Annotated in this window: 425 protein-coding genes, 16 tRNA genes, 3 rRNA genes, 12 pseudogenes, 5 riboswitches and 1 other annotated feature (2 of these 462 running past the window's edge); of the genes and pseudogenes, 325 read left to right on the top strand and 131 right to left on the bottom strand. The window is 43.5% G+C overall.

The window, feature by feature from the left end:
* The 3 genes from FOF60_RS04670 to pepT form a co-directional block, all read right to left on the bottom strand.
* On the bottom strand, positions 1–1,226 hold the 5' portion of the coding sequence (locus tag FOF60_RS04670; protein ID WP_192469545.1) for a sensor histidine kinase. It extends 508 nt beyond the left edge of the window; only the first 1,226 of its 1,734 coding nucleotides appear in the window; the start codon lies at positions 1,224–1,226; its stop codon lies off the left edge, out of view.
* Between the two features lie 324 nt (positions 1,227–1,550).
* Positions 1,551–2,414 (bottom strand): LiaG family protein, encoded by an 864-nt coding sequence (locus tag FOF60_RS04675; RefSeq protein ID WP_192469544.1) that lies wholly within the window; start codon positions 2,412–2,414, stop codon positions 1,551–1,553.
* Between the two features lie 212 nt (positions 2,415–2,626).
* On the bottom strand, positions 2,627–3,859 hold the full coding sequence (pepT, locus tag FOF60_RS04680; RefSeq protein ID WP_192469543.1) for a peptidase T: 1,233 nt from the start codon (positions 3,857–3,859) through the stop codon (positions 2,627–2,629).
* 125 nt (positions 3,860–3,984) lie between these two features.
* Here pepT and FOF60_RS04685 point away from each other — a divergent pair, with 125 nt between their 5' ends.
* From FOF60_RS04685 to FOF60_RS04710, 6 genes are all read left to right on the top strand, one after another.
* A complete protein-coding gene (locus tag FOF60_RS04685; protein ID WP_192469542.1) occupies positions 3,985–4,122 on the top strand; it encodes a DUF3951 domain-containing protein in 138 nt (45 codons plus the stop codon).
* A gap of 203 nt (positions 4,123–4,325) precedes the next feature.
* Positions 4,326–4,435: riboswitch (TPP riboswitch) on the top strand.
* 69 nt (positions 4,436–4,504) lie between these two features.
* Positions 4,505–5,320, top strand: a complete 816-nt coding sequence (thiM, locus tag FOF60_RS04690; RefSeq protein ID WP_192469541.1) for a hydroxyethylthiazole kinase — start codon at positions 4,505–4,507, stop codon at positions 5,318–5,320.
* A gap of 183 nt (positions 5,321–5,503) precedes the next feature.
* Entirely contained in the window at positions 5,504–6,346 is an 843-nt protein-coding gene (gene thiD / locus FOF60_RS04695; protein WP_192469540.1) for a bifunctional hydroxymethylpyrimidine kinase/phosphomethylpyrimidine kinase, read from the top strand.
* The gene (gene thiE / locus FOF60_RS04700) at positions 6,319–6,975 is read left to right on the top strand and encodes a thiamine phosphate synthase (RefSeq protein ID WP_192469539.1); all 657 of its coding nucleotides are present in this window, start codon (positions 6,319–6,321) and stop codon (positions 6,973–6,975) included. Before thiD ends, thiE begins: the two co-directional genes overlap by 28 nt.
* Positions 6,972–7,505 (top strand): energy coupling factor transporter S component ThiW, encoded by a 534-nt coding sequence (gene thiW, locus FOF60_RS04705; RefSeq protein ID WP_192469538.1) that lies wholly within the window; start codon positions 6,972–6,974, stop codon positions 7,503–7,505. Before thiE ends, thiW begins: the two co-directional genes overlap by 4 nt.
* A gap of 73 nt (positions 7,506–7,578) precedes the next feature.
* Complete coding sequence (locus FOF60_RS04710) at positions 7,579–8,193, top strand: exonuclease domain-containing protein (protein WP_192469537.1); 615 nt, start codon at positions 7,579–7,581, stop codon at positions 8,191–8,193.
* 34 nt (positions 8,194–8,227) lie between these two features.
* Here FOF60_RS04710 and trhA read toward each other — a convergent pair whose 3' ends face one another.
* Positions 8,228–8,875 carry a PAQR family membrane homeostasis protein TrhA gene (gene trhA / locus FOF60_RS04715; protein ID WP_192469536.1) on the bottom strand — a complete coding sequence of 216 codons (648 nt, stop codon included), beginning with the start codon at positions 8,873–8,875 and terminating at the stop codon, positions 8,228–8,230.
* 133 nt (positions 8,876–9,008) lie between these two features.
* On the opposite strand from trhA, the gene FOF60_RS04720 reads away from it, so the two are divergent.
* Entirely contained in the window at positions 9,009–9,596 is a 588-nt protein-coding gene (locus tag FOF60_RS04720) for a DUF1836 domain-containing protein (protein ID WP_225649752.1), read from the top strand.
* Positions 9,597–9,602: 6 nt separating this feature from the next.
* Positions 9,603–9,833, top strand: coding sequence for an excisionase family DNA-binding protein (locus tag FOF60_RS04725; protein WP_192469535.1), 231 nt, complete (start codon positions 9,603–9,605; stop codon positions 9,831–9,833).
* A 44-nt stretch (positions 9,834–9,877) separates the two neighbouring features.
* Here the strand turns inward: FOF60_RS04725 and FOF60_RS04730 are convergent, their stop codons facing one another.
* The gene (locus tag FOF60_RS04730; protein ID WP_192469534.1) at positions 9,878–11,581 is read right to left on the bottom strand and encodes a PAS domain-containing sensor histidine kinase; all 1,704 of its coding nucleotides are present in this window, start codon (positions 11,579–11,581) and stop codon (positions 9,878–9,880) included.
* A gap of 318 nt (positions 11,582–11,899) precedes the next feature.
* On the opposite strand from FOF60_RS04730, the pseudogene FOF60_RS04735 reads away from it, so the two are divergent.
* Positions 11,900–12,393: pseudogene (locus tag FOF60_RS04735) on the top strand (NUDIX domain-containing protein).
* A 33-nt stretch (positions 12,394–12,426) separates the two neighbouring features.
* Here FOF60_RS04735 and FOF60_RS04740 read toward each other — a convergent pair.
* Entirely contained in the window at positions 12,427–13,371 is a 945-nt protein-coding gene (locus FOF60_RS04740) for a Gfo/Idh/MocA family protein (RefSeq protein WP_192469533.1), read from the bottom strand.
* 185 nt (positions 13,372–13,556) lie between these two features.
* On the opposite strand from FOF60_RS04740, the gene FOF60_RS04745 reads away from it, so the two are divergent.
* A complete protein-coding gene (locus tag FOF60_RS04745) occupies positions 13,557–15,980 on the top strand; it encodes an immune inhibitor A domain-containing protein (protein WP_413632799.1) in 2,424 nt (807 codons plus the stop codon).
* Between the two features lie 47 nt (positions 15,981–16,027).
* Here the strand turns inward: FOF60_RS04745 and FOF60_RS04750 are convergent, their stop codons facing one another.
* From FOF60_RS04750 to FOF60_RS04765, 4 genes are all read right to left on the bottom strand, one after another.
* Positions 16,028–16,378, bottom strand: coding sequence for a hypothetical protein (locus FOF60_RS04750; protein ID WP_192469532.1), 351 nt, complete (start codon positions 16,376–16,378; stop codon positions 16,028–16,030).
* Positions 16,379–16,464: 86 nt separating this feature from the next.
* On the bottom strand, positions 16,465–16,962 hold the full coding sequence (locus tag FOF60_RS04755; protein WP_192469531.1) for a GNAT family N-acetyltransferase: 498 nt from the start codon (positions 16,960–16,962) through the stop codon (positions 16,465–16,467).
* Between the two features lie 764 nt (positions 16,963–17,726).
* Positions 17,727–19,385, bottom strand: coding sequence for a glutamine--tRNA ligase/YqeY domain fusion protein (locus tag FOF60_RS04760; protein WP_192469530.1), 1,659 nt, complete (start codon positions 19,383–19,385; stop codon positions 17,727–17,729).
* Positions 19,386–19,536: 151 nt separating this feature from the next.
* Positions 19,537–21,189 carry a M20/M25/M40 family metallo-hydrolase gene (locus FOF60_RS04765; RefSeq protein WP_192469529.1) on the bottom strand — a complete coding sequence of 551 codons (1,653 nt, stop codon included), beginning with the start codon at positions 21,187–21,189 and terminating at the stop codon, positions 19,537–19,539.
* A gap of 275 nt (positions 21,190–21,464) precedes the next feature.
* Here FOF60_RS04765 and FOF60_RS04770 point away from each other — a divergent pair, with 275 nt between their 5' ends.
* The 5 genes from FOF60_RS04770 (at position 21,465) to FOF60_RS04790 (ending at position 25,275) form a co-directional block, all read left to right on the top strand.
* On the top strand, positions 21,465–21,920 hold the full coding sequence (locus FOF60_RS04770; RefSeq protein ID WP_192469528.1) for an OsmC family protein: 456 nt from the start codon (positions 21,465–21,467) through the stop codon (positions 21,918–21,920).
* 102 nt (positions 21,921–22,022) lie between these two features.
* Positions 22,023–22,622, top strand: a complete 600-nt coding sequence (locus FOF60_RS04775; RefSeq protein ID WP_192469527.1) for a DUF421 domain-containing protein — start codon at positions 22,023–22,025, stop codon at positions 22,620–22,622.
* 169 nt (positions 22,623–22,791) lie between these two features.
* Positions 22,792–23,943, top strand: coding sequence for an MFS transporter (locus FOF60_RS04780; RefSeq protein ID WP_225649791.1), 1,152 nt, complete (start codon positions 22,792–22,794; stop codon positions 23,941–23,943).
* A gap of 114 nt (positions 23,944–24,057) precedes the next feature.
* Positions 24,058–24,816, top strand: coding sequence for a threonine/serine exporter family protein (locus tag FOF60_RS04785; protein ID WP_192469525.1), 759 nt, complete (start codon positions 24,058–24,060; stop codon positions 24,814–24,816).
* Positions 24,817–24,831: 15 nt separating this feature from the next.
* Positions 24,832–25,275, top strand: a complete 444-nt coding sequence (locus FOF60_RS04790) for a threonine/serine exporter family protein (protein WP_192469524.1) — start codon at positions 24,832–24,834, stop codon at positions 25,273–25,275.
* Between the two features lie 144 nt (positions 25,276–25,419).
* On the opposite strand, the gene FOF60_RS04795 is transcribed toward FOF60_RS04790, so the two are convergent.
* On the bottom strand, positions 25,420–25,998 hold the full coding sequence (locus tag FOF60_RS04795) for a hypothetical protein (RefSeq protein ID WP_192469523.1): 579 nt from the start codon (positions 25,996–25,998) through the stop codon (positions 25,420–25,422).
* 188 nt (positions 25,999–26,186) lie between these two features.
* Here FOF60_RS04795 and FOF60_RS04800 point away from each other — a divergent pair, with 188 nt between their 5' ends.
* The gene (locus tag FOF60_RS04800; protein ID WP_192469522.1) at positions 26,187–26,822 is read left to right on the top strand and encodes a histidine phosphatase family protein; all 636 of its coding nucleotides are present in this window, start codon (positions 26,187–26,189) and stop codon (positions 26,820–26,822) included.
* Positions 26,823–26,877: 55 nt separating this feature from the next.
* Here the strand turns inward: FOF60_RS04800 and FOF60_RS04805 are convergent, their stop codons facing one another.
* Complete coding sequence (locus tag FOF60_RS04805; RefSeq protein ID WP_192469521.1) at positions 26,878–27,867, bottom strand: NADPH:quinone oxidoreductase family protein; 990 nt, start codon at positions 27,865–27,867, stop codon at positions 26,878–26,880.
* A 411-nt stretch (positions 27,868–28,278) separates the two neighbouring features.
* On the opposite strand from FOF60_RS04805, the gene FOF60_RS04810 reads away from it, so the two are divergent.
* From FOF60_RS04810 to FOF60_RS04840, 7 genes are all read left to right on the top strand, one after another.
* Positions 28,279–29,448, top strand: a complete 1,170-nt coding sequence (locus FOF60_RS04810) for an MFS transporter (RefSeq protein WP_225649750.1) — start codon at positions 28,279–28,281, stop codon at positions 29,446–29,448.
* Positions 29,429–31,558, top strand: a complete 2,130-nt coding sequence (gene fdhF, locus FOF60_RS04815; protein ID WP_192469520.1) for a formate dehydrogenase subunit alpha — start codon at positions 29,429–29,431, stop codon at positions 31,556–31,558. The genes FOF60_RS04810 and fdhF overlap by 20 nt, the downstream gene beginning before the upstream one ends.
* Before the next feature lie 14 nt (positions 31,559–31,572).
* On the top strand, positions 31,573–32,124 hold the full coding sequence (locus tag FOF60_RS04820; RefSeq protein ID WP_192469519.1) for a 4Fe-4S dicluster domain-containing protein: 552 nt from the start codon (positions 31,573–31,575) through the stop codon (positions 32,122–32,124).
* Between the two features lie 279 nt (positions 32,125–32,403).
* Complete coding sequence (locus tag FOF60_RS04825; RefSeq protein ID WP_192469518.1) at positions 32,404–33,144, top strand: Mrp/NBP35 family ATP-binding protein; 741 nt, start codon at positions 32,404–32,406, stop codon at positions 33,142–33,144.
* Between the two features lie 18 nt (positions 33,145–33,162).
* Complete coding sequence (locus tag FOF60_RS04830) at positions 33,163–33,690, top strand: QcrA and Rieske domain-containing protein (protein WP_192469517.1); 528 nt, start codon at positions 33,163–33,165, stop codon at positions 33,688–33,690.
* Positions 33,683–33,880, top strand: a complete 198-nt coding sequence (locus FOF60_RS04835) for a hypothetical protein (protein WP_192469516.1) — start codon at positions 33,683–33,685, stop codon at positions 33,878–33,880. The genes FOF60_RS04830 and FOF60_RS04835 overlap by 8 nt, the downstream gene beginning before the upstream one ends.
* Before the next feature lie 109 nt (positions 33,881–33,989).
* On the top strand, positions 33,990–34,211 hold the full coding sequence (locus FOF60_RS04840) for a hypothetical protein (RefSeq protein WP_192469515.1): 222 nt from the start codon (positions 33,990–33,992) through the stop codon (positions 34,209–34,211).
* Positions 34,212–34,260: 49 nt separating this feature from the next.
* Here FOF60_RS04840 and FOF60_RS04845 read toward each other — a convergent pair whose 3' ends face one another.
* Complete coding sequence (locus FOF60_RS04845; RefSeq protein ID WP_192469514.1) at positions 34,261–34,770, bottom strand: hypothetical protein; 510 nt, start codon at positions 34,768–34,770, stop codon at positions 34,261–34,263.
* A gap of 375 nt (positions 34,771–35,145) precedes the next feature.
* Here FOF60_RS04845 and FOF60_RS04850 point away from each other — a divergent pair, with 375 nt between their 5' ends.
* From FOF60_RS04850 to FOF60_RS04870, 6 genes and pseudogenes are all read left to right on the top strand, one after another.
* Positions 35,146–37,893 carry a dynamin family protein gene (locus tag FOF60_RS04850; RefSeq protein WP_192469513.1) on the top strand — a complete coding sequence of 916 codons (2,748 nt, stop codon included), beginning with the start codon at positions 35,146–35,148 and terminating at the stop codon, positions 37,891–37,893.
* Between the two features lie 148 nt (positions 37,894–38,041).
* A riboswitch (SAM riboswitch) is annotated at positions 38,042–38,148 on the top strand.
* Between the two features lie 102 nt (positions 38,149–38,250).
* On the top strand, positions 38,251–39,348 hold the full coding sequence (locus tag FOF60_RS04855; protein WP_192469512.1) for a sugar ABC transporter substrate-binding protein: 1,098 nt from the start codon (positions 38,251–38,253) through the stop codon (positions 39,346–39,348).
* A gap of 247 nt (positions 39,349–39,595) precedes the next feature.
* Positions 39,596–40,087 (top strand): annotated as a pseudogene (locus FOF60_RS24545) (ATP-binding cassette domain-containing protein); the annotation flags it as partial.
* A 318-nt stretch (positions 40,088–40,405) separates the two neighbouring features.
* Positions 40,406–41,080: pseudogene (locus FOF60_RS24550) on the top strand (ATP-binding cassette domain-containing protein); the annotation flags it as partial.
* Position 41,081: 1 nt separating this feature from the next.
* Positions 41,082–42,086: an ABC transporter permease gene (locus FOF60_RS04865; protein ID WP_192469511.1), complete on the top strand. Its 1,005-nt coding sequence runs from the start codon at positions 41,082–41,084 to the stop codon at positions 42,084–42,086.
* Positions 42,087–42,322: 236 nt separating this feature from the next.
* The gene (locus FOF60_RS04870; RefSeq protein ID WP_192469510.1) at positions 42,323–42,643 is read left to right on the top strand and encodes a hypothetical protein; all 321 of its coding nucleotides are present in this window, start codon (positions 42,323–42,325) and stop codon (positions 42,641–42,643) included.
* 8 nt (positions 42,644–42,651) lie between these two features.
* Here FOF60_RS04870 and FOF60_RS04875 read toward each other — a convergent pair whose 3' ends face one another.
* The 3 genes from FOF60_RS04875 to FOF60_RS04885 form a co-directional block, all read right to left on the bottom strand.
* Entirely contained in the window at positions 42,652–43,431 is a 780-nt protein-coding gene (locus tag FOF60_RS04875) for a formate/nitrite transporter family protein (protein WP_192469509.1), read from the bottom strand.
* 142 nt (positions 43,432–43,573) lie between these two features.
* Positions 43,574–44,788 carry an MFS transporter gene (locus tag FOF60_RS04880; protein WP_192469508.1) on the bottom strand — a complete coding sequence of 405 codons (1,215 nt, stop codon included), beginning with the start codon at positions 44,786–44,788 and terminating at the stop codon, positions 43,574–43,576.
* A gap of 171 nt (positions 44,789–44,959) precedes the next feature.
* Positions 44,960–45,334 (bottom strand): VOC family protein, encoded by a 375-nt coding sequence (locus tag FOF60_RS04885; protein ID WP_192469507.1) that lies wholly within the window; start codon positions 45,332–45,334, stop codon positions 44,960–44,962.
* A 174-nt stretch (positions 45,335–45,508) separates the two neighbouring features.
* On the opposite strand from FOF60_RS04885, the gene FOF60_RS04890 reads away from it, so the two are divergent.
* The 7 genes from FOF60_RS04890 to FOF60_RS04920 all read left to right on the top strand — a co-directional run bounded on the left by FOF60_RS04890 (position 45,509) and on the right by FOF60_RS04920 (position 51,309).
* The gene (locus FOF60_RS04890) at positions 45,509–46,330 is read left to right on the top strand and encodes a basic amino acid ABC transporter substrate-binding protein (RefSeq protein ID WP_192469506.1); all 822 of its coding nucleotides are present in this window, start codon (positions 45,509–45,511) and stop codon (positions 46,328–46,330) included.
* Positions 46,331–46,448: 118 nt separating this feature from the next.
* Positions 46,449–47,105 carry an amino acid ABC transporter permease gene (locus FOF60_RS04895; protein WP_192469505.1) on the top strand — a complete coding sequence of 219 codons (657 nt, stop codon included), beginning with the start codon at positions 46,449–46,451 and terminating at the stop codon, positions 47,103–47,105.
* Positions 47,102–47,824, top strand: coding sequence for an amino acid ABC transporter ATP-binding protein (locus FOF60_RS04900; RefSeq protein ID WP_192469504.1), 723 nt, complete (start codon positions 47,102–47,104; stop codon positions 47,822–47,824). The genes FOF60_RS04895 and FOF60_RS04900 overlap by 4 nt, the downstream gene beginning before the upstream one ends.
* Positions 47,825–48,229: 405 nt before the next feature.
* On the top strand, positions 48,230–48,937 hold the full coding sequence (locus FOF60_RS04905) for an MBL fold metallo-hydrolase (protein ID WP_192469503.1): 708 nt from the start codon (positions 48,230–48,232) through the stop codon (positions 48,935–48,937).
* A gap of 14 nt (positions 48,938–48,951) precedes the next feature.
* A complete protein-coding gene (locus FOF60_RS04910) occupies positions 48,952–49,521 on the top strand; it encodes a TetR/AcrR family transcriptional regulator (RefSeq protein WP_192469502.1) in 570 nt (189 codons plus the stop codon).
* Positions 49,522–49,607: 86 nt separating this feature from the next.
* Positions 49,608–50,798: a M14 family metallopeptidase gene (locus FOF60_RS04915; protein WP_192469501.1), complete on the top strand. Its 1,191-nt coding sequence runs from the start codon at positions 49,608–49,610 to the stop codon at positions 50,796–50,798.
* 133 nt (positions 50,799–50,931) lie between these two features.
* Entirely contained in the window at positions 50,932–51,309 is a 378-nt protein-coding gene (locus FOF60_RS04920; protein WP_192469500.1) for a hypothetical protein, read from the top strand.
* Positions 51,310–51,345: 36 nt separating this feature from the next.
* Here the strand turns inward: FOF60_RS04920 and FOF60_RS04925 are convergent, their stop codons facing one another.
* Together FOF60_RS04925 and FOF60_RS04930 are read right to left on the bottom strand one after the other, a co-directional pair.
* Positions 51,346–53,724 (bottom strand): M14 family zinc carboxypeptidase, encoded by a 2,379-nt coding sequence (locus FOF60_RS04925; protein ID WP_192469499.1) that lies wholly within the window; start codon positions 53,722–53,724, stop codon positions 51,346–51,348.
* Positions 53,725–53,939: 215 nt separating this feature from the next.
* Complete coding sequence (locus tag FOF60_RS04930) at positions 53,940–54,308, bottom strand: DUF948 domain-containing protein (protein WP_192469498.1); 369 nt, start codon at positions 54,306–54,308, stop codon at positions 53,940–53,942.
* A gap of 262 nt (positions 54,309–54,570) precedes the next feature.
* Here FOF60_RS04930 and nirB point away from each other — a divergent pair, with 262 nt between their 5' ends.
* The 6 genes from nirB to FOF60_RS04960 all read left to right on the top strand — a co-directional run bounded on the left by nirB (position 54,571) and on the right by FOF60_RS04960 (position 60,836).
* Positions 54,571–56,994 carry a nitrite reductase large subunit NirB gene (gene nirB, locus FOF60_RS04935; protein WP_192469497.1) on the top strand — a complete coding sequence of 808 codons (2,424 nt, stop codon included), beginning with the start codon at positions 54,571–54,573 and terminating at the stop codon, positions 56,992–56,994.
* Positions 56,995–57,008: 14 nt separating this feature from the next.
* Positions 57,009–57,329, top strand: coding sequence for a nitrite reductase (NAD(P)H) small subunit (locus tag FOF60_RS04940; RefSeq protein WP_192469882.1), 321 nt, complete (start codon positions 57,009–57,011; stop codon positions 57,327–57,329).
* 49 nt (positions 57,330–57,378) lie between these two features.
* The gene (gene cobA, locus FOF60_RS04945) at positions 57,379–58,839 is read left to right on the top strand and encodes a uroporphyrinogen-III C-methyltransferase (RefSeq protein ID WP_192469496.1); all 1,461 of its coding nucleotides are present in this window, start codon (positions 57,379–57,381) and stop codon (positions 58,837–58,839) included.
* Positions 58,840–58,865: 26 nt separating this feature from the next.
* The gene (locus FOF60_RS04950; protein WP_192469495.1) at positions 58,866–59,594 is read left to right on the top strand and encodes a sirohydrochlorin chelatase; all 729 of its coding nucleotides are present in this window, start codon (positions 58,866–58,868) and stop codon (positions 59,592–59,594) included.
* A 155-nt stretch (positions 59,595–59,749) separates the two neighbouring features.
* Positions 59,750–60,376 (top strand): NAD(P)-binding protein, encoded by a 627-nt coding sequence (locus FOF60_RS04955; protein ID WP_192469494.1) that lies wholly within the window; start codon positions 59,750–59,752, stop codon positions 60,374–60,376.
* 139 nt (positions 60,377–60,515) lie between these two features.
* Positions 60,516–60,836, top strand: coding sequence for a YciI family protein (locus FOF60_RS04960; RefSeq protein ID WP_192469493.1), 321 nt, complete (start codon positions 60,516–60,518; stop codon positions 60,834–60,836).
* A 56-nt stretch (positions 60,837–60,892) separates the two neighbouring features.
* Here the strand turns inward: FOF60_RS04960 and FOF60_RS04965 are convergent, their stop codons facing one another.
* Together FOF60_RS04965 and FOF60_RS04970 are read right to left on the bottom strand one after the other, a co-directional pair.
* On the bottom strand, positions 60,893–62,773 hold the full coding sequence (locus FOF60_RS04965) for a hypothetical protein (protein ID WP_264647644.1): 1,881 nt from the start codon (positions 62,771–62,773) through the stop codon (positions 60,893–60,895).
* A gap of 19 nt (positions 62,774–62,792) precedes the next feature.
* Positions 62,793–63,674 (bottom strand): hypothetical protein, encoded by an 882-nt coding sequence (locus FOF60_RS04970; protein WP_192469491.1) that lies wholly within the window; start codon positions 63,672–63,674, stop codon positions 62,793–62,795.
* A 257-nt stretch (positions 63,675–63,931) separates the two neighbouring features.
* Between FOF60_RS04970 and FOF60_RS04975 the strand changes: the two genes are divergently transcribed.
* The 12 genes and pseudogenes from FOF60_RS04975 to FOF60_RS05030 all read left to right on the top strand — a co-directional run bounded on the left by FOF60_RS04975 (position 63,932) and on the right by FOF60_RS05030 (position 82,582).
* Positions 63,932–64,849 carry a DMT family transporter gene (locus FOF60_RS04975; protein ID WP_192469490.1) on the top strand — a complete coding sequence of 306 codons (918 nt, stop codon included), beginning with the start codon at positions 63,932–63,934 and terminating at the stop codon, positions 64,847–64,849.
* Between the two features lie 334 nt (positions 64,850–65,183).
* Positions 65,184–65,951 carry a 3-hydroxyacyl-CoA dehydrogenase gene (locus FOF60_RS04980; protein ID WP_192469489.1) on the top strand — a complete coding sequence of 256 codons (768 nt, stop codon included), beginning with the start codon at positions 65,184–65,186 and terminating at the stop codon, positions 65,949–65,951.
* Positions 65,952–66,112: 161 nt separating this feature from the next.
* Positions 66,113–68,161, top strand: a complete 2,049-nt coding sequence (locus tag FOF60_RS04985) for a sigma-54-dependent Fis family transcriptional regulator (RefSeq protein WP_192469488.1) — start codon at positions 66,113–66,115, stop codon at positions 68,159–68,161.
* A 626-nt stretch (positions 68,162–68,787) separates the two neighbouring features.
* Positions 68,788–70,310, top strand: a pseudogene (locus FOF60_RS04990) (class I adenylate-forming enzyme family protein).
* Between the two features lie 28 nt (positions 70,311–70,338).
* Positions 70,339–71,484, top strand: coding sequence for an acyl-CoA dehydrogenase family protein (locus tag FOF60_RS04995; protein WP_192469487.1), 1,146 nt, complete (start codon positions 70,339–70,341; stop codon positions 71,482–71,484).
* A gap of 30 nt (positions 71,485–71,514) precedes the next feature.
* The gene (locus FOF60_RS05000; protein WP_192469486.1) at positions 71,515–72,669 is read left to right on the top strand and encodes a thiolase family protein; all 1,155 of its coding nucleotides are present in this window, start codon (positions 71,515–71,517) and stop codon (positions 72,667–72,669) included.
* 169 nt (positions 72,670–72,838) lie between these two features.
* Positions 72,839–74,410: a fatty acid--CoA ligase gene (locus tag FOF60_RS05005; RefSeq protein WP_192469485.1), complete on the top strand. Its 1,572-nt coding sequence runs from the start codon at positions 72,839–72,841 to the stop codon at positions 74,408–74,410.
* Between the two features lie 18 nt (positions 74,411–74,428).
* Positions 74,429–75,514, top strand: coding sequence for a CaiB/BaiF CoA transferase family protein (locus FOF60_RS05010; RefSeq protein WP_192469484.1), 1,086 nt, complete (start codon positions 74,429–74,431; stop codon positions 75,512–75,514).
* A gap of 36 nt (positions 75,515–75,550) precedes the next feature.
* Complete coding sequence (locus tag FOF60_RS05015) at positions 75,551–77,170, top strand: long-chain fatty acid--CoA ligase (RefSeq protein WP_192469483.1); 1,620 nt, start codon at positions 75,551–75,553, stop codon at positions 77,168–77,170.
* A 276-nt stretch (positions 77,171–77,446) separates the two neighbouring features.
* A complete protein-coding gene (locus tag FOF60_RS05020) occupies positions 77,447–79,111 on the top strand; it encodes an ABC transporter ATP-binding protein (RefSeq protein ID WP_192469881.1) in 1,665 nt (554 codons plus the stop codon).
* Positions 79,105–80,894: pseudogene (locus tag FOF60_RS05025) on the top strand (ABC transporter ATP-binding protein). The gene FOF60_RS05020 and the pseudogene FOF60_RS05025 overlap by 7 nt, the downstream one beginning before the upstream one ends.
* A 392-nt stretch (positions 80,895–81,286) precedes the next feature.
* Positions 81,287–82,582 (top strand): ATP-binding protein, encoded by a 1,296-nt coding sequence (locus FOF60_RS05030; protein ID WP_192469482.1) that lies wholly within the window; start codon positions 81,287–81,289, stop codon positions 82,580–82,582.
* A gap of 350 nt (positions 82,583–82,932) precedes the next feature.
* Here FOF60_RS05030 and FOF60_RS05035 read toward each other — a convergent pair whose 3' ends face one another.
* The 4 genes from FOF60_RS05035 to FOF60_RS05050 form a co-directional block, all read right to left on the bottom strand.
* Complete coding sequence (locus FOF60_RS05035; protein ID WP_192469481.1) at positions 82,933–83,184, bottom strand: alpha/beta-type small acid-soluble spore protein; 252 nt, start codon at positions 83,182–83,184, stop codon at positions 82,933–82,935.
* Positions 83,185–83,675: 491 nt separating this feature from the next.
* On the bottom strand, positions 83,676–83,861 hold the full coding sequence (locus FOF60_RS05040) for a YfhD family protein (RefSeq protein WP_192469480.1): 186 nt from the start codon (positions 83,859–83,861) through the stop codon (positions 83,676–83,678).
* An 88-nt stretch (positions 83,862–83,949) separates the two neighbouring features.
* The gene (locus FOF60_RS05045; protein WP_192469479.1) at positions 83,950–84,069 is read right to left on the bottom strand and encodes a YfhE family protein; all 120 of its coding nucleotides are present in this window, start codon (positions 84,067–84,069) and stop codon (positions 83,950–83,952) included.
* Between the two features lie 67 nt (positions 84,070–84,136).
* Positions 84,137–85,036 (bottom strand): TIGR01777 family oxidoreductase, encoded by a 900-nt coding sequence (locus FOF60_RS05050; protein ID WP_192469478.1) that lies wholly within the window; start codon positions 85,034–85,036, stop codon positions 84,137–84,139.
* A 101-nt stretch (positions 85,037–85,137) separates the two neighbouring features.
* On the opposite strand from FOF60_RS05050, the gene recX reads away from it, so the two are divergent.
* Positions 85,138–85,950 (top strand): recombination regulator RecX, encoded by an 813-nt coding sequence (gene recX, locus FOF60_RS05055; protein WP_192469477.1) that lies wholly within the window; start codon positions 85,138–85,140, stop codon positions 85,948–85,950.
* Between the two features lie 17 nt (positions 85,951–85,967).
* Here the strand turns inward: recX and FOF60_RS05060 are convergent, their stop codons facing one another.
* Complete coding sequence (locus FOF60_RS05060) at positions 85,968–86,645, bottom strand: SDR family NAD(P)-dependent oxidoreductase (protein ID WP_192469476.1); 678 nt, start codon at positions 86,643–86,645, stop codon at positions 85,968–85,970.
* 89 nt (positions 86,646–86,734) lie between these two features.
* Here FOF60_RS05060 and FOF60_RS05065 point away from each other — a divergent pair, with 89 nt between their 5' ends.
* Positions 86,735–87,070, top strand: coding sequence for a YfhH family protein (locus FOF60_RS05065; RefSeq protein WP_192469475.1), 336 nt, complete (start codon positions 86,735–86,737; stop codon positions 87,068–87,070).
* Between the two features lie 64 nt (positions 87,071–87,134).
* On the opposite strand, the gene FOF60_RS05070 is transcribed toward FOF60_RS05065, so the two are convergent.
* On the bottom strand, positions 87,135–87,317 hold the full coding sequence (locus FOF60_RS05070) for a small, acid-soluble spore protein K (protein WP_023625563.1): 183 nt from the start codon (positions 87,315–87,317) through the stop codon (positions 87,135–87,137).
* 118 nt (positions 87,318–87,435) lie between these two features.
* Between FOF60_RS05070 and FOF60_RS05075 the strand changes: the two genes are divergently transcribed.
* Positions 87,436–87,708 (top strand): YfhJ family protein, encoded by a 273-nt coding sequence (locus tag FOF60_RS05075; protein WP_192469474.1) that lies wholly within the window; start codon positions 87,436–87,438, stop codon positions 87,706–87,708.
* Positions 87,709–87,944: 236 nt separating this feature from the next.
* On the opposite strand, the gene FOF60_RS05080 is transcribed toward FOF60_RS05075, so the two are convergent.
* Positions 87,945–88,931, bottom strand: coding sequence for a metal-dependent hydrolase (locus FOF60_RS05080; RefSeq protein WP_192469473.1), 987 nt, complete (start codon positions 88,929–88,931; stop codon positions 87,945–87,947).
* 129 nt (positions 88,932–89,060) lie between these two features.
* Between FOF60_RS05080 and FOF60_RS05085 the strand changes: the two genes are divergently transcribed.
* The gene (locus tag FOF60_RS05085; protein ID WP_192469472.1) at positions 89,061–89,357 is read left to right on the top strand and encodes a hypothetical protein; all 297 of its coding nucleotides are present in this window, start codon (positions 89,061–89,063) and stop codon (positions 89,355–89,357) included.
* 81 nt (positions 89,358–89,438) lie between these two features.
* Positions 89,439–90,512 carry an A/G-specific adenine glycosylase gene (gene mutY, locus FOF60_RS05090; protein ID WP_192469880.1) on the top strand — a complete coding sequence of 358 codons (1,074 nt, stop codon included), beginning with the start codon at positions 89,439–89,441 and terminating at the stop codon, positions 90,510–90,512.
* Positions 90,513–90,570: 58 nt separating this feature from the next.
* On the opposite strand, the gene FOF60_RS05095 is transcribed toward mutY, so the two are convergent.
* Positions 90,571–90,795, bottom strand: a complete 225-nt coding sequence (locus FOF60_RS05095; protein ID WP_192469471.1) for a hypothetical protein — start codon at positions 90,793–90,795, stop codon at positions 90,571–90,573.
* Positions 90,796–90,975: 180 nt separating this feature from the next.
* Here FOF60_RS05095 and fabL point away from each other — a divergent pair, with 180 nt between their 5' ends.
* The 8 genes from fabL (at position 90,976) to FOF60_RS05135 (ending at position 99,121) form a co-directional block, all read left to right on the top strand.
* Positions 90,976–91,725 carry an enoyl-[acyl-carrier-protein] reductase FabL gene (gene fabL, locus FOF60_RS05100; RefSeq protein WP_192469470.1) on the top strand — a complete coding sequence of 250 codons (750 nt, stop codon included), beginning with the start codon at positions 90,976–90,978 and terminating at the stop codon, positions 91,723–91,725.
* Between the two features lie 89 nt (positions 91,726–91,814).
* Positions 91,815–92,006 (top strand): gamma-type small acid-soluble spore protein, encoded by a 192-nt coding sequence (locus tag FOF60_RS05105; RefSeq protein ID WP_192469469.1) that lies wholly within the window; start codon positions 91,815–91,817, stop codon positions 92,004–92,006.
* A gap of 221 nt (positions 92,007–92,227) precedes the next feature.
* Positions 92,228–92,482, top strand: coding sequence for a YgaB family protein (locus tag FOF60_RS05110; protein WP_192469468.1), 255 nt, complete (start codon positions 92,228–92,230; stop codon positions 92,480–92,482).
* A 237-nt stretch (positions 92,483–92,719) separates the two neighbouring features.
* On the top strand, positions 92,720–93,250 hold the full coding sequence (locus tag FOF60_RS05115; protein ID WP_041967592.1) for a nucleoside tri-diphosphate phosphatase: 531 nt from the start codon (positions 92,720–92,722) through the stop codon (positions 93,248–93,250).
* 94 nt (positions 93,251–93,344) lie between these two features.
* Entirely contained in the window at positions 93,345–95,093 is a 1,749-nt protein-coding gene (locus FOF60_RS05120) for an ABC transporter ATP-binding protein (RefSeq protein ID WP_192469467.1), read from the top strand.
* A 329-nt stretch (positions 95,094–95,422) separates the two neighbouring features.
* On the top strand, positions 95,423–96,436 hold the full coding sequence (locus FOF60_RS05125; protein WP_251614373.1) for an ABC transporter ATP-binding protein: 1,014 nt from the start codon (positions 95,423–95,425) through the stop codon (positions 96,434–96,436).
* A complete protein-coding gene (locus FOF60_RS05130; protein ID WP_192469465.1) occupies positions 96,411–97,379 on the top strand; it encodes an ABC transporter ATP-binding protein in 969 nt (322 codons plus the stop codon). The genes FOF60_RS05125 and FOF60_RS05130 overlap by 26 nt, the downstream gene beginning before the upstream one ends.
* Positions 97,380–97,522: 143 nt before the next feature.
* A complete protein-coding gene (locus tag FOF60_RS05135; protein ID WP_192469464.1) occupies positions 97,523–99,121 on the top strand; it encodes an ABC transporter substrate-binding protein in 1,599 nt (532 codons plus the stop codon).
* A 90-nt stretch (positions 99,122–99,211) separates the two neighbouring features.
* On the opposite strand, the gene FOF60_RS05140 is transcribed toward FOF60_RS05135, so the two are convergent.
* Entirely contained in the window at positions 99,212–99,475 is a 264-nt protein-coding gene (locus FOF60_RS05140; protein ID WP_251614370.1) for a hypothetical protein, read from the bottom strand.
* A gap of 105 nt (positions 99,476–99,580) precedes the next feature.
* Here FOF60_RS05140 and FOF60_RS05145 point away from each other — a divergent pair, with 105 nt between their 5' ends.
* Both FOF60_RS05145 and FOF60_RS05150 read left to right on the top strand, forming a co-directional pair.
* Positions 99,581–100,585: an ABC transporter permease gene (locus FOF60_RS05145; protein ID WP_192469462.1), complete on the top strand. Its 1,005-nt coding sequence runs from the start codon at positions 99,581–99,583 to the stop codon at positions 100,583–100,585.
* A 17-nt stretch (positions 100,586–100,602) separates the two neighbouring features.
* Entirely contained in the window at positions 100,603–101,502 is a 900-nt protein-coding gene (locus FOF60_RS05150) for an ABC transporter permease (RefSeq protein ID WP_192469461.1), read from the top strand.
* Between the two features lie 46 nt (positions 101,503–101,548).
* Here FOF60_RS05150 and FOF60_RS05155 read toward each other — a convergent pair whose 3' ends face one another.
* The 4 genes from FOF60_RS05155 to FOF60_RS05170 form a co-directional block, all read right to left on the bottom strand.
* A complete protein-coding gene (locus FOF60_RS05155; RefSeq protein WP_192469460.1) occupies positions 101,549–102,631 on the bottom strand; it encodes an FUSC family protein in 1,083 nt (360 codons plus the stop codon).
* 585 nt (positions 102,632–103,216) lie between these two features.
* A complete protein-coding gene (locus FOF60_RS05160) occupies positions 103,217–107,686 on the bottom strand; it encodes a glutamate synthase-related protein (RefSeq protein WP_192469459.1) in 4,470 nt (1,489 codons plus the stop codon).
* 340 nt (positions 107,687–108,026) lie between these two features.
* Complete coding sequence (locus FOF60_RS05165; protein ID WP_192469458.1) at positions 108,027–109,322, bottom strand: glutamate-1-semialdehyde 2,1-aminomutase; 1,296 nt, start codon at positions 109,320–109,322, stop codon at positions 108,027–108,029.
* Between the two features lie 114 nt (positions 109,323–109,436).
* The gene (locus tag FOF60_RS05170) at positions 109,437–110,177 is read right to left on the bottom strand and encodes a YqjF family protein (RefSeq protein ID WP_192469457.1); all 741 of its coding nucleotides are present in this window, start codon (positions 110,175–110,177) and stop codon (positions 109,437–109,439) included.
* A gap of 121 nt (positions 110,178–110,298) precedes the next feature.
* Here FOF60_RS05170 and FOF60_RS05175 point away from each other — a divergent pair, with 121 nt between their 5' ends.
* The 10 genes from FOF60_RS05175 (at position 110,299) to perR (ending at position 119,205) form a co-directional block, all read left to right on the top strand.
* Positions 110,299–111,312 carry an ABC transporter ATP-binding protein gene (locus tag FOF60_RS05175; protein WP_192469456.1) on the top strand — a complete coding sequence of 338 codons (1,014 nt, stop codon included), beginning with the start codon at positions 110,299–110,301 and terminating at the stop codon, positions 111,310–111,312.
* Positions 111,305–112,096 (top strand): ABC transporter permease, encoded by a 792-nt coding sequence (locus FOF60_RS05180; protein ID WP_192469455.1) that lies wholly within the window; start codon positions 111,305–111,307, stop codon positions 112,094–112,096. The genes FOF60_RS05175 and FOF60_RS05180 overlap by 8 nt, the downstream gene beginning before the upstream one ends.
* A gap of 3 nt (positions 112,097–112,099) precedes the next feature.
* Complete coding sequence (locus FOF60_RS05185; protein ID WP_192469454.1) at positions 112,100–112,885, top strand: ABC transporter permease; 786 nt, start codon at positions 112,100–112,102, stop codon at positions 112,883–112,885.
* Positions 112,886–113,114: 229 nt separating this feature from the next.
* Positions 113,115–113,522 (top strand): potassium channel family protein, encoded by a 408-nt coding sequence (locus tag FOF60_RS05190; RefSeq protein ID WP_192469453.1) that lies wholly within the window; start codon positions 113,115–113,117, stop codon positions 113,520–113,522.
* A gap of 77 nt (positions 113,523–113,599) precedes the next feature.
* Entirely contained in the window at positions 113,600–114,067 is a 468-nt protein-coding gene (gene bcp, locus FOF60_RS05195) for a thioredoxin-dependent thiol peroxidase (RefSeq protein ID WP_192469452.1), read from the top strand.
* Positions 114,068–114,195: 128 nt separating this feature from the next.
* Positions 114,196–115,062, top strand: coding sequence for a TetR/AcrR family transcriptional regulator (locus FOF60_RS05200; protein ID WP_192469451.1), 867 nt, complete (start codon positions 114,196–114,198; stop codon positions 115,060–115,062).
* 649 nt (positions 115,063–115,711) lie between these two features.
* Entirely contained in the window at positions 115,712–116,974 is a 1,263-nt protein-coding gene (ltrA, locus tag FOF60_RS05205; RefSeq protein ID WP_192473833.1) for a group II intron reverse transcriptase/maturase, read from the top strand.
* A 166-nt stretch (positions 116,975–117,140) separates the two neighbouring features.
* The gene (locus tag FOF60_RS05210) at positions 117,141–118,085 is read left to right on the top strand and encodes a D-2-hydroxyacid dehydrogenase (protein ID WP_192473811.1); all 945 of its coding nucleotides are present in this window, start codon (positions 117,141–117,143) and stop codon (positions 118,083–118,085) included.
* A gap of 3 nt (positions 118,086–118,088) precedes the next feature.
* Positions 118,089–118,640, top strand: coding sequence for a cob(I)yrinic acid a,c-diamide adenosyltransferase (locus FOF60_RS05215; RefSeq protein WP_192473812.1), 552 nt, complete (start codon positions 118,089–118,091; stop codon positions 118,638–118,640).
* A gap of 121 nt (positions 118,641–118,761) precedes the next feature.
* Positions 118,762–119,205, top strand: coding sequence for a peroxide-responsive transcriptional repressor PerR (gene perR / locus FOF60_RS05220; protein ID WP_225650525.1), 444 nt, complete (start codon positions 118,762–118,764; stop codon positions 119,203–119,205).
* Between the two features lie 81 nt (positions 119,206–119,286).
* On the opposite strand, the gene FOF60_RS05225 is transcribed toward perR, so the two are convergent.
* On the bottom strand, positions 119,287–119,637 hold the full coding sequence (locus FOF60_RS05225) for a YgzB family protein (RefSeq protein WP_192473814.1): 351 nt from the start codon (positions 119,635–119,637) through the stop codon (positions 119,287–119,289).
* A gap of 158 nt (positions 119,638–119,795) precedes the next feature.
* Between FOF60_RS05225 and FOF60_RS05230 the strand changes: the two genes are divergently transcribed.
* The 19 genes from FOF60_RS05230 to FOF60_RS05320 all read left to right on the top strand — a co-directional run bounded on the left by FOF60_RS05230 (position 119,796) and on the right by FOF60_RS05320 (position 127,660).
* Positions 119,796–120,671: a nucleotidyltransferase-like protein gene (locus FOF60_RS05230; RefSeq protein WP_192473815.1), complete on the top strand. Its 876-nt coding sequence runs from the start codon at positions 119,796–119,798 to the stop codon at positions 120,669–120,671.
* 311 nt (positions 120,672–120,982) lie between these two features.
* Positions 120,983–122,532: ribosomal RNA gene (locus FOF60_RS05235) — 16S ribosomal RNA — on the top strand.
* Positions 122,533–122,757: 225 nt separating this feature from the next.
* Positions 122,758–125,692: ribosomal RNA gene (locus FOF60_RS05240) — 23S ribosomal RNA — on the top strand.
* A 147-nt stretch (positions 125,693–125,839) separates the two neighbouring features.
* Positions 125,840–125,955 (top strand): 5S ribosomal RNA (gene rrf, locus FOF60_RS05245).
* Together the 16S, 23S and 5S rRNA genes with 15 tRNA genes alongside form the textbook arrangement of a ribosomal RNA operon.
* Before the next feature lie 67 nt (positions 125,956–126,022).
* Positions 126,023–126,097: transfer RNA gene (locus FOF60_RS05250), tRNA-Asn, on the top strand.
* Between the two features lie 4 nt (positions 126,098–126,101).
* Positions 126,102–126,193, top strand: a tRNA-Ser gene (locus tag FOF60_RS05255).
* A gap of 15 nt (positions 126,194–126,208) precedes the next feature.
* Positions 126,209–126,283: transfer RNA gene (locus FOF60_RS05260), tRNA-Glu, on the top strand.
* A 3-nt stretch (positions 126,284–126,286) separates the two neighbouring features.
* Positions 126,287–126,362 (top strand) — tRNA-Val (locus FOF60_RS05265).
* Positions 126,363–126,544: 182 nt separating this feature from the next.
* Positions 126,545–126,618, top strand: a tRNA-Met gene (locus tag FOF60_RS05270).
* 40 nt (positions 126,619–126,658) lie between these two features.
* Positions 126,659–126,734 (top strand) — tRNA-Asp (locus tag FOF60_RS05275).
* 4 nt (positions 126,735–126,738) lie between these two features.
* A tRNA-Phe gene (locus tag FOF60_RS05280) sits at positions 126,739–126,814 on the top strand.
* A gap of 71 nt (positions 126,815–126,885) precedes the next feature.
* Positions 126,886–126,970: transfer RNA gene (locus FOF60_RS05285), tRNA-Tyr, on the top strand.
* An 8-nt stretch (positions 126,971–126,978) separates the two neighbouring features.
* Positions 126,979–127,052, top strand: a tRNA-Trp gene (locus FOF60_RS05290).
* Positions 127,053–127,063: 11 nt separating this feature from the next.
* Positions 127,064–127,139 (top strand) — tRNA-His (locus FOF60_RS05295).
* Between the two features lie 39 nt (positions 127,140–127,178).
* Positions 127,179–127,253: transfer RNA gene (locus FOF60_RS05300), tRNA-Gln, on the top strand.
* Between the two features lie 4 nt (positions 127,254–127,257).
* A tRNA-Gly gene (locus tag FOF60_RS05305) sits at positions 127,258–127,332 on the top strand.
* Positions 127,333–127,341: 9 nt separating this feature from the next.
* Positions 127,342–127,416, top strand: a tRNA-Cys gene (locus tag FOF60_RS05310).
* Between the two features lie 33 nt (positions 127,417–127,449).
* A tRNA-Leu gene (locus tag FOF60_RS05315) sits at positions 127,450–127,534 on the top strand.
* A 52-nt stretch (positions 127,535–127,586) separates the two neighbouring features.
* Positions 127,587–127,660, top strand: a tRNA-Gly gene (locus FOF60_RS05320).
* A gap of 300 nt (positions 127,661–127,960) precedes the next feature.
* Here the strand turns inward: FOF60_RS05320 and FOF60_RS05325 are convergent.
* Positions 127,961–128,629, bottom strand: a complete 669-nt coding sequence (locus FOF60_RS05325) for a B3/B4 domain-containing protein (RefSeq protein WP_192473780.1) — start codon at positions 128,627–128,629, stop codon at positions 127,961–127,963.
* Between the two features lie 105 nt (positions 128,630–128,734).
* On the opposite strand from FOF60_RS05325, the gene queG reads away from it, so the two are divergent.
* The 6 genes from queG (at position 128,735) to FOF60_RS05355 (ending at position 134,820) form a co-directional block, all read left to right on the top strand.
* Complete coding sequence (gene queG, locus FOF60_RS05330) at positions 128,735–129,892, top strand: tRNA epoxyqueuosine(34) reductase QueG (RefSeq protein ID WP_192473779.1); 1,158 nt, start codon at positions 128,735–128,737, stop codon at positions 129,890–129,892.
* Positions 129,893–129,981: 89 nt separating this feature from the next.
* Positions 129,982–130,875, top strand: coding sequence for an amidase domain-containing protein (locus FOF60_RS05335; protein WP_192473778.1), 894 nt, complete (start codon positions 129,982–129,984; stop codon positions 130,873–130,875).
* A 90-nt stretch (positions 130,876–130,965) separates the two neighbouring features.
* The gene (trmL, locus tag FOF60_RS05340) at positions 130,966–131,445 is read left to right on the top strand and encodes a tRNA (uridine(34)/cytosine(34)/5-carboxymethylaminomethyluridine(34)-2'-O)-methyltransferase TrmL (RefSeq protein WP_192473777.1); all 480 of its coding nucleotides are present in this window, start codon (positions 130,966–130,968) and stop codon (positions 131,443–131,445) included.
* A 123-nt stretch (positions 131,446–131,568) separates the two neighbouring features.
* A complete protein-coding gene (gene nfsA, locus FOF60_RS05345; RefSeq protein WP_192473776.1) occupies positions 131,569–132,318 on the top strand; it encodes an oxygen-insensitive NADPH nitroreductase in 750 nt (249 codons plus the stop codon).
* A 341-nt stretch (positions 132,319–132,659) separates the two neighbouring features.
* Positions 132,660–134,555: a PrkA family serine protein kinase gene (locus FOF60_RS05350; protein ID WP_192473775.1), complete on the top strand. Its 1,896-nt coding sequence runs from the start codon at positions 132,660–132,662 to the stop codon at positions 134,553–134,555.
* 82 nt (positions 134,556–134,637) lie between these two features.
* Positions 134,638–134,820 carry a hypothetical protein gene (locus FOF60_RS05355; protein ID WP_192473774.1) on the top strand — a complete coding sequence of 61 codons (183 nt, stop codon included), beginning with the start codon at positions 134,638–134,640 and terminating at the stop codon, positions 134,818–134,820.
* 446 nt (positions 134,821–135,266) lie between these two features.
* Here FOF60_RS05355 and FOF60_RS05360 read toward each other — a convergent pair whose 3' ends face one another.
* Complete coding sequence (locus FOF60_RS05360; protein WP_192473842.1) at positions 135,267–136,451, bottom strand: IS256 family transposase; 1,185 nt, start codon at positions 136,449–136,451, stop codon at positions 135,267–135,269.
* A 307-nt stretch (positions 136,452–136,758) separates the two neighbouring features.
* Between FOF60_RS05360 and FOF60_RS05365 the strand changes: the two genes are divergently transcribed.
* The 3 genes from FOF60_RS05365 (at position 136,759) to yhbH (ending at position 139,319) form a co-directional block, all read left to right on the top strand.
* Positions 136,759–137,280 carry a hypothetical protein gene (locus FOF60_RS05365; RefSeq protein ID WP_264647645.1) on the top strand — a complete coding sequence of 174 codons (522 nt, stop codon included), beginning with the start codon at positions 136,759–136,761 and terminating at the stop codon, positions 137,278–137,280.
* 204 nt (positions 137,281–137,484) lie between these two features.
* Positions 137,485–137,748, top strand: a complete 264-nt coding sequence (locus FOF60_RS05370) for a hypothetical protein (protein WP_264647646.1) — start codon at positions 137,485–137,487, stop codon at positions 137,746–137,748.
* Between the two features lie 401 nt (positions 137,749–138,149).
* On the top strand, positions 138,150–139,319 hold the full coding sequence (gene yhbH, locus FOF60_RS05375; protein WP_192473535.1) for a sporulation protein YhbH: 1,170 nt from the start codon (positions 138,150–138,152) through the stop codon (positions 139,317–139,319).
* 91 nt (positions 139,320–139,410) lie between these two features.
* Here yhbH and FOF60_RS05380 read toward each other — a convergent pair whose 3' ends face one another.
* The gene (locus FOF60_RS05380) at positions 139,411–140,211 is read right to left on the bottom strand and encodes a C39 family peptidase (protein ID WP_225650456.1); all 801 of its coding nucleotides are present in this window, start codon (positions 140,209–140,211) and stop codon (positions 139,411–139,413) included.
* A gap of 344 nt (positions 140,212–140,555) precedes the next feature.
* Between FOF60_RS05380 and FOF60_RS05385 the strand changes: the two genes are divergently transcribed.
* The 7 genes from FOF60_RS05385 to FOF60_RS05415 all read left to right on the top strand — a co-directional run bounded on the left by FOF60_RS05385 (position 140,556) and on the right by FOF60_RS05415 (position 148,801).
* Positions 140,556–142,070, top strand: coding sequence for a glycine betaine uptake BCCT transporter (locus FOF60_RS05385; RefSeq protein ID WP_192473533.1), 1,515 nt, complete (start codon positions 140,556–140,558; stop codon positions 142,068–142,070).
* Between the two features lie 129 nt (positions 142,071–142,199).
* The gene (locus tag FOF60_RS05390; RefSeq protein ID WP_192473532.1) at positions 142,200–143,369 is read left to right on the top strand and encodes an MMPL family transporter; all 1,170 of its coding nucleotides are present in this window, start codon (positions 142,200–142,202) and stop codon (positions 143,367–143,369) included.
* The gene (locus tag FOF60_RS05395) at positions 143,362–144,759 is read left to right on the top strand and encodes an efflux RND transporter permease subunit (protein WP_264647647.1); all 1,398 of its coding nucleotides are present in this window, start codon (positions 143,362–143,364) and stop codon (positions 144,757–144,759) included. Before FOF60_RS05390 ends, FOF60_RS05395 begins: the two co-directional genes overlap by 8 nt.
* Before the next feature lie 10 nt (positions 144,760–144,769).
* Complete coding sequence (locus FOF60_RS05400) at positions 144,770–145,333, top strand: TetR/AcrR family transcriptional regulator (RefSeq protein ID WP_192473530.1); 564 nt, start codon at positions 144,770–144,772, stop codon at positions 145,331–145,333.
* A 204-nt stretch (positions 145,334–145,537) separates the two neighbouring features.
* The gene (locus FOF60_RS05405; protein ID WP_192473529.1) at positions 145,538–146,476 is read left to right on the top strand and encodes a DNA-binding transcriptional repressor DeoR; all 939 of its coding nucleotides are present in this window, start codon (positions 145,538–145,540) and stop codon (positions 146,474–146,476) included.
* Positions 146,477–146,745: 269 nt separating this feature from the next.
* On the top strand, positions 146,746–147,960 hold the full coding sequence (locus FOF60_RS05410; protein WP_192473528.1) for a NupC/NupG family nucleoside CNT transporter: 1,215 nt from the start codon (positions 146,746–146,748) through the stop codon (positions 147,958–147,960).
* Between the two features lie 85 nt (positions 147,961–148,045).
* Positions 148,046–148,801: an NRDE family protein gene (locus tag FOF60_RS05415; protein WP_192473527.1), complete on the top strand. Its 756-nt coding sequence runs from the start codon at positions 148,046–148,048 to the stop codon at positions 148,799–148,801.
* A 40-nt stretch (positions 148,802–148,841) separates the two neighbouring features.
* Here the strand turns inward: FOF60_RS05415 and FOF60_RS05420 are convergent, their stop codons facing one another.
* Together FOF60_RS05420 and FOF60_RS05425 are read right to left on the bottom strand one after the other, a co-directional pair.
* Positions 148,842–149,807: an NAD(P)H-dependent flavin oxidoreductase gene (locus FOF60_RS05420; RefSeq protein ID WP_192473526.1), complete on the bottom strand. Its 966-nt coding sequence runs from the start codon at positions 149,805–149,807 to the stop codon at positions 148,842–148,844.
* A gap of 260 nt (positions 149,808–150,067) precedes the next feature.
* Entirely contained in the window at positions 150,068–150,898 is an 831-nt protein-coding gene (locus tag FOF60_RS05425; RefSeq protein ID WP_192473525.1) for an aldo/keto reductase, read from the bottom strand.
* A 181-nt stretch (positions 150,899–151,079) separates the two neighbouring features.
* Between FOF60_RS05425 and FOF60_RS05430 the strand changes: the two genes are divergently transcribed.
* Entirely contained in the window at positions 151,080–151,307 is a 228-nt protein-coding gene (locus FOF60_RS05430; RefSeq protein WP_192473524.1) for a thioredoxin family protein, read from the top strand.
* 12 nt (positions 151,308–151,319) lie between these two features.
* Here the strand turns inward: FOF60_RS05430 and FOF60_RS05435 are convergent, their stop codons facing one another.
* Positions 151,320–151,988 carry a hypothetical protein gene (locus FOF60_RS05435; RefSeq protein ID WP_192473523.1) on the bottom strand — a complete coding sequence of 223 codons (669 nt, stop codon included), beginning with the start codon at positions 151,986–151,988 and terminating at the stop codon, positions 151,320–151,322.
* Positions 151,989–152,193: 205 nt separating this feature from the next.
* Between FOF60_RS05435 and FOF60_RS05440 the strand changes: the two genes are divergently transcribed.
* Together FOF60_RS05440 and FOF60_RS05445 are read left to right on the top strand one after the other, a co-directional pair.
* Positions 152,194–153,039, top strand: a complete 846-nt coding sequence (locus tag FOF60_RS05440) for a DegV family protein (RefSeq protein ID WP_192473522.1) — start codon at positions 152,194–152,196, stop codon at positions 153,037–153,039.
* Between the two features lie 104 nt (positions 153,040–153,143).
* The gene (locus FOF60_RS05445; RefSeq protein WP_192473521.1) at positions 153,144–154,052 is read left to right on the top strand and encodes a Gfo/Idh/MocA family protein; all 909 of its coding nucleotides are present in this window, start codon (positions 153,144–153,146) and stop codon (positions 154,050–154,052) included.
* A 43-nt stretch (positions 154,053–154,095) separates the two neighbouring features.
* Here FOF60_RS05445 and FOF60_RS05450 read toward each other — a convergent pair whose 3' ends face one another.
* From FOF60_RS05450 to FOF60_RS05480, 7 genes are all read right to left on the bottom strand, one after another.
* Positions 154,096–155,355, bottom strand: coding sequence for a rhodanese-like domain-containing protein (locus tag FOF60_RS05450; RefSeq protein WP_192473520.1), 1,260 nt, complete (start codon positions 155,353–155,355; stop codon positions 154,096–154,098).
* Positions 155,356–155,359: 4 nt separating this feature from the next.
* Positions 155,360–155,992, bottom strand: coding sequence for a molecular chaperone TorD family protein (locus FOF60_RS05455; protein ID WP_192473519.1), 633 nt, complete (start codon positions 155,990–155,992; stop codon positions 155,360–155,362).
* A 59-nt stretch (positions 155,993–156,051) separates the two neighbouring features.
* Positions 156,052–157,200: an NrfD/PsrC family molybdoenzyme membrane anchor subunit gene (gene nrfD, locus FOF60_RS05460; protein ID WP_192473518.1), complete on the bottom strand. Its 1,149-nt coding sequence runs from the start codon at positions 157,198–157,200 to the stop codon at positions 156,052–156,054.
* A gap of 15 nt (positions 157,201–157,215) precedes the next feature.
* Positions 157,216–157,755 (bottom strand): 4Fe-4S dicluster domain-containing protein, encoded by a 540-nt coding sequence (locus tag FOF60_RS05465; RefSeq protein WP_192473517.1) that lies wholly within the window; start codon positions 157,753–157,755, stop codon positions 157,216–157,218.
* 1 nt (position 157,756) lies between these two features.
* Positions 157,757–159,967, bottom strand: a complete 2,211-nt coding sequence (gene srrA, locus FOF60_RS05470) for a respiratory selenite reductase catalytic subunit SrrA (protein ID WP_192473516.1) — start codon at positions 159,965–159,967, stop codon at positions 157,757–157,759.
* Positions 159,968–159,996: 29 nt separating this feature from the next.
* Positions 159,997–161,049, bottom strand: a complete 1,053-nt coding sequence (locus tag FOF60_RS05475; protein ID WP_192473515.1) for a rhodanese-like domain-containing protein — start codon at positions 161,047–161,049, stop codon at positions 159,997–159,999.
* 347 nt (positions 161,050–161,396) lie between these two features.
* Complete coding sequence (locus FOF60_RS05480; protein WP_192473514.1) at positions 161,397–162,689, bottom strand: NCS2 family permease; 1,293 nt, start codon at positions 162,687–162,689, stop codon at positions 161,397–161,399.
* Positions 162,690–162,787: 98 nt separating this feature from the next.
* Positions 162,788–162,889, bottom strand: a riboswitch (purine riboswitch).
* A 649-nt stretch (positions 162,890–163,538) separates the two neighbouring features.
* Here FOF60_RS05480 and FOF60_RS05485 point away from each other — a divergent pair.
* From FOF60_RS05485 to FOF60_RS05510, 6 genes are all read left to right on the top strand, one after another.
* On the top strand, positions 163,539–163,859 hold the full coding sequence (locus FOF60_RS05485) for a hypothetical protein (RefSeq protein ID WP_192473513.1): 321 nt from the start codon (positions 163,539–163,541) through the stop codon (positions 163,857–163,859).
* 156 nt (positions 163,860–164,015) lie between these two features.
* The gene (locus FOF60_RS05490) at positions 164,016–164,693 is read left to right on the top strand and encodes a nucleotide-binding protein (protein ID WP_192473512.1); all 678 of its coding nucleotides are present in this window, start codon (positions 164,016–164,018) and stop codon (positions 164,691–164,693) included.
* A gap of 14 nt (positions 164,694–164,707) precedes the next feature.
* Complete coding sequence (locus FOF60_RS05495; protein WP_251614287.1) at positions 164,708–164,938, top strand: 4Fe-4S binding protein; 231 nt, start codon at positions 164,708–164,710, stop codon at positions 164,936–164,938.
* A gap of 16 nt (positions 164,939–164,954) precedes the next feature.
* Positions 164,955–166,019, top strand: coding sequence for a 3-methyl-2-oxobutanoate dehydrogenase subunit VorB (locus tag FOF60_RS05500; RefSeq protein WP_192473510.1), 1,065 nt, complete (start codon positions 164,955–164,957; stop codon positions 166,017–166,019).
* A complete protein-coding gene (locus tag FOF60_RS05505; protein WP_225650454.1) occupies positions 166,016–166,774 on the top strand; it encodes a thiamine pyrophosphate-dependent enzyme in 759 nt (252 codons plus the stop codon). Before FOF60_RS05500 ends, FOF60_RS05505 begins: the two co-directional genes overlap by 4 nt.
* On the top strand, positions 166,774–167,319 hold the full coding sequence (locus FOF60_RS05510) for a 2-oxoacid:ferredoxin oxidoreductase subunit gamma family protein (RefSeq protein ID WP_225650453.1): 546 nt from the start codon (positions 166,774–166,776) through the stop codon (positions 167,317–167,319). Before FOF60_RS05505 ends, FOF60_RS05510 begins: the two co-directional genes overlap by 1 nt.
* A 133-nt stretch (positions 167,320–167,452) precedes the next feature.
* Here FOF60_RS05510 and FOF60_RS05515 read toward each other — a convergent pair whose 3' ends face one another.
* From FOF60_RS05515 to FOF60_RS05525, 3 genes are all read right to left on the bottom strand, one after another.
* Complete coding sequence (locus tag FOF60_RS05515) at positions 167,453–167,980, bottom strand: D-glycero-alpha-D-manno-heptose-1,7-bisphosphate 7-phosphatase (protein ID WP_192473509.1); 528 nt, start codon at positions 167,978–167,980, stop codon at positions 167,453–167,455.
* Positions 167,977–168,621, bottom strand: coding sequence for a DNA-3-methyladenine glycosylase (locus FOF60_RS05520; RefSeq protein ID WP_192473508.1), 645 nt, complete (start codon positions 168,619–168,621; stop codon positions 167,977–167,979). The genes FOF60_RS05515 and FOF60_RS05520 overlap by 4 nt, the downstream gene beginning before the upstream one ends.
* Before the next feature lie 387 nt (positions 168,622–169,008).
* The gene (locus FOF60_RS05525; RefSeq protein WP_264647648.1) at positions 169,009–170,286 is read right to left on the bottom strand and encodes an IS110 family RNA-guided transposase; all 1,278 of its coding nucleotides are present in this window, start codon (positions 170,284–170,286) and stop codon (positions 169,009–169,011) included.
* 283 nt (positions 170,287–170,569) lie between these two features.
* On the opposite strand from FOF60_RS05525, the gene ytvI reads away from it, so the two are divergent.
* Together ytvI and FOF60_RS05535 are read left to right on the top strand one after the other, a co-directional pair.
* Entirely contained in the window at positions 170,570–171,601 is a 1,032-nt protein-coding gene (ytvI, locus tag FOF60_RS05530; RefSeq protein ID WP_192472809.1) for a sporulation integral membrane protein YtvI, read from the top strand.
* 80 nt (positions 171,602–171,681) lie between these two features.
* Complete coding sequence (locus FOF60_RS05535; protein WP_192472810.1) at positions 171,682–171,861, top strand: H-type small acid-soluble spore protein; 180 nt, start codon at positions 171,682–171,684, stop codon at positions 171,859–171,861.
* Between the two features lie 15 nt (positions 171,862–171,876).
* Here FOF60_RS05535 and FOF60_RS05540 read toward each other — a convergent pair whose 3' ends face one another.
* Positions 171,877–173,151, bottom strand: a complete 1,275-nt coding sequence (locus FOF60_RS05540; RefSeq protein WP_251614277.1) for a sensor histidine kinase — start codon at positions 173,149–173,151, stop codon at positions 171,877–171,879.
* Positions 173,152–173,557: 406 nt separating this feature from the next.
* On the opposite strand from FOF60_RS05540, the pseudogene FOF60_RS24555 reads away from it, so the two are divergent.
* The 3 genes and pseudogenes from FOF60_RS24555 to FOF60_RS05550 form a co-directional block, all read left to right on the top strand.
* Positions 173,558–173,782 (top strand): annotated as a pseudogene (locus FOF60_RS24555) (glutaredoxin family protein); the annotation flags it as partial.
* A gap of 241 nt (positions 173,783–174,023) precedes the next feature.
* Positions 174,024–175,376, top strand: a complete 1,353-nt coding sequence (locus FOF60_RS05545; RefSeq protein WP_225650355.1) for an L-cystine transporter — start codon at positions 174,024–174,026, stop codon at positions 175,374–175,376.
* 54 nt (positions 175,377–175,430) lie between these two features.
* Entirely contained in the window at positions 175,431–175,616 is a 186-nt protein-coding gene (locus tag FOF60_RS05550; protein ID WP_192472813.1) for a hypothetical protein, read from the top strand.
* Between the two features lie 96 nt (positions 175,617–175,712).
* Here FOF60_RS05550 and FOF60_RS05555 read toward each other — a convergent pair whose 3' ends face one another.
* The 3 genes from FOF60_RS05555 to FOF60_RS05565 form a co-directional block, all read right to left on the bottom strand.
* Positions 175,713–176,288: a YitT family protein gene (locus tag FOF60_RS05555; protein ID WP_192472814.1), complete on the bottom strand. Its 576-nt coding sequence runs from the start codon at positions 176,286–176,288 to the stop codon at positions 175,713–175,715.
* Positions 176,289–176,459: 171 nt separating this feature from the next.
* Positions 176,460–177,761, bottom strand: a complete 1,302-nt coding sequence (locus FOF60_RS05560; RefSeq protein ID WP_192472815.1) for an NCS2 family permease — start codon at positions 177,759–177,761, stop codon at positions 176,460–176,462.
* Positions 177,762–178,301: 540 nt separating this feature from the next.
* A complete protein-coding gene (locus tag FOF60_RS05565; protein WP_192472816.1) occupies positions 178,302–180,128 on the bottom strand; it encodes a beta/alpha barrel domain-containing protein in 1,827 nt (608 codons plus the stop codon).
* Between the two features lie 147 nt (positions 180,129–180,275).
* On the opposite strand from FOF60_RS05565, the gene FOF60_RS05570 reads away from it, so the two are divergent.
* The 4 genes from FOF60_RS05570 (at position 180,276) to FOF60_RS05585 (ending at position 182,785) form a co-directional block, all read left to right on the top strand.
* Complete coding sequence (locus FOF60_RS05570) at positions 180,276–180,458, top strand: H-type small acid-soluble spore protein (protein ID WP_192472817.1); 183 nt, start codon at positions 180,276–180,278, stop codon at positions 180,456–180,458.
* A 155-nt stretch (positions 180,459–180,613) separates the two neighbouring features.
* A complete protein-coding gene (locus FOF60_RS05575) occupies positions 180,614–180,997 on the top strand; it encodes a DUF302 domain-containing protein (RefSeq protein ID WP_192472818.1) in 384 nt (127 codons plus the stop codon).
* Positions 180,998–181,249: 252 nt separating this feature from the next.
* Entirely contained in the window at positions 181,250–182,077 is an 828-nt protein-coding gene (locus FOF60_RS05580) for an aldo/keto reductase (RefSeq protein ID WP_192472819.1), read from the top strand.
* Between the two features lie 453 nt (positions 182,078–182,530).
* A complete protein-coding gene (locus FOF60_RS05585) occupies positions 182,531–182,785 on the top strand; it encodes a GlsB/YeaQ/YmgE family stress response membrane protein (protein ID WP_192472868.1) in 255 nt (84 codons plus the stop codon).
* Positions 182,786–182,845: 60 nt separating this feature from the next.
* Here the strand turns inward: FOF60_RS05585 and FOF60_RS05590 are convergent, their stop codons facing one another.
* Entirely contained in the window at positions 182,846–183,766 is a 921-nt protein-coding gene (locus FOF60_RS05590; RefSeq protein ID WP_192472820.1) for an RluA family pseudouridine synthase, read from the bottom strand.
* Between the two features lie 189 nt (positions 183,767–183,955).
* Between FOF60_RS05590 and FOF60_RS05595 the strand changes: the two genes are divergently transcribed.
* Positions 183,956–184,354, top strand: a complete 399-nt coding sequence (locus FOF60_RS05595) for a YhcU family protein (protein WP_192472821.1) — start codon at positions 183,956–183,958, stop codon at positions 184,352–184,354.
* A 54-nt stretch (positions 184,355–184,408) separates the two neighbouring features.
* On the opposite strand, the gene FOF60_RS05600 is transcribed toward FOF60_RS05595, so the two are convergent.
* Entirely contained in the window at positions 184,409–184,879 is a 471-nt protein-coding gene (locus FOF60_RS05600) for a thioredoxin family protein (protein WP_192472822.1), read from the bottom strand.
* Position 184,880: 1 nt separating this feature from the next.
* A complete protein-coding gene (locus FOF60_RS05605; protein WP_192472823.1) occupies positions 184,881–185,318 on the bottom strand; it encodes a disulfide oxidoreductase in 438 nt (145 codons plus the stop codon).
* Between the two features lie 279 nt (positions 185,319–185,597).
* On the opposite strand from FOF60_RS05605, the gene FOF60_RS05610 reads away from it, so the two are divergent.
* The 3 genes from FOF60_RS05610 to FOF60_RS05620 all read left to right on the top strand — a co-directional run bounded on the left by FOF60_RS05610 (position 185,598) and on the right by FOF60_RS05620 (position 190,362).
* Positions 185,598–187,136, top strand: a complete 1,539-nt coding sequence (locus tag FOF60_RS05610) for a bifunctional GNAT family N-acetyltransferase/carbon-nitrogen hydrolase family protein (RefSeq protein ID WP_192472824.1) — start codon at positions 185,598–185,600, stop codon at positions 187,134–187,136.
* Between the two features lie 721 nt (positions 187,137–187,857).
* Entirely contained in the window at positions 187,858–189,603 is a 1,746-nt protein-coding gene (locus FOF60_RS05615; protein WP_192472825.1) for a phospho-sugar mutase, read from the top strand.
* A gap of 36 nt (positions 189,604–189,639) precedes the next feature.
* Positions 189,640–190,362 carry an SDR family oxidoreductase gene (locus FOF60_RS05620; protein WP_192472826.1) on the top strand — a complete coding sequence of 241 codons (723 nt, stop codon included), beginning with the start codon at positions 189,640–189,642 and terminating at the stop codon, positions 190,360–190,362.
* A 115-nt stretch (positions 190,363–190,477) separates the two neighbouring features.
* On the opposite strand, the gene FOF60_RS05625 is transcribed toward FOF60_RS05620, so the two are convergent.
* On the bottom strand, positions 190,478–190,732 hold the full coding sequence (locus FOF60_RS05625; protein ID WP_041966370.1) for a YhdB family protein: 255 nt from the start codon (positions 190,730–190,732) through the stop codon (positions 190,478–190,480).
* A 190-nt stretch (positions 190,733–190,922) separates the two neighbouring features.
* Between FOF60_RS05625 and FOF60_RS05630 the strand changes: the two genes are divergently transcribed.
* From FOF60_RS05630 to FOF60_RS05640, 3 genes are all read left to right on the top strand, one after another.
* Complete coding sequence (locus FOF60_RS05630; RefSeq protein ID WP_192472827.1) at positions 190,923–191,246, top strand: DUF3889 domain-containing protein; 324 nt, start codon at positions 190,923–190,925, stop codon at positions 191,244–191,246.
* 68 nt (positions 191,247–191,314) lie between these two features.
* Positions 191,315–192,724 (top strand): SpoVR family protein, encoded by a 1,410-nt coding sequence (locus FOF60_RS05635; protein WP_192472828.1) that lies wholly within the window; start codon positions 191,315–191,317, stop codon positions 192,722–192,724.
* 161 nt (positions 192,725–192,885) lie between these two features.
* Complete coding sequence (locus tag FOF60_RS05640; RefSeq protein WP_192472829.1) at positions 192,886–193,809, top strand: cation diffusion facilitator family transporter; 924 nt, start codon at positions 192,886–192,888, stop codon at positions 193,807–193,809.
* A 61-nt stretch (positions 193,810–193,870) separates the two neighbouring features.
* Here FOF60_RS05640 and FOF60_RS05645 read toward each other — a convergent pair whose 3' ends face one another.
* Entirely contained in the window at positions 193,871–194,161 is a 291-nt protein-coding gene (locus FOF60_RS05645; RefSeq protein ID WP_192472869.1) for an ArsR/SmtB family transcription factor, read from the bottom strand.
* A 262-nt stretch (positions 194,162–194,423) separates the two neighbouring features.
* On the opposite strand from FOF60_RS05645, the gene FOF60_RS05650 reads away from it, so the two are divergent.
* Positions 194,424–194,792, top strand: a complete 369-nt coding sequence (locus FOF60_RS05650) for a YidH family protein (RefSeq protein WP_192472830.1) — start codon at positions 194,424–194,426, stop codon at positions 194,790–194,792.
* A 149-nt stretch (positions 194,793–194,941) separates the two neighbouring features.
* Here the strand turns inward: FOF60_RS05650 and FOF60_RS05655 are convergent, their stop codons facing one another.
* Positions 194,942–195,559 (bottom strand): DUF3939 domain-containing protein, encoded by a 618-nt coding sequence (locus FOF60_RS05655; protein WP_192472831.1) that lies wholly within the window; start codon positions 195,557–195,559, stop codon positions 194,942–194,944.
* A gap of 438 nt (positions 195,560–195,997) precedes the next feature.
* On the opposite strand from FOF60_RS05655, the gene FOF60_RS05660 reads away from it, so the two are divergent.
* The 8 genes from FOF60_RS05660 (at position 195,998) to FOF60_RS05695 (ending at position 205,180) form a co-directional block, all read left to right on the top strand.
* Positions 195,998–198,352, top strand: coding sequence for a sensor domain-containing protein (locus FOF60_RS05660; RefSeq protein ID WP_192472832.1), 2,355 nt, complete (start codon positions 195,998–196,000; stop codon positions 198,350–198,352).
* A gap of 44 nt (positions 198,353–198,396) precedes the next feature.
* A riboswitch (guanidine-I (ykkC/yxkD leader) is annotated at positions 198,397–198,494 on the top strand.
* A gap of 74 nt (positions 198,495–198,568) precedes the next feature.
* Positions 198,569–198,892, top strand: a complete 324-nt coding sequence (gene sugE, locus FOF60_RS05665; RefSeq protein ID WP_192472833.1) for a quaternary ammonium compound efflux SMR transporter SugE — start codon at positions 198,569–198,571, stop codon at positions 198,890–198,892.
* Positions 198,893–199,014: 122 nt separating this feature from the next.
* Entirely contained in the window at positions 199,015–199,362 is a 348-nt protein-coding gene (locus tag FOF60_RS05670) for a PadR family transcriptional regulator (RefSeq protein WP_192472834.1), read from the top strand.
* On the top strand, positions 199,343–199,984 hold the full coding sequence (locus FOF60_RS05675) for an HAAS signaling domain-containing protein (protein ID WP_192472835.1): 642 nt from the start codon (positions 199,343–199,345) through the stop codon (positions 199,982–199,984). Before FOF60_RS05670 ends, FOF60_RS05675 begins: the two co-directional genes overlap by 20 nt.
* A 102-nt stretch (positions 199,985–200,086) precedes the next feature.
* Complete coding sequence (locus FOF60_RS05680; RefSeq protein WP_192472836.1) at positions 200,087–201,550, top strand: DUF4153 domain-containing protein; 1,464 nt, start codon at positions 200,087–200,089, stop codon at positions 201,548–201,550.
* A 118-nt stretch (positions 201,551–201,668) separates the two neighbouring features.
* A complete protein-coding gene (locus FOF60_RS05685; RefSeq protein WP_192472837.1) occupies positions 201,669–202,022 on the top strand; it encodes a hypothetical protein in 354 nt (117 codons plus the stop codon).
* 181 nt (positions 202,023–202,203) lie between these two features.
* Positions 202,204–204,066, top strand: a complete 1,863-nt coding sequence (locus tag FOF60_RS05690) for a TIGR04190 family B12-binding domain/radical SAM domain protein (RefSeq protein ID WP_225650351.1) — start codon at positions 202,204–202,206, stop codon at positions 204,064–204,066.
* A 157-nt stretch (positions 204,067–204,223) separates the two neighbouring features.
* Positions 204,224–205,180 (top strand): cation diffusion facilitator family transporter, encoded by a 957-nt coding sequence (locus tag FOF60_RS05695; protein ID WP_192472838.1) that lies wholly within the window; start codon positions 204,224–204,226, stop codon positions 205,178–205,180.
* A 72-nt stretch (positions 205,181–205,252) separates the two neighbouring features.
* Here the strand turns inward: FOF60_RS05695 and FOF60_RS05700 are convergent, their stop codons facing one another.
* Positions 205,253–206,602, bottom strand: a complete 1,350-nt coding sequence (locus FOF60_RS05700) for a hemolysin family protein (RefSeq protein WP_192472839.1) — start codon at positions 206,600–206,602, stop codon at positions 205,253–205,255.
* 498 nt (positions 206,603–207,100) lie between these two features.
* Between FOF60_RS05700 and FOF60_RS05705 the strand changes: the two genes are divergently transcribed.
* Positions 207,101–208,168: an ATP-binding protein gene (locus tag FOF60_RS05705; protein WP_192472840.1), complete on the top strand. Its 1,068-nt coding sequence runs from the start codon at positions 207,101–207,103 to the stop codon at positions 208,166–208,168.
* Between the two features lie 18 nt (positions 208,169–208,186).
* On the opposite strand, the gene FOF60_RS05710 is transcribed toward FOF60_RS05705, so the two are convergent.
* A complete protein-coding gene (locus FOF60_RS05710) occupies positions 208,187–208,747 on the bottom strand; it encodes a GNAT family N-acetyltransferase (protein WP_192472841.1) in 561 nt (186 codons plus the stop codon).
* 124 nt (positions 208,748–208,871) lie between these two features.
* On the opposite strand from FOF60_RS05710, the gene FOF60_RS05715 reads away from it, so the two are divergent.
* Entirely contained in the window at positions 208,872–210,146 is a 1,275-nt protein-coding gene (locus FOF60_RS05715) for a dicarboxylate/amino acid:cation symporter (protein ID WP_192472842.1), read from the top strand.
* A gap of 52 nt (positions 210,147–210,198) precedes the next feature.
* On the opposite strand, the gene FOF60_RS05720 is transcribed toward FOF60_RS05715, so the two are convergent.
* Entirely contained in the window at positions 210,199–211,329 is a 1,131-nt protein-coding gene (locus FOF60_RS05720) for a histidine kinase N-terminal domain-containing protein (RefSeq protein WP_192472843.1), read from the bottom strand.
* Positions 211,330–211,587: 258 nt separating this feature from the next.
* Positions 211,588–211,694: riboswitch (TPP riboswitch) on the top strand.
* Between the two features lie 109 nt (positions 211,695–211,803).
* Here FOF60_RS05720 and thiT point away from each other — a divergent pair.
* From thiT to FOF60_RS05745, 5 genes are all read left to right on the top strand, one after another.
* Positions 211,804–212,400: an energy-coupled thiamine transporter ThiT gene (thiT, locus tag FOF60_RS05725; protein WP_192472844.1), complete on the top strand. Its 597-nt coding sequence runs from the start codon at positions 211,804–211,806 to the stop codon at positions 212,398–212,400.
* A gap of 267 nt (positions 212,401–212,667) precedes the next feature.
* Positions 212,668–212,892: a FeoA family protein gene (locus tag FOF60_RS05730; protein ID WP_052442186.1), complete on the top strand. Its 225-nt coding sequence runs from the start codon at positions 212,668–212,670 to the stop codon at positions 212,890–212,892.
* Positions 212,892–214,901 carry a ferrous iron transport protein B gene (feoB, locus tag FOF60_RS05735; protein WP_192472871.1) on the top strand — a complete coding sequence of 670 codons (2,010 nt, stop codon included), beginning with the start codon at positions 212,892–212,894 and terminating at the stop codon, positions 214,899–214,901. Before FOF60_RS05730 ends, feoB begins: the two co-directional genes overlap by 1 nt.
* A 21-nt stretch (positions 214,902–214,922) precedes the next feature.
* Positions 214,923–215,084: a FeoB-associated Cys-rich membrane protein gene (locus FOF60_RS05740; protein ID WP_192472845.1), complete on the top strand. Its 162-nt coding sequence runs from the start codon at positions 214,923–214,925 to the stop codon at positions 215,082–215,084.
* Positions 215,085–215,268: 184 nt separating this feature from the next.
* Positions 215,269–215,733 carry a helix-turn-helix transcriptional regulator gene (locus FOF60_RS05745; protein ID WP_192472846.1) on the top strand — a complete coding sequence of 155 codons (465 nt, stop codon included), beginning with the start codon at positions 215,269–215,271 and terminating at the stop codon, positions 215,731–215,733.
* Between the two features lie 62 nt (positions 215,734–215,795).
* On the opposite strand, the gene FOF60_RS05750 is transcribed toward FOF60_RS05745, so the two are convergent.
* The gene (locus FOF60_RS05750) at positions 215,796–216,314 is read right to left on the bottom strand and encodes a universal stress protein (RefSeq protein WP_192472847.1); all 519 of its coding nucleotides are present in this window, start codon (positions 216,312–216,314) and stop codon (positions 215,796–215,798) included.
* A gap of 150 nt (positions 216,315–216,464) precedes the next feature.
* On the opposite strand from FOF60_RS05750, the gene FOF60_RS05755 reads away from it, so the two are divergent.
* Positions 216,465–216,659: a hypothetical protein gene (locus FOF60_RS05755; RefSeq protein WP_192472848.1), complete on the top strand. Its 195-nt coding sequence runs from the start codon at positions 216,465–216,467 to the stop codon at positions 216,657–216,659.
* A gap of 512 nt (positions 216,660–217,171) precedes the next feature.
* Positions 217,172–219,529 carry a transglycosylase domain-containing protein gene (locus FOF60_RS05760; RefSeq protein ID WP_225650353.1) on the top strand — a complete coding sequence of 786 codons (2,358 nt, stop codon included), beginning with the start codon at positions 217,172–217,174 and terminating at the stop codon, positions 219,527–219,529.
* A 306-nt stretch (positions 219,530–219,835) separates the two neighbouring features.
* Here the strand turns inward: FOF60_RS05760 and FOF60_RS05765 are convergent, their stop codons facing one another.
* Entirely contained in the window at positions 219,836–220,159 is a 324-nt protein-coding gene (locus tag FOF60_RS05765) for an HPr family phosphocarrier protein (protein ID WP_192472849.1), read from the bottom strand.
* A gap of 262 nt (positions 220,160–220,421) precedes the next feature.
* On the opposite strand from FOF60_RS05765, the gene FOF60_RS05770 reads away from it, so the two are divergent.
* The 7 genes from FOF60_RS05770 to fumC all read left to right on the top strand — a co-directional run bounded on the left by FOF60_RS05770 (position 220,422) and on the right by fumC (position 228,949).
* Positions 220,422–221,702, top strand: a complete 1,281-nt coding sequence (locus FOF60_RS05770; protein WP_192472850.1) for an MFS transporter — start codon at positions 220,422–220,424, stop codon at positions 221,700–221,702.
* Positions 221,703–221,868: 166 nt separating this feature from the next.
* Complete coding sequence (gene sigY, locus FOF60_RS05775) at positions 221,869–222,420, top strand: RNA polymerase sigma factor SigY (RefSeq protein WP_192472851.1); 552 nt, start codon at positions 221,869–221,871, stop codon at positions 222,418–222,420.
* The gene (locus FOF60_RS05780) at positions 222,386–222,733 is read left to right on the top strand and encodes a YxlC family protein (protein WP_192472852.1); all 348 of its coding nucleotides are present in this window, start codon (positions 222,386–222,388) and stop codon (positions 222,731–222,733) included. The genes sigY and FOF60_RS05780 overlap by 35 nt, the downstream gene beginning before the upstream one ends.
* On the top strand, positions 222,730–222,936 hold the full coding sequence (locus tag FOF60_RS05785; RefSeq protein ID WP_192472853.1) for a sigma-Y antisigma factor component: 207 nt from the start codon (positions 222,730–222,732) through the stop codon (positions 222,934–222,936). The genes FOF60_RS05780 and FOF60_RS05785 overlap by 4 nt, the downstream gene beginning before the upstream one ends.
* A 432-nt stretch (positions 222,937–223,368) precedes the next feature.
* Complete coding sequence (locus FOF60_RS05790) at positions 223,369–225,126, top strand: ABC transporter ATP-binding protein (RefSeq protein ID WP_192472854.1); 1,758 nt, start codon at positions 223,369–223,371, stop codon at positions 225,124–225,126.
* Complete coding sequence (locus FOF60_RS05795; protein ID WP_192472855.1) at positions 225,123–227,126, top strand: ABC transporter ATP-binding protein; 2,004 nt, start codon at positions 225,123–225,125, stop codon at positions 227,124–227,126. Before FOF60_RS05790 ends, FOF60_RS05795 begins: the two co-directional genes overlap by 4 nt.
* Before the next feature lie 443 nt (positions 227,127–227,569).
* Entirely contained in the window at positions 227,570–228,949 is a 1,380-nt protein-coding gene (gene fumC / locus FOF60_RS05800; protein WP_192472856.1) for a class II fumarate hydratase, read from the top strand.
* Between the two features lie 144 nt (positions 228,950–229,093).
* Here the strand turns inward: fumC and FOF60_RS05805 are convergent, their stop codons facing one another.
* Positions 229,094–229,297: an alpha/beta-type small acid-soluble spore protein gene (locus FOF60_RS05805; RefSeq protein ID WP_023615428.1), complete on the bottom strand. Its 204-nt coding sequence runs from the start codon at positions 229,295–229,297 to the stop codon at positions 229,094–229,096.
* Positions 229,298–229,651: 354 nt separating this feature from the next.
* On the opposite strand from FOF60_RS05805, the gene FOF60_RS05810 reads away from it, so the two are divergent.
* The gene (locus FOF60_RS05810) at positions 229,652–229,894 is read left to right on the top strand and encodes a hypothetical protein (protein ID WP_192472872.1); all 243 of its coding nucleotides are present in this window, start codon (positions 229,652–229,654) and stop codon (positions 229,892–229,894) included.
* Positions 229,895–229,946: 52 nt separating this feature from the next.
* Here FOF60_RS05810 and FOF60_RS05815 read toward each other — a convergent pair whose 3' ends face one another.
* Positions 229,947–231,047: an ABC transporter ATP-binding protein gene (locus FOF60_RS05815; RefSeq protein ID WP_192472857.1), complete on the bottom strand. Its 1,101-nt coding sequence runs from the start codon at positions 231,045–231,047 to the stop codon at positions 229,947–229,949.
* A gap of 138 nt (positions 231,048–231,185) precedes the next feature.
* Positions 231,186–232,085 carry a PucR family transcriptional regulator gene (locus tag FOF60_RS05820; protein ID WP_192472858.1) on the bottom strand — a complete coding sequence of 300 codons (900 nt, stop codon included), beginning with the start codon at positions 232,083–232,085 and terminating at the stop codon, positions 231,186–231,188.
* Positions 232,086–232,252: 167 nt separating this feature from the next.
* On the opposite strand from FOF60_RS05820, the gene FOF60_RS05825 reads away from it, so the two are divergent.
* Positions 232,253–232,513 (top strand): metal-sensitive transcriptional regulator, encoded by a 261-nt coding sequence (locus FOF60_RS05825; protein WP_192472859.1) that lies wholly within the window; start codon positions 232,253–232,255, stop codon positions 232,511–232,513.
* A 36-nt stretch (positions 232,514–232,549) separates the two neighbouring features.
* Here the strand turns inward: FOF60_RS05825 and FOF60_RS05830 are convergent, their stop codons facing one another.
* From FOF60_RS05830 to FOF60_RS05855, 6 genes are all read right to left on the bottom strand, one after another.
* A complete protein-coding gene (locus FOF60_RS05830) occupies positions 232,550–232,735 on the bottom strand; it encodes a hypothetical protein (protein ID WP_192472860.1) in 186 nt (61 codons plus the stop codon).
* 58 nt (positions 232,736–232,793) lie between these two features.
* Positions 232,794–233,006 (bottom strand): YheE family protein, encoded by a 213-nt coding sequence (locus tag FOF60_RS05835; RefSeq protein ID WP_192472861.1) that lies wholly within the window; start codon positions 233,004–233,006, stop codon positions 232,794–232,796.
* A gap of 169 nt (positions 233,007–233,175) precedes the next feature.
* Entirely contained in the window at positions 233,176–234,360 is a 1,185-nt protein-coding gene (locus FOF60_RS05840; RefSeq protein WP_192472862.1) for a YheC/YheD family endospore coat-associated protein, read from the bottom strand.
* Positions 234,357–235,724, bottom strand: a complete 1,368-nt coding sequence (locus tag FOF60_RS05845; protein ID WP_192472863.1) for a YheC/YheD family endospore coat-associated protein — start codon at positions 235,722–235,724, stop codon at positions 234,357–234,359. Before FOF60_RS05845 ends, FOF60_RS05840 begins: the two co-directional genes overlap by 4 nt.
* Positions 235,721–236,806, bottom strand: a complete 1,086-nt coding sequence (locus FOF60_RS05850) for a YheC/YheD family endospore coat-associated protein (protein WP_192472864.1) — start codon at positions 236,804–236,806, stop codon at positions 235,721–235,723. Before FOF60_RS05850 ends, FOF60_RS05845 begins: the two co-directional genes overlap by 4 nt.
* Positions 236,807–236,826: 20 nt before the next feature.
* Positions 236,827–237,930 carry a YheC/YheD family endospore coat-associated protein gene (locus tag FOF60_RS05855; protein ID WP_192472865.1) on the bottom strand — a complete coding sequence of 368 codons (1,104 nt, stop codon included), beginning with the start codon at positions 237,928–237,930 and terminating at the stop codon, positions 236,827–236,829.
* 205 nt (positions 237,931–238,135) lie between these two features.
* Between FOF60_RS05855 and FOF60_RS05860 the strand changes: the two genes are divergently transcribed.
* The 5 genes from FOF60_RS05860 to FOF60_RS05880 all read left to right on the top strand — a co-directional run bounded on the left by FOF60_RS05860 (position 238,136) and on the right by FOF60_RS05880 (position 244,282).
* On the top strand, positions 238,136–238,495 hold the full coding sequence (locus FOF60_RS05860) for a YlbF/YmcA family competence regulator (protein ID WP_192472866.1): 360 nt from the start codon (positions 238,136–238,138) through the stop codon (positions 238,493–238,495).
* Positions 238,496–238,753: 258 nt separating this feature from the next.
* Positions 238,754–239,938 carry an IS256 family transposase gene (locus FOF60_RS05865; protein WP_192473842.1) on the top strand — a complete coding sequence of 395 codons (1,185 nt, stop codon included), beginning with the start codon at positions 238,754–238,756 and terminating at the stop codon, positions 239,936–239,938.
* A gap of 574 nt (positions 239,939–240,512) precedes the next feature.
* Entirely contained in the window at positions 240,513–241,385 is an 873-nt protein-coding gene (locus FOF60_RS05870) for a Cof-type HAD-IIB family hydrolase (protein WP_192473272.1), read from the top strand.
* A 275-nt stretch (positions 241,386–241,660) separates the two neighbouring features.
* The gene (locus FOF60_RS05875; protein WP_192473273.1) at positions 241,661–243,169 is read left to right on the top strand and encodes a coproporphyrinogen III oxidase; all 1,509 of its coding nucleotides are present in this window, start codon (positions 241,661–241,663) and stop codon (positions 243,167–243,169) included.
* A gap of 318 nt (positions 243,170–243,487) precedes the next feature.
* A complete protein-coding gene (locus FOF60_RS05880) occupies positions 243,488–244,282 on the top strand; it encodes an enoyl-CoA hydratase (RefSeq protein WP_225650419.1) in 795 nt (264 codons plus the stop codon).
* A gap of 37 nt (positions 244,283–244,319) precedes the next feature.
* Here the strand turns inward: FOF60_RS05880 and FOF60_RS05885 are convergent, their stop codons facing one another.
* The gene (locus FOF60_RS05885; protein WP_192473274.1) at positions 244,320–244,505 is read right to left on the bottom strand and encodes a YhzD family protein; all 186 of its coding nucleotides are present in this window, start codon (positions 244,503–244,505) and stop codon (positions 244,320–244,322) included.
* A gap of 148 nt (positions 244,506–244,653) precedes the next feature.
* Here FOF60_RS05885 and FOF60_RS05890 point away from each other — a divergent pair, with 148 nt between their 5' ends.
* The 7 genes from FOF60_RS05890 (at position 244,654) to FOF60_RS05920 (ending at position 253,473) form a co-directional block, all read left to right on the top strand.
* Positions 244,654–245,553 (top strand): ABC transporter ATP-binding protein, encoded by a 900-nt coding sequence (locus FOF60_RS05890; protein WP_192473275.1) that lies wholly within the window; start codon positions 244,654–244,656, stop codon positions 245,551–245,553.
* Positions 245,546–246,799 (top strand): ABC transporter permease, encoded by a 1,254-nt coding sequence (locus tag FOF60_RS05895; protein ID WP_192473276.1) that lies wholly within the window; start codon positions 245,546–245,548, stop codon positions 246,797–246,799. The genes FOF60_RS05890 and FOF60_RS05895 overlap by 8 nt, the downstream gene beginning before the upstream one ends.
* A 198-nt stretch (positions 246,800–246,997) precedes the next feature.
* Positions 246,998–247,693 carry a Type 1 glutamine amidotransferase-like domain-containing protein gene (locus tag FOF60_RS05900; RefSeq protein WP_192473307.1) on the top strand — a complete coding sequence of 232 codons (696 nt, stop codon included), beginning with the start codon at positions 246,998–247,000 and terminating at the stop codon, positions 247,691–247,693.
* Positions 247,694–247,813: 120 nt separating this feature from the next.
* Positions 247,814–249,037, top strand: coding sequence for a metallophosphoesterase family protein (locus FOF60_RS05905; protein ID WP_192473277.1), 1,224 nt, complete (start codon positions 247,814–247,816; stop codon positions 249,035–249,037).
* A gap of 14 nt (positions 249,038–249,051) precedes the next feature.
* Entirely contained in the window at positions 249,052–252,051 is a 3,000-nt protein-coding gene (locus FOF60_RS05910) for an AAA family ATPase (RefSeq protein ID WP_192473278.1), read from the top strand.
* A gap of 76 nt (positions 252,052–252,127) precedes the next feature.
* The gene (gene yhaM, locus FOF60_RS05915) at positions 252,128–253,072 is read left to right on the top strand and encodes a 3'-5' exoribonuclease YhaM (RefSeq protein WP_192473279.1); all 945 of its coding nucleotides are present in this window, start codon (positions 252,128–252,130) and stop codon (positions 253,070–253,072) included.
* A gap of 218 nt (positions 253,073–253,290) precedes the next feature.
* On the top strand, positions 253,291–253,473 hold the full coding sequence (locus FOF60_RS05920) for a sporulation YhaL family protein (RefSeq protein ID WP_192473280.1): 183 nt from the start codon (positions 253,291–253,293) through the stop codon (positions 253,471–253,473).
* A 173-nt stretch (positions 253,474–253,646) separates the two neighbouring features.
* Here the strand turns inward: FOF60_RS05920 and FOF60_RS05925 are convergent, their stop codons facing one another.
* Positions 253,647–254,531 carry a peptidylprolyl isomerase gene (locus FOF60_RS05925; protein ID WP_192473281.1) on the bottom strand — a complete coding sequence of 295 codons (885 nt, stop codon included), beginning with the start codon at positions 254,529–254,531 and terminating at the stop codon, positions 253,647–253,649.
* Positions 254,532–254,724: 193 nt separating this feature from the next.
* Between FOF60_RS05925 and FOF60_RS05930 the strand changes: the two genes are divergently transcribed.
* The 3 genes from FOF60_RS05930 to FOF60_RS05940 all read left to right on the top strand — a co-directional run bounded on the left by FOF60_RS05930 (position 254,725) and on the right by FOF60_RS05940 (position 255,167).
* Positions 254,725–254,805, top strand: coding sequence for a YjcZ family sporulation protein (locus FOF60_RS05930; protein ID WP_023615406.1), 81 nt, complete (start codon positions 254,725–254,727; stop codon positions 254,803–254,805).
* 93 nt (positions 254,806–254,898) lie between these two features.
* Positions 254,899–254,982 carry a YjcZ family sporulation protein gene (locus tag FOF60_RS05935; RefSeq protein WP_064503397.1) on the top strand — a complete coding sequence of 28 codons (84 nt, stop codon included), beginning with the start codon at positions 254,899–254,901 and terminating at the stop codon, positions 254,980–254,982.
* 92 nt (positions 254,983–255,074) lie between these two features.
* The gene (locus FOF60_RS05940; protein ID WP_023615405.1) at positions 255,075–255,167 is read left to right on the top strand and encodes a YjcZ family sporulation protein; all 93 of its coding nucleotides are present in this window, start codon (positions 255,075–255,077) and stop codon (positions 255,165–255,167) included.
* A gap of 168 nt (positions 255,168–255,335) precedes the next feature.
* Here FOF60_RS05940 and FOF60_RS05945 read toward each other — a convergent pair whose 3' ends face one another.
* The 6 genes from FOF60_RS05945 to FOF60_RS05970 form a co-directional block, all read right to left on the bottom strand.
* Positions 255,336–255,524: a hypothetical protein gene (locus FOF60_RS05945; RefSeq protein WP_225650422.1), complete on the bottom strand. Its 189-nt coding sequence runs from the start codon at positions 255,522–255,524 to the stop codon at positions 255,336–255,338.
* 325 nt (positions 255,525–255,849) lie between these two features.
* Positions 255,850–256,425, bottom strand: coding sequence for an HTH-type transcriptional regulator Hpr (locus FOF60_RS05950; protein ID WP_192473282.1), 576 nt, complete (start codon positions 256,423–256,425; stop codon positions 255,850–255,852).
* Positions 256,426–256,664: 239 nt separating this feature from the next.
* The gene (locus tag FOF60_RS05955; protein ID WP_192473283.1) at positions 256,665–257,036 is read right to left on the bottom strand and encodes a YtxH domain-containing protein; all 372 of its coding nucleotides are present in this window, start codon (positions 257,034–257,036) and stop codon (positions 256,665–256,667) included.
* Between the two features lie 410 nt (positions 257,037–257,446).
* Positions 257,447–257,965 carry a tryptophan transporter gene (locus FOF60_RS05960; protein ID WP_192473284.1) on the bottom strand — a complete coding sequence of 173 codons (519 nt, stop codon included), beginning with the start codon at positions 257,963–257,965 and terminating at the stop codon, positions 257,447–257,449.
* 124 nt (positions 257,966–258,089) lie between these two features.
* Complete coding sequence (gene serC, locus FOF60_RS05965) at positions 258,090–259,172, bottom strand: 3-phosphoserine/phosphohydroxythreonine transaminase (RefSeq protein WP_192473285.1); 1,083 nt, start codon at positions 259,170–259,172, stop codon at positions 258,090–258,092.
* Between the two features lie 645 nt (positions 259,173–259,817).
* A complete protein-coding gene (locus FOF60_RS05970) occupies positions 259,818–260,237 on the bottom strand; it encodes an HIT family protein (protein WP_192473286.1) in 420 nt (139 codons plus the stop codon).
* Positions 260,238–260,814: 577 nt separating this feature from the next.
* Between FOF60_RS05970 and FOF60_RS05975 the strand changes: the two genes are divergently transcribed.
* From FOF60_RS05975 to FOF60_RS05985, 3 genes and pseudogenes are all read left to right on the top strand, one after another.
* Positions 260,815–261,555, top strand: coding sequence for an ABC transporter ATP-binding protein (locus tag FOF60_RS05975; RefSeq protein ID WP_192473287.1), 741 nt, complete (start codon positions 260,815–260,817; stop codon positions 261,553–261,555).
* The gene (locus tag FOF60_RS05980; protein ID WP_192473288.1) at positions 261,548–262,759 is read left to right on the top strand and encodes an ABC transporter permease; all 1,212 of its coding nucleotides are present in this window, start codon (positions 261,548–261,550) and stop codon (positions 262,757–262,759) included. The genes FOF60_RS05975 and FOF60_RS05980 overlap by 8 nt, the downstream gene beginning before the upstream one ends.
* Before the next feature lie 101 nt (positions 262,760–262,860).
* Positions 262,861–263,582 (top strand): annotated as a pseudogene (locus FOF60_RS05985) (EcsC family protein).
* Between the two features lie 186 nt (positions 263,583–263,768).
* On the opposite strand, the gene FOF60_RS05990 reads toward FOF60_RS05985, so the two are convergent.
* Complete coding sequence (locus FOF60_RS05990; protein WP_319801570.1) at positions 263,769–264,977, bottom strand: M20 family metallopeptidase; 1,209 nt, start codon at positions 264,975–264,977, stop codon at positions 263,769–263,771.
* A 154-nt stretch (positions 264,978–265,131) separates the two neighbouring features.
* Positions 265,132–266,523, bottom strand: a complete 1,392-nt coding sequence (locus FOF60_RS05995; RefSeq protein ID WP_192473290.1) for a hypothetical protein — start codon at positions 266,521–266,523, stop codon at positions 265,132–265,134.
* A 317-nt stretch (positions 266,524–266,840) separates the two neighbouring features.
* Here FOF60_RS05995 and liaF point away from each other — a divergent pair, with 317 nt between their 5' ends.
* Genes liaF through FOF60_RS06010 form a run of 3 tightly spaced genes read left to right on the top strand, consistent with a single transcriptional unit; the run spans position 266,841 to position 269,283 of the window.
* Positions 266,841–267,593, top strand: a complete 753-nt coding sequence (gene liaF / locus FOF60_RS06000) for a cell wall-active antibiotics response protein LiaF (RefSeq protein ID WP_225650424.1) — start codon at positions 266,841–266,843, stop codon at positions 267,591–267,593.
* Positions 267,594–267,607: 14 nt separating this feature from the next.
* Positions 267,608–268,642, top strand: coding sequence for a sensor histidine kinase (locus tag FOF60_RS06005; RefSeq protein WP_192473292.1), 1,035 nt, complete (start codon positions 267,608–267,610; stop codon positions 268,640–268,642).
* Positions 268,642–269,283, top strand: a complete 642-nt coding sequence (locus FOF60_RS06010; RefSeq protein WP_192473293.1) for a response regulator transcription factor — start codon at positions 268,642–268,644, stop codon at positions 269,281–269,283. The genes FOF60_RS06005 and FOF60_RS06010 overlap by 1 nt, the downstream gene beginning before the upstream one ends.
* 144 nt (positions 269,284–269,427) lie before the next feature.
* Here FOF60_RS06010 and FOF60_RS06015 read toward each other — a convergent pair whose 3' ends face one another.
* The gene (locus FOF60_RS06015; protein WP_192473294.1) at positions 269,428–269,937 is read right to left on the bottom strand and encodes an antibiotic biosynthesis monooxygenase family protein; all 510 of its coding nucleotides are present in this window, start codon (positions 269,935–269,937) and stop codon (positions 269,428–269,430) included.
* 304 nt (positions 269,938–270,241) lie between these two features.
* Between FOF60_RS06015 and hemE the strand changes: the two genes are divergently transcribed.
* The 3 genes and pseudogenes from hemE (at position 270,242) to hemY (ending at position 273,767) form a co-directional block, all read left to right on the top strand.
* On the top strand, positions 270,242–271,288 hold the full coding sequence (gene hemE / locus FOF60_RS06020; RefSeq protein WP_192473295.1) for a uroporphyrinogen decarboxylase: 1,047 nt from the start codon (positions 270,242–270,244) through the stop codon (positions 271,286–271,288).
* A 91-nt stretch (positions 271,289–271,379) separates the two neighbouring features.
* A complete protein-coding gene (gene hemH, locus FOF60_RS06025; protein WP_192473296.1) occupies positions 271,380–272,318 on the top strand; it encodes a ferrochelatase in 939 nt (312 codons plus the stop codon).
* 25 nt (positions 272,319–272,343) lie between these two features.
* Positions 272,344–273,767, top strand: a pseudogene (gene hemY / locus FOF60_RS06030) (protoporphyrinogen oxidase).
* Between the two features lie 150 nt (positions 273,768–273,917).
* Here hemY and yhfH read toward each other — a convergent pair.
* Entirely contained in the window at positions 273,918–274,052 is a 135-nt protein-coding gene (yhfH, locus tag FOF60_RS06035; RefSeq protein WP_167832100.1) for a protein YhfH, read from the bottom strand.
* 172 nt (positions 274,053–274,224) lie between these two features.
* On the opposite strand from yhfH, the gene FOF60_RS06040 reads away from it, so the two are divergent.
* The 12 genes from FOF60_RS06040 (at position 274,225) to FOF60_RS06095 (ending at position 286,202) form a co-directional block, all read left to right on the top strand.
* Positions 274,225–274,959: an MBL fold metallo-hydrolase gene (locus tag FOF60_RS06040; RefSeq protein ID WP_192473297.1), complete on the top strand. Its 735-nt coding sequence runs from the start codon at positions 274,225–274,227 to the stop codon at positions 274,957–274,959.
* Between the two features lie 14 nt (positions 274,960–274,973).
* Entirely contained in the window at positions 274,974–275,963 is a 990-nt protein-coding gene (locus FOF60_RS06045) for a lipoate--protein ligase (protein ID WP_192473298.1), read from the top strand.
* A gap of 170 nt (positions 275,964–276,133) precedes the next feature.
* Positions 276,134–277,690 (top strand): fatty acid--CoA ligase family protein, encoded by a 1,557-nt coding sequence (locus tag FOF60_RS06050; RefSeq protein WP_192473299.1) that lies wholly within the window; start codon positions 276,134–276,136, stop codon positions 277,688–277,690.
* Positions 277,691–277,850: 160 nt separating this feature from the next.
* The gene (locus FOF60_RS06055) at positions 277,851–278,627 is read left to right on the top strand and encodes an enoyl-CoA hydratase-related protein (protein ID WP_192473300.1); all 777 of its coding nucleotides are present in this window, start codon (positions 277,851–277,853) and stop codon (positions 278,625–278,627) included.
* Between the two features lie 336 nt (positions 278,628–278,963).
* Entirely contained in the window at positions 278,964–279,692 is a 729-nt protein-coding gene (locus FOF60_RS06060) for an AzlC family ABC transporter permease (protein WP_192473301.1), read from the top strand.
* Entirely contained in the window at positions 279,685–279,990 is a 306-nt protein-coding gene (locus FOF60_RS06065; RefSeq protein WP_192473302.1) for an AzlD domain-containing protein, read from the top strand. Before FOF60_RS06060 ends, FOF60_RS06065 begins: the two co-directional genes overlap by 8 nt.
* Positions 279,991–280,158: 168 nt before the next feature.
* The gene (locus FOF60_RS06070) at positions 280,159–280,947 is read left to right on the top strand and encodes an ABC transporter ATP-binding protein (RefSeq protein ID WP_192473303.1); all 789 of its coding nucleotides are present in this window, start codon (positions 280,159–280,161) and stop codon (positions 280,945–280,947) included.
* Positions 280,931–281,686 carry an ABC transporter permease gene (locus FOF60_RS06075; RefSeq protein ID WP_192473304.1) on the top strand — a complete coding sequence of 252 codons (756 nt, stop codon included), beginning with the start codon at positions 280,931–280,933 and terminating at the stop codon, positions 281,684–281,686. Before FOF60_RS06070 ends, FOF60_RS06075 begins: the two co-directional genes overlap by 17 nt.
* Positions 281,687–281,704: 18 nt before the next feature.
* The gene (locus FOF60_RS06080; RefSeq protein WP_192473305.1) at positions 281,705–282,703 is read left to right on the top strand and encodes an aliphatic sulfonate ABC transporter substrate-binding protein; all 999 of its coding nucleotides are present in this window, start codon (positions 281,705–281,707) and stop codon (positions 282,701–282,703) included.
* Between the two features lie 91 nt (positions 282,704–282,794).
* Positions 282,795–283,823, top strand: coding sequence for an IS1595 family transposase (locus FOF60_RS06085; protein ID WP_192473835.1), 1,029 nt, complete (start codon positions 282,795–282,797; stop codon positions 283,821–283,823).
* Positions 283,824–283,861: 38 nt separating this feature from the next.
* Complete coding sequence (locus FOF60_RS06090; protein ID WP_264647601.1) at positions 283,862–284,344, top strand: hypothetical protein; 483 nt, start codon at positions 283,862–283,864, stop codon at positions 284,342–284,344.
* 571 nt (positions 284,345–284,915) lie between these two features.
* Positions 284,916–286,202 (top strand): M48 family metallopeptidase, encoded by a 1,287-nt coding sequence (locus FOF60_RS06095; RefSeq protein ID WP_192473707.1) that lies wholly within the window; start codon positions 284,916–284,918, stop codon positions 286,200–286,202.
* Between the two features lie 114 nt (positions 286,203–286,316).
* On the opposite strand, the gene FOF60_RS06100 is transcribed toward FOF60_RS06095, so the two are convergent.
* Positions 286,317–286,511 carry an IDEAL domain-containing protein gene (locus FOF60_RS06100; RefSeq protein WP_225650507.1) on the bottom strand — a complete coding sequence of 65 codons (195 nt, stop codon included), beginning with the start codon at positions 286,509–286,511 and terminating at the stop codon, positions 286,317–286,319.
* A gap of 232 nt (positions 286,512–286,743) precedes the next feature.
* Between FOF60_RS06100 and FOF60_RS06105 the strand changes: the two genes are divergently transcribed.
* The gene (locus tag FOF60_RS06105) at positions 286,744–287,322 is read left to right on the top strand and encodes a competence protein ComK (protein WP_192473705.1); all 579 of its coding nucleotides are present in this window, start codon (positions 286,744–286,746) and stop codon (positions 287,320–287,322) included.
* 17 nt (positions 287,323–287,339) lie between these two features.
* On the opposite strand, the gene FOF60_RS06110 is transcribed toward FOF60_RS06105, so the two are convergent.
* Positions 287,340–287,729, bottom strand: a complete 390-nt coding sequence (locus tag FOF60_RS06110) for a YhjD family protein (RefSeq protein ID WP_192473704.1) — start codon at positions 287,727–287,729, stop codon at positions 287,340–287,342.
* A 348-nt stretch (positions 287,730–288,077) separates the two neighbouring features.
* On the opposite strand from FOF60_RS06110, the gene FOF60_RS06115 reads away from it, so the two are divergent.
* From FOF60_RS06115 to FOF60_RS06140, 6 genes are all read left to right on the top strand, one after another.
* On the top strand, positions 288,078–290,060 hold the full coding sequence (locus FOF60_RS06115) for a S9 family peptidase (RefSeq protein ID WP_225650506.1): 1,983 nt from the start codon (positions 288,078–288,080) through the stop codon (positions 290,058–290,060).
* Between the two features lie 240 nt (positions 290,061–290,300).
* Positions 290,301–291,239: an LCP family protein gene (locus FOF60_RS06120; protein WP_192473702.1), complete on the top strand. Its 939-nt coding sequence runs from the start codon at positions 290,301–290,303 to the stop codon at positions 291,237–291,239.
* A 139-nt stretch (positions 291,240–291,378) separates the two neighbouring features.
* Positions 291,379–291,993, top strand: a complete 615-nt coding sequence (locus FOF60_RS06125) for a TVP38/TMEM64 family protein (protein WP_192473701.1) — start codon at positions 291,379–291,381, stop codon at positions 291,991–291,993.
* Between the two features lie 27 nt (positions 291,994–292,020).
* Complete coding sequence (gene lepB / locus FOF60_RS06130; RefSeq protein WP_192473700.1) at positions 292,021–292,575, top strand: signal peptidase I; 555 nt, start codon at positions 292,021–292,023, stop codon at positions 292,573–292,575.
* A 103-nt stretch (positions 292,576–292,678) separates the two neighbouring features.
* Complete coding sequence (locus FOF60_RS06135; RefSeq protein WP_192473699.1) at positions 292,679–295,921, top strand: AfsR/SARP family transcriptional regulator; 3,243 nt, start codon at positions 292,679–292,681, stop codon at positions 295,919–295,921.
* Positions 295,922–295,940: 19 nt separating this feature from the next.
* Positions 295,941–296,342 carry a VOC family protein gene (locus tag FOF60_RS06140; RefSeq protein ID WP_192473698.1) on the top strand — a complete coding sequence of 134 codons (402 nt, stop codon included), beginning with the start codon at positions 295,941–295,943 and terminating at the stop codon, positions 296,340–296,342.
* 29 nt (positions 296,343–296,371) lie between these two features.
* On the opposite strand, the gene FOF60_RS06145 is transcribed toward FOF60_RS06140, so the two are convergent.
* Both FOF60_RS06145 and FOF60_RS06150 read right to left on the bottom strand, forming a co-directional pair.
* Positions 296,372–296,689, bottom strand: coding sequence for a hypothetical protein (locus FOF60_RS06145; protein ID WP_192473697.1), 318 nt, complete (start codon positions 296,687–296,689; stop codon positions 296,372–296,374).
* A gap of 89 nt (positions 296,690–296,778) precedes the next feature.
* A complete protein-coding gene (locus FOF60_RS06150; RefSeq protein WP_192473696.1) occupies positions 296,779–297,036 on the bottom strand; it encodes a DUF3949 domain-containing protein in 258 nt (85 codons plus the stop codon).
* Positions 297,037–297,249: 213 nt separating this feature from the next.
* On the opposite strand from FOF60_RS06150, the gene FOF60_RS06155 reads away from it, so the two are divergent.
* The 12 genes from FOF60_RS06155 (at position 297,250) to FOF60_RS06210 (ending at position 307,757) form a co-directional block, all read left to right on the top strand.
* Positions 297,250–298,458, top strand: a complete 1,209-nt coding sequence (locus tag FOF60_RS06155; RefSeq protein WP_413632889.1) for a substrate-binding domain-containing protein — start codon at positions 297,250–297,252, stop codon at positions 298,456–298,458.
* 54 nt (positions 298,459–298,512) lie between these two features.
* Complete coding sequence (locus FOF60_RS06160) at positions 298,513–298,719, top strand: hypothetical protein (RefSeq protein ID WP_264647650.1); 207 nt, start codon at positions 298,513–298,515, stop codon at positions 298,717–298,719.
* A 287-nt stretch (positions 298,720–299,006) separates the two neighbouring features.
* Entirely contained in the window at positions 299,007–299,780 is a 774-nt protein-coding gene (locus FOF60_RS06165) for an ABC transporter ATP-binding protein (RefSeq protein ID WP_192473098.1), read from the top strand.
* Positions 299,758–300,465 carry an ABC transporter ATP-binding protein gene (locus FOF60_RS06170; protein ID WP_192473096.1) on the top strand — a complete coding sequence of 236 codons (708 nt, stop codon included), beginning with the start codon at positions 299,758–299,760 and terminating at the stop codon, positions 300,463–300,465. Before FOF60_RS06165 ends, FOF60_RS06170 begins: the two co-directional genes overlap by 23 nt.
* Before the next feature lie 17 nt (positions 300,466–300,482).
* A complete protein-coding gene (locus FOF60_RS06175; RefSeq protein WP_192473094.1) occupies positions 300,483–301,343 on the top strand; it encodes a branched-chain amino acid ABC transporter permease in 861 nt (286 codons plus the stop codon).
* Positions 301,344–301,350: 7 nt separating this feature from the next.
* Positions 301,351–302,361 carry a branched-chain amino acid ABC transporter permease gene (locus tag FOF60_RS06180; RefSeq protein WP_413632812.1) on the top strand — a complete coding sequence of 337 codons (1,011 nt, stop codon included), beginning with the start codon at positions 301,351–301,353 and terminating at the stop codon, positions 302,359–302,361.
* On the top strand, positions 302,361–302,540 hold the full coding sequence (locus tag FOF60_RS06185) for a hypothetical protein (RefSeq protein ID WP_192473093.1): 180 nt from the start codon (positions 302,361–302,363) through the stop codon (positions 302,538–302,540). Before FOF60_RS06180 ends, FOF60_RS06185 begins: the two co-directional genes overlap by 1 nt.
* A 25-nt stretch (positions 302,541–302,565) precedes the next feature.
* Positions 302,566–303,582, top strand: a complete 1,017-nt coding sequence (locus FOF60_RS06190; protein WP_192473091.1) for a 3-oxoacyl-ACP synthase — start codon at positions 302,566–302,568, stop codon at positions 303,580–303,582.
* Positions 303,582–304,484: an intracellular short-chain-length polyhydroxyalkanoate depolymerase gene (locus FOF60_RS06195; RefSeq protein ID WP_192473089.1), complete on the top strand. Its 903-nt coding sequence runs from the start codon at positions 303,582–303,584 to the stop codon at positions 304,482–304,484. Before FOF60_RS06190 ends, FOF60_RS06195 begins: the two co-directional genes overlap by 1 nt.
* Positions 304,485–304,496: 12 nt before the next feature.
* A complete protein-coding gene (gene fabG / locus FOF60_RS06200; protein ID WP_192473087.1) occupies positions 304,497–305,237 on the top strand; it encodes a 3-oxoacyl-ACP reductase FabG in 741 nt (246 codons plus the stop codon).
* A gap of 516 nt (positions 305,238–305,753) precedes the next feature.
* Positions 305,754–306,089 carry a hydrolase gene (locus FOF60_RS06205; RefSeq protein ID WP_192473085.1) on the top strand — a complete coding sequence of 112 codons (336 nt, stop codon included), beginning with the start codon at positions 305,754–305,756 and terminating at the stop codon, positions 306,087–306,089.
* A 108-nt stretch (positions 306,090–306,197) separates the two neighbouring features.
* Complete coding sequence (locus FOF60_RS06210) at positions 306,198–307,757, top strand: class I adenylate-forming enzyme family protein (protein WP_192473084.1); 1,560 nt, start codon at positions 306,198–306,200, stop codon at positions 307,755–307,757.
* Positions 307,758–307,909: 152 nt separating this feature from the next.
* Here FOF60_RS06210 and FOF60_RS06215 read toward each other — a convergent pair whose 3' ends face one another.
* On the bottom strand, positions 307,910–309,064 hold the full coding sequence (locus FOF60_RS06215; protein WP_225650375.1) for an MFS transporter: 1,155 nt from the start codon (positions 309,062–309,064) through the stop codon (positions 307,910–307,912).
* Positions 309,065–309,289: 225 nt separating this feature from the next.
* On the opposite strand from FOF60_RS06215, the gene addB reads away from it, so the two are divergent.
* From addB to FOF60_RS06230, 3 genes are all read left to right on the top strand, one after another.
* A complete protein-coding gene (gene addB / locus FOF60_RS06220) occupies positions 309,290–312,865 on the top strand; it encodes a helicase-exonuclease AddAB subunit AddB (RefSeq protein ID WP_192473082.1) in 3,576 nt (1,191 codons plus the stop codon).
* A complete protein-coding gene (gene addA, locus FOF60_RS06225; protein WP_192473080.1) occupies positions 312,858–316,646 on the top strand; it encodes a helicase-exonuclease AddAB subunit AddA in 3,789 nt (1,262 codons plus the stop codon). Before addB ends, addA begins: the two co-directional genes overlap by 8 nt.
* A gap of 381 nt (positions 316,647–317,027) precedes the next feature.
* Complete coding sequence (locus FOF60_RS06230; protein ID WP_192473078.1) at positions 317,028–317,336, top strand: HNH endonuclease; 309 nt, start codon at positions 317,028–317,030, stop codon at positions 317,334–317,336.
* Here FOF60_RS06230 and FOF60_RS06235 read toward each other — a convergent pair.
* The 6 genes from FOF60_RS06235 to FOF60_RS06260 all read right to left on the bottom strand — a co-directional run bounded on the left by FOF60_RS06235 (position 317,333) and on the right by FOF60_RS06260 (position 319,384).
* Positions 317,333–317,551, bottom strand: a complete 219-nt coding sequence (locus FOF60_RS06235) for a spore germination protein (protein WP_023615349.1) — start codon at positions 317,549–317,551, stop codon at positions 317,333–317,335. The two genes, FOF60_RS06230 and FOF60_RS06235, sit on opposite strands and share 4 nt — an antisense overlap.
* A 76-nt stretch (positions 317,552–317,627) precedes the next feature.
* Positions 317,628–318,053, bottom strand: coding sequence for a spore germination protein GerPE (locus FOF60_RS06240; protein WP_192473077.1), 426 nt, complete (start codon positions 318,051–318,053; stop codon positions 317,628–317,630).
* 5 nt (positions 318,054–318,058) lie between these two features.
* Positions 318,059–318,241: a spore gernimation protein GerPD gene (locus FOF60_RS06245; protein WP_192473076.1), complete on the bottom strand. Its 183-nt coding sequence runs from the start codon at positions 318,239–318,241 to the stop codon at positions 318,059–318,061.
* Positions 318,241–318,855, bottom strand: coding sequence for a spore germination protein GerPC (gerPC, locus tag FOF60_RS06250; protein ID WP_225650373.1), 615 nt, complete (start codon positions 318,853–318,855; stop codon positions 318,241–318,243). Before gerPC ends, FOF60_RS06245 begins: the two co-directional genes overlap by 1 nt.
* Before the next feature lie 38 nt (positions 318,856–318,893).
* Entirely contained in the window at positions 318,894–319,148 is a 255-nt protein-coding gene (locus tag FOF60_RS06255; protein ID WP_192473072.1) for a spore germination protein GerPB, read from the bottom strand.
* 14 nt (positions 319,149–319,162) lie between these two features.
* Positions 319,163–319,384, bottom strand: a complete 222-nt coding sequence (locus FOF60_RS06260; protein WP_192473070.1) for a spore germination protein — start codon at positions 319,382–319,384, stop codon at positions 319,163–319,165.
* A 240-nt stretch (positions 319,385–319,624) separates the two neighbouring features.
* Here FOF60_RS06260 and FOF60_RS06265 point away from each other — a divergent pair, with 240 nt between their 5' ends.
* The 6 genes from FOF60_RS06265 to FOF60_RS06290 all read left to right on the top strand — a co-directional run bounded on the left by FOF60_RS06265 (position 319,625) and on the right by FOF60_RS06290 (position 326,572).
* Positions 319,625–321,217 (top strand): long-chain-fatty-acid--CoA ligase, encoded by a 1,593-nt coding sequence (locus tag FOF60_RS06265; protein ID WP_192473068.1) that lies wholly within the window; start codon positions 319,625–319,627, stop codon positions 321,215–321,217.
* A gap of 130 nt (positions 321,218–321,347) precedes the next feature.
* Entirely contained in the window at positions 321,348–322,532 is a 1,185-nt protein-coding gene (locus FOF60_RS06270; protein WP_192473067.1) for a DUF418 domain-containing protein, read from the top strand.
* Positions 322,532–323,059, top strand: coding sequence for a DNA topology modulation protein (locus FOF60_RS06275; protein ID WP_192473065.1), 528 nt, complete (start codon positions 322,532–322,534; stop codon positions 323,057–323,059). Before FOF60_RS06270 ends, FOF60_RS06275 begins: the two co-directional genes overlap by 1 nt.
* The gene (locus FOF60_RS06280; RefSeq protein WP_192473063.1) at positions 323,059–323,967 is read left to right on the top strand and encodes a fumarylacetoacetate hydrolase family protein; all 909 of its coding nucleotides are present in this window, start codon (positions 323,059–323,061) and stop codon (positions 323,965–323,967) included. Before FOF60_RS06275 ends, FOF60_RS06280 begins: the two co-directional genes overlap by 1 nt.
* 83 nt (positions 323,968–324,050) lie before the next feature.
* Entirely contained in the window at positions 324,051–324,404 is a 354-nt protein-coding gene (locus FOF60_RS06285) for a YisL family protein (protein ID WP_192473061.1), read from the top strand.
* A gap of 128 nt (positions 324,405–324,532) precedes the next feature.
* On the top strand, positions 324,533–326,572 hold the full coding sequence (locus tag FOF60_RS06290) for a sensor domain-containing protein (RefSeq protein WP_192473059.1): 2,040 nt from the start codon (positions 324,533–324,535) through the stop codon (positions 326,570–326,572).
* A 284-nt stretch (positions 326,573–326,856) separates the two neighbouring features.
* Here FOF60_RS06290 and FOF60_RS06295 read toward each other — a convergent pair whose 3' ends face one another.
* A complete protein-coding gene (locus FOF60_RS06295) occupies positions 326,857–327,417 on the bottom strand; it encodes a DUF2777 domain-containing protein (RefSeq protein ID WP_192473057.1) in 561 nt (186 codons plus the stop codon).
* Between the two features lie 191 nt (positions 327,418–327,608).
* Between FOF60_RS06295 and asnB the strand changes: the two are divergent.
* The 8 genes and pseudogenes from asnB to FOF60_RS06335 all read left to right on the top strand — a co-directional run bounded on the left by asnB (position 327,609) and on the right by FOF60_RS06335 (position 338,982).
* A pseudogene (gene asnB, locus FOF60_RS06300) lies at positions 327,609–329,455 on the top strand (asparagine synthase (glutamine-hydrolyzing)).
* Between the two features lie 318 nt (positions 329,456–329,773).
* Positions 329,774–330,850, top strand: a complete 1,077-nt coding sequence (locus tag FOF60_RS06305; protein WP_192473055.1) for an NAD(P)H-dependent flavin oxidoreductase — start codon at positions 329,774–329,776, stop codon at positions 330,848–330,850.
* A gap of 312 nt (positions 330,851–331,162) precedes the next feature.
* Positions 331,163–332,704 carry an ATP-binding protein gene (locus FOF60_RS06310; RefSeq protein WP_192473053.1) on the top strand — a complete coding sequence of 514 codons (1,542 nt, stop codon included), beginning with the start codon at positions 331,163–331,165 and terminating at the stop codon, positions 332,702–332,704.
* Positions 332,682–333,341 carry a response regulator gene (locus FOF60_RS06315; RefSeq protein ID WP_192473052.1) on the top strand — a complete coding sequence of 220 codons (660 nt, stop codon included), beginning with the start codon at positions 332,682–332,684 and terminating at the stop codon, positions 333,339–333,341. Before FOF60_RS06310 ends, FOF60_RS06315 begins: the two co-directional genes overlap by 23 nt.
* A gap of 176 nt (positions 333,342–333,517) precedes the next feature.
* Positions 333,518–334,576, top strand: coding sequence for a DctP family TRAP transporter solute-binding subunit (locus tag FOF60_RS06320; protein WP_251613911.1), 1,059 nt, complete (start codon positions 333,518–333,520; stop codon positions 334,574–334,576).
* An 88-nt stretch (positions 334,577–334,664) separates the two neighbouring features.
* Positions 334,665–335,705: a TAXI family TRAP transporter solute-binding subunit gene (locus tag FOF60_RS06325; RefSeq protein WP_192473050.1), complete on the top strand. Its 1,041-nt coding sequence runs from the start codon at positions 334,665–334,667 to the stop codon at positions 335,703–335,705.
* A 57-nt stretch (positions 335,706–335,762) separates the two neighbouring features.
* Positions 335,763–337,733 (top strand): TRAP transporter permease, encoded by a 1,971-nt coding sequence (locus FOF60_RS06330; RefSeq protein WP_192473049.1) that lies wholly within the window; start codon positions 335,763–335,765, stop codon positions 337,731–337,733.
* A 190-nt stretch (positions 337,734–337,923) separates the two neighbouring features.
* The gene (locus FOF60_RS06335; protein ID WP_192473048.1) at positions 337,924–338,982 is read left to right on the top strand and encodes a tartrate dehydrogenase; all 1,059 of its coding nucleotides are present in this window, start codon (positions 337,924–337,926) and stop codon (positions 338,980–338,982) included.
* 163 nt (positions 338,983–339,145) lie between these two features.
* Here FOF60_RS06335 and FOF60_RS06340 read toward each other — a convergent pair whose 3' ends face one another.
* Together FOF60_RS06340 and FOF60_RS06345 are read right to left on the bottom strand one after the other, a co-directional pair.
* Positions 339,146–340,507 (bottom strand): MATE family efflux transporter, encoded by a 1,362-nt coding sequence (locus FOF60_RS06340; protein ID WP_192473046.1) that lies wholly within the window; start codon positions 340,505–340,507, stop codon positions 339,146–339,148.
* Between the two features lie 240 nt (positions 340,508–340,747).
* Complete coding sequence (locus FOF60_RS06345) at positions 340,748–342,508, bottom strand: alpha-glycosidase (RefSeq protein ID WP_192473045.1); 1,761 nt, start codon at positions 342,506–342,508, stop codon at positions 340,748–340,750.
* 385 nt (positions 342,509–342,893) lie between these two features.
* On the opposite strand from FOF60_RS06345, the gene FOF60_RS06350 reads away from it, so the two are divergent.
* From FOF60_RS06350 to FOF60_RS06370, 5 genes are all read left to right on the top strand, one after another.
* Positions 342,894–344,171 (top strand): sugar ABC transporter substrate-binding protein, encoded by a 1,278-nt coding sequence (locus FOF60_RS06350; RefSeq protein ID WP_192473043.1) that lies wholly within the window; start codon positions 342,894–342,896, stop codon positions 344,169–344,171.
* A 461-nt stretch (positions 344,172–344,632) separates the two neighbouring features.
* Complete coding sequence (locus FOF60_RS06355; RefSeq protein ID WP_192473042.1) at positions 344,633–345,916, top strand: carbohydrate ABC transporter permease; 1,284 nt, start codon at positions 344,633–344,635, stop codon at positions 345,914–345,916.
* Position 345,917: 1 nt separating this feature from the next.
* Positions 345,918–346,760 carry a sugar ABC transporter permease gene (locus FOF60_RS06360; protein WP_192473041.1) on the top strand — a complete coding sequence of 281 codons (843 nt, stop codon included), beginning with the start codon at positions 345,918–345,920 and terminating at the stop codon, positions 346,758–346,760.
* Positions 346,761–346,831: 71 nt separating this feature from the next.
* A complete protein-coding gene (locus tag FOF60_RS06365) occupies positions 346,832–348,373 on the top strand; it encodes an alpha-amylase family glycosyl hydrolase (protein ID WP_192473039.1) in 1,542 nt (513 codons plus the stop codon).
* A 129-nt stretch (positions 348,374–348,502) separates the two neighbouring features.
* The gene (locus tag FOF60_RS06370; RefSeq protein ID WP_192473099.1) at positions 348,503–349,534 is read left to right on the top strand and encodes a LacI family DNA-binding transcriptional regulator; all 1,032 of its coding nucleotides are present in this window, start codon (positions 348,503–348,505) and stop codon (positions 349,532–349,534) included.
* 45 nt (positions 349,535–349,579) lie between these two features.
* On the opposite strand, the gene FOF60_RS06375 is transcribed toward FOF60_RS06370, so the two are convergent.
* Complete coding sequence (locus tag FOF60_RS06375) at positions 349,580–350,449, bottom strand: SDR family oxidoreductase (RefSeq protein ID WP_192473038.1); 870 nt, start codon at positions 350,447–350,449, stop codon at positions 349,580–349,582.
* Between the two features lie 101 nt (positions 350,450–350,550).
* Here FOF60_RS06375 and FOF60_RS06380 point away from each other — a divergent pair, with 101 nt between their 5' ends.
* Positions 350,551–350,736 (top strand): hypothetical protein, encoded by a 186-nt coding sequence (locus tag FOF60_RS06380; protein WP_251613898.1) that lies wholly within the window; start codon positions 350,551–350,553, stop codon positions 350,734–350,736.
* 111 nt (positions 350,737–350,847) lie between these two features.
* Here the strand turns inward: FOF60_RS06380 and FOF60_RS06385 are convergent, their stop codons facing one another.
* Positions 350,848–352,500, bottom strand: a complete 1,653-nt coding sequence (locus FOF60_RS06385; RefSeq protein WP_192473761.1) for a CoA-disulfide reductase — start codon at positions 352,498–352,500, stop codon at positions 350,848–350,850.
* A gap of 296 nt (positions 352,501–352,796) precedes the next feature.
* The gene (locus FOF60_RS06390) at positions 352,797–353,288 is read right to left on the bottom strand and encodes a YajQ family cyclic di-GMP-binding protein (protein ID WP_192473760.1); all 492 of its coding nucleotides are present in this window, start codon (positions 353,286–353,288) and stop codon (positions 352,797–352,799) included.
* Between the two features lie 325 nt (positions 353,289–353,613).
* Between FOF60_RS06390 and FOF60_RS06395 the strand changes: the two genes are divergently transcribed.
* Positions 353,614–354,477 (top strand): CvfB family protein, encoded by an 864-nt coding sequence (locus FOF60_RS06395; protein ID WP_192473759.1) that lies wholly within the window; start codon positions 353,614–353,616, stop codon positions 354,475–354,477.
* A 56-nt stretch (positions 354,478–354,533) separates the two neighbouring features.
* Here FOF60_RS06395 and FOF60_RS06400 read toward each other — a convergent pair whose 3' ends face one another.
* Together FOF60_RS06400 and FOF60_RS06405 are read right to left on the bottom strand one after the other, a co-directional pair.
* The gene (locus FOF60_RS06400) at positions 354,534–354,665 is read right to left on the bottom strand and encodes a DUF3941 domain-containing protein (protein WP_071976845.1); all 132 of its coding nucleotides are present in this window, start codon (positions 354,663–354,665) and stop codon (positions 354,534–354,536) included.
* A 64-nt stretch (positions 354,666–354,729) separates the two neighbouring features.
* A complete protein-coding gene (locus FOF60_RS06405; RefSeq protein ID WP_192473758.1) occupies positions 354,730–355,590 on the bottom strand; it encodes a DegV family protein in 861 nt (286 codons plus the stop codon).
* 129 nt (positions 355,591–355,719) lie between these two features.
* On the opposite strand from FOF60_RS06405, the gene FOF60_RS06410 reads away from it, so the two are divergent.
* Both FOF60_RS06410 and FOF60_RS06415 read left to right on the top strand, forming a co-directional pair.
* Positions 355,720–356,562 (top strand): YitT family protein, encoded by an 843-nt coding sequence (locus FOF60_RS06410; protein WP_192473757.1) that lies wholly within the window; start codon positions 355,720–355,722, stop codon positions 356,560–356,562.
* Positions 356,563–356,585: 23 nt separating this feature from the next.
* Positions 356,586–357,374, top strand: coding sequence for a BsuPI-related putative proteinase inhibitor (locus FOF60_RS06415; protein ID WP_192473756.1), 789 nt, complete (start codon positions 356,586–356,588; stop codon positions 357,372–357,374).
* Between the two features lie 40 nt (positions 357,375–357,414).
* On the opposite strand, the gene FOF60_RS06420 is transcribed toward FOF60_RS06415, so the two are convergent.
* The 3 genes from FOF60_RS06420 to FOF60_RS06430 form a co-directional block, all read right to left on the bottom strand.
* Positions 357,415–357,606 (bottom strand): DUF3813 domain-containing protein, encoded by a 192-nt coding sequence (locus FOF60_RS06420; protein WP_192473755.1) that lies wholly within the window; start codon positions 357,604–357,606, stop codon positions 357,415–357,417.
* Positions 357,607–357,759 (bottom strand): hypothetical protein, encoded by a 153-nt coding sequence (locus FOF60_RS06425; protein ID WP_167832158.1) that lies wholly within the window; start codon positions 357,757–357,759, stop codon positions 357,607–357,609.
* Positions 357,760–358,173: 414 nt separating this feature from the next.
* Positions 358,174–358,992: a Cof-type HAD-IIB family hydrolase gene (locus FOF60_RS06430; RefSeq protein ID WP_192473754.1), complete on the bottom strand. Its 819-nt coding sequence runs from the start codon at positions 358,990–358,992 to the stop codon at positions 358,174–358,176.
* A gap of 388 nt (positions 358,993–359,380) precedes the next feature.
* Between FOF60_RS06430 and yjfP the strand changes: the two genes are divergently transcribed.
* The 4 genes and pseudogenes from yjfP (at position 359,381) to FOF60_RS06450 (ending at position 363,924) form a co-directional block, all read left to right on the top strand.
* Positions 359,381–360,148 (top strand): esterase, encoded by a 768-nt coding sequence (gene yjfP / locus FOF60_RS06435; protein WP_192473753.1) that lies wholly within the window; start codon positions 359,381–359,383, stop codon positions 360,146–360,148.
* 78 nt (positions 360,149–360,226) lie between these two features.
* A complete protein-coding gene (locus FOF60_RS06440; RefSeq protein WP_167832161.1) occupies positions 360,227–360,538 on the top strand; it encodes a metal-sulfur cluster assembly factor in 312 nt (103 codons plus the stop codon).
* Between the two features lie 407 nt (positions 360,539–360,945).
* Positions 360,946–362,418: pseudogene (locus FOF60_RS06445) on the top strand (IS1182 family transposase); the annotation flags it as partial.
* Between the two features lie 378 nt (positions 362,419–362,796).
* On the top strand, positions 362,797–363,924 hold the full coding sequence (locus FOF60_RS06450) for a TIGR04053 family radical SAM/SPASM domain-containing protein (protein ID WP_225650518.1): 1,128 nt from the start codon (positions 362,797–362,799) through the stop codon (positions 363,922–363,924).
* 192 nt (positions 363,925–364,116) lie between these two features.
* Here FOF60_RS06450 and FOF60_RS06455 read toward each other — a convergent pair whose 3' ends face one another.
* Positions 364,117–364,815, bottom strand: coding sequence for a Crp/Fnr family transcriptional regulator (locus FOF60_RS06455; RefSeq protein WP_192473744.1), 699 nt, complete (start codon positions 364,813–364,815; stop codon positions 364,117–364,119).
* A gap of 487 nt (positions 364,816–365,302) precedes the next feature.
* On the opposite strand from FOF60_RS06455, the gene FOF60_RS06460 reads away from it, so the two are divergent.
* The 3 genes from FOF60_RS06460 (at position 365,303) to cls (FOF60_RS06470) (ending at position 369,806) form a co-directional block, all read left to right on the top strand.
* Positions 365,303–366,799 (top strand): nitrate/nitrite transporter, encoded by a 1,497-nt coding sequence (locus FOF60_RS06460; protein WP_251614345.1) that lies wholly within the window; start codon positions 365,303–365,305, stop codon positions 366,797–366,799.
* Between the two features lie 294 nt (positions 366,800–367,093).
* Positions 367,094–368,110 (top strand): GTP 3',8-cyclase MoaA, encoded by a 1,017-nt coding sequence (gene moaA / locus FOF60_RS06465; protein ID WP_192473746.1) that lies wholly within the window; start codon positions 367,094–367,096, stop codon positions 368,108–368,110.
* Positions 368,111–368,294: 184 nt separating this feature from the next.
* The gene (gene cls, locus FOF60_RS06470; protein WP_192473747.1) at positions 368,295–369,806 is read left to right on the top strand and encodes a cardiolipin synthase; all 1,512 of its coding nucleotides are present in this window, start codon (positions 368,295–368,297) and stop codon (positions 369,804–369,806) included.
* Between the two features lie 55 nt (positions 369,807–369,861).
* On the opposite strand, the gene ric is transcribed toward cls (FOF60_RS06470), so the two are convergent.
* Positions 369,862–370,560, bottom strand: coding sequence for an iron-sulfur cluster repair di-iron protein (gene ric / locus FOF60_RS06475; protein ID WP_192473748.1), 699 nt, complete (start codon positions 370,558–370,560; stop codon positions 369,862–369,864).
* A 222-nt stretch (positions 370,561–370,782) separates the two neighbouring features.
* Here ric and glp point away from each other — a divergent pair, with 222 nt between their 5' ends.
* The 5 genes and pseudogenes from glp to FOF60_RS06500 all read left to right on the top strand — a co-directional run bounded on the left by glp (position 370,783) and on the right by FOF60_RS06500 (position 375,842).
* On the top strand, positions 370,783–372,048 hold the full coding sequence (gene glp, locus FOF60_RS06480) for a molybdopterin molybdotransferase MoeA (RefSeq protein WP_192473749.1): 1,266 nt from the start codon (positions 370,783–370,785) through the stop codon (positions 372,046–372,048).
* Complete coding sequence (mobB, locus tag FOF60_RS06485; protein WP_225650519.1) at positions 372,036–372,551, top strand: molybdopterin-guanine dinucleotide biosynthesis protein B; 516 nt, start codon at positions 372,036–372,038, stop codon at positions 372,549–372,551. Before glp ends, mobB begins: the two co-directional genes overlap by 13 nt.
* A 145-nt stretch (positions 372,552–372,696) precedes the next feature.
* Positions 372,697–373,125, top strand: a complete 429-nt coding sequence (locus tag FOF60_RS06490; protein ID WP_192473750.1) for a respiratory nitrate reductase subunit gamma — start codon at positions 372,697–372,699, stop codon at positions 373,123–373,125.
* A gap of 546 nt (positions 373,126–373,671) precedes the next feature.
* Positions 373,672–374,934 (top strand): group II intron reverse transcriptase/maturase, encoded by a 1,263-nt coding sequence (gene ltrA / locus FOF60_RS06495; protein WP_192473833.1) that lies wholly within the window; start codon positions 373,672–373,674, stop codon positions 374,932–374,934.
* Between the two features lie 192 nt (positions 374,935–375,126).
* Positions 375,127–375,842: pseudogene (locus FOF60_RS06500) on the top strand (YwiC-like family protein).
* Between the two features lie 48 nt (positions 375,843–375,890).
* On the opposite strand, the gene FOF60_RS06505 reads toward FOF60_RS06500, so the two are convergent.
* Entirely contained in the window at positions 375,891–376,583 is a 693-nt protein-coding gene (locus FOF60_RS06505; protein WP_192472246.1) for a Crp/Fnr family transcriptional regulator, read from the bottom strand.
* Positions 376,584–376,806: 223 nt separating this feature from the next.
* Here FOF60_RS06505 and argC point away from each other — a divergent pair, with 223 nt between their 5' ends.
* The 7 genes from argC to argF all read left to right on the top strand — a co-directional run bounded on the left by argC (position 376,807) and on the right by argF (position 386,220).
* Positions 376,807–377,841, top strand: a complete 1,035-nt coding sequence (gene argC, locus FOF60_RS06510) for an N-acetyl-gamma-glutamyl-phosphate reductase (protein WP_192472247.1) — start codon at positions 376,807–376,809, stop codon at positions 377,839–377,841.
* An 11-nt stretch (positions 377,842–377,852) separates the two neighbouring features.
* A complete protein-coding gene (gene argJ, locus FOF60_RS06515; protein WP_413632814.1) occupies positions 377,853–379,088 on the top strand; it encodes a bifunctional ornithine acetyltransferase/N-acetylglutamate synthase in 1,236 nt (411 codons plus the stop codon).
* A 22-nt stretch (positions 379,089–379,110) separates the two neighbouring features.
* Complete coding sequence (gene argB / locus FOF60_RS06520; protein WP_319801581.1) at positions 379,111–379,872, top strand: acetylglutamate kinase; 762 nt, start codon at positions 379,111–379,113, stop codon at positions 379,870–379,872.
* On the top strand, positions 379,872–381,026 hold the full coding sequence (locus FOF60_RS06525) for an acetylornithine transaminase (RefSeq protein ID WP_192472249.1): 1,155 nt from the start codon (positions 379,872–379,874) through the stop codon (positions 381,024–381,026). The genes argB and FOF60_RS06525 overlap by 1 nt, the downstream gene beginning before the upstream one ends.
* A gap of 67 nt (positions 381,027–381,093) precedes the next feature.
* Positions 381,094–382,173, top strand: coding sequence for a carbamoyl phosphate synthase small subunit (locus FOF60_RS06530; RefSeq protein WP_192472250.1), 1,080 nt, complete (start codon positions 381,094–381,096; stop codon positions 382,171–382,173).
* Complete coding sequence (locus FOF60_RS06535) at positions 382,166–385,267, top strand: carbamoyl-phosphate synthase (glutamine-hydrolyzing) large subunit (RefSeq protein ID WP_192472251.1); 3,102 nt, start codon at positions 382,166–382,168, stop codon at positions 385,265–385,267. Before FOF60_RS06530 ends, FOF60_RS06535 begins: the two co-directional genes overlap by 8 nt.
* Positions 385,264–386,220, top strand: a complete 957-nt coding sequence (argF, locus tag FOF60_RS06540) for an ornithine carbamoyltransferase (RefSeq protein WP_192472252.1) — start codon at positions 385,264–385,266, stop codon at positions 386,218–386,220. The genes FOF60_RS06535 and argF overlap by 4 nt, the downstream gene beginning before the upstream one ends.
* A 217-nt stretch (positions 386,221–386,437) precedes the next feature.
* Here the strand turns inward: argF and FOF60_RS06545 are convergent, their stop codons facing one another.
* Positions 386,438–387,250, bottom strand: a complete 813-nt coding sequence (locus tag FOF60_RS06545) for an undecaprenyl-diphosphate phosphatase (protein ID WP_192472253.1) — start codon at positions 387,248–387,250, stop codon at positions 386,438–386,440.
* Positions 387,251–387,516: 266 nt separating this feature from the next.
* Between FOF60_RS06545 and FOF60_RS06550 the strand changes: the two genes are divergently transcribed.
* Positions 387,517–387,699 carry a YjzC family protein gene (locus FOF60_RS06550; RefSeq protein WP_079508079.1) on the top strand — a complete coding sequence of 61 codons (183 nt, stop codon included), beginning with the start codon at positions 387,517–387,519 and terminating at the stop codon, positions 387,697–387,699.
* A 138-nt stretch (positions 387,700–387,837) separates the two neighbouring features.
* A complete protein-coding gene (gene clpB / locus FOF60_RS06555) occupies positions 387,838–390,438 on the top strand; it encodes an ATP-dependent chaperone ClpB (protein WP_192472254.1) in 2,601 nt (866 codons plus the stop codon).
* Between the two features lie 40 nt (positions 390,439–390,478).
* Here clpB and FOF60_RS06560 read toward each other — a convergent pair whose 3' ends face one another.
* Positions 390,479–390,667: a YjzD family protein gene (locus tag FOF60_RS06560; RefSeq protein ID WP_192472255.1), complete on the bottom strand. Its 189-nt coding sequence runs from the start codon at positions 390,665–390,667 to the stop codon at positions 390,479–390,481.
* Positions 390,668–390,926: 259 nt separating this feature from the next.
* On the opposite strand from FOF60_RS06560, the gene FOF60_RS06565 reads away from it, so the two are divergent.
* From FOF60_RS06565 to FOF60_RS06580, 4 genes are all read left to right on the top strand, one after another.
* Positions 390,927–391,664 (top strand): alpha/beta hydrolase, encoded by a 738-nt coding sequence (locus tag FOF60_RS06565; RefSeq protein ID WP_192472256.1) that lies wholly within the window; start codon positions 390,927–390,929, stop codon positions 391,662–391,664.
* 68 nt (positions 391,665–391,732) lie between these two features.
* Positions 391,733–392,560 carry an NAD-dependent epimerase/dehydratase family protein gene (locus tag FOF60_RS06570; RefSeq protein WP_192472257.1) on the top strand — a complete coding sequence of 276 codons (828 nt, stop codon included), beginning with the start codon at positions 391,733–391,735 and terminating at the stop codon, positions 392,558–392,560.
* Between the two features lie 143 nt (positions 392,561–392,703).
* Complete coding sequence (locus FOF60_RS06575) at positions 392,704–393,654, top strand: BMP family ABC transporter substrate-binding protein (protein WP_192472258.1); 951 nt, start codon at positions 392,704–392,706, stop codon at positions 393,652–393,654.
* Between the two features lie 24 nt (positions 393,655–393,678).
* Positions 393,679–393,867, top strand: a complete 189-nt coding sequence (locus FOF60_RS06580) for a ComZ family protein (protein WP_041967344.1) — start codon at positions 393,679–393,681, stop codon at positions 393,865–393,867.
* A 29-nt stretch (positions 393,868–393,896) separates the two neighbouring features.
* Here the strand turns inward: FOF60_RS06580 and FOF60_RS06585 are convergent, their stop codons facing one another.
* A complete protein-coding gene (locus FOF60_RS06585) occupies positions 393,897–394,208 on the bottom strand; it encodes a hypothetical protein (RefSeq protein WP_192472259.1) in 312 nt (103 codons plus the stop codon).
* 286 nt (positions 394,209–394,494) lie between these two features.
* Between FOF60_RS06585 and FOF60_RS06590 the strand changes: the two genes are divergently transcribed.
* From FOF60_RS06590 to opp4C (FOF60_RS06650), 13 genes are all read left to right on the top strand, one after another.
* Positions 394,495–395,427: a beta-ketoacyl-ACP synthase III gene (locus FOF60_RS06590; protein WP_192472260.1), complete on the top strand. Its 933-nt coding sequence runs from the start codon at positions 394,495–394,497 to the stop codon at positions 395,425–395,427.
* Positions 395,428–395,477: 50 nt separating this feature from the next.
* On the top strand, positions 395,478–396,719 hold the full coding sequence (fabF, locus tag FOF60_RS06595) for a beta-ketoacyl-ACP synthase II (RefSeq protein WP_192472318.1): 1,242 nt from the start codon (positions 395,478–395,480) through the stop codon (positions 396,717–396,719).
* Positions 396,720–397,479: 760 nt separating this feature from the next.
* On the top strand, positions 397,480–398,463 hold the full coding sequence (locus tag FOF60_RS06600; RefSeq protein ID WP_192472261.1) for an ABC transporter ATP-binding protein: 984 nt from the start codon (positions 397,480–397,482) through the stop codon (positions 398,461–398,463).
* Complete coding sequence (locus tag FOF60_RS06605; protein WP_192472262.1) at positions 398,460–399,482, top strand: ABC transporter ATP-binding protein; 1,023 nt, start codon at positions 398,460–398,462, stop codon at positions 399,480–399,482. Before FOF60_RS06600 ends, FOF60_RS06605 begins: the two co-directional genes overlap by 4 nt.
* A gap of 86 nt (positions 399,483–399,568) precedes the next feature.
* A complete protein-coding gene (locus FOF60_RS06610; protein WP_192472263.1) occupies positions 399,569–401,221 on the top strand; it encodes a peptide-binding protein in 1,653 nt (550 codons plus the stop codon).
* A gap of 76 nt (positions 401,222–401,297) precedes the next feature.
* Positions 401,298–402,248: an ABC transporter permease gene (locus tag FOF60_RS06615; RefSeq protein WP_192472264.1), complete on the top strand. Its 951-nt coding sequence runs from the start codon at positions 401,298–401,300 to the stop codon at positions 402,246–402,248.
* A 12-nt stretch (positions 402,249–402,260) separates the two neighbouring features.
* Positions 402,261–403,175, top strand: coding sequence for an oligopeptide ABC transporter permease (gene opp4C, locus FOF60_RS06620; protein ID WP_192472265.1), 915 nt, complete (start codon positions 402,261–402,263; stop codon positions 403,173–403,175).
* A 216-nt stretch (positions 403,176–403,391) separates the two neighbouring features.
* Positions 403,392–404,174, top strand: a complete 783-nt coding sequence (locus tag FOF60_RS06625) for a DUF2268 domain-containing putative Zn-dependent protease (RefSeq protein WP_264647651.1) — start codon at positions 403,392–403,394, stop codon at positions 404,172–404,174.
* A 178-nt stretch (positions 404,175–404,352) separates the two neighbouring features.
* A complete protein-coding gene (locus FOF60_RS06630; protein ID WP_192472267.1) occupies positions 404,353–405,375 on the top strand; it encodes an ABC transporter ATP-binding protein in 1,023 nt (340 codons plus the stop codon).
* Positions 405,375–406,361: an ABC transporter ATP-binding protein gene (locus tag FOF60_RS06635; protein ID WP_192472268.1), complete on the top strand. Its 987-nt coding sequence runs from the start codon at positions 405,375–405,377 to the stop codon at positions 406,359–406,361. The genes FOF60_RS06630 and FOF60_RS06635 overlap by 1 nt, the downstream gene beginning before the upstream one ends.
* A gap of 47 nt (positions 406,362–406,408) precedes the next feature.
* Positions 406,409–408,130 carry an oligopeptide ABC transporter substrate-binding protein gene (opp4A, locus tag FOF60_RS06640; protein WP_192472269.1) on the top strand — a complete coding sequence of 574 codons (1,722 nt, stop codon included), beginning with the start codon at positions 406,409–406,411 and terminating at the stop codon, positions 408,128–408,130.
* A 37-nt stretch (positions 408,131–408,167) separates the two neighbouring features.
* Positions 408,168–409,133: an oligopeptide ABC transporter permease gene (gene opp4B / locus FOF60_RS06645; protein ID WP_192472270.1), complete on the top strand. Its 966-nt coding sequence runs from the start codon at positions 408,168–408,170 to the stop codon at positions 409,131–409,133.
* A gap of 11 nt (positions 409,134–409,144) precedes the next feature.
* Complete coding sequence (gene opp4C, locus FOF60_RS06650; protein ID WP_192472271.1) at positions 409,145–410,053, top strand: oligopeptide ABC transporter permease; 909 nt, start codon at positions 409,145–409,147, stop codon at positions 410,051–410,053.
* 36 nt (positions 410,054–410,089) lie between these two features.
* Here opp4C (FOF60_RS06650) and FOF60_RS06655 read toward each other — a convergent pair whose 3' ends face one another.
* Complete coding sequence (locus FOF60_RS06655; RefSeq protein WP_192472272.1) at positions 410,090–411,070, bottom strand: nuclease-related domain-containing protein; 981 nt, start codon at positions 411,068–411,070, stop codon at positions 410,090–410,092.
* Positions 411,071–411,399: 329 nt separating this feature from the next.
* Here FOF60_RS06655 and FOF60_RS06660 point away from each other — a divergent pair, with 329 nt between their 5' ends.
* Both FOF60_RS06660 and FOF60_RS06665 read left to right on the top strand, forming a co-directional pair.
* On the top strand, positions 411,400–411,615 hold the full coding sequence (locus FOF60_RS06660) for a YuzI family membrane protein (RefSeq protein ID WP_192472273.1): 216 nt from the start codon (positions 411,400–411,402) through the stop codon (positions 411,613–411,615).
* Positions 411,616–411,696: 81 nt separating this feature from the next.
* The gene (locus FOF60_RS06665; RefSeq protein ID WP_192472274.1) at positions 411,697–412,443 is read left to right on the top strand and encodes a YjbA family protein; all 747 of its coding nucleotides are present in this window, start codon (positions 411,697–411,699) and stop codon (positions 412,441–412,443) included.
* A gap of 59 nt (positions 412,444–412,502) precedes the next feature.
* Here the strand turns inward: FOF60_RS06665 and trpS are convergent, their stop codons facing one another.
* Together trpS and FOF60_RS06675 are read right to left on the bottom strand one after the other, a co-directional pair.
* Positions 412,503–413,492 carry a tryptophan--tRNA ligase gene (trpS, locus tag FOF60_RS06670; protein ID WP_192472275.1) on the bottom strand — a complete coding sequence of 330 codons (990 nt, stop codon included), beginning with the start codon at positions 413,490–413,492 and terminating at the stop codon, positions 412,503–412,505.
* A 104-nt stretch (positions 413,493–413,596) separates the two neighbouring features.
* Positions 413,597–413,825: a binding site (T-box leader), on the bottom strand.
* Positions 413,826–413,886: 61 nt separating this feature from the next.
* Positions 413,887–414,252: a DUF3899 domain-containing protein gene (locus FOF60_RS06675; protein ID WP_192472276.1), complete on the bottom strand. Its 366-nt coding sequence runs from the start codon at positions 414,250–414,252 to the stop codon at positions 413,887–413,889.
* Between the two features lie 272 nt (positions 414,253–414,524).
* On the opposite strand from FOF60_RS06675, the gene FOF60_RS06680 reads away from it, so the two are divergent.
* The 6 genes from FOF60_RS06680 to FOF60_RS06705 all read left to right on the top strand — a co-directional run bounded on the left by FOF60_RS06680 (position 414,525) and on the right by FOF60_RS06705 (position 421,730).
* Positions 414,525–416,228: a peptide ABC transporter substrate-binding protein gene (locus FOF60_RS06680; protein ID WP_192472277.1), complete on the top strand. Its 1,704-nt coding sequence runs from the start codon at positions 414,525–414,527 to the stop codon at positions 416,226–416,228.
* 141 nt (positions 416,229–416,369) lie between these two features.
* Entirely contained in the window at positions 416,370–417,299 is a 930-nt protein-coding gene (gene opp3b / locus FOF60_RS06685; protein WP_192472278.1) for an oligopeptide ABC transporter permease, read from the top strand.
* On the top strand, positions 417,299–418,327 hold the full coding sequence (opp3C, locus tag FOF60_RS06690) for an oligopeptide ABC transporter permease (RefSeq protein WP_192472279.1): 1,029 nt from the start codon (positions 417,299–417,301) through the stop codon (positions 418,325–418,327). Before opp3b ends, opp3C begins: the two co-directional genes overlap by 1 nt.
* 18 nt (positions 418,328–418,345) lie before the next feature.
* On the top strand, positions 418,346–419,380 hold the full coding sequence (locus FOF60_RS06695) for an ABC transporter ATP-binding protein (protein ID WP_192472280.1): 1,035 nt from the start codon (positions 418,346–418,348) through the stop codon (positions 419,378–419,380).
* Between the two features lie 21 nt (positions 419,381–419,401).
* Entirely contained in the window at positions 419,402–420,343 is a 942-nt protein-coding gene (locus FOF60_RS06700; RefSeq protein WP_192472281.1) for an ABC transporter ATP-binding protein, read from the top strand.
* Between the two features lie 253 nt (positions 420,344–420,596).
* Entirely contained in the window at positions 420,597–421,730 is a 1,134-nt protein-coding gene (locus tag FOF60_RS06705; protein ID WP_264647693.1) for a putative glycoside hydrolase, read from the top strand.
* 132 nt (positions 421,731–421,862) lie between these two features.
* Here the strand turns inward: FOF60_RS06705 and FOF60_RS06710 are convergent, their stop codons facing one another.
* A complete protein-coding gene (locus FOF60_RS06710; RefSeq protein WP_041968165.1) occupies positions 421,863–422,048 on the bottom strand; it encodes a hypothetical protein in 186 nt (61 codons plus the stop codon).
* Positions 422,049–422,257: 209 nt separating this feature from the next.
* Here FOF60_RS06710 and FOF60_RS06715 point away from each other — a divergent pair, with 209 nt between their 5' ends.
* From FOF60_RS06715 to pepF, 6 genes are all read left to right on the top strand, one after another.
* The gene (locus FOF60_RS06715) at positions 422,258–422,827 is read left to right on the top strand and encodes a GNAT family N-acetyltransferase (protein WP_192472282.1); all 570 of its coding nucleotides are present in this window, start codon (positions 422,258–422,260) and stop codon (positions 422,825–422,827) included.
* 434 nt (positions 422,828–423,261) lie between these two features.
* The gene (gene spxA / locus FOF60_RS06720; protein ID WP_167833817.1) at positions 423,262–423,657 is read left to right on the top strand and encodes a transcriptional regulator SpxA; all 396 of its coding nucleotides are present in this window, start codon (positions 423,262–423,264) and stop codon (positions 423,655–423,657) included.
* Between the two features lie 618 nt (positions 423,658–424,275).
* Complete coding sequence (gene mecA, locus FOF60_RS06725) at positions 424,276–424,947, top strand: adaptor protein MecA (RefSeq protein WP_192472283.1); 672 nt, start codon at positions 424,276–424,278, stop codon at positions 424,945–424,947.
* Positions 424,948–425,095: 148 nt separating this feature from the next.
* Complete coding sequence (cls, locus tag FOF60_RS06730) at positions 425,096–426,607, top strand: cardiolipin synthase (protein ID WP_192472284.1); 1,512 nt, start codon at positions 425,096–425,098, stop codon at positions 426,605–426,607.
* A gap of 174 nt (positions 426,608–426,781) precedes the next feature.
* Complete coding sequence (locus FOF60_RS06735; protein ID WP_192472285.1) at positions 426,782–427,984, top strand: competence protein CoiA; 1,203 nt, start codon at positions 426,782–426,784, stop codon at positions 427,982–427,984.
* Between the two features lie 166 nt (positions 427,985–428,150).
* On the top strand, positions 428,151–429,968 hold the full coding sequence (gene pepF, locus FOF60_RS06740) for an oligoendopeptidase F (RefSeq protein WP_192472286.1): 1,818 nt from the start codon (positions 428,151–428,153) through the stop codon (positions 429,966–429,968).
* Positions 429,969–430,551: 583 nt separating this feature from the next.
* Here the strand turns inward: pepF and FOF60_RS06745 are convergent.
* The 5 genes from FOF60_RS06745 to FOF60_RS06765 form a co-directional block, all read right to left on the bottom strand.
* The gene (locus tag FOF60_RS06745; RefSeq protein WP_192472287.1) at positions 430,552–430,917 is read right to left on the bottom strand and encodes a hypothetical protein; all 366 of its coding nucleotides are present in this window, start codon (positions 430,915–430,917) and stop codon (positions 430,552–430,554) included.
* Between the two features lie 2 nt (positions 430,918–430,919).
* A complete protein-coding gene (locus FOF60_RS06750) occupies positions 430,920–431,801 on the bottom strand; it encodes a ClpXP adapter SpxH family protein (protein WP_192472288.1) in 882 nt (293 codons plus the stop codon).
* Entirely contained in the window at positions 431,798–432,199 is a 402-nt protein-coding gene (locus FOF60_RS06755) for a globin domain-containing protein (protein WP_192472289.1), read from the bottom strand. Before FOF60_RS06755 ends, FOF60_RS06750 begins: the two co-directional genes overlap by 4 nt.
* Before the next feature lie 384 nt (positions 432,200–432,583).
* Complete coding sequence (locus FOF60_RS06760) at positions 432,584–433,228, bottom strand: lytic transglycosylase domain-containing protein (RefSeq protein ID WP_192472290.1); 645 nt, start codon at positions 433,226–433,228, stop codon at positions 432,584–432,586.
* Between the two features lie 19 nt (positions 433,229–433,247).
* On the bottom strand, positions 433,248–433,835 hold the full coding sequence (locus FOF60_RS06765) for a CYTH domain-containing protein (RefSeq protein WP_192472291.1): 588 nt from the start codon (positions 433,833–433,835) through the stop codon (positions 433,248–433,250).
* A gap of 118 nt (positions 433,836–433,953) precedes the next feature.
* On the opposite strand from FOF60_RS06765, the gene FOF60_RS06770 reads away from it, so the two are divergent.
* From FOF60_RS06770 to FOF60_RS06795, 6 genes are all read left to right on the top strand, one after another.
* Complete coding sequence (locus tag FOF60_RS06770; RefSeq protein WP_225650241.1) at positions 433,954–434,334, top strand: UPF0738 family protein; 381 nt, start codon at positions 433,954–433,956, stop codon at positions 434,332–434,334.
* 33 nt (positions 434,335–434,367) lie between these two features.
* Complete coding sequence (locus FOF60_RS06775) at positions 434,368–435,006, top strand: GTP diphosphokinase (RefSeq protein ID WP_192472293.1); 639 nt, start codon at positions 434,368–434,370, stop codon at positions 435,004–435,006.
* 31 nt (positions 435,007–435,037) lie between these two features.
* Positions 435,038–435,838, top strand: a complete 801-nt coding sequence (locus FOF60_RS06780; RefSeq protein WP_167833807.1) for an NAD kinase — start codon at positions 435,038–435,040, stop codon at positions 435,836–435,838.
* A 157-nt stretch (positions 435,839–435,995) separates the two neighbouring features.
* Entirely contained in the window at positions 435,996–436,901 is a 906-nt protein-coding gene (locus FOF60_RS06785) for an RluA family pseudouridine synthase (protein WP_192472294.1), read from the top strand.
* A 109-nt stretch (positions 436,902–437,010) separates the two neighbouring features.
* Entirely contained in the window at positions 437,011–437,610 is a 600-nt protein-coding gene (locus FOF60_RS06790) for a hypothetical protein (protein WP_264647652.1), read from the top strand.
* Positions 437,492–438,190, top strand: a complete 699-nt coding sequence (locus tag FOF60_RS06795; RefSeq protein WP_264647694.1) for a CAP domain-containing protein — start codon at positions 437,492–437,494, stop codon at positions 438,188–438,190. Before FOF60_RS06790 ends, FOF60_RS06795 begins: the two co-directional genes overlap by 119 nt.
* Positions 438,191–438,243: 53 nt before the next feature.
* On the opposite strand, the pseudogene prpE reads toward FOF60_RS06795, so the two are convergent.
* Positions 438,244–438,982: pseudogene (prpE, locus tag FOF60_RS06800) on the bottom strand (bis(5'-nucleosyl)-tetraphosphatase PrpE).
* 279 nt (positions 438,983–439,261) lie between these two features.
* Between prpE and mgtE the strand changes: the two are divergent.
* The 4 genes from mgtE to FOF60_RS06820 all read left to right on the top strand — a co-directional run bounded on the left by mgtE (position 439,262) and on the right by FOF60_RS06820 (position 444,103).
* The gene (gene mgtE / locus FOF60_RS06805; RefSeq protein WP_225650254.1) at positions 439,262–440,584 is read left to right on the top strand and encodes a magnesium transporter; all 1,323 of its coding nucleotides are present in this window, start codon (positions 439,262–439,264) and stop codon (positions 440,582–440,584) included.
* A 76-nt stretch (positions 440,585–440,660) separates the two neighbouring features.
* The gene (locus FOF60_RS06810) at positions 440,661–442,514 is read left to right on the top strand and encodes a monovalent cation:proton antiporter family protein (protein ID WP_192472296.1); all 1,854 of its coding nucleotides are present in this window, start codon (positions 440,661–440,663) and stop codon (positions 442,512–442,514) included.
* A 223-nt stretch (positions 442,515–442,737) separates the two neighbouring features.
* A complete protein-coding gene (gene fabI, locus FOF60_RS06815; RefSeq protein WP_192472297.1) occupies positions 442,738–443,505 on the top strand; it encodes an enoyl-ACP reductase FabI in 768 nt (255 codons plus the stop codon).
* A gap of 145 nt (positions 443,506–443,650) precedes the next feature.
* Positions 443,651–444,103, top strand: a complete 453-nt coding sequence (locus tag FOF60_RS06820; protein WP_192472298.1) for a CotO family spore coat protein — start codon at positions 443,651–443,653, stop codon at positions 444,101–444,103.
* A gap of 38 nt (positions 444,104–444,141) precedes the next feature.
* Here the strand turns inward: FOF60_RS06820 and FOF60_RS06825 are convergent, their stop codons facing one another.
* Positions 444,142–444,633 carry a CotY/CotZ family spore coat protein gene (locus FOF60_RS06825; RefSeq protein ID WP_192472299.1) on the bottom strand — a complete coding sequence of 164 codons (492 nt, stop codon included), beginning with the start codon at positions 444,631–444,633 and terminating at the stop codon, positions 444,142–444,144.
* 201 nt (positions 444,634–444,834) lie between these two features.
* Here FOF60_RS06825 and FOF60_RS06830 point away from each other — a divergent pair, with 201 nt between their 5' ends.
* From FOF60_RS06830 to FOF60_RS06870, 9 genes are all read left to right on the top strand, one after another.
* Positions 444,835–445,179: a DUF1360 domain-containing protein gene (locus FOF60_RS06830; RefSeq protein ID WP_192472300.1), complete on the top strand. Its 345-nt coding sequence runs from the start codon at positions 444,835–444,837 to the stop codon at positions 445,177–445,179.
* Positions 445,180–445,268: 89 nt separating this feature from the next.
* A complete protein-coding gene (locus FOF60_RS06835) occupies positions 445,269–445,391 on the top strand; it encodes a hypothetical protein (protein ID WP_264647653.1) in 123 nt (40 codons plus the stop codon).
* A gap of 239 nt (positions 445,392–445,630) precedes the next feature.
* A complete protein-coding gene (locus FOF60_RS06840) occupies positions 445,631–446,122 on the top strand; it encodes a YhcN/YlaJ family sporulation lipoprotein (protein WP_225650242.1) in 492 nt (163 codons plus the stop codon).
* 15 nt (positions 446,123–446,137) lie between these two features.
* A complete protein-coding gene (spoVAC, locus tag FOF60_RS06845) occupies positions 446,138–446,617 on the top strand; it encodes a stage V sporulation protein AC (RefSeq protein WP_192472301.1) in 480 nt (159 codons plus the stop codon).
* A complete protein-coding gene (gene spoVAD / locus FOF60_RS06850; RefSeq protein ID WP_192472302.1) occupies positions 446,618–447,631 on the top strand; it encodes a stage V sporulation protein AD in 1,014 nt (337 codons plus the stop codon).
* 15 nt (positions 447,632–447,646) lie between these two features.
* On the top strand, positions 447,647–448,003 hold the full coding sequence (spoVAE, locus tag FOF60_RS06855) for a stage V sporulation protein AE (protein ID WP_167833796.1): 357 nt from the start codon (positions 447,647–447,649) through the stop codon (positions 448,001–448,003).
* Between the two features lie 24 nt (positions 448,004–448,027).
* On the top strand, positions 448,028–448,744 hold the full coding sequence (locus tag FOF60_RS06860) for a DUF421 domain-containing protein (RefSeq protein WP_192472303.1): 717 nt from the start codon (positions 448,028–448,030) through the stop codon (positions 448,742–448,744).
* A 94-nt stretch (positions 448,745–448,838) separates the two neighbouring features.
* The gene (locus tag FOF60_RS06865; RefSeq protein WP_102261904.1) at positions 448,839–448,964 is read left to right on the top strand and encodes a YjcZ family sporulation protein; all 126 of its coding nucleotides are present in this window, start codon (positions 448,839–448,841) and stop codon (positions 448,962–448,964) included.
* A gap of 135 nt (positions 448,965–449,099) precedes the next feature.
* Positions 449,100–449,354: a sporulation-specific transcription regulator SpoVIF gene (locus tag FOF60_RS06870; protein ID WP_041968191.1), complete on the top strand. Its 255-nt coding sequence runs from the start codon at positions 449,100–449,102 to the stop codon at positions 449,352–449,354.
* Between the two features lie 27 nt (positions 449,355–449,381).
* On the opposite strand, the gene FOF60_RS06875 is transcribed toward FOF60_RS06870, so the two are convergent.
* Positions 449,382–451,700 carry an ATP-dependent helicase gene (locus FOF60_RS06875; protein ID WP_192472304.1) on the bottom strand — a complete coding sequence of 773 codons (2,319 nt, stop codon included), beginning with the start codon at positions 451,698–451,700 and terminating at the stop codon, positions 449,382–449,384.
* A 223-nt stretch (positions 451,701–451,923) separates the two neighbouring features.
* On the opposite strand from FOF60_RS06875, the gene FOF60_RS06880 reads away from it, so the two are divergent.
* Entirely contained in the window at positions 451,924–452,256 is a 333-nt protein-coding gene (locus FOF60_RS06880) for a hypothetical protein (RefSeq protein WP_192472305.1), read from the top strand.
* 129 nt (positions 452,257–452,385) lie between these two features.
* Here the strand turns inward: FOF60_RS06880 and FOF60_RS06885 are convergent, their stop codons facing one another.
* The 3 genes from FOF60_RS06885 to FOF60_RS06895 all read right to left on the bottom strand — a co-directional run bounded on the left by FOF60_RS06885 (position 452,386) and on the right by FOF60_RS06895 (position 454,158).
* Positions 452,386–452,811, bottom strand: a complete 426-nt coding sequence (locus FOF60_RS06885) for a GNAT family N-acetyltransferase (protein ID WP_192472306.1) — start codon at positions 452,809–452,811, stop codon at positions 452,386–452,388.
* A 6-nt stretch (positions 452,812–452,817) separates the two neighbouring features.
* On the bottom strand, positions 452,818–453,327 hold the full coding sequence (locus FOF60_RS06890; RefSeq protein ID WP_192472307.1) for a YjcG family protein: 510 nt from the start codon (positions 453,325–453,327) through the stop codon (positions 452,818–452,820).
* Positions 453,328–453,435: 108 nt separating this feature from the next.
* Positions 453,436–454,158, bottom strand: a complete 723-nt coding sequence (locus tag FOF60_RS06895; RefSeq protein WP_192472308.1) for an alpha/beta hydrolase — start codon at positions 454,156–454,158, stop codon at positions 453,436–453,438.
* A gap of 194 nt (positions 454,159–454,352) precedes the next feature.
* On the opposite strand from FOF60_RS06895, the gene FOF60_RS06900 reads away from it, so the two are divergent.
* From FOF60_RS06900 to FOF60_RS06910, 3 genes are all read left to right on the top strand, one after another.
* On the top strand, positions 454,353–455,348 hold the full coding sequence (locus tag FOF60_RS06900; RefSeq protein WP_192472309.1) for a TAXI family TRAP transporter solute-binding subunit: 996 nt from the start codon (positions 454,353–454,355) through the stop codon (positions 455,346–455,348).
* A 192-nt stretch (positions 455,349–455,540) separates the two neighbouring features.
* A complete protein-coding gene (locus tag FOF60_RS06905) occupies positions 455,541–456,074 on the top strand; it encodes a DUF1850 domain-containing protein (RefSeq protein WP_192472310.1) in 534 nt (177 codons plus the stop codon).
* Entirely contained in the window at positions 456,061–458,019 is a 1,959-nt protein-coding gene (locus FOF60_RS06910) for a TRAP transporter permease (protein ID WP_192472311.1), read from the top strand. The genes FOF60_RS06905 and FOF60_RS06910 overlap by 14 nt, the downstream gene beginning before the upstream one ends.
* A gap of 39 nt (positions 458,020–458,058) precedes the next feature.
* Here the strand turns inward: FOF60_RS06910 and FOF60_RS06915 are convergent, their stop codons facing one another.
* A complete protein-coding gene (locus FOF60_RS06915) occupies positions 458,059–458,283 on the bottom strand; it encodes a hypothetical protein (RefSeq protein ID WP_192472312.1) in 225 nt (74 codons plus the stop codon).
* A 132-nt stretch (positions 458,284–458,415) separates the two neighbouring features.
* Here FOF60_RS06915 and FOF60_RS06920 point away from each other — a divergent pair, with 132 nt between their 5' ends.
* Together FOF60_RS06920 and FOF60_RS06925 are read left to right on the top strand one after the other, a co-directional pair.
* On the top strand, positions 458,416–459,033 hold the full coding sequence (locus FOF60_RS06920) for an NUDIX hydrolase (protein ID WP_192472313.1): 618 nt from the start codon (positions 458,416–458,418) through the stop codon (positions 459,031–459,033).
* 89 nt (positions 459,034–459,122) lie between these two features.
* A tRNA-Val gene (locus FOF60_RS06925) sits at positions 459,123–459,195 on the top strand.
* A 119-nt stretch (positions 459,196–459,314) separates the two neighbouring features.
* Here FOF60_RS06925 and FOF60_RS06930 read toward each other — a convergent pair.
* The gene (locus FOF60_RS06930; RefSeq protein ID WP_192472314.1) at positions 459,315–460,430 is read right to left on the bottom strand and encodes a site-specific integrase; all 1,116 of its coding nucleotides are present in this window, start codon (positions 460,428–460,430) and stop codon (positions 459,315–459,317) included.
* Positions 460,431–460,972: 542 nt separating this feature from the next.
* Between FOF60_RS06930 and FOF60_RS06935 the strand changes: the two genes are divergently transcribed.
* Positions 460,973–461,373, top strand: partial view of a hypothetical protein gene (locus FOF60_RS06935; protein WP_192472315.1) — the start only. Its footprint extends 1,219 nt past the window's final position; the window shows 401 of its 1,620 coding nt (coding positions 1–401); it begins with the start codon at positions 460,973–460,975; its stop codon lies beyond the right edge, outside the window.

A 461,373-nucleotide genomic window follows, 5' to 3' on the forward strand; every position in this document is an offset into this window, starting at 1 on the left:
AGCTTTCTCGCCTTTGCTGGGTCAATCCTGATCAGCGAAGTGATGACATTCAAAGTATTGAAAAGGAAATGAGGGCTGATTTGTGCCTGCAGTGCCTTTACCTCCGCTTCCTTGGCAAGCTGATAGGCTTTTTCGGCTTCAGCAATTTCAAGCTGGTTGCTAAGCAGATTGCTGAGTCCGGAGATCAGTTCAATGACGACATTGGTGATTTCTTTTTCTGATCTAAAATAAAACTTAAGCGTGCCAATCGTTTCGTCGCGCAGTTTTAATGGGGCAATCACCGCAGCGCCAAGCGGGCAGTTTTGCTCACGGCAGTGGATTGTTTCATCGTTGGCGACGACAAGCTTGCCGCTTTTCAGCACATCCCTCGTAATCTGCGTCTGGATAGGACTTGTTGAGCGATGATGGTCATCAGCAAGCCCGATATGGGCTAGGATTTCAGATTGGTTTGTGATTGCGACTGCACTGGTTTGGACTTCAGTGTGTAAAATCTGGCAGACAGCACGTGCTGAATCTTGATTAATGCCCTTGCGCAGGTAGGCAAGCGTCTGGTCGGCGATCCGCAATGTTTTTTGTGCGAGCATCGCCCCAGTCTTTTCTTCTTCCGATACAACATTCTTTATAACCATTAAGAATAGGGCAGACCCAAGTCCATTTGCAATAATCATTGGAACTCCGATAATTTCGACGAGTGTTTGCGCTTGCTCATAAGGCTTCGCAATCAAAAGGATAATCAGCATTTGCACCGTTTCGGCAATCGCCCCGACCAGGAAGGCGGTCCTCAGGTTGACATTGTTTTTCTTCTTTTGAAAACGACCTGCGATGATTCCGGCAACTATTGCTGCGAGTCCGCAGGCAAGAGCGGTAAAGCCTCCGAGCGTGAAACGATGCAAACCTGCGATTAGGCCGGCGCCAATACCGACCTTGTAGCCGCCAAGCAAACCGGCAATCACGATTCCGATGACCCGGGAATTGGCAATCGCTTCATCAGATGCCAGGTCGGCAGTCCAGGGGTCGAACCGTAGCGTATCGGTTGAAAAGCTCATCCCTGAATATGTACCAATAATCCCGAAAAAACCAAAGAATACAATCGCAAAATATTGCTGTCGCCTGTTCAGGGAATCATGGTAAATCAACCCCCGGAAGAAGCGGAACCTTGTTAAAATGAAGGCAATCGTCACAATGATGCCAAGCCGTTCCAGCATCGTAATGAGTAATTCAAACATAACCGTACTCCTCAGGAAGTATTTGCACTTATTTTAAATGAATGGTTGAGAAAAACAAAGATACACTGTCCGATTTTAAATAAGTATAAGCCTGGCGTGCTGCTGCCAGGCTTTGTTTTAGGGGGAAATGCATTTTTGCTTGTGCAATTATGGTGGAAGTGGGTTGGTTATAGCAAAGCTTTTATTTATATAGCGACTTTTGGGTTTTTATAGCGATATTCAAATTTATATAGCGAAAATATGATTTATATAGCGAAATTCTATTTTTTATAGCGAACTGGAAATTTCGCTTGATTTTTTCCAGTTCGCCGCCAATACTAAATCTTAATTTATATTAATATTCCCGCTTGATACATCAGCTTTGATTTCGAATTTTCCGCTTCGGTGTTTACCGCTCAGGCGGTTGTCAGACTGCTCTTTGTCCTTAAGCTGAAAATTGCTTGATATGTTTCCGCTGCTGATCTTTCCGTTCAATGTGAAGTCGGCATCCTCAGGCAGATCCAAACCGATATAACCAGAGCTGACGTCCAGGTTTACATCATCCAGCAACTGGCCCATCTGGATTTCTAGCTTACCGGAGGAAACATCTGCATCCAACTTTCCAGAATAGTTTTTGACAAGGACCCTGCCGGAGCTGACATCAAATGAGCCGGTCACGGCATCAATGAGATTCATTTCCACCTCTCCGGATGAACTCTGGCTTTCAAGATTTTCAACATCGAAGTTTTCCAGTGTAAGGCTTCCTGAACCAATATTGAGTGCCAGATTTCTTAGCTTCATAGGTTTGTCGGCCGACTGACCGTTAAAATCAATCTTCCCGGAGCCGAGCTCGATATCCATGTCTTTATCGTAGTCTTCAGGGATATAAACGGTGAGGGAAGTCTGATCCCTCTCAAACCAGTTGAACCAGAAGAAGCCTTTCCGTTTGACAGAGACCTCTATTTCATCACCATGCCGCTTAACTTTTACCGTACCTTTTCCTTCTAATTCTGCGCGGACATCTTGAGTGTCCTCAGGAACAATTTCCGTCTGTACACTGGAAACATCAATCTTGATTTTGTCCGTTTGATCAGTTACCTTAATCGAATCTTTCGCCCTGGCAAAGTTCATTCCGTCGCCATCAAAGATGTAATTCCAGGCAATATAAGCCCCGGTAATCACCAGGAAAATAACTAAAATCCGTTTCATTTTTAAAATCTCCTCTCAAATCTCATTCTATATCCAGAATAAGGGGAATCACTCTAAATCCCAATGCACCTCCGATTTAAATCTCGATAGGACCTGAGGCTGATTTCTGAATGGGTCGCTCAGCGGGACTCTATTCGAGAGATCTCAGCAACAATCCCTAAAAAAAGAAGCCAGATTTCCGTATACCTGGGAATCTGGCTTCTTGTTGTTAGTTAAGCTTTGGCTTCGAAAAGTTTAGCAATTTCTACAATTGTTTCTACTGATTTCATCATGTTATCAACAGAGATATATTCGAATCTTCCGTGGAAATTCTCTCCGCCTGTAAAAATATTCGGTGTCGGCAGTCCCATATAGCTTAGCTGGGAACCGTCTGTGCCACCCCGGATCGGTTTGACGATCGGCTTGATGCCGAGGTTTTCCATTGCTTCATAGGCGATGTCGACAATTTCTTTAACCGGCTCGATTTTATCCTTCATATTATAATATTGGTCATTCATTTCGAGTTCAACGCGGGTTTCACCATAAGTCAGCCTTAATTCATTGGTGATTTTCTGCACCAAATCCTTTCGTGCCTGGAAGCTGTCTCGGTCAAAATCACGGATGATATAGTGCAGCGTCGTTTCCTCCACATCACCATTGATCGAACTGAGGTGGAAGAAGCCTTCATATCCTTCCGTATGCTCAGGCGCTTCTTCTGCTGGAAGTTTGCTGTTGAATTCCATGGCGATTTTGGCCGAGTTCACCATTTTTCCTTTTGCTGTTCCAGGGTGGACGTTCTTGCCTTTAAATGTCACCTTGGCGCTGGCTGCGTTAAAGCTTTCATACTCCAGCTCGCCAAGCGGACCACCATCGACGGTATAGGCGTATTTTGCATTGAACGCCTCGACATCGAATTTATGAGGTCCTCTTCCGATTTCCTCATCTGGCGTGAAAGCGACACGGATCCTGCCATGTTTGATTTCCGGGTGCTTGATCAAATAAGCCATTGCTGTCATGATTTCGGCGATTCCGGCTTTATTGTCAGCACCAAGCAGCGTGGTTCCGTCAGTGGTGATCAGAGTATGTCCTTTATATTGAGGGAGTTCTGGAAAATCAGCAGGCGACAGGATGATATTCTGTTCATCATTCAGGATAATCTGGTTGCCCTCGAAGTTTTCCACAATCTGCGGATTAACATTTTTGCCGGTAAAATCAGTTGCTGTATCGACATGAGCCAGAAAGCCGATTGTAGGTACATCTTTTTCCGTATTGGCAGGAAGTGTGGCCATCACATAACCATTTTCGTCAATACTGACTTCCTCCATACCGATTGATTTCAACTCCTCGACCAGCATATTGGCAAGAGTGAGCTGGCCTTCCGTCGAAGGAGTGGTTTCACTGTTTTCATTTGATTGAGTATCAACTTTTACATAAGAGGTAAATCTTTCGATAATCTCATTTTTCATTGTCTTTCATCTCCCATTTGTATGTATATTTTCATATTAGCACAGAACGTCTGAAACACCATTTGAAAAAGAATGAAAATTCCATTTTTTACATGTATAATGTATGGAAAAGGAGGCTGGGGAATATGGGTTATGTGTTCACGGCTATTGTACTGTTTGTTGTGTTTTATTCGATTTATAGAATCATCACTTCCGGGAAGCTGCCAAGCAATACCTATACTCCGTTTGATGATCTTGCCGAGGGAAAAAAGAAAGATGATTGATATCGTGTCATCATTGTCCTGATATAGTCTCTCTGGTCCATCACGATCACATTGCAAAAACTGGCTGCAAGAATAACAGATGGGCAGGTTCGCAACTCAAGCTTCTGGAAGAAATCAAGAAAGAACTAAAAAAAGACAGAAAATGAACTTTTCACTTTACATATATAAAAGTTAAGACTAGGATTAAGATAATTGAATATTCGATTTACTACTAGGGGTGCCCTGCTGCGGGCTGAGAGGAAGACGCTAAGTCTTTTAACCCTTCGGACCTGATCTGGGTAATACCAGCGTAGGAAAGTAGTGTGAGAGAAGTTTTCTTACTTTGCTTTTAAGCCAGGTCCATTTACGGATCTGGCTTTTTATTTTTTAAGGAGGAATCAGGATGGAAAAAAGAGAGATTGCTGGCTTGCTAGAAAGAGTAAGGAGGGAGAATCCGCTCGTCCATAATATCACCAATGTAGTGGTCACCAATTTTACCGCTAATGGACTGCTGGCTTTGGGCGCATCCCCGGTGATGGCCTTTGCACATGAGGAAGTCGCTGAAATGGCAGGCATGGCGGGGAGCCTTGTGCTGAATATCGGAACGTTGCGGCCGGAAGTCGTTGAGTCGATGCTGATTGCCGGTAAAGCGGCAAATGAGCAGGGAGTTCCGGTCATACTTGATCCGGTCGGCGCGGGGGCGACTGCTTATCGGACCGAAACTGCGAGAAGGCTGATGGAAGAATTAGAGATTTCGATTATCAGGGGAAATGCTGCGGAAATAGCGAATGTTGCCGGTGAAACCTGGAGCATACGCGGTGTTGACGCAGGAGATTCAGATGGGGATGTAATCGAGCTGGCTGAATCCGCAGCGCAAAAATTGAACACGATTGTAGCACTGACAGGGAAGGAAGACGTTATCACAGACGGGAAGTCTACGTTTGTAGTCAGTAATGGACACCCAATCCTTACGAAGGTAACCGGTACCGGATGCCTGCTGACTTCGGTAATCGGGGCATTTACAGCAGTTGAAAAGGATTTTCTGAAAGCAGCAGCTGTTGCAGTGATCATTTATGGAGTAGCAGCGGAAGTTGCCGCAGACAAAAGCGCCATGCATGGACCGGGAAGTTTTCAAGTAGAGTTCTTGAACCAGCTTTACCACTTGGATGCTGAGGAAATCTACAATAAAAGTTCTTTTGATAAAAGGTTGTTTTCGTAAAGATTTTTGTTAAAATCCTAAAGCCGATTTTAACGTAATATAAAGCTAATTTGCAGGTCGGTATTAAGTTTGTTGCTCTTTTCTCATTATTAGAGTCAACTTTCATAGAAACATAGTTCATTCATTACTATTTTGCGGTCAATAGCAACAAAGTTTAGAAAAGAGCCTAATAAAAGGAGGTAAATGATTATGAAAAAAGCACTGACAATCGCAGGGTCGGACAGCGGCGGGGGGGCCGGAATCCAGGCAGACCTGAAGACGTTCCAGGAGCTGGGTGTATACGGAATGTCCGCGCTGACAGCAGTAACAGCGCAAAACACTCTTGGCGTTCAGGGAGTTTATCCGTTGACGGCAGAAGCTGTGGCAAGGCAAATCCAGTCTGTTGGCGAGGACATTGGGACCGATGCCTTGAAAACTGGGATGCTTTTTAACGAGAAAATCATCGAAGCGGTCGCGGGAAAGATTAGAGAGTTGAGCTTGGAAAGAGTCGTAATCGATCCGGTCATGATTGCGAAGGGAGGAGCTTCATTGCTTCAGCAGCAGGCTGTTTCGGCCCTCAAAGAACATTTGCTTCCGCTCTGTCTTATCATCACTCCGAACATTCCTGAGGCCGAGGTGCTGACAGGTATGTCTATCAGGACGATTGGTGAAAAAAAGGAGGCGGCTAAACGGATCCATGAGCTCGGAGCTAAAAATATCGTTATAAAAGGCGGTCATGATGAGGAAACAGTACAATCTGTTGATGTCCTTTTTGACGGAACGGATTTTACGTACTTCTCCACTCCAAGGATTGGGACGAAGAACACCCATGGAACAGGCTGTACTTTTTCAGCTGCAGTCACGGCACAGCTCGCGAAAGGAGCTTCGGTCCATGAATCAGTTTCTGTGGCGAAGGAGTTCATCCAGGCTGCCATTGCCAATCCGCTGGATATCGGGAATGGACATGGACCTACTAACCATTGGGCCTACAATACAAAAAAGGAAGGCGAGGTCAGCTCATGGCGAGAATCAGTCCTGAACAAATGAGAAGCTTGCTGACGCTTTATTTTATCGCCGGCAGTACGAACTGTTTCGCGGAACCAGTCAGGGTGCTTGAAGATGCGATTCGCGGAGGGATCACGATTTTTCAGTATCGGGAAAAAGGGGAAGGCTGTCTTAATGATTTTGAAAAGCTGGAGCTAGGCAAGAGGCTGCAAAAAGTTTGCAGGGAAAATGGCATTCCCTTCATTGTGAACGATGATATTGAACTTGCCATGGAGCTTGATGCAGATGGTATTCATATTGGCCAAGAGGATGAGGACGCTGCCCAGGTGCGCAGAAAAATTGGCGATAAGATACTCGGAGTTTCTGTACATAATCTGGAAGAAGCTGAAACAGCGAAGCTTGCAGGTGCAGATTATTTTGGGGTTGGGCCGATTTTTCCGACGGCCACAAAGAAGGATACAAGAGCAGTCCAGGGAACTGCATTGTTGGAGCAGCTAAAGGACTTTGGCATACCGATTGTCGGAATCGGCGGTATCAATGCGGACAATGCAGGAGCTGTAATGGCTGCCGGAGGTGATGGAGTTTCTGTGATCACAGCGATCAGCCAAGCGGAAGACGTCAAGGAAGCTGCAGCAAGATTAAGAGACACATTAAACGGAGGTAGAAAATGAGACACACACAAAAACTTACCCTCACCGCAATGATGATGGCGATCGGTACATTGACCAGCCATATGTTATTCATCCCGCTCGGAATCGTAAAGGTGTTCCCTGTGCAGCACTTTATCAATGTTTTATCAGCCGTGTTGCTTGGACCCTATTATGCTGTTGCCCAGGCATTTGGCATTTCTTTGCTGAGGAATATGATGGGAACCGGTTCAGTTTTCGCTTTTCCTGGAAGCATGATTGGAGCTCTTCTGGCAGCCTATTTATATAAAAAGACGAAGAAAATGGAGTTTGCTTTTGCGGGGGAAGTAGTTGGCACCGGAATCATTGGAGCGATTGCCAGTTATCCGATTGCTGTATTGTTCCTTGGCAAAGAAGCGGCGCTGTTTGGAATGGTACCAGCATTTTTGGCCAGCTTGCTTGCTGGTGCGGCAATTGGCTTCGTGCTTCTGAAAATTTTCTTGAAGAATGCAGCAGTTAGATTGGAGATGACCAACAGATGTAGTCTGGAAATGATTTCATCCTACTGCCTTTAGCTGGAAAAGGGAGAAGTCCTGCTATATGATAATAAATAGATTCATATATACCAGCTGAAAAGGGTGACAATTTTTGAGCACAGAGAACAAGCTAGGATTGGTAGTGGACGTTGAGACAACTGGACTGGGACCAGATTCAGATGAAATAATAGAATTGGCTGTGAAGCTATTTTCCTTTCATGAGGAATCAGGAGAAATTATCGATATTCTAGATGAAGATTCTTATTTAAGGGAGCCGCTGTCGACAACGGCACAAAGAAACTATGACAGGGCCTACCGGATTCATGGAATCCACTATGATATGGTGCGCGGAAAGACATTTTACGATGAGAAGATTATGAATTACTTCAATCGCACTGATGCGATTTTTGCCCATAATGCATCCTTTGACAGAAGCTTTTTATTCAGGATGTATCCGGAAGTCAATGAGATGAAATGGTATTGCACAATGAAGAATGTCCAATGGAAAAATCATGGCTTCCCGAACAGCAAGCTGCTGACATTATTGCAGGCGCATAATATTTCGAAATTCCAGACCCATAGAGCGATGGATGATATTACATATTTGACGGAACTCTTGAAGCAGCAAAATCCAAACGGCGATTTTTATTTAAAAGAAGTGCTGGAATATGGCCCGATGCGGAAATACCAGCCTGCTCAAAAACAGAGAAGAAGAATGTTCTACTAGAAAAGGTGCCTGAATTCAGGCACCTTTTCTATTTTTACAAGACATATAGATATACGCTCAGGAAATGGGCAGTGCTTCCGAGCATGATGAAAATATGGAAAATCTCATGGAATCCAAGGTGCTTTGAACGGAGGAAATCGGGTTTCAAAGCATATATGACGCCGCCAATCGTGTACATGATTCCCCCGGCTACAAGCCAGAAAATACCGGCCGTATCCAAGACAGATGATAGGGGTGACACGACGAAAATAACCATCCAGCCCATGACAATATAGATAGAGGTCGATAGCCATCTTGGACTCTTGAACCAAATCATCTTAAAAAGGATTCCGCACAATGCAGCGAATGTGATGATGCCGAATAATGTCCAGCCAGTCACTCCATTGAGACTGATCAGGCAAAACGGTGTATAGGTTCCGGCAATCAGTACGAAAATCATCGAATGGTCAATTTTCCTGAGGAAGGCGATCACGCTATCTTTGCTGATGACCATATGGTAGGTAGCGGATGCGGTGTACAGCAGGATCATGCTGATGCCGAAAATCGTAACGGATGTAATCGCGAGTGCAGAACCGGTAGTAATCGAAGCTTTAATGACGAGTGCAAGCAGGCCTGCAAAGGATAGTAAGGCACCTGCCAGGTGAGTCAGGCCATTAATTGGTTCACGGATGTAGCTGTTCATTTTCAAACCTCCATATCACTTTATGTAGTATTAATAACTACTTATAATAATATACGTGTAATGATATGTAGTCAATGTTTACGATTGTCCTTTTTTGCATTATAATAAAATAAAAAATGTTGAGGGAGATACTTTGAATAATAATCTAGCAGACTTGCTCGCCGAACTTGGCCTTGAAAATAATATCGCACTGGAAGACATTCCGGAGATCGACTTGTATATGGACCAGGTCATCCAGCTGTTTGAAAAGAATTTCGGCAGTTCAACAAGGAATGAGGATGAAAAGGTCCTCACGAAAACAATGATTAATAATTACGCTAAGGGGAAGCTGTTTTTTCCGATTAAGAATAAAAAGTATTCGAAGGAGCACCTGATCCTGATCAGCCTGATTTATCAGCTGAAGGGCGGTTTATCCATCCAGGATATCAAGCAGACTCTAGAAGGAATTAACGAGAAGACTGAGACAGGGGAAATTCCGCTTGGCCAGTTTTATCAAAGTTTCTTGAATCTTCATGAAAAAAACATCGAGATTTTTAATGAGGATGTTCTCAAAACTGAGCAAGAAGTGAAACGAGAAGTGGAGAGGCTTGAGGCAGATGAACCAAAGGAGCTTGAAACGATTCTTCTGATTGCATCTTTGATTAATATTAGCAATTTTTACAGAAGGACAGCGGAGAAGCTAGTTGACAGGCTTTCAGACGAAAAAAAGAAAAAGGACTGAACCAGGGTGTATTTGACAGTAAAAGAAGCAGCGGAATACTTAACGATTCCGGAAAAACAGGTGGAGAACATGATTTTCCAAAGAAAAATAAGAGCTATTCATGATGGCGAGCATTATTTAATTTACAAGGATCAATTCAACATGCATATGAAACAGGTTGAGAAATATAAGAAGCTCGTTGAAGAAATAATGAATGAACCGGTGCCTGAGGATATCGACATTAAAGATGAAGATTAAAAAAACGCGAAAGGACTGATCCTTTCGCGTTTTTGTTCGTCATCCTATTGTTGAACTCCAGTGCTGGCCGGGCTGGCCAACTCGCTTTCGCTTTTCGTAGCTTCAAGACCTTTCACTTTGTCACCGTGCTTGATGGGCAATTGAACGATCACTTCTGTCCCTTTATCAGGCTCGCTCCTGAACTTGATGGTGCCATTATGGGATTGGACAATCTTGAAGCTGACCGTCATTCCAAGTCCGGTGCCTTTTTCCTTTGAAGAATAAAAAGGTTCGCCGATTCTTTCGAGCAGCTCTTTTGATATGCCTACTCCCTGGTCCTTGACCACTACTGTTATATTGTTATCCGCACTCTGCAGAGTGATGTTTACGACATCTCCCGCTGCTGATGCTTCAATTGCATTCTTCACAATGTTGATGAACAGCTGCTTAAGCTGATTTGGTTCACACTCAATCATGACAGGGTGGCTTAAAACCTGGAACTCGATCTGGATATTATGCAAGCTCGCTTCTGTTTTTAAAAGGGAGATGACATCATGCAAAATACCCTGCAAATCTGCTTCCGTGTATTTAATTTGCTGAGGCTTGGCCAATAATAGCAATTCGCTGACGATATGATTGATCCTGTTCAGCTCATCGATCATGATCTGGTAGTACAGCTGATGCTTTTCATCCTCCATCTGGAGCAGCTGGACAAGTCCCTTTAATGAAGTAAGCGGATTGCGAATTTCATGGGCAACGCTCGCAGAAAGCTCGCCGACTACCGACAGCTTGTCCGTCCTCCGCAAACGCTCTTCTGTTTGGCGCAGCTCGGTAACATCCCTTGAATTGCAGATGATCCCAGCGATTTTGTCATTCACAATGATTGGAAGGGAAGTGCTCTGGAAAAAGATTGTCTTACCGCTCTTATGCAGCAATTCCAATTCAAACATTTGTGGACACTGATTTTCCACCACGCTGGCAACCTTATCCAAAACAATTTGCCTGTGGGAATCAGGGATCAAGTCTGCCAGTTTTTTTCCGATATACTCTTCCCTGCTAAAACCAGTGATTCTTTCAAACTGTGGATTAAGATTTATGATCGTCCCGTTCAAGTCGAGCATCGAAACAATATCAGGACTGTACTCAAACAATGAACGATATTGCTGCCTGCTCTCCTCAAGAAGAGTTTCAACGTGTTTTCGTTCGGTAATATCCCTGCCCATTATGACAAGACCTTGCCGGCTTCCATCATCATTGAACAGCGGCACCTTAATAGTATCAAATGTCTTGGTTGTCCCATCCGGCTGTGGAAGTACTTCCTCGACACGGATAATTCCGCCTGCTTTCCATGCTTCTTCATCGGAAATCTCACAATATCTCAGCGCATCACCGAAATAATTGCTGTACTCCGCAAGCTCTGAATCTTTCTTGCCTCTATAATCAACATTTTCAATATCAAACAATTTCAAACCAAAGTCATTGACCTGAATCCATCGGCCTTCTCCGTCCTTAAAGTTGACGAAATCGACCATTGAATTGATTAGTGTGGATAGACGCTCCTCTTCTTCTTTTGTGGCACTCAATTCCTCCATCTTCGAGATGAAAAAATAGAAAAACCAGCCTGCCAGCAATACATAAAGGACTTCCTTTGTATGTTCGATGATGATAACAAATTCAGATGGAGCGTATAAATTCAGCAGATAGTTTGTTCCAAATATCCAGGCAATGCTCAGAATGAAAAAGATCAGGACATATTGCTTTTTTTTCATCTTTTGACTCCTAAAGTAAGCATCAGCTTACGCAATTTAAAATTTGTGTTACTTTTCTATAGTAGCACAACTTTTTTCGAATTAAATGAAGATTATTTTTAATTTATCTTCTCTTCCATTTGGAAAATTATGCAAAGGGCCAAATCAAATTCGGCCCAGAATAACTTTTTAAAAGTCTCCATCCGTTGTCTGGAAGGGAATATTCAAAGTATAAATGCTCTATAAAATATCTAGGTGAGGCGGAGAGTGATAGGCATCTACCTGAAGAAGGAAAATACTGGTGGGCCGGCGAAAAGGTAAATAGGGGGTGAAGTTATTATGGGAATGTCGAATTATTATCAGGATCTTCGGGACAAATTGGGAAGCGGCCTGATTTTTATGCCCAGCGTGGCAGGAATAGTCAGGAATGAAGCTGGAGAAATTTTATTCCAGAACAAAGGAAATGGGGAGAATTGGAGCCTGCCTGCAGGAGCAATCGAATTAGGTGAAGCCCCGGCTGAAGCCATTGTCCGCGAAGTATGGGAAGAAACAGGTCTTAATGTTTTACCGGAAAAATTACTGGGTGTATTTGGCGGAAAAGAGTTCCCTATGAATACCCAAACGGCCACAAGGTTGAGTATGTAGTGTTTGTTTTTGAATGCAGACCTGTCGGGGGTGAACATAATCCAATCGACAGCGAGACAGCGGAACTAAGATACTTCAGGCCTGATAACATGCCAGAATTGGCTCTCCCTTATCCTGAAAGCATTTTTATCAAATCGGATGGCGAAAAGGCTGAGTTCCAGTGGGATGATGCATGGGTGAGCCGGTAATTTTAAAAAAGGAGAGCGCAAAATCACGCGCTCTCAACCTTTCCTGAGTTGTTCCAATAGAACCTGTGCCTCATAACCTGCGGCGAAGTCGATAATCGTCGCTTCTTCACCTTTGATCGCTTTTACAAGTTGATCAACCAATGAATCTTCGAGGGAGTGATCTGCTTCCAATGGCAGGATATCCTCGCCAAGCTTCCCGCCTTCAAGTTGCCCCCAGTTTAAGAGTGATAATGTTCCATCTTCACCATAGGCTGTGAACGCAATTTCCTCCTTGCCGGCAATCTGGCTCATGCCATCAATCAGTACTGGAGTACCATCCTCCAGCTTCAAGGTTGCTAGAATTGCATTTTCACTGGCGTGCGGGTCTTCAGGGAATTGTATCTGGACATCCTTTACCTCCACTGAACCAAAAATCTTTTGCAGCTGCTGGATGAAATGGACGCCAACTTCCAGGACATAACCACCTTGTTCCTTGCTCGCAACCCATGCATTCTGCTGCCATGGGCGCGGCCATTGCGGGAAGTGCATCTTCAATTGAACTCTTCTAAGTTTGCCAACATAGTTTTCCTGTATTAATTTTGCGAAAGTCTTGCTGCCTGCGCTATAGTTCAGCGGGAAATTCATCGCATGTACGACACCTGCATCCTGCGCTAGTTTTAATAGACTTTCAGCTTCCTCAACCGAGTTAGCCAGCGGTTTTTCACATAAAATATGTATCCCTTTCGCAAGAACATCAGATGCCACGGCATGGTGGAATTTTGGGGGAACAGCGACATAAACAAGATCTAACTCCGTATTCTCAAGCATGGTTTGATGGTCGGCGTAAGCTGGAATGCCACCAAGCTCGGCTGCCGTTTCCTTCGCTCTATCTTCCATGGCGTCACAGACAGCTGCGATTTCCATCTCCGGGTGTTTTTGAAATCCGTTTATCAAACGCTGGCCAATCGCGCCAAGGCCAATTACTCCGACTTTTAACATAAGAGACCTCCAGTAATTCTTTTACCCACTATTATACAGAAAATCTTAACGATAAAATAGTTTAGCAAGCCGAAATATTATTAATGAAAATGATTCTTTTTAACTATGGAAAATAAAGTTTTTAGATATTTTAGAATATTGTAACATCAAATTCTGCTAAGTAAAATTATAGTGTAATAGACTAAATGACAGGAAGGGGTAAAACATTGAAAAAGAAATTAGGTCTTAAAGTCCTATCCAGCCTGACGATGACCGCAATGCTTGCAAGCACGCTATCATTTGTGTCTGCGGGACCTGCCAAGGTTGATGCGGTAGAAAAGACAAGCTTTGCATCACAGGGAGGAGCACCAATTGATTTAGGCATCGCAAACGATGAAAGATTAATAGAAATGCTGAAGAAAGAAGGAAAGATTGCCAAGGATGCAAAGCCAGCGGAAGCAGAGAAGGCATTGCAGAAATATTTGCAGAATAGAGCGGCCGGCGCATCAAAAGACCATGGCGAACTTCACGGTCATGAAAAGGAGTTAGACAGCAATCTAAAAGAAAAGCTTAACACAACTGGCCTCGTAAATGGTAAGGGAAATAAGGTCGGACAAACAAAGGGGACAAGCGTTGACCCGGTAAAGGAAGAAGATTGGAGCGGAGGCCAGCGAAAGGATGAAGTTCTTGTCCTTTTGATTGAATATCCAGATTTCCCTGCGACAAATATCCAGCCTGGCGAAACGGATATGTTTTATGATGAATACTTAAAAGAACACTATACAGATATGATTTTCGGAGACGACGGTTATAAGGGTCCTAATGGGGAGAATTTAATTTCTGTCAAGCAATATTATGAACAGCAGTCTGGCGGAAGTTATTCTATTGGGGGCCAGGTAGCTGGATGGTATCAAGCAAAATATCCTGCTGCATACTATGGCGGCAATAATGCTTCTGATAATGATACAGCACCTCGCAGCTTAGTATATGAAGCCTTGCTGGCAGCTGCTCAGGATCCGGATGTCAACCTCCTGAATTACGATAAAGAAGATCGGTATGACCTTGATGGAGATGGTAATTACCGTGAGCCAGATGGCTTAGTTGACCATTTGATGGTCGTCCACTCTTCAGTGGGTGAGGAAGCAGGCGGCGGATCTCTTGGCGGAGATGCAATCTGGTCCCATCGCTGGAATCTTGGTGGAGTAGCTCCTATTACTGGATCACCAACACCTGAAGTGGATTACTGGGGCGTAGGTACAATGTATGCTTACGACTACACAATCGAACCAGCTGATGGCGCTGCGGGTGTATTCGCTCACGAATACGGTCATGACCTGGGACTTCCAGATGAATATGACACCATCTACAGCAGCTCTGCAGGTGAGCCGGTTGCCTACTGGTCGATTATGTCAGCTGGAAGCTGGGCAGGAAAGGTTCCAGGAACAGAACCTACAGGCTTCAGTCCATATGCAAGGGAATTCCTACATGCTTCAATGCCTGGCAGCAACTGGCTGACTGGAACAACACTCCATGCTGATGAACTGACGAAAAATGGTACTGAAGTATTGCTGGACCAGGCAAACTCAAAAGGCACAAACAACGATGCAGTAAAAGTTGACCTGCCGAATAAGGAAAGGGTCATCAACGAGCCGGCTGCAGGTGCATGGGAATATTATGGCGGCAATGGCGATGAAATTGATCACAAGATGGTCAAAGAAGTGGACTTAACGAACGCTTCCAAAGCTGTGCTAGAGTATGATGCATGGTATCAAATTGAGGATAACTGGGATTATGCGATGGTTCAGGTTTCCGCAGATAATGGAGCTACATGGAAATCTTTGTCAACCCCAAATACTGACTCTGACATTGTTTCAGATGGATATCCAGCAATCAAAGAAAACATGCCTGGATACACTGGTTCAAGCAATGGCTGGATTCACGAATCATTGGATTTAAGTGAATATGCTGGACAAAAAATCCTGGTGCAATTCCGTTATATGACGGATTGGGGCACAAATATGGATGGCTTCTTTGTGGATAATGTAAAAGTGACTGCTGATAGTGCCGTGCTTTTCAACGATGGTGCTGAGGGTGAAACAACATTTGCATTGAATGGCTTTGAAAAGCATGAAGGAAAAACATCCACTAAACATTACTACCTGCTAGAGTGGAGATCACACAATGGTGTGGATGAAGGATTGAAAAATATCCGCCGCGGTGCCAGCCTGATGACTTATGATTCAGGACTTGTTGTCTGGTACGTCGATGAGGCATTCGATAATAACTGGACCGGAGTTCACCCAGGAGACGGATTCCTGGGAGTTGTAGACGCTGATCAGACAATCAACAGATGGAGCGATGGGGCACTTGCTTCTTCTCGTTACCAAGTCCATGATGCAGCGTTCAACCAAGGAAAGTCTGAAAATATGTATCTTGATTATAAGTCAATATTAGGCTCTGTCCTGACAGATAATGCAACACAAAGGACACCGATTTTCGACGACAGTTCTAAGTACACTTCACCGGTACTTCCGCAAGCTGGACGTAACATCACATCATACGGCCTGAAATTCCGTGTACTAGGTTCAAGTGCAGACGGAACAGTGGGTAAGGTATTGATCCATAAGTAAGAATAAAGAAGCGCTGCCGGTTTTCCGGCAGCGTTTTTACTTGTATTCTAATCAACATCCGGCTGGAACCCGATCAATTTCGCTTTTTTATCAGCTGTTGGGTCTGCATCCGGGAAGGTGATGACAGAAGCGATATAATCCCAGCGCAGGAACATGTGAGTGATGCAAGTTTCCTCCACCTGATCTTCGGCCGGAATGGCGGTTCCATCTTCCTTCTGTACGGGAGTTCGCTTATAGCAAGGGTTTTCAACCCAAAGCCCCATATTCTCAGCATGTACAATTTTTACAAGATACCATTCATCTGGCTGGTAGATTCCCGTAATATCGCCAATCATGCTTTCGGGGAAATTTTTCAGTTTAATTTGTACCTTTTGGTTAACATATGCGTCTAAAAACATGAGCAATCTCCTTTCCTAAAAGACTCATCCTATACCTACTTCCTTTTCCAGCAAAAAATAAACATGAAAAAAAGGCCAATTAAGGCCTAAAAAAATAACACCATCAATTCTTCATCATGATAGGTTCCTTCAATGAGCATTGCATTTTTATCTAATCCGTAGGTTTTGAACCCAAGAGAGGAATACAGCTTTTTAGCAGGTTCATTGCTGGCATTCACAGTTAGATAGATTTGTTCAATGCTAGTTATTTCAGTTGCCTGTTGAATCGCTTTTTTCATTAAAAGCCTTCCGGTGCCCTGACCGCGCTGTGAAGAAGTCACGTACATGGCAAAAATATTAGCACGGTGCTTTAATTTTGCTTTTCCTTCTGGAACAAGCGTGACAACACCGACCAACTGCTCTCCGTCAAACGCGCCAAATGTATAAGTTAATTTACTATCCAGTCTCTGCCCGTAATCCGATGCTGCAAAATTCCTCTCATCCTCATAACTCGATCCGAACGCCTCAGAATTCTTAAGTAAGGCTTCATGTCGCAGGGCACGATACATCTCAGCATCCCCGCCATTTAATCGTCGAATTTCCATAATGCTCACCTCTGAAAAATAGTTGCTATATAGAATTCTAGTTTAGCAGCAGGTTTTCCTTGTAAAAAGAGAATTAAGTTCACGCAGGTGGTATTAGACAAGGGGGGAGCAACGAGACTGTCACGTAATTAAGACAGGTTTGGAAGTACTTATGTAAAAGCTGTCACAAGGTGAACAAACTTCACAGGTTAGGCGTCAGAAGGCGAAAAGCTGTCACAAGAAGAGCCAACTTAAGACAGGTTTGGCATCAGAAGGGGAAAAGCTGTCACAAGAAGAGCAAACTTCAGACAGGTTTGGCATCAGAAGGCGAAAAACTGTCACAAGAAGAGCAAACTTAAGACAGGTTCAGCATTCAAAGGAGAAAACCTGTCACAAGATGAACAAACTTCAGACAGGTTAGGCGTCAGAAGGGGAAAAGACTGTCACAAGAAGAGCCAACTTCAGACAGGTTCAGCATCCAAAGGAGAAAAGCTGTCACAAGAAGAGCCAACTTAAGACAGGTTCAGCGTCAGAAGGCGAAAAGCTGTCACAAGAAGAGCAAACTTCAGACAGGTTTGGCGTCAGAAGGGGAAAAGCTGTCACAAGAAGAGCCAACTTCAGACAGGTTTGGCATCAAAAAGCGAAAAACTGTAAAAGGCAGGGAGGAGTCTAATAATCACCTGCAAAGACCAATACAGGAACTCTCGCGGTACTAGTACTTATCAGTCAAAAATAAAAACCTCCCCAGATCCAACTCGCACCTGGGGAGGCCTCTAATCCAATTATTAAAGCTTAAACGAACTCTTCAACGATACAATCCGATTGAAGACTTTCTTGTCATCTGTTGTGTGCTTTGGATCGACGTTGAAGTAGCCGTGGCGGAAGAACTGGAATTTGTCTTGTGGCTTGGCGTCCTTCATGTTTGGTTCGATGTAGCCGTTCACGATTTCCAGGGATTTTTCATTTACCTGATCCAGGAATGATTTGTTCTCAGCTTCGTTTTCGGTCTCTTCCTCATCGTCCAAAATCAATGGCTCATACAGGCGGAATTCAGCAGGCAGCGCGTGTGTCGCGTCTACCCAGTGAAGCGTTCCTTTTACCTTGCGGCCAGTAAAGCCAGATCCGCTCTTAGTTTCTACATCATATGTGCAGTGAAGCTCAACCACTTCACCATTTTCATCCTTAACTACATCATTGCACTTAATGAAATAAGCATGCTTCAGACGTACTTCGTTACCAGGGAAGAGGCGGAAGTACTTCGCTGGCGGATTTTCCATGAAGTCGTCCTGCTCAACATAGATCTCGCGTGAGAATGGGATTTTGCGTGTTCCCATTTCCGGATTTTCCGGATTGATGTCGGCATCAAGCCATTCCACTTCGCCTTCAGGATAATTCGTGATAACGACTTTCAATGGACGAAGCACACCCATCGTGCGCGGAGCCTTCAGCTTAAGGTCTTCACGTACAAAGTGCTCAAGCATTTGCGCGTCAACTGTGGAGTAACCTTTGGAAACTCCAGCCGCTTTTACAAATTCACGAATCGCTTCTGGCGTGAAGCCGCGTCTTCTCAAGCCGGAAATCGTCGGAAGGCGAGGGTCATCCCAGCCATCGACATAACCTTCTTCTACAAGCTGCTTCAGTTTGCGCTTGCTCATAACCGTATTCGTCAGGTTCAGGCGGCCAAATTCAATCTGCTGCGGTGTTGCTTCCATTTCACACTCACGGACAACCCAGTCGTACAGCGGACGCTGGTCTTCAAACTCTGTTGTACACAAGCTGTGTGTTACACCTTCAAGTGCATCCTCGATCGGATGGGCAAAAGCGTACATTGGGTAGATGCACCACTTGTCACCTGTGTTATGGTGTGTTGCATGGGAAATTCGATAAATGACCGGGTCACGAAGATTGATGTTTGGTGAAGACATGTCAATCTTCGCACGCAATACTTTTTCACCATTAGCGAATTCACCGTTTTTCATGCGCTCGAATAAATCAAGGTTCTCTTCCACTGAACGGTCACGATACGGGCTTTCCTTTCCAGGCTCTGACAGTGTCCCGCGGTATTCACGGATTTCGTCAGCTGACAAATCATCGACATACGCCAATCCCTTTTTGATCAACAGGACGGCTCGGTCGTACATTTCATCGAAGTAGTCAGAGGCAAAGAACAGGCCTTCCCACTCATAGCCCAGCCATTCAACATCTTCCTTGATGGCATCGACGAATTCCTGGTCTTCCTTCAGCGGATTCGTGTCATCGAATCGGAGGTTTGTCTTGCCGCCGAATTCATCCGCAAGGCCGAAGTTGATGACGATGGATTTTGCGTGACCGATATGTAGGTATCCATTTGGTTCTGGGGGGAAGCGAGTCACGACTTTATCGCGCTTGCCGCTCTCCAAATCTTCCTTAATGATCGTTTTTATAAAATTAGAGTTTTCTTCCAATTCAAATCAGCCTTTCCTTTGATCAGTCTCATTATCTTTATTTTAATGATTACTATAATATATTTCCACTGAACTATATAGTAATAAGAAAAAAGCGGAAAAACAAGTAGTGAAATATCAAAAAGGTGCCTTAAATCAAGGCACCTGCAGATTATTTGGCTAAAAGATTCCGGATGACTTCGCAAGTCAGATTCGGGACTATTTTAACAGAGTAGTCTATTTCCATTCGTTCGAACCGTTTATGAGCATCAAGCCCGTACGGACCGATATTGATGACGGGCACGTTCAATTCACGGATTTCCTGGTAATCCACGAAAAATTTCGTTCCCCAGCTTGGATTGTTACGGGACGCGACATCCAATGCTTCGTCATCATCGCTTAAAGCGACAAAACTCATATCAGATATATAAGGAAAGAAACTGCGGATCACGATTGGTTCTTCGTATTCAGGTTGAACACTTTTAACAGCAGCATCCAAAGCTTCAATCAAATTTCGCTCATCCTCGGTTTCGCCAGCCAATTCAATCCTTGGCGAGTAGAGCGAGGAGTAGAAGACGATGATGGCCGGACTCTGGTCAGGCATCCACTTCCAGGCTTCCTCGACGACTCTGGCTGCATACATTCTCAGATCCAGGCTGGCATCGAGAAGAAGGTTATCCTTAAACTCCACCATATGGGCCGTGTATTCAGAACCATGGGCCTTGATGAGTTCAGATTCCATTTCTTCATAAGTCATCACCCTTGGCTGCCATTGAAGATCCCTGCATGGCTCCCCGCTGATCTTGCAAAATTGCTGATAGCGTTCCTCGTACAGCTTTAATGCTTTTTCAAAAGCAATATAGGCTTGCTCTTTCAACTTCCATAGGACATCCTTTGGTGTCCAGGAGTGAATGAAGAAATTGTAATATACATAAGCAGCCAGCGCCGTTTGTACAGTATAGTTTGGCTTAAGGTCCATCTGCTTCAGGGAAACCGGCGGCATCGTCGTCTCGCCGAATGCCTCATTGCACAGGTCAGGGTTATAGTCGATCTGTCTGGTCAGTTCAGCTGCAATCAGGTTTGGATCCAGGCCTTCGAAAGCGGAACCGACATGTGTTTCAGACCCCGTAATGTAAAAAGAAGGGAGCAGCTTTCCGACTGTGCCTTTATAGATGTAACGGTTCTTGTCTCCCGAAAATCTCGGTGAGACAAAGTCGCTGTTGACTGCAGCGACATATTCAAAACCATGCTCATCTTTCCAGCTCTTAAGGTCTTTGACTGCGGAGAGGATTCCGTACGAGCTGTCCTCTTCATCACATTCTGCCAAAAAAACAAGGTTGCCATCGAGCTCCTCTGGGTGTTCGGAAAAGTACTTAAGAAGATAAAGATTGGAAGCGACGCCGCTCTTCATATCCAGAACACCGCGGCCGAACATCCACTCACCTGAATGCGCATGCTCGTCGACAAGTGGGGGCAGCTTCTCTTTTTTTAGCTCAACAATCAGCTGGTCCGGGTCAAACGCCACATCTGCCAGCTGTGTAAAATCGTCAATCCCTACTGTATCAAGGTGGCCCATTAAAATGACGGTACGATTGCTAGTCCCTTTTGTACCTTTTACAAAAGCCATGACATTATAGCGTTCGAGGACATCATTCTGGGTTTGCGGCCGGATGATCTGTGCCGGATTTTCAATAAAATAAGGAAACGATGAAATCATCGTATAAAGTGCCTGGGCAATCTCGTTCTCTCCATTGGTGTTGACAATGCTCCCGATGTTCACAAGCTGCTTCGTATAAAATAAAACCTCATCCCTGCAATCAAGCATCCAAAGCATCCCCTTTCAGAAAATTCAGCTTTTAATATCAAGCTAACGCATATCAGTGTGAAATACAATAGTAAAAAGTGGCTGAGGGAAATCCTCTATCGCAAAAGGGTCAAGGTAGATAGAATCATAAGCGTAATCTATTTTTTGTACAGATTGTTAACTATTTCACAATATGTACAATGCATGATGAACACTTTGTGGATATTGCGTTATCGTGTATTTTTTTAAAAAGAAATAATAGAAAATGAAGGTGTAGAATAAAAGGAGGGAATATCATGCCAAAAGAAATTTTCAAAGCCACTGCTGCATTGCAGGAAGGGGTAAAGGTTGATGTCCAGGCCAGGGGGTTTCATATCACGATTGACGAGCCTGTCAATTTAGGAGGAACCAACCTGGGGATGAATCCGGTGGAAATGCTTCTTGGTGCTTTAGGAGCCTGCCAATCTATCGTGGCACGAGTGTACAGCCAAAAATTCGGCGTGGAATTAGAGGATTTCCGGGTTGAACTGGAAGGGGACCTTGATACCGATGGATTTATGAACAAGTCAGCCGTGCGCCGGGGCTATTCAGATATTCGCTATACCTACTATATAAAGTCACCATCTCCAGAAGAAAACATCAGGGCACTGGCAGATTTCATTGCGAAAACTTGCCCAGTGGATGATACAATCTCAAACCCTGTGAATGTCACCAGAACTGAAATTGTCATCGAAAATCCAGTTACATTATAATAATTGTTTTTAGAGCGGCTGCCGTAAATTGGTGCCGTTTTTTTGCCTCATAAAAAACTCGTCGATGGAGAAATTAAAGATAATCATTTTTTAGGAGCACTTATGGATTTCACTTTTGTATGGCAAACGGCTTTTTTGATTTTATCAGGAATTCTATTATTGAGAATCGCCGGCAGGAAATCTATTTCCCAGATGACGCTGGCACAAACAGTTGTCATGATCTCACTTGGGACCATCATTGTCCAGCCAATTGTGGAGAAAAGCATGTGGAAAGCGATTGCCGGGGCAGCAATCTTTGTCGCTGCGATTGTGATTCTAGAGTATTTGCAGCTTAAATTTAACTTCTTTGAAAAGTTCATTACAGGGAAATCGAAGGTCATCATTCAGAATGGTCAACTAAACATTAAGACTTTGAAGAAGCTGAGGCTGACGGTTGACCAGTTGGAGATGAGGTTGAGAAATAAAGGCATTACAAAACTCGAAGATGTTAAATATGCAACTATTGAACCCAATGGGCAGCTTGGATATGAACTGCAGGACGATGCAAAACCGCTTACTGTTGGAGAGTTTAAAAAAATACTGAATGACTATCTTCCAGCAATGGTCATGAAAATGGAAGATAACCCGGAGCCGGCAAATCCTGATATATTTAATGAACTTAAAAAGTCGAATCCGCAGCACAATCCTAAATACCTTCAATGAACAAAATTTCCCTTTTATATATCCATTGGGCTGTGCTATTATTTAGAGATGCGAAATACATATGAAAATCTTCTTCCGCAGAAGATTTTTTTTCTTTTTCAAGAAAAAGGGGAGATATACATTGTCACAACCAAAAGAACCATTATGGACCTCTTCGTTCATTAAATTGATGGTCGGGAATCTATTCATTTTCATGTCATTCCAGATGCTGATTCCGACGCTGCCGCCTTATATAAAATCAATCGGTGCGAGCGGAACGGAAATCGGGCTGGTCACGGCACTATTTTCAATCGGTGCTGTACTTAGCAGGCCGTTCATCGGCTTCATGCTTGAATACAAAGCGCGCGGGCCCCTCGTCCTGATTGGTGCGGTTCTGCTCCTATTGATTACTTTCTTATATCCGCTTTCACAAGTAGTCGTGATTTTCCTGGCAATCCGCCTGATCCACGGCCTTGCCTGGGGGTGGTCAACGACGGTTAATGGTACGGCTGCTGTTGATTTAGTCCCGAACTCGCGCCTTGGCGAGGGGATGGGATATTTCGGCCTTTCCATCACTATTGGGATGATTATTGCGCCAAGTCTTGGAATATTCCTGTTCCAGGTTACGTCTTTCGATAACCTTATTTACATTTCGGGGTCTCTTGGTGTCATTGCATTGGTGCTCCTGGGGACGATTAAGTACAACACGCCAAATCAGGTGTTAACAACCAAAAAGGAAGACCTTAAGTTCACTTATTTAGGGTCACTAGTCGAAAAATCCGGCTGGTTCCCGGCAATGCTCACATTGCTCATCAACCTTGGCTATGGAACGATTGTAACGTTCATCGTCATTTTCGGGGACGAACGCGGAATTGATCAAATTTTTCTATTCTACCTTTGCAATGCAATCCTTGCGTCATTGTCACGTCCGGTTGCCGGAAAATGGTTTGACCAGAAAGGGCCAGTCGGGCTTGTCATTTTAACCATCTCTATTACGTTCATAGGGATGTGGGTGCTGAGCTACGCCCATTCCAACATCATGATTGCGATTGCCGGCGTATTGTTCGGAATCGGATTCGGTTCATTGATTCCGACCCTGCAGTCATGGACATTATCGATGACACCTCCAAACCGCCGTGGGGTCGCGAATGGAATGTTCTTCTCATCCATTGACCTTGGGCTTGGCTTGAGCGGTCTGGTCTTCGGCGTCCTGGCGCAATATGTTGAGCTGGGAGCATTGTTCCGGATCTCGAGTGGATTCATTGTAGTAGCATTGGTTCTGACCATCGTAAAGGGCAGACGCAAAAAAATGATCAGCCAGCCGGAGGAAGCTATTTCCTGAAGCAAGGGCCAGCCGTTTCATTGGCTGGCTTTTTCTATGGTTGCTAATATGCACTCTTATGATTTAAACTGATAAAGAAATTTACACAGTTCGGATTGGTATGTGAGGATCATTATGGATAATCAGGATCAAACATTTGAAGTGATGCGGGCCTGTTTGCTTGCCGGTAAAATCATGCTTCAAAGCGGCGCGGAAACGTATAGGGTAGAAGACACGATGTCGCGGATGGCTTCTGCGTTCGGCATTGACCAGACGCATAGCTATGTGACACCCACTGGCATTATTTTTTCAGTAGAAGGAGTTGGCCCGGAACGTACAAAACTAGTGCGGATTTCAGAGCGGACGACAGATTTAAGGAAAGTCGCCATGGTCAACAGCGTTTCTCGGAAAATCAGCAGCGGTGAGGTTGGGTTGAAGGAAGCCTGCAAGCTCCTGGGAGAGATTGAGGAGGCTAACCTGACGTACTCATTTATGATTCAAATCCTGGCAGCGGCGATTGCGAGCGGCTGTTTTACCATCATGTTCATGGGAAGCTGGCTAGACTTCCTGCCTTCAATGGCTGCGGGGGGAATTGGATTCTTCCTGGTCATTTATTTTCACAGGATTGTCCCGGTTAAATTTTTCGCAGAATTCCTGTCATCCTTTGTGATTGGGATGATTTCGTTTTTCTTTGTAAAATTCGGGCTGGGACAGGAACTGGATAAAATCATCATCGGCTCAGTGATGCCGCTTGTTCCCGGCCTGCTGATCACCAATGCGGTCAGGGACTTGATGGCCGGCCATTTGGTCTCGGGTCTGTCCAAGGGAGCGGAAGCGCTGTTGACGGCGTTCGCAATCGGCTCAGGCATAGCGGCAATTTTATCTTTCTTGTAGTCAGGAGAAGTGACGATGATTTATATAGAACACCTTATTACAAGTTTTATTGCTTCGGCTGCGTTCGGAATCATCTTTAACGCGCCCAGGGAATCCCTCGTCAAATGCGGCATTTCTGGGATGGCTGGCTGGATCGTCTATTTTGCCCTTGATACCAATGGGTTCGGCACGATTTTTGCAACATTGATGGCATCGTTCTTAATTGCCGTGGTCAGCCAGGTGTTCGCCAAGGCGTATCGGACGCCCATCATCATTTTTAGTGTCGCCGGGATCATTCCTCTGGTTCCGGGGGGACTCGCGTATGATGCGATGAGGAACTTTGTGGAGAACGATTACAGTGTGGCCCTCTCGCTGGCTGCCAAAGCATCGATGATTTCCGGAGCAATAGCCGTAGGATTAGTCTTTTCTGAAGTGATCAACCAGGTGATCCGGAGGTCAAGCCTTGGGCCGGTAAAATAGAGGGGAATACTCGCGGGTACAAGCAGTTCATAATGTAACAGACCGAAGATCCATTTCAGCAGTAAATAACAAACAGAAGCTCAGAGTAACTCTGAGCTTTTTAGTAATGTTGAACCATTAAGATCCTTTGAATGAAAATGATATTTATTCATTTTCATCAATTTTATGCCACTTATAATCTTCAATCTTAAATACAATTGTATTTTTGGGATATCCGTAATAATAAAGTTTTTTTCCTTCTTTATTAAATGCTGTTGGGTTAAGGAAGTCTAATTGTTCATTAAAAGGGAACAAGAATGATATTCGCTCTCCTTTGCTTATTGCTTTTCTTTCTACATTTGGCTCCACGCCAGCCTCTATATAAGCAACATCTTCGTCATATGAAATTACGCTCAATAAAGTGACTGCATCATTTTCAGTGGAGGCGCTAATACCTCCAACTGTCTGTACCTTATCAGAACTATATGAAATATTGGTTGATACACTGCCGCGGAAGAACACCCCTGACTTTTCAGATAGTACCGTTTGGTAGACCTGTTCTTCATTGTTCCTAAATAAAGAGATAACAGATGAATCCGTCTCATATTGTTCCATCAACTCTGCATTTTTTGAAAGGAACGAAAGACTTTTTGCAGCACTTAACGCTGTAAACCTGTAGCCGCCTATAAAAACTATAAAAATGATAATAAATAGTAATGGTGTTATAAAAATCAATTTTTTCATATATAGACTCCCCCTGAAAAATCCATCTTCTCCTCATTCCTAAAGCATTCGCATCTTAGAATATCTTAACATCTTTTTCCTATTGTGTTTATTTTGTTTTTAATTCCATTTTGCTGTAAAGGGTTTTTTCTAGAATATGGAGAATTAATCTAGGTAGATTAGGATTTATATAAAAAGGGATGGGGTTTATGGAAATTTTATTGATCAGACATGGAGAGTCAGAGGGGGATATCCTCCAGGTCCACGAAGGCCGGGCGGATTTGCTGCTGACGGATCATGGCCGCAGGCAGGCAAGGGAAATGGCGAAAGTGGTAAAGGAGAAATACATGCCGGAGGTTATCTGGGCAAGTACATTGAAAAGAGCGCGTGAGACAGCAGAAATCCTCAGACAGGAAACTGGAATTTCCGTAATTGAGGATGATGGATTAAGAGAGTTCAATAACGGTGTTCTTGCAGGCTTGCCATATGCTGAGGCCAAGTTGCGCTATCCAGAGCCGGAGGGAGGCAGGAAGCCTCACGAGCCCATTGAGGAAGGCGAATCGGAACTTGAATTCCGCTTCAGGGCGCAAACAATATTCTCAAAGATTCTTGCTGAAAGTGCAGGACGTAAAAGAATTGCGATTGTTTCACACGGCGGGATGATCTCCAACCTGCTGAGGGCATTTTTGAACCTGCCCGTTTTATCGGATACTTATTTTCCTACTGGAGATACCGGAATCCATTTGCTCAAACTGAATGGCAGCCAGAAAGCCGTAATGTTCATGAATAACTGCGGACATCTGGAAAAAGTAGATTCAGAGCACCCCGTCATACAGGGGTCATAGATTTATTTTTCATAAAACAGCCCGGTTCCTTAGTGAGGATCCGGGCTGTTTGCTTTTATATTTTCACGATTGTCCTGCCGCGGTTTTCGCCTTTTAAAATACTGGCGAGAGTACCTGGCAATTCCTCTAATGTTATTTCAGTTTGAATGGTTTCCAGTAATCCATCCGGCTTCAAATCAGTTGCCATCCGCTGCCAGAGAAGCTTTCTTGTTTCCATCGGGCAATATACTGAGTCGATGCCGAGAAGGTTGATGCCTCTTAGAATGAATGGAAAGACTGTCGCAGGGACATCTGTTCCGCCGGTCAGGCCGCTGACGGCAACCGAACCGTTATACTCAAGCTTGCTAAGAATCGCAGTTAACGACTTGCCGCCAACCGGGTCAACGGCTGCCGCCCAAAGCTGCTTATCCAATGGTTTTATTTTTTCACCGGCAAGCTCTTCGCGGCTGATGATCTCGGCTGCGCCAATTTCACGAAGGTAGTTATGTTCTGATTCTTTTCCTGTGCTAGCTACAACCTGATATCCCCGCTTGGCGAGCATCGCCACTGCCACGCTGCCGACTCCGCCAGTTGCTCCGGTCACGAGGACTTTGCCTTTTTCCGGAGAAAGTCCATTCTCTTCAAGTCGATGGACAGACAATGCTGCCGTGAATCCAGCGGTTCCGTAGACCATCGCTTCTTTCAATGTTATACCTTCTGGCAATGGGACAATCCAATCTCCCGGAATCCTTGCAAATTCACTGAACCCTCCATAGTGGGAAACCCCTATTTCGTAGCTGGTGGCGATTACTTCGTCGCCTTCCTTGAACCGGCTGTCGTCAGACCGGACAACTGTCCCGGCAAGGTCAATGCCAGGGATAAAGGGGTAGGACCTGACAATCTTGCCATTTGGAATGCTTGCAAGCCCGTCTTTAAAGTTAACGCTCGAGTAGTCCACCTTGATTACTACTTCACCAGCAGGCAAATCTTCCAATCCGATCGTTTTTACTTCTGCTGAAAAATCATCATCTGTCTTGTTCACGATAAAAGCTTTGAAATTGTCCATATCTCCCCAACCTTTCTCGATTGATAGTCTTAGTATAGGGCATAAGCATGCCGGACTTCTAATAACACAACTTACTCAAGTTTTTCCAGTTTACCATCGATTGTTAAAAACTGAAAATGACTTTTGTTGCTGCTCAATGCCTGTCGACCAGGGCTAAAAAGTTAAGTCCATCACGAATTTATTACGATTTTGTGTCCACTTCTTATGGTGTGACGGACTTCACATATCTTTTATTCTGTCTCCCTTAAGATTTAGATAAGTAAGGTACACAGTGGAGGTTAGGGCTTCTAAACATTGTTAAATCAATTTTTCACTATTCACAAAGTGTTTACAATTTAACCCTTTTTAGACTGTATTTCCATGATAAGATGATTTTTGAAATCGGAAACGATTCACGGGGAGGTAGCAAAGTTGTACAAATTCGAGAAATCTTTTTACTCCAAAACAAGCATGTATTCCTTTGTCGTTGTGATGATATTGTTCTTCTCAATGTGGTATTCAACTTCGAAGTTTGTTCATATCGATATGGCGCTTCTGGGATATGTAATTTCATCGGTGGTCTTTGCGATTGGCCTGACTATCAGGATGAGCTTCTGGATGTGGCGCAAAGCGACGAACAGGGTGGCAAAGCGGAGTGTTGATAACCTTTTTAATAAAGAAAGAGTGAAACGAAATTCAAAAGCTTTAGTCAAAACATTGATTGATAATATCATTTTGCAAAAATTCATTTTCCAGCGGGGTATTTACCGCGGAATTCAGCACTTCATGATTTCATGGGGCTGCATCATCTCATTCGCGATTACATTCGGGCTTACATTTGGATGGATGCGTTTTGACCTGATTGACCCGGGAACATACCAGATCATCGTGTTCGATATGCCGACCATCACTATGGCAGCTGACGGGGTTTTCGCCGAGATCGTCTATAACGGCTTGAATATCGGCGCAATCATGGTGTTGATCGGAGCGGGGATGGCCCTTTACCGACGCATCACTGACTACGATGTAAAAGTAACCCAGCGATTCGAGTTCGATATTCTGCCATTGATTATTCTTTTGGCAGTGACAGTTACAGGCTTGATTCTGACAATCATGTTCACATTCCTTGATGGCTGGATGTATCATTATATGTCACTCATCCACCAGGTAACCGTCATCATCATGCTGATGTACTTCCCATTCGGAAAACTGTTCCACGTGCCGATCAGGCCGCTGGCTACAGCTGTACCAATGAGTTATCAAGAGGTGGTTAAAGTGGATACGAAATCATGTAAGAGCTGTGGACAGCCATACAGCAATGATGACCAGATTGCGGACGTCCAGGCAATTTTAAAAAGCCAGAACTTTGACCTGCAGCTTGCAGATGGCACTTACCTATCAGACTACTGCACAGGCTGCCGCCGCAGGATGAGAGCATTGAAGCAAATGAATCTTGAAGCACCAAAAGGCAACCCATACGGACCAGTAAGCACCAATAATGGAATTCACATATCAGGCTTCAGCAAGAAGCGTTCGGAAGAGTTTTACGGACTTGACAAGGATTCAAAGGAGGAAAAAATCGATGAGCCAGTTTCTCGTTAAAGAAGGCGTAAAGAACCAGATCCGCAAAGGTGAAAAGCTAGTCACAACCCATTGCTGTTACTGCGGAATGCAGTGCGGTATGCATATTCGCGTCGATGAAAAGAACAACAAGGTGGTCGGTGTCGAACCGCGTTATGACTGGGTTTTAACAAGAGGAAAGATGTGCCCTAAAGGTGTTACTGCTTACCAGACAGTCGACCACCCGGACCGCATCAAGACTCCTTTGATCAAAAAGAATGGCAAGTTCGTAGAAGCAACATGGGACGAAGCACTGGATTTGATTGAAAGCAAATATAAAGGAATCCAGGAAAACTACGGCAAGGATGCAATCGGCGTATACGGCGGCGTTTCGATGACAAATGAAAAATGTTACCTTGTCGGCAAGTACGCCCGCGTAGGACTTGGAACTCGCTATATCGACTATAACGGCCGCTACTGCATGAGCTCAGCTGCCGGCGGATTCAACAAGACACTTGGAATGGACCGCGGATCGACACTTCCTTGGACAGAGCTAGAGCATACGGACACTTTCTTCATGGCTGGCTCCAATACAGCGGAATGCCATCCGACTAGTATCCAATGGTTCTGGAAGGCAAAGGACAAAGGGGCGAAATTCATCGTAGCCGACCCGCGTGAAACAGCAACAGCTCGCGTGGCTGACGTACACCTAGACTTGCTTCCAGGAACAGACGCTGCTTTAGCGAACGGCATCATGCATCTTTTAATCAAATATGATTACGTTGACAATGAATATGTACAGGAACGCTGCAATAACTTTGAAGAATTAAAAGAAATGACGGCGAAATTCACGCCAGAATATACATCTAAGCTCACAGGAGTCGCAGCTGAGAAAATCATCAAGGCAGCACACATTTTCGGAAAATCACCACGCTCAGTCGTCATGTTCGCACGCGGTGCGGAACAACAGACTTCTGGGGTTGACAATGTGAGTCTATATACATCAATGGCTTTGTTGAGAGGCCAGATCGGTAAATTCGCATCAGGCGTTGCTACTTTTACAGGTCAGGGCAATGGTCAGGGCGGACGCGAACACGGTCAGAAGGCAGATGCTCTTCCAGGCTACCGTAAAATCGCAAACCCTAAAGATGTTGAGCATGTCGCTGGAGTTTGGGGCATCAAGCCAGAAGAGATGCCGAAGGAAGGCGTCTCCGCATATGAAATGTTCCACCTGATGCAGAACAAGACGATCCGCGCATTGCATGTCATCTGCTCGAATCCGGTTGTTTCATCACCAAATATCAACTATGTCCAGGATTCACTAGAGAAGCTAGACTTCCTTGTCGTAAATGACTTCTTCATGTCAGAAACAGCTGAGCTTGCGGATGTAGTTCTTCCAGCAACAACTTGGGCTGAAGACGAGGGCACAACTACAAACATCGAAGGCCGTGTCATCCGCATCCGTAAAGTGGTTGATCCAATCGGAGAATCGAAGCCTGACTGGGAAATCATGAGCATGATCGCTGAACGTCTAGGTAAAGGTAAGTACTTCGATTACAACGAACCAAGAGAGATTTTTGACGAGCTTCGCCACGCTTCAAAAGGCGGCAAGGCTGATTACTACGGAGTAACTTACGAAAAAATCGATGAGCAGGATGGTGTTTTCTGGCCAGCACCGGCAGAAGACCACAAAGGAACTCCATCAGTATTCCAGGAGCGTTTTGCTACGGAAGATGGAAAAGCAAACCTTGCAGTCTGCGATTTCAGAGGACCTACAGAGGTTCAAACAAACGAGTATCCTTTATGGCTGACCACAGGCCGCGTTGTCTTCCATTACCTATCAGGTAACCAGACACGACGCGTTGACTTCCTGATGGAGCAATGCCCTGAGCCATTCGTAGAAATGCACCCAGAACTGGCAAGCAAGTACCAGATTGAAAACGGTGAAAGAGTGAAGCTTTCCACACCGCGTGGCGAGATGATCACACCGGTTAAAATAACAAAAGCAATCCGCAAAGACACAATGTTCGTCCCTTACCACTGGGGCAAGAAGCTGGCAGTCAACCAATTGACCAGCCCGGCACTGGATCCATTCTCAAGGATGCCTGAATTTAAAGTCTGTGCTGTAAAGCTTGAAAAACTGACTAAATAGGAGGAACGGGCACTATGAATAAAATAATGTATCTAGAATTTGAGCGCTGTATAGGCTGCCGTGCCTGCCAGGCAGCCTGCCGTGAGTGTGGGGACCATGATGCCAAGGAACGGAACTATGTAGAATATGTTGACTTCACAGAATCTCGCCAGACATTCCCGATGCTGTGCATGCAATGTAAAGACCCTGCATGTGCACGTGTCTGCCCGGCAAACGCGATCCAGATCACGGATGAAGGCGTCGTGCTTTCAGCAATGGAGGAAAAATGTATCGGATGCCGCAACTGTACATTCGGCTGCCCATTCGGTATCCCTAAGTTCGATTTCGAAACGAACAAAATGTACAAATGCGATATGTGCTATGACAGAACTCGTCATGATATTGCGCCAATGTGTGCATCTGTCTGTCCGAGTGATGCAATCCGCTTCATCGACTTCGATGAAATGCAGCAGCTGCGCAGAAGACGTACCCAAATGAACCTGGTTGAAGGCAAAAAGCCTCAAGAGGGCAATAAATGGGATTACGTACCTGAATTCTTCGGTGTTTATACAGATTCTCAATCATAATTGAATGGAGCCGGCCGGAAAAGAGCGCTAAGTTCATTAGGGCCGGCTCTATTTTTGGATTGATTTTCACGATATTGGCGAAAATCTGATTTTATTGGCGGTTTTCACAATTTTATTGGCGAAAATCCAACTTTATTGGCGATGTTCACATATTTATTGGCGAAAATAAAAATATATTGGCGAACTGGAAATTTTCGGCGATTTTTTCCAGCAAAGGTTTCAACCAATTTTAGATAAGGTAGGGAGTAATAACCCAACCAAAAAAAGAGGTGCTTTCAAATGTTAAAAGGGAATGTGCTGGCAGTGACAAGCGGCAAGGGCGGAGTAGGCAAGTCTTCATTATCAGTGAATCTTGCACTTGCGCTGCAGAAGCTTGGAAAGTCCGTTGCAATCATCGACCTTGATATATACGGATTCAGCGTACCGAAAATACTTAATATAGATGCAAAACCTAAAACGTTCAACGGAAAAATCATTCCGGTTGAGGCGCACGGCATTAAAGTAATGTCGATGGGCTTCCTTGTGAAGGATAATGAACCGATCGTCTGGCGCGGCCCGATGCTTGGAAAAATGATTCAGCATTTTACAGAGGATGTTCTGTGGGGAGAAATGGATTATTTCATTCTCGATATGCCTCCTGGAACGGGGGATGTCGCCCTTGATATGCACCTGATGATTCCGCAGAGCAAGGAAATCGTCGTGACGACACCGCATAAGGCTGCTTCATTTGTAGCAGAACGTGCCGGATCAATGGCGATCAAGAGCAAGCATGAGGTCATCGGCGTGGTTGAAAATATGTCCTACTTCAAGCCTGAAGACAGTGACCAGAAGTACTATATCTTCGGAAAAGGCGGCGGCAAGGAACTGGCTTCACAGCTTGGAACGGATTTGCTCGGCCAGCTGCCGATCCAGGAAGCGGATGAGAATAGTGAAACGCCTGCTATCGCAGCAGAGAATACCGGGCTATTCAAGGAATATTTAAACCTGGCAGAAAAAATCGATGCAAAGTTTCAGCTCTAGGAACAGGAGGATTTGGCTATGAGTGATGATAAGAACAAAACCCATCATGAAGATGATAAAGATATGATCAAGCTAATCGATAACCTGAACAGGAAAGACGATGTCCATTTGAATAGAAGGGCATTCCTGAAGGCATCCTTTGGCGCAACTGTTGCCATCGGACTGGCAACGACTCCATTCGGGATCTTCACCTTCCTGCGCGATGAAAATGGTGAAGTGAAGCGAGTGGAAATCACCGATATCGATGATCTGGCAGTCGGGGAATCAAGAAACTTTAACTATCCAACGAAGAACGAGCCAGCAATTTTGGTCAGGACACCGGAGGACAAATTCGTTGCCTACAACAATAAATGCACACATCTTCAATGCCCGGTGTTCTACGAGCATAAAGAAAATGTCCTGCTGTGCCCTTGCCACAAAGGTTATTTCAATGTAGACAGCGGCCAGCCTATGGCAGGACCGCCGCAGCGAGAGCTTCCTAAGATCCTGCTTGAAATCAAGGACGGAAAGGTTTTCGCAGTAGGGAGGGAAGTAAGGCATGGATAAAAAAAGAACTGCATTTTTCTCGATTTTCCTGTTCCTTGCCATAAATGTATTTTCGCTTTCCAATGCAATCGAGGGGTATTATGGGCAAGAAGATGAGCGTGTATATGGCGCGGTTGCTGTTGCGCTGATTTCCACTATCCTGGCAACAACAGCCTTCTTCATCTGGAGGAAGGCAGAGTATAAAAAGTAAGCTGGTGGCGATGATAAAAAGAGAGCTCTTTTGAGATTGGAACAAGTTCCACAGAATTTGGAATTGGCTGCAAAACCATTACGAAAAGAGTCTTTAAGGGAGGATTGAGATGGTTTCCCATTCTTTTTTTCATCACGACAGCAAAAAAGAATCAATTGAGGAAGTACTTGAAAATTCTGTCGAAATTGAAGAAGATTTGATGCGTACTTACTTGATTACGGCTGAACGAGTCCATGACGATCCTGAGCTGAAGGAACGCCTCGAAAACTTCGCGGAAGGAAATGCGAAACGGACAAAACAGCTGCTTGATGAGTTGAAAAAAGGCAAATAAAAGAAGCAGCGGAGTTTCCGCTGCTTTTCTGTTTACTGTTTTCATGGTATTAGCTAAACTGATTTGTCGGCACAATCCTGATATTTTCCCCTTCAAATTTCCTTTCCCCGAACAGGGTGATCAAGGTACAGCTTTTGATCCGGAATGGGCTTTCGGCGATTTCATATTCAGCAAGCAGGCCGGATCCAAGTTCTTCGCCTTCTTGATTCAAAGCCTGCACATTCTGGCCTTCTAGTGTCCTTAGTTTGGCTTTCATCAGGAATACCTTCCACTCTTCCCAATTCTTGATCAAAAAGGCCTTCTCACCGTTCTCCAAATAACCTAGCTGGCAGCCTCTTTCGTCAATGGCGGCTTCGTTACCATAGCTGAGCTCCATGATCAAATCCCGTAAAAATTGAAATTCATCAAGGTCAAGATAAGGGTCGATCTGGAACTCAACTTCATTTCCTGTTTCCTTGATTGTAGCAAGTGTTTTGTTGTTCAGCATGACAGATTTGTTTTTAATATGTTCTGATTTCATATGTTCGAGGGGTGTTCCCATAAGTTTCAAAGTAAGCATAATAATCTCCTTTTTTTCGATCGTCTTGTTACCTTCATTATAATGATTTTGCCCTATCTGCGGTGTGACAAACTTCATTTCTTACCCATAAATCGCGGGTGTAGTTCGAAAGGTATAGGCAGCGACATGATTCGACGATAACTGGCAAATAATTGGATTATTTATTAAAAAGGTTACAAATTTTGCAATACTTGTAGCGAAACTGAAAGCTGGCTGAAATCTTGAATGAAAAATTGTTTGATAGAATACAATGATAAGGTTTGAGGGCAAGCCGCAAAAGGGAAAAAGAACAGTTAGCTAATACAAATTTTTAATGCCTGAAGGAGTCCGAAGGCTTTTTTGGGATTGATCATTATGAGAAGTCGGAGGAAAGTCATGACATTTGAAGAGCAATTAATCAAAAAGTCGTATTATGAAACTTTTATGGAATCAGGGAACAGGGCACACCCTGTCCGTGTACTCGGGGAGCTTTACCTTGAAGAGCAGAAGAATGATATGCCTGATTTGTCATACATCCGTTTTGCTCAGGGAGAGGTCTATTTTCATAACAAGGACTACGAAGCGGCGATTTTTAAGTGGGAAAATATTACGAATGAGCTGGAGCCGTGGGCGAAAAAGAACATGGGGGATGCATTTCTGGAGATTGGTCTGCTCACATCTGCAGAGGACCTGTACCTTTCGATCGAAACCGAGAGCAATATTTTGAGGATTGAAAGCGGCCTGCAGCTATTGACGCTTTACATAGAGCAGGGAAAGCTTGAAAAAGCAGTTGCTGTCATCAAGAAATCAGTGGCACTTGATCCGGATTATCCGGGTGTAACTGAAATAGCCCGCGCTTTCTTTGAAGAGCACCAGGAATGGGAAAATGCCGTCGAATTGGCGGTAAATGAAGGTGTTCGAACCGGTTCGCCTAAGTGGTTCGACGTCTTGAATCAGTACGTAGAACAGGGGCATACCGGCCAATTATCGCCAGATTATTTTAACGAAGCATTATCCGTCCTATTCCAGGTAGACCGAAGCCGGTTTGAACAGCTAGCTGTTTCATTGTGGGAAAGTTACAGGAATCAAAGCTCATACATGATATGGCTCAGGGAATTCAACCAATTGTTCAGCGGGATGGACGGCAATAGAAGAGATGGCTGGACCCATCTTTCGGCTGTCTATCAGGATACCTATTTCGAGCTGATTAATGGGGATCGCTTGATTAAAGAGATTTCTCCGCTGATTCCTGAGTTGCTGACTAACTGGCTCAAGATAACAAGTCCTGTTAACAGCCTTGTTTCGGCATCATCGATTATAGCGTGGAATGAAGTATTTCCAGGGACCATTACCGCATCGGCGATTCACGATGCCGAGAACCTTGTGCTGAATTCACGCGAGTACCATGATGGCTACGAGGATAGCATGCAGCTATTCGAAACAATCATCAAATGGGCAGAGGATCATGAGATAGAGGTAGGCAACAGGATCAAGTGGCTGGTCCAAGAGCTGAAGGAATCCAATGTCCATAATCTACTGATCGCCGGTTTGTCTGGCAATGGAAAGTCTTCCTTTGTCAATACCATTATAGGGGAAGAACTGATTACATCTCCTACTGCGGCGGTCATCCGGTTCACGAACGAAGAAAATCCGGAAATCCAGGAAATCACCGATACGGCCGTCCGCCAAATCATGGATATTGAGGACTTCAAGGAAAGTGCAGGAATTCGCCGACAGAACCATAAAAATGAAACGATCATAGATTTCAGAGCTGAGTTCGCGTTCCTGCGCGACCATGAACTGGCACTGATTGATACTCCTGGAGTCAATCGCAATAACTATGACAATCACCCGTTGTACAATTACCTGAGGTTTGCAGATAGCTTGCTTTTCGTGCTCAACGCAAATGATCCTTTTACGGAAAAAGAAAGAGAAATCCTCTCGAAGATTTCAGAGTACTTCCCGCAGCTTCCAATACACTTCCTGTTGAATAAAATAGATTCAATCTACAGTCAGCAGGAGGCAGTAGAAGTTTTTGACCAAACATGGGCTGAAATCAGCCAATACTATCCTGACGCAAAAATGTTTGCTTTCTCGGCTAATTATGACAAAGGAAAGCAGCTGAGAGACTTCTCTGAATTTATTAAAACGAACAACAGGTCTGTCGACATCGAGCAGGAGCGCACAGCAAAACTGCAATTCTTTGTCAGAAGGGCCATCACGTATCTGCTTGATAAACGGATTGAAATTGAGAATAACCATATGGAAACAATCAACTGGAACGAAGAAATGGTAAGTAAGCTGAACGGTGCCATCAATCAGCTGGGAGACATTGAAGAAGAGAAATCGAAGTCCATTCAGAAGTCATATCGTAAAATCAAGGATGAAACCCGTGCGGAAATCATTGAAAGAATCCCGGAAATCCTGCGCAGTTGTTCTGAATTGGTGACGGAGGACAGCGATTTCGGAAAAATCCATGCTGAAATGGATGAAGCAATGAACAAGAAGATTAGGGAATACCTTGATGAAACTGTTTTGCCGAAATTCCATGAAGATTTGCAGGGCTGGATTCAACATTCCAAGGATGAATTCGATCATAGCCAAAACTACTTGAATGAAATGGCCGAGGGCTTTAACTCGATGTATGGAGAGGAACGGATCAGTCTGGATTGTGATTTCAGGGTGCTTGATGACTGGCGCCGCGATGCAAGCCGGATGACGAACGGTGTACACTATGAAAATGTCAACATCATGAACCGCCCGACACCGCAGCAGTTCTTCCTGAAAAGCGCAGGTAAGCTGCTTGGCGTGCTGCCGCAAAACAATGCGATGCTTTATAACCGATACAAAACCTATCTGGAGTCGGAAGACTATTATGATATCGGCGTAACCATCGCGAAAAGATTCCTGCAGCAATTCGAGATTTTTGAGAAGTCGATTGAACGAGATGTGAACCTGTTCTTCAAAAATCCATTCATTGTACTGGAAGAAGCAGTAGAAGAAGCCAAATCGGAAATCGATTATGGTAAGACCGAACTTGAAAAAATGAGAATCAACCCAGAACTGTACCGCGACCCATTGACACTGTACGAAGTAAAGCTCCGACAGTTTGAATGGATGACAGCTGCAGGAAGAGGGGAATAGAAAAAGGAAGATTCCGATTTGGAGTCTTCCTTTTTGTTTGGTACGGAAAAAAGAATATAATTAAATTTTCATAATAATATTGACAATATGAGTATAGGAGTTTAAAGTAAAATTTATCGATTTGCAACATTAACTCAATAAAGAAATTCTCTTATCAAGAGTGGCAGAGGGACTGGCCCTGTGACGCCCAGCAACCGTTCCAATGGAATTGGTGCTAAATCCTGCAAAACAATTTTTTGTTTTGAAAGATAAGAGAGGAATCCGACTTTGCATTTTATTGCGTTTGAAACCTCTCTTTTCTGGAGAGGTTTTTTTATTTGTTTTAGTTACGCAGATCAATCAAAGGGGGAGAATCAAATGAAAAAAGGAATTAAAAAAGTATTTTTAGGTGCAGTTGCTTCTGCACTGCTGCTGACAGGATGCGGCGGCGGAGAGACGAAAACGGCCAGCGGTCCTGTGGAAGGCGTTCCGGAGCGATTTGCAAAAGGTGAGGAAGTCAAAATCAAAGTCATCCGCAAGATTGGCGGAGATGACCATACAGCGCAATTTTTAGCCGGAGCGAAAGCAGAAGGAGAAGCGCTCGGCTTTAAGGTAGACGTCTTCACGGCAAATGGTGATACAGCCAAATTCCATGACGCAATCAATCAGGGGCTGCAGCAGGATTATGATGGATTCATCATTTCCCATGGAGATGATGCAGCAACTGTAGATGATGTGAAAAAATTAGTTGAAAAAGGCAAAAGCGTCATAACTTTCGATTCAAATCCGGATCTGGCGCAGGTAGAGGGAGTCACGCTCACATCCCAGGATGATGAGGCTCTCGCAACGCAGGTACTAGACCAGCTTGTGAAGGACCAACATGGAGAAGCGAATATCGTTTACCTCTGGGTTGATGGCTTCCCGCCAATGGTCAGAAGAAATAAAGTTTACCAGGAAACTCTGAAGGCAAACCCGGGAATCAAAGAGGTTGAGAGATTCGGAGTGGCCGCTGCCGATACAAGTGTCCAGACGCAGAATGCTGTGGCCGCGATGCTCAACAAGCATCCAAAAGGGGAAATTAACGCGATTTTCGCAACGTGGGACGCGTTTGCAATCGGAGCTGCTCGTGCCATTAAGGAAGCTGGCCGCGAGGAAATCAAGATTTACGGAATTGATGTTTCCAATGCTGATCTTCAGGAAATCCAGGGAGAAGGCAGCCCATGGAAATATACTGCCGCTGTTGATCCAAAGCTGATAGGAGAAGTGAATATGAGATTGCTGGCGAAAAAGCTTGCCGGCGAGGAAACACCAGCAACCTATGATCTAGAAGCATCACTGATTTCCCAGGAAGAGCTGCAGCAGTCAAAAAATCCAGTAAACATGGTCAATCTGGCTGAAATCATCGAAGGCTGGGGCGAATCAGACGCATTTCTGGAAGATTGGATGCAGAAATTGAAGGATCACTATAAGAAATAACAATAATAATGATTGGTTGATAAGTTTTATAGCGAAAAAATAATTTTTATAGCGACTTTTTCAGTTATATAGCGATTTTCTTGATTTTATAGCGATTTTTCCGATTTTATAGCGAAAATCTCATTTTTATAGCGAACTGGAAATTCCACGCGATTTTTTCCAGTTCAGCGAACAAAGCAGGCACTCTCAAAAAAAGAGTGTCTGTTTTCCAGATTGATAGGGAGGAGGAACCCGGATGAAACTTCAAATGAACAACATCAGTATTGATTTTCCGGGGGTGCGTGCGCTGAACGAAGTTAATTTCAGTACAGAAACGGGCAGCATCCATGCGTTGATCGGCGCAAATGGCGCGGGTAAATCGACATTAATGAAGGTGCTTTCCGGTGCCCACGATCATTACACAGGGGAAATCCTGCTCGATGGAGAGAGTGTGGAAATCAGGACACCGAGTGACGCGCAGAAATTCGGGATCCAGACGGTCTATCAGGAGGTTGATACAGCCATCATCCCATCGCTGACTGTTGGGGAAAACATCATGCTTAACCACACAGTACAGGCAATGGAAAACAAGCACTGGGTGAATTGGAAGCAGCTTTTCAAACAGGCAGAGGATATTTTATCAGGAATGAACCTTCAGATTCCTGTAAAAAATCTTGCCGGGGAGCTTACGCTTGCAGAGAAGCAGCTGGTCCTGATTGCCCGGGCGATTTCAAGTGATTGCTCCTTTTTGATCCTTGATGAACCAACGGCTCCGCTCAGCCATACCGAAACGTCTGAACTGTTCCGAATCACGAGAGATCTAGCTAAAAGGAATGTGGGCATCATTTTCATCTCCCATCGAATGCCCGAGATTTTCGAGTTGTGTGATGAGCTGACCATCATGCGAAATGGTGAGCTGGTTATTAAAAAAGGTATTCCTGAAGTCGACACCCACCAGGTGATTGAATACATGCTTGGCCGCAAGCTGGAAGACCAATTCCCGGCAAAGGTCAGCACGTTTGGAGATACTCTGCTGGAAGTCGAAGGTTTAACAGATGGGGACAAGGTGAAAAATACTTCCCTCCATGTAAAAGCAGGGGAGATTGTTGGACTTGCCGGCCTGGTCGGCGCTGGAAAGACAGAGCTGTGCAAAGCATTGTTTGGCGCGACACCGATAAAGAGCGGAACTGTAAAGCTAAAAGGAAAAATCCTTAAGCTGGCGAGTCCTCACGCTGCTGTAAAAAGCGGGTTGGCCCTGGTCCCTGAAGAGAGGCGCAAGGAAGGCGTGCTTGTCGCAGAATCCGTTGCCTCCAACCTGACAGCGGTCAACTTGAAAAAGTTCTCCCGAATTTTTAGTTTTATCGATCGGCGGGCTGAAAAGAAAACGGCACAGGAGTACATTAAGGCTCTAGGCATCAAAACGGCATCGGAAAATGCCAAAGTTGAAAATCTCTCAGGCGGGAACCAGCAGAAGGTAGCGATTGGCAGGTGGCTGATTGCCGATGCGGACGTGTATATCTTTGATGAGCCAACCAAGGGCGTCGATGTAGGTGCGAAGCGGGATATTTTTGAGTTGATTGCCCAGCTCGCAGCACAAGGGAAGGGTATCATTTATGCATCCTCCGAGCTGTCAGAAATCGTCGGCATCACGAATCGGGTTTACGTGCTCTATGATGGTGAACCAGTCAAGGAGCTAGAAACGGCCGCAGCAACAGAAGAGGAACTTTTATTTTATTCAACAGGAGGAAGATAGGATGGAAGCGAAACTCCCATTGCAGCAAGAACCAACGCCGAAAAAGACATTCGAACTGTTCCAGTTCCTATATAAATATGGGACGATTTTGACAATCTTTGTCCTCGTCGCAGTCTTTGCGGCAGTCAATCCTTCTTTTATCAACGGCGATAATGTCATTAATATCCTGCGTTCGATTTCCATCGTGACCATTATTGCGATCGGCATCACCATCTCCCTGACAGTCGATGGCTTTGATTTATCAGTCGGCTCGGTCGCATCTTTATCGAATGCCATCGTCATCTCGATGTTTGTCTGGTTTTCACAGAACACTCTAATTGCCGTATTATCAGCGATCGCGGCGGCCTTAATTGTTGGGGCACTCAATTCATTGATGATCGTTAAGCTGAAGATTCCGGATATGCTGATGACACTGGCTATGATGTTCATCATCCAGGGAACGGCGCTGACTTATACGAAGGGCGCGACGGTTTCGGAGAATATGATTCTGCCTGATGGAAGTTTTTCAACAGGAACGATCAGCCCGTTTTTTGCTAAAATAGGGCAGGTTCCGTGGATCATTCTGATTATGGCGATCGCCGTCATTATTGTCCATATATTCCTGACGTACACAAAGCATGGCCGCTATATGTATGTGATTGGCGGCAATAAAGAGGCAGCCAGGCTTTCAGGCATCCCGGTCAATCGCTATAAAACTGCTGCCTACCTGCTATCCGCTTTATTTGCGGCAATTGGCGGGATTGTTTTAGCTTCCCGAGTCATGACGGCTGAGATCAATGCTGGTTCACCTTATTTAATGGATTCAGTAGCCGCTGCTTTCATTGGCTTTTCCGTTCTGGGAGCTGGCAAGCCGAACGCATTCGGAACTTTTGTCGGCGCCGTGCTGATCGGCATTTTGCAAAACGGCCTCGTCATGATGTCGGTCCCATACTATGCGATGGATATCGTGAAAGGGACTGTGTTGGCATTTGCGCTGGGAATTACCTATTACAAGCAAAAACATTAGTCGCAGTTGCTTCAATATTAAAATTGAAAAATACGTCCAACAGGGTATAGAAATCTCTATATCCTGTTTTTGTAGAGGAATATTGTTTTCAATAAAGAACTATAAAGGTACATGGTTTTAAGGAGGGATCCGAAATTTACGGAAAGATCTTTATATACATATCAGAATGGATTTTATTAGTAATTGTCGTTTTTTATTTTCTTATCTTTCAACTGTTTTTTCTAGGGAACATCGCGGTGATAGATAAAGTAGAAGATGCTGTGCTTTTTCCTTACAGTTATTCGTTTGTAGTTTTGGCCGTATGTATATTTTTCTATTTTTACATAAAGCATCTCCAGGGGAGCCGTTGGTATCGTAAGGTCAAGGAGATCATCTGGGGGTTGTTCTTCGGGACCGCTTCAGTCAACAGCCTGTTTTGGTTTTCAATGAATGGAGCAGTGTATTCAAAAGAGTTGTTGAGTAATCAAATACTGCTTGCCGCCATCTTTCTGGGATCCACCTTGCTGGCCGTTCAAATTGCGATCAAATACAAAAAGGAAGGCTCAGGTACAAACTGAGCCTTTTATCATTCGGCAAAATATGGCCTGTTCGCATAATAATACATCCAGCCCATCATGATGCCTCCGCCTATAAGATTGCCGATCGTCACAGGAATCAAATTATGAATAACGCCTGAAAAAGTAACAGATTGAGGGTCGTCCAGGACCATGCTGATGGCAAAGGTACACATATTGGCGATACTGTGTTCATAACCTGAAATGAAAAAGCAGTAGACGAAAAACACCATTGCGAACATTTTTGCTCCGTCACCCTTCATCGACATTGGCAGGAAGAATGCCAGGCAGACGAGCCAGTTACAGAGAATTCCTCGAAAAAAAAGCTCTGTAGTCGGTGCAAGTGTCTTTTTTTCAGCAACACTCAACAGGAAGCCGTTTACGGAATGGTCATCAAACAATCCTGTTGTATAAATTAAAAAAGCGAAAGCAGCAGCCCCTAGGATATTTCCTACATAGCTGTAAACCCACATTCTGACGACCTGAAGCCAGGACATTTTTTTCCTCAGGGCCGTAAAAGTGTAGTAAAAAGTATTGCCCGTGAATAAATCACCACCGCCGTAGGCAATCAGGATAATGGCGGCACCAAAGGTGATTGCCGCAATTGGATAGGCAAAGGGGGAATGCTCGACATAAAAAGGATTCCCCGTCTTGAATGCGACAATTACCCCGAAGCCTATGAACATTGAAGCAAGTGCAGCTCTTGCAAGATAACGTACTTTACTTTGCTTAAAGATCTTCTGTTTTTTTAAGGCTAGTTTTTCAACTTCCTCCAATGCTTGTACTTCCAATTCGAAATCACCACAACTGTCATTAAGATGAACAATATTCTTTCCCAAACCTTCCAGCCATATGTAATGGTTCTCCAGACTAATCGTGTGAAACGGGATAGACGAAAAAAGACTGGATCCGCGATCCAGTCTTTTTTGCCTGTTAAAATGTATCTCTGACGAACTGAGGATTGCGCTGCATCGAGGCAAACAGGACAATGCCGCTTACGAGCAGAAGTCCGCTTGTCAGGACGAATACCGAGGTAAAGCCGAAGTAACCCGCAAGGAAACCGCCGAGCACTGGCCCGATAATGTTTCCGAAGAAACGGAGACTTGTGTTGTAGCCAAGTACCTCGCCCTGCATGGCCACCGGTGCTTCCTGTCTGATATAGGCAACCCTGACCGGGATAATGCCGCCGATGGTGATTCCAAGCAGGAACCGAATCAGGACGAGCTGCCAGATGTTACCGACAAAACCGCCCGGCAGATAAATGATCGCTGATAAAAACAGGAGCACGACAAGTATTTTGATATAGCCAACCCGGTCGGCAATTTGGCCCCATTTTCTTGCCATTAACAAATTGCCAAGCCCTGCTGCCGAAAAGGCGATTCCAGAAAAGAATGCCAGGTTTTCCGGGCCATGCAGCTCTCCCACATATAGTGAAAGGATTGGCTGGATACTGAAATGGGCAATCTGCACAAGCATCGACATGAGCAGCACATTCACCATGATTGGGTTTTTGAAGATATGCTGAAGAACTTCTTTGCGGCTGTAATTTGTTTTGGTTCCTTTATTGATATCGACTCTGTACTCCATGACCAAGAATACGAGCAGACCAGAAAGGACGATGAAGACAGAGGTTGATTGGAAGGTTGCTCCGTAGCCGTAGGAGTCAGCAAGAACCCCGCCAAGCATTGGGCCAAGCAGTGAGCCTGTGATGCTGCCTGTCTGCAGTGTTCCCAACACTTTTCCTGCTTCTTCTTTTGATGTCTGGGTTGAAATAAGTGCCTGTGATACGGGAATGAAGCCGGAGAATAATCCCATGAACATCCTCAGTAAAAATAACTCCCACACAGAAGTTGCAAATCCTAGCAGAAAGACGGATAACCCCATCCCGATTCCCATGAAGATCAGGATTCTTTTGCGCCCGAATCGATCACCTAATCTTCCGATCACAGGTGAAAATAGAAATGCTGTTACGAACGTAATGCTGAATGTCAGGCCTGACCAGTTCTGGACATACCTTTCTGAAAAATCACCAAAGGTTTCAATATACAATGAGAGAAAAGGCATGACCATTGTCATGCTGCCGGCGATGAAGAAATTTGCGAACCACATGATCATCAAGTTGCGTTTCGCCTTTTGCTGCTGGGTCATTCCATCAACACTTCTTTCTCAGAACGAATATTTCGCTTTTCTAAATATGATACCAAATTTTTGCTGGAATGAAAACCAATCGAGCAAGCAGCGGCTTTTTCGGATTTGCAGACTCTGAGAATAGTTCAGCTCCGACACCGGTCGGAGGTGAGTATGCCTTTCACGCATTTTTTAGTTCGTAATCCATTCGAGCAATTCAATTCTATTCCCGAACGGATCGTTTACATAAATCCTGTTCGCACCTGGAAGATTGTCATCTTCAGTAAAATCAACCCCTGAAGAGGACAAATGCTGTTTCAATCCTTCGATATCCTCAATTTCAAAAGCCGGATGAGCTTTGCGAGCAGGTATAAAAGGCTCCTCAATACCGACATGGATTTGGCAAAGTCCGAATTTAAACCATGCTCCGCCCCGCTTTTTCAATTCTGCCGGTTTTTCGATTTCTTCAAAACCTAATAGTTCTCCAAAAAATCGTCTTGCCTGCTCTTCTGACCCCTTAGGCGCTGCAAGCTGTACATGATCAACAGCTTTAAATTTGAATGTCATATTAAATCCCTCCCTGGTAAAATCTTAATCTAAAAGGAAACATAAGGAAATGACAAGGTATGAAACTATTATGATAAGTTTTTCTTATTACAGTAAAAAGTAATACAAGCCTGCTTCTCTACATATAAATTATTAAAAGTTATGTACGTTTTTTACAAAGAGGGGGAAGCAAGAATGAAAAAAAGATTCTTTGCGATTGTGATGATGGTGATCACAGCGCTTGTAGTGTCGGCCTGTGGTACAAGCAGCTCAGGAGGGACAGGATCGGAGGCTGAAAAGAAGGAATTAAGGGTGGTCACCGACGCAGCATATGCACCATTTGAATACATGGAAGGCGACAAGATTGTTGGCTTCGATATCGATTTCCTGAAAGCAGCCGCGAAGGAAGCAGGATATGAGCTGAAAATCGAGAATGTCGGATGGGATCCGATTTTTGTTGAGATCAAGAGCAAGAGAGCTGATCTGGCAGTATCCTCGATTTCAATCAATGATGAGCGCAAACAGACCTATGACTTTTCTTTACCGTACTTCTTATCCACAAATAAAATCCTTGTCCGTGAAGACAGCGATATTAAAAGCGCTGCTGATCTGAAGGGCAAGGTAGTGGCAGTCCAAAACGGCACAACCGGGCAGGCAGCAATGGATAAGCTCCTTGGCAAGAATAACGAGGATATTAAGAAATTCGAGAACAACAACCTGGCAATCATGGAAATGCTTTCAGGTGGAGCAGATGCAGTCGTTGCCGATAACGGCGTTGTCGAAGTATATGCCAAAAACAATCCGAAAGAAAAACTGAAGGTCATTGAGGATAGCGGCAGCTTCGAGGCTGAATACTATGGAATCCTGTTCCCGAAAGGCACAGATTTGAAGGCGGACTTTGACAAGGCAATCAAGAAAATCGTCGAGAATGGCACATATGAAAAAATCTATCAAGAATGGTTCGGCCAAGAACCAAACCTGGAAATGCTGAAAGCGGAACAGGAAGCATCAGAATAATTTCTCATAAACTATGAATCATCGATGATGCGTAACTCTTGAAAACAGCGTTACGCATTTTTTTTGTAAAACTTCATCAAAATCTAGTCCCAGGCCTCGGGGCTTTGGAGGGCAAGCTATGGATTTTCGTTTTGATATTATTATTGAATATTCTCCTTATCTAGTAAAAGGCACGCTGCTGACAATTGGGCTATCATTGGCGGGGATTTTAATCGGGACAATCCTCGGCCTGTTCATTGGCCTCGGGAAAATCCAGCGGCGGAAAGTGCTGACATGGCCTTTTGTCTGGTATATTACTTTCTTCAGGGGAACCCCGTTATTTGTGCAAATATTGCTGATTCATTTTGGTGTCGTCCCTATGCTCATAGGGGAAACGAACGGGATTGTCGCGACAATCGTCGCCCTGTCCCTGAATGCGGCAGCCTATATCGCCGAGATTTTCAGGGCAGGAATCCAGTCGATCGACCGCGGGCAGATGGAAGCCGCCCGTTCACTTGGAATGACCCATGTGCAAGCGATGAGGTATGTGATTTTACCTCAGGCCTTCAAACGGATGATCCCGCCTCTTGGAAATGAGTTCATTGTACTAATCAAGGAATCATCACTTGCGGCGGTTGTCGCGACTCCGGAAATCATGTACTGGGGCCGGGCGATGTCAGGACAGTATTCCCGTGTTTGGGAGCCGTACCTTACTGCTGCAGTCATTTACCTAATATTAACGCTATCGCTTAGCTTTTTATTAAATCTCCTTGAAAGAAGGCTGAAAACAGAATGATCAAAGTCGCTAATCTGCAAAAATCATTTGGCAGCCACAAGGTTTTGAATGGAATAGATGTTGAGGTCCAGCCACAGGAAGTTGTAGTGGTCATCGGTCCATCGGGTTCCGGCAAATCCACCTTCCTCCGCTGTATCAACCTGCTGGAAACGATTACGGATGGACATGTGCTGATCGAAGATATTGACATTACTGATAAGGGTTCGGATATCAACAAAGTGCGTGAAGAGGTCGGAATGGTTTTTCAGCACTTCAATCTGTTCCCTCATAAGACAGTGATTGAAAACATCATGCTGGCTCCGCTGAAGGTACGAGGAATTCCTGAACGGCAGGCAAGGGAGAAAGGAATGGAGCTGCTGAAAAAGGTAGGACTCGAGGACAAAGCAGAGACCTACCCAGATTCACTTTCCGGCGGACAAAAGCAGCGGGTGGCGATTGCTCGCGCCCTTGCGATGGAGCCGAAAATCATGCTGTTCGATGAACCTACTTCAGCGCTTGATCCAGAAATGGTCGGGGAAGTTTTAGAGGTCATCAAACAACTTGCCCGAGAAGGCATGACGATGGTCGTCGTCACTCACGAAATGGGCTTTGCCCGCGAAGTCGGTGACCGTGTCATTTTCATGGACGGCGGATTGGTCGTAGAAGAAAACAAGCCGAGTGAAATATTCGAAAACCCGCAGCATGAGCGCACGAAAGCGTTTTTGAGTAAGGTGCTATAGTTTGAGAAAGGAAGCCCGAATTATTTTATAGTCGGTGCTTCTTTTTTAAACCGTAAATCGGGTACAACTGGAGATAAAAGTTGTACAACTGGAGATAAACTTGCTGTAACTGGAGATAAAAGTTATGCAACTGGAGATAAAACAGCTGCAACTGGAGATAAACTTGTACAACCCGTAAATAAAAATTGTACACCCATAAATATACTTCGCCAATTCAGAAATGACCATCGGCAACTGGAAAGTTCACTACCCATCAAACAAAAAAGCCAACAAAGCAGTCCAATACCAGCATTAAGCGAAGAAGCCTGCCCGTTTTTCATAATATATCCAATTAATCCTTGCTAAAACTAATAACATTAGTTAAAATAAAACTAACGATATTAGTTTTATGGGAGGTTCACTAAAATGAGAGTGATTAAAGAGGGGGATTTATACCAGCTGACGTTCATGCCAAGGTTTTTTCCTGTGAATTGTTATTTTATCGAGGAGGAGGATGGGCTGACTTTAATAGATGCTGCGCTCCCATATAGCGCGAAGCCGATCTTGCAGGCTGCTGAAAAAATCGGAAAACCAATCAAGCGGATTGTTTTGACCCATGCACATGGCGACCACATTGGGGCACTTGATGAATTGAAAGCCAAACTGAATGTTCCGGTATATATATCTGCCCGTGATTCGCGCCTATTAGCTGGTGATACCTCTCTTGATTCGACCGAGCCTCAGACACCGATTCGCGGCGGTGTGCCAAAGAATATTAAAACAAAACCGGATATGCTCCTAAATGAAGGGGATGAAAGTGGTTCTTTACTGGCAATTTCAACTCCGGGGCACACACCTGGCTCGATGTCATTCCTTGACCAAAGAACTAACATCCTAATTGCGGGCGACGCCTTCCAGACCAGGGGAGGAACTGCTGTCTCAGGGGTGACAATTCCATGGTTCCCTTTTCCAGCAATGGCGACATGGAACAAGGAAGCTGCCCTTCAAAGTGCCCGGAAAATCAGGGAGCTAAAACCAACCCTTCTTGCGGTTGGGCACGGGGAGCTGCTGAGAAGTCCTGTAGCACCTATCGAAAAAGCCATTCAAAAAGCGGAAAAAGCTTTTACAAAATAAAGGAGTTCGAAAACATGTCACCAAGACCGAAAATTGCACTCGATAAAAATACAATTATGATTGCAGCAGCTGAGCTTGCGAATGAGCATGGAAGTGAGTTTATAACTCTTGCACTGCTTGCCAAGAAGCTCAATATTAAACCGCCATCATTATACAATCACTTTGACGGCCTGTCGGGGATCAAAAAAGAACTGGCTATTTATTCTCTTGAAAAATTGTTCAACAGCCTCGCAAATGAAGCCGAAGGCAAGCCTCAGGGGGAAGAGGCAATAAAGGCATTAAGCCAGGCCTATTTAACTTTCGTAAGGACAAATCCAGGATTATACGAGTTCGCATTATCCGCCCCTGATCCAGCGGATGAGCTTGTTCATGACGCCGGCAAAAAAATCGTGGAACTTATTGTGTCTGCTATGAAGCCTTTTGGACTGCCTGAAGAGGAAGCAATCCATGCTATCCGCGGATTAAGAAGCCTGATGCATGGGTTTGCATCGCTGGAGCAAAAAGGTGGTTTCGGCATGCCGCTTGATCTGGATGAAAGCTATCGGCTTGCAGTCACTGCCTTTATTACGGGTTTGAAAAAATAAAGCGAATTTTCATCTTCTGAAATAGATTCCAAAGCTACTCATATACATATGTATAGATGCAACTTTGAAAGAACAGGAGGCGCACTATGGATATATATGTGAGAAGAGGAGATTCCTTTTGGTATTTCAGCAATATTTTCAACATCCCTCTCCAGTTGATCATAGATTCCAACCGTGATATCGACCCAAATGCTCTGGATGTGGGACAGACGGTGAGGATTCCTGGTTTTGCAGCGGTGGATTATCGGATCCGTGCAGGGGATACTCTTTGGAAAATTGCCCAAAGCAGAAATCTTCAGGTGGATGCGCTGCTGCTCGCAAACCGAAATATTAATCCAAACGGATTGTATATCGGCCAAATGGTAAAGGTTCCATTAAGGATCACCTGGAGAATTGTCCAGGGTAAGAAGAATTATGACTATGCCTCATTGATGAGTGATTTACGACGTTTGGAAAATGTCTATCCGTTCATGAGGGTGCCCTCGATTGGAAACTCTGTTTTAGGAAAAAGCATCCCGGAAACACTAATCGGGAATGGCAATAAACGGGTTCACTATAATGGATCGTTCCATGCCAATGAATGGATCACCACTCCCATCATCATGACTTTTCTGAACGACTATCTTCTGGCTTTGACAAATAAGTCCTCCATTCGCGGCTTGTCCATGCAGAACTTCTATGGACAGACAACATTATCGATTGTGCCGATGGTGAATCCGGATGGTGTCGATCTTGTGCTCAATGGGCCGCCTGAAGCAGAGCCATGGAATGAAAGAGTAGTAGAATTGAATAGAGGAAGCCAGGATTTCAGCGGATGGAAGGCCAATATCAGAGGTGTGGACCTGAACGACCAGTTCCCGGCAAAATGGGAGCTTGAAAAAGAACGGAACCCAAGCCAGCCTGGCCCAAGGGACTATGTTGGGCCAAACCCGCTATCCGAGCCAGAAGCAATTGCGATGGCAGAAATGACAAGAAGACGCGATTTTGCCCGGGTTCTGGCTTTCCATACCCAGGGAGAGGTCATCTACTGGGGCTTTGAAAATCTTGAGCCACCTGAATCGGAGGCGATGGTCAATGAATTTGCGCGGGTGAGCGGTTACCAGCCGGTCAAAACGATTGAGAGCTATGCCGGCTATAAAGACTGGTTCATCCAGGATTGGCGCAGGCCAGGTTTTACAGTCGAACTTGGTTTCGGCATAAACCCGCTGCCGCTGTCCCAATTCGATGAGATATATGAAGAAGCCCTGGGAATCTTCCTTGCAGGACTTTATCTATAAAAAAGCGGATCACCTGAAAAGGTGGTCTTTTTAAATTGTATTTATATGGTAAAATCGAAAGAGTACGAGAGGAGGGAATTAGTTGACTTATACAGGAAGCCTACCCAAAGATATTTTGTGGAGTATCATTATCATGAGCGTATTTATCCTGCCTAATTTCAGCTGGATGGTCCGGGTTTCAATTGCTCTTGCTGTGCTGGTCATTACTTTACATCAAATCCAATTAACGATTACCTCAAATCACCTTGAATATAAAATTAAACTATTTAAATATCCAATTTACCGGAAACTGCTGACTCCGGACAATATCAAAAAAATAAAATTCGGCCGCATTGGCTGGTCGACGAAGAATGCAGTGGTGAAGGTAAGGAGAGGCTTCAATTTTGGTGTTGCGCAATTTTACAGCGAAAAGCTGATAGGTGAGCTTGAAGAGTTCGCTCTTACCCATAATATCGAAATTCAAAAGACGCGAGATTATCTGCTGCTGGAAAAATACTATTCTCATAACTAAAAGCATCGGGCAAGTTACCCGATGCTTTTGCAATGCTTATTTTTCAAAAATGCTGTTCGAAAGAAGTCGGAACAGATAATCGGTATGGTCTCTGAAACCAGCTTCAAGGCCGATCATTGTAACGTCCTTATCCTGTTCTTTCACGATGACTGCCTTGCCCTGTGCTTCACTGTTGTTTTTCCAGTGGCCGGCTACAAAGAAGTCGGAGTTGTCATCGAATGTTGCGGATACTTCATCGTTATCGGTGTTTTCATACCAGACAGGGCGATAAACAAAACCGAGATCGTCCTCGCTATATCCTCCCGTCACACCTTGGCCGCTGTAATCAACTTTTGCAATACCATTGCTGCTGTAGCCTGCAACGACAATATCGTCATCAGTAAGTCCCAATGTCTTTGTCGCGAGGGAGGCACCAGCCCCAACTGCGATATATTTTCCGCCATTATTTAAAAATTCATCTACATTTGCTTTGAAACTATCAAACTGAGCTGGATTTTGGAATCCGAACTCTTTATTACCCGCGCGTGACTGAGTTTTGGCAATCAAGCCTTCCGTTCCGCTGTATACGAATACGTCGAAGCTGGAAAGACCTTGTTCTGCAACGTCTGAAGGAGTTACTTCAGTAACGGTGAAGCCAAGACGTTTCAGAGCGAGTTTTGTACCCGAGTGAGATTGAGCTTTGTTTATGCCGCCATCTTTTAGGATTGCGACCTTTAAGTCCCCAACCTCAACTGCTTCAGCCGGAACCTTTGTTGATTCAATGTGCAGTCCGGATTGCTTTACCGCTGCTGAAATTACGTTTGCAGCTGATTCTGTGTAAAAATTACCTTCAGAATCGCGTTTAACTGTAACCCCTTGCTGAAGGAGCGTATTCACCAGGTTAACAGCTTTTACTGAACTGTTCGGGATTAAGAATGGACCTTTACCAATGACAGAACCTTGCCCCTGGATTTGGTTCACTTTAGTCGCTGTCACATCAAACTCGCTTTGAACCGCAATCGCCTCGAATCCCCAGAGTTCCGGAAGGCTCCATGCTGAGATATCATACATGGCATCAACGTCTTCGGTGATGTCCTCGCCATCCCACAGCATCGTATTGGCTAGGCCAGCCTTTGCCTGGTCCATTTTTACTATATATGTGCCTTTTGGGTAAGACTTTCCGTCAGCAGTGAACGCCTTAGAAGCCTGGACGACTTCGATGTCGTTTTTCTGCAGATGATTAACTGCCTTATGTGTTACGGTTGGATCTTCGGAATCAACAGGCAGCACATAGGCAGTCGGGAAGAAGCCTTCTTCATGGAATGGGTGATCAAAATTGATGCCGCGCTTGAACATCTCAATCTGGTCCTTGATCATTTCCTGCTTGTTATCCGTAGCATTTTTCAATGCGCCCATGATGGCGTCATACATCCAGCGAACGCCGTCTTCATCATTTGTTGGCGCTTCAAGTGTGTGGCCGTAAGCACCATGGTACATTGCGTACATCGGAGTGAAGATTGGCGGATAATCATCCCAGCCTTCTGCGTCATCACGCTGCGGAATGTAGGTTCCTTCCATTGATTGATAGAGGCTGCCTGAGAAGTTTTCCTTGTCGGACATGATTTCATTTTCCATTGCTTTTGCCTGGTTCATTGCCCATTTTTCATACAAATCATATTCGTAATTAGGATTGTGTGGAACCGTACATGGTTCAATAAGACCCTGCTTGTTCGGTGCATAATTTTTTACATAGCCATGTGTATCAAGGAAGACCATCGGATTCCATTCCTTGATCAGTGCGACGGTTTCCTGGGTTTCTGGCTGTGACTGGGTGATGAAATCACGGTTCAGGTCGATTCCTTCACCGTTGAAACGTGTTGCATCAATCCGGCCATCAGGATTCTGGACAACATTGAAAATCAGGATGTTATTTTCGAGGATTTTCTTTGTTGTATCGTCATTTTCAAGAGCAAAGCGCTCAATCAGCTGCATGACCGCATCACTGCCGATAAACTCGGTACCATGGATGGATCCATTGATCATGATCGGCACTTTGAAGTCTGGGTTATTTTCAATCCAGTCCTGTGCCTTGCCAGGGTTCTTGAACATTTGTTTTCTTAATGCCTGAATTTTGCCAAACTTGCCCTGAGAGTCAGGTGCAGCTATCGTAACGACATAAAGGGGCTGTCCTGTTGATGATTGGCCCTTTACTTCTACCTTCACACGATTGGATTGCTTCTCGATTTGTTCAAGCTTGTCGCCAATTTCTGAGAATTTCATAAAATCATAGTTTTCACTGTTGAATAAGCTGCCGTCCTTTTCCTCATATGCATTTACATAATTCCACTTGAGTGACTCAGCGAGCGCGGGAGTCCATGGCGAGGATGCCAGCAAGCTTGCGGCGACTACACCAGAGATAATCTTTTTATGCTTCATATATGTATTCCTCCAAATTATATTTTGTATATTTATTCATAATAAGTATTAAAAATTATTTCGGCAATCGTACAATATTCCTAAATTTTAGTGCCGGTATCATAACCCTTGTTTCTGTTGAATTTTTGACTGGTTGGGAAATAAATCAGAATGAGGATATAGGAAGATAGTCACCAGGCAAAGGCAAATAAAAAAACAGGGCGAGTTGCCCTGTCTTACTGTGGCTGCATGGTTCGGTTGCGACGCTTGCGGTTCCACTGTCTTGCTTTATACTTCTGTTCGAGTTCAGCGACAGGTTTTGCAACAAGTGCGTTCTTGAATTCTACCGGTGTCTGTTTTACTGAAAAAACAACGGTATTGACAGCTTTCTTTTTCTTATCAAAATCAGTCATCAGCTTCTGCTGCTTAAACTTGAGTGAATCGGTTTCTTCTTTGATGGCATTCGTTTTGTTCTGTACCCGGGTCGCAGTCTCTTGAAGACTATCAATCGTTGGCTTGGCATCTTTATATGTTTTATAAACAACATAACCAAGATACCCCAGGGCTGCCACGATGACAGCGATACTTATATAGACAATGATCATGAAGCCTGCCTCCTTTTACATTTGCATCTAATCATTCCATTACAAGTACAATACCCAATTTAAGCTTTAACATAACTGCTATTCAAAAGAAAGGTGGAAATTGCTAATTTTGAAGTATTTGTGAAATGATGCACATAACAGACCGAAAGTGTGACGAACTTCACAAACAGGAGACTTAAATCACAATACAATTTATACATAGAGGAAATATCATTAATGAAAATTCCGGAACAGAAGCTTTTACCATGGGAGGACAAACGAGATGAAAAAGAAACTAGTCATGATAGGAAACGGAATGGCAGGAGTAAGGACGATTGAAGAATTGCTTAAACTTCAGCCAGATGGATATGAGATCACTATTTTTGGGAATGAGCCACATCCTAACTACAATAGAATTATGTTGTCCACTGTCCTTCAGGGAGATAAGTCAATCGAAGACATCATCATGAATGACTGGGATTGGTACAAGAATAACGGCATCAAGCTTTATACAGGGGAAGCAGTTGTCGGGATAGACAATCAGAAGAAGCAGCTGCTATCTGATCAGGGACGTCTTGTAGATTATGATGAGTTGATCATTGCAACAGGCTCAAGCTCGTTTATTCTTCCGGTACCTGGATCTGATAAACAGGGAGTAGTCGGATTTCGTGACATCCATGATTGTGAAATGATGATCAAAGATTCCAGGAAGTATAAAAAGGCAGCTGTAATTGGCGGTGGGCTGTTAGGCCTTGAAGCAGCTAGAGGGCTGCTGAATTTGGGAATGGAAGTCAATGTTGTCCATTTGATGCCGCATCTGATGGAAAGACAGCTTGATGAAACAGCTTCAGGAATGCTGAAAAAAGAGCTGGAAAACCAAGGTATGAATTTCTTGCTTGAAAAGCAGACAGCGGAAATTCTAGGAGACGAGAGAGTAACCGGACTCAGATTCTCTGATGGTTCCGAAATACAGGCAGATCTTGTCGTCATGGCTGTCGGCATCCGTCCTAATGTCCAGCTGGCCAAAGACAGCGGCATTTATGTCAACAGAGGGATTGTCGTCAATGATTATATGGAGACAGATATGCCGAATATATATGCCGTCGGGGAATGTGCTGAACATAGAGAAATCGTTTATGGCCTTGTGGCACCGCTGTATGAACAGGGAAAAGTACTTGCAGCTAACCTTGCGGGAATTCCGGCTAACCCTTATGAAGGAACGATTTGCGGCACTCAGTTGAAGGTATCTGGCTGTGATTTGTTCTCAGCAGGTGAAATCGGCGATGACGAAGGAACTAAATCAATCAAAGTCCACAATGAGTTTGATGGAATCTACAAGAAAATTGTCATTCGTGACAATCGGATTGCCGGGATTGTACTTTATGGTGATACAAAGGACAGCAACCGCCTGTTCAGGATGCTGACGAAAAGAGAAGACATCAGCGGAATGACAAGTGTCTCGATTCTTGAAGCAAATGGCTGCTGCGGCGGAGGAGAAGCAGGCGATGTAGCAGCGATGGCTGATGACGAGCTTGTCTGCGGCTGTAATGGTGTCACAAAAGGAACGATTGTCGACGCAATCCGTACAAATGAGTTGACTACTGTTGACGAAGTGGGTGGCTGCACAAACGCGGGCCGTTCATGCGGAAGATGTAAATCGCTCATATCCGATATCCTCGCATATACACTTGGCGACCAGTATGATACTTCGGTGAAAAAAGCAGGGATCTGCGGATGCACAACTTTAAGCAAAGACGAAATTGTTGCTGAAATCAGGGAAAAAGGCCTGACGAATGTCAGGGAAGTCATGAATGTTCTAGGATGGTCCCAGGAAGAAGGATGTTCAAAATGCCGTCCAGCGATCAACTATTACCTTGGTATGATCAATTTTGACGGCTATAAGGATGAACGAGATTCTAGGCTGGTTAATGAGAAAATGCATGCCAACATCCAGAAAGATGGGACATATTCCGTTGTTCCAAGAATGTATGGCGGTGTGACGACTGCTGCAGACTTGAAGAAAATTGCAGAAGTTGCCGAGAAGTACGACGTGCCTTTAGTAAAAATGACGGGCGGACAGAGGATTGGCCTATTCGGTGTCAACAAAGAGGACCTTCCTGCAATGTGGGAAGACCTGGGGATGCCATCAGGCTATGCGTACGGAAAAACATTGCGTACTGTAAAAACCTGTGTTGGCGAAAAGTTCTGCCGTTTTGGAACTCAGGATTCAATGGGACTTGGAATTGAGCTAGAGAAAAAGTTTGAGCGCCTTGATACACCGCATAAGGTCAAGATGGGAGTTTCTGCTTGCCCAAGGAACTGTGCGGAATCCGGAATTAAAGACATTGGCTTTGTAGGGGTCGATGGCGGCTGGGAAATCTATATCGGCGGAAATGGCGGAACAGACCTGCGTGCTGCTGATCTGCTTGATACCGTTAAGACAAAAGAAGAGGCAATGGAAATTACGGGGGCATACCTCCAATACTACCGAGAAACAGCTGCCTATCTTGAAAGGACGGCTCCTTGGCTTGAAAGGATGGGACTAGAACATGTTAAAGAAGTCCTCGCCGATGAGAGCATGAGAAAACAGTTAAACGAAAGACTGGATAAGACATTGGAGCGATATAACGAGCCGTGGCAGGAAGCAATCTCTGATAACGGAATAAAAGAAAAATACTATAAAGTACGAAACGTAACGGTTGAATAGGAGGATGGATGATGATGCAGGAAACAATGGTGAGAATCAAGCTGGCGGATTATGATTCCCTTCCTGTGGGGGCAGGGCAGGCAATCACAGTGAATGGCGAGAACATTGTCTTGTTCCGTATATCGAATGGAGATGTCAAAGCGGTTGAAAACCGCAGTCCCCACAGAAAAGGCGGCACCCTTGCCGATGCACTCGTAAGCGGGAAGTTTATCTACTGTCCAGTCTACGATCTGAAGATATCACTGGAAGACGGGAAAGTTCAGGCTCCGGATACAGGAGAAGTAAAAACGTATCATGTTGAAGTAATCGAAAATGAAGTGTATATAACAATATGACCTAAGAGGGGGAACTTTCCCTCTTCATAATTGAAAGGGCGGGAACACAATGGAAAAAGGAAGAGCTTATTTAGTCGGTGCAGGGCCAGGAGACGTACAGTTGATCACAGTTAAGGGGATGGAAGCCATTAAAAAGGCGCAGGTCATTTTATATGACCGCCTTGCCAACCCGAAACTGCTGGATTATGCTCCTGCGGATTGCGAGCTGATCTACTGCGGCAAGCTCCCGGACCGGCACATCCTTCGCCAGGAAATGATCAATGACCTTCTGGTTGAAAAAGTGCTTGAAGGTAAAATCGTAGTCCGCCTCAAGGGCGGCGATCCTGGCGTGTTTGGGCGCGTAGGCGAGGAAGCAGCTGCTTTGGCTGAAAATGGCCTTTCTTTTGACATTGTTCCGGGAATCACCTCAGGAATATCTGCCCCGCTTTATGCAGGAATTCCCGTCACACACCGTGAATTTGGTGAATCCTTCGCGGTTGTGACTGCCCATGATAAATCTGAAAATGGCCAGCCGAAACTGGATTGGAAAGGGCTTGCCACCGGCATTGACACAATTGCCTTTTACATGGGCATTTCAAATCTTCCTTACATCAGCGGAAATTTAATCAAACACGGAAAACCGGCGGATACCCCGGTGATCCTCATCCAATGGGGAACCTTTTCCCGGCAGCAGACTTTGGAGGGAACTCTGGCTAATATTGCTGCCAAAGCGAAGGAAGTGAATTTTACAAACCCTGCCATCACTCTTGTTGGTGACATTGTATCGCTGCGAAAGAAGTTGAACTGGTTTGAAAAGAAACCTTTGTTTGGTAAACAAATATTACTTGCCAGAACAGGAACGGATGAGAGTGAACTGGCGAAGGAATTGATGGAGCAGGGAGCAGATGTGATTGAATTCCCGAAATGGAAGAAAGTCCCCTTTCCTGTTGATCAAACAGTGATCAAGCGAATTGCTGATTACGAGCAAATTCTTTTTACCTCTCCTGAAAGTGTTGGGGAATTCTTCGAAATCTTATTTTCAGAAGGAATCGATATCAGAAGGGTGAAAGCAGACTTTTACGGCTGTTCAACAAAGTCTGTCAAGGCATTGAATGAAAAGGGCTTTTTTGCAGAAGTGGATGGGAAGATGTCTCAAGAAGGAAAGCTGTTAATCGTAGGTGACAGTGATACCGCCTATAAGTATCCTTATGCTGAAAGGTTCGTCACATCCAAAAAGGTCATCGACGAGCAATTCACGCCTATTTTTAAAAGAGTACTTGAGGAAGCTTCTGTAAACACAGTTATTTTTCCAAGCACCAGGTCTGTCAAAACAATGATAGATGAAGGGATCCTCAAGGAAATCATTCCACAGCAGCTTTTGAAAACAGCAAAGGTTGTTTGTATGGGAGTTAGGACGGCAGAGACTGCAGGCGAATATGGTATTGCAGCTGGTAAAGTGTTGGAAGCGCCGGATAAAAACGCTGTGGTCGATTGTTTGGCTAATAAAGAATCTGAGCTGGCATTCGTGTAGTGGATTTTTTAAAAGGAGAGAAAGATATGGAAGCAACAGTATTCATCAGCCATGGCAGCAGAAGTGAGCAAGGAAACAAGGTATTTGTATCATTTATCGAGAAGGTGATTTCAACAGGGAATAGTACAAATGCTTCCTACGGATTCCTTGAAAATGCCCGGCCAGCCATATTCGAAGCGGTCGAATCATGTATTTTAAAGGGTGCATCATCGGTAACCGTCGTTCCCGTTTTGCTGCTTCCGGGAATCCATGCAAATGTAGACATTCCAGCCGAATTGGATAGGATCAGACAAAAGTACCCAGAAATAAAGATTTTCTATTGTGAGCCACTCGGTGTAAATGAAACGATCCTGGAAATCGTACTGGACCGCCTGAAGAAACAAGGTTTCACAGGTATGAACTCAGAGACCGTCCTGCTCGTCGGACATGGCAGCAGAGATCCCCTGGCAGCGATGGAATTCGAAAAGCTGGCAGGCAGGGTTCAGGAGAAAGTCTCGGTAAAAGTTGATACTGGATATATAACAACACAGCCATTTTATGGAGAAAAGCTCTTGGGAAGTGACTCGTCATCAAAGATTTATATTTTGCCATTCTTGCTGTATACAGGCGGTTTTACCGCTAAAATAGAGGAAACAGTACAAAATGTGTTGGATCAATATCCTGAAAAAGAGATTGTCCTGTGCGAACCAATAGGCTTTGATGAACGACTGGGCGAACTGCTTCTGCAAAGAGTTGATGAAGCAAGAGCAAGGTAAACTTAAATATACGGTCTTCGCTAATAGAATTGTGAACATCGCCAATAAAATTGTGAACTCCGCCAATTAAGTAATATTTTCGCCAATAAAGTTGTGAACTCCGCTAATAAAATATAATTCGCAGTCAAAATCGCCAATAAATGGAGAGTGAAAGCATGATATACCCTATAAATGTACAGATACGGGATCGGAATGTCGTAGTGATTGGCGGGGGCAGAGTTGCTCAACGTAAAGTCTATGGCTTGCTGGATGCTGGAGCGAAAGTGAAGGTAGTGAGCCCGGAATTAACAAGCGAATTGCTGCGGCTATCCGAAATCGGCGAAATTTCCTGGCGGCCTGAGCCTTATGCAAAGGAAGATCTTAAAGGAGCTTTGCTCATCGTTGCCGCCACTAATGACCGAGAGACGAACCTGGCAGTTAAAAGGGATGCAGCACCATATCAATTGGTTAATCTTGCAGATCATCCGGAGGAATCGGACTTCCAGGTCCCATCCGTCATGAAAAGAGGCAAATTGACCATTGCCGTCTCTACATCGGGAGCAAGTCCGGTACTGGCAAAAAAGATTTCCCGCCAGCTAGAGCAGATGTTTGATGAACAATATGAGAGCTACGTGGAGTTCCTGGCATCCAGCCGGAAAGAAATCAAGGCGGCTGTCAAAGATGAAACAGTAAGAAGGAAGCTTCTGAGTACAATAGCAGACGAAAGTTTCGTAAAGGAGCCCTATCGAGAAGAAAGGTTTGCCAGGCTGCTTGAAGAAGCGATAAGTGAGGAGGGGAGGTAAAGCGCGAATGCGCACAATTACTGCCCTCTTTTTTTTGTTCAAATGTTCTGTTTTAACAAGGAATCGGTCCATACATGCAGGGAAATGCCGGAAATGATATGATTAAATGGAAAATATTATAAGATTGGAGTACCGTTTTATGAAAAAATTTGTCGTGTTCCTAAAAGATAAAAGGAAAGGCAAACTGGAACCAAGCCTGTTGACAAGGCATATTGAACACCTCAGGAATTTAAACCAGGAAGGAAAACTGATGGTTGGCGGTCCGTTGAAAAATAACGAGCAAGCAATGATCATCCTGAATTGCGATGATATTGATGAAGCACTCCAACTTGTCGAAAGTGACCCGTTCATAAAAGAGAAATATTACAATACATATGATATCAACGAACTTATCGTTGCCAACGAAGAAAATAACTGGCTGATAGACAGTCCGCAGACGACAGGGAATCTGGTTCATTAGGAATAAAAAAGGACTTCCAGCAAGTGTGGAAGTCCTTTCAAGGATACTATATCCTATTACTTTGTTTCTGCTTCAACGATAACTTCTTCAGTAGTCTCTTCAGGTGCTTTTTCAAATACTGCAAAGACAGCAGAGATCAATGCAGCAAATTTCTTCGCGATTTCACTTGCATATTCACTCGCTTTAGACGCAGCTTTATTAGCAGCAGAAGGGTTAACTTTAGCTTCTTCAGTCACTTCTTCAGAAGCAGTTTCATCAACAACAACCTCTTCAGTCACTTCTTCAGAAGCAGTTTCATCAACAACAACCTCTTCAGTAGCTTCTTCAGAGGCAGTTTCGTCAGCAACAGCTTCTTTAGTTACTTCTTCAGCAGCAATTTCTTCAGTAGCAACCTCTTCAGTTACTTCAACAGACAAAGCAACTGCTGAATTTTTGTTAGCTTTCTCTTTAGCAACATCACTTGCATTGAAAGCTTTAGACTTCATTTTGTTAGCAATAGAAGGAGATACTTTTGCTTCTTCAGTAGCTTCTTCTTCAGTAGCTTCTTCTTCAGTAACTTCTTCTTCAGTAGCTTCTTCTTCAGTAGCTTCTTCTTCAGTCACTTCTTCTTCAGTAACGTCTTCTTCAGTCACTTCTTCTTCAGTAACGTCTTCTTCAGTAGCTTCTTCTTCAGTCACTTCTTCTTCAGTAGCTTTTTCTTCAGTCACTTCTTCTTCAGTTACTTCTTCTTCAGTTACTTCATCTTCAGCAACCTCATCTTCAGTAACTTCAACAGATAAAGCAACAGCTGAGTTTTCGTTAGCTTTCGCTTTAGCAACATCGCTTGCATTGAAAGCACTGGACTTCATTTTGTTAGCAATAGAAGGAGATACTTTTGCTTCTTCTTCAGTCACATCTTCTTCAGTAACGTCTTCTTCAGTAACGTCTTCTTCAGTCACGTCTTCTTCAGTCACGTCTTCTTCAGTCACGTCTTCTTCAGTCACGTCTTCTTCAGTCACGTCTTCTTCAGTCACGTCTTCTTCAGTCACGTCTTCTTCAGTCACATCTTCTTCAGTCACATCTTCTTCAGTCACATCTTCTTCAGTGACATCTTCTTCAGTAACGTCTTCTTCAGTGACATCTTCTTCAGTTACTTCAACAGACAAAGCAACAGCAGAATTTTCGTTAGCTTTCTCTTTAGCAACATCGCTTGCATTGAAAGCACTAGACTTCATTTTGTTAGCGATAGAAGGAGATTCCTTATCTTCAGTATCTTCTTCCTCTTCTTCTTCCTCTTCTTCTTCGTCTTCTTCTTCAGTTTTTACAGTTGCGTCTGCATCAAGGTCAATGTCTTCAGAATCCTCATCAGATTCTTCTTCATCTTCCTTTTTCATTTCAGTATCAGCGTCAAGCTCAGCATTTTCTTCTTCTTGTTCTGTTGCTGTATTTTCTTCAAGCTCAGCAGTTTCTTCTGATTCACCATCTTTTTCAGTGTCATCAGTTACAACGGGCTCTGCTTCAACAACCTCTTCAACTACATCTTCTATAACTGGCTCCTGAGTAACAACTTCTTCAGTTGGAACTTCTTCAGTCGGAACTTCCTCAGCAGGTGCTTGCTGAACAGTTGAGTGAACTGCTGCGTTTGGTGCTGCGTGCTTTTTAGCCGTTTCACTTGCATGAGTGCTAGCCTGTGATTTCGCTGCTTTTTCCTTAGCTTCCGCTTTTGGTGCTTTTACTTGAGGCTTGGCAGCAGGCTTTGCTGAAACAGCAGGCTTTGCTTTTTCTACTTTTTTAGCAGACTGAACCTTTGCTGGTTTCACTGCGTGAGATTGTTCAACCTTAACTTTTTCAGGTCCTGCTGCTTGGGTGAATTGCCCTCCAGTCAGTACCCCGATTGACAATACTCCAGCTAACATAAAAGACTTCACAACTTTTGTTCCATTCATATAGTTATTCATTTTAATAATTCGCTCCCTTTTATTTAACGTTTTCCGTGGCTATTGCGTCGGTATACGGTAAAAAAGCAGGAGCTTTGAGCGGTGGCGGTGATGGCGGGGCATTGACCCACTGGCTTCGAAAAACAGCAACTCGCGATGTATACGGCTGCAGGAGATTTAAATTAAATGATTCATCCCAAACAAACCACTTATCGTTAATGAAAGTGCTCGCGTTTCCATAACTTGTCCTGTCACTTGACGGCCCCCCTGAAGCCTTCGTGCGTGAAGGAGGGTTAGGAATGTTGTCACCCTTAGGATACCTCTCGTTTTTGGATGAATCCTTTTCATCATCTTTAACTAAAGGCGTTTCTTTGCTTGCCGTCTTTGCTGTAGGTTTAACTACTGACGGGGTCGCTGCTGACTCCTTGGATGGCTCAACCTTTTCCTTTAACCCAGGTGATCTGCGCTGTGTTTCTTTTGCGTAATTCCCCTTATTATGTATGGACTTTAAAGCATCTTTATTGCTTTGTTTATTGCTATGCTTTGTTCTATGTTTTTCCTGTTTTGACTTCTCGTTGATCAAAGCTTTAGCCTTTTGAGGCAGGGGCGCTTTCTCATTTTTCTTGAATGATTGAGCTTTCCTATTTGATTCCACTGCTTCAGCAGGCTTCTCTTTCGGTTTTGCCTGGGCTGGTTTTTGAACGACTGGCTTCTGCACCGGCTGGTTTTTGGCAGCAGGTTTTACTGGAGTTTTTTCAGAAGTCTGGGCATTCTCAGCCTTATCTGGCAGAGGAACTTGTTCAGCCGCCACAGGCTTTTGAGGTTTTCCGGCATTTGACCCTTTTTCAGCAAAAGCGATGTCAGGTACCAACATAGCTGCACCCGCAATAAAGCCAGTAATGATCAGTTGTCGGAAGTGCATTCTTTCACCTCCTTTCATAGCGGTATCTATCTTTCCGAAATAGCATTCAGGTTTTTAAACCTCTTTTTGTCGGTTTTTGAAGGATTTTATAACAAACCGTTCTTTTAACCTAGCACCCTATGAGACATTTATCCTTTATTTTTGGTACTTATTATTCTTGGTGGTAAATAATTGGTATTCCTTTCTCTTGCCCTTTTAAAAAAAAGGAGTAGAATGTTAGTTATGCTTTAACCGTTTAAATGAAAGAAGGAAACATCATGAAAAACCTTAAAATATATTTGATTCTTACCGGTGTCATGTTTTTATGGGGACTGAATGTAACGGCCCTAAAGATTATAGTAGGGAATTTCCCGCCAATCACAATCACTTCTCTCCGCGTCTTCACGGCTGGAGTTTCGGTGTTTATCATTCTATTTTTCTTGAAAAAAGTACGGATCCCATCAAGGCAGGAGTGGAAATATATATTAGGCGGGGCAATCCTGAATGTCACTGGCCACCATTTATTCCTTGGCATTGGATTAAAAGTGACATCTGCTGTTAACGGTGGTCTGATCCTCGGTATGGGCCCATTGCTGACGGCTTTGATGGCAATTTTATTCCTTGGGAAACGTCTGACATTTGTACGGACACTCGGTTTTATCTTTGGAGGGATTGGCGTCTCGTTGACTGTGATGGCAGGGAGCACAGGACTGTCAGGCATGTCGATTGGTGATTTTTATGTATTTCTGTCCATATTATCTCAGGCGATCAGCTTCATCATTATTTCAAAAGCAGCAAAAACTCTGGATCCCCGTCTGCTGACGGGATATATGCTGATTTTCGGCTCAATCCTGATGTTTTTTATCGGACTATGGAAGGAACCAGGTGGATTAGCAAGCTTAAGTAATGGTTCCCTTGGAGTGTGGAGCGTGTTTTTCGCTTCAGCAATCTTCGCGACCGCAGTAGGGCATATGCTCTACAATTACGCAATTGGCAAAGCCGGACCAGCGGAAGCATCCATTTTCCTGAACTTGAATACATTCCTGTCAATCATGTTCGCAGCCATCTTCCTCGGGGAGCATATTACTTCTTCTCACCTGCTGGGATTGATTTTCATCGTTTCCGGTGTCATATTCGGATCAGGAGCACTTGAGGAATTGTTGCTGAGAAACAAGATAAAACGGAACGCAGCTTAATATTGAAGTTAAAATGCAGGGCTTATGCTCTGCATTTTTTTTGCTTGAAGAAATCCTAGGTATTAAAACCCGTCGGGGAATAAATTAGCTTCAACGAGGATAAAAATCAATCCAACGGAGATAAAGCATTCAATCTAGTAAAAACTTATTCAAGAAGCAAGTTGCCTGAATCGAAGTCTGCAGCTCAAAGTCTCCAAGTGTCCATTTTTTCATGAACTGTCCTATAACTGGACACTTTTCTTTAGTAACCTCTTAATTTTCATGCAAAACAGACCTGGCACGATTCTTGCTTTATATAAAACTAACAATTTTATAAAAGTGGAGGTCAAACATAATGAAAATGAGTGAAGTAAGAGCGATTGTTACAGGCGGAGCTTCTGGTTTGGGAGAAGCAACTGTCAGGAGAATTGTAGAGCAAGGGGGGAAGGCGGCAATCCTTGATTTGTCAGTGGAACGCGGAGATGCTCTCGTTAAAGAACTTGGGGAACAGGCAATATTCATTAAAACAGATGTAACAAGTGAAGAAGAAGCAGGGAATGCCATCAACAAAGCAATTGAATCATTGGGATCGATTAACACGGTTGTTAACTGTGCAGGAATTGGAGTTGCAGGCAAGCTGTTATCACGGAAAGGTGTCCATTCCCTAGACATGTTCTCGAAAGTAATTTCCATCAACTTGATAGGAACCTTCAATGTCATCAGGCTTGCTTCGGAACAGATGTCTAAAAACGAAGCGAATGAACTTGGTGAGCGGGGCGTCATCATTAATACAGCATCTGTTGCCGCGTTTGATGGCCAAATCGGGCAGGCTGCCTATAGTGCTTCAAAAGGCGGCGTTGTCGGCATGACGCTGCCAATTGCCAGGGAGCTAGCTTCATATGGAATCAGGGTGATGACAATTGCACCAGGGCTTTTCCATACGCCGATGTTCGATTCACTCCCAGTGGAAGCCAGGGACTCTCTGGGAAAAATGGTGCCATTTCCGCAGCGTCTAGGTTATCCCGAGGAATATGCGCTGCTTGCTGAAAGCATCCTGACAAATCCAATGCTGAATGGCGAAACAATACGACTGGACGGAGCCATCCGCATGCAGCCGAAATAATGTCATTGCAACGCATTTATAATTATTAAAGTCATGCACTATTGAAACCTGCTCCTCTTCTGGTAGCAGGTTTTTACATTCAATAAGTGTACCTTTCCGCAGCAGTGCTATATAATTGAAGTTATAATATTCAGAAATCTCTCAACTTAGGGGGGAAATGAATGATTGAATTCAAGGATATAGTTACGCCTGTCGACTGCCAGGTCACGGAAAAAACAACATTAAGAGAGGCACTTGGAATTTTCAGAGAGATGAAATGGAATCTTCTGCCCGTTACTGACGCCGAACGGAATTTGCAGGGCGTTTTTACCCGGAGTGGGCTTTATCAAATGATCCTGGATGGCAGTCCGCTGGAGGCACCAATCCAGCCATACATAAAGAAGCAAGCAAGGTCCATCCGTATTGACACCCCTTACCGTGAAATCGAGCAAATTGTTAAAACGAGCAAGGTTGGGACAGGGGTCGTACTTGATGAGCAGGACAAGGTCATCGGTTTACTGACCAAAACCGAAATGGTGGTCGCTCTGTTAAAATCTGCGAATACACTCAAGGATCAGCTGGAAACGATCCTGCAGCACTCCAATATCGGTGTGCTCATGACGGACGGCCGGATGAATGTAGTGTATGCAAATGAAGCCTTCGCCAAAATCAGCGGCAGGGCAGTTGATTCAATTGTGTCCAGGAAGATCGGTGAGATTCTTCCCGGCTTGTTGAAAGAAGAAAATTCACCTCATCATTATGAAAAATTTAAATCGATTTTACATATTTCTTCCTATGAAACAGTGAATCATGAGGAAGGGAAGATCCTGTTATTCCAGGATATTTCCGAATTTGAAAAAATGGCAGAAGAGCTGGAGACCGTCAAAAAGCTGAAGCTGACAATCGAGACGACGCTCGAGAATGCATATGATGGAATCCTGATGACAGACGAAAGAAACATGATCACGATGGTCAGCCCGCCGCTGCTTGAATTGTTCAACCTGGAAAAAACAGAAGTTTTGTATAAACCGGTTGACCAAGTACTTCCGCAGCTGAAGCTTGGCAATGTATTTAGCTCAGAAATGGCGGAGGTCAGCGATTTTCACGAGATAAACGGAATAAGATATATTGTCCATCGGATACCAATCAAAAAGGATGGCAAGGTGATCGGAGCGATTGGAAAAGTGATGTTCCGCCAGCTGAATGAGGTCAGCGAGCTGTTCAAGAGGCTTCAGAAGGCGGAGAACAAGGCAAGCTTTTACCACCAGCAGCTGCAGAAATCAGAGTCTGCCAGATTCACGTGGGACCATATTTTCAGCGAAGATCCTTATATGGAAAAATTAAAGAAGAGTGCTGCCAAAGCAGCAAAAGGAAGGTCAACTGTCCTGGTCAGGGGAGAAAGCGGTACAGGGAAAGAGTTATTCGCGCATGCCATCCATAACAGCAGCGCCCGGAGCGAAGGCAAGTTTGTTGTAGTCAATTGTGCCGCAATACCGGAGGACCTGCTCGAATCCGAGTTTTTCGGATATGAAGAAGGGGCCTTTACGGGGGCAAAGCAGCGCGGTAAAATCGGGAAGTTTGACCTTGCGAATGGCGGGACGCTTTTCCTCGATGAAATCGGCGATATGTCTCTCTCCCTCCAGGCAAAACTATTGAGGGTCCTGCAGGAGCGGGAGTTTTACAGGGTAGGCGGAAATGTCCGGGTAAAGGTCGATGTCCGTATTATCGCGGCGACAAATCGCAACCTGGAAGAAATGGTGAAGCAGGGGGAGTTCAGGGAAGACCTTTATTATCGTCTTAACGTCATATCTTTGAATATTCCGCCGCTAAGGGAACGTGTTCATGATGTCGAGTATTTGATCGGCGGTTTAATGAAAGAATTGAATTCGATGCTGGGCACGAGCATCACAGGTATCTCTTCACAGGCAAAGACCGCCCTGCTGCGCTATGAATGGCCGGGCAATGTCAGGGAACTGCGGAATGTCCTGGAACGCGCGATGACCTTTGCCGAGCATGGGAAAATTCAGGCTGAGGACTTGCCGGATTATCTAATCTCGCAGCTATCCAGCCCGCTCGGCGAACAAATCAGCCTTGCAGAAGATGCCGAGCTCGGAGCCATCAGAAAAGCGCTCTCCCAGACGAACGGAAACAAAGCAAAGGCAGCAAGACTCTTAGGCATCAGCCGCTCAGGCCTTTATGAAAAAATAAAGAAATATCAGCTGAGCGTATAGGAGGCTCTATGTATTCTAAAAAATACTGGCTATTGATGCCGCCTTTCTTTTTGTTTGGACTGCTGCTTTTCGCCGTATTAAGGCCATTTATATTTTGGGTGCCCCTGATTTTCTGGGCGGTATATTATGGGTGGGGTAAGCGAAATCGAAAAAATAAAGATTAGTCTAGTAGATTTGCACATAGCTTTTTGCGAACTGGAAAAAACACGTGTTTTTTTCCAGTTCGCCAATAAATCTTGGATATCGCCAATAAAGTCGTGAAAATCGCCAATAAAATCTTAATATCGCCAATAAAGTTGTGAACTCCGCCAATAAAATTGTGAAAACCGCTAATAAATCTAAAATGCCTTCAGTCATCACACATTAAGTACTAGAACTACCCAGTACAATGCTGAAACGAGCAATAAGACGAGATTTTCCTCGAATATTTTTGTTTTTTATTCGTCCAGTAACACCCTTCTATTTAAATGTCCAAATACAGTGTCCAATTTTCGGACGCTTTGCAAGGCATAGATGCTTATTTCTGCTTGGTTGTTACTGTCTTTTCCGTTTTCGGAAAATTGGCATAATTATTGCATATAAAATGATGAAGGCGTTTTCAAATTTAACCAGGGGGGAAGTTCTGTATGGATATCGGTTCATATTTAGCGCAAAATGCAAGGAAAACACCGGAGAAGCTCGCGATTCAATGTGAAGGCAGGAGCTATACATACAAGGAGTTTAATGAGGAAGTGAACAAGTTTGCCCACGGTCTGCTCAGCCTGGGGGTTAACAAAGGCGATCGGATTGCTTTAATGATGAAAAACTCTGATCAGTTTGTATTTGCTTTTTTTGCTGGAGCTAAAATTGGTGCGATAATCGTGCCGGTGAATTTCCGCCTGACAGCATCCGAGGTCCATTACATACTGGAACAGTCTGGCGCTGTGCTGGTTATTTGCGATGATGAGTTCGAGGATATCATCACTTCTGCGCGTGAAGGGACAGATACAGCGCATGTCATCACGACTGGAACCCCTAAAGCAGTTGGACATCATTCATTTCATAATGTCCTTTCCAAAAATGCCGATGATCCACAAATTGAAGTCAGCGATGATGATGACCTTGAAATCTTATATACGTCGGGGACAACCGGCAGGCCCAAGGGTGCCCTGTTTGACCATAAACGAGTATTCAATGTCGGCCTGACGATGATGATCAGCATGGGCATTAACCAGGAGGAACGGATCCTCCATATTGCTCCGCTATTCCATTCGGCACAGCTTAATCTATTCCTGGTATCAGGGGTCGTTCTTGGGGCAACCCATATCATCCATCGGGATTTTCATCCGGTTACAACGCTTGAAGCAATCCGGCAGCATAAAATCACCCACTTTTTTGGAGTCCCGGCGATGTACAACTTTATGCTGCAGGTGCCGAATGCTTCTGATTATGACCTAACTTCGATCAAAAGATGCGGCTATGGCGCTGCACCAATGGCTCCGGAACTCGTCCGCAAAAGCATGGAGCTTTTTAGGACAGACCAGTTTTACAATCTATGCGGGCTGACTGAAGCGGGACCTGGCGGCATATTGCTGGATCCGGAAGGGCATAAGCACCACTTTGGAAAGGGAGGGAAAGCTGCGTTCCTGACCGAAGCGAGAGTGGTGGATGAAGAAGGCAAGGATATCAAGCCTGGTGCAGTCGGTGAATTCATCATCAAAGGTGAATCCATTATGAAGGAATATTATAAGAAGCCGGAAGAAACGGCAAAGACAATCAAAAGCGGCTGGCTTTATACCGGAGACCTGGCAACGGTTGATGAAAACGGATATATCACCCTCGTTGACCGGAAAAAAGACATGATCATTCCGGCGGGGAAAATGTGTACTCCATTGAAGTAGAGGAAGTCCTTTATGAACATCCTGCGGTTATCGAGGCAGCAATCATCGGTCTGCCGGATGAAGTCTGGGGAGAAGCCGTCTGCGCCGTCATCGTGCCAAAGCAGAATGCAATAGTTGATGAGCAGGAGCTTAAGAGCTTTTGCCGCGAAAAACTTGCAGGCTATAAAGTTCCAAGAAAGATCTTCATCGAAGAGGCATTGCCGAGGAATGCCTCTGGAAAAATACTAAAATACCAGCTTCGCCAGAAATTGAATGAAGTGAAGCTTTAATAGTTTGAGTGAAAGGGGAGTTTAATTTATGAAGCATCCTTATTTAACGGATGACCATGAAATTTTTCGCAGGTCACTGAGGAAGTTTTTAGAGAAGGAGGCATATCCATTTTACGAACAGTGGGAGGAAGAGCGAATGATTCCGCGATCCTTCTGGGAGAAAATGGGCGAGCAGGGCTATCTCTGTCCTGATATCGATGAAGAATACGGGGGCAGTGAAGTCGACTGGGGATTTGCAGTTGTCATCAATGAAGAGCTTGAGCGGGTGGGCTCAGGCCTGGTTGGTGTAGGTTTGCATAATGACATCGTGGTTCCTTATATCACTGCTTATGGAACAGAGGAGCAGAAAAAACGCTGGCTGCCAAAATGTACGACTGGAGAAATTATCACGGCGATTGCAATGACAGAGCCAGGGACAGGGTCAGATCTGGCAAACATACAGACAACAGCAATCCTGGATGGCGACCACTATATTTTAAATGGGCAAAAGACATTCATCACCAACGGAATCCAGTCTGATTTGATTGTCGTAGCCTGCAAAACCGACCCAAAGGCGAATCCCAAGCATAAAGGTGTCAGCCTGCTAGTCGTTGAGCGGGATACACCAGGTTTTTCCCGAGGGAGGAAGCTGAATAAGGTGGGGCTGCACTGTCAGGATACGGCAGAGCTTATCTTCGAAGATTGCCGAGTTCCAAAGGAAAATCTGCTGGGTGAGGAAGGGAAGGGCTTCCTTTATCTAATGGAAAAGCTCCAGCAGGAACGACTGCTTGTTGCGATTGCCGCCCAGACGGCATCCGAGGTCATGCTGAAGCAGACAATCGAGTATGTAAAAAGCCGTGAAGCATTTGGCAAACCGGTCAGCAAGTTCCAGAATACGCAATTCAAGATTGTCGAGATGGCGACAGAAATCGAAATGGGCAGAGCTTTCCTTGACCAGCTGATTGCCGAGCATATTGAAGGCAAGGATGTTGTCACAAAGGTATCGATGGCGAAGTGGAAGCTGACAGACAGCGCGAGGAAAATCGCTGCAGAATGCATGCAGCTCCACGGTGGCTATGGATACATGGAAGAATACGAGATTGCGAGAAGGTTCCGTGATATCCCGGTTGCCAGCATCTATGCCGGAACAAACGAAATCATGAAAACCATCATTGCAAAAAACCTGGGATTGTAAAAAGTAAGATTTTCAGAAAGGAAGATGAACATGCGTGAAGTCGTAATCGTTGAAGCTGTCAGGACGCCTGTCGGCAGAAGAAAAGGGTTATTGAAGGATATCAGGCCGGATGAGCTGGCTGCAGGGGTTTTAAAAGAGGTTGTGAAGCGGGCCGGAATCGATGCAGGACTTGTTGAAGATGTCATCCTCGGTTGTGTAACACAGTCAGGAGAACAGGCTGGTGATATTGCAAGGGTAGCGGCTTTGACAGCCGGTTTCCCAATTGAAGTACCGGGAACAACGATTGACCGTCAATGCGGATCGAGCCAGCAGGCAGTCCATTTTGCGGCCCAGGCAATCCTTGCAGGGGACATGGATGTCGTCATTGCCGGCGGCGTTGAGAATATGACACGTGTTCCGATGGGCTCCAATTACCAGGAAGCCAACCCTTTCAGCCCTAAACTAAGAGAGCAATACGAGATGATCCATCAGGGTCTATCCGCAGAACGGATTGCGGAGAAATACGGTTTTACCCGCCGGGAACTTGATGAATTTTCTGCTGAAAGCCATCGCCGGGCTTTGAAGGCGCAGGCAGAGGGTTATTTTAAAAAAGAAATCATGCCGCTCGAGGTCACCCTCGAAAATGGTGAAACAACTTTGGTGACGGAAGATTCAGGTCCTCGCGAAGGAACGACACCTGAAGTTTTGGCCGGGTTGAAAACGGTCTTTAAAGAAGACGGTGTCATCCATGCCGGGAACTCGAGCCAGATCAGTGACGGAGCAGGTGCCATATTGTTGATGAGCCGTGAAAAAGCTGAAGAGTTAGGCTTAAAGCCGCGCTTTAAGGTTCACACCAGGGTTGTGGTAGGGTCAGATCCGACGCTGATGCTGACAGGACCGATTCCGGCAACGGAAAAAGTCCTCAAAAAAGCCGGCCTGAAGCTGGAGGATATTGATGTCTTCGAGGTAAACGAAGCATTTGCTCCTGTACCGATGGCATGGCTGAAAGAAACGGGAGCAGATCCTGCAAAACTTAATCCGAATGGCGGAGCAATCGCGCTAGGCCATCCTCTTGGAGCGAGCGGCGCCCGCCTGATGATTTCAATGATGTCCGAACTTGAGAGGAGCGGCGGACGCTACGGCCTGCAGACAATGTGCGAAGGGCACGGCATGGCAAACGCCACTATTATCGAACGTCTAGATTAAGAACCTTCTATTGGCGCCCAATAAGCTCCCAAATCGGAAAAAGAGGTAACCAATAGGTCTTATTGGTGCCCGAAAATAGCAAAAGTGAGAAAAAAAGGTCATCAATAGGTCTACTATATACAGCTACTCTGTAAAGCATAAAATCGACATTTTATTAGGAGGAATGCAAATGAGCACGACGATCGGCAAAATTTTTGACCTAACGGTAATGAAATTCCCGAACAAGGAAGCCCTCTATGATGTCCGCAAAAATGTCCGCTTTACTTATAGTGAATGGAATGATGAAGTGAACAGGCTTGCCAACGCGCTCCTTGCTGAAGGAGTGAAGAAAGGCGACCGAGTTTCTACGTTCACTTTTAATACCGAGGAGTTGGGTACGGCGTTTTTCGCCTGTGCGAAAATTGGTGCAGTCTTCAATCCAACCAATTTCAGGCTGATGGGAGAGGAGGTCGCTTTTATCCTGAGCGATGCCGAGCCGAAGGTCGTCCTCTTTGAAAAAGCGGTTGAGCCAGTCATCGCGGCCATTGAAAAGCGATTCCCGCATATCGCTTTCTGGTATATCGACGAAGATACGCCAGAGTATGCCCAGAGCTATCATGAAAAAGTGAAAGCTGCGGAAACGAAGCCAGTTGAGATTGAAGTAGACGAAAATGATCTGTACGCGATTATGTACACAAGCGGGACAACGGGCAGGCCAAAAGGCGTTATGCACAAGCACCGCAATATGGTCGAGCAGAGTCTCATCGTTGTCGGTTCAACCAAACTGGGTGCAAATGATAAAGGTCTGGTAACTGCACCAATGTTCCACTGTGCCGAGCTCCATTGCGCATTCCTGCCAAGAATCCATGTGGGCGGGAGCAATGTCATTCTCCATCAATTCGCTCCAAAGAAAGTGCTGGAGCTGATTGATTCTGAAAAAATCACGAAGTTCTTCGCGGCTCCTACGATGTGGAATATGCTTCTTCAGGAGAACCTGGACGACTATAAGATCGAAAGTCTGAAACTGGGACTGTACGGAGCTGCCCCTATGGCGCCGTCGCTTGTCCATGCCTGCCATGACAAGCTGGGCATCAAGCTCGTCCAGGCTTATGGAATGACAGAAATGGGTCCTGCAATCACTTTCCTTTCCGAGGATGACCAGCTGACAAAAGCAGGTGCGGCAGGCCAGGCTTGCCTTAACCATGAAATCAGGATTGTCCGGCCGAACGAGGATGGTCCGTCTGACCCCGAAGACGTCCTTCCGCCAGACGAAAGCGGTGAAATCATCGTTCAGGGTCCATGCATGATGTCTGGCTACTTCAACCGTGCAGAGGCTTCCGAAAAAGCGATGCATAAGGGTTGGTATCATTCAGGGGATATCGGCTACCTGGATGAAGAGGGATATCTCTGGGTCAAGGACAGGGTGGATGACATGATCATCAGCGGGGGTGAAAATATTTATCCGCGTGAGGTAGAAGATGTGCTCCATGCCCATGAGGGTGTGCTTGACGTTGCGATAGTCGGCCAGCCGGATGACCGCTGGGGCGAAACGGTGACAGCTTTTGTCGTTAAAAAAGATTCAAAGGTAACAGAAGAGGAATTGGATGAATGGTGCAAAAACAGCGACAGCCTGGCAAATTACAAACGCCCGCGCAAATACCTCTTTGTGGATGCACTTCCTAGGAATGCGAGCGGGAAAATCCAGAAATTCATGCTCAGAAAGCAAATGGAAGAATTGTTTTCAAAAGGGCAGCCGACGTAATGGAAAGGGTTTTTTAACATGTTAGATGGTATTAAAATAGTAGACTTCACCAATTATATCCCCGGACCTTTTGCGACTCTGAGATTAGCAGAGCTTGGGGCTGAGGTTGTCAAAGTCGAAGCGCCGGAGGGAGACCCCGCAAGGAATACAGGGCAAGGATATGTATTTAACGCCCATAACCGCGGCAAGAAGAGTATCGTCATCAACCTGAAGCAGCCAGAAGGCAAGATGCTGGCCCTTGACCTGCTGGCCAAGGCCGATGTAGTTGTTGAGAGCTTCAGGCCGGGAGTGATGGATAAGCTTGGACTTGGTTATGAAGCGGTGAAAAAGGTCAACTTAGGAATCGTCTATTGCTCGGTGACAGGTTACGGCAGGGACGGAGAGATGAGCAGCCTGGGCAGCCATGATCTTAATTATATGAGCTTGAGCGGCGCTTTGGCCCAGATGAAGGACGATAAAGGAAGACCGGTTCATCCAACCCATACCTTTTCTGATTATATCGGGGGAATGGCGGCCAGTGAAAGGATCCTTGCTGCTCTTGTAGCCAGGGGGAAAACCGGTGAGGGGAGCTATCACTGCATTTCCATTGCTGACAGCATGGCAGCCTTGATGGCAAACCATGTCCTGATTGAAAAAGAAACAGGTTATCCTAATGGCGTTTCCGTTCTAAACGGCACCGTCATTGGATATTGGCTATACGAAACGAAGGACGGCCGCTATGTCAGCCTTGGGGCACTCGAGTCAAAGTTCTGGCGCAATTTTTGCCAGGCTGTCGGACGGGAGGATTGGCTCTCGGCGCATTATTCCAGGCCGGAAAACACTAATCCTGTATACATCGAGCTTGTTGACCTGTTTAAAAGCAAGTCGCTCTCACAGTGGGCGGATTTCGGCATGAAGGTCGACTGCTGCCTTACACCTGTACTTGAGGCGGGAGAACTGGCTCACTATCCATATTGGAGAGAAAAGAATTTTGTATTGCCAGAAGGCCAGATTAAAATGCATGGAGATAGGCCATCGCAAACAGAAGCAGCGCCGCCAAAAAAAGGAGAACAGACTGATGAGATTTTGCAAGATTGGCTCAGTATAAAAAGCAGTAAATACTAGAGTCCTATTTTAAAAAGCGGAAGGAGAAATGTCGGTATGATGAATGTTCCATTAACAGTAGGATCGCTATTGGAAAGAGCAGAAAAATTTTTCCCGAAAAAGCAGGTGGTGTCACGAACACTATCAGGTATTCACCGGTTCACTTACAAGGAGATAGGCGAGAGGACCCGCAGGCTTGCCAGTGCGCTTGAAAAGCTGGGTGTGGAAAAGGGAGACAGGGTCGGCACATTCGCCTGGAATCATCATCGCCATCTTGAAGTCTACTTTGCTGCTCCGGGAATGGGGGCAGTTCTTCATACAATCAATATCCGCCTGTCGCCAGAACATGTCTCCTACATTATCAATCATGCAGAAGATAAAGTTTTGCTTGTCGATGAGGACCTGGTGCCGCTGATTGAGCGTAGCAAGGACCAATTTAGAACAGTAGAGGCATACATCATCATGACCGACAAGGATGAACTGCCGGAAACAACTTTGGAGCCAGTCTATTCCTATGAAACGCTTCTCCGCGAGGGCAGTCCGGATTTTGAATTCGTGAAGGATCTTGATGAGAATGCTCCGGCAGGGATGTGCTACACATCTGCAACCACTGGCAATCCAAAGGGGGTTGTATACTCCCATCGAGGCATAGTGCTCCACAGCTACGCTTTTGGGTTGGCAGATACTGCTGCGTTATCCGAAACAGATGTCGTCCTCCCGGTAGTGCCAATGTTCCATGCCAATGCCTGGGGCATGCCATTCGCTGCGACATGGTTCGGCTCGACCCAGGTGCTGCCTGGCCCGCTGTTCACACCTAAGCTGCTTGCTGAACTTATTGAACAGGAAAAGGTCACCTTCACCGCAGGAGTGCCGACGATTTGGCTAGGCCTGCTGAATGAGCTTGAAAATGGAAGCTATGATACCTCTTCACTTAGATCGATTGTCTGTGGCGGTTCCGCGGCACCGCGAGGCATGATCAAGGCGTTTGAAACAAAATATAAGATTCCATTCCTGCATGCATACGGCATGACAGAGACCACTCCGCTGGCAACAGTATCACGTCTGAAGAGCTATCAGGTCGGCTTGGACGAAGATGAAATTTTAGATATCCGCTCAAAGCAAGGACTCCTTGTACCTGGGCTTGAAATGAAAGTCATCGGCGGAAATGGCGAAGTGAAGTGGGATGGAGAGGAAATGGGAGAACTATTGCTGCGCGGACCATGGATTGCCGATGAATATTATAAGGATGAGCGTTCGGCAGATGCATTCCGCGATGGCTGGCTATACACCGGGGATGTAGCCACTGTTGATGAAGAGGGTGTCATCAAGCTGGTCGACCGCACAAAGGATCTGATCAAGAGCGGCGGCGAATGGATTTCATCGGTCGACCTTGAGAATGCCTTGATGGCTCACGAGGCTGTATTCGAGGCGAGTGTTGTCGCAGTTCCTCATCAGCAATGGCAGGAACGACCGGTTGCCTGCGTTGTACTGAAGGAACAATATAGAGGCAAGGTCGATAAGCAGGAAATTCTCGAATTCATCGCCCCGCAGTTCGCCAAGTGGTGGCTGCCAGATGATGTTGTATTCATGGAGGAGATCCCTAAGACATCAGTAGGGAAGTTCCTCAAACGCGCACTAAGGGACCAGTTAAAGGATCATCTCGTGCAGAATTCTTGAAATTATATGAAATAAGTCAAAAGCAGCATCGTCTTAATAAACGGTGCTGTTTTTTAGTTGTAAAACAAATAATAAGCCTATAAAAAAATTTCAGCACCAAAAGCAAAATAAATTATTCTCTTTCAATTCAAAAAATTCACCAAAAGAGGTATTATAGAAGATATTAAAATTCGTAAGCCGAAATAATAAAGATTGTTTCAACGGGGGTCCTATCTTCATGAGTATATTTTCATTTGTAAAACCATATCGCATCCCGATTGGGCTGCGCTAAGCTTGATGCTCGTCGAACTGGCGGTTGAACTTGTGCAGCCGCTGCTGATGGCTAAGATCATCGATGAGGGAATTGTCGCCAGGGACCTGGATACTGTCATCAAATTAGGTGCAATCATGCTCGGGATTTCATTCCTTGCTTTTGCATCCGGTATCACAAATTCGTTTATAGCTGCCCATGCAGGCCAAAGCTTTGGCTATGATTTGCGGGAAAAGCTGTTTGCCAAGGTCCAGGCTTTTTCTTTCACTAACTTCAGTAACTTTCCATCATCATCATTGATCACAAGGATTACCAATGATGTGACACAGCTGCAAAATACATTCTTTATGAGCTTGAGGATTGCATTGCGCGCTCCTCTGTTAGTCATCGGCGGAATCATTATGGCCATGCTCGTCAATGTGAAACTGTCTCTTGCATTTGTCATCATTATCCCGCCTCTGTTGATATTCCTGATATGGATCATGACCAAGGCTGCAGGATTATTCAAAAGTGTCCAAAAGCGTTTGGACAAAGTAAATGGTGTCATGAGGGAAAACCTTGTGGGGATGAGGCTGATCAAGGCATTTGCCAGAGGTGGTTACGAAGGTACAAGATTCGAAAATGCGAACAATAACCTTAAGGATAAAACCATATTTGCTCTAAGGGTTACTGAGGTAACGATTCCTGTCCTGCTGCTTTTCATGAACCTGAGTGTCATTGCTGTCCTTTGGTTCGGAAAAATACAAGTCCAGACTGGTAACGTTTCTGTCGGTGAAGTGGTTGCAATTGTCAATTATGCAGCCAGGATCACCAATGCTTTTTCAATGTTTTCATGGATTATCATGGTCCTTTCCCGTGCCAGAGCATCTGCTGAGCGTGTGACAGATGTGCTGAATGAGGAAATAGACCTGGAAGATACAATCGAAAGCAGTAAGGAGTACGGGATTTCTAAAGGGAAAATCGAGTTTGACAAGGTTTCATTCCAGTTTCCAAACACCAATATCCCAATCCTTCAAAATCTATCCTTTTCGATTGAGCCAGGTGAAACAGTGGCTGTACTAGGGGCTACTGGTGCCGGGAAGACATCGATGTTCCAGCTTATACCCCGGTTATATGATGTAACGAGCGGGGAAATCCGAATAGACGGCCGGAGAATCAAGGACTTTAAACTTAAAAGTCTGAGAGAGGGGATTGGCTACGTTCCCCAGGAGGCTTTGCTGTTCACTGGTTCTATCAAAGAAAATCTTGCATGGGGCAAAAAGAATGCCACCGATGAGGAAATGGTCAAGGCTGCGTCTGATGCCCAGATCCATGAAACGATTGAAAAACTTCCTGATCGATATAATACACTTCTGGGACAAAAAGGTGTCAATCTTTCGGGCGGACAAAAACAGCGACTATCCATTGCGCGGGCACTGATTAAAAATCCAAGAATCCTTCTGCTTGATGACAGCACGAGTGCGCTTGATTTAAAAACAGAAGCAAAGCTTTTGGATTCGATCACCAAATACCATTGCACAACAGTCATCATTACCCAAAAGATAAGCACCGCTAAGGAAGCGGATAAGATCCTGCTGCTAGAAGATGGCACCTTAATTGGATATGGAGACCATGAGTACCTCCTTGACCATTCTGCCCTTTATCAGGCTATTTACGAATCCCAATTTGGGGAGGTGAAGGCAGGATGTTAAAAAAGCAGAGCAAGACAGATCAAAAAAGTAATTCTGTAAGGGGAATTGGGCCGACGGTTAAAAGGATTTGGTCTTACCTTGCAGAACAGAGGAGCCTGCTGATCCTGGTTCTATTAATGGTTGTGGCAAGTTCTGCACTTGGTTTAATGGGACCATTCCTGATCGGATGGGGAATTGATGAGTATTTTGCGACAGAGTCCACTGACGGATTCATCTGGCTGTTAGCCGGTCTTGGCGTTGTGTATGGGCTGCACTCTTTATCCTTATGGCTCCAGAGCTACTGGATGATTGGTATTGCCCAGAAGACAGTCTATACAATGAGGAAACAGCTGTTCACTCATTTTCATAAGCTTTCGATTGATTTCTTTAACAAGCGCCAGCATGGTGAATTGATGAGCAGGGTAACCAATGATATTGAGAATGTCAGTGCGACGCTGAATTCTTCTGTCATCCAGATTTTTTCTAGTGTGCTTACCCTTGTGGGAACTCTCGCCGTCATGATTTGGCTAAGTCCGCTGCTAACTCTTGTTACGATGATCATTGTGCCGCTGATGTTCATGGGGATGAAGTGGATTACGAGCCGGACCGGAAGGCTGTATAAAGAACAGCAGCGCCGGCTTGGAGAAATGAATGGCTATATTGAAGAAACCATCTCTGGTCAGAAAATCATAAAATCTTTCTCGCAAGAACCAAAAGTTATTGAAGAGTTCCGTATTAAGAATAAGCAGTTGAAGGAGTCCGGATACTGGGCCCAGACCTTCACCGGCTTCATTCCAAAATTAATGAATATGCTCAATAACCTGAGCTTCACCATTGTGGCGGGAGTTGGCGGCTACTTCGCGCTTAGAGGCTACGTATCGATTGGGACAATCGTTATTTTCACGGAGTACTCCAGGCAGTTCACAAGACCGCTGAATGACCTGTCGAACCAGTTCAATACTCTACTTTCTGCAGTTGCAGGGGCTGACAGGGTTTTTGATATCATTGATACTGAAGAAGAAGCAGTCGATGAGAAAGAAGCTGCCCGCCTTCAGAACATCAAGGGTAAGGTCGAATTCAATGATGTATCTTTTCATATGAAAAAGGCGGGGAAACAGTGTCTGATTTGAATTTTAAAGCTGAACCGGGCGAAAGTATTGCCCTCGTTGGACCTACAGGTGCTGGTAAGTCCACAATCATCAACTTGATTTCACGTTTTTATGAGCCAAATGAGGGACTCATTTCAATTGATGGATATGACAGCAAAAAAATTACCCGCGAAAGCTTGCGTACCCAAATGGGGTTTGTCCTCCAGGATTCATTCCTTTTTCAGGGCAGCATTAGAGAAAATATCCGCTACGGCAGGCTGGACGCAACAGATAAGGAAGTAGAGCAGGCAGCAAAGGCAGCAAATGCGGACTCCTTTATCCGCCGGCTTCCGGAAGGATACGATACCGTGTTAAGCCAGGATGATGCGGGCATCAGCCAGGGGCAAAAACAGCTGTTATCCATCGCAAGGGCAATCCTTGCTGATCCATCGATTTTAATTCTTGATGAAGCAACGAGCAGCATTGATACGATTACTGAGCTTAAAATCCAGGAAGCACTCCAGCATCTGCTGAAAGGCAGAACAAGCTTCATCATCGCCCATCGTTTGAATACGATTAAAAACGCTGACCAGATTATCGTCATTGAAGATGGGCAGATCATTGAAAAAGGCAGCCATGACGAATTGCTGGGACAAAAAGGTTTTTACCATAGTCTGTACACGAGCCAGCTGGAAAAGAAAATGTTAATGAACTAGGCTCTTTTTGCAAACTTATCTGCTTTCAACTAATTATTGCAAGCCCTGTTCAGAAGTCTTTTCAAGAAGAGCCCCGACAGCTTAAGAATGCAGAAGCAAGTACTTCTTAGAAAAGAATCATTCAATGTATAAAGCAATAAATTACTAGGAGCCTAAGGGCTTCTTTTTTTATTTTTAATAATAGTAAGTCGGGTGCTCGCAAAATTATTAGATAGTACTTATTTAAAGATCAGAGTTTGGCTCTAGCATTTTCTTGTTAAATATGACAAATTTCCCGGGCAATAGAGGATTCGTAAAAACTTTGTCGTATTCCTAATACGAGAAAGCTATCCAGCAGGACAGAATTGGTCCGGCTTTATATAAACCAAACCTCTTCGAATGGAGAATATGAAATGCTTGTTGAGAAACTTCTTCTAAACGTCCTTATTATTCTGCTGCCAATCTTCATTCACAGTGTCCTTTTTGATAATAAAAGGGTTGGGAAATCCCCTTACTTGTGCGGGATACTTCAAAGTGGTGCTGTGTTTCTTTCCCTTGCTTTTTCGTATGAGGAAGGCGGCTTATTCTGGGATCTTCGTTATGTCCCCATGGTGCTGGCCTTTTTATATGGCGGCCCGATTGCAGGTTCAATGGTTTTGGTAACCTACCTCGCAACAAGGACAATAATGGGCGGTGACCTTCTGCTCGGATATGCGAGCGGTTTATTGGCAGCACTTATTCCATACTTATTCATGAAAAAGTTTTGGACCTTCGATGCAAAGAAGAGAATTAGAACAGTGGTCCTTGTTGGTTTATGGCCTTCGTTCTCCATGCTGATGATTCTGGTGGCCAATATTTTCATTAATGATGCAATAGCGGAAGACACGAATCAGATTATGATGAATGTAGCCATTTTTGGGGCAATACAGGTTTTTGCGGTATGGGTTGCGGCAATTATGAATGAGTCCTTGATCGAGAAGGATTTAATGAGAAAAGAAATCCTGCGCGCCGAAAAACTGAATACACTGGGTGAACTAGCTGCGTCAATTGCACACGAAATCCGTAATCCGTTAACGGTGGTAAAAGGGTTTTTACAAATGATGCACAAGCAAGAAAAAGGGGATAATTATTATTATTTAAGCCTCGTTTTGACTGAACTTGGCAGGGCGGAATCGATCATTAATGATTATCTGAATTTCGCCAAGCCACAATTTGAGAAACTTGAAGATGCCGAACTGGCAGAAATCATTGCTGAAGTCACATTGCTTATAGAGGCATTTGCTGCAAAGGAAGGGGTTCAGGTGAATGTCCAGCTCGAATGGGGAGTATATGTAAAAACAGACAGGAACCAGTTAAAACAAGCACTGGTGAATATTATAAAGAACGCGATCGAGGCAAGTGATGACGGCGGGGAAGTAATCATCAGCCAGGCTTCATCCGGAAATGAATCCCATGTAGTGGTTTCGGATAAGGGAAAAGGAATGGATAGTGCGCAAATCGCCAGACTTGGTACATTATTTTATACTACTAAAGATAAAGGTACGGGTCTCGGAACCTCTGTTTCGATAAAAATAATTGAAGCTATGGGCGGGGCGATATCATTCAAGAGTGAAAAAGGAGTTGGGACAGAGGTCACCATTATCCTGCCGACCTACAAACAGGAACCATCTGATAACACTGAACAGGACAGGATGAATAACGCAATTTAAATCTGTCTTTTCACATTTAGAAAAAGCGAACCGGTTATCCGGTTCGCTTTCAAGTAACTTGCTACTCCACAAGATGTATGAAAAATCATCCATTATAAACTTTGCCGCGGTACAAAATTCCACTTGACCATTTTTAAACCTAAACGACACAAGCCCTACCTCTCTTGCATCCTTACGGCTCCGAAGCCGATCCAGTGTGAATAAGTTGTTACCTAAAAATAAAAAGCAGAACGCCATTAATTGTTTACATAATTATTAGTTGTGATTCAAGTTACTTCTTTTTGGCGAAGCTTTATCATTATATGATATTTTCCAGCAGCTGTCAATCATTTTATAAACAGTTAAAATCCTTACTTCTTACGCAGATTTTCCTGTGCCATTTTAACGAGCTCACGAACCATATTTCCTCCCAGTCTGCCACCGACCCGGCCAGCTTCACGGGTTGAAAGATTTCCGTTATACCCCTTGTTCAAGGGAACCCCAATCTCCCTGGCGGTCTCGTATTTGGCATCCTCTGATTTCATTGTTCCGGCTACTTGAGCTTTCAAGTCATCCAATGCCTTTCTAGCTTCAGGTACAAGTATTTTATTCCTTCTTGCCATCAGGAATCCCTCCGTATTGTTAAAAGTTCAGCTCCAATTAGGAATAGTATTTGACTTGTTCATGTAAATTATTTAGGGCTGTTATTTATGAATATGGTTTGCGGCGCTAGAAGAAAGGGAAATATTAATAGCGATTATTTATCACCATACTTATCAACAGGTAAAATCACTATTTTCCGAGTACTCCACAGACTTATACACATTATCCACAAATATCACGTGAAAAAGTTAGTATAATAAAAATCTAATAATAGTAAGCGATTGGAAGAGTTATTAACATTGTCCACAGTAATGTTAATAACTGGGGTGTATTTATTTTGAACAATTGGTGAAAGCCATTGTATAAGTTGGAGAGAGAGCGTATAGTAAAGATATCAAAAGTTAGTGAAAACATTCACAATATAAATCCTGTTACTAACTGTTGATATTCCCCTTCCCCTTAAAAGAGAAAGCAGAACCCATGATGGATTCTGCTTTCTTTTTTATGGGGATTATTTTGGTTGTTTTTTTGCGCGTTCATCGGCAGCCTTGGATCGAGCCATTGCCTCAAGGTCCTCATGATCGGCAAGGTCTCGGTCAAATTCTACGTCAAGTCCATCAGATTTCATATTTTTAGGAACCTGAGGAAGAGAAGCTTTGTTGCGGTCACGTGTTTTATGTCCATGAGCACGACCCATTCGAAAAAACCCCTTTCAGGATAAAAGTACGGAAATAGGATCATTTCCGTACTTTTATATTTCGCAATAAAGGGGTGCTTAATGCTTATTATCTCTTTCCATTTGTATAGCCGCCATCTCTGTCGGCTTTCTTGAATTCATGGCTGTATGTAACTTCCTGCATGCTTGATAAAGTGCTTTTAGTCTTGTCTCGTTTTTTCTTATCCATTGGTTACCCACCCTTTCAAATTGTTTTACTTTACCAGTATTTCCTTGTTGAAAGGGATTAAACAGCATTATTTGCCGAAAATTTCTATAAGTGCATCTTGAAGTTCAGGATACCTGAATGTAAAACCAGCATTGAGCATTTTTTCCGGGATTGCGCGCTGTCCTTCCAATACTAGGATGCTCATTTCTCCCAGCAGTAATTTTAGAGCAAATGAGGGGACAGGCATCCAGTGGGGGCGTTTTATGATTCTCGATAAAGTTTCACCGAATTGATCCATCTTTACCGGGCAGGGAGCTGTGAAATTAACAGGGCCGTTTATTTTATTATTTTCGATGGTGAAAATTATCCCGCGTACGACATCCTCTATATGAATCCATGACAGCCATTGCTTGCCGGAGCCAATTTTTCCTCCAGCAAAAAATTTATATGGAAGAACCATTCGCGGCAGGGCTCCTGCGGTTTTATCAAGGATGACACCAAAACGGCAAAAAACGGAGCGGACCCCCATAACATTAACCTCGGCAGCTGAGGCTTCCCATTGATCCACTGTGGCTGCGAGGAAGTCGTTTCCCTTATTTGATTGTTCTGTATACTCCTTGCTTAATGATGTGCCATAATAGCCTACAGCACTTGCGTTAACTAAAACAGAAGGTTTTTTCGGCATCATTTTAATAATCCTCTTGACCTCATCTGTTGCCTGCAGCCGGCTAGCAATAATTTTCTGTTTGTATTCATCCGTCCATTTGCTATTGATTGTAGCGCCAGCAAGATTGACAATTGCATCTATGCCTTCCAGTTCCTTTTCAGGTGTGTCCCCAGGATTAAGCCATTGGATAAACTTTGGGTTGCTGCTTTGTGATTCACCTGGATTCCGGGTTAATATATACACTTGATGGCCTTCTTGTATCAAGTGACTGCTTAGCGCTTTGCCTACAAGTCCAGTTCCTCCGGTTATCGCTACTTTCATCAATAATCCTCCTCAATAAAGCCTCTTGTTAATATAGTACTTCTTTTAAAATGATAAACCTCCTTTGAATGTGTTAAAGTTTCATTAGAGGTGAAAATCACATGCCAGTGATCACAAAGATTTCTGTTCAAAAACATAATAAGGAAAGATACAGCATTTTTACCGACAGCGGCAGAGGGGAAGAGTATGCCTTCAGCGTTGATGAAGATGTGTTGATTAAGCATAACCTGAAAAAAGGGATGGAGCTCGATGATTTTTCAGTCACAGAGATGCTTTTCCAGGATGACATCCGCAAAGCCTATAATGCAGCTATCAATTATTTAGCCCATCGCATGAGATCTGAAGCTGAAGTGCGTGATTACCTGTTAAAAAAAGAAATGGCTGAACCAGTTATAAAAGAAGCAATTCATAAATTATATGAATTCAAATTCCTGAATGACGAGGAATTTGCAAATGCCTTTGTCCGGACTCAGTTGAATACGACAGACAAGGGAGCAGAGGTGATTAAACAGGAATTGAAGAATAAAGGAATATCACCCGATCTCATTTCAAAGGTCATTGAAGAGGTTTCATTTGCTGAACAATTAGAAAAAGCGATTAAGCTTAGTGATAAATATGCACAGAAAAACAAGAAGGATTCGTCCAAAATACTGAAACAGAAAATAGAGCAGATGCTTCAGCGTAAAGGGTATTCCTTCGGGATTATCAGGGCTGCCCTGCAAGAAACAAGTGTGGAGAAGGAAGAAGACGATGAAATGGATGCATTAAGGGTCCAGGGTGAGAAGCTGCACAACAAATACAGTAAATTGCCGGAAAGGGAATACAGGCAGAAGCTGAAGATGGCGTTGTACCGCAAAGGGTTTCCGATGGAAATGGTTGATGAATTCATTTCTGAAAAAGAGAATGAGGAATAAAAAAATCATGACCCGTGTCATGATTTTTTAGATTCTATAACAATTTCTTCTTTGTTCAGATTTTCGATAATGATATCGGCTACCTCGGCAGCTGACCGAAGTCTAGTTGGGTCAGCCACATGCTCACTATCATTCCAAAATGGAGTGTTCATTCCGCCCATATAAGCAGCGACGAAGCGGATTCTGGTTCCTTCAAACTCCTTCTGCAGGCTTTCAGTGAAACCCCTGACAGCGAATTTGCTGGAGCAATAAACAGCTTCATTCTTTTTCCCGCGCAGCCCGGCTGTAGAAACAATGTTTAAAACCAGCCCCTCATTATGCTGTTCCAGATAAGGGAGGATGGCCTTCGTCATATTAATCGTCCCAAATACATTTGTCTGGAACATCTCCTCGATTTCAGTATCTGAGATTTCGGGGAACGGGCCGAAGTAACCGAGTCCTGCATTATTCACGAGACCGTATATTTCATGCTTTTTGCTGATCAACAGAGCTTTTTCCTTAATATCCTCAAGGTTGCGAAGGTCAAGCTGGATTGCCGTGGCACTTCCTCCTGACTTTTCGATTTGCTCTTTGACTTCATTAAGCTTCTCAACGGTTCTTCCTGTTAAGATTAAATAGTAACCCTGTTCTGCTAAAAGCAAGGACAGCTCCTTGCCGAGGCCTGTACCGGCTCCAGTCACAATGATTGCTTTCATGATAGCCTCCTTAAAATTACATGCTATAATTTATTTATATCTTAAATGCTAAAATGTTAAAAGCGAGAACAATCCAGGAGTGATTATAAATGAGCAGGGAAAAACGTTACAGTGAGTTATCTGCATACGAATTGAACCAGGAAATTGCCAGTCTGCGTGATAAGGCTAGAAAAGCAGAGCAGATGGGGATGGTAAGTGAGCTTGCCGTTTATGAACGTAAAATTGCCATGGCCAAATCTTACATGTTGAACCCGGATGATTTTAAGCCAGGTGAAATCTATGGGATTGATGGGGACCCGGGCTCCTATTTTAAAATTGATTATATGAATGGCGTTTTTGCCTGGGGTGCTCGTCTTAATGGAGATGGAAAAGAAGAAGCACTGCCGATTTCTTTATTATTAAAAATGGAGCAAAACCAGAATTAAGTATCTGGTTTTGCACCTGTTTTTTTGCTGACTTTAAAGCTACCTGATGTTGTGCAAGAGCTTTTTAATGGTCTTTTATGACCGCTGAAGTGTCATCTTCACGGTGAGATGAGGCGTACATGCGCTCCTGCGGATGAGTATTGATGGTACCATCAGCTCTTCTTGAAGCATATTCTGCTTTAGCCCGGGGTTCGCCCTCAAGCTTATTGTTGTTCTGGTTTGGGAAGTTGGTTACTTTATTTCGCATTATTGCCCTCCGTGACGGGTAAATTACGTGTATGCCAAAATAGCTGCACGCATTTATAGTATTGGATAAAATCAATCATTCATAACTACATTAAATATTGGCAAAGAGGTGTTCACAAGTGCAGGAAACTCTTGAGAAGCTTGCAAGCCTGCTGCAGGAAAAAAATAACGGCATTACTTATGAGCAGGCATTGACGTGGGTGGAGCTTTTATGGGGAGACTTTGAGTCAACCTACGCAAAGGCTGGACATAAATATATGGGCAGCGAAATGACTGAAAAAGTTGTACGTCAATGGATCGAAAATTACGGAGGACAGCTCCATGAATTTGTCGCCAGGAACCCGAAGTATAAGCATCTATTGGATCAGCAGGATCCTGATAATACACATTAAAGCGAAATCCCCTTTTATGGGGATTTTTGTGTTTTGTGAAAGTGCGGATAAAACTTGTGACCGGTTAGAGGGAGAACACGGAAAACCGGGAACATAAAGAGCAGCTATGTGCCCGGTTAAAGGGAGAGTATGCAAAACCGGTCACATAAAATGTATTTTTTGCTAAATATCCGAAACTAAGCCTCCTTACTCCCCTTCCAAAAACAACACAAAAAAACCGGGCAATACGCCCGGTCTCAACCTTCTCCAGGAAGGAATTCCAATTTCTTTCTTAATTTTTCTTCACTGTAAATCCAGCCGGTATAGGAGCTGAGAATTTCCAGGTCCTTGCTCAGATTCACGACAGCGACGAATGGATAATGCCCGTTGCTGCGATAGCGAAGGTCAATGAATCTAACCTCGTAATAGTCATCATATTCATCGCATTCCCAGCGGTAGACTGGTGAGAAGGACAGGAATGCTGACAGGTTCTTGTCTTTTTTTGCTGCCTCTAGCACCGGAGTTTCCGGGACAGGTACACGATTGAATTGATCGAGAATTCTCACATGATGCTTGTGGCCCCGGCCGACGAAGAACTGGTGCTTATTCATGACTGCAACCCGCCAATGGTTGAACTTCATGGTGGGAGCAATAATGATATCTGTAGCATCCGGTACAATATGTTCTACTGCCCGTCGTATTCGAAATTTCATAATAAAGCGGTAAATATAGTAGAACACCAAAATGGCATAGATCGTTAAAAAGGTGTATCCAGGGTGATATCCAAATGCCCAGAGGAACAATCCGACGACATGAAGCGCGAAAATAATCGGGTCGAATGTATTGATTACCCCCAGAGCGACCCATTTCGACGAAAAAGGACGCAAAGCCTGGGTCCCATAGGCATTGAAAATGTCGACAAAAACATGAAGGAAAACAGCAATAAATGTCCAAATCCATAAATGCAGCAAGTTTGCTTGAGGATAGAAAAAGTAGATTGTCCCAGAAATAAGCAACGGCCACAGGAGGACTGCTGGAATTGAATGGGTGATGCCCCGGTGGTTCCGGATATAGACAGCATTATTCCTCAATTTCAATACAGTATCGATATCAGGGATTTGCGAGCCAACAAGTGTCGCGATCAGAACACTTGATGCAGTGGCGGTGCTTTCGCTGACAGCAGGATCAAGCGTCGCTAAGCCGCCTAGAGCGAATCCCATTACAACATGGGTACCAGTATCCATGGAAACAGCCTCCTTTTCATAATAATTACCTGGCAGGCAAAAGTTCTTGTCACAAAACGAATAATAGTTTACTTTTAAAGGGCTGTATCAATCAGTCCTTTCACGAGTCACATAAAGGAGCTGAAAAAAATGATCCAGATGATTGTGCAATATGAAGTAAAACAAAATCTGCTAAGTCAATACCATGAAACAATTGATAAAATCTCAACCATGCTTCCTGATTTTGAAGCTGATATGTTTTCATGCAGCCAGTCGGAAGAGCGTAATATGTTCATCGAATCATTCTATGTCCCGACTGAAGCCCATTACCATGCGTTGAAAAAAATGCGTCAATCCCGAAACCATTCCGTTTTTGGAATTCTTGAGGACTTTGTTCCGGGCGGATTGGAACGTATAGGCTTTATGGCGATTAAGCAGAAGCGTTAATATTATATTCCCAAATTTCCGGAAAGTTTAACACCTGGAGGAACGAAAGTGGCAACTGACATCAAGAAATGTATAGATAAAATGGATATAAAATCCTTTCAGGATGACTTGATAGGATGGTTTGTAAGTGAGCAGCGAGAACTGCCATGGAGAAAGGACCAGGATCCTTACAAAGTGTGGGTATCAGAAATCATGCTCCAGCAAACTAGAGTAGATACTGTCATCCCTTATTTTAATCGATTTTTGGATAATTTTCCAACAATAGAGGCGCTTGCAGCCGCTGATGAAGAAAAAGTCCTTAAAGCATGGGAAGGTCTCGGTTATTATTCCCGTGTCCGTAATTTACAATCCGCTGTAAGAGAAGTTAATGAAAGATACGGCGGCAGGGTTCCAGATTCACCAGCTGAAATTTCTGCATTAAAAGGCGTTGGTCCGTACACTGCCGGTGCAATCCTCAGCATCGCCTATGGAAAACCTGAGCCAGCCGTAGATGGTAATGTCATGAGGGTATTATCGCGCATCTTGTTAATTCGGGAGGATATTGCCAAACCGGCATCCCGTAAAATTTTTGAAGCGGCAGTCAGGGAGCTGATCTCCCACGAAAATCCCTCTTTTTTCAATCAAGCGCTGATGGAGCTGGGTGCCCTTATTTGCACCCCCACTTCTCCTTCCTGCCTGCTTTGTCCGGTCAGGGACCATTGCGAAGCTTTTCACGAAGGCGTGCAGAGTGAACTGCCAGTAAAAACTAAAAAGAAAAAACAGAAAAATGTCCAGCTTGCTTCCGGAATCTTTAAAGATGAGGAAGGAAGGATCCTTATACGGAAAAGACCAGAAACCGGCTTGCTGGCCAACCTGTGGGAATTCCCGACTGTTGAGCTGAGTCTCGATTTCCAGAGACAAAGAGACCAGTTGTCACAGCATTTTGAAGAGGCTTATGGTTTAACGCCAAAGATAACTGATTCCATAGGGGAGATTAATCATGTATTTTCACATCTAGTGTGGAACATACAAGTGTTCAGCGGCCAGTTTAAAGGTGACATCGTTGAGTATCCACAGTTGAAATTAGTTACCGAGAATGAAATTGAGGAATTTGCCTTCCCGGTTCCATACCAAAAAATGCTGAAACAGTATTTGGAATTAACAAAGGCTGACTAACCATCGGGTTAGCAGCCTTTTTTCACCTAAGCTTTTGTACTCACAGTGCTCTCGAATCTTAATCGTAGCTCACTTTGGTTCCGTGTGTGTAATCGGCTTCGCCTCGGTTCAAACCACCCCGGTTTTCGATTTCTTCAACAATTTCCCTGTGAATCGTCTGGCCTTCGGCATTCAGGTACGGAACCATTTGCTGGAGAGAGTGATGGAAAAAGGCAAGCTCGCTATCCTTCCAATCGGTTTTGGGCATCATTGATAATTCGGTCATATCACGTCCTACATACATCGGGAATCATCCTTTCAAAAGATTATTAACCTAAAGATTAGTGTTTTCAGTACGGTGGTTTTTTATCAAAGATTGACAAGGAACATATCCTTATTGTCATATATACCTGAACAGGCTAAAATGAAACAAAATTAAGGTTCTGCTTTTTTAGCAAGAACTGGATTGAAAGGGATTTTGTAAATGACACAAAAAGTTGCACTCATTACCGGAAGCAGCCGGGGAATCGGAAAAGCGGCGGCCCTCAAACTCGCAAAAGAGGGATATGACATCGTCGTCAATTATGCCCGCAGCAAGAAGGCAGCCCAGGAAACAGCAGAAGAGATCGAAGCTCTTGGCAGAAAAGTCCTTGTCGTTAAAGCGAATGTCGGGGATGTCAGCAAAATCAAAGCAATGTTTGAACAAATAGAGGAAGAATTCGGAAGGCTCGATGTCTTTGTTAACAATGCAGCTTCAGGTGTACTGCGACCGGCAATGGAGCTTGAGGAATCACATTGGGACTGGACAATGAACATCAATAGTAAGGCTTTGTTGTTCTGTTCACAGGAAGCGGCAAAGCTGATGGAGAGGAATGGCGGCGGTAAAATTGTCAGCATCAGTTCACTTGGCTCGATTCGATACCTTGAAAATTATACGACTGTAGGGGTTTCAAAGGCGGCTCTGGAAGCCCTGACAAGATATCTTGCTGTTGAACTGGCGCGCAAAAACATCGTTGTCAATGCCGTGTCAGGGGGGGCTGTCGATACGGAAGCATTGACGCATTTCCCAAATAGAGAGGAGCTCCTTGCTGAGGCTCGAGAGAAAACACCTGCCGGACGAATGGTCGAAATCGATGATATGATAAATGCGATTATGTTCTTGCTGAAGGATGAATCCAGCATGATACGCGGGCAGACAATCATCGTCGATGGCGGTATCTCTTTATTAGTGTAAGGAGAATCGTTCTGGATGAATTTGGTATAAAAAAGTCGGATAGCACCCTCCACGGATGGTTAATCTATTATTCGTGGAGGTGATAAACAATGGCAAAACAACCTAACCAATCTCAAGCTGGAACTAACATTCAAGAAGTAAGACAGCAAAACGCTCAATCAGCTGGACGCCAGGGCCAATTCGGCACTGAATTCGCGAGCGAAACTAACGCTCAAGAAGTACGCCAGCAAAACCAGCAAGCTGAAGCTCGTAAAGGCCAAAACTCTGGTCAACAGCGCTAATATCACCTTAATGAAAGGCACTCTAATTCGTAGAGTGCCTTTTCCATTATTGTACGGGAACTTATTGAATAATTCGCATCTAGTTAAAAATTCCAGTTATACAAAAAATCAATATCCTCCATTCGACAAAGATTCCAATTCCTCTACATAACTAGTCAAAGGATTTTCATCGCCACCCAAGAATACATTTAGAAGATAAATTTTACAGGCGGTGGAAAAGCATGGATAAATTTAACGAATTGGTTTCTACACAAATGCAAACGATGGAAAAACTTCTATATCTGCAGTCTGAATTGGAAAGATGCCAGGAGATTGAAAAGCAGCTGGATGCCCTTAAGCAAAGCGCTGAACTAGAGGATCTTCGGATGGAAATTGACCGAAAAAAGCAGGACCTTAAGGAGATACACCGTATGTTTGAAAAGCAGACGGAGGAAGTCATCCATACGTATCAGGAACTTGCCGTTACCTTTCGTTAAGACTTCTCAGTTTATTTGATTGTAATAAAAAATAGTGGATTTTTATAAAAATTCAAGCAAATTTATTGGGCGATCGAGGAAATCGGTGGCTCTTTTGTTTTAAATTCTCTCGTTAACCGTTATAATAATAAAAAATAGGAATCGTTCTTTGTTGCCTTTTGTCGTTTTGAAGGATATAGATACATATACATTAATAGGTTGCAAAGTTTCCGGGAAAGGAAAGTAGGGGAGAAGAACATGGGCGTACCCACAGAAGGTGAACCGATCCAAATCCATAGTTATAAGCATAATGGGCACATCCATCGAGTCTGGGAAGAAACTACCGTCTTAAAAGGAACACAAAATCTTGTGATAGGCGGAAATGATCGGACAGTCGTGACTGAGTCAGACGGAAGAACTTGGATTACGAGAGAGCCTGCAATCTGTTACTTCCATTCTCAGCTATGGTTCAACGTTATAGGCATGATTCGGGAAGACGGCGTGTATTATTACTGCAATATCAGTTCTCCATTTATTTTTGATGGAGAAGCACTGAAATATATTGACTATGATCTCGATATTAAAGTTTTTCCTGATATGACGTTTAATCTGCTCGATGAAGATGAATATGAGCGCCATCGTAAAGAAATGCAGTACCCTGATGTAATCGATAAGATATTAAAATATAATGTTGAAAAGCTAAAACGCTGGATCCGACAAAGGAAGGGACCCTTTGCGCCAGATTTTATCGACATTTATTATGAACGGTATTTAACCTATCGTCGTTAACCATACAGGGTAGACAAGCTTCAGCCTGTTGATCGATTCAACAGGTTTTTGTTTCGTGTCTAGAGGGCAAGGCTCCATAAGGGGGAACTATAAATTGGGCAGCATCCGCAGATACTTAAAATTCGTCAAACCATATAGGCTGCAAATCATTGGAACTATCCTAATCGGCATACTAAAATTTGCGATACCATTGTTGATTCCACTTTTAATAAAATTTGTCCTTGATGATGTCATTGGGAATGAAACAATGTCCAAGGATGAAAAAATAGACAAACTGCTTTGGGTAATGGGCATCATGATCGTTATTTTTGTTGTGCTCAGGCCGCCTATTGAGTACTATCGTCAATATTTTGCCCAGTGGACAGCTAGTAAAATCCTTTATGACATAAGGGACAGACTGTTTACCCATATGCAGAGGCTCAGCTACAAATATTACTCCAATACGAGAGCAGGAGAGGTCATCTCAAGGATGATCAATGATGTCGAGCAAACCAAGACCTTCGTTGTTACTGGACTGATGAATCTGTGGCTTGATGTTGCTACGATTATGATAGCAGCTGCTATCATGTTTTCGATGGATGTCCAGCTTACATTTGTTTCATTGATCCTGTTCCCTTTTTACGCTTTTTCGGTAAAATTCTTTTTCGGGAATCTTCGGAAGCTTACGAGGGAACGGTCTCAGGCACTCGCTGGGGTACAAAGCTATTTGCATGAAAGAGTAGCCGGGATCTCGGTCATCAAAAGCTTTGCGATTGAGGATTATGAGCAGACACAGTTTGACCAGCAGAATAAAAACTTTTTAACAAAAGCGCTTGAGCACACAAGATGGAATGCAAAAGCATTTGCGGTAGTCAATACGATTACTGATATAGCGCCACTGCTGGTAATTGGCTTTTCCGGTTACCAGGTCCTTCAAGAGAATCTCACCATAGGGGAAATGGCCGCTTTCATCGCGTATATCGACCGACTGTATAACCCTCTGCGCAGGCTTGTGAATTCGTCAACTACATTGACACAGGCGATCGCATCAATGGACCGGGTTTTTGAGTTCATGGATGAAAAATATGATATCAAGGATACTCCTGATGCCATTGAACTGAAACAAGTGCATGGGGATATTTCTTTTAGAAATGTAAGCTTCTCTTATGAGGAAAACGGTGAGACGGTCCTCAAGAAATTGAATATAGAGGTTAATAAGGGAGAAACAATTGCCCTGGTCGGCATGAGCGGCGGCGGAAAATCCTCGTTTGTGAGCCTGATTCCAAGATTCTTTGATGTTACCGAGGGTGAGATTCTGCTCGACGGGAAGGACATCCGTTCGTTCAAGGTCCGTTCCCTCCGCGATAAAATCGGCATGGTTGCGCAGGATAATATTTTATTCAGTGAATCCGTCAAATCGAATATCCTTTTAGGAAGGCCCGGAGCCAGTGACGAGGATGTGATTCAAGCGGCAAAAGCTGCAAATGCCCATGACTTTATTATGAGTCTGCCAGAAGGCTATGATACGAAAGTCGGGGAAAGGGGCGTCAAGCTTTCCGGAGGCCAAAAGCAGCGTGTCGCGATCGCGCGCGTGTTCCTGAAGAACCCGCCGATCTTGATTCTGGATGAAGCAACATCAGCGCTTGACCTTGAGAGTGAACATCTTATTCAGGAAGCGATCGAGAAGCTGGCAAAAGACAGGACAACATTCGTGGTAGCCCACCGTTTATCCACGATTACCCATGCTGACAGGATTGTCCTGATCGAACACGGTGAAATCGTCGAGGACGGCAGCCATGATGAATTGATGGCAAAACAGGGCGGCTACCATAGACTATTCCAGGTCCAGCAGCTTGAAAGTTAAATATATTGCAAAAAACCGAGGCATTTTGCTTCGGTTTTTATTTTGCCTATTACAATACCTATTCCCCGACATTGTTCGGGGGATTTTTTATTCTAAGAGAGATTCACTTGAAAAGATATTACTTTCACCGCATTTCTATAGTGTCATAATTTATCAGCTTTTGACATACAAATAGTACCAATTGCCTAAAATAATTCTAAATTATTATTATATTTAAATAATTTAGAAAAATCAGTGGACTATCCTGGTCTTTTTAATATAAAATGTTTTACACAGACATAAGATTTTTATTCAGCAATAATATTTCGGTAATAGAAAGGAGTAGGAAAGTGGTACATGCTCCGGTTTTGGATGTTAAGAACTTAAAAACATCATTTATCACTAAAGATGGAGAGACTCCTGCAGTCGATGATGTCAGTTTTTCAGTTAACAAAGGAGAAATCCTTGGGATAGTCGGAGAATCGGGCAGCGGGAAGAGCGTTACTTCATTATCAATCATGAAGCTGATTCCCCAGCCTCCGGGAAAAATTGCTGGAGGGGAAATTCTTCTGAATGGGGAAGACCTGGTTCACGCTTCCGAAAGGAGAATGCGGGAAATTCGCGGAAATGAGGTCGCGATGATTTTCCAGGAACCGATGACTTCGCTGAATCCATTATTCACAATTGGTGAACAGCTCGTTGAGGCTTTGAAAATACATAAGAAGCTCGGCAAAAAGGCCGCCTATCAGCAGGCTGTAGAAATGCTTAAGCTCGTCGGGCTGCCAAGGGCAGAACAAATCATCAAAGAATATCCTCATCAGCTTTCAGGGGGAATGAGACAGAGGGTCATGATTGCAATGGCACTGAGCTGCCATCCGCGGGTGCTGATTGCTGATGAACCGACAACAGCACTCGATGTAACTATCCAGGCGCAAATCCTGGCTCTAATGAAGGACCTAAATGAAAAGCTAGATACAGCGATTATCATGATTACTCATGACCTTGGCGTTGTCGCCGAGGTTTGCCAGCGTGTCGTCGTCATGTATGCAGGTAAAATCGTCGAGGAAGGGCTTGTACAGGATATTTTTAAAAATCCTAAGCATCCTTATACTCTCGGCCTGCTTAAATCGATTCCGGATATCAGGGATAAACAGGAGCGGCTATACTCCATTCCCGGAAACGTGCCGAAGCCAGGTTCTATTAAGGTGGGCTGCAGGTTTGCTGCAAGATGCGAATTTGCCATGGACAGATGCCTGAGCGAAGATCCTGAACTCTATGAAACTGGCAGTCCAGGCCATACTGTTCGATGCCTGCTGCATGAGAAGGAGGGAGCAGCCGATGACCGAAGTACTGTTAAAAGTTGATGGATTAAAGAAGTATTTTCCGATTACCGGGGGTATCCTTGGCAAACAGACTGGAAGCGTCAAAGCAGTTGATGATATCAGCTTTTGGGTGAACAAAGGTGAAACGCTTGGTCTTGTTGGCGAGTCAGGCTGCGGCAAATCAACAACAGGAAGAATGCTGATGCGTCTGATTGACCCGACAGAAGGGCAGGTCGTTTTCGAGGGGAAAGATCTTGTCACCCTGTCAGACAACGAAATGCGCAAGGCGCGGAAGGATATGCAGATGGTCTTCCAGGATCCATTTGCATCACTGAATCCAAGGCATACAGTTGAGAAAATCCTTGAGGAACCTTTGCTCGTCCATGGAATCGGTACTAAGAAGGAACGCAAACAGATGGTCAAGGAAATGCTTGAGGTAGTAGGCCTCAGCAGTTATCATGCCAAAAGGTATCCGCACCAGTTCAGCGGCGGACAGCGCCAGCGTATAGGGATTGCCCGCGCACTGATGACAAGGCCGAAGCTAATCATAGCCGATGAACCTGTGTCGGCACTCGATGTTTCGATTCAATCACAGGTATTGAATTTACTGGAGGACCTGCAAAAGGAATTCCAGTTGACTTATATTTTCATAGCCCATGACCTTGGTGTAGTAAGGCATATTAGTGACAGGGTAGGAGTCATGTATTTAGGAAGACTCGTAGAAATCACCGAAGCTGATAAGTTGTATGAAAAACCGCTTCATCCGTACACAAGAGCCCTGCTTTCAGCGGTGCCGATCCCGGATCCTGATATAAAAAGGGATCAGGAGCTGCTGACAGGGGATATTCCAAGCCCGGCGAATCCGCCTCAGGGTTGTGCTTTCCATACAAGATGCAAGGAATGCATGGAAATCTGCAAGACTGATAGACCTGTATTGAAGGAAATTGAACCTGGTCATTTTGCTGCCTGCCATCTTTATTCCTGATTAGTCTGGAATTAAAGTTTATTCCAGGAAATCTGGTACTGAATTTCATTCTTGTCCGGAATGTCTGCAGGGAAAACAGCATAGATGATAGATATTATGGACTGGATATATAAAACCGGTCCAAAAAAACAAGGGGGAAGATTATGAAAAGGCGTTTTGGATTAATGTTTTTTGCTTTTATCCTTATCCTTAGCTTAGGGCTTGCCGGCTGTAATAATGAATCCGGCAAGAAAACTGGCGGGGATTCTGGTTCTGATGGTGGATCATCATCCGGAGGAACTCTTGTATTTGGCCGCGGCGGTGATTCAACATCGCTTGATCCAGCTGTGACAACTGAAGGTGAAGCTTTCAAGGTAACAAAGAACATCTATGAAACTCTCATCGAGTTCGGTGAGCAGGATACAGAAATCCACCCAGGTCTTGCAGAAAGCTGGGAAGAGTCTGAAGATGGTTTAAAGCATACACTTAAACTTCGTAAAGGTGTCAAATTCCATGACGGTACTGACTTCAACGCTGAAGCTGTAGTCTTCAACTTCGAGCGCTGGATGGCCGGCAATAAAGAACAATTCTACTACTATAACTCACAATTTGGTGACGTAATCAAGGAAGTTAAGGCAGTGGATGAGCATACAGTTGAATTCACATTGAACCGTATTCTTGCTCCATTCTATAAAAACCTTGCAATGTCTCCATTCGGGATTGCAAGCCCTGCTGCAATCGAGAAGCATGGTGAAAAGTTCATTGAAAATCCAGTAGGTACTGGACCGTTCAAGTTCAAAGAGTGGAAACGAAATGACAGAGTAACATTGGTGAAAAACGAAGATTACTGGCAGGAAGGACTTCCAAAGCTTGATGAAGTCATCTTCCGCGCAATCCCTGAAAATTCAGCTCGTCTGAATGCCCTTAACACAGGTGAAGTCGACATTATTGACGGCGTAAACTTCAGTGATGTTGAATCAATCGAAAACAATTCTGATCTTCAGGTTTTCTATCGTCCTTCTTTGAACGTAGCTTACCTGGGATTGAACAACGAACGTGGACCACTTAAGGATAAGAAGGTTCGCCAGGCATTGAACCATGCGGTTAATAAGCAAGCATTGATCGATGCTTTCTTCGCTGGAGCAGCAGAGCCTGCAAAGAACCCGATGCCGAAATCGGTAGCTGGTTATAACGATGATGTGGAACCGTATGATTACAACCCGGAGAAAGCAAAGGAGCTTTTAAAGGAAGCTGGATATGAAGATGGATTCGAAATTGAACTATGGGCAATGCCAGTTCCAAGACCATATATGCCAGATGGAAAGAAAGTGGCTGAAGCGATCCAGAAAGATTTCGCTGAAGTAGGCGTAAAAGCAAAGATCGTTTCTTATGAGTGGGCAACATATCTTGAAAAAGCTCGTACAGGTGAAGCAGATACATTCCTGCTTGGCTGGACTGGTGACAATGGTGACGCTGATAACTTCTTGTATGTCCTTTTAGATCAGGACAATATCGACAGCAACAACTACGCACGCTATGCTAGCCAGGAAGTACATGATTTGTTCATCAAGGCTCAGTCTACAAACGACCAGGCTGAGCGCGAAAAACTTTATAAAGAAGCTCAATTGTTAATTAAAGAAGATGCTCCATGGATTCCGCTTGTCCACTCTGAGCCTGCGCTTGCGGGAAGAGCTGACGTCACAGGATTCAAGGCGCATCCAACAGGATCCGATAACCTGGCAAATGTTGAATTCAAAAAATAATGCATCTGGGAAAGGGAGAACATGTGCATTCTCCCTTTTCTTTTGAAAAAAATGAAATTAATCAATTTGAATAATGTCTAGCTCCAGCGCCTAGCCAGTTTTCATCTTTGACAGTGCAACCTCGAGTATATTGCAAGAAGCGTAAGCTTGAGCAGTTCGAGTCGCTTGTCTAGCTGCGGCTCCTAACTTCTCGAGCCGCTTGTCTAGTTCGCCTCCTAGAAACTCCGAAACTCCAACTCCGCCCGCAGAAGCGAAAAGCGCTTCTTTGTCGGAGTCTCCAGTTTCTGCGTTTCTGGACAGTCGGCTATACATTTTGGATTCGGTCCTGCCAATGAATTCAAAGAACGACTTCACTGTCAGGCCCTCAAGCACTTGTCAGAGTTGGGCAGTCGGCTCCGCTTTTCGATGTCGGGGCTGACGAAGGCGCTTATGCTTTTCATCAAGAAAAGAGGTGGGAAGGTGTTTGCTTATTCTGTCAGAAGAATATTTTCACTAATTCCTGTTTTGTTAGGACTATCACTTATTGTATTTTTTATGATCCGAGCAATCCCTGGCGATCCCGCCCAAGTCATACTCGGGCAACTGGCGACTAAAGAAGCGATTGCGGATTTGACTAGAGAGCTTGGACTCGACCAGCCGTGGTACGTACAATATTTTAATTATCTTGGCGGACTATTGACCGGAGATTTAGGACAATCATTAAGAACGAAGTCGGAAATCAGTACTGAAATCTGGCCGTATCTTGCAGCCACGATGGAATTATCTTTTGTAGCGATGTTAATTGCCATTGTTATTGGTGTAAATGCGGGAATCGTCAGTGCTTGGTTCCAGAATTCTTGGTTCGATTATGGAGCGATGATACTCGCTCTTATCGGCGTATCTATGCCAATTTTCTGGCTTGGTTTGATGGAACAGTGGTTGTTCGCCATCAATCTGGATATACTGCCGACCTCCGGGCGCGAAGAAGTGAGGAACCCAGTCGATACCATTACGAATTTTTACCTTATTGATACATTGATCCAGGGAAGGACAGACCAGTTTGTCGAAGTCTTGAAGCACCTTGTGCTGCCGGCAATGGCACTGGCAACAATTCCGATGGCTATCATCGCAAGGATCACTCGTTCTACAATGCTTGAGGTCATGAGGTCAGATTTTATCAGGACTGCAAGGGCGAAGGGTTTAAGCATGTTCTGGGTTGTTTACAAACACTCCCTCAAAAATGCGATCATTCCTGTATTGACTATCATTGGCTTGCAGACAGGCCTTCTGCTTGGAGGGGCGATTCTGACAGAAACCATCTTTAGCTGGCCGGGAATTGGACGTTATATTTACGAGGCGATCAATTACCGTGATTATCCGGTAATCCAATCTGGAATCCTGATTATTGCTTTGATTTTTGTAATGATCAACCTAGTAGTTGACCTATTGTACGCAGCAATTGATCCGCGGATCAAATACCGTTGATGGAAGGGGAGAGACAGATGGAGATATCAACTCAAAAACAAATGCAGCCGCCAACCGTGCAGGTAGAGGAAAAAGTGGCGTCTCCCTGGGCAGAAGCATGGTATAGCTTCAAAAAAAATAAATTAGCTTTAGTAGGGACAGTAATCGTTTTGTTTTTTATTTTACTAGCGATCTTTGCTCCTTTAATAGCACCAGAAGGAATTAACGAGCAAAAAATGGAGGTCCGTCTCCAGGCGCCTTCGGCAGACCACTGGTTCGGGACGGATGACTTTGGACGCGATATTCTTTCCAGAGTCATTTATGGTGCGCGAATTTCTTTATGGGTAGGAACCTTCGCGGTAATGGGATCAATCATCGTGGGTTGCCTGCTCGGAATCCTTGCCGGTTATTATGGCAGATGGGTCGATACGATTATCTCAAGAATCTTTGATATTATGCTGGCATTCCCTAGTATCTTGTTGGCAATTGCGATTGTAGCGGTCCTCGGGCCATTGCTGCGGAATGCGCTGATTGCGATTGCGATCATTAATATACCAAACTTCGGAAGGCTGATCCGTTCAAGGGTACTCAGTGTTAAAGAAGAGGAATATATTATGGCCGCCAAGGCGATTGGGATGAAGGATAGAAGAATTCTGTTCCAGCATATACTTCCGAACAGTATGGCGCCAATCATCGTCCAGGGCACGCTGGCGATTGCTACGGCAATCATTGAGGCAGCTGCGCTGGGATTCCTCGGATTGGGTGCGGACGCGCCAAATCCAGAATGGGGGAAGATGCTGGCAGATGCGAAAGACTATATGATCCAGGCTCCATGGACCATGATTTTCCCTGGTCTGGCAATCATGTTAACCGTACTCGGATTCAACCTGATGGGCGATGGTCTCAGGGATGCATTGGATCCTAGAATGAAGAGTTAGTGCCATTATATGCAACAGGAAAAAGCAGCTGATAAACCAGCTGCTTTTAAATTTCTGTATTTTGATCCATCGTTACATTGCTATCTTCTTTATGGTAGGACTGGAAGCTGGTGACGAGCGTATCCAGATGCTCAACCTGTTCGCCGTATTCCATGATGATCGACACGAGCTGCATGACATGATAAAGCATCTGGCTGTTACTTTGGGCCAGTTCACTTCGCTGAGCTAAAAATAATTCAAAAAGCTGCTCCTTGTTCAGGCATACGTCACCCTCAATATAGGAAGCTTCAGGTCTTACTTTGCCGACATACTTAAGCATCACCTGCTCATGGTGGTTGATCAGGCAATCCAGCTGATGCTGGATGACTTCCTGGAATTCAACTGGTAGCTGGTTGAATTCATTTTCATAGCGGTGAAGCCTTTTTAGCGTTTCAAGCGATTTTTTAACAGTGGTGATCATCTGTCTGTAAATAACAAGCTTGCGTGATTTAGCAAGAGGGTTATTTTTAAAATAATCACGTTCTTCCTTATACATCATATACAGCTGATCCAGCTTGATGATTCCCTCTCGGAGCTTTTCAATATCTGCCTTCAAAAGCTGATGCTCAGAGGCGTGACGAGTGCTCAGCCTGATCCATTTCGTAATTTCCTCTGATAAAATAGAACTCTTGTAATACAGCTTATTTTCATACTTTGGCGGCAGGAACACGAGGTTCACAATGAATGCCGATACAACCCCAAGCATAATGGTCGAGAACCGGATCAATGCGAACTGGATGAAATCATCACCGGGTGTCTCCATAATCGCTATCAATGTAACAAGGGAAAGCGAGATTGTATTTTCCAGTCTCAGCTTAAGGTTTAAAGTGATCACGAGTACCGCGGCAAGGCCGATAATGAAAATACTGTTGCCAAATGCCATTACGAATAACACGGCGGTAGCGGCCCCGATCAGATTGCCCTGGATATGTTCAATAATCGATTGATAAGAGCGGTATACAGTTGGCTGCAGGGCAAAAATTGCTGCAATTCCGGCAAACACCGGAGATGGAAGATCGAAAATATGCGATAAAAATAATGCAAGTGTGATGGCAATTCCCGTTTTCAGTATGCGGGCACCAAGTTTCATGGGAAGTGGATTCCTTTCATTCAGAGACAAAAAAATCTCATTCATTAATTTATACTTTAAACCATTTTGTTCAAAACTAAACAATTATGTACTATACAATGGATTACCAAGAAGTTCAAGCGACAATTTTACGAAAAATAAGCCTGTTTTTAATGTAAGTGGTTACAAGTCTATCAGAGTGAGGTCCACTTATCCCGTAATTATTGAAGGATATTCTTGAACAAGGGAATATATTCGTTTATGTGCGCTTTTTCAAGAGTAGCCTTCTATTATTCTAAAAAGAAGGCTCTGTTAAATTCGGCTGTTGATTTTTGCTCCAGTCGCTTCGCTTTCCGCGGGCAGTCCGGTAGCCTCCTCGGCGCTTTCAGCGCCTGCGGGGTCTCCCGAGACTCACTAATCCCGCAGGACATTGATTGTGCTTCCTCGACCCGCCCACGCACGATGGAAATGCGTTAGCATTTTCGGAGGAGTCTACGCGACTTCCACTACAATCAACAGGGCTTTAAAACATCATTGGGCTTTAACAGAGCCAAAAAGTAAAATAAATGGCCCCGTTTTAGTAACGGGGCCACTATCATTTTCCCATCATTCAGTTGATACTGCTGGGTCTGCCTGCTCTTTGACAGGAACGACCTGGATGAAGTGATCTTCTGGATGTTCCAGCAGAAGGGCGAGATCAGCAGCTTCGTTATCCTGGCCATGGTTTTTAACCATTTCGATGTAGTTCGCCAGTAATTCTTTTACATCACTGATGCCTTTTGCTGAGAGGGTCTCGATGGAAACCTTCGCGCCTTTGGCGATTCGGCGGCTGATGGCTTCTTTTGTCAAGCCCATCTCCGGCTGGTGTCTCAGATAAACGACACCGCCTGTCATGCCTGCGCAAATCCATGGTCCCGGATCGCCGAGAACAAGTCCGCGGCCGTTGGTCATATATTCAAAAGCAAAACCTTTGATATTGGCGTTTGTTCCAAGATTCCCGAATTCTTTTTCAGGAATAGGCTTTTTCACCTGACCGCCGATGATCATATCGGCTCCTGATAAACGGATTCCGGCACGAGCATCTGCATTGCCCTGTGCTACGAGCAAACCTTTTTGTGCCCCGTATCCAAATCCCTTACCGACGGAACCGTTGTAGAAACCTCCGTCCTTGCCAGGAGATTTTGCAATTAAAATTGCGCCTCCGAATGATGTCTTGCCGACTCCGTCCTGGCCGCCGCCATCAATTTCTATGCTGATGCCGTCTGTGTTATAAGCGCCAAGTCCGTTTCCAAGGATGGATCCTTTATAACGGAGCGTGACTGGCTGAAGCTTTCTGTAGGATCCATCCAGACGTCCGCGGACCCTGTGGCAGGAAACCCTGCTTGCGAGCACTCGCTGCTCGGCAGTAACAGCCTGGAATTCACGTGACTGATGAAGCTCCTCATCGACAGCATCCAGGTATTCAGCGCCTGCTGCAACCTGAAGCTGTGCAGAAGCAAGGGAAGCGGCAGCTTCTTTTTGATGCGTGATTTGGCCAATTTCAAGCGGCTTCAGTAAATATGTTAAATCAAGCAGATCTTGACCTTTAATTTGTTCAAGCAAGTCTGAACGGCCGACTGCTTCCTGCAAATTCTTGATTCCTGCAGATGCAGCTAGAGCCTTAAGCTCATTTCCAAAAGCAGTGAACAAGTTCATGATGCCCTGGACGGCAAGGTCGAACTGGCGCGGTACAAATCGGCGCAGTCCATGTTCCTTCGCCTGTGCCTCGGAATCGATCTGTGTCGCGATTCCTACATGGCAAGTATCAAGATGGCAGCCGCGGCAAGTTGTACAGCCGATAGCAAGCATTGACAGCGTACCGAAGCCGACGCGGTTTGCACCTAAAAGCATATATTTAATGACATCCTGAGCACTCTTCACACCGCCGTCAGCCCAAAGCTCGACATTGTCTCGCAATCCGGCTTCAAGCAGGGCGTTATGTGCGGCTTTGATGCCGATTTCTGCCGGCAGTCCAACATATTGAAGGGCGTGAATACGGGCAGCACCAGTACCGCCATCGAAGCCGCTCAATGTGATGATATCCGCACCAGCTTTTGCAATACCGACTGCAATCGTACCGATATTCGGAACGACAGGAACCTTAACGGCAACACGCGCTTGGTCATTGGCCGTCTTCAATTCATGAATCATCTGTGCAAGGTCTTCGATTGAATAGATATCATGGTTGTTTGAAGGTGATATCAAATCGGAGCCAATCGTGGCATTCCTTGCTTCCGCGATTTTAGCCGTTACCTTCGAACCAGGTAGGTGTCCACCTTCACCAGGCTTTGCGCCCTGGCCAATCTTGATTTCCAGAAGGTTGGAGGAGTTCAGCAATTCAGCATTCACGCCGAAACGTCCTGAAGCAACCTGCTGGCCGCGAGTGCGTGGGTATTTGCCAAGCATATCCTTTATTTCGCCGCCCTCGCCGTTCATGCTGACCATGTTAAGACGGTCAGCACCTTCAGCATAAGCGCGGAAAGCAATTTCATTTTGTGAACCGAATGACATCGATGCGATGACGAACGGCAGGCTGTGATCGCCAACACCAATTTCAACTTCCTCCGGTGAAACTCCTGTCTCAGCCTTCTTCAATCCAGTCAAATGCCGGATGGTTGTAGGGTTGCTGTCTTCCTGTTCGGAAATTTTCTCGCGGTAAACGCTGTAATCTCCTGTAGAAGCAACCTCGCCAATCGCCTTCCAGATACGAGGGAAGAGGTGGAACGTTTTGCCGATCCGTTCTTTTTCGTTCTGGAAATCTTCTGCTCTTTTTAATGCATCTTCTTTCATTGCATCGAAATTGTATGCAAGTTCATTGGAACCAAAGAAGTTCACGATCACCAAATAATCTGCTACTTCATCATTCAGGCCGATCGCCGAGAACAAACGTCCATATCCACGCAATTCATGAATACCAATAGTAGAAATTACTTTTTCAAGACCCTTTGTCAAGGCACTGTATAGGTTAACGAGCGGCTTGACGGACTCATCAAGCACGGTCATGAACATATAATACGGGCTGACTGCGTCGGCACCAAGGCCAAGGGCAACAATGATATCATGCAGTGATCTTAATGAAGCAGAACGCAGCAGGAGTGAGCAGTCGCGGCGCAAACCTTCTTTTACAAGAGCCTGATCAATCGCCGAAACGACAAGGTGCGGATCTAGCCACAGTGCATTTTCCTGGTGGGACATTGCGTCGTCAAGCACAAGCAATGTTTTGCCATCCTTAACAGCAGCAATTGCCTCAGCAGCAAGCCTTTCAAGAGCTTCTTTAACGGTTTCATCATTGTGGAAGACCGTTTCCAGATACGCCGCCAGTTTATCATCCTGGTAACACTGGATGACCTGATCCATGCTTGGCTGGCCAGTTTCCAATGAAACCTCGTAGCCTGCCTTTCCTTCTACAAGAAGAGGTGTGATCAATTCTACGACTTTACCTGTCTCGGATTTGCCGAAAAGGGAAGGGCGCTTGCCGAGTACAGTCCGTGTTGAGAAATGTTCAGCTTCACGATCGCGGTCAATAGCGGGATTCGTTACGACAGCAACACTTTCTTTAATGAAGTCTGCGATATTCTTTCGTTCTGGATTCATCGCAGCAAGCGGTGCGTCGTGTCCGAGCGAGCGGATTGGCTCAGCGCCTTTTTCAGCCATCTGTTCGACAAGCTGAACATGGTCACGCTCCCAGCCAAATGCTTTATATTGTCCGTTATGGATTTTATCCGGATATGTCATTGTAACCGTCTTGCCAAGCTGCGGGCCCCCTAGGCGATGGCGGGCTTCCTGGAAAGCGAGGCGCTCTGAAAAACGCTTGAATACTTCACCCTGGAATTGTTCCATTTCAAATACTTCAATTGTGTCACCGTTCCATTTCAGGCCGACCTTCTCGCCTGGTGCGAGAGGTTTTGGGTCACCTGTGTAATCGGTTGACGGGATGATTCCCGGCTCTGATGAAAATAGGTAAGAGCTTTCTGTGTCTACCATCCAAAGCGGGCGCAGGCCTAGTGCGTCTACACTGAATACTGCTTCATCACCAAAGCGTGAAATGATGCCAGCAGGTCCCTGGGCGAAATGGCCCCATGCTTCGCGTATATAAGTATATAAATCTTGCAAATGTTCCGGATAAGCTTTGATTTCATTGAGGATTGGAGGGAACATCATGTCCATTGCCTCAAATAAAGAATAACCATCGCGACAAATAAACGTTTCGATTGTACGGCTGAGATCCTGTGAGTCACTTCCGTCTTTTACAAGCGGCACATTGACCATGCGCGCTTCATCGCGCAGCCTTGCGATTGTATTGATTTCACCGTTATGCCCAAGGACGCTGAACGGCTGGACACGGAAAAAGCTTGATAGAGTATTAGTTGAATAGCGATTGTGTCCAAGTGTCATGGTAGATGCCACAAGCGGGCTGGCCAGGTCATGATAGTATTTAGGCAGAATATCTCCTGCGCCCATTACCTTATAAACAGCATGATATTGGCTAAGGGAGGCCACATGAACCTGATCGTTTTTCTCGAAATCTACGATCATATCAAACAATTTGCCGGAAAGCTCCTGACCTGTTTGGTCTGCAAGGCAAGCGAACTGCCAGAATACAGGGTTTTCCTGAATCGCAATCGGACCGAGTGCCCCTGAATCAGTGACCTCGACTGATGAAAAAATCAGCTCCATATTCTGTTCTGCTAGCTTTGCCACCAGCTCATCCTGGATTGACTGCGCCTGCTCCGTCCTTGTGATAAAAACATGTCCGACCACAAAGTTCTCTTTGTCGACTGCACTAACATCAGCTCCGGCTGCAGCGAGCTTTTCCTTCCAGAGTGCGCGTGGGATGTCAATGTGCACGCCAACGCCATCACCCTCGCCATTAATAAAACCAGCTCGGTGGTTCATCGTGACCAGGCCGTTGATACAGTGGAAAATATTTTCGCGCGTAGGGATTTTCTTCTTTTCAATGCTGGCAACTATTCCGCATGCATCGTGTTCAAATCGTGAAAAGTCCTTAAATTGGGAAGGGTTCCATTGTGTTGTCATAAAAGTCGGCTTATAAAGGGTTCTTCTAAGCCGTTTCACCTCCTGAAAAAATAATCTATGATCTGTTGTTTGATAGCTTGGTACATGAGGGTATAACCTTAGACGGGAATTTAAAGCAGGGATTTTAAGCGGCCACTTGAATGGCAATTTTAAAATATTAATAGCAATCATATCATAAGAATTTTCAGAAATCAATTAATTATACATTAATTTGGATGAAGGATTATTACAAAAGGGGAGAGGAGAATAAAATGCACCTTGAAATGTAAACGGTTTCATTTCGGGTGGTAAAAATAACAGGCACCAAGTCGGTGCCTGTTATGTATAAAAAACTGTATATTTATTCATTAGCCATTGAATAAAATGACTGATCAACAGCATGAAGGGTTGCCTCGATGTCTTCCTGGGAGTGGGCGATGGTCACGAACCATGCTTCATATTTGGAAGGAGCGAGGTTAATTCCCTGCTCAAGCATCAGGTTGAAGAAGCGTGCGAACATTTCTCCATCCGTATTCTCGGCCTGCTCATAATTCTCTATTTTTTCTTCTGTGAAATAGATGGTCAATGCACCCTTCAGGCGATTGATTGTAATAGGAATCCCATGCTTCTTTGCAGAAGAAGTGATTCCTTCCTCGAGCATTGCCCCGAGCTGGTCGAGATACTCATAGACACCATCCTGTTTAAGCACCTCTAGGCAAGCGATGCCCGAAAGAATGGAAGCTGGGTTTCCAGCCATCGTGCCAGCCTGATAAGCAGGACCAAGCGGTGCCACCTTTTCCATGATTTCCGCACGTCCGCCGTAAGCGCCGATCGGCAGGCCGCCGCCAATGATTTTGCCCATTGCTGTCAAGTCTGGGGTAATACCCAGCAAGTCCTGTGCTCCTCCATACATGAAACGGAATGCCGTGATGACCTCATCGAAAATGATCAGCGAGCCAGCTTGATGCGTAAGCTCCTTCACTTCTTCTAAAAAGCCAGGTTTAGGCTCGACAATTCCGAAGTTGCCGACAATCGGCTCCACAAGTACCGCTGCGATCTGGTCGCCCCATTTTTCAAGTGCTTTCTTGAAGGGTTCAATATCATTGAATGGTACGGTAATGACTTCCTGGGCGATGCTCTTTGGTACACCCGCCGAGTCTGGAGTTCCAAGGGTGGAAGGTCCTGATCCTGCAGCAACCAGCACCAGGTCAGAGTGTCCATGGTAACAGCCTGCAAATTTGATGATTTTATCCCTGCCTGTATATGCTCTAGCCACACGGATCGTTGTCATAACCGCCTCTGTACCGGAGTTAACAAAGCGCACTTTATCAAGTGCTGGCATTGCTTCCTTAAGCATTTTGGCGAATTTGACTTCATGCGGGGTCGGTGTTCCGTATAGGACACCTGTTTCTGCGGCCCTTTTGATCGCTTCAGTAATATGCGGGTGAGCATGTCCGGTAATGATCGGGCCATATGCCGCTAGATAATCGATATATTGATTGCCATCCACATCCCAGAAGTATGCTCCCTGGGCACGCTCCATCACGATAGGGGCACCGCCGCCAACCGCCTTGTACGAACGGGATGGGCTATTGACACCGCCTACGATATGTTCAAGAGCTTCACTATGTATCCGCTCAGAATTCGTTCTTTGCATCGTAAAACCTCCTACTATATAACTGCTTTTCTATTTTATCATTATTTCTGTTTTTTACAGATTGTTTCACTTTTCGTTCATTTTCAGCGAAAAAAGAAGCCGGAAGGCCTTGAACTATTTTTCGAGCTTAGGAGGCCAGAAAAAGGCCTTTTTGTATTTTGAGTAATGCAGAAGGGGCTGTTTTGTTAAAAACTCTTGTTGTACAAAAGGTATGAGCATTTCCTGTGAGATTTCAGCCTGGGCCCTTTGGAGTTCCCATTTTGTGTGGTGTATGTCTCCGCGGATGAGCTTATTGCCGAGTTTTGTCCAAAAACAATATCTTTCTGTAAGCCACTGTTCCAATGTCCCTGGTTTTGCGAAAAATACCTGAGTTTCTGGTATATATCGCAGTTCCACTTTTGCGTTTCCGCCTGAGGCCTGTACACGTCTGGAACTCATCTCAAAATGATTCTTTTCCTGAAAGCGGATGTTTGATTGTTTATAGTTTAGGCCGAAAACTGCCTTTGCTCCCAGAACTGCAAGCAAGTGGTTGGCATCCAGCGAAAAGAAATAGACACCAGTCTTCGGACCGTATTTTACATATGTCCTTACATTCACTTCGAGATAGGAGCTGAAAAAAGGAATGGCAGGCGTAAACCTTCCCCGTGTGTTCTTGACCTGGAAAGGGACAATTCCGATCCAAGCGCTGCTGTCAAAAGTGTCAATCTCAAGCTCTTTAGGAACATGCTCCCTTAATGAAGCGGCAGGCACTGGCCAGTGAACAAATAAAGTGTGATGCCATTCCTGTGTCATGACCCAGTTCATATCAGGCAAAGGATAGGGGCGGTGGCTTTGGACCAGCAATTCCTTTTCCATTTGATACTCCTCCTTTTTGTGGTTAAAATACCCTCTAACAGCCAGGAGTAATCAGGCATAGCATTTGTTTTAGCCAGAAGGATTGGCTAAACTGTTTGAGTGACCAAAGGAGGAAATATTCATGAACGCGATTGAAGTGAACGGGTTGCGGAAGGAATTCAAGGCTTATTCAAGCCGTTCCGGATTATCGGGCGCCTTCCGTGATCTTTTTACACGTAATTATAAAATCGTTCCTGCAGTGAACGATATCAATTTTACTGTCAAACAAGGTGAAATGGTCGGTTACATCGGCGAAAATGGAGCCGGGAAATCGACAACCATCAAAATGTTGACCGGAATCCTGACCCCGACATCAGGGAGTGTCATCGTCAATGGCATGAATCCACACAAGGAAAGGGAAAAATTCGTCCAAACGATTGGCGTTGTTTTTGGCCAGCGTTCTCAGCTCTGGTGGGACATCGCTGTCCAGGAATCGTTCCGTCTGTTGAAAAAGGTCTATAAAGTTTCAGACGCTCAGTATAACGAGCATATGGATCATGTAATCAAGACACTCGATCTGGAGCCGTTGCTGGATAAGCCTGTAAGGAAGCTGTCGCTTGGCCAGAGGATGCGCTGTGAGCTTGCGGCCGCGCTGATCCATAACCCTCCGCTGTTATTCCTTGATGAGCCTACTATCGGGTTGGATGTGCTTGTGAAATTAAAAATCAGAGAGTTTTTGAAGGAGATCAATGAAAAGTACAATACGACGATCCTGCTTACGACCCATGACCTTACCGATATTGAAGCGTTATGCGAGCGGGTCGTCATGCTTGATGAAGGAAACATCATCTATGATGGCGCGCTGAAAAATCTGAAGGAAACGTGGGGCGAAGGGAAGGAAATCAGCTTTGAGTTCCTTGAAAAAGCCGATCTCAGCCGTTTGGAGACTTTGACGGATGACCTTGATATCAAGTGGGAACTAGATGAAAGGAAACAAATTTTCACTGCGGTAACAGGGGACGATGAGGAAACGGTATCGCAGGTAATCGCCCGTACAGTTGCCGCCTATAAGGTAAGGGATGTAAAAATCAATGAACCGTCCACAGAAGAAATCATCCGCAATATCTATGATAAAGGGATGACACAGCATGGATAAATATATCGAGATGATCCGGATCCGATTTTTGATGATGCTGGCGTACAGGACTAATTATTATACAGGGATCTTGATATACAGCATCAATATCGGGGCTTATTATTTTCTTTGGAATGCGATTTACGGCGGGAAAAGTGAAATCGAAGGCTTGAGTGCCGTCCAAATGACGACATATGTGGCGGTTGCCTGGATGGCAAGGGCGTTTTATTTTAACAATATCGACCGGGAAATGGCGACCGAAATCAAGGAAGGCAAGGTTGCCGTCGAGTTAATCAGGCCATATAACTATCTCGGAATGAAAACGATGCAGGGACTAGGGGAAGGGATCTTCAGACTGTTCTTCTTCTCGGTGCCGGGCATGGTCATCGTCGCATTGATTTTTCCTATGGAGTTCTCTGCGGATGCTGCGACTTGGGGTTTGTTTGCGATTTCGATTGTCCTAAGCTTTTTCATCAACACACAATTGAACCTGCTGACTGGAATTACCACTTTCTTTCTATATAATAATACAGGCCTGATCCGAGCCAAGCGTGTACTGATTGACTTGTTTTCAGGATTGCTGCTGCCGATCAGCTTTTTTCCTGGGTGGGCACAGGAAATCATGGGATTTCTTCCGTTTCAGGGAATCAGCTATATCCCAAGCATGATATTCACGAATGGTTTCACAGGGAGCCAGGCTGTTGAAGGGCTGATGCTCCAGGGCGCATGGGTGTTGATATTGGTGATCCCGACCCAGATTCTTTGGGTCATTGCTAAAAAACAACTGATTATACAGGGAGGGTGATGTATGTTTTACATCAGCATGTTTTTTCAGTATGTCGCCCAGTATATGAAGACAAGGCTCGAATACCGGGCGGATTTGATTGTTGAAATCTTCTCGGATTTATTGTTCCAGGCTGTCAACCTGATTTTTATCCTGGTCGTATTCGATCATACCGATTTCCTGAACGGCTGGAGCAGGGATGAAATCATCTTTATTTACGGGTTTTTCCTTGTGCCTTATGCACTGTTCTCGGCTTTTTTCAATATCTGGGATTTCAATGAACGGTATATTGTAAAAGGAGAGCTGGACAGGATTTTGACAAGACCGATTCATAGCTTGTTCCAGATTATCCTCGAAAGGATGGAGCTGGAGTCACTGTTTGGGGCCGTAACCGGACTGGCTGTTATGTTTTATGCCGGAAGCCGGCTTGGTCTTGAGGTGAACTGGTCTGATCCTTTCTTGTTCATTTTATTCGTCCTGGGCGGTGTCCTTGTATACGCCGGCATTTTCGTGATGATTGCCTGCATCAGCTTCTGGGCAGATGCCCGGACATCAATTATGCCGATGATGTACAACATTGGCAACTATGGACGCTATCCGGTAGATATCTACAACAAGGCAATCCGGTTTGTTTTGACATGGATTCTGCCATTCGCTTTCGTCGGCGTCTATCCGGCAGCTTACTTCCTGGGTCGCGATGAGTGGTACGGTTACTCTTTTTTGACACCTGTGGTCGGGCTTGTGTTTTTCAGCCTGTCTGTTTTCATTTGGAATGAAGGCGTGAAAAGATACCGGGGAGCCGGGAACTGAATATAACAGGTAAGGCCGCAGCAAACCGTGCTGCGGTCTTTTTTTGTAGGTGAAGGTTCAGGTTCAGGCAGAAGAAGGTGCAACTTCAGAAAGGTTTGGGCTTGGGAGAGGAAAAGCTGTCAGGGGCATTAACTTTACAGCTTATATCCTGCTGCATGGACCTGCTTGCATACTCTTGATTTCACCAGCGTATAGTTGAAGGGAGAGAAGCAGGAAATGAGGCTTGCGCATGCAATTTTACATTTCGGTTATTTTAATCATATTAGCGATAATTTTAAGTCTGAGAACATTATTTATTCCTCACAAGATAAAAGGGAAACAGGTATCGTTCGAGAATTTCGTCATAATTGCGCTGATTTACGCTACGGTGATGGCGGCATTTGGGCTATTGTATTATTTACTGGACCTGAAGGGGATTTGGGTGCTCTCCGATGTGAGCATGCGCCCGAGCACCTCTTCATATGAAAGGATGTCTACGAGTATGTACTTCAGTGCCATTACGCTATTTTCCGTAGGGTATGGCGATATAGCACCGGTTGGAATAGGGAGGGCAATCGCTGTTTTGGAAGCACTCATAGGCTACACGATTCCAGCCGCCTTTGTGACGAGGGCTATGTTTGACCAAAAACGGTCATGACGCATTCCTTTGATTTGTATTCCAACCCAAAATTAGATAGGCTAAAGATAATAGAATTGATTTTGGAGGGATACATAATGACACTGGCAATAGGTGAAAAAGCACCGGCATTTGAACTGCCGGCCAGCAATGGGGAAACCGTCAAGCTATCTGATTATGCAGGAAAAAATGTGGTCCTTTATTTTTACCCAAAGGATATGACTCCTGGATGCACAACGGAAGCATGTGATTTCAGGGATCACCATGAGAGTTTTGAAGGAGTGGACGCAGTTATTCTTGGAGTAAGTCCCGACCCAATCAATCGCCATGAAAAATTCATCGAGAAACATGGTCTGCCATTCCTGCTATTGGCTGATGAAGATCACAAAACGGCGGAGGATTATGAAGTATGGAAGCTGAAAAAGAACTTTGGCAAGGAATACATGGGAATTGAACGTTCAACCTTCATCATTGATAAGAATGGCAATCTAGTCAAGGAATGGAGAAAAGTAAAAGTGAAAGGCCATGTTGAGGAGGCCCTTGAATATATAAAAGAAAATCTTTAATCAAAAGGACAGCCGGGAGAGAGGCTGTCTTTTTGCTGATTTGGCTAAATTTATAAGCTATAATAGGATATATTAATAAAAACTATGACCAGTCAGTCATCTATTTTTAAAGTTGGGGAGGCTTTAAGTTGAAGGAAAAGGAAAAAGCAATCATCGAAGCAGCAATCAAGCTTTATGCGACTAAAGGATTTGCATCCACTTCGATCCAGGAAATTGTATCGGAAAGCGGAATCTCCAAAGGAGCTTTCTATCTATACTTTAAATCCAAGGATGCTTTATTGATCGCGATCCTTGAATACTACTTTGATTATATACAAACGAAGCTTGAAGCGTATGAGCAAGAGCAGCTGCCTCCAAGAGAAAAGTTTTCATTACAGCTGGCTGCGTTATTCAATACAATGCTTGAGCATAAAGAGTTCATCATCATGCAATCAAGAGAACAGGCAATTCCACTGAATGAAGAGGTAAAGGAATTGATGATCCGCAAGTATTATGAAGCCCAAATGTATTATCAAAGCAGCCTGCGTGCTATCTATGGCCAAAAAGCTGAACCGCATCTTTGGGATTTGGCTCTCATGCTTGAAGGGTTCTTCAACTCATATATGAAGCTGCTGATTTTCAATCCAGAGGGCTTCAAGATTAATGAATTAGTGGAATATATACTGAGGAGAGTCGATTCATTAGTGGATGGCCTTGAAGGAGAGGAACCGGTAGCCTCCGAAGAAAAAGTCCAGGAACTTATAAATAAAACAAAGGCGTTCTTCCTGGCGGATACCCAGGATATTAAAACAATCCTCAAAAAAATGAAACATGCGATTTCCAATCTGGAAGATACCGAAGATTTGAATGTTTCGCTGGAAGTACTTGAAAGTGAAGTGGAAAGGGAATCGCCGCGGATTCCAGTAATCCAGGGGATGTTATCGAACTTCAAGGCAGAACAATCGCTGGACAGCTTCCGAGAGGCAATTGCTGAATTTTATGGTGTGAAGGGCTAAAATTCTGCCGCCTATTTTTATCAATACAGGCTACTGTCCATTCATTTTAGCTCTAACTGAATATCATTGTATTAGGGCATACCTCCTCAAACGATTTAGCGGGCTACAACAGCCCGCCTTTTTTGTGTGCCAGGCATGTTCATTAACTTGGCGGTGAAAGTCCGCTATGGGCGTTGGGATATGCGAACCATTAGCTGAAGGCAAGGGTGTCCGTGGCGACGCGGAATCTGAAGGAAGCCCTAGGCAAATCCTCGGTCTGAGGTACACGAATCACATTTGAGGTTTTCATTCCTGGATGAGTCTGCAAAACAAGATGAAGTCCAAAATATCCCCGGATGGAATGGAAATAAATGTGGCAGATACATGAGGAGAAAGTGAATGAACTTACCCTGGGAGATCTCTTAACCTCCCTGACGGGAACCTATTTAGCGATAAATAGCTGAGTTAAGAGAAGTCAGCAGAAGTCATAGTATCAACCTCTTGGTTGAGAAGGACTGAACGAAAGGAGTGACCATGTTAGAGCCATTTACAAAGAGGCAATGACACAGTAAACCAGAAGGGCTTTGGAGAAGAAGATTGGACGGAATCCAGGAGATCTTCTTTTGAAGCGTGGAGCCACTTTGTACAAACTTGATGACATGGGACCAATATGGAAACTAATGATAGTTTAATTCAAAGAATTATAAGTCCAGAAAACCTAAACCTAGCCTTTCTGAAGGTAAAAAGAAATAAAGGGGCAGCTGGTGTCGATGCGAAAGATATAGAAGCTACCCGCCTTCATCTTAAAGAGCAAGGACAGGAAATCATCAGGCTTATACAGGACGGAAAATATAAGCCCCAGCCGGTAAGAAGAGTCGAAATTCCCAAACCAGATGGCGGGAAGAGAAAGTTAGGAATCCCAACAGTAACAGACCGTGTTTTCCAACAGGCTATGGTTCAAGTCCTAACCCCTATATTTGATAGACAATTTAGCCATTATAGCTATGGTTTTAGACCGAACAAGAGCGCACATCAAGCTATCGAACAGGCTAGGTCATTCATTGACGACGGATATCAATTTGTGGTGGACATTGACCTGGAGAAATTCTTCGATAAAGTGAATCATGATAAACTCATGTCCCTAATTTCCAAGACAATAGAGGACAAACCCACTTTGAAGTTAATCCGACGGTATTTACAAGCAGGAATTATGGAGAATGGATTAGTTACAGTAAATAAAGAAGGGACCCCTCAAGGAGGTCCGCTAAGCCCTCTCCTTAGTAACATCATGCTAAATGAACTGGATAAGGAAATTGAAAAACGTGGACATAAATTTGTCCGTTATGCCGATGACTGCAACATATACGTTAAGAGTCTAAAAGCTGGAGAACGGGTTAAACAGGGTATCACGGATTTTATCGAGAGAAAGTTAAAACTGAAGGTCAACGAGGAGAAAAGTGCAGTGGGAAAGCCATCGGCACGTATATTCTTAGGGATGAGTTTTTACTCTTCGAGCAACAAAACCCGGATATACGTGCCGAAGAAGTCGAAAAAGAGACTCGAGGAAAAGCTTAAAAGGTTAACAAACCGTAACTGGGGAATTGCCATGGAATACCGAATCCTTAAAATCAACCAACTAATCCAGGGATGGGGAAATTACTTCAAAGTAGCTGATATCAAGAGATATGCAGAAAAGATAGACGGTCATATCAGGAGAAGGCTACGTGCTTGTCGCTGGAAAGAATGGAAGAAAACCAGGACTAAATTCCGGAATCTGATTAGATTAGGAATTAAAAGATATAAAGCCTGGCAATATGCAAACTCCCGAAAGGGATACTGGAGAAATTCAAAGAGTCCTGCCTTGGATCAAGCCATGAATAATAAATACTGGCTTCAGCAAGGGTTGAAACAATTAACAAACATTATTACATAAACTTTCGAACCGCCGTATACCGAACGGTACGTACGGTGGTGTGAGAGGTCGGGGGTTAATCACCCCCTCCTACTCGATTATGGTCTCTAAAGGCTTGTAAGTTGTTTAATAGCGTGAAAATTAATACAATTATTAATATGACAATAGAACGAAGGGTTTGGTCTATATGAAAATTTACTCCTCTATTCTGCCTGTTGAGGCTTTGCAGGATGATGTGAAAAAGGAATTTCCGGAAGTCAGCTTTGAATTTCATAAAGGGATAAAAGAAGATTTGTTTTTGGATGCCGAAATCTTTCTTACATACGGCGAGGATTTAACAGAAGAACTTATTTACAAGGCAGACAAATTAAAATGGATCATGGTCATGTCAGCCGGACTGGATAGAATGCCGTTCGAGGCCTGCAAGAAGCGCGGGATTCTCGTTACCAATGTCAGGGGGATTCATAAAATACCGATGGCTGAATTTACAATCGGCATGATGCTGCAGCATGCTAAGCAAATGAGATCCCTTTTGGCAAATGAACAGACCAGGACATGGGAGCGTAAATTGCCAATGGGAGAATTATACGGCAAGACATTGCTCATTCTAGGAATAGGTGCTATTGGCGGAGAAGTGGCAAGACTGGCGAAAGCATTTAATATGAAAACAATTGGTGTGAATCGGAGTGGGCGTGAAGCCGAATGGGCTGACGAAATATTCACGATGGATAACTATCGAGGGGCCTTACCGCAAGCAGATTTCATTGTCTCAGTATTGCCAAGCACGAGCGAAACAAAGCATTTTCTGGATCACATTGATTTTGACATGATGAAGGATACAGCGGTGTTTATCAATATAGGCCGCGGTGATTTGGTTACGGATGAGGTTTTAACTGCAGCGCTTCAGGAAAATAAGATAGCACACGCGTACCTGGATGTATTTTATGAAGAACCACTGAAAGAAAGCCATCCATTCTGGACGATGGATAATGTAACGGTAACGCCGCATATTTCAAGCCTTACGAAAAATTATCTGCCACGATCTTTTGAAATTTTTAAACATAATCTGCATACATATATTAAAAATGGGTCGGATTATCTCAATGTAATTGACATGGACAGGGGGTACTAGGAGATGAAGATTTATACGAAGACTGGGGACAAGGGAACAACGTCCCTTATTTATGGAACAAGGGTATCCAAGAATGATAAAAGAGTGGAAGCTTATGGCACATGTGATGAAACGAATTCAATGATTGGGCTGGCTTTAAGCTATTTAAACGGTGAGTATTTCAGTGGCAAAGAAGACATGCAGGAAATATTCCATAAAATCCAGACAGCATTGTTCCATGTTGGTGCAGAACTTGCCACACCTTCTGGAAAAAATGTGAAGTGGACTCTTGAGGAAAAAGACATCGAAGAACTAGAGGCGAAGATTGATGCCTGGGATGCAGCACTTCCGCAATTGACTAACTTTATTCTCCCTGGAGGACATCAGGCTGGAGCCGCTCTGCATGTAGCAAGGACTGTTGCGAGAAGGGCAGAACGGCAGGCTGTTGAACTGGGCGAAGAGGTTAACCCGCTTGTCCTTTCCTATTTGAATCGACTCTCCGACTTCCTGTTTGTTGCAGCGAGATATGTGAACATGCATCTGGGATCTAAGGAACAAACTTTGCACCAGGATTAATTCAAATGCAGCATTTACGCATGTTTGTGGTGTAGTAATATTGACAAAAGTGGAATGGAATTAGTACACTATTTATAAATATTATAAAATAAGAATTATAATCTAAAGTAAAGTGAGGTGCATGGCGGTGGTACAGAGTCAGTTAAAAGAAGCCTTGGATACCTTGAAGGATACAGGAGTCCGTATTACTCCGCAACGTCATGCGATACTCGAATTTTTAATAAACTCAATGTCGCACCCTACTGCTGATGAGATATATAAAGCGCTCGAAGGAAAATTCCCGAATATGAGCGTAGCGACAGTTTATAACAATTTGAGAGTATTCCGTGAAGTTGGATTGGTAAAGGAACTGACATATGGAGATGCTTCAAGTCGTTTTGATTTTGTGACTTCCCATCATTATCACGTTATTTGTGATAAGTGCGGGAAGATCGTCGACTTTCATTACCCAGGACTTGACGAGGTTGAACACTTGGCTTCCCATGTAACAGGTTTTAAAGTCGGTAACCATAGAATGGAAATTTACGGTACCTGTCCGGATTGCTCTGCGAAGGAAGCTCATTAAACTAACCACTGATGGCAAAAGCTATCAGTTTCTTTTTTGGGTGAAATCCAAATAAAAATAGAACTCGGCTTCAGCCGAGTTCTATTTTTGTTCTTTTCGGTTGTATTGTTCATCAAACTCTTTGCCCTCAAGAGTTGGGTCAAGAGTTAACGGTTCATTGCAATACATGCAAATATCCACACGGCCAAGCATCTTGGTCTGTTTATTGCAGTTAGGACAGACAACCTGAACTGTTTTTGTCGATAACATTCCAATCCAAAAATAAACAACCGTGCTTGCAATAATGAAAAGCAATCCCAGGATCATGAAAATGGTCATGACCAATGGTGAGTTCCGAAAGAAGATCCCTGCGTACATAACGATGAAGCCAATGAAAATCAGGCTCAGCGCAAAGGTGCGGATTTTATTTATTTTACTAGAATATTTAGCCATTGGAATTTCCCTCCCTAAAATCTAACTATATCATACCATTTGCGGCAAGATAATCATAAAAAAGTCTAAGGGAGTGTCGAAAATTGTCTAGAGGAAATGCAGGAGATTTTATATAATTGTCGAACATATATGCTAACAAACAAATGGAGGAGTTTATTATGGAGGATATCCTTCGTTCAATTTATCAAGAACGTGCAAGCCATCCTAATACAGTTGGAGTAGTGGTGGTCGAGAAGAGGCAAAAGGCCTTGGCCGCCACCGATACTTTTGATGTCATCCTGCTTATTATAGTAAAAGAAAATAATGATCCCGTCTTTGTAAAACATTATTCTTATGAAGATAAAAAAGCAGCGATGCACATTGTCACAGAAAAACAAATCAATGATTGGCTTTTAATAGGCAATAACAAAAAAATATTTGATTGGCTGTACAACGGAAAGATCGTCTTTGACCGTAATGAACGGATTGCCAACCTAAAGCACGAGCTCAGAGAGTTCCCTTTCTTTGGCCGGAAAATTAAAATGGGCATCGAGTTTGCAAAATTGATCAGAAGATATTCTGATGGAAGAGTACTCTTTGACAACTTTAATTATTTGGATGCTTATAATCATGTCGTCCATTCGCTGCATCACCTGGCTAGGCTGGCTGTAATCGAAAATGGTTTCCATCCAGAAGTTACTGTCTGGCATCAGGTCAAACAGATTGAACCGGAAATATATAAGTTATATGAAGAGTTGATATGCAGTGAAGAGTCCATTGAAAAGCGGCTGGAGCTATTATTCCTAGCCAGCGAATTTCTAATCCATAAAAGAACAAAGGTTGGCAGCCAGCATTTGCTTGAGGTGATGGAGAGTAAGGATCATTGGTCATTCAATGAATTGATGTCACATCCTGAGTTGGCACCTTACTCTGTAGACCTCAGTATTCTTGTAGAATATTTGATAGAAAAGAAAATTCTTGATGTAGTCAAAGTCGAAACAAAAGGACAAGGCATTTTCCACAGATATTATCAATCTGCAGAAAAACTATCCTAAAAAAATAAAAAAACCTATTGACCATTTAAAAAATACTTGGTATATTAATAACCGTCGCTGCGGAACACAGCAAAAACATTTTCGCGGCAGACGGTTAAAAAACTTAAAGTGCTTTTCAGTCGATAATATTTTTTAAAAAGTTGTTGACAGAAAAAACACTGGATGTTATATTAGTAAAGTCGCTTCTGGGCGACGCTAACTAACTTGCTCTTTGAAAACTAAACAAACAAGCGTCAACAAACAATAAATGATCATGTTTCTTCTATAGAACATGAGCCAACGTTTTAACTTATGAGCTAACTCATAACTCTTTTTTGGAGAGTTTGATCCTGGCTCAGGACGAACGCTGGCGGCGTGCCTAATACATGCAAGTCGAGCGGATCTTCATTAGCTTGCTTTTGAAGATCAGCGGCGGACGGGTGAGTAACACGTGGGCAACCTGCCTGTAAGACTGGGATAACTTCGGGAAACCGGAGCTAATACCGGATAATCCTTTCCCTCACATGAGGGAAAGCTGAAAGACGGTTTCGGCTGTCACTTACAGATGGGCCCGCGGCGCATTAGCTAGTTGGTGAGGTAACGGCTCACCAAGGCAACGATGCGTAGCCGACCTGAGAGGGTGATCGGCCACACTGGGACTGAGACACGGCCCAGACTCCTACGGGAGGCAGCAGTAGGGAATCTTCCGCAATGGACGAAAGTCTGACGGAGCAACGCCGCGTGAACGATGAAGGCTTTCGGGTCGTAAAGTTCTGTTGTTAGGGAAGAACAAGTACCGGAGTAACTGCCGGTACCTTGACGGTACCTAACCAGAAAGCCACGGCTAACTACGTGCCAGCAGCCGCGGTAATACGTAGGTGGCAAGCGTTGTCCGGAATTATTGGGCGTAAAGCGCGCGCAGGCGGTTCCTTAAGTCTGATGTGAAAGCCCCCGGCTCAACCGGGGAGGGTCATTGGAAACTGGGGAACTTGAGTGCAGAAGAGGAGAGCGGAATTCCACGTGTAGCGGTGAAATGCGTAGAGATGTGGAGGAACACCAGTGGCGAAGGCGGCTCTCTGGTCTGTAACTGACGCTGAGGCGCGAAAGCGTGGGGAGCGAACAGGATTAGATACCCTGGTAGTCCACGCCGTAAACGATGAGTGCTAAGTGTTAGAGGGTTTCCGCCCTTTAGTGCTGCAGCAAACGCATTAAGCACTCCGCCTGGGGAGTACGGCCGCAAGGCTGAAACTCAAAGGAATTGACGGGGGCCCGCACAAGCGGTGGAGCATGTGGTTTAATTCGAAGCAACGCGAAGAACCTTACCAGGTCTTGACATCCTCTGACAACCCTAGAGATAGGGCGTTCCCCTTCGGGGGACAGAGTGACAGGTGGTGCATGGTTGTCGTCAGCTCGTGTCGTGAGATGTTGGGTTAAGTCCCGCAACGAGCGCAACCCTTGATCTTAGTTGCCAGCATTCAGTTGGGCACTCTAAGGTGACTGCCGGTGACAAACCGGAGGAAGGTGGGGATGACGTCAAATCATCATGCCCCTTATGACCTGGGCTACACACGTGCTACAATGGATGGAACAAAGGGCCGCAAAACCGCGAGGTCGAGCCAATCCCATAAATCCATTCTCAGTTCGGATTGCAGGCTGCAACTCGCCTGCATGAAGCCGGAATCGCTAGTAATCGCGGATCAGCATGCCGCGGTGAATACGTTCCCGGGCCTTGTACACACCGCCCGTCACACCACGAGAGTTTGTAACACCCGAAGTCGGTGGGGTAACCTTTTGGAGCCAGCCGCCTAAGGTGGGACAGATGATTGGGGTGAAGTCGTAACAAGGTAGCCGTATCGGAAGGTGCGGCTGGATCACCTCCTTTCTAAGGATATTGCCGTAAAGGCAATCGGAATGCGAATCTTTCGATTCGTACTGTGGATGTAATCCACATAGTTGTACGCTTGTTTGTTTAGTTTTGAGGGAGCAATTCTCTCAAAGCTTTTTTGTTCCTTGAAAACTAGATAATCGTAAGTAAGAAGAACCAAGAAAAAACCGAGTGATCGCCATTTTAGTTTTTCTCTCTATTTAATAGAGAAATGACCTTTTAGGTTAAGTTAGAAAGGGCGCACGGTGGATGCCTTGGCACTAGGAGCCGATGAAGGACGGGACTAACACCGATATGCTTCGGGGAGCTGTAAGTAAGCTTTGATCCGGAGATTTCCGAATGGGGAAACCCACTGTTCGTAATGGAACAGTATCTTTGCCTGAATACATAGGGCATTGAAGGCAGACCCGGGGAACTGAAACATCTAAGTACCCGGAGGAAGAGAAAGCAAACGCGATTCCCTGAGTAGCGGCGAGCGAAACGGGACATAGCCCAAACCAAGAGGCTTGCCTCTTGGGGTTGTAGGACACTCAACATGGAGTTACAAAGGAACGGGGTAGATGAAGTGGTCTGGAAAGGCCCGTCAGAGAAGGTAAAAACCCTGTAGTTGAAACTTCGTTCCCTCCTGAGTGGATCCTGAGTACGGCGGGACACGAGAAATCCCGTCGGAAGCTGGGAGGACCATCTCCCAAGGCTAAATACTCCCTAGTGACCGATAGTGAACCAGTACCGTGAGGGAAAGGTGAAAAGCACCCCGGAAGGGGAGTGAAAGAGATCCTGAAACCGTGTGCCTACAAGTAGTCAGAGCCCGTTCATGGGTGATGGCGTGCCTTTTGTAGAATGAACCGGCGAGTTACGATTACATGCAAGGTTAAGTTGATGAGACGGAGCCGCAGCGAAAGCGAGTCTGAATAGGGCGAATGAGTATGTGGTCGTAGACCCGAAACCAGGTGATCTACCCATGTCCAGGGTGAAGGTTGGGTAACACCAACTGGAGGCCCGAACCCACGCACGTTGAAAAGTGCGGGGATGAGGTGTGGGTAGCGGAGAAATTCCAATCGAACTTGGAGATAGCTGGTTCTCTCCGAAATAGCTTTAGGGCTAGCCTCACGTTGTAAGAGTCTTGGAGGTAGAGCACTGTTTGGACTAGGGGCCCTCATCGGGTTACCGAATTCAGACAAACTCCGAATGCCAAAGACTTATCCGTGGGAGTCAGACTGCGAGTGATAAGATCCGTAGTCAAAAGGGAAACAGCCCAGACCACCAGCTAAGGTCCCAAAGTATACGTTAAGTGGAAAAGGATGTGGAGTTGCTTAGACAACCAGGATGTTGGCTTAGAAGCAGCCACCATTTAAAGAGTGCGTAATAGCTCACTGGTCGAGTGACTCTGCGCCGAAAATGTACCGGGGCTAAACGTATCACCGAAGCTGTGGATTGACATCTTAGATGTCAGTGGTAGGAGAGCGTTCTAAGGGCGTTGAAGTCAGACCGTAAGGACTGGTGGAGCGCTTAGAAGTGAGAATGCCGGTATGAGTAGCGAAAGATGGGTGAGAATCCCATCCACCGAATGCCTAAGGTTTCCTGAGGAAGGCTCGTCCTCTCAGGGTTAGTCGGGACCTAAGCCGAGGCCGAAAGGCGTAGGCGATGGACAACAGGTTGATATTCCTGTACCACCTCTTTATCGTTTGAGCAATGGGGGGACGCAGGAGGATAGGGTAAGCGCGCTGTTGGATATGCGCGTCTAAGCAGTTAGGCTGCAAGTGAGGCAAATCCCGCTTGCGTGAAGGCTGAGCTGTGACAGCGAGGGAAATATAGTACCGAAGTTCCTGATTCCACACTGCCAAGAAAAGCCTCTAGCGAGATAAAAGGTGCCCGTACCGCAAACCGACACAGGTAGGCGAGGAGAGAATCCTAAGGTGAGCGAGAGAACTCTCGTTAAGGAACTCGGCAAAATGACCCCGTAACTTCGGGAGAAGGGGTGCTCATTTGGGTGAATAGCCCGGATGAGCCGCAGTGAATAGGCCCAGGCGACTGTTTAGCAAAAACACAGGTCTCTGCGAAGCCGCAAGGCGAAGTATAGGGGCTGACGCCTGCCCGGTGCTGGAAGGTTAAGAGGAGGGGTTAGCTCACGCGAAGCTCTGAATCGAAGCCCCAGTAAACGGCGGCCGTAACTATAACGGTCCTAAGGTAGCGAAATTCCTTGTCGGGTAAGTTCCGACCCGCACGAAAGGCGTAACGATCTGGGCACTGTCTCAACGAGAGACTCGGTGAAATTATAGTACCTGTGAAGATGCAGGTTACCCGCGACAGGACGGAAAGACCCCGTGGAGCTTTACTGTAGCCTGATATTGAATTTTGGTACAGCTTGTACAGGATAGGTAGGAGCCTGAGAAACCGGAGCGCCAGCTTCGGTGGAGGCGTCGGTGGGATACTACCCTGGCTGTATTGAAATTCTAACCCACGCCCCTGATCGGGGCGGGAGACAGTGTCAGGTGGGCAGTTTGACTGGGGCGGTCGCCTCCTAAAGAGTAACGGAGGCGCCCAAAGGTTCCCTCAGAATGGTTGGAAATCATTCGCAGAGTGTAAAGGCACAAGGGAGCTTGACTGCGAGACCTACAAGTCGAGCAGGGACGAAAGTCGGGCTTAGTGATCCGGTGGTTCCGCATGGAAGGGCCATCGCTCAACGGATAAAAGCTACCCCGGGGATAACAGGCTTATCTCCCCCAAGAGTCCACATCGACGGGGAGGTTTGGCACCTCGATGTCGGCTCATCGCATCCTGGGGCTGTAGTCGGTCCCAAGGGTTGGGCTGTTCGCCCATTAAAGCGGTACGCGAGCTGGGTTCAGAACGTCGTGAGACAGTTCGGTCCCTATCCGTCGTGGGCGCAGGAAATTTGAGAGGAGCTGTCCTTAGTACGAGAGGACCGGGATGGACGCACCGCTGGTGTACCAGTTGTCTTGCCAAAGGCATCGCTGGGTAGCTATGTGCGGACGGGATAAGTGCTGAAAGCATCTAAGCATGAAGCCCCCCTCAAGATGAGATTTCCCATAGCGCAAGCTAGTAAGAACCCTGAAAGATGATCAGGTTGATAGGTCAGAGGTGGAAGCGCGGTGACGTGTGGAGCTGACTGATACTAATCGTTCGAGGACTTAACCAAAATGATTACTCGTTCTTCTTGTTTTCTTCTTACAACATTATCTAGTTTTGAGGGAATAAAAGCTTTTCATTAAGTGAAAAACTTTCTTAATTTTTCTCTTGCAAAATGCATAAAAGACAGTATAATAGATATTGTCTTTAAAAAATGTCTGGTGGCGATGGCGAGAAGGTCACACCCGTTCCCATACCGAACACGGAAGTTAAGCTTCTCAGCGCCGATGGTAGTTGGGGGTTTCCCCCTGTGAGAGTAGGACGCCGCCGGGCAGGATGCATTTTCATCCAATCTTCAAAGATATGGATCGCGTATCCAAGTCGGAGAAATAATCATTATTCCGCAGTAGCTCAGTGGTAGAGCACTCGGCTGTTAACCGAGCGGTCGTAGGTTCGAATCCTACCTGCGGAGCCAATTTGGAGAGCTGTCCGAGAGGTCGAAGGAGCACGATTGGAAATCGTGTAGACGGTCAACGCTGTCTCAAGGGTTCGAATCCCTTGCTCTCCGCCATAGAAACTTATATCTGGCCCCTTGGTCAAGCGGTTAAGACACCGCCCTTTCACGGCGGTAACACGGGTTCGAATCCCGTAGGGGTCACCAAACGGAGGATTAGCTCAGCTGGGAGAGCATCTGCCTTACAAGCAGAGGGTCGGCGGTTCGATCCCGTCATCCTCCACCATGATTTTTCACGAAGTGAAAATAATCTTCAATTAATATCGTCGCGGGGTGGAGCAACGAGCGTTACTTCACTGTATGAACTGCGAGTTGTACCGATTGAGCAGCAGCTTGAATAAACTTCCTGAGATCGGGACAGTCATTGCTCTTAAGGTGCATGCACAAATCGATATTCTTTATTACCGTCGCGGGGTGGAGCAGTCCGGTAGCTCGTCGGGCTCATAACCCGAAGGTCGCAGGTTCAAATCCTGCCCCCGCAATCATAAAGTTATTTTCAAGTTAATCACTTGAAAAGACTTTGGTCCCGTGGTGTAGCGGTTAACATGCCTGCCTGTCACGCAGGAGATCGCCGGTTCGATCCCGGTCGGGACCGCCATTGTGGCTCAGTAGCTCAGTCGGTAGAGCAAAGGACTGAAAATCCTTGTGTCGGCGGTTCGATTCCGTCCTGAGCCACCATTTATGTAATACCTTGTTATTTAGGTAATTTAATAAAATGGCTTTTTTAACATCAGAAAAAATGTTATAGTGGAGGGGTAGCGAAGTGGCTAAACGCGGCGGACTGTAAATCCGCTCCCTCAGGGTTCGGCGGTTCGAATCCGTCCCCCTCCACCACTTAATATAGGGGTATAGTTTAAAGGTAGAACGAAGGTCTCCAAAACCTTTGGTGTGGGTTCGATTCCTACTACCCCTGCCAATTTTATTATGGCGATTGTGGCGAAGTGGTTAACGCATCGGATTGTGGTTCCGACATTCGTGGGTTCGATTCCCATCAGTCGCCCCATTTTAATCACAAATTCATCAGTAGATGAATAGTATATTTTGGGCTATAGCCAAGCGGTAAGGCAACGGACTTTGACTCCGTCATGCGTTGGTTCGAATCCAGCTAGCCCAGCCATTTTGCGGAAGTAGTTCAGTGGTAGAATACAACCTTGCCAAGGTTGGGGTCGCGGGTTCGAATCCCGTCTTCCGCTCCAAAAATATATGGCGGCATAGCCAAGTGGTAAGGCAAAGGTCTGCAAAACCTTTATTCACCGGTTCAAATCCGGTTGCCGCCTCCACTAGATTATAGTGGCAGCAAGACAATTTAATATGCCGGTGTGGCGGAATTGGCAGACGCGCACGACTCAAAATCGTGTTCCTTCTGGAGTGTCGGTTCGACCCCGACCACCGGTACCACTTTTATTATAAACAGGTGATCCTGTTTTCTTTATTTCATAAAGATGTGTATGCGGGTGTAGTTTACTGGTAAAACCTCAGCCTTCCAAGCTGATGTAGTGGGTTCGATTCCCATCACCCGCTCCATACATACGTGACTAACGCAGTATGTCGTTTCCAGAAAACGATATGCTGCGTTTTTTCTTTTCTTTGTCTTTGTAAAAAACTGAATGTTGATTTCACAGTGTTCCATTCAAGTCGTTGGATTTTGTCTTATTTATAGCAGTTAACCGGAATACCTCCGCTTATTTCAGCTTCATACGCTTCAAATATTACAATAGCCGGAATTTCTCCGCTTAAAAATCTCATACCTACTTGAAAATAACAATGAATGATATAAAGTATTATCTTTTCTTTAAATATTTCTCGAAAAGAAAGTAGGATGCCTCAGCATCCTAAAATTCGATATGTGCCCGCTCCGCCATGGATTTGGGTAAACATGTTCATTAGAGACTCGGTCATTTTTTGCTTGCCTTCAGGGGAAGCTGAAGGTCTTAAATAAACGATCTGCAGAGCATTTGTTGTTTTTTCAGTTACGGCTGTTCTTTCTGAATCAACAAATGGACTTCCGAATGGTCCTTGTTCATCAGCAGAGATCATCAGGTTCGCCAGGTTATTCGTTCTTCCATTCAAACCTGTGTATTCTTCGTTTTCTTCTCCTATTTTAATCGTTACATTCCCCAACAGCTTGTCACTGTCATAAACACCTATTGGGATTTGATATTCAAGTGAGAAGAAATTATTTAAATCTATCGCGCTATGTATTGATTGAAGATAATTCTGCTTTGCAACACGGCGGTAGAGTGCTTCTGCTGAGTGTCTGTATCGGTTCGGGTCCTTCCCTGTAGTTTTGAATATTGAGCGCCACTCTTTAATGCCTTCAAGATCCGTTACGTTTTTTTCCAGAAGGTCGAAGTAGATTGATTCCTGAAAAAGCTGCAATCTGCCTTTTAACATTTGCGGAGACTTACCTACCTGTATGTCTTTATATTCGATAATCCCGACTGAAAATCGGGGAATGAGATCACATAATGCACTGGAAACTTGAATTTCCATTGATTCCACCTCCAAATTGGCTTTAAAATAGTTTATCATAAAAGTAATTTGCTTATAAATTTAGGGATTCAATATAGATAACAATATTGAAAGGAGGGAACCACCATGGATACAGCTAGCCTGAAAAAGGATATTATTGAATACAGCAAAACGATCGGCATCGATAAAATTGGTTTTGCAGCTCCATCAGCATTTGAAGAGATGAAGGTCAGGTTATACAGGCAGCAGGAACTTCAATATCAATCTGGATTCGAGGAAAAGGACATTGAGAAGAGAACGGAGCCTTCTCTGATCTTTGATCGTCCTAAATCAATCATCTCGATAGCAATAGCTTATCCTTCAAAGATGAAGACGAGAGTTGTCAGCAAGAAGGGAGAACGGCGTGGAATCTTCTGCCGTGCATCCTGGGGGACAGATTACCACGTGGTCCTTAGGGACAGGCTGAAAAAACTGGAGGAGTACATTGTATCGAAGGTACCTGATGCGAGGTTCAAGTCGATGGTCGATACGGGAGAACTTGTGGACAGAGCTGTTGCTGAACGGGCAGGAATCGGTTGGAGCGGAAAGAACTGTTCCATTATCACACCAGAGTTTGGATCATATGTTTATTTGGGTGAGATGATCACGAATCTTCCATTTGAACCCGATACGCCGATGGAGGATCGTTGTGGCAGCTGCAATAAATGTGTGGAAGTCTGTCCGACAGGAGCTCTTGTGCAGGGCGGCCAGTTAGATGCGCAAAAATGTATTGCCTTCGTGACTCAGACTAAGGGCTTTTTGGCAGACGAGTTCCGTGAAAAGCTTGGAAACCGCTTATATGGCTGTGATACTTGCCAGACAGTTTGTCCTGAGAATAAAGGGAAGGATTTTCACTTTCATGAAGAAATGGAACCTGACCCTGAGATTGCGAAGCCGCTCCTGAAACCTTTACTGACCATGAGCAACCGTGAATTTAAAGAAAAGTTCGGGCACGTCTCCGGTTCGTGGAGAGGCAAGAAGCCTATTCAGCGCAATGCGATCATTGCCCTTGCGCATTATAAGGATAATACAGCAATACCAGAGCTGATTATGGTGTTGAAGGATGACCCAAGACCTGTGCTCAGGGGGACAGCAGCATGGGCCCTTGGCAAAATCGGCGGCAGTGACGCTTTTGACGCATTGAAACATGCTTCTTCTGTTGAGAAAGATGAGGAAGTATTAAATGAGATCAGCAAGGGAATGGAATTTTTCAAGGGCAATTCAGAGTCGAATATAACTGTGTAAGAAGGATGGATTTTCATAAAATCCATCTCTTTTTATGCGTGAAATCCTGGAACGTTTCATAAATATGAATGGTGAAGGGAGAGATGAACATGCGTGAGCAACTGCAGGAACTGTTGGAACAGCGTGTCCTTCAATGTGTTTCCATGCCGAGAAATCAATTGCACGAGTGTCCCAGTATAGAGCAGAAAAAGCAGAGTTTTGCCAACAGATCTGCTGAAATAGTAAAAGCAAAGGCAAATGGCAGGGTTGAAGAAAAATTTGAAGATAAGGAGAATGCCTCGATTTTATATGAGGTTCATTTTCAGTATTTGATCAAGCAGCGGGGACTATTTTACATGGAGGAGGAAGTGGAGAAGAGGCAGGCGGAGTTTTACAAGGGTGTTCTGGTAAAGGATGAAAAGCTGAATGAGATCAGAGAGTCCCAGGGCAGCGATGAAGCGTTGCCTGCTTTTGCGCAGCAGGAGGGGGACCAGGAGAGGAAGGGCTTCAGATACGACAGGCTGAAGGCCGTCCAGTATGCTGAAAGATGGTGGAATGACTACAACCCTGCATATAAGAAGTTCGAGGTTGATTGTACCAACTATATCTCACAATGCCTGCATCAGGGTGGAGGGCCGATGCGCGGGTATCCAAACCGCAGCAAAGGCTGGTGGATGCAGAATGATAACTGGAGCTTCAGCTGGTCGGTAGCCAATGCGATGCGCTGGCACATCCCAGGATCCAAGCTGGGCTTAAGGGGAAGAGAAGTAAACAGTGCTGAAAAGCTTAAGCTTGGTGATGTCATCTGCTATGATTTTGAGGGAGATGGTCGTTTTGACCACACTACAATTGTTACGGGACACGATGCGGATGGTATGCCGCTAGTCAATGCTCATACGTACAACAGCCGGATGCGATATTGGGCTTATGAGGATTCGACAGCTTATACCCCGAATATTAAATACAAGTTCTTTACGATTACGGATGATTACGACGATATATGATGACTTAATGACACTTGTATGGCGCCATTTCTTTTGCTGAGAAGGAGTGTAGTGGTATAATAGCTTTAGTTTTTAACAGAGGTGAAAGTCATGGCATTGCATGTTGTATTATACCAGCCGCTCATACCAGCAAACACTGGCAATATCGCCCGTACATGTGCTGGTACCGATACCGAGCTTCATTTGATCAGGCCGTTGGGATTTTCAACGGATGACAAAATGTTGAAGAGGGCGGGTTTGGATTACTGGGAGCATGTGAAGATTCACTATTATGATTCGCTTGAGGATTTTTATCAACAGAACGAAGGCGGAGAATTCTTTTATGTGACCAAATTTGGCAAAAAGGCGCATTCCGATTTTGATTATAGTGCAGTTGAAAAGGATTTCTTTTTTATTTTTGGCAGAGAGACGACAGGACTTCCCCCAGAAGTGATCGAAAACAATATGGAGACATGCCTGAGGCTGCCTATGAATGAAAATATCCGTTCATTAAATCTGTCTAACACAGCTGCGATTTTGATTTATGAAGCGCTTAGGCAGCAGGACTATCGCGATTTGCGTAAATACTAGGAGGCCTTTTCAGGTCTCCTTTTTGGCATGCCAATGTGCCAGCTGGAATTTAAGGGACGAATGAGTACTTTGCATTGAATGAAAAGTTAGGCTATACATTTTCCAGAAGGAGTTGTTATTGAAATGAACCAGGTAATCGAGACTCTCTTACAGCATCGTTCGGTCAGGCGTTTTACGGATACACAGCTGGATCGAGAACAAATTGAAGCAATCGTAAAAAGCGCGCAGGCAGCATCCACTTCAAGCTTCATCCAAGCCTATTCGATCATTGGTGTTACGGATCAAAAAAAGAAGGACAAGCTGGCTGAAATTGCTGGGAATCAAGCTTATGTTGCGGCAAATGGACATTTCTTCGTTTTCTGTGCGGATCTTCACCGCCATAAGGTCATAGCAGAGATGGAAGGTACAGATCTTGATGACTCGATTGAGAGTACAGAGAAATTCATGGTTGCCTTGATCGATGCTGCTCTGGCAGCCCAGAACGCCGCCATTGCGGCTGAATCCATGGGACTGGGGATTTGCTATATAGGCGGAATACGGAACGACCTCGAGGCGGTAAAGGAGGTTCTGAAGACACCAGAACATGTTATTCCGCTGTTTGGCATGGCAGTAGGCTATCCTGACCAGGAAACGGATGTGAAGCCGCGCCTGCCTCTCGAGCATGTGTATATGGAAAATGAGTACCAACAAGACAGGGTGTTGTTTGAAGAGCAGCTCCATAACTATAATAAAACTACTTCTGAATACTACCGGGAAAGAACCGGAGGGAGACGTGAGGACACCTGGACGGAACAGATGGCAAAGATGCTTGGGCGAAAATCAAGGATGTACATGAAGGAGTTTGTGGAAAAACAGAGTTTGAATAGAAAATAAATAATCATAGAAAAGTAAAAAAGCTGCCAATCGGCAGCTTTTTATTTTTTATTGACTCCCGGCTTATCATCGTAACCTGAAGTGAAGATTGCAGCCAAGAATGCAACGCTGACGCCCAGAATTAGAATTAGTTTCATGTATGTAAGCCTCCCTTTAATTCGATATTGTCCATATAGAAATTATTATAGCCTATTATCTCGAAACTGTGAAGGATTGGCTCATTTTTTCCTAAAAGACGTAAAAAGGACAATCATCCTTGCAGAACGTTTACGCATGTTCAAATTGTTTGCTGCATAGAATTTATTAATCGTCTCTTGATAACGCTAGATGGGGAGGTCCATATGGATATTTTAAAAAAGATTGAGATGTATCGCCAGGGTGAAGAGAAGCTTAAATGGGAAGGGACGTTCAGGGAGTATCTTGAAATTGTGAAGGAACAGCCATGGGTAGCTCAATCGGCACATTCACGTGTATATAATATGATCAAGGACGCTGGAATTGAAAAAGATAAAGGCAAGAAGCGCTATTCCTTCTTCAATTCACAGTTATTCGGCCTTGAAGAGGCACTGGAAAGGCTTGTTGAGGAATATTTTCATCCGGCTGCGAAAAGGCTTGATGTCAGAAAGAGGATTTTGTTGTTGATGGGACCGGTAAGTGGAGGTAAATCAACACTCGTCACAATGCTGAAAAGAGGGCTTGAGGCGTATTCGCATACAGACAGGGGAGCAATATATGCAATCAAAGGCTGCCCAATGCATGAAGACCCACTGCATATGATTCCGCATCATTTGCGCAAGGATTTTTATGATGAATATGGGATCAGAATTGAAGGCAATCTGTCTCCGCTTAATATGATGAGGCTTGAACAAGAGTATGGCGGCAGGATTGAAGATGTCATCGTGGAGCGAATTTTCTTCTCCGAGGATAAGCGGACGGGTATCGGCACATTCAGTCCATCTGATCCTAAATCACAGGATATTGCGGATTTGACTGGCAGCATTGACTTCTCGACCATCGCGGAATATGGATCTGAGTCCGATCCGCGGGCCTATCGTTTTGATGGGGAATTGAATAAGGCGAACCGAGGGATGATGGAGTTCCAGGAAATGCTCAAGTGTGATGAGAAATTCCTCTGGCACTTGCTGAGCCTGACGCAGGAAGGCAATTTTAAAGCGGGAAGATTCGCTTTAATTAGCGCGGATGAGTTGATTGTCGCGCATACGAATGAAACGGAATACCGTTCTTTCATTTCCAACAAGAAGAATGAAGCCTTGCATTCACGTATCATTGTGATGCCGATTCCATATAACCTAAAAGTGACTGAAGAAGAGAAGATCTATGACAAGATGATCAGGGAAAGTGATGTAAATGATGTCCATATCGCACCGCATACTCTAAGGGTGGCTGCGATGTTCACAATTCTTACTCGCCTGAAGGATCCTAAAAAGGGCGACATCGACCTGATCAAGAAGATGAGGCTTTATGATGGAGAAAGTGTCGAAGGGTACAACAGAGCTGATGTTGAGGAATTGAAAAAAGAGCATCAGGATGAGGGAATGAGCGGAATTGACCCTCGTTACGTCATCAACCGTATTTCTTCTACAATTATCAGGAAAGAAGTTAAAACAATTAATGCTTTGGACGTCCTGAGATCACTAAAGGAAGGCCTTGACCAGCATCCGTCGATTACGGCCGAGACAAGGGAGCGATACCTGAACTATATTTCTCTTGCCCGGAAGGAGTATGACGATATCGCCAAGAAAGAAGTTCAAAAGGCATTCGTATACTCGTATGAAGAGTCAGCTAAAACCCTTATGGATAATTACCTTGATAATGTTGAAGCGTATTGTAATAAGGCCAAGATGCGTGATCAGCTGACTGGCGAGGAAATCAATCCGGACGAAAAGTTGATGCGCTCTATCGAGGAACAGATTGGCATTTCCGAAAATGCCAAGAAAGCTTTCCGCGAAGAGATTTTAATCCGGATTTCTGCCTATGCGCGCAAAGGCAAGAGGTTTGATTACAATTCGCATGACCGCCTGCGGGAAGCAATCCAGAAAAAGCTGTTTGCTGATCTGAAGGATGTCGTCAAAATTACGACTTCCACGAAGACTCCTGATGAGACGCAGCTGAAGAAAATCAATAATGTCGTCGCCAGATTGATCGATGAGCATGGATACAACTCCACCTCAGCGAATGAATTGCTTCGGTATGTCGGAAGCCTGTTGAATAGATAGATTGTGAGGACCTGCAGATTGCGGGTCCTTTTAGTTTATAAGATCCTGATAGCGGGAATAGTACAGGCAAGAGGTGATTAACATGAGTAAAAAAGAATTGCCAAAAGACTATGTCCCCAAAAATAGTTCCATGGCACGCAATGAAGAAGAAATTGAAAATCTTGGTAAGCAAATGGAACACCGCCGCACAGGCGAAGTCTTAAAAGAAGACTATGACAAAGTACCGGATCCAATCCAATTTGATAAAGCGAATGAAAAGGAATAACCTTTGCTGATAACGCAAAGGTTATTTTTTTGTCAGTGAAAAGCTTTAACATGATTTAAACTTCCTCGCTGGCTTGGAAGGGAATTAGGGCAGGTTATCAAGGAAAAGAGGCAGAGCTGTCCGAACCTGGTGTAACTTCGGACAGGTTCAGCAGGAAAAGTGGAAAAGCTGTCCCAACCTGGTGTAACTTCAGACAGGTTCAGTGGGAAAAGGGGAAAAGCTGTCCGAACCTGGTGCAAATTTAGACAGGTTCAGCAGGAAAAGTGGAAAAGCTGTCCGAACTTGGGGCAACTTCAGACAGGTTCAGCGTGAAAAGAGTCAAGCCCATTATTCTGTGTAAATTCATTCCTTATGAAAAACAAGTTAAACAGCTTATATGTTTTTGATGTTCTGGAAGGGGGGTACCCCCCTTCCAGAACATCAAAATTTTCGCTTCGCAGCGCCTACTACTTCTTCTGTTTTTTCTCTTCTTTTTCAGGGATTATTCTCTTGTTAACTTCCTCAGCGTAATCCATTAGGACAGCTCCTATTAATCTGAATGCGGATTGTGTGTTAGGAAAGATTCTAATCACTTTTTCTCTCCTACGGACTTCACTGTTTATTCTTTCTAATGAATTTGTGCTTCGAATATGCTTATGAAACATGGGTTTTTCATTTAGATATTGGATGGCATCTTCGAAACCTTCTTCTAAGATTTCTATAGCCTTCTCCAATTTTGGATTGTCACCAAATGTGTTGATGAACTCATCTTTATACTTTCTAGCGTCTTTTACCTTCGCTACTTCGAAAATTCTTTTTAGTGCGATTTTTACTTCATCCATATCTTTTTTCGGCATATGAGTGATGATATTCTTTTTGAAATGGACAGTGCATCGCTGCCAGGCAGATCCTACAAATTCTTTCTCAATGGCAGACTTCAAGCCCTTATGGGCATCGGAAATGATCAGTTTTGGTGCTTGTAGCCCTCGTGACTGTAAGTGATGAAAGAATCGCTGCCACGCTTCAAAACTCTCCACATGATCGACTCGCAAGCCCAGTATTTCCCGTCTGTTGGTCTCATCAACGGCAGTGGCGATATAGACAGCTTTGGATACCACACGATTGTGTTCTCTTACTTTGATATACATAGCGTCGGCAAAGATATAAGGGTAGTACATTGTATTGAGTGGCCTGTTTGCCCATTGGTTCACGATAGGATCCAGCTTCTCCGTGAGAGTGGATACGAACGATTTGGATACTTTATGTCCACAGAGCTGTTCCACGATATTGGTTACTTTCCTCGTGGAAACCCCGTTTACGACCATTTCAAGCATGGATAGCACGAAAGCCTGGTCACATCGAGCGTATTGCTCAAATACAGTGGTTGAAAAATCACCGTTTCTAGTACGAGGGACTCTGAGCACAATCTTTCCAATGCTTAAGAGAAGCTCACGATCATAGTAGCCGTTCCGGTAGTCGTGTCGACTAGGTGTACGCTCATAAGCACGCGCTTTTAAATGGTCATCACGTTCTTTTTCCATGAATTCATTTAATACCAGGACAATGGATGCTTTGATCACAGAATCGATGTCTGAATCCATCACGGATTCTTTTAAAAGATCTAGATTTAGGTTAAACTGTAATTGAGTCATAATTAATTCCTCCACATGTTTTTCGTCGCTGATAACATTGTAGGACAAAAGGAATTAATATGACTCATTTTCTATTTACACAATTATATGGGCTTAATCGTGAAAAGTGGAAAAGTTGTCCGAACCTGGTGCAACTTCAGACAGGTTCAGCGTGAAAAGTGGAAAAGCTGTCCGAACCTGGTGCAACTTCGGACAGGTTCAGCGTGAAAAGTAGAAAAGCTGTCCGAATGCAGAGCAACTTCGGACAGGTTCAGCAGGAAAAGGGGAAAAGCTGTCCGAACCTGGGGCAACTTCAGACAGGTTCAGCGTGAAAAGGGAAAAGTTGTCCGAACCTGGTGCAACTTCAGACAGGTTCAGCGTGAAAAGTGGAAAAGCTGTCCGAACCTGGTGCAACTTCGGACAGGTTCAGCGGGAAAAGTGGAAAAGCTGTCCGAACCTGGTGCAACTTCAGACAGGTTCAGCGGAAAAAGCGGAAAAGCTGTCCGAACCTGGTGTAACTTCGGACAGGTTCAGCGGGAAAAGGGGAAAAGCTGTCCGAACCTGGTGCAACTTCGGACAGGTTCAGCGTGAAAAGTGGAAAAGCTGTCTGAACATGTGGCAACTTCGGACAGGTTCAGCAGGAAAAGTGGAAAAGCTGTCCGAATCCAGAGCAACTTCGGACAGGTTCAGCAGGAAAAGCGGAAAAGCTGTCCGAACCTGGTGTAACTTCAGACAGGTTCAGTGGGAAAAGGGAAAAGCTGTCCGAACCTGGTGCAACTTCAGACAGGTTCAGCGTGAAAAATGGAAAAGCTGTCCGAACCTGGGGCAACTTCAGATAGGTTCAGCGTGAAAAGTGGAAAAGTTGTCCGAACCTGGTGCAACTTCAGACAGGTTCAGCGTGAAAAGTGGAAAAGCTGTCCGAACCTGGTGCAACTTCGGACAGGTTCAGCGGAAAAAGCGGAAAAGCTGTCCGAACCCAGAGCAACTTCGGACAGGTTCAGCGTGAAAAGTGGAAAAGCTGTCTGAACCCAGAGCAACTTCAGACAGGTTCAGCGTGAAAAGTGGAAAAGCTGTCCGAACCCAGAGCAACTTCAGACAGGTGCAGCGGGAAAAGGGGAAAAGCTGTCCGAACCCAGAGCAACTTCAGACAGGTTCATCAGGAAAAGTGGAAAAGCTGTCCGAACTTGGTGCAACTTCGGACAGGTTCAGCGTGAAAAAGTGGAAAAGCTGTCCGAACCCAGAGCAACTTCAGACAGGTTCAGCGGAAAAAGCGGAAAAGCTGTCCGAACCCAGAGCAACTTCGGACAGGTTCAGCTGAAAAAGCGGAAAAGCTGTCCGAACCCAGGGCAACTTCGGACAGGTTCAGCTGAAAAAGCGAAAAATGCTGTCCATCCAGGCAATTTCTCCCCCTTATAGCAGAAATAAAAGGAGTCATGTTTGCTGCCTGGGAGAGCAATATAGGGGCTGGCCGCAGAAAAGATCTTATAGCTGTGTTAGATAAAAAGGACAATAATGCCCAAAAGGGTTTCAAGATAAAATGGGCTTGTCCATCTATAGGAGAAAAGGTTAATTGTCAAAATTATTTGTAAATTATTTTGTATTCCTGCATAAGATAGAGTAATTACAATTCCCACAAGGGAAAAGTCCATCGGGATATTGTATGAAGGCATGCTGAATTATGTTACTGTCAAAATGAAAATTTCAAAGGAGGGGTTGAAAATGACCGATGAAAGCAGTCACCAGTTTGTGATTTCCCAGGAAGATTGGTCCCTCCACCGCAAAGGACATGATGACCAACAGCGCCATCAGGAAAAGGTGCAGGAAGCAATAAAGAGCAATCTGCCTGATTTGATCACCGAAGAGAATATTATCATGTCCAACGGCAGGGATGTCGTAAAGATTCCAATAAGGTCACTGGATGAGTACAAAATCCGTTATAACTATGATAAGAACAAACATGTCGGCCAGGGGAACGGAGACAGTAAAGTCGGCGATGTCGTCGCGCGTGATGGCTCCGGGCAGCAGCAAGGTCCCGGGAAGGGGCAAGGCGCAGGAGACCAGGCCGGTGAAGATTATTACGAAGCAGAAGTATCAATGATGGAAATCGAAGAAGCGTTATTTAAAGAGCTGGAGCTTCCTAATCTCAAGAAGAAGGAAGAACAGGAGCACCTCGTTGAAAATATTGAATTCAACGACATCAGGAAGACTGGTTTGATGGGCAATATTGATAAAAAGCGGACCATGATGTCTGCTTACAAGCGGAATGCGATGACAGGCAAACCATCGTTCCACCCAATCTACAAGGAAGATCTTAAATTCAAGACGTGGAATGAGGTCGTAAAGCCCGATTCAAAGGCTGTTGTTCTTGCCATGATGGATACGAGCGGCAGTATGGGACTGTGGGAAAAATATATGGCGAGGAGCTTCTTCTTCTGGATGACGCGCTTCCTTCGCTCCAAGTACGAAACAGTCGAAATCGAATTTATCGCTCACCATACAGAAGCAAAGGTAGTCTCCGAGGAAGATTTTTTCTCAAAAGGAGAAAGCGGAGGTACCATTTGTTCATCCGCCTACCGGAAAGCACTGGAACTGATTGACCTGAAATACAATCCAAGCAAGTTTAACATCTACCCATTCCATTTTTCAGATGGTGATAACCTGACCTCCGACAATGCCCGCTGTGTAAAATTAGTAGAAGAGCTGATGAAGGTCTCCAATATGTTTGGCTATGGAGAAGTCAATCAGTACAATCGCCACTCGACCCTAATGTCCGCGTATAAAAACATTAAAGATGATAACTTCCGTTACTATATCCTCAAGCAGAAAGCTGATGTATTCCACGCGATGAAAAGCTTTTTCAAACAGGAAGAAAACAAGATGTATGCTTAATAAAAAATCGGCAGGATACAGCTCCTGCCGATTTTTCTATTTCATCCTCGTTATTCTCACTCTTGATTGAAACTCCAATATTAACAATCTATCATTTTTCTATTCCAATCGCCTGGCTGCCCATCTGGATCCAGGCATTCTCGAATGGTGTCCGTGGGACGGCCTTATACCCATCGCTGGCAAGCGGATCGTTTATGTAAATGGACTCCTCATCATAACCGACAATCAAAACACTGTGTTCTTTGTAAGTAATCTTCACATTTCCGGTATTTGTCTCCCAAACGGTAAATTCCGATTCAGGAAGCGGCGCGAAGGTGGAGTTGATGATGACCCAAACTGGTGATCCAGTATCGATCAGTTCAAAAACTGAATCAATGGATTGGCCAGTAATGTCCTTGATTTTTCCTGGCATATAATTCTCTGCAAGCCTTGCTACAGGACCATGGTAAACGCCATATCCTGATTTGCTGAAAGTATAGATATCGCCTACGAAGCCATCATATGGATTGCTGCGAACATAATTTGCGTCGCGGAATGGTATTTTATGTATCTGCTCAGCCAGGGTCATTTTATCGGCTTCGATTCCCTCATACTGCAAAAGCATCGTTAAGCTGGTTACCTCACAGCCTCGCTGTAATTCGGGGAGCTGACTGATGTGAGGAACCCCTTTAAGTATTTCCTTCTTCTCTATATTGAAGAAATCCTCGAGAAATTCTCTACCTTCAATGGACTTTGTTATGGAATGAGCTTCTGTTCGTTTGATTTTTGGTGCAACTGAAGCTTGTGTTTCTGCCGTTGGATTTTCAATCGATCGTAAATTTTCCGCTCCCAGGTAGGTCGCCAGGAAAATGCCTCCAATGGATAGTGTTCTAATAAGCAGCTTTTTATTCAAAATATCGTCTCCTAACATTTCTCCTACAGGCTGGGCATCTCTTACAATTTTAACCAAAGTTCGACAATGATTCAATAGACTAATAGAATGATATTGGAAAACAGCTGGTAAAAAAGTAACTATCATGAATGTTGAAAATAGTCCTTTAAATTGAGTTTTTGGGAAGAATATTGGGAAATTTAGTAGTTGAACCTGAAGTGAGTCCCGGTAAAAAAAGAATTTCAGATATTCATCTTTTTGAATCTAATCGGTAATACTATCTCTGTTATGAGTACAATCTTTTTTAAAAAACACAAATTTGTGTTAGGGTATTAAAGTGCAAAGTTGAAGAAGGGAGTTTTTTGATGAAAAAGGATTCATCTGTTTTTTTCATATCGACAGGAATTTTGTTGTTGATGGTTCTTTTCGGTGTGTTTGTTCCAGATAAACTAGAATCGTTTACAGCCAGTATCCAGGCATTCATTACTGATACTTTTGGCTGGTATTATTTAATTCTTGTTTCTGCAATTGTAATCGTTTGTCTGTATTTCTTGATCAGTCCTCTGGGGAAAATCAGACTTGGGAGGCAGGATGACCGCCCTGAGTTTTCTACCCTGACTTGGTATGCGATGCTTTTTAGTGCCGGTATGGGGATTGGGCTTGTTTTCTGGGGCACTGCTGAACCGATTAGCCATTATATGGTCTCAACACCAACTGGAGTGGAGCCGGGATCTGACCAGGCCATCCGTGATTCAATGAGGTTCACGTTTTTCCACTGGGGTATCCATGCATGGGCCATTTATGGAATTGTTGCATTAGTTCTTGCCTATTTCAATTTCAGACATGGGAAGCCAGGGTTGATCAGTGCTACTCTCGGTCCGATTTTAGGCGACAGGACGACTGGTACAGCTGGTAAAGTAATTGATGTGATTTCGGTTGTCGCGACTGTGGTTGGTGTGGCAACAACTTTAGGATTTGGAGCTGTACAAATTAACGGTGGACTTTCTTACCTATTTGGAGTACCCTCTGGTTTCGTAACTCAATTGATAATTGTCCTGGTTGTTACAGTGTTATTCATGATATCTGCCTGGACAGGACTTGGAAAGGGAATCAAGATTTTAAGCAACGTAAACATGATACTTGCTGCCATCTTATTGGTGGCTATGCTGTTTTTAGGACCCACCCAGTTTATCTTGAACCTCTTTACCAATACAATTGGTACATATCTTCAGAATCTGCCCGCAATGAGCTTCCGTATTGCGCCTTTAAATGAAGAAGTCCGCTCGTGGATTAACGGCTGGACGATTTTCTACTGGGCATGGTGGATTGCCTGGGCGCCATTTGTAGGGATTTTTATAGCTCGAGTTTCTAAAGGCCGGACAATCAGAGAGTTTGTATTTGGTGTGCTGCTAGTACCTTCTTTGATCGGCTTCCTATGGTTTTCTGCGTTCGGGGGTTCAGCGATCATGCTTGAGCACGAAGGAATTGCGAAGATTTCAGAGCTTGCAACTGAAGAAGCACTCTTTGGCGTGTTTGCCAACTATCCATTAAGCACATTATTGTCTATCGTGGCAATGATTCTTGTCGGCACTTTCTTTATCACCTCAGCAGATTCAGGGACATTTGTTTTAGGGATGATGACAACAAATGGATCACTGACACCAGGGAATAGGATCAAATTTACCTGGGGAATCATGCTGTCGGCGATTTCTTTAGTATTGCTGTACTCTGGCGGGCTGCAGGCATTGCAAAATACAATGATCGTAGCTGCATTGCCATTTTCCATCATTATGGCTTTAATGGGATTAAGTCTAATTAAAGCCCTGAATCAAGAAGCGAAAGAACTGGGAATTGGAAAAATTCCTAAGCGCAAGCTTTAATAATTATGTGGGGAGCTATTCCATTTATGGGATGGCTCCTTTTTAATTTCTTCTTTACATAATGGGGGAGGCTGATTATACTTTATGTAAGTAACCACTTACATTCATAAGTTTCAAGGGGGAAGGAACATGCTAAAAATACTTGGCTCACTGATGTCAAAACACCCGGTAAAAATAATGCTATTAACGATCATGGTTGTTGTGCTTTTAGCTGCAGGGGCAGGTAAGGTTCAGTTGGCTACGGGTAATGAGACACTGATAAGCACTGAATCAAGTGTTTATAAAAGTAACCAGCAGCTTGAAGAAGAGTTCGGAGGAGAATCAATCATCATCGTTTATGAAGCAGCAGATAATCAAGATGTGCTTACCGTTGAAAGGCTGAAACATATGAAAAGGCTGGAGACGATCCTTATTACACATAAAGAGATTTATAGTGTCATGAGCCCTGTTATCTTGCTTGAAGAAATTTCGTCAAAGCAAGCTGATCAATACAAAGATGGGATAGCAGGAATGTCAGATGGACTGAATGAAATGGGAGGGAAATTAAAAGATTTTGGGGAGCAGGGGGCCAGAAAGCAGCAAAAAGAAATTGAAAGTGGGCTAGCAAACCAAGAGGGAAAATTAGGGAACGTGCAGGCAGAAAAGGAAAAACAAGCTAAAGATTTAAATGAGCTTAGCAATGGTTTAAATGAAATGGGCAAAAAATTGGTTTCGATCAGCGACAATTTAAGTACAATGAATGACTATTCTGATTCCTTGAAGCCAGGATTGCCAGTAAAGCAGGAAACACTGGAATACATGATTAGAGATAATAATGGCAAAAAGAGGGAGATTTTTAATGAAGTCGTCATCGATGATCATACTATGCTCATGATTGTGAAATTCAACGGAAATGTTTCCGACGATGCAAAAAGTGAAATTTCGAAAACGGTTAAATCATATCTAGATGAAAATCAAATAGAATCAACAGCCACGATGGTTTCCGGTAAACCAGTTTTGGATGATGCAATCCGTTCATCGATGAAGGAAAGCATGCAGAAAATGATGATGTTATCTATTTTGTTTATGGTCATCATCTTATTATTCACATTTAATGTAAGTTGGCGCTTACTTCCTTTAGGTATCATACTAATAGCAGTTATTGGTACGGTTGGCTTGATGGGATGGATTCAGATTCCAGTTACGATGGTATCTATGGCTGTGTTCCCGATTCTCATAGGTCTTGGCATTGATTATGCGATTCAGTTCCAAAACAGGTATTCAGAGGAAATGGCAGAAGGGGAGGATGACCATGAATAACAAACCAAAGAAGGCCCTAAACCAAACATTAACGAAAATGGTGCCGGCAGTTTTAACAGCCTTAATCGCAACCGGGCTGGGATTTATTGCTTTATATACATCTCCTGTGCCGATGATCCAGGACTTTGGCAAGATGCTGACAGTAGGAATGATCATCAGTTTTATAGCAGGGGTTTTAATATTGATCCCTATTTTATTCACCAGAGATCATTTCTTCAAAAAAGAAAGGGTTAAACAGAAACAAGTAAAATTAAAAAATATGAAGGGAGACAGGTTCTTTAATTGGTTTACAAATAAACTGATTTTAATGAAGTGGTTCATCGTTTTAGTTGCCTTCATATCAGCTGGTTTTGGTATTTGGGCTGATTTGCAAGCTGGAGTTGAAACGGATGTTGAAAAGTTTATGCCGCAGGATACACAGGAGTTAAAGGATATTCATAAGTTAAGAGAAATTCTCGGCAGTACCGATCAAATTTCGGTTGTTTATGAAGCTGCCGATGTGTCATCTGCTGAGTTATTGGAGTGGGTAGATGGGGTTACCGGAACAGTGAAAAGTGAATTTCCAGAAACCATTATAGATACACGTTCAGTCACAACTGCCCTTCGACAGATGAATGAAGGGGAATTTCCTGTGAATCAAAAGATAGAGGAATATTTGGCTGAGATGCCAGAGTCTCAAAAAAAGCTGTTAATTAATGAAGAAGGAACAAAAGGTGTCATAACCTTGAGTATAGAGCACCTGGAGGCAGAGGAGCTTAAGGGATTCATTGATGATTTAATCGACTATTTTGAGGCGGAAGAATTAAAAGGAGTGGATACAACGGTTACCGGAAAAGCAGTGCTGGATGCTGAAATGGTTACCGCATTGACTGCTGGCAGGTATAAAATGACATTACTCGGGATGGGGCTTGTATTCTTTGGCTTGCTGTTAGTATACCGCCATCCTGTCAAGGCATTTATACCATTGCTGCCGATTGCCCTGATTGTTGGATGGTCAGGCGGAGCCATGTTTTTACTAGATATCAAATATACCCCGTTGACTGCCACGCTGGGAGCATTGATTATCGGAATTGGCACAGAGTTCACCATCCTGATCATGGAGCGTTTTTATGAAGAACGGAAAAAAGGCAGAAACAGCAATGAAGCCATCGTGGTCACGAATCGGAAAACAGGGAAGGCCATCCTCGCATCTGCCTTTACAACAATAGGCGGTTTCAGCGCATTGCTGATTTCGGATTTTGTCATTTTGAGCAACTTTGGGTTGATGACATTAATAAATATATCCTTGGCACTGTTCAGTACAATTGTAGTCATGCCTGCCATCTTGATTATTCTAGACCGTTTTGTGAAAATAAGACATGTAGGGGAGAATGAATTACCAGTAAACTAGGGGTGGCAGTATGAGGGACAAAACGGAACAAATTTTGAATGCAGCAATGAAGGTTTTTGTAAAAAAAGGGCTGCAGGCTACAACACAAGAGATTGCAAAGGAAGCAGAAGTGGCTGAAGTAACATTGTTCCGGAAATTCACCAATAAGCAAAACCTGTTTGTAACAGTCATCAGGAATGTTTTGGAGAGACAATTTGATTCGCAAATTAACAGAATGGCAAAAACTGAGGATACTGAAGCTTTTTTGATAAAGATTATTGAAAATAGATTAGGTACTTTGTCCAAAAATGCACCTATGGTCAAAATGCTACTATCCGAAAGCCTGATGGGGAATTTGGATGAAGAAGTCGATTTGCCTAATATGATCTTTTCAAGTCTTGAAAAGGGTCTGGCACTGCATTTCGAGAATAAAGGCCAAGTAGTTGAAGCAGGTCTTGTAGCTAGGCATCTTGGAGGAATTTTCGTCAGCCAGGTTGTTTTCAAGAATGACCGCCCCTTTCATTTGTTAAGTGAAGAAGAAAAGACTTCGCTGTCTAGGAAGTATGCTCAATCAGTGATGGCAATTATTAAATAATTTTTTGAGGGATTGGATTAACGCCAATCCTTTTTTCTTTCTTCCTTCTAAATAATCTTCTAAGTGTTCTTATGTTGATGAACATTTGTAAACCTTTGGTTATTTATGAACATTTTGTTCTTTTTTAAAATGTAAATGTTTTCATTCGGATTTTTTGCTAGAATAAAGGTATTGAATTTAAGTCATTTCCAAGGGTGATCACGAATGGAAAAGGAAAAATTATTAAAAATAATTGAGGCAGCCAAGCTTTATTATTTACTTGATTATAACCAGAATGATATTGCCAGGGAGTTGGGAGTTTCCAGACCTACAGTATCAAGGTTCCTGCAGATCGCAAAGCAGGAGGGCATTGTTGATATCAGAATCATGGACCCTACTGAGGATGTAGAAAATCTGTCATCGCAACTTGAACAAAAGTTCGGGTTGAAAAAGGCCATCGTTACTCATATTCCACAATATGAAGACAGTGTGATCAAAACATATCTCGGGGAGAAAGCTGCTGCTTTTTTGAATGAAGTGGTTGACCATGATGATATTGTCGGTGTCACCTGGGGAACGACGCTCTATCATGTTGCCTTGGAATTGAAGCAGAAACCGTGCAAAAATGTAAAGGTCGTCCAATTGAAGGGCGGAGTCAGCCACTCCGAAACAAATACGTATGCAAACGAAATACTGTACTTATTCGGAAAGGCCTTCAATAGCGCACCGCATCATCTCCCGCTGCCGGCCATTGTCGATCATGTCGTGGTCAAACAGGCGATGGAAGCGGACAGGCACATAAAAAAGATTCTGGAAATGGGAAAACAATCGAACATTGCGGTCTATACAATCGGCCCAATCAAGTCTGAATCCTTATTGTTCCAGTTAGGATATTTTACAGAAGAAGATTTGCAGGTCATCTATTCAAAAGCTGTCGGTGATATCTGTTCTCGATTCTTTGATAAAGATGGAAAGGTTTGCAATGAAAACCTTGATGCGAGAACTTTAGGCATTGAACTTGATGAGTTAAAGAAGAAGAAGTATTCAATATTAGTTGCAGGCGGAGCTCATAAAATCGATGGTATTTATGGAGCTTTAAAAGGGAAGTATACAAATGTGCTTGTAACGGACCAATTTACTGCCAAATTTTTGTTAGATAAGTGATGGTTTAGGGAAAATAAAGCCATAAGATACAAACAAATACCCGATAGGTAGGATGCCTTGCGGGTATTTTTGTCGAAAAGATGAAAAGGGATAAATTTCATTTTACATTTGTTCAAAAACTTATTTACAAAAGTTCTTAACTTCTGATATATTTGCTTTAGAAAGTTCGAGTTAAACAAATGTAAACGTTTTATTGAAATTTTTTTCATATCATTTGTAAACGTTAACAACATTTCAGCAAAAATATCACAACAAGAGGTGGGTCAACAATGAATATCTTATGGGGTTTGATGGGGATTGCTGTCGTTTTGGGTATTGCGTTTATCTTCTCAAATAACAAAAAGTCCATCAATTTAAGAACAGTCCTTGGCGGATTGGCAATTCAGTTCATTTTCGCTTTTGGAGTATTGAAATGGGAAACAGGGAAGGTTTTATTGGAAAAGCTATCACTTGGCGTCAATGAGATCGTCAACTATACAGACGCTGGTGTGCAATTCCTGTTCGGCGGATTGTTCCAGGCCGAAAATATTGGCTTTGTATTCGCTTTCCAAGTACTAACAGTTGTTATTTTCTTCTCTTCTTTAATATCTGTGCTTTACTACCTGGGAATCATGCAAGTAATCATCAAGATCCTGGGCGGAGCGCTTTCTAAATTACTGGGAACGAGTAAGGCTGAATCGCTATCAGCCGCAGCAAACATTTTCGTAGGCCAGACAGAAGCACCGCTTGTAGTTAAGCCTTACATCGCGAAAATGACTCAATCAGAGCTTTTTGCAATCATGGTTGGGGGCTTGGCTTCTGTAGCAGGTTCTGTATTGATTGGTTACTCATTATTAGGTGTTCCATTGGAATACTTGCTTGCAGCAAGCTTCATGGCTGCTCCAGCAGGTTTGGTACTCGCTAAAATCATGATACCGGAAACAGAGAAGTCAGAGTCTACTGATGAACTCAAGATGGAAAAAGACACAGAGTCAGCAAACGTAATTGATGCTGCCGCTAGAGGTGCAAGCACGGGTCTTCAATTAGCATTGAATATTGGTGCAATGTTGCTTGCGTTCATCGCTTTGATTGCCTTGATCAATGGAATCATTGGTTTCTTCGGAGGTTTCTTCGGAGCTGAAAATTTAACGCTTGAAGTAATTCTTGGCTATGTATTCGCTCCACTTGCATTCGCTATTGGTGTTCCTTGGGATGAAGCGATCAAGGCTGGCGGATTTATCGGCCAAAAATTAATCTTGAATGAGTTTGTTGCCTATTCTTCATTCGGACCACAAATCGATCAATTATCTGCAAAAACAGTAGCGATCATCAGTTTTGCGCTATGTGGATTCGCAAACGTTTCTTCAATGGGTATCTTGCTGGGCGGACTAGGAAGCCTTGCGCCTAACCGTCGTGCTGACATCGCGAAAATGGGTGTACGAGCTATCATCGCAGGTATGCTTGCATCATTATTGAGTGCCGCTATGGCAGGTATGCTTCTATAAAATGAGGAAAAGAGAGGGACTTGGTCCTTCTCTTTTTTGCTTTGCGTTATAATAGAGTAAATTGAAAGGAAAGCTGTGATGATGAATGTGTCTGGTTTTATTTTCCTATAAAGCACATCCAGAGTATAAGGTGATTGTGGCTGCCAATAGGGATGAGGCTTATGATCGCGAAACTGCGACGGCTTATTTTTGGGAAGATGCTCCCGAAGTGCTCGCCGGCAGGGATCTTGAGAAAATGGGAACCTGGATGGGGGTTACAACAACAGGCAAGTTTGCAGCTCTCACCAATTATCGAGATCCAAGTGAAACTACTGCAGGGAAAAGAACAAGAGGTGAACTTGTTGCTGATTTTCTGAAAGGAACAGTCAGTACCCAAACCTATTTACTGGAGTTGGCCAATCGCCATCAGGAATATCCGGGTTATAATCTTCTGGCAGGGGATTTGAATGAGCTCTATTACTATTCTAACCGCGGAGGCCCGCTGCAAAAAGTGGAAGCTGGCGTCCATGGGGTCAGCAACCATTTGCTTAACACCGACTGGCCAAAGGTAGAACGGGGGAAGGCGGGACTTGCCAGCATTATTTCAGAAGGGCAACCTGATTTGGTTGACCGGTTATTTGCGCATTTGAGAAATGCCGACCCCGCGCCGGACCATTTGCTGCCATCTACGGGTGTTTCGCTGGAATGGGAGCGATTATTGTCCCCTATGTTCATCAAGAGTGAAGGATACGGGACGAGAAGCTCGACCGTCATTTTGATGAATGAAAAAGAAATCCAGTTTTATGAACGAGTGCATAAAAAAGGTCAGGTGTCAGACCAGGAATTTATCATAAGGCTGTGAAGAAAACCAGACAACCGTGGATGTGGTTGTCTGTTTTTTATTAAGCTAAGTCATGAGCAGCTGCGTTGTATTCCATTCTTAAGTTTTCTATGATTTTACGGACTGGTAATATGTCTTTAATTTCACTTACTCTAGCGCCGGCGAATACCAGGCCATTTTCTACATCGCCCGAAACAGAGGTGAGCAGGGAGTCCAGTGTACAAAATTGATAGGAGCAATTTTTCAGGCAGTCACGGCATTTTTTGATCCTGAGTTTATCTGAGGTGGTGATGAGCTTGGTGAAGTGATTGGCAATGGCACGCCCGTGCAGCCCTACTGTTGTTTTGACCAGCAGTGTGTCTTTTTCCGTGGCAGAAACGTATTTTTCCTTGAAACTTTGCGGAGCGTCACATTCCTCACTGGCTACAAACCTTGTCCCCATTTGGACACCCGAAGCCCCAACGGACAAAGCCTTCGCGATATCAGCACCAGTCATGATTCCTCCGGCAGCGATTACCGGGATGGACACAGACTTAACAATATCAGGGAGTATATCAAAAAGAGGCTTGTCAGTCCCAAGATGGCCTCCTGCCTCACATCCTTCAACTACCACAGCAGCAGCACCGAGACGTTCAGAGATTTTCGCTAACTTGGCAGAAGATACAATTGAAATGACCGGAATGCCCGCTTGCCTTCCCCAAGAATACATATCTCTAGAGATCCCTGCTCCAGAAATAATGAAATCAACTTTTTCATTCAAAGCAGCTTTCATTTTCTCAGCAAAATCGTTCATCGCAAACAGGACGTTTACACCAATGTACCCATTGCCCTGAGTTAGCTCCCTGGATTTTCGGATATGCATCACCATCTCTTCTACCGGAATCCCTGTTCCGGATATGATGCCAATCCCTCCAGCGTTTGCAACCGCCGCCGCTAATCCGCTAAGCGAGATACCTACCCCCATTCCACCTTGCATAATCGGAACTCTTGGAGCCATATGGCCAATTTTAAGCTTCGGGAAATCCATGCTAAAAAACCCCTTTCTGAATTTATTCTTTTGCAGTTTAACATGGACGATTATAAAAAGATGTGATTTTTAGCACCAGATACTATATTTAGGTATAAATATTTGGTGTTAGTTTTTTGGGGCAAAAAAAAGACGCAGAACCTAATCTGCGCCGTATGCATTATTTAATTAAGGCTGTCTTCGAAAAAAATGTTGTTAATCCTAAAGCCGATTTTACCGTAATAAAAAGCCATTTTGTATTTTGGAATTAAGTGTGCAAGTTAAAAATCGAAATTATCCGGATCTGGTCCTACACGCTCATTCTTATTTAAGCTATTCAGGCGGTCCATATCTTGGGCCGAAAGCTCAAAATCAAAGATATCTGCATTTTCGATAATACGATGTTCCTTGACCGATTTCGGTATGGTGACCACTTCGTTTTGTAAATCCCAGCGCAGGATCACTTGTGCTGGTGATTTCTTATGCTTTTCGGCGATTTCAACGATTGTTGGTTCCGATAAAAGTTCTCCTTGCTTTAAAGGAGACCAGGCTTCCATTTGGATACCCTCGGCTTTACAGAATTCAAGCAGCTCCGTCTGCGCTAAGTGTGGATGGTATTCAACCTGGTTGACCATTGGTTTGATTTCAGAATCAGCCATCAAATCTTTAAGATGGTGAACATGGAAGTTGCTTACACCAATGGCGCGGACCCGGCCATCCTTATAAAGCTGCTCTAGTGCTTTCCATGTTTCTTTATATTTGCCGGCAACCGGCCAGTGAATCAGGTAAAGGTCCAGATAATCGAGCTCGAGTTTTCCCATGCTTGTCTCAAAAGCCTGGAGCGTTGACTCATAACCCTGGTCAGAATTCCAGACCTTCGTCGTGATAAACAACTCTTCACGCGGAATACCAGCTTCCTTGATTGCCTGTCCGACGCCTTCCTCATTCCTGTAGACTGCAGCAGTGTCAATGCTCTTGTAGCCATTTTTAAGCGCCGCTTTAACAGATTCTACAACTTCAGACCCTTCCTGGACCTTGAACACACCAAGGCCAAACCATGGCATCTTCACACCATTATGTAATGTTGTTGTATCCTGGAGATTCTGTGGCATTTTTTGCGCCTCCTTATTAATTCAATTGCATTGTTATTTTCTCATATTTTTTTATTGGTAAAAAGTTATTGGCTTTCATGAGGGCAATGTTTAATAAACTATACGAATAATGACTTTTATTTTCAAAATGAGGGTACATTCAAGATATAAAGGTATAAAAATGTGAAAGGAGACGGAAGAAATGATTATTAAAGTGTTGGGTCCTGGATGCGAAAAGTGCAATAGTCTTGTGGACAGCATCAATGTGGCTGTGAATGAAGCGGGGGTAGCGGCGGTGGTTGAAAGGGTGGAAGACACTAGGGAAATCGAAAAGTATAAGGTGAAAGGTACTCCGGCTTTGGTCATTGATGAAAAAGTTGTTTCTACAGGAAAGCAGTTATCGGCACAGGAAGTGAAGAGCTTATTTTAAACAGATCAGGCCTTATCTTGTGGCCTGGTCTGTATTTTTTTCAAGGAAAGCTTTAGTTGCCCATAATGATATCAGTAAAATTAGCTCAAAGCCGTTCGTGGCTGCATCACTCTCAATTGGAATCTTCACGGCGCTGCCTATACCCATCAAAATGACACCGACAGCCATCCATTTCCACTTCAGCTTTTTCCAGAGGATAATCCCGGCAAGCAGTAACGCAAGGGTAACACCGATGATCATAATTGGGGGGCCATGTGATCCGGAGGATTCATAGCTTAATACTCCATAACTCTCAGATGGCTCAAGCTTAAGTCCGATGGTATTTTGAACAAGTTCTGCAATCATCATGGCCAGAGTAAAGACACCTGCCAAAATAAGTCCTGTGCGTCCCTTCAGCCAGTGGATTCCTGTCTCCCTGATCGCTTCCCAGGAAAACAAAATCAATAATGGGGTAAAGAATGCGTGAAACCAGTAGCGCATAACATTCAAGCCTTCTAAAAAGGAGCCTTTTCCAATTATGCTCCCCATTGCGAGCACGAGATTATCATACACGAGGCCGAATGTAACGAGCAGAAGAACATTCAACCAGGAAAAAAATCCATGCTTGATCGATAATTTTAGTCCCAAAAGGAATAAAAACAAGTATACGAGGGAATATAAACCGTAGATATAAGGGTCCATGAGTCTCTTTCCTCCAGTCAGGTTTGTTACCATTGTTCCCTTTAATCAGGACGAAAAACATGTGTCTGAGTTATTAACTTTTTCAATGTTTTTAACAAATAAATCGTATTCTTAAAAATTACTAATAGTCTTATAAGGAATCTTCATATATCATGAGAAATGTAAGCATATACACCGATATTTTTGACGAAGAACAGGAGAAATCATGACTACATTAAATGACATTGCATGGGTAACCGACAGCACATCTGGACTTACTGAAGAATTCATAAAAAATAACCATATATACGTTGTGCCTTTAAGTATTATTTTTGGTGAGGAATCCTACTTAGAAGGGGTAGATATCACTGCAGAGGATTTCTATCCAAAACTGGCTGCATCAAAGGTTCTACCGAAAACATCCCAGCCTGCGATTGGGGAATTTGTGGAACTTTACCAGAAACTAAAAGAGCAGTACAAGCATGCAATCGCGATCCACGCTTCGAGCGCTCTCACTGGAACCTTCCAATCGTCCGTCGCAGCATCAAGCATGGTTGATTTCAAAGTTGATGTCATTGACTCTAAAATAGGTTCCTACCCATTGGGGCGCATGGTTGAAAAGGGCGTTGAACTGCAGAAGGAAGGCAAGTCGTATGCCGAAATTGTTTCCTATTTAAAAACGCTTCCTGATAAGGCAAATTTATACATGGCACCGGGAAGTTTAGAGCAGCTGCATAAGGGCGGTCGTTTATCGACCACTCAGGTGATCATCGGGAGCTTGATCAAATTGAAACTGATTGTCAGGTTTGATGATGGCAAGGTAGTTCTTTTTGATAAAATCAGGACTGAAAAAAAGGTCAAAGAACGCCTGTTTCAAATTTTTGAAGAAGCTTCAAGCAATATTAAAGAAGCCAGTGTCATTCATGGAAATGTAAAGGAATTGGCAGAGACTTGGCGTGCCGAACTTCAACAGCGTTTCCCAGAAATATCATTTACAACAACCACTTTCAGTCCAGTGGCCGGTACACATACAGGGCAGGGAACTATCGGGCTTGCCTGGATTAATGAATAGTCTGCTATAAAAAAATCAAAGAAATCAGCCGGTTTAGGGCTGATTTCTTTTTATTGATCCGGTTCATGTGTACACTTGAAATAAAAAATGGTGGAGGGATCATCATGTTGAAAATCGGTGTCATTGGTTTAGGGGATATTGCGCAAAAAGCTTATCTGCCCGTTTTCGCGGAGCAGGGAGATATTGAGTTCCACCTTTTTACGCGTGATAATGTGAAACTGAAAAATATCGCTGCAAAGTACCGGTTTTCCAAGATACATCCAAGTCTTGATGAGCTTATTGAAAGTGGTGTTAAAGGTGCTTTTGTACATAGTGCAACGGAATCACATCATGAGATTGTTAAAGAATTGCTGCTGGCTGGTGTCCATGTGTATGTAGACAAGCCCATTGCCTATGAGTATGAAAAAGCAAAGGAATTGACGGAACTGGCTGAGGAAAAAGGCTTGATATTTATGACTGGTTTTAACCGCAGATATGCTCCGGCATATAAAAAGCTGGCGGAGCTGAAAGAACCAAATATGGTGGTCATGCAGAAAAACAGGAAGGCGCTGCCTGGAGAAATACGTCACTTCATTCTAGATGATTTCATCCACGTTGTCGATACACTGAGATTCTTATTCCCCTACCCAATCAAGCAAGTCAATGTTACTGGAAAGAAAAATGGTGCATTTCTTCATCATGTTGTCATTCAGCTGCAGGCGGAAGAGGGAATTGCGATTGGGATCATGAACCGTGACAGCGGTGTTGTAGAGGAAAAGGTGGAGATTTTCCAGTCAAATGAGAAGCGGTCTGCCTTGAATGTGTCTGACCTTTTAGTGCAGGAAAACAGGACTGAAACAAGGATCGGAGGTAGTGACTGGGAGCCTACGCTTCACAAACGCGGTTTCGAGCAGATTGTTTTTGATTTTCTGCAGGCGGTCAGCAATAATAAAGCACCTCTAATAACAGCGACAGATTCCCTGGAAACGCATCAAATCTGCGAAGGAATTGTGAAAGAACTAGAGGCGCTTTAACTCTAAGGACCCCGGTGTTTGGATTGCACCGGGGTCTTGAATATTAAAAAGATGGTTTACCGTCTGCAGATATTTGGATAGCGTTATTCAAATAGAAGGTATTGGCATATCCCAGATCAGCAATTTTATTTACAACACCAGCTGCCCTGGCGCCAGATGCACAGTGAATGACGATGACGGCATTCTTATCTTTCGGAAGCTGGCTTGCGATAGCGGCCGGGTCGGCCAGGACCACACTGTCAGGGATATTCAGAGATCCCTTGAGAACACCGGCCTTCGTTTCATCCTTCGAACGGACGTCAAGGATGAAGGCACCGGCATTGATTTTATTCATGAATTCCTCTGGGTTGATTCCTCGGTTAACCTGGCCTTCGGCAACATCAAAGCTTCCGCCAGAATTGGCAGTGCCGAATGTTGGCAAGGATTGGGCAGACCAGTCAGGAAGTCCTCCTGAATAGACTTTGACATTCGAATAGCCATTTTTCAGAAGTTCTTCCGCGACAGCATGGCTTTTATGGCAGCCGAATCCGCCGCAATAGACAATCACTTCAGTAGCTTTCTCTGCTGGTGCTGTTCCCAGATACTTTTGCGCAAACAGTGTATCATCTGCAAAGACCGCATTTGGGATATGCGTCTCAAAATACACCTTATACGGTCTTGCGTCAAGGATGACAAAAGGCGGCTTATCATCCCTTGATACATTGGCATCCATGATCAGCCCCTTAATATACGGAGCGGTAACAGCCAGGTAATTACCAGACTTTTTCCATTCCGGCAGTCCCTCCTGGTAAACTTTAATATTTTTGTAGCCGAGCTTTAGTGCTTTTTCAGCTGAATTACTGCTCAATTCACACGTGACTCCGCCGCAATAAAATATAAGCAGCTTATTTTTATCTTCTGGAAGCAGGGACGCAAATTGGTCAAACTGTGAATCTGGAATATTGATTGCTCCGTTGATATGTCCTTCATTGAAAACGGCTTCAGGACGGGAATCGACGATGACAAAGTCCCATTCCGTTGGATATTGCTCGTAAGCTTTCCTCGCGGCGCTTACCTCTCCGGCGGAAGCTTTTAATCTCATCATATATTCAGTTCCTACGTAAGATAGGTTCTCCTTCAGTGGCACGGCTTCTTTCTCGGGTTCAGCTTCATTGCCAACCTTATAGATTGAAAGGTCTGCCTTCTGGTTAAAATCTGCAGCTGAATTCGAGACCGTTTTGGCTGACTCTTCTCCGGTACCGCAACCGGCAATGGCTATTCCAACGGTAAATATCAAACCTGCCAGCATAGTTTTCTTAACCATGAAACTATTCACTCCTTTCTTCACCAAGTTGTTCACTCCTGTAGCCAAGGGCAGAGGAGTGGACAAGCTGATTCACTATTTGTGTAATAGATATATAGAAAAAGCTTATATCCGACTTTTTTAATTCCAAAATGAAATCGTCAAGCCAATCGAAATGGTCAGAGATAAAAGGTTGAATCTGATCCGATGTCCCGTGTTCGAGCAAGAAAGCGAGAAATTCTAGCAGCAGGGTCAAATGGTCGGGTATTGCCCGATACTCTTCAGGAAACTCAAGCTTGAATTGCCGGAACAGGTACTGGATATGCAGTGCAGGGTCTCCGTAGACTAATCCTGTCTGTCTTGCAAATGAAACAGCCGCAGTGGGATCATCGGTCCATTGTTTGTAGAGTGATTCAATCGGCGGTGCGAAAGGCTCGGAAGGACCTAGAAAACAATGAATATAGGTTTGTTTCATATTTTCAAAGGAAGAAAAAGCATTTTCATATGTTTCTTCCATTTTTACAAATGGTGTCAGCTCTACCAAAGCTACTCCACTCTTCAAAGCTTGATAGAGTTCAGTGGTCGGCGGCTTATAAAATTCTGCCAGCAGCAAAAGCGCATTGGACAGTCGCCGCTTTTCTTCTGTGATGGTGAACAAGTGATCAGCCCCTTTCCGTTTGTTAAGCTCCAGCGCTGGAAAAGGCGCTGGAGCTTTTTCTACGAGGTTACATCCCCATGCCTTTTCAGTTCTGTTGCTGGTTTATGGTTGATGATCCGCTCCAATAAATCACGCTGCAGATACAGCAATGCCATGATGCCGATTCCGCCCATTATCAGGGCCCATTCAGACCAGGTAATACTGAAAAGATTGAAGGTGGTTCCTTCAGCTGGATTTTTGACGACTTTCAATGGAGTAATCTGTCCGGCTATTACCATATTGAAACGCATGAAGAAAATTCCTGTCAGGGACAGCAGACCGGCAAGCCCTAGTTTCATGGATGAAAGCTTTTGGGCTGAAAATATCAGCACAAAAGGTATGACAATGGCCAGCGATATTTCCAGTATCCAATAGTTAAAGCTTAAGGGTCCTGTCAGCAAAGCGAGCAGTGATTCATATTTTCCCGGCACCTGTCCGTAGAGCCCGACGAAGGTTTTGCCAATGTAGATGATGACCATGACCCCCATCATCGATAAGCTGAGTGTCCTGAGGAATTTAACTGTTTCAAGGTTCTCACTCTTTTTCTGTCTTTCATGCAAATAGGCGATGATTGAAGCCATCGCGATTCCTGAAAATACGGAAGTCAGAATGAAATAAAGCGGTGATATCGGGCCGTTCCAGTACGGACGTGCAATGATGAAGCCAAACAGGAACCCGATGCAGACCAGAGCGACTAAGGCAGATGCACCGGTCATGATGGCAAAAGGCCTGATCAAAGACTGATTGCCGCGAACGACAAACACTGTTAAGGAAACTAGCAGCATTAAATAAATCCCGTATAATGGTGCCATCCACCAGATTGGCGATGAAAAGTTAGGCGTCAGGAAATAATGGATGAAGTTAAGCGGATTGCCTAACTCTACTAATAAAATCGCAAAACCGCTAACCAGGGAAAATATGGCGAACATCAGCAATGATTTGCCGATTGGGATAATGGCTTTTACATGAAAAATATATCCCAATGCTGCGACCAGCAGCAGTCCAGTACTGATTCCGACAAAGTATTCATACCCGGCGATCAGGATTCCCCATGGAATCTTATTTGTGGTTCCCATAGCATGTTCACCATGGATAAAAATATTGGCTGCTCCCGCCAGGCCGAAGAGAATGAAGGCTGCTGACAGAATACTCCATTTATTGATTTTCACGAGATTCACCTCCAGTTATTTTTTCACATAGAAGATGCTTGGCTTCGTGCCTTTAGCTTCAAGCAATTGATAGACTTCATGTTTTGCCAGCTCCTGATTGAGCTGGCTGTTTGGATCCTCCAGATCTCCGAACAGCCGGACCTCGTTCATGCAGGTCGCCGAGCAGGCAGGCTGTTCACCTTTTTCAAGCATCTCAGGACACCACCTGCATTTTTCCGGCACGCGTTCTTCATTCAGCTGTCTTGCTTCATAAGGGCAGGCAGCCATACAATATTTGCAGCCGATACATTTGTCAGCGTCAATTTCGACGATTCCATCCTCTCGTTTGTAAGTTGCCTGGGTTGGGCAGACAGAAACACATGGAGCATTGTCGCAATGCTGGCACTGTACTGGTAAAATTTCCATTTTTACATTCGGGTAAGTTCCAGTCTCCAAAAATTCAAGTCGGTTATAGGAAACATCCGTACTGAGCTGATTGTGCGATGCACAGGCAATGTTGCACGCGTTGCAACCCGTACAGCGTTCCGGGAATACCAATAGGCCGTATTTTGCCATCCTAGTTGCCCTCCTTTGCCACGGTCACAACAACCTCTTGGGCCATTGTCGAGCCTGATAGAGGGTCTACCATGATTGGGATAAAATCATTAAAGTTCACGCCGACTCCGTTCGCCGTCCTGTTCTTAGGTGAAAATCCGCCATAAGTTGAAGGGAGCCATGCAGCTTCTGGATGAAGAAGCTCCGTTACTTTTACCTGCACCTTTTTCTTGGCGATCTTGGATTGGACTGTCACGGTATCTCCGGTCTTAATGCCAAGCTTCCTGGCTCTTGAAGCATTGAGCCACATATAGGTTCCCTGATACTTCTCGGATAGCTTCATCAGTTGTTCGATATTTGTTGTCATGGCATGGGAATGCCATGGCTGCTTTCCATGAATCAAGCGGAATTCATTGTCTTTGTTTGGATCCGGCTCAACAAGCGGAGGGACCCAGACAGGAATTCCAAGTTTACCGTCAATCTTGAACAAGTCCGCAGAAAATTGGATCTTACCGGTTAGCGTAGGCAGTGCCGGTTTGCCTTTTTTCATTGGAAATCCAGTTTTGACGGTTGACGGGAATTCCAATGTTCCTGCTTTTTTCAGCTGGTCGAATGTGATGCTAAGCGGAGCAATTGCTGCTTCCACTTCTTCTTCGATTGTAAAAGGATACAAATCCTTATGGCCCATTGCATCGGCAATCCCCTTCAGCATATCAAGCGTGTTCCTTGTGTCATACATCGGGTTAACGACAGGCTGGCGAAGGGCAAGCTGGGGGCTATCATGCGAAATATGTCCGGATACAGCCTGAGGATGCTCCAATCTTTCCAGATAATAATGCTCCGGCAGGATATAATCAGCCGCATAGTAGCTTGTTTCATTCCAGTCGATGTTAATGGAAACTACCAGCTCTGCATCCTTGATCTTTTTTTGCTCTTCAGGATTCGGTGCAGTCCTGAGAGGGTTATAGTTACAAATGAATACGGCTTTAGCAAGCCCTTGTTGTACAAGCTGTGGCGTAATATGGGCAATTCCCCTTGAAGGTTCGACCGTCCGGTACTTGCCAGTTACACCAGCCCCGTCAATGCGAGCGCCTTTTTCAGGCATATTTTCGATGGCTGGCAAGTCGAGATGTCCCAGCTGAAGGCTGGCAGAAGGCATCAAGCCGCCGTTTTCATAGAAGTTGCCGACAAGTGCATTTAGGATGATCCCCATTTGAGCCGTTTGCGTACTGTTAACATAATGGGAATGCAGACCATGCCAGCCTGGCTCAATGAAGGCCTGCGGTGCATATTTAGCAAAGTCCCTGGCAATTTCCCTGATTTTATCGGCTTTGATTCCCGTAATTGGCTCTGCCCATTCAGGGGTGTATTCCTTGTTCATGCGTTTGAATTCGCTGAAGCCATCCACGCACTTTTGAACAAATGTCTTATTGTAGAGATTTTCAGAGATTAATACATTTGCCATCGCAAGCCTGAAAGCAAGATCCGTTCCCGGCCTGATGGGAATCCATTCATCTGCAATCTTCGCAATCTCTGAATACCGTGGATCGATGACAATCAATTTGGCACCCTTTTCCTTTGCATGGGTGATGTGGTTCATGCCATTCGGGATGATTCCGCCGGCGAAATTTCTTCCTTCAAATATCATGTATTTAGCATTTTTATGGTCACCATTAAGGGAGGTACCAGTCATTTGCAGCCATGCATTTGTTTTAGCGTTGAAGCAAGTGGAATACTGTGTCGTGAAGTTAGGCGAGCCAATGGTGTCAAACAAGCGGTCGACATATGATTTTCGATGTGTGCCGTGCTCAAGCCATAACACAGAATTACCGGTATACTGCTTAACGATGCTATCAAGCTTTTCGCCGATTTCCTTGAATGCCTGGTTCCAGCTGATTGGTTCGAATTTTCCTTCACCAACCCGCTTCATCGGGCCTGTCACCCTGTCTTTAGAATAAAGATAAGCTGCCATTCCATGTCCTCGGGCGCAGATCCTGCCGCTTGATTTCAAGTGGATAGGGTGACCTTCGACCTTCCAGACCCGGTCGTTCTTAACATGAGCGACGATTCCGCAATAGCTAGTGCAGCCGTGGCAGAAGGTTGGAACCTTTTTCACGTTTTCTTCGTTTGCAGCTTTCTTGTACTCGCTGAAGCTGAAATAGGCGGGAACCGAACCTGCTGCGACAACCGTTGCTGAAGCTTTTAAAAACGTACGGCGCGATAAATTTGTCATCACTTCATACTCCTTTCTCTCATAAGCCGTTAACCGCAGCTGGCGGCTCCAGTTTCTGTCTCGAGTTTTGTGTTCAGCTGTTTCACTGGATAATTCTTAACCTTAATGTTGGAAATCGGTTTAATACCATTGATAACTTCATTAGATGTCCATACTCTCATGCCATCTTTCATGACATAGGCTTCATATCCAAGCATATTGAGAATCCTTGCAGCTTTACTGGACATAGTGCCATCATGGTCAATGAGGACAATCTTATTTTCGGGAGACAATTTCTTTAACTGTTCAAGTTCTGCCAATGATTCAAAGGCTATATTGATCGCCCCGGGCAAGTGGCCAGCAGCATATTCTTTGGCAGGTCTAAGGTCAACCAGCAAGAGTCCATTCGACTTATTCTTGATGGATTCCTGGATATCCACAGGCTTCATGATCGGTGGAAGGCCTGATTTTAGATAATCATCGGCACTTCCTAAGATAGCAGCTGCTTCATCAGTGTATTGTTTGCTTGCTGGAGCTGGGAAATCATAGTTCCCGGCTATTGTTTCTGTTGTTTCCACTGGGAAATCAAATGGTGTATGAGGAAGCGGTGTCCCCAAATTCGCGTCGCTAGTCCAGCCTCCCATTCCATTTACCATGGGGACTGCGTCATAACCGAGCATATTCCATAGAGCTGCTGTCTGACTTGCTGTATGGCCGCTGAAACAAATGACAAGAATCTTTTTGTCCTTTGGCAGATTAGCGATCTGGTTTGGGTCAGCTGTCATACTATAAGGAATATTGACAGAGCCTTCGATGTGTCCGGCGGCAAATGCAGCTGTATCGCGAACATCGACAATGAAGTATGACGGGTCGTAATTCAATATCATTTTTTCGAAAATTTCATCAGCAGCAATAGACTCTGCTGGTTTTTTCAGATAAGAATCAGCAGCTTGCTGTACGAATGAAAAAACATTGAGTTGCTCACTTTGTCCATTTGCTTTTGGCTGGGGTGTAGTTGAACTTTCCTGAGTGCCACAGCCACCAGTGAAAGCCAGCATTGTGCCGGCCAATAAGATTAATGCTTTTTTTCCAAACAGCTTCAAAGCTCTCACCTCTCTGCTGGCGGATATGCCGCCAAAATATTGATTTGGAATAGAAAAAAACTGAAAGAATGTACACCTCCGTCAACGTAATGCCTATACTCCTATGGGTTTATAGTGTTGCAAAAAAAATTAAGCGCTTAAGTTATTTTTACCATCTGGGGTAAGTCTATTGCTGTGGAAATTCAGTTACTATTTTCGAGAAAGAAAGAAGAAGTGAGGGGATTCACCTATGATTATTTTGAATTTTTTGCACATTTCACACTTAAAACACAGTCGTGAATTTTGCGTGGAGGATATTACAAAGGAATAAAAAAAGTCCGCAACAGAAACTGCGGACTTGAGACTTATTAAACATATATAAAATAACCAATAAACAAGAAACCCAGAACATACATTATTGGATGGACTTCCCTAAGCTTTCCCATGCCAAGCATCATCAATGGATATAGAATGAAACCAAGGGCAATTCCTGTTGCGACACTGAAGGTGAGCGGCATCATGATGATTGTTACGAATGAAGGGATAATCACAGCAAGATTACTCCAGTTGATTTTACTGATTTCAGTTGCCATCAACGCACCAACAATGATGAGTGCCGGAGCGGTAACTTCCGGTGTAATAACAGACAAGATTGGCGAGAAGAGCATCGCAACACCGAAGCAAGCTGCAATGATCACTGAAGTGAAACCCGTCCGCCCGCCGACCGCGATTCCTGCTGATGATTCAACGAATGATGCCGTTGTCGACGTCCCCATTACAGCACCGGCAACAGCAGAACCTGCGTCTGCAAGGAGTGCACGGCCTGCATTGGGAATTTTATTATCCTTCATTAAACCAGCCTGGCTGGCGACCGCAATAAGTGCTCCAGCAGTATCAAAGAAAGCAACAAACAGGAATGTGAAAATGACAGCAAGGACATCTGGAGAGAAAATATCTCCAAGGTGATTAAAGACAACACCAAACGTTGGTGAGATGTCAGGAACCGAGCCGACGATTGCTGTAGGTTTTTCAATCAAGCCAGTGACAATTCCAATGATCGTCGCAATCACCATTCCATAAAAGATGCCGCCACTGATTCCGCGGACCATCATGATGACACTGACGATGAAGCCGAAGAGAGCAAGAAGGACCGGGCCTGATGTCAGGTTGCCGATTGAGACAAAAGTCGCTTCGCTGCCAACGATAATACCCGCATTTTTCAAGCCGATGAAGGCGACGAAGAAACCGATTCCCGCAGCGATTGCATGCTTAAGATCCTGAGGGATGACATTGATGATTTTTTCGCGAATCTTTAAAAGACTGAGGATGACGAACAGAACACCTGCGATGAATACACCAGTAAGAGCGACTTCCCATTGGACGCCCATTCCAATGCTGACGGTGAAAGTAAAAAATGAATTTAAGCCCATGCTTGGAGCGATTCCAATCGGGAAATTAGCCAGCAGGCCAATCAGCAGCGAACCGATAATCGCGGAAAGTGCTGTAGCTGTAAAAACAGCTCCTTTATCCATGCCTGCCTGGCTGAGGATTAAAGGATTGACCACAAGAATGTAGGCCATCGACAAGAACGTCGTAACTCCGGCCAGGGTTTCTTGTTTATAATTTGTATTTCGTTCTGCGAATTGGAAAAAGTTTTTCATTTGTGCTGTCCTCCTGGTAGTTAGTTATAATAAAAAAAACTCCGGCAGTTTTATGCTGCCGGAGTACCACAAAGGACAAATAGATGCCAAAAGAAATAGCAAATATCAAAGTCCCTTGTAGTCACGCCTTTTACGGTAGCATGGTAGAAACGTCCGAGCCATATTCTCGAACATATACAAGGAAATATTATAGATTTAAATAATACTAGAGATAGTATCACGTGATTAATGGCTTGGTCAATTGCAATTCATGAAGTTTATCTATTTGCTTTTTTCTGATTATTAGATTGATGGAAGTTATTTTGTACCAACTTAAGACAGGTTTGAGAGAAAAATGAGAAAAGCTGTCAAAAGAAGAGCGAACTTAAGACAGGTTTGAGAGGAAAATGAGAAAAGCTGTCAAAAGAAGAGAGAACTTAAGACAGGTTTGAGAGGGAAACAAGAAAAGCTGTCAAAAGAAGAGCGAACTTAAGACAGGTTTGAGAGGAAAACAAGAAAAGCTGTCAAAAGAAGAGCGAACTTAAGACAGGTTTGAGGAGAAAGCGAGAAAAGCTGTCAAAAGAAAAGAGTATAGCTGTCTGCGATATCGAAGTCGCTAAATTCAGATGAAGATTATTGAAATTACCATGTGAGTTCACTGGATCAAGCAGGCCTTCACTGAATTACATGTGGTTCAAGGAATCAACTCGTATAAATCCCTGTATGGATGTCAAAAATCCCGTTGTTAAGGAGTATTTGACAACTTTTTGACGAGAATATGTGAATAATAAATGAACTAAATGGCAAAACACCCCTGTTTGGATATTAACTTACTATAATGATAGTGTAATCCAAATGGAGGTGCCAATAATGAACGTAACAACGATTATTGAATTGGAAAATCGTGAAGTTGAGAAGATGGCTGGCGCAAAATTAGTATTTATACAGGAACAGATTGATGCAAATATCGTGGAAACATGCGTTGATTGTTTTAAATATGAAGGTTCTGAAGATTGCCTGGATACAGATGACGCAATGCAAAAAGTTTTTAATGCACTGAAAGCAGATGGACTGATTCCTGAAGCAGTGGAAGATTTTTCGTATGAGATGCCTTCTTGTGAGAGATTGAGAAAAGATGTTTATGAAGAACAGGACATGCCGCAAAAAGTGATTCTTAGCTTTGCTATATAATACTTAAAAAGGAGTTCTTTATGGAACTCCTTTTTTAAGTTGATTTTAAACACTTTTTCACTAAAAACGTGACTTTTATCAAAGAGAAGCTTAGCGGAAATTTATATAATGAAGATGGCGTAAAATGAAAACGCTTTCAACAAGGAGGTGGGACCGGTGAAGAAAGGTGCGGACATCACCATCGTTACCGGCCATTTTGGCAGCGGTAAAACAGAGATATCTATTAACCTGGCTTTAGAGGCAAGGAAAACAAATGCCAGGACGGCAGTTGCAGATCTGGACATTGTTAATCCATATTACCGCGCCAGGGACGCTCGAGCTATTTTTGACCAGCATGGAATAGAACTTATCGCACCAGCTGAAAGGCTTGCGGCCGCTGATTTGCCGATTGTTCCTGGCGATATGGGCAGGGTGATATACGACACTGCTTATAAGCTGATTGTCGATGCTGGGGGAGACAAAGATGGAGCGACGGCATTAGGGCAATTTTACAACGATTGGAAAGAGATGAAGCCCGAGGTACTGTTTATTTTAAATGCAAACCGTCCATATGTGAGTACTCTTGAGGGGGCGGTTGAGACATTGCATAAAATCGAAGGTGCCTCCCGGCTGAAGATCACAGGAATCATCAATAACTCAAATGTAGGATCTGAGACGACACTTCAGGATGTAGAAAGAGGATTGAAATTAAGTAAGGAGCTATCCGATACGCTGGGAATACCTTTGCTGTATACGATGTTACCGCAGCATTTATCAGATCAAAGTGCTGGAATTGAGAGTGAGTCCCAAGTAAAAGTGATTTCGAGGTATTTAAAATTGCCATGGGAAATGTAAAGGAGGCAAAAGCGGTGGAGCAGAAAGTTGTTTTTAACGAGGAGACTTGCAAGTCATGCAAGCTGTGCGTGAATGTTTGTCCGACAAATGTGATTTATCTTGCTGATTACTTGAATGAAAAAGGCTACCGGCCGGCGATTGTGACAGACCAGGAAAATTGCATCAGCTGCGGCAAGTGCGCGCAAATGTGTCCGGATTCGGTAATCACTGTCTATAGGCCAGAAAAGGTAAGGAAATCTGTTTAGCAAAGGAGATTTGACAATGGGGAAAGTACTTATGAAGGGTAACGAGGTTATCGCTGAAGCTGCTGTCCATGCGGGCTGCAAATATTTTTTCGGCTATCCGATCACGCCGCAGAGTGAGCTCGTTGCCTATATGGCCAGAAGGCTGCCCGAGGTTGGCGGGTTATTTTTACAGGCGGAAAGTGAAGTAGCAGCGATCAATATGGTATATGGAGCGGCCGGAACCGGTGTGCGTGTAATGACATCGTCATCAAGTCCTGGATTCAGCTTGAAGCAGGAAGGAATCTCATACCTGGTTGGAGCAGAACTGCCTGCACTGATTGTGAATGTCGTCCGTGGAGGGCCTGGACTTGGAAATATCCAGCCGGCGCAGTCGGACTATTTCCAGGTGACAAAAGGAGGAGGCCACGGTGATTACCATACACCTGTCCTGGCTCCGTCAACGCTGCAGGAAATCATTGAACTTACAGAAGCGGCATTTGATATTGCTGACCACTATCGGACGCCAGTCATCCTGCTTGGGGACGGCATGTTAGGACAGATGATGGAACCGGTTGAGTTCAAGGAACTGAATGAAAGGGAGCCGGAACAAAATGAATGGGCTACGACAGGTACCCGCGGAGATGGCAAACCGAGAATTATTTCCTCACTGGAATTGAATGCCGATGCTCTTGAAGCGCGGAATGAACTTTTACAGAAAAAGTTTGCCTTGATTAAACAAAATGAAGTCAGATATGAAACGTTTGAAATCGAAGATGCCGATTATATTGTAACTGCTTACGGAACAGCTGCAAGGATTGCCATGAATGCAATTAATAAAGCACGGAAAGACGGCCTGAAAATAGGGATGATCCGGCCAATCACCCTCTGGCCATTCCCTGAGCAGCCGTTTATTGAAACACGTGACAGGGTGAAGGGTTACCTTTCTGTCGAGATGAGTGCAGGGCAGATGGTTGAAGACGTCAGACTTGCCGTCGAGGGCCGGGCCGCGGTTTCATTTTTCGGCCGTACTGGAGGGGTCGTCCCTACGCAGGAAGAAATTTACGATCAAATTGTCAAAATGGCTGGGGGTGTCGAGGTATGACAATGAAAACCGTGTTCGAAAAAACAACTGGATTGACTGATAACCAGACCCATTATTGTCCCGGCTGTACTCACGGAATCATCCACAGGATGGTAGGCGAAGTGCTTGAAGAAATGGGGATTTTGGAGGATACAGTAGGAGTCGCTTCGGTCGGATGCTCTGTGCTGTCCTATGAATATTTCAATTGTGATATGACCCAGGCAGCCCATGGGCGGGCACCGGCTGTCGCAACAGGAATCAAGCGAGTACTGCCTGACCGATTTGTTTTTACCTACCAGGGCGATGGAGACCTTGCTTCGATTGGGATTGCCGAGGCTGTCCATGCTGCTGCAAGAGGTGAAAACATTACCGTCATTTTTGTGAATAATGCAATTTATGGCATGACAGGCGGGCAAATGGCACCGACAACATTGGTTGGCCAGAAAACGGCGACGACTCCATTCGGACGGGATGGAAGCATCCAGGGATTGCCAATCAGAGTGAGCGAAATGCTGTCAACGCTGGATGGAACTGCCTATATTGAACGGGTATCAACGCATGATGTGCCAAATATCATCAAAGCGAAGAAAGCGATTCGCAAAGCATTTGAAACACAGAAGCAGGGAATGGGTTTCTCCATGGTCGAGGTCCTCTCCAGCTGTCCGACGAACTGGGGCCTTGATCCAAATGAATCGCTGGATTGGATCAAGGAGAATATGGTGCCTGCCTATCCTCTAGGTGTGTATAAAGATTCGCAGAAAGGGGATGTTCGCTGATGGAGGAAATTTTGATTGCCGGCTTTGGCGGCCAGGGAGTTATGTCGATGGGCCAGTTGATTGCCTATGCCGGGATGAAGGAAGGGAAGTATGTATCATGGCTGCCTTCCTACGGACCTGAGCAGCGGGGCGGAACAGCCAACTGTGCAGTGGTGGTCAGCGAGGAACAGGTAGGCTCACCGCTTGTTTCAAGACCGACAACAGCGATTGTGCTGAATAACCCTTCATATGAAAAATTTGAACCAATGGTCAGGGCCGGGGGATTATTGGTTGTGAACTCATCTTTGATTTCAAAAGTGTCAGCCAGGACCGATATAAGAGTTCTAAATATCGATGCAACCGACAAGGCCAATGAGCTCGGCAATCCAAAGGTAGCCAACATGATCCTGCTTGGAGCTTTCCTTGAGGAAACAGGCACACTGTCAGATGACTCCATATTGGAAGCATTGAAAAAGGTCCTTTCTCCGGAAAAACATTCTCTATTGGATATCAATCGCCGGGCACTTGATCTTGGACGATCTTTGACTAAAACGACCGCGCCCTAAGGTATAATCCAGGCATATAGGCAACAATATTTAATAGTATATAGGAGCCTGTAAAGCGAGGGAAACCTAAATTAAAAAGCGCTGCCAGTTCTTCTGACAGCGTTTATTGCTTCTTATTAAAGGACAAAATTCATTATTTCAAAAGCTCTAAAATGAACGGAACGGCTGCCTGCAGCGAAGGAGCCTTCTCATCTGCAGCTGTTTCTTCGGTCCCTATGAAAACTGTTTTGCATCCTGCCTTTTTTCCGGCTTCGATATCGCGCTCGTGATCTCCTACCATTACACTTCCGGCCAATTCGATATCGTGTCTGCTGGCAAGGTCAATGAGCATTCCAGCATTTGGCTTGCGGCATTCGCATCCTGCCTTTGGTTTATGCGGGCAGTAGGCAACCTCCTTAATATGGCCGCCATGTTCCTTGATCATTTTTACCATATGGTCATGGATTTCATGGAGCCGCTTTTCCTTGAGAAATCCAAGGCCAACGCCGCCTTGATTGGTGACAACAAAAATCTCATAGCCGGCTTTGCTCAATTCTGCGACAGCTTCGGCTGCCCCTTCAAGCAAGTACAATTCTTCAGGACGGTTGACGAATTTTACCCGGTGGGACAGTACTTCATTTAGAACCCCGTCCCTGTCCAGAAATATGGCTTTTTTCTTCATTTCGATCCCCCTGTGTTAACGATAATTTTTTCAGCATTCTGATGCCGGGAAACATAGCGGTTGCCGGTGATCCAGAAGCGCCATGGGTAGTCTTTCGCTTCCCCGGAATTATCGATGCCGATTCTTTTGCCTGATGAAATGCTGTCTGGCACAATTCCAGGTGATAGTAAAAGTGGTTTCTTCGTTAAGGGATGCCCATAATCCGACATCTTTATGCCCATCGCTTTCGTCAGCTTCCCGGGGCCATTGGTCAGATTGGGGGATTCCGGCATGCCTCGCCGCCTGACCATTAGATCCAAGCCTTCCAGAGGTTCCACTGCCCGAATCAGCACGGCTTCTGGATTGCCTTCTTCTCCACTGACAACATTGAAGAGTGTATGGGTATGCATGACATAAGTATAAGCAAGACCTGCCTGGTGGAACATGACCTCCGTCCTTTTTGTTCTGCGGTTATTATAACTGTGCGCCGCCTGATCCATAGGGCCAATATAGGCTTCCGTCTCTACGATCATTCCTGCAGCTGTTCCTTCTTCAGATTCTTTCACTAAAGTGCATCCAAGCAGCGAAACAGCCAACTCAAGGGTGGGCTGCTGAAAAAAGTCACTGTGAAGTGCCTGGAATTTCCCCATATGTTCTGCCATAAAACCTCCCTCTATAAATATTGATATATCAACGGTTTGACCCGTTGGTGGGATGCCAAAAAAAATATTTTTCGACAGATACCCTAACAGAAATTAATAAATATGTGATTCTCTTACAATTAGTGGGTACGCTACGCTGTCACTACTGGGTAATGATGGTAAAGTAGTGAGCATTCAATATACGATGCACAATGGATCTCTGCGTAGCTTATGATGACGTACCCTCCCATGTCTCTTGGCATCAAAGTGCCTACATTCCTTCGTTCGGTCTAGTCATAAGGCAGAGGCTAGCGAAGCTCCTATAGGGACTCGAGGTCGAATGGAAAAAATAATGCCAGCTTCTCCGTGTCATCCTGTTGTCTAGGTCTTTTAAAGGGATGAAGGACTTTACATAGCCTCTGCGAGACTAGGAATATCCTTCATCATTCGCTTTGCGTCAAACGCTTTGTGCTTCGTGCTAATTCCATGGAGAACTTTTAAGAGTTTCCCGCATAGGACCACGATGGATTGCTTCTTGCGTAACGGATTGTCTTTACGATTTGTGTAATACTCATGCAGCCTTCTAAAGGCATCATTATGGCGAACCATAGGCATCATCACTCGGAATAGGAGGGCGCGAAGCTTTCTTCTGCCCCGTTTGGAAATCCTTTTTTTGCCTTTGTGCTGGCCGGAGGAATTCTCCCGTAATGTCAATCCCGCGAGTTTGATTAGTTGGCGTGGATCTTCATAGTGAGAAAAGCTTCCGATTTCAGCTAGTAAATCGACAATCGTGGTATCTCCAAGTCCAGGAACTGTTGAGAGCCATTCGTACTCTACAGATGTTTGGATAAGTTCAACCAGGTGCTGCGTAATACTTTCAATCTCCTGTTCCAACTGATGATAACGGCGAACGAGTGTGGCGATTTCAATACGGGCCATCTCCCGTCCTTCTGTTCCCCCGATCGAATCTGAAGCGAGTTCTATGAGTCGTATGGCTTTCGGCCTTTGAGGGGATTTGAGCCCCTCGACCTTACGGTAAAGTGCCAATACTTCATCCGGTTGTTTCTGATGAAGATCGGCCGGAAATGGTGTGCACTCCAGGACAGCCATTGCCATCTTCCCGAATGACGGAAAGACCTGGGTGAACTCAGGAAAATAGCGATCAATCCAGCGAATGATCATGTTTTTGACGGACCCAAGTTCCTCGGTCAACTTGCTTCTGAATGTTGAACCCACACGGAGTTCAGCCTCCAAATCCTTTAGGATGCGAGGATAACTGAAGCGCCCATCCTTGATCAAGCGAGCGATGACCAGCGCATCTTTGCGGTCATGTTTGGTTGGAAGGTTATCATCCAACTCCTTTGATCGCTTGACGTGCATAGGGTTGGTCATCACCAGGGGAATGCCCCGTTCCTCAAGGAAATAGGCTAGATTAAGCCAATAATGACCGGTTGGTTCAATACCGACAATGACCTCCGTCTTTTCATATTCTTTCATGGCAGTCAAAATACGCTGGTAAAAACTTTCGAAACCCTGGCTGGACTGTAATACCGAGAAAGACTTTCGGAGCACACGTCCACGGTCATCGACAAAGCAGGCGAAGTGTTTCCGCTTTGCAATATCGATCCCGACAACGAGTGTATTTTCGGTGACTTGATTTATTTTCTGATTTTGTTTAAAATCCATGTTGGAGTCCTCCTTGGTTACCTAAGTTAGGGGTCAATTCGGCGCACGATTTGACACCCCGTATCATACCAAGAGGGCTCTTTTTTGTTCAAGTCCCCGAAAATCCTTCTAACAGGAATGCTCCTATTAACTGTTTTTAACCTCTATACCCTGCAGATGAAAGAGTCATCCATTATTTTTGCCCAAAAGACCTAATGAAAAAAATAGCGGAGATCCTAAAGTTGGTATATAGTATCTTTAAAGCTCTGTTGTTTTTAATTTCCTTAGAGGGAGTACCAATACTATGTGGAAAAAATGGCTATCGATTTCAGTGATTGCTGTAATCATTTTTTTCCTTGTACCTTATAGCCTTCCGCTCATTTTTGCTATGTTAACAGCAGTCATGCTCGAAGGAATGGTTCAATGGATTATAAGAAGATTTTCATTTAAGCGTCTTCAAGCAGTGCTTGGTGTTTTTATCAGCTATGTGATCTTCCTAGGCGTGATAGGGTATAATCTTGTCTCGATTATTGCGCATCAGGCGGTATCCTTATCTGAGCGAACTCCTACATTCGTCAGGGATATTTACAGGACGGCAATTCTTCCAATGATGGGCAAGTGGGAATTTTATTCAAAAAACTTCCCCGATGAAGTCACTGATCAGATCGAGACGACGATTGAAACGAATATTAATACACTTGATTCTCTTTTACAGCAATTCATTGCCGGTACAATCAATTTGCTGACGGCTATACCGGGCTTTATGATTGAATTTCTGGTTTATCTTATTGCGTTATTCTTGTTCAGTCTTGAACTTCCTAATCTTAAAATAAAGCTGGAGTCCCATTTGAGGGAAGAGACCCGGCAGAAGGTTTTCCTTGTTGGAAGTCAGTTGAACAAGGCGGGTATAGGCTTTTTAAAAGCCCAGGTGATCCTGAGTGCCGTCACCTTTATAATGGCCATGACTGGGCTTAGCATTCTTGGGGTTAAATATACTGGACTGCTGTCATTATTGATTGTCATTGTCGATATCCTGCCGATCCTTGGAACAGGTTCTGTTCTTGTGCCCTGGGCTGTCATTGCCATTTTGCAGGATAATCACTTTTTGGGAATCGGATTAATCATACTGTTCCTGGTCATCACTGTCGTCCGCAGGGTGATCGAACCAAAGATTTATTCAACGAACCTTGGCATATCACCGCTTGCCTCCCTGGTCAGCATGTATATTGGACTTAAGCTTCTGGGGCTCGCCGGTATTTTTATCGGTCCAATTGTCGTGATTATCTACGACACTTTGAGGAAAGCAAATGTTATCCGGCTCAATTTCAAGATTTAATATTTTGGCCGCTTTTTTTGGATAGCAGAACATGATTAAGCATAAATTATGTTTGTTACCAAGAAGGAGGAACTAAAGTAATGAATGTAGGCCGTGCAAAAGAGATCGTTGAGTCAGCAGATATGATCAATGTAACGTATGATGGGACACCAGTCATAATCCAGCATGTAGATGAGAAAAGCAAAATGGCGAGGATTTATTCTAAATCAGAACCGGAAGTAGAAAGAGACGTGCCAGTCTTGAATCTAATAGAGGAATAGAAAAACGGGAGAACATTACGTCTCCCGTTTTTTTATATCATAAAGCGGCAAGGTGATCTTAAATTTAGTGCCCTTGTTCAGTTTGCTTTTTACCTCCACTGTACCGCCCATTTCTTGAATGATTTTATTAACAACCATCATCCCGAGCCCTGTACCTTTTTCAGCCTTGGTTGAAAAATAAGGCTCGCCGATTTTGGCTAATTGCTGTGGAGACATGCCACATCCAGTATCTTCGATGGTTATGGATACATGGTCATTTGCCATCTCGCGGCAGCTGATCACAAGATCACCGCCGTTTGGCATTGCTTCAATACCATTTTTGATGATATTGAGTATGCATTGATGGAATTTGACAGCTTCTCCGGAGATATTCATTCCTGCCATCAAATCCTTTTTAATATTTACCGAAAAGTGATTTGCATAAGGCAGGATCAATTCAAGAGCTTTTTCGATTTCTTCTTTAACACAGATGGATGATGCCAAATTGGATTGTGGTTTTGCGAAATTCAGGTAATCCTTGATGATCGTTTCTGCACGGTCGAGTTCATCAATTGCTGTATTCAAGTAATAAAGCCTCTTTTTCTCATCTATGCTTGGATCTTTCAACATTTGTAAAAATCCACGTGTGACTGTAAGCGGATTACGGACCTCATGACTTACACTGGCAGCCAATTGTGATACGACTTCTATTTTATCAGATTTGATTACTGCTTTATGTAAAAGCTGATTTTGCATCATGATTTCAATAAAATAAGTGACAATAAATATTCCGCCGGAAAGGGTCAGGCCATAAAATAGCATGAATTGAAAATCGGACGGATCTTTAAACACCGTCGCCTTCATCAGGAAGATGAGGACCGTATAGGATAGAGCGATCGTCACAACAGTATATAATTTCCTGGTCAGCGGGAAAGCCCTGAACTTGCTGGATAGGTATACGGTTAACACGGTGATCGTGAGCATGTTGAAAAAATTGATCCATACCCCGTTTCCGCCAAAAGGGAGCCTTGCCAGTACAACGGTTATGAAAAGCATGACGCTTACAGCCGGACCGCCATACAAGCCACCGATGACGACAGGGATTAATCGGAGGTCGAAGATGAAATGAGGACTGCCAATCACCGTAAAAGACATACAAAACAGGATTTGAATTCCGCCCAGTATAACGATGAGGATCTTAGCGTGCTTCCGATATAAGTTTGGGAATCTGCTGACGATAATGTATTGGAACACAAATGTAGTAAACAGGATGAAGATCAGATTCAATACAAGAACTGTTAATTGGTCCATAGTCTTAATCTCCAGTCGACAAGGAGCCACCTGCTCCATCAAAAGATAGTTCTATTAAAAAACAAATTATTCAAATATATTACTTTTACTTTAACACATAATTGATCATAGTTGCTTTTTTTTTACCTGAAAGTGGATGTCCCCAATAGTTCACTGATTGCCAAACTTTTTTTCAGTTGTGAGGCGGTATAATCTATAGATAATTACATGAAAATTCAATGTGTATGTACAAAATAGTGTCAAGCATGAATAGTTTTTTCGCTAAAACAGACAGCTAAAAGCGGATTATTGGATACGCTTCATAGCTTGGCGTTATACTAATTTTACAAAATACTACAGGAGGTAAAAAATGACCAAAAGCTCATTAACCCTTTTCACCCGGCCAATGTGAACAGATTGCCAGGAAGCGAAGGAGTTTCTTTCGCAGAATCATATACCGTATGAAGAAATCAATGTCCAGGGTGAGCCTGAACAGGAAAAAAAACTTAAAGAGCAGACAGGTACAGCGATTGTACCAGCGTTTATTTTTACAAGCGCGAAGCTCTTTTTCATGAAAGACAAGAAGGTACTGATCGGATTCGAAAATAACCGGAGCGAAATAGAAAAACTGGCCGAAAAATTGAAGCAGTAAAAAGACAGGTGAGGGTCCGAGTGATAAATTCGGAGCCTCTTTTTCTGTTGAGGCAAAATTTTCTCTGACATGGAACCTTCTGGACCAACATAAATTATAATATATAATCTTATGAAGAAGGAGGATAACAACTTTAATTCCGAGTTGACTTATCAGAATACATGTATTATATTATTCGAGAATGATAAATTAGGGGGGAAAGACAGTGACAACTGGACTTGTTATTTTAAATATTGCAGTTATGCTAGGCATCATTTTTGTTCTTTTTTATATGCAAAAGAAACATGTATCTTTTTCTAAACGAGTATTCATTGCACTTGGAATAGGGATTGTTTTCGGTTTTGCCTTGCAATTCATTTATGGAGCGGGATCGGAAGTTATTATGAAGAGTGCTGACTGGTTCTCGATTGTGGGAAGCGGTTATGTAAAGTTCTTGCAAATGATCGTTATGCCGCTAGTATTTATATCGATTTTGGCTGCTTTCACAAAGCTTAAGCTGACCAGTAACATCGGTAAAATCAGTACATTGATTCTTGGGCTGCTGGTGGGTACAACTGCTGTTGCCGCAGCGGTCGGGATTGCTACTGCGGTTGGTTTCGACCTTGAAGCGGTACAGATCACGCAGGGCGAGGCAGAACAAGCACGTGCTGAGAAGCTGGAGGAAACGTATGGAGGAATTGAAGGGCGCACAATGCCACAGCAAATTCTTGATCTCTTGCCAGCCAATCCATTTCTTGACTTCACTGGGGCACGACCAACATCAACAATATCTGTCGTTATTTTCGCGGCATTCCTGGGAATTGCATACCTTGGAGTCAGGAGAAAGTCTCCTGACCAGGCAGAGCTTTTTGCCAAAATTGTCGATGCATTTTATGCGGTCATCATGAGGGTGGTCACGCTAATCCTGCGCCTGACTCCATATGGAGTTCTTGCAATCATGACAAAGACCGTTGCCTTAAGTGATTTCGACGCAATCTTAAAACTAGGTAAATTCGTAGCAGCTTCATATGTTGCGCTTGCAATCATGTTCATCATCCATTTACTGTTACTTACGATTGCTGGTTTGAATCCAGTCACATATGTTAAAAAAGCATTTCCGGTTCTCGCGTTCGCCTTCACATCAAGAACGAGTGCCGGGGCATTGCCGTTGAATATCAAAACTCAACGCTCTCTGGGAGTACCTGAAGGGATTGCAAACTTTGCCGGTTCATTCGGCTTATCGATCGGGCAAAACGGCTGTGCCGGGATTTATCCTGCGATGCTGGCAGTTATGATTGCACCGTCGGTTGGTGTTGACCCATTGACACCATCATTCATCGCAACCGTGATCGCGATCGTAGCTATCAGCTCATTCGGAGTTGCAGGAGTCGGTGGTGGTGCGACATTTGCGGCGTTATTAGTACTTTCAGCGTTGAACCTGCCGGTTGCCCTTGCTGGGTTGCTGATTTCCATCGAACCATTGATTGATATGGGGCGTACCGCTGTAAATGTGAGCGGCTCGATGACTTCGGGTATCCTCACAAGCAGAATCACAAAAGAAATCGATTCATCCACCTATACAGATATGAATCAAAAAATTGAAGCAGAAGCTTAATTAGAAAAGCGCAAGCGCCTCGTTCAGCCCCGACAAGCGCTGGAGGGCCGACCAGTGAAGTCGCTCTTTGACTTCATTGGGCGGACTGAAATCGAAAAGTATAGCCGACTGCACAGAAACGCAGAAACTGGAGACTCCGACAAAGAAGCGCTTTTTGCTTCTGCCGGCGGAGTTGAAGTTTCGGAGTTTCTAGGAGGCGAAACTAGACAAACGTCTCGAGGGGCTAGGCGCTGGAGCTAGACAGTAATATTAGTACACCAGTTGATCTAAATAACGAAATAGTGAAAGCCAGCCAAGAAACTTTGGCTGGCTTTCTGCTTTCTATTTTCTGGAAAATCAATGAACGATATCCCGTTTAATCACACACAATGAGGTCATTAATCCCACGCAGGTAATCGTAAGCAGCGAAAAGATGAATTTTTCCATTCCAATTATCTTCAACCCTGACAAAACTACTATTCCATCTATTAAGAAAATCAAGATCCCGACGTTTACAGGGAAAAATTTATGAACCAACTGGGCTAATAAGTCCGTCCCGCCGGTACTCGTTTCATAGCGGAGCATCAAGCCAATTCCGCAGCCAACCAAGATTCCTCCCAGGATTGCGCTGGGGAGGATGCCCAGGTGAATTCCTTTTTCAACAGGTGCGAATAAATCGATGAAAAAGCTTGATACCAATAAGCCATTCAAGCTATGAAAAAAGTATTTCCTTTCCAATATCCAGGCCAATACGTATAGAGGGATACTCAGGAGGATCATCGTAAGGCCAGTAGGAAATCCATGAAAATAGTGAATGATCAACCCAATGCCAATCATGCCGCCGTCCAGGAGATGGTGTGGGACGAGAAAGCCATTCACACCTACTCCCAGCAATATGCTTCCTACAAGTACAGCAAGAACTTTTCCTGTCATTCGAAATCACCAGCCTTGTCCTTCTCCCATTATTTCTATGTAAAAAGACAAGCATTAGAACTCAGAAATAAACTGTAATATTCCGCTTTGAGATGGAACTGCCCAACAATAAATCAATCGTTAAGATAAAAAAAGAACCCGCATCGGCAGGTTCGGTAGTGTATCAAAATCTTAGTGTGGCAGGAATGCCAACTGGTAAAAGAACAGCACTGCAAAAACGTAAAGCAGCGGGTGGACATCACGCCATTGTCCTTTTACAACTTTGAGTAAAGGATAGGAAATGAATCCAAGCGCGATTCCAGTTGCAATGCTTGATGTTAACGGCATGCTTAGGATGATTAGGAATGCAGGGAAGGCTTCATCAAGTTCGTCCCAGCTGATTTGAGAGATGCTTCCCATCATCAGGCTGCCGACAATGATCAGTGCTGGAGCAGTAATAGCTGACAAACCGGAAACTGCGCTTACAAGCGGTCCAAAGAAAGCAGCAGCGATGAACAAACCAGCAACCGTCAGCGAAGTAAGTCCGGTACGTCCTCCCGCAGCAACACCTGAGGATGATTCAATGTAAGCCGTCGTCGGGCTTGTTCCGAACATAGCACCAGCTGCAGTCGCGATCGAGTCAGACAGCAATGCTTCTCTTGCGCGAGGCATAGAATTTCCTTTCATCAATCCTGCCTGGTGGGCTACACCGATCATTGTGCCGGTAGTATCAAAAATCGTCACCAGGATAAAAGAGAAGACGACAGCGTATAAGCTGTTCTGTATAACATCCATCAACGCTGTCCACGGATTCAGGACAATCATACCTTCAGGCAGAGATGGCATCGACATAAAACCTTCCTTGAAATCCAGTTGGCCTGTGAAGAAGGCGATCAATGCAGTAACGACCATTCCCAGGAACAAAGCTCCATTCACTTTTAGCACCATTAAGATGAGTGTAACAGCAAGTCCAATTAATGCCAGAAGTGCAGATGGGGAATGCAAATCCCCAAGGCCGACCAGGTTTGACGGATGATCGGTAATGATTCCTGTAAGACGCAAACCGATAAAAGCAATGAAAAGGCCAATACCTGCCGTTATACCATGCTTTAAGTTGGCTGGAATTGCTTCGATCAATTTTTCGCGGAAAGGTGTCAGGGATAAGATCACAAATATTAAGCCCGCGATAAAAACAGCAGCGAACGCAGTCTCATATGTTATGTTCTGGTTATTGCCGACAACAGAATAGGCAAAGTAAGCATTCAGCCCCATACCCGGAGCGATTGCGATTGGATAATTAGCAAATAAGGCCATCCAAAGCGTTCCAATCACCGCAGCGATGATTGTCGCAGTAAACACTTGTTCAAAGGGAACACCGGCATCAGCGAGAATAATAGGGTTGACCACGACGATATAAACCATTGTGAAAAAAGTCGTTAAGCCGGCCATCATTTCTGTTTTTATATTCGTGTTGTTCTCTTTTAATTTAAACATGAGTTCCTCCAAAATACGAACGATTTTTAAACACAATAAATATAATATTCGTTTTTAAGTAGATTTACAAGGGGGAATTTAAAGAAAATCAATTATTTGCAGTCAGGGAGGTTGTAACCCTTATGCATGTATTAGATTCCCCTAAAAGGGAGAATTGATTAAATAGATATCCTTATGCAAGGCATCGGGCTGCTATAAGGTAACAATCAAGAGGTAAACGTACCCTTATGCGAGGGATCGGGCTGCTATAAGGTAACATTTAAGAGGCAAACGTGCCTTAGGCAAGACATCGGGCTGCTATAAGGTAACAATCAAGAGGTAAACGTGCCCTTATTAGACGATTTCCCTCTACGTAAGTGTACTGTTCGACCATACCGATCGCCTTAGGCACCGATATTTTTCCCCATAAGGATACCGATCAAAGCGAGAAGTTATATAATGCTGTTTCCATAATAGAGAGAGAACATTCGAAACGTAATGCGCGTAAAAAAAAGACTGCAGATATAAGCCTTTTCCAGCGTTCGTCTGCAGTCTTAAATGTCATATCTGTTTAAAGTAATCTTTCGTCAGCACCAAGCCTCCAATATACAACGCTAGTGCAAAATAAGCAGGCAGCAGGTGGATAAAATCAATATAACCGATATAGAAATGTGTGAAAATTCCTGCCGCAAACGCTGGAATCCCACCAATCATGAAGGTTCTCCATACCCAGGCAGAACCTTCGTGGAATCCCCAAAGTGAGAGCGTTAGAACCAGCAGGCCAACACTGAAGAGTGCACTGCCAAAGCCTGCGCGGTCATGGGCAATGACGGGAATCAGTTTTTCATTCAGTGCGTTCAATTGCTCGGGAGTCATGCAAATATATTTCAGGTCGGTATCGACAAAGACAGATGTTACGCCAATTGTTGATATCACAACCCCACCGAGCACAAACGAGAACCCAAGGATGACAAACAGAAGCTGTCCATACACTGCTTTTTTCCAGGAAGGTGTGTTTTCGCGATTTTTGGAAGCGGGCGACTGATTTGCTTTGCGTGTCTTTACGAACCCGGTGATGTAAAAAGGAAGCAGAATGAGCCAAAACAATCCGTGCAGCCAGTCAAAATAACCAAATCCCAGGAATAGCAAAATCCCAAGGAATCCGGTAATCGCCCCGATATTAAAGGCTCTTCTTGCCCAGTGCAGTCCGTAGCGAATTCCGTGCCGGGCCAGCTGCATATAAATGTACCCGCCTGATATCATCGTTCCGGCCAGCGTCATCCGGTCATGTGACATGAATTTATAAAGATTTGGGTTATAGGCCATCAATTCAAGCCTGGTCATTTGCATGAATGCTTCATCATAAAAGAGAATTACCTTCGTGAAACTGAAGAATAAGACCGCCGATCCTCCAAGCAGGATAAACAGCCCGAACAGCCAGTACCAGATCCAGCCTGGAAGTATTTTTTGCCCGGCTCCCTGTTCGTCCATGAGCGCCTCGTTGATTCTTTTTGGCAAACCAGGTCCTGATGCGACATAGCCTCCGGACAGGAAGACCAGCCCCGCGCCGGCTTCAAACAGAGCGAGCGCATCAGCAGGCTGGGCAACTCCTCCGGAAGTGATGACAGGTATATCAATTTCGTTTTTTATTAAGTTTAAAGCATGAACCATACCGTCTGACTGTTGGAGTGGCAAGACCTGTTTGCCGCCCCTTAAAATACGGTCTTCTTCAATCATGAATCCGTCCGCAAATTGGCTTGCTGATTTGAGCTTTAAAAGATTGTCAGCTACCATCGAATGCCTGATTGCTAAAAGGACGGGCTTGCTTTCAAGAACCGTTTTTATATATGTTAGGTCATCGATGCTTTCGATTGAATCAATTTCAATTATGAAGACATCGCCAGCATCCTTTAAATGCTCAGCAATGATTAGCGGTTCCTCGAGCCGAACCAGGATAGGCACTGTCCTTGAACTTGAATTTGTTAATTTTTTTTTAGCTGCAATAAGACCTATCGTTTCGGCACGTTCAGGCAGGACCAAGGCATCCTGTTTTTTTGGAAGACATGCTGCTGAGTCTGGGTCTCTCGAAAATTTGGTGATTGGACCAACTTCAATGGCACCAAAGCCAAGATTCGGGAAAGCTTTGATCCCTGATAATCTCGGGTCAATCTTCCCGCTTAACCCAACCGGACTATCGAAATGAAGCCCAAAAAGGTTTCGTGACAATTTTTCCGACGGAGACATATGCCCAAGAAATTCTATGAATGGCCTGCCACCGGGTAGCTGTGAAAGGAGGGACATCCCGCGATGAATGAATTCCCGTCCTGCGTTCCCGGGCAAAATAGACAGCCATGGTTTAAATAATGGATGATAAGACCAATCCGGCATAGTAACCTCCAGAATTTATGGCATTACTCTTATTCTATCGTACCTTATCCATTCTGTGGCAAGTAGCCTTTATAATTTTTAAGTACGAATAAAAAGAAAAGCTTCAAGCTAAAATAGGGGAGAAAAAATGATTGCGGAGGTAACAATATGGATTTGAATCGTATAAAACAAATACTGTCATCGTCTGCGGAAATAGATGTCACATACAACGGTGCATCTGTGTGGATTGACCATTTAAATGAAGATGGACGTACGGCCACTGTCCACCTGCGCGGCCCGCTGGAAGAAAGGACAACCGTCGAAATTACTGAGCTGCAAGAAAGATCTTAAGCATTTTCCCATTATAAAGACTATATGACCGTAGACCGCCGGAATGCAAAATAGTGTACGGCGGTTTTTCTCTATGGCACAATATTTATAATACCTATAGTGGTTTATCTGCTGTAAAAGAGAGGTATTTTTTAAAATCGAAAGGAGAGATGAAAATGTTCCATCATACAATCGAAGTGGACAAGTCAATGAATGAAGCAGTATCTGCACTTGAGGCAAGCTTGAAAGAGGAGAAATTTGGTGTCCTTTGGTCCCTTAATATGAAGGAGACACTGGCGGGAAAAGGTGTGGAACTTGACGGTGACTATATCATCCTTGAAGTATGCAATCCGCATGAAGCGAAAAGAGTACTTGAAAAGAATCCTATCGTAAGCTATTTTCTCCCTTGTAAAATTGTGGTTTATAAAGAGAACGGAACGACCAAGGTCGGTCTTCCAAAGCCAACTGAATTGATTAAATTTGTAGAAAATGATGACCTGCAAGCTATTGCGGCAGACATTGAAAAAAGGTTAATCGGAGCAATTAACAATATAAAGTAATTTTAAACGACTGAAGTCCGGGAAGTCTTTCCCGGGCTTTTTATGCGTCCTGAAAAAGGAGATAAGCCCATTTTAAAAAAAGGTATTGTCCGGCTGTTTAGGACAAATTTTTGCCGGGAACTAAAAAACTAATTCAAAAAAATTTCGGCCGTTGAGCCGTTTATATAGATTTAGCGGCTGTCAGGATGGCAGCCGTTTTGATTTGTCTTAATCTTTGCCGAGGGATAAAATGGACTAAAAAGGAGGCGGATCATGGTGAGCATTTTTGATATGCATACATTACATAACGGTGTGAAAATACCGGCTTTTGGCCTCGGTGTCTATAAGGTGGAGGAAGGAGAACAAATCGAGGAAACAATCCAGACAGCGCTTGATCTCGGATATCGGCTGATAGATACAGCTTCTTTTTACCAGAATGAAGAGGGTGTAGGAAGAGGGATCCGTAACAGCAGTATACCGAGGGAAGAATTATTTATCACAACGAAGGTCTGGAATTCTGAACAGGGGTATGATAATACGCTTAAAGCCTTTAATGAAAGCATGGAAAGGTTAGGGCTGGATTATTTGGATTTATATCTCGTCCACTGGCCAGTAAAAGGCAAATATCTGGACACATGGCGTGCTCTTGAGCAGCTGTACATGGAAGGCAGGGTGAAGGCAATTGGTGTCAGCAATTTTAAAATACACCACTTGCAGGACCTCCTAAGCCATTGCATAGAAAAGCCAGTAATCAATCAAGTGGAACTTCATCCACTGCTTTCGCAGGCCGAACTGCGAAAATTTTGTCAGGAAAATGACATCAAAGTAGAGGCTTGGTCTCCATTGTCCAGAGGAAGATTCCTTGATGATCCTGTGCTGGGGAAGATTGCGGAAAAGCACGCCAAGACTCCTGCTCAGGTTATTTTAAAATGGCATGTGCAAAATCAAATTATCCCAATTCCTAAATCAGTCACACCGTCAAGGCTAAAAGAAAATGCAGATATATTTGATTTTCAGCTGGATCAAAAAGAACTGGAAGAGATCAATGGGCTCAATAAGGACCAGCGTTTTGGCGCCGATCCAGACCATATTGATTTTTAAAGGAGCTAAATAAGCAGACACAAGCGAATCCTGTGAAATGAATATTCTTGGAAAAAACGGACTGAATTCCACTCAGTCCGTTTTTTATTTGTGAAAATGGATACATTAAAAGGAAAGAGAAAACTGCGTGCTGAAAGGTGTTGGAAGGTTATTTAAATCCCGGTAGGTTTTAAAATAATCTATGGGTGGTAATGTAGGTGTACAAGCAGAAAACAACACGATTCAACATCTTAGATCACTGCTTGTCCGACTGCAGAACAGCCTGGTTTAACATCACGGTAATTGAGGTAAGATAACATTAGAGCAAGCTGGTTAGCTCCCGGGAAGCAACTAAGATCAGCAAAGACTAATTTTACTTCGCTGCAGTTTGAACTCTTTAAAAGGGTGTAAAACCCCTTAGCACTATTACTACTTGTAAAATACATCTACTTTTTAAGGAGGAATAACATTATGATGAGTTTTCTTTGGGCATTAATTATTGGTGGTATTATTGGGTGGTTAGCAGGATTAATCTTGGGAAGAGATATTCCTGGCGGCATCATTGGTAACATCATCGCTGGTTTCGTAGGTGCTTGGATTGGACAAGCAATCTTAGGAAACTGGGGACCTGTAGTTGCTGACTTTGCGATTGTCCCGGCATTGATCGGTGCGATTGCATTGGTATTCATCGTCAGCCTTGTCATGAAAAGCATGCGTAAAGCTGACTAATAGCATTATGAAAAAATCCTTCCGATTTGGAAGGATTTTTTTTGTGAATTTATACAAATTTTAAATCTCATTAGGATCAATGTTAAAAAATATCGGCGGTTGGTCGATAAAAGGTGCGTGACATATTATTCTTTCTTGTGTGAACGGGTGGGTGAATTCCATTTTTACTGCATGCAGCGCTTGCCTGTGAAATGTATCGCTTCCGCTGTACAGGGTGTCCCCGGCAAGCGGGTGCCCAATTGAGCTGAAATGCACCCGGATCTGATGGGTCCTGCCGGTATCAAGTGAGCATTGAACCAGAGTAAGATTTTTATGTTTTATTTTATCTAATACTTTGAAGTGAGTGATGGCCTGCTGCCCTGTCTCAGATACTCTTCTTCTTGTTGGGTGATGCCGGTCCCGGCCGATTGGTTTATTAATTGTTCCTTTTTTCTGACTGATGATGCCGTCAGCCAAAGCCAAATAGGTTCTTTTAATTGCGCGCTCCTCCAGCATTTTATCTAGAATGGCTGTTATGAGCGGGTTTTTAGCGAAAAGCACGGCACCTGTTGTCTCGCGGTCAAGTCTGTGGATATGACGCGGCCGGGTAACTTCTCCATTTGACTCCGTATGGAAAGCAGCTGCATTCGCCAAAGTACCGCCTTGGCCGCTCACGTTTGGATGGGTATCCATTCCTGACGGTTTATTGAATATAATCAGGTGGTCGTCCTCATACAGGACATCAACATCCAAGTATTCAGGATGGACAGTCTGCTCTTCTTCAGTAAAAAGTTTCAAGCTTAAGCGGTCATTTTTTTTAAGGGGAGTTGTCCAATCGGGAACATGTCCGTTAATCAGGACGTTTTTTTCCATCCTTAAAAGATGGACCAATTTTTTTGGAGCTTTCCAAAAATCCTTGAAAAGTGTTTCAAGAGTGTGCTTTTCCCATTCAGCGGGAATGACAAGTTCACACCATTCGCCTTTTTTAGTTGTATGTATCATATTGATCTCCTGACTTCATTAATTTTTACTGAGTTGACGGTAAAAAACTTGTTTGCATTGAAGAAGGATCTGTCAACTTTTACCGCATGCATGGGCATAATTACCACCCAGTTAATTGGAATGAATATGTTATTCTAGGTATATATATTACGAATAGATTACAAAGGGTATAAAAAGGTGGGTCGATCATTGAAAATTGTATTTGCGTCTACACCCGGACAAGAAGAAAAAGTGCTAGAACTGGCAAGATATTTTTACACTGATATTTTTCCATTGTACTTTACGGATGAAGACATTCATGAATTCGAAAGGCTTGAAGTACTACATACGAGACCCGAACAGTTCGAGAGATTCAGTACACTTGGCGATGCATTCCAGGTGATCACAAGCATGCAGACATTGATCTCTATTTTGGAGTCTGGCCACATTCCTGAAAAATATCAGTCGATGTTCCGTAAAAATGTCCAGACATTGACAGACTACGGAATCTGTTTCCCGTTTAATTACAGTCAATTTTGTGATTCCAAGCATGTTCATCTAGATTATATCAGTACTTATACGAAAGCCGCCAACAAACTTTTGCTGTAAATTGATCAAAAAATAATGCAAATGAAAACGCCTGCGAATGCAGGCGTTTTCCATTTATTTTAAAGTGTTTTCATTGAACCAAGCTTCGAAAGTCGCTTCTTCCTGATAGCCAACGATTCGGTTAACTTCTTTTCCATTCTTGTATTGGACGATTGTTGGCGTGGATTCGATGCCGTAATCATTCCAGCCTTGTTCAAACTCCAAGAGGTTGTATTGAACCAGGTCAACTTTCATATCCTCTGCCAGAGGTGCAACAACCGGAGTGGTGCGAACGCAGTGAGGGCATGTCGGACTGTGGAAATAGACGGTGACATCCTCGCCGTTTTCAATTTTTTTCTCCAGTTCTTCAGGCAGGATGATATTTTGATAGTTGGGATCATTCAGTTGTTTGACGGTTTCTGGATGCAGTGTGTCCTTCCCGTAAGGATTTCCTTCAGCTTTTTCCTCATTTTGCGCCTTATTCAGGAAAAATAATGCTGCGAATAATGCAATGATAATTAATAGAAAAACAATGACCTTCTTCAATTTACGCTTCCTCCTTCGATTTCTTCCAGACCAGCAGGCTTAATGAGAAAATAATGATGAATGCAGTTAGTGCCAGGAATGGGATGGTTATAAAACCAAGCCAGTTGATATATTGGCCTGTACAAGGAACCCTTCCGCAAGTAACAGCATTGTCAGCCATGAATGGCACCTTTTGCAATGAATAGTGGTACAGCGATATCAATCCGCCGACAGCTGACATAATCATCGTATAAAAGGTAATCTTATAATCTTTTTTAACGACTGCAATCCCGAGTATCAACGCAAAAGGATACATCAGGATTCGCTGATACCAGCACAGGAGACAAGGCTCATACTGCCGGATTTCTGAGAAATACAGACTGCCGAACATGGCAACGATCGACGCAGCCCAGGCCGCAAATAAATACGACTCCCTTGAATCTTTTTTCGTCTCTTTCAAGCTAATCTCCCCTAAGCTAGATAATCTCTATTTAAACATTCTATATAAAAGAAACACTTATCTCTCATTACATCTTAAGGAATGTAATAAAATATTTCAATTAACATTATGTGAAATTATTTTTCCCAATACAAAGGGAGAAGCTAAATAAAGAGTTATAACCGATTAATTTAGGGTATAGGAATATGATGATGGTTTTGAGTCTTGTTTGTTTTTTACATACATAGTAAGCAAATGCTAATATAACGGTTTTTTATGACAGAAAGGATGCAGGATTATATGAGTGAATTGGATTTGTCCAAATTTGAAAAAAGAATGATCATCCGCAACACGAAGCAAGAGGATATTGATGAAATCATCAAGATGCAGAACAGCTGCTTTCCGGGAATGGACCCGTGGAAGCGGGACCAGCTTGAGAGCCATCTTGAAATTTTTCCTGAAGGCCAATTTGTCGCTGAATATGATGGGAAAGTAGTTGGCTCCTGTTCGAGCCTAATCATAAATTTTGATGAATACGATGATCGCCATAGCTGGGATGATGTCACAGATGAAGGCTATATTACGAACCATAACCCGGATGGATATAACCTATATGGAATAGAAGTCATGACCCATCCTGAATTCAGGAGGATGAAAGTTGGCTACCGTTTGTATGAGGCAAGGAAAGATCTCGCAAGGCAGATGAACTTGAAAAGTATCATTATTGGCGGTAGAATCCCAAATTACCACCTGCACGCGGAAGAAATGTCACCAAGAGAATATGTCCGGCAGGTTGCTTCACATAAAATCTATGATCCGGTTCTCTCATTCCAGCTGCGGAACGACTTCACTCTGATGAGGATCAATCCGAACTATTTGCCGGATGATCTCCAGTCGAATAAATACGCGACATTGATGGAGTGGAATAATGTCGACTATCAGCCAAAATCGAAAAGATTCTATAAGACCAGCAATCCTGTGCGGATATGCGTTGTCCAGTATATGATGAGACAAATCAAGTCATTTGAAGATTTGGCTCACCAGGTTGAATACTTTACGGATGTTGCATCAGATGCCGGTTCGGATTTTGCCGTGTTCCCGGAAATTTTCACGACACAGCTTATGTCATTCATGGATGAAAAATCACCCTCGCTCGCGGTGCGCAGGGTGACGGAATATACAGAACAGTACATCGAGCTGTTCACCGACCTGGCTGTCCGCTACAATGTCAACATCATCGGCGGCTCGCATTTGGTAAAAGAAGAAGATGATGAGATCTATAATATTTCTTATCTGTTCCGTCGCGATGGAACAATTGATAAGCAATACAAGCTGCATATCACGCCAAATGAGCGCAGATGGTGGGGCATCAGCCGGGGCGATGAATTGAAGGTGTTCGATACAGACTGCGGAAAAATCGCAATTCAAATTTGTTATGATATCGAATTTCCTGAACTTGCGAGGATCGCCACTGATATGGGAGCCAAAATCATTTTCACACCGTTTTGTACCGAAGATCGCCAAGGCTACCTGCGGGTTCGTTACTGTGCCCAGGCGAGAGCGGTCGAGAACCAAGTGTACACGGTCATTTCGGGTACGGTTGGCAACCTGCCGCAAACAGAAAACATGGATATCCAATATGCCCAGTCAGGGATATTTGCTCCATCTGATTTTGAATTCGCCAGGGATGGGATCGTCGGCGAAACGAACCCGAACATCGAAATGGTCATGATCGGTGATGTCGACCTGGAAATTCTCCGCCGCCAGCGCCAGGACGGCACAGTCCGTCAGTTGAAGGACCGGAGACACGACATTTACCGCATTCAGTACAAGAAGTAGGAAAAAGTGAAGCACCTGAGGAAAATCACTGAGTCCCAGGTGTTTTTTCTTTGCGGAAAGAGGCAAACAATAGAGCCTATTGGTGCCCTAAAAATCCAAAAACGAGAAAAAGAGGTCACCAACACTGCCTATTGATGTCCTAAAAATCCAAAATCCAGAAAAAGAGGTCACCAACACTGCCTATTGGTGCCCTAAAAATCCAAAAACCAGAAAAAGAGGTCACCAATAAAGCCTATTGGTGCCATAAAAATCCCAAAACCGGAAAAAGAGGTCACCAATAAAGCCCATTGGTGCCCTAAAAATCCAAAAACCAGAAAAAGAGGTCACCAATACGGGCCATTGGTGCCCTAAAAATCCAAAATCCAGAAAAGAGGTCACCAATACGGGCCATTGGTGCCCAAAAATCCAAAATCCAGAAAAAGAGGTCACCAATAGCGGCCATTGGTGCCCAAAAAATCCAAAATCCAGAAAAAGAGGTCACCAATACGGGCCATTGGTGCCCAAAAAATTCAAAATCCAGAAAAAGAGGTCACCAATAAAGCCCATTGGTGCCCTAAAAATCTCAAAACCATAAAAACGGGGCACCAATAGGACTCTAAAAATGAGTTTCAACACTGTTTCATGCTCCATCAAATAAATAAACAAAAATTATCAATAAAGCCCTATCTTGTTTTATAATTAGCTGTAAGATTCAAATCTTATTTTTTCGGGAGGTCATTCAATGGATTGGAAGAAGAAAGCCGACAAGTGGCTTGGTTTTACTGGATTGGATCCGGAACTGAAAGCCGAACTTGATTCATTAAAGGATAATGAGAAGCAATTAGAGGAAGTATTTTATAAAGATCTGGAATTCGGAACTGGCGGAATGCGCGGTGAAATCGGCGCGGGTACCAACCGAATGAACTTATATACTGTCCGCAAGGCATCTGCAGGCCTGGCAGCATACATAGAAAAGCAGGGAAATGAAGCGAAGCAGCGTGGCGTGGCAATTGCCTACGATTCCCGCCATAAGTCACCTGAATTCGCAATGGAAGCTGCAAAGACTTTGGCAACTCGCGGCATCCAGACATATGTTTTTGAAGAATTAAGACCAACACCGGAGCTTTCATTCGCAGTACGGCACTTGCATGCATACGCAGGAATCGTCATTACTGCGAGCCATAACCCGCCTGAGTATAATGGCTATAAAGTGTATGGCCCTGATGGCGGCCAGCTGCCTCCAGATAGTGCTGATGAAGTGATCACAAAGGTAAATGAGATTGAAAATGAACTTTCCATCGAGGTCATGGACGAGCATGAACTGAAGGAAAAAGGCTTGATCAAGATGATTGGGTCCGAAGTGGATCGCGCGTATCTTGAGAAGCTGATGTCAATTTCCGAAAATCCGACACTCTCGGATGAAGCCGATGTGAAAGTGGTTTTCACACCATTGCATGGCACTGCCAATATGCCTGTGCGCAATATCCTGACGAACCTGAAATACCAGAACGTCACGGTCGTGAAAGAGCAGGAGCTCCCGGATCCTGAGTTTTCAACAGTTAAGAGCCCGAATCCTGAAGAGCCTGCCGCATTTGAGCTTGCAATCCGTGAAGGGAAGAAAATCGATGCTGATGTACTCATTGCAACAGACCCTGATGCAGACAGGCTCGGTATCGCTGTAAAAGACCCGGATGGGGAATATGTTGTGCTGACAGGAAACCAGACAGGAGCCCTGCTGTTGCATTATATCCTGACGCAAAAACAGGAAAAGGTAACACTCCCAGCCAATGGAGCAGTGTTCAAGACAATCGTAACGTCCGAACTTGGGCGTAAAATCGCCTCTTCTTTCGGAGTCGAGACAATCGATGTCCTGACTGGCTTCAAGTTCATTGCTGAAAAGATCAAGCAATATGAAGACTCAGGGGAGTATAAGTTCCTGTTTGGCTATGAAGAAAGCTATGGATATTTAATCGGAGACTTTGCCCGTGATAAAGACGCAGTCCAGGCGGCGATGCTTGCTGTCGAGGTTTGCGCATACTATAAAAAGAAGGGCATGTCCTTGTACGAAGCTCTCCTCAGTGTTTATGAAGAATACGGTTATTATCAGGAAGGTCTGCGTTCCCTGACGCTAAAAGGAAAAGAGGGCGCAGAATTAATCCAGAAAACGCTCGGAGTATTCCGACAGGAACCTCTAAAACAGCTTGGTGAATTGAAAGTAACCACTGTGGAAGATTATTTAACAGGTGTAAGACTGAATGAAAACAACGAGGAAGAAAAAATCCAGCTTCCATCTTCTAATGTTATCAAATACTATCTTGAGGATGGTACATGGATGTGCCTTCGCCCGTCTGGAACGGAACCAAAGATCAAATTTTATTTTGGTGTGAACGACAACAGCCTGGCAGAAAGCAAGCAGAAACTCCAAAAAATCGAACAGGATTTCATGGAGGAAGTTGAAAAGAAAATGGAAGTTGCAAAAAACCAGTAATCACCTTAGAACTTCAGCAAGAAAGGAAGTAATCAAATGTTAAAAGAACAAGTCGCAATCGTCACGGGTGCATCAAGAGGAATTGGCAAGGAAATCGCCTTGAAATTGGCTGAGCAGGGAGTGAAGCTTGCAATCGCAGGCAGCTCAGAAGAAATCAATCAGACAGCAGATGAAATGAAACAGAAGGGTTTTTCAGATGTCATTGCCGTCCAGACCGATGTAAGCGATGAGCAGCAGGTGAAGAACCTTGTTGAAAAAACGGTGGAAGCTTTCGGCCAGGTTGACGTACTTGTCAATAATGCCGGAATCGGATTTTTCAAACTGGCAGAAGAAGTCACGGTTGATGAATGGAAAAAATTATTTGAAGTAAATGTACAAGGTGTATTCCTTGGCGCCAAAGCCGTACTTCCACATATGAAGGAACGTAAATCAGGCACCATCATCACAATTTCCTCTGATGTAGGCAGATACACGATTCCTAATGGAAGTGCTTATACAGCCTCAAAGTATGCAGTCCAGGGCTTCAGCGGGGCACTTGCCCAGGAAGTGAGGGAATATGGAATTCGTGTTGGAACCATCAATCCTGGGATGGTTGATACTTATTTTGCTGATTCAAAACAAGGACTTCCTGAAAAGCATGATTGGTTAAAGGTGGAGGACATTGCGAACGCAGTTGTCTACATGGCGTCAGCGCCTAAACATATGCTGATTGATGAAATCGTCATCCATCCGCTTGTACAGAATTACCCGATTGCCTGATCTAGCGGCGATTTAACACAGACCAAATAATTACCAGTAAAAATCAGCATAAAAAATAACAAACACGGCACCTTAATATAGGTGGCCGTGTTATTTTTTTGGTGGAATTCTCTTGTTAAATCGAGCCGGTTACAGCGGTTTCCAGGTAGTCATCGCCGGCGGCTTCATTTGCGTGGTCGATATATCTGAGCAGGGAATACAGGCGCTTTTCAATGACAGCATAATCTTTTTCAAAGTTGTAAGCGTGGAGAAAATGTTCGATCTTTTTTGCCAGGAACTGGTCCTCTGTCCTGACCATAAGGATAAGCAGGTTATCCCATTGGGATCGGTGCGTGTAATATAGAGCCCGATCGTAATCCGTTTTATTCATATCCAATCCTCCTTATGAGGAGTTGATAATATTATATGGAATTGGCGCCGTATCTTCCTCAGAAAATGTTGGACGACCCTGTTTACTGGGGTTTTCAAGTTTTACCTGTATATTAGTGCGTAAAAATGATCGGGTTTGACTACAATTCGATGTGGGAATCACAAAGCTGGTATGCAAAAAGGAGTGTACGATGAAAAAGTATGTTTTTTCAATGGCTGTATTGTTGATTTTGTTACTGGGAATTCAAAGAGTTGATATACATGCACAAAGACCGGATTATGAAAAATATGGCCGGATTGCAACTGCTGTAATCAAAGAGGAATATCCAGGAGAAGCTGTTCAGGGTTACAATTATAAGGGCAGAAAACAAATTGATGATCGCCAGGTACTCGACTCATTTCAATACAAGGTCAGGGTGGACGGAAAACCTGTTATTATGACGGTACAAGTCGCCCATGATTTAAAAAATGAAAGGTTGCTGAGTCTTACAGTTACTGAGCAGCACCAGCAGTAAAGTTTCTAACCTGTTCATCATTCTCCTTTTTTTCTCATACATTGTTGTAAGAGGTGAAAGGGGGAGAGATGGTGTCGGAAGATCAAAAGTCATTGGAATATGCTATTTCTGAAATTACCGAAATCGCTAAAGGGTTTGGGTTGGACTTTTATCCGATGAGGTATGAAATATGTCCTGCAGAAATCATCTATACATTTGGTGCCTATGGAATGCCAACAAGATTTTCCCATTGGAGCTTTGGGAAGCAGTTTCATAAAATGAAGCTTCATTATGATTTAGGCCTTTCAAAAATTTATGAGCTGGTTATCAATTCTAATCCATGTTATGCCTTTTTGTTAGATTCTAATTCGCTGATTCAGAACAAGTTAATCGTTGCCCACGTCCTTGCTCACTGTGATTTCTTCAAGAACAATGTCCGCTTTCAGAATACAAAGCGGGATATGGTTGAAAGTATGGCAGCAACAGCGGAGAGAATCCGTAAATATGAAATCGAGCATGGGAAACATGCGGTGGAGTCTTTCCTAGATGCGGTGCTAGCGATCGAAGAGCATATTGATCCATCGTTGATGAGGCCGAAGCTCGCGTGGTCGGTAGAAGATGATTTTGAGGACGAACCAACGACAATAGCGACTCCGTATGATGATCTTTGGGATCTTGAATCTAAAAAGACAGAATCAACAGACAAGGTTAAGAAGAAGAAATTCCCGCCGCGCCCAGAAAAGGATCTGTTATTATTCATTGAAAGCTATAGCCGCGAGCTGGAGGATTGGCAGCGGGATATCCTGACAATGATGCGTGAGGAAATGCTCTATTTTTGGCCACAGCTTGAAACGAAAATCATGAATGAAGGCTGGGCTTCTTACTGGCATCAACGGATTCTCAGGGAAATGGACCTGACAAGCGGCGAAGCAATCGAGTTTGCAAAATTGAATGCCGGAGTCGTGCAGCCATCAAAGACGGGCATCAATCCCTATTATTTAGGGATCAAAATTTTTGAAGATATCGAGGAGCGCTACAATAATCCTACTGAGGAAATGAAACGGCGAGGAGTAAAGCCGGGTTCAGGCCGTGAAAAAATGTTCGAAGTCCGCGAAATCGAATCGGATATTTCATTTTTACGCAATTACTTGACGAAGGATCTGGTCATGCGTGAAGATATGTACCTTTTCCAAAAACAAGGACGTGAATATAAAGTCGTCGATAAAGCGTGGGAACAGGTTCGCGACCAGCTTGTCAGCATGAGAGTCAATGGAGGATTTCCGTATTTGACTGTAACAGACGGCGATTATCTGAAGAATGGAGAGCTGTATATCACGCACAGCTTTGAGGGAATTGAGCTCGACATTAAATATCTTGAAAAAGTACTCCCATATATCCATCAGCTGTGGGGCCGGAAATGCCATATTGAAACTATGGTCGAAAGCAGGGCAATGCTATACACCTATGATGGAAAAGGGATTCATCGCAAATATTTATAATAAGAAAACCGCTGATTTCCAGCGGTTTTTAATTTTTTTTGTGTAAAAACTATAATAATAAGGTATTTAAAATAGACAAGCTTTTTGTTGAACCATTTTCACAAGTGAGTCATAATTATATATATGAGCATATATTCATATATAGAAAAGGAGGTTCACATATGGGACATAATCATTCGCATGGCCACAGCCACAGTCACGGTCACGGTCATACAAACAATAAAAAGGCTTTATTCTGGGCTTTTCTCCTAATCGCGACTTTCATGGTTGTTGAGGTGGTTGGCGGAGTAATCACAAACAGCCTTGCTTTGCTTTCAGACGCGGGCCATATGCTGAGCGATGCAGCAGCACTTGGTTTGAGCTTGTTTGCGATGAAGCTTGGCGAAAGAAAGGCCACACAATCCAAGACGTATGGCTATAAAAGATTCGAGATCATCGCAGCAGCTTTAAACGGTCTTACCTTAATTATCATTTCAATTTATATATTTGTTGAAGCATATCATCGTTTTACAGATCCTCCGCAAGTTCAAAGCATGGGAATGCTGGCGATTTCCGTTATTGGGCTGATTGTCAATATCATTGCAGCGTGGATTTTGATGAGTGGAGATAAAGATGAAAACTTGAATGTAAGAAGCGCTTTCCTTCACGTGTTGGGAGACATGCTTGGCTCGGTTGGGGCAATCACAGCAGCATTGCTGATATACTTCTTTGATTGGGGACTTGCAGATCCCATCGCGAGCGTGGCAGTTGCCATTCTTATCATCATAAGCGGCTGGAGAGTGACGAAGGAGAGCTTTCATGTATTGATGGAAGGCACACCTGAGCAGATTGAAGTGAAGGAAGTGAAAGATGAAATAATGAAGATTCCTGAAGTGAAGGATGTGCACGATGTCCACATCTGGTCGATTACTTCAGGCGTCCTGATGCTTAGCGGACATATTGCCGTCAAAGGGGAAGGAGCGCATGACAGAGTGCTTCACAAAGCCCAGAAGCTGTTGCATGACCGCTTTGGGATTGATCACAGTACACTTCAGGTAGAAGGGGAGGAACACGGATGCCCATGCGCCCATGGACCTTGCAATTGATATACAGTATCGGGACATAAATCTAAAAAACATGCCAGCCAATCTATTGATGGTCATCCCATCAATGATGGCTGGCATGTTCTATGCTTTGCTTTAACAGGTCGATGACATGTTCGTCATCATGCGTGTAATAGAGTGAAGTACCCTCTCTCCTGAATTTGACAAGTCGGAGGTTCTTTAAAAAGCGCAGCTGATGTGAAACGGTGGATTGCAACAAGTTGAGCTTTTCAGCTATTTCATTAACCGAATGTTCCCCCTGCAACAGCAGATGAAGGATCCTGAGCCGCGTCGGATCTGAAAGGGCCTTGAAGGTCTGGGAAACCATAAATAATGTTTCCTCATCCAAATCCATTTCAGGCGTGTTCTTTTTGTTTTCTTCCAAGTTAATCAGCCTCCTCCTTCTATTATACCTTATGAAAGAAAAATCACGGGTGTATAGAGTCCATCAGCGTCTGAACGAGAATTCCAACCTCTAAACATTAAGATGATTACTATTCCTGTTGAGGTGGAAATATAAAACATGCAAAAAGTGATGGTGGATGAGCAAATGAAAAGGAATCCATCAGACCAGGATGAAAAAATACAGTTAATAGAGACAGGGAGCAGGTGAAGAGGTGGACGAGAACAATACACATGAATCAAAATATATCCAGCAGCACCTTGCAAATGAGCGTACATACCTTGCCTGGGTCCGGACTTCGATCGCCATAATCGGGATTGGTTTTTTGGCATCAAGTTTGCATTTTAATAATATCAGGTCTGTAAGCCAGGCTGCAGACACGATTGCTGTTTTTGTTAGCATTTTTTCTTTGTTGATTGGTTTGATCATTCTGTTCTTTGCGACCACACATTATTTCTCGGTAAGAAAAAATATCAACAAGCAAACATTTGAATCAGCCAGTAACCTGATAAAAATTTCTACAGGGATCATTTTTTTGATCTTTCTGTTACTCGGCATTTATTTAATCAGCATTTTATTTTAAATAGCTTTATTGCCATTTTGACTTGGTCCCTCGTGGACCGTATCCTCCTTATGAGGTGCTTGCGAACTAGGGGAATCTTTAAGATCATCAGCGGAAAACCAGGCAGGGCATCGATACCCTCAATTGCCGATGCTGTTTTGCTCTGGTTTTTAATGTGTTATGAGACCATCGTAATTGGTGATATATAGCTCAATCTCCGGCTGAGTATCGAGGCAGTGGGCATTCAACAGCTGATAATAGTTCACTCTGTGCAGCGGGTCATATGGAAGCATAGGGTATTCCTTGTGCTCTTTAACATAAAGATCTACTGCCTTTTGGACTTTATCAATCGTTGTTGCTAGATCCTTTTCATCCTCAGTGAAAATATCGTATGTTTCCTTGGACATATAAAAGTTTCGTGATGGAATTCCTTTCAGGATGGGGACAAGTTGTTCTATATCGATCCGGTTATCCTCCTTGACGAGAATGGTTCGGTAAACGCCTTTAGGCAGATGCTCTGAATACGTGCGTACTGCTTTTTTTATCTCGTCAACGCTTGCTTCAATGATTGGCCATGTGGTTTCCTCAGACTTTTTTTCCACCGTGGCATACAAAGTAATAAATTGGACCAATCCTGCAGCAGAACCCAAAATAGTTACATACGGAAATAAATTGAATATGACGTCCAACAGGCTACCGATGATTGGCCAGACGAATGCAGATGCAACCTTAATGGCTGTTTCAGAAAATAAGCGGTTGCTACTGCCCCTTTCTTTCTCTCTTTGCATCTTAATCCCTCCTTTCCAAGGCAGAAAATGCCATTATTGCACAATAACCCCTTAACCAGTCGCCATATATGTGTCAAGTCTTATAAACAGACTGGACTTAAGATAATGTTGGTTTTGCCGATATAAAAGTAAGAGTCTGTGCTTTTGTGCTATGTGGGGAAGAGTTCAACCAGGTGCAAGGATTGGGATGGGATAAAAAAGCGGATCACTTTCTACTTATATTATATTAAATTCTCTTCATGATTGGTATTGGTTGGTTTTGAATATTATGAAAATAACCTTCGAAACCAGTCAATTATATTGTTGGATATTGTATAATATTTAGAAAGCTTCCATCTTTTCTTCGAAAATTGGCATTCGAACTCACTGGCAAGTATTATCTATACCAGAACCGCTAGTCCATGAAAGCAAATAAACCAGACAGAAACGAGGGGCAGGATGGATATTCCCCATATGTACATATTTGACTTGAATAATATAGCATTGACCGTCGTTTTTTTAATCATTTCTTCCATAATGGCAGTTGAATTCAGCAGGCAGATCAAAAAGACGGTTGAGAGAAAAAGACGAAAAATGGTCCTGTATTCACTTCTTTTGGCTCTCACATTCTTGCTGACACATATATTTGTGATTATTTCTGCAGGCGTTCCATTTTCGACCAGCAATTTTTATTTGTTTTTCCTCATTTTTTATGGCATTTGCGGTATTGGATCATACTCAGCTTTGAGTCTGGCGCAAAGGGATATTGCGAATACTGCTCAGTACGTATTCACTAGTCTATTAATCGCTGTCAGCATCATGGCGGCTGAATATACGGCATTTTATATAATCTTCAGGGAAGCAATCAAGATACATCCAATTTTATCCGTTTTGTCATTTTTGATGATATTGGTCACTTCATTTTCGCTCATCAGGTTTTTGATGCAGATTACGAACGAGGATATTTATGAGTTTGTAAAAAAGTATAAGTATACAGGCAGTGTCCTTGGAGGTATGGCAATGGGAGGTATCCCATATATCGTCCTGACTTCGATGATGGACGTTACAGATGGAAGCGGCATACATTCTTACCTGGCGCCGTTCGCTTATATGGCCATGGCAAATTTATTATTCATGCTCGTACCGGATCTTTTTGGCGAAAAATTGATCATGAAGAACGTCCAGTCTCATTTATCCTTGTTCACCCATAACCCTGACTCTGTATTCAGGGTCGACTTGCAAGGTTATATTTTAAATGTCAATAAAGAGGCAGTTGAGCTGACAGGCTATATGGCTAATGAATTAGCTGGCCTCCATTTCATCGATTTGATCGGGGGCAGCGAGGAAGAAAAGAAAATAAGGAAATATTTCATGAAAGTGCTCAGCGGTGAGACGAAATTGATTGAAACCACTCTGAAAAGAGCGGATTCAACTTATGCCGACGTGAGAATCACAGCGGTAAGAATCATCGTTAAAAATACAACAGTTGGTGTCTTCGGAATAGTCAGGGACATAACAGAACAGAAAAAGGCAGACAAAATGATTGAGTATCTGGCCTATCATGACGAACTGACTAATTTGCCTAACAGACGGAATTTAGAGAAAGTCATGGCAGCGCTTATTAAGGATGAAGGGTTTTCCTTGATCTATCTAGATTTTGACCGTTTTAAAAGAATCAATGATACATTTGGGCATTCATTTGGTGATAAGATTTTGGTAGAGATCGGCAGGAAGCTTTCAGAAGTTGTCCCGGAGGAATGCCTTGTAGCAAGAATAGGCGGTGATGAATTCGCGATTCTTGTAACTGGAGGTAATAAGCCAGACGGGGTTGCCACTAAGATTGTGCAGGCATTCCAGAGTCCGCTTTTTGCGGAGGGAATGGAATTCCTGATCACGGCTAGTATTGGGATCTCAAGGTATCCAGAAGATACGGATAGTCTTGAATTATTGCTGAAGTTTGCTGATATGGCGATGTATAAAGCAAAAGAAAACGGTGCGAACCACTTTCAGTTTTTTGACCAAAGCATGGTGGACCATAACCTGAATAAGTTTGAACTTGAGAATGAATTACGGAGCGCGATAAATAGTGATTCTCTCACGGTTTTTTACCAGCCTAAGTACAATGCAGCAACAAATGAAATTACAGGGGCTGAAGCACTGGCAAGGTGGAAGCATGCACGCCATGGAATGATTCCTCCAGGTGTGTTCATCCCGATTGCTGAGGAAGCGAATTTGATCGTCCCTCTCGAGAGATTGATCATCAGAAAAGTATTCAGCCAGCTTGTGCAATGGAAGGGACAGGGTTATGAGGTTCCCCGCACTTCGATTAATATCTCGATCATCCATTTTTACCAGGAGGATTTCGTGAAATTCATGAGGCACACACTTAAAGAATATGGGCTTTATGGTGAATTGATCGAAATCGAAGTAACGGAAAGTATCATGATTAAGAAGGAAGACAGCATCAACGCACAGCTCCAGGCTTTAAGGGAAATTGGTATTGAGGTCAGCATTGATGATTTCGGCACGGGATACAGTTCATTGAGTTATTTAAGCAAGCTTTCGGTCGATCGTTTGAAAATTGACCAGAGCTTCATTTCACACTCCCAGGAAAACCGCGAAATCATTTCAACAATCGTCTCTATGGCAACGAATCTAAAGTTAAAGGTAATTGCCGAGGGAGTAGAAACGGAGTCACAGATTGACCTGCTAAAATCATTAGGCTGCCAGGAAGTACAGGGATACTTCTACTCACCGCCATTGCCATCCAATGAATATGAAGTGATGATGAACAGGGAGCTTCAGGAAACCTGACGGGTGTTTTGACTGGCTACGTTGATTATGTTATTATTCATTTATGAAAAGTCCTCTAGGGTTCCGCAGCTTTGCTGGACTGGTCCGAGAGAGGGCGCACAGGAAATGCCTGTGTACACGGAGGGATAAAAACCCGGGAGATATCCATTGATATCTTCCGGGTTTTTTTATTCCAGCCCAGCGCTTGCGCTAATAATGAAAGGAGAGTTAACACATATGGCTTGGTTATATTTAGTTATTGCCGGTATATTTGAAATTGTTTGGGCGATTGGCCTGAAGTATACAGAAGGTTTCACCAAAGCAGTCCCATCAGTGATTACACTTGCAGGAATGGCCATAAGCTTTTATTTCTTGTCCATGGCAATTAAAACATTGCCAATTGGTACTGCATATGCCATCTGGACTGGAATTGGAGCTGCAGGGGCAGTTATACTCGGGATTGTCCTGTTTGGAGAGCCGCGCAACTTCATGAGACTAATGTTCGTTGCCTTCATTCTGGTTGGTATCATCGGCCTGAAAGCAACATCCGGAAGCAATTAATTATATTCAGGAAGCAGACTGGCAGAAAAGTGCAGTCTGCTTTTTTGAAATTTAATTTGAAATTTCCACCAATATATATTATGATGCCGATAGGTACCTTTTATTACTAGGTAGGTGATAGGATGTTTAATCGCGAACTTTTAAAAGGGAGCACATCACTTGTGCTGCTCCAGTTGTTGAATGAACGGGATATGTATGGTTACGAGCTAGTGAAAGAATTGGATAAGCGCAGTGACCACAGTCTGCAGGTAAAAGAAGGCACCCTTTATCCAGCATTGCATAAACTCGAAAAGCAGGAATACATTGAATTTTACTGGCAGGAGCAGGAAAAAGGCCCGGCAAGGAAGTATTACCGGATTACTGATGAAGGCAAAGAGGTTCTTATTGAGAAAACGGAAGAGTGGCAGCAGTTCGTCAATGTCATGAACAAAGTGATCAGGAGACCGAAAAATGATCCAGTTAAAGACTGAATTTCTCGACGAGCTTGGCAGGCATTTAGGGAAGCATACGGACAAAGAACAGATTTTAGCTGAATATGACATCCATATCACAGAAATGCTTGAAGAGTTTAACGGCAATGAAAGAGGAGAGTCGGATATTAAATCTGAAATTTATTCTAGATTGGGGACTCCAGGAGAAATTGCAGAAAGCTGGAAAGAAGAACTGTCAACGACCCCAGTGAAAACTCAATGGGTTTTTATATTGGCAAACCTGATATTCTTCGTTGGCGGCACGATTCTGACCCTGGTACATAATCTATTTGATTTCCCTCTTATTGACATGGCCTGGAAAAGTCTGACATCGATATCAGCTGTGATCATTTTGCTTTACCTCTTCTTTTGGGCACTGCTTGGGTATGAAATTGGCAAGGGTTTTGGCCATAAGGGACGAAGATTGATGAAAAAAACGTTTATCCTGTCCATCCTGCCGAATATTATCCTTATGAACCTGACGTTGTTCAAGCTGATCCCGCATGACTGGTTCCAGCCGCTGCTGAGCCCGGCATTCATTTTTATTTGTATTCTTTTCACAGCGCTATTGTATCCAATATGTTGGGTTGGATATAGATGGGGGAAAAAAGCTTCCATCTAATTTTTTTAGTAAAGTACATAGAAATTCTATGTATATAGAATTAAAGGGTAATATTTTTTTGAATATATACCTAGTTATTCTAGGTGAAGGGAGAGAGTGAAAGTGGAAAATAAACTAAAAAAAGGTGACTGGAAGTTTTTCCTTATATGTCTTGCTCTTGGAATCCTGGCTGAAAGGTCTTTCTTACATGGGAAAATTGGCTTGTCCTATCCTGTATTTATAACTGTATTTTATGGTGTATTTTTCTGGAGATACCGGTCCTACTCTTTTACAAATAAAAAGCTTGGACTTTTAATAATTGCTTCAATATGGCTCCTATCAGCCAGCTTTTTTCTCCATTCAAATATGATTTTATATGTATTGAACATCCTGGTGATACCAGTCATGATTCTCATACAACTTGTACTTGTTACTTATCCGCTTGCTAATCAATGGCACAGGTGGCCGTTTCTCAAAAAGCTCGTTTTGACAGTAGGAGCTGCCATTGCCTATGTGTATAGATTTTTGATCCATGGCATTAAGTTTTCTGTGAGAGGGCTTGAAGAGAGCAAGAGTGCAACAATCCGAAAAGTATTGATTGGCGTGGCTATTTCCTTGCCGTTACTGTTTGTGATTGTCAACCTGCTCGTCTCTGCCGACCAACAGTTTGGCAACCTTATAGGCGCATTCCCACGCTGGCTTCTCGGGCTGAAGATAGAGGAGGAGGTGTTGCGGACAATCGCAATCTCCATTTACACACTGGGTATTTTTGGATTATTGCAGGTGTTAAGGGCTAAGCAGCAGCTGCCTGCTGAAATTCCGAAGCAGAAAGACAAGATGGCCTGGGATATTGTGATCAGCCTGACAGTGCTCACTTTATTGAATATCGTTTACTTTCTTTTCGTAGTTGTACAATTCCAGTATTTTTTCAGTGAAACCTTGAAAGAAGGCTATACGTATGCCGAATTTGCGCGCAGAGGATTCTTTGAGCTTCTTTTTGTGACTATGTTGAATTTGTTGATCATTTCTACTATTGTTTCGTACGTTGATAAAGCTTCCAGGTTTATGACGCTGGCTATTCGTGCACTTCTTTCCTTGCTCGTTATATTCAGCGGAGTGATGCTGTATTCAGCTTTTATACGCCTGTTCATGTATGAAGAGGCTTATGGGTTTACCTTTGCCAGGGTTCTGGCTCATTCTTTCATGATCTTCCTGCTAGTGGTGTTATGCTATTCCTTCATGAGAATATGGATGGATCGGCTCTCGCTTGTACGCTTTTATATCTTATCCGCCATCATTTTTTACACATTGGTCAATACGGTCCAGCTTGACACTTTCGTCGTTGAGCGCAATATCGAGCGTTATTCAGAAACCGGAAAAATAGATATTTACTATCTAAACTCACTGTCTTATGAAGGAGTGGAGGGATTGGTGGAGCTATATAAGCTTAATCCAGACCACCCGGGTCTGTCAGACTTGTTGCTGCAGAGGAGGCAGGAATTCCTAGATTCAGAAGAAAGCTGGAATACGATAAATATGTCCAGAAGAAGCGCTGAAAAAGCGTTAATGGATCTGGAGATGCAGTAACAATGAAAATATGGCGAAAATGAAAACAAAGACCGGCTTTGTTACCAGTTTTGTAACATATCGAAGTGAATAATGATGATAAAATAACCTTAAGCCAAATAAAGGGGAGCCATGTGAAATGGAAGGGATATCTGAAATCATTAATCTCTTAAAAGGTATTGAGAGCTCGATTGACTCATTGAATAAAAGGACCGAAAACATTGAAAAAAGACTCGACCGGCTCGAAAAAGTCGATAGCATTGAACATCGTGTTACATCAAACCAGATCGATATAACAGATATTAAAGACGCACTTGAAAGAATGGAAGAAGCACAAAGTGCCAAAATCGAAAATATGTTAAAAGAATTGCTAAGCAAAGCAGAAATAAAAAACAATACAGAATTCAGCACAATCCACAAACGCCTTGATTCCCATTTGTTAAAATTGGGAAGGGTCGAGGAAGAAATCCTGATGGTGCAGCAGGAAAAATAGTAGACAGGGAGATTGCGATATCGCAGTCTCTTTTTTTATAAAATGTATCCACAAAACTTTCATAAACTCGCAATTCCTTTATTTATCAGGGTCTGGCGGCTTTTTTAACTCATTATGTTCAGTCGTTCACAAAAAGTTGCACTTTGCGGGACTGAGACAAAGTATTCGGGAGTTATGATTAATGTGTAATCATACATTGCCTTTATTAGGCAGATTAATAGTATATATTTTACTTGAGGTGATTCTTTTGAAATACGATTTAGTCCTTCTCCATGCTCCCAGTGTTTATGATTTCAGGAAAAATGCGCTGCTGGCAGGGCCCATCAGTGACGTCGTTCCGTCCTCTCCGGTGTTTGAAATGTATCCTATTGGCCTGACGAGCATTGCGGAATATTTAGAACGCCAAGGTCTGCGCGTGAAAATCATCAACATCGCCAATCGAATGCTGATGGATGAAAATTTTGATGTCGAAAAGAAATTAAAAAAGATTAGGACACGGGCTTTTGGGATTGACCTTCACTGGCTGCCGCATGCTCATGGAAGTATTGAACTGGCGAAAATTGTGAAAAATCTTCATCCCGAAACTCCTTTGATCTTTGGCGGTTTATCTGCAACCTATTACCATAAAGAATTAATAGAGTATCCATTCATTGACTTTGTCATGCGGGGCGATTCAACTGAAAAATTAATGCTCCTTTTGATCAACCATTTGAAAAATGGAACCCATCATCTGGGCGGGATTCCAAACCTTACTTGGAAGGATGGAGACACTCCAGTATACAACCCGTTAAGCCATGTTCCTGACAGCCTGGATGAATTTGATATTCCGGGATATCGATATACTATCAAGTCTGTCTTCAAGTATAAAAATTTCCTGGATCCACTCCCCTATAATGGATGGCTTCAATACCCTAATACGGCGATCCTCACGGCAAAAGGCTGCACCCAGGGCTGCTTAATTTGCGGGGGCTCAAAGCAATCATACAAGGATAATTGCAATCGTAAAATACTGGCAAAACGCTCACCTGCAAAGCTAATAGAGGACATTCTTTTTATTCAGCGCTTCAGCAGGGCCCCGATTTTCATCCTTCATGATATCCGCCAGGCGGGTAAGGAATATGTAGATGAGTTTTTTGAGAGGCTCAGCAAGATCAACTTGAAAAATGAACTGGTATTTGAATTATTCCAATATGCGAACGAGGAATTCTTTGAAAAAATTGAGAAGGCTGTACCAAAGTACAGCATTGAATTGACATTGGAAACACATGATGAGAAAATCCGCCGTTACAACGGCAAATTTAATTGCACAAATGCAAAAGTGATTGAAACGCTGCAATCTGCATTGAAGCATAGCTGCAAGAAGATTGATATCTTTTTCATGGTTGGCATCCCGCATCAGGATTATCAAAGCGTCCTTGATAATGTCGATTTTTGTGAGGAAATTCACAATGCATGTGGCGGGAATAAACGTCTATCATACTTTGTCGCTCCGCTGGCACCATTCCTTGACCCGGCAAGCCCGGCATTTGAAAATCCTGAAAAATATGGCTATAAGAAGTTTTGCCATACATTTGAAGACCATAGAAAAGCAATCACTCAGCCATCATGGAAATACATGCTCAGCTTTGAAACAGATTATATGACCAGGGATGAAATTGTGAGATCAACCTATGAATCTGCCAGAAGCCTTAATGCTTTTAAACTGAAGTACAACCTTATAGACAAAAAGACACATGATGAGGTGAATGAGAAAATCACCAGGTCGCTTGAATATATAGAAAAAATCGATGAAATCATTGCTCTCCCGGAACAGGAAAAAAATCAGCAGTTAGCACTTCTTAGCAAGGAAATGGAAGAAGTGAACAAATACAGTATTTGCGGGAAGCATGAATTGAAATGGGAAGTGAAAAAGCATTATGCTGATATCTTCTCGCTGACTGCAATCGGAATCGAGCTTTTGGCAGAGGACATATGGATCAACGCAAAACAGAAATGGATTGCCTATAATAAAAGAGTTGGAGAAGCCTCTAAAAGCAGGACGTAAATTTTAGAAAGAGCCCCTCAGGACATTATTCTGAGGGGCTCTTTGGCATATTAATTACATAAGTGGTTCATGAAGATTAATCTTAAAAATGTTTAAACTGGAAGCAAACGTGAAAAGGTAAAGGAAAATATATTTAACTAGTAAAGCGGGTGGAGAAATGTCATCAATGATTGAATTTTTTAAAAGAGGAAATAAATCTTCCGGAATTGCTGCGCTTGGGAATACCTTCCTGGCAATCATCAAAGGGGTTGCAGCTGGAATTAGCGGAAGTGGTACGATGCTCGCGACGACACTACATTCGGTTGCGGATGCATTGAATCAATTCTTTGTTTTCATCGGCAGTGCAATCTCGGAAAAAGAAGCGACAAAGCGATTTCCGACCGGGTTCGGCAGGGTCGTAAACCTGTTCGTTCTCGTGGCAGTCATCATCATTTCGATCATGGCATATGAAACAGTCATCAAAGGATGGGAGTTAATTCAGCATCCGAAGGCTTCTTCCAATTTGTGGCTTAATGTCATGATCATGACAATTGCGGTACTTGTTGATGGATTAATCCTGATTAAAGCGATGAAGGAAATTGCCCACGAGACAAGAAGTGAAGCAAAGGGATTTGGAATTGTTGGAAACGCGTTTAAGAATGTCAGCCTGGCAGCACCGCCGACAAGACTGGTGTTCTATGAGGATTTGATTGCAACATTTGGTGCGCTGTTAGCACTGTTTTCGATTGTCATGGCGCATGTTACAGGGTTTTATTTGCTTGACGGAATTGGAACATTGCTGATTGGCATCCTGCTAATCGGGATTGCTTTGAAGATTGGCTATGAGAACACCGTAGGCCTAATTGGAGTTTCTGCACCTAAGGTGGTTGAGGACCGTATAGCCAATCTTATCCTGTCAGATCCAGATGTCATTGACATCAATACATTAAGGATTGTCCAGGAGGGCAGACAGTACCATGTCGAGAGCTATCTGGAGCTGCGCAAAGGGCTGACACTGGCTGACGCAGATGATATCAAGTTCAGGGTCAGGGATAGCGTCCTTAAGGATCCGGACGTAGATGATGTTATTATGGGAATCATCGAAGCAGATGACGTCCAAACCTGGAAAGTGTAAAATAAGGTCACAAAAAACCCAGGCAGGGAGGACCTGCCTGGGTTTTGGCTATTGAAAGTAACTGCTTGATCGTTATGAAACAACTTCGGTTTTATTCATAAAAAAACCTTCAGCTGGCTTTTCGATTTCGGGTTGTTTCGTTACTTCAATATATTTAATGTGGTGCTCTTCCATTTCAGTGATTTTGAAAAAGTATGAACCAAAGCTGACAACGTCGCCCTGCTTGACTTCATAATTTTCGGTGAGCATCCAGCCGCCGATTGTATCGACATCTTCATCGTTGATATCAAGCGCGAGCAGTTCATTTACATCGCTGACAAGTAGTTTGGCATCGATGATATAATGACTTTCTTTGACTTTGCGAATCATTGGCACTTCATCCATATCGAACTCATCGCGAATTTCTCCGACAATTTCTTCAAGGATATCTTCTACTGTTACGAGCCCGGAAGTTCCTCCATATTCATCCATCAAAATCGCCATGTGTATACGCTCTTTTTGCATCTTGACGAGCAGGTCGTGAATCGGGATGCTGTCAATGACCCGGATGATAGGCCGAATATATGAATCTATTTCTTTTTTGCCCCGGCCCTGGTCATGGATCAGATCAGTCATGACTTCCTTGATATTGACGAGACCGACAATATGGTCCTTGTCTCCGTCGATGACAGGATAACGGGTGAATTTCTCTTCTTTCACAATCTGGAGAAAGTTCTCCAAAGTATCCTCGATTGACAACGAAATGATTTCCGTCCGGGGCACCATGATTTCCTTGGCGATCCGATTGTCAAATTCAAAGATTTTATTTACATACTTAAACTCTGACTGGTTGATTTCACCACTTTTAAAGCTTTCAGAAAGTATAATGCGAAGTTCTTCCTCAGAATGAGCCAAATCATTTTCAGAGGCAGGCTTAAGACCGACAAGGCCAACAGCAAGACGGGCGGATCCGTTCAATAACCAGATGAATGGGTACATGATCTTGTAGAATAAGATCAGCGGGCCGGCTGTATTAAGCGAAACCCATTCTGCTTTTTGAATAGCTAATGTCTTAGGGGCCAGTTCCCCGACTACGACATGCAGGAATGTGATGGTCGCAAATGCAATCCCCACCGAAAAGACATGTCCGACGGATTCAGAAATAGCCAGGCTGGTGAATAACGGTTTTAGCAAATCGGCTATTGCCGGCTCTCCAAGCCAGCCGATTCCCAGAGCAGTGATCGTTATGCCCAGCTGGCAGGCAGAAAGATACTCATCCAGGTTGGAAATGACTTTTTTTGCGAGCACAGCTTTTCTGCTGCCTTCCTCTATTAGTTGGTCGATTCTGGAACTTCTCACTTTAACAATCGCAAATTCTGATACGACAAAAAATGCCGTTAAAGCAATTAAAATGGCTATCCAAACCAAGTTAAATATGTCCAAATAAGTTCCCTTAGCCCGCGGGTCTGCGGGTAAGGAGTCACCTCCCAGTAAACTGAAAATTAAACCTGAATCTTGCAGGCTTCATATAAATTTAAATCATCAAGAAAAATTTTAACGGCCCGTTCCGTGCGGCTGGTTCAGCCAGGGCCAACATCCTGTTATGCTGTTCCTTCCGCGTTTACAGCTGTTAAATTCTTGATACGATAGATTGCCCCATCATACCACCTCAGCTTTATCATTTAAATTTTATTATACCATATCGAGAATAATTAAGGGGAACATTAATACGGTTTGATATCAATGTATGAAACGGACACATAAAGTATGAAGTTTATGTTCAATTATATTAGAAAATTCAGTTTTTAACAAATTAGTGATTTTTATGGTTGTCAGAAAAATTTCCCAATGTAAATATTTTCCCTTTTATGTGTGATTTAACAGTTAGAAATTGAAATAAATTTAAATATTCAGTAAAATTTTATGAAAGGGAGGCTGACTATGAGTATTCTTTTATCCAGTTTGGAAAAGAAGTTACATAAAGTCGAAAAGACAGAGGGGAAAATTTGGATAGAGCCGGCAATGGATTTTATTTGTAAAAGAACTCCGGATGGTCTGATTAAATATGTTTCTCCATCTGTTTATCACATGCTAGGTTATGAGCAATCTGAATTACTTGGAAAATTGTACACTTTATTTGTCCATGCAGAAGATTATAAAAGAATCTTGAATGCTGACATGCCTGAAGTTGAGGAAGTATGCAGTTTGACTTACCGTATTAAGCGTAAAGACGGAGTATATATCTGGGTGAATTCACAAATCACGGTTGTACGGCATCCCGAAACAAATGAACCATTAGAACTGCTTTCAGTGACATGTGATGTTTCTGCAAAAATCAAAACAGAGCACTTCATCCTTGAGTATGAGAAATTGAATGTTGTTGGACAGCTTGCAGCAGGTATTGCACATGAAATCAAGAACCCTTTGACAAGCCTGAAGGGTTTCATCCAGCTCATGAAGGCTGGACAAGAATTGAACCACAACTATTTAGCGATTATGGAAGAGGAAATAAAGCGGATGGAGGCTGTTTCAAAAGAACTGATGCTTATGGCAAAGCCGCATAAATCTGACTTTAAGTCCTTTGATATGAACGAATTGGTTGACCATGCTATTACGCTTCTAATGGCTGAAGCAGCAAAGAAGTGCGTTGAAATAACCAAGCAGTCTACACTTGAAGATGGAGTGCTTTTTTGTGATGGGAATAAAATCAAGCAGGTTCTGATTAATTTGCTGATGAACGCGATTGATGCAATGGAGCTGCCAGGCGAGATCACGATTGCGGTTTCTAGATCAGAAGAGGAATTGACCATTTCCATCACTGATACTGGTAAAGGAATCCCTGCAGAGGATCTGGACAAGATCGGCAAGCCTTTTTTTACGACAAAGGCGAATGGGAACGGACTGGGATTAATGATCTGCTATAAAATCATCGAAGAACATCATGGCAAAATCAATGTAGAGTCAAGCTGTAACGGAACAACATTCACCATCAAGCTGCCGATCCACTGACTTTCTTAAAAGTGATATTCAAGTATGAATAGTATGTCTTCTATGCCACTCTCTTGAAAGGAGGCCGTAAACAACCAAATCATGAAAGCTTCCATTTAAATATTCTCCATCACGTATGACACCCTCCTCGATAAAGCCAAGCTTACTGGGAATTGCCTTGCTTGCATGATTGTCCTTTCCGCACCGGATCTCAATGCGGTTAAGTCCAAGCTCATAAAAAGCATGGTTTATTACTGCTTTCACCGATCTGACCGTAATGCCTCTTCCTTGCAGTTTCTCAGAAAGGTAATAGCCGATGCTGGCCTGCGAGTTAATCCAGTCAATACCATGCAGACTGATACTGCCTGCAAGGACTCCTCTGTATCGGATGCCAAAATGAGTGCTGCTTCCTTCCTGATGGTTTTTCTGCCACAATTGTATGACTGAAAAAAATTGCCCTGGTGATTGAATGCCGTCAATCCAGGGAAGCCATTTCCGCAAAAAACGGCGGTTAGAATCCACAAGCCAGAACAACTCTCCAGCTTCACGCGGGTCAAATAAACGAAGCTCAAGTTCAGAATCCACTTTTAAAACTGACATAAAATCCTCCTGAAACTTTATTCTGATGGCATTATTGTCCAATCAACCCGCCATGGTTTAATTCGGCCAAAAGAGGGAATAAAGCTTTACATTGTTTTTTTATATTTTTTTTGGGAGGAAGACTATGAAGTTAACCACTAAGATTTTGATTGGCCTTGGACTTGGAGCGATGACCGGGCTGATCCTCAACATTTTTTCACCCGAATTATTCACTGTTTTAGATAAATTCTTGTTCACGCCTCTTGGCAAGATATTCATCAACTTAATTAGTATGCTTGTTGTACCGATTGTCCTGTTTTCGATTATTCTCGGAACATCGGGGTTAGGTGATCCGAAAAAGCTTGGAAGGATTGGCATAAAGACTGTGGGCTTCTTTTTAGGAACCACGGCGATTGCGATATCTATAGGCCTTGCTCTAGCCTTCCTTATAAAACCAGGATTGATGGGCGAATTTGACACGAGTGGAGCTGAATTCAAGGCTGAAGAAGCTCCGCCAGTAAGTGAAACCTTTTTAAATCTTATTCCGGCAAATCCATTTGAAGCACTGACAACCGGAAATATGCTTCAGGTAATTATTTTGGCGATTTTCATCGGTATTGCGTTAACGGCACTTGGTGACAAAACAAAAGGTATTCTGAATCTGGTACAACAGGGAAATGAGATCATGATGTATCTGGTCGGCCTTGTCATGAAGTTTGCTCCGTACGGAACTTTTGGGTTGATCGCAACCGCTATCGGAAGCCAGGGAATCGATGCCATCAAGGCCATGGGAGTATACATGCTAGTCGTTGTTCTGGCTCTAGTTGTCCATGCGTTCATCACTTATGGTTCTGGTGTATATTTTCTCGGAAAGAAAAACCCATTTTGGTTCTTCAAGCAATTCTCTCCTGCTATGGGAGTAGCCTTCAGTACATCGAGCAGTAATGCCACACTGCCGGTATCAATGGAAACAGCTCAGAAGAACCTGCGTGTCCCTGAATCTGTCAGCAGCTTCGTTCAGCCTCTCGGAGCGACGATCAACATGGACGGTACCGCGATCATGCAGGGTGTAGCTACCGTATTCATCGCACAGGTATACGGTGCCGACCTTACAATGGCAGAGCTTTTGACTGTCGTCTTGACTGCCGTGCTTGCAAGTATAGGGACGGCAGGTGTTCCAGGTGTTGGTTTGATCATGCTGGCCATGGTCCTCCAATCTGTAGGTCTGCCTGTTGAAGGAATCGGCCTCATTCTCGGGATTGACCGTTTGCTTGATATGGCTCGCACCGCTGTCAACATTACAGGAGATGCAGCTTGTGCGGTCATCGTCTCTGAAACTGAGAAAAAGCATCAAGTAAGACCGGAGAAAAGCAAAGTTAAAAATATGGCAGACAACCGCTCTCTTGAATATTTAGATTAAAGTAGAAGAGACCCCGCCTTTGCCGGCGGGGTCTTCTTGTTCAGGTTATATGTCAGATTTCGATTCTTGTCAAAGGCAGCAGCATAATGAAAGACGTCTTGTCAGGTTCTGATGAACAGGCAAGTATGCCTTTATGCTTTTCGATTATTTCCCTGCAGACGAACAACCCAAGTCCGGTTCCAAGTGTTTTGGTCGTGACGAATGGCTCAAAGATGGTTTTTAGCAAATGGTCGGGTATGATTGGCCCATTATTCGAAATTTCTATTTTGATATGGGTATCATTCACGAAAAATCCTTTGATTTCAATCTGTGGGTCATCACGGTATTGGCTCAATACGTCAATGGCATTAAAGATGATGTTGATGAGGACCTGCCTGATTTCATCAGCATAGCCGTACAAATCCATATCCTCTGCTACCTCTTTGATCACGCGGACATTCGTGTCAAGGATGCTGGGATATAGGAAATTTAAAACCTCATCAATCATTTTATTTAAAGAGAAATGTGTCTTTTCTTTTCCAATCAGCTCTTTTTTTGACAGCAGCAAGAATTGTGAAATTCGGAAATTCAGCTGCTCAAGCTCGCTTGAGATGATATCGAGATACTTCATATCTTGGTGTTCAGATCTCAAGAGCTGGATGAAGCCCTGAATAGAAGTCAACGGATTGCGGAATTCATGGATGAAGCTAGACGTCATTTGCCCAAGCAATGTCAGCCTGTCTTTATGCGTTGAATCGATGAACTGGTTCTTTTCCTCGATAATCTTGTTTTTCTGTTCATTATAATAGGATACAGCGTAATATAAAAAGGTATCGAAACAGTAATTGATCGAGTTGATGGCCTCTTGCATTTCTGTCCATTCCATATTCATTTTATGAAGATGTTTATATAAAACGGAGCGTCCGGAATTGACATTATAGACAAAATCGCCAATGTTAATGTCAGCACGAACCCGTTCTTCTCCGACCATGAAAGCAAGCTCCTGAATATGTTCTTCCAATTCTTCGCTTGTCCTAGAAAACACCGAGAGAATGACTGCATACATTCTCTCAGCGTTCTTGCTTATTTTCTCTTTATATGGATCATCTTCTGAGACGATTATTTTTTCCGTCCAGTCAGCTATCAGGTTTTCTTTTTCACTAGTCAGGAAGCTAAGCAATCGGTTATCCGTAATTGGCAGCATTTCATTAAGTCCCCCAGTTTTTCATTTCGGTATTAAAGATTCGAGGAAAAACCCGAAATCCCTTTGTCGAATATTAAGAACATGCGCTGAATCACGTCGAATAGCTAAAATCGTGACAAAAGACCGACTTTTTTAGCAACAATGAAAGAGTTTTGTCTATTGTTCCATCGACATTAATTGGGAAGTGCAGAGTCTGCTGACAGGTTCTACTTGTTATTGAATGGCAGAAGTAGTATATTCATAGTGTAGAAACTAAATAATAACCACAAGGGGAGCTGCGTAAAGTAGCTGAGAGTGAGCGGCCGAGTTCTTACCCTTTGAACCTGTTAGTTAATGCTAGCGAAGGAATGTGGATGCGATAGGAAAGCAATCTTGGGAATCCTATATCGATCCCCACGATTGCTTTTTTTGTTTCTGAAGCAGAAAAGGCGTGGTAGAAACGGACCTCATTCTGAAAAGAAGGAGGAACATAACATGAAACAAAAACAAACTCTCTTTTTAGTGGAAATAGCCGTATTTTCCGCACTGGCTTATTTGCTTGATTTATTTTCCGGATTTTTATTTTCAAGAATCTGGCCCCAGGGAGGATCAGTGTCGATTGCGATGGTGCCTGTATTCCTGATGGCGTTCCGCTGGGGAATAAAAGGCGGCGCAATAACCGGGCTGCTGCTCGGACTTTTGCAATTCATCCTTGGCTTCTCGCAAATATACCACCCTGTACAGGGATTCATTGATTATGTGGTTGCATTTACTGTACTGGGAGCTGCCGGTATTTTTGCGAGGCAGATCAAGGAAAATATCCAGAATGGAAATAAGACAAAGTGGATTGGTTTGATCATCGCCGGTACCTTTATTGGAAGCTTGCTTCGCTTTATCGCTCATTTCTTTTCGGGCTGGATCTTTTTTGGAGTCTGGGCGCCAGAAGGACAGCCAGCGTGGCTTTATTCAATAATCTATAACGGTACCTATATGATTCCGAGCATGATCTTAAGTGCCATTATCATTATTCTGGTCATCGGCTACGCACCATCGAGAATGGTTAAGTCGACACCTGTAAGCAATAAAATGTAGCAGATGGGGGAGCTGAAAAGCTCTCCTATTTTTTATGCGCACTTTATACCTATAAGGGTATATGATGAAAATGAAGTGATTGTGGGTGAAAATATTGTCAATTATATGGAGTTTGCAATAAATATACGTTGCAAGCGTAATCTTAGTGATTTATGTCACAGTGTATCTCGCCGTCAACTGGTTAAATAAAGATAATCATTCTCATTTAGAAAAAAGAATCATCAAAGAGTTTTATCATAACTATTAAACTAAAAAAAGGTGATGGCTATGCTGGGAAAATTAAAGACTGGTGAAAAAGGCCGGATCATGAATATTGCAAGTGCTGACAAATTTGTCAGAAGAAGATTGCTTGATTTGGGAATAGCAGAAGGCTCTGAAGTGTGCGTAAAATGCATACTGCCTTTTGGCGGCCCAGTCATGGTTGAATCCTGCGGGCAATGCATCGGTATCCGCCGCAAAGAAGCCCTAAGGATTGAAGTGGAGCGAGTATGATGAATATTGCGCTCATTGGCAATCCAAACACTGGAAAAACATCATTGTTTAATAACTTAACAGGTTCCTATGAATATGTCGGCAACTGGAGCGGGGTAACGGTCGAAAAGAAAGTTGGATTACTTAAAAATGGCAGGGACCAGCTTATTGACCTTCCCGGGGTGTATACCCTCAATCCACTTTCTAAAGATGAAGGTGTTGTAACGAATTTCTTCCTGAATGAACCATTCGAAAAACTTCTCAATATCCTGGACGCTTCTCAGTTAAGGCGCAATCTCCACCTTACTATGCAGCTGTTGGAATACGGTGCACCTGTCATTATTGGCTTAAACATGCTGGATGTGGCTAAAAACCGTGGTATTGACATTGATATTGCTAAACTGTCTCAATCATTGGGCGTGGCAGTAGCACCTGTTGTTGCCAGGTCAGGAAAAGGGTGTAATGAACTTGCAGAGCTGGTGACTGGCGGAGTTATTGGTATCGGGAAGTCGAATCTCATTTATTATGGAAAAGCGATTGAAGCGGGCATCCTGGAGCTTGAGAACAAACTGGCCGGAAAGACGCAACACCCGGTTCGATGGCTTGCACTTCAGCTGTTTGAAGGCAATCCCTATGTGAAAAGCTATTTAGAAACTATTTTGCCATCGGGTGAGATTGACACCTTGGTTAACCATGTTTCTATTTCTGAACAGCAAAACTTGGGCAGCAAACAAGCGCTTGACCAGATCATCCATCGAAAACGCAGTGAAGCGATTGATAAAATAGTAACAGAGGCAGCCACCTCAACGGAAAATAAAAAGATTCCATTGACAGAGAAGGTTGACATGCTCGTAACGAATAAATTCCTGGGAATCCCGATTTTTCTTGTACTGATGTACATGATGTTCATGCTTACCTTTGACTGGCTTGGCTTCCCGCTGTCAGACGCATTGGAATCTTTCCTGTCCGGACCAGTAACATCGGGAATCACAGCAGCACTGTCTGCAGCCGGTGCTTCATCATTCATCCAGGACCTGGTTCTTGATGGAATTGTAGCCGGGGTAGGGGGAGTCCTCGTCTTCGTGCCGCAAATCTTCATTTTGTTCTTCTTCATATCCTTGCTGGAGGATTCAGGGTATATGGCCCGTGTCGCGCTGGTTATGGACCGATTGATGGAATCCGTCGGTTTGAACGGAAAGGCATTCATTCCGATGATGATTGGATTTGGCTGTAATGTACCTGGCATCATGGCAGCAAGGACCATTGAGACACCGAAGGAAAGGCTGATGACCATACTGTTGACGCCGCTTATGTCATGCTCGGCGCGGCTGCCTGTTTACGCCTTGTTTGTCGGAGCGTTTTTTGTAGAATATAAAGCAACTGTTGTTCTGAGTTTGTATGTGTTGGGGGTAGTGCTCGCCCTTTTGCTGGCAAAGGTATTCTCGAAAACTCTATTGAAAGGTGAAACTTCAGTATTCGTCATTGAACTTCCGCCATACAGGCTGCCACAGGCGAGAGCACTTTGGAGAAGCACATGGGATAAAGGCAAGGGATTCGTTAAAAAGGCAGGAACATTTATTTTTGCCGGGTCCGTCTTGATCTGGCTGCTTGCCTATGCTGGACCGGAAGGCGTAAATGTAAGCATGGATGATAGCTATTTAGCGGTTCTTGGAGGTATTTTTGCACCGTTATTTGCCCCTATAGGCTTTGGGACTTGGCAGGCCAGTGCATCACTTTTCACCGGTTTCCTGGCAAAAGAAGCTATTATTTCAACGATGAACATCATTTACTTTGTACCTGATGAAGCGAGTTTGCAAGGCTTGCTTGCTGCTCATTACACACCATTAGCTGCATATAGCTTCATGGCATTTATCCTGTTATACGTTCCTTGCCTTGCAACTGTAGCAACCATTTATAAGGAAACTGCTTCCAAACGCTGGACAGCTTTTTCAATCACTTATGCTCTGGTTATCGCATACGCATTGTCTCTGGTTATTTATCAAGGCGGTAAGTTGTTAGGACTAACCTAAACCTTGAGGGAGGAAGGATCTATGATCGCAAACATTTTAATCGGCGGAGCCATATTCGGATATGCCGGCTGGGCCTTCTATCGATTCATCAAGAAATCAAAGGAAGGAAAATGTGCTGCCTGCTCCATCCAAAGCTCATGCTCAACCAACTGCAGTGTCATTAAGGAAGAACAAATAAAATAATTCAATCGGGATGCAGTCATCTGCATTCCTTTTTAAAAGGATTTTTTCAAAAACTGTAATGCCTTAATTAACGAATGTAAAAATGAATTACCGCATCAATACTGTGGGTAAAATAAAAAGTATTTTTAATTCCAACTAATTTGGTGTAAAATTACACCAAAAGCATTTCAAAGGAATGAAGCGGATGACCAGGGATGAAATCATAAGCAGGGTATCGGAAAAAATAAGAGTACTGCGAGCAGAAGTTGGTTACACACAGGATAAAATGGCTGATATTATCGGAATCTCCAAAAAGACGCTTGTCCAGATTGAAAAGGGCAGGGCTCAAGCCGGCTGGTCGACAGTCGTGGCCATAGCAGCTCTTTTCAGGGAAACAGAGACTATCCAGTTTTTGTTCGGCAATGAACCACTAGAGGTACTTGAAACCATTGCCCATGAAGGTACAGATTATCGTAAAGAAAAAACATTAGGCGGCAAAGTCTGGTGGCGCGAAGTATCAAGGGTTGGCGGATTTGTCATGCAGCAGAACATCCTTAGCCAGCATTACAGGATTTTGGATCAAGATGATTTCCGGATATTCAGCAGCTTTGAAGAAAAAGAGACAATGGAGCGGTTAGAAGAAATTGCAGCTGAAGCATTGAAGGGATAAAACAAGCGAACTGATGAAAAAAGCAGCCGGGTAGTGGCTTTACACCCCGGCTGCTTTTGATTTTATTTAGCGATAAGTACATGGCAGTGAGCGTTATTGGCAACCTTTTGGCTTACTCCACCAAGAAGCTTGCGCTTGATGCCTTCTTTTCCGGACTGGCCAATGATGATCAAATCAGCCTCTACGTCCTTTGCGTACTCCACAATACTCTCGGATGGGCTTCCTTCCAGGATGGAGTATTCAGTGTCGATGTGAAGCGCATCAAGTTCAGCTTTTGCGTTATTGAAGGCTTGTTCAGAGCTGTGGGTTATGATTGAATGCTCAGATTTATCAAGTGCACCTTGCTCCATAGCCAGTGGAGGGACCTGGATGCCATCTGCCGGAAAGTTGTTGATGGGCAGATGCTCAATGGGACGCTCAGTCGTTTCAACCAGTTCACTCTTGACTTCCTCTTCATAAACATGCCCTACATATAATTTGACCCCATCTTTTTCAATAGTGAACTCCTTTGCCAGCTGAAGGGCTTTTTTGCTGCCTTCAGAATCGTCGTAAGCGAGAACCACTTTTTTTATTCCAGCCATATAGATCAACCTCCAAGATTAGTTCTTCTTACAGTTCAATACCCATTTTTAAAATAGAACTAACCGACCAAATAATTTCCATATACCCTCAAAATTTCTCAAAACGTGGCGAACCTTGTTGTAAAGCTTTTCAAATTACAGGAGAAGGGAGTGGCTGGTGTGTTATCTCATTCTCAAAAGCCGATTCATCCGACAATACGGAAATGCATGCAGCACCTGGATGTCATTCAAGCAGATGATAAAACCAAGCAAATCGTCTATATGTATATGGAAACACTTCTCCGTGAAATTAATATGGCAGCTGTCAGCGAGCAGGAACCAGTAGAATCACAGATTCATAATTAGTAAGAACAACTGATGCTTATTTCAAAAAACTACCGCAGATTTCGGACAATCTTGGGGTTTTTTGTTGTTTTGTTTGAAGTGAAGTGGGGTTCGGGCAAAAAAGTCGTCTATGCGTTGCGGTTTTGTCTGAAGTCATGCCAGGTTCGGACAAAATCAGGGCTCAAGCAAGAAATTTTGTCTGAAGTGATACCGTGTTCGATTAAAACAACGTCAACTTCGAGGGTTTTTGTCCGAAGAAGGTCTGTGTTTGGTGATGAAGTTACCCAACACCGACCTGTTCAGTGAGATTTTTGATGAGGAGTTTCCAAAACCAGCAGCCAAAAGTATATTTCTTGGCCCTGTTGCTTGCTTATATGTCTTTTTTCCTCATAATTAGCCAATTTGTGTTAATGCCTTTTAAAAATGGGTAAAAGAAAGTGTCATATTCATAAACTATTTTTAAAAGGTTGGGGTGCTCAGTGAGCAAAAATTCAATAGTAACACGTTTTCTAAGAGGCTGGAAAAGGCTACATATGAACCAGGTCCTGGTATTATCGGTTTCAACAGCGGTACTGGCATTCTTAAGTTTTTTTCATGTGTATTCTGAGGGAGCTGATATTAGTGCATTGAATGATGACATGGCACAGTCAACTGTCATCTACGATGCTAATGGCGAAGTTGCCAGCAAGATTTCGGCTCTGAAAAATGAAGGGATCAAGATAGAAGATGTTCCGGACCATGTCAAGGATGCCGTCATTGCCATAGAGGACCATCGATTTTATGAACACGACGGGGTGGATCTGGTCGGCATTTCGCGGGCATTCGTCCAGAATGTCAAAGCTGGAAGCATTGTTGAGGGTGGAAGTACAATCACACAGCAACTGACAAAAAATGCTTTGCTTTCGAGCGAAAAGACTTATAAAAGAAAGCTCGAAGAATTTTTCATGGCGAGAGAAATCGAAAAGCAGTATTCCAAAGATGATATCATGCAAATGTACTTGAACCGGATATATTTTGGAAATGGTTCATGGGGGATTAAAAGGGCAGCGATGGGTTACTTTGGAAAGGACGTTAAAGATCTTTCCATCAGCGAAGCAGCAATGCTCGCAGGTTTGATCAAGGCGCCGTCTGCACTTGATCCCAATAAAAATTTTGAAGAAGCGATTGAAAGAAGAAATCTTGTTCTTCAAATGATGAAAACTCATGGCTTTATAAAAGAAAAGGAATATAAACAGGCAGTTGCCGAAAAGATTGTCCTTAATGAAAAAGGCGGAGACCCGCTGCGCGGCAAGTATCCATATTATGTAGATCATGTCATTGATGAAGCAATCAAGAGATACGGCCTGACGCAGGAAGAGATTTTGACAGGTGGATTGCAAATTTATACAGAGCTTGATGCAACAATGCAATCAGCTGTGGAAGCGACTTACGCGAAAGATAACCTTTTTCCAAAAGGCACTGATAAGCAAATCGTCCAAAGTGGCGCTGTTCTCGTCGACCCAAAAACAGGCGGCATTCGTGCACTTGTAGGCGGGCGCGGTGAGCATGTATTCCGTGGCTATAATCGTGCTACGCAATTAAAAGCACAGCCAGGCTCGACGATGAAGCCAATTGCCGCATTTGCACCAGCGCTTGAAGAAGGCTGGGGTGTTACGGACATGCTGACGGACGAAGAGATGGAGTTCAAAGATTATAAGCCTCAAAACTACAATAATAAATATAAAGGCGAAGTCCCAATGTATGAAGCATTGAAAGATTCATTGAATGTGCCTGCTGTATGGCTGTTGGATGAAATAGGCATTGCCAAGGGAATGGAGTCTGTAAAGAACTTTGGCATTAATCTTGATCCAAAGAACGACCGTAATCTGGGACTGGCGCTGGGAGGCCTATCGACTGGGGTCTCACCAGTTACAATGGCTGAAGCATATTCAGCATTCGCCAACAATGGCGAGCGTCATGAAACGCATGCTATCACTAAAATTATTGATAAAGAAGGCAAAACAATAGTTGAATATAAAGGGAAGAAGAGCAAGGCTGTTTCAAAAGAGACAGCTGAAAAAATGACGACGATGCTTCTTGGTGTCGTCCAGGAAGGTACAGGAAAAGGAGCGCAAATTCCTGGAAGGGAGTTAGCGGGCAAGACCGGCTCAACACAGGTTCCGATTGAAGGCGTCAAAGGAACGAAGGACCAGTGGTTTGTAGGGTATACTCCACAGCTTGTTGGCGCTGTATGGGTTGGTTACGACAAGACAGATAAGGAACACTTCTTAACCACTACGAGCAGTGAAGGAGCCGCCCTGATCTTCAAGGACTTTATGACAGAAGCATTGGAAAATACAAAAGCACAATCCTTCAATGTTCCTCCCCTTTCTAAATATATCGAGGAACATAAGAGGCAGCAGCGTGCCAAGTCTGTAAAAGAGCTGGAGACAAGGATTAAAAAGGAATCAGAAAAGCTTAAGAGACAATGGGAAGAAGCAAAAAAGAAGCTGAAAGAGAAAAAAGAATCAACAGAAGAAGCAAAAAAGAAAAAGAAAAAAGAAACAGATACTGAATCTGCTGCAGCATCAACGAATTCTGACACCGGTGACACCGGTGAAAAAAATGATACCGGAGATTCCAAGGATACTGGAGGAGAAGGAGGTTCCGGAGGAGAAGGAGATTCTGGAGGAGAAGGAGATTCCGGAGGAGAAGGAGACTCTGGTGGTGAAGGAGATTCCGGAGGAGAAGGAGATTCCGGAGGAGAAGGAGACTCTGGTGGCGAAGAAGATACCGGAGGAGAAGGAGATGCTGGTGGTGAAGGTGATACCGGCGATGAAGGAGACACCGGAGACACAGGAGATTCTGGAGATGAGTCTTCAGATGATAAAGAAAAAGAAAACAATAATTGATATTAAACTAGCACAGGGGATACGCCTCCTGTGCTGTTTTTTTGGCAGGTACTTAATGAGAGCATTGACAGCTGGATTCATTCCGAGCAACTCCCATTCATCAACGGGTATAGTCAACAAATTTCCAAGAGTGAACATAAAAAAAGACCTGCTCGCAAGCAGGTCTTTACTGTACTCAAGTTAGATTAAGCTTAAAAGGAAACCGATTACGACGACAGCGCCGATAATCATAAGAATGGTTCTTACCATGAAACTTCACCTCAGATACTATTTTATCTATTACTGTGACTGTTACTGTTACTGTGATTATATTTGGAATGATTCAGAAGACTCGATCAGTCGCTTGCGTTTTACGCGAAGGATAGAAGCTTCATTTGTAAGCAGCTTAGTCAGCTGGTTTAATTTCGGTTCTACATTTGTACCTTCCATAATAATTTTTAAAGTTGTATTTGGCTCCACTGTCAACAAGAAGGAAACAAGCTTAGACAACGAAGTGGCCTCAACTGCCTTTTGGCGGCTGTACAAGTAAGTAGTACCATCCAATTTTTTAGCAGCCTGATAGATTTCAAGCATTTTTTTCATTGTGAATCTTTTCTGAACCATAACATTAGATGACATAATCTCTTTCATTTATATAAACTCCTTTATTGAATCATTTTTATTAGGTTAGTAGAATATTACCCCGTTAAGTTGGTCCGAAAACCTATAGAGGTGAAATTGGGCGATGTTGGCAGGCTAACCAGCGTAAAGAGTATGTGTAGCCAGAGTAGTTCCGGGCCGCAGAAGCACTCGGTCTCAGGGTGGAGACAGAAACAGTCAGGAGAAAGTATATTGTTGCCTGAGTTTCAAGCTAATATAAAGCTAATAAAAGAGATGCGAGGAGCAGATAGTTATGAAAAAATTTGCGGAGATTTTCAGGAACAGGAGTTTCACGAAGTTATTTTTAGCAAACTTTACTTCCCAAATGGGCAGTACGATTGGATTGACAGCCTTCATGTTTTTCTTGCTGGATCGTTTCAGCTCCCAGCCTGCTTATGCGACGATAACCGAGCTGATGTATTCCTTGCCAATGCTTGCGGTATTTTTCCTGATTGGAGTGTTTGCTGACAGGATGGACCGGCAAAAAATCGCCATTTATTGTGATTGGATTAGTGCGGGATTATCTCTTGCGTTGATTGCTGCTATTTATATTGGCTGGATGCCGATGATCTTTGCTGTCCTGTTTTTGAGAAGTGCGGTTCAAAAGTTCTTTTTCCCGGCCGAGCATGGGATGGTACAGGGGATTTTGAAAAAAGAGGACTACACAACTGCGGCTGGTTTGAACCAACTCGTGATGAGCCTGTTTATGCTGTTTGGCAATGGCCTCGGTGTTCTCGCTTACTGGTCGATTGGCATTTATGGAGCGATTTTAGTTGACACTCTGTCGTTTATCATAAGTGCACTTCTCATCCAGAAGACCGATGTTTCAAAGGAGGCGCGACTGCCAAATGGCTCACATACACTAAAGGATTTGAACGTCAAATTGGTCTTCAAGGATTTTAAATACGGTTTTATGTATGTCATGAGCAGCAAGCTGCTGTTTACTCTGATCATCGGTTTTTTCATCTTTGGAATTGTAAATGGCGGCTTCTCCGTCATGCCAATTTTCATTCTGAAATATAAACTGGCTCCCGAAACGTATGAGCAATACTCGATTGTCATTGGATTTGTGTTTGGAATCGGCGTGTTGATTGGAAGTTTTATTGCGTCATTGCTTTCTCAAAAAGTGAAGCTCTACCACCTGATTTCGGTTGGTTTGATTATCTCAGGCAGCTTTACGGTTCTCGCATCACTGCCAACCAACATTTATCTGTTCCTGGGTATCCTGTTTATCTCTGCACTGGCTCTGCCGCTAATTAATATAGGGATTGGGGGATGGCTTCCGAGCATTATTGATCCTAAAATGATGGGCAGGGTTCAGGGACTAATCAGCCCTCTTAATATGCTGTCTCATTCATTGACTCTCGCATTCATTGCATACAGCTTTCCGTCTCTGCTAACTATTGAAATGCTTTATTGGATTGTTGGCGGCTGCCTCGCCATCGTAGGAGTATTTTACATGATTGTTTTGCCTAAACTTGCACTAGAATGCGAGTCCGCTGTTAATGAGTCTGCTGTCGAGCAAGGAGTATAATGGAAAGTCCTTTCGGGGCTTTCTTTTTTTGAGGATTTTTTGCAAACCGTAAAATTAAACTTTTTAAAAATTTTTTTGAACGAACCTTTACTTCATGCGTCTAATTAATAAATAATCGATATAGAGATCATTTTTATGGGTGGCGGGGAAAGAGAGGCTTGCTTTGATGGATGAAAAAGATTTAATCAATAGCGCAAAAAAAGGCGACCACCGATCGTTTGCTGTGCTGTTCAGGAATCATTATCCCCTGCTGGTAAAATACCTGATGAAAATAACGATGAATCCTGATATCGCAGAGGAAATTGCACAAGGAACGATGGCTAAGTGTGTGGAGAAAATTCATTTGTTCAATGGGAAATCTAAATTCTCGTCGTGGCTGATCAGCATAGCCACAAATATGTATATTGATCAGCACCGCAAGAAAAAGCGCGAGCGGGAATGGAACGAAGGAGAAGCAGCATCACGAAAGCTGCAGTGGCATATGGAGTCGAAAAATGAGGAATGGACAGACGCGCTGGCTGCTTTATCCAGGCTGACAGATGAAATGCGAATCCCTGTTATCCTTAAGCATTATTATGGGTATTCGTACGATGAGATTGGTGAAATTTTGAATATCGCCGCTGGTACGGCAAAGTCTAGAGTCCATCATGGACTTTTAGCTGTTAGAAGGGAGCTGAAAGTAGATGAAAAACCAAAAGGGAATCTCATCAAGCGATGATAAAATGGATAAGGAATTTTTTGATACCATCAGCGCCATCAATAATGGATTGGATAAGCTGGACTCCATGGATACTTATGTCCCGGATGATAAATGGTTCGAGCGAATGGTGCTGGATCAACAGGTAATACAAAAGAAGAAATATCGCCGGGAATTAGCGTGGTTTATATTAAGTGCTGTTTTGATTTTAAGTGGAGTAATCTTCACTATGCTGGAACTCCCTATACTCTTCTTTGTGCTGCAGGCTGTGACAGTAGCGATTACAGCAATCTATAGTTATAAAGGAGTGCAAAAGCAGGTGGACAGCAGATGAACGAGGAACTGTCACCCGTTATGCTGGCCGTGGTCGTTTTGATTTTACTGGTGCAGAGCATTTTCCTTTTTATTAATGCGCGGAAGCATGGCCATAATTATTGGCTTTGGGGAATTCTTGGATTGATTCAGGCACCGATGCCGCTATTATTTTATCTGCTGTTTGTACGAAAAATTTGGCGGAGCAGGTCAGCTGAAAAGTAAAATGATGAAAAATAGTGAAAAGTTAGAATTGACATTATGGCTGTTAAGGTGATAACCTTACAAAGGAATGGAAAATATAACTAAAAGGAGGGTTACGGACATGAACATTGTTAAAAACGTAAAATACGCTCAACTAAATAAACGTAACCCATCCTTTTATCATAGCTGATTTTTTAAATCAAGTTGCTCTGTGACTGAAAAGGCATGGGTTGCGCATCTGCGTGACGTATGCCTTTTTCTGTCTTTATCGATTGATTCAAGACATATCGCATGCCGCGGTATGTCTTTTTTCATGTTCAGAGAATATCCATTCCAAAAAATATTGAGGAGGAATCGAAATGAGCAAGTCAAATGTGAGGAAAATGGTAAAAAAGGAATATCTCGAAAGCGGCTAGTCAGATTTTTCACACAGAGAGAGGAGAGTGATTGTAAATGTTATCGGTTTTATCAAAGTTAAGCTGGTTTTTTAAAGAAAACTGGAAGAGATACAGTGTCGCGATTTCTTTGCTGATTTTTGTCGGCATACTTGATGTGCTGCCGCCCAAAATCGTAGGGATGGCAATCGACGCAATTCAGCTTGGTTCTATCAACCAGGCGTTAATCCTAAAGTATATTGGGGCACTCATGCTGATTACGGTGGTCTCATATTTCATCACTTATATTTGGATGTATCAGTTATTTGGCGGGGCATTCCTGATTGAACGGAAGCTCAGGACCCGGTTTATGAAGCATTTGCTGAAAATGACTCCAACGTTCTTCGAAAAGAACCGAACTGGTGACTTGATGGCAAGGGCGACGAATGACTTAAAGGCTATATCTATAACGGCAGGTTTCGGAGTACTGACACTTGTTGATTCAAGCATCTTCATGCTGACAATCCTGTTCACGATGGGATTTTTCATCAGCTGGGAACTGACGCTGGTTTCAGTTATCCCGTTGCCAATAATGGCGTACCTAATCAACATTTATGGCAAAAGGATACATTCCAAGTTCACGTCTGCCCAGGATGCTTTCGGGGAGCTAAATGACCGTGTACTTGAATCAGTATCTGGAGTGAGGGTCATCCGCGCCTATGTACAGGAAAAAGCTGATGAATCGAAGTTTCATGATTTGACTGAAGATGTCTATCGTAAAAATGTCGAAGTCGCAAAAATCGATTCTTTGTTTGAACCGACGATTAAAATCCTTGTTGGGTTGAGCTATCTGATTGGATTAGGGTATGGTGCATATCTGGTCTTTCAGCAAAAGTTGACGCTTGGAGAGCTGGTCAGCTTTAATGTATATCTGGGAATGCTGATCTGGCCGATGTTCGCAATCGGTGAATTGATCAATGTCATGCAGAGAGGGAATGCGTCTCTTGACCGCCTGAATGAAACCCTATCCTACAAGGAGGATGTTGCCGACCCGGCGAAACCGGTGGAAGGCAATGAACCGGAATATTTACAGATGTCAGAGTTCACATTCAAATATCCTTCTTCCAATGTAAATAATCTTGAACAGATTAAGCTGCATTTGAAAAGAGGAGAGACGCTGGGAATAGTCGGCAAGACAGGAAGCGGCAAGACAACTCTGATCAAACAGCTGTTAAGGGAATATCCTGAGGGCACTGGGAACCTGCTTGTTTCAGGAGTGCCAATCCAGGAACACAGCCTGAGGCAGACCCGCGGCTGGATGGGCTATGTTCCACAGGAAAACATCCTTTTCTCCCGTTCGGTCAAGGAAAATATTTTGTTTGGAAACCCAATGGCTACTGAAAAAGATTTGCAGGATATCATCGACCTGGCTGCTTTCCGAAAGGATCTGGAGATGCTTCCGGAAGGTCTGGAAACGCTTGTTGGTGAAAAAGGGGTTGCACTGTCCGGCGGGCAGAAGCAGCGTATTTCGATTGCAAGGGCATTGATCAAGGATCCAGAAATCCTGATCCTTGATGATTCGCTATCAGCAGTCGATGCAAAAACAGAGAAGAAAATCATCGATAATATCCGCAGGGAGCGGAATGCAAAAACAACAATCATCACAACACACAGAATGTCTGCGGTTGAGCATGCTGATCATATCGTCGTACTTGAAGATGGAAAAATTACAGAGGAAGGCACGCACGACCAATTGATGGCTGCTCAAGGCTGGTATTATGAACAATATACCAAGCAGCAGGCAGCAGCAGTCGAAGAGGAGGTGCACTCCATATGAGTACAGGAAAAAGACTGTTCAAATATGCGTTAAACTATAAGAAAATCATCCTGATTGCCCTGGCAATGCTGACGGTCGCTGTTGTCGCAGACCTTGCGGGACCGTTCATCGCCAAACGGATGATTGATAATCATATTTTAGGAATTGAGTCAGTTTGGTACGAAACCGAGGCTGGGGATGGTGCCGTTGAATACAATGGGAGTTTTTATTCAAAAGATAGCGGCACAGGCAGCACAGATTCTGCACGAATTTTTCAGGTCGGAAGGAATTTTGTCTTTGTGGATGGTGAAATTGAATTCGATGGAAGCAGAAGCTACGAGGATGGGATGCTGACTATCAGTAAAGGTTCACAAGCAGCACAATATGAAGCAGAGATACTGTCGGGCGATGATTTAATGAGTTTTTACAAGCCGGAAATCCCAAATATTATAAAGCTGCTATCGTTTTATTTCGGTTTGCTGGTCATTGCGTCCATCTTTCAATATGGACAGAGATTTTATCTGCAAAAGTCAGCCAACAGGATCATCCAGAAGCTGAGGGAGGATGTCTTCAGGCAAATCCAGAGGCTTCCGATCCAGTATTTTGACAACCTTCCTGCAGGGAAGGTCGTTGCCAGGATCACGAATGATACAGAGGCAATCCGTGAATTGTATGTCACCGTCCTGTCAACGTTCTTTACAAGCTTCATTTATATTACCGGCATCTATATTGCCTTGTTCATCCTGAATGCGAAACTTGCAGCGATATGTTTGCTGCTATTGCCAATCTTGTTTGTATGGGCAAAGCTTTACCGTAAATACGCATCAAAATATAATCATGTCATTCGCTCTAGAGTCAGTGACATCAACGGGATGATCAATGAATCAATCCAGGGCATGAGCATCATTCAGGCCTTCAGCCGCGAGAAAGAAACACAGCAGGACTTCGAGACACTTAATAAGGAGCACTTTACTTATCAGAATAAATTGTTGAGCTTGAATTCCTCTACCTCACATAATCTAGTGGGAGTGTTAAGAAACATCGTCTTTGTGGCGTTCATCTGGTATTTTGGCGGCGAAGCGCTTCAGCCATCTTCCGCCATTTCACTCGGGATGCTCTACGCGTTCGTAGATTATATTAACCGGCTGTTCAATCCTGTCCAGGGAATCGTCAACCAGCTGGCTAATCTTGAGCAGGCGCTGGTTGCCGGAGAGCGGGTGTTCAAACTGATGGATGAGGAAGGAATCGATGTAAGTGAAGAAGAGATTCCCCGCTACAAAGGAAATGTCATCTTCGATCATGTTTCCTTCGGCTACAAAGAAGGAGAATATGTCCTGAAGGATCTTTGTTTTGAAGCAAATCAGGGTGAAACCGTAGCACTTGTTGGCCATACGGGATCAGGAAAAAGCTCGATCATGAACCTGTTATTCAGGTTTTACGATCCCCAGGAAGGAAAGATCTTGATCGATGGCATGGATATTGCGGAAATGCCGAGACAGACATTACGAAAGCATATGGGAATCGTCCTCCAGGATCCTTTCCTTTTTACCGGTACAATCGCCTCCAACGTCAGCCTTGATCATCCTGACATCACAAGGGAAACGGTTGAGAAAGCGCTGGCCAGTGTTGGGGCAGACCGCGTTCTGAAGAATCTTGAAAAAGGGTACGATGAACCGGTGATTGAAAAGGGCAGTACACTGTCAAGCGGGCAGAGACAGCTGGTTTCTTTTGCAAGGGCATTGGCCTTCGACCCGGCTATTCTGATTCTTGATGAAGCGACATCGAGCATTGATACCGAGACAGAAGCGATCATCCAGGAAGCAATGGATGTGCTTAAGGAAGGCAGGACGACCTTCATTATCGCCCACCGGCTGTCTACCATCCGCAATGCTGACCAGATCCTGGTACTGGACCGCGGGCGGATTGTTGAAAAAGGAAACCATGATCAGCTGATGGAGCTCAAAGGCAAGTACTATCAAATGTATCAGCTCCAGTTGGGCAATAAAGTTAAGGCAGGTTAGAAAAATTCACACCCATTATTGGGTGTGGATTTTCTTTTTGGATGATGTGTCATTGGGTTCTTTATATGAGAAACATCACTGCGAATTCTGGTTTTGTCACAGAATGTTACGAAACCCTCCCGTTGCCATCTGGCCTCCTGTGGTAATTTAATAATAAACACATATAAATTCAGGAGGTTGTCAAGATGGCGGAGTTCGCAGTAACATTAAGCATCGCAAGCATCATGATCCTGGGCTATTATATAGGCTATGCAATTTATAAGGCATAATCGGGAGCAAAAATAGACATAATGAAAAGCGGAAACAGCATTCATGGCTGCTTCCGCTTTTTTCGTCCATTAAAATGCACTTTTCTGTAATTTATTCTTAATAACAGTTATCCTAGAGGCGAAAATGTTTTAAATGTTTTGATAAGTTAATAATTAGATTGAGGAGGGATCGTGTTGTCAGAATATCGAGTTGAAAGAGATACGATTGGTGAAATCAAGGTGCCATCAGATAAATACTGGGGTGCACAAACACAGCGCAGCAAACAGAATTTCAAGATCGGGACAGAAAAAATGCCGATTGAAGTGATTTATGCTTTTGCCGAAGTCAAGAAAGCTGCAGCCAATGTGAATGCAGGTTCAGGAAAGCTGGCAGAAGTAAAAGCTAAGGCAATCGAGGCAGCCTGTGATGAAGTAATTTCCGGGAAATTCGATACCCATTTTCCGTTAGTCGTATGGCAGACGGGAAGCGGAACTCAATCCAATATGAACGTGAATGAAGTGGTCGCAAGAAGGGCGAATGAACTGCTCGCAGGTCAAGGGTCAGATGAAAAAATCCACCCGAACGATGATGTCAACATGTCACAAAGCTCGAACGATACATTCCCGACAGCGATGCATATTGCCGCGGTAAAAAAGGTGACAAGTGAAGTTCTGCCTTCACTGGAGCTCTTCAAAGAAACTTTAAAGAGAAAAGAACAGGAATTCAATGACATCATAAAAATCGGCAGGACACACCTCCAGGACGCGACTCCATTGACACTGGGACAGGAAATCAGCGGCTGGAGAGCCATGCTTGAAAAGAATGAGCAGATGATTAAGGATGGACTGAAATACGTCCGGGATTTAGCGATTGGCGGGACGGCTGTAGGAACAGGGATCAATGCCGCGAAGGATTTTGGGGAACAGGTAGCGAAGCAGCTTACTGCACAAACAGATGAGACATTCCATTCCGCTCCTAACAAATTCCATGCATTGACTTCACACGACGAAATCGTATTCCTTCATGGAGCATTAAAAGGGCTCGCAGCAGACTTAATGAAAATTGCTAATGATGTTCGCTGGCTGGCAAGCGGACCAAGAAGCGGGATTGGTGAACTTTCGATACCAGCAAATGAACCGGGCAGTTCGATTATGCCTGGTAAGGTCAATCCCACCCAAAGCGAAGCGCTGACAATGGTGGCGACACAGGTTTTCGGCAATGATGCCACAATTGGTTTTGCCGCAAGCCAGGGGAATTTTGAACTGAATGTATTTAAACCAGTTATTATTTATAACTTCCTGCAAAGCGCCAAGCTGTTGGCAGATGGAATGAGGTCGTTCAATGATAACTGTGCGGAAGGAATTGAGGCAAACCTGGATGTGATTGCTGGCCATGTTGAGCGGTCATTAATGCTTGTAACTGCTTTGAATCCTCACATTGGTTATGAAAAAGCAGCGGAAATCGCCAAGCTCGCCTTCAAAGAAAATACAACTTTGAAGGAAGCTGCGATAAAAACAGGTTATCTGACATCAGAGCAATATGATGAGTGGGTTAAGCCTGAAAAGATGATTTAACACCTGATGGTAGAATATAAACGAGACTGCATAGGGGTATAAATGTTCATGGCTCCCATTTTCGTGGGCGGAAGCCTTCCAAATTAAAAGGCCCCCTATTAAAGGGGGCCTAAGCCATTCTATTTAATTATTGTTGATTACAATTTAGCGTGCAGAACCACCAAGTTGTTGCTCAGCCATTTGAACTAGGCGCTTAGTGATTTCTCCACCAACAGATCCGTTAGCGCGAGAAGTAGTTTCTCCACCAAGTTGTACGCCAAATTCTGTAGCGATTTCGTACTTCATTTGATCAAGAGCTTGTTGAACACCAGGAACTAATAATTGATTAGAGTTGTTACTGCTAGCCATTAATATTTCCTCCTTTGTGTTTTTCAAAGTTGTATTTGGGTTAGTATTGGATTCGAACCAATCATGACTTTTGCCATGCCTCCTGGTTAACCCTCGATAGGTAATTGGCTGGGCTAGCCGGAATTGCACCGGCGCGCGTAATAGCTGCCTTCTAAGGCTTAACCCAATGTTTTGTTGCGCTTGTTGCTGCTGCGTTGTTTTCTGTTGCTGTTTTATTAATAACTAGTATGTTTTGTTTTGAGAAGTTTATGCGCTAATGAATTAAGGTAATTAATTCCAAAATAACACTCCTACATAACCATTTCCAATCAACACAAACTATCTATAGCAGTTAAGCAGAAAGGATTGAAGAGAATGGGTATGTGCCCGATTTGCAATGGCTTCAAAAACATCACTCCATCGTGTCCAAACTGCAGCAGCAGTATGGAGAACAATGGACGCGAAGCGGATTTTTATGATGATTACAGCCCTTATATGCCAATCGATCAAATGAAGCTTGAAGATGGATATCCAACTGATTATGCTGAAGGGGAATGCCCGCATCTGTTCAAATGTCCAGATTGTGGGTCAAGTAAGGTGTTCTTGATTAAAGAATGAGGCTTGGTTATATGAAAAAAAGCAACCGCAGGCTGCGGTTGCTTTTTAAATATTAAGGGCGGATTCTTCTTTCTGTTTCAGCGTCAAAGAAGTGGACCTTGTTCATATCAAATGCCAATTCGATGACTTGGCCTGGTGATACATCTGTACGTGAATCAACACGAGCAACAAAATCCTGGCCTTCGAATTGAGAGTAAATCATTGTTTCAGCACCAGTTAATTCAGATACTTCAACAGTCGCCTTAATAGTAGCGCCCTGGGATGCATCGATGAATACTGGCTCGTCGTGAAGATCTTCCGGTCTAACACCAAGGATGATGTCCTTGCCAACATAGCCTTGGGCACGAAGAACTTTCATTTTTCCTTCTGGAATAGCAATTGAAGAGTTGTTGACTGTGAATTTGCCTTCTTCAAGCTTGCCAGTAAAGAAGTTCATGGAAGGTGATCCTATGAAACCGCCAACGAAGACGTTCTCTGGATTTTCGTAAACTTCCTTAGGAGCTCCAACCTGCTGGATAATACCATCTTTCATGACTACAAGGCGCGTTGCCATTGTCATCGCTTCTGTCTGGTCATGCGTTACGTAAATAGTCGTTGTATCAAGACGGCGGTGAAGCTTTGCAATTTCAGCACGCATTTGTACACGAAGCTTTGCGTCAAGGTTTGATAATGGCTCATCCATCAAGAATACCTTTGCGTCACGGACAATAGCACGTCCTAAAGCAACACGCTGACGCTGACCACCTGAAAGAGCTTTTGGCTTACGATCTAGATAAGGCTCAAGACCAAGGATCTTTGCAGCTTCTTTAACGCGGCGATCGATTTCGTCCTTAGGGAACTTGCGAAGCTTCAATCCGAATGCCATGTTATCGTAAACAGTCATATGCGGATATAGTGCATAGTTCTGGAAAACCATCGCAATGTCACGATCCTTAGGAGGAACGTCATTCACGCGCTTGCCATCGATGTAGAAATCACCTTTTGAGATTTCTTCAAGACCCGCGATCATACGAAGTGTCGTCGATTTACCGCAGCCAGATGGGCCAACGAATACGATGAATTCTTTATCCTGGATATGAAGGTTGAAATCCTCTACAGCTGTGACTTTGTTATCATAAATTTTATAAATATTGTCTAATTTTAACTCGGCCATTTTTTTTAGCCTCCCTGTATGTTTGTCTACAAAAACAGTTTAGCGGAAATGACCTGAAACAATCATCGGCAGGGTGCACAAAAATAATGTAAGCCCTTTTATGCAATTTGTTTAATACATTTGCACCAGTGTATTGAATCAGCGCAACTCCTCATAAAGGCTTGCAAGGTAGACAACAACTGCCGCATCAAAATCCTTCAAGTTGACGCCGGTCTTTTCCATGAATTTGTCCAATCTATACTGAAGTGTATTTCGGTGGACATAAAGTTTTTTGGCCGAAAGAGAAGCGTTAGAATTGCTTTCCAGAAAAGTTTTAATCGTAGCCATTAATTCTTTATCTTCTTCAAATGCCTCAAGGATTGAAAATTCAAGAATGTTTTTTAGATAATCAGGCAAATGTGTCGCTAACAGCATCGGAAACGCCTTTTCAAACGTGTTTACAACATCACGAGTAGTAAGACTGATTAATTCCTCGAACACCTGCTTTTCTCTATCGAAAAAGTGAGGGAGCTGCGCAGTAACTTTTTGAAATTTGCCGATATAAAAGGAGATTTTAACAAAAAAATCACTTTCAAATGTTGAGGCAATAGAATAAAGTTCTTCAGCGCTTTCCGACACTTCCTTTTTTTCTTCAATAATGATTCCAAATGTGCTGTGAATCCAGATGATGGTATGGTCAGGAAAAAATCCGTTTAAAGCTTCATGGATTCCCTCTGTTTCCATATCTTTTACCTGAAGCCGGAACTGAATGAAACGGACTTCATCGGCGTCTTCGGACGGCATTTCACCACCATGGAAGAGAAATTGGTTCCAGGAGTGGGCTGCCCCAGACAAATGTGTATTATTTTCCGGCTCGACAAAATGGAACAAATTTTTCATGAGATCTAGCTGGCTTTCCGAAACTTTATCCTTAGGAATTCCGATCCACATAGGCCTGGCATCGGCCTCTTTAAACCAATAGTAATCAGCAGAGGGATCTGCTGGTATATTTTCTTGCGTGACAGATTCAGGAAAATAAGATAATATTTTATTAATCATATAAGTATCCTCAGATTTAATTTGATAAAAGCTGACATATCTTTTATTATAACAGGTGAAGCTTTTAAATGTTAAATCATGCATAGAGCTGCCAACTGGTAGAAAAAAGGGAAAAATGTTGGTATAATAGATACAATACGGGGTACCGTAAGAGAGAGGTGTAGGAAATGGAATACACAACAGAAATGAAAAATCGTTTGAAGCGATTAGAGGGCCAGGTACGTGGAGTCATTCGCATGATGGAAGAAGAGAATCACTGCAAGGATGTTGTTACTCAATTATCAGCTGTCCGTTCCGCAGTAGACCGCGCGATTGGTTTCATTGTCGCAAAAAACCTTGAATCTTGCATTACTGAAGCAGCACAGGAAGGCAAAGATGCCGACGAAGCGATCAAAGATGCAGTGAATATGATTGTAAAAAGCAGGTAAGACACCAGCATCCTTTTTAGGATGTGGTGTCTTTTTTTATTTGTTTGGCGGGTCTTCAGGATAAAATTCATGGCTTTCCCCAATATTGGGTGTGCTGTCCAATCTATGTACAGTACCACCGGCCATGCCTTCGTTGATCATCCGGTCAACATCGACATAAACTTCATCCCGTCCCTCATATTTCAGGTCCTCAGCAAACTTCTTGCCGCGTTTGTGCTTCATGGAATCCTCCTTCAATGTTTTTATGCTTAGAATTCCGGAAAAGGACTAGAAACATACATCACTTGTCATATACATGGAAGAGCATCAGCTCGTGGATTTGCTCTTTCAGCTGATTCATATTCTCGTCAGAAGGCTGTTCAGAGGTCCACTGAATATCCCCATTCTGATGATAAATTCCCGTAAACTTTTGCTTTTTAAAATAAAATGAGAAATGCCAGCCTGGCATATCCTTATTCTCAAATAGTGATTTGAATTGGAAATGAGTAATCAACCTGAATCCCCCTCTTATAGATGTCTTTTCATTATTATATAGTATTCAAGCACGTAGAAGCGCAGATAATTACTTTGGAATAACAGTTGTTATTTTGAAGGCGATGATAAAGGCATTAAAAATGAGCCGCATTTTCCTGGGCGGCCCACAATTTTTAACTGTATCTCTATCAAAATCCTGTTTTCCTGAAAAATAAATCGACAAGTGCAGAGAGCCTTTTTTTCTCAATCTTTGGTTCGTCGAATCTCATTGGTTTTGAATTGACTTCATAAATGACATAATTGCCTTTTTCAGTGATTCCGGCATCAAGGGAGAATTCCCCGAAGTAGCCTAATTCTTCAGTGAGCAGCTGGCCGATTTCCTTTACGGCCCAGTCGAAGAATTGGTCATGCCTGTCAGTCTTAACCTTAATATAAGGAAGTAGGATTCCTCCATTCGGCAAGTGGGTGGTCAGGTCCTGCTTCCGGGATTGCCGGATGCCGATTCCTGTCACCTCATATCCATTCCTCCCATCATGGGCATGTACTCGGAAGTCAAATCGTTTCCCGTCGATGGCTGTCGGCATGACTTCTTTCTGGGCAATGTACTCATATTTTAACAGCTGTCTGGATTTGACCTTCCAAAATTCTTTTATACCAGGAAAAAGGTGGCGATGTGAATGGCTCTCGAACTCGATTTGTCCGTTCTTTTCCCGGAGGCGGAAGATTCCGATTCCCTTGGAAGATGAAGCAGGCTTCAGATAAATTCCTTCATGCTTATCAAGGAAAGCAGCCAACTTGATCATCGATTTCACTGAGATGCTCTCAGGCATTAGCTTTCTTAATTGAGGATGTCTGGAAAATAGGGTATACAGCTTGTTTTTATTGATAAAGCCAGGATTGAAAAAAGGGATTCCCAGTGCGGACAGGTAGTTTACGGCATCTATAAAAGCTGGCTGCTGCTCGGCTTTCCTGAAGGGAACACGATTAAAAACAAGATGAGGAAGAGGCGTTTTCACAGGTATCCATTTTTGCGCAGCTGGTAAAAATATGACGCCGGTTAGTCCATCCTTGACGATTGTTTCCGGGGGGAATACGACAATCAGTCCATTCCGCTTCAGGGTTTCCTCTTGAAGGGCCTGAAACAATGATCCATTGCCGGACAGGGACATATTCTTGCTCATTGAGGTCATGATTCCAACCAGGGGACCAATATTTCCCTGGTTGTTTTTCATCAAGAACTGATGGCTGTTTTCCGGAAGAGCGTCGGATGAAGCAGCAGCGATGCTGATTTTATTAAAGCCAAAGCTGAGTTTTTCGCCAGCTTTGGCTTCGTGCGTCCATGCCTTCGATTCAGTATTATAGCGCAGGATCATCTGAAAATATCCTCAGGTGCCGTAATGGCTTTTTCCGCTAAAAAAATGCCGAAGGATAAAGATAGCTTTCTGGTGAGCAAATCAAAATTCTTTAGCTTTGGATGCTTGAAAATCGAACGTCCGGGCTTTGAGTTGGCTTCAAAGAGCCATACTTTACCTGATTTATCGATTCCAAAGTCAAAACCAAGCTCGCCTATGATTCCTTCCATGTTTTTTTCCAAAATGGAGCTAAGGACCAGTGCAGCTTCTGAAAGCTTCTTTTCACAAAGCTCCCGTTCGGTCTGGTCTTCAAATAGTTCATCAAGGGATTTTACGACTCCGCCGTTGTTCACATGGGTGGTCACGCTTCCCTGGCCGGCAATTTTTGCTGCAATCGCCGCTACCTGCCACTGTCCGTATTCATCTTTATTTGTATGGACCCTGAAATCAATGAGCCTTTTCTCGGATCTGAGCAGGCTGATGCCCTGCTGGACAATCATCTGGGAAAGGTTCCGTTTGTAAAAAATTTTCTTCATCAACTTTTCCAGGCTTTCAAACCTCGTTAATTTATTAATGCCCTCCTGGTCTCGATAGCGGCAATAATAATAGCCATTATGCTTATCAAACAGGATTTGGTGGATTCCCAGTCCTAGGCTTCCATTAGCCGGCTTGACATAGACATTACCATAGTTTGAAAGCATCCTTTCAATCACTGAAAAAGAAGAAAATTGATGTGTTTCAGGCAAGTACTCTGCCGCACGTTCATCCTGCTGCAGGCGCTCAAATACATCCAGTTTGCTGAAAAACCCCGGGTTATACCATGGAATCAGGTAATCGGTCTGCATTCTGGATTTTAGGCTGCGGAGCTCAGATTTTCTTTCGGTGCGCCTGTTTGGAAGACGGTCGTAAACAACATTGGGGAAGGGCACTTTTATTCTCATCCAGCCACCATCAACAAAGAAATAACCTTGTATCAATCCATGATCCCAGTCGATATGTTCCTCTCCAAAGACGAAGGGGAGGGCGCCGACAGATTTATTGACGGAAAGAAGCTTGGCAAAGAACATAGACCTCTCACCAATCGGTCTTAATGGGAAAGGTGTGAATCCAGATGTAAGGATGCCAATCAAGGGCCCGATAAATAATGTCTGCTGATCGATAAAAAGATGCAATGATGTCGATAAATCGGGCATTGAGAGCTCCTTCTGCACATCATCACTCAGTACAATCACGTTTCTTCCTTTAGGATGAAGAGCACATGTGACATCAACCACCTTGTTACCAAACGCGATTTTATTAATATCCTTGCTAAGTGTCAGCTCGGCAGGGATAAAGACTAGCTGTTTGGAGTGGGTAATGATTTCAATTGGATACTTTTTTCTCATAAGTGCTGTTCCTCTCTTTCTGGCAGAATTTCTGTTAGCATTCTGGCATATTCAAGTGGTGCTTTATATAGCACTTCTTTCAAATCTGGATTGGTTGAAGCGATAACTTTTCTGCCGGGCTTTGAATTCGTATCAAGCACCCATAGGGCATGGTCCTTAGAAACACCAATATCTACGCCCAGTTCGAAAAGCCGGGGGAATGAGCCTTCAAGAATGCCGGGCAGCGTTGATAGAATTTCCTCTAACTCATGTAAAATGAATCTTTTTGTACGGATATTCAGAGAATTAGCATACTCATCAAATGGTATTATTTCTCCGCCGGCACTTAAGTTCGAAAGGATTCCATCCTTCCTGCCGCGGCGGACTCCTTTGCCTCGCACAACCCACTTATCCTCATGATCCTTTTGAAGCAGAATTCTTATGTCAAAAGGGCAATTTTGCGAATCGGACAGCTCGAGGTAAGGCTGCATCATATACTCTTTTTTACTGAACAGGCGGTCGAGCCAAATCTCTGTCTCACTAGTGGAACCGAAGTTTTCTGTTGACACCCTGCCGCCAAGGTCTGCTGAGATTATGAACTCTCCACCTGATTTTTCAATTTTATAGATCCCGTTACCGCCCGATCCGAAAATCGGTTTCAAGACTGCCTTATCCATCTTTTCCAGCTGGGCAACAACTTCCTTTCCGCTGGCGGCAAGCATCGTTCTGGGAATGTATGGAGACAGGGAAGACTTCGATAGAACCTGATAAATGGCCCATTTATTTGGCAATCCATTTCCCAGGAAGGATATATCCGCCTTTTTCTTAAGCCATTTTACAATCGCCATGGCTTGCTTAGATGAGGGATCATTTGTATAAAAACAACGGTCATAAATGATCATCGGGAGCGGAAATTCGGCCTTTACCCAGCAATCTTCCTTGTGGTCGAATTTTTCTCCCGAAACTAATTGTGTGACTGGATGGATTTTAGCGGGTGAGAACCTGAAGCAGGTAAACATATTTGGGTTCGCCCGCCTGGCAATCTCGGTAAGATATGTTTGTTCACTTTTCATGGAAAGTGTCATCATTCCAAATGAAATCATTTGCATTTCTCCTTTTGTCCTTATGGCTGGCAAAGTCCATAGCAATGGTCAATGATGGCTTTTGTCGATGGCCTGATTTTCGTGCTTCTCTCTTCAAAGTTCTTGGAAGGCTTGGAATTGGCTTCAATCAACCACAAATTACCTTTAATATCAATTCCAATATCAATCCCCAGCTCGGCAGTGAGCCCCTCCGCATATTTGCTGATGACTTCTGCTGTCTCAAGGGCCAGCTCCTTCATCAATGCCAGTTGATGCCTCGCCTGTTCCTTTCCAAATATTAGCGCGAGAGTATACCCAGGTTTCATGACTTCGCCGCCACGGGCAATATTTGATACGAAATACTGTTCAGCTGAAACCCTCGCTACAATAGATGTAACTTTCCAAAACTGCTGGGCATTTTTATGGCAGAGGACCCTGAAATCCAATCTCCTGCCATTTAATTCGGACAGCTGTATTCCTTGCTGGATGATACAAAGGCGTTTTCCGACGATTGGAGAAATGGCGCTGGCCAGTTCCGACAAATGTTTGAAGCCTGGAAGATCTCTTTCCGGCATTGATGATAAAGACGCATGGTACATCCCATCAATTTTCGCCACCTGGATAATATTGCGTCCCTGGCTTCCATGAACAGGTTTGATATATACCTCATCATGCTTCTCGAGCATGCTTTCGAGCAGACTCTCGGTGTATAAATGTGTTTCAGGTATGAACGGATGTAAATGGTCTTCTTGTAATATAGATTCATGGATTTCCCACTTGGATAGAAAGCGGTGATTAAATATCTTTATTCCACGAGCATCCAATTTATTTAAAAACCCCTTAAATCCTTTGCTGATTTCAGTCCTTCTTGAGGAAACCCGATTATAGATGACAGCTGGAAAGGGAAAGCAACCTTTTTTCCACCCATCTTCTTTGTCATCATAAGAAAATCCCTCGACTCCTTCATCAGAAAAGCCTTTAAGTGAAAAAACATAAAAGCTTCCCCCTAATTCGGAAACTCCCTGATGAAGCTCTTCGCAAAAGGAGTGGACTTTACCGAAGTCAGGTCCGTTATCTTCAGTTATTTCGGTCAGCAAAGCGATGACAGGATTGTTGGGTAAGCTTTTCGATTTTGCTGGCGTCATAGCTTCTCCTCATTTTCTTTTAGGCTGCCTAAGGAAACAACCTATTGTAAAATAGGCAAACACACATATTGCATCCTATGAATAGTAGTTGTTATTGGTGATTTTCATGATAGGAGATGAATTTCGCCTAACCCGAACTTTTGGCATTCAGCAACATAGTTTGTTATAGTGTAGTGGAGCGTTTAACGTAGAAGGAGTGATTTAAATGGCAGTCAATACTTATGATTCAGCCTACGAATTGGAAAAAGCAATCAGGAACAGTTCGGAATACACAGAATTGAAAAATCTTTATGATGCTGTAAATAGCGATGAATCAGCAAAAAGAATGTTTGAGAACTTCCGCAATATCCAGATGCAGCTTCAGGAGAAGCAGATGACTGGGCAGGAAATTACCCAGGAAGAAGTGGAGCAGGCGCAAAAGACAGTTGCACTTGTCCAGCAGCATGAACTAATTTCTAAGCTGATGGAAGCAGAGCAAAGAATGAGCATGGTCATTGCTGAGCTTAACCAAATCATCATGAAGCCTCTCGAAGAGCTTTACGGAAATCCGAATCAACAGCAATAATAGAATGTCAGGACTCCCGCCAATCAATGTGGCGGGAGTTTTTTTTGTTTGGATTACAGGAAAAACTGTTGAACTCGAGGCTATGACGGACAAAAATCAGCGAAAAAGAGTTAAAACTGTCCGTCATCAAGGCTATGACGGACAAAAATCAACGGAAGTGATTAAGCCCATATAATTGTGTAAATAGAAAATGAGTCATATTAATTCCTTTTGTCCTACAATGTTATCAGCGACGAAAAACATGTGGAGGAATTAATTATGACTCAATTACAGTTTAACCTAAATCTAGATCTTTTAAAAGAATCCGTGATGGATTCAGACATCGATTCTGTGATCAAAGCATCCATTGTCCTGGTATTAAATGAATTCATGGAAAAAGAACGTGATGACCATTTAAAAGCGCGTGCTTATGAGCGTACACCTAGTCGACACGACTACCGGAACGGCTACTATGATCGTGAGCTTCTCTTAAGCATTGGAAAGATTGTGCTCAGAGTCCCTCGTACTAGAAACGGTGATTTTTCAACCACTGTATTTGAGCAATACGCTCGATGTGACCAGGCTTTCGTGCTATCCATGCTTGAAATGGTCGTAAACGGGGTTTCCACGAGGAAAGTAACCAATATCGTGGAACAGCTCTGTGGACATAAAGTATCCAAATCGTTCGTATCCACTCTCACGGAGAAGCTGGATCCTATCGTGAACCAATGGGCAAACAGGCCACTCAATACAATGTACTACCCTTATATCTTTGCCGACGCTATGTATATCAAAGTAAGAGAACACAATCGTGTGGTATCCAAAGCTGTCTATATCGCCACTGCCGTTGATGAGACCAACAGACGGGAAATACTGGGCTTGCGAGTCGATCATGTGGAGAGTTTTGAAGCGTGGCAGCGATTCTTTCATCACTTACAGTCACGAGGGCTACAAGCACCAAAACTGATCATTTCCGATGCCCATAAGGGCTTGAAGTCTGCCATTGAGAAAGAATTTGTAGGATCTGCCTGGCAGCGATGCACTGTCCATTTCAAAAAGAATATCATCACTCATATGCCGAAAAAAGATATGGATGAAGTAAAAATCGCACTAAAAAGAATTTTCGAAGTAGCGAAGGTAAAAGACGCTAGAAAGTATAAAGATGAGTTCATCAACACATTTGGTGACAATCCAAAATTGGAGAAGGCTATAGAAATCTTAGAAGAAGGTTTCGAAGATGCCATCCAATATCTAAATGAAAAACCCATGTTTCATAAGCATATTCGAAGCACAAATTCATTAGAAAGAATAAACAGTGAAGTCCGTAGGAGAGAAAAAGTGATTAGAATCTTTCCTAACACACAATCCGCATTCAGATTAATAGGAGCTGTCCTAATGGATTACGCTGAGGAAGTTAACAAGAGAATAATCCCTGAAAAAGAAGAGAAAAAACAGAAGAAGTAGTAGGCGCTGCGAAGCGAAAATTTTGATGTTCTGGAAGGGGGGTACCCCCCTTCCAGAACATCAAAAACATATAAGCTGTTTAACTTGTTTTTCATAAGGAATGAATTTACACAGAATAATGGGCTTGACTACGGAAGTGAAGAAAAACTGTCCGTCATCAAGGCTATGACGGACAAAAATCAACGGAAGTGAAGAAAAACTGTCCGTCATCAAGGCTATGACGGACAAAAATCAACGGAAGTGAAGAAAAACTGTCCGTCATCAAGGTTATGACGGACAAAAATCTGCGGAAGTGAAGAAAAACTGTCCGTCATCAAGGTTATGACGGACAAAAATCAGCGGAAAAGAGGAAAACTGTCCGTCATCGAGGCTATGACGGACAAAAATCAGCGAAAAAAAGGAAAAATTGTCCGTCATCTAGACTTCTTTTGGAGGCAGTAGCCTGCCCTTATTCCATCTGTGGACTGGTTCCCGCAGGAAGCTAATATCATAACCCTGCCCATGTTCTATTCTCTCGCTTTCTATCATACAAGTTAAATAAGGACAAAAACACCGAAGGAATGGGGGCATAAATATGATTTACCGTCTTCTTGCGCTTAATGTGGATGGCACGATTATCCAGTCAAATGGAAGGCTCCATAAATCCACGAGGGATGCGATTGAGTACGTTCAGCAAAAAGGGGTTTACGTGACTCTAGTAACTTCAAGAAGCTTTCCATCTGCTAAAAAGGTGGCTAAAGCGCTGAAAATAAATTCCTTGCTTGTAACTCACCTGGGATCCTATATTTCTAATGATCTTCGCAGTGATCCAATTTTTGAAAAACGGATTCCCGAGGATGTAACCTTCCAGCTTGTCAGATTCCTGGAAAGCTTCCCTTGCCAAATCCGGCTTGTGCACGAAAAGTTCTCACTGGCAAACAAGTATAAATTAAACCATAATCTGCTGGCTAAAACCGTGTTTACTTCAGGTGACCCGATATTTTACTCACAGCAATTCACGGATTCTATCAGTGAAACACTCGTCAATGAGCCAGTCTCTCCTCCTAAAATCGAGGTCTATTTCGAGTACGAAGAAGATTTGAAGGATGCGCAGCAGGCGATTAATGGAATGTTCTCTGAAGTGTCTATGTCGAGGCTGAATGACTACAGACTTGATATCATGCCTGAAGGTGTCTCGAAACTGAACGGCCTAATCCAACTGGGTGAACACCTTGGCATTCCTTTGAAGGAAATGGTCGCAATTGGCGATAGCAGTGATGACATTGATATGATCGAAGCGTGCGGACTTGGAGTCGCAATGGGGAATGCATCTGTAGAAGTAAAAAAGGCTGCGGATTGGGTTACCCGTTCGAATAATCAGCACGGAGTAAGCTACATGGTTAAGGAACACTTCCGCAAACAGCATCCAATCGAATTTCTTCGGAAAATGAATATTATTAAAATGTAAATTAGAAGCATGCCTGGAGTTGATTGCAGGCGTGCTTTTGCTTTGTTTGGGAATATATTGTGGTTTTCAGTGAAATATCTGGATGATTCGCAAATAAAGAAGCTCTTTTTAGATTTGATTCAGGAGGAAATGAGTTTTTCAGAAAAATGAACAGGACGTCTATAATAATCATCGAACCAAAGCAGAAAAACTGGTAGCTTTTACACTGTCTTGACCTTTGAATCATAATTCTATTACACTTATTGAAGCATGTTTAATTGGAAAAGGTGAATTTCATGAGAATTAATATAAAAGGTATTCAAGATGACAGATTACATCGTCCTCTGGGATTGATCGCTAATTTGTTTTTTGAAGAATCAGAAGTAGCATTAAGCGAGACGGACCAGGAAGTTGATGCGTTAATTGAATTCGATGTTCAAAATGTCGACGGGGAGTTTTTTGTAAAAGCTGCTTTGGCGGCAAATGGGGAAACTTTTACAGCGGATGCCAACAAAGAAATTCCAGCTGGTTTAAGCGGTAAGGAAGAATTCAAATTGCTTAAAACAGTTGTTTCAAGGGCTTATTTAAAAGTGCTTCAGGACTGGACAGGAATAATTCAGAAGTGGGGAATTCTCACAGGAGTCCGGCCTACCAAGCTTTTGCATAAAAAACTCCGCGAAGGAATGAATCAGCAGGATGCCCACAGAGAGCTGAAGGAACAGTATTTGATATCAGATGAAAAAATCCAGCTCATGCAGCAAATCGTTGACCGCCAGCTCGCGGCCCTGCCTGACCTGTATGATTTGAAAAATGGTGTCAGCATTTATATCGGCATTCCTTTTTGCCCGACTAAGTGTGCTTACTGTACCTTCCCGGCTTATGCCATTAACGGACGGCAAGGATCTGTGGATTCTTTCCTTGGCGGGCTTCACTATGAAATCCGCCAAATCGGGGACTGGCTGAAGCAGAATGATATCAAGATTACGACTGTTTATTATGGAGGCGGCACACCGACATCGATTACCGCCGAAGAAATGGATATGCTGTATGAAGAGGTTCAGCAGTCATTCCCGGATGTCGAGAATATTAGGGAAGTGACTGTCGAAGCCGGCCGGCCGGACACGATCACTCCTGAAAAGCTGGAAGTGCTGAAAAAGTGGAATATCGACCGGATCAGCATCAATCCGCAGTCATACATCCAGGAAACCCTGAAGGCAATCGGCCGTCACCATACAGTGGAAGAAACGATTGAAAAATTCCACCTGGCCCGCGAAATGGGCATGAACAACATAAACATGGATTTGATTATTGGCCTTCCGGGGGAAGGGACCGAGGAATTTGCCCATACCCTTTCTGAAACGGAAAAGCTGATGCCGGAATCCCTGACGGTTCATACTCTTTCTTTCAAAAGAGCGTCAGAAATGACACGGAATAAACAAAAGTATAAAGTCGCTGGCCGCGATGAAATAGAAAGAATGATGAATATGGCTGAATCATGGACGAAGGAACATGACTACGTGCCATATTATCTGTACAGACAGAAGAACATTCTTGGAAACCTGGAGAATGTAGGCTATGCTTTCCCAGAGCAGGAGAGTCTGTACAATATCATCATCATGGAAGAACAGCAAACCATCATCGGCCTGGGATGTGGCGCATCGAGCAAATTCATTAATCCTGAAACAGGTGTCATCACACAGTTCTCGAATCCAAAGGATCCGAAGTCATACAACGACAGCTTTGAAGAGTACGCTAATAAAAAGATCGAAATTCTCGATTCTTTGTTTAATAAGGCGAAGATTTAATGTTGATAAGCTTCCGAAGATTCATTTCGGGAGCTTTTTTATGGTTTGAAGGGTAATTTGACCATTTTGCGCGTTTCAATAAATGATGGCCAGCAATTTCCTGTTAAATATGTGATTCCGCGAAAAGGGCCGGCATTTCCGCGAAAACACCTTACAATTCCGCGAAAAACAAACCTAATTCCGCGAAGTGGAAAAATAATCCAATTACTTGCTATGAATTTCGGGTTATTCTTTAAAAAATCTAAATAGTGAGAAAAAGGTTTTTAAATATAACTTCTCCCTATATAATAAAAATATAAGGATAAATGGAGGGGATGAATGGTGGCGATTGAGTTTTCAACGGACACTGTGAAATTAGACATTAATGGACGTGTTGCAGTTCTTGAGTTGAACAGGCCTGCAGCACTGAATGCTCTTGATGTGGAAATGATCAAGGGAGTCACTATGAATCTGAAGGAAATCTGCAAGTCTGATGAGATTGATATTGTTGTGATTAAAGGAGCCGGCCGTGCCTTTTCAGCAGGCGGTGATATCAAAACGATGCTTTCCAATACAAATGAAAGCGATTTCTACCATGTAATGGATGACATTCACGATATGATCGTGACTCTGTACAGCATGCCGAAAGTAACAATCAGCGCAGTAACAGGTGCAGCGGCAGGCCTCGGCTTCAGCCTTGCACTCGCTACAGATTACATAATCGCTGAGCCGTCAAGCAAGATAGCAATGAACTTTATTGGCATAGGCTTGATACCGGATGGTGGAGGCCACTTCTTCATGGAGGAACGGCTTGGGGAAACGAAGGCGAAGCAGCTGATCTGGGAAGGAAAGACTCTTTCTGCCAGTGAAGCGCTGACTCTGGGACTTGTTGACGAGGTGCCAACAGGAGATTTTACAGAAGCGGTGGAAGCTAAAATACAAGTATGGCTGAACAAACCGGTTCAGGCGATGATTAAAACAAAGAAAATCCTAGCAGAGAAAAACAGGCCATCTCTATTGAAAATCCTTGAACTGGAAAAATACGGCCAATTCAAAATGCGCCAAACAGAGGACCACCAGGAGGGCATCAATGCTTTCCTTGAAAAAAGGAAACCGCAGTTCAAAGGGAAATAAACAAAAAAGCAAAGAGGATTGACCTCTTTGCTTTTTCTTATGGATGAAAAAGAATTAATTTTCCTCTAGGAGATGTACAGCGGTGCGTCTTATCAGTGAGATTTTTTTCTTCAAGCATTCTTGATCCGATTTCCTTTGCTTCTTCATCATTGCCGGCCTGGAATGATTCGTCGATCAATTTTTCCCCGTTTGGTTCAAAGGCTGTCAGTTTGTAAGTATCCATCACAACTTCCCCTTTTTTATAAAATTCCGACTCTTACTATTATTTTTGCATAACTTTTTTAAATATGCAAAACAAAAAATATTTTTAAATATGAAACTATTTCCCTATAAAATTCGTAGTAATTTATTGGAAAAGGAGGAAGATGATTATGGTATTACAGCTTGAACAAGTCACAAAGAGATTTGGCAATTTTACAGCAGTGAATCAGCTGTCACTTAATATTCCAGAAAAAGAAATGTTCGGATTCCTTGGTGCAAATGGCGCCGGGAAGACAACGACCTTCCGGATGATCCTGGGTCTCCTTGATGTCTCCGAGGGAAAGGTCATGTGGGATGGCAAACCGATCAATTATGATTCGAGCAGTATCATCGGCTACCTGCCGGAGGAAAGGGGACTTTATCCAAAACTTAAGGTCCGCGACCAGATAGTCTATCTTGCCAGGTTAAGAGGAATGCAAAAACAAGCTGCCCTAAAGGAGCTTGATTACTGGCTTAATCGCTTTAAGGTACCAGAATATGCGGATAAAAAGGTGGAAGAGCTGTCAAAGGGGAACCAGCAGAAAATCCAGTTCATTGCCGCTGTCATCCATAAGCCAAAGCTTTTAATCCTTGATGAGCCTTTTAGCGGACTGGATCCGGTGAATGTGGAACAGTTAAAAGAAGCAGTCGTCGAACTGAAAAATGCGGGCATGACGATTGTTTTTGCGAGCCACCGTATGGAGCACGTTGAAGAAATGTGTGAGCATATCTGTATCATGCACAAGGGAAGCCCTGTCGTCCATGGTTCCCTTAAGGAAATCAAAAGATCATTTGGGAAAAAGAATCTGGTTATCCATGCCGATTTCGATACTTCTTTTCTTAAAGAGTATCCTGGAGTGTCAAAGGCAAAAATGACAGCAGAAGGAATCCATCTGCAAATCTCGGGTGAGCAAGTTGCCGAAGACATCCTGAAAGATATCGTTGGGAAAGGGTTCATCCGGAAATTTGTTCTTGAAGAGCCAAGCCTCAATGATATTTTCATAGAAAAGGTGGGTAATTCATATGAATAATTTTTTCATTATCCTGATCCATACATACATGAGTAAGTTAAAAACAAAATCCTTTTTAGTTACCACCATCCTGACAGTAGGGATTATGCTCGCGCTGACGAATATGACTAACATCATCGATTTTTTCAATAAAGGTGAAGAGGCTGATAAAATTATAGTCATCGACGAAACCGGACAGCTTTTTGAGCCACTGAATGAGCAAATGAAGATGGTTAACGAGGAGCTTGTCCTGGAAAAGCATGATGGGGATGAAGAAAGTGCCAGGAAAGCAGTTGAGGCAGGGGAATATAAAGGCCTCCTTCAATTGAGTTTGAATAATGAAGGGCTTCCGGCAGCTTCCTACAAGGCGATGAGCATTGCTGATTCTGCTGTTCCCGGAGACCTGCAGGCTGCATTACAGCAGATAAAAACCGCAATGGCTTCGACACAGATAAATATCGCTCCAGATCAATTGGAAAAACTGTACGCGCCAGTTGAGTTTGTAAAAACAGCCCTCGAAAAAGATGCCAAAACAGAAGAGGAACTGAATCAAGCTAGAGGACTAGTCTATGTCCTGCTTTTCATCATTTATTTTGCGGTCCTAATGTACGCCAATATGATTGCCATGGAAGTCGCGACTGAAAAATCATCAAGAGTAATGGAGATCATGATCTCAAGCGTATCGCCTATCAAGCAAATGTTCGCGAAGATTCTTGGCATCGGGTTGTTAAGCTTGACGCAGCTAGCGGTACTTTTGCTGGTGGGGTACTTCTCCATCAAACAGAACCTCGAAACCATGGAAGGTGGGTTCTTCGAGTTCTTCGGTTTTGGGAATATTCCAGCCAGCACGATCGTTTATGCGGTAATCTTTTTCATACTAGGATACTTCCTGTATGCGACGATGGCTGCATTCCTTGGATCTCTTGTCAGCCGCATTGAAGATGTCCAGCAAATGATTACACCGATGACAATGCTTGTTATCGCTGGCTTCATGATGGCGATGTTCGGGCTTAGTCAGCCAGAAGCGCCATTTGTAAAATATACATCCTTCATTCCGTTTTTCTCGCCGATGTTGATGTTTCTGCGTGTGGGCATGCTGAACATCCCTTTCTGGGAGATTGCCTTATCGATCGGTATCCTTGTTGCCACCATCGTTTTTCTGGCTGTCTTCGGTGCCAGAGTCTACCGTGGCGGAGTCCTGATGTATGGAAAATCAAACTCATTCAAGGACATCAAAAAAGCTCTTCAGCTTACGAAAAATGAATAAAGGTCAAAAGCCGCGATCATCGGATTGCGGCTTTTTTACAGGGAATTCAACCGGCTATGCGGAATATTTATTATAGATGAAACAGTAAGTACGTGGCCGGGACTTTAAAGACGGTCACAAAAACGCTGAGCATGTGCCCTTATAGGAGAGGGAAGCCGGTCATAAGATTACTAGATGTATAGAAGGAGAGTGTTCATGTTGCGTCAGATCATTGCGATGGGAGGCGGGGGTTTTTCGATGGAGCCGGAGAACCCGCTGTTGGATTTGTACATTCTGGGACAGTCGGAAATTCAAACTCCGAAAGTTTGCTTTGTGCCAACTGCCTCCGGGGATGCTGAGAATTATATATCAAGATTCTATAAAGCTTTTGAAGGCCATGACTGCATACCATCACATCTATCATTGTTCCGTCCTCCAACAAGGGACTTAGAAGACTATGTCATGGATAAGCAGATCATTTATGTGGGAGGAGGCAATACAAAGAACCTGCTGGCTCTGTGGAAGGAATGGGGACTCGATGTAATCCTGCGGAAAGCCTGGCAGCAGGGCAGAATAATGGCTGGAGTTAGCGCGGGATCGATCTGCTGGTTCGAGGAAGGTGTAACAGATTCTTTTGGCAGCGGACTTGAACCGCTAAGTACCCTCGGTTTTTTAAAAGGAAGTAACTGCCCCCATTATGATGGGGAAGAGGAGCGTCGGCCCGCGTATCAGAAATTTGTAGGTTCGCGCAGAATTAAAGGCGGGTATGCAGCAGATGACGGAGCGGCATTGCACTATATTGATGAGGAACTAATTAAAGCGGTAAGCTCCAGACCGGAAGCGAAGGCTTACCGTGTTTGGGAGACAGAAGGAAAGGTGCAGGAAAAGGAAATGGAAACCATATATCTTGGATAAATTGAAACTGCAGTTCTTACGGGGACTGCAGTTTTTTTGCAATCTAGTTGGTAGAACGTGCATTCGCATTTTTGGAGTGTTAAAATAAAGGAAAACAGGAAACGGGAAAGGAATTATCCAATGAAACAGGTGAAGTTTTTACATACTGCCGACCTTCATCTTGATAGTCCGATGGTTGGCCTGCGGCATCTGCCAAAAGCTATTTTTCACCGGCTCCAGAAGAGCACATTTACGGCCCTGAAAAATATCATAGATGCTGCGATTAAATATCAAGTGGATTTTGTCGTCATTGCGGGAGATCTATTTGATGGGGAGGACCGAAGCATACGTGCCCAGGCTGTTCTCCGTAATGAAATGGAGAAACTGGCTGATAAAGGGATAAAGGTATATGCAATCCATGGGAATCATGATCATCTTGGCGTGAAATCTCTGACTTTAGACTTTCCGGAGAATGTTCACTTTTTCTCGGAACAGGTAGAAAAGGTTGATTATAAAAAGGATGATGGCACCCTTGTCCATCTTTACGGCTTTAGCTATCCAGAGCGGCATGTGATGGAGCGGTGGATTGAGAAATATCAGAAGATTGAAGGTGCGGATTTTCACGTTGGTTTGCTTCATGGCCATTTTGAGGGTGTGAGTGATCATGGAAAATATGCGCCATTTAGGTTATCTGATCTTATTGAAAAAGATTATGATTACTGGGCACTGGGCCATATTCATAAAAAAGCGTTTTTATCACAGCAGCCTTATATTGTCTATCCTGGAAACCCCCAGGGACGGAACAGAAAAGAGCTGGGAGAAAAAGGTGCGTATATCGTTAGTTTGTCAGAAGCAGGCTCAGAAGTTTCCTTTTTTGACACTGCTGATGTGATTTGGGATGAGGCCGTTATTGATGCCCGAGATTTGTTTAGTTTCAATTCACTTTATGAAAATTGCCTGGATGCCATCGATAGTAAAAGAAGAGAAGGAAAAGGGGTCTTGCTGGACATCAAGATTGAAGGCCTGAATTCCGGCCTATCAGATGTGATTGAAAAAATAGAGAATGGCGAACTTCTGGAACTTCTGCAGGAAGCTGAAAAAGAAGAGGATTCTTTTGTCTGGGTACACAGGCTAAAGTTCACCGAAGATATTGCTGTCGACCGCGCCGGATTGATTAAGCAAAGTGATTTCTATGAGGAGTTATTCAGCACGATTGAGCAATATGATGACTTGGGGAATTCACTGTCACCATTATTCCAGCACAGCCAGGCAAGAAGGCATTTAGGTATGCTGTCGGAGCGAGAAAAAGAAGAACTGGTTGAGGATGCCGAGAGGATTCTTCTCCAGATGCTGCTGAAAAATTAAAGAAAGGAGGCCGAATGATGAGAATCATTGAATTGCATATATACGGTTATGGAAAACTCGAGGATTATGTGATTAAATCATTAGATCAAATGCAGATTTTCTATGGTGAGAATGAAGCTGGAAAGTCGACCATCATGTCATTCATCCACAGCATCCTGTTTGGCTTTCCGGGCAAGCAAAGTGCCGAAAACCGCTATGAGCCAAAAAACAACCCAAAGTATGGCGGCAAGATCAAAGCCTTTTTTCCTGACCGGGGAGTGGCGGTCATTGAGAGAGTGAAAGGCAAGGCCACCGGTGATGTGACGGTGTCGCTTGAAGACGGGACGATTGGCGGCGAAGAATTACTTAAAGACCTCTTGAAACGAATGGAAAAGAGCATTTTTCAGGCCATTTTTTCATTCAACGTCCATGGACTTCAAAATATCCATGCAATGAAGGGCGAAGAGCTTGGCAGATATTTATTTTCTGCAGGGACACTTGGTACAGACAAGCTCTTCAACACTGAGGGTTTACTTCAAAAAGAAATGGAACTGCGTTTTAAGCCCAGCGGGAAAAAGCCATTGCTGAATGAAAAATTGAAAGAATTGAAGGACATCCAAACTTCATTGAAGAATGCTGAGCAGCAGAATGAAACATATTCAGAGCTGGTGAGCATGAAGAATGAATTGACGGATAAAATTGCCCGGCTTAAGAACGAGATTTACATGCTTGAGCAAACCGGTATTAAACTTCGTGAATATAAGCGCAATGAAAAGCTTGTCATAGAAGCCGCAGCATTGGACGGGAAAATTAAAGTGCATGATCCCTCTTTTTTTCCAGAAGATGGTCTTAACCGGCTTGAGAAGGTGGACGAGCAACTTAAATCAAATCAGGCTAGAATGTTAAGGTTGAAAGAGAAAAGAGATCAATTACTGAAGGATCTGGAAAGCCACAGGCCAAACTCCGATTTACTTGGTATGGAAACAGAAATACAAGCAGCAATCGAAAATCTGCCTTTATATGATCAACTGAAGCAGGAAAAAAGACTGCTTGAATCCAAACTGGAGGAAATGACGGAAGAAATAGATCAGCTGAATGACAAGTTACATACAGATTTCAATGAGGGAAATATCCATGAAATCAATACAAGTATCTTCATAAAGGAACAAGCCGAAAACATTGATGAGACAGAGCAAAGGTTAAGGAATAAAAAGCTTGAGCTGGAATCTGCTTTTGAAGAAGAGAAAAAGGCACTGGCAGAACTTGAAGCAAGGTCAGAATCCGCCAAGGAAGAACTCCTTGATGAAGCTGAACGAACAAAGCTGGTGAAAGACCTGGACCTGCTTGGGAATAAGGAGCGGATTCATTCCGAATTGAACTACGTCATGGATCAGATTGAATCGGCCAAAATCAAGGAAGAGACTGAAAAGGAAAGACAAAGGCAGCAGCAGAAGAAAGACTTTAATCAATTGCTTCTTCTCGGCAGCATTCTTCTGATTGTTTTTCTTTGGGGAATAACAAATGGGACCTGGTTTTTAGCCGGAATTGGGATTGCAGGCCTGCTGCTTTTGTTGGCTGCGCGATTTAAGTCGGCTGACAAAAAGCCAATGGAGGACAAGGTCCTATCCAGGTTGCTGGATCGGGAAAAAGCCCTAAAGGAAAACCTGAACAGCCAGCCTGAAGGCAATGCATCTTTTACCAAGAGTTTATTGGCCAAGGATGAAGAGGCGAGACAGCGCCATCGAGAACTGCACATCAAAATTGAACAGCAGCATGATCGCTTTGAAAAAATAGTTCAGCAATTTGAAGCATGGGAAGCAGATGAAGCCCAAATAAAACAGAGAAGAGCGGATTTACTGAAACAATTTGGATTGACGGAAACTTCCGCACCTATTAAAGTTTTGGATGCCTATCATTTAATAGAAAGACAGAAGCAGTATTTCCGTGAAAGAAAGAGAATAAAAGAAAGTTTAAAGACTGTGGCTGAATCTTTGATCGAAATGGAAAGCAGCCTGAAACTGCTTGCACAACGATTCCTTCAAAATAGCAATCTTGCTCCGGTCGAGGCGGCTGGACTGCTGAAGCGGACACTGCGCGAAGCAATCGACCAGAAGTCGAGGTACCGTGAACTGAACGTGAAACTGGAGGAAATGGAAGAAGAGCTTTCAACACTGCAGAAGGAAGAGCATGTATTCAGTCAAGAAAGGGAAGGATTGCTTACACAGGCCGGGACTGAAGATGAGGATGGATTCAGGCAGAAAGCTAAAAATGCTTCATTGGTAAAAGGCTGGAAGACAAGACTGGAGGATATCAATCATCAGTTGATTGCATCGGGAATCAGCGATGAGGACCGTGGAAAGATTCTAACAGGAATTCCGCTTGAGGAACAGATTGAGGAAAACAATTCGGATCTGGGAGAGAGAAAGCGGGAGTTATCCGCAAAGTTTGACTCGATCGCCGATGTTAAACATAAAATGAAGGTGCTTGAAGAAGGCGGCATATACAGTGAATTGCTCCATAAATATAAGCAACTTCAGCATGAGTTCACGGAGGATGCAAAGGAATGGGCAAAATATGCGGTTGCCAGGGATTTGCTTTCGAAGACAATTGACCGCTATAAGGATGAGCGGTTGCCGAGAATGCTGGCCAGGGCTGAAAGCTTCCTGTCAATATTGACTGATGGAAGCTATATGAAGATCATTCCTCAGGTTTCCGGCAGCGGCTTCCTGATTGAAAGAAATGACCATCTGTTTTTTGAGGCGAATGAACTGAGCCAGGCAACTGCAGAACAGGTCTATGTATCCATCAGGCTTGCGCTTGCTGCCGACCATTATGACCGTTATCCATTTCCGATTATCATCGATGACAGCTTTGTGAATTTTGATCATAACCGGACTGCCCGGACGATTAAGCTGCTCAGGGAAATGAGCAATAACAATCAGATTCTCATCTTTACATGTCATCGCCATTTGCTGGACTATTTTTCGGAAAAGGAAATCGTCAATCTGCAAGAAAAAAGTACAAATATAGTTTAAAAATGCCATGGTTTGAGAATCAGAGACAATAGACTCTGTATGTTATACTGTTGCAGAGAGGAGAGGGCTGTTAACTATGAATAAAGGAATTTTAAATCACGAAACAGGGGACCAGGTAGAATTGTTTTTATTGATCAAGCATTCGTCAAAAGGGATTGCCAGCAACGGAAAGCCATTTTTGACGCTCATCCTCCAGGATCAGAGCGGGGAGATCGAAGCAAAGCTATGGGATGTTTCCGATGAAGATGAAAGTACTTATAGTGCTGAAAGCATTGTAAAAATACAGGGAGATATCCAGAATTACCGAGGGAGAAACCAGTTGAAGATCAGGCAAATCCGCCCTGCTTCACCAGCTGACTCTGTAAAACTATCTGATTTTCTTGAGACAGCCCCTGTCAGCCAGGATGAAATGAGCAGCAAGCTTACCCAATATATATTCGAAATGAAGAACCCAAATATCCAGAGGGTGACAAGACATCTATTGAAAAAGCATATGAGTTCTTTCATGGAATATCCTGCAGCGACAAAGAACCATCACGAATTTGTCTCAGGCCTTGCGTACCATGTTACCTCGATGCTTGACCTTGCGAAGTCGATCGCAACACTATATCCAAGTCTTGATAAGGATCTTTTGTATGCCGGAGTCATCCTGCATGATTTAGGGAAGGTCATTGAACTGTCCGGCCCGATTTCTACTACTTATACAGTGGAAGGGAATTTGCTCGGTCACATATCGATCATGGTCAATGAGATTGGTAAGGCAGCCGATGAGCTGGGCATTAGTGGTGAGGAGATAGTCATACTTCAGCATATGGTATTGTCACATCACGGCAAAGCTGAATGGGGCAGCCCGAAACCTCCAATGATCAAAGAGGCAGAAATTCTCCATTATATCGATAATCTCGATGCAAAAATGAATATGCTGGACCGTGCGCTTGCAAGGGTGAAGCCAGGTGAGTTCTCTGAAAGAGTATTCGCGCTGGATAACCGCTCCTTTTACAAGCCTGTATTCCATAAATAGTAAGCAAAAGGCCCTTCTCCATTTTATATGGAGGGGCCTTTATGTTTTGTCTTCTATATAAGTTGAACTTAAGAATTACCATTGAATGAAGCGCCTGGAGCGAAATGAAAAGGTAAACTTTCTAGCTCAACTTATAAAATGGCATATTTTTAAAAACCCTTCATATTAATACATTAAGAGTTCAAATTGGACAACCTTTAAATGGAGGGTATGAAAAAATGTCAATTCCAATCTGGGTAATAGCAGTCGCAGCAGGGATCGTATTCAGTGCCTTCATGGCAGTAAAAACAGGGAAAGAAGAACGAAAAGAAGAAATGGAAAGCATTGAACGAGAAGGCGAGCTTTACATGAAGCGGCTTGAAAGAGAGAAAGAACAACGAGAAAAATCAATGGAAGCATAAAAAAAACACTGGTCTCCAGAAATGGAGCCAGTGTTTTTTGGTTTAATATGAGAGTTTATATAACTGTCCGGCCCTCCGAGGTACACGATGTACTAGACCCGCCAGCCACAGGACGTGGCGTTCTCGGCGGGCAGCGCATGTCAGGGCTGGACAAGGCGCTTTCGCTTTTCTTATTATTGTGGTTGTGTTTGTGCTTCTGCTTCTGGGAATTCAGCAGCACCTTTAAGGTCTTTATCTTTGATTTTAACATCTGCAGCTTCCAGCTCTCGCTTCAGAACCTCTTGAATCTTGTTTTGGTCAAGCTGAGCAAGCTTCAACTCATACTCAAGTTCGTCCTTCATTTCTTCATAAGATTCTTTTTCCTTCTTCTCTGTTACCTTAATGATATGGAAACCGTGCTGTGATTGAACTGGTTCACTGATTTTATTTACTTCAAGGGCATAAGCAGCCTCTTCGAATTCAGGTACCATTTTGCCAGGACCAAAGAATCCAAGGTCTCCGCCTTGTGCAGCTGAACCAGGATCCTGAGAGTATTCCTTCGCTAAGTCTTCAAATTTGGCGCCTTCCTCTAGCTTTTTCTTCACTTCTTGTGCAGTCTTCTCGTCTTCCACAAGAATATGGCTTGCCTTGATTTCAGGCTTGTACTCTTCATAACGCTTCTTGACTTCATCTTCGCTTACCTTTACATCTTTAAGCGCAGCTTTTTCCATTAGAAGCTGGTCTTTAAGGACTTCTTTTAATTCTTCTTCATCTTTTAGCTGGTTTTGCTGAAGAACTAGCTCGAAGTTCTCTCCAAGCTCTTCCTTAAGCTCGGCCACTTTTTCCTCAACCTCTTTATCAGTCACTTCATAATTTTCCGCAAGAACTTTTTGGTAAAGCAACTCTTGAAGTGCCTGCTCTCCATACTTTTCTTTCATGGATTGATAAAGCTCTTCTTTAGTAATGTTGCCTGCCTTCGACTCAACGATGACTTCTGAAGAATCAGCATTATCGTTGCTGCATGCAGCTAATCCCATTACTCCGGCTGCAACCGTGAGGGAAATTATCATTTTTTTCATGGTGAACATCTCCTAAACAGAAAATTCTAGTGGCCGTTTTTAATCCACAATCTCTACTATAACATAATTTCAATTTTCTACAAAAAATAAGTAATGGATATTATTGGTTATTTATTGAGATGGGCGGATATCTATACCGTTTGTTCGATGATGCATAGGATGTAGAGAAGAGAAAAAAAGGAGGTATTTGATAATGGGCCACTATAATTCAGGATTTGCGTTAATTGTTGTCCTGTTCATCTTGCTGATCGTTGTAGGTGCAGCTTACCTGTAATCAACAAAATGCAAGTAATGCAGGATAGTTGCCTATGCGGATATGACATTACTTGAATAAGATATCATAACCACTTTGGAAGGAGGTGTTAATATGGGTGCAGGATACGGCGGCGGCTTTGCGTTAATTGTCGTGTTATTCATTCTGTTAATCATCGTGGGTGCAGCTTGGCTTTAATCTCTGAATAAAGAGTATGGGGGACATTTGGCCCCCGTACTTCGGAATTTCAATGTTAAAGCAAGTTCTCATAGCAGAAAGGAGGAACCTCAATGTCTGGAGGAGGACATGGATATGGCGGCGGCTTTGCTTTGCTCGTTGTCTTGTTCATTCTGTTAATCATCATCGGTGCATCTTGGCTGTAAACTACTGATGAGGGCAATGCTTTCTGCATGCCTTATAATGAAGGCTAATCAAAAAACTTGAAATAAAAAGCGGTGAGGGAGACCTCACCGCTTAATTTATGTAGTTCGAAATTTCAACGCCGGCAGCGCTTGTCGGGCTGACCGCAGCGCTGGCACTTTTGCATTCAGTCACGTATAAAGAATTTCAACGAATGATGAAATCAGCAAAATTGTAACTAAAATATTGATCGTCCTGAAAATATTAGCATGTTTGTCTTCTGGTATTTCCTTCTGGATGCAGAGGGAGTCTGTAAGCTTGTTTATATAGAAAAGAATGAAAGCAGCAAAAAGGACAAACACCAATAAAATGGAGATCATCGAAGAATCCCTCCTTAGCAATCTTTTTATCTTAAATACAATAACAAATATCTAATGAAAAAGATAGTTTTTTATACAGGCAATTATTATAGGAAGGAGGGTTATGATTCGCACATAGACTTGTCTGATTGCAGGGGAAGGATTTGAATGTGAGAAAATGAGCAAACCATAAAAGAGCAAAAAGCGGAGGGTTTAACATTCATTCATCCGCTTTAAGAGATGATTCCCGCTTGTATCCAGCAATAAAACCAGCAAGAGGAAGTGGACAAGGCTTGTGTCTCTGAGGGGTTATCTTCCTCTATAAAGTGGCTGTCATACAAAATTATCAAGCATACTCCTTCTCAGCTGGATCTATCTTCTTAAGTGTACCGTCTTCATCAGAAAACTTCTTGTCAATATTAGAAAAAGACTTCTCGAATATTTCCATAAAGTCATCTCCATAAATATTGCGGACAATTGCCATAATTTCAATGATGTCCGGGAATTTTCCATATAGCTCCTTCAATGGCATTGCCCCTGAAAAAACAGCGTTACTGTCTGGTTCATAGCTTTCCATCAAAGCGAGCAATACGCCTTCGCCTTCTTCCGTAAGCTGGATATACGTATTTCTCTTATCGCTTTCCTTTTTGGAAAACTTTAAATATCCGCGCTCCTCAAGCTTTTTCGAGAAGTTGAAAGCAGTGGAAACATGCATGACTCCAAACTTTGCCACATCAGAAATCGAAGCCCCATTCAAATGATAAGCAATCCATAAAATATGATGCTCATTGATATTCAGGTCGAATGGTTTAATCCATTGCTGCCAGTCCTTCTCAACAGACTTCCATAGGGCCTTGCTCAACTGGGCAATTCTTTGGCTAAACATCATTGCTTCTTTCATAGAATAATTTTTATCTCCCATTCTCATATTCACCTACTTTAATGTTCTATTTTCATTATGCCAATAAAACAAAAATTAATAAAGATATAAATTTACAAAATTTTTTGAATTTGTTAAATTCCATCTAAAGTCGTGTAGTTTTTATGTAATTATTTTATTCTGATGAAAAAATTAGCAATTTGCATAATATATCTTTCTTGATTAAAAAAGAAAATCCTTCCCGCCGGAAAAAAATTACTTTAGGGGAAGGATTGATCTGATTATTTTTCTTTGGAATTAGCAGCAGCCAATTCAGTTTCCAATTCTTTAATTGAATCCTCAATCTCCTTGACATCCTCCTGAAGACCTTTCTTATTTTCCTCCGTTTCAAGCTTCCACTCAAAAATAGCTGTCTTTACATCAGTGATAAATGTTTGGATGGAAGCTTTGCCTTCCTTGGAAGCGGTGGCCACTGTATTTTTCAATTCCATAGCCGAATCCTTTATATCCTTGATGGATCCAATGTATTCATTTTTATTAGCCAGAAGGGTTCTCCTGGTCTCATATCCTGACTTTGGTGCTGCAAGCAGCGTTGCAATTCCTGCTACAACCCCACCTATAACCATTCCTGTTAAAACATTTTTCGATTTCATGCTCTGACCACCTCATTAATTTTTCTGTATATGTTCTCCAAATGAATTGGGATTCCTCTTTTCTTCTATATTTAATTTCCTATTCTCGCACAAATAAACGTTATTAGCTTCATAGCCTTAAATTAACAGGCATAAAAATAAATTAAGGTCATGTTCAGGAAGGAGAGGAGGGGAGTGGGGATTTTTACAACTATAGTGTTTCTCATCAGCGTTGCTTTCTTTGTGGGGGCCGTCCATCATCTCCTAGCGTTAAAGAAGCCAGGCATGTATCCTCCTAAGGCGCTTTTGCGAAAGAGAGCAGGGACACTCGCAGGAGGAGGAGCCATTTTTTTACTGATTGGGATTATCTTTCACACATTCCAATAGAACAAAACAAAGCCCCTGTCCGGTATGGTCAGGGGCTGGTAATTTTAATTGATTTCAGCAAGCTTTGCTCTTTTAAAAATGTTCGTTGCCACAGGATAAAGAATGGCCATGAAAACAGCGTTGAAGGCTGCTGCTGGTAGGACAACCGCCGCGAATAATGCAGTGAATGGTCCTGGCAGACCGATAAGGAAATAGGCAGAACCGAGGAAAACGATTCCTGACACTATGGTTCCAATCGCTGTAAGGCCAGCTGCAGTATAAATGGAAAATCTGAAATTTTTCAGCGCCATCAGGATTCCGAAAAAGACGAACGCAGTGACAGGCTTGTCGATTATGTTCGGGACAAGGCCTCCAGGGAATGTAGTAGTCAATCCAGAGATCAGTCCAGTGACGACTCCAACTAACAGTACACTCTTTTTGTCAGGAAACAGGATGATTCCAAGGAACATCATCGTCAGCATCATATCAGGCTTCATCCCAAGGAAAAAACCTGGTACCACCGTATGCAAGACGGCTCCCATCCCCACTAAAAGTGACAATGCAACAAGATTCTTCGTATTCATTTCTCATCTCTCCTCTGCTATTCTAGCTAACTAGTACTCCTCCTGCAGTGCTCTCTGTGCCTGCAGCGAAAAGCTTTCTCCAATTATAACACATATTTTAATGGAGTAAAGGTTTAATATTCTGTTAATTTCTGCTTCTGAATGAATTCATGAAATCAGCAAGTTTCTCGACGTTTTCAAGAGGAACAGCGTTATAGATCGATGCTCTGCAGCCGCCGACGGACCTGTGGCCGCCAAGCCCTGTGAAGCCGGATTCCTCCGCTTCATGCAGGAAGGCTGTAGTTAAATCATCACTTTCGAGTGTAAAGGTGATATTCATTCGTGAACGGCTTTCTTTTTCGGCATGACCGGTATAGAACCCATCACTTCTGTCTATGGCATCATAAAGCAGTGCAGATTTGTGCTTGCTCATAAGTTCAAGCTGTTTTACTCCGCCAAGAGCTTCAGCCCATTCGAGCACCAGCATCAGGAAATAAATCGATAATGTTGGGGGAGTGTTGTAAAGCGATTTTGACTCAGCGTGAACCTGATAATTGAGCATAGAAGGCAGACCTGGTTCAGAGCGCTTAAGCAAGTCCTTTTGGATAATGACGACTGTGACACCTGATGGGCCGAGGTTTTTCTGTGCACCTGCATAGATAAGACCAAATGATGATAGCTTTAGCGGCCTGCTGAGAATGTCACTGGACATGTCAGCAACGAGCGGATTAGGCAGCCCCTCAGGAAAGGAATGCCACTGGGTTCCATAGATGGTATTGTTCGTCGTGATGTGGAGGTATGAAGATTCAGCTTGTATATCGATTTCTGATGTGCTGGGGATTGATCTGTAGTTGTCATGTTTGGATGAAGCGGCAGTCACTGCCTTTCCAATCTTCTGAGCTTCTTTGAGCGCTTTCTCTGACCATGTGCCAGTAAGGACATAACTTGCAGCCGAGCCTTCCTCAAGAAGGTTCATTGGTACCATTGAGAACTGCAGGCTTGCACCACCCTGGAGAAAAAGAATCTCATAATCATCAGGAATGTTGAGCAGACCCCTTAGCAAATTTTTTGTACGTTCATTTATTTCTTCAAATTCATTGCTGCGATGGCTAAGCTCCATTACGCCCATGCCGCAGCCCAGGTAATTCATCATTTCTTTCTCCGCTTTCGCCAGTACAGCCTCAGGCAATGCAGCTGGGCCAGCATTAAAATTGAGAGCTCGTTTCAAGTGAATCCCCCCGAAAATTAAATTACGGTATTTCTTTAATGTGTTAAAGTTATTATTATGCTACCAGAAATTCAGGCAGAATTCTAATGTTTTCAGAAAAGTTTAAATAAATTTTGAAAAGTAGGAATTTCTTTACATATGACGAAAGAAACTGTGTGGACAGGCAGACGCCAATGTTTCCGATAGAAGGTCTATCGGACAAACGCAAGGGACCGGGAAAAAGTGTCCGATAGAAAGGGTCTAACGGACAAACGTGAGGGAAGAACGGCAAAAAGTGTCCGATAGGATGGCTCTATCGGACAAACGTGAGAGGAGAAGGGCAAAAAGTGTCCGATAGGATGGCTCTATCGGACAAACGTAAAGGAGAAGCCGCAAAAAGTGTCCGATAGGAGGGCTCTATCGGACAAACGTAAAGGAGAAAGCCGCAAAAAGTGTCCGATAGGATGGCTCTATCGGACAAACGCGAGAGGAGAAGGGCAAAAAGTGTCCGATAGGATGGCTCTATCGGACAAACGCGAGGGGAGAAATGCAAAAAGTGTCCGATAGGAGAGCTCTATCGGACAAACACAATCTTGAAAGCCAGAAAAATGTCCGATATAAAGGTGATTTTGATGCCAATAAAAAAACTCCCGCAATGGCGGGAGTCTAAATCTTGCTGTTGATTTCAGCTGCGATTTTTTGATAATCGTCCGAAGTGTATTGATCCTGGTGTGTTTTCCAGACTGCGCCGAAGCCATCACCATTGCCATAGCGCGGAATCAAGTGCATATGGAAGTGGAAGACAGATTGGCCGGCTGCTTCACCGTTATTTTGAAGAACATTCAATCCGATTGGGTCGTATGCAGCTTTGATTGCATTGGCGACTTTTGGAACGGCCTTGAATACATCCGCGGCAATTTCATCGGTTAATTCATAAACATTTTCCTTATGTACTTTAGGGATGACAAGTGTATGTCCTTTCGTTACCTGGCTGATATCGAGGAAGGCAAGGACATTGTCATCCTCATACACCTTGGCAGAAGGGATATCTCCATTAATGATTTTACAAAAAATACAATCGCTCATCTATACCACCCTTTCCATTGCTCATCTTTCTGGTATTTTATCACATTTTGACAATAAACATAAAGAAAGAAAGGACAGGATCCGCTTGGAATCCTGTCCCTGAAGGGAAAACGATTTACTGTTCATTGACGTTCTCAGCAGGTTTACCTTTGATAAACACCTCATTTACAATTCATTTGAATTATAAAAATGATGGGTTATTCAGTACCTGGTTCAATCGGACCATCCCCTGTCTGCTTTAGTCGGTTTCACAACTTATAAAGCGGGAAGTGATCTGCGACACACACCTCATTTCAAAATGTGGAGTGATGTTACTGAACGGCTGGGTTAACATTAACGTAGCGCAATGCAACCATCCCCTTGTATGAACGTTGAAACCAGTGTGCTTATAAATCGAATAATATGTCTTTAACAGACACCTCATTTCGAATTATTGCTTGTTTCCCCTTCAAAAATTATGATGCCCCGATTGAAAACATATATGCGAAAAAGTTTCTAAATAAGTTGAAGCTTTTCCTAAGGGAGCTGTATTTGTTAAAATAACGGTACAGAAATACGAACTGGAAGGACGTTGTACATGTCTTTATTGGAAATTAACGAGGTAACCGGCGGATATACACGAAATCCGGTTTTGAAAAATGTAAGCTTCACTGTCAATAAGAATGAAATTGTGGGATTGATCGGACTGAACGGTGCCGGAAAAAGTACGACAATCAAGCATGTAATCGGTCTGATGGAGCCGCATAAGGGTGACATTAAGATCAATGGCAGGACCTTTTTGGAAGGCAAGGAAGAATACAGGAAGCAGTTCACCTTTGTACCTGAAACCCCTATTCTATATGAAGAATTGACTCTTGAAGAGCATCTGCGGCTGACAGCAATGGCCTATGGGCTTGAGGAGAGGGAGTATGAACAACGCATAGATGCTTTGTTGAAGGAATTCAGGATGAGCAAAAGACTAAAATGGTTCCCGGCCCATTTTTCAAAAGGGATGAAGCAGAAGGTCATGATCATGTGCGCGTTTTTGGTACAACCTTCCCTTTATATTGTCGATGAGCCATTTGTCGGTCTTGATCCGCTTGGAATTCAATCCTTATTGGACCTGATGGACAAGATGAAGGAAAACGGAGCAGGCATTTTGATGTCGACGCATATCCTTGCAACGGCTGAACGATATTGCGATCGTTTTGTCATTCTCCATAATGGAGAAGTAAGGGCGCATGGAACGCTTGAAGAGCTGCGGGAGCAGTTCAAGATGCCTGGTGCGACACTGGATGATTTGTATATCCAACTGACGAAGGAAGAAGACTATGTTTAATCCGCAGCACTTATGGAAGGAGCGATTCGGTACTTTTGCCAAGGAAACCGGAAGCTACCTGCGATACATTTTTAATGGCCATTTAGTGATTGTCGTCCTGTTTTTATTGGGGACAGCGGCATTCTACTATCAAGAGTGGATTGATACGCTGCAGCCTGAATTCCCTGCCGCTTGGGTAATGGCATTGATTCTTGCGACGGTACTTACATACAGCCCAATCCAGACATTTTTGACCGAGGCAGATAAAATATTTCTATTGCCGCTTGAAACCAGATTGGATGATTATTTCAGGAAATCAATCATATTCAGCCTGAGCCTGCAATCCTATTTATTGCTGATCATACTCGCGGTGCTGATGCCGCTCCATGTAAAAATACATGGTGCTGACTTCAAATCGTTTTTCATCTTATTGGTCGCACTCATCCTGATAAAATGGTTCAATATCCTGATCCGCTGGAATGTACAGCATTTTATCGAGAGAAATGTAAAATTGACTGACAGCATCATTCGTTTTTCAATCAATGTGGTGCTTTTGTATTTTATCTTCTCAGGAGCCCAGCTGATTTTTGCTGCAGTTCCGATTGCTGCCTTGATCCTGTTGTATTTGTATTATCAAAAACAGGCAAAGGACAAGGGCTTGAAGTGGGAGCAGCTGATCGAGGACGAAGAAAGACGGATGAACGCCTTTTACCGTGTGGCCAATATGTTTACAGATGTTCCGAAGCTGCGGGACCGCACGAAAAGGAGGAAGTGGCTCGACTGGCTGGTTAACATCTTTCCGTATAAGCAGGACCTGGCCTTCAGCCATCTTTACTTAAGGACCTTCGCCAGGTCCGGTGATTATTTCGGATTGCTTGTCCGCCTTACACTAATAGGGGGAACAGCACTTTATTTCCTTACTTATGGGCCAGGGCAAATTTTTCTTGCATTGCTTTTCATGTATTTGACAGGGTTCCAGCTTTTGCCGTTATGGAACCATCACCAAAACAAACTATGGGTAAGTCTGTATCCAGTGCCGGAGAATGCTAGAAAGAAATCCTTTACAAGCCTGTTATTGGGAATCATGATTTTCCAGGCATCTGTATTTGCGGGGACTGTCCTAATTAAAGGAGAATGGCTGTCAGCAGCAATCGTATTGGCATCCGGAATCGCGTTCTCGCTGTTTTTTGTCTATTTTTACAGCCAGAGCAAGCTGAAATCCTGATTAAGAATCCTTTTCGTAATCGCTTATTGCTTTTATGAAAAGGGTTTTTTTGAATCGTTTTTGCCTTTGGTACGTATTAGTAAAAACAAGGGGTGAAAGCTTTGAATGAATATGAGTTGAAAGTTTATGAAGAGGTTCTCGCCTGGAAGCGGAAGCTGAATAAACGCTCTAGCCTTTTGGCGCGTGCATCTAAAAGAGCGCAGACAAAAGTGAATGAACTGATTCCAGACAGAGTCCATCAATTCTTAACGGAAAGCATTAAAAATATGGTCAAGGCAACCCTGGCGGGATCGAATTACACGACGAAAAAGCATCAGGGTACAGGGCTGACTCTTGCAGAGAAAGACCAGGAGCTTCATAAAAAGCTATCTGCATACAAGAGGACGGCGGCTGTAGAGGGAGCTGGAACTGGAGCCGGGGGCATACTGCTCGGAATGGCGGATTTTCCATTGCTTTTATCGATAAAATGAAATTTCTGTTCGATGCTGCATCTGTATATGGGTTCGATCCATCAAGATATGAAGAAAGGCTATTTATCCTCTATATATTTCAACTGGCATTTTCAAGTGATGAACAACGGAAGCAGATCCTTGACCTTATAGAAAACTGGGAAGCCAGGAAAGCAGAAATGGCAGAACTGGATTGGCAGCAATTTCAGCAGGAGTACAGAGACTATATTGATTTTGCCAAAATGCTGCAGCTAATGCCTGGGATTGGGGCTGTTGTAGGAGCCTACGCTAATTATAATCTGCTTGACCAGCTAGGGGAAACAGCAATGAATGCTTATAGAATGAGAATACTGCAAACACCTCCGCAGCTATGAGCAGCGGAGGTGTTTTTTGCATGATCAAATAATTGTTGTGGGTGACTTATTTTGTTTTCTTAATCTAGCTCCAGCGCCTAACCCCTCGAGACGCTTCGGTCCTGCCAATGAAGTCAAAGAACGACTTCACTGTCAGGCCCTCCAGCGCTTGTCGGGGCTGAACGAAGCGCTTGCGCTTTTTGTTTTTTATGCTAATGTCTCGCTTTTTTCGTGTTTGTTTTGTTCCTGTGTTTGATAGTTGAGTGCGGCCGCGCAAAGAGTCTTTGCCGCGATGACCATCGCTTTTTCATCAAAATCGAACCTTGGGTGATGGTGTGGGTATGACCCGTCTGTTTCCGGCTTTGCTCCAGTGAAGAAGAAGGTGCCCTTTACATTCTGCAGGTAGTAGGCAAAGTCCTCGCCACCCATTTGAAGGTCGCTTTCTTCTATTTTTGTCACTTCCGGTACCTTACATGCACAGTCAATCAGGAACTCTGTTTCTGCTCCATGGTTGACGACGGCTGGATAGCCTTTCTCATACTGGTAATCATAGGTGCAATCTGTTGCCAGGCAGGTGCCATGGACTACTTTTTCAATTTCCGTTGCAATGAAATCCCTGGTTGATTCGTTGAATGTCCTTACTGTGCCGATCAGCTTTGCTTTATCGGCAATTACATTAAAGGCATTGTCTGCAACGAATGAACCGACTGTCACGACAGCGGAATCAACAGGATCGACACGTCGGCTGACAATTTGCTGTAAAGTCGATACGAGCTGAGCTCCAGCGACGATGGCGTCCTTTGTTTTATGCGGCTGGGCGCCGTGCCCGCCTTTTCCCTGTATCGCTATTTCAAACCGGTCTGCTGCTGCCATGATTGGCCCAATCCTGTATTGGATGGTTCCTGTCGGCTCAGTTGCCCACAAATGGGTGCCGAAAATTACATCTACGTCTTCAAGACAGCCGTCTTCAATCATCGAGATTGCCCCGCCTGGAGCGTACTCCTCAGCATGCTGGTGAATCATCACATACGTACCCTGCAAATTTTCCCTGTTTTCAAAGAGTACCTTTGCAAGCACCAATAATGTCGCTGTGTGCCCATCATGGCCGCATGCATGCATCACACCGGGAACTAATGATTTATATGGTACATCTTTCTCGTCCTGAATCGGCAGGGCATCAAAATCAGCTCTAAGGGCGACCGTTTTTCCAGGCTTTGCACCGTAAATTTTTGCGACTACTCCATTTCCGCCCACATTGGCACGAACCTCAACGCCAAGTTTTTCATAATACGATTGGATATATTTAGCTGTGTTCACTTCCTGGAAAGACAATTCAGGATGTTGGTGCATATACCGGCGAATTTCCACCATCTCTGGAAAAAGGTTTTCTATTTTTTTTAAAAGCTGATCCTGCAATTGATTCATCTCCTTATGTAAAATAGTTTGATAATTTAAATAATTATAGCACATAAATAGAATAAAAACATTTTAGAATGATAGCAAAAGAAGCTCCCAGTAATGGAAGCTTCGTATATAAATGGAGCCTTTGAGTGGCATCCAGTGTTTTATGCTATATCAGGAACATCGCCACGATCGTGGTGACAATAAGGCCGATTGTGACCGGAAGCAGATTCCTTCTTGCTAATTCGAACGGATCGACACCGCAAATCGCCGCTGCTGGAATCAATGCCCAGGGTACAAGGGTACCGCCGCCGACCCATATGCCAGCAATTTGGCCAAGAGCAGTCAGGGTAGCTGCTCCAGCACCTATGGCAGTTGAGAAAATCGCTGCCACCGAGCCTGCAAGAGAAATCCCTGAAAATCCGGAACCATCAAGGCCAGTAATTGCCCCGACAGCCGTGAGGGTTATCGCACCAACTTCCGCGCTGAGTGGAACGACAGAAGCCAGTGCCACCCCGAGGTCATTTACAATTCCCTGGGAAGTTTTTGGCAGAAATTCGCCGATTATTTTGGTGAAACCTGAATCGCCAAGGTAAAAGAATGCGGCAATCGGAATAACTGCGCCGAATACCTTGAAGCCGAACTGGAATCCTTCGATAAGGTAGCTGGTCGTTTTTTCAAGACCTTTATTCTTGTGTGCTGCGATGGAAATGAGGAGAAGGATGAAGATTGAGGTCCCGCCTACCAGTGCAGTGGCATCGCCCCCCTGTAGGTTGAGAAGGGACATGGCAGCAACATCTGCTGCAAATAAAACCGGGATCATGAAGGCGAAAAACTTCCTTGCACCTTCTGATAATAAACTGGGGTCACTTGTTTGATCCATTTCCAGCTGCAACGCACCCTCGCTTTTTAGCTTTCCGCTTTTCATGTCCCTTTTTAATAAGTAGAAAGCGGTGACCGTTGTGACAAGCCCCATCACAATGACCAGCGGGATACTTGCCTGAACAACTGAACTGACAGGAATGCCAGCTGCATCAGCGGTTAGTTTTGGAGCAGCCTGGATGACAAAGTCACCGGACAGGGCAATTCCGTGCCCGAAGAGGTTCATTGCGACAGCTACACCAAGCGCAGGCAATCCGACTCTGACAGCAACCGGTAAAAGGACGGCACCCATCAATGCGACAGCAGGTGAAGGCCAGAAGAACCAGGAGATGACCATCATGACAATGCCAATCGTCCAATAAGCAAGCGCCGGTGTTTTGATCAGCTTTGCAAACGGAGATATCATTGCATCATTGATTCCAGTCACAGTAAGTGTCCTGCTCATCGCGACGATAATCGAAATAACAAGAATAGTAGGCAAAAGCTCGGTAATCGCATATATGAAGCTATTGAATATGCTGCTGACCGACCCGCTTAGGGATCCTGTAGCGACGATGGCCAATAAAAAGATACCGGTTATCGATATAAGGGTTGTATCTCTTTTCATAACCATGAAACCGATAATGAGGAAAATGAATAAAACATATATCCAATGAAGTGCGGATAATTCTACAGCCATGGAATAAAGCTCCTTTCTAAATGACATGCTGTTTACACTTTGTGCAATATAGGCAAATTTCCTAATTGAGTACTACAGGATATGACGGCCGCGAAAAGGTGTGAGCGGTATGGGGGAATTTTTTTCGGTCTCGAGACGGAGAGGAAAAGCTTCTACGGAGGGGTGGAAAATGTCCATCCATCTTTTAATATGAAGCTATGATTCTATCCTGAAAAACCAGAGTAGGATTAACGCAAAATAAAGGGATTTTCCCAGATGGAAAAGAATAAGTGATTATGTTGGAAAGAAAGAAGGGGGAAGTTTTGGGGACACGTTCGATGAATCAGATAGCCGCTGCTGTCATACTTACAGCCATAGGGGTTATTCTGCTGCTAGTCAATTTAGGTGTCATTTCCTTGGAAATAAAAGAGCTTTTTGTCGTAACATATCCTTTTTTACTCATTGTGTATGGAATAGTGGTTTTGGTGCAGAAACGGTTTGGCTGGGGCGCGTTCATAGTCCTATTTTCATCACTGCTGATCATGGACCGTTTTGGTCTGATCGTTTTTCAATTTCTTGATGTTTGGAAGCTTTGGCCTGTGGTGTTGATTTATATTGGTGCAGCCATTCTGTTTAACAGTAAAAAAATAAAGGTTATTTACCGAACTGATTTACCGTCAGCCAAGGCGATGGAAAATATCCCAGCGTCCGAAACTTCCTTGAAGAAAATTCGAGGGGTATCGATGGGCAAGGTAACATTCAAAAAGCAAAACTGGGCAGTCGAACCAATGGATTTATACAATATGATCGGTGAATATTTTATTGATTTCAGTAAGGGCTTCATTCCTGACAGGGAGACGCCAATAAGGGTGAGAGGCTGGATTGGTGAAGTGAAAATGCTCATTCCTGAGGATGTCCCGGTAAAAATCAATGCTGTCATAGGTGTCGGTGAAGTAAAGCTGTTTGATTATTCCCAGGAGCAAATCAAGCATGTAGTCGCATATAAGTCGGATGATTATGATCAGGCAGTGAGAAAGCTGAACATTACGATTGAATTGAAAATCGGTTCTGTAAGGATTGATCGGGTGTAGGGGGGGAGAAGCAAATGACAAGTATCCGCTTATGGTTTATCCAAACGTTCTTGATGATGGCTTTTATAACCTCCCTCATCCTCTTTATCGGCCTTCAAGTTTTTTTATTCCTTGTTCCCGACAACGGCCTTTCCACTGCGATGACCTTCTGGTTTTGGCTGTACAGCTTTCTCATAATGGCTGGTGCCGGGTTTTACTTCAGTTTACGAGGAAGTTATGTAATCAAAGGACGCCTTGGTGACATCTTGCAGTTTATTGCCACATTGCGCAGAGGTAAATTCACGGAAAGAATTAAAACGGATGAAAAAGATGAGATCGGCCTCATTTCAGAGGAGCTCAATCAGTTATCTGAATACCTTCAGGAGCAGGTTCATTCATTGCAACGGCTCGCAGAGGAAAAAACAGAGCTATCCAGGACCGCAAAGTCGGCCGCCATCATGGAGGAAAGGCAAAGGCTTGCCAGGGATCTCCATGATGTAGTCAGCCAACAGCTATTCGCCCTTAGTATGATGTCGTCTGCTTCACTGAGATGGTTTGATCAGGAGCCAGAAAAGGCTCGAAAGCAGCTGGAGCAAATTTCTGAGATAGCCGGCAAAGCACAGGGGGAAATGAGGGCTCTTCTTCTTCACTTGCGGCCTGTCCAATTGAGCGGTGAAAGCCTGTGCGAAGGGATCATTAAACTGATCAAGGAGCTGAAGCAAAAAACGAACCTGGCATTTGAAGCAAGTGTCGATGAAATCGAGCATCTTTCGCAGGCTGCAGAAGAGCATATATTTCGGATTGTCCAGGAAGCACTTTCGAATATACTGCGCCATGCAGAAGCATCAAAGGTGAAATTGGTGCTTACAGAGGAGCAGAAATACATCCATCTATATATAGGTGACGATGGTAAAGGCTTTGACATCCACGAAGAAAAGATGGCATCTTATGGCCTTAAGACAATGCGGGAACGGTGCGAACAAATTGGCGGTACATATAATATCCGTTCAAAAGCGGATGAAGGAACATATATTGAAATACGGATACCGGCTTTGAGGAGGGAAGAGTAATGGGGAAAATAAGGATTGCGGTAGTGGATGATCATGAAATGGTACGGAAAGGCATCATTTCCTATTTAGAAACCGAACCGTCAATCGAAATTGTCGGAGAGGCGGATAGCGGAAAAAAGGCCGTTTCACTTGTTAAGGATACAAAGCCGGATGTTGTCCTGATGGACCTGTTGATGGAGAATGGATCAGGTATTGATGCAACCAGAGAGATTCTGAGCTTTTATCCAGAATGCAAAATCATCATCATCACGAGCTTTTATGATGATGAACAAGTTTTTCCGGCTATTGAGGCAGGGGCATTCAGCTATATGCTAAAAACTGCGACCGCGTCCGAAGTCATCAAGGCGATTGAAAAAGCCTCTAAAGGGGAGACGGTCATTGAACCAAAAGTGGCCAATAAAATGATGAAGAGGCTCAGACCGCAGGAGCGCAAGCCGCACGATGAACTGACAGAGCGGGAGCTTGATGTCTTGAAATGTATTGGTGAAGGTATGACAAACCAGCAGATCAGCGAAGAGTTATTCATCGGTGTGAAAACCGTCAAAACCCATGTTTCGAATATTTTAGGTAAACTCGGTTTGTCCGACAGAACGCAAGCGGCTGTTTATGCAAATCGGAACGGCTTGATCAAGTCGACATAAGTGGAGGAGAGTGTCACGAGGTGACACCCTCTTTTACATTGGAAAAGTCTAATACTTAGCTGTGCTAGGATGGAGGCGCAAATTGGCGGTAGAACAGAAAAAAGCGCCATCCACTACCTGAATGGTGGCGCTAAAAAGTGACAATCATTCGCCTTCGATATAGTATTTGGACACATATGATGCGCTCTCGAAAATATTCGGTCGAGCACCGTCTATTCCTGCTTCTGTACCGCGTTTTTTGTGTGCATTTTCATAAGCCTTCGATTTTTGCCAGTTTTCGAATGAGCTTTCATTTTTCCAGATGGTCATAATGATGTAGGTGTTGGAGCTCAATGGACGCAATACACGGATTGCGATAAAACCTGGTTCATTCTCAATCAGCCTCGGCCTGTTCAAAAATCGGTCTTCAAAAAGGGGCCGGCCTTCATCTGTTACAGGGATATTATTGAAGACAGCAAAACCTTCATGCCCAAGGTTGCCTGCAGAATCGATCACCTCATATTTCCTCGGTGAACTGAACACTGTTTTCTTGTCTGTCTCATGGACAAGGAGTGATGACTCATTATTGTTCATCAATACCATAGTTTCTCCCTGGTGCTTTTCTTTTAATTTCAGCAAAAAATCTGGAGTTCCCGATGTAATATATAGATTCATTTTCTCACCTCATTTTAATAAAAGTGCTTTGCTTCTATTATACTAATTGTATGCTGTTAAACCCAAGCTATCATCTGTTTTCCCTTTTATAGAGGAAGTAAAAGCAAAATTCGTCAAATTTTCAACAATTTAAAGCGTTTCCTATGAAAACGGCTGATAAAAACGATATAGTGTATATAGTTTGTTTTTTTGTTATAACAGCGCGAGGCTATCGCAAATCTGATTTGGAAAATAGTTGTTTTTTATTTTAATCCTTTTATATTACAATGGAATACAGACATTACTGAAAGGTGGACAACACTCAATGAGCAAGATGATTAACGATACATTTTTAAAAGCAGCCAGAGGAGAAGCAACAGATTATGTTCCGGTCTGGTATATGAGACAGGCTGGAAGGTCACAGCCTGAATATAGAGAGATTAAGGAAAAGTATTCCTTGTTCGAAATTACGCACCAGCCTGAGCTTTGCGCATATGTTACAAGGCTCCCTGTAGAACAATATGATGTTGATGCGGCGATTCTTTACAAAGACATCATGACACCTCTGCCAGCTATGGGTGTGGATGTGGAAATTAAGTCTGGGATCGGCCCTGTCATTTCGAACCCAGTAAAAACATTGGCAGACGTTGAAAAGCTGGGTGCGATCAACCCTGAATCAGATATTCCGTATGTACTTGATACAATCAAGCTTCTTACAGAAGAACAGCTGTCTGTGCCATTGATCGGCTTCTCAGGAGCACCGTTCACACTAGCAAGCTATATGATTGAAGGAGGACCTTCAAAAAACTACAACAAGACAAAAGCATTTATGTACGCTCAGCCTGAAGCCTGGTTCGCGTTGATGGACAAGCTAGGCGATATGGTAATTACATATGTTAAATCCCAAATCAATGCCGGGGTTAAAGCAATCCAGATTTTTGATTCTTGGGTGGGGGCACTGAATGTCCAGGATTACCGTACATTCATCAAGCCCGTTATGAACAGGATTTTTTCTGAACTTAAGAAAGAAAATGTACCATTGATCATGTTTGGGGTTGGAGCAAGCCATCTTGCCATGGAATGGAACGATCTTCCGCTTGATGTAGTAGGACTGGACTGGCGTTTACAGGTGAGCGAGGCTCGCGAACTTGGAATCCAGAAAACCGTCATGGGAAATCTTGACCCTGCAATTCTTCTTGCACCATGGAATGTAATCGAAGAAAGGGCAAAAGCCATTCTTGACCAGGGTATGGCACAGCCTGGATACATCTTCAATCTTGGGCATGGTGTATTCCCATCAGTAAACCCTGAAACATTGAAAAAGCTGACGGCTTTCATCCATGAGTACTCTGCCTCAAAACTAGGCAAATAGGTCTTTATTCTGCTTCAGAGCATTACATTTGGTAAAATGGTCTTGGTTTTGGCAGAATAGAAGCTTAGAGACACGAAAAAGAGGTGCAATCATGACTAAGAAAAAGATGGGTTTGCTTGTGATGGCATATGGCACGCCCTACAAAGAAGAAGATATTGAACGATATTATACACATATCCGCCACGGACGCACTCCGTCACCGGAAATGCTTGAGGACTTAACACAGCGTTATGAAGCAATTGGCGGTATTTCTCCACTTGCGAAAATTACCGTGGCGCAGGGCGAGAAGCTTGAACAGCATTTGAACAGCGTCCAGGATGACATCGAATTCAAGATGTATCTCGGTTTAAAGCATATTGAGCCATTCATCGAGGATGCTGTGAAGCAAATGCATGACGATGGCATTGAAGAGGCAGTAAGCATTGTGCTCGCACCCCATTTCTCAACGTTCAGCGTCAAATCGTATAACGGACGCGCCAAAGAAGAAGCGGAAAAGCTCGGCGGACCCGAAATTGTTTCGGTTGAACAGTGGTACGATGAGCCGAAATTCATCAAATACTGGTCCGACCGCGTGGCAAAGACATTCGCTGAAATGCCTGCTGACGAGCGCGAAAACTCAGTATTGATCGTTTCCGCCCATAGCCTTCCGGAGAAGATTCTGCAAATGGGGGATCCTTATCCTGATCAATTAAAAGAAACAGCTGATATGATCGCCAAGCAGGCAAACGTAACAAAATACGAAGTTGGCTGGCAAAGTGCTGGCAACACACCTGAGCCATGGTTAGGGCCAGATGTCCAGGACTTGACGAGAGACCTGTACGAGGCAAATGGCTATAAAGCCTTTGTATATGTGCCGGCTGGATTTGTTTCCGACCATCTTGAAGTACTGTATGACAATGATTATGAATGCAAGATTGTGACTGAAGAGATTGGAGCCAGCTATTACAGGCCTCCAATGCCAAATACAGAACCTGAATTCATTGATGCATTGTCAGCTGTCATTCTAAAGAAGCTGTCAACTTCACGCTAAAACTATTCAAAGAAGGCGATTTACCGTGACAGAAAAAAAGAAAGTTGTAATTGTAGGGGGCGGCATTACTGGTTGGCGGCAGCTTACTATTTGCAAAAGCATGCCAGGGAGAACCACCTTCCTCTTGATGTGAAACTGGTCGAATCCTCCCATCGTGTTGGCGGGAAAATGCAAACGTATGTAAAAGATGGATTTGTCATTGAAAGAGGACCGGATTCCTTCCTTGAAAGAAAAGAAAGCGCAGGACGTTTAGCGAGGGAAGTAGGTTTAGGAGATAAATTAGTCAATAACAGTACGGGGAAATCGTATGTACTGGTGAAGGACAAGCTCCACCCTATGCCTGGCGGAGCAGTGATGGGAATTCCTACTCAGATTGGCCCCTTCGTTACAACCGGCCTATTTTCCTGGCCAGGTAAATTCCGGGCTGCTGGAGACTTCTTTATGCCACCTTCAAAGGTAAAAGGAGATCAGTCTCTTGGTGAATTTTTCCGGCGCAGACTAGGCGATGAAGTCGTTGAAAACCTGATTGAGCCTCTGCTTTCCGGTATTTATGCAGGGGATATTGATAACATGAGCCTATTGTCCACTTTTCCGCAATTCTATCAGGTGGAGCAGAAATACGGGAGCTTGATTCTTGGCACAAAGAAAACAACTCCCTCGGCAAAAAAGAAGCCTGCTGAAACCGGACAAGCCAAGAAAAAAGGAATGTTCCTGACCGTGACTACGGGTTTGCAATCTTTTGTCGATGCAATTGAGTCTAAATTCGAACCCGGTTCTGTCATTAAAGGGATCCGTGTCGATAAAGTAAGCAAGCAGGGCAGCAGCTACCGTCTGAGACTGAGCAGCGGTGAATCGCTCGATGCAGACAGCATTCTTTTAGCTGCACCGCATGAAGCAGCGCTGCATATGTTCTCCGACCACGAACATGTTTTTGATCCATTCCGCGACATGCCTTCAACATCCGTCGCGACGGTTGCCATGGCGTTCCCGGAAAGTGTCATAAAAGAAGATATTGATGGTACAGGCTTCGTTGTGTCAAGGAACAGCGATTATACAATCACTGCCTGCACCTGGACACATAAAAAGTGGCCTCATACTACCCCTGAGGGAAAAGTCTTGCTCCGCCTTTATGTCGGCAGGCCAGGGGACGAGGCGATTGTCGAGCTTTCAGACGATGAAATCATCAAGATTGCCCTCGAGGATTTAAACAAAACAATGGATATTCAGGCACAACCTGATTTTGCAGTAGTTTCCCGATGGAAAGAGGCAATGCCGCAGTATACAGTCGGGCATAAGGAGAGAGTCGCGAATCTGAAGAATGATCTGGCCAATGAGCTTCCAGGTGTCTTTGTAGGCGGCAGCTCTTATGAAGGAGTCGGACTTCCAGACTGCATAGACCAGGGAGAAGCAGCGGTTGAAAAAATCCTTAATTACTTAAAACTGAAATAAGGAACTGTTTTCGTGTTGATTGTTTTCGAAAACAACTAAAAAAAAGAGCCAGCCGTTCATGAAGAACGAGCTGGCTTTTCATGTGCAGTTTTGACAACTGCGGGAAAGGGATTGTATTACACCCGGAAAACCGGGGAAGGAAAACGAAATTTATAACTTTCCAGGGTCCATGCACCCATCACACTTATTTCCGTAGCATTCATGCTGTTCATCAATTGATTCTCCACACTCAATACATTGCTTCTTCGGCAAATTACGAAAGAATTCTACGACATTTTGAATCATGTTGTTTCCCTCCAAACAAGTTGTGTTTTGATACAGGTTTGTTTTTTATTTAATTGTATTATAACAGAATAGATGTCGTCAATCATAATTTTCTGAAAAAGCCGTTAAAGTGAAAAAATGGGCAGAATGAAGTATAGTGATAGAAAAAGCGTGTTAAATAGGAGGGAAATGAATGAAGCTGACTATAGTAGGATTCTGGGGAGGCTATCCGAAGGTAAATGAGGCCAGCACGGGATATTTGCTTGAGCATGAAGGATTTAAGCTAATGATCGACTTTGGCAGCGGTGTACTGGCGAGGCTTCAAAATTTTGTCCAGCCAGAAGAGTTGGATGCCTTGGTACTGTCGCATTATCATCCCGATCACATAGCAGACATTGGCGTATTACAGCATGCCCGTCTGATTCAGGGCTTCCTGGGGAAAAAGTCCCCACAGCTTCCGATTTACGGCCATGGCCAGGATGAACAGGAGTTTGCGAAGCTTACATATAAAAACATCACAAAAGGGATTGCTTATGATCCGGCAAAAAAACTTAACATAGGACCTTTCACGATTTCATTCTTGCCTGCCGTCCACCCGGTTCCTTGCTATGCGATGCGAATTGAAGCAGGAGGCAAGTCAATTGTGTATACTGCCGATACTTCCTTTAAGGAAGAGTTCATTCCATTTGCTTCCGGTGCAGACCTGCTGCTTTCAGAATGTAATTTTTACGGGAACCAGGATGGCAAAGGTGCGGGGCATATGAACAGCTATGATAACGGAAAGCTTGCTGCCGAAGCGGATGTTAAACAGCTGGTACTTACCCATCTGCCGCATTACGGTGAAATCGACCAGCTAGTTTCTGAAGCTTCAACAGTTTTCAATGGCCCGGTTACCCTTGCAAGGGAAGGGCTCGAAATCATTCTATAAAAGGAGACTTAACCATGTTATTTATTGATAATAAGGGAATTACAGATCCAAGGATCAACCTGGCTATTGAAGAGTATGCCTTGAAGAACCTGGACATCAATGAAACTTACTTGCTGTTTTATATAAACGAACCATCCATCATTATTGGCAAGAACCAGAACACGATTGAAGAGATAAATACGGAATATGTCGAGAAAAATGGCATCCACGTTGTCCGCCGGTTATCAGGAGGCGGAGCTGTATACCATGACCTTGGCAACCTGAACTTCAGCTTTATCACGAAGGACGACGGAGATAGCTTCCATAATTTCAGGAAGTTCACCGAGCCAGTGGTGAACGCACTGAGAAAACTTGGTGTCAATGCAGAATTAAGCGGCAGGAATGACCTGCTGGCAGAAGGCAGAAAGATATCCGGAAACGCACAATTTTCGACTAGAGGGCGGATGTTCAGCCATGGAACCCTGCTGTTTGACTCGGAGATCGAAAGCGTCGTTTCCGCGCTTAACGTTAAAAAAGACAAAATAGAATCTAAGGGAATCAAATCCATCCGCAGCCGAGTGGCGAATATCTCCGAGTTCCTCTCAGAAAAAGTGACAATTGAGGAATTCCGTTCCCTTCTGCTGAAAAATATCTTTGATGGTCAGGATGATATCCCGGAGTATGTCTTAACAGAGAAAGACTGGGAAAATATCCATGAGCTTTCTAAGGAAAGATACCAGAACTGGGATTGGAATTACGGAAAATCTCCTAAGTTTAACCTGCAGCATTCGCATCGATTCCCTGTTGGCCAGATCGATGTCCGTTTTGAGGTTAATAAAGGAGTCATCGAAAATTGTAAAATCTATGGAGATTTCTTCGGTGTAGGGGATGTCACTGAAATTGAGGACAAGCTGACAGGACTTAAATATGTGAAATCACAAATTACCGGTGCGTTGGAAGATGTGGACATCAAACATTATTTCGGAAATATTTCTAAAGAAGATTTCATTAACTTAATATATTAAATTTAGAAAACGCGGTGTAGTTATACCGCGTTTTAAATTTTTTAATGTAAAATTGTTAGAATTTCGACATATTTTCCTTGAATCCATAATTTTCTTTCAATATAATATATTTAGAAAACTTTTTTACGAAGTTTGGTGATTCTTGTCACCGCAAAGGGGGAAGGGAGTTAATGAATCTTTCATCACAGCTTCATCACACGGCCTCAATGCTTGGCAATAAGCCGGCATATTTTTTCATGGACAAAGCAAGCACCTATGCAGAGCTTGATGCTACTGTAACGAAGTTTGCTTCTGGTCTTGAGAAACTAGGGGTAAAAAAAGGCGATCATATCGCATTGTTGCTAGGAAACTCTCCACATTTTGTCATCAGTATGTACGGAGCGCTTAGGCTCGGTGCAACAGTCATTCCCATCAATCCAATATACACAGCAGATGAAATCGGCTATATCTTGAACAATGGCGATGTAAAAGTAGTCGTTGGGCTGGATCTAATGCTGCCGCTCGCAGAAAAAATGCATCAGCTTCTGCCAAAGGTCGAACACTTCGTGATTGCGGAGACAGGCCAAAGCCAGATGTCTGAAGAGGAAATGTCCAAGCTTTCTTTAGGTTCGAAAATGAAACCGTTTACACATGTCGTTGGTGCCGGAGACCTGGATTTCAAGGGTCCTGAACTGAATGATGATGATATCGCAATCATTCTTTATACCTCGGGAACGACAGGCAAACCTAAGGGGGCTATGCTTACACATAAAAATCTATATAGCAATGCAAAGGATGTAAGCGATTACCTTAAGATGAATGAAGATGACAAGGTGATTACCGCTTTGCCAATGTTCCATGTTTTCTGTTTGACAGTCGCTCTTAATGCGCCATTGATGAACGGCGGAACATTGTTGATTGTCCCTAAGTTCAGTCCGGCAGAAGTGTTCCGGATCGCCAGGGAATACGAGGCAACTGTTTTTGCAGGCGTGCCGACGATGTATAATTTCCTATTCCAGTATCCCGAAGGAAATCCAGATGATCTTAAGTCACTTCGACTGTGTATTTCCGGCGGCGCTTCTCTTCCGGTTGCGCTTCTTCAGAATTTCGAGCGCAAATTCAATGTTATGGTTTCAGAAGGATACGGTTTGTCGGAGGCAGCACCAGTTACATGCTTCAATCCGCTGGACCGTCCGCGTAAAGCTGGTTCAATTGGAACCTCGATTGTGAACGTTGAGAACAAAGTAGTCAATGAAATGGGAGATGAAGTGGCTCCTGGAGAAGTTGGCGAATTGATCGTCCGCGGCCCGAACGTAATGGCAGGCTACTATAAAATGCCAGAAGAGACAGCTGCGACGATCAGGGATGGCTGGTTGTATACAGGAGACCTAGCCCGCATGGACGAAGAAGGATATTTCTACATTGTTGACCGCAAAAAGGACTTGATCCTCGTCGGCGGATACAATGTATATCCTCGTGAAGTAGAAGAAGTATTATACAATCATTCTGATGTGGTTGAGGTTGCTGTCCTCGGTGTTCCGGACCCGAATTTCGGTGAAGCAGTCAGATGCTATGTTGTCAGCAAGAACCCTGAATTGACAGAAGATCAACTGCTCGAATATTGCCGCGAGCACTTGGCGAAATACAAGGTGCCAAGCGCGATCGAGTTCCTTGAAGAACTTCCGAAAAATACAACTGGGAAAATTTTAAGAAGAGCATTGAAGAATCAGGTATTACAAAAACAATAATTTTTACAGTTGTGAGGCAGGCGCCATGCCTGCCTTGTTTTGTGTGATCTCAGCTTCGAAAGCTGGTCAGAAGTAATACAAATCGCTGGTGCTTTTCTGACAAAGGAGCAGGAAATTTGCCGCCTTGGCTAGAATGTCATTGGAGAAGGAGTTGATCAGTATGGGAAACATCGAATATCATTTAGAGGGATATACAGCATTCGTCACGCTGAATCGTCCGGACGCATTAAATGCTTTTAATTATGATACACTAGATGAATTGCAGAAGGTCATTGAAAAAATCAGGACAAACCGTGATGTGAGGGTCGTGATTTTTACCGGAGCAGGTGAGAAGGCATTCAGTGTTGGGGCAGATTTAAAGGAGCGCCGTACACTGTCTGATGAGGACGTAAAGAGGAACATCTATAAAATAGGCGAGGTCTTCACGATGATTGACCAGTTGCCGCAGCCGACAATCGCAGCAATCAATGGATTTGCCTTCGGCGGCGGAATGGAGCTCGCCCTGGCATGTGATTTCCGCATTGCCGCGGCTGGGACGCAGATGGGATTGACGGAGACGAGCCTGGCGATCATTCCTGGGGCAGGAGGAACCCAGCGGCTGCCAAGGCTGATTGGCCAGGCAAAAGCACTTGAGCTGATCTTGACAGCGCGCCGGCTAAAAACAGAGGAAGCTCTGGATTATGGTCTGTTTACTGCTGTCGTCGAAAAAGAAAGCTTGCTTGATGAATGCGTGAAATTTGCCGAAATGATGCTGGCCAACGGACCTGTCGCACTGCAGCAGGCAAAGTACGCTGTCAAGCAGGGGATGAATGCAGACTTGCAGACAGGGCTGCAAATTGAGCGCAAAGCCTATGAAGTCACGATTCCGACGGAAGACCGACTCGAAGCACTGGCTGCATTCAGCGAGAAACGAAAGCCTGACTTTAAAGGAAAGTAACTCAACACGGCCGCGGCCGTGTTTTTTTATGTTTTATGTAATCTTAGTGCTGTAAATAATGAAGTTTAGAGATTAAATTTGCCGTGGAGTCCACGTTTTTATCAATAATTTAATCAGGTTTCTCAATAACTTGACCACTTTTCAAAGTAATTCGACCACATATTCGATTTTTTCGACCAACTCGTATATTAACAGCATGCCAGTCATGGGAACTTTTACGTAATTAATTATTTCGGTAAAAGAAACACTTTTCCGAGGTGCTGGAAGTATGTATAATATATTTTAATTGATTAAAGGATTTGTATTTATACATAGTAATAGAAAGGCGGGAAGCGAGTGGAAAGTACATTGGTTGCTAAGCAGGCGACAGATTTTAAAAGAGGGATTCAATCAGGCATCAGTATTGCGATAGGCTATATGCCGGTTGCGCTTACCTTTGGCCTGATTGCCAAGACAACGGGGCTAGCCCTTAGCGAGACCATCATGATGAGTTTGCTGGTGTTTGCGGGAGCCGCACAATATATTTCATTAAGCCTACTCGCCCAGGGTATTGGGATCTTTGAAGTCATTCTCACCACCTTTATCGTGAATATCCGCCATTTTCTCATGTCTGCGTCCTTGAATGAAAAAGCAGAAGAGGACACCGTGGCAGAGAGAATGGGCTATTCATTCGGGATCACGGATGAGACATTTTCAGTCGCAGCGACACGCGAGGGTACAATCAATGCCCGTTATATGTTTGGTTTAAACCTGACTGCTTACTCAAGCTGGGTCGTTTTCTCAGGGTTAGGCTTCATCATTGGGGCAGGGTTGCCTCAGACACTCCAGGAGAGCATGTCAGTCGCATTATATGCCATGTTTGTGGGCTTACTGGTCCCATCGATGAAAGGTAATGTAAAAGTTGTATATCTGGCCGTACTCGCAGCTGCGTTCAACTCGATTTTTACGATGGCTGAACTTATGTCCACAGGCTGGGCTATCGTGCTGGCAACATTGCTATCAGCGATTCTTGTAGAGGCAGTTGAAACATTCAAGAAAGGCAGGAGGGCAGAAACTGATGAGTAAAGAAATCGTCATCATGATCATAGGCATGGCTATCGTTACCTATATTCCGAGGATGCTTCCGTTTGTAATGTTCCGCGGAAAAGAACTGCCTCCATTTCTGCAGGGCGTCCTGAAAAATGTCCCTTATGCCACACTGGGAGCGCTGATCTTCCCGGCCATTCTGTTCATTCAGGAAGACATCTGGTACGGACTGGTCGGTGCAGCCGCCGCCTTCATCGTTGCCTTTATGGGAGCAAATGTCATCGTGGTCGTAATTGGTTCGATCTCCGTTTTGACTTTATATTCTTATTTCTTTTAGATCTGCAGAAATGCAGGTCTATTTTTATGCATAAATGATTACCTGAATAAAAACGGGCTGGCTGATCGCAAAAATAAATGAAATGTTGACAAGATGAATGAATAGATTATAATTAACTTTATTAATTCCGACTAAAACAATAAGTTTTATTAGAATAGGGTGGTTTAATTGTTTATTGAAATCAGCAATGTACACAAACAATACGCGGACAAAAATAATCACCAGGTTGATATTCTAAAAGATATTAATCTCGAAGTGAATAAAGGGGAATTTGTATCGATTCTTGGGCCATCTGGCTGCGGTAAATCGACGCTTCTTTCTATAGTGGCTGGACTGACTCCGGCAACGAACGGCGAAATTAAAGTCTCAGGCAAGAAGATAGATAAACCAGGAAAGGACAGAGGAATGGTTTTCCAGCAGGCCGCGCTGTTCCCGTGGTTGAATGTCCTGGAAAATGTTCTCTTCCCGCTTAAACAGGAAATGCCAAAGAAACAGGCGGAAGCGGAGGCAAAGAAACAATTACAAAAGGTACAGCTTAGCAAATACCTTTCCCACTATCCTCACGAGCTATCAGGAGGAATGCAGCAGAGGGTGGCGATAGCAAGGGCGCTGGCGATGAATCCGGAAATCCTTTTAATGGATGAACCATTTGGCGCTCTGGATGAACAGACTCGTTCTCGGCTCCATGAACAGCTGGAGACGATCTGGGCAGAAACTCAGAAAACCATCCTGTTCGTCACTCACAGCATTTCTGAATCCATTAAACTATCAGACCGGATCATTGTTATGGGAACGAAGCCAGGGGTGATCCTTAAGGATATTAAAGTAGAGATTCCAAGGCCCCGCCATGAGCATAAAAAAGAGATGGTGGAACTGGAAGAATATATTATGAGTTATTTGAAGAAGGAGATCGACAAAGTCATCAGGGAGGAGCTTGCAGATGAATCCGCACATTAAGAGAATTATATTTTTCGCAGCAATCATTGCATTCTGGTACACAGGAAGCAAGCTTGAATGGTGGATGCCCATCATCCTTCCATCTCCGGAAAAAGTCCTGGAGGCACTGGTCACAGGATTCGAGGATAAAACTTTGATCTATGATCTGATCGCCAGCTTCAAACGTCTTGCGATTGGTCTCGGTCTCTCTCTGGTCATTGGGACTGCGCTTGGAGTCCTGCTCGCAAAATCCAAAACGGCGGATGAGACATTGGGAACTATTGTCCTCGCATTTCAAAGTGTCCCGAGCATCGTATGGCTTCCGCTCGCAATTATGTGGTTCGGCATGAACGAGAAGGCCGTAATTTTTGTAGTCGTTCTTGGAGGGACATTTGTCATGACCCTTAATATCAGGGTAGGCATCAAAAATGTTTCCCCTTTATTTATAAAGGCCGCGAAAACGATGGGCGTGACAGGCTGGAACTTATATAAAAGGGTTATTTTTCCGGCAGCGATCCCCTATGTGGTAACCGGCTCAAGACTGGCATGGGCATTTGCTTGGCGGGCCTTGATGGCAGGGGAACTTCTAAGCACAGGACCTGGCCTCGGATATACGCTCCGTTATGCCTCAGATTTCGGCAATATGGGGCTTGTGATTGGCGTCATGATCATTATTGGTGTCATCGGAACAATCGTAGATCAGCTTATCTTCCAGCGCATCGAAAAATCGGTGCTGAATCGCTGGGGACTTGATTCATAAAATAAGGAGGAAAAGTTAATGAAAAAAGCTATTTTATTTTTAACAGTGTTGTTTACAGCTGCGATGGTACTTGCTGGCTGCGGTTCAAGCGGTTCATCGACAACTTCAGCAGGCAAGGAAAAAATCGTTATCGGCTACTTCCCGAACATCAACCACGTACCTGCCATGGTGGCAAAAGATAAAGGCTATTTTGAACAGCAGCTTGGCGATGGAACAACAATCGAGTATAAGACATTTGCAGAAGGCGGTTCTTTCATGACTGCACTGAAAACGGGTGAGATCGATGCAGGTCTTGTTGGCCCGGGTCCAGCGATGAACAATTACTCAACAGGTGCAGACGTTAAAATCATTGCCGGCGCTTCCACTGGGGGTACAGTGGTATTGGCAAGAAAAGGAGTCGAGATCAACTCAGTTGAAGACTTCGCAGGCAAGACATTCATCACCCCTGGAGTAGGATGCACACATGATGTTCAGTACGAAACATACCTTGAAGCAGAGGGAATCACATCACAACGAATAGGCGGAACAATGAAGCATCTTACTGGCCAGCCGGCACAATACTCGGCGATGCTTAAGGCAGGCAAGGTGGACATCGCGGTAGCTCCAGAGCCATGGGCAGCGGTAATTGAAAAAGAAACAGGAGCAGAAGTCGTTATCGGCTGGGATGAAGTATCCTTCGGAGAAACGCTTCCTGCATCCGTTATGGTTACTTCCGGTAAAATGATCGAGGAAAAACCAGAAACAGTACAAAAAATTATTGATGCTCATAAAGATGCTGTGAAATTCATCAATGAAAACCCAGCTGAAGCACAGGAAATCACAATTAAAGACATTAAAGAAACCACAGGGCAGGAGCTTGAAAAAGATGTAGTCGAGCTGGCGTGGGGACGAATTGGTTTCACTCATGAAGTCGATGCACAGGCAATCCAGGACTTCTCTGATTCATCTTACGCATTGAAGTTCCTGAAAGACAAACCAGACTTCAAAACACTGATTGACGATAGCTTTCTAAACTAATGGCTCTGTTAAAGGTAAATGTTGATATTTGATACCTGCCCGAAATCTTAGTATAATCAATATAAGAACAAGTATTCGGGAGGTTGTAAGTATGAGTAAAGCGTTTAGTAACTTGTTAAAACACATTGATAAACTACCACATACGAAAAAAGAACAAGTTTATCAATGGGTTAAACGCTATGTTCAACCTTCTTCTTCTGTCGGTGGTCGTCTAATCAATGAAATGCGAGAAACTCGTTTTAAAGAAGGATTTGAATGCCCTCATTGTGCTTCTGAACACGTTGTTAGGTTCGGAAAATATAATGGTCGGCAACGCTACCGTTGTAAGTGTTGTAGTAAGTCCTTTACTGATACAACAAATACAGTCTTATATCGCACTCGAAAAGGTGACGAATGGATTACATTTGTTGATTGCATGTTCAAAGGCTATTCCCTACGAAAATCTGCCGAAATCGTAGGGGTTACTTGGGTTACACTTTTTTATTGGAGACACAAATTGTTAAACGCACTAAAACAAATGGATTTTGAACAATTTGAAGGTATCGTTGAAGTTGACGAGACCTATTTCCTTTACTCTGAAAAAGGTAAACGTGGTATTTCTGAACGTAAACCCCGTAAACGTGGTGGGAAATCCAAACACAGAGGAATTAGTCACGAACAAGTTTGCGTTCTTGTTGCCAGAGACCGCACAAAAGCAACTGTATCAAAAGTAGCTTGTATGGGGCGTGTTGTGAAAACTAAGGTTGAAACTATGATTGGTTCTAAACTGTCACCTGATAATGTACTGGTTACAGATGCTTGGAGAGCCTACAAAACCTATGCAAAAGAAAAAGGAATAGAGCATTACAGAATCAAATCAAATGATGGCAAACACGTTATTAAGGGTTTGTATCACATTCAAAATGTTAATGGTCTACATTCTCGTATGAAACAATGGATAGACCGTTTTAAAGGCGTGTCTACGAAATACCTCGACAACTACCTTTCTTGGTTCTTGTTTGTAGATAGCCGAAGCAATGAAAGCACAAAACACAATATTAAAGAGTTCTTGCTTACATCATTTGTATTTGAAATGAAGGATACTTATGATAGTTTGCGTATGGCAAAATTTAAGGTTTAGAGTTTCATAATTCTCTGTTTAAAATGAGTAGTGTGGAGGTGAACAAAATAATATCACGAAAAATAATTTCTGCATCTGTCTCTGGTTCTATGTTTACTATTTTGTTAGGTCTAATCGTACCTAATCCATTTGGTGGAACTATTTCATCAATACCAAATTATTTATTTGCTGTTGCATTAAGCACACCTGTTTATTTGATGTATAGTTTCCCAGCAATTTTAATTTATGGAGTATTAACCTCTATCATTAGTGATAAAGTCAGTCAATTCATTTCAACAAAAATGAAAAATGAAAAATCTGAAATAGTTATCTCTGGCATTTTACACGCTGTTTTTGGTCTTATATTACTATTGTATAGTTTAGGGGCTTCATTGTTGTTCTTTATTACAGATAGAGTTCTACAAAAGAAAAATAAAGATTTTAAACCTTTACAAGCCATTAAGAGTTTTGCAATTCCATTAGCAGTCTGGCTAATTTTTATGGGGATTGTATATTTAGAGCATATATTAAATGGTGTATAAAAGGTATCGGGAAACCTTTATAAAGGGTTTCCCGAATTTTATATCATTTTTCAACATTAAAGATTAACAGAGCCAAACTAATAAAAAGAGTATCAGGAGTCTTCCTGGTACTCTTTTTGGTGTTAAAAACAGCTGCTGAATAAGCGAAGTATGGGGAATTCATGAATCACGATAACTAAATCACAGTAAACAGAGATTTCCATCGTATAAATGAGCAGAATTTGCCCGAAAAGCGGGAGGGCTGTAGGTTTCGGTAACATGTTGGGTTACCGTTCAAGCCGAAAGATACCCTTATGCAGTGCATTTCTCCGCTATAAGGGTCCCGTTCAAGCCGAAAGATACCCTTATGCAAGACAATTCTCCGCTATAAGGGTACCATTCAAGCCGAAAGATACTTTTATGCCAGCCAATTCCATGTTTGAAGAACTTGTACCCCCGAAAAGCGGGGTAGCAGAAGAATTCGGTAACATGTTGGAGGAACATGTGCCCCTGCCAGCAATAACTTGTTCTATTTTTTGGACAAAGGATTAAAATAGTTATAGATATGGTTGTACGTAAAGGGGGATAAGCTATGGCGAGAAAGATGGGTTTTTATGGTGTGGTCGCCTATGTGCTCTATGGTTTCGCGGTGTACTGGTATTTATTTTACTTTGCAGATAGTAATCTACCATTTGAGTTTGAAGGTTCGAGGGCAGACCCGGCAACATTCTTGAATGGACGAGAATTGATGCTGAGTGAGGAATACTCAAAAATCAGGAATTTATTGTTCTTTCTGTCCACACCCTTCGAGTGGCTGTTTTACTTTTTGATTCTCCTGCTGGGACTTTCAAAAGCTTTTAAGAAATGGGGAGAAGAGACGGCGAAGAATAAGTATGGCCAGACAGCGATTTATTTAATATGGCTTTCGTTCTTTGCTTATATCGCGACCTTCCCTCTAAGTTACATCAGTTATACGCTGTCCAAGACCTATAATATATCGACGCAAACATTCGCCTCTTGGATGAAGGATGAACTTATCGATTTCTGGGTCAACTATGCGTTGATGTTTGTGATTGTCATTGTCCTGTACTGGCTGATGAACAAGTTCAAAAGGTTCTGGTGGCTGTTTGCATGGATGCTGTCCGTTCCGTTCACATTGTTCATCATGTTCCTTCAGCCTGTTGTGATCGACCCGTTGTACAATGATTTTTCCCCGCTGAAAAATAAAGAGCTGGAGACGAAAATCCTTGATATTGCGGAGCAGGCTAATATTCCAGCTGATCATGTGTTCGAAGTCGATATGGCTGAAAAGACAAATGCCCTGAATGCGTATGTGACGGGAATTGGTTCTAATTCAAGAATTGTTCTTTGGGATACGACATTAAACCGGCTGAACGATGACCAAATTTTGTTCATCATGGCCCATGAAATGGCTCACTATGTGGAGAAGCATTTATATATCGGGATCGCCGGCTACCTGGTACTTTCTTTGTTCGGCCTATACATTGTTTCAAGACTGATGAACTGGGCGATCAAGCGATGGGGAAAAGAGTTCAAACTAGAGCACCCCGGGGACTTGAGATCATTCCCGCTGTTCCTGATGTTCCTTTCGATGATCATGTTTGCCGCAAGCCCGGTTTCCAATCTTGTGTCCCGTTATCAGGAGACAAGAGCTGACCGGTATGCGATTGAAATGACTGACAACACAGATGCAGCGATTTCTGCATTCCAGGAACTGACGAAGGCGGGGCGCAGCCAGGTAAATCCTCCATGGCTGGTGAAAATCTTCCGGTACGGACATCCGACAATGCTAGAACGAATTTCCCGACTCGAGGATTATGAAGTGGAAAAGAGGAATGAGCAGGAAGATGAATATTAACAAAGAAAGCCCTCGCACAATGAGGGCTTTCTTTTTGGGGGAATTTAATACAACAAAGCAATCAGCTCTATACCAAAATAATAAAATATCCCCTATATAGGGGATATCACTCATCTAAGTGCCAAATTGTTTGTTGAGATCCTTCAATTCTTCCGTCAATGTTAAGAACAGGATTTTGTCTCTTTCATCGATTGCTTTATCAATTTTCGACATCAGTTTTTCTTTTCTGGTGTTCAGCTGAATTTCGGAAATAAGCATGTCAACATACAGGTCCAGAACAAAAGATTCCTTGGCTTTAATGCGTTTCATCACACTAGCCTTCATGGTTTCAGAATACGATTTTTCTTTCACTGACCTCACCTCTTAGACCTTTTTTATATTATATGGATTATCGAAAAGATAATCAACTAAATTTTTATAATTTTTAGAAAATTTATATCTAAACGCTAAATGTGGCTAAAAATAGAACTTTTTCTGTAACTAAAGAAAATTTAAACACTTATGGTAAAATAGGGTATAAGGTATTTTAGGAGGTGAAGGAATGACAGGTAATACAAAGAACTTAGTAGAAGAGTACGAAATAAATCCTTTTACCATGATAATTATTCCTGAAGAATACGGCAGCAGGATTTACTCCAGGGTGATCGAGCTGGAGGAGGAGTATTTATCCCCGTTCAGACCAATAGATATCGTTAAGAAAAGCTGCAAATATTTTGGAAGCAGTTACGATGGCAGAAAAGAGGGAACGAAACAGCTTACCGGGATCACCCACAAAACCCCGATCATCATCGACCCTATAAGCTCCATTTATTTCATGCCTACAAGCTCACCTACAAAACCGGATTGCATATGGGTTTCACATGAACATGTATTATTCCATAAGAAGGTGGATGCCCACAGTACACAGGTTACCTTCAGGAATAAGAAAACCCTGATTCTTCCGGTATCCCATCATTCATTTGAAAACCAGCTGCTGCGGACATCCCTGTTGCGCACCAAATTCATGCAGCGGATGAAAGACACTGAACGTAAAGCGCTATATCTTCTTCATGGGCCAAAATTCAGTGAATCGCAAGGATATCCTCATGCAAGCCTCGTCAGTGAGGTATATAAGGACTGAATAAAGAATCCGGTTTTTCAGCCGGATTCTTTTTGTTCTGCTGTCATGGGTTTAAACCGTTTGAAAAGGTAATGGACCATCAGCTCTTGGACTTTGTTGCGTATTCGGGGATTGAAATAGTTATGCTGTTCTTCGTAGCCTTTGTAGATGAAGAGGAACATGGTGAAGGCGTCATCCCGCTTTACTTCTTCAACCTTAAGATTATTCTTTTTGAGGTAGCTTTTCACGATAAAGAGTTCTTTCTGGACTGCTTTCATTGTTTCTTCAATTAGTTCCAAATAGGGCTTCTTTAATTTAAATGGACTATTTTCAACGACAGAAAGATCCCGGTTGAGCACGACCAATACCATCGGCAAATAGATAGCCTGCTCCATAATATCACGGTCTTTCTCAGGAATCCTTGTCATTTTACTCTGTCCCTTCTGTATAAAATAAGAACGTTTGTTCGTAATTATCGTACTGGATTTTGAAGAGGATTTCAAGAGGATAAAAAAATTTACTCATCCCTATCATCTTCTCCAAAACAAAAGGAAACTTGCAGTGCTGGTGGAGAAGGGCTTTTTTTGAAGGCATTGTTAAAGTTAAATGTTGTTTTTTACTCCTGTTGATTGTAGTGGAAAGCGAAGCGCCTGGAACGAAAATCAACAGCCTAATTTGTGGGCCTTTCAGAAAAGATTAAAGTAAAAGCAGGAGATTTATTTCTGTTATCGAAATATAAAGTGAATAATTTTAACTTTGGAAGGATGGCTACCGAGATGGAAAAAAGATTTATCAAAGCAGAGGATTTATTTGAATTAAAGTCCGTTACTGACCCTCAGTTTTCACCTGATGGAAAGAAGTGTGTGTTTGTACAGACAGAGATGCTGGAGAGTAAAAATGATTATGTCTCTAATTTATACATAATTGACATTGAAGAAGGCGGAGAGCCGAAGCAATGGACTTACGGTGAAAACCGCAACCATTCCCCAAGGTGGTCACCGGACGGAACGAAGCTGGCTTTCGTATCTAACCGCAGCGGCAAGAACCAGATATTCGTACTGGATTCTGCAGGCGGGGAGGCAAAGCAGGCAACTGATTTCAAGAATGGTGCGAATGGACCAGTCTGGTCTCCGGATGGAGAGAGAATCGCCTGTTCCGTATCCTTGAAGCCTGATGAGGATTTGCTCGAAAAAGCAGAAGATAAGAAAGACGACAAGAAGCTGGAACCGTTCGTAGCTGAGGAAATGAAATATAAATCAGATGCAGCTGGTTTCTGGGACGGAAGATACAAGCAGACAGTCATCGTCAATCTTGCAGATGGCAAAGCGGAGCTTGTGGCAAAAGGTGAAGTGGACTATCACGTGCAATGCTGGTCTCCTGATGGTAAAAGCCTTGTATTGTCGGCAGATGAGTCACCTGAACGTGATTTCTCTTTTAAAAGTGATCTATGGCTGATGGACATTGAGACAGGTAAGAAAACGAAACTGACAAACGGCACGGGTTATTTCGGGAATGCTGTCTTCTCTCCTGACGGAAAGTATCTTGGCTACACGGGGCATGAGCGAGAGTTTGAGAACGCAACGTTAACTCAGCTTTGGGTACAGAATTTGGAGACTGGAAGCCTCCAATGCGTCACAGAAAACATGGATATCCTTGTGGGGGACGCAGTTGCTGCGGACTTCCACCAGGGAGCGCATAGCCCGGGGTTGATCTGGGGCGAAGATGGCACTAGCTTTTACTTCCTTGCCAGCGACCAGGGAAACACCGTGTTATATTTTGCGAATCTTGATGGCGAAGTATATCCGGCACTTCTTGACCAGCAGCATGTTTATGGGTACACTCTTGACCGTAAAAACCAGAGAATCATTGCAGCCATCAGCACTCCGGTGCAGCCGGGAGAATTGTTCGAGCTTGAAGTAACCACTGGGGAAATGAAAAAACTGACGTCCATCAATGAAAAGGTCCTGGAGTCTGTCACTTTATCGAAGCCAGAGCCAATTACTTTCGAAGCAAGTGACGGCACCCCTCTGCATGGCTGGATCATGAAGCCGGCCGGGTATGAAGAAGGAAAGAAATATCCGCTGATTCTTGAAGTACACGGAGGACCGCACGCTATGTATGCGAACTCATACTTCAATGAATTTCAGGTCCTGGCGGCTGAGGGCTACGGAGTTCTCTATATCAATCCACGCGGCAGCCATGGTTACGGGCAGCAATTCGTCAATGCTGTACGCGGTGATTATGGCGGCGGAGACTACCAGGATGTGATGGATGCTATTGATTACGCGCTGGAAAACTACGATTTCATTGACAAAGATCGATTGGGCGTGACAGGCGGGAGCTATGGCGGATTCATGACAAACTGGATTGTCGGGCATACGGACAGATTCAAGGCAGCAGTTACTCAGCGTTCGATTTCAAACTGGATCAGCTTTTATGGCGTCAGTGACATCGGCTACTATTTTACAGAGTGGCAGATTCAGGCTGATCTCAGCGATTTGGAAACATTGTGGAAACATTCACCTATCGCCTATGTGGATAAAATCAATACACCATTATTGATTCTTCATAGTGAAAAGGACTATCGCTGTCCAATTGAACAGGCAGAGCAGCTTTTCATCGCCTTGAAAAGACAAGGGAAGGAAACAAAGTTCATCCGCTTCCCTGAATCCAACCATGAGCTTTCAAGAAGCGGAAAGCCTAATCTGCGCCTGAGCAGGCTGGCGTCCATTGTTGATTGGTTCAATAGCCATCTGTAAAATGAACGAATTATTACCCGCGGCATGCCCTATGCCGCGGGTTAATTTTTGAAAAATTCTCCAGATAAGTTTAAGGTTATAGGTAAAGAAGGAAAATAGTAATAAAGTTGCTTTAGAAACAATGTTGCTAATCCACCAGTCCGGATGCGAATCAAAACATTGCAAAAGCAACAAGTTAACAAAAAGGACTTAATAAAAGTCCAGTTAAAACAATACCTATAAATCGGAAGGGTTTTTCGAATGAGATCTGATAGGCACCAACACAAGAAAAGAAAAAAGAAAGTCAGGTGGTCAGGCATTTTTCTGCTGTTATTCCTTCTGGTCGGAGCTGCAGCGCTATATTCCTATATGCAGTACCGTTCCGGCGTGAATGATTCAGAAAAGGCAGCGGAAGAAAGCAAGCAGGAGTACCATTTCAATGGCGAGAGCGACCGCAATGGCTTGACGAATATCCTGCTGATTGGCAGTGATGCAAGAGGGAAGGAAACTTCGCGCTCAGATACAATTATGATCGCCAGCTATAATCCAGATACAGAGTCTTATAAATTGACCTCAATCATGAGAGATACGTATGTGGAGATCCCGGGACACGGAAACAATAAAATCAACTCTGCCTTTGCGCTCGGCGGGCCGGAATTATTACGGCAGACAATAAAAGAGAACTTTGATGTCAGCCTTCAGTATTATTCAATCGTTGATTTTGAAGGGTTTGTCCGTCTGGTTGATGAAGCATTCCCTGAAGGTGTTGAAGTCAATGTTGAAAAGAGAATGTCCGAGGGAATTGGTGTCACACTGGAACCAGGTGTCCAGAGACTGGATGGGAAGCATTTGCTTGGCTATGTCCGATTCCGCCAGGATGCAGTCGGTGACTTTGGCCGTGTTGAACGCCAGCAAAATGTCATTAAGGAAGTCGGAAAGCAGTTCGCCAGCATCCAGACATTGCCGAAACTCCCTAAATTGGTAGGAGTCCTGACACCGTTTGTCAATACCAATATGGATACAGGTGATATCATATTTATGGGAAAAGGGCTGATTTCAAAAGACAATCGGAATATCGAAACAATGAGGATACCTGTAGAAGGTTCATTCGAAAATCAGAGGGTGAGCGGTGCAGGAGCAGTTTTGGTAATAGACTTTGAAGAGAACAGGACCGCGCTCCAGGACTTTCTAACTAAATAGAATAGGCCGTTGTTAAAAATTCCCCAATTAAAAATTAGAGGTGTACAATTATTTTTAAGAGGTAAAAGGATAAGGTAGTCAGAAGCCTATTAAGATTTCAGGTTTCTGATTGCCGAGTTGTTTGGACAAGGAGATTTCAATGGATGTAGAACTGATGAAAGAATGGTTTACAATAGAAAACATTATGGATTTGCTCAATCAATACCGCTCTTTTGGGCCGATCCCCGGCATTCTTCTGCCCTTGCTTGAGGCGTTTTTGCCGTTCCTGCCATTGTTCTTATTTGTCATGGCGAATGCGAACGCATTTGGGTTGTGGCTTGGGTTTCTCTTTTCCTGGACTGGCGCCGTTCTCGGAGCTTTGCTCGTTTTCTTGATTTTTCGCAGGTACGGCCAGGGAAGAATACTTAGGTTCTTGCAGCGCCATCCTAAAGTCCAGAAGGGGATGAATTGGATAGAACGCCATGGTTTTGGCCCGATCTTCCTGATGCTGTGCTTCCCTTTCACTCCATCTGCACTCGTCAATATTGTTGCAGGGCTTTCGAAAATCAGTATGGCCCAGTATATGCTTGCAGTGATAACTGGGAAAATGGTGATGATATTTACAATCAGTTTCGTAGGATATGATATTCGTTCATTGATTACCAATCCTGCGCGAACTGCCATCGTTCTGGCTGTAATCGCCATTCTTTGGTATATCGGCAAAAGAATTGAAGTAAAGATGAATATGAGTGTTGGAAAAGACGATAATGACTGATAGGATAACAGGTGGTGAAAGTAGTCGATGTTACAAATCATGAAAAGGGAAGGTCTTGAATGGATTAAGGCTTTTGCTCTCGGAATGATCATATTTGTCTTTATCAGGATTTTCTTTTTTTCCAATTATGTAGTTGAAGGGGAATCCATGCTTCCGACTCTGGAGGACGGGAATAAAGTCGTTGTCAATAAGCTGGGATATGAGACGGAAGATCTTGAAAGGTTTGACGTGATCGTATTCCATGCGAATGAGGAAGAAGATTATGTGAAGCGGGTCATCGGCCTGCCAGGAGAAAAAGTAGAATATCGGGAGGATATGTTATTCATCAATGGCAAAAAAGTGAATGAGCCTTTTTTGAAGCAGTACCGCGAACAATCCCCTGGAGGCTACTTTACGGGCGATTTTACCATTGAGGACTTGACCGGGGTTGAAAGAGTGCCTGAAGGAAAGTTGTTTGTACTCGGAGATAACCGCCTTGGAAGCTGGGACAGCAGGCAGATAGGCTTCATTTCGGAAGATCAGGTCGTTGGCAAGGTTAATCTTAGATATTGGCCGCTCGAAGAAATGGATGTATCGTTCTGACAATACATATAGAGAAGTGGAAGGACTCGTCAATTTTCGAGTCTTTTTTTATTTCGTCCATGTTAGACTGGAAACATTATCATGATAACAGGGCGGAGATTATATGCAGGGAACATTGCCATTGATCAAAACAAAATTGATTGTTCCTGGCTTACAGGAACAATGGATAAGGCGGGCAAAATTATCGAGGAAAATGAAAGCGGTTTCCGAAAAGCCGCTGACCATCATCCAGGCAGGCGCAGGTTATGGCAAGAGCACGGCTCTGGCATTGCATGTCAAAGATCAGAAACAGTCATGCTGCTGGTATACAATTACTTCTTCCGATGATGATATTCTTCCGTTTCTTTCCTATTTGACAGCCTCGATTCAAACCTTGTTCCCGGATTTTGGCCACGAGTTAATACCATATATGAAAAAAATGGACCGTTATATTAGGGAAGAGGAACTAGGAATGCTCTCTTCACTTTTCATCAATGAGATTCTTCAAATACCAGATCAGATTATTATCATCCTTGATGATTTCCACGCGATCGAACATTCCTATCATATCAATGTCTGGATGGAAAAACTGCTGGAGCATATGCCGGGCCACCTCCATCTTGTGATATCCACCAGGACAAAGCCAGGCTGGAAAGTACTTGCTAAGATGAGGGCGAAAAATGGATTAAATGAAATTTCGAAGGCAGATTTGATTTTCGGCAAAGAAGAAATTGAGCTGCTCCTTTCGGATCATTATCAGATGACTATTAGTGACGAACAGGTTGACCAGCTGTATCACATTACAGAAGGCTGGGTCATCGCTATTGGAATGATCGCTCAGCAGCTGCCGCATCTTCATAGCCTTGACCAGCTCCTGGCAGAGCCTGCTAAGTCGCTTGAGGATCTTTTTCAATACTTGGTTTATGAAGTGTTTTCGAAACAGCCCCCAATGATCCAGCAGTTTCTTGAACAGACAAGCATCTTTGAAGAAATAAGCACAGATGTATGTGACCATATCCTCGGTATGAACGGTTCCATCCAGATGCTGCAGCAGCTGACTGTGAAAAACCTGTTCATTCAAGAGATTGGCGAGAGCCAGTTCAGGTATCATGCACTTTTCCGCGAGTTCCTCGAGAACAGACTGATCACAAGCCAGCCTGAACAGTACAAAGTTTTAATGATGAACAGTGCCTATTATTTTGAAAAAAAAGGGCAGTGGGAAGAGGCATTATACTGCTATGAGAAAATTGGCCAATATCAGGCAGCTGCAGCGATTATGGATGAACAGGGGATGGAGCTTCTCGAAATGGGCAAGCTCGAGAATCTGCAGGAGCGGCTGGCAAGAATCCCGCTGGAAGATAAAAGCCGCTATTGTTCACTTTTATTTCTTGAAGGCGAAGTGTACCGTTACCGCTCATTGTACAAGCAAGCAGAAGCGTGTTATGAACAGGCAATCCAGACAGCTGACACAATGGGAAATGCGGAATGGAAAAGCAAGGCACTTGAAGGCAAAGCGAAAATCTATCTTGATACAATCCAGCCGCTTAAGGCTGAACGCATTTTAGCTCAGGCTATTGAGCTTCGGGAAGCGGCGATGCTTGATGCTGCCGCGGAGGAAACGGGGAGGCTCTATCGCCTTCTTGCTGAAAACCTGATCAATTCCGGGCAGGCTTTGAAGGCGGAAAAATGGATAGAACGAGCAAGGTCGATGGGTGTCCATATTGAGGATGGAAACCTGGAAGCCCGGCTATACTTGAGGACCGGCCGATTTGAAGAAACGAGAAGGATTTTAAGTTATGCTAAGAAAAATGGCCATCTGGATGAAAAGCAGCATTTACCGCAATCGCATAGGGAAACGGATTTGCTGCTGGCATTGATTGAGGCTTTTACGGGCAATGGCGTGCAGGCAAAGACATTGTCTCAATCAGGGATACAGTATGGGATTGATATCCAGGCTCCGTTTGTGGAGGCTTGTGGATGGATTCGGATGGGCCATGCAGTCCAGCTGATTGAACAATATGATCTGGCTCTGGCAGAAAAATGCTATGAAACGGCACTTGATATCATGGGGCGTCTAAGCATCGAAAGAGGGAAGGCCGAACCGCTGATGGGCCTGTGCATTCTCTATGGATCAAGGCGTGAATATGAAAGGGCAGCCGAGGCTGGAAGGAAGGCACTGCTCGAAACAGAACAGGTGAAGGATGTTTGGCTGTCAGCCCTCATTACCTTATGTCTGGCCATTGCGTCCATCTACAATGACAGGCACAAGGAGGCATCCGAGAACCTTCTCAAAGCAGAGGGACTGATCAGTCAGTGTGGCGATGAATATGGCAGGATGCTGCTTGCGTTTTGGAAGTCCTATTATTATTTCTCATTAAATGACGAGCAGGAGTTCAGAACAGCATTTTCAAGCTTTTTAAAATGGATGAAGACAGGAGGATATGAATTTTTCCTGAAAAAGCGGACGACTTTTGGTCCTCGGGATTTACAAGTTTTCGCACCGATGCTCATTCAAGCCGTAAAACACTCGATCATGCCCGGATATGCAGAGAAGCTGCTAGAGGATTTGAAAATTTCGCGCTTAAGTGCCCATCCTGGCTACACACTAAGAGTCCAAACGCTTGGTCAATTCAGGCTCTGGCTTGGAGACCGGGAAGTGGAGGACAGGGATTGGCAGAGGGGGAAAGCGAAAGAGCTTTTCCAGCTATTCTTGACGAAGAGAAGCCAGTTCCTGATGAAGGAGGACATTTTCCAGATTCTATGGCCAGTCCATGAGGAAAAGAGTGCAGACAGAGATTTTAAAGTTGCTCTGAATGCCTTGAATAATGTACTGGAGCCTGCCCGCAAGGCGAGATCCACCCCGTTTTTCATTATCAGGGAGGGAACAGGCTACGGAATTAACCCTCAGGCAGCAATTGAACTGGATTCCCGTATTTTTGAAGAATGGGCAGAAGCCGGGCTTGAAGAAAAGAACACCGAAAAATCTATGGAGGAATTAGAACGTGCCTTGAATTTATATAACGGGGATTATCTTCCTGAAAGAAGGTATGAGGACTGGTGCCTCAATGAGCGTGAACGGCTGCTTGTTTACTTTTTGCGAAGTGCGGAAAAGCTCGCTCAGCTTAATGTAAGGCGTGAAAACTATGACTCTGCCATTCATTGGTGCCAAAAAATCCTCCATAGGGACAGGACATGGGAGGAAGCCTACCGATTGCTGATGTTTTGTTATTATCGGAAGAACAATCGCCCGCAGGCAATGCGATGGTATAAAAAATGCAGTGAAGTGCTGGAGGAGGAACTGGGAGTGACTCCGCTGGAACCAACTAAGCATATGTATGAGATGATCATTGAAGGACATAATCAATAGACTTACTGGAGGAAATGGAATGGAGACCAAAAGACAGATTCACAGTTCATTAAAAGTTTTATTGGTATCAGACCTGGAAAAATCAAAGAAGTTTTACAGTGATGTATTAGGCTGTGAGGTGACAGACTGGTGGGCAATCCGTGATGGATTTTCAGGACTGGCAATAAAATTGCTGCAAGCAGGCGTTACGAAAGATGTGAGGCCAAATCCGCCGGCAACAGGTGAAAGACAAGGGTTCGACCTATATTGTTATGTTGAAGACTGGAATTCGCTTGATGAGTTATACCATGAATTCAAGGAAAAGGGGGCGCAAATGGCCATTGAGCCATGGGTTGATGAAAATAATGGCCCGTGGAAGGAGTTTGCCATCAAAGACCCTGATGGCTACTGCATTGCATTTGGCGGGACAGACGGCTTTTGAAGTGGACCTGCCGCATTCTTTTTAAAGAATTAAGCCACAGTTAAAATGCGATCAAAATAACTTTTTAGGATCAGCCACCTTGCAGGATAGGTCAATGCGAAATCCCCGATAGACTCATTGGAGTACATCAGCAGGCAATCGATTTGCTTTTTATGAAGTTTTAAATCATAGAGCAATGCGTGCGGAATCGTATAATGCTCGTTTAATTGATAAGGATTTAATTTTACAGGAGCTACACCTTCTTTATTCATTAAATCAAGCAGGGCAGCTTGCTGAATTGCAGCACTTTCATCGTGGACGTATCCATTTATATGAATCTTTTCATTGATCAAATAGATTCCCTTCATAGAAATCCCCTCCATGTTTTTAGGCAATTTAGTAAAGTTATTGCCATAAAAATAGGAGGGGATACTATTTTATTTGAGAGAAGTCCATTTTACCTATGCCGGTACTTATAAATCATCCCTGCAATGATATTTGCCGGAATGAACAAAAGATTCGATTGCAGGTTCATATGAAGGATTTCTTCATGGACAGGCATTTCCTCATACATTCTTCCCTGTGTTAAGTTTCGTTCTATCTTTACCTCTTCCATTTTTTTAATGTATCTGTACTGGAACGGCGTCATGATGATGGTGGTGATGATCCATGGCACTATGAAAAGGATAATAATAATTAAAAATACGGAACCCATCGAAGTTGTCCCCCTTTTGGTGTATCTATCTCTACGGAAAGAGCGGCTTTTTGGTTTCGCTTTAAACGGTATTTTAAAACTTCAACCATTTCAATGTAACTCATTTGTAACTGGCATTTTTTAAGATGATGTCAAAGCTTGTGGCTTTGGTAAACCATTTTTAAAGGGGGAAAGGAAATGAAAGCTGGTCAGCGGAATTTTGTTATATCTTTTATGCTCATTTTGGTCCTGTTGTTTACAAGTGCCTGCAGTGGATCGGGGACAGAGAAGTCAGGCGGTACGGAAGGAAAAGAAGGAAAAGATGAACCGAAGAACACGGAAACAATTAAGATTGGTGTGCTGGCTTCGCAAACAGGCGGACTTGAAGCATATGGGAAGCAGACACTACGCGGGTTCGAGCTAGGGCTAGAATACGCAACTGACGGAACGAATGAAGTAGCGGGCCGAAAAATCGAATTCATCGTTGAAGATACGGAAACCAAACCTGAGGTAGCAGTCCAGAAAGCGACGAAGCTGCTTGAAGAAGATGAAGTAGACTTCCTGGTCGGGTCTTCAAGCTCGGGTGACACGCTTGCAGTCCTGCCATTGGCTGAGGAATATGAAAAAATCATGATCGTCGAGCCGGCTGTAGCTGACAGCATTACTGGCTCTGAATTCAATGAATATATTTTCCGCACGGCGCGTAACTCTTCCCAGGATGCTGTTGCGGGTGCCGCTGCCATTGCCAAGGATGGTGTAAAGATCGCGACTCTGGCTCCGGATTATTCGTTTGGCCGCGATGGCGTCGCAGCGTTCAAGGAAGCAGCAGAAAAACTTGGTGCAGAAATCATCCATGAAGAATATGCAGATCCAGCTGCAACTGACTTTACTTCCAACATCCAGAAAATCATCGACCAGAAACCGGATTACTTATTTGTCGTCTGGGCCGGTGCGAATTCACCATGGAACCAGATTTCAGATATGAAGGTACAGGAAAAAGGAATCAAAATCTCAACGGGTGCTCCTGATATCGCAGCGCTGGCAACGATGGAACCTCTTGTCGGCATGGAAGGCTTCACAGTCTATTATCATGACCTTCCGCAAAATGACATCAATAAGTGGCTTGTTGACGAACATAAAAAACGCTTCAACGGTGAGCTGCCAGATCTATTTACACCAGGAGGCATGACAGCCGCGATGGCGATTGTCGAAGCATTGAAGAAAACTGAGGGTGACACGGATTCCAAGAAATTAATCGAAACCATGGAGGGAATGAGCTTTGATTCTCCAAAAGGCAAAATGACCTTCCGGGAAGAAGACCATCAGGCACTCCAGGCATTATACGCTATCAAATTGGAAAAAAAGGATGGAGTCGACTATCCAGTCCCAGTCCTGATTCGTGAGCTCTCTCCTGAAGAAACAGCTCCGCCGATAAGGAATTAACAAGAAAAGCGGAAGCGCCTTGGTCAGCCCCGACAAGCGCTGGAGGGCCTGACGGTGAAGTCGTTCTTTGACTTCATTGGCAGGACCGAAATCGAAAAGTATAGCCGACTGTCCAGAAACGCAGAAACTGGAGACTCCGACAAAGAAGCGCTTTTAGCTTCTGCCGGCGGAGTTGAAGTTTCGGAGTTTCTAGGAGGCGACACTAGACAAATCGAAAAGCGAAGGCGACTGCCCAACTCCGACATGCGTTGGAGGGCCTGACAGTGAAGTCGCTCTTTGACTTCATTGGCAGGACCGAAACGTCTCGAGGAGTTAGGAGCCGCAGCTAGACAAGCGACTCGAGCTGCTCAAAGCTAACGCTTCTCGCAAGATACTCAAGGAAGCACTCACAGGGATGAAAACTGGCTAGGCGCTGGAGCTGGACAGTTCCCGAAGTGATTTTATACTTTCTTATTTTCCAAATATCATAATGAACTTCGGTAATCCAGCCGGAGTTCATTATGCTTTTACTGAATCGAAGCGCAATTCAATCAAGGGTGGTGAAGTACATGACGGCAATTATCGAGACGAAAGACCTTAGCATTAAATTTGGCGGCCATACTGCGGTAGATTCTGTCAGCATCTCTGTGTCGCACAATCATTTCAAATCCATTATCGGTCCGAACGGTGCCGGAAAAACGACATTCTTTAACCTGTTAAGCGGGCAGCTCATGCCGACGAACGGACAGGTCATGTATAAAGGCAATGACATCACAAAGCTTTCCCCGACCAAAAGGACAAGGGCCGGAATCGGGCGGTCCTTCCAGATCACCAATGTCTTCCCAAATTTGACGGTGATGGAGAATGTCCGTCTTGCAGTCCAGTCCCATGAAGGAGTCCGCTTTCAGATGCTGAGGCATTTCCGTTCTTTTAAAAAGTTCGAAGAGCAGGCAGAAGAGTGGCTCAAGCTTGTCTTGCTTGATGGCAAGAAGGATGCGCTTGCGAGGAATCTTGCACACGGAGAGAAAAGGAAGCTGGAGATTGCGATGCTGCTGGCTTTGAATACCGAGGTGCTGCTGCTGGATGAACCGACAGCAGGCATGTCACTGGAAGAGGTTCCGGCAATCCTGGAGGTAATCAGGAAGATCAAGGAGCGCGGAGACCGGACGATTGTTTTGATTGAACACAAGATGGATATGATCATGGACCTTTCGGATTCGATCATGGTTTTGTTCAATGGTGCTCTGCTCGCCGATGGAACGCCTGAGGAAATCATGAAAAATGAAACGGTACAGTCTGCATATTTGGGAGGTTTGCATAGTGAACACGCTGCTGAAGCTTGACCAGGTTGAGACATTCATCGGCCAGTATCACATCCTTCAAGGTATCTCATTTGTAGTGCCGAAAGGGGAGGTTACGGTACTGCTGGGAAGGAATGGAGCCGGGAAAACAACGACACTGCGAACGATCATGGGATTGAATCCGGCTGCTAAAGGTTCGGTTCAATTTAAAGGAGAAGAAATCAAGAGTCTGCCGACTTTTACGATTGCAAATAAGGGAATTGGATATGTGCCCGAAGACCAGGGAATTTTTGCCGGCCTTACAGTCGAAGAGAATATCAAAGTGGCGGTAAAAAAAGAGAATGATGAAACCCGGCAGCGGTTGGACTGGATTCTGGAGCTTTTTCCTGACTTGAAAAAATTCTGGAAAAAACCGGGCGGGCTTTTGAGCGGCGGTCAGAAGCAGATGCTTTCGATCGCAAGAGCCTATGTCAATGAGAATGAACTGCTCTTGATCGATGAACCTAGCAAAGGCCTTGCTCCGATCATCGTTGAGAAAGTAATGGAGTCCATCCAGCAAATGAAGGATAAGACAACAATCATCCTTGTTGAACAAAATTTCATGATGGCCAGCAGTATTGGCGACAGCTTTTACATTATCGATGATGGAAGGACAGTTTCAAACGGCTCGATGAATCTCCTTCGTGAGGACGAAGAAATGAGACGGAAATATCTCGGCATTGCGTAGGAAAGGGGGAAGCAAGAGTGGATGTTTTGATTAACTTAAGCCTTAATGGCCTTGCCACAGGAATGCTGATCTTTCTCCTGGCAGCCGGCCTTACTTTGATTTTTGGCTTGATGGATGTGCTTAATTTTGCCCATGGCGGATTGTTTGCCTGGGGTGCATACAGCGGCATTTGGATATATTCATCAACAGGAAGCTTTTTTGCCGGGATCATCGGTGCGGTCCTTACCGGCATGATTCTGGGGATTATAACCGAGCGCTGGATCATTAAACCTGTTTATGGCAACCATGTGCAGCAAATATTGATTACGCTTGGTTTAATGCTTGTCTTATCCGAAATGTTAAAAGTGGTTTGGGGGCCTAACCAGATTTCAGCAGTAACCCCTGATTACCTTTCTGGCAGCTGGGAGTTTGGCGGAATCATCATCATCAAATACCGCGTATTCATCATTGCTGTAGGATTTGCGGTATTCCTTGCCGTTCAATATCTGTTAAAAAAGACAAAAATCGGCCTTGTCGTTCGTGCAGGTGTGATGAACAAGGAAATGGTTCAATCACTGGGCGTCAACATCCAGAGAGTTTTCATGTTCGTGTTCATGATTGGGGCCGGCATGGCTGCTCTTGGCGGAATGCTTTTAGGGCCATATTCTGGCGTGATTTATGCAGATATGGGCATGGAGTTTGCGATCCTTGCATTCATCGTAGTGGTCATCGGCGGAATGGGCAGCTTTTCAGGCTCGGTAATGGCGGCAATTTTAGTTGGCCTGTCAGGTTCATTCATGGCCTATTATGTTCCAGACCTCGCACTTGCTGCGAACATGTTGCTGATGGCAGTTGTGCTGATCTTCAGGCCGCAGGGCTTATTCGGGGCAAAGGGGTGATGAGACAATGACAAAAATGTTTTCTAATCGCTTGAACATCTTCTATTTGCTTGTCGCTGGCTTCCTGGCAGTGCTCCCATTTGTCTACGATTCAAGAAGCATGCTCATCCTTCTCTCCCAGGTGTTTATTTTTGCCGTATTGGCGATGAGCTATGACATCCTGCTCGGATACACCGGCATCGTCTCGTTCGGCCATGCAATGTTCTTTGGAATCGGTGCGTATACAGTTGGTGTTTTTATGAAAAGGTTTGAACCGGAAACAAGCTACTTTCTGCTCGCTGTCCTGGTCACGATTTTGCTGACTGCTGTGGTCAGTTATTTCGTCGGGCTGCTGACACTGCGGCTGAAAAGCCATTTTTACGCGATGCTGACGATGGCGTTCGCCGGATTGTTTTTAGTGCTAGCTGAAAAATGGCGGACTGTCACATATGGGAATGATGGCTTCACGTTCAGGGTTCCGGACTTCCTGAAGGACCGGACGGACTTTTACCTGATTTGCCTTGCTTCGATGGTCATTGTCTTTATTTTGTTAAAAAGGTTCACCAACTCACCGCTTGGAAGAGTCCTTCAGGCGATTCGGGAAAATGAACAGCGGACAGAATCGCTCGGTTACAGCGTTCTGCAATATAAAGTCATTGCCAGTGTCGTGTCTGGAGTTATCGCAGGAATTGCGGGAATTTTATATGCTGTTTCCTTAAGATTTGTTAACACGAGTGTTTTTACAATGGATATCACGCTTGATGCCTTGCTGATGACGATCATTGGCGGAGTCGGCACGCTTGTCGGGGCAATCATCGGCGCGGGAATCATCGAATTTTCCCATCACTGGCTGACAGAGCTGGCGAAGGTACACTGGATATTCGAAAGATGGATCATCTTTTTCGGCATTATTTATATCCTTGCTGTCATGTTCTTTCCCCAGGGGATTGTCGGTTCCTTGCAGAAACTGAAATTCAGGAAGAAAAAGAAAGCCGCGGTTCCGGTGGACTCAGAGACTATTAGCCAGGGAGATACGTGATGGAGACAAAGCAAGTCACTTCATTCGTCCTCCGCTTCCAGCTCACGGACATCGAAATGGACAGCGGCAGAAAATACTGGCGGGTCAAGGTAACCCATGTCCAGGAAGAAAAAGAAGCCGTGTTTGATTCCTTGGAGTCGGCCATGAGGTTTATTAAGGAAATTGTTGGTGAATCATAGACAGGTTTTTAGAGGGGGGATGAAGATGCAGATTGGCATTGTCAGTACGGGAGTCTATCTCCCCGAAACCTATGTCACCGGAGCAGAAATTGCCAGGTTGGCAGGAATTCCCGAACAAGTTGTGGAAGAAAAAATGGGAATCAGGAAAAAGCCGGTGCCCGGTCCCGAAGACCATACATGTGAGATGGGAATCAAGGCTGCGAAAAGGGCATTGGAAAAAGCGACCCTGGACCCGCTGGACATCGACCTTGTTATCTATATCGGTGAGGAATACAAGGAGTATCCATTATGGACAGCAGGTATCAAGCTGCAGGAGGAAATCGGTGCGAGGAATGCCTGGGCCTTCGATACCGCGTTAAGATGCGGAACAACTGTGATGGCCCTGAAGCTGGCAAAAGGGATGATGCTCTCTGATCCGTCCATCAATACCGTTCTCCTTGCGGGCGGCTATCGCAATGGCGATTTCATAGATTACCAGAATCCGAGAACAAGGTTCATGTACAATCTCGGGGCAGGCGGCGGTGCGATTATCCTGCAAAAGGGCCATGGGAAGAACGTGCTGCTGGAAACAGAAATGATTACGGATGGATCTTTTTCAGAGGATGTCGTCGTCGTTGCCGGCGGAACAAAAAATCCGATATCTGCGGAGACTCTTGAGCGAGGCCAGTACCAGCTTGATGTCCTCGATCCGAAGGGAATGAAGGAGCGGCTCGAGCAAAAGTCGATGGCCAATTTTTTAAAGGTCATCCGGCGGTCCGTGGAGAAAAGCGGATTTTCCGAAAAGGACATTTCCTACATCGGAATGCTTCACATGAAGAGGTCTGCACATGATTATGTATTGGGGAAGCTGGGTTTATCGGAAACAAACTCCATCTACCTCGAAGACTATGGGCACATCGGACAGATTGACCAGATCCTGTCTCTGGAATTGGCAGAAAAGGCAGGAAAGTTAAAGGACGGAGACGTTGCCGTTCTAGTCAGTGCCGGGATCGGCTATGCCTGGGGAGCAACGACTATTGTTTGGGGAAAGGGTGTGCTGTAATGGAAAAAACGGCAGTAGAGGTGAAGAAGGTTAAATTGCGTAATGGGGAAACAATCGCGTATAGGGAGCGGGATGGCGGAACCAAAAATGTGTTATTGATCCATGGTAACATGACATCGTCCAAGCATTGGGACTTACTGATTGACGCAATTGACCCTGAATATAAGATTTTTGCGGTGGACCTTCGGGGATTCGGTGAGTCCAGCTATCATAAGCCAATCATGTCGATCAAGGATTTTTCTGATGATGTAAAAATGTTTGTCGATGAAATTGGGTTGAAAGATTTTGCACTGGTCGGCTGGTCGACGGGAGGAGCGGTAGGCATGCAGTTCGCCGCTGATTATCCGGGATATTGCGGGAAACTTGTGCTGCTCGCGTCTGCATCTACTAGAGGGTATCCGTTCTTCGGAACGAGTGCGGAGGGTCTGCCGGATGTTAACAACCGGCTGGTTACTTATGAAGATGTTAAAGCGGATGCTGGTAAAACGATTGCCGTCCAGACGGCCTATGACCAGCAGAATAGAGGGTTTTTAAAGGCAATGTGGAATATGTTGATTTATACCGATCGTCAGCCGGAGGAACGGCATTATGACGAATATGTTGAAGATATGCTGACACAGCGAAATTTGGCGGAAGTCTACCATTCTCTAAATACGTTTAATATTAGTTCCGTAAATAATGGCTTGAATGATGGAACAGATCAGGTGAAAGAAATCGAGATTCCTGTGCTTGTGCTCCGAGGTGACCGGGATCTTGTTGTTACTGAGAGGATGACCGAAGAAATCGTCGAGGATTTTGCAGGCCGCGCAAGGTTTGTAGAATTGAAGGATTGCGGCCACTCGCCATTAGTAGATGACCTGAATCAGCTACTGCAGCATATCGAAGGATTCTTAGCAGAGTAGGAAGGTGTTTTTATGAGATTGAAAGATAAAGTAGCGATTATTACAGGTGCAGCGAACGGAATCGGGCTTGCTGCAGCAAAGACTTTTGCCCGTGAAGGCGCAAGGGTAGCCATGGCTGACTTTGATGAAGCAACTGGTTCCCAGCGCGCAGCAGATCTTTCAGGAGAAGGATATGACGCTGCTTTTTTTCAGGTGAACGTCGCCGACAGGTCCAGTGTTGAAACGTTGGTCCAAAACGTTCTTGGCCATTTTGGTAAAATTGATATTTTAATAAATAATGCAGGCATCACAAGGGATGGGATGCTTCACAAGCTTGCGGCTGAGGACTTTCAAAAAGTCGTTGATGTCAACCTGACTGGCGTATTCAATTGCGCACAGGCAGTTGTGCCGGCGATGGTCCAGCAAGGATCAGGAAGAATCATCAATACATCTTCCGTTTCCGGGATATACGGCAATGTAGGCCAGACAAACTACGCAGCGACCAAAGCGGGAGTCGTCGGGATGACGAAAACATGGGCAAAGGAACTCGGCCGCAAAGGCATCAATGTTAATGCCGTCGCACCTGGATTCATTGAAACGGGAATGACCGCCGCAGTGCCGGACAAAGTGATTGAACAAATGAAGATGCTCGTTCCGCTTGGCAGGCTCGGTTTGCCAGAGGACATTGCCAACGCCTATCTGTTCCTCGCCTCAGAAGAGTCCAAATATGTGAACGGCACCACCCTCCATGTAGATGGCGGGATCATGATGTAAAAACAAAAAGCGCAAGGGCTAGGCGCTGGAGCTGGATTACGATGAAAAGCGCACTTGCTGCGCTTTTTTATTTTGGGTTGGTGTGAAGAAGGGATTTCTATTTGGAGAGTAAATTCTTCAACCGGGAATAAAACTGCTTCAACCGGGAATAAATCTCTTCCAACCGGAAATAAAACTGCTCCAACCGGGAATAAATCTCTATCAACCGGGATTCCTATGCTGCAACCGTTAATAAAACCATCCCAACCGTCTATAAATACGGCCCAACCGTCTATAAAACTTCGCTAACCGTTAAAAAAATCGGCACAACCGTTTAAATAAATCTTCAAACCGTGAAAAAGCCCCCCAACTGGTATTAAAACTAACTGTTCCCACTGCGGTTTTCAGCCAAATGCACCCTAAAAAACCAAATACGCATTGCTTAATCACCCTTTTTCAGTCCCCCGATAATCACTTTAGGGATTAACTCCCCACCAAAAGTGGTAAATGGTATTAAAAAAGGATGAGGTGCTGTACATGGAAGAAACAAAGCAGAAATACTACTTTAATATAGAAAGCGGCGAGGTGCTGGATACGCCGGCAGAGCCGGAGGGCCATTTATTCACGTTGATCGCGACAGGAGAAGAAATTAAGGATCTGCGCGAATACCTGGAGATAAACTATAAAGCAGATTGGGCAACATACGGAAATTCCCATCTGCATCCATTTAAGGACCCGGACCGTGAACATGCTGAATATGACTTTGCGATGAAGGAAATTTATGCGATGGTCTACAAATTGGGGGATGCTGAAGCCAGGACCCATGTAAAAAGCATGGGGATATTTACAGAGGATGAGTTGAGAGGACTATAAACTTATGACACCATGGCAGATGCTGTGGTGTTTTTTTGTTATTGTAACCACTCTGTAACTCCCATCGCCTAAAATGAATCCATCAAGACGAGAGAAGGAGAGATTGCGGTGAGGTGGGAGCTCGACTGGCTTGAATCTAGAGCGGGATTGACACCGGTTGCAGCTGCGATTGCCGATGCAGGGACAGATCAGGAATGGTCTTTTAGGGAAGTCAATGATCGGGCTAAAGCAATCGCAGCATGGCTGGGTGAAAAGGGTGTCAAAAAAGGCGACAGGGTTGCGCTGCTTGCGCCGAACGGAATAAGCTACTTTGATTTGCTGTTTGCCTGCGGAAAGATCGGCGCCATTTTTGTGCCGCTGAACTGGAGGCTATCCCTTGATGAGCTGGCATATATCATAAAAGACTGTGAGCCCAGGCTGCTCGGGTTTCATTCCAATTTTACAAAGGTAGTGACGATGATTTGGGACCAGGAGGATCGTTGTATTCAAATCAATGGTTCACGATACGATCAGCTGTTTGAAGCAAAACTTAGACAGTTGGATACTGCAGAAACAAATGTGGAGGAGGAAGACCCTCTGGCGATGATTTATACAGGTGGAACCACTGGAAAGCCGAAAGGAGCGGTTTTGTCACATCGGGCAATCGTCTGGAACAGCCTTTCCACAATCGCCAGCTGGAATCTGACGAACGAGGATACGACGGTAACGTATTTGCCATTATTCCATACAGGCGGTTTGAACGCTCTTTCAATCCCTATCCTGATGGCAGGAGGAAAGGTCGTACTGGCAAACGATTTTACCCCTGAAAAGGCAATTGAAAATCTTATAAGGTATAAATCCAGTATTGTGCTTTTGGTGCCGACAATGCACCATATGCTTGTAAAATCGGATCTCTTCCAGAAGGCGGAATTCAAGGATCTTAAGCTTTTTTTATCAGGGGGTGCGCCGTGCCCGTTCGAAATCTATGAAGCTTACAAACAGAAAGGCCTCAGCTTCAAGGAGGGCTATGGACTGACAGAGGCTGGCCCTAATAATTTTTACATAGATCCTTCAGAGGCAGATGTAAAAAGGGGCTCGGTAGGTAAGCCAATGCTATTCCATCGTATCAGGATTCTGGATGAAGACGGACAAGAGGTCGGAGCAGGTGAGGTCGGTGAACTTGCGATTCAGGGGAATCATGTCTTTTCTTTTTACTGGAAAAATAAAAACGCGTCTAAAGACACATTGAAGGACGGCTGGCTCTACACAGGCGACCTGGCTAAGAGAGATAAGGATGGTTATTACTATATTGTCGGCAGGAAAAAAGAGATGATCATCACGGGCGGTGAAAATGTGTATCCGCTTGAGATTGAGCACTGGCTCTGTTCTCACCCTTCTATCCGTGAGGCTGCGGTGGTCGGAATGCCGGATGAAAAATGGGGAGAAGTCGTGACTGCATTCATTGTTCTTGAAGAGGGAGCCGCTTTGGGAGAGCAGGAAGCCAAAGTGCATTGCAGGCAGAAGCTTGGCGGCTATAAAGTGCCGAAAGTAATCCATACCATTGGCCAGATGCCGAAGACGCATGTCGGGAAAATCGATAAGAAACTGTTGAAAGAAATGGCGGGTAAAAATAGTGTGTCGAAAGTTGAAAAATGGGATTTAGGAATATATCGGGATTTTAAGGAATAATAAGCGATGATTCAGGAATATATCAAGATTTTAAGGAATAAGACCGATGATTCAGGAATATACCAAGATTTTAAGGAATAAAGCCAAAGTTCAGGACAAAGTTTTCTTCCCGGATTTTCAAAATGCAATCTAAGAAACATGAAAAAGGCATTTCAGCCAGCTTTTGCTGTCTGGAATGCCTTTTTTTGAATCAAAATACAAAGGACAATATTAAAAGTGAATAGTGAAGAGAGAAGAATCATGACCCCGCTGAATGGCAGCAGTGCTGCAACCGGCGGGGCGAGACTGGCCCCAGTCAGAAGGATGAATGAATAGAGAGACAGTGCTTTTGCCCGCTGTTTGCTGCCATAAAAGCCAATCAAGGTAATGACGGTCGGGATGACGAGTGAAATCGAAGAAACGAACAAAATGGAAAAGACAATCAAAGCAACGGTGGAATGGAAGAAAAGCAGCATAAAAGCGCTTGTTGACCCGATGGCCAAGCCGAACATCAAAGTTCGCAACTCTCCCCAGCGATCAATCAGTTTCCCTGTGAAAAGGGAAAGAGAAGCCCCAATCAATCCAACCAGCCGGATCATCAGCAGGTCTGATGCAGGTCCGTCAAAAAAACGTCCAATACTATCATAGAAGGCGATAATCGCGAACAACAGCGAGAACGTAATCACATAGCATTTCATCAGGCGCGGCTCATTTAGCAATTGAAAAAATATCTTCAATAAAGGCTTTCTTTCTGTCGCGGGCGGTGGTGATTCTTTCAGCAGGAAAAAAGCGACAGCAAATAGAATGAAATAAAGTGCTGAGAAGAAAAAGAAGACGCTATTCCAGGATAAAACATCAGAGAAAAATGCGCTGGCAACCTGCCCAAAAATCCCCGCGATTAAAAATCCTGTGTTGATCAGCACGACCAGGATTGTCCTCTGTCTAAAATTAAATACATCATAGGAGTAGGCGAAAGCAACTGAAGCAAAAGTAGCAAGGGTGATTCCCTGCAGCGATCGGGCAATCCACAAACTAAGGGATCCGACCGAGAAGCCGACTGCCAGTGTCGTTAATGCAGAGGCCAGTAGCCCGAACACAAGGATTTTCCTTCTGCCTGTGAAATCGGAAACTGGCCCGAATGACAGCAGACCGCATGCATAGAAAAAAGTAAACAGCCCTCCTGCGAGAACAACGTGGGATTCGGCGATTGAAAGGTCATCCGCAAGAACCGAATAGATTGGAATCAATGTATAAATATTGCTTGCGACCATAATGGCGCAGAGTGTAAGAAGGATGGAAGCCTTCTGGAAAAAAGACATGGATTTCATGTATATCACCTGCCACCACTAACATATGCAGGCACCGCTGATTTTGCAGATTGTTTTGGGAAAAATTAACGGGCTTCCTGCTTCCAAAATGGCCAGAAAAAAAGGTATAATGAATGATATATAGAACAATCGTTTGGTAGGTAGAGGCGCATGAATAGGAAGCGCCTTTTTCATTTTAAAGAGTGATAAAGAGATAGATATTTTGAGAGAGAAAGGGGTAATAAGATGTCTGTGCGTTTAGTACTGGGGCGCTCGGGGAGCGGCAAGACCGAGATGATCATTAAGGAAATTAAGGACAGGCTCATTTCGGACCCGCAGGGGGACCCGATTGTTTATCTTGTCCCTGAACAAATGTCATTCCTTTCCGAATACAGATTGTCCACTGACCCTGAACTTGGGGGTATGATCAGGGCGCAGGTTTTCAGCTTTCCCCGCCTTGCCTGGAGAATCCTGCAGGAAACAGGCGGATACACTCGCCAGCATTTGGACAGCGTCGGGATCAGCATGATGATCCGCAAAATCATTGAAGACAAAAAGGACGAGCTGAAAATATTCCAAAAGGCAGCGGATAAAAATGGCTTTGTCCAGCAGATGGAGCAAATGCTGATCGAGTTCAAGCGCTATGCGATTAATCCGGATGAGCTCGCTGGAAAAATGGAGGAAGGCTCAGCGGGCAATAAAGCTCTGAAAGATAAAATTCATGATCTTGAGCTCGTATATCGACAATTCGAGGATGAATTATTCGGCAAATATATCGATTCTGAGGATTACTTCAAATTGCTGGCAGAGAAAATCCCGGCCTCACAATATTTAAAAAATGCAGAAGTATACATCGATGGTTTTTACAGTTTCACGCCCCTTGAATTGATGATCATTGACCAGTTGATTGGCACTTGTAAAAGGGTTACCATCGCACTGCCTGTCGACAAGGGATTCAAAGATGCTCAGCCTGACGAACTGCATTTATTCAGGATAACAGGAGAAACCTGTTCAACTCTGTATGACATGATAAAAGCAAAAGGCTACGAGCTTGAAGAAGAGATTGTGCTGACGGAACAAAGACGCTGGCAGGATGAATCCCTGAAGCATCTTGAGAGAGAATTCGATTCCAGGCCTGCCGTCAGATATAACGGGGAGGCTGCAATTCATATTGCCCAGGCAGCAAACAGAAGGGCGGAACTGGAAGGAGTTGCCCGCAAGATCCTAGGTCTGGCAAGGGATAGTGGTTACCGTTACCGCGATATTGCCGTACTGATGAGAGGCAGCGAATACCGAGAAGTCCTTGAAACGATTTTTGACGATTATGGACTGCCTTACTTTATCGACCAGAAGCGGAATATGCTCCATCATCCATTGATTGAGCTGGTACGTTCAAGTCTTGAAACAGTACTGGGGAACTGGCGGTATGAGCCGATTTTCCGGGCTGTAAAAACGGACCTGCTGTTCCCGGATGGCATGAATCTGAATAAGATGCGCGAGCAGATGGATGTGCTGGAGAATTATGTACTGGCATATGGCATCCAGGGAGATAAATGGACGAAAAAAGAACGATGGAAATACCGCAGGATCCGCGGCCTGGAGTATGACGGTCTGGCCCAGACGGATGCAGAAAAACAGACAGAGCAGGAACTGAATGACCTGCGTCTGCTGATTACTTCTCCGCTGCTGAGGATGGCTCGCCGTCTGAAGCGTGCTGACACTGGAAGAAAGCTTTCGGAAGCAGTCTATCTATTCATGGAAGAGCTTGATATCCCGGCAAAGCTTGAAGCCTGGAGAATGGGTGCTGAACAGGAAGGAAGGCTGGTAGAGGCGCGGGAGCATGAGCAAGCCTGGAATGCAGTGATCAACCTTCTTGACCAGTTTGTCGAGATGCTTGGTGACACGAAAGTTGCGCCAAAACAGTTCGTGTCGATTCTGGATGCTGGTTTTGAATCATTGAGATTCTCGTTGATCCCTCCAGCAATAGACCAGATACTGATTGCAGACCTTGAAAAGACAAGGCTTGCCGATGTTAAAGTCGCATTTGTCATCGGTGTGAATGAAGGTGTACTGCCGGCGAAGATGACGGAGGAAGGAATTTTTGCAGATGATGACCGGGAGCTTTTGCAGTCAAGAGGAATAAAGATGGCTCCAAGCAGCCGTACGAAGCTTCTGGACGAAAACTTCATTGCTTATAAAGCTTTCGTTACGCCGTCTGAACAACTGTATATCAGTTATCCAATCGCCAATGAAGAAGGGAAGGCTTTGATGCCATCCTCATTCATCAAGAGGATCTCTGACCTATTCCCTGAACATCAAACGCATTTCTTCCTGCCAGATCCATCGGAATTGACGGAAGAAGAGCAAATAGAGTACGCAGCTGGCGAAAGTGTAGCCTTGTCTTATCTGACTTCCCAGCTTCAATTGAAGAAGCGCAATTATCCTGTCTATGATTTTTGGTGGGATGTGTACGATTATTATATAAAGAGTCATCAATGGAGAGATACAGCACGCAAAGTTCTTTCAAGCTTATTTTACGAAAACAGGACGAAACAATTGTCCGAATCACTCACGAAGGAGCTTTATGGTGACGAAATCCAGGCGAGTGTGTCTAGGATGGAGCTGTTCAACAGCTGTCCATTCTCGCATTATGTCCAGCATGGCCTGAAGCTGCGTGACCGCCAGATTTTCCGCCTTGAAGCGCCGGATATCGGGGACCTGTTCCACGCCGCGCTTAAGGAGATTGCCGAGACTGTCATGCAGCAAAATCTCAGCTGGGCCCAGCTAACAAGAGCCCAGGCTGAAGAGCTTGCAAGGGATGCAGTCCAAAAGCTGGCTCCTAAATTGCAGAATGAGATTCTGCTGAGCTCGAACAGGCATCATTATATCAGGCAGAAGCTGCAGAATATCATCAGCCGCGCGTCGCTTGTATTGAGTGAGCATGCAAAGGTCAGCGGATTTTCACCAGTTGGTCTGGAGCTCGGCTTCGGACGCCAGGGAAAACTGCCGCCGCTTGCTTTTTCGCTTAAAAATGGCACGAGGATGGAACTGATGGGCCGGATTGACCGCGTCGATAAAGCAGAGGATGACCAGGGAGTGTACCTGAGGGTCGTCGATTATAAATCCAGCGTTAAAGATGTCAATTTGACAGAGGTTTATTATGGTGTGGCCCTCCAGATGCTCACCTACCTGGACATTATCATCACTCATTCGCCATTGCTGGTCGGAAAGGCAGCTGACCCGGCGGGAGTTCTGTATTTCCATGTCCATAACCCTATTGTCAACGCATCAAAAATGCTGACTCTTGATGAAATTGAAGAGGAAATTCTCAAGCGTTTTAAAATGAATGGCTTGCTGCTCAGTGATGAGAATGTCATCAGGATGATGGACAAGGGTCTGGATACAGGGAGCTCACAGATTATTTCCGCAGGTTTTAAAAAGGATGGAAGCTTGCTGAAAAGCTCAAAAGTGGCCAGCAGGGAAGACTTTGACCACTTGCGGCAATTCGTCCGCCATAAGTATGTAGAAACCGGAAACAGGATTGTCAGCGGAATCGTTGATGTGGCACCGTATAAGCTTAAGGACAGGGCACCATGTACATTCTGCTCTTTCAAGCCAGTCTGCCAGTTTGACCAGGCTGTGGAATCGAATGATTTCAGGAAGCTTCCGGTCATTAAAAAGGAAGACCTCCTAGAGTCGCTTCGGCAGGATCAAAATATGAAGGCGAACGATGGCTTGCCAGGAGTAAATGATAGATTAGAAGAAATACGGAAACTGGATATTCTTGCATCAATCGGAGAGGAGGAAGAGGATCTTGGCTAAAACGAATATACCGCCAGTACCGGAAGGGGCAACCTGGACGGAAGATCAGTGGAAGGCAATCATGGCCTCGGGGCAGGATATCCTAGTCGCTGCGGCAGCAGGGTCAGGAAAAACTGCTGTGCTTGTTGAGCGGATCATCAAGAAAATCACTTCGGAAAGCGATCCGATTGATGTCGATGAACTGCTCGTCGTGACATTCACGAATGCTTCCGCGGCTGAAATGCGCCACAGGATAGGGGAAGCACTGGAAAAAGCGATCGACAGCAATCCAGCTTCGACTCATTTGAAAAAGCAGCTTAGCCTTTTGAACAGAGCGTCGATTTCAACACTCCACTCCTTCTGTCTTGAAGTGATCAGAAAATATTATTACATGATTGATGTCGACCCTGGCTTCAGGATTGCAGATGAAACAGAAGGCCAGCTGCTTAGGGACGAAGTGATGGAGGATTTGTTCGAAGAAGAATACGGAAAGGCAGACAACCAGCACTTTTTCAACCTGGTAGATGCGTTCACGAATGACCGAAGCGATGAAGGATTGAAGGATATCATTGCAGACCTGTTCGATTTCGCCAGATCCAATCCTTCACCTGACGCCTATCTTGATTCAATCGTTTCAATGTATGAGGCAGCAGGCAGTACTGCAATCGAGGGCTTGCCCTTTATGAATGTGCTTCTTGCTGATATTGAGCTGCAGCTCCAGGGAGCGAAACAGCTTCTGGAAAAAGGGATGGAGATTGCCAAAATGCCTGGCGGGCCTGCGCCAAGGGCGGTTAATTTTACAGAAGACCTCCATGTGATTGACACCTTGCTTGCTGCAAAAGACAGATCATGGGCAGAGCTTTATGAGGCAATCCAGCTTGCTAATTTTGGCAGGGCAAAAACATGCCGCGGTGATGATTTCAACAAGGATCTTGTAGACAAGGCGGCCAAGCTAAGGGACCGGGCCAAGAAGATTGTCCAGGATTTGCAGGGCGAACTCTTTTCACGGAAACCTGAAAGCTTCCTGAAGGATATGCAGGAAATGAAACCTTTAGTCGCTGTGCTGATCGATCTTGTAAAAGAATTCTCGCGCCGGTTTGGAGAAGTGAAGCAGGAGCGCGGACTCGTCGATTTCTCGGACCTTGAGCATTATACTCTGGATATCCTGACGGCCGAACAGGAAGCGGAGGAAGAAGAAGCAAAACCTTCTGAAGCAGCTCTCGCATATAGAGTTAAATTCAAGGAAGTCCTTGTGGACGAATACCAGGATACAAACATGGTGCAGGAAGCGATCCTCCAGCTTGTGACAGCTGAAGGGGAAGAATCAGGCAATCTGTTCATGGTTGGCGATGTTAAGCAATCCATCTACAAATTCCGTCTTGCAGAGCCTAATCTGTTCCTTGGAAAATATAACAGATTCACATCCAGTGGAGAAGGAACAGGGTTGAAAATAGATTTGGCCAAAAACTTCCGGAGCCGCAGAGAGGTGCTTGACGGAACGAATTATTTATTCAAGCAAATCATGGGGATCAAGGTTGGCGAGATTCATTATGATGAAAATGCCGAGCTGAAAAAAGGTGCGCCATATCCTGAGGATGACGAGTTCCCAGTGGAGCTGCTCTTGATTGATAAAAGTGAGGGTGAATCTGCAGAAACAGAGTCTGGCGAAGATAATGAAACGGCAGCAGGTGAATTCGACGCAGACGACCTGGAACAATCCCAGCTCGAAGCAAGGCTGATGGCCAAGCATATTAAGGATATGGTAGAAGAACGCCGCGGTGTATATAATCCAAAGACAAAGACATCAAAACCGGTCAACTACCGGGATATCGTCATTCTCCTCCGCTCGATGACATGGGCGCCGCAAATCATGGAGGAGTTCAAGCAGCAGGGCATCCCGATTTATGCGAATCTGTCTACTGGGTATTTCCAGGCAACTGAGGTCGCAATTATGCTTTCTTTGTTGAAAGTGATCGACAACCCTTATCAGGATATTCCGCTGGCGGCTGTCCTGAGGTCTCCGATTGTCGGGCTGGATGAAGAAGAGCTTGCCATCATCAGGGTCAGCCAGAAACGCGGTTCCTTTTATGAGGCATTGACAGCATTTTGCCTGCAAAGGCCAGTACCTGAAAAGGAAGGATTGCACGAGAAGACAAGTCGCTTTTTTGAGAGCTTAAAGAGATGGAGAACTTCGGCAAGGCAGGGTTCTGTTTCGGATTTGATCTGGCAATTGTACAGAGAAACCCGTTTCTTCGATTTTGCCGGAGGGATGCCAGGAGGCAAGCAGCGCCAGGCAAACCTGCGAGCACTTTATGATCGCGCGAGACAATATGAAGCCACAAGTTTCCGCGGCCTGTTCCGCTTTTTGCGCTTCATTGAGCGGATGAGGGAGCGCGGTGATGACCTTGGCGCTGCTAGAGCACTTGGAGAGCAGGAAGATGTGGTCCGAATCATGACGATCCACAGCAGCAAGGGTCTTGAGTTCCCGGTCGTCTTCGTTGCCGGGCTTGCTCGGAATTTCAATACGATGGACCTGAAGAAATTCTACATGCTCGACAAGGAGTTTGGCTTCGCAGCAAAATATATCAATCCTGAAAAGCGGATTTCCCTCCCATCTTTGCCGCAGTTAGCCTTCAAGCGCAAGAAAAAGATGGAGATGCTGGCAGAGGAAATGCGGGTATTATATGTTGCCTTGACACGGGCGAAGGAGAAGCTTTACTTGATTGGGTCGGTCAAGGATGCAGAAAAGACGATCAGCAAGTGGCAGGACGAGGCAAGCCAACCTGAATGGCTTCTGGATGAATACTTAAGAGCGTCTGCTTCAGGCTATATCGATTGGATCGGGCCAGCTGTAATCCGCCATCAAGATTGTGTTGATATCAGGGATGGTACCGAACGCCTTCATTCGGCACTGGGTGAGGACATTACATGCCATCCTTCCCGCTGGAAAATCGAAAGCATTAAAGCTGAGGAAATTGCTTCATATGGTGAGGAAAAAACCGAGGAGCAAGAAAGCTTAATGGACCTTGTAGCAGCAGGAAAACCTGTAAACTTGGAATCAGAAATGGCCGAGACAGTGAAAAGGCAGCTTTCTTGGAACTATCATTTCAAAGAAGCAGCCAACCACCGTTCCAAGCAGTCAGTTACTGAGCTGAAACGCAATCACGAAACCAGGGATGAAGAGAGCGGAACACAGATTGTCCGGAGGTTTTCAAAACCAATCCTCAACAGGCCAAGATTCATGCAGGAGAAGAAACTTACACCAGCAGAACGCGGAACCGCGATGCATATGGTCATGCAGCATATCGATCTGACCCAGCCTGTAACAGAAGCATCTTTGGAGCTGCAGCTGGAAAGGATGGTAGAGAAGGAGCTGCTATTCCCTGAGCAACGCGATGCAGTTGATAAAAAATGGCTACTAGCCTTTTTTGAAACGGATATCGGCAAGCGACTGGTAACTGCTGATAAAGTCAGCCGTGAAGTTCCGTTCTATCTGTCATTGCCATCAAAGGAAGTATATCCAGATTGGCAGGGAGAAAACGAGCCGATCTTTATCCAAGGGGTAGTAGACTGCATTTTCCAGGATGAAAAAGGGACAGTCCTGCTTGATTTTAAAACGGATGGCATTCACGACCGCTACAAAGGCGGTTTCGAACAGGCAAAGCCGATTTTGGAAGAACGCTATCGAATCCAAATCAGCCTTTATGCTAAAGCAATCGAACAGGTGTGGAAGCAGCCGGTAGAGGAGAAATACTTATATTTCTTCGACGGCGGCCATCTGCTGGAACTGGATCAACTATAAAGGAATGTTAAAAACCGGCGGGATGTGAATAATAATCCTGCCGGTTTTTTGTTAGTTTATGAGAAATATCCGTTTGAAGGCTGTATCGGACAAACGGAAGGTAAAGAAAGGGAAAAGTGTCCGATAGAAGGGCTATATCGGCCAAACAGAAGGCGACGCACGAGAAAAGTGTCCGATAGAAGGGCTGTATCGGACAAACAGAAGGCGACGCACGAGAAAAGTGTCCGATAGAGAGGCTGTATCGGCCAAACAGAAGGCGACGCACGAGAAAAGTGTCCGATAGAGAGGATGTATCGGACAAACGGAAGGTAAAGAAAGGGAAAAGTGTCCGATAGAAGCACTTTATGCTAAAAATTCATTCTGAGAGGAGGGGATCACCGAGTGGCAAAGAAAAAACAATCCGGTACATGTGAATTATGCGGCAGGGAAGAGGTTGAGGTAACCATTCACCATCTGACTCCGAAAGAATTGGGGGGCACTTTCATGCCAACAGCCAATCTGTGCATCCCTTGCCATAAACAGATTCATGCTCTATTCACGAATGAAGAGCTTGCAGCGGATTTAAACAAGATTGAGCGGCTTCGCTCCCATCCTGAATTGGAGAAGTTTTTGAAATGGATAAAAAAACAGCCTTCTACAAGGCTGCCGAAAATATCAAAATCTAATGCGCGAAAAAGAAATAAACGCTAGTTATTTCCTACAGTCGGCTGGTCAATCAAGTTGGCATCAAGAACATTGCTGGCACTTAATCCATTATTCGTGACAATGAATCCTCCAGTATTGAACCCACCCTGCCCAGCGACTGTTTTAGAATTGCTCTTTGGCGAGATGAACAGCGTGTCGCCAAACTGCACTGTCCCGCCGCCTACATTCAATATTTGCACAGGACCTATTATTGCTGGCATTGAAAACATCCTTTTCTGCTTTTGTTTAATATTTTATTCTCATCGGCTTCGTAACCGTCCATAGTCCAGAAGCTTCTTAATTTTCTTCTTCATTAGTTCCATTGGCACCACTTGTTCCATTCGTTTTGTCATTTCGGGGCAAAAGCTGGCGTATATGCTTTACCCGGGCTTCCATAGCTATATTGCGGCTGTTTCCAAGGTGTACAACTGATGAGGAAGAGGCACCCAGGATATCAATATTCCTGACCTTTAATACAGGGTTGAGGTTGTGGGTCGAGAAAACAACATTTTCTTCATCAGTTGGTTGAAAGGGAATCGGTTCTGAAAAAATCGGGAACACATCGAAATTCCCTTCATTATCGAAAAAAATCTCGGCCTCTCTTTGCACGGCCAATGCCCTGGAGATGGCCTGTATTTGTTCCGAATCACCGATCTGGAAAATCGAGGAGAAGGATACCGAGTCAATTTTTATATGGTCAACACATGTTATTCTTTGAAGCATAGCGATCACGATATATCCGGTGACAGCGGGACGAATGGGCCGACAATCAACGATTCAGATGGTGTATCAAAGGTTGCTGCCAGCTGGATTGTTTCAGCATCCCCAACCATCAGCAGCGAGGAACTGGAAACACCTATGATCCTGATGTCGCCGACACAAATATCCCGGTTATAGACTTGGAAATTCATTATGAACGACCTTCCTTTACATTATCCGGCAGGTTTTTCAGGAACAGGAATACACCATTTTGGATTTCCTGTTTAAGCAAATCAATCACCTTTTCATTCAGCTGAGGGCTTAGTTCAGTGCCTCTTTCACTTGATGATTGTTCCTGTAGATGTTGAGCTGCTCTGCCAGATAACTGTTTTTTAATATCATTTTTTATGAACTCGAAATAGGAATCATCTACATTGATTCCAAGCTTAGTTTGGGCACTTCGGTAAATGTTCTCTAAATCAGATTCAAGATATTGGTTCAGTGCTGTTTCAATCTCAATTGTTCTTTTAAATAACTGTTTTGGTGGAATCGGTACATTCACAGCCTTTTGATCAACGGAAAAATCGTCGATTCCATCCAAATCTGTTGGATTTAACCCAATATTCAACGTTCCTTCAAGGGTTTCCACTTTTAACTGGTCGAATTTATACTCGATATTCCCAATTTGAACCGGAGGCCGCTCTTTCAGTGCAGCAATTTCCTGCTGCAGCTCGATAACCAATTTCTCCAATCTGGCTGTCTTTCTGCTCTGGTGCTCCACATATAAATGCAGCTTCTTTACATATTGATAGAATTCCGCGTTCAAACGAATCACCTCGCCTCGACCCAGCATTTTGACACTGATTAATTTTCACGTACAGGGGCCTGCAGTGGTACGGCAGGAGCTTCCAATGTGCCCCCGGAAATACCCTCCATGCCTGTTGAAATTTCCGTAGGGTGGACAGCCTCTGGGGCAGGTGCTGTGAATCCACCAGTGTTATAAAGGTAAGAAACTGGCTTGATCATCCCCGCACTGCCAATTTGCAGTACAGAAGAATTAGTGATTCCATCAACCTTCAGAAGGTTTATGTTTATTGATTGTTGTATATAAAAATTCATTGTAATCACCCGCATTATACATTTAGATAATTTCCTTGATCGACGGCATCTGGGTCATACGTATTTGTAGAGCTCTGATTATTGTACACGGTCAGTCCATCTCCGGTATTGAATGAGCCAGCTCCAGAAAATGTTTTTGCATTGGATACCGGGCTTATTCTGTAAACATCTCCTATATGGAAAACGGAGCTGTTACCAAGGGAAATGACCTGAGCGACTCCAACGATTGCTGGCATTTGCAACACCCTTTAATAAGATTTCTTTATTATCCTATGTGCCCAGGAGCAGAATGTGATTAAAATGCCTATTAGGTGATAAAGACCCTTTTCACAAAAATCATGAACCTAGTGGTTAGCAGTAAAGTCTTAGGAAAAACGCATGTTATATAACAGTCAAAAAGTTATATAACAGGAAGAGTAATATGTTAATATATTTATATATTTAGAATTATAAAATTATTCTACAGGAGGCAGATTATGAACGTTCCATTGCTGTTAAACCAGTTTCTAGACCGGGCAGTAGCGCTTTATGGTAACAAGAAGGCCATTTTTTCTGAGGACAGGGCACATACATATAATGAATTGAATGAAAGAGTGAACAGGCTTTCTGATGGATTAAGAAAGCTGGGGGTGTGCAAAGGCGACCGGATTGCCTATCTTGCACCTAATTCAATTGAGATGCTTGAAGGTTTTTATGGTGTATTCCAGCTGGGCGGAGTCATGGTCCCATTGAACATTCGTCTGAAGCCGGATGATTATTTGTTCATCCTTAACCACAGTGAATCAAAGGTTTTGTTCGTGGACCAGGATTTATATCATTTGATCCAGCCAATCAAGGATCAGCTCGAAAGCGTTCAGCATATTATTGTCCACTACAAGGAAGATAGCCTGGATGAAATCAATTATGATGAGTGGCTTTCACAGCAATCTGCTGATACTTTCAGACGTGAAGAACTCGATGAAAATGATGTCTGCAGCCTACTGTATACAAGCGGGACGACCGGGAATCCAAAAGGAGTCATGCTCACTCACCGGAACAATTACATCCACGCATTGAGCACGATGCACCATTTACGCGTCAGCGATGAGGATGTTCTGCTGCATGTCCTGCCGATGTTCCATGTGAATGGCTGGGGATCGCCATTTTATTACACAGCGAATGGGGCTTCACAGGTATGTCTGCGAAAAACGACGCCTGAGACAATTTTTAACGCACTGGAAAAGCATAAAGTCAGTGTCATGCATATGGCTCCAACTGTGTTGAATGCGCTGCTGCAGTATTATGAAAAGAATGTCCCGACCATTGAACAGCAGGTACGAGTGGTCATTGCCGGGTCTGCACCGCCGCCGGCATTCGTAACCCGTGTGGAAAAGGAACTTGGCTGGGAATTCATCCAGGTGTATGGCATGACAGAATCATCTCCTTTAAGCACAATCTCAACCGTCAGGTCACATTTGAAGCAGCTTCCATTGAATGAACAATACCGAATGAAAGCAAAAGCAGGCGTATCCATGATTGGCAGCCAGGTAAAAGTCGTGAACGATCATGGAGATGAGGTTGCCCATGATGGCAAGGAAATTGGTGAGGTTATCACCCGAAGCAATGGAGTCATGAAAGGCTACTGGAAAAATGAAGAGGCGACGATGGAAACGATCCGTAATGGCTGGCTTCATACCGGAGACATGGCAACGGTCGATGAATACGGCAATATTGATATTGTCGACCGCAAGAAGGATGTTATCATCAGCGGCGGAGAAAATATTTCATCCATCGAAGTCGAGGGAGTACTCTATGATCATCCGTCGGTCCTTGAAGCGGCAGTCATTGCGGTTCCTCACGAAAAGTGGGGTGAGACTCCGCATGCCTATATTGTGCTTCGTGAAAATGAGCAGGTGACAGAGCAGGATCTCATTGCTTTTTCGAGAGAAAAACTTGCCCATTTCAAAGCAATTACAGGAGTGACTTTTGTAAAAGAACTGCCGAAAACAGCTTCCGGAAAAATCCAGAAGGTTCATTTGCGTAACGAATACTGGGAAGCGAATGGCAAGACTGGCAGATTTGTAAATTAATAGTTCTGGGGACTGCCTGGTGTCGGCGTCCCTTTTTCTTTTATCCTGATTCCGGTTACCTTTGGCATGTTGGTTTATTGTGTGATATACATAGATTAGATGTTAACTATTGGATGGAAAGAGGGGGAAAATGGAGATTAACGGACAGGTATCCGGAAATAGGGTTATTTCAATTGACCGGATGCGGGGCTTTTCATTATTGGGGATTTTTCTCATAAATATGATTTCATTCCATTCGCCATATTTTTATATCGAACCGGAGACATGGTGGGGTGGAACTGAAAACTTATTTGCATACCGGTTCATTGATTTATTTATCCAGGCAAGCTTTTACCCGCTGTTTTCGATGCTGTTCGGATATGGTCTGGTTATTTTAAGAGAACGCAGTCTTGAAAAAGGGTTAAGCTTCAATCCTCTTGTTTTAAGGAGGCTCTCGATCCTGTTGTTGATTGGGGTCATCCATGCATTCTTGATCTGGCCAGGTGATATTCTCATAACATATGCAGTCTGCGGTTTTGTTTTCCTGCTGTTTATTGGCTGGAGTGCGAAGAGGCTTTTTATTGCCGGATTGGGTTTATACATAGTTCCAAACGTCCTCCTGTTGTTGATGCTCGGTGCAGCCTCAGCCATTGACGGCGGAGAGGGATTTTCGATGTATGACGCACAAGCTGCAGAGCAGTCGATCACCATCTATCAAACGGGCAGCTTTGCAGAAGTGACACATCATAGAATAACTGAATGGTATCAAAATAATAACCTGGTGGGATTGTTTCTATATTTGATCACAATCCTTCCTTTATTCATGATAGGAGCTGGAGCAGCAAAACTAAAATTATTTGAGAATGTACGGGATAAAAGGAGGAAGCTTGCAGCCGCTGCGGCTGTACTCGCAGCCCTTGGCCTGTTGATAAAAGCAATTCCGTACCTGTATGGCAAAACAATGATGACGGATTATATGCAGGATGTTTTTGGCGGTGCAATGCTAGCAATGGCTTATTCATTAATTATTGCGCTGGTTTCTGAGCTGAAACAATTTGACAGGTTCTTCTACCCGATGGAGGCTGCCGGCAGGCTTTCAATCAGCAATTATCTATTCCAGTCCATCGTTTCGACAATGATTTTTTATAGTTATGGACTAGGGTACTATGGGGAAGTGTCCATTTTCTCTGGTTCAATACTGGCACTGATTATTTACATATTACAATTGGCATATAGCAGCTGGTGGGTCAAAAGGTTTTACTATGGTCCGGTGGAATGGCTATGGCGGAACGGCACGTACCTGAAGAAACAGCCTTTTAAAAAGGGTAGGGCCTGATGGAGAAAATCATCATCATCGGCTGCGGAGGTGCAGGGAAATCTACACTTGCCCGAAAGCTGGGGCAAGTCCTCAACATTAAGGTTTATCATCTTGATGCAATATACTGGAAACCAGGATGGGTCATGACAGAAAAAGATGAGTGGAAATCACTCATCAAGCACATGATTGAAAAAGAATCCTGGATCCTTGACGGTAATTATGGCAGCACGATGGACTTAAGGGCAAGTGCAGCTGACACCATCATCTTCCTTGATTACTCAGCTACAAGATGCCTGTATGGTGTTTTCAAAAGAAGAATCATGTACCACGGCAGGACAAGGCCGGATATGAATGAAGGCTGTCCGGAGAGACTTGATTGGGATTTTATCAAATGGGTGGCTCAATACAAGCGCAAAAAAGTGCCTGGCATTATGGCGAAATTAGAAGAATTCAAGTATCAGGGTAAAGAGATTTACCATTTAACAAATCCTCGTGAAACAGAAGCATTCCTGGAGGGTTTAATCAATAAAGGGAGGATAATCTAATGAAATTTGTTACTTTTAAAAATGAATCGGGTCAATCTATCGGGGTAGTCAATGCAGAAGGGAGTCATCTCCTTCCGCTTGCGGATGCCTATGAAAAAATGGGCGGTAAATCAGCTCTCCCATCTGACATGATTGAAGCCATTACACAGGGCGAAATTTTTTATCAAGAAGCAGAAAAAATTGTTCATTGGGTAAGCGAAAACAATCTGGACAGCGAACTATACATCCCGTTAGAGTCAGTGGAACTGCTCGCACCGATACCACGCCCGGCCAAAAATATTTTCTGTGTTGGCAAAAATTACGCAGAGCATGCAATTGAAATGGGAAGCAAGGATGATATTCCCGAGCATATCATGGTATTCACGAAGGCACCAACAACTGTCATTGCCCACGATCAGACTATCCTTGCGCATAGCGAATTGACCGAGCAATTGGACTATGAAGGTGAGCTGGCAGTCGTCATTGGCAAAAAAGGGATGGGGGTCAAAAGGGAAGAGGCATTGGATTATGTATTTGGCTATACAGTCCTGAATGATGTGACTGCCCGTGACCTCCAGGCAAAGCATAAGCAGTTTTTCATCGGAAAAAGCCTTGATACTACATGCCCGATGGGACCCTGGATTGTCCATAAATCCGCAATCGCAAATCCGAACAATCTGGATATAAAAACAGCAGTAAATGGAGAAGTTCGGCAGGATTCAAATACGGAAAACTTTATTTTCCCGATAGAAGAAATCATTGCAGTACTTTCACAGGGAATGACACTTGAGCCAGGGGATATCATAGCAACCGGAACACCAGCAGGCGTAGGCAAAGGCTTCAAGCCGCCAAGGTTCCTAAAGGCTGGAGATACAATTGAAATTACTGTTGAAGGGATTGGAACATTGCGTAACAAAGTGGAGAGTTAATCGTAGCCTGGCCAGTTTATTTTAGTTTTTTTGGCGACGTTATGATATGATATTTTAGAATTTACTATTAGGAGGACGGGTACATGATACATGCCCATATGACAGCCTGGTTTTTGGCTCTTGTTTTATTCTTCGTAGCACTGGGACTACATAAAAGCGGTAAGGAAAAAGGCGCTAAAATTGTCCAGATGGTCCTTAGACTGTTTTACGTGCTGATTCTATTGACTGGCTTCTGGCTTCTTTTCAGCATCAATATCAGCCTGATGTATGTACTGAAAGCAGCAGTAGGCCTGTGGGTTATCGCAATGCTGGAAATGATCTTAATCCGTACAAAAAAGAACGAAAAAGCGTCTGTATTGTGGATTCAATTTATTGTCGCAGTTCTTCTTGTACTATATCTAGGTTTTTCACTTCCACTTGGAACATATTTGTTCTAATAGTGAATTGTCGAAAGAAAGCTGTCTTTATAGGCAGCTTTTTCTTTTTTTGTCATATCTTAACCCTATCAAATATGATAATTTAAGAGATAGGGATATTGGAGAAATATAATTAATTGGAGAATGCAATGGCTACGACAAAAAGCTGCGTTTACGAAAATGACCAACAACTTAATAGCTTTATAGAGGGCAATTCATTCAAGGGCCACCGCAATCTATTGGTGCAGATCTTTTACAGTCATAAAGAAAAAAGAAAGCTTCAGCACCTTGAGCAGCTGCTTAAAAAACAGCTTCCTGTTTCTGCTTTGTTGAATTGTGAAGCAGCGGACTGCTTTACAGAAAAGGAACAGTGTATCGTGTCTTTTACTGTTTTCGATAAACAAGAACTCAATCCTATTCTGCAAGATCAGTACACCATCAACACATTGAACTCTTTAGTGGAAACCTCACAGCAAGACATCCTTCACCTAAACGAAAGCCTCAAAGTTTCCGAGCAATACTACCGATCGCTGTTTGACAACAATGGAGATTTTGTCTATTCAACAGATTTGGCAGGCAATTTCACAAGTATCAATCAGGCATTCATGAAAACCTTTGGCTACAGCGAAATTGAGCTAATCGGCAGGTCCGCGCTCGATTTTATCAAAAAGGAAGACGTGAACCGTGCCAAAATGCATTTCATTCAGGCACTTAAAGGGAAAGATCAGACTTATACAATAGAAATCCCGATCAAGAGCGGCGAAACACAGATTTTTCAGATTAAAAATATTCCTATTACGATAAATGGTTCATGTGTAGGAACGTATGGAATTGGCCGGAATATTACCATTCAGAAAAAAACGGAAGAAAAGATTATACAGCTTGCTTATTATGACCAGGATACGGGATTGCCGAACAGGATGAGGTTTACCGAACAGCTCGAAGAAATGATTCACCGTGCCAGGCATAAAAAAGAACTGCTTGCCGTACTTGTCATTGATATTGACCGCTTCAAAATCATCAATGACAGTCTGGGGCATTATGCCGGGGATATTGTTTTAAAAGAGCTGGCCGAAAGAATCGAGGGTCGACTCCCGGCAGGAGCTTATCTTGGCAGGTTCAGCGGCGATAAGTTTACGCTGATGCTGACAGAGAATGTCAGTATCGATCAAACGACAAGAACAGCCAGGGAACTGCAGAATATTATATCCATGCCTCTGTCTTATCAAAATCAGGAGTTCATTGTTACGGCCAGCATTGGGATCAGCTCCTTTCCAGGGGATGGTCTGGATGAGCATATACTGCTGAAAAATGCTGATATTGCGATGAACCGTTCGAAAAATCAAGGCGGGAATAAAATTACTTACTTCTCAACCGGAATGAACGATCAGGCAATGGTCCGGCTTGAGCTTGAGAGCTATTTAAGGAAAGCGCTTCAAAAAAATGAATTCCATCTTTGCTACCAGCCGCTGATGGACTTGAAATCCGGGGAGATTACCTGTACAGAAGCACTTATCCGCTGGCAGCATCCGCATCTTGGAATGGTTTCGCCGGCACAGTTCATTCCTCTTGCTGAGGAAACTGGATTGATTGAGGAAATCGGGGAATGGGTGCTGACCACAGCATGTGTCCAGACGAAAGAATGGCAGCAAAATGGATTCCCGAATCTCGGTATCTCGGTTAATGTATCCGCCTATCAGTTTCAGCAGCATGCTTTTATTGGACAGGTGATTAAAGCTTTGGAAACATCTAAGCTTGAGCCGGTATTCCTTTCCCTGGAACTGACAGAGAGTGCGATGCTGAAAGATATAGCCTATAGCATTTCGGTCATGAAATCGTTACAGGAACTTGGAGTAAAGGTTTCGATTGATGACTTCGGGACAGGATATTCCTCTTTAAGTTATTTGCGCAATTTGCCGATTGACACGCTAAAAATCGATCAATCATTCATCAATAATCTTCATGACGACCCATCTGATATTGCAATTGTCAAAGCAATCATCACTATGGGCAAGGGACTTTCCGTTAAAATTGTCGCAGAGGGCGTAGAAACATATGAACAGCTGAATCTTTTGAGGGATATGGACTGCCATTATGCACAGGGCTATTACATTCAAAAACCCTTGGACATTGCGGCCTTTGAAAAAGGGTTCAGGACGATGGAGAATGTTGTGTATTCAGTGAAATAAAGATGGAGCCTGCACATTGTGCAGGCTCTGTTTTATTTAGGAGATAAGAAAGTATAAATCTTACTTCCAGAATTGTCCAGCTCCAGCGCCTAGCCAGTTTTCATCCCAGAGAGTGCTTCTTAGACTATCTTGCGAGAAGCGTTAGCTTTGAGCAGCTCGAGTCGCTTGTCTAGCTGCGGCTCCTAACTCCTCAGACGTTTCGGTCCTGCCAATGAAGTCAAAGAGCGACTTCATTGGCAGGCCCTCCAGCGCTTGTCGGGCTGACCAAGGCGCTTGCGCTTTTCTTATGAAATCCTCTCGATAACGGTCCGTTTCCCGTTGTTCAAGGTCAATTCAAATCTGTCATTTTGAGTTTCAAAGTAATCAAAGTGGTGCTGGACACTGCAGATGTATTCTTCATTATCAAGAATCAAAAAATTGACTCCTGAAACCCCTTTGTCGTGATCAAGGAACGTCAGGTGGTTATAGCAATAGATGCAATCATAGATTGAAAAATTGAGCGAATTCAATGTATTGATAAATTGGACAAACGCTTCATCATTAAGCTCATCAAGCAAACGCTCGAACGAATAGATCAGCTGTTTCCTGATTCTGATCATTTCCTGATCCTGCAAAGTGATTTTTTCGTTGCCGGTCTGAATGCTGCCGTTATCCAGCAAAAAACCCTTGCACCATTTATTGTTTCGCTGCACTTCAACCTCTTGATGGATGAATTCATCGACGAGTGCAGCCTCTTCTGTTTCTTCATCAAAGAAAACCCATTGTGAATTAATATATTCTACTGTCCCGGCATTAAATGCCCGGGGCTGGAATTCAATTAGATTGCTTCGTTGTTGTCGATTCATTTGGATCCTCCGTTAATTATCGCTCACCTTCTTTGTAGACAGATTTTGGCGAATTTATAACATAATCTAAAAGATAGGCAATTAACCAGTTGAGATGTAATTGCATAAGATGAGTAATGCTTAAGCAATGGTCAATATTCTGAAAGTGCTTATTGTCATCAAAAAGTTCCGCTGAAAGGAATGATCAAAAAATGTGTGGAATAACTGGCTGGGTAGATTATCGTAAAAATTTGGATCATGAACGTGAGACCATGGCAAAGATGGCGGAAACTTTGAGTAAAAGAGGTCCCGACGATACAAATATATGGACTTCGGGGCATGCTGGGCTGGGTCATAAAAGACTGGTGGTTGTCGATCCTGAGGGCGGCAAACAGCCAATGACCAGAACACAAGGAGATAACCGTTATACCATTTGTTATAACGGAGAACTTTATAATACGGAAGACCTCAGAAAAGCACTGCTATTAAAAGGATATTCTTTTAACGGTCATTCTGATACAGAGGTTTTGCTTACTTCTTTCATGGAATGGAAAGAAAACTGCCTGGAACATTTAAATGGGATTTTCGCCTTTGCTGTATGGGATCACCAGCAGGAACAGCTGTTCATCGGCCGCGACAGGCTTGGCGTGAAGCCATTATTTTTCCTTGAAACAGCATCTGGTCTTATGTTTGCTTCTGAACAAAAGGCGCTGCTAGCTCATCCAGAGGTGAAGACTGAGGTAGGCAGGGAAGGACTTTGTGAGGTGTTTGGGCTTGGGCCATCCCGTTCTCCCGGGGCAGGGATCTTTAAGAATATGAAGGAGCTTCGGCCGGGCCATGGATTGATTTTTCGAAAAATGGGCTGAAAACCTGGAGATATTGGAATGTGAAGAGCGAGGAGCACACTGATAGCCTTGAAGAAACAGCTGAAAAGGTCCGGGATCTGTTCACAGATGCTGTCACCAGACAACTTGTTTCAGATGTGCCTCTGTGCACCTTTCTCTCCGGCGGCCTGGATTCAAGCGCCATTACCGCAATTGCTGCTAACCATTACAAGTCGGAGGGAAAAGGAAGCCTTCATACCTATTCCATCGATTACGAAGGCAATGACAAGTATTTCAAGGAAAATGAATTCCAGCCAAATGCAGATGCCTTCTGGATCAATAAAATGACGGAAACATATGGCACCATCCATCATAACAGTATTATCTCACAGCATGATCTGGCAGACTTTCTGACAGAAGCTGTTCATGTCCGGGACCTGCCGGGAATGGCAGACATCGACTCCTCGCTCCTCTGGTTCTGCCGTGAAATCAAACAGGATTTTACTGTAGGACTTTCTGGAGAATGTGCAGACGAGATTTTTGGCGGCTATCCATGGTTCCACAGAGAGGAAGACCTGAATAGACCTGGTTTTCCGTGGATGCGGTCGATTAATGAGCGCCAAAACATGCTGAGGGACCACTGGAGGAAAAAGTTGAATCTTGAAGAGTATATGATGGCAAAATACAACGATACAATTGCGGAGGTTCCAGTTCTTGATGGCGAGAATCATAGCGATGCCAAACGGAGACAATTATTCTATCTAAATATTATCTGGTTCATGACAACACTGCTTGACCGCAAGGACCGGATGAGCATGGGGGCGAGCCTGGAAGTGAGGGTGCCTTTCGCCGACCACCGCCTTGTTGAATATGTCTGGAACATCCCCTGGGAAATGAAGATGCACGGTAACAGAGAAAAAGGGATCTTGCGCAAAGCATTGGAGGGCACATTGCCTGATGAAGTTTTGTACCGTAAAAAGAGTCCATATCCGAAGACTCACCACCCGGCCTATACACAGGCAGTGCAGGGAATGCTCTCAGATTTCATGGCCGATTCGAACAGTGCGCTGCATGAATTCTTCGACAGGGCCACACTGCAAAAAATGATAGAGTCCGAGGGTGCATCCTTCAAAGTGCCATGGTTTGGCCAGCTGATGACAGGTCCGCAGCTGTTGGCTCAGTTAGCACAAATTCATATCTGGTTCAGGGATTACAATATCAATATAGCAGACTAAAAAAGCAAGCCCGAAAATTGGGCTTGCTTAAATTTTTCATATTTTTAGGCCTCTAATGCGCTCGGCTCCTTTTCGGATAAGGGGATTTTCCCAGATGAACGGATGATCTAGTTTATAAAATGACAAAATTAGCTTTTATGTATCGAAAAATTCTGTAAAATAAACAGTAAGTAAAATTTGAGAGAGGTAGCTTCAGTGGAACTGAGCAGAATGAGCCTATGGGATAGTTTATGAAATGATAGTGAAACCATTTACGTCATTGGAATACATAGATTAAGGACAGATGGAAGAACAATGAAAAAAGGAGGGTTCTATAACATGTGGGATAACAGGTTGACAGAGTTATTGAATATTGAATTCCCAATCATACAAGCACCAATGGCAGGAGGGGTAACTACCACGGAACTGGTGGCATCAGTATCAAACGCTGGCGGCCTTGGCATGGTCGGTGCAGGATATATGGAACCCGGCCAGTTGAGGAGTCAAATTAGGGAGATCAAGAAGCTGACGGACAAGCCATATGGAGTGAATTTGTTTATACCAGGAGATTTTCGAGTCTCAAAGTTTGATTTAGACTTGGCCTTCGACAGGCTCCAGCCTTTTCGTGATGAGTTGAATATAAAGGAAGAAGTCCCGGTCGTCCCGGATTCGAAGGAGGAACATGTCAAATTCGCTCAGTTGCTGGACGTCATCATCGGAGAAAAAGTTCCTGTCTGCTCCTTTACCTTTGGCATTCCTGCGGAAGAAGTCATCTCAAAGTTAAAAAGTGAGGGGGTCATCCTCATTGGAACTGCAACAAGCGTCAATGAAGCAGTGATGAATGAAAATGCCGGAATGGATATCGTTGTCGGGCAGGGAAGTGAAGCGGGCGGGCATCGCGGTACTTTTTCGGAAGATGGCGGGGATCATTTATTAGGAGTAATGTCGCTGATTCCTCAGATAACAGAGAAAGTATCAATACCAGTTATTGCTGCCGGAGGGATTATGAATGGTAAGGGGGTTATAGCCTCACTCTGTTTGGGGGCAAATGGAGTGCAAATGGGAACAGCTTTCCTGACGTGCAAAGAGAGCGGTGCCCATAAAGTATACAAAGAAGCGGTCCTCAAGGCAGCCGATTCAGATACTGTCCTGACTCGCGCTTTTTCAGGTAAGTGGGCCAGAGGAATCAAGAATCAATTTATTAAAGATATAGAGGAAGGTCAGGCTCCCATTCCTGATTATCCAGTTCAAAATAAACTGACCACTAAAATAAGGAAGGCGGCAGCCTCACGGAATGACAGCCGGTTCATGTCGCTTTGGTCTGGCCAAAGCCCAGGGCTGGCAAAGGACCAAACCGTTAAAGAGCTGATTAGAGAAATTGTTTCTCAGGCTGAGGAAATAAAGGCATCACTTTGAGGAACAGGTAAATCGCCCGTCTTGATGAAAACGGAATGTTCGAAGATTAATATATAGGTTGAACTTAATAATTACACATTGAATGAAGCACCAGGAGCGAAATGAAAAGCTAAACCATCCAGTTCAACTTATATGATTAAAATTATCAGCCAAGTAATGGACAAGGGGGCATTTCAGCCCGCTATCGTCCAGGATATCCAGGAATTTTGTACATCAAAAGGATGGCTTTATATGAGAATGAGTCTAAGGACTAAAATGTTAATTATGTCTTTTCTTGTGGTTTCAGGCTCTATTTTTACCAGCGGATTAATAATGGTTTACAGTATTTCGGATGCTTTCGAGAAAGAGCTTGGTGAGCGGGCAACAGCCATAGCCAGAACAGTTGCACAAATGCCGAGTATCCGAAATAATGTCGGAAAGCCAGGAGGAGAAACTATTATCCAGCCGTTTGCTGAACGGACAAGACTGGCTACAGATGTGGACTATATTGTAATTATAGATATGCACCGCATCCGGTACTCACATCCATCAGAAAGCCTTATTGGCAAGGAGTTTGTCGGTGGGGATGAGAAGGCATCGTTGTCAGAACATGAATATGTGTCAAAAGCGAAAGGGACATTGGGCAATTCGGTGAGGGCTTTTGTCCCGATTATGGATGAAGAAGGAGTTGTCCAGGTCGGGGTAGCCGTAGTCGGGATTCTTACTCCAACTTTCCAATCTCTTTTAGCCCAGTATCAGAATGATCTCTTCCTTTCTCTCATATGGGGATTGATGATTGGTCTGTTCGGTTCTTTGTTTCTGGCAAATAATATTAAGAAACAAACTTTTAATCTGGAACCCTATGAAATTGCCAGGCTGGTCGAGGAACGTTCTGCAGTCATGCAGGCAATGGATATGGGGATTATCGCTGCTGATGAAAACGGGAAAATTACTTTTATGAATCGTCTGGCTAAAGAATACATGTTCAATGACTCAAAAAAAGAAATAACCAGGGACAATGGCCTGGCAGAGCTTCTTCCTAATTTAAATGACAGTATATCAAAAGCCCTCAATAACACTCAGTCCCTGCAAATTGTAAATAGGAGCATGAATATATTTAATAAAATTTACCTTGTATCTCTCTATCCGATTTCTGTTAAGGGCCGGCCGGCTGGCTCATTCATTACAATGGTGGACAAGACTGAAGCCAACCTTCTGGCTGAAGAGCTTACAGGAGTGAAAACGCTGGTGGATGCCTTAAGGGCGCAGAATCACGAATATATGAATAAGCTGCATAGCATTGCAGGGTTAATTCAATTGGAAAGGACCGAAGAAGCCCTCAATATTATAATTGACGAAACAACTGATGAAGAGGATATGATTCAATTTCTGAAGGATTCAATATCGGACTATTCTATTTCGGGATTGCTTTTAGGAAAAAGAGCAAGGGCACGGGAGCTTGGAATCCATTTTCATTTTAACAGGCAGAGTTATCTGCATCACCTTTTGGATGGTTTCAGTCCAGGCGATATAATCACAATCCTTGGAAATCTGATTGAAAATGCATTTGAGGCATATTCGCCAAAAGGTAAGAATAAAATCGTCGAATGCTTTCTGCAGGGTGATGTAAGTCATTTGATGATTATTGTACGGGACAAAGGGAAGGGCATCGGGCCTGAAGACCGGAACAATATATTCACATATGGTTTCAGCACTAAGGCAAAAGAAGGCAGAGGGATTGGTCTCGCGCTTGTCAAGCAGATTGTCGAGACTCAGGGTGGAAAGGTCGAAATAGTATCCGAAATCAACAAAGGGACAGAAATAACCATTGAAGTGGAAAGAAGGGGAGAGAATGATAAAAGTTTATATAGTTGAAGACGATCCAATGGTTCTTGATGTGAATATTGGATTCCTGAAAAGGCTACCCTTATTCCAACTATGCGGTTCAGCTGCCTTGGGGGCAGAAGCAGTCAAAGAGATTCAAGAGCTAAAGCCGGATCTGGTGCTGCTCGATATGTTTTTGCCGGATTTATCCGGCATGGAAGTAATGAAATCGATACGAGAACGGAATATCCCTACGGATGTCATCATGATTACTGCAGCAAGGGATGCCCAAACCATCCACGATTTTTTTCGGTTAGGTGCGGTTGATTATTTGGTGAAGCCCTTCCGTTTTGACCGATTTAAATCAGCGCTCGAGGCATACGAGAAAATGTGGAACAAATTAAATGCTTCCCCCAACTTGAAGCAGGAAGACATCGACGAATTCAAACAAATGCAGGGACAGGCAGAATACCTGCCAAAAGGTCTAAGTGAAAAAACACTGAAGCAGATTTTATTAGCATTGAAGGAACAGAACGAACCCGTTACGTCCGAAAGTCTTGCATCCGTCATGGGGATGGCACGGGTAACGGTAAGAAGGTATTTGGAGTATCTCGTACAATCGAAGAAAATTAGGGTGCATATCCAATATGGAAGTGTTGGACGGCCAAGCCATTATTATTTTTTATAGTTGAAATTAAAGTCTTTCATATTTTAAGACCAAAAAGACCAAAAAGACCATTATGGTCTTTTTCTTGTTGGTGTTATGGAAGCGCTTTATAATTTGAATTATCAAAATATAGACAAATAATTTTCATTAAAATGTCAATGTTTTGCCATGAATGGAGGAAGGGGCAAATCGAACCAGTGATCCATTACCTTTTCCGAATAAAGCCAAGAATGATTTTAATTACGGTAATCCCACTGCTTTTTTTAACATTGTCCGCTTGCCAAACGCAGAAAGTGGCAGTTGATCATGAGCAGCTTAGCAGGGAAGAGAGAATTGTCATCCGGTTTTCTCATATCGTCGGGGAAAAAACTCCAAAAGGAATGGCTGCCAGGAAGTTTGCCAGCCTGGTTAAAGAGAAGTCAAACGGGTTTGTCGAGGTCCAGGTATTCCCGAATGGTTATCTTTATAAGGACGGGGAGGAAATCGATGCGCTCCTTAGGGGGGACATCCAAATGATTGCTCCTGCTACAGCCAAAATCAGCTCATCTGTGCCTGAGTGGCAGGTCCTTGATTTGCCTTTCGCATTCCAAGACACCGATGAGGTCCATGACTATCTTGAAGGGGATGTCGGAGACAAATTATTGAACGGGCTCGAGAGGGAAGGTTTTTTTCCCTTGGGCATGTGGGAAAATGGATTCAAGCAAATGACCAATATATCAAAGCCGTTGGTCCAGCCTGAGGATTTCCGCGGATTAAGGTTCCGAATCATGCCAAGTGAGATAATCAGGCAGCAATTTCTGGAACTGAAAGCAGAATTGCAAACTAATTCTTTTAATGAAGTATATCAATTACTGGAGAAAAACGAGATCGATGGCCAGGAAAATACATACTCCAATATCGTCAGCAAAGGAATCCATTCTCAACAGAAGTATATGACTGTCAGCAATCATGGTTATCTTGGGTATGTTGTATTGTTGAAAAAAGAATTCTGGGACCAGTTGCCTGAAGATGTGCAGCAAATCCTTCAGGAATCCATTATGGAGGTTACTGCCTGGGAAAAGAAGATGGCCAGGAAGTTGAATGATGAGAGTTTAAAAGAGTTGAAGAACTGTGGATGTGTTGAAATCCACTATTTATCAGAAGAAGAAAAAAAATTATGGGAAGAAGCTCTCAATCCGATTTACCAGAGATTCACCAACCGGTTTGGAGCAGAATTTATAAAACAGCTTCCGAGAAACAAAGGGGCAGAACACTAACACCAGGCTTTGTAAAAGGATAGGTTAATGCTGATTTGCCAGCAAAATATCCTGAGAGCCAAACAGCAAAAAATAAGGGGGATACACAATGAATTTCAATTGGAAAAAGAAAGCGATCGCTGCAGTTGCTGGATTGTCAATAGTTTTGACATCTGCCTGCGGAAATGGGGGAGGCAGCGAGACGAGCGGTGAAGCAGCTGAAATCAAATATCAGGATTATCCAAAGACCGTAAAGATTGGAACTGCTTCACAGGGAGGCACTTATTTCATTGTTGGCGGAGGTTTAGCCTCATTATTAGAACAAAAGCTGGATATTACAGCTAATGTTGAAGTAACAGGGGGACCTGTCCATAATATGCAATTAACCCAGGCGGGCGAACAGGATATCGGTATGGTAACACTTGGTCCGGCTTATGAAGGATATACAGGAACCGGGGAATGGACTGGCGGAAACAAGATGGAGGATGTCCGAATTGTTTTCCCAATGTATACGACACCGATTCATTGGTGGGCGTTGGAAGAATCAGGGGTTAAGAAAATTGAAGATATTAAAGGGCAACGTGTTGGTGTTGGACCGGCAGGAGGAACTTCCGGTACCTACGTTCCATTAATTCATGAAGTTTTGGGATTGGATACTGATAATGTACAGGCTGGAGCAAGTGACATGGCTTCTCAGCAGATGGATGGCCAGCTTGACATCATCGGATATGCTGCAGGTATTCCTATTTCTGCCGTATCTGAAATCGAGGTTCAAAGGAAAATCAATTTCTTTGGAATCGATGGGGAAATGAGGGATAAGGTCATCGAAAAGTTCCCATACTTCTTCCCGTTCACGATCCCTGCCGACACATACACTACCTTGGATAAAGACATTGAAACGATTGCCATGTTCAACTTTGGAATTGTGCGTAAAGATGCAAATCAGGACTTTGTTTATGACCTGGTGAAAGCTTATCATGAAAACCATGACATGCTTGTAAAAACCCATGTATCAATGGAAGAAGCTGTAGAAGAAGCGATAAAGATTAATAAAGATGTTCCGCTTCATCCAGGGGCAATTAAGTATTACGAGGAAAAAGGGATAGAACTGCCGGAATCAGTTTATCCGCCAGAAATGAATAAAAAGTAAAATACCAACCTATCCCCTTTTATGGGGATAGGTGTATTTAAGAAGGTAGGTATAAAAATGAGCAAGGAAAAAACAGAGCAAATTGAATTGATCAATAAGCCTGTCCTTGAGATGCTTGAAGAAGCTGAAGAGGAGGAACAGGTCGAAAGTGCCACCGAGGCACGAAGGTTTACTGGCTGGACTAAGATTCTTTTCACCACGATTGCTGTAATCGGAGCACTGTTCCATTTATATATTTTAAACTTTCACCCGATTGATCCATGGCTATTCCGAAGCGCGCATTTACTGTTTGGAGCGGTTCTTGGTTTCATGCTCTTCCCGGGGTGGAAGAAAGCGAATGGAAAGATTCATATTGTCGATTGGGTCCTTATTCTGGCAAGCATCGGCATCTTTATCTATATATATATGAATTTAAAACAATTGCTATTCCGATTTGGTGTCCTGCCGACAACAATGGATTTTATTGTGGCATTGGCAGGAATATTGCTTGTCCTTGAACTTACAAGGAGGACAAGTGGGTGGACGCTTCCGATCCTGGCAGGTATATTCATCCTTTATGCCTTCGTCGGTCCGTACCTTCCAAGCATCCTTAACCATAGCGGCTACAGTATTGAACGCTTTACTACCTATATTTATGGTCTAGATGGTATATTCGGAGTCACGCTCGACGTTTCGTCCAAATATATTTTGCTTTTCATCATATTTGGTGCGTTTTTGCAGATGTCTGGTGTAGGACGCTATTTTATTGATTTTTCTTTTACGCTTGCTGGAGGAATGCGCGGAGGCCCGGCTAAAGTAGCCGTCATCTCCAGCGGATTGATGGGAATGATGAATGGTACATCAGCAGGTAATGCGGTTGCAACCGGTTCGTTGACGATTCCTTTGATGAAGCGAGTAGGCTATAATGGCCGTTTTGCTGCAGCAACAGAGGCAACTGCTTCGGCTGGGGGCCAAATCATGATCCCAATCATGGGAGCGGGGGCTTTCCTGATGGCCGAAATTACCGGGATCCGCTATAGCGAGATTGTTATTGCAGCGACCATTCCAGCGATCTTATACTTTCTGTCTGTATATTTCATGGTCGATTTTGAAGCAATCAAAAAGGGCATGAAGGGAATTTCAAGAAAAGATCTGCCAAGTCTGAAAAGCATTATGAAAAAGGCCTACTTGTTTGTGCCAATCATCCTGTTAATCGGAATGCTGTTAAAAGGATACTCTGTCATCATGTCGGGAACATACAGCATTCTCGCGTGTCTCGCTATCAGCTGGGTTGGCAAGGAAACAAGGATGGGATTAAAGAAGGTCCTGGAAGCTTTAGAACTTGGGATGAAAAACACAATTCAACTCTTAGCAGTTTGTGCCACCGCGGGCATTATCGTCGGGGTAATCGCCTTGACAGGTGTTGGCCTAAGATTCAGCTCCATGCTCTTTTCAGTGGCCGGAAACAGTGAATTCCTCGCTCTCTTGTTCGCCATGTTCATTGCGATTTTCCTTGGTATGGGTATGCCGACAACAGCTGCCTATGCCGTAGGTGCTTCCGTTGTTGCACCTGGATTGGTTAACCTGGGAATTGAACCGCTGTTTGCGCATATGTTCGTCTTCTACTATGCTGTCATGTCAGCCATCACACCGCCAGTCGCTCTGGCAGCCTATGCGGCAGCTGGAATTGCAGGCACTGACCCGATGAAAACGGGAGTGGAAGCATTCAGACTGGGAATTGCAGCATTCATCGTGCCTTTCATGTTTATCTACAGCCCGCAATTATTGATGGTAGGAAGCTTTATGGAAATTTCCCTTGCTGTTACCACAGCAGCCATCGGTATTTACCTTCTGTCAGCCAGTGTCCAGGGCTGGTTCGCAGGACGGCGCGCCATTTGGATCACGAGGGTTTTGCTAATCATTGCTTCCCTTCTATCAATTGATTCTGGCTTAAAGACAGATTTAATTGCGCTTGTGATCATTGCGTCGGCTGTTGCTGTCCAGCTGATCATCGTGAAAAAAGAGGCAGATAAAACACTGGCAGTCTAAATCCAAGTATTATAGCAAATTGGTAATGGAGGGATCAGGGAGTCCAGGTTAGTGGGAATTCCCTGATTCTTTTTTTCATATTGTAATGGAAAGCCAGAGTTCTGGAGCGGAAATTAACTGTTAGCCAGTTTTTGCAGCAAGCGAATCTGAAGATAACTGTACATAAAACGAATAGTAGGGAGAGATATAAATGAACCAACTAGATATATCCGTAATACCAGGTGATGGAATCGGCAAGGAAATCGTTCCTGCGACACTGCAAGTCTTAGACACTCTCGCTAACCTTCATGGCGGGGTGAAGTTCCGATACCAAACCCATTCGTGGAGCTGTGAGTATTATCTTGAACATGGCCGGATGATGTCCGAAGACGGAATTGAGCAGCTAAAGCAAACAAATGCCATTTACCTTGGGGCGGTCGGTAATCCCCAGCTTGTACCAGACCATATTTCTTTATGGGGTCTGCTGATCAAAATCCGCCGTGAATGCGAGCAGGTGATCAATATCAGGCCAGCGAAATATATTGAGGGGATCAAGTCCCCGCTTGCAGAACCAAATCATTTTGATTTTATTGTCGTCCGTGAAAATAGTGAAGGAGAGTATAGTGAATCCGGAGGAAGAATCCATAGCGGTCAGGACGAAATCGCGATTCAAAATGCGATTTTTACCCGTAAAGCGACAGAAAGGACAATCCGCTATGCCTTTGAGCTGGCACAGGGCAGAAAGGGCAGAGTCACGAGTGCAACCAAATCAAATGGAATTGTCCACAGCATGCCATTCTGGGATGGAGTCTTCCAAGAAATCAGCTCTGAATTCCCGGGGATTGAGACAGAGAGCAATCATATTGATGCTTTATGTGCCTTTTTAGTATCGAAGGCCCACCATTTTGATGTCATCGTTGCCAGCAATCTTTTTGGCGATATCCTTACTGACCTTGGAGCGGCCATCATGGGAAGCATTGGCATCGCGCCGGCAGCGAATATCAATCTGACTGGGCAATATCCTTCCATGTTTGAGCCCGTACATGGCTCAGCGCCGGATATTGTAGGCCGCGGAATAGCCAACCCGATCGGGCAGCTCTGGACCGCAAAAATGATGCTAGATCACCTTGGCCTGGACGAGCTCGGATCAATAATCCTGCGTGCAATCGAAGAATCAATAGCTGAAGGTGTAAAAACACGAGATATCGGCGGTTCTTCCAATACTCAGGAGGTCATCTCCCATATTAATTCAAAGATTCTATCCTACTAAACTGGTACCCCGATTCATCAACCAAATTGGAAAATTAAAAAACTCCCGGCTGGAATTCAACTTTCCGGCCGGGAGTTTTAAATTGCAACCATGTTTGTGAAATAATCGTACCCTTATGCAGCAGTATCGCCATCCAAAGCGCTGGCAGCATAGTCTCCATAACTTACTCTGCCTCTGCTGGCTGGACATCCGGCACGAATGATTTTTTGACCCATACTCTGGATCTCCAGCGCCAAAGCATGAGCAATCCGCGCAGCCACTCATCTGCAATGAAGGCGATCCAGATGCCGACAAGCCCCATTTCCAGATAGATCCCCAGGAAATAAGAGAGTGTTACGCTCACTCCCCACATCGACAGGATTCCCATATAAACAGGGAATTTCACGTCTCCCGCGGCCCTCAGTGAACTGATGAGGACCAGGTTGAAGGATCTGCCGGGTTCAAGGATGATTGTGAGCAAAATCAATGTGGTGCCGAGCTCGATGATGCTCATATTATCCGTGAAGATTCCAAGCAGGTCTTTTGAAAAGAAGGAAACAACCAACGCGGCAGCGATGGAAATTATAATCGCCAGCTTCAAACTCTTTAATGCGCGCTTATAAGCATTCTCGATCTCTTTTGCGCCGACCATATGTCCAATCAAAATCTGTGTTCCCTGACTGATTGCGATACTGAAAAGGAAAATGAACATCATGACATTTTGAGTATAAACTTTTGCGGTCAATGCCTGTGTTCCAAGGGCCGCGATAAAATAAGTAATCACCATCTGTGATCCATTGTAGCTCAAGTGTTCACCGGCAGATGGGATTCCGATGTTAAGCAGGTTTTTCAGATGCTTTTTTGGAAAACTGAATAGCATTGACAATGGCAACGAACCAGGTATGCGCTTTGTCATTACATAAATAGCGGCCAGCAATCCGATGATACGGCTTACAGTGGTTGAAATCGCCACACCTTCTACCCCAAGCACAGGGAAGCCGAAAGGTCCGAAGATGAAGAAATAGTTGCCGATGACGTTCAGCACGTTCATGCCGATCGTGACATACATAATGTCGCGGGTAAATCCATAGCTCCGGATAATGCTGCTGACTGTCATGATCAGGGACTGAATGAATGAAAAGCCGCCGACAATTTTTAGATAGGAATTGGCTTCATCAAACAATTCAGGGGGAAGATCCATTAATCGGAGTAATTGCTCGCTAAAAATGAAAACGGCCGCGCTCAGAACCAGGCCAAATACCAGATTTGCGCCGATCGAAACCGCAGAAACTTCACGGGCATCATCATCCATTTTTGCGCCAAGGTTCTGCGCAACCAAAATAGCAGTCCCTGTTGCAATGAAGCCGAACATGACAATGACCATCGAAAGGATCTGGTTGGATACCCCGACAGCAGCCACGGAATTATCCGAATACTGGGAAAGCATCAGCGTATCCGCATTTCCCATCAGCATATATAGAAGAATTTCTATAAAAAGTGGCCATGTAATGGCAAAAAGCGATAGTTTAGCTGTTTTATTTTTCATGTTTTACATCTCCAAGTTGTCATTCAATTCCTTAATTATACAGACTATATGTAGAATTTGAAGTGAAAAAGATTCGTTTTCCGAAAAAACTTAATTCTGAAAAATACATATTCAGAAAGCGGACTATATATTTCGTTGGATTCTGGGAGAATGCCGGATCGGTTAATAGGGTTGTCCCCTTGAAAAGTAAGAAGATAAAAATTAACCCCCTTTCCAATGGAGGAAAGGGGGATGCTGTCTTTAAAATTCGAACAATGCGAATCCGTTGGCGTCGATTTTGGCTGTAAGATCATCGCTTTCAGCAGCATATTCTTCGCCAGTATAGATATTTGTGATTTTTTTGCCTTTTAAATTAAATGGCAGATGATAACTTGCTTCCTTATCGCTCATATTCACGACAACCAAAATGGTTGTTTCGCCGTTGGATTTCGTATAGGCGAAGCAGCTTTCATTATAATCTGAAGGAATGAAGTGAAGTTCACCTTCATTGGCCAGAAGCGGATACTCTTTGCGAAGCTGGATCATTTTCTGGACGTGCGCAAACATGTCCTTGTTCTGGTCTTCTTCGTTCCACTTCATGCATTCGCGGCAGCCTGGATCCTGCGGGCCGCTCATGCCAATTTCATCACCGTAATAGATACACGGTGTCCCAATGTATGAAAGCAGTATGGTGAAAATCTGTTTAACTTTGTCTTCGTCACCGCCACATTCGGTCAGGATTCTCGGTGTATCATGACTGCCAATCAAGTTGAAGGCAACTTCATTAACGTTTTTCGGATACATATGATTGACGGTTGTCATGTTTTCAATAAATTCTTTTACTGTAATGGACCCTTTGGCAAACAGGTTCAAGATATTAGTCGTGAACGGATAGTTCATGACAGCGTCGAACTGGTCGCCTCGCAGCCATGGCATTGAATCATGCCAGATTTCTCCGAGAATGTAGAGATCAGGCTTGATTGCTTTCACTTCAGAACGGAATTTCCTCCAGAAAGAGTGATCGACTTCATTGGCCACATCAAGCCTCCAGCCATCAATATCAAACTCGCGCACCCAATAGCGCCCAACTTCAAGCAGATACTCAATCACTTCAGGATTTTCGGTATTCAGCTTAGGCATCGATTTTTCAAAGGCAAAAGTGTCATAATTCGGTCTTGGCTCCATTACTAGCGGAAATACATTAGTATGGAACCAGTCTTTATAAGGAGATTCCTCACCTTTTTCCAGAACATCCTGGAACTGAGGGAAGTAGAACCCACTGTGGTTGAAGACTGCATCCAGCATAACCTTGATGCCATGCTCGTGGCATACCTGTACAAGCTTCTTTAACGTTTCTTTATCCCCGAATTGAGGATCGATTTCCATGTAGTCAATTGTATCGTATTTATGGTTGGAATAGGCTTTGAAAATAGGCGTAAAATAAATACCGGTGATGCCGAGGTTGGCAAGATAGTCGATATTGTTGATTACACCCTGGATGTCGCCGCCAAAGAAGTTATCCCTTTCAGGAGGAGCGCTGCCCCACGGCAAAGCACCTTCTGGGTCATTGGATGGATCACCGTTGCCAAAGCGTTCAGGGAAAATCTGGTACCAGACAGTATCTTTAACCCATGATGGAGCACGGAACACATCAATATTGTTAAGGTAAGGGAAGGCAAAATAGTAGCCGGTATCATCCAATGGAGGTTCATCGTAAAACCCTTTTTCAGTAAGACAAGCTGTTTCACTGCCATCATTTAAAATAAATCCGTAACGCATCCTGCGAAAAGGAGGATTAATAGCAACAAACCAATAATCGAATAATTGATCTGAACCGCTTTTAATCATAGGAACGGTATTGGTCATCCATTTACCATCCTGCCAGTCATATGGGTCACCATTCAGAAGGGAAACTTCTTTCATATCATCTTTTTTTGTGCGAATGCGAATATGTAATTCTTCATTAGTGCAAGCGTATGCATAATTGTCTTTAGGACGGTGGTAGATCGCTTCTTTTAACAAGTGGAAACCATTCCTTTCATATTAAATTGCTGATAATGCGAAGTTCCAGAAAATTATAGAGTGAACTAATTAAATGATAGTTTTGCTCTATTCGATGAAATTTTAACGGAAAGAGCAGCAACATATCAAGATTAAAACAAGGGTAGAACACTCATTTTGAAATGTCAATCAATAAAAAGCTGATTCACAAAACTTTAATGATTTCAGCTGACTTTAAAAAAAAAATAAAAAAATTAGTTGTCAAAAAGATTTAAGTCTTTATAATAAGAAGTAGGTTGTGCAATCGTTTTCATAGAGTTGCAAACTAAATTACAAACGTTTGCACAGATTGGAATACTATCTGCACAATAAAAAGCAATTACACATTTTTAGGAGGGGTATACACATGAAAAAGGCATTGTCAATTTTCATGATGCTGGTCTTAATGATTGGCGCACTTGCTGCTTGTGGACCTAAAGAAGAAGAAAACACAGGTTCAAAAGACAACGGTGAGAAAACAGAAGACGCTTCTAAACCAGAGAAGCTAGTAGTTTGGGAAGACAAAGACAAGTCTGGCTGGCTTACAAAAGTAGCTGAAGACTTCGAAAAAGAACACGGAATCAAAATCGATTTCAAAGAAGTAGAAATGGCTACAAAAATGAAAGAACAATTACGTCTTGACGGTCCTGCGGGAACTGGCCCGGACATCATCACTCTTCCACATGACCAAATCGGTGAGCTTGCAGTTCAGGGACATATCGCTGAACTAAATGTAAGCGACGATGTGAAGAGCACTTTCTCTGAGTCTTCAATCTCAGCACAAACTTTCGACGGTAAATTATACGGACTTCCAAAGTCTGCTGAAACTCCAGTATTCATTTACAACAAAGCTCTTATGACTGAAGTTCCTGCTACAATGGAAGATCTTTACGAATTCGCAAAAACTAACACTAAAGACGGCAAGTATGGTTTCCTTGCACTTTGGGATAACTTCTACTTTGCACACGCTCCAATCGGCGGTAACGGCGGATATGTATTCGGGGAAAAAGACGGCGCTCTTGACCCTCAAGATCTTGGCTTGAACAACGAAGGTGCAGTAAAAGGTACTGAGTACATCCAGAAATGGTATACTGAAGGACTATTCCCTAACGGAATCATCGGCGAAAACGGCGGTTCTGCTATGGACGGACTTTTCAACGAAGGTAAAGTAGCTTCTGTTATGAACGGACCATGGGCATTTGGCGGCATGAAAGATGCTGGTATCGATTATGGTGCAGCTCCATTCCCTAAATTTGCTGATGGTACACCAATGAAGACTTTCATGGGTGTAAAAGGCTGGCACGTTTCTTCTTACTCTAAGAACCAGGAATGGGCTACAAAGTTCCTTGAGTACATTACAAATGACGAAAATGCTAAGTACCGTTTCGAGCAAACTGGAGAAGTTCCAACTAACGTAGCTCTAGTTGACGACCCAGCAATCGCTGAAAACGAAGGTGCTAAAGCTGTTGCACTACAGACTCAAGACGCAGTTCCAATGCCGAACATCCCAGAAATGGGCGAAGTTTGGGCACCAATGGCTAGCGCATTGCAAACTGTTGTAACAGGTAAAGCGGAACCACAAGCAGCTCTTGATTCAGCTGTAAAACAAATCGAGCAAAACATCCAGCAAAACCACGCAAAATAATAGTTATAAGGTATAGCAGTACCTCCCTTGGGGGGTACTGTTATATTTTCCAGTAATTTATTCCATTTTCTGTGTTTTCGTAACCGGTATGTGAAAAGTCACAAAGTTTACGAAAACTGCAGTAAAAAAGTCTTTCATTGAGCAAACGGTTGCGCTAGAATAGAGATAAGTTGATCAGGTGCTTCATGAGAGTGAAAACAGGAAAAATCGATACAATAAATAGTGTTGTCTCGAGCAGGTATTCCATTAAGGGAAACAATGTATTCGTTCTCATAAAGCATCTGATGCTTTTACCAAGGCCTCTTCGCAAGGATTGCAGCTTTCGCCAATGCTTTGTCCATTCTCTATCAAGCCTCTATGTAAAAGTAGCTGTTTGATCTGGTAATGGTATAAAGTTAGCATGAATAGCGGCTTACACGAGGTGCCTTAAAAAAACATAGAAAGAGAAAGGGGAATATAGGATGAAAGAGAAGTCCTATCAAACCAACCACCGCAGAATAGCAACAGCCCTTTCGATTATTCCAGGGCTAGGACAGCTATACAACAAACAATATTTAAAAGGAATCGCATTCTTAATTTTGACCGGTGCATTCTTCGGAGTGTTCGCAGACCTGCTCAACATGGGTTTATGGGGACTGTTTACACTCGGAGAGCAGACGCCTCGTGATCACTCCATCTTCTTGATGGTTGAAGGGATCCTGGCACTGATTGTCCTGATCTTTGGAATCGGTTTCTATCTATTTAACTTAAACGATGCTTATAAGACTGGCTTAAAAAGAGACATGGGAGAGCGTCTTAGTACTGTTAAGGAGCAATACAACAATTTAATTGATAATGGATTCCCATACTTAATCATGTCACCGGGATTCCTGCTTTTGATCTTCGTAGTTGTATTCCCAATTCTATTCGTAGTCTTGCTGGCATTCACTAACTATGATCTGTACCATTCACCGCCGGCAAAATTAGTTGACTGGGTCGGACTGAAGAACTTCTTTGATTTGTTCCAATTAGAATCTTGGCGTCAGACATTCTTCTCCGTACTTTCATGGACAATCATCTGGACATTCGTCGCAACTACTTTCCAGGTTGCATTGGGAATGTTCCTGGCGATTCTTGTAAACCAGAAGGATGTAAAAGGAAAGGCAATCATCCGTACAGTGTTCATTTTACCTTGGGCTGTACCAGCATTCGTATCAATCCTTGTATTTGCTGGTATGTTCAACGAATCATTCGGTGCTATCAACCGTGACATTCTTGGCTTATTTGGAATCGATCCTATTCCATGGATGACAGAGGCAATGTACACGAAAATCGCGTTGATCATGATTCAAACATGGCTTGGATTCCCGTTCATTTTCGCAATGGTAACTGGTGTTCTTCAATCCATTCCAGAAGAATTATACGAAGCAGCGACTGTGGACGGTGCGACAAACTTCCAGAAGTTCAAGAACATCACATTGCCGCTTGTGCTTTTCGCTACAGCGCCAATCCTGATTACGCAATACACGTTCAACTTCAATAACTTTAATATTATTTATCTCTTTAATGGCGGCGGACCTGCTGTGCCAGGCGCAAATGCCGGCGGCACAGATATCCTGATTTCGTGGATTTACAGCCTCACGATGACATCTGCGCAATATTCCAAAGCTGCTGCCATCACAATGCTCCTTTCATTGATCGTTATTGGAGTAGCTTTGTGGCAGTTCAAGAGAACGAAATCATTCCAAGAAGAGGATATGATGTAATATGAGTATCAAACGACAGAAATATCTCAGACTGACATTAACGTATCTTGTGATCTTATCTATGTTTGCAATCATTATCTACCCGCTCCTCTGGATTGTCGGTTCATCGTTCAATCCGGGGCAAAGCTTGTCCGGTTCTAGCATCATTCCGGAAAATGCCACGCTTGCTCACTATAAGGAGCTTTTCGATACCAGTCAAAGCGCGTACTTATACTGGTACTGGAATTCGCTGAAGGTAAGTGTACTGACAATGGTGTTTACAGTCATCCTTGTCAGCCTGACGGCTTATTCATTTTCACGCTACCGTTTCATCGGCCGTAAAAACAGCTTGATGACATTCCTGATCCTGCAGATGATTCCAAACTTTGCAGCCTTGATCGCGATTTTCATCCTTGCATTATTGACTGGGTTACTTGATACTCATCTAGGCTTGATCCTTGTATATGTTGGGGGCGCAATCCCGATGAATACTTGGTTAATGAAGGGATATCTTGATACGATTCCTAAAGAACTTGATGAATCAGCAAAAATGGACGGTGCCGGCCACTTGAGGATCTTCTTCCAGATCGTTATGCCGCTTGCGACACCAATCATTGCGGTTGTAGCATTGTTCGCGTTCATTGCTCCATTCGGTGATTTCATTCTTGCGAGAATCCTTTTAAGAACAGAAGAAAAATACACACTTGCTGTTGGTCTATATGATATGGTGGCCAAACAGTTCGGTGCAGAATTCACGACGTTCGCTGCTGGTGCAGTTTTAATCGCGGTACCGATTGCCATCCTGTTCCTGTCATTCCAAAAATACTTTGTTTCTGGTTTGACGGCAGGAGGAACAAAAGGATAATCTATTAGGGCAGAAACATTTTAAGCAAAGGCCATATTTGGTCTTTGCTTAAATTATGAGGAGGACCGGAGATGAAAAAAATGATCATCTTCATCTTGATTCCGTTTCTTCTTTTTAGCTCCCTCCCTGTAGGTGCCGCTGAAAAAGAAGGACGCAAATGGCAGGATGAAACAATTTACTTTTTAATGGTTGACCGTTTTAACAACGGTGACAATAGCAATGACTTCGAGGTTGATGCCAATGATCCAAAGGCCTATCATGGAGGCGATTTCCAGGGTGTAATCGACCAGTTGGATTATATTAAGGACATGGGTTTTACCGCTATTTGGCTGACCCCTGTGTTCGATAATGTCGACAAAGGCTACCATGGATACTGGATCAAGGACTTCTATAATACAGAAGAGCATTTTGGAAGCGTTGACAAATTCAAAGAGCTGGTAAAAGAGGCGCATGATCGTGACATTAAAATCATATTGGATTTTGTCGTCAACCATGTAGCTCCAGAACACGAGTGGGTAAATGATCCTGCCAAGAAGGACTGGTTCCATGAAAAGCAGGATATTTTTGACTGGAACGATCAGGAACAGTTAGAGAATAACTGGCTTTATGGACTCCCGGATTTGGCCCAGGAAAATCCGGAGACAAAGAAATATTTGTTAGATGCCGCTAAATGGTGGATTGAAGAAACGAATATCGACGGCTACAGACTCGATACTGTCCGCCATGTACCGGTTGAGTTCTGGGAAGATTTTTCAAAAGAAGTGAAAAGTGTAAAAGATGACTTTTATCTGATTGGCGAGGTTTGGTCTGAGGACCCAAATTATATCGCTGAATATGATAAGGCGGGAATCGATGGCTTTGTTGATTTTCCATTGAATGAGCAGCTGCGTACTGCATTTGAAAAACCTGATCAAACTTTGGACTGGCTTTTAACAACAGCGAAAAGAAATAAAGCGATATACGAAAACCCTGAATTGATGGGGAATTTTATCGACAATCATGATATGGTCAGGTTCACAAGGAAAGCGGTGCAGAACAGGCAGCATCCAGGAACAAGGTGGAAGATGGCGCTGACATATATGTATACCGCTCCAGGCATCCCGATTGTTTATTATGGAAGTGAAATCGCCCTCGATGGCGGAGAAGATCCGGACAACCGCAGACAAATGAGCTTCAGGGCTGATAAAGAATTAATCGATTACGTCACGAAAATTGGTGAACTTCGCAATGAGCTTCCTTCATTAAGAAGAGGGGATTTGGAAGTACTATATGAAAAGAAAGGCATGGCTGTTTATAAAAGGACCTATGAAGACGAAACGGCCGTCATTGCCATTAATAACACATCAAATACCCAGAATGTCACATTGACATCGGATCAGCTGGAAGATGACAAAGAACTGAGAGGCTTGCTTGCGAATGATCTTGTCAGAAGCAAGGATGGAGAATATAACCTGGCTTTGGATCGGGAAAAAGCAGAAATTTATGTTCTTGCGGAAAAAACCGGGTTGAATATTCCTTATTTACTGGCAATGGGTGCTGTATACGCTGCGTTCTTCGGTTTCATTTTCCTTCTATTTAAGAGGAGGAAGAGAAACAAGGAGCAAGGAGAATAGCCCAAATCCTGCCTGCACTGTTGTTTAATGGAGGCTTGAAAAAATAAGCAAAAAACCTGGATAATTCATTTATAATAAAGATAAGAGAATTGTTCTGGCAAAAGGGAGGGGAACTTTACGGCTGTCACAATAAAAGATGTTGCGAAGGTTGCAAATGTCGCGCCTTCAACTGTCTCTCGTGTTATCGCCAATAGTCCAAGAATCAGCGAAAAAACGAAAGAAAGAGTCAGGGAGGTTATGGATCAGCTAGGGTATCACCCGAACTTCATCGCCAGAAGCCTGGCCAGCCAATCGACTCGGGCAATCGGTCTGGTCATGCCAAGTTCTACTGATGTCGTATTCCAGAATCCGTTTTTCCCGACTGTCCTGAGAGGATTAAGTGAAGGGGCTCATTCTAAGCAGTACGCCCTTCATATGACCACTGGTAAAACAGAGGATGAAATTTTCGATGGTGTTGTCGCAATGGTTCAGGGCGGCAGAGTAGATGGTGTGGTTCTTTTATATTCAAAGGTGGAAGACAGGGTCATTGCTTATTTGAAGGAAAGAAATTTTCCTTTTGTTGTAATCGGCAAGCCTTTTAAAGATGATGAAAATACCAATTATGTTGATAATGATAACTTTAAAGCCGGAAAAGAAGTAACCGAGCATTTGATCCAGCTTGGCCACGACCGGATTGGTTTCATCGGAGGAAATCTGGATTTGGTCGTAACGGTTGAACGCCTGCTGGGTTATGAAAAAGCTTTAAGAAACTCAGGGATCCATCTGGAAGACAAGTATATTGTCAACAATGAATTCCTCCGCGAAAGCGGCCAGGATGCCGTGGAGGTATTGCTATCCCTAGAACAGCCGCCTACCGCCATGGTCGTTGCGGATGACTTGATGGCACTTGGTGTGCTGAATAAGCTGGATGAAATGGGAATTGCGGTACCCCAGGATGTCTCAATTGTCAGTTTTAACAATGTTCTGATTGCTGAAATGGCAAGACCGCCTTTGACTTCTGTGGATATTAACATTTTCGATTTAGGATACGAGGCTGCGAAATGCCTGATCCAGATCATAGAAAACCCGAATGAGCCAATCAAGCGGATTATCGTGCCGTTCAAAATAGTGACACGTTACTCTTGCGGTCATCCTAAGGATTACAAGGAAGTACTTGCATAATAAATGAACTGCACCTCCAGTTGCTGGGGGTGCAGTTTTTTCGCATTAGCCATTAACGATGGTGCCGCCATTGACGTGGATTGTTTGTCCGCTCACATAAGTAGAATCGTCGCTAGCCAGATAGACGTAGGCAGGTGCCAATTCATATGGCTGGCCGGCATGCCCCATTGGAGCGTTTGTGCCGAACTTCGCGACTTCCTCTGCTGTGAAGGTCGAAGGAATGAGCGGAGTCCAGATTGGGCCCGGAGCTACACTATTGACACGAATGCCCTGTGACGCAAGGGACATGGCTAGAGAACGCGTAAATGAAACAATTGCCCCTTTGGTTGAAGAATAGTCGATCAGCTTCTCATTACCCTTGTATGCGGTAATAGAGGAGGTATTAATAATTGTGCTGCCTTTCTTCAAATGCGGCAGGACAGCTTTTGTCAGGTGGAAAATAGAAAACACATTCGTGCGGAACGTCTTCTCCAACTGGTCTGCCGAGATATCGAGCAGACTTTTTTGCGGATGTTGTTCTGCTGCATTATTGACCAGGATATCAATTTTACCGAACTCATCAAGCGTTTTCTTCGTCACTTCCTCACAGAAATGCTCACTGCCGATATCACCAGCAAGCAGCAGGCATTTCCGGCCTTCAGCTTCGACTAGTTCCTTTGTCGTTTGCGCATCTTTGCTTTCCTCAAGATAGACAATCGCTACATCCGCGCCTTCTTTTGCATAATAAATCGCAACCGATTTGCCGATACCGCTGTCTCCTCCAGTAATAAGGGCAACTTTACCAGCAAGTTTTTCAGATCCTTTATAATTCTCATCAACAGATTTTGGCTCAGGATTCATTTCCGGTTCAGTACCAGGCTGATGATCCTGGTGCTGAGGCGGAAAGCCCTGTTTTTTATTATTTTCATTAGACATAGACTATTCACTCCTTTTTTATGAGTCACCTTTTATTAAATTCCTTTAAAATCCAGATTAAAAACATGGAAATTACTTCTTCTGAGAGATTTACTTTAAAAATGAAGAGCAAGATATTTTTTAATCAGGAAGACGATGACGGACAAAAAAGGGGAGAACGACCCTTGTTCCTGTCCGTCATAAAAGCGATGATGGACAAAAAAGAGAAGACGCCACTTCTTTCTGTCCGTCATGAAGGTGATGACGGACAAAAAAAGAGAGAAAGACCAGGTTTCTGTCCGTCATGAAGGTGATGATGGACAAAAAAGAGAGAAAGACCAGGTTTCTGTCCATCATGTTGGGATAATGGACAAACAACCAAAAGCGGCCCCCTATAAAAGGGAGCCGCTCCATATTAATTACTGTAGTTTATTTTTAAAGATTGAATAAGTTTTATAACCGCCTGTCAGGTTTTTGACCTTAAAGCCGTTTTGCTGTAGGATACGAGAAGCTAGGTAACCTCTTAATCCAACCTGGCAAGTGATCAGGATTGTTTCATCCTTTGGAAGCTCATCAAGACGATTGCGCAAATCATCAAGCGGAATATTCTTTGAGCCTTCAATTTTGCCATCTGCGTGCTCTTTTTCAGTACGGACGTCAATCATGAACGCACCGTCCTTGACTAAATCGTCGACTTCATAGTGCTGGACCGTTTCGATTGTACCATCCACAATATTGGAAGCAACGTAACCAGCCATATTCACTGGATCTTTTGCAGAAGAGAATGGTGGTGCGTATGCAAGCTCAAGCTCTTGAAGGTCATAGACGCTCAAACCGCCCTTGATAGCCGTTGCGATAACATCAATACGCTTGTCAACACCATCTTTACCGACTGCCTGTGCACCATAGATCTTGCCAGTCTCTCTGTCGAAAATAACCTTAAGAGAGATTTGCTCTGCGCCAGGATAGTAACCAGCGTGAGATAGCGGATGGATATGGACTACCTCATATGGGATGCCCAGTCTGCGCAATAGTTTTTCGCTGTTGCCAGTCGTAGCAGCAGTCAATTCGAATACTTTAACGATTGAAGTGCCCAGTGTACCTGGATATGCGATTTTACGGCCATTGATATGATGTCCGACAATATGCGCCTGGCGGTTTGCTGGCCATGCGAGTGGAATCATTGTTGGCTGTCCATTGATATAGTCAGTAACCTCGATTGCGTCTCCCATTGCATAGATTGATTCGTCAGATGTCTGCAGGTATTCATTTACCTTGATACCGCCGCGTTCTCCAAGTTCAAGGCCAGAGTCAGCTGCAAGCTTGTTTTCTGGACGGACACCGATTGACAGGATGATCAGTTCAGAATCAAGAATCTTTCCGCTTTCAAGAACAACCTTCGTGCCGTTCTCTTGAACATCAGTGATTCCGTCTCCAAGAATCAGCTCAACGCCATTCTTTCTTAACTCATCTTCAACGATTGCTGCCATTTCTGGATCAACCGGCCCCATAACCTGTGGCAATTTCTCGACTAGAGTGACATTGACTCCAGCGTGTACCAGGTTTTCAGCCATTTCAAGACCGATAAAGCCACCGCCGATCACGACTGCATTAATCGGTTTGTGATCTTCAAGATATGCCTTGATTTTATCCATATCCGGAATGTTTCTAAGCGTAAATACATTTGCGCTTTTTAAGCCTTCAATAGGAGGAACGATTGGTTTCGCTCCTGGTGATAAAACTAGAACGTCATAGCTTTCTGTGTATTCTTCACCAGTTTGGACATGTTTAATAGAAACAGTTTTTTCTTCACGGTTTATTGCAGTCACTTCAGAGAAATTGCGGATATCCAGGTTGTAACGTGCATTCATTCCTTCAACTGTTTGCAAAAGCAATTTTTTGCGGTCTTCAATAACGCCGCTGATATGATAAGGCAGTCCACAGTTTGCGAAAGAAATGAACTCTCCTCTTTCAAAAAGAACGATTTCAGCTTGTTCATCAAGTCTTCTTAGTTTAGTTGCTGTAGTTGCTCCACCTGCTACGCCGCCGACGATTACGATTTTTTTACCCATTGTATTGTCATCCTTTCGGTTGAAAAATTTTATGTGTGTTATACCCCTACTGGTATATTAACGTGAAAATAGGGGGAATCCAATAGAACTTTGTGAAGGATTTGTGAATGTTTTACCAAATTAAGTATCCATGACCGACTAATGTCACATCAAAGACCAATACATTCATTTTAACGTGTAAATAGGGTAATACCATGGGCGGTTTGTGAACCATTCATGACTTTTCTAAAAATCAAAAGCGGACAATGCTCCCATAGTCCGCTTTTTAACCAACATTATTAAGTTTTTGCACTTTTTTAACGATAATTCACGAATTGAACATCTACAGTAAGATCTGCATCTTTGACAGCGGTAATGATTTTTTGAAGATCATCACGGTTTTTGCCTGTGACGCGGACTTGGTCATCCTGTACCTGGCTCTTGACCTTCAAGCCACTGTTTTTGATGATTGTATTGATCTTCTTTGCGTTCTCTTTATCGATTCCCTGTACGAGCTTGGCTCTTTGTCGGACCGTTCCTCCTGAAGCGCGTTCGACTTTCCCATAGTCTAAATTTTTTATCGGAATGCCTCGTTTAATCATTTTGCTGAATAGAACATCCTTCAACTGGTCAAGCTTGTATTCATCATCGGAAACCAGGACAAGTTCTTCTTTATCAAGTGAGATATCACTCTTGCTGCCCTTAAAATCGTAGCGATTCTGGATTTCTTTCATTGCGATGCTGATTGCATTCGTGACTTCAGACATTTCTACCTTGGATACAATATCAAATGAACTCTCTTTAGACATGACTACCTCCGAAATAAGGGGAATTTGCTGCGCCGGGAGACAATGGCTGTCCAGGCGCTTTCGCTTTTGCTTACATTATAGTAAAATATAGCAGTTCAAACAACTTTACGTAATTTAGAGCGTTTTGCCTGATTATAAAAGTATAAACTTTTTTCATTCAGATTAAAGTCTAGCTGCAGCGCCTAGCCCCTCGATCGTTTCGGTCCGCCCAATGAGGTCAAAGAACGACTTCACCGGTCGGTCCTCCAACGCTATTCGGGGCTGACCAAGGCGCTTACGCTTTCTTATTTGGGTAAAATGTTAATAACAAGGCAGGAGGGATTATATGTCCTTGAACGAATATACAGGTCAGACTTTAGAGCTGACCGTAGCGAGAATTGTTGATTTTGGTTACTTTTTAACGGACGGGGAAGAGGACGTGCTGCTTCATTCAAATGATACGGACAGGTCATTTGGAGAAGGAGACAAGGTAGAGGTCTTTTTGTTTGTGGAATCAAGAGGCAGACTGGCTGCGACCACAACGATACCAAAAGTTCAGGTAGGTGAATACGATTGGGTACCGGTCGTGGATGTCAAAGAAGGGATCGGCATATTCCTTGATATTGGCATCAGCAAGGATGTTTTGCTTGGCGAGGAAGATCTGCCAGTTGTAAAATCGGTCTGGCCTAAAGAAGGAGACCTCCTTTATATCACGCTTCGAGTCAATCGCAACAATATGATTTACGCACGTATGGCGACGGATCCTGTCATTCAGGAAATTTCCGAAAAGGCCACAAGAAGCGACTTTAATAAAAATGTCCATGGCTATGTATACCGAACAGCAAGGGTGGGCAGCTGGATGATCACTGCTGAAGGCTTTAAAGGCTTCATCCATGAATCACAGCGCCGCACTGAGCCGCGTATTGGCCAGAAAGTAGAGGGAAGGATAATCGACGTTAAACAGGATGGATCTGTCAATATCTCGCTTTTGCCGCGCAAGCAGGAAGCTCTGGATGAAGACGCCGAGAAAATTATGGAATACCTGGAGCTCCGTAACGGCGCAATGCCGTACCATGACAAGAGCATGGCCGAGGACATCCAGGAACGCTTCGGGATGAGCAAAGGCTCCTTCAAGAGGGCTATGGGAAGACTTATGAAGGAAGGAAAGATCTATCAGGAGGACAATTGGACGTATAAAAAAGAAAAATAGAGCCGGTCGGCTCTATTTTTTTATGGATTCAATTAAATAGTTAGTTCAAGTTATTATTAAAGATGATCTGTTTTTTTGGAGTATTGATTCTTGCCTGCTTTACGGTTCTTTTCACGCATCATATTTTTCTCGTGGCGAAGGGCATTGTTGTCCTTTGCCTTTTTGTCGTTATCAGATGTATGTGGCATATAAAAAACTCCTTTCAGGTTAGGTTCACTTTATTTTCCCTAAAACCCGAAAGGAGTATGTAAATTATGAAGACAGTTTATTTAAGAAGAAAATAGCAATCGTACCTGGCCCTGTATGGGAACCGACCGCTGCACCAATCGAAGTGATGAAAACATTCTTTGCATTTAGCTCTTCAAGAATCATATTCTTCATCTCGGTGGCTGTTTCTAAATCATCCGCATGGCTGATGCCGACGACTTGGTTTTCAAATTCAACACCGCGTTCCTTCATGACTTCAATGATCCTGCGAAGAAGCTTTTTCTTTCCGCGGATTTTTTCAATCGGAACCAATTTCCCATCTTCCACATTAAGCAGCGGCTTGATATTCAACAGGCCCCCGACAAAAGCTGAAGCTTTGGATACGCGTCCGCCTTTTGCAAGATGGTCAAGGTCATCAACAGTAAATAAATGCTCCATATGCTCGCTTAGGAATTGGACAGCTTCAACGATTTCATCCTTTGAAAAATTCTCCTTCGCCATCCGTGCTGCTTCCATGACAACCAGCCCTTGTCCAAGTGAGGCACATTTTGTATCAATGATTGATAAATTAAAGTCGGGATAGTCCTCCTTGACCTGCTCGGCAATCATGACGGCTGTCTGATATGTTCCTGACAATTGTGAAGAGAAAGCTATGTATATTCCATCCTGTTTGTTCTCGGCCAATTCCGTAAAAACTTCTTTAAAACCAGCAGGAGAAGCCTGTGAGGTTTTCGGAAGGTTGCCAGCGCGGATTTGATCGTACACTTGCTTTGGCTGGATCGTTCGCAGGTCCTCATATTCAGTGTCATTAATATGGACCTTCAACGGGAATAGTATTGCATCATTTTCTTCATAAAAACTCAATGGCAAATCACATGCACTGTCAGCCATGATTTTTACTGACATCACTTTCACCTGCTTTCAACCTTTTTATGTTAATAGTTTATAGGGAATATCGCAAAAAGACAATTAAATATAGTGATTTTCGGCAAAATAGGGGTACAGGATGAATAGAAAAGAATAAGGGGGATTTACATGGTCTGGTTGGAAACAAAAAAAATCATCATCGTGGTGATTGGAGCGTTCCTGAATGCTCTGTCACTGAATTTCTTTTTAATTCCGGCAAATGTTTATGCCAGCGGCTTTACCGGGATCGCGCAGCTCGTATCGAGCATACTTGGAGCATTCGCGCCATTTAATATTTCTACCGGTATTCTTCTATTATTATTGAATATTCCGGTAACCATTCTTGGTTGGATGAAAGTAGGAAAATCTTTTACATTTTACAGTTTTATCTCCGTACTGCTCTCATCATTCTTTCTTGAGATCATTCCGGTAAAAGAAGTTTCGGGCGATATCCTGCTGAATGCCGTTTTTGGGGGAGTCATCGCTGCGATCGGAGTGGGACTGACCTTAAAATGGGGGGCTTCCACAGGCGGAATGGATATCATTGCAATGGTGCTGTCTCGAATGAATGATCGCCCGGTTGGTACATATTTCTTTACCTTGAATGGCATCATTATAATGACAGCGGGCTTTGTATTTGGCTGGGAAAACGCTCTTTATACTCTAGTGGCTCTTTATGTTTCCACCCGGGTGATTGATGCGATTCATACACGCCATGAAAAATTGACGGCGATGATTGTCACGAAAAAATCGGATGAACTAAAAAAGGCCATCCATGACAAACTTGTACGCGGTATCACGCTGCTGCCCGCCAAGGGAGCTTTTTCAGGTGAACAGAAGGAAATGCTCATCATTGTCGTAACAAGGTATGAATTGTATGACCTGGAACACATTATCAAGGAAGTGGATCCACATGCATTTACCAATATTGTTGAGACAGCAGGGATCTTCGGCTTTTTCCGAAGGGAGTAATTACTGAAACGGAGGTACTGTTAATGAGGAAGCTCAGTTTGATGATCATTTTACTTTTAATGGCGGTGGCACCTGCCCTGGCAATAGGGGAAGAAAAGCAGTCACCAGTAAATCTCGAATACAGTTTTTACATAGACCCCATAGCTGGTCCAGAAAAAGCTGAATTTGAGATTGTCCTGCAAAACCAGGGCAGTACAGAGATAACGTTTGAATTCCCAACCTCTCAAAAATACGAAATTACGGTCGTGGACGGAAAGAATCAGAAGGTCTATCAATATTCAGATGGAAAGTCTTTTGCACAGGTTTTTGAAACATTGACTTTGAAACCGCAGGAAAAAATGAAATGGGTGGAAGACTGGGATTACTTCAGTGCAGGTAAAAGAGTCCAAGAAGGAGAATACAGTGTAACTGCACAGTTAAAAGCAACCAGCGTCAACGGCAAGCCGGTTGGGGATAAAAAGCTGCTTACAGATACAAAGACAATGTATATTCCTGGGGAGAATCCCGTTTTTAAAAGCGTTGTTTCAGAGGGCGGCAAGGGGATTTATAAAATAATGGGTGAGGCCAGGCCACTCAATAGGAAGTTCTATTACACAGTTGAAGATGGTCATAACCAGCTGATTGCCGAAACAGTACTTGTCCCTGGTGCAAAATATCCGCAATGGAAGCCTTTCACACTGGACGTTTCCATACCTGAAAGCAAGCTTCCGCAAAATGGATCCCTTATTCTCAATTTGTATGAACGCAGCAAGGACGGCGAAATCATCCATACGTATCCAGTGCTGCTCGAAAGATTTAATCCAAATAACTAACAAAGCAAAAGCTGGCGGAATCCCCGCCAGCTTTCACTTTTTACTTGCCTTCAATTGAATTCAGCTCGTCCTGAAATGACCGAAGCTGCTCCTTTTCAGCCATTGTCGTGTTGGCATAGGCTGAAGAAAGAGCATTTTTTGCAGTGCTGATGGCTGCAGACTGTTCCGCAGGCTCCGCAGTTTTAGCTAATTGGACAGCCTTCCTTGCTTCCTGAAAAAGCCTGTTTCCCATTTAAATTCCCCCTAAAGAGGACTCTCTGACATTTGCCATCTTTTGAGCTTCAGCCTCGGCATACGTGGTGTGGTAAGGGATTCTTTCATCATGCTTGGAGACAGTATCTACCCCTTGCTGTACAAAACGCTTGGATTTATTGCTTTTACCCATCGTTTTACCCCTCCATCTACGAGCGGATTTGAAACAGACAGTTACGCTGCTTCGTTTTTAGTATGCTCTTTTGACATGAAAACAAACGGTTCTCAGCCAAGTTCGAAATGGAATGTACAAGCAATGTTTAGCATTTATCGGACAAATGCAAGGGGAAACATGGGGAAAAGCGTCCGATAGGCCCTTCTAACGGACAAACGCCAGGGGAAACAGCGGAAGAATGTCCGATAGAGCCCTTCTAACGGACAAACACCAGGGGAAACAGCGGAAGAATGTCCGATAGAGCCTCTCTAATGGACAAACGCAAGGAGAATCAGCGAAAAAGTGTCCGATAGAGCCTCTCTAATGGACAAACGTGAGGTAATCAACAGAAAAATGTCCGATAGAATTTTCTACCGGACATTTTGGTTTTTCTTATAGAGCTTTCAAATTCAGCAAATCGTTCAAATAGACGCCAATGCCGTCTTCTTCGTTTGTTAATGTCATGTCGTTCGCGATGTTCTTGACCTCGTCAACGGCATTGCCCATGGCGATTCCGCGGCCTGCGTATTCAAGCATTTCTAAATCGTTGTCCTCATCACCAAAAGCAATGATTCGCGCGGCAGGGATTTGGAAATAATCAGATGCTTTCTTTAAGCCCACTGCTTTGTTTAAACCGCTCTTAACGATTTCAACGACGTGGAACGGAGCAGCCCAGCTTCTGTGGTCGATCACTTCGGCATGGACATCTGACAAGTGTTGACGGATTTTACGGACGTCCTCTTCGTCAGAGTGAATTAGCATGGAAGTTGGTGAGGCCTTTAAGTACCTTCTCAAATCACCTGTAGTGATGTTTGGATTACCCATATTAAATATGTCCATTAGTTTTTCATCGTGATAGTGGACATATACATCGTCAATTACTTCGGCAATGATATTGTGGAATTTAAAATCATCAAGTGCCTCTACAATATCTTTGGCCACATCGATTGAAAGCGGAGAATGATGGACTCCCCAGCTGTTATCGAGCGGGTGATGGATGAATGCGCCATTAAAATTAACAATTGGCGTATCAAGTGCAAGCTCATGGTAATACATCTCGCTGGATCGGAATGGTCTTCCCGTTGCGATCATGACAACATGTCCTGCTTCCCGCGCTTTTTTAATCACGTGCTTGTTTTTTTCGGAAATTGTTTTATCATCTGTTAATAATGTTCCGTCAAGATCTAATGCAATTAAATGTTTTTCAGCCATAAATACTCCTTCTTTAAACTAATATTTTTCTTAGTGTCTCATTACCGCGCTTGTCGGGGCTAACCAAGGCGCTTTCGCTTTTCATATTGTCCAGCTGCGGCTCCTAACTCCTCGAGACGTATCGATCCTGCCAATGAAGTCAAAGAGCGACTTCACTGTCAGGCCCTCCAACGCTTGTCGGAGTTGGGCAGTCGCCTCCGCTTTTCTAATGATATGCGTATGATTGGCTCTTTTTTCGTAAGAGTTCTACAATACATATATTGGTTGATGGTTAATTGGTCTTATAACCACTATGGTAACCATTTTACATATAAATTGTAAAAAAATCATTTTAGATACTTAAAAGAGCGGTAAATTTAATGCCCGCTCTCTTCAGGAGGGTCAATCATTGATTGTAGTCGAAAAGAAAACCATTCAACATATTCCCGTTCTCCACATCGTAAAACAAAAGCAATTTAAGGAGAAGATGCCTTTGATTGTTTTTTTTCATGGGTTTACGAGCACGAAGGAACGAAACATGCATTATGCTTATCTTTTTGCCGAAAAAGGATTCAGGGTCATCATGCCTGAGGCGAAATATCATGGAACACGCAGCGAAGGTTTTTCAGAGGCTGAGCTGAGTTATCGCTTTTGGGATATTGTCATCACTTCAATCGAGGAGCTTTCGACGATCAAGCAAGAGTTGGTTGAAGAAGACCTGGTGGATCCATCTAGGATTGGGGTTGCCGGAACATCTATGGGCGGCATTACGACACTTGGCGCATTGGCAAAGTACGAGTGGATTAAAGGTGGTGTCAGCTTGATGGGAAATCCATCATTTGAGCAGTTCGCGTTATGGCAACTGAACGAAATGGAAAAAAGGAATGTTCAGATTGGGCTATCACAAGAACAAATATCAGATTTGCTGAATCAGCTTAAACAGTACGACCTGAGCCTGCGGCCTGAAAAATTGAACCAACGTCCATTGCTATTCTGGCACGGAAAATTAGATCCGGTTGTCCCATATCAAGCTGCTTATCATTTTTATGAGCAAAACAGGAAAAGCTATGAGGGAACAGAAGGGAAGTTTGAATTCATTACAGACGAAAATGCAGGACATAATGTGTCAAATTCAGGTGTGGAGGCAACGGCAAATTGGTTTGAAAAACATATTTGATGCCTTTCCGCTTTAAATGCTTATAAATCATTGTTATGATAGTAATAGGTTACAGCAATAAAAAAGGAGTGTTCACCGATGGATGAAGAATTAAAAGATAGCATTATGGGTGCGCTTGAGATGGTCGTTGACCCTGAACTTGGCGTCGATATCGTTAATTTAGGGCTTGTATATGATGTGGATTTGAACGAGGAAGGACTTGCGACAGTGACAATGACGTTGACGTCTATGGGCTGCCCGCTTGCAGGCACGATCGTTGAGCAGGTAAAACTGGCTCTTGCCGATCTTCCAGAAGTTAAAGATACTGAAGTAAATATCGTTTTCAACCCGCCATGGTCGAAAGACATGATGTCCCGTTATGCAAAAATTGCCCTAGGCGTGAGGGATTAAGACATAACATAGGGCTCTGTTAAAGCCCGATGTTGTTTTAAAGCCCTGTTGATTGTAGTGGAAGGCGCGTAGACTCCTCCGAAAATACTAACGCATTTTCATCGTGCGTGGGCAATTCGAGGAAGCTCAATCAATGTCCTGCGGGATCAGCTGGACAGGTGAGACCCCGCAGGCGCCAACGGCGACGAGGAGGCTCACCGCCGGCCCCGCGAAAGCGAAGCACCTGGAACGAAAATCAACGGTCGAGTTTAACAGAGTCTAACTTTTAAGCAGCAGGAACACTCCGAGACCAGTGAAAAAGTCTAATTAAAGGTCCCTTTTCTCACTTATTCTGTTTTTATCCATGAAAAACCCCCTGAATGGTATAATGGGTACGACCAAATACCGACCATTAGGGGGTTTTTCTTGTGCTTCGACTAGAGCCAAAGCAATCAAGTTTTCACTCCGTATTATACGATAAAATACCAGAAAATCATATTCTTAAGAAGATTACTACTGTTGTAGATTTCAGTTTTATTAATGAACTACTGATCGATAGCTATTCCAAACGGTTTGGACGTCCTGCAAAAGAACCTGAGTTGATGTGTAAACTTCTATTTCTACAACATCTATATAATTATTCCGATGAACAAATCAAGGCGGAGGCAGAATTAAATCTTGCTTATCTGTATTTTCTTGGCCTCAATCCGGAAGATACCCTCCCTGATAAAAGTCTTCTTTCCAAATTCAGGACCCACCGTCTAGGAGAATCCACATTAGACGAAATCATTACTGAGATTGCACGACAATGTGTGGAACAAGGGATCCTTGAAGGGAAGAGTGTGAGCATTGATGCCACCCATATTGAAGCAAATACAATAAAGAAGACACCTGAAAGATTAATGAAGCATATCGCCAAGAAAATCGTTGGTGCCTATGAAATTGAATCGGGTCACTCCTTGGAAAATATACCGGAGGTACCAGATTACCAGGACATTCCGGATCACCATGAAGCCAAGAAGGTCATGAAACAATACTTGGAAACCGTCATTGATGAAGCAGAAAAAAACATTTCAGGCCATGAACAGGAAACCCAGCAGATGATCCAGAAAGCGAAAGACATCCTCAGTGACCCGAAATTCATGAATCAAAAAGGCATTCGATCACTTATAGATGAAGATGCGAGGGTTGGACGAAAAAGTAAAACCCAGGATTTTTATGGCTATAAAACAGAGTTCGTTATGACAACGGATGAGCGAATTATCACTTCAGTCCGAACATCAGATGGCGCTTATATGGATGGCGGTTACGCAAAAGAAATGTTAAAAGATACCCTTAAATCAGGTATGAACATCGATGAAGTTTATGGAGATAAGGCCTATTTCAGAAAATACATTCTCGATGACATACAGGAACTTAATGCCCGACCATACATACCAGTTAGCTCCCTAGTATACAGGCTGGATGAAAGTGAATTTACCTATAATAAAGATTCGGATGAATGGCAGTGCAGCCAGGGGAATACAACACTAAATAAAAAACGCTATAAATCAAAGAGAAAAGATGGTGTCAGAGAGGGCTATAAGTATTACTTCGAGATCAACCAATGTAAGGCCTGTCCCTTGCATGATGAGTGTGCAAAGACCAGCGCGAGAAGAATCTTGGTCGTTGGATTGAACACCTCTGAATTTTATGAAATATCCCAGTATCAAAAAACTGAGGAATTTAAGAAAAAGTATAAAAAGCGAGCAACCATCGAAGGGAAAAATGCGGAGCTTAAAAGGTTTCATGGCCTATCCCGAGCCAGGGGGTATGGTCTTTTAAGTGTGTCTGTACAATCAAAATTAGCCGCAATAGCAGTAAATTTAAAGAGGATAGCGGCGATCGCTTCCTCTTTTTTACTGCTTATTTCGGTGAAATCTATGTAAATTGGAGTTCATTTCAAATGAGCTAACAAAAGGGAAAGAAAAAAGAGTGGTTTTTCACTGGTCTCGGAACACTCCTGCTGCTTTTTTCTATTGTTGGTTTTCTTAATCCAGCTCCAGCGCCTAGCCCCTCGAGTCGCTTCGGTCCGCCCAATGAAGTCAAAGAACGACTTCAATGGTCGGCCCTCCAGCGCTTGTCGAGGCTGAACGAGGCGCTTGCGCTTTTTGTTCTTCAGGTCACAAAATTGTCATACAAAATGGCGATAAGAGGTCCATTTATGTGAGTTAGTTCACTTAATCATGTTGGAAACACTTATATACTTCTTTTATAGAGAAGTACTTAAGGAGGCGCCAATGATGTTCGATAGAGATTTTAACAAAGACCCATTCATTGTGATTTGGGAACTAACCAGAGCCTGCCAATTAAAATGCCTGCACTGTCGTGCGGAAGCACAATATAGAAGAGATCCGCGTGAATTGTCCTTTGAAGAAGGTAAAGCGCTGATTGACCAAATATATGAGATGAATAATCCGATGCTTGTGTTCACGGGTGGAGACCCATTGATGAGGGAAGACGTTTTTGATATCGCCGAATATGCGGTGAAAAAAGGTGTGCGTGTTTCAATGACACCAAGTGCGACACCTAATGTGACGAAAGAAGCGATTGAAAAGGCGAAGTCAGTTGGATTGTCCCGCTGGGCTTTCAGCATTGACGGACCAACAGCTGAAGTCCATGATCACTTCAGGGGAACAGCAGGTTCTTTTGATTTAACGATGGAAAGAATCAAGTACTTGCATGAACTGGAAATCCCGATTCAAATCAATACTGTCATTTCACGGTATAATATTGAGTATTTGGATGAAATGGCTAAGATGGTCGAAGATTTGGATTGTGTACTTTGGAGTGTGTTTTTCCTAGTTCCGACAGGACGCGGACAGGAAAAGGACATGATCTCTCCGGTGGAGCATGAGAAAGTCTTCACCTGGCTGTATGATCTAAGCAAAAGGGTTAAGTTTGACATTAAAACAACAGCTGCACAGCATTATCGCCGGGTTGTCATCCAGCAAAAAATGCGCGAAGCAAAGGATCATACAGAAGAAATTGATTATTTGACTGCACTGACAAAGGAAGGGTTGACTGGCTCTATCGACGGCCTTGGCCGTGCGCCAAAAGGTGTCAATGATGGCAATGGTTTTGTCTTCATTTCCCACGTAGGAGATGTATACCCAAGCGGACTGCTGCCTGTAAAAGCAGGGAACGTAAGGGAACAACCCCTTGCAGATATTTACAGGGATTCTCCAGTCTTCAAATCATTAAGGAATCCTGATGAGTACAAAGGAAAATGCGGAGTGTGCGAATTCAGGCATGTATGCGGGGGGTCTCGTTCAAGAGCATACGCCATGACCGGTGATTACCTGGAGAGCGAGCCATTCTGCGTTTACATCCCTAAAGCGTTGAGAAAGCAAAAACAGGAGAGCTGACAAAGCTCTCCTGGGGAACAATAAAAAAAGCGAGTGATGTCATCAGGACATTCACTCGCTTTTTTTTATATTAATCCAGCTCCAGATCCTAGCCCCTCGAGACGTTTCGATCCGCCTAATGAAGTCAAAGAAGGACTTCACCGGTCGGCTCTCCAACGTTTGTCGGGGCTGACCAAGGCGCCTGCGCTTTTCTTAATCAATTGAACAAAAGACTGCCGGGCAGTTTTCACAGCCTATTTCCTGGCGTAAATAATCTACATCATGTACGAGGATTTTCCCTTTTTTAATTGAAATGATTCCTTCTCGCTTCAGGTCGTTCAAGATCCGGTTTGTACTTTCGCGTGAAGTTCCGCAGAAATTGGCCAGCTCCTGGTTAGTCAGTGGCAGGTCGATCAAAATGCCGGTATCTTTCTGGACACCATAGCTGTTTGTCATTCGGATCAAGGTAGAGAATAATGCACCTTTTTTCCCGTTAAGAACCAGGTCGCGGAATTTAGTCTGCGTTTTACGGAAATGATCGCTCATCCACTTCATGAATTCAAAAGCAAGTGATGGATTGTGGAAAATCTCCTTTTCGATCACATCTTTTCTGATGGCTGCGATTTTCGCATCTTCGAGGACCAGCGCACTTAAGAGATACTTAGGTGCATCAGTAAAAAGTGTCAACTCTCCGCAAATATCATTTTCTCCGCAAATTCTTAAGGCAAGCTCGCGGCCATCCTGAGTGACTTTGCTGATTTGGACCTTGCCGCCCAGGATCAAATAAAGCTCTTCTGCCTCCATGCCTTCCTGGAACAGGTACGATCCTTTTTGCACTTGGATAGTACGGTCGGCAAACTGGAGTAATTCTTTAATTTCAATTGAATGAGTTGCTTTAGTTGTGTTTGGCATGGTCATCACCCTTTTTTTGAATTTAAAAAGCATTGATCTCACTTTGAGAATTGTCTAGCTCCTGCGCCTAGCCCCTCGAGACGTTTCGGTCAGCCAAATGAAGTCAAAGAGCGACTTCATCGGTCGGCCCTCCAACGCTAGTCGGGGCTAACCAAGGCGCATCCGCTTTTCTTTTTTTCCGTGGCTTCTCTTTATTGACCCAATAATAACACCGGGATAGTGTTAACTAAATGGTGATTAAGGAAATGTCAAAATCTCGTCACATTATAAGACCATTTTGTTCACATTTTCGAAACAAATTCAGTCAGCTTATCTATATTATATCGATAATAAAAGTCGGGTGTTTCAATTGTTTAGAGACAACTGTGACAGTTTATTGAACACTGCTGAGGATGTGAAGTTCGTCATATCTTATATTTTTGATTTTTCTTACTATTTAACAAAGGAACGTCTAGGACTGAATTTGTTGGGTAGAGGAGGAAACATGATCACAAAAAAAATTCAATTACCGCTTCAAACGTTGAGTCTTGTCGCCGGATTTATGGTATGGGTGATTTTATCTGCATTAATGCCGTTCATTAAAGAGGATATTCTGCTTTCTGCGAACCAGGTTGCAATGGCCACGGCCATTCCCGTCGTCCTCGGTTCTGTCCTGAGAATTCCAATTGGATTCTGGACTAACAAATATGGAGCGAGAAAACTGTTTTTTACTAGCTTTTTATTCCTTCTGTTTCCGGTTTATTTCATAAGTATCGCTGATTCCTATACAGATTTATTGATTGGAGGCTTGTTTGTCGGAATCGGGGGAGCCATTTTCTCTGTAGGCGTAACCTCACTGCCGAAATACTATCATAGAGAACGACATGGTTTCGTGAATGGTATATATGGAGTAGGAAACCTGGGAACTGCTCTTACAACTTTTACTGCACCCGTTATTGCAGCTCAGTTCGGGTGGCAGACAACAGTCAAGTTTTTCATGTTCTTGCTGATCCTTTTTGCGTTACTGAACTTTTTCCTCGGTGATAAAAAAGAACCTAAAGTTGTGACTCCTCTGGGTGAGCAAATCAAAAGCGTTTACAAAAATCAGAAGCTTTGGGCACTGTGCTTATTTTACTTCTTAACTTTTGGTTCATTTGTAGCCTTCACGATCTATTTGCCAAACTTTCTTGTGTCTCATTTTGGGCTTGATAAAGTAGATGCTGGGTTAAGGACTGCAGGTTTCATTGCGCTGGCAACATTTTTCAGGCCGATTGGGGGCTGGCTGGGTGATAAATTCAATTCATTTGTCATATTGATGGTTGTGTTTGCTGGAATGACCATATCAGGCATCCTGCTTTCATTTACGCCATCGTTGACACTATATACGATTGGCTGTCTCACAGTCGCAATCAGTGCCGGCATCGGGAATGGAACTATTTTCAAGCTTGTACCGCTTTATTTTTCAAAGCAAGCCGGGATCGTCAACGGAATCGTTTCAGCAATGGGAGGATTAGGAGGTTTTTTCCCGCCGCTAATGCTGGCATTCCTATTCAACCTTACCGGACATTACGCAATAGGTTTCATGGCTTTATCACAAGTTGCCCTGGCAAGTTTGATCATTGTGATCTGGATGTACTATCAGGATAAATTAAGTCTAGCTAAAAATATCATCGACCACACAGCAGAGGGAATCATGATTACAGATGTAAAGGGAACGATCGAAAAAGTAAATCCAGCCTTCACGACTGTAACAGGCTATAGTGCAGAGGAAGTCATTGGGGAAAACCCTCGCCTCCTGCAATCCGGTAAGCATGGGGCAGACTTTTACAGGGAGATGTGGAAATCCGTAAAAGACAATGGATTCTGGCAGGGGGAGATCTGGAACAAGAAGAAAAACGGTACAATTTATCCTGAATGGCTAACAATCAGCCCTGTGAAAAATGAAGCAGGTGAAATTAAGAACTTTGTCGGCATGTTCAGTGAATTGACCGTGAAAAACGAATAAGCATTTTTAAAAGACTGCGTCCTTGATGCAGTCTTTTCCTTGCTCTATCAAAATGAATAAACTTTTGAACGACCGATGCACTTGCACTTCCCTTATGATATTATGACAACATGATGACAATTCAACATAAAAACACTATCCTGGCAGTTTTTATGTTGTAATATAGACATAAGGATTAAATTTACTATTCTAATAGAGGACTATTGATGTTACTGTGAGAATATTAACAGTTAACCACATTTGTTGCTGTTACAATGTCAGTAATCATCACTTCTATAATTGGAGTTGACACATATGGTAAAAAGCATAATAAAAGACCAATTAAATAGACCGCTCCGCGATTTGCGTATTTCTGTTATAGATCGATGTAATTTTCGCTGTCAGTATTGTATGCCTGCCGAGATATTTGGCCCTGACTTCGCTTTTCTTCCCAAAAGCGAGTTATTGTCATATGAAGAAATTGAACGTGTAGCCAAGTTATTCATAGAGCTTGGGGTGGAAAAGATCAGGCTTACAGGCGGAGAGCCGTTAATGCGTAAGGATTTGCCGATTCTCGTCAGGATGCTGAATGAGATCGAAGGATTGAAGGATATTGCTTTAACCACCAACGGCGTAATGCTGCCGAAGTATGCCGAGGAGCTGCGTGCTGCCGGCCTGAAGCGGGTAAATATCAGTCTGGACAGTTTAAAAGATGAATTGTTTGGCGAAATTAATGGCCGGAATGTTGGTGTCGGGCCGGTATTAAAAGGAATTGAATCAGCGAAGAAAGCTGGCCTGGGCGTTAAGATCAATATGGTCATTAAAAAGGGACTCAATGATTCTGAGATTCTTCCAATGGCCGAATTCTGCAAAAAAGAAGGCCTTGAGCTTCGCTACATTGAATACATGGATGTGGGCAGCACGAACGGCTGGAAAATGGATGATGTCATCACCAAGAAGCAGATCCATGACCTTCTAAGTCAGCATTATGAATTAGAGCCTGTTGATCCTGAGTATTTCGGTGAAGTGGCTAAAAAATACCGTTATAAAGGTACTGATATTCATGTCGGCTTTATTTCATCGGTATCAGAGTCATTTTGTTCAAGCTGTACAAGGTCACGATTGTCAGCGAACGGCCAGATATTCACATGCCTGTTCAATGGCAATGGGCATGATATCCGCGACTTCATGCGCGCCGGTGCTACAGATGATGAACTCCGAACCCGAATTACGGACGTCTGGAATCACAGAACGGACCGCTATTCAGATGAACGAACAGCTGAAACAGTGGCGAACAGAAAGAAAATCGAAATGTCCTATATTGGCGGCTAAGACTCCTTCGGGGGTCTTTTTTATTTTGTCCTATTTCAATCAGAGTCAGCAGCTCTTCACAAAAATTGGTCACTCAAGATACAGTGACTTTTCAGGCTTATGGAAAATTTGGGCATACTATGTTTCCGGTCAAATGGTTTATGGGTATACATGAATCTACTATAAATTTGTTGGAGAATGCTGAATGCTAAAAAGAAGACTGGAATTTTTATTTGTATTTATTTTAATGGCATGTGTCTATATTGTTTTTTTCACCGACTATAGCCAGACTTTCAAGATATCAGCCATACTGATCTATGCGGTGATCATATTTATCAGCATGTATTCATTAATGCTTGAAAACCGTTCGGCCCAGCACACGCTGATGTGGATGTATGTCATGCTGCTTTTTCCCGTGGGCGGTTATTTCTTCTATTTATTTTCGGGTCAGCTGTATTTGAAAGGTTATTTATATAAAAGCAAGCGTACGAGAGACCGTGATCAGTGGGAAAAACTGATGAGGAAGGAAGAGTCGAGAGACCTTTCTTTTTTAATCGAAAATCAGCAATGCTTCGCAAAGTATGCAAAAAATGCTACCCTGACCCCAATTACGACAGCTTCCAGGGCCAAAATATTGAAAAATGGTGATGAGACGTTTTCCGAGATTAAGGAAAAGCTGCGTAAAGCAAAAAAGTTCATTCATATGGAATATTATATCTTCAGATCTGACCGGCTTGGCAGAGAAATTATTGATATCCTTATTGAAAAAGCAAGGCAGGGAGTCGAGGTTCTGTTTATTTTCGATGCTGCTGGAAGCATGAAAATTTCGGCAACAGATTTAAAGGATATGCAGGAAGCAGGCATTAAAGCGGCTCCTTTTTCACCGCTGAAGTACGGTTTCTTCAATCAGAAATTCAATTTTCGCAATCACAGGAAAATCGTCATAATTGATGGTGAAATCGGATTTGTCGGTGGTTTGAATGTTGGAGTCGAATACCTGGGTGAAGATGAAAAAATCGGTTTCTGGCGTGATACTCATATGATGCTGACAGGAGAGGCTGTATATACCCTTCACAATGTCTTCTTGCTGGATTGGGAATATGTAAGCGGGGAGAGTGTCCTGGAGGATCATCGCGCAGTGAAAAAGCCTCATGAAGATGATGAACTTGATGGTGCGATCCAGGTCGTACCAAGCGGACCGGACACGCAGCAGGGAATCATGAGTGATTTTTACTATACGATGATGTCCTGTGCCACTAAGTCAATTTGGATCGCTACACCTTATTTTGTCCCTGATGAAGCAATCCGGACTGCATTGAAGGTAGCAGCAGCAAAGGGAATTGAAGTCAGGATCATGGTTCCGGAGATCAATGACAGCTATCTGACGCAATATGCGAGCCGTTCCTACTATTCAGAGCTATTGCGGAACGGAGCTGAAATCTACTCTTACAAAAAAGGCTTTTTACATCAGAAGGTCATCATCGTCGACGGAAATATCGCTTCGGTTGGGACTGCCAATATGGACATGAGGAGTTTCCATCTGAATTTTGAAGTCAATGTGTTCTTGTTTGGTACAAGCTCGATCAGGGACCTTGTGGCCCATTATGAAGAGGACCTTGAAGAGTCAGAGAAAATCAGTCCTGTCCAATATCATAAGCGCGGACTATGGGAACGGACGAAAGAATCCTTCGCGCGGCTGTTCTCCGGGGCATTATAATGTGTGATGCAATAAAAAATGCCCCATCATTTAAATGATTGGGGCATTGTTCCGGTTAGGCAATATATCTTGGGAAAAGAATGTTGTTTTCTAGATGAACATGCATGAAGGTATGTGATTCCAATGCCTCAAGACGCTTGTATACTAAACGGTATGTCCCGCAAGCATCGATAGGCGGATTGAAGTCAGCAGTGATTTCACGCAGTTCTTTTAAAATCGAGCCAGCATGATCGTGTTCCTTTTCCAGTTCCGTGATTTCCGAGATCATTTCAGAACGCTTTTCATCATTGGCAGTATCAAGCTGCAGCAACAGTGGGAAGACGGTTGCTTCTTCTTTTGCCGTATGCTCTAGGAGTTCCTTTTTCAACTCATAGAAAAGCTCATAGACTTTTAACAGCTCTTCGTGGCGGTCACCATGAACTTTAGCTACTTTAGTTACATATGGGCTGAGAAGTTTTAACTCTTCTTCAAGCTCGCGGTGGTATTTGGTCTTGATATGGTCGATCAACTCCGCAGAGTCCGTTTCGGTCCAAACCTCCATGCTTTCGGCAGCACCGTTATGTTTACGATATAACTCTTCGAGTGCAGCCATGATTGCCGGCACGTCCAGGTTCTGTTCAGCAGCCGCTTCAGCTAAAGGGCGGTTGCCGCCACAGCAGAAATCCAGTCTGTTCTGCTTGAATAAGTCACTTGATTGAGGGAATATATTGACGATATCTTTAACTAAAGAATTTTGATCAAAAGGCATTTTCATGTGAGAAACCTCCAGTAAAATATTTAATACTGTTTACATACTCATCATAAAGGAAATGGTTTTACTACTTGGTGATGTGCATCACACTTCACAAAAAATCTACATATTTTCAGGAGATTATATGAGAAAATACTGTGAGGTTTGTTATGTTTTCATTTTTACATTACTCTTATAATGAAAAGGGTATATTTATAAGTTAAGCCTGCAATAGGAGCTGATTATATGTTAGAGAAAAGAAACCCCATTCCAATAGGGGAGGCAGTCAAGAGAGTGATGGAGCTTAAGAAAAACGGCTCCACTGAATATGTTTCGATTAATGAAAGCTATGGACGCTATCTTTCGGAGGACTTGAAAGCAACCAGCGATGTGCCGCATTTTGACAGAGCGCCATACGATGGTTATGCAATCCGTTCTGTCGATACACAGGAAGCCTCTCAAAATCACGCTGTTGAATTTGAGGTGGTGGACCATATCGGTGCAGGTATGCTTACGGATAAAGAACTTGGACCGTTCCAGGCGGTAAGGATCATGACAGGCGCTCAGATGCCTGTGGGAGCTGACGCTGTTGTTATGCTTGAATTGGCTAAAGAACACGAACGTGATGGAAAAAAATACATGGAAACAAAGCGCAAACACAATGAAGGAGACAATGTTTCCTACCGCGGGGAGGATGCAAAGGAAGGCGAGGTCCTCGTAAAAAAAGGTACCTTCATCAATCCTGGGATCCAGGCGATGCTAGCAACTTTCGGTTATGCAAAAGTACCAGTTGCAAAGAAACCAGTGATCGGCCTGTATGCAACAGGGACTGAATTGCTCGATGTCGATGAACCGCTTGAGCCGGGGAAAATTCGCAACAGTAACTCTTATATGATATCCGCGCAAATTCTTCGTGCAGGTGCAGAACTAAAATACTTCGGCCAGCTGCCTGATGATTTTGATACATGCTTCGATGCAGTGAGTAAAGCGATTGAACAAGTGGATTTATTCATTACGACCGGCGGGGTTTCCGTCGGGGATTACGACTATCTGCCGGAAATTTATGCAAAGCTTGGGGCAGAGGTGTTGTTCAATAAGGTAGCGATGAGGCCAGGCAGCGTCACTACTGTAGCCCAGCTTGACGGGAAGTTATTGTTTGGCCTCTCAGGAAACCCTTCAGCTTGCTATGTAGGCTTTGAATTGTTCGCCCGTCCAATCATCAGGACGATGCTGTTCACTGATCAGCCTCATTTGAGAAAGGAGAAAGCGATTCTTGATGCCAATTTCCCTAAAGCAAATCCATTTACTAGATTTGTAAGGAGTGCCCTGACAATCGAGAATGGAAAACTGGTAGTGACACCAAGCGGCCTGGATAAATCAAACATCATCATGAGCCTTGCCGGGGCTAACTCCCTCATGATTCTGCCTGGCGGCACGAGAGGCTTTGAACAGGGAACCGAGGTAGAGGTGCTGATGCTTGAAGACCATGTGGGCAGCGAATGGCCTTGGTAAAACCGGTGTTGTTCCAGATTGCAGGGTACCAAAACAGCGGCAAAACCACGCTTAGCCTGACGTTGATTAAACAGCTGACTGCAGCTGGCCTTAAGGTAGCGACCGTGAAACATCATGGGCATGGCGGCAAGCCGGAAGTTGTTGAGGCAAAGGATTCAGATAAGCATATTAAGGCTGGGGCAGCTGTCTCACTTGTAGAAGGAGGAGGCAGGATGGTCATCCAGGCTGAAAAAGGTTCATGGTCCCTTGCTGAAGAAATAGAGATGCTTTCCTTCTTCAAGCCAGATGTAATATTGATTGAAGGCTATAAGAAAGAGCCCTTTCCCAAGGCGGTCATCCTGCGTGATGAAAAAGATTTGGAGCTGTTGGAAAAGCTTCAGAATATCCAGGTCATCTTATGCAGAGATCCTGGACTGCAAGACTTATTAAAGGATATAGCTCTCCCTGTTCTTAATATGGATGAGGGAGTTAGCTGGATTTTAGGGGAAATCACCAAAATATAGGTGATTTCCTCTAGGTCGTTCAAGGTTCAGCAAGAAAAGTTCTTATTTTAGACATATACGGCGACATTTGTCACTGTCACTTTATACCTACCCGGTTAGAATGTTAATGGGGTTCAGGTTGTGACATATGTGTGAGGTGAGAGCGATGGAAATGCTGCAAATCTTTTTGTGGATTGTGTATCCATATTCAGTTGTGGCAATTGTAGCGATGGGACTAGTCTGGCAGTACGATGCATCGAGAGAGGAAGGAACACGTTCGAAAGCAGGGAGGCTTCTGCTCGGCGTCGTCAAAACACTTATGGCTGCAAGCACGGCGACAGGTATTGCGATCGTGCTGTCAAGCAGCATAGCCTACGAACCGGTATTGCTTTTAAGATGGCTCATCAGCCTTGCCCAACTGCAGCCGGACATGAGCCTTGTCATGGATGTTTCCATTCTTTCGAAGGTCCATTTTATTATTGTATTCCTATTCCTGTTGAGTCTGGCATTCACGAAGGAAATTTATTATTTGCTAAAACCGCACTTATATTTAAAGAAAATCTTTTTAAAATTGCATTTTGAAAGAAGAGGCTGATGGCAGCCTCTTCTTTTCTTTGTGTGCCAGGCATGTTCATTAACTTGGCGGTGAAAGTCCGCTATGGGCGTTGGGATATGCGAACCATTAGCTGAAGGCAAGGGTGTCCGTGGCGACGCGGAATCTGAAGGAAGCCCTAGGCAAATCCTCGGTCTGAGGTACACGAATCACATTTGAGGTTTTCATTCCTGGATGAGTCTGCAAAACAAGATGAAGTCCAAAATATCCCCGGATGGAATGGAAATAAATGTGGCAGATACATGAGGAGAAAGTGAATGAACTTACCCTGGGAGATCTCTTAACCTCCCTGACGGGAACCTATTTAGCGATAAATAGCTGAGTTAAGAGAAGTCAGCAGAAGTCATAGTATCAACCTCTTGGTTGAGAAGGACTGAACGAAAGGAGTGACCATGTTAGAGCCATTTACAAAGAGGCAATGACACAGTAAACCAGAAGGGCTTTGGAGAAGAAGATTGGACGGAATCCAGGAGATCTTCTTTTGAAGCGTGGAGCCACTTTGTACAAACTTGATGACATGGGACCAATATGGAAACTAATGATAGTTTAATTCAAAGAATTATAAGTCCAGAAAACCTAAACCTAGCCTTTCTGAAGGTAAAAAGAAATAAAGGGGCAGCTGGTGTCGATGCGAAAGATATAGAAGCTACCCGCCTTCATCTTAAAGAGCAAGGACAGGAAATCATCAGGCTTATACAGGACGGAAAATATAAGCCCCAGCCGGTAAGAAGAGTCGAAATTCCCAAACCAGATGGCGGGAAGAGAAAGTTAGGAATCCCAACAGTAACAGACCGTGTTTTCCAACAGGCTATGGTTCAAGTCCTAACCCCTATATTTGATAGACAATTTAGCCATTATAGCTATGGTTTTAGACCGAACAAGAGCGCACATCAAGCTATCGAACAGGCTAGGTCATTCATTGACGACGGATATCAATTTGTGGTGGACATTGACCTGGAGAAATTCTTCGATAAAGTGAATCATGATAAACTCATGTCCCTAATTTCCAAGACAATAGAGGACAAACCCACTTTGAAGTTAATCCGACGGTATTTACAAGCAGGAATTATGGAGAATGGATTAGTTACAGTAAATAAAGAAGGGACCCCTCAAGGAGGTCCGCTAAGCCCTCTCCTTAGTAACATCATGCTAAATGAACTGGATAAGGAAATTGAAAAACGTGGACATAAATTTGTCCGTTATGCCGATGACTGCAACATATACGTTAAGAGTCTAAAAGCTGGAGAACGGGTTAAACAGGGTATCACGGATTTTATCGAGAGAAAGTTAAAACTGAAGGTCAACGAGGAGAAAAGTGCAGTGGGAAAGCCATCGGCACGTATATTCTTAGGGATGAGTTTTTACTCTTCGAGCAACAAAACCCGGATATACGTGCCGAAGAAGTCGAAAAAGAGACTCGAGGAAAAGCTTAAAAGGTTAACAAACCGTAACTGGGGAATTGCCATGGAATACCGAATCCTTAAAATCAACCAACTAATCCAGGGATGGGGAAATTACTTCAAAGTAGCTGATATCAAGAGATATGCAGAAAAGATAGACGGTCATATCAGGAGAAGGCTACGTGCTTGTCGCTGGAAAGAATGGAAGAAAACCAGGACTAAATTCCGGAATCTGATTAGATTAGGAATTAAAAGATATAAAGCCTGGCAATATGCAAACTCCCGAAAGGGATACTGGAGAAATTCAAAGAGTCCTGCCTTGGATCAAGCCATGAATAATAAATACTGGCTTCAGCAAGGGTTGAAACAATTAACAAACATTATTACATAAACTTTCGAACCGCCGTATACCGAACGGTACGTACGGTGGTGTGAGAGGTCGGGGGTTAATCACCCCCTCCTACTCGATTTGACAGTTCGGTGTCATATGGACTATTCACACAAGAAAATGTGATGTGTTTCACTTATTCATCCTTTCAACTGCTTTATATTTAAGGTAAGAAACATAAGGGAGTGTTCATTCATGAAGTTATTTATGCCAAAACAGCATGGAGCCTGGGCGATGTTGATCATCCCTTTCTGGCTTGGAGCAGCGGCAAGTGAAATAGTCTGGCAGCATATCCCGTTTTTTATCGGATGGCTATTACTATATTTAGGAACATATCCACTTCTATTGATGTTCAAGAAAAAGAAAATCCCATTTTATCGTAAATGGGCCCTTATTTATATGATTCCAGCGCTTGTGTTCTTAATGGTACCATTGTTCACGTCACCAACAATCGTATCCTTTGGCCTTGCGATGATTCCGTTTTTCATGCTCAATGCATATTTCTCTGCTAAAAATAAAGATCGTGCTCTCCTTAATGATTTAAGTGCAATCGTTGTTTTCTCTATTGCCGGACTGGCAAGCAGCTATCTCCCGAGTGCGGAAATCAATGAAAATGCCATTCTTGTTTTTGCTGCCTCAATCCTATTTTTCGCAGGAAGCACATTTTACGTAAAACCATGATCCGAGAGAAGAAAAATAGTCAATTCAAATGGATTTCCTGGACATACCATCTTTTAGTCCCTGTTCTGTGGCTCGCAGCCGGAGAAGTCATAGTCGCTGTTGCCGCATTGCCAAGCTTGATCAGAGCAGTAGTTTTTTATGGCAAACCACTATCCGTAATGAAGGTAGGCATATACGAAATCGTCAACGCCGTCCTGTTCTTTATCATCATGCTGTTTGCGATTTTGTAAGAACAAACAATAGGAAAAGCCGCCAGACTAATTGACTGGCGGCTTTTGTTATTCAATATTGCAAATTTCAATCGGGCAATTCTCACAATCTATTTCCCTTTTTAGCTTATTGAGGGCATGGACGGTAATGAATCCTTTATCAATGGAAATGATTTTGCTTTTCCTTAGGTCACTCAATAATCTGTTCACGACTTCGCGTGAGGTCCCACAGAAGTTTGCGAGTTCCTGGTTTGTAAGTGATACATCAATCTTCAATCCATCTTCCGTCTTAACTCCGTAACTGTTCACCATTCGGATGAGGGTTGAGTACAAAGCCCCTTTTTTTCCGTGAAGGACGAGATCCCTGAACCTTGTCTGCGATTTGCGGTGCTGCAGGGAAAGCCATTTAACGAGTTCCAGTGCCAGCCCGCTGTCCTTTTCAATTTCAGTCTCAAGCTTATCCTTCTGTATCACCGCAACCGTACCGCTTTCTGAGGCGCGGGCATTCAATATATGCTGAGATGCTGGGCTGAACAGTGATAACTCCCCAACCAACTCGCCAGCAGAACACATTCTGATTGTTAACTCGCGTCCATCCGGAACCATTTTGCTGATCTGAAATTTTCCGCTCTGGATAATGTACAGCTCGTCTGCAGTATTTCCTTCTTCAAAAAGAAAGCGCCCTTTGTCAATAGTCTTGATTTTATGGACCTTTTCAAAAAGCTTATTCAAATTTGGTGACAACGTTGTTGCAGTCAACATATGAATACCACCTTATTTATGGGAGATTATACTCCCTTCCGTATCTGATATTAATATAATTATATTGTAAAGCATATAAAGCCAGCAATAAAATTGTGAATTGTTCACATATTGTTAATAAATCTGTTGCGTTTTCTTCTCTTTGTTTTTATAATAAAAAGAAATTTATTTATAAATATAAATAAACATGATTATTTATGCATACGTTGAAAGGAGGTTTCAAGTGAAGGCAGCGATCATTGGCACTACTGGCTATGGGGGTGGAGAACTAATCCGTGTCCTGGCGAACCATCCATATATCAGTATTCATTCAATTCACACAACAAGAGATGAAAAACCTGTTTCTGAAGAATATCCCCACTTAACAGGAATTTTTGATAAGGTCCTCACCAAGATTGATACTGACAAAATTGCCGAGGAAGCAGATATTGTGTTCCTGGCAACCCCATCAAGTGTTTCCGGAAAGCTTGTAGAATCTTTTCTCAATAAGAATATTAAAGTCATTGATTTATCAGGTGACTTGAGATTGAAAGACGCCTCAGCATATGAAGCATGGTATAAGCATGAATCAGTCAATGCTTCTATATTGGATGAAGCGGTATACGGACTTAGCGAATGGAATAGGGAGCAAATTATGAATGCAAACCTGCTGGCCAATCCAGGCTGTTACCCGACTGCAGCTCTCCTTGGGCTGGCACCCGTGCTGATAGAAAAGCTGATTGAATCGAATAGTATCATCATTGATGCCAAGTCTGGAGTGTCCGGTGCAGGAAGGTCTCCCTCAATGGGTACGTTATACGCTGAGTTAAATGAAAATTTCAAAATTTATAAAGTCAATGAGCACCAGCATATCCCTGAAATCGAGCAGCAGCTCAGTCTTTGGAATGGCGAAGAGGTTAGGGTCACCTTCAGTACACATTTAATACCCGTCACAAGAGGAATCATGACAACCATATATGTTCAGTTAAAAGAAGATCTGGATACTCTGAGACTGCTAGATTTATATAAAGAAACATATGATGGGCACCCATTTATAAGAGTAAGGAAAAGTGGAATATTCCCTTCAGTCAAAGAGGTCAAGGGATCAAATTACTGTGATATTGGGCTGCATGCGGACAGCAGGACAGGAAGGCTGACGATTGTTTCGGTGATCGATAATTTAATGAAAGGCGCTGCAGGGCAGGCGGTTCAAAACGCCAATATCATGTTTGGATTTGAGGAAAGTGCAGGACTGAAGATGATCCCACTTTATCCATAAAGGAGGAAAATATGTACCAGGCAATGACCGACAAGCAATTAATTAAAAAAATCCCTGCTGGAGGAATTTTAACCCCAAAAGGATTCCAGTGCGGCGGAGTACACGCAGGGCTGCGCTATGCCAAGCTTGATTTGGGGATGATTGTAAGCGAGAAGCCGGCCAGTTGTGCCGCCGTTTACACGACAAGTCACTTCCAGGCAGCACCATTGGCGGTTACCCAGGAAAGTATTGCAGAGGAAAAGGTTCTCCAGGCAATCGTCGTCAACAGTGCATGTGCGAATGCGTGTACCGGAGAACAAGGGTATCAGGATGCCCTAAAAATGCGGTCATTGGCAGCAGGCAAACTGGGGATTCCTGTTCATCATGTTGCCGTTGCATCCACTGGAGTAATCGGTGAATATATGCAAATGGAAAAAATTGAGTCTGGAATCGGTAAGCTGACCATCGGCAAAACAGCGGATGATACGAAGGATTTCCAAACGGCGATCCTGACAACGGATACCGTAATGAAAAGCTGTTGTTATACTGCTGAAATTGACGGGGTAACAGTGAGTATCGGAGGAGCTGCAAAGGGTTCTGGGATGATTCATCCGAATATGGCCACGATGCTCGGTTTTTTAACAACAGATGCTACTATCTCAAGTGATCATTTGGCGTCCGCGTTAAAGAATGTCACGAATACAACCTTCAATCAAATCACAGTGGATGGAGATACATCAACGAATGATATGGTGCTGGTAATGGCAAATGGAACTGCAGGAAATCAGCAATTGGACCCAGACCATCCAGATTGGCCAGTTTTTATAGACTTGTTAAAAGAAAGCTGTGCCAGTCTTGCAAAACAGATTGCCAAGGATGGAGAGGGAGCAACAAAGTTGATTGAGATATCGGTAACAGGCGCGATGTCTGATGAAGAAGCACGAATGATTGGAAAACAAATCGCCGGGTCTAACCTTGTTAAAACAGCAGTTTACGGAGCGGATGCGAACTGGGGACGGATCATTGGCGCAATCGGCCAGAGTGCGGCATCCGTAAATCCGAAAACAGTCGATATATCCCTTGGAGATATTACGATGCTTAAAGATAGTACACCTGTTGCTTTTGATGAAGATCAGGCGAGGGAGTACCTGATGAATGAAAAGATTGAAATTTTTGTTGACCTGCACTTGGGAGAAGGGAAAGGAATGGCCTGGGGCTGCGATCTTTCCTATGATTATGTGAAAATAAATGCAAGCTATCGGACTTAAAGGGGCGAATTAATTGGAAACGGTGGTCATTAAATGCGGCGGAAGTGTGTTAGAGGAGCTTAATGACAATTTTTTCAATAGTTTAAAAGAATTGATGGAGGATGGGTTCTATCCCGTCATCGTTCACGGGGGCGGGCCAGCAATCAACTACATGCTTGATTTATATGGAATCCCGGCAGTTTTCAAAGAAGGTCTTCGCGTGACGTGCGAAAAGACGATCGGAATCGTTGAAATGGTACTATCCGGACAGACGAACCGGCGGCTGTGCAGCATGCTGATGAAGCAGGACTTCAATGCTTTAGGCATCAATGGGAGCGATGGTCTTTGCCTTCAGGCCGAATATATTGATAAGCAGAGCTTAGGATATGTTGGGTCGATCACCCAGGTAAACACTGACTTGATTATGCTGGCGCTTCAAAATGGCTATATTCCTGTGATTACGCCAATCGGTATTGCCAAGGATGGCAGCAAGCTAAATATAAATGGCGATTATGCAGCTGCATCGATTGCGAAAGCCTTGAAGGCTGAACGTTGTGCTTTCGTAACCAATGTGGATGGGGTCCAGATAGATGGTAAGCTGGTGACCGAAATGACTGATAGTCAAATAGAGAGCTACATTTCTGATGGAAGCATCTATGGAGGAATGGTTCCAAAAGTGAAATCCGCATTGACGGCTACAGCGGCGGGCGTAGATCCTGTCATGATTATTTCTGGCAAAAAGCGATTCTATAAAAATAACTGCTGGCATGGAACAGCGATTGCCGCAAAAGAAGAGGTGTTTTAATGAGCCATTTATTCCCTACCTATCAGCGATGGGAAATACAGCCTGTAAAAGCAGCAGGGACGATTCTTTATGGAGAGGACGGCCAGCAATACCTTGATTTCACTTCAGGCATTGGTGTCTGCAATTTGGGCCATCGACCTGAAGCAGTAGAACATGCGGTCAAGGAACAGTTGGAAATATTCTGGCACGTTTCAAATCTGTTCCCGCAGAGAATCCAGGAAGAAGCAGCCAAAAGGCTTGCAGAAGCATCAGGACTGGATTATGTATTTTTTGCCAATAGCGGTGCTGAAGCAAACGAAGCAGCTATTAAACTGGCAAGGAAAGCCACCGGGCGCACCAAAATCATCACGTTCCTGCAATCCTTTCACGGCAGGACTTTCGCCGGCATGGCTGCCACTGGACAGGATAAAATCAAGCAGGGGTTTGGCAGCATGCTTGAAACATTTATCCATCTGCCATTCAATGACCTGGATGCACTAAAAACTGAAATTGATTCTGATACAGCTGCGGTAATGATTGAAATTGTCCAGGGTGAGGGCGGAATCCATGTCGTAACAAATGAATTTATAAAGGAAGCGGCAAGTTTATGTGCTGAAAAAGGCGTACTGCTAATTATCGATGAAATCCAGACCGGCATCGGCCGGACGGGGAGACCATTTGCATTTCAGCATTTTGGGATAAAACCTGATATTATAACCGTTGCAAAAGGGCTTGGGAATGGGTTTCCAATAGGAGCTGCCGTCGGCAAAGCTGGTCTCGCAAAGTTTTTTGGTCCGGGCAGCCATGGATCGACATTTGGCGGTAATCCGATCAGTATGGCGGCAGCGATAGCCGTTATGGACATTATTTTTAATGAAGGATTCCTTGAAGAGGCATCTGCCAATGGAAGATTACTATTTGAGTTACTTCATAAGGACCTCGGTTGGATGGAAGTGGTTAAAGACATCAGGGGACTGGGATTGATGGCTGGAATTGAACTGAAAGTCGCTGCACAGCCAATTTTAGCTGAATTGAGGAAATCCGGAATGATTGCTTTGCCGGCAGGAGAAAAGGTTGTCCGTCTGCTTCCGCCGCTGAATGTAACAGAAGAAGAGATCGAGAAGGCAGTGTCATTGATGAAAGTCGCACTAAGTAACTATAAGGTAACAGTATAAATTTTTTTAAACTTTAATGTATAAAAATAAATATATTTAAATAAATATACGTTTGGAGATGTGTCTAATGGAAGGATATCTGCATCTGGCTGACGGCAAAACATTTCAGGGGCACTTACACGGATCGCTAGCTGAAGAAGGCATTGCCGGTGAGATAGTTTTTTTTACAGGAATGACGGGTTATCAAGAAGTATTGACTGATCCTTCATACAAGAATCAAATCATTGTTTTCACGTATCCGCTGATTGGCAACTATGGAATCAATGAGAAAGATTTTGAAAGCAAAAAGCCACATGTTGCGGGAGTAGTTGTTTTTGAAGCTGCAAAAACAGCATACCACTATGAAGCACAGCACTCATTCACTGAGTATCTGGAAAAGTGGGATATCCCATTATTAGAGCATGTTGATACTCGTGAGCTCGTAAAATGCATTCGGCAGAATGGAACGATGCCTGCCACTTTATCAAGTGACTCAAAATGTGAATCAAGCTGGGAAACGATCAATGGTCTTAAGATGAAGGAAGTATCATCGATGGCACCAGAAACTTTAGGATTTGGAGACACCCATATTGTGTTAATTGATTACGGCTTTAAGAAATCGATCGCAGACTATCTGGTAAAACAAAACTGCCTGGTGACAATTGTTCCTTATAACTATAGCTTTGAACAAATTGCAGCATTAAAGCCTGATGGTGTGCTCCTATCCAATGGACCTGGGGATCCGAAGGAATTATTTGGGCAGCTGCATGAAATCAGGAAAATAATCGAGCATTATCCTGTATTGGGGATTTGCCTTGGGCATCAGCTGGCAGCGCTGGCTCTTGGAGGAAATACAAACAAAATGCTCTTTGGCCATCGAGGTGCAAATCAGCCAATTTACGATGTGAAAAGCAACCGGGTGTTCATGTCCTCGCAAAACCACAGCTATGCTGTTGATCCTAAAAGTATCGGCAGTACAGGATTGAAGGTCCGTTTCTTCAATCAAAATGATCAGTCAATCGAAGGTCTTTACCATGAAAAATGGCCGATGATGACAGTCCAGTTCCACCCGGAAGCAAGCCCCGGACCTGAGGACAGTGTATTCATATTTGAAGATTTCATCAATACAGTCAAATACAGAAAACGGAGAGAAGTCAGCTATGCCTAAGGATAAAAATGTTAAATCAATACTGGTAATCGGTTCTGGTCCCATTATCATCGGCCAGGCCGCTGAATTCGATTATGCAGGGACACAGGCCTGCATCGCCTTGAAAGAGGAAGGGTATCGGGTCATTCTTGTAAACAATAACCCGGCAACTGTCATGACGGATCATGTATTTGCAGATGCAGTCTATTTTGAACCGATGACGGCAGAAGGGGTAGAAAAAGTGATCCAGCGGGAAAAGCCGGATGGTATTTTAGGGACTCTTGGCGGCCAGGCAGGATTGAATCTTGTGTTCAAGCTAAGTGAAGAGGGCATTCTCGGAAAGTACGATGTAAAAGTGCTGGGGACCTCGGTTGCAAGCATAAAACAAGGAGAAGACAGGGAAGCATTCCGCAGCCTGATGCATGAGTTGAATGAACCAGTGCCCGAGAGTGAGATTGTCCAATTTGTTGAAGAGGCGGTGGCCTTTGCAAACAAAATCGGCTTTCCGTTAATTGTAAGGCCAGCCTACACGCTGGGAGGCACAGGCGGCGGGATAGCCGGGACCAGGGAGGAATTAATCTCTCTTGTATCGGGCGGGCTGAATGAGAGCCCGATTAACCAATGCCTGGTTGAAAGAAGCATTGCAGGCTATAAGGAAATCGAATACGAAATGATGCGTGATGCTGCTGGTACTTGCATCTCTATCTGCAATATGGAGAATATCGACCCGGTTGGCATCCATACCGGTGACTCCATCGTAGTAGCTCCATCACAGACGCTGACGGACCGAGAGTACCAGATGCTTCGGACATCTGCTGTTAAAATCATTTCTGCACTGAGAATCGTAGGAGGCTGCAACATCCAGTTTGCTCTCGACCCTAAGAGCAAGAATTACTTTTTGATTGAAGTGAACCCGCGGGTCAGCAGATCTTCAGCGCTCGCATCAAAAGCGACAGGGTATCCAATCGCAAGGATGGCCGCAAAGCTGGCAGTCGGATACAATCTTGCCGAGATCATGAATCCTGTTACAGGCAATACTTTCGCCAGCTATGAGCCAGCGCTCGACTATGTAGTGGTGAAAATACCGAAATGGCCGTTTGAGCAATTCCCGCAAATAGACAGGAGCTTAGGGACGCAAATGAAGGCAACAGGAGAAGCGATGGCAATTGACCGAAGCTTTGAACGAGCTTTTATCAAAGCGGTAAGGTCACTGAATAGTAAAGCTCTGGATTTACAACTGCCGGCATTTGAAGCATATTCTGTCGAACAGCTGACTGCTTTGGCTAGAAAGCAGACAGACCAGAGGGTTTTTGCATTGCTCGAACTGCTGCGTCGGGGCAAGGAAATTCAATCTCTGCATGAAATCACAAAGATTGATTTATTTTTCCTGAATAAATTCAAGTCTTTGACCGATATTGAGAAGTCGATTGAAGGGCTTGGATTCGAAATGATTACAGGGCCAAAGCTTAGGTCTCTGAAAGAAAAAGGATTCAGTGATGCTTTTCTGGCCAAAAAGTGGGGTGTTGGTGATCAGAAGGTCCGGGAGCTGCGGAAGAGCCATGGCATCAAACCAGTTTATAAAATGGTTGATACTTGTGCAGCGGAATTTGAATCTGCGTCCAATTATTTTTACTCCAGCTATCTCGGGAAAAACGAAGCTGCAGTTGAAAGCATCAAAAGAAAGGTGCTTGTCGTTGGCAGCGGTCCGATTAGCATCGGCCAGGGAATTGAGTTTGATTATTGCTCGGTTCATGGCGTTTTTGCACTCAAAGAGGAAAATGTGGAAACAATCATGATCAACAATAATCCTGAGACTGTCAGCACTGATTTTGCCATATCGGATCGATTGTATTTTGAACCATTAACATTGGAAGACATCCTGAATGTGATTGAGATGGAAGGAATAGAGGAAGTCATTGTCCAATTGGGCGGGCAGACTGCCTTGAATCTGGCGAAGGGTCTTGAGGAAGCGGGAGTCAAGCTGCTGGGAACAAGTTCTGCAACCATTGACCTGTTCGAAGACCGGGATCAATTTTATCAGCTGCTCGACAAGCTCAAGATCCCGCGTGTAAAGGGAGAAACAGCTGAGGATGAGGCTAAACTGCTATCTGTTGTGGAAGAGTTAGGATATCCAGTTTTAATCCGGCCTTCGTATGTGATTGGCGGACTTAATATGGTGGTACTTCGAGATTCGGATGAATTGAAAAGAGTAGTGGGTGAAGGTAACATTCAATACCCAATCCTTGTTGATGAGTACCTTGAAGCAACTGAGGCGGAACTGGATCTTGCGTCCGATGGAGAGCATGTGCTGATACCGGCCATCATCGAGCATATCGAAAAGACCGGAGTCCATTCTGGGGACAGCTTTTGCATCATCCCGGCTCAAAGCTTTCCGAAAGAAACGAAGCAGCAGATGGCAGTGTATGCAAAGAAAATCGTGAAGGAATTGAAGTATAAGGGATTAATGAATATCCAATTCATTGTGAAGGAAAACGAAGTGTATCTGCTTGAAGTCAACCCGCGTTCAAGCAGGACTATGCCAATCGTCAGCAAGGCAGCCGGTGTTGACTTAATAAAAAAGGCAACAAAAATATTGCTTGGGAAATATATTTTGTCGAAAGATGAAGTGTTGCTCGACTCTGATGCCCGGTACACAGTCGTGAAGCATCCAGTATTTTCGAACTTTGCATTAAAAGGGCTGGATGCCAGGACTGGTCCGCAAATGATTTCGACAGGTGAAGGCATCAGCATTGCATCGACACTTGAAGAGGCACTGCATAAGAGCTTCCATTCAATCAGCGGAAAAGCTGTCCAGGGAGACATTGCTTTTGCAGATGAAAATGATTTATTGGAGGCAGGAGGACTTTCAGCCGATTTTCATTTGATTCATATCAATAAAGTATCCGACCAACAAAAAGTGGCAGCATTGTATTGTCCAGGTTCATCTAAAAGGGATGTAACTTTGAGAGAATGGGCTGTCAAGAACAGGAAGATCGTATTGACCCAAAAGGAATCTTTATATGCACTGTTAAAAAGTGCGTCGGCCAAGAGCTGGAACGTTAACTCCCTGGATCAATGGCTGGCAGAAACTAATAAGGAAGTGATGGCAGAATGACAGCCCTACAGCAGCTTCATATTGATATAAAAGGCAAGGACTTATTAACTCTGGCTGATTTGGAACCACAGGAAATCTTGACATTATTAGAAAAGGCAGTCATCTTGAAGGGAAAAACATTAAAAAAACAATTTGACCAGCCCCTGAAAGGCAAAATACTGGGAATGATCTTTGATAAGTCTTCAACGCGAACAAGAGTATCTTTTGAGGTAGGCATGATCCAGCTTGGGGGCAGCGCACTTTATTTAAATGGCAGCGACCTGCAGCTCGGACGGGGTGAAACAGTGGCAGATACAGCCCAAGTTCTTTCACAATATCTAGATGGCATCATGATCAGAACCTTTTCACACGAGTCAGTTGAAGAATTGGCCCATTTTGCCGACATACCTGTCATTAACGGTCTGACCGATCTGTATCATCCATGCCAGGCACTTGCTGACCTGCTGACGATTTATGAGAAAAAAGGGAAACTTAAAGGCCTTAAGCTTGCTTACATCGGTGATGGAAACAATGTTGCCCATTCACTGATGATCGCCTGCACAAAAATCGGGATGGATGTCTCAATTGCTGCTCCACAGGGGTACTTCCCGAATGAGGCCATTACAGCCCGCTGTGAAGAATTCGCGTTGATGAGTGGTGCAAATATGGTCATCACCGACTCTCCTGAGGAAGCCGTAACTGATGCGGACATCATCTATACAGATGTATGGACCAGCATGGGCCAGGAGCTCGAAAATGAGCAGAGGTTAAATGATTTCCATGACTACCAGGTGAATGAAGCATTACTCAAAGCAGCAAAGGAAGACTACCTGTTTATGCATTGTCTCCCCGCGCACCGCGGCGAGGAGGTAACAGCAGAAGTCATCGACGGACAGCACTCCGTCGTATTCGAACAGGCAGGAAACCGGCTCCATGCCCAGAAGGCATTGCTTGTGGAGATATTGAAGGATTAAGGGCATTGTTGTATAGGACTTCAGGAAATGCATGTTGAAAAGGTCCTATATAAGGTTCTATACGCCCGAAACAGTGACTGGGTGTGTAAAAAGGTTCTAAAGAAATGTTCTATAAGCCATAATGAGTATTCAAGATGCAAAATTGCCAAAAGAGCACATTCCATTAGTAGAGATAATGGAAAAACCGGCTAACATGAAGGTAGCCGGTTTTTGTGTATTAAGAAAAGAAAAGGACAAGTGGTCCTACAATGAAGCAGTAAATCGCAAAGTACTTTAAGTTTCCGCGCGCCATGATATTCATGAACCATTTTAAAGAGAAGTAAGAAGCAACCAGTGAAGCGATGAAGGCAAAAATATATGGCACCGCCAGTTCCCCAAGACGTTCATCAAGTAAAAGGTCTGAAAATCCGAGAATCATCCCGCCGAAACTGACTGGAATATAAAGCAGGAAAGAGTACCTTAATGCAGTTTCCTGTTTCATTCCCAGGCTCATAGCTGCGACAATTGTGGCACCGGAACGACTGATGCCGGGAATTAGTGCAACTGCTTGAGCCAGTCCAACAATTATGGCATCTTTAAAGCTTAAATCTCCGTCATTCTTGCGGCCTCGCATGTTTCGGATCAGCCAGAGCGCAAGGCCGGTCACTATAAGCGTTACGCCGACAGTTTTAATATGGGAAAGTTCTTTCTCGATAAAGTCTCCGAAAAGAACTCCGATTACACCTGCTGGAATGGTTCCGATAATTAGATAAATGATGAACATAAAATCTGATTTTGCTTCGGGATCTTTACTTTTAAGATATGCAATTCCGTTAACAATTAACCGGATGATATCGGCTCTGTAAATTAACAAAACAGCAAATAGTGAAGCTGTATTCATTAAAAGGGCAAAACTCAATCCTTCAATTTTCAGTTTAAAAAAATGCTCTGCTATCTCAAGGTGTCCGCTTGATGAAACAGGGATTGGTTCGGTGATTCCCTGGAACAGGCCAAGAAATATGTATTTAATCAAGTCATAGAAATTTTCCATAAGTTTTGATTTCCTCCGTTTTTTTAAGATGAGAATAAATTCACTTCGAGAAATATCCAGCTCCAGTGCCCAGCAGGTTTTCAACCACTAAGGCGGCATTTTTGGCGTGCACCGCTTAAAGTAACAAGGTGCTTACGCTTTTTTTCTCATACACACTAATGTACCGTATAACCCTTTTTTTTGGAAGGATAAAATATGCATAAATACTTTATTTAAATCAGCAAATAATAAAATTGCCGGAATACTTTAATGAAGGAGGAAGGCAAATGGGACAAAGTCATCAGTTCCGTGCCGGACAAAAGGCACCGAATAATGGTATTTATATTGAAATTGGTGAAACAGGCAGCAATGTCAACAATCCGCAAAAAATTAAACTTAAAGCTGGGGATCGTTTTCCGGAAAACTCCAACCACAACCGCCACTGGACATACATGCCAAAGTTTAAATAACTTACGCTGGTACAACCAGGAATTCCGGAAATTTCATACTGTCTTTCTTAAAGCCATCCAGTGCGGATGGCTTTACTATTTGGGAATTTTTATTATAATATAATTAAAGGTCAAAAAAGGTCAAAGGAGTGGTTGATCGTGGATATGAATAAAATGACAGAAAGCTTGCAGAATGCCTTTGTATCAGCCCAGACCCTGGCTGTTCAACATAATAACCAGGAAGTTGATGAAGCGCACCTTTTGCTTGCCTTGCTTGAGCAGGACGGCAATCTGGCTGCAACCTTGCTGACTGGTATCGGAATAAATCTAGATCATTTTACTGAAGAACTAAACAAAATCCTGTCTAAGAAACCCCAAGTCTTGGGAAGCGGAGCAGAACAAGGGAAATTATACATTACAGCAACACTGCAAAAGGTTTTGGCCCAGGCCGAAAAGGAAATGAAACAGTTTGAAGATGACTATTTATCGGTAGAACATGTTTTACTGGCTTTACTTGAGATACCTGGATCTGAAACAGGCGCAGCTTTAAGGAAATTACGAGTTAACAAAGACACATTAATGGCGAAAATCAATCAGGTTAGGGGGAACCAGAGAGTGACTTCACAAAACCCAGAAGCAACTTATGAAGTGTTGAAAAAATACGGACGAGATCTTGTGGAGGAAGTCCGGTCAGGAAAGGTCGACCCTGTAATCGGCAGGGACAGTGAGATTCGCAATGTCATCCGGATTCTCTCAAGGAAGACGAAGAATAATCCGGTTTTGATCGGGGAGCCAGGTGTAGGTAAGACAGCTATTGTAGAAGGACTGGCACAAAGGATTGTACGGAGAGATGTTCCGGAAGGCCTGAAGGATAAGACGATTTTTGCGCTGGACATGAGTGCGCTGATCGCAGGCGCGAAATTTCGGGGCGAATTCGAAGAACGACTGAAGGCAGTTTTGAATGAAGTAAAAAAGAGTGAAGGCAAAATCCTGTTGTTCATTGATGAACTCCATACTATTGTAGGTGCGGGGAAGACTGAGGGAGCAATGGATGCCGGGAATATGCTGAAACCAATGCTTGCTCGCGGGGAGCTCCATTGCATTGGGGCGACGACTCTCGATGAACACCGCAAGTATATTGAAAAAGATCCAGCGCTGGAACGCAGATTCCAGCAGGTACTTGTGCAAGAGCCGGATGTCGAGGATACAGTGTCAATTTTACGAGGATTGAAGGAAAGGTTTGAAATCCACCATGGAGTAAACATCCATGACCGTGCGCTGGTAGCTGCTGCTACATTGTCAGATCGGTATATCACAGACAGATTCCTGCCTGACAAGGCGATCGACCTGGTTGATGAGGCTTGTGCGATGATCCGTACAGAAATTGACTCGATGCCGACTGAGCTTGATGAAGTGACTAGAAGGGTGATGCAGCTCGAAATTGAAGAAGCTGCGTTGACAAAGGAAAAAGATGATGCGAGCCGCGAGCGACTCGAAACTCTTCGCAAGGAACTCGCCAACTTGAGGGAAAAAGCGAATGCAATGAAATCGAGATGGCAGAAGGAAAAGGAAGGCATCCAAAAGGTACAGGAACAGCGGGAGCTGCTTGAAAAGCTTCGACGAGAGCTGGAAAAAGCAGAAAATGACTATGACTTGAACAAAGCCGCTGAATTAAGGCATGGCCGTATCCCTTCTCTTGAAAAAGAATTGAAAGAGCTTGAATTGGAAGTTAGCAAAAATGAGGGAGAAAGGCTTCTTCGCGAGGAAGTGACCGAAGAAGAAATTGCCGGAATCGTTTCAAGGTGGACGGGCATACCTGTGATGAAGCTGGTGGAAGGCGAACGCGAAAAGCTTCTGAAGCTTGAGACTATTTTGCATGAACGCGTTGTCGGACAGGATGAAGCAGTATCACTAGTTTCTGACGCGGTCCTCAGGGCAAGAGCTGGCATCAAGGATCCAAATAGGCCAATCGGTTCGTTCATTTTCCTTGGACCTACCGGAGTCGGTAAAACAGAATTGGCCAAAACTCTTGCACAGTCATTATTTGATAGTGAAGAGCATATCATCCGGATCGATATGTCTGAGTATATGGAAAAACATGCAGTATCAAGGCTGATCGGCGCACCTCCTGGATATGTTGGGTATGAAGAAGGCGGCCAGCTTACTGAAGCCGTCAGAAGGAATCCTTACTCTGTTATCCTTCTCGATGAAGTAGAGAAAGCACATCCGGAAGTTTTCAATATCCTTTTGCAAATGCTTGATGATGGACGGGTAACCGATTCTCAGGGTAGAGTGGTCGATTTTAAGAATACCGTAATTATCATGACGTCCAATATTGGATCTCATCATTTGCTCGACCGACAGGAAGGGGATGAAGAAATCTCTTCAGAAACGAGGGATCTGGTGATGGGACAACTGCGCAGCCATTTCCGTCCGGAATTCCTTAATCGTGTAGATGAAATCATTTTGTTTAAGCCTTTGGCATTAAAGGAAATCAAACTGATTGTCGGAAAACTAGTAAAGAATTTACAAGCAAGGCTCGCTGACCAGCAGATCCAGCTGACAATCACGGATGACGCAAAAGAGTTTTTAGCTGAACATGGATTCGATCCCGTGTACGGCGCGAGGCCATTGAAGCGATTTATCCAGAGGAGTCTGGAAACTAAGCTTGCTAGGGAAATCATTGCAGGCAGGATCAAAGAGAAAAGCCAGGTAGAAATTGGAGTTGAAAATGGGGATATCTCGTTGAGCATTATATAGAATGAAAAAAGTCATCCGTTTTGGATGACTTTTTTATGTACTAATGACTATGATTTTCTTCAGAACCATTTGGAAGAACTGCAGGAATCACAAGGATAATGATTGTGGCCACAACAGCAATAATCGCACTTTGAGCTAAGTCCAATCCAACGCCGATCATCGCGCCAGCTACGTAATTTAGCATTAGAACCAGAAGGAATGTCCAGAGTAAAGTCCAGAAATATTTCACGAATTTCACCTCTTACATTATTAAATCTTTTCTCATCTTACCACAAGCCATATAAATTATAAATGAATTTTAAATAAAATGAAAAGCGTTTTCATAGAACAATTCCATTTTTCCGAAACTTGATAGTATTAAATTTGCCGGAATCATGAAAATTCGCGCAAAGCAAAGGATTAATATGGAAAAATGGGCAAACCCCCTTTCATTTCCTGTTAAACTACATACAGTAATATGAATAATCTGTAGGGAAGGGGTTGGTAAGATGGAGAGCCGGAACTTTAAACTGGATACCGAATGGAATGTCATCCATTATCCTGAAAGGCCAAATGGTTTCGGTATCCTGACGATTGGAGATGAAAGGCACTTTGTGAACAGCAGCAGCAGCTTCTGGACGCAGAATGAGGGTAAACGTTCACTGTTGAACATTTGGAAAAAGGAAGGGTATACTGTTTTCTATTCGAATTTATATGGAAGACATTGGGGAAGTGAAAAGGCTGTGGAATTAACTCTGAGACTGTGCAGCCATATCGTCCGTAATGAAATATTGAATACTTCCTTCCATTTAGTGGCTGAGGGCATGGGGGCACTTGTGGCCTTGAAATTATTAAAGCATAGTGATCTTAAAATAAGGAGCCTGGTCCTGATCAATCCCGTCCTTTCTCTCAGTACCCAACTGGAGCAGGAAAAAGAGAATAAGTTTTTTTATAAAAAGCTTGTCGCGGAACTCGAAGCGGCTTATGAAACAGACATTAAGACACTCCTTGAAAGCCTTGAAGGCGAATCTTCCACACCCGCATTCAATAATGAAACCCCAGTGAAGATCATCCATGTATTATCAGGAAACAGGGCTTACAAGCAATCAAGTATTATTAAGGAACTGTCAGTTGAATGGGAAAAGGATGACCTGCCGGTTACCATAAGCTATGTTCTTCCAGAAAAAATGCTTCAAGTAGGAAGCCAAATCGTTCAGTATTTTAGAAAACATGAGCAAGTCCTTTAACTCCCTGCAAATATTTTCAAGTTTCTATTCATAGGATACAAGAGAGTATTTGCAAGGGGGAATTCAATATGGAAAGGGCAATAATTCTCGGAATATATGATTTTATAGGATATAGCCTGTGCAGGTATATGCTTGATCGGGGCGTTGAGATAGATGGGATCCATCCAGAAGGAACAAAAGAGGATTATTTTACAGAAGAAAAACGCCTGGAAATCGGCAGGAATGCCAACTTCACAGAAATAGGCCTTCAAGACTGGCAAGTTGAAGAAGCAGAAGGTTTTCTCTTTGTGACTTTGTTTGAATCGCTCCAGTCACGGAATATGAAAAATGATTTAATGGAAGCACTTTTAAGCAAACTAGACAACCGACATTTGAAAAATCTGCCGACAGCCGTAATACTGCCTGCATTTTTTGCCGAGGAAAATGTGGATTTGAGAGAAGAGGATTCTAAAATAAGCAGGTTTATCAGCAGTCGGGAATCAACGCTACTGACAATCTACTTGCCAACCATTTATGGACCCTGGCAGCCGGAGGAGTGTTTCTTTCAGCAGGCAATGTCTCATTCTTCCATTGAAGGGAGGAAAATTCCTGATATTACTCAATGGGAGTGGCTGCATGATTGTTTGTATATCGATGATGCTGTGAAAACGATAAAGGAAATGGCTGAATCGGGCAACAAGGGCCAGTATATACTGTCGAGTGGAGAACGAGGCAGATGGCTGCAGTGTGCAGAGGAGCTGATTGGCAAGGAACCTGCGATACTTAGAAATGAGGTTCAGCCACCAATATATAAAGGGTCTATCCAAGTCAGGACAGTAGAAAGAAATGAGCAAATCAGCAAGGGGTTAAGCAGGCAAAAGGAGCATTTTACCCGGATACAGGACAGCAGAGTCTGAGTGAATTTCGATAAACCACTTTTCAAAGTTATACTCCAGAGAGTAAAATGGTAAAAGATTCTTATAATCGGTTCCATTTTAATAAAGCGGGCACTGGATGTTGTGAAGGATTTGCACAGTGGCGCATAAAGGAGATGCATCGGATGCTGAAACGTTTCGGGCTAATATTGTTAAGCCTTCTTTTGCTTGGGGGATGCGGACAACCACTAGCAACTGGCAAGGTGGAGAAAGTCGGCCTGTTGGTGCCTGAAACTATTAATGATCAGGTGTGGGGGACGAAAGGATATCGTGGACTTCTGCAAATCCAATCCAGCCTGGAGGTTGATGTCTTTTTCAAAGAAGGAATGAATTCGCAGGAAGCTGTAGAGGCTGCGGTGAGGGAGTTTGACAGGCAGGGAGTCAACCTTATTTATGGGCATGGAAATGAATACGCAGCCTATTTCAATAAAATTTCAGGGGAATATCCTGATATACATTTCATTAGCTTTAATGGGGATGCCAGGGCAAAAAATACGACAAGCTTGAATTTTAAGGCATATGCCATGGGCTTTTTTGGCGGAATGGTCGCGAGCCACATGTCTGAAACCGGCAAAGTCGGAATCATTGCAGCATATGAATGGCAGCCTGAAGTGGAAGGCTTTTACGATGGAGCAATCTTTGAAAACGAAGATATGAAGGTGGACATACGTTATGTTGGGCACTGGGATGACCAAAAAAAGGCACTCGATGTCCTGGATGATGTTCTGGATGACGGAGCTGATGTCATATATCCTGCTGGAGATGGGTATAATGTACCTGTCATTGAAAGAGTAAAGGACCGAGGCTTGTATATTATCGGTTATATTTCAGACCAGTCGGATTTCGGTGAATCGACGGTATTGACGAGTACTGTCCAGCATGTTGATGACTTGTATGAATTGACGGCCGATAAGTTTAATAATGGGGAGCTTAAATCTGGCAACCTGTCATTCGACTTTCAGGATGGTGTTATTTCTCTGGGGAAGTTCAGTCCTAAAGTCGATGCCAACTTCAGGGAAAGAGTAGGCACTTATATTAACTCTTATAAAGAAAACGGTAAATTGCCCAACCAGTAATTATTATTAAAGGAGACAATAGACATGCAAAGCAATGACAAAACGATGGAGTTCATGCAAATTGCCATGAAGTACCTTCCGGAAGCGCAGCAAAAACTACAGGAGGCAGGCATTGAGTTGACTATGGACAACCTGCAGCCATTTTTCACGCTTTTCACAAATGTAATGAATGAAGCTTATGAGCTTGGAAAAGCTGATGCTGCAAAGGAATAATATACATATAGGAAAAGCTGAGGCTCGCCTCAGCTTTTGTTTTTATCCATAAAATGATCAAAAAGTGGTTTAACCTTTCCCACTAGCGGCTTGAGCTCTCTGGCTGATGTGATCAGTGTATCTACATGGTACATCACTTCATCTAAATCGATTTGTCCCAGATACTTGTTGAGGGGAGAATCATTTTTCTCACTTTGCTCACTTGAATCTTCTTTGTATCTTGGCTGCCCGAACATAAAATGATCGAAATGCGAATTCTCCCGCTCTCGTTGATCGGGACTCTCTTCATTCTCTCTCTTTAGCCTGAAACCAAATAAGTCTCTGTCTCTTCCATCCTCCAATTTCACTCCCACCTTTCTATTTTTCTATTTATTTTCAGATTGTAAGCAACTGGTTAGACTGGCTTATTTTAATCTGCCTTGCGCGTTGAAGAAATGCCCAAAAGCAAAGGTCTTCACTGTAGTTTATGATTCATATGGCCACATGGACTAGGGCATGTGCGGAAATCTCAATTTTCAGTTGCAGATAGAGAGCAGTTTCTGATAAAATTAGTACCAAGTCATAATATTTGATAATAATAATTTTAGCGAAAATAGACAGAATCCAAGATAAAAGGAGATGGATCCCATGAATGCAGGGATAATTGGGGTTGGGCGGTATTTGCCGGAGGAAGTGGTAACAAATCTTGATTTAGAAAAGAGGATGGATACTTCGGACGAGTGGATCCGGTCCAGGACAGGGATTGAAGAAAGAAGAATAGCAGGCGATGATATGGATACCTCGGATTTAGCCTATCGTGCTGCAGCGGAGGCAATCAGCAATGCTGGAATTTCAGCTGAAGAGATCGACTTGATTCTTGTTGCGACAGTTACGCCGGATCAGCCATTTCCTACCGTCTCGTGCATGCTCCAGGATCAGCTTGGGGCGAAAAAGGCGGCCGCCATGGACCTGAGTGCTGCGTGCGCGGGATTCATGTATGGAATGGTTACCGGAAAGCAATTTATTGAAGCTGGCACTTATAAGTATGTTTTAATAGTAGGTGTAGAAAAGCTTTCCAAGATAACCGATTGGAAAGATCGTAACACAGCCGTGCTTTTTGGTGATGGAGCCGGCGCGGTTGTCATGGGACCTGTTTCTGACGGTAAAGGAGTTCTTTCATTCGAGTTAGGCTCTGACGGTTCCGGCGGAAAGCATCTGTATCAGGATGATTATATTGTTATGAATGGCCGTGAAGTGTTTAAATTTGCGGTTAGGCAAATGGGTGAAAGCAGCGTCAATGTCCTTGAAAAAGCTGGACTATCAAAAGAGGATGTTGATTTCCTAATTCCTCATCAGGCAAATATCAGGATCATGGAATCAGCCCGACAGCGACTTGAGCTTCCAGTAGAAAAAATGTCAAAGACCGTCCATAAATACGGAAATACATCAGCCGCGTCAATTCCGATCTCGCTTTTTGAAGAGTTGGAAGCAGGGAAAATCAAGGACGGCGATGTAGTGGTAATGGTTGGCTTTGGCGGCGGGTTGACATGGGGCGCGATCGCCATGCGCTGGGGTCTATAAACAGATTATTAGATGAACTTTATATTATAGATAAAGGAGATGCAATAATGATGGAGAAACGCAGAGTCGTTGTTACTGGTATCGGGGCTGTAACGCCTCTTGGAAATGACGCGGGAACAACCTGGAATAATATACTTGAAGGTGTATCGGGAATTGGCCCGGTTACGAGACTGAATGCCGATGATTTCCCAGCAAAGGTTGCAGCAGAGGTTAAGGAATTCAATGTTGAAAACTTTATTGACCGTAAAGATGCAAGAAAGATGGACCGCTTTACTCATTATGCTGTTGCCGCTTCATTGATGGCCGTGAAAGATTCAGAACTTGAAATCACGGATGAAAACGCTCCGCGAGTAGGTGTATGGATCGGTTCAGGTATCGGCGGGATGGAGACATTTGAACAGCAGCACGAAACGTTCATGAACAGAGGATATCGCAGGGTCAGCCCATTCTTCGTGCCGATGATGATTCCTGATATGGCAACTGGACAGGTATCCATCACACTTGGCGCGAGAGGCTTTAACTCTTGTACAGTCACAGCATGTGCAACTGGAACTAACTCAATTGGGGATGCCTTCAAGGTTATCCAGCGCGGTGACGCTGACGTAATGGTTACTGGCGGGGCAGAAGCGCCGATTACAAGAATGTCTTTCGCAGGCTTCTGTGCAAATACAGCGCTATCTACCAATCAGGATCCGCAAAAAGCGAGCAGGCCTTTTGATAAAAATCGCGATGGATTTGTTATGGGCGAGGGCGCGGGAATTGTTGTTCTTGAAGACCTGGAGCACGCTTTGGCCCGTGGAGCAAAAATCTATGCTGAAATCGTAGGTTATGGTGCTACCGGCGATGCCTATCACATTACCGCACCAGCTCCTGAAGGGGAAGGCGGAGCAAGAGCAATGAAAATGGCTCTTGACGATGCAGGCCTTGCACCAGAAGAAGTAGGTTACATTAACGCCCACGGAACAAGTACTGAATATAATGATAAATATGAAACAATGGCCATCAAATCCGTATTTGGAGAGCATGCATACAAGCTTTCAGTCAGTTCAACCAAATCAATGACAGGCCACTTGCTTGGAGCAGCAGGCGGGATTGAAGCGATTTTCACGGTTTTGGCTTTGAATGAAGGGATCCTGCCTCCAACCATCAACCTGGAAACACCTGATCCAGACTGTGATCTCGATTATGTGCCAAATGCAGCACGCAAGCAGCAGGTAAATGCTGCAATCAGCAACTCACTGGGCTTCGGCGGCCACAACGCAACGATTGCTTTCAGAAAATACGAAGGATAATGGAATACGAGGGAGAGACCCTCGCAATATAGAAGCAGAAACCCTGTTTAGTTATCGGGTTTCTGCTTTTTATTTTGTATTTGGCATTGGTGCGGAGCAATTGATGTTGGGCGATTCCACGTTTTTTCGCTGGTTTGTGAATTTTGGTGAATGGATCCACACTGCATTACCCGAAAATGCTTCAGAATATATTTTTCGGTTAAAGAAACGTATCTTCATTACCCGAAAATGCTTCAGAATATATTTTTCGGTAAAAGAAACATGTCTGCATTACCCGAAAATGCTCCAGAATATATTTTTCGGTAAAAGAAACGAGTCTTCATTACCCGAAAATGCTTCAGAATATATTTTTCGGTAAAAGAAACGAGTCTGCATTGCCCGAAAATGCTCCAGAATATATTTTTCGGTAAAAGAAACGGGTCTGCATTGCCCGAAAGCACTTTCGCTCTCGTATTTCGGTAAAAGCAACCCCCGTTACTCCCTGTCCTTTAGCTACCCGAGCTTTACTTCTGAAAAAAAGGAAAAATTTCGCACCCCAACCTAGACTAAAAAATACCCAAATCTATTTTCTTGAAAAAGTATTTTTCCTTCAAAAAGCATGCATTTAAAAAATGACTACGGAATATTGTCTTAAAAAAAGTAATGAAAGTGTAATAAAAGAACTACGTCTCTAATAATTAATAATTATCAGAATCTTTAACTGGTCAGAAAGTCAATTCTCTTTATATCAATTTCATGGGATAGGCGGTGTGCAAGAAACGTGACAGCCTTATTGGAACTAAAGAATCTAAAAACCTATTTTAAAAGGAAAAAGACAGTGATTCCAGCAGTAGACGGAGTGGACCTTGTGATTAATAAAGGGGAAACTGTCGCATTGGTGGGGGAGTCGGGGTCTGGAAAAAGTATTACTTCTCTATCTATCATGCGATTGATTCCTAGTCCGCCAGGGGAAATTGTGGACGGGCAGATCCAGTTTGATGGCCGGGATCTTGTCAAAGCCAGCGAGGAAGAAATGTGCAGGATTCGCGGCAATGACATTTCGATGATTTTCCAGGAGCCGATGACATCGCTGAATCCTGTGCTTACCATCGGGGAACAAATCACGGAGGTCCTGACATATCATCAGGGATTGAACCAGGCGATGGCCAAGAAAAAGGCAATCGATATGCTCGAACTAGTTGGTTTTTCCCGTGCGAAGGAAATCATCAATGATTATCCGCATCGGCTTTCGGGGGGCATGCGCCAGCGGGTGATGATTGCGATGGCGATGAGCTGTAATCCGAAGCTGTTGATTGCGGATGAGCCGACTACAGCATTGGACGTGACCATACAGGCGCAAATCCTGGACTTGATGAAGGATTTGAGCACGAAGTTCAATACCTCCATCTTGATTATTACACATGACCTCGGAGTGGTTTCTGATGTCGCTGACCGGGTTGTCGTCATGTATGCAGGCCAGGTCGTAGAAGAAGCAATGGTGGAAGACCTGTTTGAAAACCCACTTCATCCTTATACAAATGGTCTGATGGGTTCAATTCCATCGATAGACGAGGATCATGCGCGGCTTGTCTCAATCGAAGGAAATGTACCATCACCCGAGAATCTGCCAAAAGGCTGCCGTTTTGCCCCACGCTGCCCGCATGCTTTTGACCGCTGCTACAGTGAAATGCCAAGTCTTATGAGGAAGTACAACACCAGGTCTGTAAGGTGCTTTTTACATGATGGCAAGGAGGGGGAGAAATGATCTCAACAAATGAATCTCTTGAAAATAAAACATTAAAGAATAGCTCCGAAACCTTGCTTGAATTACAGGACCTAAAGAAACACTTTCCTATCAAATCTGGTTTGCTGCAAAAGACAGTTGGTCATATAAAGGCAGTTGACGGAATAAATTTGAAGGTGAATAAAGGAGAGACATTAGGAATCGTGGGAGAATCAGGCTGCGGCAAATCGACTGTCGGAAGAACGATTATCCGACTCTATGAACCTACTGATGGAAAAATCATCTTCAATGGCCAGGATATCTCCCATCTGTCAGAGAGCGATTTGAGGAAAGATGTACGTAAAAATATCCAGATGATTTTCCAGGATCCCTTTGCTTCGCTCAATCCGCGGAAAACGTTGAGATCGATCATCAGGGAACCGCTCGATACCCACCAAATATTTAAAGGCAAAGAACGGGATGCACATGTTGAGGGTTTATTGGAAAAGGTAGGACTTAATGCTTCCTTTATCAATCGTTATCCACATGAATTTTCGGGGGGGCAGAGACAGAGGATCGGGATAGCCAGAACACTGGCGTTGAACCCGGAATTAATTATAGCTGATGAAGCAGTTTCTGCACTGGATGTCTCCATTCAGGCACAAATCATCAATTTGATGGAGGACCTTCAGGAAGAATTCGGCCTTACTTATATCTTTATATCTCATGACCTAAGTGTTGTCAGGCATATAAGCGACCGGGTAGGGGTTATGTACCTAGGAAAAATGATGGAGCTTGCCTCCAAGAAAGAGCTTTATGCAGAACCGCTCCATCCGTATACACAGGCGTTGCTTTCAGCTGTGCCGGTGCCCAGGAAGAAAGGTGTCATGAAGAGGGAGCGGATTATTTTAAAAGGTGAGCTGCCAAGCCCGGCAAACCCGCCAAAAGGGTGTGTCTTCCATACAAGGTGCCCAGCCGCATTTGACCTTTGCAAACAAGTGAACCCGGACTTCAAAGAAGTCAAGAGCAATCATTTTGTTGCCTGCCATCTTTATACATAGGGCAGCTGCAGGATTTGAAGGGGGGAGATAGGAACACCTTTCTGCTTGTCTTAAAAACTAGTAAAAAAATTTAAGGGGGAAAAAATGTGAAATTAAGAAAAGCTTCCTGGTTGTTAATCAGTCTTACCCTGATTCTGTCAATCTTCCTGACTGCATGTACAGGAAATCAAGCTGATGATCCGAAAGAAACTCCTGGAGATGATGGCAAAAAAGAAGAAGAGCAGGCCACAGGTCCGCAGCAAGGCGGGGATTTGATCATTGGTTCCACTGGTGCACCAACAGTTTTCAACCCGCTTTACTCAACTGATACGTCAAGCTCTGACATTGAAGGGTTCATTTTTGACAGTCTTGTATCATCCGATACGGAATTCAATCCGACGATGAGCATGGCTGAGTCAATTGATATCTCTGAAGATGGCCTGACATTTACGGCAAAATTGAAACAGGGAATCAAATGGCATGACGGAGAAGAGTTTACTGCGGATGACGTTGTATTCACTTTCAGCATTCCAAAAGACCCTGATTATAATGGTGAGCGCGGATCAGCTTTCGAAGCAATGGAATCCGTCAAGAAAATTGATGACTATACTGTTGAGTTCAAGCTGAGCAAGAAGGATGCTTCCTTCTATCCAGTATCACTAAGCTATTACATCCTGCCTGAGCATATCCTTAAGGGTGTTCCTGTTGCCGAGCTGGGTGAACATGAATTCAATACGAAGAGCCCGATTGGTACTGGTCCGTTCAAATTCGTTGAATGGAAAGACGGAGAGTATGTAAAAGTTGAAGCGTTCGATGATTACTTCCAAGGCCGTCCGTACCTGGATACACTTACTTATAAAATCGTTCCTGATATGGATGCCATGATTGCGCAAATCCAGGCTGGTGATATCCATTTTGCAGCTGGAGTTCCAGGAACAGATATTGAAACCGTCAAGTCATTCCCAGGTGTTAAAGTGGAGTCTGGCCTTGGTCTTTCATACACATATCTGGGATACAACCAAAAGAATGAACTGTTCAAAGACAAAAAAGTCCGTCAGGCAATCACTCACGCAATTGACAGGGAAGCAATCGTCAGCTCTGTCATGAACGGAGACGGGAAAGTGGCGCATGTTCCGGAAAGTCCACTATCGTTCGCATACAATGAAGATGTTCCGAAATTTGAATTTGACGTTGAAAAAGCAAAGTCATTACTGGCTGAAGCTGGCTGGAAGGATTCAGATGGCGACGGAATTCTAGATAAGGACGGCAAGAAATTCTCCTTCACGGTAAAAACAAACCAGGGTAACAAAGTAAGGGAAGATATTGTCGTGGTCCTTCAGGAGCAATTGAAGGAAGTAGGAATCGAAGCGAAGCCTGAAATCGTTGAATGGAGCGCGTTCATCGAGCAAATCTCTGCGCCGAACTGGAATTACGACGCGCTTGTTCTTGGATGGAGCTTGTCTACATTCCCGGATCAGTATGATATTTTCCACACTAGCCAGATGGAAGCGGGCCTGAACTTCGTATGGTACTCGAATCCTGAAGCGGATAAGCTGATGGAAGAAGCGAAGCAGATTCTTGATCAGGATGAGTACAAAGCAGCATATGCCGACATTTATAAGATGCTGGCAGAAGACCAGCCATACACATTCCTGTATTATCCAAATGTCCACAGGGTCATGCCGGCTAATCTGGAAGGCTATGTGTTCCACGCGAAGGATGATTTTTATGATATCTCCAAGTGGTGGCTGAAACAATAGGATCAGGATGGGAGGGAAGGGAAAATCCCTTCCCTTTCAAATTTAATTATCTCTTATTACTAAAAGGAGAATTGCCATGCTTTCATATATCATTCGCCGAGTACTGATGGCCATTCCTTTGCTGCTGGGCATTACCATCGTCTCTTTTGCCATCATGAAGCTGGCCCCTGGGGATCCTGCCAGCTTGATGATGGATCCGACGATCAGCCCTGAGGACAAGGCCAGGTTCATGGAGAGATACGGTCTCAACGATCCGGTTCATATTCAGTATTTAAAATGGCTGGGAGCCATGCTTCAAGGGGATTTTGGTACATCACTGATCCGCAAAGGGGTTCCTGTAATGGAAATGATCATGAACAGGATGCCGAATACGATTTTATTGATGGTCGTTTCGACTCTCCTGGCATTGCTGATTTCCATTCCATTTGGAATCATTTCGGCCACAAGACCTTATTCGAAACTTGACTATACTGTAACCGTTACATCATTCCTTGGTGTAGCAACCCCAAACTTCTTTCTGGGCTTGATCCTGATTATGGTTTTTGCCGTTCAGAATAACTGGTTCCCAACAGGAGGGGTGGCGACCCTGAATGCCCCGTTCAGCCTCTGGGACAGGATCCACCACTTGATCATGCCGGCATTCGTTCTGGCAGCGGCAGACATGGCAGGGCTGACTAGGTATACAAGGTCGAGCATGATGGAAGTGATTAAGCAGGATTATATGAGGACTGCTAGAGCGAAGGGATTCAAGGAGAACAAAGTCATCTATAAACACGGCCTTCGAAATGGGTTGATTCCGGTCATCACGATTTTTGGCCTGATGATTCCTTCATTCATTGGCGGAGCGGTCATTGTTGAAAAAATCTTTACCTGGCCGGGAATTGGCTTGTTATTCGTAGATTCTGCGTTCCAGCGGGATTATCCTGTACTGATGGGATTAACTGTCATTTCGGCGGTTTTCGTCGTGATCGGTAATTTGATCGCAGACATCCTGTACGCAATCTTTGATCCAAGGATCGAGTATTAAGGGGAGGTAAACATGGCAAAAACAAATCTAGCTGGAAATCAATCTGGCAGCCTGGAATTGCACGGTGTTAACACCTCGCATGACACAATGCTTGGAATCATAGTCAGGAAATTTGTGAGAAACAAGCTTGCCGTTTTTGGCGGTATTTTTCTGATCATCATTATAGCTGCTGCTCTGTTAGCGCCAATAATTGCCCCGTACTCACCTTCCAAGCAGAACCTGCTTTTAAAACTGCAGCCGCCGAACAGTGAGCACTGGCTCGGGACGGACAGGTTTGGCAGGGATGTGTTTTCAAGACTTTTATTCGGAGCAAGAATTTCTTTATTGGTCGGATTTGCCTCTGTACTTGGCTCGATAACGATAGGAACCTTCCTCGGAGCTGTCGCAGGCTATGTTGGCGGGATTGTTGATGCCATGATCATGAGGTTTGTCGATATCATCCTGTCAATCCCATCCATCTTCTTATTGATTACGCTGGTTACGATTTTCAAGCCGGGAGTGGATAAGCTGATTTTAATCTTCGCGCTTTTGGGGTGGACAACTACTGCACGACTTGTCAGAGGTGAATTCCTTTCATTAAGGTCGAGAGAGTTTGTCCTGGCATCCAAGACGATAGGTACAAAGACGCCAACAATCATTTTCTCACATATCCTGCCGAATGCAATGGGCCCGATCATCGTCTCGGCAACACTGGCAGTTGGCTATGTCATTTTGGCCGAATCAGGATTGAGCTATTTGGGTCTTGGAATACAGCCGCCGCACGCAAGCTGGGGGAATATGCTCCAGGACGCACAGAATTTTACGATTCTCTTGAAATCATGGTGGTATCCGCTAGCGCCGGGGTTAATGATCCTGTTGACCGTCATTTGTTTCAACTTTGTCGGCGATGGTCTGAGGGATGCGCTCGATCCGAAGATAAACGAGTAATATTTAATCTTAAGCTGGAATCAGGAAAACATATAGTTACTGTAAAAAGCCAGGGACCTCTCTGGCTTTTAGTCTTTATCCAGGGGAATTATATTGTGGATTCCACTTTTTGTTCATGTTGGGAAAATTTCTTTATGTAAAGGATTCCTTCGAACCATTGGCTGTTAATTTCATAAAATGGCTGTAACGAAGCAAAGCAAGTGGAGGGAATGCAATGTGATCGTCAGGACAGATAAGTGGCTAGAAACTGATTTTAACGATATAAAGAAAGTTTGTGAAAACCTGCTAGGACATTTTAAGGGAGCCGATGATCCCCAAAAAATCTATTCCTATTTAAAGAACTTTGGCATGTACAAGCCGGACCGAAGAAACAAAAGGGTTTTCGAAAATCTGAAAAAGGAAGGCTACTGGAGACGGACAGAGGAACTCTTTAAAAAATACAAAAAGAAATGGAATGGACCGGACATTCCAATCTTCATTTTTCCCATGGATCAATCGAACTCGAGGTTAATGAGGGAAGGGAAAGGAAAATCAGGACTTTCCTTCATCGATAAAATGTTCATTTTCCTGACACCTGTCGATGACAAGAAAGAGCTGGAAGCATTGTTCGTCCATGAATACCACCATGTTTGCAGGATGCAGGCACAAAAGAAAAAACCTGAGGAATATACTCTTCTGGATTCAATAATTTTAGAGGGCCTAGCTGAGCATACAGTTGCCGAAAATTGCGGTGAAAATTATACAGGGGATTGGAGTAGACGATATTCGACAAAAACTTTGGCTGACTTTTGGAAAAAAGAGGTGGAAAACAAGCTCTTTATAACGAGAGAAGACCGTCAGCATGATGAAATTTTGTTTGGATTAGCCGGTAAACCAAGGCTTCTGGGCTATGCTATAGGCTATGAAATAGTAAAACAATATAAACAAAAAGGAAATTTTACTGAAAAAGCATCATTTAAGATTCCTTCCTGCGAATTTACAAAGTTACTAAAATTTTAATAATTTTCAAAACCTAAAAAACCCAGTATCCACGGGTTTTTTTACTATTTCTAAAAAATTATAAATTTCCCAATTGAAAAAAAAGTATTGCAAATGTAATAAATCTGTAATAACATTTTATTAAAATATATCGAATTTGCAGAATATTTTATTATTTAAAATGTGAGAAGGTGTCCAAATGAGCAACTATTCAATACATAATGAAGCACCTTTGCTTGAGGTCAAGAACCTTGAAACAGCTTTTAATATCGATGGCGAATTTTATAACGCTGTAGACAAGGTGAGTTTTGCTGTCAAACCAAGGCAGATTGTCGGGGTTGTTGGCGAATCAGGGTGCGGTAAATCGGTTATGAGCCTATCGGTCATGCAGCTCCTGCCAAAAGGGGTTGGAAAGATTCGAGGCGGCGAAATTGTTTTCGAAGGAGTTCATCTCGAACAGTTATCTGAAAAGGAAATGAACAAAATCCGCGGGCGGGATATCTCAATGATCTTCCAGGAACCCATGACATCGATGAATCCGGTTTTTACTATAGGATTCCAGCTGCAGGAAGTATTGTTCAACCATACAAAAATCTCAAAAGCAGAAGCAAGGCAGAAGAGTATCGCGCTATTGAAAAGCGTTGGCATTTCCCGACCTGAGAAAATCGTTGATGAGTATCCGCACCAGTTATCCGGAGGTATGAGGCAGAGGGTCATGATTGCGATGGCCATTGCCAACCAGCCAAAGCTTCTGATTGCGGACGAGCCTACAACAGCATTGGATGTAACAGTCCAGGCCCAGATTCTCGAATTGCTCAAGAGTATCCAGGAAGTTAATGATATGTCGGTCATTATGATCACACATGACCTTGGCGTTGTTGCAGAAATGTGTGACGAAGTCATCGTAATGTATGCAGGCCGCATTGTTGAACGTGCTGATGTCGACACACTGTTCTATAACCCGAAGCATCCATACACAGAATTGATGATGGGTGCCATTCCTAAAATGGATGAGGACAAAGAAGAACTAAGCTCAATCAAGGGAATTGTCCCGTCGCTTAAGAATATGCCTGCAACTGGCTGCCGATTCGCAAACCGTTGTCCGAAAGCAATGCCAGAGTGTACAAGTATCACTCCACAGCTTGGAGAAATCGAGCAAGGACATGAAGTGGCGTGCATTCTATATGAAGCAAGTATGCCAAAAGAAGGAGTTAAGGCATAATGAGCAATACAACTTTAACAGAAAAAGAGAATTTGCTGGAAATTAAGAATCTGAAAACCTATTATCCTGTAAAAGGCGGGTTTTTCCGCCGGACAATTGGCAATGTCAAAGCTGTCGATGATGTTTCATTCGAAATTAAAAAGGGTGAAACATTGGGTCTAGTAGGGGAATCTGGCTGCGGCAAATCAACAACAGGAAGAACCATTATCAGATTGTTGAATGCGACAGATGGGGAAATCGTTTTTGAAGGCAAGGATATCACAAAATTGAGGGGCAAGACACTCCAGGCTATCCGCCAGGATATCCAGATGGTCTTCCAGGATCCTTACGCTTCACTTAACCCAATGCAAATGGTCGGTGACATTGTCTCTGAACCAATCCGGAACTTCAAGAGTGCTAGCTTGAAAGACTTGAAAGATGAGGTAATGGATTTATTGACTAAAGTAGGTCTTCCTGAAGATGCTTACTATAAATATGCCCATGAATTTTCAGGCGGGCAAAGACAAAGAATCGGCATTGCCAGGGCGCTGGCGCTGAGACCAAAGCTGATCATTGCTGATGAGCCGGTATCTGCCCTTGACGTATCCGTGCAATCCCAGGTTCTCAATCTATTGAAAGAGCTTCAGAAGGAATTTGACCTGACTTTCTTATTTATCGCTCATGACCTTAGTGTCGTTAAGCATATGAGTGACCGGATCGGCGTAATGTATCTCGGCAATATGGTTGAAATTGCCGACCGCAACAGCATGTATGCTGAGCCGCTCCACCCATATACCCAGGCTTTGATTTCAGCCATTCCAATGCCGGATCCGCGCAGGAAGAAGGAAAGGATTGTACTTGAAGGAGATGTGCCAAGTCCATTGAACCCTCCAACAGGCTGTCCATTCCATCCGCGCTGCCCAGCAGCGATGGCAGAGTGTTCTCAAGTGAAGCCAGCTTTAAAGGAGGTGAAGCCAGGACACCGAGTTGCTTGCCACCTTTACTAGGGCAATAATTTTTGCAAACAAATACATTGAAAAACGGGGGGAAAACCATGAAGAAACCATTGCTTTGGCTAGCTATGCTAGTATTGGTTTTATCAACATTCCTTGCTGCGTGCAGCGGAGGAGAAACAAAGAAGACAACAGCTGATCCAAAAGAAGACGACAAGGATAAAGCAGCAGAAGAAACAGGACCGCAAGATGGCGGTACATTGACTTACGCTTTAAGCTCTGAGTTCAAAGGCCTTTTGAACTGGAACTTCTACGATGCTGACGGAGATGATGACATCATCGCATTCTTCGACGATGCATTGATCGACTATGATGAAAACCTTAAAGCAGAACCAAACATCGCTAGTTGGGAAACTGAAGATAACAAGGTCTTCACATTCACATTTGAAAAAGGCGTAAAATGGCACAATGGCGAAGAATTAACAGTTCATGACTGGGTATTCGCTCTTGAAACAATCGCTACTCTTGGTGGAGAACACCAGCGTTGGTCTAACGTAAACACAATCGAAGGTGCAAAGGATTTCAACGAAGGAAAGGCTGACAAGATTGCAGGTCTTGAAGTTGTTGATGATTATACTTTGAAAATCACTTTTGACAAAGCACGCGTAAACAACCTTGAGAATGTTTGGGCTTACCCACTTTCACGCAAGGAATTTGAAGGAATCGACCCTAAGGATATGGCTGCTTCTGAGCAGGTCCGCACTAAGCCTGTAGGAACTGGTCCATTCAAAGTTGCAAAGGTTATCCCTGGTGAATCAGTAGAACTAGTTAAAAACGAAAACTACTGGAAAGGTGCTCCGCACTTAGACAAGATTGTTGTTAAAGTTATCGATTCTTCACTTACTACTGGAGAACTTAAGAATGGATCTCTTGATATGACTCCATTCCACCCAACAGTTCTTCCAGAAATTGAAGCTCTTGATAATGTTGAAGTAGTAAAATATCCTGGCTTATCTTACTACTATATCGGTTTCAAACTTGGTAAATACGATGGCAAGAAAAACGTAATGGACAAAGATAAGTATGCAAGCAAGGAATTGCGCCAAGCTATGCTTTATGCAATCAATCGTGAAGAGTGGGTAGATGCATTCTTCAGCGGACTTGGAAAGCCACTTAACCGTCCGATCCCATCATCACACTGGATTGCTGCACCTAACGAAGATATGCCTGTTCAGTACACTTATGATCCAGAAAAAGCAAAAGAAATCCTTGATAAAGCTGGATACGTTGACAAAGATGGCGACGGATTCCGTGAAGATCCAAAAGGTGAGAAGTTCACTGTTAAGTTCTCTCACTATGCAACTGGAAACCCAACTTTCGAAGCTCGTGCTAAAGCTATGACTCAGTATTGGGAAGAAGTTGGTTTGAAATCTGAGCTTCAAATGACTGACGTTAACCTTTACTACGATCAAATTGAAAAAGATGACCCAGCTCTAGAAGTATTCTATGGCGGATGGGGAACTGGTGCAGATCCGGATCCACTACCACTTTGGGGAATTGAATCTGTATGGAACTACCCACGTTGGGTAAATGAAGAAGCTCAAAAGCTTCTTGAAGATGCTGTTGACTTAGAAGTAGTTGGAACTGACACTGAAAAGCGTGCACAATTGTATGCTGACTGGCAGAAGATTTTCAACGAAGAAGTACCATCACTTCCAATCCTTGAGCTAGAAGAAGTTATGGCTGTTTCTAAGCGCGTTCAAGGTGTTACTTTCGACGTATCAGGCTCTAACTCACCTCATGAATGGTGGATCAAGCAATAATCATTAAGTACCACCTATTCAGTTAAGGAGAATGCATATGCTTAAATACAGTTTACGACGCATACTCGGCATGATTCCTATGCTTTTCCTTATCTCTATTGTAGTGTTTTCCCTGGCGAAACTTATGCCAGGGGACTCACTCAGTGGGGAGATAGATCCGAACAATACGGATCCGGCATACATAGAAGAGATGCGCGAGAAGCTTGGTTATAATGACCCTATCCACATTCAGTATTTCACATGGATCTCAAACTTCATGCAGGGTGATTTCGGGAAATCTACCCGATACAAAATCCCGGCAAGTGAGATCATTGCAGAACGACTACCGAATACGATATTCTTAGGATTTTCCAGTATTTTAATTACTTATATTCTAGCATTTATCATGGGTATTTATGCCGGAAGAAAGCCATATACACTTGGCGATAACGTCATAGGTACCGCCAACTATATTGGATTGGCACTCCCATCATTTGTAGCCGGGGTGTTCGCAATCTATTTCTTCTCATTCACATTAGGCTGGTTCCCTTCAAACGGTTCTGTGGATATATCTACAACCGAAGGTACAGCTGCATATTGGTTAAGCAGAATTCATCATGTTTTCTTACCAGCACTTGTATTAGGCTTATTGAGTACCGCAAGCTATACGCAATTCCTGCGTAATGACATTATAGAAAACAGCCGTAAGGATTTCGTAAGAACGGCACGTGCTAAGGGCACACCGGAAAAGAAGATTTACAATCAGCACATCTTGCGCAATTCAATCATCCCGCTGATTACGTTCCTTGGATTTGATATCGTAGCATTGGTCGGTGGAGCAATCATCACCGAAACAATCTTCACTTATCCTGGGATCGGTCAATTATTCTTGAACTCTGTCAGCCAAAGAGACTATCCAGTCCTTATGACATTGACAATGATGTTCTCATTCTTGACACTGTTTGGAAACCTTGTTGCAGATATTTTATATGGAATCGTTGATCCAAGGATCAGGCTTGATTAAGGAGGATGGCTATGCAAGTTTCTACAGCAAATAATACACAGATTAACCTGAAGCCGGAAAAAGGCATGTCTCCTTGGGCCATCGCTAGAAGAAAATTTGTGAAAAACAAGTTGGCGATGACAAGCTTGATCTTCTTGGTTTTCGTCATGATTGTCTCTTTCCTGGCTCCATACATTACAACAACAGATATAACAAAAATCAACATTGGCTCAATGTCCTTAAAGCCATCTGCAGAGCATTGGCTGGGAACGGACAAAAACGGGCGTGACGTTTTTACCAGATTGTTATACGGCGGAAGGGTATCTCTCTTAGTCGGAATTAGCTGTACTCTATTCGTTATATTCTTTGGAACGATTGTAGGATCAATCGCAGGATATTTCGGCGGTATCGTTGACAGCATGCTTATGCGCTTCACCGATTTCGTCCTGAACTTTCCATTCCTTGTTTTCGTAATCGTATTGGCTACAATTTTCCATGGTAAAATCAATGGTCTTGTTATCCTGATCATGGTTATCAGCTTGCTGAGCTGGGGCGGGGTAGCGAGGATTGTCCGAAGCAAGATTTTGGCGGAAAAGGAGAATGAATACATTCTTGCTGCCATCTCAATCGGATGTTCACCTTTCAAAGTAATTACAAAGCATTTACTGCCAAACGTTCTATCAACAATCATCGTACAGGCAACGATCCTGTTCGCTTCCATGATTGTCGCAGAAACTGGACTAAGCTTCCTGGGATTCGGTGTACCATCCGAAATTCCATCATGGGGTAACATGCTGGCATTCGCAAATGAACCAGACGTACTACAAGGAAAGCCGTGGATCTGGATTCCACCTGCACTAGCCATCACACTCACGATTTTGTCAATCAACTTCGTTGGTGAAGGCCTAAAAGATGCATTGAATCCAAGATCACGCCGTTAAAAAATCTACCATACAAAGGTAGATTTTTTATTTTGCTTATTTTTCAATCAGAGGGGTGAGGTCATAGACCCGCCCTTTTTTAGAGCCTGCGTAGGGAAGACTGAGTGAAATCAGGAAAGAAGAGGCGGACTTCCGTTTTGATTTTGGTATTAACAAAAAATCGGAAAATTGACTGAGCGTAATAGTGTTGCCATAGAGAAAGTAATAATCACTTAATGCGAGGATGTGGGCAGTTTTAGATGTAGTTTGGCATACAGGGCAATACCAGCTTCCATGAATTTTGTGCATAGATATATCCATGCATTCCGGACATTGGACTCCTTTTCTCACATCACCAGGGTGAATCGAATAGGTATCAAAAATATTGGGCTTATAGGGTACATGAAATTTTACTAGCTGTTTTGCTATTCTTTTAGTCTCCTTCATTGTAGTTATCTCTTTTAGATAACGTTTTTCTAAGTCGATAATCCTCGCTATTAGATGGCCAGCTTGTACAACTCGGAAGTTATTGTAAGAGTTATTTCCTTTTGATTTTATAATGGTTGAAGGTCTTGATATAGCAATAAGGTACTCGAGGTTTAATAAGGGTAGGTTATGATCATCAAGCCATTGTGACAATAGCCTGACATGTCTTTGAACTTGGGTGAAGGGATCACGGATGCCTTCTTCTTTTTCGTTGAAAATCCGAATGCACTGATTGAATTCATGGTCAAAGACAATTGTTCCGGCAATATTCTTGGAATCAATAATGAAAGAAACGCTGGGGGAGAGCAGGAGGGAGTCGATTTGAAAGAAGTGGACACCATGCTGTAACCGGAGATCATTAATAATCAGATAGTTATTTTCTTTAAGAAACGATAATTGGTAATCCAGTTCTTTTTCACCTCTTAATCCTGCAAGTTTTTTTCGATATTCTTCTTCTATTAAGGGCAGTTTCGGATGATTTACATCGAGTCGGCGGATTAAAGCCTCCTCTGCTTTCAATTTATAGGGTATGTCCCTGTCTTTATAAAACAAAATCATCACTCCTTTTGATGGTTTATAGGAGACAATTCTCTAAATTACTGTAAACTCCTCTCGTTGAGTGTGAAGAATTAGTGAAATCAAGGATATATTCCTTAAAATCCTCATATATTCCTGAATTAGGTCAGGATATTCCTTAAAATCTGGTTTTATTCCTAAAAACAAGTGGATATTCCGTAAAAAATGAATATATTCCTAAATGTCATAAATAAACACCTTTCAGTACTTCCTCACCAACTTTCCTCATATATATGATAAAAATGGACAGGCCGGGGTGAGCTAAGTGTGTGAAGCAAATTTCTGTTGTAAAGAGAGTCAATTTTATGATTTTTAGATTGTTTGTTTTGACAATTGGTTTTAGCTTGGCTGTATCCGGGGGGATCAGTACAATCGCATATTTGAATATGATCACAGCCGGGCACGGTGTGGACGAGTATTTATCCTTCATCTCCCGAAGAGTGGAATGCTACTTGCTGCCAGCAGGAATCGGGATCATCTGGTTAAGCATTTATTGGCCTCATAATAATGATATAAATTGATCTTCCTTATAAGGAATATTTTTACTTAGTGCTGCCCATACTGATGGACAAACAGTTTCTTGAAGTGAGGGGTTAAAAATCATGTTGTATCTTCATGATGTCTGGGTAAACTGGTTCGAAGGGGAAGAGAATGGCTATAATGTCTGCCATTTCCACGAATGGCGGAAGGATGATGGTGTTGAGCTGCTTGACCAGGTGCCGCTTCTGAAAATTGATCATCTGTTATTTAACTACATTGAAAATGATTTATCTGAGTTGCCTCAACAGCTTCTGGATGACATTTACCGTAAGGCGTATTTGAGGAAAAACCATGAACGCACACAGCTTGATTACTGCTTCGTCGTCTCGGATGGAACCGGAATACTTGCTGTTGACACGATCGGCTATAATATCCCAATCCGAAAGAGCCGGCTTATCCCGCGTCAGGAACAGCTGGTGTACGAAATGATTGAAAATCAGGATACGATCCAATATGGATTCAATGATCAAAGTGCCTTAAAGGATTTCCATATCTTATCACCTTCACCGGATTTAATGAGGGGGTTGACGCGTAAGGAAAGACAGTTAAAGCAATTATTGTTCATGGCCATGGACCAGCTGAATTCTTCAAAAAATGTAGCTGAAGTCAGATATTGGTTTACTGAATGGAAACCTGAACTATATGAAGAAATTCAACGTCTCTCATTTGAAGAGGTGTGGGAGCAATTATATGAAGAAACAAAGTTTGGCTGGTCACCTAAGCACCAGAAATTTTGTGAAAATATAATTAAGGGTCAGGCCTTTTTCGAAAAACTTTGGGAAATGGAACACGGCCCAAAAGTGAATTAAGTAGCCTAATTGAAATAAAAAGGAGCTAACACAGTTCAAGTGTCAGCTCCTTTCTTAATTTATTTCCTCTTGCGCCCAAGTCCCATCGCATTCTCCATCTTCTTGAGCATTTTATTTGCGACAAGGTTTGCTTTTTCAGCTCCCCGATCAAGTATTTCATCCAATTCAGCTGAATCAATCAGCTCATAATATTTTTTCTGGATTGGTTCAATGACATCGACAACAACCTTTGCAAGGTCACCTTTGAAATCACCGTATCCTTTACCCTCATATTCCTTTTCAATATCAACAATTGCTTTGCCGGTTAATATAGAATAGATGGACAAGAGGTTAGAAATGCCTGGCTTGTTTTCTTTATCATATTTTACAATGCCCTCAGAGTCAGTTACAGCACTCTTGATTTTCTTTTCGATTTGCTTTGGTTCATCAAGCATAGAGATGAATGCTTTGCTGTTAGGATCTGATTTGCTCATTTTCTTCAAAGGATCCTGTAAGGACATGACCCTTGCTCCGACTTTGGCTATCCGAACTTCCGGAATGGTAAAAATGTCATTGTATTTCTTGTTGAAACGTTCAGCTAAATCCCTTGTCAACTCCAGATGCTGCTTTTGGTCTTCTCCGACTGGTACAAGATTTGTACTATATAGAAGGATGTCGGCTGCCATTAGGGGAGGATAAGTTAAAAGACCAGCTGAAACTGCTTCTTTCCCGGTGGATTTATCCTTGAACTGAGTCATCCTTTCAAGCTCTCCTATATAGGCAACGCATTGCATCATCCATCCTGCCTGAGCATGTGCCGGAACTTCCGACTGAATAAATAAAGTTACTTTCTCAGGGTCAATTCCTGAAGCAATGTATAATGCTGCTAGGCTCTTGATATTTTTGCGGAGCTGTATACGGTCCTGCGGGACGGTTATTGCATGCTGGTCAACGATACAGAAGTAACAATTATATTCTTCCTGCAGTTCTGTGAATTGTTTCATTGCCCCGATATAATTGCCAAGTGTGATTGTACCGCTCGGCTGGATGCCAGAAAAAATAGTCTCCATATTAAATTCCTCCTATGATATATACTGTGTTCTTCTGTCTGATTTCAGTTGGTATGGCCATAAACAGAGGAAAAAGAACACAAAAAGACCATTCGTCCCTAACTTCTAGGGACGAATGGTCCGTGTTGCCACCCTAATTACTCACGAATGAGTCACTCTACCCATGCCTCAGTGAAGCATGGATCCCTTTAACGCAGGAATACGTCTAAGTTTACTTAATTTCAACCCAGAAGCTCAAAAGTCCATTCCATTTGCCAGGCTGTTTGTTTCCACCAACCACAAACTCTCTGAAAAGCCTTGAACAAATGTACTACTCTTCATCATTGCTTTTTATATTTATTAAAAATGATTATAATCAAAACCTCCATGAGAAGCAAGGGGGTCAGGAGGGATTTTACAGATAATAAATGAACAGTGCAGCAAGCATCAGGATAAAGTCCAGCAACCCAATCATTAGTAACGGGTTAGCATTGAAAGTGACCAGTTCTGATAATGGCGTCATTTCATCAAACGACTTTTTCTTTTCTCCATCTTCCTTACCAGCAAAAACAGACCGAAAAGAATAAGAAATTGCGTCAAAAAAACCAGAGTTAATTGTAAAGACAATAAGAGAAGTAAACAGAAGGAAGCTAGCAATGTAAAAAGAAAAATTTATATAATTGAGCAAGGTAATGCTCTGTTGATAGACTAGTGAAAGAATAAAAATCAATAGCTGAGTAATAAAAAAACCAGAAAAAATTTTCCCAAATCTATTACGCATTTTTCAAATTCCCCCTTATATTGTTATTTCATAAAAGTAATTTCCTGAATAATTCTTCAAAAAAGGTCAAATATTACAGTCAGATACAGCACGAATATGGCCCCAAAAGGCTTATAAGTCACTATTATAACACAAATCAAGTAGGAAATTTATTACTATTGTTTCAATGTTGTAAATTTTTCGCGCAAAAATATTGAACATTTAATTCAATCTATGTATAATAGGGAATGTAAAAAGTTTTCAGAAAACAATAACAAAGAGGGGGCATATCCTTGAAAAAGTCAAAATTTTCATTTCTATTGATTTTGACTCTAGTATTCTCGTTAATCCTGTCTGCATGTAGCGGCGGAGAAAACAATGCTGGAGAAGACACACCTGATGATGATGCAAAATCAGGCGAAGACACACCTAATGTACCACAAGAATTAAGAATGTTGGATTCTTCTGAGATCCCAACAATGGACACAGTCCTTGCTGAAGGTTCTACAAGTTTCACTTACATAAACAACGTAGGTGAAGGTCTTTACCGCCTTGACCAGAACCACAAGCCAGTTCCTGCACTTGCAGATGGCGAGCCTGAAATCAGTGATGACAACCTTGTCTACACATTCAAACTTATTGATTCAAAATGGTCTAACGGCGAGCCTGTAACAGCTCACGACTTCGTGTATGCTTGGCAGCGCGCTATCGACCCAGCTACTGGTTCACCTTACGGCCCTTACATGATGGGCGGCAAAATCAAGGGAGCTGCAGAAATCACTGAACTTGGTGCTGCTAAGAAAGAATACGACCTAAATACTCTTGGCGTTAAAGCACTTGACGACAAGACTTTGGAAGTAACTCTTGAAAAGCCAATCGCTTACTGGCAAGACCTTTTCGCTTTCCCAACATTCTATCCACAAAACCAGAAGTTTGTTGAAGAGAAAGGCGAAGCTTTCGCAAGCAATGCTGAAAACTTACTTTACAACGGTCCATTCGTAATGGAAACTTGGGAAGGTACTGACGCTACTGAGTGGGTACTTACTAAGAACCCTGACTACCACGGTGCTGATAAAGTTACACTTGAAAAGATCACTGTAAACGTCGTTAAAGATTCTAACTCTGCTGTAAACGCATTTGAAGCTGGCGAAACAGACATGACTGGATTGCTTTCTTCTGATATCGTTCCTTCATACGAAGGCGACGAGCGTATGCTTAGCTGGATGGAAGCTACTGTATTCTGGATCAAGATGAACCAGAAGAACGAAGCTCTTGCTAACGTAAACATCCGTAAAGCAATCGCAATGGGCTTCAACAAGGAAGACCTTGCTAAGAGCATCCTGAACAACGGTTCAGTTGCTGCTAACTACTTCGTACCAAAAGATTTCGTAACACTTAATGGTGAAGATTTCCGTGAAAAGCACGGCGACTTGATTGTTTTCAACGCTGAAGAAGCTAAGAAGCATTGGGAAGCTGGTCTTAAAGAACTTGGCGTAGATAAGTTAGAACTTCGCTACCTTGGTGGAGACACTGAAGCAGCTAAGAAAACTGATGCTTACATCAAGAACCAGTTAGAAACAAACCTTCCTGGCTTGACAATCAAGCTTGAGAGCGTTCCTTTCGCAGTACGTCTAGAGCGTGACAACGCTATGGATTACGATCTTCAATTCGCTGGCTGGGGTCCTGACTATGGTAACGCATTGTCGTTCACTGACCTTTGGATCACTGATGGCGGAAGCAACAGAATGGGCTACTCTAACCCAGAATATGATAAGCTGATCAAAGCTGCTCAAGGCGAGCTTGCTACTGACGAAAAAGCTCAGTGGGAAGCACAGCAGGAAGCTGAAAGAATTATGCTTGAAGAAGATGCTGGTCTAGCGCCTGTTTACCAGCGTGCAGCTAACATCCTTCTTAACCCGAATGTAAAAGGACTTGCAATCTACAACTACGGTCCTGACTACTCATTCCAATGGGTAACAATCGAAGGCGAAGAATAATAACTTAAAGCATGTTTCTTATTTCAGAGTGTAATAATTCTGAGGATAGAAAGAGAGTATATCTAGATATACTCTCTTTTTCCCTGTAAAGCATTTGTCGAACAATAGGGAAAATTGAAATAATACAGGAGGTGCACCCATATGGCAAAATACCTGTTAAAAAGGGTACTTTATATGTTTTTGACTCTTTTCATCATTGCGTCCCTAACATTTTTCTTAATGAAAATCATTCCTGGTACGCCTTTTGCAAGTGCGAATAAATTGGGTCCTGCACAAATGGAAATCATGAAGGCAAAGTACGGTCTCGATCAGCCAGTACCTGTCCAGTATGCTAAATATATTGGCAACTTGCTGCAAGGAGATCTGGGAATTTCTTTTCAGTTTAATAATACCCCTGTAACAGAATTGATGTTCAAACGTTTAGGGCCTTCCATGCAGCTAGGTGGCCAGGCGATGTTGCTGGGAACAATTGTAGGAATTCTTCTTGGTATATTCGCGGCATTGAGACAGAACACCTGGATCGATTATAGCTCTACTTTTATCGCAGTTTTGGGTAAGTCTATACCAAACTTCGTATTTGCAGGATTACTGCAATACTTCGTCGGTGTTAAGTTAGGCTGGTTTCCAGTGCTTTTCTGGCGCGGGTTTGAATATACAATCCTGCCGACTATCGCTCTTTCCGCGCTTCCAATCGCAATTGCAGCCCGTTTTATGAGGACTGAAATGATCGAAGTGTTAGGGTCAGACTATATCATGCTGGCAAAAGCTAAAGGTGCGAGTTTCTTTGAGATTGCGTTTAAGCATGCTTTAAGAAATGCGCTTATTCCGTTGGTAACGGTTTTAGGACCTTTAGCTATTTCCCTTATGACTGGTTCACTAGTAATTGAAAAGATTTTTGCGATTCCTGGTCTTGGTGAACAATTCGTAAAATCAATTACAGTTAATGATTACCCTGTTATCATGGGAACAACCATTTTATTTGCTGCTTTATTTGTAGTTATCATCCTTGTTGTGGATATCCTTTATGGAATTATCGATCCACGTATCAGGCTGTCTGGAGGGAATAAGTAATGGCTGATTTTGACACGAAAATTCCAAAAGATCGTTTCAGGCCGGCGGAAGTCGATTCGGCTAAGAGCGAGGAAATTAATAAGCCAAGCTTAACCTTCTGGCAGGACGCCTGGATGCGCGTTCGTAAAAATAAAGGTGCGCTTGTAAGCTTAATTGTCATGGCTCTCGTAATCATAATGGCTTTTTTGGGACCATTGATTTCGGGTAAAGAATTTGACACACAAAACGTTAGTCATAATAATTTGCCGCCTAAAATCCAGGGACTCGAAAACATCAGCTGGCTTCCCTTTGATGGTGTGAAGACCAACAAGGCTGGCAAAGAAATTGATATGTATGAAGTGAAAAAGGTTGAAGAATATTACTGGTTCGGTACCGATGCTTTAGGACGTGATTTGTTTACTCGTGTCTGGAAAGGTACGCAAATATCCCTGTACATTGCGCTTTTAGCCGCGGTCATTGATATGATCATTGGTGTTGCTTATGGTGCGATATCTGGATACTATGGCGGAAGACTGGATAACGTGATGCAGAGGATTACCGAAATCCTTGTAGGTATTCCGACGATGATTGTTGTTATTTTGATGATCCTTGTTTTGCAGCCAGGTATTATTTCCATAACCGTTGCCCTTACGATAACCGGTTGGGTAGGTATGGCCCGTGTGGTACGTGCCCAGACGCTTAAGCTTAAGGAGCAGGAGTTTGTACTTGCTTCTAAAACTCTAGGAAACAGTGATGGCAAAATCATCTCTAAACACTTATTGCCAAACCTTGCTGGTGTCATTATTATCAATACGATGTTCACGATTCCGAATGCAGTATTCTTCGAAGCATTCCTTAGCTTTATCGGACTTGGTCTTCAGGATCCATATGCATCACTCGGTACATTGATTGATGAAGGTTTTAAAGTGCTAAGATTGCACCCACATGAGATGATAATTCCAGCTGTTATCATCAGTATCATCATGATTACGTTCAATATGCTGGCAGACGGATTGCGCGATGCGCTTGATCCGAAAATGCGCGATTAAGGGGCAGGTGAATGTATTATGGAAAATATTTTAGAAGTTAAAGATTTAAATATATCCTTCCATACATTCGCGGGCGAAGTTAAAGCGATCCGCGGTGTGAACTTTGAACTGAAAAAGGGAGAAACCCTTGCAATAGTTGGTGAGTCGGGATCAGGTAAATCAGTAACAACTAAAGCAATCATGAGATTGCTGCCTCCTGGCAATTCCGAAATAAAGCAGGGCGAAATCTTGTTTGAAGGCAAAGACTTAACTAAATTGACTGACAAACAAATGCAGAAAATCCGCGGGCAGGATATCTCGATGATTTTCCAGGACCCGATGACATCTTTGAATCCAACAATGACAGTTGGAAAACAAATCATGGAACCTCTGATCAAGCATCAAAATATGAGTAAATCAGCAGCAAGAGAACGCGCTGTTCAGCTTTTGAAGCTTGTTGGAATTCCTAAACCTGAGTTGCGTGTCAAGCAATATCCGCACCAATTCTCAGGCGGAATGAGACAAAGGGTAGTTATCGCAATTGCTTTGGCATGTAATCCGAAGGTTCTGATTGCTGATGAGCCGACAACAGCGCTGGATGTAACGATACAGGCACAGATTTTGGAACTGATGAAAGATTTGCAGCAAAAAATTGACACTTCCATCATTTTCATTACCCATGACCTTGGTGTCGTTGCAAACGTAGCTGACCGGGTTGCAGTCATGTATGGTGGTAAAATTGTCGAAATCGGTACTGTAGATGAAGTCTTCTACAATCCGCAACATCCTTACACTTGGGGATTGATCAGCTCAATGCCTAGCTTGGATGCTAAAGAAGAGGAACTATATGCGATCCCTGGCACACCGCCAAACTTATTGCATCCGCCAAAAGGTGATGCTTTTGCTCCGCGAAATGAATATGCGATGCAAATCGACCTAGAAGAACAGCCTCCAATGTTTAAAGTGTCTGATACACATTATGCTGCTACATGGCTGTTGCATCCAGATGCTCCTAAGGTAGAACCGCCGGAAGCTGTGAAGAGCAGAATGCGCAAATTCATGGGCACGAAATAACTGTAGGAGGAGGACTGGCTGATGGAAAATAGAGAAAAACTTCTTGAAATAAAGAATCTGAAGCAATACTTCAATATGGGTCAACCGAATGAAGTAAAAGCGATCGATGGAATCACTTTTGATATCTTTAAAGGAGAAACTCTTGGATTGGTTGGAGAATCAGGCTGTGGTAAGTCCACGACTGGCCGAACAATCATCAGGCTTTATGAAGCGACAGATGGAGAGGTCCTTTACAAGGGAGAAAACGTACACGGCAAGAAGAACAAGAAAGATTTAAAGAAATTCAACAGAAGCATGCAGATGATTTTCCAGGATCCTTACGCTTCCTTGAACCCAAGGATGAAAGTATCCGATGTAATTGCTGAGGGCATTGATATTCATGGTCTGGCAAAAAGCAATAAAGAAAGAATGGAAATGGTATATGAGCTGCTTGAAACAGTTGGCTTAAACAGAGAACACGCCAACCGTTACCCCCATGAGTTTTCAGGTGGACAAAGGCAGCGTATCGGAATTGCACGTGCCCTTGCCGTGCAGCCGGAATTTATTATCGCAGACGAACCAATTTCCGCATTAGACGTTTCCATTCAGGCTCAGGTTGTCAACCTGATGAGGAAATTGCAGCGTGAAAAAGGTTTAACATACTTGTTTATCGCACACGATCTTTCCATGGTAAAATATATTAGTGATCGCATTGGTGTAATGTACTTTGGTAAGCTGGTTGAATTAACTACAGCTGAAGAGCTATATAAAAACCCGCTTCACCCATACACGCAATCATTGCTATCTGCAATCCCGCTTCCAGATCCAGAATCTGAGCGCACACGCCGACGCAAAACATATGATCCAAATGTACATCAGTATGCAGATGGAGAAGAAGTGAAGATGCGCGAAGTCGTTCCTGGACACTATGTCTACTGCTCAGAAAAGGAACTGAAGCAATATCAGCAGCAATATGTCAAATAAACTAAACGATCTCTTATTTTGAGATCGTTTTTTTTTGCTTAAAAATAATAAAGGAAATAAATCCCAAATAAAAATATTAAACTATAATATCTAAATCTGTCGAAAGTGGGTAAAATAGACTTATAGAATCATATTATAAAGATAGCTTTTATTTTAAGTGGGGTACGTTTTGAAAGGAGAGGTGTTTGTGCAGTTTAAAAAAATCGCAGCAGCAGCAGTATTAGCTGCCTCTTTTTCACAAGCAGGAGGTACAGTGTTAGCAGAATCGAAAGCGCACGAAACAGAAAGACTTCCGGTCAGGGAACATCAATCACTGGTCAGGGAAATACCAGAGCAGATGCCAAGGTTTAAATTTGATTCAGGTTTTTCATTTGAATATCCTGATGCTGTAAGAGGAATCTATGTCACCGGGAACTCAGCTGGAGGAGAGAGGTTTAATAGTCTTACCAAACTTGTTGATGAGACTGATTTAAACGCGATGGTCATTGATATAAAAGAAGACCATGGATATCTTACATATAAGCCAGGTGAGAATTCTCCTTTTAAAGATATCGGAAAACCGTATATTAAAGATCCCGAAAAATTATTAAAGACTTTGGAAGAAAAACAGATTTATCCCATCGCCAGGGTGGTCGTTTTTAAAGATACAGCCCTGGCAAATAAAAAACCGGAGTGGTCATTTAAGGATGGAAACCAAGTCTGGAAAAATGGCAGAGGAGAATCATTCGTCAATCCATTCGTGAAAGAAGTATGGGATTACAACGTTCAAATTGCGATCGAAGCAGCAAAAATGGGCTTCCAGGAAATCCAGTTTGACTATGTCCGATTCCCTGAGGGTTTCGAAAAGAGGGATTCTACACTGCAATATTCTATGGGTGACTATAAGGATGCAGAAATGGATAATGTCCAAAAACGAGTCAAAGCAGTGACTGATTTTGTGGCCTACGCCCGGAAAGAATTAAAACCTTATGATGTCAAAGTATCAGTTGATATATTTGGTTACACAGCAACTCTTCCCGAAGCTCCAGGAATAGGACAGAACTTCTCGAAAATCTCTGAGAATGTTGATGTCATTTCTTCAATGATTTATCCAAGCCATTGGACTTCTTATTTCGGGATTGCCAAGCCTGACACAGAGCCATATCGTCTCGTTCAGGAATATGCAAAATTGGAAAAGAAGAAGCTTGATGAATTAAAGACCCCGCCTGTTTCACGTCCATGGCTGCAGGATTTCACAGCATCATGGTTAGGCAGCGGGAATTACCTTGTCTACGGGAAAAAGGAAGTCGAAGATCAGATCAGGGCATTGAAGAATCAGGGGATAAACGAATACCTATTATGGAACGCAAGCAACAGATACTCTCCTAATGTTGATTACACACCATAACCATTCGAATTGAAAAAACTTTATAATTCCTGATACTAAAACAGCCTGGAATGATGAAAATCATTCCAGGCTGTTTTCATATCATTAGATTATCGACATGAAAATAAGTTATAATAACAGATGGGATATGGATTACTTCTTGCTGCCGCCGACATTTTTCCAGCCAGTTTGCAGACTTGTTGATTGATCGACGAATTCATTTCTTTTATTTCCACTAAAGAACCTGGTTCCTACTCCATTGGTAATCACACCAATTGTCGCGGTAATACCCACAATCAGTAAAGCAACGATAGTTAAATCCATTATGTAACCGCCCATGATAAACCTCCACCTTTTTTTTCACCTAATCTTGATAGTGATTTTGTGATAAATATAATTCATGATCCCGTACATCTTTATTTTAAAAGAATTGCTCATGTATTAAAAGAACTTTATGAAGAAAAAATAATACAAGTATTTAGATCATGGTTATATAGAAAAAGCTGGGTGCTTATCGGGATGGAATAAAATTAAAAAGGAGATAAGCAATGCATTGGTATGAAAAATTAAATCAATATTTCCCGATTGAGGAAATGAAGTCAAAAGAGCATATGGAAACACTTTTAAAGGAAAGACCAGAGATCTACCATAAGGATGAGGGGCCAGGACATGTGCTCATGTATGTAGAGACAGATGATTTCGTGTTCATTGATTACCTCTTCGTATCTAAGACGACTCGCGGTCAGGGGCTCGGCCACAAATTGATCGAAAAGCTGAAGGGAAAAGGCAAGCCGATTATCCTTGAGGTTGAACCAGTTAATTATGAGGACACAGATACTGAAAAACGTCTGCGCTTTTACAAGCGGGAAGGGTTCGAGCATGCAAGGACAATTGGTTACAGGCGCCGGTCGCTCGCCACGAAGGAAATCAATGAGATGGAAATCCTTTTCTGGTCACCTGATGAGGCGTCTGAGGATCTAGTGTACGAAGCTATGAAGAAAACCTACAACATGATTCATACTTATAAAGATAAGAAGTTTTACGGAGAATCATACCAGCCAGTTGATGAAGTGTTGACTGTCGAAGATAAACGGGATGATTTACTTCAGGACATCTAAATCACGAACGCAACCAGTTTTTTACATGGTTGCGTTTTCATTTTAAGTAAATTAATTGAGAATAAAACTATTTTAAAAAGAGAGGTTTAAGTTCTGCGTAAACGGGTAAATATAAATAAATTGTGATAATGACTTCACGACGGACAGATATGGAAGGAATTGTACGAATATTTATATAGATTGAATCAAAGGGTGATGAAAAAATATATTCTTTCTTGAAACTTTTTTCTATTTCGTTCGTTATATATAGAGAAGAGTAAAAATAATCTTACATAACTACCCGGAATAAATTATGAAAAGGGATACCTTTTATCAAATCCTTGGTGTATAATAAACAATATGAATTATAAAATTAAACTTATTATTATTTAAGAAATGACAGTTCATTTGAAGCAAATAATATATAAGTAAATCTAAGGGAGTGTGAATTACCAATGGTCACTTTATACACTTCACCAAGTTGTACCTCTTGCAGAAAGGCCAAGTCATGGCTGGAAGAACATGAAATCTCATATACTGAAAGAAACATATTCTCAGAGCCTTTATCTATTGATGAAATAAAGGAAATTCTCCGTATGACAGAAGACGGAACAGATGAAATCATCTCAACCCGATCTAAGACTTTCCAAAAGCTTGATGTAAACCTGGAAACAATGCCTTTACAGGAACTGTTTGAGGTTATCAAGGAAAACCCTGGCTTGCTTCGCCGTCCGATCATCATTGATGAAAAGCGCCTGCAGGTTGGATACAATGAAGATGAAATTAGACGATTCCTGCCACGTAAAGTGCGTACTTTCCAGCTTCGCGAGGCTCAGCGTTTAGTAAACTAAACTTTAAGCTCCCTTTTTTGGGGGCTTTTTATTTTTGATGCAGCGCCTAACCCGGTGTTCTCCTGGCAATGCAGACAAATTGAAATTCAGGCACTTTTCTGCTAAAGTGTAAAGAATACTTTAAATTAGTTTGTTAAGTTCCAATGATTTTGGGCTAACCTTCTTGATTGTATCTTTAGGGAACGGGATCCTGTGGTTAGGCAGCCAATTAGCACAATCCCTAGAGTTAATCAATCCAGGTGAGTCCATTCATTAGCCATTTTAAAGATGTTTTTTTCGTAAATTTCGTTCCTTTTTCAACCTCTTTACGCATTATTATATTCGAAGTCTTCTCGAAAAAAGCATCGATGTCTATAATGATGCGAAATAAAACCATTTATGAGAGAAAGAATAATTCATGCGAAAACAACCTTTATAAAAATGGGTGTATATTTTGTTTCCAAAATGGCTTAATATAACATAAAATAAAAGTACAAGATCGTTTATTTCTTTTTACACAGTCCCTTTATAAATCAAGGTGATTCAGGCTTATTTATTAAGGGTAAATGATAAAGACCAACTGCTTTTTTGGGGGTATTTAGTCCCTTCAAATCTTTGCCTGGAAGGGAGAGAAAGCGAATGGAAATCGAGCGTATTAATGAGAATACCGTGAAATTTTATATTTCATATATGGACATAGAGGAGCGCGGTTTTGACCGGGAAGAAATCTGGTATAACCGTGATCGCAGCGAAGAGCTATTCTGGGAGATGATGGATGAGGTCCATGCCGAGGAGGAGTTCACAGTTGAAGGTCCTTTATGGATCCAGGTTCAGGCCCTGGAAAAAGGTCTGGAGGTTTTAGTGACAAAGGCACAGCTGTCCAAGGACGGTCCAAAGTTTGAACTGCCGCTTCCAAACGATAAGATGAAGGATCTTCCGGTCGATGAGAGGATTGAGGAGCTGCTTGACCATCAGTTCAATCCAAAAGGAATTGATGATGTTGATCCCGCCTTTGAGGATGATTTAGAATTCCTGCTATACTTCAAGGATTTCGAAGATGTCATTGCTCTTTCAAAACGGCCGGGAATCGATAAAGTCAAAACAAGCTTATACAGCTATGAAGACAAATATTATTTATACATTGAGTTTCCTGAGCAGGAATTTGAGGATGAAGAAGAAATTGACAATATACTAAGCGTTCTTCTTGAGTATGGGCAGGAATCGACAGTCACGATTCACCGTCTCGATGAATACGGTAATAAAATTATCGAAGAAGATGTGTTTAGTGTCATAAGAAAGCACTTTTCCTGATTGTAGGCCGATTTCAGAAATGAAATCGGCTTTTTTGATATAATAATCTGTATGTATGAATCCCTTTACTTAATAGAAACGTATATATATCTAAAGCTCCCAACGCTGGTTGCAGGGAAAATCCAGAGAGAGAAAACAGGTGGTAACAATGAAGAATACAGTTCGGGTCTTAACGTTTTTAATGATCCTCGCTGGGATCTATTATTTGTTTTACGAAAAACTTGACGCAGCTTATCTTGGATATATCAGTATATTTATGTCGCTCACAGTCATTTTCATCAGCTTTGTGATATTCCTTGAGAATCGGCATCCGGCCCAGACATTGACATGGATTGTCGTCCTTGGCGGCTTTCCGGTAGTAGGTTTTATTTTTTATTTGTTATTCGGCAGGAATAAACGCAAGGAGAAGATGTTCCGGCGTAAATATTTTCTTGATAAAAAAGCCTTTTCAAAAATCGAAGGGGACACGGAAAGGGTCAACAGGGCAAGGATGTCTGAAATGGAAGAAGATCATCGCCGCTTGTTTACCCTTGCCCAGAAGCTTGGGAACAGCCCTATTTCATTTGCAACCTCCACAAAAGTGCTGACAAATGGTGATGAAACATTCAGCCACATTCTTGAAGAGCTAAAAAAAGCTACCCACCATATACACATGGAATATTATATTGTCCGCCATGATGAAATCGGGGAAGAAATAAAGGAAGTGTTAGTAAGCAAAGCCAAGAAAGGGGTGAAGGTGAGATTCCTTTTTGACTCTGTAGGTTCCTGGAAGCTTTCTAAAAAATATATATCCGAGCTGAGTGAAGCAGGGGTAGAAGTGGTCGAGTTTGGTCCTGTCCGCCTGCCATTCCTCAATAGTAAATTTAATTTCAGGAATCACAGGAAAATCATCGTGATTGATGGAACAGTTGGGTTTGTGGGCGGCCTGAATATCGGGGATGAATACCTGGGAAGGGACAAAGGATTTGGCTTTTGGCGGGACACTCATCTTATGGCAAAAGGAGAAGCGGTAAGGAGCCTTCAACTGATATTCCTTCAGGATTGGTATTACATGACGAATAAAAGCTTTCTGACGTCGGATTATCTTTCGCCAGCGCTGCAGGCCAACACTCATGGTGGGGTACAAATGATAGCGGGAGGACCTGACAACGAATGGAGTGTCATAAAGAATATCTTCTTTTCCATGATATCCTCTGCTGATAAATCAGTTTGGATCGCGTCACCTTATTTCATCCCTGATGAAGACATTTTCAGCGCAATTAAAGTGGCGGCGCTCAGTGGTCTGGATGTCAGGCTTCTTGTCCCTAAGCGGCCAGATAAAAGAATCGTCTTCTTTGCTTCGAGGTCGTACTTTCCGGAACTGCTTGAAGCTGGCGTTAAGATTTATGAATATGAAAAGGGCTTTATGCACAGTAAGATCGTCATAGTCGATGGTGAGCTCGCTTCCATCGGGACATCGAATATGGACATGAGAAGTTTCCACCTGAATTTTGAAGTCAACGCCTTCCTTTACAAAACGAATAGCACGGCGAAACTTGTGAAAGAGTTTGAAAATGATGTACTCCATTCAGTAGAAATTGTGATGGATGATTTTAATAAACGCCACCTTGGTTACAGACTGCTCGAATCTACTTCGAGACTATTGTCGCCAATGCTGTAGAAACCTGGATCTGATCCGGGTTTCTTTCTTTTTATTAATAAGTATAAACTTTCGGGGCTGACCAAGGTGCTTTCGCTTTTTTTGATTTGTGAACGTTTTATAAACCTTTTCCAAATATAAAGGTTTTAAATGTATGAACTAGAATATGTCATGGAGAAAGGAGGCGCATAAAATGTGCTAGTTGCGAAAAAAAGTGATGGCGTAAGGTTATCATTAGGTGAAAGATATGAGAAAAGTGATTTAATAGAAATCAGGTCGAGGGAGAAATTCTACTGTCCTGAATGTGATGAAGAAGTGGTCATGAAACTAGGGAATAAGAAGATTTGGCACTTTTCGCATTTGGCGGGAGGAAGCTGTCAGTATGAGTATGAACGGGAATCAGAGTACCATTTAACCGGCAAGCTAAAGCTTTATAATTGGCTGAAGGAGCAGGGGATTACTGCTGAACTTGAACAATTTGACCCCAAAATGAATCAGAAACCGGACATTGCCTTCGAGTTGCAGAATCAAAAATATGCAATTGAATTCCAATGCTCAGCTATACCTTCGGAGATTTTTGAAAAAAGAACCAGGACGTATTTTGACCATGGAGTAATACCAATCTGGGTTGCTGCAGAGAGTTTGATCAAGCGCAAGTCCCATAATATTGTCTCAATCAATAACTTCCTCTACCTCTTCATTCGGCGGTCCGGATACTCCTGGAATATACCAGCCTTTTGCCCGGTTACAGGGCAATTCATTAATCTGCATGGAGCCATTCCAATCACTTCTAAAAAGACATTAACGAAAATTGAAGTACAGTCGATAAATCAGTACTCATTAGCGGAGTTTGTCAGTCCGGCTGATAAGCCATTTTCCTTCTTGAAGGCCTGGCAAAGTGAAAACCAAAAAATGAAATCACGCTACTTAACTTCTCCTGGTGCATGGCAAAATCCATTCCTGAAAGAACTCTACCGCAATCACCTAAGTCTTCTTACAATTCCATTCGAAATTGGACTTCCTGTACGCTCAAGCCCCTATATCGAAACACCATCAATGATCTGGCAGACATATCTCTACCTCGATGTTTTCCGTCATTATCAAATTGGGGACATTATATATTATTCGAGAATCCGGGAAGCCTTTTATAAGCGTATAAGAAGGAAAGAAATCAAACTCCGCATCTTGCCCGCAGCTCGAGAAAAAGATCACTGGCATGCTCTTGCTGAATACGTATTTCTTTTAACAAGGGTGTCATACTTGGAGAAAATTGATTCAGGCAAAGTGAAAGTACTCCGGAAAATTATTATTCCAAATTCAATTGATGACCACATTAAGGCAGAAGCAGACTTTTTCACCAAGTACGAAAAGGAAATTATAGAATCCATATTCCCGTAACATGAAATGGATAATAACTGCGTAAAATAGGGTAGTTAGAAAGAGGGCATTTACAAACGAAAAACTTTTTCTTTATTAAAAATTAATAGAAGGAAATAAGAAAACATTAGCGAATATGTTACTAGAAAAGTTTTTCGAATTCCGAAATGTTGTTAGGAGGATTTATATGTCAAACGAATCTGCAGTTAAGAAATTGCCAGTAAGGGACGAGGTTGCCACAGAGAATACGTGGAGACTTGAGGATATTTTTGCAGTTGATGAACAATGGGAAAAAGAATTCAATGAAGTAAAGGGTTTGATTCCTTCTGTCCAGGAGTATCAGGGCAAGCTGGGAGAAAGCGCTGAACAACTATATAGTGCACTTCAGCTTCAGGATAAATTGCTTGAGCGCCTTGGAAGACTTTATACATACGCGCATATGCGCTATGACCAGGATACAACGAATTCTTTCTACCAGGGACTTGATGACCGCATCAAGAATCTGTATTCTCAAGCGGCGAGCGCGCTTGCCTTCATCGTACCAGAAATCCTGGCTGTTGATGAAGAGAAGATCAAGGGCTTTCTGAATGAAAAAGAAGAGCTCAAGCTTTATGAGCATGCATTGGAGGAAATCAATCTTCAGCGTCCGCATGTCTTATCCGCGGAAGAGGAAGCACTCCTGGCTCAGGCTTCAGAGGTCATGAGCTCACCGTCAAATACATTCGGAATGCTGAACAATGCTGATCTAGAATTCCCTTCAATCCAGGATGAGAACGGAGAAGATGTAGAAATCACACATGGCCGTTATATCCGATTCCTGGAAAGCGAAGACCGCAGAGTTCGTGAAGATGCATTCAAAGCAGTGTATAAAACATATGGCAGTTTCAAGAATACTTTTGCCAGCACATTAAGCGGCAATATCAAAAAGGATAATTTCAATGCAAGAATTCGCAAGTATGACTCTGCGAGGCATGCTGCGCTGTCTGCGAATAATATTCCTGAAAGTGTCTATGAGAATCTTGTGAATACGGTGAATGACAATCTGCACCTGCTTCACAGATATGTAAAGCTTCGCAGGAAAGTACTGGGCTTGGATAAACTTCATATGTATGACCTTTACACACCGCTTGTTAAGGATGTGAAAATGGAGATTCCTTATGGTGAAGCAAAGGAATATGTCCTAAAAGGTTTAGCGCCTCTTGGCGATGAATATAACAATATCCTTAGAGAAGGATTTGAAAATCGCTGGGTGGATGTGTATGAGAACAAAGGGAAACGCAGCGGAGCTTATTCTTCAGGCGCATATGGCACGAATCCATATATCCTGATGAACTGGCAGGACAATGTGAATAACTTGTTTACGCTGGCTCACGAGTTCGGACATTCCGTACACAGCTACTATACAAGGAAGACACAGCCATATCCTTACGGCAACTACTCTATTTTTGTTGCTGAAGTGGCGTCTACTTGCAATGAAGCGTTATTGAATGACTATATGCTTAAAACAATCGATGATGAGCAGAAGCGTCTGTACCTTTTAAATCATTACCTCGAAGGCTTCCGTGGAACTGTATTCAGGCAGACTATGTTCGCTGAATTTGAACATATGATTCATCAAAAGGCTCAGAATAACGAGGCATTGACAGCTGATTCATTGACAAAGGACTACTACGAGCTGAATAAAAAGTATTTTGGTGAAGAGGATATCATTATTGATGAAGAAATCGGTCTTGAGTGGTCAAGAATTCCGCATTTCTACTACAATTATTATGTATATCAGTATGCTACTGGCTTCAGTGCGGCAACTGCGCTGAGCAAACAGATCCTTGAAGAAGGACAGCCAGCAGTTGAGCGCTACATTGAATTCTTGAAATCTGGCAGCTCGGATTATCCAATCGAGGTACTGAAAAAAGCAGGCGTCGACATGACTAGTTCAAAGCCAATTGAGGAAGCATTGAAAGTCTTTGAAGAAAAGCTTAATGAAATGGAAGCACTGCTTTCATAATAGAAAGAACCGGCTGCACAGTTTATTGCGGCCGGTTTTTTTGTTATATAGGAAATTATAAAAGCATTTTAGTCTGGATAACTACATCTGGGTGTTTAATCCAGCTCCAGCGCCTAGCCCCTCGAGTCGCTTCGGTCCGCCCAATGAAGTCAGTCAAAGAACGACTTCACCGGTCCGCCCTCCAGCGCTTGTCGGGGCTGAACGAGGCGCTTGCGCTTTTTGTTCCTAATGCTTTTATAAGTATCCAGGTAATATTGCTAGTAAACTCTGGAGCCGGAAATTTAAAACCCTTTAAACTTTTTACGGTTATTTAAATATATCAGTAAAATAAATAAAGCCAGAAACAGGATAGGGGAGGTAAGATATAAGGGCAGAAGGTGCATTAACCCTAAAATATGAAGGATAAAAGAAAAAAGTACGAATAGAGCCATAAGGGAAAGACCTATTTTATCCAATTTTAATCACTCCGGATCGCTTTATATTTCATTTATATGCTTGCGTCCAGGCATTCATGAATCGGATTTGACAATATTGTGAAATAACACACAAGGATATTGTGATAGGGCGCCTGAATATGATATATTTATGGCGTGAAGTTGATCACAAGCAAACATTTACCCCTTTGTTTGACCGTGAAAAATTTCTCCCATCCCCTTTGTTCGTATAAAATAGAGAAAAGGCCTTGCAGTTGGAGAGCTGCAAGGCCTTTTTCTGCTTTGGTTTCGGTGATTATTAATAAAAGTAGACGTTGAACATAAGCATTTCGACCACATTTTAAATTAATTTGGCGAATCTCGAATTTTTTCGACCACATTTCAAAATATATTGGCGGATTTACATTTTTTTCGACCACTTTTTCAATTATTTCGACAAACCGCTTTAAATGGGGCAGTTTCCTAAATTCGATAAACAACTGCACAAGAAACAAAAAAAAACCGTGCAAACGCACGGTCATCCTTCTTGATATCGCCAGAACACCCCATATTTTGCAGGGATTTGTTCGACTCGCTGCTTTAGCATTAGTTTCTTTAATTCCTTCTCGGCCTGTTGGACAGTCATGTCATATACAACGGCTACTTCCTTAGAGGCAACCATCTTGTATTGCTTCAGGAATTGTTCAAGCATTGGCGGCTCTGCAGGTTCTGGTTTCTCCTGCAGCATTTCCTCAAGAATCTGGACATAGACCTCATATGGGTAAAGACCGGTAATCTTGATGCCCTCCTCCTCGACGTTAGCGTTAAAGAAGACGAAAGTCGGAATTTCCTGGACATCCATTTCATTTGTTATTTTCAAATCGCACTGAAATGCTTTTGCAGCAGTTTCAGAATGAATATCGGTCACAAATTCCTCTACGTCCAAACCGACGCGCCTTGCGCAGTTTTTTAATACCTCGAAGTTAGAGACATTCTGTTTTTCGAGGAAAAGGACTTCCTGAAGCTGGCGCAGGAATCGGATGCCATTCTTTCTCCCTTGAAGCTCAGCTGATTTTATCGCAATTGATGCTAAGTAAGGGGATGACACAGGGTTTTCAAACCACAGTGATCCGTCACATGACATTCCAGTTCTGCTTGCTGTTTTTTCCCAAAGCTCAGCAATCGTTTCATAACGTTTTTTTCTGCTCATGTTCAGCGTGGCCAATTTGCCGCTTAATACATGGCGAATAGAAAAATACTTGCCATATTCGATTTGCAGCTTCTTGATGATTGGTTCTAGTGCCCAGCATTCCGGACAGAGGGGGTCGACAAACATGTAAATCTCGATGGGCTTTTTATCCAGGCTATGGCAAAACTCTGATGGGTCATAGCTTAGAAGGTTTTCCCGACTCAGTTTCATGTGTTATCACCAGTTTCATCTTCAGGTGTATTAATCATATGCTGGGCGGTCAAGTAAAGTCTTGCGTAAAAATCTTCCCTTACCGGTCCTTTAAGCCCAACTTCATCCATGGCCTCAGTCATGCAGGAGAGCCAGGCTGTCGCTCTGGTCGGCGTGATTTCGAACGGCAAATGTCTTGCACGAAGCATTGGATGACCATGTTCATTGGTATATAAGGGTGGTCCTCCTAAATATTGAGTTAAGAACTGCTTTTGTTTTCGAGCAGTTTCTGTCAAATCATCTGGGAAAATAGGAGCAAGATCAGGATGCATTCCAACACGGTGGTAAAAAGCATCGACCAGCCGGTGAAGTGTCCCTTCGCCAATGGCTTCGAATGGTAAGGTCTTATTCTCAACCATATTGATAACTCCTTTAAAATAGATTTTGAAATTTCATTCAGCTTTGATAGTTATGCTATTTATTGTAGCAATGCTAAATTTATATCTCAAACAAATCGTCTCGAATTCCGTAAAAATGGAAAGGTTTTGCTGTTCTGGCCTGGAAACGCTTGTCGGCTGACCAGGGCGCTTACGCTTTTCATTGTCCAGCTTCAGCGCCTAGCCCCTCGATCGTTTCGGTCCGCCCGATGAAGTCAAAGAGCGACTTCACCTGTCGGCCCTCCAACGCTTGTCGGGGCTGATCAAGGCGCTTACGCTTTTCTACTAATGTACACAAAAAGGCCGCCTGTTACCACTGACAGGCGGCCTAAACCGATGGGAATATTCTCCTTTTAAAGCTTCTTATTATGCGTAAAAGACATCCGTGACTTTACGTACATAGTTTTGCGTTTCTTTAAATGGAGGGATTCCACCATATTTATCTACATTTCCCGGTCCTGCATTATAGGCTGCAAGAGCAAGCTCAAGATTATTGTCATATCTGTCGAGCATTTGACGGAGGTATTTACTTCCGGCAATTATATTCTCTGCTGGGTCAAAAACATTTTTAACGCCAAGACCCCTGGCTGTCGCAGGCATCAGCTGCATCAGCCCTGACGCACCGGCATGGCTGACTGCATTGGGGTTGAAATTTGATTCCTTTTGAATGACAGACTTAATAAGTTTGGCTGGTATATTGAACATAGAAGCAGCCTTATCAATGATTCCATCAAAATCTACATTGCTTTTGGCCGCTACCTTTGTCAGTTGAACAGGAGGCAGCATATGGCTAACGCTTTGTTTTGCTAAATCTAAATTGTTAACGGCTGTTTGCGCGTTGTTAAATAACTCCTCAAGTCTTGTTGCAGTAGCACCTAGAGCATTGCTTTGCTCACTCAGGATGCCGGAGAGCATTTCCTGAAAAAGGCCGTTCCCAGATTGAGTGGCTGGCTGGTTGAAGTTTTGTAGTGCCTGCAGTTCAAGCATGACTTTTAACTGGTCAACATTCATTGTGATTCTCCTGCCTGGTCTATTCTTGTAAAAGATTATATTTTTTAAGGTAAAATCTTTTAATTTTATTATCGGTCGGTCTAATGGGGATTTTAAGGTCTTCCAATAATCTGGAAAAAACTTCATACCCGGCTGACTCATTCGTTACTTCATATTCTAGCTCATAATCTTCTGTATTTAAATAGTAACTATGGTCCAGAACAAGCAATCCTTCTTTGTACTCAATCTCGGCACGGACGGTGGTAAGAGACCCGAAAAATAGCAATGGCTCTGTATCTTTAATTAATTCCGAAACAGCGTCTTTAACGACACCATCCGGAAGCTTCCCTGTTGACAGTGCTTCCTCCGCCTGGATGGGAGTGAGGATCTGGTTCGTTTCAAGCAGTCCCTGTTGTGCAGGCTGCTTTAATGTCATTTCAAACCAGGATTCTTTTTCCCTGATTCTCAAGGCAGAACCTTTCTCCTTTAAGGTGAAGGAGTTCGTATCAAAATAATGATTAATTTGTTTTTTGAATTGCTTTGGTTCTATTTTAAAGTGTATTGTAAGTAATTGAAATTCTTCCTGAGTCAGCATGTTCTTGAATTCTATTTCGATATTCTGGCTCACATATTTCCGCCCTTTCAAGTAAGTTGTCCTTATTATCTCTTTAAATCAGGTTCGCTTCAATCCTTAGTAGAAAATGGTTCGATATGATAAAATAAAAAAGATTATGGAGGTTGAAGATATGAGTCAAAGAATTTTAATTACAGAAGCGAAAATTGAAAATAATGAGCTGTGTCTCTACACAAATACAGAGACAGACATTGGGGATTTTGCTCCAACCGGGCAAATGCTCGTTGATTCCGATCAATTATCATTTGTTTATATTGTTGATCAAAAGGATGGATATCGATATGTCACCATTCCAGAAGGGACTTGGAGTGTTATTCAGGCTGGTCTCCAGGCTGGACTTGATACGTTTTTAACGAATAAAAGCGGGAAACTAAAATTGGATAGATTCCAAAGTGAAATGGAATATTTGATTGAAAATATAACCGGCAACAGCAATTATGGAGAGGAAATGGTCGCGAAAGTGGAACAGGTTTTTGCCGCACCCTCCGCTTAGCTTTCGTGAATAGAACCGGATGAGGTGACTGATGTGAAACACTGGGATCAATTTTTAGAACCCTATAAGCACGCTGTTGAAGAATTGAAGGTAAAGCTTAAGGGAATCAGGAGCCAATATGAGCTCCATTCTGACCATTCCCCGATTGAATTCGTTACGGGAAGGGTAAAGCCTATTGCGAGCATCCTTGATAAAGCCCATCAAAAAGGAATTTCACTTGATAAACTTGAATCGGAAATGCAGGATATTGCCGGCTTGAGGATCATGTGCCAGTTCGTAGATGACATCAAGACAGTTGTGGAACTATTGAGAAGCCGGAATGATTTTGAGATTGTCGAGGAGAGGGATTATATCTCGCATAAAAAAGCGAGTGGTTATCGCTCCTATCATGTTGTAATCCGCTATCCTGTCCAGACGATCCGAGGCGAAAGAAAAATCCTGGCCGAGATTCAAATCAGGACATTGGCGATGAATTTCTGGGCGACAGTAGAGCATTCGCTTAACTATAAATACAAAGGGCTTTTTCCTGAGGATATAAAAATAAGGCTGCAGCGCGCGGCAGAGGCAGCATTCCGTCTCGATGAAGAAATGTCAACCATCAGAGGAGAAATTCAGGATGCACAGGCATTTTTTACACGGAAGAAAGAAATGCAGCAGGATGGGAAGAAATAGTTTAAATCCGAAATGCAGGGGTGTTTGATACATGAAATTTGCGATCACTTCAAAAGGGGATTCCCGGTCCAATACGTTGATGCATAAGATGAAAACGTATCTTTTGGACTTTGATCTACAATACGATGAAGACCAGCCGGATATTTGTATCTCAGTAGGAGGCGACGGCACTCTTTTGTATGCCTTCCATCGATACAGCAGCAGGCTGGATAAAACAGCATTCATTGGAGTACATACCGGACACCTCGGATTTTATGCCGACTGGGTCCCTGAAGAAATCGAAAAGCTTGTCATCGCTGTGGCCAAAACGCCATACCAGGTGATTGAATATCCATTGCTGGAGGTCATCATCAGGTACCAGCACGGCGGCAGAGAAACCAGATATCTAGCCCTGAATGAATCGACCGTCAAATCTGTTGAAGGCACCCTGGTCATGGATGTTGAAATCAGAGGTCAGCATTTTGAGCGCTTCCGTGGAGACGGTCTATGCGTATCCACACCTTCAGGAAGCACAGCCTACAATAAAGCACTGGGCGGTGCCATTCTGCATCCGTCACTGAGAGCAATCCAGGTTGCGGAGATGGCATCCATCAACAACCGTGTCTTCCGGACAGTGGGATCACCTCTGATTCTACCTGACCATCATACCTGTACCCTTAAGCCAGTCAATAGACCCGACTTCCAGGTAACGGTCGACCATTTGACCCTACTGCATAAAGACGTGAAATCAATTCAGTTCCGGGTAGCCGATGAAAAAATCCGTTTCGCCCGTTTCCGCCCATTCCCATTCTGGAAGAGGGTGCATGATTCCTTTATCTCCGATAGTGATTAAAGGAGAAGTGTCGAACCGGAATTTTTGAAACCAGCGTTTAATGGACATTTTGAAGGCGGACCAAGCACAAATTGTCTTAAAACCAGCCATGAAAAGATGATGCTGGAGACCAAGATATCTTACTTAAAAAGAAAAGAGAACGACAGGAGCCGCTGATATGGCAAGAAACTTCACAATGGATTTTACTGCTGAGGAAGCTGATCAAGGGAAGCTGCTAAGGGAATTCCTTAAGGAGAAAGAAATCTCTAAATCAGCATTGGCAGACATTAAGTTCAAGGGCGGTTTTATTTCGGTGAATGATCAAGAAGTAAATGTCAGATATGCATTGAAAACCGCTGATCGAGTCAGAATCGAGTTTCCTCCTGAAGTTCCGTCTGAGGGAATGAAAGGGGAGGAAATCCCGCTTTCGATTATATATGAGGATGAATATTTGCTGGTGGTCAATAAACCCCCAGGGATGAATACGATTCCATCCAGAGAGCATCCATACGGCAGTCTGGCGAGCGGACTTATCGGATATTATGAAAAAAACGAAATCTCCGCTACCACGCATATTGTCACAAGACTGGACAGGGACACTTCCGGTCTGGTCCTGATTGCCAAACATAGCCATATCCATCACTTATTCAGCAAGCAGCAGCGGTTGGGCGGTGTAAAGCGGAGCTATGAAGCTTTTGTTGAAGGTATTGTTGAACAGGGTGAGGGTATGATCGATGCCCCGATCGCAAGGAAGCCAGACAGCATTATAGAACGGGAAGTGCATCTTGATGGACAGAATGCCTGCACTTTATTCGAAGTTAGTAAACGATATGAAGGGTTCACTCATATGAAGCTCTGGCTAAGAACAGGCAGGACCCATCAAATAAGGGTCCATATGAGTTACTTGGGCCATCCGCTGCTTGGTGATACTTTATATGGAGGCAACCGGGATTCGATTTCAAGGCAAGCCTTGCATTGCAGGGAACTAACCTTTAGCCACCCATTTTTACATAAGGAAATCCGCTTTACTGCAAGTCTGCCATTCGATATGCAACAAGTGCTTAATCAAGGCAAGTCGTTTTGAAAAACGATTTGCCTTTTTACATTTCTCTCAAATATTTCATCAGATATTTCCGGGAAAAAATCAAATCATAAGGAAGTAAATGAATGCAATTTGAAGGAGGAAGCATCACTTGAACATATATAAACATGGAAAGATAATGGCAGTATCTGCTGTTATGTTATTAGGACTTGCAGCATGCAACAATAATGATGAAGCGATGGATATGCGTGACAACAGGATGACTACCCTGGGGAATAACCAGGAAAGCTATTGGGATAATGATGCAAATAGAATCAAACAGCAAAGACGCAGAGCAGAAATCAATGCTGCGAAAGGAAATCCTAATAAGCAAGACCAAAATCAAAATGGCGATAAGGCCACTAGTGAAATCATGCAGATGCCTGAAGGGTATATCACCGTAGATCCTAACTCTTACAGTACGGGAATTCCAAGTTCTAAATACCCTCATACAGAAATGAACAGGCAGGGCAGGCTGACATTAACAGAAGGGCAACGGGCTGACCTTGATAATATGATGGCTGAATTGCAGCGCCGAACTGGTGTTGAACTTCCAGAGTTGAATAGAGGGGGAATTCCTGCACCTGAAGATGCTGCACCAGCACCTGACCAAGGAGCCGCACCAGCACCGCAGGAAAGGGCAACGCCAGCTCCAGCTCCTGAGCAAGGAACTGCACCAACACCACAGGAAAGAACAGCCACCAGCACCTGACCAAGGAGCCGCACCGGCACCGCAGGAAAGGGCAACACCAGCTCCAGCACCTGACCAAGGAGCCGCACCAGCACCGCAGGAAAGAGCAACACCTGCTCCTGACCAAGGAGCAGCACCTGCACCACAGGAAAGAACTACACCAGCACCACAGGAGGAAGCAGCTCCAGCACCTGAGCAAAATGCAACTCCTTCTGGTACCGAGATCAGTGCTTTCGAAGCAAAAGTCATTGACCTGACAAACGAACAGCGCAGGAAAAATGGCTTGCCAAACCTGCAGCCTGACACAGCTTTAAGTAATGTGGCACAGGAAAAATCCAATGATATGCAAGCGAAGAATTATTTTTCACATACAAGTCCTACTTATGGCTCGCCATTCGATATGATGAGGGACTTTGGTGTATCGTACAGCACAGCCGGGGAGAACATCGCGATGGGACAGCGGAGTGCCGAAGAAGTCGTGAACGCATGGATGAACAGCGAAGGGCACAGGAAGAATATCTTAAGTCCTAACTACACGCATATTGGTGTTGGGCATACAACACAGGGGAACTACTGGACGCAAATGTTTATCGGAAAATAATAAGAAAAAGCTAACCGTTGTTGTTCAATGGTTAGCTTTTTCAAATAGGGGTATTATTTTATCTCCCTGAATTTTTCGGGCACAAAGGGCATCGAGGATGGTACGGATACAAGCTCCATTTCTGGATAACGCAAGGCTGTCAAATTGCCGCCAAAAACAGCTCCTGTATCGATATTGTAAGTGTTGTTAAGGACTCTTGGCTCTCTTACCGGCGTATGTCCATATACGATGATTGCTTTTCCATGGTAATTTTTTGCCCAATCACGGCGTACAGGAGTTCCGTCTGGATTGCTTTTTCCGGTTATATCCCCATAAAGGACAAAGGTTTACTTTTGAATTATTTTTCCCTATGTAATCTTCGCGAATCCCGGCATGAGCTATCACAAGACGGCCATGGTCGAGGACGTGGTATAAAGGAGCAGATTCATATAAGGAAATGAATTTCCCGCGGAATTCCTTTTTTTGCTCTGATTTGAGTGACATAATTTCTGAAACTGTTGTCTCAAGTCCATGTGTCGTCTGAACTTTATTTCCTAACAGATATCGGTACAATTTATTGCAATGGTTACCCGGAACATAAAAAGCTGATTTTTTATTCATTGCCAGTTCCCAAACCAGGTTTGCTGTTTTTAAAGATTCTGGGCCACGGTCTGTCAGATCGCCTACGAAAGCAAGATGCCGGCCATCAGGATGAACCGGAAGTCCGTTACTCCAGTCGTAACCCAGTTTTTTGCTGAGTTCTTCAAATTCAAGGTAACAGCCATGGATATCGCCGATAATATCGAGCTTCATTTTATGAAAGTCCTCCTTTAATTGTATATTCTTCCCGCAGTCGGAAAAAGGACAAGTTTACATCAAAAAAGGGAATGTTAAGACAAAAGGGCGTAGGTAATAATCTGGTATCAAACATATATTGCCCAATTTAATTTTAAATGAAAAAGAGTAGATAAAAGACAAAGAAATTAATAAATGCTAGTATAATGAAATGTACATAAAGGAAAGGGGGTAAGGTGTATGTCTGAAGAACGTCAGGAATCAGCATCCAGGCAGCAAATCAATTCCGAGTTGCTGATGGAAGCACTTTACTCTGAGAAAATTGATGATTTCCGTGCGGAATTTCTTGACTTGCATCCATATGACCAGGCCGAATTTTTCAGTGAGCTTGATGATGAGGATCGCGCGAAGGTTTATACCTTCCTATCACCTGAAGAGATGGCTGATCTATTCGAGAACCTGGAAGCTGATGAAGAAGACTTCAAAGATGTATTGGCCCAGATGAATCCTAATTACGCGGCTGATATGCTTTCAAATATGTATGCGGATGACGCGGTCGATGTCCTGAATGAACTCGATAAAGACCAGGTCGCCAGTTATTTGACGATTATGGACGAAGATGCAGCACAGGAAATCAAAGACCTGCTGCATTATGAAGAATATACAGCCGGAAGTATCATGACGACTGAATTCATCGCGATTTCTGCCAACCAGACGGTGCGATCGGCAATGTATATCCTGAAAAAGGAAGCGCCGCAAGCTGAAACGATTTATTACATTTTTGTCGTCGATGAAGATAAAAGGCTGGCTGGTGTAATATCTTTGAGAGACCTGATTGTTGCTGATGATGAAACGATGATTGCTGAAATCATGAATGATCGAGTCGTCTCTGTTTCGGTTCGTGAGGACCAGGAGGAAGTAGCCAGGATGATGCGGGATTATAATTTCCTCGCCCTTCCTGTTGTCGACTTCCAAAACCATCTCCTCGGAATCATCACAGTTGATGACATAATAGATGTCATGGAAGAAGAAGCTTCGGATGACTATTCGAAGCTTGCAGGTATCGCGGACCTTGATACCGTTGACCGAAATCCATTAAGTGCTGCCAAGAAGCGTTTGCCATGGCTGATCATTTTGCTCTTTTTGGGCATGTTTACAGCAAGCCTTATAGGAAGATTCGAGGATACATTGGATAAGGTCGCTATTTTGGCCGTTTTCATTCCTCTCATCGCCGGAATGGCAGGAAATACGGGTACCCAGGCACTCGCTGTAGCCGTCAGGGGCATCGCCACGGGGGACCTTGATAAAGAGAGTAAATGGAACATTATCCTTAGGGAAGCAGGAACTGGATTTATAACTGGTGCAGTTTGCGGCATCCTTGTTACATTCATCGTCTATTTTTGGAAAGGTGAACTTTTCCTCGGGGTTTTGGTAGGAATTTCTATCTTCATCACTTTGATCATTGCGACACTGGCAGGATCGCTGGTTCCGCTGCTCATGCACAGATTGAAGATCGATCCTGCCGTCGCATCAGGTCCGTTTATCACGACGATTAATGATATCATCAGCATCTTGATTTATTTTGGAATTGCTACTGCTTTCATGAGCTATCTAACTTAATATACAACGTTCAGATGTTAACTGTTCGTTTGAGACAGGTACAACGTAAACCCTATTTAACAAAGGAGGGAAGAGGATGGAACATCATGCTTCGATTACCTCACTCGTAATCGTCATCATTGTTGCATTTTTAACACCTATTTTATTGCACCGCTTAAAATTGAACATCATACCAGTTGTAGTCGCAGAAATCATTATGGGCCTAATTATAGGTAAAAGCGGCTTCAATATCGTCCATGAGGATGCCTGGCTTGGCACCCTGTCTACATTAGGATTTCTGTTCCTAATGTTCCTGAGCGGATTGGAAATAGATTTTTCCGCTTTCACAAGTGGCAAAAAGAATAAATCGGTGCCAAAAAAGGAACCTAACACATTTGCAGTTGCATCAATTATCTTCGTGGGCATTTTCATTGCTTCGTTAGGATTGTCTTATTTATTTGTACTTGCCGGTTTCATCGAAAATGTATTTTTAATGACGCTGATAATTTCCACAATTTCACTTGGGGTCGTAGTGCCTACACTTAAAGACGCCCATTTGATGAAGACCAATATCGGCCAAATCATTTTATTGGTGGCCGTTATCGCGGATCTGGCAACGATGATTCTTCTAGCTGTCTTTGTCTCCCTTTATGATGGCGGAGAAGGAAATACATGGCTGCTTCTCATCCTGTTTGCGGCTGGAGTTGCTTTGTATTTCGTTGGAAAAGTCTTTAAAAACCGTACATTCATCAACGCTCTCTCAACCGGTACTACCCAAATAGGTACTCGTGCGGTCTTCGCACTGATTATCTTGCTGGTGGCGATTTCTGAAACGGTTGGAGCTGAAAACATCCTTGGAGCGTTCCTTGCCGGGGTACTTGTTTCACTGCTGGCACCAGACCAGGAAATGGTCCATAAACTGGATTCATTTGGCTATGGATTTTTAATCCCGATATTCTTTGTTATGGTCGGGGTTGACCTGGATATTTGGGCCTTATTCAGCGATAAGAAGCTTCTAATGCTGATTCCGTTATTACTTCTGGCATTATTCTTATCTAAGTTGATTCCAGTCTACCTATTGAAAAAATGGTATGATACGAAAACGGTATTAGCAGCTGGGTTTTTGTTAACGTCAACACTGTCACTTGTCATCGCCGCAGCGACAATAGGTGAGAGAATGGAAATGATCACTCCGGAAATGAGCGGTACACTGATTCTAGTTGCGGTCATCTCCAGTGTTCTAACACCAATTTTATTCAAAAAGCTATTCCCGCAGGAAAAAGCAGAAGAGAAGAAGGTAAAAGTGGTCTTCATTGGCGCCAACCAGATGACACTTCCTGTTTCCAGAGCCCTGCAGTCTTCATTGTATGAACCGGTTCTTTTTCATACGAAACAGGAAAAAGCGGATAATCGGATTGCTGATTCAGTGTTTGAAATCATCGAGATGGAGAATTACGAAATTGATACCCTTGATAAACATGAAGTGTATAATGCGGATATCATTGTCATCTCCACAGGTGATCCTGACCTGAACGCAACGATTGCTGTCAGTGCAAAGGAACATGGTGTTGGACGTGTCATCGCCAGAATTGAAAGTCCGGACCTGGCAGAGAAAGCTCAGGAAGAGGGAATCGAGGTATTCTCAGTCCTGCGTTCAACTGAATCACTGCTGCGTGCGATGATTGAATCACCAGGCGTCATGACAATCCTGACCAATCAGGAAAATTCCCTGCATGAAATCAGGATGCTGAATGATCACTTCGACGGTATGACACTTCGACGCTTCCCGTTCACTGGAGATGTCATTTTTGTTCGTATCTTGCGTGAGAACGAATCAATCGTGCCTCACGGCGATACCGAGCTGAGGCTGAATGACCGTCTGATTGTTACAGGTTCCAAGGAATATGTCGATGAACTGAAGCGTGAACTTGAATTCTGTTTTTGGTGTTAATTAGAAAAGCGCAAGCGCCTTGGTCAGCCCCGACAAGCGCTGGAGGGCCTGACAGTGAAGTCGTTCTTTGACTTTAAAACAACTTTCAAAGTTGAATTTTCACTTTCATAAACTTGAAACTAAACCCGCCTTCCCGGCGGGTTTTTCTTTTCAAATGAAATAATATAGTGTAGAATTAGCACTAGGTACTAATAACTTGTATTAACAGGGGGAAGTTTTAAAAATGACTCTTTCATTGAACGGTAAAACATATGTAGTAATGGGTGTAGCTAATAAAAGAAGTATCGCCTGGGCTATTGCTCAATCTCTCCACAATTCAGGGGCCAATTTGATTTTCACTTATGCAGGAGAGCGCCTTGAGAAAAGCGTGCGAGAACTTGCAGCATCTCTTGATGAAAATTATTTAGTCTTGCCTTGCGATGTGACAAGTGATGAAGATGTTGCTAAATGCTTCAAAGATATAAAGGAAGCGGCTGGCACAATTTATGGTGTCGCTCACTGTATCGCTTTCGCAAACAAGGAAGAATTACAGGGCGACTATATGAATGTATCACGCGATGGATTCCTGCTGGCCCATAATATCAGTGCATACTCACTGACTGCAGTCGCCAAGGAAGCGAAAGAGCTGATGGCTGAAGGCGGCAGTATTGTCACTTTGACGTATCTCGGCGGTGAGCGTGCGATCCCGAACTACAATGTCATGGGTGTGGCAAAGGCATCCCTGGATGCAAGTGTCCGTTACCTGGCGGCAGATTTAGGTAAGCACAATATTCGTGTAAACTCTATTTCAGCAGGCCCAATCCGAACACTTTCTGCTAAAGGTGTAAGTGATTTTAATTCTATTTTGAGGGATATTGAGGAAAGAGCTCCGCTTCGCCGCAACACTACTCCGGAAGAAGTCGGTGACACAGCCGTTTTCCTTTTCAGTGACATGTCCCGGGGGATTACTGGTGAAAATATCCATGTCGATTCAGGGTTCCATATTTTATAAAGTTCTTTTAAGAAAGCAAAGTCCGCTTGAAATTTCAAGCGGGCTTTTTATGTCTAGGTAACTTCCTTCAAAAAGTTTTAACCCTGGGTAAATGTCCAGCATAAACATAAAGAGACTAATTGATTCGACCCGGGAGGTTTGGAAAATGGCCCGAAGAAGAAAACGCTTGAACCCACTGTTATATATTGACCAGCCGACATATCAAGAGGTTGCAACGAGCATGCAGAATAAATTTAAGTTCAATGATCAAGAGCAAGGTGAAGAGAAGGAAAATCAGCAGCCAGAAGAAAGTGCTGGGGAAAGTTCAGTTGCAGTTGATACACTGGAAAACAGTTCTGAGGAAAGCTCTGAGAGAGTAGGAGAAATCGAAAAGAAACCCTTTAAGGAAATGTCAATCGAAGAAAAGATTGGATATTTGGCTCAATTTCCTGCATCGATTGTGAAAATCCAATACAGCTTTATTACTTCGGAAAGTAGGGTTGTAGGTTATTTTATTTCGAAGGAGGATGATTACATCACAGTCTTTCCAAGAAATAAACGTAAGCCAGTAAAGATATTGATAGAGAATATCCAGGATATTAAGGTAAGTGGATTATAAAAAAGGAAAAGGGCTACCTGATTGGCAGCCCCTTATTCTTACAGGTCTTCCGTAGCTACTGGATCCAGGCAAACCACTGCGCAGAAGCAGTCAAGGTCTATTGTCATACAGATGCCAGTTCTAAAGAAAGTTGTTGTGCCATTGATTTGGCTGCAAGGATCTGCACATTTGCTCAATCCGTTTGGATCATCAGTTGTTGTCAGCAACTCAAGCTTCGCGCAGTTGTCATCGACTTTTGACACCCTGAAGAAGAACGACTCAATGCATTGCAATGTTTGAGAAGTGCCGTTCCTTGATAGCAGTTGAACCCCTGTGCCAAGGAATGGTTCACAACCGCAGTACAAGATTAGCGGAATTGTATCGAAAGTAGCAGGTGTTGATGCACCAGCCAGAAGGTCCTGGATGGATTTGTGACAGCTAACATCACAATCACCTTCATCGTTGTCAACCTCGTCTTGAGCGTCTGCAACTCGCTTTAAAATATCCGCTACACAACTATCTGTGTCAAATTTTCTTTTTCCACAAGACATATAATTCATCTCCTTTTAGTTGATATGACCTATTGTCCTTAATAGAATATGAATTGCCCTCCTAATGGTGTGGGTGTTTGTCTAATTTCACCATGATTCCCATAAAAAAATGATGACAGGAGCGGACAGGCTCAAGCCTATACATAGGGATTTGCCCCGCATAAACTGTAGTGAATTGACTTAACACTGGTGGTGAAATGGATGGGGAATTGGCTTGATCTATGCCTCCTTGTATTTGCGAGCTTCCGTTTGACCAGGCTGATTGTTTATGATTCAATCACTGAATTTCTTCGGACTCCATTCCACGGTATAGTGGAGGAGACATTGGAGGATGGGAGTACGGAAACTTATATAGAAATAAAGGGGGAGGGGCTGAGGTACTGGATTGGTGAGCTGATAAGCTGCCACTGGTGCACCGGGATTTGGACGACTACCTTCCTGTATGCAGGCTATGTATTGGTTCCGCGGCTAACAATGCCAGTCATCACGGTGCTGGCAATCGCAGGCATCGCATCGGTGATCCAGCATCATTTTATAAAAGACTGACGACTTTAAATTAGTGAGTCCGTCCAGAACCCATTGGAATCCTTGTTCATAAACTATTATATGGACTCTTTAATGAAGGGGTTGTAATAATGGAGGAAAAACAAATAGCGCAAAACAGCAAGGGTTCAACGGAGTCAAAAAGCAATGCCTCGACCCGCCGAGTACGAAAAAAACGCGGATGTGGTTGTGGAAAAAAGAAAAAACAATCGTAAAAGCAGCGTCTGCCTGATTTTCTGGCAGACGTTTTTTTATGTGAATATAGTTCAATGGGGAAATCTATAAAGGCCAATGAGGATAATTTTAAAAGGGGCGTAAATCTTATAAAAGACATATCCATTTGCTGAAAAGATGGCTTTACAGTACTTGGAAATAAAAGCCTCACTAAAAAATTCATAAATTGGGTTTTAGACGTGGAAAATAATTTTATCAGATGAACCATAGGAAGGGATTAATGATGAATATGAAACAGGCTGTAAATCTTTTGGCAATATTAATAATGCTTGGAGCTGGCCCTGCTGGCTGTACTTCTTTTGGAAAAACTTCACCAGAGAGCAGAGCATCCATGATTCAGTCCGTCAATCCTGATCCTGGCGCGACAAATGATCTGGATGAGAAAGATATCAAGCTTGCCAAGAAAGTTAAGAAAGATATCGCTGCACTTGATGAAATTTATGATGTAGCAGTCATTGCCGGAAAAAAAGAAATATTAGTCGCATACAAGGTCAAGCATTTAAAGCGCTTCGGGATGAAGCGGATCGAGAAAGAAATCAACAAAAAATTGGAAAAGAATTATCCTGATGAAGATTTCATTGTTTCCAGTGACTATAAGATTTTTATCGAGGCGGTGGAGCTTCGGGAGAGAATGAAAGATCCGTCCTTTCCGGATAAGAAAGCCGAAGAGCAATTGCAGCGGATTATTTCGCTCAAAAAGGAATTAACATAAGAAAGGATGGGTGAAATGGGGGATAAAAAAAAGCAAAAAATGACACCAGAGCAGCAGCAGTATCAACAGCTGGAACAAAAGCATGAACTTAAACGTCCAGTAGTTAAAAATTGCATCAAAGCTTTTTTGGTTGGTGGGTTGATTTGTACCATAGGTCAGGCAATCACCTATTTTTATATATACTTTTTTAATTTTACAGAACAAACAGCTGGTAATCCGACAGTAGCAACGATGATTTTCCTTTCCATGCTGTTGACAGGATTTGGTGTATATGACCATATCGGCCAATTTGCAGGTGCGGGCAGTGCTGTACCGGTTACTGGCTTTGGAAACTCTGTCATTTCAGCAGCGATCGAACACCGAACTGAAGGGTTTGTCCTCGGTGTCGGGGGAAATATGTTTAAACTTGCAGGTTCTGTTATCTTATTTGGTGTCTTTGCAGCCTTTGTAGTTGCACTGGTAAAAACTTTGTTGACGATGATGGGGGTGCTGTAAATGTTGATTGGAAAGCAATCATGGCAATTTGCAAACAAACCTGTCATTGAATCATGGGGCTCATCAGGTGGTCCTTTCGAGGCTGAGGGGAAATTGGCAGCAGATTTTGATGTCCTCCATGACGATTTGTGGATGGGAGAAGAATCATACGAGAAAGCACATAGAGTTTTACTTGAGGAGGCAATTAAGTCTGCGTTGCAGAAAGGGAATTTCAACAAAGAGGACATGCAATTTATGCTTGCTGGTGATTTAATCAACCAGATCACACCGACCAGCTTTGCGGCAAGGACGATGGAAATTCCTTATTTTGGCCTCTTCGGAGCCTGCTCTACCTCAATGGAGGGCCTTGCGCTGGCATCATTTATTGTGAATTACCAGGGAGCAAAGAAGACTGTAACCGGCGCATCGAGCCACAATTCGGCAGCAGAAAAACAATTCCGTTACCCAACCGAATATGGCGGTCAAAAACCACCAACAGCACAGTGGACTGTAACCGGGGCAGGAGCGGCTGTCGTAACGGACAATCCGGATAAGCATGAAAAAATCGTAACGACCTCTGCCACAATCGGGAAGGTAGTGGATATGGGGATTTCAGACCCCTTTAATATGGGCGGGGCAATGGCTCCTGCAGCCGCTGATACAATCATTGCCCACTTTAAAGATTTGAATCGAGAACCCTCCTATTATGATTTAGTTGTCACAGGTGATCTTGGAAGGATTGGGCAGGCTACTACATACGAGCTTTTGCAGCAGTCTGGATTAGAGATTACCAAGGAACAATTTCAGGATTGCGGTTTGATGATTTACAATGATGACCAGCCAGTCCAATCTGGCGGCAGCGGTGCAGGATGCTCCGCTTCCGTCCTGTATGGCCATTTACTAAACCAGATGAAAAATGGTGTCTATAAGAGAATCCTTGTTGTTGCGACAGGAGCTCTGTTATCACCGCTATCATTTCAGCAAAATGAAACTATTCCATGTATAGCCCACGCTGTATCTATAGAAATGAACTAAAAAGGAGGAATCGAATTGCTGCCAATGTTTTTCTGGGCTTTTGTTGTTGGAGGCTTGATCTGTGTATTCGGCCAGCTGATGTTTGATATTGTAAAATTGACACCAGGACACACGATGAGCTTGCTTGTTGTTATTGGGGCTGTCCTTGATGGTTTTGGACTTTATGAGCCCTTGATTGATTTTGCAGGAGCAGGTGCTACGATTCCAATTACAAGCTTTGGTAATTCGCTCGTTCACGGTGCTCTTCAGGAAGCAGAGCAGCACGGATTGGTCGGTGTCCTGACAGGTATGTTCGAAATCACGAGTTCAGGTATTTCGGCTGCTGTGATTTTCGGCTTTATCGGCGCCCTTATCTTTAAGCCAAAAGGCTGATTCTGTGTCACAAGGGATGATCAAATGCCTGATATTCTTAGAACCATTATAAGGTCCATCTTGCTGATTCTAGGCTTATTTATCATTACAAAGCTTCTTGGGAAAAAGCAGTTGTCGAGTTTGTCATTTTTTGAATATATCGTTGGAATCACTGTAGGCGATATTGCTGGCACATTAGCGATGGATCCTGATTTGAGCTTGAGGGATGGAATTGCCAGTCTGGTTGTCTGGTCGTTCGTCCCTTTGGCAATTTCAACGATATCCTTAAGAAGCAGAGCTTTTCGAAAAATAGTTGAGGGGAAATCAACTACCTTCATTGAAAATGGCAATATTCTTGAAAAGAATATGCGTAAAGAAAAATACAGCATAGATGAGCTGCTGGAGCAACTCCGCAAGAAAAGTGTATTCAAAGTGGCTGATGTGGAGTTTGCTTCGCTTGATTCAAATGGAGAATTGAGTGTTTTATTGAAAAAAGCAAAACAGCCTTTGAGATATGAGGATATTGCAATTAAGATCGAAGAAGAGTCTGCCCCTGTGGCCGTTCTAGTCGATGGAAAATGCATCGATGAAAACTTAAGGCGGATAGGTGTAGAAAGAAGTGCATTGATGGAACAAATCCAGGCTAAAGGATATCAGCCAGATCAAGTATTTTATGCAGAAATGGATTCTAGAGGAAATCTTAGTGTTGATTTATATGATGAATTTATATCCTGCCAATTCCCGGACTTTGATCATGTTTAATACATGATTTCTGGATGGATGGGGGCTCGCCCATACATATTCGTTAAGCCTTACATATATTGCTATTGAGTAATAAAAAGTGAGGTGAAGAAGAATGGGCTACGGTTGGTGTGGCGGCGGCTACGGCTACGGAGGCGGCGGCTATTACGGCTCCACTTTCGTATTGATCGTCGTATTGTTCATTTTGTTGATTATTGTAGGAGCAAGCTTCTACAACTAAAGGTAAAGAAGGAAAAGCTGTTCCAATTGGAGCAGCTTTTTCTGCATAGACTAATGATGATTTTAATGGGCTCTCTTTCACCATTTTTAGCTTCCTTCATACAATAGAGTAGTTAAAGAAGGAGGCGTGATTTATATGGATAATAATTTCTTCAAGAATATAGAAAAAAAGACTGGCGTTAATATGAATGATGTATTTGAGTTAGCGAATTCATTACAAAATGCGAACTTTAAGGATGAGCAAACTGTAAGAGGCGTTATTCGCCGTGTTTCAAAAATGGCTAACAAGCCAGTAAATAAAGAAATGGAAGACAAGATTGTAGAATCCATTGTCAAGGATGGAAAGCAGCTTGACTTTGGCCAGATCTCCAAAATGATCAACAAGAAGTAATTCTTGAATGCCAAATCAGGACCTGAGTTATATTCCCAGGTCCTGATTTGGCATTTTTCTTTTTAAATTGGATAAAAAACGGGAAGGATTAGCTTTCCTGCCTCGCCTTCTTTGTGGCACAGAAATGAACAAGTTCTTTTCTGCTCTAGTCACAGCTACATAAAGTAGACGGCGTTCTTCCTCGAGAGGCTGCAAGTCCCCATTACGATAGGCATCCAAAGCGTAATCATGAGGGATGCTTCCGTCTACTGTACCGATGATATAAACATTGCCATATTCAAGTCCCTTGGCTCGATGAATGGTACTGAGGGTGATGGCGTCAGTCATATTCCTGCTGCTTCGCTTTATTTCTGCGTTCATGGCTGTCATATGGTCAGCATGCTCAAGGAAATCTCCGACAGTTTTAAAATTTCGCGCAGCTACTTTTAAATCCCGAATGTCGTCAGAGCCCTTTTCAAGCTGGTTGCCTTCATTTCCGCGCTTTTTGATAAAGTCCTGATAACCAAGGTCCTTTTCGACTATATCGATTGCCGATACCGGCGACAGGGAAGACAAAGAGCGTACAATCGGTATGAGTCTTTTCAGCTTTTGTTCCTGGAAGGCAAATCCGGTTTTCACAGTGGTAAGTGCTTCAAGCATGGAACAATCGTTCAGGATGCTATTAGCTTGTAAATCACGGAAAACCGACTGCTTTAAAAAGAGAGATGGCAAAATATTTTTAATTGCATCAGGATCGTCAGGATTCATACTTAGACGCAAAAATGACAGCATTCCTTTTACCATGAATCGCTCGTAAAAGGATTCTATGTCCTGATCAAGGCGGAATGGCAAGCTGGAATTCGCGAGTCTCTCGAATATTGCGCGGCTGGCAGCATTCGTCCTGAACAGGATGGCGAAATCACCTGGGCGTTCCTCCTGTTCGATCCGCTCTTTTATATCTGTCAGGATCATCGTTGCCTCTTCTTCTTCATCATAAGGATGGAAGATGACTGGCGGACACTCACCGGAAAATTGGGCTCTCATTTCTTTTTCATGGCGTGTGAGATTCGCGGAAATTAAAGTGTTGGCTGTCTCAACAATCTCATGCGGCGAGCGGTAATTTTGGTTTAATATGATTAGTTTAGTGTGTTGAAAATCTGTCTTAAACTTGGACAGGTAGGCAGGATCACTGCCTCGGAATGAATAGATAGACTGATCATCATCGCCAACAGCGCAAACATTCCCATGCTTTTCAGACAGCATTTTCATGAGTTCATATTGAACTTTATTGATATCCTGAAACTCATCGATTAAAAAATAGTGAAAACGATTTTGGTAGTTTTCCAGTATTGCAGGATTTTCCTTAAAAAGCGTATAACAGCCGAGAAGCATGTCATCAAAATCGAATAGTTTCTGCCTGTCTTTAGCAGCTTCATAGTCTTTATACAGCAAAGCCACCTTTTCTTCCCAAGGGGATTCAGGCTTAACTTCACCAGGCATGATCATCGTATTTTTCCATAAACCGATTTGCTGGAGAGCCAGGTCATAGGCGAACTCTTTTTCGTCAAGCTGGAGCTTTCGGCCAGCCTCTTTCAAAATCTGTTCCCGCTGCCATTCCTTTTTCATAAGCTTGTCAGATGACCATGTTTCACGTTCGTGAAAACAAAGGATTCGGTAGAAGATGCTATGGAAGGTGCCAGCAATCAGCTGGTTGACCTTAGCGGGAGACATGCCCGGGTATAGGGCAATCCGCTTCTTCATCTCAGCCGCAGCCTTCGCTGTGAAGGTAACAAGCATGACAGAACCAGGATCAATGTTCTTCTCTTCAATCATGAAGGCTGTTCTCGCGGTCAGTACTCTCGTCTTGCCACTCCCAGCTCCTGCTAGAATCAATAATGGTCCCTCTGTAGAAACAACAGCTTTTTCCTGGTTGCCATCAAAATGGATCCCAGCTTCTTTAAGTTGTCTTAAATAGTTTAGCTTTACCCCTGGCTTAGCCGGCGGGAGCGGATTAAATGGTGAAGGAATCTTTACTTCGCGAGGAAAAACGAACTTTTCCTCTGTTTCAGCTTCAGCCGTAATGGAACGGGACTTTGGGATTCGGAATCCATTTCGTTCGATATATTCTGCTTTCTCGGACGGCTGGACTGAAAGGGGGGATTCACGTTGTTCATTGCAATCTTCTTTTGAGGAAAGATGATGGTAGAAACGTGGCTTGTCCTTGATGCCGAGGTAAAAACGTACCGGACCTCCGCATACAGAACAGGTAAGCATTCCTTTTTTTCCATCATCATATAGCTTTTGATAGTCCTCGCGGTTATATTGATCAAGGCTTATTATCTGATGATTATACTTGGCTGTTTTCATGTTTTCCCTCATCTCCGACCAAAAATAGCACAATCTTTATCATAGCAGAATATGATTTTTAACAAAAGGTGTTTTGTACACGGTAAATGACTTCGGGAGTTTTTATTATCTTGGCTGATAACAGGAAAATTTTTCTCATTAATAGTTTTATACGGTCATAAATAGGGAAAAGGAAAAGAAGAATATAGTGAGAAAAAAATAATAGTACTTGGGGGATATCAAAATGGGATACATTCTTCCAGTGACAAATTATCAATATATACAATATGCAGAGCGTGAAATAGGAACCGACTATGATCCATTTATGATTCAAAAAGTGAGCAGGGTCCGTAAAGAAGATCTGGTGGAAAAGGGTCAGGAACAACAAGAGCAAGCCGTTGCACCAATGCAAAAGCGGAAGGGCCAGCAGCCTGTCGCACGTATGCAGCTGGCGGCCTCTGATACAAGCTTCAGTTATACGGATCGGGTTTATAAGAAAAAGGTAAATCCTTTAGTGGTCAGCAAAGCATATGCTGAATTAACCGGAAAAGGAAGGCACTACAGCGAGTCGATTTAAACTCAGCTGTTGTGCTTTTTTTGTTGCTTCGGAGATTAACTAGTTGTGGGTAATTAAAATTAATAGTTCTATTCGGAAACAGGGGAAAAAGAAGACTCCACTCTTATTAGAATGGAGTCTTACTAAGTTTTAAATAGATTTTTTCATTGTTTTGTGTGGAATCCCGGCATCCATGAATTCTTCCGATACTGTTTCATATCCTAGTCTGGAGTAAAATGGGATAGCATGTGTTTGTGCGTTCAATTTTAAGGTTGATATGCCCTGTGACTTGGCATATTCCTCAATTTTATTCATGACCGCAACACCGGCACCTGTCTTGCGGTTCTCTTTTAATACGCAAATCCGTTCAACCTTGCCGATTCCATCCAATACACGGAATCTCCCGGCTCCAGCAGCTTTTCGGTTATCATCATATAACACAAAATGGATAGAGTCGGATTCATATTGATCAATTTCTTCTTCTTCAGGAACATTTTGCTCATGAATGAAAACAGTCTTGCGTACTTCGAATGCATCTGCTAATTCTTGTTCGTTGTTGACAATTTTTACTTCCACGTTTTATTATTCCTTTCCAAGCCTGAATGTTTCATATACTGTCCACGAACCATTATCCAGCTGGTACAGTAAGTGTATTCTGTCGGCTGTATCCTCAAATTGCACTTTTGACATCCTTAATGAACCATATACATCGGAATGTTCATCGTCTGACATCTTCTGTCCGATGGTGATATGAGGAACAAAGTTATACTCCTGGTCTCCATCGAATGTGGCATTCAGTTCATTATGAAGCCTTTCCAAATCTTCTGGTGATTCAACCTTCAAGTAGATTACGTTGTTAACGGGCTTAAAGGAACCAATCTTGGTGACCTTGATATTGACTGGTTTGAAATTCCTGGCGATTGAATCGAGTTTGTTCGCGATTTCCTTGATTTCTTCCTCCGTTGCTTCAAAAGAAGACTTCAATGTTAAATGAGGAGGGATTAACGCATAGTGAGGATCATAACGCCTTCTCATTGAATTTGCATAATCCTGAATTTTTTTCGATGGAAAAATGACAATTCCGAATTTCATCTCAGGTACCCCCGTTTCATTAGTATGGTGCATATCGATTAACTGTATAATATGATTTACCATTCATTATAACAAATATTCTAAATATATAATATAAAGATGCATACATTATGAAAACATATGTCTGATTGCCCTCTTTAGGTCCGGCTGCCAATGCGTCCATGTATGATCCCCGCTGAATTCATCGTAAAAATAGCCAAAGCCTCTTTCCTTGAATACTTTCGAAAGCTCTCTGTTCGGTGTCAGAAAGTCTTTGTTTTTGGAAGAGGTCTTTACTTCTGTTTCTTGGTCACCAACAGTATGGTAAATCTGGAGCAATTCTGGTTTGTCAAAACCCTTGACAGCCGCAGCTACATCCTCATTTACATACGGTGACTGAAGCAATGCCTTCCCAAATGTGTGAGGATACTGGAGAGCTGCAAGCAGTGAAACTGTGGCTGCGAGTGAATCACCAATCAGTGCGCGGCCCATTCCCATTTGATAGGTAGGATATTGTTCATCCAGGTATGGTACGAGCTCATGAGCGAGAAAACGGATATAAGCTTGATGCTGCTCACCTTTTGGATGATACTTGCGCCTTCTGTCCTCGACTGATTCATATGGGATTCCCACAATGATGACGTTTTCAATTTCCTTTTTGCCAAGAAGTTCGTCCGCAACTCTTCCAATCCGTCCTAACTGGAAATAATCGCGTCCGTCTTGTGCTATCAGTAATGAATATTTATATAATGGAGAATAGTTGGCAGGCAAGTATACGAGCATGCTCACTTCTTCTCCCAGTTCCTTGCTTTGCAGCGTTATCTCTTCGATTTTGCCCATTGGAAAACCCATTCATTTACCTCCAAATCAATGTGATCTTGTATTCCGACACCATGATTTTAGCATATGTATTTTAAAAAAGCTTTTATGGAAATCTACCTATATCGTGAAAGAAATATAGCAAGCAAGTAACATGTTTGACAATTGTGTGAAGTCTTATGTTAAGATTATGTTGAACAATTCTATTTCTATAAGGGGGAATTCTGATGAAAAAAAGAAAGTTTCTTTTGTTCACTGCATTGATGCTGGTTCTTTCAATGGTACTGGCTGCATGTGGCGGCGGCTCTGACGAAGAGGGCGGCGGAGAAGGTAAATCAGAAGAAAAGCCAAAATACATGAGCATCCTTACTGGCGGTACGGGTGGTACATACTTCCCGTTGGGCGGATCATTTGCCAAGATCGTATCTGACGCAACTGGGGTTAGCACGAATGCTGAAACAACAGGAGCTTCTGCAGAAAACATGCAGAGCATTAAGGACAATAAAGGTGAAATCGCCTTCACTCAAACTGACATCGCTTCCTACGCAACAGAAGGTAAGCTAATGTTTGATGGAAATAAAATCGAAAATATTAAAGCAATCGGAACATTGTATCCGGAAACAATCCAAATCGTTACAACAGCTAAATCAGGTATCAAATCAGTAGAGGATCTTAAAGGCAAAAAAGTCTCTATCGGTGCACCAGGTTCTGGTACGGCAGCGAATGCAGAGCAAATCCTTGAAGTCCATGGCCTTTCTCTTGATGATATCGAAAAGCAGGACTTGAGCTTTGATGAGTCAGTAAACGGCATTAAAGACGGCAACATCGACGCGGCTTTCGTAACAGCTGGAACACCTACAGCTGCTGTTGAAGAGCTATCCGCTACAGAAGATGTTGTAATTGTCCCGGTTGAAGCTGATAAAGCTGAAGAGTTAATCGAGAAGTATCCTTACTATGCAAAGGAAGTTGTTCCTTCTGGAACATACAAGCTGGATTCTGAAGTGCCGACAGTGGCAGTTCTTGCAATGCTCGTTGTAAAGGCAGACCTTTCTGAGGATCTTGTATATGACATCACAAAGTCAATATTTGAGAATCTTGATCAGGTAACACATGCGAAAGCTAAGCAAATCAAACCTGAAAATGCACTTAACGGCGTTGGTATCGAAGTTCACGCTGGTGCCCAGAAGTACTTTGATGAAAAAGGTATCAAAGCAGCTGAGTAATAGTAAGAAATTGACCGGACAGTGTCCTTTAGGACATTGCCCGGTCAATTCATCTTAAACATAAGGCTTTTCACAAGGAAGGCCAAACGGGTAAAAACCCAGGCAGGATAGACCGAACTTCCAACCGGTCTATTTTTTACTGCAATAAAGAAAGTACTCCATCGGAGACAATGGACAGGCGAGGCTAGTAATATGAAAAGAAACTGGAATAAACCAAAAATCTTCGTACTGTCGGCCCTCATCATTATTTTTATTGTGATTTCAATCAATATCCCATACAAAAAAGCTCTTGTTTTTCTTACACCTGAAAGTAATGATATACTCTGCTATGTACCGACCAGTGCAGGCGAAACCTTTAAAATAAAGTATAAGCACTCAATACATCTGTCAGATGTGATTGAAAGCTATAAAGTGACCGAGAGCAATAAAATCAGACAATACGAACTGGAGTATGAAGATTTTGCAATCGGTATGCCATCAGAAACTGTAGATGGAGAGAGCTTTGAAATGAAGGATGGCAAGTATTATATTACAAATATGGCCAGGGAATTTTCACATTTCGATATGAGGCTTGGCCAGGTCCGGGCAAACCATACCCTGATATATGAAGACGTAACCTACCCATTGTCAAAGGCGATTAAGCCAGGATCACGGGTACGGATAAAGATTGAGGAAATTAGTTTATTAAAGCAATTGGAAGGAGTGAATATCCTTGACGACAAATGAAGAAACGGTATCTCAAGAAAAACAACAAGAGCTTCTGGAGAAATATGATCCGGAGGCCGCAACTAGAAAGTTGGCAGGCAAGATGGGATGGATTGTCTTCTTTGGGCTTCTGGCTTTCTCTGTATTTCAGCTATACACCTCAATATTTGGTATCCTGACTGCACAGCTCCAGCGTTCCATCCACCTGGGATTCGCTCTGGCACTGATTTTCTTATTGTTCCCGGCAAGGAAGAAAAACCTTAAGGTGAAAAAGGTGGCATGGTATGATCTGCTATTGGCTGTGATTGCTGTTGCCGTCGGAGCCTATTGGCCAGTAATGATCGATGAGCTCGTTAACCGTGTCGGACGATTAACACCAACTGATTTTTACATTGGTATTGCCGCAATCCTGCTGGTCCTTGAAGCGACACGAAGGACGGTTGGCTTGCCAATCACGATTATTGCAGCTTTATTCATGGTTTATGCCCTTTATGGACCTTATATGCCAGGCTTCTTGGCACACAGGGGACTTGACCTGGAATCTCTCGTTCAGACAATGTTCTTTACGACAGAGGGTATTCTAGGAACGCCTTTGGGCGTTTCCTCAACATTTATATTCTTATTCCTATTGTTCGGTGCCTTCCTGGTAAAAACCGGCGTTGGACAATATTTCAATGATCTTGCCGTAGCCGTTGCGGGCAAAAGTACTGGCGGCCCTGCTAAGGTTGCGATTTTCTCCAGTGCCCTGCAGGGAACAATCAGCGGAAGCTCAGTGGCTAACGTTGTTACATCGGGTTCTTTTACGATTCCAATGATGAAAAAGCTTGGGTATCGCAAAGAATTTGCCGGTGCTGTAGAAGCGGCGGCATCAACTGGTGGTCAGCTGATGCCGCCGATCATGGGAGCAGCAGCGTTCCTGATGGTTGAATTCATCGGTGGCGGGATCACCTATTGGGATATTGCCAAAGCTGCGACGATCCCGGCGTTATTATATTTTACTGGTATCTGGATCATGACCCACTTCGAAGCGAAGAGAATAGGGCTTCGCGGTTTATCCGATGAAGAAATGCCCGACAGAAAAGAAGTTCTTAGAAAGATTTATCTACTTTTGCCGATCCTGATTGTTATTATCCTAATGGTCAGCGGTATGAGTATTATGCGTGCTGCTTTGTGGTCGATTCTATCTACGATTGTAGTAAGTGCTGTTAGCAAAGAGACGAGAATCGGATTTAGAGATGCAATCGATGCACTTGTCGATGGTGCGAGGACAGCTCTGGGAGTAGCGGCAGCTACAGCTGCGGCTGGTATCATTGTTGGAGTAGTCACGAAGACTGGTCTCGGATTGAAGCTTGCTAATGGCTTGCTCGACCTATCTGGTGGTTACTTGATTCCAACATTGATGCTGACAATGCTTGCAGCCATCGTTTTAGGGATGGGTTCACCAACGACAGCTAACTATGTTATCACTTCAACAATTGCAGCACCTGCAATTATCCTTTTGGGTATACCAGATTTATCTGCCCACTTATTTGTTTTCTATTTTGGCATTATTGCCGATATCACTCCTCCTGTTGCGCTTGCAGCATTCGCGGCGGCGGGTGTTTCCGGCGGAGAACCGCTGCGGACAGGTGTGAATTCGGCCAAGCTGGCAATTGCCGCTTTTATCATTCCTTATATGTTCGTGTTGTCTCCTGAACTCCTGATGATTGATACTACCTGGACGTACTTGATTTGGGTGGTATTCACGGCCATTTCAGGTATGCTGGCAATTGGTGCCGGCATAATCGGTTACTGGCTGAGGAAATTATTCTGGTGGGAAAGAGTGCTGGGAATCGTGGGAGGTATTATGCTGATCTACCCAGAAGGTATGACAGATATAATCGGTCTCGGTCTTTTTATCCTGCTTGTTGCACTTCAGATTATCATTAAGGATAAAGATTCAGTGAAACCTAAGACAGCAAATTAATAAATGTAAAAGGAGTCCTTACTAAAGGGCTTCTTTTTTTTAGCTTGATTTAAGCAGCTTATTTCGTTTTTCAGGCATAACTGACAGGATGTTTTCCTTTTTGAACAGGCGGTCAGCCTTTCTGAGAAAACAGAAAGCTTTAAAATAACGATCGTGTATTTCTTTAACGATAATTCTGCGTTGGGTAATTTGGTTATTTGCTGCAAGATAAATCATCTCCACAGCAAGGTTTTCATTACGTGATTTTTCAAGCAGACCATTCATGCGTTTCACTCCTTAAATTTTTTCTAATAATATTATACCCGAACATTCGTTCTTTACTCAATCTTTTTAGAACACTCGTTCCTAAACTTTTTAAAGGGATATATGGTATAATTTAGAAGTGAGGTGTTAGTAATGGAGAATGAATTGCTTAAGGTGTTCGATGAACAGGGAAATTGGATAGGAACAGAAACGAGATCAGAAATACATAAAGCAGGATATTGGCATGAAACATTCCATTGCTGGTTAACAGAAAGGATAGGCAATGAAGACTTTCTTTTCTTTCAAGTCCGCAGTTCGGCTAAAAAAGATTACCCGAATTTAATGGATATCACTGCAGCAGGGCATATTCTTGCTGATGAAAGCCCACTGGATGGCTTAAGGGAAGTAAAAGAGGAACTTGGGATAGATATAGCACTGGAGGATCTGCATTCATTAGGGATTATTAAAGATGCATTGGACAGTGCAGAATTAATCGACAACGAATTATGCCATGTTTATTTATATGACCAACATCTACCATTCGACAGCTATGAGCTGCAATTCGAAGAGGTCTCGGGAATTATGAGGGTAAGTCTGAATGAATTTGAAAACTTATGGTTTGGCAAAGTGGAGGAAATAAAAGTAGAAGGCTTCCTGGTGAGCAGGGACCAAGAAAAGATACCGCATAGCATGCTTGTGTCGAAGCACGATTTTGTTCCACATGAGGATGAATATATTGAAAGTGTGATTAAGGCAATTAAGAATGCATAAATCACCTTTTTATACAAAATATTATTGACAATCCTATCAATCCAGTATATATTAATAAATGTCCTCACTAAGCAGGACGAACTTAATAAGATTCCTTAGCTCAGCTGGGAGAGCGCTACCTTGACAGGGTAGAGGTCGCTGGTTCGAACCCAGTAGGAATCATACTTTTAAAAGCTTGAAACCCTTAATATATAAAGGTTTCAGGCTTTTTTGTTTTATTTACATGGCACCAAACAAGTTACAGAAAACTAGGTTGGTGCCATTTTGGTGCCATTTTATTTTTAGTTTGATTTCCTTAAAAGGGTATCAATTCGATTTGCCGCTTCTTCCTGCATGCTAGGCAGAACATGCGAATAAATATCTAGCGTAGTCTTTATGTTAGTGTGCCCCAGGCGTTCTGAAATTACTTTTGCATTTACACCACAAGCTAGCAGCATTGTGGCATGAGTATGCCTTAAATCATGCAACCTTATAGATGGAACATTAGCCTCTTTGATTAACCTTTGAAAAGTTCGTTTTAGATTTTCTGGGTTAATTGGGGTTCCTTTTGAAGTACTAATGATAAGATCATTGTCTACATATTCAGGTCCGAGGCTAAGTTTCTCTTTGGCCACACCAGCCTTATGCTTCCTTAGGAGTGCTGCGGTGTCATTTGAAAGTTTGATACTCCTAATACTAGCCTTCGTTTTTGCCTCTGAAAGGGAATGTTTTCCATCTTTACTGAGGGTTTGACGAACATAAAGCATTTCTTTTTCAAGGTCAACATCTCTCCAGCGTAACCCTAATATTTCCCCCCTGCGCATACCAGTTGTTATAGCTAGATAAAATGCAGGATAAAGCCTGTCTAAGCATGCTGCTTTTTGAAATGACTGGATTTCTGGAACGTCCCATACCGCCATTTCCTTTTTACTATCCTTTGGAAGTTGAATCTTAGTAATCGGATTAGAAGGTAAGAGTTCCATATTCACAGCATAATCAAGGGCACCTTTAACAATGCTATATATTTTCTTAACACTAGAACTTGCGAGACCCTCATCCTTAAGTTCATTGACGAATTTCTGTAGAAGGACAGGTGAAAGCTGAGCCAATTGCACATGGCCGATGTAGGGAATGATTCGATTCTTTAAGTAAGCCTCATAAGTATTAGCTGTTTGAATACTTATGCTATTTTTCTTACTTTTAAACCAGTCATTTATATGGTCTTTCAACAGCATACTTGAGGGTGCAAAATAAGTCCCTTTATAAACAGCTGCCTCCACTAACGCTAAAGCTTTCTCAGCGTCCCTCTTGGTTTTAAAGCCACGCTCCTTTTTTCTCCGTCGCTTCCCAGTAATAGGATCGGTTCCTAGTTCAGCAACAAAATACCAACTAGAACCTTCTTTTTTTATTTGTCCCATTGGTGACATTCTCCTTAAATAGATAATGTCCCCTAAAGGTATGACAAGCTTCATTACTAATTATACAAGATTTCCATATGAAAATAAGCAATTTTTATACCTCCAGTAAGTTTATTAGTACACCATAAAGGTCACCTTAGTTCTCTATACGAGATATAAATACAATATTTAAGTAGAAATGAAATTATTTTTTATAAAAAAATTCTCTTATGAGACGAATAGATAATACATACATATTATTGTGAAAGCTTTTATACCAAGCAAAAGGTATTCTTTAAAAACAGATTTAAACATTTAAAGATTACCTTTAAAGCAAATAACAGACACGTATTAATTTTCATAGCTTTTTTTGCTTTTTAAAAAGTTTAGTTTTAAAAAGTCACAAGAATTTTTTTAAAATTTTATTTAAACCTCTTAATTCCTCCATTTTCAACTCGTATAGAGCCGTTGAAGGGGTGCATAACTCCTTTAAACATCATAGAAAGGGACATATTCTTATTAAATATATATAAGAGTATGTCCTCTTAACTGGAGGAATCAAATTGAAAATGGAGCAAACAAATATAAAATGTTTAGAAGATGCTGTAAGGTACTTTGGTGAAGAATGGAGTGATCTACCAATTATTGCTCTATCAGATAGCCCTTTAAGTTCTCAAGGAGCGCAAGGAACTATCATAATGACAGAAGTTGATTCCGTGATCCCAGAGTTATTGAATCTCATGGAAAATGGTAAACTCGGTATCTGCTTTTATCCAAATGGGGCGGCGCATAACCATTTAATACAAGAAGTTCGTTGGCATTTTGTAGATATCGATGAAGGTGACAAAGGTATACAAATGGAAAGAATAAAAGAAGCTCCTTTGGCCCCTACAATGGTGTATAAGGGGAGGAAAGGCCATAAACTCCTTTACCGTATTAAAGACGGGAAATGGGATAAGAGCTC

The organism is Mesobacillus jeotgali (assembly GCF_014856545.2).
In the GTDB taxonomy this organism is placed as follows: Bacteria; Bacillota; Bacilli; order Bacillales; family Cytobacillaceae; genus Mesobacillus.

Coding starts and splice junctions, on each gene's coding strand:
- FOF60_RS06605 (WP_192472262.1), top strand. CDS start 398,460: ATGATCTCAACAAATGAATCTCTTGAAAATAAAACATTAAAGAATAGC.
- nfsA (WP_192473776.1), top strand. CDS start 131,569: ATGAACCAGGTAATCGAGACTCTCTTACAGCATCGTTCGGTCAGGCGT.
- FOF60_RS05080 (WP_192469473.1), bottom strand. CDS start 88,931: ATGGATACTGGTACCCATGTTGTAATGGGATTCGCTCTAGGCGGCTTA.
- FOF60_RS04975 (WP_192469490.1), top strand. CDS start 63,932: ATGAAAAACCTTAAAATATATTTGATTCTTACCGGTGTCATGTTTTTA.
- yhaM (WP_192473279.1), top strand. CDS start 252,128: ATGAATAAAGGAATTTTAAATCACGAAACAGGGGACCAGGTAGAATTG.
- FOF60_RS05130 (WP_192469465.1), top strand. CDS start 96,411: ATGACCGAAGTACTGTTAAAAGTTGATGGATTAAAGAAGTATTTTCCG.
- perR (WP_225650525.1), top strand. CDS start 118,762: ATGGCGGTGGTACAGAGTCAGTTAAAAGAAGCCTTGGATACCTTGAAG.
- FOF60_RS04950 (WP_192469495.1), top strand. CDS start 58,866: ATGGAAGCAACAGTATTCATCAGCCATGGCAGCAGAAGTGAGCAAGGA.
- FOF60_RS05435 (WP_192473523.1), bottom strand. CDS start 151,988: ATGGACCCTTATATCTACGGTTTATATTCCCTCGTATACTTGTTTTTA.
- FOF60_RS05110 (WP_192469468.1), top strand. CDS start 92,228: ATGGATAAATTTAACGAATTGGTTTCTACACAAATGCAAACGATGGAA.
- FOF60_RS06205 (WP_192473085.1), top strand. CDS start 305,754: ATGGAAGAAACAAAGCAGAAATACTACTTTAATATAGAAAGCGGCGAG.
- FOF60_RS05635 (WP_192472828.1), top strand. CDS start 191,315: ATGGTGTCGGAAGATCAAAAGTCATTGGAATATGCTATTTCTGAAATT.
- FOF60_RS05825 (WP_192472859.1), top strand. CDS start 232,253: ATGGAATACACAACAGAAATGAAAAATCGTTTGAAGCGATTAGAGGGC.
- FOF60_RS05675 (WP_192472835.1), top strand. CDS start 199,343: ATGATCCAGTTAAAGACTGAATTTCTCGACGAGCTTGGCAGGCATTTA.
- FOF60_RS04925 (WP_192469499.1), bottom strand. CDS start 53,724: ATGAAGCATAAAAAGATTATCTCTGGTGTAGTCGCCGCAAGCTTGCTG.
- FOF60_RS06785 (WP_192472294.1), top strand. CDS start 435,996: ATGGCAAGAAACTTCACAATGGATTTTACTGCTGAGGAAGCTGATCAA.
- FOF60_RS04770 (WP_192469528.1), top strand. CDS start 21,465: ATGCCAAAAGAAATTTTCAAAGCCACTGCTGCATTGCAGGAAGGGGTA.
- FOF60_RS06335 (WP_192473048.1), top strand. CDS start 337,924: ATGAACCAACTAGATATATCCGTAATACCAGGTGATGGAATCGGCAAG.
- FOF60_RS06895 (WP_192472308.1), bottom strand. CDS start 454,158: ATGGGTTTTCCAATGGGCAAAATCGAAGAGATAACGCTGCAAAGCAAG.
- FOF60_RS06535 (WP_192472251.1), top strand. CDS start 382,166: ATGCCTAAGGATAAAAATGTTAAATCAATACTGGTAATCGGTTCTGGT.
- FOF60_RS06830 (WP_192472300.1), top strand. CDS start 444,835: ATGGGGAATTGGCTTGATCTATGCCTCCTTGTATTTGCGAGCTTCCGT.
- FOF60_RS06505 (WP_192472246.1), bottom strand. CDS start 376,583: ATGTTGACTGCAACAACGTTGTCACCAAATTTGAATAAGCTTTTTGAA.
- sigY (WP_192472851.1), top strand. CDS start 221,869: ATGGATGAAAAAGATTTAATCAATAGCGCAAAAAAAGGCGACCACCGA.
- FOF60_RS05510 (WP_225650453.1), top strand. CDS start 166,774: ATGGAGGAAATTTTGATTGCCGGCTTTGGCGGCCAGGGAGTTATGTCG.
- FOF60_RS06055 (WP_192473300.1), top strand. CDS start 277,851: ATGGGAAACATCGAATATCATTTAGAGGGATATACAGCATTCGTCACG.
- thiW (WP_192469538.1), top strand. CDS start 6,972: ATGAGACACACACAAAAACTTACCCTCACCGCAATGATGATGGCGATC.
- FOF60_RS05720 (WP_192472843.1), bottom strand. CDS start 211,329: ATGCTGCCAATTACGGATAACCGATTGCTTAGCTTCCTGACTAGTGAA.
- FOF60_RS04910 (WP_192469502.1), top strand. CDS start 48,952: ATGTCACCAAGACCGAAAATTGCACTCGATAAAAATACAATTATGATT.
- FOF60_RS05060 (WP_192469476.1), bottom strand. CDS start 86,645: ATGAAAGCAATCATTGTGACTGGAGCCGGTACAGGCCTCGGCAAGGAG.
- FOF60_RS05950 (WP_192473282.1), bottom strand. CDS start 256,425: ATGGGAGATAAAAATTATTCTATGAAAGAAGCAATGATGTTTAGCCAA.
- argJ (WP_413632814.1), top strand. CDS start 377,853: ATGTACCAGGCAATGACCGACAAGCAATTAATTAAAAAAATCCCTGCT.
- FOF60_RS06580 (WP_041967344.1), top strand. CDS start 393,679: ATGCAAAGCAATGACAAAACGATGGAGTTCATGCAAATTGCCATGAAG.
- FOF60_RS05840 (WP_192472862.1), bottom strand. CDS start 234,360: ATGATCCTGCGCTATAATACTGAATCGAAGGCATGGACGCACGAAGCC.
- FOF60_RS05035 (WP_192469481.1), bottom strand. CDS start 83,184: ATGGCAAGAAGGAATAAAATACTTGTACCTGAAGCTAGAAAGGCATTG.
- FOF60_RS05590 (WP_192472820.1), bottom strand. CDS start 183,766: ATGATACATACAACTAAAAAAGGCGAATGGTGTGAACTTGTCATTCCC.
- FOF60_RS05390 (WP_192473532.1), top strand. CDS start 142,200: ATGCTAAAAATACTTGGCTCACTGATGTCAAAACACCCGGTAAAAATA.
- FOF60_RS05420 (WP_192473526.1), bottom strand. CDS start 149,807: ATGGATTTCCCGAAGCTTAAAATTGGCCATATGGCTCCAAGAGTTCCG.
- FOF60_RS06315 (WP_192473052.1), top strand. CDS start 332,682: ATGATAAAAGTTTATATAGTTGAAGACGATCCAATGGTTCTTGATGTG.
- addB (WP_192473082.1), top strand. CDS start 309,290: ATGTCTGTGCGTTTAGTACTGGGGCGCTCGGGGAGCGGCAAGACCGAG.
- FOF60_RS04900 (WP_192469504.1), top strand. CDS start 47,102: ATGATCAAAGTCGCTAATCTGCAAAAATCATTTGGCAGCCACAAGGTT.
- FOF60_RS05465 (WP_192473517.1), bottom strand. CDS start 157,755: ATGGCAAAATACGGCCTATTGGTATTCCCGGAACGCTGTACGGGTTGC.
- FOF60_RS06750 (WP_192472288.1), bottom strand. CDS start 431,801: ATGAAACTGAGTCGGGAAAACCTTCTAAGCTATGACCCATCAGAGTTT.
- FOF60_RS06770 (WP_225650241.1), top strand. CDS start 433,954: ATGAGTCAAAGAATTTTAATTACAGAAGCGAAAATTGAAAATAATGAG.
- FOF60_RS05175 (WP_192469456.1), top strand. CDS start 110,299: ATGAACGCGATTGAAGTGAACGGGTTGCGGAAGGAATTCAAGGCTTAT.
- FOF60_RS04920 (WP_192469500.1), top strand. CDS start 50,932: ATGAGCGTATTTATCCTGCCTAATTTCAGCTGGATGGTCCGGGTTTCA.
- FOF60_RS06410 (WP_192473757.1), top strand. CDS start 355,720: ATGGTCTGGTTGGAAACAAAAAAAATCATCATCGTGGTGATTGGAGCG.
- FOF60_RS06215 (WP_225650375.1), bottom strand. CDS start 309,064: ATGAAATCCATGTCTTTTTTCCAGAAGGCTTCCATCCTTCTTACACTC.
- FOF60_RS06110 (WP_192473704.1), bottom strand. CDS start 287,729: ATGACAAGGATTCCTGAGAAAGACCGTGATATTATGGAGCAGGCTATC.
- FOF60_RS05715 (WP_192472842.1), top strand. CDS start 208,872: ATGAAGTTAACCACTAAGATTTTGATTGGCCTTGGACTTGGAGCGATG.
- FOF60_RS05815 (WP_192472857.1), bottom strand. CDS start 231,047: ATGGCCGAGTTAAAATTAGACAATATTTATAAAATTTATGATAACAAA.
- bcp (WP_192469452.1), top strand. CDS start 113,600: ATGACACTGGCAATAGGTGAAAAAGCACCGGCATTTGAACTGCCGGCC.
- FOF60_RS05215 (WP_192473812.1), top strand. CDS start 118,089: ATGAAGATTTATACGAAGACTGGGGACAAGGGAACAACGTCCCTTATT.
- FOF60_RS06125 (WP_192473701.1), top strand. CDS start 291,379: ATGGATGTAGAACTGATGAAAGAATGGTTTACAATAGAAAACATTATG.
- FOF60_RS06305 (WP_192473055.1), top strand. CDS start 329,774: ATGTGGGATAACAGGTTGACAGAGTTATTGAATATTGAATTCCCAATC.
- FOF60_RS04835 (WP_192469516.1), top strand. CDS start 33,683: ATGGATAAAAAAAGAACTGCATTTTTCTCGATTTTCCTGTTCCTTGCC.
- FOF60_RS05160 (WP_192469459.1), bottom strand. CDS start 107,686: ATGACAACACAATGGAACCCTTCCCAATTTAAGGACTTTTCACGATTT.
- FOF60_RS06825 (WP_192472299.1), bottom strand. CDS start 444,633: ATGTCTTGTGGAAAAAGAAAATTTGACACAGATAGTTGTGTAGCGGAT.
- FOF60_RS06165 (WP_192473098.1), top strand. CDS start 299,007: ATGACGGCAATTATCGAGACGAAAGACCTTAGCATTAAATTTGGCGGC.
- fabG (WP_192473087.1), top strand. CDS start 304,497: ATGAGATTGAAAGATAAAGTAGCGATTATTACAGGTGCAGCGAACGGA.
- FOF60_RS04785 (WP_192469525.1), top strand. CDS start 24,058: ATGGATAATCAGGATCAAACATTTGAAGTGATGCGGGCCTGTTTGCTT.
- nirB (WP_192469497.1), top strand. CDS start 54,571: ATGAAAAAGAAACTAGTCATGATAGGAAACGGAATGGCAGGAGTAAGG.
- FOF60_RS05640 (WP_192472829.1), top strand. CDS start 192,886: ATGGGACATAATCATTCGCATGGCCACAGCCACAGTCACGGTCACGGT.
- FOF60_RS06050 (WP_192473299.1), top strand. CDS start 276,134: ATGAATCTTTCATCACAGCTTCATCACACGGCCTCAATGCTTGGCAAT.
- FOF60_RS06005 (WP_192473292.1), top strand. CDS start 267,608: ATGACAAGTATCCGCTTATGGTTTATCCAAACGTTCTTGATGATGGCT.
- FOF60_RS06375 (WP_192473038.1), bottom strand. CDS start 350,449: ATGTCTAATGAAAATAATAAAAAACAGGGCTTTCCGCCTCAGCACCAG.
- FOF60_RS06635 (WP_192472268.1), top strand. CDS start 405,375: ATGAGCAATACAACTTTAACAGAAAAAGAGAATTTGCTGGAAATTAAG.
- FOF60_RS05190 (WP_192469453.1), top strand. CDS start 113,115: ATGCAATTTTACATTTCGGTTATTTTAATCATATTAGCGATAATTTTA.
- FOF60_RS06545 (WP_192472253.1), bottom strand. CDS start 387,250: ATGGAAAATTTCTATGACTTGATTAAATACATATTTCTTGGCCTGTTC.
- FOF60_RS04880 (WP_192469508.1), bottom strand. CDS start 44,788: ATGACCCAGCAGCAAAAGGCGAAACGCAACTTGATGATCATGTGGTTC.
- FOF60_RS06145 (WP_192473697.1), bottom strand. CDS start 296,689: ATGAAGGGAATCTATTTGATCAATGAAAAGATTCATATAAATGGATAC.
- FOF60_RS05995 (WP_192473290.1), bottom strand. CDS start 266,523: ATGGCTGTAGAATTATCCGCACTTCATTGGATATATGTTTTATTCATT.
- FOF60_RS06255 (WP_192473072.1), bottom strand. CDS start 319,148: ATGAATTTTTATATACAACAATCAATAAACATAAACCTTCTGAAGGTT.
- yhfH (WP_167832100.1), bottom strand. CDS start 274,052: ATGATTCAAAATGTCGTAGAATTCTTTCGTAATTTGCCGAAGAAGCAA.
- FOF60_RS06285 (WP_192473061.1), top strand. CDS start 324,051: ATGATACATGCCCATATGACAGCCTGGTTTTTGGCTCTTGTTTTATTC.
- FOF60_RS05400 (WP_192473530.1), top strand. CDS start 144,770: ATGAGGGACAAAACGGAACAAATTTTGAATGCAGCAATGAAGGTTTTT.
- FOF60_RS06760 (WP_192472290.1), bottom strand. CDS start 433,228: ATGAATGTTGACCAGTTAAAAGTCATGCTTGAACTGCAGGCACTACAA.
- FOF60_RS05610 (WP_192472824.1), top strand. CDS start 185,598: ATGAGTGAATTGGATTTGTCCAAATTTGAAAAAAGAATGATCATCCGC.
- FOF60_RS06420 (WP_192473755.1), bottom strand. CDS start 357,606: ATGGGAAACAGGCTTTTTCAGGAAGCAAGGAAGGCTGTCCAATTAGCT.
- thiM (WP_192469541.1), top strand. CDS start 4,505: ATGGAAAAAAGAGAGATTGCTGGCTTGCTAGAAAGAGTAAGGAGGGAG.
- FOF60_RS06245 (WP_192473076.1), bottom strand. CDS start 318,241: ATGAATTTCCAAGTCTATAACCGGGATATTTGTGTCGGCGACATCAGG.
- opp4B (WP_192472270.1), top strand. CDS start 408,168: ATGCTTAAATACAGTTTACGACGCATACTCGGCATGATTCCTATGCTT.
- FOF60_RS05780 (WP_192472852.1), top strand. CDS start 222,386: ATGAAAAACCAAAAGGGAATCTCATCAAGCGATGATAAAATGGATAAG.
- FOF60_RS06905 (WP_192472310.1), top strand. CDS start 455,541: ATGAAAAGAAACTGGAATAAACCAAAAATCTTCGTACTGTCGGCCCTC.
- FOF60_RS06425 (WP_167832158.1), bottom strand. CDS start 357,759: ATGGGTAAAAGCAATAAATCCAAGCGTTTTGTACAGCAAGGGGTAGAT.
- FOF60_RS05620 (WP_192472826.1), top strand. CDS start 189,640: ATGTTAAAAGAACAAGTCGCAATCGTCACGGGTGCATCAAGAGGAATT.
- FOF60_RS06875 (WP_192472304.1), bottom strand. CDS start 451,700: ATGAAAACAGCCAAGTATAATCATCAGATAATAAGCCTTGATCAATAT.
- FOF60_RS06440 (WP_167832161.1), top strand. CDS start 360,227: ATGGATGAAGAATTAAAAGATAGCATTATGGGTGCGCTTGAGATGGTC.
- FOF60_RS05625 (WP_041966370.1), bottom strand. CDS start 190,732: ATGAATAAAACGGATTACGATCGGGCTCTATATTACACGCACCGATCC.
- FOF60_RS06590 (WP_192472260.1), top strand. CDS start 394,495: ATGAATGCAGGGATAATTGGGGTTGGGCGGTATTTGCCGGAGGAAGTG.
- FOF60_RS05865 (WP_192473842.1), top strand. CDS start 238,754: ATGACTCAATTACAGTTTAACCTAAATCTAGATCTTTTAAAAGAATCC.
- FOF60_RS04865 (WP_192469511.1), top strand. CDS start 41,082: ATGGAAGCGAAACTCCCATTGCAGCAAGAACCAACGCCGAAAAAGACA.
- FOF60_RS06360 (WP_192473041.1), top strand. CDS start 345,918: ATGAGTATCAAACGACAGAAATATCTCAGACTGACATTAACGTATCTT.
- liaF (WP_225650424.1), top strand. CDS start 266,841: ATGAATCAGATAGCCGCTGCTGTCATACTTACAGCCATAGGGGTTATT.
- FOF60_RS05790 (WP_192472854.1), top strand. CDS start 223,369: ATGTTATCGGTTTTATCAAAGTTAAGCTGGTTTTTTAAAGAAAACTGG.
- FOF60_RS06350 (WP_192473043.1), top strand. CDS start 342,894: ATGAAAAAGGCATTGTCAATTTTCATGATGCTGGTCTTAATGATTGGC.
- FOF60_RS05450 (WP_192473520.1), bottom strand. CDS start 155,355: ATGGTTAAGAAAACTATGCTGGCAGGTTTGATATTTACCGTTGGAATA.
- FOF60_RS05565 (WP_192472816.1), bottom strand. CDS start 180,128: ATGCCGGATTGGTCTTATCATCCATTATTTAAACCATGGCTGTCTATT.
- FOF60_RS05805 (WP_023615428.1), bottom strand. CDS start 229,297: ATGGCTAGCAGTAACAACTCTAATCAATTATTAGTTCCTGGTGTTCAA.
- FOF60_RS04805 (WP_192469521.1), bottom strand. CDS start 27,867: ATGGACAATTTCAAAGCTTTTATCGTGAACAAGACAGATGATGATTTT.
- FOF60_RS05445 (WP_192473521.1), top strand. CDS start 153,144: ATGTTGAAAATCGGTGTCATTGGTTTAGGGGATATTGCGCAAAAAGCT.
- FOF60_RS05555 (WP_192472814.1), bottom strand. CDS start 176,288: ATGACAGGAAAAGTTCTTGCTGTACTTGTAGGAAGCATATTGCTGGGA.
- fdhF (WP_192469520.1), top strand. CDS start 29,429: ATGAGCCAGTTTCTCGTTAAAGAAGGCGTAAAGAACCAGATCCGCAAA.
- FOF60_RS06330 (WP_192473049.1), top strand. CDS start 335,763: ATGAGCAAGGAAAAAACAGAGCAAATTGAATTGATCAATAAGCCTGTC.
- FOF60_RS05105 (WP_192469469.1), top strand. CDS start 91,815: ATGGCAAAACAACCTAACCAATCTCAAGCTGGAACTAACATTCAAGAA.
- trmL (WP_192473777.1), top strand. CDS start 130,966: ATGGCATTGCATGTTGTATTATACCAGCCGCTCATACCAGCAAACACT.
- FOF60_RS05970 (WP_192473286.1), bottom strand. CDS start 260,237: ATGAGCGATTGTATTTTTTGTAAAATCATTAATGGAGATATCCCTTCT.
- FOF60_RS05975 (WP_192473287.1), top strand. CDS start 260,815: ATGTCTTTATTGGAAATTAACGAGGTAACCGGCGGATATACACGAAAT.
- FOF60_RS04825 (WP_192469518.1), top strand. CDS start 32,404: ATGTTAAAAGGGAATGTGCTGGCAGTGACAAGCGGCAAGGGCGGAGTA.
- FOF60_RS05945 (WP_225650422.1), bottom strand. CDS start 255,524: ATGATCTCCATTTTATTGGTGTTTGTCCTTTTTGCTGCTTTCATTCTT.
- FOF60_RS05880 (WP_225650419.1), top strand. CDS start 243,488: ATGGTGGCGATTGAGTTTTCAACGGACACTGTGAAATTAGACATTAAT.
- opp3b (WP_192472278.1), top strand. CDS start 416,370: ATGGCAAAATACCTGTTAAAAAGGGTACTTTATATGTTTTTGACTCTT.
- yhbH (WP_192473535.1), top strand. CDS start 138,150: ATGACCGATGAAAGCAGTCACCAGTTTGTGATTTCCCAGGAAGATTGG.
- cobA (WP_192469496.1), top strand. CDS start 57,379: ATGGAAAAAGGAAGAGCTTATTTAGTCGGTGCAGGGCCAGGAGACGTA.
- FOF60_RS06840 (WP_225650242.1), top strand. CDS start 445,631: ATGATGAATATGAAACAGGCTGTAAATCTTTTGGCAATATTAATAATG.
- FOF60_RS05065 (WP_192469475.1), top strand. CDS start 86,735: ATGAGCAGGGAAAAACGTTACAGTGAGTTATCTGCATACGAATTGAAC.
- FOF60_RS04955 (WP_192469494.1), top strand. CDS start 59,750: ATGATATACCCTATAAATGTACAGATACGGGATCGGAATGTCGTAGTG.
- FOF60_RS04800 (WP_192469522.1), top strand. CDS start 26,187: ATGGAAATTTTATTGATCAGACATGGAGAGTCAGAGGGGGATATCCTC.
- FOF60_RS06715 (WP_192472282.1), top strand. CDS start 422,258: ATGCATTGGTATGAAAAATTAAATCAATATTTCCCGATTGAGGAAATG.
- FOF60_RS06280 (WP_192473063.1), top strand. CDS start 323,059: ATGAAATTTGTTACTTTTAAAAATGAATCGGGTCAATCTATCGGGGTA.
- FOF60_RS06570 (WP_192472257.1), top strand. CDS start 391,733: ATGGAAAGGGCAATAATTCTCGGAATATATGATTTTATAGGATATAGC.
- FOF60_RS06180 (WP_413632812.1), top strand. CDS start 301,351: ATGACAAAAATGTTTTCTAATCGCTTGAACATCTTCTATTTGCTTGTC.
- FOF60_RS06700 (WP_192472281.1), top strand. CDS start 419,402: ATGGAAAATAGAGAAAAACTTCTTGAAATAAAGAATCTGAAGCAATAC.
- FOF60_RS06015 (WP_192473294.1), bottom strand. CDS start 269,937: ATGAATCTATATATTACATCGGGAACTCCAGATTTTTTGCTGAAATTA.
- queG (WP_192473779.1), top strand. CDS start 128,735: ATGGATACAGCTAGCCTGAAAAAGGATATTATTGAATACAGCAAAACG.
- FOF60_RS05730 (WP_052442186.1), top strand. CDS start 212,668: ATGCTGGGAAAATTAAAGACTGGTGAAAAAGGCCGGATCATGAATATT.
- FOF60_RS06860 (WP_192472303.1), top strand. CDS start 448,028: ATGCCTGATATTCTTAGAACCATTATAAGGTCCATCTTGCTGATTCTA.
- FOF60_RS05770 (WP_192472850.1), top strand. CDS start 220,422: ATGAAAAAATTTGCGGAGATTTTCAGGAACAGGAGTTTCACGAAGTTA.
- FOF60_RS06365 (WP_192473039.1), top strand. CDS start 346,832: ATGAAAAAAATGATCATCTTCATCTTGATTCCGTTTCTTCTTTTTAGC.
- FOF60_RS05360 (WP_192473842.1), bottom strand. CDS start 136,451: ATGACTCAATTACAGTTTAACCTAAATCTAGATCTTTTAAAAGAATCC.
- FOF60_RS05860 (WP_192472866.1), top strand. CDS start 238,136: ATGGCAGTCAATACTTATGATTCAGCCTACGAATTGGAAAAAGCAATC.
- FOF60_RS06295 (WP_192473057.1), bottom strand. CDS start 327,417: ATGAATCGACAACAACGAAGCAATCTAATTGAATTCCAGCCCCGGGCA.
- FOF60_RS06430 (WP_192473754.1), bottom strand. CDS start 358,992: ATGGCTGAAAAACATTTAATTGCATTAGATCTTGACGGAACATTATTA.
- thiE (WP_192469539.1), top strand. CDS start 6,319: ATGGCGAGAATCAGTCCTGAACAAATGAGAAGCTTGCTGACGCTTTAT.
- FOF60_RS06150 (WP_192473696.1), bottom strand. CDS start 297,036: ATGGGTTCCGTATTTTTAATTATTATTATCCTTTTCATAGTGCCATGG.
- ltrA (WP_192473833.1), top strand. CDS start 115,712: ATGGAAACTAATGATAGTTTAATTCAAAGAATTATAAGTCCAGAAAAC.
- FOF60_RS05645 (WP_192472869.1), bottom strand. CDS start 194,161: ATGGATTTGGATGAGGAAACATTATTTATGGTTTCCCAGACCTTCAAG.
- spoVAD (WP_192472302.1), top strand. CDS start 446,618: ATGTTGATTGGAAAGCAATCATGGCAATTTGCAAACAAACCTGTCATT.
- FOF60_RS05525 (WP_264647648.1), bottom strand. CDS start 170,286: ATGGATTTTAAACAAAATCAGAAAATAAATCAAGTCACCGAAAATACA.
- FOF60_RS04775 (WP_192469527.1), top strand. CDS start 22,023: ATGGATTTCACTTTTGTATGGCAAACGGCTTTTTTGATTTTATCAGGA.
- FOF60_RS06900 (WP_192472309.1), top strand. CDS start 454,353: ATGAAAAAAAGAAAGTTTCTTTTGTTCACTGCATTGATGCTGGTTCTT.
- FOF60_RS06920 (WP_192472313.1), top strand. CDS start 458,416: ATGGAGAATGAATTGCTTAAGGTGTTCGATGAACAGGGAAATTGGATA.
- FOF60_RS06040 (WP_192473297.1), top strand. CDS start 274,225: ATGAAGCTGACTATAGTAGGATTCTGGGGAGGCTATCCGAAGGTAAAT.
- FOF60_RS05910 (WP_192473278.1), top strand. CDS start 249,052: ATGATGAGAATCATTGAATTGCATATATACGGTTATGGAAAACTCGAG.
- FOF60_RS04780 (WP_225649791.1), top strand. CDS start 22,792: ATGGTCGGGAATCTATTCATTTTCATGTCATTCCAGATGCTGATTCCG.
- FOF60_RS06075 (WP_192473304.1), top strand. CDS start 280,931: ATGAATCCGCACATTAAGAGAATTATATTTTTCGCAGCAATCATTGCA.
- sugE (WP_192472833.1), top strand. CDS start 198,569: ATGGCTTGGTTATATTTAGTTATTGCCGGTATATTTGAAATTGTTTGG.
- FOF60_RS05765 (WP_192472849.1), bottom strand. CDS start 220,159: ATGAAAGAGATTATGTCATCTAATGTTATGGTTCAGAAAAGATTCACA.
- FOF60_RS04970 (WP_192469491.1), bottom strand. CDS start 63,674: ATGCACTTCCGACAACTGATCATTACTGGCTTTATTGCGGGTGCAGCT.
- FOF60_RS05925 (WP_192473281.1), bottom strand. CDS start 254,531: ATGAAAAAAATGATAATTTCCCTCACGGTTGCAGCCGGAGTAATGGGA.
- mobB (WP_225650519.1), top strand. CDS start 372,036: ATGGCCTTGGTAAAACCGGTGTTGTTCCAGATTGCAGGGTACCAAAAC.
- FOF60_RS04885 (WP_192469507.1), bottom strand. CDS start 45,334: ATGACATTCAAATTTAAAGCTGTTGATCATGTACAGCTTGCAGCGCCT.
- FOF60_RS06095 (WP_192473707.1), top strand. CDS start 284,916: ATGGCGAGAAAGATGGGTTTTTATGGTGTGGTCGCCTATGTGCTCTAT.
- hemH (WP_192473296.1), top strand. CDS start 271,380: ATGACTAAGAAAAAGATGGGTTTGCTTGTGATGGCATATGGCACGCCC.
- FOF60_RS05210 (WP_192473811.1), top strand. CDS start 117,141: ATGAAAATTTACTCCTCTATTCTGCCTGTTGAGGCTTTGCAGGATGAT.
- FOF60_RS06890 (WP_192472307.1), bottom strand. CDS start 453,327: ATGAAATTCGGAATTGTCATTTTTCCATCGAAAAAAATTCAGGATTAT.
- FOF60_RS05785 (WP_192472853.1), top strand. CDS start 222,730: ATGAACGAGGAACTGTCACCCGTTATGCTGGCCGTGGTCGTTTTGATT.
- FOF60_RS04960 (WP_192469493.1), top strand. CDS start 60,516: ATGAAAAAATTTGTCGTGTTCCTAAAAGATAAAAGGAAAGGCAAACTG.
- FOF60_RS06045 (WP_192473298.1), top strand. CDS start 274,974: ATGTTATTTATTGATAATAAGGGAATTACAGATCCAAGGATCAACCTG.
- FOF60_RS04915 (WP_192469501.1), top strand. CDS start 49,608: ATGGATATATATGTGAGAAGAGGAGATTCCTTTTGGTATTTCAGCAAT.
- FOF60_RS06310 (WP_192473053.1), top strand. CDS start 331,163: ATGGTTTACAGTATTTCGGATGCTTTCGAGAAAGAGCTTGGTGAGCGG.
- FOF60_RS05830 (WP_192472860.1), bottom strand. CDS start 232,735: ATGAAGCACAAACGCGGCAAGAAGTTTGCTGAGGACCTGAAATATGAG.
- FOF60_RS06755 (WP_192472289.1), bottom strand. CDS start 432,199: ATGGTTGAGAATAAGACCTTACCATTCGAAGCCATTGGCGAAGGGACA.
- opp3C (WP_192472279.1), top strand. CDS start 417,299: ATGGCTGATTTTGACACGAAAATTCCAAAAGATCGTTTCAGGCCGGCG.
- spoVAC (WP_192472301.1), top strand. CDS start 446,138: ATGGGGGATAAAAAAAAGCAAAAAATGACACCAGAGCAGCAGCAGTAT.
- FOF60_RS05515 (WP_192473509.1), bottom strand. CDS start 167,980: ATGAAGAAAAAAGCCATATTTCTGGACAGGGACGGGGTTCTAAATGAA.
- FOF60_RS06915 (WP_192472312.1), bottom strand. CDS start 458,283: ATGAATGGTCTGCTTGAAAAATCACGTAATGAAAACCTTGCTGTGGAG.
- FOF60_RS05095 (WP_192469471.1), bottom strand. CDS start 90,795: ATGTATGTAGGACGTGATATGACCGAATTATCAATGATGCCCAAAACC.
- FOF60_RS06405 (WP_192473758.1), bottom strand. CDS start 355,590: ATGTCAGTAAAAATCATGGCTGACAGTGCATGTGATTTGCCATTGAGT.
- FOF60_RS06235 (WP_023615349.1), bottom strand. CDS start 317,551: ATGCCAGCAATAATAGGTCCTGTGCAAATATTGAATGTAGGCGGCGGG.
- FOF60_RS05010 (WP_192469484.1), top strand. CDS start 74,429: ATGTTAGATGGTATTAAAATAGTAGACTTCACCAATTATATCCCCGGA.
- FOF60_RS05545 (WP_225650355.1), top strand. CDS start 174,024: ATGCTAGGCATCATTTTTGTTCTTTTTTATATGCAAAAGAAACATGTA.
- FOF60_RS06140 (WP_192473698.1), top strand. CDS start 295,941: ATGGAGACCAAAAGACAGATTCACAGTTCATTAAAAGTTTTATTGGTA.
- FOF60_RS04685 (WP_192469542.1), top strand. CDS start 3,985: ATGGGTTATGTGTTCACGGCTATTGTACTGTTTGTTGTGTTTTATTCG.
- FOF60_RS05960 (WP_192473284.1), bottom strand. CDS start 257,965: ATGAATACGAAGAATCTTGTTGCATTGTCACTTTTAGTGGGGATGGGA.
- FOF60_RS04930 (WP_192469498.1), bottom strand. CDS start 54,308: ATGATCATTGTCTATATAAGTATCGCTGTCATCGTGGCAGCCCTGGGG.
- FOF60_RS04845 (WP_192469514.1), bottom strand. CDS start 34,770: ATGCTTACTTTGAAACTTATGGGAACACCCCTCGAACATATGAAATCA.
- FOF60_RS05225 (WP_192473814.1), bottom strand. CDS start 119,637: ATGGCTAAATATTCTAGTAAAATAAATAAAATCCGCACCTTTGCGCTG.
- FOF60_RS05500 (WP_192473510.1), top strand. CDS start 164,955: ATGGGGAAAGTACTTATGAAGGGTAACGAGGTTATCGCTGAAGCTGCT.
- FOF60_RS05030 (WP_192469482.1), top strand. CDS start 81,287: ATGCTTGTTGAGAAACTTCTTCTAAACGTCCTTATTATTCTGCTGCCA.
- argF (WP_192472252.1), top strand. CDS start 385,264: ATGACAGCCCTACAGCAGCTTCATATTGATATAAAAGGCAAGGACTTA.
- FOF60_RS05870 (WP_192473272.1), top strand. CDS start 240,513: ATGATTTACCGTCTTCTTGCGCTTAATGTGGATGGCACGATTATCCAG.
- FOF60_RS06525 (WP_192472249.1), top strand. CDS start 379,872: ATGAGCCATTTATTCCCTACCTATCAGCGATGGGAAATACAGCCTGTA.
- FOF60_RS05050 (WP_192469478.1), bottom strand. CDS start 85,036: ATGAAAGTAGCGATAACCGGAGGAACTGGACTTGTAGGCAAAGCGCTA.
- FOF60_RS05585 (WP_192472868.1), top strand. CDS start 182,531: ATGAGTTTTCTTTGGGCATTAATTATTGGTGGTATTATTGGGTGGTTA.
- FOF60_RS04790 (WP_192469524.1), top strand. CDS start 24,832: ATGATTTATATAGAACACCTTATTACAAGTTTTATTGCTTCGGCTGCG.
- cls (WP_192473747.1), top strand. CDS start 368,295: ATGCTAAAAAGAAGACTGGAATTTTTATTTGTATTTATTTTAATGGCA.
- spxA (WP_167833817.1), top strand. CDS start 423,262: ATGGTCACTTTATACACTTCACCAAGTTGTACCTCTTGCAGAAAGGCC.
- FOF60_RS05425 (WP_192473525.1), bottom strand. CDS start 150,898: ATGCCACAGAATCTCCAGGATACAACAACATTACATAATGGTGTGAAG.
- mecA (WP_192472283.1), top strand. CDS start 424,276: ATGGAAATCGAGCGTATTAATGAGAATACCGTGAAATTTTATATTTCA.
- FOF60_RS05955 (WP_192473283.1), bottom strand. CDS start 257,036: ATGAAATCGAAAAATGTTTTAACAGGAATGGTTATAGGTGGGGTTGTA.
- FOF60_RS05170 (WP_192469457.1), bottom strand. CDS start 110,177: ATGGAAAAGGAATTGCTGGTCCAAAGCCACCGCCCCTATCCTTTGCCT.
- FOF60_RS05135 (WP_192469464.1), top strand. CDS start 97,523: ATGAAAAGGCGTTTTGGATTAATGTTTTTTGCTTTTATCCTTATCCTT.
- FOF60_RS06865 (WP_102261904.1), top strand. CDS start 448,839: ATGGGCTACGGTTGGTGTGGCGGCGGCTACGGCTACGGAGGCGGCGGC.
- FOF60_RS05695 (WP_192472838.1), top strand. CDS start 204,224: ATGTCATCAATGATTGAATTTTTTAAAAGAGGAAATAAATCTTCCGGA.
- FOF60_RS06185 (WP_192473093.1), top strand. CDS start 302,361: ATGGAGACAAAGCAAGTCACTTCATTCGTCCTCCGCTTCCAGCTCACG.
- FOF60_RS05115 (WP_041967592.1), top strand. CDS start 92,720: ATGGGCGTACCCACAGAAGGTGAACCGATCCAAATCCATAGTTATAAG.
- FOF60_RS05355 (WP_192473774.1), top strand. CDS start 134,638: ATGAGTAAAAAAGAATTGCCAAAAGACTATGTCCCCAAAAATAGTTCC.
- FOF60_RS05015 (WP_192469483.1), top strand. CDS start 75,551: ATGATGAATGTTCCATTAACAGTAGGATCGCTATTGGAAAGAGCAGAA.
- FOF60_RS04765 (WP_192469529.1), bottom strand. CDS start 21,189: ATGCTTGATTGCAGGGATGAGGTTTTATTTTATACGAAGCAGCTTGTG.
- mgtE (WP_225650254.1), top strand. CDS start 439,262: ATGGAAGCACTTTACTCTGAGAAAATTGATGATTTCCGTGCGGAATTT.
- FOF60_RS05000 (WP_192469486.1), top strand. CDS start 71,515: ATGCGTGAAGTCGTAATCGTTGAAGCTGTCAGGACGCCTGTCGGCAGA.
- FOF60_RS05935 (WP_064503397.1), top strand. CDS start 254,899: ATGGGTGCAGGATACGGCGGCGGCTTTGCGTTAATTGTCGTGTTATTC.
- FOF60_RS05155 (WP_192469460.1), bottom strand. CDS start 102,631: ATGAAACTTGGTGCCCGCATACTGAAAACGGGAATTGCCATCACACTT.
- FOF60_RS06615 (WP_192472264.1), top strand. CDS start 401,298: ATGCTTTCATATATCATTCGCCGAGTACTGATGGCCATTCCTTTGCTG.
- opp4C (WP_192472265.1), top strand. CDS start 402,261: ATGGCAAAAACAAATCTAGCTGGAAATCAATCTGGCAGCCTGGAATTG.
- FOF60_RS05660 (WP_192472832.1), top strand. CDS start 195,998: ATGGATATTCCCCATATGTACATATTTGACTTGAATAATATAGCATTG.
- FOF60_RS05895 (WP_192473276.1), top strand. CDS start 245,546: ATGAATAATTTTTTCATTATCCTGATCCATACATACATGAGTAAGTTA.
- FOF60_RS04890 (WP_192469506.1), top strand. CDS start 45,509: ATGAAAAAAAGATTCTTTGCGATTGTGATGATGGTGATCACAGCGCTT.
- FOF60_RS06530 (WP_192472250.1), top strand. CDS start 381,094: ATGGAAGGATATCTGCATCTGGCTGACGGCAAAACATTTCAGGGGCAC.
- FOF60_RS04940 (WP_192469882.1), top strand. CDS start 57,009: ATGCAGGAAACAATGGTGAGAATCAAGCTGGCGGATTATGATTCCCTT.
- FOF60_RS06260 (WP_192473070.1), bottom strand. CDS start 319,384: ATGCCAGCAATCGTTGGAGTCGCTCAGGTCATTTCCCTTGGTAACAGC.
- trhA (WP_192469536.1), bottom strand. CDS start 8,875: ATGAACAGCTACATCCGTGAACCAATTAATGGCCTGACTCACCTGGCA.
- FOF60_RS05430 (WP_192473524.1), top strand. CDS start 151,080: ATGATTATTAAAGTGTTGGGTCCTGGATGCGAAAAGTGCAATAGTCTT.
- FOF60_RS05845 (WP_192472863.1), bottom strand. CDS start 235,724: ATGAGAAAAAAGTATCCAATTGAAATCATTACCCACTCCAAACAGCTA.
- FOF60_RS05615 (WP_192472825.1), top strand. CDS start 187,858: ATGGATTGGAAGAAGAAAGCCGACAAGTGGCTTGGTTTTACTGGATTG.
- FOF60_RS06395 (WP_192473759.1), top strand. CDS start 353,614: ATGTCCTTGAACGAATATACAGGTCAGACTTTAGAGCTGACCGTAGCG.
- moaA (WP_192473746.1), top strand. CDS start 367,094: ATGGTAAAAAGCATAATAAAAGACCAATTAAATAGACCGCTCCGCGAT.
- FOF60_RS05710 (WP_192472841.1), bottom strand. CDS start 208,747: ATGTCAGTTTTAAAAGTGGATTCTGAACTTGAGCTTCGTTTATTTGAC.
- FOF60_RS04745 (WP_413632799.1), top strand. CDS start 13,557: ATGACAGGAAGGGGTAAAACATTGAAAAAGAAATTAGGTCTTAAAGTC.
- FOF60_RS05980 (WP_192473288.1), top strand. CDS start 261,548: ATGTTTAATCCGCAGCACTTATGGAAGGAGCGATTCGGTACTTTTGCC.
- thiD (WP_192469540.1), top strand. CDS start 5,504: ATGATTATGAAAAAAGCACTGACAATCGCAGGGTCGGACAGCGGCGGG.
- opp4C (WP_192472271.1), top strand. CDS start 409,145: ATGCAAGTTTCTACAGCAAATAATACACAGATTAACCTGAAGCCGGAA.
- FOF60_RS06325 (WP_192473050.1), top strand. CDS start 334,665: ATGAATTTCAATTGGAAAAAGAAAGCGATCGCTGCAGTTGCTGGATTG.
- FOF60_RS06115 (WP_225650506.1), top strand. CDS start 288,078: ATGGAAAAAAGATTTATCAAAGCAGAGGATTTATTTGAATTAAAGTCC.
- FOF60_RS05325 (WP_192473780.1), bottom strand. CDS start 128,629: ATGGAAATTCAAGTTTCCAGTGCATTATGTGATCTCATTCCCCGATTT.
- FOF60_RS06575 (WP_192472258.1), top strand. CDS start 392,704: ATGCTGAAACGTTTCGGGCTAATATTGTTAAGCCTTCTTTTGCTTGGG.
- fabI (WP_192472297.1), top strand. CDS start 442,738: ATGACTCTTTCATTGAACGGTAAAACATATGTAGTAATGGGTGTAGCT.
- FOF60_RS06810 (WP_192472296.1), top strand. CDS start 440,661: ATGGAACATCATGCTTCGATTACCTCACTCGTAATCGTCATCATTGTT.
- fabF (WP_192472318.1), top strand. CDS start 395,478: ATGGAGAAACGCAGAGTCGTTGTTACTGGTATCGGGGCTGTAACGCCT.
- ltrA (WP_192473833.1), top strand. CDS start 373,672: ATGGAAACTAATGATAGTTTAATTCAAAGAATTATAAGTCCAGAAAAC.
- FOF60_RS05920 (WP_192473280.1), top strand. CDS start 253,291: ATGTCAATTCCAATCTGGGTAATAGCAGTCGCAGCAGGGATCGTATTC.
- FOF60_RS05750 (WP_192472847.1), bottom strand. CDS start 216,314: ATGGCTGGAATAAAAAAAGTGGTTCTCGCTTACGACGATTCTGAAGGC.
- trpS (WP_192472275.1), bottom strand. CDS start 413,492: ATGGAGACTATTTTTTCTGGCATCCAGCCGAGCGGTACAATCACACTT.
- FOF60_RS05740 (WP_192472845.1), top strand. CDS start 214,923: ATGATCGCAAACATTTTAATCGGCGGAGCCATATTCGGATATGCCGGC.
- FOF60_RS05480 (WP_192473514.1), bottom strand. CDS start 162,689: ATGAAAAACTTTTTCCAATTCGCAGAACGAAATACAAATTATAAACAA.
- fabL (WP_192469470.1), top strand. CDS start 90,976: ATGACACAAAAAGTTGCACTCATTACCGGAAGCAGCCGGGGAATCGGA.
- FOF60_RS05485 (WP_192473513.1), top strand. CDS start 163,539: ATGAACGTAACAACGATTATTGAATTGGAAAATCGTGAAGTTGAGAAG.
- FOF60_RS06820 (WP_192472298.1), top strand. CDS start 443,651: ATGGCCCGAAGAAGAAAACGCTTGAACCCACTGTTATATATTGACCAG.
- FOF60_RS05745 (WP_192472846.1), top strand. CDS start 215,269: ATGACCAGGGATGAAATCATAAGCAGGGTATCGGAAAAAATAAGAGTA.
- FOF60_RS06380 (WP_251613898.1), top strand. CDS start 350,551: ATGAAGAGCAAGATATTTTTTAATCAGGAAGACGATGACGGACAAAAA.
- FOF60_RS05440 (WP_192473522.1), top strand. CDS start 152,194: ATGACTACATTAAATGACATTGCATGGGTAACCGACAGCACATCTGGA.
- FOF60_RS05855 (WP_192472865.1), bottom strand. CDS start 237,930: ATGACGCCAGCAAAATCGAAAAGCTTACCCAACAATCCTGTCATCGCT.
- FOF60_RS06195 (WP_192473089.1), top strand. CDS start 303,582: ATGGAAAAAACGGCAGTAGAGGTGAAGAAGGTTAAATTGCGTAATGGG.
- FOF60_RS05905 (WP_192473277.1), top strand. CDS start 247,814: ATGAAACAGGTGAAGTTTTTACATACTGCCGACCTTCATCTTGATAGT.
- FOF60_RS05410 (WP_192473528.1), top strand. CDS start 146,746: ATGAATATCTTATGGGGTTTGATGGGGATTGCTGTCGTTTTGGGTATT.
- FOF60_RS05085 (WP_192469472.1), top strand. CDS start 89,061: ATGATCCAGATGATTGTGCAATATGAAGTAAAACAAAATCTGCTAAGT.
- glp (WP_192473749.1), top strand. CDS start 370,783: ATGTTAGAGAAAAGAAACCCCATTCCAATAGGGGAGGCAGTCAAGAGA.
- FOF60_RS05850 (WP_192472864.1), bottom strand. CDS start 236,806: ATGATTTCATTTGGAATGATGACACTTTCCATGAAAAGTGAACAAACA.
- FOF60_RS05005 (WP_192469485.1), top strand. CDS start 72,839: ATGAGCACGACGATCGGCAAAATTTTTGACCTAACGGTAATGAAATTC.
- FOF60_RS06710 (WP_041968165.1), bottom strand. CDS start 422,048: ATGGGCGGTTACATAATGGATTTAACTATCGTTGCTTTACTGATTGTG.
- FOF60_RS05875 (WP_192473273.1), top strand. CDS start 241,661: ATGAGAATTAATATAAAAGGTATTCAAGATGACAGATTACATCGTCCT.
- FOF60_RS06155 (WP_413632889.1), top strand. CDS start 297,250: ATGCTCATTTTGGTCCTGTTGTTTACAAGTGCCTGCAGTGGATCGGGG.
- FOF60_RS06930 (WP_192472314.1), bottom strand. CDS start 460,430: ATGGGACAAATAAAAAAAGAAGGTTCTAGTTGGTATTTTGTTGCTGAA.
- ric (WP_192473748.1), bottom strand. CDS start 370,560: ATGAAAATGCCTTTTGATCAAAATTCTTTAGTTAAAGATATCGTCAAT.
- FOF60_RS05670 (WP_192472834.1), top strand. CDS start 199,015: ATGTTTAATCGCGAACTTTTAAAAGGGAGCACATCACTTGTGCTGCTC.
- FOF60_RS05165 (WP_192469458.1), bottom strand. CDS start 109,322: ATGCAAAGAACGAATTCTGAGCGGATACATAGTGAAGCTCTTGAACAT.
- FOF60_RS05405 (WP_192473529.1), top strand. CDS start 145,538: ATGGAAAAGGAAAAATTATTAAAAATAATTGAGGCAGCCAAGCTTTAT.
- FOF60_RS04965 (WP_264647644.1), bottom strand. CDS start 62,773: ATGAATAACTATATGAATGGAACAAAAGTTGTGAAGTCTTTTATGTTA.
- FOF60_RS05520 (WP_192473508.1), bottom strand. CDS start 168,621: ATGGCAGAACATATGGGGAAATTCCAGGCACTTCACAGTGACTTTTTT.
- srrA (WP_192473516.1), bottom strand. CDS start 159,967: ATGACAAATTTATCGCGCCGTACGTTTTTAAAAGCTTCAGCAACGGTT.
- FOF60_RS04820 (WP_192469519.1), top strand. CDS start 31,573: ATGAATAAAATAATGTATCTAGAATTTGAGCGCTGTATAGGCTGCCGT.
- FOF60_RS06065 (WP_192473302.1), top strand. CDS start 279,685: ATGAGTAAAGAAATCGTCATCATGATCATAGGCATGGCTATCGTTACC.
- FOF60_RS04730 (WP_192469534.1), bottom strand. CDS start 11,581: ATGAAAAAAAAGCAATATGTCCTGATCTTTTTCATTCTGAGCATTGCC.
- FOF60_RS05185 (WP_192469454.1), top strand. CDS start 112,100: ATGTTTTACATCAGCATGTTTTTTCAGTATGTCGCCCAGTATATGAAG.
- FOF60_RS06835 (WP_264647653.1), top strand. CDS start 445,269: ATGGAGGAAAAACAAATAGCGCAAAACAGCAAGGGTTCAACGGAGTCA.
- FOF60_RS05685 (WP_192472837.1), top strand. CDS start 201,669: ATGGAAGGGATATCTGAAATCATTAATCTCTTAAAAGGTATTGAGAGC.
- FOF60_RS05070 (WP_023625563.1), bottom strand. CDS start 87,317: ATGCGAAATAAAGTAACCAACTTCCCAAACCAGAACAACAATAAGCTT.
- FOF60_RS05940 (WP_023615405.1), top strand. CDS start 255,075: ATGTCTGGAGGAGGACATGGATATGGCGGCGGCTTTGCTTTGCTCGTT.
- pepF (WP_192472286.1), top strand. CDS start 428,151: ATGTCAAACGAATCTGCAGTTAAGAAATTGCCAGTAAGGGACGAGGTT.
- FOF60_RS04995 (WP_192469487.1), top strand. CDS start 70,339: ATGAAGCATCCTTATTTAACGGATGACCATGAAATTTTTCGCAGGTCA.
- FOF60_RS06100 (WP_225650507.1), bottom strand. CDS start 286,511: ATGAAACGCATTAAAGCCAAGGAATCTTTTGTTCTGGACCTGTATGTT.
- FOF60_RS06450 (WP_225650518.1), top strand. CDS start 362,797: ATGATGTTCGATAGAGATTTTAACAAAGACCCATTCATTGTGATTTGG.
- FOF60_RS04740 (WP_192469533.1), bottom strand. CDS start 13,371: ATGTTAAAAGTCGGAGTAATTGGCCTTGGCGCGATTGGCCAGCGTTTG.
- FOF60_RS06085 (WP_192473835.1), top strand. CDS start 282,795: ATGAGTAAAGCGTTTAGTAACTTGTTAAAACACATTGATAAACTACCA.
- FOF60_RS06665 (WP_192472274.1), top strand. CDS start 411,697: ATGTTGTATCTTCATGATGTCTGGGTAAACTGGTTCGAAGGGGAAGAG.
- FOF60_RS05690 (WP_225650351.1), top strand. CDS start 202,204: ATGTGTAATCATACATTGCCTTTATTAGGCAGATTAATAGTATATATT.
- feoB (WP_192472871.1), top strand. CDS start 212,892: ATGAATATTGCGCTCATTGGCAATCCAAACACTGGAAAAACATCATTG.
- FOF60_RS05540 (WP_251614277.1), bottom strand. CDS start 173,151: ATGGACCAATTAACAGTTCTTGTATTGAATCTGATCTTCATCCTGTTT.
- FOF60_RS06675 (WP_192472276.1), bottom strand. CDS start 414,252: ATGCGTAATAGATTTGGGAAAATTTTTTCTGGTTTTTTTATTACTCAG.
- mutY (WP_192469880.1), top strand. CDS start 89,439: ATGGATATAAAATCCTTTCAGGATGACTTGATAGGATGGTTTGTAAGT.
- FOF60_RS06870 (WP_041968191.1), top strand. CDS start 449,100: ATGGATAATAATTTCTTCAAGAATATAGAAAAAAAGACTGGCGTTAAT.
- hemE (WP_192473295.1), top strand. CDS start 270,242: ATGAGCAAGATGATTAACGATACATTTTTAAAAGCAGCCAGAGGAGAA.
- FOF60_RS06010 (WP_192473293.1), top strand. CDS start 268,642: ATGGGGAAAATAAGGATTGCGGTAGTGGATGATCATGAAATGGTACGG.
- FOF60_RS05705 (WP_192472840.1), top strand. CDS start 207,101: ATGAGTATTCTTTTATCCAGTTTGGAAAAGAAGTTACATAAAGTCGAA.
- FOF60_RS06695 (WP_192472280.1), top strand. CDS start 418,346: ATGGAAAATATTTTAGAAGTTAAAGATTTAAATATATCCTTCCATACA.
- FOF60_RS05655 (WP_192472831.1), bottom strand. CDS start 195,559: ATGCAAAGAGAGAAAGAAAGGGGCAGTAGCAACCGCTTATTTTCTGAA.
- pepT (WP_192469543.1), bottom strand. CDS start 3,859: ATGAAAAATGAGATTATCGAAAGATTTACCTCTTATGTAAAAGTTGAT.
- FOF60_RS04985 (WP_192469488.1), top strand. CDS start 66,113: ATGATTGAATTCAAGGATATAGTTACGCCTGTCGACTGCCAGGTCACG.
- FOF60_RS06385 (WP_192473761.1), bottom strand. CDS start 352,500: ATGGGTAAAAAAATCGTAATCGTCGGCGGCGTAGCAGGTGGAGCAACT.
- thiT (WP_192472844.1), top strand. CDS start 211,804: ATGAAACAAAAACAAACTCTCTTTTTAGTGGAAATAGCCGTATTTTCC.
- FOF60_RS06630 (WP_192472267.1), top strand. CDS start 404,353: ATGAGCAACTATTCAATACATAATGAAGCACCTTTGCTTGAGGTCAAG.
- FOF60_RS06550 (WP_079508079.1), top strand. CDS start 387,517: ATGGGACAAAGTCATCAGTTCCGTGCCGGACAAAAGGCACCGAATAAT.
- FOF60_RS04905 (WP_192469503.1), top strand. CDS start 48,230: ATGAGAGTGATTAAAGAGGGGGATTTATACCAGCTGACGTTCATGCCA.
- FOF60_RS06270 (WP_192473067.1), top strand. CDS start 321,348: ATGGAGATTAACGGACAGGTATCCGGAAATAGGGTTATTTCAATTGAC.
- FOF60_RS05150 (WP_192469461.1), top strand. CDS start 100,603: ATGGAGATATCAACTCAAAAACAAATGCAGCCGCCAACCGTGCAGGTA.
- FOF60_RS05505 (WP_225650454.1), top strand. CDS start 166,016: ATGACAATGAAAACCGTGTTCGAAAAAACAACTGGATTGACTGATAAC.
- FOF60_RS06265 (WP_192473068.1), top strand. CDS start 319,625: ATGAACGTTCCATTGCTGTTAAACCAGTTTCTAGACCGGGCAGTAGCG.
- FOF60_RS05045 (WP_192469479.1), bottom strand. CDS start 84,069: ATGGATAAGAAAAAACGAGACAAGACTAAAAGCACTTTATCAAGCATG.
- FOF60_RS06390 (WP_192473760.1), bottom strand. CDS start 353,288: ATGTCTAAAGAGAGTTCATTTGATATTGTATCCAAGGTAGAAATGTCT.
- FOF60_RS04850 (WP_192469513.1), top strand. CDS start 35,146: ATGACATTTGAAGAGCAATTAATCAAAAAGTCGTATTATGAAACTTTT.
- FOF60_RS06275 (WP_192473065.1), top strand. CDS start 322,532: ATGGAGAAAATCATCATCATCGGCTGCGGAGGTGCAGGGAAATCTACA.
- FOF60_RS05535 (WP_192472810.1), top strand. CDS start 171,682: ATGAATGTAGGCCGTGCAAAAGAGATCGTTGAGTCAGCAGATATGATC.
- recX (WP_192469477.1), top strand. CDS start 85,138: ATGCCAGTGATCACAAAGATTTCTGTTCAAAAACATAATAAGGAAAGA.
- FOF60_RS05570 (WP_192472817.1), top strand. CDS start 180,276: ATGGATTTGAATCGTATAAAACAAATACTGTCATCGTCTGCGGAAATA.
- FOF60_RS05580 (WP_192472819.1), top strand. CDS start 181,250: ATGGTGAGCATTTTTGATATGCATACATTACATAACGGTGTGAAAATA.
- lepB (WP_192473700.1), top strand. CDS start 292,021: ATGTTACAAATCATGAAAAGGGAAGGTCTTGAATGGATTAAGGCTTTT.
- FOF60_RS05885 (WP_192473274.1), bottom strand. CDS start 244,505: ATGGATACTTACAAACTGACAGCCTTTGAACCAAACGGGGAAAAATTG.
- FOF60_RS06190 (WP_192473091.1), top strand. CDS start 302,566: ATGCAGATTGGCATTGTCAGTACGGGAGTCTATCTCCCCGAAACCTAT.
- FOF60_RS06340 (WP_192473046.1), bottom strand. CDS start 340,507: ATGAAAAATAAAACAGCTAAACTATCGCTTTTTGCCATTACATGGCCA.
- FOF60_RS06565 (WP_192472256.1), top strand. CDS start 390,927: ATGGAGAGCCGGAACTTTAAACTGGATACCGAATGGAATGTCATCCAT.
- FOF60_RS06660 (WP_192472273.1), top strand. CDS start 411,400: ATGATTTTTAGATTGTTTGTTTTGACAATTGGTTTTAGCTTGGCTGTA.
- FOF60_RS05350 (WP_192473775.1), top strand. CDS start 132,660: ATGGATATTTTAAAAAAGATTGAGATGTATCGCCAGGGTGAAGAGAAG.
- FOF60_RS05810 (WP_192472872.1), top strand. CDS start 229,652: ATGGGTATGTGCCCGATTTGCAATGGCTTCAAAAACATCACTCCATCG.
- FOF60_RS06135 (WP_192473699.1), top strand. CDS start 292,679: ATGCAGGGAACATTGCCATTGATCAAAACAAAATTGATTGTTCCTGGC.
- FOF60_RS06415 (WP_192473756.1), top strand. CDS start 356,586: ATGAGGAAGCTCAGTTTGATGATCATTTTACTTTTAATGGCGGTGGCA.
- FOF60_RS04855 (WP_192469512.1), top strand. CDS start 38,251: ATGAAAAAAGGAATTAAAAAAGTATTTTTAGGTGCAGTTGCTTCTGCA.
- FOF60_RS04795 (WP_192469523.1), bottom strand. CDS start 25,998: ATGAAAAAATTGATTTTTATAACACCATTACTATTTATTATCATTTTT.
- FOF60_RS04980 (WP_192469489.1), top strand. CDS start 65,184: ATGAAAATGAGTGAAGTAAGAGCGATTGTTACAGGCGGAGCTTCTGGT.
- FOF60_RS05630 (WP_192472827.1), top strand. CDS start 190,923: ATGAAAAAGTATGTTTTTTCAATGGCTGTATTGTTGATTTTGTTACTG.
- FOF60_RS06105 (WP_192473705.1), top strand. CDS start 286,744: ATGACAGGTAATACAAAGAACTTAGTAGAAGAGTACGAAATAAATCCT.
- FOF60_RS04895 (WP_192469505.1), top strand. CDS start 46,449: ATGGATTTTCGTTTTGATATTATTATTGAATATTCTCCTTATCTAGTA.
- FOF60_RS06240 (WP_192473077.1), bottom strand. CDS start 318,053: ATGCTTCAAAGAATAACATGTGTTGACCATATAAAAATTGACTCGGTA.
- FOF60_RS04755 (WP_192469531.1), bottom strand. CDS start 16,962: ATGGAAATTCGACGATTAAATGGCGGGGATGCTGAGATGTATCGTGCC.
- FOF60_RS05395 (WP_264647647.1), top strand. CDS start 143,362: ATGAATAACAAACCAAAGAAGGCCCTAAACCAAACATTAACGAAAATG.
- FOF60_RS05930 (WP_023615406.1), top strand. CDS start 254,725: ATGGGCCACTATAATTCAGGATTTGCGTTAATTGTTGTCCTGTTCATC.
- FOF60_RS05575 (WP_192472818.1), top strand. CDS start 180,614: ATGTTCCATCATACAATCGAAGTGGACAAGTCAATGAATGAAGCAGTA.
- FOF60_RS06490 (WP_192473750.1), top strand. CDS start 372,697: ATGGAAATGCTGCAAATCTTTTTGTGGATTGTGTATCCATATTCAGTT.
- FOF60_RS04830 (WP_192469517.1), top strand. CDS start 33,163: ATGAGTGATGATAAGAACAAAACCCATCATGAAGATGATAAAGATATG.
- FOF60_RS04750 (WP_192469532.1), bottom strand. CDS start 16,378: ATGTTTTTAGACGCATATGTTAACCAAAAGGTACAAATTAAACTGAAA.
- FOF60_RS05560 (WP_192472815.1), bottom strand. CDS start 177,761: ATGTTTAAATTAAAAGAGAACAACACGAATATAAAAACAGAAATGATG.
- FOF60_RS04675 (WP_192469544.1), bottom strand. CDS start 2,414: ATGAAACGGATTTTAGTTATTTTCCTGGTGATTACCGGGGCTTATATT.
- FOF60_RS05040 (WP_192469480.1), bottom strand. CDS start 83,861: ATGGGTCGTGCTCATGGACATAAAACACGTGACCGCAACAAAGCTTCT.
- FOF60_RS06080 (WP_192473305.1), top strand. CDS start 281,705: ATGAAAAAAGCTATTTTATTTTTAACAGTGTTGTTTACAGCTGCGATG.
- FOF60_RS05795 (WP_192472855.1), top strand. CDS start 225,123: ATGAGTACAGGAAAAAGACTGTTCAAATATGCGTTAAACTATAAGAAA.
- cls (WP_192472284.1), top strand. CDS start 425,096: ATGAAGAATACAGTTCGGGTCTTAACGTTTTTAATGATCCTCGCTGGG.
- FOF60_RS05385 (WP_192473533.1), top strand. CDS start 140,556: ATGAAAAAGGATTCATCTGTTTTTTTCATATCGACAGGAATTTTGTTG.
- FOF60_RS06880 (WP_192472305.1), top strand. CDS start 451,924: ATGGGATACATTCTTCCAGTGACAAATTATCAATATATACAATATGCA.
- FOF60_RS05230 (WP_192473815.1), top strand. CDS start 119,796: ATGGAGGATATCCTTCGTTCAATTTATCAAGAACGTGCAAGCCATCCT.
- opp4A (WP_192472269.1), top strand. CDS start 406,409: ATGAAGAAACCATTGCTTTGGCTAGCTATGCTAGTATTGGTTTTATCA.
- FOF60_RS05415 (WP_192473527.1), top strand. CDS start 148,046: ATGTGTCTGGTTTTATTTTCCTATAAAGCACATCCAGAGTATAAGGTG.
- FOF60_RS05890 (WP_192473275.1), top strand. CDS start 244,654: ATGGTATTACAGCTTGAACAAGTCACAAAGAGATTTGGCAATTTTACA.
- FOF60_RS05760 (WP_225650353.1), top strand. CDS start 217,172: ATGAACCAGGTCCTGGTATTATCGGTTTCAACAGCGGTACTGGCATTC.
- FOF60_RS05020 (WP_192469881.1), top strand. CDS start 77,447: ATGCTCGTCGAACTGGCGGTTGAACTTGTGCAGCCGCTGCTGATGGCT.
- FOF60_RS05180 (WP_192469455.1), top strand. CDS start 111,305: ATGGATAAATATATCGAGATGATCCGGATCCGATTTTTGATGATGCTG.
- FOF60_RS06455 (WP_192473744.1), bottom strand. CDS start 364,815: ATGCCAAACACAACTAAAGCAACTCATTCAATTGAAATTAAAGAATTA.
- FOF60_RS06290 (WP_192473059.1), top strand. CDS start 324,533: ATGGCTACGACAAAAAGCTGCGTTTACGAAAATGACCAACAACTTAAT.
- FOF60_RS05820 (WP_192472858.1), bottom strand. CDS start 232,085: ATGATTAATAAAATATTATCTTATTTTCCTGAATCTGTCACGCAAGAA.
- ytvI (WP_192472809.1), top strand. CDS start 170,570: ATGTGGAAAAAATGGCTATCGATTTCAGTGATTGCTGTAATCATTTTT.
- FOF60_RS04840 (WP_192469515.1), top strand. CDS start 33,990: ATGGTTTCCCATTCTTTTTTTCATCACGACAGCAAAAAAGAATCAATT.
- FOF60_RS06780 (WP_167833807.1), top strand. CDS start 435,038: ATGAAATTTGCGATCACTTCAAAAGGGGATTCCCGGTCCAATACGTTG.
- FOF60_RS06355 (WP_192473042.1), top strand. CDS start 344,633: ATGAAAGAGAAGTCCTATCAAACCAACCACCGCAGAATAGCAACAGCC.
- FOF60_RS06400 (WP_071976845.1), bottom strand. CDS start 354,665: ATGCCACATACATCTGATAACGACAAAAAGGCAAAGGACAACAATGCC.
- FOF60_RS06120 (WP_192473702.1), top strand. CDS start 290,301: ATGAGATCTGATAGGCACCAACACAAGAAAAGAAAAAAGAAAGTCAGG.
- FOF60_RS05335 (WP_192473778.1), top strand. CDS start 129,982: ATGCGTGAGCAACTGCAGGAACTGTTGGAACAGCGTGTCCTTCAATGT.